This is a genomic window from Rhizobium sp. AN68, from assembly GCF_030758035.1.
Classification (GTDB): domain Bacteria; phylum Pseudomonadota; class Alphaproteobacteria; order Rhizobiales; family Rhizobiaceae; genus Agrobacterium; species Agrobacterium tumefaciens.
The window spans coordinates 800756-1256984 of the sequence record NZ_JARWMI010000003.1 but is presented as its reverse complement, the minus strand read 5'-3'; the positions used below and the strand labels follow the sequence as shown (position 1 = coordinate 1256984).

The 456229-nt window shown below is 59.1% G+C and carries 423 protein-coding genes, 8 tRNA genes, 21 pseudogenes and 1 other annotated feature (2 of these 453 cut by a window edge); of the genes and pseudogenes, 193 read left to right on the top strand and 259 right to left on the bottom strand.

The window, feature by feature from the left end; genetic code table 11:
* The 8 genes and pseudogenes from rseP to RBH71_RS19150 all read right to left on the bottom strand — a co-directional run.
* Positions 1-663: the 5' portion of an RIP metalloprotease RseP gene (rseP, locus tag RBH71_RS19185; protein ID WP_003512847.1), read on the bottom strand. The gene continues 459 nt to the left of window position 1, outside the view; only the first 663 of its 1122 coding nucleotides appear in the window; its start codon is at positions 661-663; its stop codon lies off the left edge, out of view.
* Positions 664-712: 49 nt separating this feature from the next.
* A pseudogene (locus tag RBH71_RS19180) lies at positions 713-1547 on the bottom strand (phosphatidate cytidylyltransferase).
* Entirely contained in the window at positions 1547-2290 is a 744-nt protein-coding gene (locus RBH71_RS19175) for an isoprenyl transferase (RefSeq protein WP_003512842.1), read from the bottom strand. The pseudogene RBH71_RS19180 and the gene RBH71_RS19175 overlap by 1 nt, the downstream one beginning before the upstream one ends.
* Before the next feature lie 64 nt (positions 2291-2354).
* Positions 2355-2912, bottom strand: a complete 558-nt coding sequence (frr, locus tag RBH71_RS19170) for a ribosome recycling factor (protein ID WP_003512840.1) — start codon at positions 2910-2912, stop codon at positions 2355-2357.
* 66 nt (positions 2913-2978) lie between these two features.
* On the bottom strand, positions 2979-3701 hold the full coding sequence (pyrH, locus tag RBH71_RS19165) for a UMP kinase (protein WP_003502561.1): 723 nt from the start codon (positions 3699-3701) through the stop codon (positions 2979-2981).
* Between the two features lie 97 nt (positions 3702-3798).
* Positions 3799-4725 (bottom strand): translation elongation factor Ts, encoded by a 927-nt coding sequence (gene tsf / locus RBH71_RS19160; protein WP_003512838.1) that lies wholly within the window; start codon positions 4723-4725, stop codon positions 3799-3801.
* A 362-nt stretch (positions 4726-5087) separates the two neighbouring features.
* Positions 5088-5855, bottom strand: coding sequence for a 30S ribosomal protein S2 (gene rpsB / locus RBH71_RS19155; protein ID WP_003512836.1), 768 nt, complete (start codon positions 5853-5855; stop codon positions 5088-5090).
* Between the two features lie 193 nt (positions 5856-6048).
* Positions 6049-6891 (bottom strand): cell envelope integrity EipB family protein, encoded by an 843-nt coding sequence (locus RBH71_RS19150; RefSeq protein WP_003512831.1) that lies wholly within the window; start codon positions 6889-6891, stop codon positions 6049-6051.
* A gap of 116 nt (positions 6892-7007) precedes the next feature.
* On the opposite strand from RBH71_RS19150, the gene RBH71_RS19145 reads away from it, so the two are divergent.
* The 4 genes from RBH71_RS19145 (at position 7008) to RBH71_RS19130 (ending at position 9969) form a co-directional block, all read left to right on the top strand.
* Positions 7008-7478, top strand: a complete 471-nt coding sequence (locus RBH71_RS19145; protein ID WP_003512829.1) for a RidA family protein — start codon at positions 7008-7010, stop codon at positions 7476-7478.
* Positions 7475-8215: a glycerophosphodiester phosphodiesterase gene (locus RBH71_RS19140; protein ID WP_003512827.1), complete on the top strand. Its 741-nt coding sequence runs from the start codon at positions 7475-7477 to the stop codon at positions 8213-8215. Before RBH71_RS19145 ends, RBH71_RS19140 begins: the two co-directional genes overlap by 4 nt.
* Entirely contained in the window at positions 8212-9411 is a 1200-nt protein-coding gene (locus tag RBH71_RS19135; RefSeq protein WP_323687449.1) for a GNAT family N-acetyltransferase, read from the top strand. Before RBH71_RS19140 ends, RBH71_RS19135 begins: the two co-directional genes overlap by 4 nt.
* 126 nt (positions 9412-9537) lie before the next feature.
* Positions 9538-9969 carry an HIT family protein gene (locus RBH71_RS19130; RefSeq protein ID WP_003512824.1) on the top strand — a complete coding sequence of 144 codons (432 nt, stop codon included), beginning with the start codon at positions 9538-9540 and terminating at the stop codon, positions 9967-9969.
* Between the two features lie 176 nt (positions 9970-10145).
* Here the strand turns inward: RBH71_RS19130 and RBH71_RS19125 are convergent, their stop codons facing one another.
* On the bottom strand, positions 10146-10997 hold the full coding sequence (locus RBH71_RS19125; protein ID WP_003512823.1) for an urea carboxylase-associated family protein: 852 nt from the start codon (positions 10995-10997) through the stop codon (positions 10146-10148).
* A 110-nt stretch (positions 10998-11107) separates the two neighbouring features.
* Here RBH71_RS19125 and RBH71_RS19120 point away from each other — a divergent pair, with 110 nt between their 5' ends.
* Complete coding sequence (locus tag RBH71_RS19120) at positions 11108-11998, top strand: LysR family transcriptional regulator (RefSeq protein ID WP_003512822.1); 891 nt, start codon at positions 11108-11110, stop codon at positions 11996-11998.
* Here the strand turns inward: RBH71_RS19120 and RBH71_RS19115 are convergent.
* From RBH71_RS19115 to RBH71_RS19080, 8 genes and pseudogenes are all read right to left on the bottom strand, one after another.
* Positions 11977-12927, bottom strand: coding sequence for a phosphatase PAP2 family protein (locus tag RBH71_RS19115; RefSeq protein ID WP_003512821.1), 951 nt, complete (start codon positions 12925-12927; stop codon positions 11977-11979). The two genes, RBH71_RS19120 and RBH71_RS19115, sit on opposite strands and share 22 nt — an antisense overlap.
* A 277-nt stretch (positions 12928-13204) precedes the next feature.
* Entirely contained in the window at positions 13205-14155 is a 951-nt protein-coding gene (locus tag RBH71_RS19110; RefSeq protein WP_013636012.1) for a phosphatase PAP2 family protein, read from the bottom strand.
* A 68-nt stretch (positions 14156-14223) separates the two neighbouring features.
* A complete protein-coding gene (locus tag RBH71_RS19105; protein WP_003512818.1) occupies positions 14224-14568 on the bottom strand; it encodes an AzlD domain-containing protein in 345 nt (114 codons plus the stop codon).
* Complete coding sequence (locus RBH71_RS19100) at positions 14565-15323, bottom strand: AzlC family ABC transporter permease (protein ID WP_323687448.1); 759 nt, start codon at positions 15321-15323, stop codon at positions 14565-14567. The genes RBH71_RS19105 and RBH71_RS19100 overlap by 4 nt, the downstream gene beginning before the upstream one ends.
* 158 nt (positions 15324-15481) lie before the next feature.
* Positions 15482-17998: an ATP-dependent Clp protease ATP-binding subunit ClpA gene (clpA, locus tag RBH71_RS19095; protein WP_003512815.1), complete on the bottom strand. Its 2517-nt coding sequence runs from the start codon at positions 17996-17998 to the stop codon at positions 15482-15484.
* A gap of 10 nt (positions 17999-18008) precedes the next feature.
* On the bottom strand, positions 18009-18362 hold the full coding sequence (clpS, locus tag RBH71_RS19090; RefSeq protein ID WP_003512812.1) for an ATP-dependent Clp protease adapter ClpS: 354 nt from the start codon (positions 18360-18362) through the stop codon (positions 18009-18011).
* 293 nt (positions 18363-18655) lie between these two features.
* Positions 18656-21243: pseudogene (gene cckA / locus RBH71_RS19085) on the bottom strand (cell cycle histidine kinase CckA).
* A gap of 165 nt (positions 21244-21408) precedes the next feature.
* Positions 21409-21696, bottom strand: coding sequence for a hypothetical protein (locus RBH71_RS19080; RefSeq protein ID WP_003512806.1), 288 nt, complete (start codon positions 21694-21696; stop codon positions 21409-21411).
* A gap of 232 nt (positions 21697-21928) precedes the next feature.
* Between RBH71_RS19080 and RBH71_RS19075 the strand changes: the two genes are divergently transcribed.
* Positions 21929-23167, top strand: coding sequence for a flagellar biosynthetic protein FliO (locus RBH71_RS19075; protein ID WP_003512798.1), 1239 nt, complete (start codon positions 21929-21931; stop codon positions 23165-23167).
* A gap of 128 nt (positions 23168-23295) precedes the next feature.
* On the opposite strand, the gene dksA is transcribed toward RBH71_RS19075, so the two are convergent.
* Entirely contained in the window at positions 23296-23715 is a 420-nt protein-coding gene (gene dksA / locus RBH71_RS19070) for an RNA polymerase-binding protein DksA (protein WP_003512796.1), read from the bottom strand.
* A gap of 268 nt (positions 23716-23983) precedes the next feature.
* Between dksA and RBH71_RS19065 the strand changes: the two genes are divergently transcribed.
* The 4 genes from RBH71_RS19065 (at position 23984) to RBH71_RS19050 (ending at position 27869) form a co-directional block, all read left to right on the top strand.
* On the top strand, positions 23984-24493 hold the full coding sequence (locus RBH71_RS19065) for a SixA phosphatase family protein (protein ID WP_035251766.1): 510 nt from the start codon (positions 23984-23986) through the stop codon (positions 24491-24493).
* Positions 24494-24624: 131 nt separating this feature from the next.
* Positions 24625-26103 carry a YcjX family protein gene (locus RBH71_RS19060; protein WP_003512793.1) on the top strand — a complete coding sequence of 493 codons (1479 nt, stop codon included), beginning with the start codon at positions 24625-24627 and terminating at the stop codon, positions 26101-26103.
* Complete coding sequence (locus RBH71_RS19055; protein ID WP_003512792.1) at positions 26100-27179, top strand: YcjF family protein; 1080 nt, start codon at positions 26100-26102, stop codon at positions 27177-27179. The genes RBH71_RS19060 and RBH71_RS19055 overlap by 4 nt, the downstream gene beginning before the upstream one ends.
* A 129-nt stretch (positions 27180-27308) precedes the next feature.
* On the top strand, positions 27309-27869 hold the full coding sequence (locus tag RBH71_RS19050) for a hypothetical protein (protein WP_003512790.1): 561 nt from the start codon (positions 27309-27311) through the stop codon (positions 27867-27869).
* Positions 27870-27883: 14 nt separating this feature from the next.
* Here the strand turns inward: RBH71_RS19050 and folK are convergent, their stop codons facing one another.
* From folK to folP, 3 genes are all read right to left on the bottom strand, one after another.
* Entirely contained in the window at positions 27884-28420 is a 537-nt protein-coding gene (gene folK, locus RBH71_RS19045; protein ID WP_323687447.1) for a 2-amino-4-hydroxy-6-hydroxymethyldihydropteridine diphosphokinase, read from the bottom strand.
* Positions 28404-28769, bottom strand: coding sequence for a dihydroneopterin aldolase (folB, locus tag RBH71_RS19040; protein ID WP_003502532.1), 366 nt, complete (start codon positions 28767-28769; stop codon positions 28404-28406). The genes folK and folB overlap by 17 nt, the downstream gene beginning before the upstream one ends.
* 77 nt (positions 28770-28846) lie before the next feature.
* Positions 28847-29632 (bottom strand): dihydropteroate synthase, encoded by a 786-nt coding sequence (gene folP, locus RBH71_RS19035; RefSeq protein WP_003512785.1) that lies wholly within the window; start codon positions 29630-29632, stop codon positions 28847-28849.
* A 179-nt stretch (positions 29633-29811) separates the two neighbouring features.
* On the opposite strand from folP, the gene RBH71_RS19030 reads away from it, so the two are divergent.
* A complete protein-coding gene (locus RBH71_RS19030; protein ID WP_003512784.1) occupies positions 29812-30438 on the top strand; it encodes a DUF922 domain-containing Zn-dependent protease in 627 nt (208 codons plus the stop codon).
* A 308-nt stretch (positions 30439-30746) separates the two neighbouring features.
* On the opposite strand, the gene RBH71_RS19025 is transcribed toward RBH71_RS19030, so the two are convergent.
* Together RBH71_RS19025 and RBH71_RS19020 are read right to left on the bottom strand one after the other, a co-directional pair.
* Entirely contained in the window at positions 30747-31067 is a 321-nt protein-coding gene (locus tag RBH71_RS19025; RefSeq protein ID WP_003512782.1) for a 2Fe-2S iron-sulfur cluster-binding protein, read from the bottom strand.
* 126 nt (positions 31068-31193) lie between these two features.
* Positions 31194-31562 carry an Hpt domain-containing protein gene (locus RBH71_RS19020; protein WP_003512780.1) on the bottom strand — a complete coding sequence of 123 codons (369 nt, stop codon included), beginning with the start codon at positions 31560-31562 and terminating at the stop codon, positions 31194-31196.
* Between the two features lie 479 nt (positions 31563-32041).
* Between RBH71_RS19020 and RBH71_RS19015 the strand changes: the two genes are divergently transcribed.
* Entirely contained in the window at positions 32042-38593 is a 6552-nt protein-coding gene (locus RBH71_RS19015) for a hypothetical protein (RefSeq protein ID WP_003512778.1), read from the top strand.
* 104 nt (positions 38594-38697) lie between these two features.
* Here RBH71_RS19015 and RBH71_RS19010 read toward each other — a convergent pair whose 3' ends face one another.
* Positions 38698-39615, bottom strand: a complete 918-nt coding sequence (locus RBH71_RS19010) for a PhzF family phenazine biosynthesis protein (protein ID WP_035251764.1) — start codon at positions 39613-39615, stop codon at positions 38698-38700.
* A gap of 306 nt (positions 39616-39921) precedes the next feature.
* Here RBH71_RS19010 and RBH71_RS19005 point away from each other — a divergent pair, with 306 nt between their 5' ends.
* Positions 39922-40695, top strand: coding sequence for an NAD kinase (locus RBH71_RS19005; RefSeq protein ID WP_003512774.1), 774 nt, complete (start codon positions 39922-39924; stop codon positions 40693-40695).
* Positions 40696-40716: 21 nt separating this feature from the next.
* Positions 40717-41217, top strand: coding sequence for a hypothetical protein (locus RBH71_RS19000; protein ID WP_003512773.1), 501 nt, complete (start codon positions 40717-40719; stop codon positions 41215-41217).
* Positions 41218-41297: 80 nt separating this feature from the next.
* Here the strand turns inward: RBH71_RS19000 and RBH71_RS18995 are convergent, their stop codons facing one another.
* The 4 genes from RBH71_RS18995 to RBH71_RS18980 all read right to left on the bottom strand — a co-directional run bounded on the left by RBH71_RS18995 (position 41298) and on the right by RBH71_RS18980 (position 47113).
* Positions 41298-41768 carry a cysteine hydrolase family protein gene (locus RBH71_RS18995; RefSeq protein ID WP_003512771.1) on the bottom strand — a complete coding sequence of 157 codons (471 nt, stop codon included), beginning with the start codon at positions 41766-41768 and terminating at the stop codon, positions 41298-41300.
* A gap of 73 nt (positions 41769-41841) precedes the next feature.
* Positions 41842-42973 (bottom strand): peptide chain release factor 2 gene (gene prfB / locus RBH71_RS18990; RefSeq protein ID WP_097102382.1). Its coding sequence is split into 2 segments (ribosomal slippage): positions 41842-42903 and positions 42905-42973, totalling 1131 coding nucleotides; the frame shifts between segments, so codons are not numbered across the junction.
* 98 nt (positions 42974-43071) lie between these two features.
* A complete protein-coding gene (locus tag RBH71_RS18985) occupies positions 43072-45516 on the bottom strand; it encodes a penicillin-binding protein 1A (protein WP_003512768.1) in 2445 nt (814 codons plus the stop codon).
* A 325-nt stretch (positions 45517-45841) separates the two neighbouring features.
* A complete protein-coding gene (locus tag RBH71_RS18980; protein ID WP_003512767.1) occupies positions 45842-47113 on the bottom strand; it encodes an N-acetylmuramoyl-L-alanine amidase in 1272 nt (423 codons plus the stop codon).
* Between the two features lie 645 nt (positions 47114-47758).
* On the opposite strand from RBH71_RS18980, the gene RBH71_RS18975 reads away from it, so the two are divergent.
* Positions 47759-50710, top strand: coding sequence for an Rne/Rng family ribonuclease (locus RBH71_RS18975; protein WP_003512766.1), 2952 nt, complete (start codon positions 47759-47761; stop codon positions 50708-50710).
* Positions 50711-50917: 207 nt separating this feature from the next.
* Here RBH71_RS18975 and RBH71_RS18970 read toward each other — a convergent pair whose 3' ends face one another.
* The 3 genes from RBH71_RS18970 to RBH71_RS18960 form a co-directional block, all read right to left on the bottom strand.
* Positions 50918-51622: an SDR family oxidoreductase gene (locus RBH71_RS18970; RefSeq protein WP_003512765.1), complete on the bottom strand. Its 705-nt coding sequence runs from the start codon at positions 51620-51622 to the stop codon at positions 50918-50920.
* 147 nt (positions 51623-51769) lie between these two features.
* Entirely contained in the window at positions 51770-52135 is a 366-nt protein-coding gene (locus RBH71_RS18965; protein WP_003512764.1) for an antibiotic biosynthesis monooxygenase family protein, read from the bottom strand.
* Complete coding sequence (locus RBH71_RS18960) at positions 52132-52458, bottom strand: NIPSNAP family protein (protein ID WP_003512763.1); 327 nt, start codon at positions 52456-52458, stop codon at positions 52132-52134. Before RBH71_RS18960 ends, RBH71_RS18965 begins: the two co-directional genes overlap by 4 nt.
* Positions 52459-52532: 74 nt before the next feature.
* Here RBH71_RS18960 and RBH71_RS18955 point away from each other — a divergent pair, with 74 nt between their 5' ends.
* Complete coding sequence (locus RBH71_RS18955; protein WP_003512762.1) at positions 52533-53216, top strand: ArsR/SmtB family transcription factor; 684 nt, start codon at positions 52533-52535, stop codon at positions 53214-53216.
* Positions 53217-53246: 30 nt separating this feature from the next.
* Here the strand turns inward: RBH71_RS18955 and RBH71_RS18950 are convergent.
* A pseudogene (locus RBH71_RS18950) lies at positions 53247-54405 on the bottom strand (pyridoxal phosphate-dependent aminotransferase).
* 171 nt (positions 54406-54576) lie between these two features.
* Here RBH71_RS18950 and RBH71_RS18945 point away from each other — a divergent pair.
* The 5 genes and pseudogenes from RBH71_RS18945 (at position 54577) to aat (ending at position 58397) form a co-directional block, all read left to right on the top strand.
* Positions 54577-55345 (top strand): annotated as a pseudogene (locus tag RBH71_RS18945) (DsbA family protein).
* Between the two features lie 124 nt (positions 55346-55469).
* Positions 55470-55907: a type II 3-dehydroquinate dehydratase gene (gene aroQ / locus RBH71_RS18940; RefSeq protein ID WP_003496340.1), complete on the top strand. Its 438-nt coding sequence runs from the start codon at positions 55470-55472 to the stop codon at positions 55905-55907.
* Positions 55908-55932: 25 nt separating this feature from the next.
* Positions 55933-56418 (top strand): acetyl-CoA carboxylase biotin carboxyl carrier protein, encoded by a 486-nt coding sequence (accB, locus tag RBH71_RS18935; RefSeq protein WP_003512759.1) that lies wholly within the window; start codon positions 55933-55935, stop codon positions 56416-56418.
* A 12-nt stretch (positions 56419-56430) separates the two neighbouring features.
* On the top strand, positions 56431-57777 hold the full coding sequence (gene accC, locus RBH71_RS18930; protein WP_003512758.1) for an acetyl-CoA carboxylase biotin carboxylase subunit: 1347 nt from the start codon (positions 56431-56433) through the stop codon (positions 57775-57777).
* Between the two features lie 5 nt (positions 57778-57782).
* The gene (gene aat / locus RBH71_RS18925) at positions 57783-58397 is read left to right on the top strand and encodes a leucyl/phenylalanyl-tRNA--protein transferase (protein ID WP_003512757.1); all 615 of its coding nucleotides are present in this window, start codon (positions 57783-57785) and stop codon (positions 58395-58397) included.
* Between the two features lie 16 nt (positions 58398-58413).
* On the opposite strand, the gene RBH71_RS18920 is transcribed toward aat, so the two are convergent.
* The 5 genes and pseudogenes from RBH71_RS18920 to gatB all read right to left on the bottom strand — a co-directional run bounded on the left by RBH71_RS18920 (position 58414) and on the right by gatB (position 62140).
* Entirely contained in the window at positions 58414-58851 is a 438-nt protein-coding gene (locus RBH71_RS18920) for a DUF2155 domain-containing protein (protein ID WP_003512756.1), read from the bottom strand.
* Positions 58852-58997: 146 nt separating this feature from the next.
* Positions 58998-59396 (bottom strand): NADH:ubiquinone oxidoreductase subunit NDUFA12, encoded by a 399-nt coding sequence (locus RBH71_RS18915; RefSeq protein WP_003512753.1) that lies wholly within the window; start codon positions 59394-59396, stop codon positions 58998-59000.
* Positions 59397-59505: 109 nt separating this feature from the next.
* Positions 59506-59980: pseudogene (locus RBH71_RS18910) on the bottom strand (GNAT family N-acetyltransferase).
* Positions 59977-60474 carry a GNAT family N-acetyltransferase gene (locus RBH71_RS18905; RefSeq protein ID WP_003512751.1) on the bottom strand — a complete coding sequence of 166 codons (498 nt, stop codon included), beginning with the start codon at positions 60472-60474 and terminating at the stop codon, positions 59977-59979. The pseudogene RBH71_RS18910 and the gene RBH71_RS18905 overlap by 4 nt, the downstream one beginning before the upstream one ends.
* 159 nt (positions 60475-60633) lie before the next feature.
* Positions 60634-62140, bottom strand: a pseudogene (gatB, locus tag RBH71_RS18900) (Asp-tRNA(Asn)/Glu-tRNA(Gln) amidotransferase subunit GatB).
* Between the two features lie 151 nt (positions 62141-62291).
* Between gatB and RBH71_RS18895 the strand changes: the two are divergent.
* The gene (locus tag RBH71_RS18895) at positions 62292-62624 is read left to right on the top strand and encodes a DUF1294 domain-containing protein (protein ID WP_323687446.1); all 333 of its coding nucleotides are present in this window, start codon (positions 62292-62294) and stop codon (positions 62622-62624) included.
* On the opposite strand, the gene RBH71_RS18890 is transcribed toward RBH71_RS18895, so the two are convergent.
* Positions 62606-63115 carry a GNAT family N-acetyltransferase gene (locus RBH71_RS18890; protein WP_003512748.1) on the bottom strand — a complete coding sequence of 170 codons (510 nt, stop codon included), beginning with the start codon at positions 63113-63115 and terminating at the stop codon, positions 62606-62608. The two genes, RBH71_RS18895 and RBH71_RS18890, sit on opposite strands and share 19 nt — an antisense overlap.
* A gap of 239 nt (positions 63116-63354) precedes the next feature.
* Here RBH71_RS18890 and RBH71_RS18885 point away from each other — a divergent pair, with 239 nt between their 5' ends.
* Both RBH71_RS18885 and RBH71_RS18880 read left to right on the top strand, forming a co-directional pair.
* Entirely contained in the window at positions 63355-64584 is a 1230-nt protein-coding gene (locus tag RBH71_RS18885) for a hypothetical protein (protein ID WP_141566653.1), read from the top strand.
* 65 nt (positions 64585-64649) lie between these two features.
* A tRNA-Arg gene (locus RBH71_RS18880) sits at positions 64650-64744 on the top strand.
* 69 nt (positions 64745-64813) lie between these two features.
* On the opposite strand, the pseudogene RBH71_RS26670 reads toward RBH71_RS18880, so the two are convergent.
* A pseudogene (locus RBH71_RS26670) lies at positions 64814-64921 on the bottom strand (N-acetyltransferase); the annotation flags it as partial.
* A gap of 233 nt (positions 64922-65154) precedes the next feature.
* Between RBH71_RS26670 and RBH71_RS18875 the strand changes: the two are divergent.
* Positions 65155-65412, top strand: a complete 258-nt coding sequence (locus tag RBH71_RS18875; RefSeq protein WP_323687445.1) for a YjhX family toxin — start codon at positions 65155-65157, stop codon at positions 65410-65412.
* Between the two features lie 59 nt (positions 65413-65471).
* Here RBH71_RS18875 and gatA read toward each other — a convergent pair whose 3' ends face one another.
* From gatA to RBH71_RS18860, 3 genes are all read right to left on the bottom strand, one after another.
* Complete coding sequence (gatA, locus tag RBH71_RS18870; protein ID WP_003512742.1) at positions 65472-66953, bottom strand: Asp-tRNA(Asn)/Glu-tRNA(Gln) amidotransferase subunit GatA; 1482 nt, start codon at positions 66951-66953, stop codon at positions 65472-65474.
* A 55-nt stretch (positions 66954-67008) separates the two neighbouring features.
* Entirely contained in the window at positions 67009-67296 is a 288-nt protein-coding gene (gene gatC / locus RBH71_RS18865) for an Asp-tRNA(Asn)/Glu-tRNA(Gln) amidotransferase subunit GatC (RefSeq protein WP_003512734.1), read from the bottom strand.
* A gap of 125 nt (positions 67297-67421) precedes the next feature.
* Positions 67422-68126, bottom strand: coding sequence for a metal-dependent hydrolase (locus RBH71_RS18860; protein WP_003512733.1), 705 nt, complete (start codon positions 68124-68126; stop codon positions 67422-67424).
* A gap of 84 nt (positions 68127-68210) precedes the next feature.
* Between RBH71_RS18860 and RBH71_RS18855 the strand changes: the two genes are divergently transcribed.
* On the top strand, positions 68211-68513 hold the full coding sequence (locus RBH71_RS18855) for an alkylphosphonate utilization protein (protein WP_003512732.1): 303 nt from the start codon (positions 68211-68213) through the stop codon (positions 68511-68513).
* Positions 68514-68528: 15 nt separating this feature from the next.
* Positions 68529-69008, top strand: a complete 480-nt coding sequence (gene ruvX / locus RBH71_RS18850) for a Holliday junction resolvase RuvX (protein WP_003512731.1) — start codon at positions 68529-68531, stop codon at positions 69006-69008.
* Here the strand turns inward: ruvX and RBH71_RS18845 are convergent.
* From RBH71_RS18845 to RBH71_RS18825, 5 genes are all read right to left on the bottom strand, one after another.
* On the bottom strand, positions 68960-69277 hold the full coding sequence (locus RBH71_RS18845; protein WP_003512730.1) for a DUF6105 family protein: 318 nt from the start codon (positions 69275-69277) through the stop codon (positions 68960-68962). The two genes, ruvX and RBH71_RS18845, sit on opposite strands and share 49 nt — an antisense overlap.
* Positions 69274-69435 carry a hypothetical protein gene (locus RBH71_RS18840; protein ID WP_013635969.1) on the bottom strand — a complete coding sequence of 54 codons (162 nt, stop codon included), beginning with the start codon at positions 69433-69435 and terminating at the stop codon, positions 69274-69276. The genes RBH71_RS18845 and RBH71_RS18840 overlap by 4 nt, the downstream gene beginning before the upstream one ends.
* A 258-nt stretch (positions 69436-69693) precedes the next feature.
* A complete protein-coding gene (locus RBH71_RS18835; RefSeq protein WP_003512728.1) occupies positions 69694-70338 on the bottom strand; it encodes a TetR/AcrR family transcriptional regulator in 645 nt (214 codons plus the stop codon).
* Between the two features lie 135 nt (positions 70339-70473).
* Positions 70474-71085: a GNAT family N-acetyltransferase gene (locus RBH71_RS18830; protein ID WP_003512727.1), complete on the bottom strand. Its 612-nt coding sequence runs from the start codon at positions 71083-71085 to the stop codon at positions 70474-70476.
* A 139-nt stretch (positions 71086-71224) separates the two neighbouring features.
* Positions 71225-72877, bottom strand: a complete 1653-nt coding sequence (locus tag RBH71_RS18825; protein ID WP_003512726.1) for an acyl-CoA dehydrogenase family protein — start codon at positions 72875-72877, stop codon at positions 71225-71227.
* Between the two features lie 129 nt (positions 72878-73006).
* Here RBH71_RS18825 and RBH71_RS18820 point away from each other — a divergent pair, with 129 nt between their 5' ends.
* The 4 genes from RBH71_RS18820 to dprA are packed head-to-tail and all read left to right on the top strand — an operon-like array spanning position 73007 to position 77064.
* Positions 73007-73948 carry an aspartate carbamoyltransferase catalytic subunit gene (locus RBH71_RS18820; RefSeq protein ID WP_003512724.1) on the top strand — a complete coding sequence of 314 codons (942 nt, stop codon included), beginning with the start codon at positions 73007-73009 and terminating at the stop codon, positions 73946-73948.
* A complete protein-coding gene (locus RBH71_RS18815; protein WP_003512723.1) occupies positions 73945-75237 on the top strand; it encodes a dihydroorotase in 1293 nt (430 codons plus the stop codon). The genes RBH71_RS18820 and RBH71_RS18815 overlap by 4 nt, the downstream gene beginning before the upstream one ends.
* 48 nt (positions 75238-75285) lie before the next feature.
* Positions 75286-75903, top strand: a complete 618-nt coding sequence (gene plsY / locus RBH71_RS18810; RefSeq protein WP_003512722.1) for a glycerol-3-phosphate 1-O-acyltransferase PlsY — start codon at positions 75286-75288, stop codon at positions 75901-75903.
* A 21-nt stretch (positions 75904-75924) separates the two neighbouring features.
* Complete coding sequence (gene dprA, locus RBH71_RS18805) at positions 75925-77064, top strand: DNA-processing protein DprA (protein WP_003512721.1); 1140 nt, start codon at positions 75925-75927, stop codon at positions 77062-77064.
* Here dprA and RBH71_RS18800 read toward each other — a convergent pair.
* Positions 77020-77250, bottom strand: a pseudogene (locus tag RBH71_RS18800) (hypothetical protein). The gene dprA and the pseudogene RBH71_RS18800 sit on opposite strands and share 45 nt — an antisense overlap.
* 258 nt (positions 77251-77508) lie before the next feature.
* Between RBH71_RS18800 and topA the strand changes: the two are divergent.
* The 6 genes and pseudogenes from topA to rpmG all read left to right on the top strand — a co-directional run bounded on the left by topA (position 77509) and on the right by rpmG (position 85162).
* On the top strand, positions 77509-80193 hold the full coding sequence (topA, locus tag RBH71_RS18795; protein WP_003512719.1) for a type I DNA topoisomerase: 2685 nt from the start codon (positions 77509-77511) through the stop codon (positions 80191-80193).
* Positions 80190-82544 carry a ribonuclease R gene (gene rnr, locus RBH71_RS18790; protein ID WP_003512718.1) on the top strand — a complete coding sequence of 785 codons (2355 nt, stop codon included), beginning with the start codon at positions 80190-80192 and terminating at the stop codon, positions 82542-82544. The genes topA and rnr overlap by 4 nt, the downstream gene beginning before the upstream one ends.
* Positions 82545-82590: 46 nt before the next feature.
* The gene (locus RBH71_RS18785) at positions 82591-83034 is read left to right on the top strand and encodes a DUF983 domain-containing protein (protein WP_003512717.1); all 444 of its coding nucleotides are present in this window, start codon (positions 82591-82593) and stop codon (positions 83032-83034) included.
* Between the two features lie 20 nt (positions 83035-83054).
* On the top strand, positions 83055-83723 hold the full coding sequence (locus RBH71_RS18780; protein ID WP_003512714.1) for an NUDIX domain-containing protein: 669 nt from the start codon (positions 83055-83057) through the stop codon (positions 83721-83723).
* 17 nt (positions 83724-83740) lie between these two features.
* Positions 83741-84905: pseudogene (locus tag RBH71_RS18775) on the top strand (MFS transporter).
* Between the two features lie 89 nt (positions 84906-84994).
* Positions 84995-85162 carry a 50S ribosomal protein L33 gene (gene rpmG, locus RBH71_RS18770; protein ID WP_003496403.1) on the top strand — a complete coding sequence of 56 codons (168 nt, stop codon included), beginning with the start codon at positions 84995-84997 and terminating at the stop codon, positions 85160-85162.
* A gap of 880 nt (positions 85163-86042) precedes the next feature.
* On the opposite strand, the gene RBH71_RS18765 is transcribed toward rpmG, so the two are convergent.
* Together RBH71_RS18765 and RBH71_RS18760 are read right to left on the bottom strand one after the other, a co-directional pair.
* The gene (locus RBH71_RS18765) at positions 86043-87413 is read right to left on the bottom strand and encodes a PleD family two-component system response regulator (protein ID WP_003512711.1); all 1371 of its coding nucleotides are present in this window, start codon (positions 87411-87413) and stop codon (positions 86043-86045) included.
* An 18-nt stretch (positions 87414-87431) separates the two neighbouring features.
* Positions 87432-87803, bottom strand: coding sequence for a response regulator (locus RBH71_RS18760; RefSeq protein WP_003496409.1), 372 nt, complete (start codon positions 87801-87803; stop codon positions 87432-87434).
* 131 nt (positions 87804-87934) lie between these two features.
* On the opposite strand from RBH71_RS18760, the gene RBH71_RS18755 reads away from it, so the two are divergent.
* From RBH71_RS18755 to RBH71_RS18745, 3 genes are all read left to right on the top strand, one after another.
* Positions 87935-88243: a DUF3572 domain-containing protein gene (locus RBH71_RS18755; protein ID WP_003512709.1), complete on the top strand. Its 309-nt coding sequence runs from the start codon at positions 87935-87937 to the stop codon at positions 88241-88243.
* A gap of 69 nt (positions 88244-88312) precedes the next feature.
* Positions 88313-89596, top strand: coding sequence for a DNA polymerase IV (locus RBH71_RS18750; RefSeq protein ID WP_323687444.1), 1284 nt, complete (start codon positions 88313-88315; stop codon positions 89594-89596).
* A gap of 165 nt (positions 89597-89761) precedes the next feature.
* Complete coding sequence (locus RBH71_RS18745; protein ID WP_003512703.1) at positions 89762-91000, top strand: L,D-transpeptidase family protein; 1239 nt, start codon at positions 89762-89764, stop codon at positions 90998-91000.
* Positions 91001-91012: 12 nt separating this feature from the next.
* Here RBH71_RS18745 and dnaE read toward each other — a convergent pair.
* The 26 genes and pseudogenes from dnaE to RBH71_RS18615 all read right to left on the bottom strand — a co-directional run bounded on the left by dnaE (position 91013) and on the right by RBH71_RS18615 (position 119045).
* A pseudogene (dnaE, locus tag RBH71_RS18740) lies at positions 91013-94514 on the bottom strand (DNA polymerase III subunit alpha).
* 483 nt (positions 94515-94997) lie between these two features.
* Positions 94998-95681 carry an ABC transporter ATP-binding protein gene (locus RBH71_RS18735; RefSeq protein WP_323687443.1) on the bottom strand — a complete coding sequence of 228 codons (684 nt, stop codon included), beginning with the start codon at positions 95679-95681 and terminating at the stop codon, positions 94998-95000.
* A 15-nt stretch (positions 95682-95696) separates the two neighbouring features.
* The gene (locus RBH71_RS18730) at positions 95697-97004 is read right to left on the bottom strand and encodes a lipoprotein-releasing ABC transporter permease subunit (RefSeq protein WP_003512696.1); all 1308 of its coding nucleotides are present in this window, start codon (positions 97002-97004) and stop codon (positions 95697-95699) included.
* Positions 97005-97126: 122 nt separating this feature from the next.
* Positions 97127-98450: pseudogene (proS, locus tag RBH71_RS18725) on the bottom strand (proline--tRNA ligase).
* A gap of 685 nt (positions 98451-99135) precedes the next feature.
* Positions 99136-99441 (bottom strand): DUF1467 family protein, encoded by a 306-nt coding sequence (locus RBH71_RS18720; RefSeq protein WP_003512694.1) that lies wholly within the window; start codon positions 99439-99441, stop codon positions 99136-99138.
* Positions 99442-99589: 148 nt separating this feature from the next.
* Complete coding sequence (locus RBH71_RS18715) at positions 99590-101257, bottom strand: ribonuclease J (RefSeq protein ID WP_003512693.1); 1668 nt, start codon at positions 101255-101257, stop codon at positions 99590-99592.
* Positions 101258-101462: 205 nt separating this feature from the next.
* On the bottom strand, positions 101463-102203 hold the full coding sequence (locus RBH71_RS18710) for a biotin--[acetyl-CoA-carboxylase] ligase (protein WP_035251761.1): 741 nt from the start codon (positions 102201-102203) through the stop codon (positions 101463-101465).
* Positions 102204-102229: 26 nt separating this feature from the next.
* The gene (nuoN, locus tag RBH71_RS18705) at positions 102230-103672 is read right to left on the bottom strand and encodes an NADH-quinone oxidoreductase subunit NuoN (RefSeq protein ID WP_003512691.1); all 1443 of its coding nucleotides are present in this window, start codon (positions 103670-103672) and stop codon (positions 102230-102232) included.
* A gap of 18 nt (positions 103673-103690) precedes the next feature.
* Positions 103691-105202, bottom strand: coding sequence for an NADH-quinone oxidoreductase subunit M (locus RBH71_RS18700; RefSeq protein ID WP_003512690.1), 1512 nt, complete (start codon positions 105200-105202; stop codon positions 103691-103693).
* Positions 105202-107199 carry an NADH-quinone oxidoreductase subunit L gene (gene nuoL / locus RBH71_RS18695; protein WP_003512689.1) on the bottom strand — a complete coding sequence of 666 codons (1998 nt, stop codon included), beginning with the start codon at positions 107197-107199 and terminating at the stop codon, positions 105202-105204. The genes RBH71_RS18700 and nuoL overlap by 1 nt, the downstream gene beginning before the upstream one ends.
* A gap of 7 nt (positions 107200-107206) precedes the next feature.
* Positions 107207-107515, bottom strand: coding sequence for an NADH-quinone oxidoreductase subunit NuoK (gene nuoK, locus RBH71_RS18690; protein WP_003496445.1), 309 nt, complete (start codon positions 107513-107515; stop codon positions 107207-107209).
* A gap of 29 nt (positions 107516-107544) precedes the next feature.
* Positions 107545-108159, bottom strand: a complete 615-nt coding sequence (locus RBH71_RS18685; protein WP_003512680.1) for an NADH-quinone oxidoreductase subunit J — start codon at positions 108157-108159, stop codon at positions 107545-107547.
* Between the two features lie 141 nt (positions 108160-108300).
* Complete coding sequence (gene nuoI / locus RBH71_RS18680; RefSeq protein WP_003512679.1) at positions 108301-108792, bottom strand: NADH-quinone oxidoreductase subunit NuoI; 492 nt, start codon at positions 108790-108792, stop codon at positions 108301-108303.
* Between the two features lie 36 nt (positions 108793-108828).
* Positions 108829-109875, bottom strand: a complete 1047-nt coding sequence (gene nuoH, locus RBH71_RS18675) for an NADH-quinone oxidoreductase subunit NuoH (RefSeq protein WP_003512677.1) — start codon at positions 109873-109875, stop codon at positions 108829-108831.
* Between the two features lie 12 nt (positions 109876-109887).
* Entirely contained in the window at positions 109888-111969 is a 2082-nt protein-coding gene (gene nuoG, locus RBH71_RS18670) for an NADH-quinone oxidoreductase subunit NuoG (protein ID WP_003512675.1), read from the bottom strand.
* A 156-nt stretch (positions 111970-112125) separates the two neighbouring features.
* Positions 112126-113430, bottom strand: coding sequence for an NADH-quinone oxidoreductase subunit NuoF (nuoF, locus tag RBH71_RS18665; protein WP_003512673.1), 1305 nt, complete (start codon positions 113428-113430; stop codon positions 112126-112128).
* A 10-nt stretch (positions 113431-113440) separates the two neighbouring features.
* Entirely contained in the window at positions 113441-114550 is a 1110-nt protein-coding gene (locus tag RBH71_RS18660; RefSeq protein WP_003512671.1) for an NADH-quinone oxidoreductase subunit E, read from the bottom strand.
* 16 nt (positions 114551-114566) lie between these two features.
* Positions 114567-114827 carry a hypothetical protein gene (locus RBH71_RS18655; RefSeq protein WP_003512670.1) on the bottom strand — a complete coding sequence of 87 codons (261 nt, stop codon included), beginning with the start codon at positions 114825-114827 and terminating at the stop codon, positions 114567-114569.
* Positions 114827-116017 (bottom strand): NADH-quinone oxidoreductase subunit D, encoded by a 1191-nt coding sequence (locus RBH71_RS18650; protein WP_003512668.1) that lies wholly within the window; start codon positions 116015-116017, stop codon positions 114827-114829. Before RBH71_RS18650 ends, RBH71_RS18655 begins: the two co-directional genes overlap by 1 nt.
* Before the next feature lies 1 nt (position 116018).
* Positions 116019-116447, bottom strand: coding sequence for a GFA family protein (locus tag RBH71_RS18645; RefSeq protein ID WP_003512658.1), 429 nt, complete (start codon positions 116445-116447; stop codon positions 116019-116021).
* Positions 116444-117046: an NADH-quinone oxidoreductase subunit C gene (locus tag RBH71_RS18640; RefSeq protein ID WP_003512657.1), complete on the bottom strand. Its 603-nt coding sequence runs from the start codon at positions 117044-117046 to the stop codon at positions 116444-116446. The genes RBH71_RS18645 and RBH71_RS18640 overlap by 4 nt, the downstream gene beginning before the upstream one ends.
* 21 nt (positions 117047-117067) lie before the next feature.
* The gene (locus tag RBH71_RS18635; RefSeq protein WP_003512655.1) at positions 117068-117652 is read right to left on the bottom strand and encodes a NuoB/complex I 20 kDa subunit family protein; all 585 of its coding nucleotides are present in this window, start codon (positions 117650-117652) and stop codon (positions 117068-117070) included.
* Positions 117643-118008 carry an NADH-quinone oxidoreductase subunit A gene (locus tag RBH71_RS18630; RefSeq protein ID WP_003512653.1) on the bottom strand — a complete coding sequence of 122 codons (366 nt, stop codon included), beginning with the start codon at positions 118006-118008 and terminating at the stop codon, positions 117643-117645. The genes RBH71_RS18635 and RBH71_RS18630 overlap by 10 nt, the downstream gene beginning before the upstream one ends.
* Positions 118009-118443: 435 nt before the next feature.
* Positions 118444-118520, bottom strand: a tRNA-Asp gene (locus RBH71_RS18625).
* Between the two features lie 41 nt (positions 118521-118561).
* Positions 118562-118638 (bottom strand) — tRNA-Asp (locus RBH71_RS18620).
* An 89-nt stretch (positions 118639-118727) separates the two neighbouring features.
* Positions 118728-119045 (bottom strand): hypothetical protein, encoded by a 318-nt coding sequence (locus RBH71_RS18615; protein WP_323687442.1) that lies wholly within the window; start codon positions 119043-119045, stop codon positions 118728-118730.
* Positions 119046-119086: 41 nt separating this feature from the next.
* Between RBH71_RS18615 and RBH71_RS18610 the strand changes: the two genes are divergently transcribed.
* Together RBH71_RS18610 and RBH71_RS18605 are read left to right on the top strand one after the other, a co-directional pair.
* Positions 119087-119162, top strand: a tRNA-Val gene (locus tag RBH71_RS18610).
* A 311-nt stretch (positions 119163-119473) separates the two neighbouring features.
* A complete protein-coding gene (locus tag RBH71_RS18605) occupies positions 119474-119614 on the top strand; it encodes a hypothetical protein (protein WP_003512649.1) in 141 nt (46 codons plus the stop codon).
* Positions 119615-119822: 208 nt separating this feature from the next.
* On the opposite strand, the gene RBH71_RS18600 is transcribed toward RBH71_RS18605, so the two are convergent.
* From RBH71_RS18600 to clpP, 5 genes are all read right to left on the bottom strand, one after another.
* Entirely contained in the window at positions 119823-122021 is a 2199-nt protein-coding gene (locus RBH71_RS18600; RefSeq protein WP_003512647.1) for an esterase-like activity of phytase family protein, read from the bottom strand.
* 358 nt (positions 122022-122379) lie between these two features.
* Entirely contained in the window at positions 122380-122655 is a 276-nt protein-coding gene (gene hupB / locus RBH71_RS18595; RefSeq protein ID WP_003496481.1) for a DNA-binding protein HupB, read from the bottom strand.
* Positions 122656-122943: 288 nt separating this feature from the next.
* Positions 122944-125361 (bottom strand): endopeptidase La, encoded by a 2418-nt coding sequence (gene lon / locus RBH71_RS18590; RefSeq protein WP_003512645.1) that lies wholly within the window; start codon positions 125359-125361, stop codon positions 122944-122946.
* A gap of 412 nt (positions 125362-125773) precedes the next feature.
* Entirely contained in the window at positions 125774-127051 is a 1278-nt protein-coding gene (gene clpX / locus RBH71_RS18585) for an ATP-dependent Clp protease ATP-binding subunit ClpX (protein WP_323687441.1), read from the bottom strand.
* Positions 127052-127342: 291 nt separating this feature from the next.
* Positions 127343-127975 (bottom strand): ATP-dependent Clp endopeptidase proteolytic subunit ClpP, encoded by a 633-nt coding sequence (gene clpP, locus RBH71_RS18580; RefSeq protein ID WP_003496491.1) that lies wholly within the window; start codon positions 127973-127975, stop codon positions 127343-127345.
* A 455-nt stretch (positions 127976-128430) separates the two neighbouring features.
* On the opposite strand from clpP, the gene RBH71_RS18575 reads away from it, so the two are divergent.
* Positions 128431-129678 (top strand): sensor domain-containing diguanylate cyclase, encoded by a 1248-nt coding sequence (locus RBH71_RS18575; protein ID WP_003512643.1) that lies wholly within the window; start codon positions 128431-128433, stop codon positions 129676-129678.
* 85 nt (positions 129679-129763) lie between these two features.
* Positions 129764-131017: a cytochrome P450 gene (locus RBH71_RS18570; RefSeq protein WP_003512642.1), complete on the top strand. Its 1254-nt coding sequence runs from the start codon at positions 129764-129766 to the stop codon at positions 131015-131017.
* Positions 131018-131075: 58 nt separating this feature from the next.
* On the opposite strand, the gene RBH71_RS18565 is transcribed toward RBH71_RS18570, so the two are convergent.
* The 3 genes from RBH71_RS18565 to RBH71_RS18555 form a co-directional block, all read right to left on the bottom strand.
* Positions 131076-131444 carry a cupin domain-containing protein gene (locus RBH71_RS18565; RefSeq protein ID WP_003512641.1) on the bottom strand — a complete coding sequence of 123 codons (369 nt, stop codon included), beginning with the start codon at positions 131442-131444 and terminating at the stop codon, positions 131076-131078.
* Positions 131445-131459: 15 nt separating this feature from the next.
* Positions 131460-132743 carry an O-acetylhomoserine aminocarboxypropyltransferase gene (locus RBH71_RS18560; RefSeq protein WP_003512640.1) on the bottom strand — a complete coding sequence of 428 codons (1284 nt, stop codon included), beginning with the start codon at positions 132741-132743 and terminating at the stop codon, positions 131460-131462.
* A gap of 73 nt (positions 132744-132816) precedes the next feature.
* Positions 132817-133251 carry a CoA-binding protein gene (locus tag RBH71_RS18555; RefSeq protein WP_003512639.1) on the bottom strand — a complete coding sequence of 145 codons (435 nt, stop codon included), beginning with the start codon at positions 133249-133251 and terminating at the stop codon, positions 132817-132819.
* Positions 133252-134135: 884 nt separating this feature from the next.
* Here RBH71_RS18555 and RBH71_RS18550 point away from each other — a divergent pair.
* From RBH71_RS18550 to RBH71_RS18525, 6 genes are all read left to right on the top strand, one after another.
* Positions 134136-134972, top strand: coding sequence for an EamA family transporter (locus tag RBH71_RS18550; protein ID WP_003512635.1), 837 nt, complete (start codon positions 134136-134138; stop codon positions 134970-134972).
* 249 nt (positions 134973-135221) lie between these two features.
* On the top strand, positions 135222-135686 hold the full coding sequence (gene rplM / locus RBH71_RS18545; protein WP_003512633.1) for a 50S ribosomal protein L13: 465 nt from the start codon (positions 135222-135224) through the stop codon (positions 135684-135686).
* Positions 135687-135688: 2 nt separating this feature from the next.
* On the top strand, positions 135689-136156 hold the full coding sequence (rpsI, locus tag RBH71_RS18540; RefSeq protein WP_003512631.1) for a 30S ribosomal protein S9: 468 nt from the start codon (positions 135689-135691) through the stop codon (positions 136154-136156).
* Between the two features lie 131 nt (positions 136157-136287).
* Positions 136288-137241 (top strand): agmatinase, encoded by a 954-nt coding sequence (gene speB, locus RBH71_RS18535; protein WP_003512629.1) that lies wholly within the window; start codon positions 136288-136290, stop codon positions 137239-137241.
* A gap of 71 nt (positions 137242-137312) precedes the next feature.
* Entirely contained in the window at positions 137313-138245 is a 933-nt protein-coding gene (gene argC, locus RBH71_RS18530; protein ID WP_003512621.1) for an N-acetyl-gamma-glutamyl-phosphate reductase, read from the top strand.
* A 10-nt stretch (positions 138246-138255) separates the two neighbouring features.
* Positions 138256-139101 (top strand): aminoglycoside phosphotransferase family protein, encoded by an 846-nt coding sequence (locus RBH71_RS18525; protein WP_003512620.1) that lies wholly within the window; start codon positions 138256-138258, stop codon positions 139099-139101.
* A 6-nt stretch (positions 139102-139107) separates the two neighbouring features.
* On the opposite strand, the gene RBH71_RS18520 is transcribed toward RBH71_RS18525, so the two are convergent.
* Positions 139108-140226, bottom strand: coding sequence for a COX15/CtaA family protein (locus tag RBH71_RS18520; protein ID WP_003512619.1), 1119 nt, complete (start codon positions 140224-140226; stop codon positions 139108-139110).
* 227 nt (positions 140227-140453) lie between these two features.
* Here RBH71_RS18520 and RBH71_RS18515 point away from each other — a divergent pair, with 227 nt between their 5' ends.
* Positions 140454-140666 carry a DUF2842 domain-containing protein gene (locus tag RBH71_RS18515; protein ID WP_003512618.1) on the top strand — a complete coding sequence of 71 codons (213 nt, stop codon included), beginning with the start codon at positions 140454-140456 and terminating at the stop codon, positions 140664-140666.
* 98 nt (positions 140667-140764) lie between these two features.
* A pseudogene (gene uppA, locus RBH71_RS18510) lies at positions 140765-141996 on the top strand (polysaccharide biosynthesis GNAT family N-acetyltransferase UppA).
* 21 nt (positions 141997-142017) lie between these two features.
* Here the strand turns inward: uppA and uppB are convergent.
* Positions 142018-144282, bottom strand: coding sequence for a polysaccharide biosynthesis protein UppB (gene uppB / locus RBH71_RS18505; protein ID WP_003512616.1), 2265 nt, complete (start codon positions 144280-144282; stop codon positions 142018-142020).
* Positions 144283-144491: 209 nt separating this feature from the next.
* On the opposite strand from uppB, the gene uppC reads away from it, so the two are divergent.
* The 6 genes from uppC to RBH71_RS18475 all read left to right on the top strand — a co-directional run bounded on the left by uppC (position 144492) and on the right by RBH71_RS18475 (position 150376).
* Complete coding sequence (gene uppC, locus RBH71_RS18500; protein WP_003512614.1) at positions 144492-145064, top strand: polysaccharide export protein UppC; 573 nt, start codon at positions 144492-144494, stop codon at positions 145062-145064.
* Positions 145065-145081: 17 nt separating this feature from the next.
* On the top strand, positions 145082-146224 hold the full coding sequence (gene uppD, locus RBH71_RS18495) for a polysaccharide biosynthesis type 4 glycosyltransferase UppD (protein WP_003512613.1): 1143 nt from the start codon (positions 145082-145084) through the stop codon (positions 146222-146224).
* A 221-nt stretch (positions 146225-146445) separates the two neighbouring features.
* A complete protein-coding gene (gene uppE / locus RBH71_RS18490) occupies positions 146446-147999 on the top strand; it encodes a polysaccharide biosynthesis glycosyltransferase UppE (protein WP_003512611.1) in 1554 nt (517 codons plus the stop codon).
* Entirely contained in the window at positions 147996-149237 is a 1242-nt protein-coding gene (gene uppF, locus RBH71_RS18485) for a polysaccharide biosynthesis O-antigen ligase family protein UppF (protein ID WP_003512609.1), read from the top strand. The genes uppE and uppF overlap by 4 nt, the downstream gene beginning before the upstream one ends.
* A 78-nt stretch (positions 149238-149315) precedes the next feature.
* Positions 149316-149465, top strand: a complete 150-nt coding sequence (locus RBH71_RS18480) for a hypothetical protein (protein ID WP_003512607.1) — start codon at positions 149316-149318, stop codon at positions 149463-149465.
* Positions 149466-149695: 230 nt separating this feature from the next.
* Positions 149696-150376 carry a hypothetical protein gene (locus RBH71_RS18475; RefSeq protein ID WP_035251698.1) on the top strand — a complete coding sequence of 227 codons (681 nt, stop codon included), beginning with the start codon at positions 149696-149698 and terminating at the stop codon, positions 150374-150376.
* A gap of 96 nt (positions 150377-150472) precedes the next feature.
* On the opposite strand, the gene RBH71_RS18470 is transcribed toward RBH71_RS18475, so the two are convergent.
* Positions 150473-151009: a DUF1269 domain-containing protein gene (locus tag RBH71_RS18470; RefSeq protein ID WP_003512604.1), complete on the bottom strand. Its 537-nt coding sequence runs from the start codon at positions 151007-151009 to the stop codon at positions 150473-150475.
* Between the two features lie 219 nt (positions 151010-151228).
* Here RBH71_RS18470 and RBH71_RS18465 point away from each other — a divergent pair.
* The 3 genes from RBH71_RS18465 to RBH71_RS18455 all read left to right on the top strand — a co-directional run bounded on the left by RBH71_RS18465 (position 151229) and on the right by RBH71_RS18455 (position 152079).
* Positions 151229-151305: transfer RNA gene (locus tag RBH71_RS18465), tRNA-Pro, on the top strand.
* A 138-nt stretch (positions 151306-151443) separates the two neighbouring features.
* Positions 151444-151704 carry a hypothetical protein gene (locus tag RBH71_RS18460; protein WP_003512603.1) on the top strand — a complete coding sequence of 87 codons (261 nt, stop codon included), beginning with the start codon at positions 151444-151446 and terminating at the stop codon, positions 151702-151704.
* Positions 151705-151875: 171 nt separating this feature from the next.
* Positions 151876-152079, top strand: a complete 204-nt coding sequence (locus tag RBH71_RS18455) for a hypothetical protein (protein WP_013635930.1) — start codon at positions 151876-151878, stop codon at positions 152077-152079.
* A gap of 59 nt (positions 152080-152138) precedes the next feature.
* Here RBH71_RS18455 and RBH71_RS18450 read toward each other — a convergent pair whose 3' ends face one another.
* The 8 genes from RBH71_RS18450 to RBH71_RS18415 form a co-directional block, all read right to left on the bottom strand.
* Positions 152139-152372 (bottom strand): ferritin, encoded by a 234-nt coding sequence (locus RBH71_RS18450; RefSeq protein WP_323687440.1) that lies wholly within the window; start codon positions 152370-152372, stop codon positions 152139-152141.
* Positions 152320-152637, bottom strand: coding sequence for a ferritin-like domain-containing protein (locus RBH71_RS18445; RefSeq protein WP_323687439.1), 318 nt, complete (start codon positions 152635-152637; stop codon positions 152320-152322). Before RBH71_RS18445 ends, RBH71_RS18450 begins: the two co-directional genes overlap by 53 nt.
* Before the next feature lie 116 nt (positions 152638-152753).
* Positions 152754-153209: a pseudoazurin gene (locus tag RBH71_RS18440; protein WP_003512601.1), complete on the bottom strand. Its 456-nt coding sequence runs from the start codon at positions 153207-153209 to the stop codon at positions 152754-152756.
* A complete protein-coding gene (locus tag RBH71_RS18435) occupies positions 153206-154027 on the bottom strand; it encodes an ABC transporter ATP-binding protein (protein WP_003512600.1) in 822 nt (273 codons plus the stop codon). The genes RBH71_RS18440 and RBH71_RS18435 overlap by 4 nt, the downstream gene beginning before the upstream one ends.
* Entirely contained in the window at positions 154024-155076 is a 1053-nt protein-coding gene (locus RBH71_RS18430) for a FecCD family ABC transporter permease (protein ID WP_035251759.1), read from the bottom strand. The genes RBH71_RS18435 and RBH71_RS18430 overlap by 4 nt, the downstream gene beginning before the upstream one ends.
* 120 nt (positions 155077-155196) lie before the next feature.
* Positions 155197-156291, bottom strand: a complete 1095-nt coding sequence (locus tag RBH71_RS18425; protein WP_003512597.1) for an ABC transporter substrate-binding protein — start codon at positions 156289-156291, stop codon at positions 155197-155199.
* 312 nt (positions 156292-156603) lie between these two features.
* Complete coding sequence (locus RBH71_RS18420) at positions 156604-157158, bottom strand: dual specificity protein phosphatase family protein (RefSeq protein WP_003512595.1); 555 nt, start codon at positions 157156-157158, stop codon at positions 156604-156606.
* A 138-nt stretch (positions 157159-157296) separates the two neighbouring features.
* The gene (locus RBH71_RS18415; protein ID WP_003512594.1) at positions 157297-157884 is read right to left on the bottom strand and encodes a YqaA family protein; all 588 of its coding nucleotides are present in this window, start codon (positions 157882-157884) and stop codon (positions 157297-157299) included.
* A gap of 517 nt (positions 157885-158401) precedes the next feature.
* Between RBH71_RS18415 and RBH71_RS18410 the strand changes: the two genes are divergently transcribed.
* Positions 158402-159046: an exopolysaccharide biosynthesis protein gene (locus tag RBH71_RS18410; protein ID WP_003512591.1), complete on the top strand. Its 645-nt coding sequence runs from the start codon at positions 158402-158404 to the stop codon at positions 159044-159046.
* A gap of 3 nt (positions 159047-159049) precedes the next feature.
* Here RBH71_RS18410 and RBH71_RS18405 read toward each other — a convergent pair whose 3' ends face one another.
* Entirely contained in the window at positions 159050-159328 is a 279-nt protein-coding gene (locus RBH71_RS18405) for a hypothetical protein (RefSeq protein WP_013635921.1), read from the bottom strand.
* A gap of 176 nt (positions 159329-159504) precedes the next feature.
* Between RBH71_RS18405 and RBH71_RS18400 the strand changes: the two genes are divergently transcribed.
* From RBH71_RS18400 to RBH71_RS18390, 3 genes are all read left to right on the top strand, one after another.
* Positions 159505-159579: transfer RNA gene (locus tag RBH71_RS18400), tRNA-Asn, on the top strand.
* Positions 159580-159736: 157 nt separating this feature from the next.
* Positions 159737-160246: a DUF6538 domain-containing protein gene (locus RBH71_RS18395; protein ID WP_003512587.1), complete on the top strand. Its 510-nt coding sequence runs from the start codon at positions 159737-159739 to the stop codon at positions 160244-160246.
* A gap of 296 nt (positions 160247-160542) precedes the next feature.
* Positions 160543-160749: a hypothetical protein gene (locus tag RBH71_RS18390; protein ID WP_003512579.1), complete on the top strand. Its 207-nt coding sequence runs from the start codon at positions 160543-160545 to the stop codon at positions 160747-160749.
* Positions 160750-162051: 1302 nt separating this feature from the next.
* On the opposite strand, the gene RBH71_RS18385 is transcribed toward RBH71_RS18390, so the two are convergent.
* Positions 162052-162444, bottom strand: coding sequence for a DUF2934 domain-containing protein (locus tag RBH71_RS18385; RefSeq protein ID WP_003512570.1), 393 nt, complete (start codon positions 162442-162444; stop codon positions 162052-162054).
* Between the two features lie 169 nt (positions 162445-162613).
* On the opposite strand from RBH71_RS18385, the gene RBH71_RS18380 reads away from it, so the two are divergent.
* Positions 162614-162853, top strand: a complete 240-nt coding sequence (locus RBH71_RS18380; RefSeq protein WP_003512568.1) for a hypothetical protein — start codon at positions 162614-162616, stop codon at positions 162851-162853.
* Between the two features lie 68 nt (positions 162854-162921).
* Here the strand turns inward: RBH71_RS18380 and RBH71_RS18375 are convergent, their stop codons facing one another.
* The 3 genes from RBH71_RS18375 to RBH71_RS18365 form a co-directional block, all read right to left on the bottom strand.
* Positions 162922-163365, bottom strand: coding sequence for a TIGR02594 family protein (locus tag RBH71_RS18375; protein ID WP_025593218.1), 444 nt, complete (start codon positions 163363-163365; stop codon positions 162922-162924).
* Positions 163366-163478: 113 nt separating this feature from the next.
* Positions 163479-164036, bottom strand: a complete 558-nt coding sequence (locus RBH71_RS18370) for a methylated-DNA--[protein]-cysteine S-methyltransferase (RefSeq protein WP_003512564.1) — start codon at positions 164034-164036, stop codon at positions 163479-163481.
* 131 nt (positions 164037-164167) lie between these two features.
* A complete protein-coding gene (locus RBH71_RS18365) occupies positions 164168-164455 on the bottom strand; it encodes a DUF982 domain-containing protein (protein ID WP_003512562.1) in 288 nt (95 codons plus the stop codon).
* 189 nt (positions 164456-164644) lie between these two features.
* On the opposite strand from RBH71_RS18365, the gene RBH71_RS18360 reads away from it, so the two are divergent.
* The 4 genes from RBH71_RS18360 to sseA all read left to right on the top strand — a co-directional run bounded on the left by RBH71_RS18360 (position 164645) and on the right by sseA (position 169432).
* Positions 164645-166084, top strand: coding sequence for a cryptochrome/photolyase family protein (locus tag RBH71_RS18360; protein ID WP_003512560.1), 1440 nt, complete (start codon positions 164645-164647; stop codon positions 166082-166084).
* Between the two features lie 122 nt (positions 166085-166206).
* Positions 166207-167244: a cysteine synthase A gene (locus RBH71_RS18355; protein ID WP_003512558.1), complete on the top strand. Its 1038-nt coding sequence runs from the start codon at positions 166207-166209 to the stop codon at positions 167242-167244.
* A gap of 12 nt (positions 167245-167256) precedes the next feature.
* Positions 167257-167994, top strand: a complete 738-nt coding sequence (locus tag RBH71_RS18350; protein ID WP_003512557.1) for an alanyl-tRNA editing protein — start codon at positions 167257-167259, stop codon at positions 167992-167994.
* Between the two features lie 16 nt (positions 167995-168010).
* Positions 168011-169432, top strand: a complete 1422-nt coding sequence (gene sseA / locus RBH71_RS18345; protein WP_003512556.1) for a 3-mercaptopyruvate sulfurtransferase — start codon at positions 168011-168013, stop codon at positions 169430-169432.
* Between the two features lie 138 nt (positions 169433-169570).
* Here sseA and RBH71_RS18340 read toward each other — a convergent pair whose 3' ends face one another.
* Both RBH71_RS18340 and RBH71_RS18335 read right to left on the bottom strand, forming a co-directional pair.
* Positions 169571-170215 (bottom strand): dihydrofolate reductase family protein, encoded by a 645-nt coding sequence (locus RBH71_RS18340; RefSeq protein WP_003512555.1) that lies wholly within the window; start codon positions 170213-170215, stop codon positions 169571-169573.
* 54 nt (positions 170216-170269) lie between these two features.
* Entirely contained in the window at positions 170270-171154 is an 885-nt protein-coding gene (locus RBH71_RS18335; RefSeq protein WP_003512554.1) for a DUF4344 domain-containing metallopeptidase, read from the bottom strand.
* Positions 171155-171316: 162 nt separating this feature from the next.
* On the opposite strand from RBH71_RS18335, the gene RBH71_RS18330 reads away from it, so the two are divergent.
* The 3 genes from RBH71_RS18330 to RBH71_RS18320 all read left to right on the top strand — a co-directional run bounded on the left by RBH71_RS18330 (position 171317) and on the right by RBH71_RS18320 (position 174421).
* Positions 171317-171784: a DUF1203 domain-containing protein gene (locus tag RBH71_RS18330; protein WP_003512553.1), complete on the top strand. Its 468-nt coding sequence runs from the start codon at positions 171317-171319 to the stop codon at positions 171782-171784.
* A gap of 98 nt (positions 171785-171882) precedes the next feature.
* Entirely contained in the window at positions 171883-172218 is a 336-nt protein-coding gene (locus RBH71_RS18325) for a PilZ domain-containing protein (RefSeq protein WP_003512551.1), read from the top strand.
* Positions 172219-172432: 214 nt separating this feature from the next.
* Positions 172433-174421 (top strand): bifunctional 2',3'-cyclic-nucleotide 2'-phosphodiesterase/3'-nucleotidase, encoded by a 1989-nt coding sequence (locus RBH71_RS18320; protein WP_003512549.1) that lies wholly within the window; start codon positions 172433-172435, stop codon positions 174419-174421.
* A 45-nt stretch (positions 174422-174466) separates the two neighbouring features.
* Here RBH71_RS18320 and RBH71_RS18315 read toward each other — a convergent pair whose 3' ends face one another.
* Together RBH71_RS18315 and RBH71_RS18310 are read right to left on the bottom strand one after the other, a co-directional pair.
* Complete coding sequence (locus RBH71_RS18315; protein ID WP_003512547.1) at positions 174467-175018, bottom strand: DUF2087 domain-containing protein; 552 nt, start codon at positions 175016-175018, stop codon at positions 174467-174469.
* A 200-nt stretch (positions 175019-175218) separates the two neighbouring features.
* Complete coding sequence (locus RBH71_RS18310) at positions 175219-176187, bottom strand: LysR family transcriptional regulator (RefSeq protein ID WP_003512546.1); 969 nt, start codon at positions 176185-176187, stop codon at positions 175219-175221.
* A 149-nt stretch (positions 176188-176336) separates the two neighbouring features.
* On the opposite strand from RBH71_RS18310, the gene RBH71_RS18305 reads away from it, so the two are divergent.
* Positions 176337-176954 carry an FMN-dependent NADH-azoreductase gene (locus tag RBH71_RS18305; RefSeq protein WP_003512545.1) on the top strand — a complete coding sequence of 206 codons (618 nt, stop codon included), beginning with the start codon at positions 176337-176339 and terminating at the stop codon, positions 176952-176954.
* A 42-nt stretch (positions 176955-176996) separates the two neighbouring features.
* Here the strand turns inward: RBH71_RS18305 and RBH71_RS18300 are convergent, their stop codons facing one another.
* The 3 genes from RBH71_RS18300 to ilvA form a co-directional block, all read right to left on the bottom strand.
* Positions 176997-178262, bottom strand: coding sequence for a sensor domain-containing diguanylate cyclase (locus RBH71_RS18300; protein WP_035251754.1), 1266 nt, complete (start codon positions 178260-178262; stop codon positions 176997-176999).
* A 117-nt stretch (positions 178263-178379) separates the two neighbouring features.
* Positions 178380-178688, bottom strand: coding sequence for an HlyU family transcriptional regulator (locus tag RBH71_RS18295; protein ID WP_003512543.1), 309 nt, complete (start codon positions 178686-178688; stop codon positions 178380-178382).
* Positions 178689-178763: 75 nt separating this feature from the next.
* Positions 178764-180038 (bottom strand): threonine ammonia-lyase, encoded by a 1275-nt coding sequence (gene ilvA, locus RBH71_RS18290; protein ID WP_029658759.1) that lies wholly within the window; start codon positions 180036-180038, stop codon positions 178764-178766.
* A gap of 79 nt (positions 180039-180117) precedes the next feature.
* On the opposite strand from ilvA, the gene RBH71_RS18285 reads away from it, so the two are divergent.
* Positions 180118-181575 carry a TrkH family potassium uptake protein gene (locus RBH71_RS18285; RefSeq protein ID WP_323687438.1) on the top strand — a complete coding sequence of 486 codons (1458 nt, stop codon included), beginning with the start codon at positions 180118-180120 and terminating at the stop codon, positions 181573-181575.
* Positions 181576-181682: 107 nt separating this feature from the next.
* A complete protein-coding gene (locus tag RBH71_RS18280) occupies positions 181683-181937 on the top strand; it encodes a heavy-metal-associated domain-containing protein (protein ID WP_003496638.1) in 255 nt (84 codons plus the stop codon).
* A gap of 391 nt (positions 181938-182328) precedes the next feature.
* Here RBH71_RS18280 and RBH71_RS18275 read toward each other — a convergent pair whose 3' ends face one another.
* From RBH71_RS18275 to RBH71_RS18200, 16 genes and pseudogenes are all read right to left on the bottom strand, one after another.
* Complete coding sequence (locus tag RBH71_RS18275) at positions 182329-183822, bottom strand: ABC transporter substrate-binding protein (protein WP_003512540.1); 1494 nt, start codon at positions 183820-183822, stop codon at positions 182329-182331.
* 239 nt (positions 183823-184061) lie between these two features.
* On the bottom strand, positions 184062-185072 hold the full coding sequence (locus RBH71_RS18270; RefSeq protein WP_003512539.1) for an ABC transporter ATP-binding protein: 1011 nt from the start codon (positions 185070-185072) through the stop codon (positions 184062-184064).
* A gap of 12 nt (positions 185073-185084) precedes the next feature.
* Positions 185085-186148 (bottom strand): annotated as a pseudogene (locus RBH71_RS18265) (ABC transporter ATP-binding protein).
* A 141-nt stretch (positions 186149-186289) separates the two neighbouring features.
* Positions 186290-187195, bottom strand: coding sequence for an ABC transporter permease (locus RBH71_RS18260; protein ID WP_013635895.1), 906 nt, complete (start codon positions 187193-187195; stop codon positions 186290-186292).
* Complete coding sequence (locus RBH71_RS18255; RefSeq protein ID WP_003512536.1) at positions 187185-188129, bottom strand: ABC transporter permease; 945 nt, start codon at positions 188127-188129, stop codon at positions 187185-187187. The genes RBH71_RS18260 and RBH71_RS18255 overlap by 11 nt, the downstream gene beginning before the upstream one ends.
* A gap of 72 nt (positions 188130-188201) precedes the next feature.
* Positions 188202-188690, bottom strand: coding sequence for a Cu(I)-responsive transcriptional regulator (cueR, locus tag RBH71_RS18250; protein ID WP_003512535.1), 489 nt, complete (start codon positions 188688-188690; stop codon positions 188202-188204).
* Between the two features lie 11 nt (positions 188691-188701).
* Positions 188702-189724, bottom strand: a complete 1023-nt coding sequence (locus RBH71_RS18245) for a 2Fe-2S iron-sulfur cluster-binding protein (protein WP_003512534.1) — start codon at positions 189722-189724, stop codon at positions 188702-188704.
* 12 nt (positions 189725-189736) lie between these two features.
* Positions 189737-192241 (bottom strand): heavy metal translocating P-type ATPase, encoded by a 2505-nt coding sequence (locus tag RBH71_RS18240; protein WP_003512533.1) that lies wholly within the window; start codon positions 192239-192241, stop codon positions 189737-189739.
* Positions 192242-192488: 247 nt separating this feature from the next.
* Positions 192489-192574, bottom strand: a tRNA-Leu gene (locus RBH71_RS18235).
* Positions 192575-192715: 141 nt separating this feature from the next.
* The gene (locus RBH71_RS18230; RefSeq protein WP_003512532.1) at positions 192716-193444 is read right to left on the bottom strand and encodes a hypothetical protein; all 729 of its coding nucleotides are present in this window, start codon (positions 193442-193444) and stop codon (positions 192716-192718) included.
* Positions 193445-193560: 116 nt separating this feature from the next.
* The gene (locus RBH71_RS18225; RefSeq protein ID WP_003512531.1) at positions 193561-194094 is read right to left on the bottom strand and encodes a MerR family transcriptional regulator; all 534 of its coding nucleotides are present in this window, start codon (positions 194092-194094) and stop codon (positions 193561-193563) included.
* Positions 194095-194369: 275 nt separating this feature from the next.
* Positions 194370-194709 (bottom strand): annotated as a pseudogene (locus RBH71_RS18220) (integration host factor subunit alpha).
* A 243-nt stretch (positions 194710-194952) separates the two neighbouring features.
* Complete coding sequence (locus RBH71_RS18215; protein WP_003512529.1) at positions 194953-195924, bottom strand: beta-ketoacyl-ACP synthase III; 972 nt, start codon at positions 195922-195924, stop codon at positions 194953-194955.
* A gap of 4 nt (positions 195925-195928) precedes the next feature.
* Positions 195929-196990, bottom strand: a complete 1062-nt coding sequence (gene plsX / locus RBH71_RS18210; RefSeq protein ID WP_003512528.1) for a phosphate acyltransferase PlsX — start codon at positions 196988-196990, stop codon at positions 195929-195931.
* Positions 196991-197089: 99 nt separating this feature from the next.
* Positions 197090-197653 carry a YceD family protein gene (locus RBH71_RS18205; protein ID WP_003512527.1) on the bottom strand — a complete coding sequence of 188 codons (564 nt, stop codon included), beginning with the start codon at positions 197651-197653 and terminating at the stop codon, positions 197090-197092.
* Positions 197654-197661: 8 nt separating this feature from the next.
* A pseudogene (locus RBH71_RS18200) lies at positions 197662-198202 on the bottom strand (ubiquinol-cytochrome C chaperone family protein).
* Between the two features lie 270 nt (positions 198203-198472).
* Between RBH71_RS18200 and RBH71_RS18195 the strand changes: the two are divergent.
* Positions 198473-199003, top strand: a complete 531-nt coding sequence (locus RBH71_RS18195; protein WP_003512524.1) for an outer membrane protein assembly factor BamE — start codon at positions 198473-198475, stop codon at positions 199001-199003.
* Positions 199004-199077: 74 nt separating this feature from the next.
* Here the strand turns inward: RBH71_RS18195 and RBH71_RS18190 are convergent, their stop codons facing one another.
* The 12 genes from RBH71_RS18190 to RBH71_RS18135 all read right to left on the bottom strand — a co-directional run bounded on the left by RBH71_RS18190 (position 199078) and on the right by RBH71_RS18135 (position 211413).
* The gene (locus tag RBH71_RS18190; protein WP_035251686.1) at positions 199078-201216 is read right to left on the bottom strand and encodes a sodium-translocating pyrophosphatase; all 2139 of its coding nucleotides are present in this window, start codon (positions 201214-201216) and stop codon (positions 199078-199080) included.
* Between the two features lie 219 nt (positions 201217-201435).
* A complete protein-coding gene (locus tag RBH71_RS18185) occupies positions 201436-202659 on the bottom strand; it encodes an MFS transporter (protein WP_003512519.1) in 1224 nt (407 codons plus the stop codon).
* A gap of 21 nt (positions 202660-202680) precedes the next feature.
* The gene (gene nusB, locus RBH71_RS18180) at positions 202681-203178 is read right to left on the bottom strand and encodes a transcription antitermination factor NusB (RefSeq protein ID WP_013635887.1); all 498 of its coding nucleotides are present in this window, start codon (positions 203176-203178) and stop codon (positions 202681-202683) included.
* Between the two features lie 4 nt (positions 203179-203182).
* Positions 203183-203629, bottom strand: coding sequence for a 6,7-dimethyl-8-ribityllumazine synthase (gene ribH / locus RBH71_RS18175; protein WP_025593086.1), 447 nt, complete (start codon positions 203627-203629; stop codon positions 203183-203185).
* 164 nt (positions 203630-203793) lie between these two features.
* Positions 203794-204426: a LysE family translocator gene (locus RBH71_RS18170; RefSeq protein ID WP_003512513.1), complete on the bottom strand. Its 633-nt coding sequence runs from the start codon at positions 204424-204426 to the stop codon at positions 203794-203796.
* 262 nt (positions 204427-204688) lie between these two features.
* On the bottom strand, positions 204689-205300 hold the full coding sequence (locus tag RBH71_RS18165) for a riboflavin synthase (protein WP_003512512.1): 612 nt from the start codon (positions 205298-205300) through the stop codon (positions 204689-204691).
* Entirely contained in the window at positions 205300-206529 is a 1230-nt protein-coding gene (gene ribD, locus RBH71_RS18160; protein ID WP_003512510.1) for a bifunctional diaminohydroxyphosphoribosylaminopyrimidine deaminase/5-amino-6-(5-phosphoribosylamino)uracil reductase RibD, read from the bottom strand. Before ribD ends, RBH71_RS18165 begins: the two co-directional genes overlap by 1 nt.
* 2 nt (positions 206530-206531) lie before the next feature.
* Complete coding sequence (gene nrdR / locus RBH71_RS18155; protein ID WP_003512508.1) at positions 206532-207011, bottom strand: transcriptional regulator NrdR; 480 nt, start codon at positions 207009-207011, stop codon at positions 206532-206534.
* 12 nt (positions 207012-207023) lie between these two features.
* The gene (glyA, locus tag RBH71_RS18150; protein WP_003512506.1) at positions 207024-208313 is read right to left on the bottom strand and encodes a serine hydroxymethyltransferase; all 1290 of its coding nucleotides are present in this window, start codon (positions 208311-208313) and stop codon (positions 207024-207026) included.
* A 211-nt stretch (positions 208314-208524) separates the two neighbouring features.
* On the bottom strand, positions 208525-209856 hold the full coding sequence (locus RBH71_RS18145; protein ID WP_003512501.1) for a L,D-transpeptidase family protein: 1332 nt from the start codon (positions 209854-209856) through the stop codon (positions 208525-208527).
* Between the two features lie 375 nt (positions 209857-210231).
* On the bottom strand, positions 210232-210741 hold the full coding sequence (ldtR, locus tag RBH71_RS18140; RefSeq protein ID WP_025593036.1) for a transcriptional regulator LdtR: 510 nt from the start codon (positions 210739-210741) through the stop codon (positions 210232-210234).
* 234 nt (positions 210742-210975) lie between these two features.
* Positions 210976-211413 carry a DUF6163 family protein gene (locus RBH71_RS18135; RefSeq protein WP_003512497.1) on the bottom strand — a complete coding sequence of 146 codons (438 nt, stop codon included), beginning with the start codon at positions 211411-211413 and terminating at the stop codon, positions 210976-210978.
* Positions 211414-211593: 180 nt separating this feature from the next.
* Between RBH71_RS18135 and hemB the strand changes: the two genes are divergently transcribed.
* From hemB to RBH71_RS18115, 4 genes are all read left to right on the top strand, one after another.
* Positions 211594-212607 (top strand): porphobilinogen synthase, encoded by a 1014-nt coding sequence (gene hemB, locus RBH71_RS18130; RefSeq protein ID WP_003512495.1) that lies wholly within the window; start codon positions 211594-211596, stop codon positions 212605-212607.
* Between the two features lie 115 nt (positions 212608-212722).
* The gene (locus RBH71_RS18125) at positions 212723-213181 is read left to right on the top strand and encodes an RDD family protein (protein ID WP_003512493.1); all 459 of its coding nucleotides are present in this window, start codon (positions 212723-212725) and stop codon (positions 213179-213181) included.
* 176 nt (positions 213182-213357) lie between these two features.
* Positions 213358-214119, top strand: coding sequence for an arginyltransferase (locus RBH71_RS18120; RefSeq protein WP_025593035.1), 762 nt, complete (start codon positions 213358-213360; stop codon positions 214117-214119).
* 57 nt (positions 214120-214176) lie between these two features.
* Entirely contained in the window at positions 214177-214422 is a 246-nt protein-coding gene (locus RBH71_RS18115; RefSeq protein WP_003512489.1) for an AbrB/MazE/SpoVT family DNA-binding domain-containing protein, read from the top strand.
* Positions 214423-214475: 53 nt separating this feature from the next.
* Here RBH71_RS18115 and parC read toward each other — a convergent pair whose 3' ends face one another.
* Positions 214476-216728, bottom strand: a complete 2253-nt coding sequence (gene parC / locus RBH71_RS18110; protein WP_013635880.1) for a DNA topoisomerase IV subunit A — start codon at positions 216726-216728, stop codon at positions 214476-214478.
* A gap of 231 nt (positions 216729-216959) precedes the next feature.
* On the opposite strand from parC, the gene RBH71_RS18105 reads away from it, so the two are divergent.
* The gene (locus RBH71_RS18105; RefSeq protein ID WP_003512485.1) at positions 216960-218150 is read left to right on the top strand and encodes a hypothetical protein; all 1191 of its coding nucleotides are present in this window, start codon (positions 216960-216962) and stop codon (positions 218148-218150) included.
* A 43-nt stretch (positions 218151-218193) separates the two neighbouring features.
* Here RBH71_RS18105 and RBH71_RS18100 read toward each other — a convergent pair whose 3' ends face one another.
* The 3 genes and pseudogenes from RBH71_RS18100 to aspS all read right to left on the bottom strand — a co-directional run bounded on the left by RBH71_RS18100 (position 218194) and on the right by aspS (position 223379).
* On the bottom strand, positions 218194-219675 hold the full coding sequence (locus tag RBH71_RS18100; protein ID WP_003512483.1) for a SulP family inorganic anion transporter: 1482 nt from the start codon (positions 219673-219675) through the stop codon (positions 218194-218196).
* A 74-nt stretch (positions 219676-219749) separates the two neighbouring features.
* Positions 219750-219805 (bottom strand) — a sequence feature (sul1 is cis-regulatory element that is thought to sense ions involved in sulfur or methionine metabolism; They are found in Alphaproteobacteria).
* 76 nt (positions 219806-219881) lie between these two features.
* Positions 219882-221336 (bottom strand): cell envelope integrity protein CreD, encoded by a 1455-nt coding sequence (gene creD / locus RBH71_RS18095; RefSeq protein ID WP_003512481.1) that lies wholly within the window; start codon positions 221334-221336, stop codon positions 219882-219884.
* 256 nt (positions 221337-221592) lie between these two features.
* Positions 221593-223379 (bottom strand): annotated as a pseudogene (gene aspS, locus RBH71_RS18090) (aspartate--tRNA ligase).
* Positions 223380-223559: 180 nt separating this feature from the next.
* Between aspS and RBH71_RS18085 the strand changes: the two are divergent.
* The 8 genes and pseudogenes from RBH71_RS18085 to RBH71_RS18050 all read left to right on the top strand — a co-directional run bounded on the left by RBH71_RS18085 (position 223560) and on the right by RBH71_RS18050 (position 231361).
* Positions 223560-224830: pseudogene (locus tag RBH71_RS18085) on the top strand (MFS transporter).
* 82 nt (positions 224831-224912) lie between these two features.
* Entirely contained in the window at positions 224913-226073 is a 1161-nt protein-coding gene (rnd, locus tag RBH71_RS18080) for a ribonuclease D (RefSeq protein WP_003512471.1), read from the top strand.
* A 137-nt stretch (positions 226074-226210) separates the two neighbouring features.
* The gene (locus RBH71_RS18075) at positions 226211-226825 is read left to right on the top strand and encodes a hypothetical protein (protein WP_323687437.1); all 615 of its coding nucleotides are present in this window, start codon (positions 226211-226213) and stop codon (positions 226823-226825) included.
* A gap of 185 nt (positions 226826-227010) precedes the next feature.
* Positions 227011-228039 (top strand): adenylate/guanylate cyclase domain-containing protein, encoded by a 1029-nt coding sequence (locus tag RBH71_RS18070; protein WP_003512469.1) that lies wholly within the window; start codon positions 227011-227013, stop codon positions 228037-228039.
* A gap of 149 nt (positions 228040-228188) precedes the next feature.
* Positions 228189-229544 carry an esterase-like activity of phytase family protein gene (locus RBH71_RS18065; RefSeq protein WP_003512468.1) on the top strand — a complete coding sequence of 452 codons (1356 nt, stop codon included), beginning with the start codon at positions 228189-228191 and terminating at the stop codon, positions 229542-229544.
* A 159-nt stretch (positions 229545-229703) separates the two neighbouring features.
* Complete coding sequence (locus RBH71_RS18060; RefSeq protein WP_003512467.1) at positions 229704-230051, top strand: hypothetical protein; 348 nt, start codon at positions 229704-229706, stop codon at positions 230049-230051.
* Between the two features lie 175 nt (positions 230052-230226).
* Entirely contained in the window at positions 230227-230541 is a 315-nt protein-coding gene (locus RBH71_RS18055; RefSeq protein WP_003512466.1) for a hypothetical protein, read from the top strand.
* 187 nt (positions 230542-230728) lie between these two features.
* A complete protein-coding gene (locus RBH71_RS18050; protein ID WP_025593022.1) occupies positions 230729-231361 on the top strand; it encodes a DapH/DapD/GlmU-related protein in 633 nt (210 codons plus the stop codon).
* 47 nt (positions 231362-231408) lie between these two features.
* On the opposite strand, the gene ppx is transcribed toward RBH71_RS18050, so the two are convergent.
* The 4 genes from ppx to RBH71_RS18030 all read right to left on the bottom strand — a co-directional run bounded on the left by ppx (position 231409) and on the right by RBH71_RS18030 (position 237096).
* Positions 231409-232932, bottom strand: a complete 1524-nt coding sequence (gene ppx / locus RBH71_RS18045) for an exopolyphosphatase (RefSeq protein WP_003512464.1) — start codon at positions 232930-232932, stop codon at positions 231409-231411.
* A complete protein-coding gene (locus RBH71_RS18040; RefSeq protein ID WP_080580893.1) occupies positions 232929-235127 on the bottom strand; it encodes an RNA degradosome polyphosphate kinase in 2199 nt (732 codons plus the stop codon). The genes ppx and RBH71_RS18040 overlap by 4 nt, the downstream gene beginning before the upstream one ends.
* A 98-nt stretch (positions 235128-235225) precedes the next feature.
* The gene (gene hdaA, locus RBH71_RS18035; protein ID WP_003512460.1) at positions 235226-235954 is read right to left on the bottom strand and encodes a DnaA regulatory inactivator HdaA; all 729 of its coding nucleotides are present in this window, start codon (positions 235952-235954) and stop codon (positions 235226-235228) included.
* 2 nt (positions 235955-235956) lie between these two features.
* Positions 235957-237096: an AI-2E family transporter gene (locus RBH71_RS18030; RefSeq protein WP_003512458.1), complete on the bottom strand. Its 1140-nt coding sequence runs from the start codon at positions 237094-237096 to the stop codon at positions 235957-235959.
* A 296-nt stretch (positions 237097-237392) separates the two neighbouring features.
* Here RBH71_RS18030 and purM point away from each other — a divergent pair, with 296 nt between their 5' ends.
* The 3 genes from purM (at position 237393) to RBH71_RS18015 (ending at position 240206) form a co-directional block, all read left to right on the top strand.
* Positions 237393-238466 (top strand): phosphoribosylformylglycinamidine cyclo-ligase, encoded by a 1074-nt coding sequence (gene purM, locus RBH71_RS18025; RefSeq protein ID WP_003512456.1) that lies wholly within the window; start codon positions 237393-237395, stop codon positions 238464-238466.
* On the top strand, positions 238463-239137 hold the full coding sequence (gene purN / locus RBH71_RS18020; RefSeq protein WP_003512453.1) for a phosphoribosylglycinamide formyltransferase: 675 nt from the start codon (positions 238463-238465) through the stop codon (positions 239135-239137). The genes purM and purN overlap by 4 nt, the downstream gene beginning before the upstream one ends.
* A gap of 133 nt (positions 239138-239270) precedes the next feature.
* Positions 239271-240206 (top strand): omptin family outer membrane protease, encoded by a 936-nt coding sequence (locus RBH71_RS18015; protein WP_003512452.1) that lies wholly within the window; start codon positions 239271-239273, stop codon positions 240204-240206.
* A gap of 412 nt (positions 240207-240618) precedes the next feature.
* On the opposite strand, the gene RBH71_RS18005 is transcribed toward RBH71_RS18015, so the two are convergent.
* Together RBH71_RS18005 and RBH71_RS18000 are read right to left on the bottom strand one after the other, a co-directional pair.
* Positions 240619-241245, bottom strand: a complete 627-nt coding sequence (locus RBH71_RS18005; protein ID WP_025593009.1) for an NUDIX domain-containing protein — start codon at positions 241243-241245, stop codon at positions 240619-240621.
* 65 nt (positions 241246-241310) lie between these two features.
* The gene (locus RBH71_RS18000; RefSeq protein WP_035251752.1) at positions 241311-243530 is read right to left on the bottom strand and encodes a molybdopterin-containing oxidoreductase family protein; all 2220 of its coding nucleotides are present in this window, start codon (positions 243528-243530) and stop codon (positions 241311-241313) included.
* 29 nt (positions 243531-243559) lie between these two features.
* Between RBH71_RS18000 and RBH71_RS17995 the strand changes: the two genes are divergently transcribed.
* Positions 243560-244423: a 23S rRNA (adenine(2030)-N(6))-methyltransferase RlmJ gene (locus RBH71_RS17995; RefSeq protein WP_003512446.1), complete on the top strand. Its 864-nt coding sequence runs from the start codon at positions 243560-243562 to the stop codon at positions 244421-244423.
* 4 nt (positions 244424-244427) lie between these two features.
* Here the strand turns inward: RBH71_RS17995 and RBH71_RS17990 are convergent, their stop codons facing one another.
* Positions 244428-245369 (bottom strand): lysylphosphatidylglycerol synthase domain-containing protein, encoded by a 942-nt coding sequence (locus tag RBH71_RS17990; protein WP_003512445.1) that lies wholly within the window; start codon positions 245367-245369, stop codon positions 244428-244430.
* Between the two features lie 199 nt (positions 245370-245568).
* Between RBH71_RS17990 and RBH71_RS17985 the strand changes: the two genes are divergently transcribed.
* Positions 245569-246342, top strand: a complete 774-nt coding sequence (locus tag RBH71_RS17985; protein ID WP_003512443.1) for a ribonuclease T2 family protein — start codon at positions 245569-245571, stop codon at positions 246340-246342.
* 33 nt (positions 246343-246375) lie between these two features.
* Complete coding sequence (locus RBH71_RS17980) at positions 246376-246972, top strand: glutathione S-transferase (protein ID WP_003512441.1); 597 nt, start codon at positions 246376-246378, stop codon at positions 246970-246972.
* 117 nt (positions 246973-247089) lie between these two features.
* Here the strand turns inward: RBH71_RS17980 and RBH71_RS17975 are convergent, their stop codons facing one another.
* Entirely contained in the window at positions 247090-247746 is a 657-nt protein-coding gene (locus tag RBH71_RS17975; RefSeq protein WP_003512439.1) for an outer membrane protein, read from the bottom strand.
* Positions 247747-248093: 347 nt separating this feature from the next.
* On the opposite strand from RBH71_RS17975, the pseudogene RBH71_RS17970 reads away from it, so the two are divergent.
* From RBH71_RS17970 to RBH71_RS17950, 5 genes and pseudogenes are all read left to right on the top strand, one after another.
* Positions 248094-248883, top strand: a pseudogene (locus tag RBH71_RS17970) (SDR family oxidoreductase).
* The gene (uvrC, locus tag RBH71_RS17965) at positions 248880-250931 is read left to right on the top strand and encodes an excinuclease ABC subunit UvrC (RefSeq protein WP_003512435.1); all 2052 of its coding nucleotides are present in this window, start codon (positions 248880-248882) and stop codon (positions 250929-250931) included. The pseudogene RBH71_RS17970 and the gene uvrC overlap by 4 nt, the downstream one beginning before the upstream one ends.
* Before the next feature lie 102 nt (positions 250932-251033).
* A complete protein-coding gene (pgsA, locus tag RBH71_RS17960; RefSeq protein WP_003512433.1) occupies positions 251034-251621 on the top strand; it encodes a CDP-diacylglycerol--glycerol-3-phosphate 3-phosphatidyltransferase in 588 nt (195 codons plus the stop codon).
* Complete coding sequence (gene moaD / locus RBH71_RS17955; RefSeq protein ID WP_003512431.1) at positions 251621-251875, top strand: molybdopterin converting factor subunit 1; 255 nt, start codon at positions 251621-251623, stop codon at positions 251873-251875. Before pgsA ends, moaD begins: the two co-directional genes overlap by 1 nt.
* Positions 251876-251879: 4 nt before the next feature.
* Positions 251880-252335, top strand: a complete 456-nt coding sequence (locus RBH71_RS17950; RefSeq protein WP_003512430.1) for a molybdenum cofactor biosynthesis protein MoaE — start codon at positions 251880-251882, stop codon at positions 252333-252335.
* Positions 252336-252395: 60 nt separating this feature from the next.
* Here the strand turns inward: RBH71_RS17950 and RBH71_RS17945 are convergent, their stop codons facing one another.
* Positions 252396-253292 carry a branched-chain amino acid ABC transporter permease gene (locus RBH71_RS17945; protein WP_003512428.1) on the bottom strand — a complete coding sequence of 299 codons (897 nt, stop codon included), beginning with the start codon at positions 253290-253292 and terminating at the stop codon, positions 252396-252398.
* Between the two features lie 59 nt (positions 253293-253351).
* Here RBH71_RS17945 and RBH71_RS17940 point away from each other — a divergent pair, with 59 nt between their 5' ends.
* Positions 253352-253903 (top strand): CGNR zinc finger domain-containing protein, encoded by a 552-nt coding sequence (locus RBH71_RS17940; RefSeq protein WP_003512419.1) that lies wholly within the window; start codon positions 253352-253354, stop codon positions 253901-253903.
* Entirely contained in the window at positions 253900-254412 is a 513-nt protein-coding gene (locus RBH71_RS17935; RefSeq protein WP_003512417.1) for a hypothetical protein, read from the top strand. The genes RBH71_RS17940 and RBH71_RS17935 overlap by 4 nt, the downstream gene beginning before the upstream one ends.
* Positions 254413-254706: 294 nt before the next feature.
* Here RBH71_RS17935 and ndk read toward each other — a convergent pair whose 3' ends face one another.
* Together ndk and RBH71_RS17925 are read right to left on the bottom strand one after the other, a co-directional pair.
* Complete coding sequence (ndk, locus tag RBH71_RS17930) at positions 254707-255129, bottom strand: nucleoside-diphosphate kinase (protein WP_003502118.1); 423 nt, start codon at positions 255127-255129, stop codon at positions 254707-254709.
* Positions 255130-255232: 103 nt separating this feature from the next.
* Positions 255233-255928: a glutathione S-transferase family protein gene (locus RBH71_RS17925; protein WP_038490568.1), complete on the bottom strand. Its 696-nt coding sequence runs from the start codon at positions 255926-255928 to the stop codon at positions 255233-255235.
* A 256-nt stretch (positions 255929-256184) separates the two neighbouring features.
* Here RBH71_RS17925 and RBH71_RS17920 point away from each other — a divergent pair, with 256 nt between their 5' ends.
* Together RBH71_RS17920 and RBH71_RS17915 are read left to right on the top strand one after the other, a co-directional pair.
* Complete coding sequence (locus RBH71_RS17920) at positions 256185-257231, top strand: GGDEF domain-containing protein (protein WP_003512413.1); 1047 nt, start codon at positions 256185-256187, stop codon at positions 257229-257231.
* Positions 257232-257301: 70 nt separating this feature from the next.
* Positions 257302-259185, top strand: a complete 1884-nt coding sequence (locus RBH71_RS17915; protein ID WP_003512412.1) for an ABC-F family ATP-binding cassette domain-containing protein — start codon at positions 257302-257304, stop codon at positions 259183-259185.
* Between the two features lie 25 nt (positions 259186-259210).
* Here the strand turns inward: RBH71_RS17915 and RBH71_RS17910 are convergent, their stop codons facing one another.
* Positions 259211-261148 carry a GGDEF domain-containing phosphodiesterase gene (locus tag RBH71_RS17910; RefSeq protein ID WP_003512410.1) on the bottom strand — a complete coding sequence of 646 codons (1938 nt, stop codon included), beginning with the start codon at positions 261146-261148 and terminating at the stop codon, positions 259211-259213.
* A gap of 747 nt (positions 261149-261895) precedes the next feature.
* Between RBH71_RS17910 and RBH71_RS17905 the strand changes: the two genes are divergently transcribed.
* On the top strand, positions 261896-262822 hold the full coding sequence (locus tag RBH71_RS17905) for a Gfo/Idh/MocA family oxidoreductase (RefSeq protein WP_323687436.1): 927 nt from the start codon (positions 261896-261898) through the stop codon (positions 262820-262822).
* Positions 262823-262864: 42 nt separating this feature from the next.
* On the opposite strand, the gene RBH71_RS17900 is transcribed toward RBH71_RS17905, so the two are convergent.
* The 3 genes from RBH71_RS17900 to RBH71_RS17890 all read right to left on the bottom strand — a co-directional run bounded on the left by RBH71_RS17900 (position 262865) and on the right by RBH71_RS17890 (position 266020).
* Positions 262865-263893 carry a sensor domain-containing diguanylate cyclase gene (locus RBH71_RS17900; protein ID WP_003512406.1) on the bottom strand — a complete coding sequence of 343 codons (1029 nt, stop codon included), beginning with the start codon at positions 263891-263893 and terminating at the stop codon, positions 262865-262867.
* 158 nt (positions 263894-264051) lie between these two features.
* A complete protein-coding gene (locus RBH71_RS17895; protein WP_003512404.1) occupies positions 264052-264501 on the bottom strand; it encodes a DNA polymerase III subunit chi in 450 nt (149 codons plus the stop codon).
* A 25-nt stretch (positions 264502-264526) separates the two neighbouring features.
* On the bottom strand, positions 264527-266020 hold the full coding sequence (locus RBH71_RS17890; protein WP_003512403.1) for a leucyl aminopeptidase: 1494 nt from the start codon (positions 266018-266020) through the stop codon (positions 264527-264529).
* Between the two features lie 313 nt (positions 266021-266333).
* Between RBH71_RS17890 and RBH71_RS17885 the strand changes: the two genes are divergently transcribed.
* From RBH71_RS17885 to RBH71_RS17855, 7 genes are all read left to right on the top strand, one after another.
* The gene (locus RBH71_RS17885; protein ID WP_003512402.1) at positions 266334-267503 is read left to right on the top strand and encodes an LptF/LptG family permease; all 1170 of its coding nucleotides are present in this window, start codon (positions 266334-266336) and stop codon (positions 267501-267503) included.
* Positions 267500-268588 carry an LPS export ABC transporter permease LptG gene (gene lptG / locus RBH71_RS17880; RefSeq protein WP_323687435.1) on the top strand — a complete coding sequence of 363 codons (1089 nt, stop codon included), beginning with the start codon at positions 267500-267502 and terminating at the stop codon, positions 268586-268588. Before RBH71_RS17885 ends, lptG begins: the two co-directional genes overlap by 4 nt.
* Entirely contained in the window at positions 268588-270969 is a 2382-nt protein-coding gene (locus tag RBH71_RS17875; protein ID WP_323687434.1) for an LPS-assembly protein LptD, read from the top strand. The genes lptG and RBH71_RS17875 overlap by 1 nt, the downstream gene beginning before the upstream one ends.
* Positions 270970-271266: 297 nt before the next feature.
* The gene (locus RBH71_RS17870; RefSeq protein ID WP_003512396.1) at positions 271267-272214 is read left to right on the top strand and encodes a peptidylprolyl isomerase; all 948 of its coding nucleotides are present in this window, start codon (positions 271267-271269) and stop codon (positions 272212-272214) included.
* Between the two features lie 19 nt (positions 272215-272233).
* Positions 272234-273256, top strand: coding sequence for a 4-hydroxythreonine-4-phosphate dehydrogenase PdxA (pdxA, locus tag RBH71_RS17865; protein ID WP_003512394.1), 1023 nt, complete (start codon positions 272234-272236; stop codon positions 273254-273256).
* Positions 273256-274086 carry a 16S rRNA (adenine(1518)-N(6)/adenine(1519)-N(6))-dimethyltransferase RsmA gene (gene rsmA, locus RBH71_RS17860; protein ID WP_003512392.1) on the top strand — a complete coding sequence of 277 codons (831 nt, stop codon included), beginning with the start codon at positions 273256-273258 and terminating at the stop codon, positions 274084-274086. The genes pdxA and rsmA overlap by 1 nt, the downstream gene beginning before the upstream one ends.
* 56 nt (positions 274087-274142) lie before the next feature.
* Positions 274143-274757 carry an alpha/beta hydrolase gene (locus tag RBH71_RS17855; RefSeq protein WP_323687433.1) on the top strand — a complete coding sequence of 205 codons (615 nt, stop codon included), beginning with the start codon at positions 274143-274145 and terminating at the stop codon, positions 274755-274757.
* Positions 274758-274784: 27 nt separating this feature from the next.
* Here the strand turns inward: RBH71_RS17855 and gmk are convergent, their stop codons facing one another.
* The 7 genes from gmk to fabD form a co-directional block, all read right to left on the bottom strand.
* Positions 274785-275447: a guanylate kinase gene (gene gmk / locus RBH71_RS17850; RefSeq protein ID WP_003512388.1), complete on the bottom strand. Its 663-nt coding sequence runs from the start codon at positions 275445-275447 to the stop codon at positions 274785-274787.
* 4 nt (positions 275448-275451) lie between these two features.
* Positions 275452-276339: a YicC/YloC family endoribonuclease gene (locus tag RBH71_RS17845; protein ID WP_003512385.1), complete on the bottom strand. Its 888-nt coding sequence runs from the start codon at positions 276337-276339 to the stop codon at positions 275452-275454.
* A gap of 68 nt (positions 276340-276407) precedes the next feature.
* The gene (gene mltG, locus RBH71_RS17840) at positions 276408-277628 is read right to left on the bottom strand and encodes an endolytic transglycosylase MltG (protein ID WP_003512383.1); all 1221 of its coding nucleotides are present in this window, start codon (positions 277626-277628) and stop codon (positions 276408-276410) included.
* A gap of 365 nt (positions 277629-277993) precedes the next feature.
* The gene (gene fabF / locus RBH71_RS17835; protein WP_323687432.1) at positions 277994-279256 is read right to left on the bottom strand and encodes a beta-ketoacyl-ACP synthase II; all 1263 of its coding nucleotides are present in this window, start codon (positions 279254-279256) and stop codon (positions 277994-277996) included.
* A gap of 246 nt (positions 279257-279502) precedes the next feature.
* Positions 279503-279739: an acyl carrier protein gene (locus tag RBH71_RS17830; protein ID WP_003502080.1), complete on the bottom strand. Its 237-nt coding sequence runs from the start codon at positions 279737-279739 to the stop codon at positions 279503-279505.
* A 350-nt stretch (positions 279740-280089) separates the two neighbouring features.
* Positions 280090-280827, bottom strand: a complete 738-nt coding sequence (gene fabG, locus RBH71_RS17825; RefSeq protein WP_003512379.1) for a 3-oxoacyl-[acyl-carrier-protein] reductase — start codon at positions 280825-280827, stop codon at positions 280090-280092.
* Positions 280828-280926: 99 nt separating this feature from the next.
* A complete protein-coding gene (fabD, locus tag RBH71_RS17820) occupies positions 280927-281871 on the bottom strand; it encodes an ACP S-malonyltransferase (RefSeq protein ID WP_003512377.1) in 945 nt (314 codons plus the stop codon).
* A gap of 222 nt (positions 281872-282093) precedes the next feature.
* Between fabD and RBH71_RS17815 the strand changes: the two genes are divergently transcribed.
* The 5 genes from RBH71_RS17815 to rplI all read left to right on the top strand — a co-directional run bounded on the left by RBH71_RS17815 (position 282094) and on the right by rplI (position 285905).
* Positions 282094-283137: an aldo/keto reductase gene (locus tag RBH71_RS17815; RefSeq protein WP_003512375.1), complete on the top strand. Its 1044-nt coding sequence runs from the start codon at positions 282094-282096 to the stop codon at positions 283135-283137.
* Between the two features lie 291 nt (positions 283138-283428).
* Positions 283429-283890 (top strand): 30S ribosomal protein S6, encoded by a 462-nt coding sequence (gene rpsF / locus RBH71_RS17810; protein WP_003512373.1) that lies wholly within the window; start codon positions 283429-283431, stop codon positions 283888-283890.
* Between the two features lie 13 nt (positions 283891-283903).
* The gene (rpsR, locus tag RBH71_RS17805) at positions 283904-284152 is read left to right on the top strand and encodes a 30S ribosomal protein S18 (protein ID WP_003496832.1); all 249 of its coding nucleotides are present in this window, start codon (positions 283904-283906) and stop codon (positions 284150-284152) included.
* 188 nt (positions 284153-284340) lie between these two features.
* The gene (locus tag RBH71_RS17800) at positions 284341-285315 is read left to right on the top strand and encodes a hypothetical protein (protein ID WP_025592960.1); all 975 of its coding nucleotides are present in this window, start codon (positions 284341-284343) and stop codon (positions 285313-285315) included.
* Between the two features lie 14 nt (positions 285316-285329).
* Positions 285330-285905: a 50S ribosomal protein L9 gene (rplI, locus tag RBH71_RS17795; RefSeq protein WP_003512362.1), complete on the top strand. Its 576-nt coding sequence runs from the start codon at positions 285330-285332 to the stop codon at positions 285903-285905.
* 265 nt (positions 285906-286170) lie between these two features.
* Here rplI and RBH71_RS17790 read toward each other — a convergent pair whose 3' ends face one another.
* The 3 genes from RBH71_RS17790 to RBH71_RS17780 are packed head-to-tail and all read right to left on the bottom strand — an operon-like array spanning position 286171 to position 289409.
* Positions 286171-287238, bottom strand: coding sequence for an HlyD family secretion protein (locus RBH71_RS17790; RefSeq protein WP_003512361.1), 1068 nt, complete (start codon positions 287236-287238; stop codon positions 286171-286173).
* An 18-nt stretch (positions 287239-287256) separates the two neighbouring features.
* Positions 287257-288957: an MFS transporter gene (locus RBH71_RS17785; RefSeq protein ID WP_003512360.1), complete on the bottom strand. Its 1701-nt coding sequence runs from the start codon at positions 288955-288957 to the stop codon at positions 287257-287259.
* Positions 288954-289409, bottom strand: a complete 456-nt coding sequence (locus RBH71_RS17780) for a MarR family winged helix-turn-helix transcriptional regulator (RefSeq protein ID WP_003512359.1) — start codon at positions 289407-289409, stop codon at positions 288954-288956. The genes RBH71_RS17785 and RBH71_RS17780 overlap by 4 nt, the downstream gene beginning before the upstream one ends.
* A 310-nt stretch (positions 289410-289719) precedes the next feature.
* Between RBH71_RS17780 and RBH71_RS17775 the strand changes: the two genes are divergently transcribed.
* Positions 289720-291216: a replicative DNA helicase gene (locus RBH71_RS17775; RefSeq protein WP_003512358.1), complete on the top strand. Its 1497-nt coding sequence runs from the start codon at positions 289720-289722 to the stop codon at positions 291214-291216.
* A gap of 91 nt (positions 291217-291307) precedes the next feature.
* On the opposite strand, the gene RBH71_RS17770 is transcribed toward RBH71_RS17775, so the two are convergent.
* The 3 genes from RBH71_RS17770 to RBH71_RS17760 all read right to left on the bottom strand — a co-directional run bounded on the left by RBH71_RS17770 (position 291308) and on the right by RBH71_RS17760 (position 293261).
* A complete protein-coding gene (locus tag RBH71_RS17770; RefSeq protein ID WP_003512357.1) occupies positions 291308-291610 on the bottom strand; it encodes an AzlD family protein in 303 nt (100 codons plus the stop codon).
* Positions 291607-292311 (bottom strand): AzlC family ABC transporter permease, encoded by a 705-nt coding sequence (locus tag RBH71_RS17765; protein ID WP_003512355.1) that lies wholly within the window; start codon positions 292309-292311, stop codon positions 291607-291609. Before RBH71_RS17765 ends, RBH71_RS17770 begins: the two co-directional genes overlap by 4 nt.
* A gap of 92 nt (positions 292312-292403) precedes the next feature.
* Complete coding sequence (locus RBH71_RS17760; RefSeq protein WP_035251674.1) at positions 292404-293261, bottom strand: AraC family transcriptional regulator; 858 nt, start codon at positions 293259-293261, stop codon at positions 292404-292406.
* Between the two features lie 86 nt (positions 293262-293347).
* Between RBH71_RS17760 and alr the strand changes: the two genes are divergently transcribed.
* The 13 genes and pseudogenes from alr (at position 293348) to rarD (ending at position 305367) form a co-directional block, all read left to right on the top strand.
* Positions 293348-294523 carry an alanine racemase gene (gene alr / locus RBH71_RS17755; protein WP_003512351.1) on the top strand — a complete coding sequence of 392 codons (1176 nt, stop codon included), beginning with the start codon at positions 293348-293350 and terminating at the stop codon, positions 294521-294523.
* Between the two features lie 65 nt (positions 294524-294588).
* Positions 294589-294855, top strand: a complete 267-nt coding sequence (locus RBH71_RS17750; RefSeq protein WP_003512349.1) for a type II toxin-antitoxin system ParD family antitoxin — start codon at positions 294589-294591, stop codon at positions 294853-294855.
* Between the two features lie 197 nt (positions 294856-295052).
* A complete protein-coding gene (radA, locus tag RBH71_RS17745) occupies positions 295053-296453 on the top strand; it encodes a DNA repair protein RadA (RefSeq protein ID WP_003512347.1) in 1401 nt (466 codons plus the stop codon).
* Between the two features lie 95 nt (positions 296454-296548).
* Positions 296549-297136, top strand: coding sequence for a CvpA family protein (locus RBH71_RS17740; RefSeq protein ID WP_003512345.1), 588 nt, complete (start codon positions 296549-296551; stop codon positions 297134-297136).
* Between the two features lie 138 nt (positions 297137-297274).
* A complete protein-coding gene (gene purF / locus RBH71_RS17735) occupies positions 297275-298768 on the top strand; it encodes an amidophosphoribosyltransferase (protein ID WP_003512343.1) in 1494 nt (497 codons plus the stop codon).
* A gap of 150 nt (positions 298769-298918) precedes the next feature.
* Positions 298919-299659 (top strand): SDR family NAD(P)-dependent oxidoreductase, encoded by a 741-nt coding sequence (locus tag RBH71_RS17730; protein ID WP_003512341.1) that lies wholly within the window; start codon positions 298919-298921, stop codon positions 299657-299659.
* Positions 299660-299884: 225 nt separating this feature from the next.
* A complete protein-coding gene (gene cysS, locus RBH71_RS17725; RefSeq protein ID WP_003512339.1) occupies positions 299885-301270 on the top strand; it encodes a cysteine--tRNA ligase in 1386 nt (461 codons plus the stop codon).
* 236 nt (positions 301271-301506) lie between these two features.
* Positions 301507-301875, top strand: coding sequence for an endonuclease domain-containing protein (locus RBH71_RS17720; RefSeq protein WP_100199928.1), 369 nt, complete (start codon positions 301507-301509; stop codon positions 301873-301875).
* Complete coding sequence (locus RBH71_RS17715) at positions 301872-302348, top strand: GFA family protein (protein WP_323687431.1); 477 nt, start codon at positions 301872-301874, stop codon at positions 302346-302348. Before RBH71_RS17720 ends, RBH71_RS17715 begins: the two co-directional genes overlap by 4 nt.
* Entirely contained in the window at positions 302345-302809 is a 465-nt protein-coding gene (locus RBH71_RS17710; RefSeq protein ID WP_003512324.1) for a GFA family protein, read from the top strand. Before RBH71_RS17715 ends, RBH71_RS17710 begins: the two co-directional genes overlap by 4 nt.
* The gene (locus RBH71_RS17705) at positions 302806-303285 is read left to right on the top strand and encodes a GFA family protein (protein WP_003512322.1); all 480 of its coding nucleotides are present in this window, start codon (positions 302806-302808) and stop codon (positions 303283-303285) included. Before RBH71_RS17710 ends, RBH71_RS17705 begins: the two co-directional genes overlap by 4 nt.
* A 3-nt stretch (positions 303286-303288) precedes the next feature.
* Positions 303289-304233, top strand: a pseudogene (gene pip / locus RBH71_RS17700) (prolyl aminopeptidase); the annotation flags it as partial.
* 225 nt (positions 304234-304458) lie between these two features.
* Positions 304459-305367, top strand: a complete 909-nt coding sequence (gene rarD, locus RBH71_RS17695) for an EamA family transporter RarD (protein WP_003512314.1) — start codon at positions 304459-304461, stop codon at positions 305365-305367.
* A 57-nt stretch (positions 305368-305424) separates the two neighbouring features.
* Here rarD and RBH71_RS17690 read toward each other — a convergent pair whose 3' ends face one another.
* Positions 305425-307185 (bottom strand): peptidoglycan D,D-transpeptidase FtsI family protein, encoded by a 1761-nt coding sequence (locus tag RBH71_RS17690; RefSeq protein ID WP_003512312.1) that lies wholly within the window; start codon positions 307183-307185, stop codon positions 305425-305427.
* Positions 307186-307379: 194 nt separating this feature from the next.
* On the bottom strand, positions 307380-307925 hold the full coding sequence (locus tag RBH71_RS17685) for a TIGR00730 family Rossman fold protein (RefSeq protein ID WP_019565374.1): 546 nt from the start codon (positions 307923-307925) through the stop codon (positions 307380-307382).
* Positions 307926-308157: 232 nt separating this feature from the next.
* On the opposite strand from RBH71_RS17685, the gene RBH71_RS17680 reads away from it, so the two are divergent.
* The 6 genes from RBH71_RS17680 (at position 308158) to RBH71_RS17655 (ending at position 315912) form a co-directional block, all read left to right on the top strand.
* Positions 308158-310161, top strand: a complete 2004-nt coding sequence (locus tag RBH71_RS17680) for a LysM peptidoglycan-binding domain-containing protein (RefSeq protein WP_003512308.1) — start codon at positions 308158-308160, stop codon at positions 310159-310161.
* A gap of 109 nt (positions 310162-310270) precedes the next feature.
* Entirely contained in the window at positions 310271-312157 is a 1887-nt protein-coding gene (locus RBH71_RS17675) for an ABCB family ABC transporter ATP-binding protein/permease (protein WP_003512306.1), read from the top strand.
* 164 nt (positions 312158-312321) lie between these two features.
* Positions 312322-313020 carry a phosphatidylserine decarboxylase gene (locus RBH71_RS17670; protein ID WP_003512305.1) on the top strand — a complete coding sequence of 233 codons (699 nt, stop codon included), beginning with the start codon at positions 312322-312324 and terminating at the stop codon, positions 313018-313020.
* Positions 313021-313043: 23 nt separating this feature from the next.
* Positions 313044-313913, top strand: coding sequence for a CDP-diacylglycerol--serine O-phosphatidyltransferase (gene pssA / locus RBH71_RS17665; RefSeq protein ID WP_003512304.1), 870 nt, complete (start codon positions 313044-313046; stop codon positions 313911-313913).
* 172 nt (positions 313914-314085) lie between these two features.
* Positions 314086-314217: a hypothetical protein gene (locus tag RBH71_RS17660; protein ID WP_003496883.1), complete on the top strand. Its 132-nt coding sequence runs from the start codon at positions 314086-314088 to the stop codon at positions 314215-314217.
* Between the two features lie 402 nt (positions 314218-314619).
* Positions 314620-315912, top strand: coding sequence for a response regulator (locus RBH71_RS17655; protein ID WP_013635817.1), 1293 nt, complete (start codon positions 314620-314622; stop codon positions 315910-315912).
* A 75-nt stretch (positions 315913-315987) separates the two neighbouring features.
* Here RBH71_RS17655 and RBH71_RS17650 read toward each other — a convergent pair whose 3' ends face one another.
* Positions 315988-316749, bottom strand: a complete 762-nt coding sequence (locus RBH71_RS17650) for an SOS response-associated peptidase (RefSeq protein ID WP_003512301.1) — start codon at positions 316747-316749, stop codon at positions 315988-315990.
* Positions 316750-316759: 10 nt separating this feature from the next.
* Positions 316760-317083: a YnfA family protein gene (locus RBH71_RS17645; protein WP_026330795.1), complete on the bottom strand. Its 324-nt coding sequence runs from the start codon at positions 317081-317083 to the stop codon at positions 316760-316762.
* 106 nt (positions 317084-317189) lie between these two features.
* Here RBH71_RS17645 and RBH71_RS17640 point away from each other — a divergent pair, with 106 nt between their 5' ends.
* The 9 genes and pseudogenes from RBH71_RS17640 (at position 317190) to RBH71_RS17600 (ending at position 323348) form a co-directional block, all read left to right on the top strand.
* Complete coding sequence (locus RBH71_RS17640; protein ID WP_003512297.1) at positions 317190-317606, top strand: NUDIX hydrolase; 417 nt, start codon at positions 317190-317192, stop codon at positions 317604-317606.
* Positions 317607-317784: 178 nt separating this feature from the next.
* Positions 317785-318225, top strand: coding sequence for a TIGR02301 family protein (locus tag RBH71_RS17635; RefSeq protein WP_003512294.1), 441 nt, complete (start codon positions 317785-317787; stop codon positions 318223-318225).
* Between the two features lie 105 nt (positions 318226-318330).
* The gene (locus RBH71_RS17630) at positions 318331-318588 is read left to right on the top strand and encodes a hypothetical protein (RefSeq protein WP_003496894.1); all 258 of its coding nucleotides are present in this window, start codon (positions 318331-318333) and stop codon (positions 318586-318588) included.
* Positions 318589-318602: 14 nt separating this feature from the next.
* Positions 318603-319370, top strand: a complete 768-nt coding sequence (locus RBH71_RS17625) for a hypothetical protein (RefSeq protein WP_026330794.1) — start codon at positions 318603-318605, stop codon at positions 319368-319370.
* 190 nt (positions 319371-319560) lie between these two features.
* Positions 319561-320409: a YgfZ/GcvT domain-containing protein gene (locus RBH71_RS17620; RefSeq protein ID WP_035251747.1), complete on the top strand. Its 849-nt coding sequence runs from the start codon at positions 319561-319563 to the stop codon at positions 320407-320409.
* Between the two features lie 2 nt (positions 320410-320411).
* Positions 320412-321047, top strand: a complete 636-nt coding sequence (locus RBH71_RS17615; protein ID WP_003512289.1) for a YfbR-like 5'-deoxynucleotidase — start codon at positions 320412-320414, stop codon at positions 321045-321047.
* On the top strand, positions 321044-321562 hold the full coding sequence (locus RBH71_RS17610) for a tyrosine phosphatase family protein (protein ID WP_003512287.1): 519 nt from the start codon (positions 321044-321046) through the stop codon (positions 321560-321562). Before RBH71_RS17615 ends, RBH71_RS17610 begins: the two co-directional genes overlap by 4 nt.
* A gap of 79 nt (positions 321563-321641) precedes the next feature.
* Positions 321642-322464: pseudogene (locus RBH71_RS17605) on the top strand (mechanosensitive ion channel family protein).
* 200 nt (positions 322465-322664) lie between these two features.
* Positions 322665-323348 carry a metal-binding protein ZinT gene (locus RBH71_RS17600; RefSeq protein WP_003512283.1) on the top strand — a complete coding sequence of 228 codons (684 nt, stop codon included), beginning with the start codon at positions 322665-322667 and terminating at the stop codon, positions 323346-323348.
* A gap of 116 nt (positions 323349-323464) precedes the next feature.
* Here RBH71_RS17600 and RBH71_RS17595 read toward each other — a convergent pair whose 3' ends face one another.
* The 3 genes from RBH71_RS17595 to RBH71_RS17585 form a co-directional block, all read right to left on the bottom strand.
* Positions 323465-324283: an ABC transporter permease gene (locus tag RBH71_RS17595; RefSeq protein WP_003512280.1), complete on the bottom strand. Its 819-nt coding sequence runs from the start codon at positions 324281-324283 to the stop codon at positions 323465-323467.
* Positions 324280-325068: an ABC transporter ATP-binding protein gene (locus RBH71_RS17590; RefSeq protein WP_003512279.1), complete on the bottom strand. Its 789-nt coding sequence runs from the start codon at positions 325066-325068 to the stop codon at positions 324280-324282. Before RBH71_RS17590 ends, RBH71_RS17595 begins: the two co-directional genes overlap by 4 nt.
* A gap of 88 nt (positions 325069-325156) precedes the next feature.
* Positions 325157-326200 carry an ABC transporter substrate-binding protein gene (locus RBH71_RS17585; RefSeq protein ID WP_323687430.1) on the bottom strand — a complete coding sequence of 348 codons (1044 nt, stop codon included), beginning with the start codon at positions 326198-326200 and terminating at the stop codon, positions 325157-325159.
* A 292-nt stretch (positions 326201-326492) separates the two neighbouring features.
* Here RBH71_RS17585 and RBH71_RS17580 point away from each other — a divergent pair, with 292 nt between their 5' ends.
* From RBH71_RS17580 to RBH71_RS17565, 4 genes are all read left to right on the top strand, one after another.
* Entirely contained in the window at positions 326493-328046 is a 1554-nt protein-coding gene (locus RBH71_RS17580) for a VOC family protein (RefSeq protein ID WP_003512263.1), read from the top strand.
* A 241-nt stretch (positions 328047-328287) separates the two neighbouring features.
* Positions 328288-331059 (top strand): DUF2339 domain-containing protein, encoded by a 2772-nt coding sequence (locus RBH71_RS17575; protein WP_003512261.1) that lies wholly within the window; start codon positions 328288-328290, stop codon positions 331057-331059.
* A complete protein-coding gene (locus tag RBH71_RS17570) occupies positions 331056-331700 on the top strand; it encodes an HD domain-containing protein (RefSeq protein WP_003512260.1) in 645 nt (214 codons plus the stop codon). The genes RBH71_RS17575 and RBH71_RS17570 overlap by 4 nt, the downstream gene beginning before the upstream one ends.
* Positions 331701-331710: 10 nt before the next feature.
* Positions 331711-332553: an MOSC domain-containing protein gene (locus RBH71_RS17565; protein ID WP_323687429.1), complete on the top strand. Its 843-nt coding sequence runs from the start codon at positions 331711-331713 to the stop codon at positions 332551-332553.
* A 31-nt stretch (positions 332554-332584) separates the two neighbouring features.
* On the opposite strand, the gene RBH71_RS17560 is transcribed toward RBH71_RS17565, so the two are convergent.
* The gene (locus tag RBH71_RS17560) at positions 332585-333319 is read right to left on the bottom strand and encodes a class I SAM-dependent methyltransferase (RefSeq protein WP_003512256.1); all 735 of its coding nucleotides are present in this window, start codon (positions 333317-333319) and stop codon (positions 332585-332587) included.
* Positions 333320-333495: 176 nt separating this feature from the next.
* Between RBH71_RS17560 and RBH71_RS17555 the strand changes: the two genes are divergently transcribed.
* Positions 333496-334710: an MFS transporter gene (locus RBH71_RS17555; protein ID WP_003512255.1), complete on the top strand. Its 1215-nt coding sequence runs from the start codon at positions 333496-333498 to the stop codon at positions 334708-334710.
* Positions 334711-334712: 2 nt separating this feature from the next.
* Here the strand turns inward: RBH71_RS17555 and recO are convergent, their stop codons facing one another.
* The 11 genes from recO to rpoZ form a co-directional block, all read right to left on the bottom strand.
* The gene (recO, locus tag RBH71_RS17550) at positions 334713-335477 is read right to left on the bottom strand and encodes a DNA repair protein RecO (protein WP_003512253.1); all 765 of its coding nucleotides are present in this window, start codon (positions 335475-335477) and stop codon (positions 334713-334715) included.
* A 56-nt stretch (positions 335478-335533) separates the two neighbouring features.
* Entirely contained in the window at positions 335534-335911 is a 378-nt protein-coding gene (locus RBH71_RS17545) for a response regulator (protein WP_025592901.1), read from the bottom strand.
* Between the two features lie 136 nt (positions 335912-336047).
* A complete protein-coding gene (locus RBH71_RS17540; RefSeq protein ID WP_003512249.1) occupies positions 336048-336800 on the bottom strand; it encodes a Crp/Fnr family transcriptional regulator in 753 nt (250 codons plus the stop codon).
* Positions 336801-336981: 181 nt separating this feature from the next.
* Positions 336982-337932: a GTPase Era gene (gene era, locus RBH71_RS17535; RefSeq protein WP_013635798.1), complete on the bottom strand. Its 951-nt coding sequence runs from the start codon at positions 337930-337932 to the stop codon at positions 336982-336984.
* Positions 337933-338015: 83 nt separating this feature from the next.
* Positions 338016-338729: a ribonuclease III gene (gene rnc, locus RBH71_RS17530; protein WP_003512245.1), complete on the bottom strand. Its 714-nt coding sequence runs from the start codon at positions 338727-338729 to the stop codon at positions 338016-338018.
* On the bottom strand, positions 338726-339472 hold the full coding sequence (gene lepB, locus RBH71_RS17525) for a signal peptidase I (protein WP_003512243.1): 747 nt from the start codon (positions 339470-339472) through the stop codon (positions 338726-338728). The genes rnc and lepB overlap by 4 nt, the downstream gene beginning before the upstream one ends.
* Positions 339473-339683: 211 nt before the next feature.
* Positions 339684-340088 carry a holo-ACP synthase gene (gene acpS, locus RBH71_RS17520; protein WP_003512241.1) on the bottom strand — a complete coding sequence of 135 codons (405 nt, stop codon included), beginning with the start codon at positions 340086-340088 and terminating at the stop codon, positions 339684-339686.
* Positions 340085-340663: a DUF2062 domain-containing protein gene (locus tag RBH71_RS17515; RefSeq protein WP_003512239.1), complete on the bottom strand. Its 579-nt coding sequence runs from the start codon at positions 340661-340663 to the stop codon at positions 340085-340087. Before RBH71_RS17515 ends, acpS begins: the two co-directional genes overlap by 4 nt.
* A gap of 446 nt (positions 340664-341109) precedes the next feature.
* A complete protein-coding gene (locus tag RBH71_RS17510; protein WP_003496944.1) occupies positions 341110-341256 on the bottom strand; it encodes a hypothetical protein in 147 nt (48 codons plus the stop codon).
* A 195-nt stretch (positions 341257-341451) separates the two neighbouring features.
* Entirely contained in the window at positions 341452-343686 is a 2235-nt protein-coding gene (locus RBH71_RS17505) for a RelA/SpoT family protein (RefSeq protein ID WP_003512236.1), read from the bottom strand.
* A 131-nt stretch (positions 343687-343817) separates the two neighbouring features.
* On the bottom strand, positions 343818-344210 hold the full coding sequence (gene rpoZ / locus RBH71_RS17500) for a DNA-directed RNA polymerase subunit omega (protein WP_003512234.1): 393 nt from the start codon (positions 344208-344210) through the stop codon (positions 343818-343820).
* Positions 344211-344601: 391 nt separating this feature from the next.
* Here rpoZ and RBH71_RS17495 point away from each other — a divergent pair, with 391 nt between their 5' ends.
* Both RBH71_RS17495 and RBH71_RS17490 read left to right on the top strand, forming a co-directional pair.
* The gene (locus tag RBH71_RS17495) at positions 344602-345171 is read left to right on the top strand and encodes an NYN domain-containing protein (RefSeq protein WP_013635795.1); all 570 of its coding nucleotides are present in this window, start codon (positions 344602-344604) and stop codon (positions 345169-345171) included.
* Between the two features lie 224 nt (positions 345172-345395).
* A complete protein-coding gene (locus RBH71_RS17490) occupies positions 345396-346895 on the top strand; it encodes a globin-coupled sensor protein (protein ID WP_003512230.1) in 1500 nt (499 codons plus the stop codon).
* 159 nt (positions 346896-347054) lie between these two features.
* On the opposite strand, the gene smpB is transcribed toward RBH71_RS17490, so the two are convergent.
* Both smpB and dapA read right to left on the bottom strand, forming a co-directional pair.
* Positions 347055-347537, bottom strand: coding sequence for an SsrA-binding protein SmpB (smpB, locus tag RBH71_RS17485; protein ID WP_003512228.1), 483 nt, complete (start codon positions 347535-347537; stop codon positions 347055-347057).
* Between the two features lie 162 nt (positions 347538-347699).
* Positions 347700-348584 carry a 4-hydroxy-tetrahydrodipicolinate synthase gene (gene dapA / locus RBH71_RS17480; RefSeq protein WP_003512226.1) on the bottom strand — a complete coding sequence of 295 codons (885 nt, stop codon included), beginning with the start codon at positions 348582-348584 and terminating at the stop codon, positions 347700-347702.
* A gap of 387 nt (positions 348585-348971) precedes the next feature.
* On the opposite strand from dapA, the gene RBH71_RS17475 reads away from it, so the two are divergent.
* A complete protein-coding gene (locus tag RBH71_RS17475; protein WP_162632350.1) occupies positions 348972-351044 on the top strand; it encodes a lytic transglycosylase domain-containing protein in 2073 nt (690 codons plus the stop codon).
* Positions 351045-351189: 145 nt separating this feature from the next.
* Here the strand turns inward: RBH71_RS17475 and RBH71_RS17470 are convergent, their stop codons facing one another.
* The 3 genes from RBH71_RS17470 to RBH71_RS17460 all read right to left on the bottom strand — a co-directional run bounded on the left by RBH71_RS17470 (position 351190) and on the right by RBH71_RS17460 (position 354751).
* Positions 351190-352236 carry a porin gene (locus RBH71_RS17470; protein ID WP_003512223.1) on the bottom strand — a complete coding sequence of 349 codons (1047 nt, stop codon included), beginning with the start codon at positions 352234-352236 and terminating at the stop codon, positions 351190-351192.
* Between the two features lie 605 nt (positions 352237-352841).
* Positions 352842-353882, bottom strand: coding sequence for a porin (locus tag RBH71_RS17465; protein ID WP_003512221.1), 1041 nt, complete (start codon positions 353880-353882; stop codon positions 352842-352844).
* A 778-nt stretch (positions 353883-354660) separates the two neighbouring features.
* Positions 354661-354751, bottom strand: a tRNA-Ser gene (locus tag RBH71_RS17460).
* Positions 354752-354914: 163 nt separating this feature from the next.
* Between RBH71_RS17460 and RBH71_RS17455 the strand changes: the two genes are divergently transcribed.
* Together RBH71_RS17455 and RBH71_RS17450 are read left to right on the top strand one after the other, a co-directional pair.
* Positions 354915-355256 carry a hypothetical protein gene (locus tag RBH71_RS17455; protein WP_003512218.1) on the top strand — a complete coding sequence of 114 codons (342 nt, stop codon included), beginning with the start codon at positions 354915-354917 and terminating at the stop codon, positions 355254-355256.
* A gap of 94 nt (positions 355257-355350) precedes the next feature.
* The gene (locus RBH71_RS17450) at positions 355351-355527 is read left to right on the top strand and encodes a hypothetical protein (RefSeq protein ID WP_192810515.1); all 177 of its coding nucleotides are present in this window, start codon (positions 355351-355353) and stop codon (positions 355525-355527) included.
* Positions 355528-355530: 3 nt separating this feature from the next.
* On the opposite strand, the gene RBH71_RS17445 is transcribed toward RBH71_RS17450, so the two are convergent.
* Complete coding sequence (locus tag RBH71_RS17445; RefSeq protein WP_003512214.1) at positions 355531-356331, bottom strand: aldolase/citrate lyase family protein; 801 nt, start codon at positions 356329-356331, stop codon at positions 355531-355533.
* Positions 356332-356338: 7 nt separating this feature from the next.
* The gene (locus RBH71_RS17440) at positions 356339-357556 is read right to left on the bottom strand and encodes an NAD(P)/FAD-dependent oxidoreductase (protein WP_323687428.1); all 1218 of its coding nucleotides are present in this window, start codon (positions 357554-357556) and stop codon (positions 356339-356341) included.
* A 328-nt stretch (positions 357557-357884) separates the two neighbouring features.
* On the opposite strand from RBH71_RS17440, the gene RBH71_RS17435 reads away from it, so the two are divergent.
* On the top strand, positions 357885-358232 hold the full coding sequence (locus RBH71_RS17435) for a hypothetical protein (protein WP_003512212.1): 348 nt from the start codon (positions 357885-357887) through the stop codon (positions 358230-358232).
* Between the two features lie 159 nt (positions 358233-358391).
* Positions 358392-359504, top strand: a complete 1113-nt coding sequence (locus RBH71_RS17430; RefSeq protein ID WP_003512211.1) for a pyridoxal phosphate-dependent aminotransferase — start codon at positions 358392-358394, stop codon at positions 359502-359504.
* A 412-nt stretch (positions 359505-359916) separates the two neighbouring features.
* Here the strand turns inward: RBH71_RS17430 and RBH71_RS17425 are convergent, their stop codons facing one another.
* The gene (locus RBH71_RS17425) at positions 359917-360183 is read right to left on the bottom strand and encodes a sel1 repeat family protein (protein ID WP_003496982.1); all 267 of its coding nucleotides are present in this window, start codon (positions 360181-360183) and stop codon (positions 359917-359919) included.
* A 481-nt stretch (positions 360184-360664) separates the two neighbouring features.
* On the opposite strand from RBH71_RS17425, the gene RBH71_RS17420 reads away from it, so the two are divergent.
* From RBH71_RS17420 to RBH71_RS26665, 7 genes are all read left to right on the top strand, one after another.
* Entirely contained in the window at positions 360665-361003 is a 339-nt protein-coding gene (locus RBH71_RS17420; protein WP_003512209.1) for a DUF2147 domain-containing protein, read from the top strand.
* Positions 361004-361124: 121 nt separating this feature from the next.
* Positions 361125-361721, top strand: a complete 597-nt coding sequence (locus RBH71_RS17415; RefSeq protein WP_003512208.1) for a hypothetical protein — start codon at positions 361125-361127, stop codon at positions 361719-361721.
* Between the two features lie 159 nt (positions 361722-361880).
* A complete protein-coding gene (locus tag RBH71_RS17410) occupies positions 361881-362063 on the top strand; it encodes a hypothetical protein (RefSeq protein ID WP_013635780.1) in 183 nt (60 codons plus the stop codon).
* Positions 362064-362073: 10 nt separating this feature from the next.
* Entirely contained in the window at positions 362074-362247 is a 174-nt protein-coding gene (locus tag RBH71_RS17405; RefSeq protein ID WP_003512206.1) for a hypothetical protein, read from the top strand.
* A 102-nt stretch (positions 362248-362349) separates the two neighbouring features.
* Positions 362350-363855: an AMP nucleosidase gene (amn, locus tag RBH71_RS17400; protein ID WP_003512205.1), complete on the top strand. Its 1506-nt coding sequence runs from the start codon at positions 362350-362352 to the stop codon at positions 363853-363855.
* A gap of 65 nt (positions 363856-363920) precedes the next feature.
* On the top strand, positions 363921-364058 hold the full coding sequence (locus RBH71_RS17395; protein WP_416349316.1) for a type II toxin-antitoxin system VapB family antitoxin: 138 nt from the start codon (positions 363921-363923) through the stop codon (positions 364056-364058).
* Positions 364003-364239, top strand: a complete 237-nt coding sequence (locus tag RBH71_RS26665) for a hypothetical protein (protein WP_416349578.1) — start codon at positions 364003-364005, stop codon at positions 364237-364239. The genes RBH71_RS17395 and RBH71_RS26665 overlap by 56 nt, the downstream gene beginning before the upstream one ends.
* 4 nt (positions 364240-364243) lie before the next feature.
* Here the strand turns inward: RBH71_RS26665 and RBH71_RS17390 are convergent, their stop codons facing one another.
* The 3 genes from RBH71_RS17390 to RBH71_RS17380 all read right to left on the bottom strand — a co-directional run bounded on the left by RBH71_RS17390 (position 364244) and on the right by RBH71_RS17380 (position 367268).
* The gene (locus RBH71_RS17390) at positions 364244-364714 is read right to left on the bottom strand and encodes an OsmC family protein (protein ID WP_003512201.1); all 471 of its coding nucleotides are present in this window, start codon (positions 364712-364714) and stop codon (positions 364244-364246) included.
* A gap of 58 nt (positions 364715-364772) precedes the next feature.
* Entirely contained in the window at positions 364773-366149 is a 1377-nt protein-coding gene (locus RBH71_RS17385) for an aspartate aminotransferase family protein (protein WP_003512199.1), read from the bottom strand.
* 210 nt (positions 366150-366359) lie between these two features.
* A complete protein-coding gene (locus RBH71_RS17380) occupies positions 366360-367268 on the bottom strand; it encodes a diacylglycerol/lipid kinase family protein (RefSeq protein WP_003512196.1) in 909 nt (302 codons plus the stop codon).
* 234 nt (positions 367269-367502) lie between these two features.
* Here RBH71_RS17380 and RBH71_RS17375 point away from each other — a divergent pair, with 234 nt between their 5' ends.
* Positions 367503-368747, top strand: a complete 1245-nt coding sequence (locus RBH71_RS17375) for an MFS transporter (RefSeq protein WP_003512193.1) — start codon at positions 367503-367505, stop codon at positions 368745-368747.
* A 286-nt stretch (positions 368748-369033) separates the two neighbouring features.
* On the top strand, positions 369034-370407 hold the full coding sequence (mgtE, locus tag RBH71_RS17370) for a magnesium transporter (protein ID WP_003512189.1): 1374 nt from the start codon (positions 369034-369036) through the stop codon (positions 370405-370407).
* A gap of 68 nt (positions 370408-370475) precedes the next feature.
* Here the strand turns inward: mgtE and RBH71_RS17365 are convergent, their stop codons facing one another.
* Both RBH71_RS17365 and RBH71_RS17360 read right to left on the bottom strand, forming a co-directional pair.
* A complete protein-coding gene (locus RBH71_RS17365) occupies positions 370476-371312 on the bottom strand; it encodes an undecaprenyl-diphosphate phosphatase (protein WP_323687426.1) in 837 nt (278 codons plus the stop codon).
* A 120-nt stretch (positions 371313-371432) separates the two neighbouring features.
* Positions 371433-371822 carry a winged helix-turn-helix transcriptional regulator gene (locus RBH71_RS17360; RefSeq protein ID WP_003512185.1) on the bottom strand — a complete coding sequence of 130 codons (390 nt, stop codon included), beginning with the start codon at positions 371820-371822 and terminating at the stop codon, positions 371433-371435.
* A gap of 103 nt (positions 371823-371925) precedes the next feature.
* On the opposite strand from RBH71_RS17360, the gene RBH71_RS17355 reads away from it, so the two are divergent.
* Positions 371926-372942 (top strand): zinc-binding alcohol dehydrogenase family protein, encoded by a 1017-nt coding sequence (locus RBH71_RS17355; protein WP_003512184.1) that lies wholly within the window; start codon positions 371926-371928, stop codon positions 372940-372942.
* Positions 372943-372997: 55 nt separating this feature from the next.
* Here the strand turns inward: RBH71_RS17355 and RBH71_RS17350 are convergent, their stop codons facing one another.
* From RBH71_RS17350 to RBH71_RS17335, 4 genes are all read right to left on the bottom strand, one after another.
* The gene (locus tag RBH71_RS17350) at positions 372998-373738 is read right to left on the bottom strand and encodes a pentapeptide repeat-containing protein (RefSeq protein ID WP_003512182.1); all 741 of its coding nucleotides are present in this window, start codon (positions 373736-373738) and stop codon (positions 372998-373000) included.
* Positions 373739-374040: 302 nt separating this feature from the next.
* Positions 374041-375705, bottom strand: a complete 1665-nt coding sequence (locus RBH71_RS17345; protein ID WP_003512172.1) for an electron transfer flavoprotein-ubiquinone oxidoreductase — start codon at positions 375703-375705, stop codon at positions 374041-374043.
* Between the two features lie 504 nt (positions 375706-376209).
* The gene (locus RBH71_RS17340) at positions 376210-376974 is read right to left on the bottom strand and encodes an isocitrate lyase/PEP mutase family protein (RefSeq protein WP_003512171.1); all 765 of its coding nucleotides are present in this window, start codon (positions 376972-376974) and stop codon (positions 376210-376212) included.
* 218 nt (positions 376975-377192) lie between these two features.
* Positions 377193-378113 (bottom strand): cation diffusion facilitator family transporter, encoded by a 921-nt coding sequence (locus tag RBH71_RS17335; protein ID WP_003512170.1) that lies wholly within the window; start codon positions 378111-378113, stop codon positions 377193-377195.
* 143 nt (positions 378114-378256) lie between these two features.
* Here RBH71_RS17335 and RBH71_RS17330 point away from each other — a divergent pair, with 143 nt between their 5' ends.
* Positions 378257-379045 carry an SDR family oxidoreductase gene (locus tag RBH71_RS17330; RefSeq protein ID WP_003512169.1) on the top strand — a complete coding sequence of 263 codons (789 nt, stop codon included), beginning with the start codon at positions 378257-378259 and terminating at the stop codon, positions 379043-379045.
* A 22-nt stretch (positions 379046-379067) separates the two neighbouring features.
* Here the strand turns inward: RBH71_RS17330 and RBH71_RS17325 are convergent, their stop codons facing one another.
* Positions 379068-380045 (bottom strand): sensor domain-containing diguanylate cyclase, encoded by a 978-nt coding sequence (locus RBH71_RS17325; RefSeq protein WP_323687425.1) that lies wholly within the window; start codon positions 380043-380045, stop codon positions 379068-379070.
* Positions 380046-380344: 299 nt separating this feature from the next.
* On the opposite strand from RBH71_RS17325, the gene RBH71_RS17320 reads away from it, so the two are divergent.
* The 3 genes from RBH71_RS17320 to RBH71_RS17310 all read left to right on the top strand — a co-directional run bounded on the left by RBH71_RS17320 (position 380345) and on the right by RBH71_RS17310 (position 382931).
* Positions 380345-381643, top strand: coding sequence for an Hsp70 family protein (locus tag RBH71_RS17320; RefSeq protein ID WP_003512167.1), 1299 nt, complete (start codon positions 380345-380347; stop codon positions 381641-381643).
* 43 nt (positions 381644-381686) lie between these two features.
* The gene (locus RBH71_RS17315) at positions 381687-382586 is read left to right on the top strand and encodes a uracil-DNA glycosylase (RefSeq protein WP_003512166.1); all 900 of its coding nucleotides are present in this window, start codon (positions 381687-381689) and stop codon (positions 382584-382586) included.
* A 153-nt stretch (positions 382587-382739) separates the two neighbouring features.
* Positions 382740-382931, top strand: coding sequence for a hypothetical protein (locus tag RBH71_RS17310; RefSeq protein ID WP_003497027.1), 192 nt, complete (start codon positions 382740-382742; stop codon positions 382929-382931).
* 161 nt (positions 382932-383092) lie between these two features.
* Here the strand turns inward: RBH71_RS17310 and RBH71_RS17305 are convergent, their stop codons facing one another.
* Positions 383093-384031, bottom strand: a complete 939-nt coding sequence (locus RBH71_RS17305) for a DMT family transporter (protein ID WP_003512165.1) — start codon at positions 384029-384031, stop codon at positions 383093-383095.
* A 493-nt stretch (positions 384032-384524) separates the two neighbouring features.
* Between RBH71_RS17305 and pepN the strand changes: the two genes are divergently transcribed.
* The 3 genes from pepN to RBH71_RS17290 all read left to right on the top strand — a co-directional run bounded on the left by pepN (position 384525) and on the right by RBH71_RS17290 (position 390212).
* Positions 384525-387173: an aminopeptidase N gene (gene pepN, locus RBH71_RS17300; RefSeq protein ID WP_003512163.1), complete on the top strand. Its 2649-nt coding sequence runs from the start codon at positions 384525-384527 to the stop codon at positions 387171-387173.
* 143 nt (positions 387174-387316) lie between these two features.
* Positions 387317-387637, top strand: a complete 321-nt coding sequence (locus RBH71_RS17295) for a carboxymuconolactone decarboxylase family protein (RefSeq protein WP_003512161.1) — start codon at positions 387317-387319, stop codon at positions 387635-387637.
* Positions 387638-387875: 238 nt separating this feature from the next.
* Positions 387876-390212, top strand: coding sequence for a PAS domain-containing sensor histidine kinase (locus RBH71_RS17290; RefSeq protein ID WP_019564062.1), 2337 nt, complete (start codon positions 387876-387878; stop codon positions 390210-390212).
* A 62-nt stretch (positions 390213-390274) separates the two neighbouring features.
* On the opposite strand, the gene RBH71_RS17285 is transcribed toward RBH71_RS17290, so the two are convergent.
* Positions 390275-393244, bottom strand: coding sequence for a bifunctional [glutamine synthetase] adenylyltransferase/[glutamine synthetase]-adenylyl-L-tyrosine phosphorylase (locus tag RBH71_RS17285; RefSeq protein ID WP_003512158.1), 2970 nt, complete (start codon positions 393242-393244; stop codon positions 390275-390277).
* A gap of 323 nt (positions 393245-393567) precedes the next feature.
* Here RBH71_RS17285 and RBH71_RS17280 point away from each other — a divergent pair, with 323 nt between their 5' ends.
* Positions 393568-394431: a MipA/OmpV family protein gene (locus RBH71_RS17280; RefSeq protein ID WP_025592866.1), complete on the top strand. Its 864-nt coding sequence runs from the start codon at positions 393568-393570 to the stop codon at positions 394429-394431.
* Between the two features lie 113 nt (positions 394432-394544).
* On the opposite strand, the gene RBH71_RS17275 is transcribed toward RBH71_RS17280, so the two are convergent.
* From RBH71_RS17275 to RBH71_RS17175, 21 genes are all read right to left on the bottom strand, one after another.
* Complete coding sequence (locus tag RBH71_RS17275; RefSeq protein WP_003512153.1) at positions 394545-394970, bottom strand: thiol-disulfide oxidoreductase DCC family protein; 426 nt, start codon at positions 394968-394970, stop codon at positions 394545-394547.
* 191 nt (positions 394971-395161) lie between these two features.
* The gene (locus tag RBH71_RS17270) at positions 395162-396571 is read right to left on the bottom strand and encodes a sensor histidine kinase (RefSeq protein ID WP_003512151.1); all 1410 of its coding nucleotides are present in this window, start codon (positions 396569-396571) and stop codon (positions 395162-395164) included.
* A gap of 9 nt (positions 396572-396580) precedes the next feature.
* Positions 396581-397339: a response regulator transcription factor gene (locus RBH71_RS17265; protein WP_013635754.1), complete on the bottom strand. Its 759-nt coding sequence runs from the start codon at positions 397337-397339 to the stop codon at positions 396581-396583.
* A 270-nt stretch (positions 397340-397609) separates the two neighbouring features.
* A complete protein-coding gene (locus tag RBH71_RS17260) occupies positions 397610-399163 on the bottom strand; it encodes a Do family serine endopeptidase (protein ID WP_003512147.1) in 1554 nt (517 codons plus the stop codon).
* A 156-nt stretch (positions 399164-399319) separates the two neighbouring features.
* Entirely contained in the window at positions 399320-399784 is a 465-nt protein-coding gene (locus tag RBH71_RS17255; RefSeq protein WP_003512144.1) for a cytochrome c-type biogenesis protein CcmH, read from the bottom strand.
* The gene (locus tag RBH71_RS17250; protein WP_003512142.1) at positions 399781-401775 is read right to left on the bottom strand and encodes a heme lyase CcmF/NrfE family subunit; all 1995 of its coding nucleotides are present in this window, start codon (positions 401773-401775) and stop codon (positions 399781-399783) included. The genes RBH71_RS17255 and RBH71_RS17250 overlap by 4 nt, the downstream gene beginning before the upstream one ends.
* Positions 401772-402284: a cytochrome c maturation protein CcmE gene (gene ccmE, locus RBH71_RS17245; RefSeq protein WP_003512141.1), complete on the bottom strand. Its 513-nt coding sequence runs from the start codon at positions 402282-402284 to the stop codon at positions 401772-401774. Before ccmE ends, RBH71_RS17250 begins: the two co-directional genes overlap by 4 nt.
* A complete protein-coding gene (gene ccmI / locus RBH71_RS17240) occupies positions 402281-403435 on the bottom strand; it encodes a c-type cytochrome biogenesis protein CcmI (RefSeq protein WP_003512139.1) in 1155 nt (384 codons plus the stop codon). Before ccmI ends, ccmE begins: the two co-directional genes overlap by 4 nt.
* Positions 403436-403578: 143 nt before the next feature.
* On the bottom strand, positions 403579-404007 hold the full coding sequence (locus RBH71_RS17235; protein WP_025592860.1) for a membrane protein: 429 nt from the start codon (positions 404005-404007) through the stop codon (positions 403579-403581).
* A gap of 107 nt (positions 404008-404114) precedes the next feature.
* Positions 404115-405515: a sensor histidine kinase gene (locus RBH71_RS17230; protein ID WP_003512137.1), complete on the bottom strand. Its 1401-nt coding sequence runs from the start codon at positions 405513-405515 to the stop codon at positions 404115-404117.
* Positions 405505-406176: a response regulator transcription factor gene (locus RBH71_RS17225; RefSeq protein WP_003512135.1), complete on the bottom strand. Its 672-nt coding sequence runs from the start codon at positions 406174-406176 to the stop codon at positions 405505-405507. The genes RBH71_RS17230 and RBH71_RS17225 overlap by 11 nt, the downstream gene beginning before the upstream one ends.
* A 96-nt stretch (positions 406177-406272) precedes the next feature.
* Positions 406273-406527 (bottom strand): hypothetical protein, encoded by a 255-nt coding sequence (locus RBH71_RS17220; protein ID WP_003497070.1) that lies wholly within the window; start codon positions 406525-406527, stop codon positions 406273-406275.
* Positions 406528-406666: 139 nt separating this feature from the next.
* On the bottom strand, positions 406667-406873 hold the full coding sequence (locus RBH71_RS17215) for a hypothetical protein (protein ID WP_003512133.1): 207 nt from the start codon (positions 406871-406873) through the stop codon (positions 406667-406669).
* Between the two features lie 34 nt (positions 406874-406907).
* Positions 406908-410711, bottom strand: coding sequence for a baseplate multidomain protein megatron (locus RBH71_RS17210; RefSeq protein ID WP_003512131.1), 3804 nt, complete (start codon positions 410709-410711; stop codon positions 406908-406910).
* A gap of 17 nt (positions 410712-410728) precedes the next feature.
* Positions 410729-411163, bottom strand: coding sequence for an NlpC/P60 family protein (locus tag RBH71_RS17205; RefSeq protein ID WP_003512123.1), 435 nt, complete (start codon positions 411161-411163; stop codon positions 410729-410731).
* Entirely contained in the window at positions 411160-412044 is an 885-nt protein-coding gene (locus tag RBH71_RS17200) for a DUF2163 domain-containing protein (protein ID WP_003512122.1), read from the bottom strand. The genes RBH71_RS17205 and RBH71_RS17200 overlap by 4 nt, the downstream gene beginning before the upstream one ends.
* The gene (locus tag RBH71_RS17195) at positions 412041-412679 is read right to left on the bottom strand and encodes a TIGR02217 family protein (RefSeq protein WP_003512120.1); all 639 of its coding nucleotides are present in this window, start codon (positions 412677-412679) and stop codon (positions 412041-412043) included. The genes RBH71_RS17200 and RBH71_RS17195 overlap by 4 nt, the downstream gene beginning before the upstream one ends.
* A 90-nt stretch (positions 412680-412769) precedes the next feature.
* Positions 412770-413351, bottom strand: a complete 582-nt coding sequence (locus tag RBH71_RS17190; RefSeq protein WP_003512118.1) for a phage tail tape measure protein — start codon at positions 413349-413351, stop codon at positions 412770-412772.
* Positions 413352-413448: 97 nt separating this feature from the next.
* Positions 413449-413670 (bottom strand): rcc01693 family protein, encoded by a 222-nt coding sequence (locus tag RBH71_RS17185; RefSeq protein WP_025592848.1) that lies wholly within the window; start codon positions 413668-413670, stop codon positions 413449-413451.
* A complete protein-coding gene (locus tag RBH71_RS17180; RefSeq protein ID WP_003512114.1) occupies positions 413667-414023 on the bottom strand; it encodes a gene transfer agent family protein in 357 nt (118 codons plus the stop codon). The genes RBH71_RS17185 and RBH71_RS17180 overlap by 4 nt, the downstream gene beginning before the upstream one ends.
* Positions 414023-414430: a phage major tail protein, TP901-1 family gene (locus RBH71_RS17175; protein WP_003512111.1), complete on the bottom strand. Its 408-nt coding sequence runs from the start codon at positions 414428-414430 to the stop codon at positions 414023-414025. The genes RBH71_RS17180 and RBH71_RS17175 overlap by 1 nt, the downstream gene beginning before the upstream one ends.
* 107 nt (positions 414431-414537) lie before the next feature.
* Here RBH71_RS17175 and RBH71_RS17170 point away from each other — a divergent pair, with 107 nt between their 5' ends.
* Positions 414538-415737: an MFS transporter gene (locus tag RBH71_RS17170; RefSeq protein ID WP_003512110.1), complete on the top strand. Its 1200-nt coding sequence runs from the start codon at positions 414538-414540 to the stop codon at positions 415735-415737.
* A gap of 7 nt (positions 415738-415744) precedes the next feature.
* Here RBH71_RS17170 and RBH71_RS17165 read toward each other — a convergent pair whose 3' ends face one another.
* From RBH71_RS17165 to RBH71_RS17115, 11 genes are all read right to left on the bottom strand, one after another.
* Complete coding sequence (locus tag RBH71_RS17165; RefSeq protein WP_003512108.1) at positions 415745-416140, bottom strand: DUF3168 domain-containing protein; 396 nt, start codon at positions 416138-416140, stop codon at positions 415745-415747.
* A complete protein-coding gene (locus RBH71_RS17160) occupies positions 416137-416472 on the bottom strand; it encodes a phage head closure protein (protein ID WP_003512107.1) in 336 nt (111 codons plus the stop codon). Before RBH71_RS17160 ends, RBH71_RS17165 begins: the two co-directional genes overlap by 4 nt.
* 3 nt (positions 416473-416475) lie before the next feature.
* A complete protein-coding gene (locus RBH71_RS17155) occupies positions 416476-417045 on the bottom strand; it encodes a head-tail connector protein (protein WP_003512105.1) in 570 nt (189 codons plus the stop codon).
* A gap of 112 nt (positions 417046-417157) precedes the next feature.
* Complete coding sequence (locus RBH71_RS17150; RefSeq protein WP_003512103.1) at positions 417158-418426, bottom strand: phage major capsid protein; 1269 nt, start codon at positions 418424-418426, stop codon at positions 417158-417160.
* A 37-nt stretch (positions 418427-418463) separates the two neighbouring features.
* Positions 418464-419054, bottom strand: coding sequence for an HK97 family phage prohead protease (locus RBH71_RS17145; RefSeq protein ID WP_003512102.1), 591 nt, complete (start codon positions 419052-419054; stop codon positions 418464-418466).
* 41 nt (positions 419055-419095) lie between these two features.
* A complete protein-coding gene (locus RBH71_RS17140) occupies positions 419096-419416 on the bottom strand; it encodes a DUF6107 family protein (protein ID WP_003512100.1) in 321 nt (106 codons plus the stop codon).
* A gap of 187 nt (positions 419417-419603) precedes the next feature.
* The gene (locus RBH71_RS17135; protein WP_003512098.1) at positions 419604-420770 is read right to left on the bottom strand and encodes a phage portal protein; all 1167 of its coding nucleotides are present in this window, start codon (positions 420768-420770) and stop codon (positions 419604-419606) included.
* Positions 420771-420956: 186 nt separating this feature from the next.
* The gene (locus RBH71_RS17130; RefSeq protein WP_003512096.1) at positions 420957-421280 is read right to left on the bottom strand and encodes a Dabb family protein; all 324 of its coding nucleotides are present in this window, start codon (positions 421278-421280) and stop codon (positions 420957-420959) included.
* Positions 421281-421322: 42 nt separating this feature from the next.
* Entirely contained in the window at positions 421323-421961 is a 639-nt protein-coding gene (locus RBH71_RS17125; RefSeq protein ID WP_035251745.1) for a chitinase, read from the bottom strand.
* A 450-nt stretch (positions 421962-422411) separates the two neighbouring features.
* Positions 422412-423671: a DNA-packaging protein gene (locus tag RBH71_RS17120; RefSeq protein ID WP_003512090.1), complete on the bottom strand. Its 1260-nt coding sequence runs from the start codon at positions 423669-423671 to the stop codon at positions 422412-422414.
* Positions 423668-424195, bottom strand: a complete 528-nt coding sequence (locus RBH71_RS17115; protein ID WP_003512088.1) for a hypothetical protein — start codon at positions 424193-424195, stop codon at positions 423668-423670. Before RBH71_RS17115 ends, RBH71_RS17120 begins: the two co-directional genes overlap by 4 nt.
* Positions 424196-424448: 253 nt before the next feature.
* On the opposite strand from RBH71_RS17115, the gene RBH71_RS17110 reads away from it, so the two are divergent.
* Positions 424449-426089 carry an alpha/beta hydrolase gene (locus RBH71_RS17110; protein ID WP_013635730.1) on the top strand — a complete coding sequence of 547 codons (1641 nt, stop codon included), beginning with the start codon at positions 424449-424451 and terminating at the stop codon, positions 426087-426089.
* Positions 426090-426115: 26 nt separating this feature from the next.
* On the opposite strand, the gene RBH71_RS17105 is transcribed toward RBH71_RS17110, so the two are convergent.
* The gene (locus tag RBH71_RS17105; RefSeq protein WP_003512086.1) at positions 426116-426955 is read right to left on the bottom strand and encodes an SDR family oxidoreductase; all 840 of its coding nucleotides are present in this window, start codon (positions 426953-426955) and stop codon (positions 426116-426118) included.
* A gap of 142 nt (positions 426956-427097) precedes the next feature.
* Here RBH71_RS17105 and RBH71_RS17100 point away from each other — a divergent pair, with 142 nt between their 5' ends.
* A complete protein-coding gene (locus RBH71_RS17100; RefSeq protein ID WP_003512085.1) occupies positions 427098-427463 on the top strand; it encodes a winged helix-turn-helix transcriptional regulator in 366 nt (121 codons plus the stop codon).
* Between the two features lie 108 nt (positions 427464-427571).
* Here RBH71_RS17100 and RBH71_RS17095 read toward each other — a convergent pair whose 3' ends face one another.
* A complete protein-coding gene (locus tag RBH71_RS17095) occupies positions 427572-428003 on the bottom strand; it encodes an Lrp/AsnC family transcriptional regulator (RefSeq protein ID WP_003512084.1) in 432 nt (143 codons plus the stop codon).
* A 147-nt stretch (positions 428004-428150) separates the two neighbouring features.
* Between RBH71_RS17095 and RBH71_RS17090 the strand changes: the two genes are divergently transcribed.
* Positions 428151-429251 carry a saccharopine dehydrogenase family protein gene (locus RBH71_RS17090; RefSeq protein WP_003512083.1) on the top strand — a complete coding sequence of 367 codons (1101 nt, stop codon included), beginning with the start codon at positions 428151-428153 and terminating at the stop codon, positions 429249-429251.
* A gap of 137 nt (positions 429252-429388) precedes the next feature.
* Here RBH71_RS17090 and RBH71_RS17085 read toward each other — a convergent pair whose 3' ends face one another.
* On the bottom strand, positions 429389-430849 hold the full coding sequence (locus RBH71_RS17085; RefSeq protein WP_035251743.1) for a protein adenylyltransferase SelO family protein: 1461 nt from the start codon (positions 430847-430849) through the stop codon (positions 429389-429391).
* A 177-nt stretch (positions 430850-431026) separates the two neighbouring features.
* On the opposite strand from RBH71_RS17085, the gene RBH71_RS17080 reads away from it, so the two are divergent.
* The 3 genes from RBH71_RS17080 to RBH71_RS17070 all read left to right on the top strand — a co-directional run bounded on the left by RBH71_RS17080 (position 431027) and on the right by RBH71_RS17070 (position 434110).
* Positions 431027-432097 (top strand): sensor histidine kinase, encoded by a 1071-nt coding sequence (locus tag RBH71_RS17080; RefSeq protein ID WP_233283638.1) that lies wholly within the window; start codon positions 431027-431029, stop codon positions 432095-432097.
* 63 nt (positions 432098-432160) lie between these two features.
* Positions 432161-433879: a glycoside hydrolase family 32 protein gene (locus RBH71_RS17075; RefSeq protein ID WP_003512079.1), complete on the top strand. Its 1719-nt coding sequence runs from the start codon at positions 432161-432163 to the stop codon at positions 433877-433879.
* A 57-nt stretch (positions 433880-433936) separates the two neighbouring features.
* A complete protein-coding gene (locus RBH71_RS17070; protein WP_003512077.1) occupies positions 433937-434110 on the top strand; it encodes a hypothetical protein in 174 nt (57 codons plus the stop codon).
* 22 nt (positions 434111-434132) lie between these two features.
* Here the strand turns inward: RBH71_RS17070 and RBH71_RS17065 are convergent, their stop codons facing one another.
* Complete coding sequence (locus RBH71_RS17065) at positions 434133-435521, bottom strand: MFS transporter (protein WP_003512075.1); 1389 nt, start codon at positions 435519-435521, stop codon at positions 434133-434135.
* Between the two features lie 175 nt (positions 435522-435696).
* Between RBH71_RS17065 and RBH71_RS17060 the strand changes: the two genes are divergently transcribed.
* The gene (locus RBH71_RS17060; RefSeq protein ID WP_003512073.1) at positions 435697-435945 is read left to right on the top strand and encodes a hypothetical protein; all 249 of its coding nucleotides are present in this window, start codon (positions 435697-435699) and stop codon (positions 435943-435945) included.
* Positions 435946-435973: 28 nt separating this feature from the next.
* On the opposite strand, the gene cueR (RBH71_RS17055) is transcribed toward RBH71_RS17060, so the two are convergent.
* The 4 genes from cueR (RBH71_RS17055) to RBH71_RS17040 all read right to left on the bottom strand — a co-directional run bounded on the left by cueR (RBH71_RS17055) (position 435974) and on the right by RBH71_RS17040 (position 438633).
* Positions 435974-436399 carry a Cu(I)-responsive transcriptional regulator gene (gene cueR / locus RBH71_RS17055; RefSeq protein ID WP_003512071.1) on the bottom strand — a complete coding sequence of 142 codons (426 nt, stop codon included), beginning with the start codon at positions 436397-436399 and terminating at the stop codon, positions 435974-435976.
* A gap of 139 nt (positions 436400-436538) precedes the next feature.
* Positions 436539-437147 (bottom strand): class I SAM-dependent DNA methyltransferase, encoded by a 609-nt coding sequence (locus tag RBH71_RS17050; RefSeq protein ID WP_003512068.1) that lies wholly within the window; start codon positions 437145-437147, stop codon positions 436539-436541.
* A 34-nt stretch (positions 437148-437181) separates the two neighbouring features.
* Complete coding sequence (gene blaOXA / locus RBH71_RS17045; protein ID WP_003512067.1) at positions 437182-438003, bottom strand: class D beta-lactamase; 822 nt, start codon at positions 438001-438003, stop codon at positions 437182-437184.
* Between the two features lie 150 nt (positions 438004-438153).
* Complete coding sequence (locus RBH71_RS17040) at positions 438154-438633, bottom strand: YcgN family cysteine cluster protein (RefSeq protein ID WP_003512065.1); 480 nt, start codon at positions 438631-438633, stop codon at positions 438154-438156.
* 255 nt (positions 438634-438888) lie between these two features.
* Here RBH71_RS17040 and RBH71_RS17035 point away from each other — a divergent pair, with 255 nt between their 5' ends.
* Both RBH71_RS17035 and RBH71_RS17030 read left to right on the top strand, forming a co-directional pair.
* The gene (locus RBH71_RS17035) at positions 438889-441084 is read left to right on the top strand and encodes a transglycosylase domain-containing protein (RefSeq protein WP_003512063.1); all 2196 of its coding nucleotides are present in this window, start codon (positions 438889-438891) and stop codon (positions 441082-441084) included.
* Positions 441085-441262: 178 nt separating this feature from the next.
* Positions 441263-441721 carry a VOC family protein gene (locus tag RBH71_RS17030; RefSeq protein ID WP_003512061.1) on the top strand — a complete coding sequence of 153 codons (459 nt, stop codon included), beginning with the start codon at positions 441263-441265 and terminating at the stop codon, positions 441719-441721.
* 6 nt (positions 441722-441727) lie between these two features.
* On the opposite strand, the gene RBH71_RS17025 is transcribed toward RBH71_RS17030, so the two are convergent.
* Complete coding sequence (locus RBH71_RS17025; RefSeq protein WP_003512060.1) at positions 441728-442627, bottom strand: LysR family transcriptional regulator ArgP; 900 nt, start codon at positions 442625-442627, stop codon at positions 441728-441730.
* Positions 442628-442924: 297 nt separating this feature from the next.
* Here RBH71_RS17025 and RBH71_RS17020 point away from each other — a divergent pair, with 297 nt between their 5' ends.
* The gene (locus RBH71_RS17020; protein WP_003512058.1) at positions 442925-443533 is read left to right on the top strand and encodes a LysE/ArgO family amino acid transporter; all 609 of its coding nucleotides are present in this window, start codon (positions 442925-442927) and stop codon (positions 443531-443533) included.
* Here the strand turns inward: RBH71_RS17020 and RBH71_RS17015 are convergent.
* On the bottom strand, positions 443530-444918 hold the full coding sequence (locus RBH71_RS17015) for a M20 family metallopeptidase (RefSeq protein ID WP_003512056.1): 1389 nt from the start codon (positions 444916-444918) through the stop codon (positions 443530-443532). The two genes, RBH71_RS17020 and RBH71_RS17015, sit on opposite strands and share 4 nt — an antisense overlap.
* Positions 444919-445026: 108 nt before the next feature.
* Here RBH71_RS17015 and RBH71_RS17010 point away from each other — a divergent pair, with 108 nt between their 5' ends.
* A complete protein-coding gene (locus tag RBH71_RS17010; protein ID WP_003512054.1) occupies positions 445027-445614 on the top strand; it encodes a DUF1214 domain-containing protein in 588 nt (195 codons plus the stop codon).
* Positions 445607-446155: a membrane protein gene (locus RBH71_RS17005; RefSeq protein ID WP_003512053.1), complete on the top strand. Its 549-nt coding sequence runs from the start codon at positions 445607-445609 to the stop codon at positions 446153-446155. The genes RBH71_RS17010 and RBH71_RS17005 overlap by 8 nt, the downstream gene beginning before the upstream one ends.
* Positions 446156-446175: 20 nt before the next feature.
* Here RBH71_RS17005 and RBH71_RS17000 read toward each other — a convergent pair whose 3' ends face one another.
* Complete coding sequence (locus tag RBH71_RS17000) at positions 446176-446364, bottom strand: hypothetical protein (protein ID WP_003512051.1); 189 nt, start codon at positions 446362-446364, stop codon at positions 446176-446178.
* A 555-nt stretch (positions 446365-446919) separates the two neighbouring features.
* Here RBH71_RS17000 and RBH71_RS16995 point away from each other — a divergent pair.
* Positions 446920-447828 (top strand): DUF2336 domain-containing protein, encoded by a 909-nt coding sequence (locus RBH71_RS16995; protein WP_323687424.1) that lies wholly within the window; start codon positions 446920-446922, stop codon positions 447826-447828.
* Between the two features lie 55 nt (positions 447829-447883).
* On the opposite strand, the gene RBH71_RS16990 is transcribed toward RBH71_RS16995, so the two are convergent.
* The 3 genes from RBH71_RS16990 to RBH71_RS16980 all read right to left on the bottom strand — a co-directional run bounded on the left by RBH71_RS16990 (position 447884) and on the right by RBH71_RS16980 (position 450775).
* Positions 447884-448237, bottom strand: coding sequence for a DUF1491 family protein (locus tag RBH71_RS16990; RefSeq protein WP_003512046.1), 354 nt, complete (start codon positions 448235-448237; stop codon positions 447884-447886).
* A gap of 113 nt (positions 448238-448350) precedes the next feature.
* The gene (locus RBH71_RS16985) at positions 448351-449274 is read right to left on the bottom strand and encodes a peptidoglycan-binding protein (protein ID WP_003512045.1); all 924 of its coding nucleotides are present in this window, start codon (positions 449272-449274) and stop codon (positions 448351-448353) included.
* The gene (locus tag RBH71_RS16980) at positions 449246-450775 is read right to left on the bottom strand and encodes a sensor histidine kinase (RefSeq protein ID WP_003512044.1); all 1530 of its coding nucleotides are present in this window, start codon (positions 450773-450775) and stop codon (positions 449246-449248) included. The genes RBH71_RS16985 and RBH71_RS16980 overlap by 29 nt, the downstream gene beginning before the upstream one ends.
* Before the next feature lie 485 nt (positions 450776-451260).
* Between RBH71_RS16980 and RBH71_RS16975 the strand changes: the two genes are divergently transcribed.
* Positions 451261-451686: a DUF5330 domain-containing protein gene (locus tag RBH71_RS16975; RefSeq protein WP_025592804.1), complete on the top strand. Its 426-nt coding sequence runs from the start codon at positions 451261-451263 to the stop codon at positions 451684-451686.
* A gap of 196 nt (positions 451687-451882) precedes the next feature.
* Positions 451883-452299, top strand: a complete 417-nt coding sequence (locus RBH71_RS16970) for a SufE family protein (RefSeq protein WP_025592801.1) — start codon at positions 451883-451885, stop codon at positions 452297-452299.
* A 4-nt stretch (positions 452300-452303) separates the two neighbouring features.
* On the opposite strand, the gene RBH71_RS16965 is transcribed toward RBH71_RS16970, so the two are convergent.
* The 7 genes and pseudogenes from RBH71_RS16965 to RBH71_RS16935 form a co-directional block, all read right to left on the bottom strand.
* Positions 452304-453161: a DUF6456 domain-containing protein gene (locus RBH71_RS16965; RefSeq protein ID WP_003512041.1), complete on the bottom strand. Its 858-nt coding sequence runs from the start codon at positions 453159-453161 to the stop codon at positions 452304-452306.
* Positions 453154-453576: a helix-turn-helix domain-containing protein gene (locus tag RBH71_RS16960; RefSeq protein WP_003512040.1), complete on the bottom strand. Its 423-nt coding sequence runs from the start codon at positions 453574-453576 to the stop codon at positions 453154-453156. The genes RBH71_RS16965 and RBH71_RS16960 overlap by 8 nt, the downstream gene beginning before the upstream one ends.
* 391 nt (positions 453577-453967) lie before the next feature.
* Complete coding sequence (gene ros / locus RBH71_RS16955; protein WP_003512037.1) at positions 453968-454396, bottom strand: MucR family transcriptional regulator Ros; 429 nt, start codon at positions 454394-454396, stop codon at positions 453968-453970.
* Between the two features lie 431 nt (positions 454397-454827).
* Positions 454828-455160, bottom strand: a complete 333-nt coding sequence (gene mnhG, locus RBH71_RS16950; RefSeq protein ID WP_003512029.1) for a monovalent cation/H(+) antiporter subunit G — start codon at positions 455158-455160, stop codon at positions 454828-454830.
* Positions 455157-455543, bottom strand: coding sequence for a cation:proton antiporter (locus RBH71_RS16945; RefSeq protein ID WP_003512027.1), 387 nt, complete (start codon positions 455541-455543; stop codon positions 455157-455159). Before RBH71_RS16945 ends, mnhG begins: the two co-directional genes overlap by 4 nt.
* A pseudogene (locus tag RBH71_RS16940) lies at positions 455540-456018 on the bottom strand (Na+/H+ antiporter subunit E). Before RBH71_RS16940 ends, RBH71_RS16945 begins: the two are co-directional and overlap by 4 nt.
* Positions 456015-456229, bottom strand: partial view of a Na+/H+ antiporter subunit D gene (locus tag RBH71_RS16935; RefSeq protein ID WP_003512023.1) — the 3' end only. 1363 nt of this gene lie beyond the right edge of the window; the window shows 215 of its 1578 coding nt (coding positions 1364-1578); its start codon lies beyond the right edge, outside the window — the gene reads right to left on this strand; its stop codon occupies positions 456015-456017. The pseudogene RBH71_RS16940 and the gene RBH71_RS16935 overlap by 4 nt, the downstream one beginning before the upstream one ends.

The following is a 456229-nucleotide window of genomic DNA, read 5'->3' as shown; positions in this document are numbered from 1 at the left end:
CAGCTTGTTGCCGAACTGGTCCGTAGTTTCGGTGCGGGTCGGAACCATCGGCAGCTTCAGCTCCTCGCCTGCCCTTTCGACGGTCACAGTGATCGGCGTGCCCGGACGGATGCCGACATAACGGCGTACGTCCTCGAACGTCTTGACCTTTTCACCGTCGATCGCAACGAGGCGGTCACCGGGGTGCACGCCGGCGGCCGCAGCCGCGCTGTTTTCACGCACTTCCGCCACGACCGGATCGGCGATCATACGGCCATAGACACCGAACAGGACCGCGAAGATGAGAATGGCGAGAATGAAATTGGCAATAGGTCCGGCGGCAACCGTCGCCGCCCGTTTCCACAGCTTAGCGCCGGAAAGCGTCTGCGCCCTCTCCTCAAGCGACATGTGCGACAGGCCGGAACTATCCGGCTTGCTGGACGCATCCTCGTCGCCGAAGAATTTTACATAGCCGCCGAGCGGTATGGCGGAAATCTTCCAGCGCGTGCCGTGCCTGTCGGTAAAGCCGATCAGCTCCGGGCCAAAACCGATGGAAAAGGCGGTGGAGCGAATGCCGCTCCAGCGGCCGACAAGGTAGTGGCCCATTTCATGGACGAAAACGAGCAGGGAAAGTACGAGGACGAAGGGCACGATATAGCCGGTCAGAAAACCGGTCGCCGCCATTATTGTGTTCATGACAATCTGCCCTTTATTTCATGACCTTGCGCGCCGATTAAAAGCCCGGCAACAGGCCGCCGCCCGATCCGGGCACGTCGCCGGTTGCCGCCGCATGCACGAAAGCAATGAGGAATACCGTAAAGCAGGCGAAAACAAGACCGTCAACCCGGTCCATAAAGCCGCCATGGCCGGGAATGAGATGGCTCGAGATCCTTGACCTGAAAACGCCGTTTCACGAAGGATTCGAAGAGATCGCCTATCTGGCTGAACACCGAAAGAATGAGAGCGAGCCCAAGCAGCAGCAGGCTGATTCTGCCGTGATAGGCAAGAGACACCGCGCCGCCGCCGATCAATGCGGCCACCGCTCCGCCGATAGCGCCTGACCAAGTCTTGCCCGGTGAGATCGACGGCGCAAGTTTTGGCCCGCCGATGGCGCGCCCGACGAAATAAGCGAGAATATCCGTCGACCAGACGACCGCGAAAATGAACAGGATGGCGACGAAACCGGTCAGCTCATCACCGCGAATGGCGGCCAGCGATATGCCGCTCAGACCCGCATAAACGATGCCGCCCACCAGCCACCAGTTTCTGCCACGCAAGACGGGAAAAAGTGCCGCCGTCAGCGTGAAGCCAGAGAGCAGAGGCAGGTCGAGCGAAGGTTCGCCGAAAATCGTGTTGCCGGCGATGACGGCAACCGCAAACCAGCCCCAGGCATTGCCGGTGGAATTGGTTTCCGACATGCGGGTGATTGTCGCCCATTCATAATAGATGAGGATCGCCAGCAGACCGGCCACGATGCGGAACAGAATGCCGCCATACCAGGTCGCAGCCAAAATGACCGCCGCCATGACGATTGCGGATATGATCCGCAGTCTGAGTTCACGGCTCATCAGGCGCCTGCCACGGCAACCTGCTCGGCCAGAGCGCCAAAACGGCGATCACGCGTTGCATATTGCTCGATTGCGGAAAAAAACCGCTGCCGGTCGAAGTCGGGCCAATATTCGGGAACAAACAGGAACTCGGAATAGGCGGCCTGCCAGAGCAGGAAGTTCGACAGCCGTTCCTCGCCGCTGGTGCGGATGATCAGATCAGGATCCGGTATGCCTGATGTATCAAGTCTTGCCGAAATAATCTCCGGCGTGATCGATTCTGCATCCAGCCGGCCTTCGGCGACATCGCGGGCAATCGCCATTGTCGCGCGGGCAATCTCGTCGCGGCTGCCGTAATTGAAGGCAATCACCAGCGTCAGCCTGGTGTTATCAGCCGTCATATGTTCCGCTTCTTCGAGAAGACTGCGGATATCGTTTTTCAGCCCCTGCCTATCGCCGATGATGCGCACACGCACGTTTTCGCGGTGCAGTTCCGCAAGGTCGCGCCTAATGAAAGCCTTCAAGAGCCCCATCAGGTCGCTGACCTCGGATTCGGGCCTGCGCCAGTTTTCCGACGAGAACGCGAAAAGTGTGAGATAGCGGACACCGCAGTCGCCGGCCGCACGCACCGTTTCGCGCACAGCCTCGACCCCGCGGCGATGCCCCATCACGCGCGGAAGACCGCGCTGTTTTGCCCATCGCCCATTTCCATCCATGATGATGGCGACGTGCTCGGGTATTGAGGAACGTGTCGTCGTCGGCATATCGATCCAGTAACAGGCAGCGCGGAATTAAAACGAATAAAATACAGGTCTATCGCAAGCGATACTAGACCTGCATGATTTCCTTTTCCTTCTCGCCAAGCAAGCGCTCAATTTCCGAAATCGTGTCGTCGGTGATTTTCTGCACTTTTTCCGACTGTCCACGGCTTTCGTCCTGACCGATATCACCGTCTTTTTCGGCTTTTTTCAGACCATCCATGCCATCGCGACGCACGTGACGAATCGCCACCTTGGACTTCTCGGCGTAGTCATGAGCTACCTTGACGAGTGATTTGCGGCGCTCCTCGTTGAGTTCTGGCAACGGGATACGCAGGTTCTGACCATCAACGATCGGGTTGAGGCCGAGATTGGATTCGCGGATGGCACGGTCGACGGCGTTCACCATCGACTTGTCCCAGATGTTGACGCCGAGCATGCGCGGCTCCGGAACCGTGATGTTTGCGACCTGGTTTAGCGGAACGCGCGAGCCATAGGCCTCGATGGTCACCGGATCGAGAATGTTGGCCGAAGCGCGGCCGGTGCGCAGCGATGCGATATCGCTTTTGAATGCATTGATGGCACCATCCATGCGGCGCTTGATATCGTTGAGGTCAATACCACTCATCTTGATACTCCATCTCTATCGGCCGTGGCGGCCGGAATACGCCACAGGGGCGACATCGTTTTTTGATTATTTGTCGTGCACGATGGTCTTGCGGCCGCCGCCGGTCAATATCTGCGCAAAACCGCCCTTCTCGTGGATCGAGAAAACAATGATCGGGATGTGATTCTCGCGGGCAAGCGCGACAGCTGCAATATCCATGACCGCCAGTCCCTTGCCGAGCACTTCGCTGTGGGTCAGCTCGTCGAAACGGGTGGCTGTCGGGTCCTTTTTCGGATCGGCGGAATAGATGCCGTCCACCTGGGTGCCCTTGAAGATCGCTTCCGCGCCCATTTCCGCGGCGCGCAGCGCTGCAGCGGAATCGGTGGTGAAGAAGGGGTTGCCCGTGCCGCCGGCAAAAATCACCACGCGGCCCTGCGCCAGATGGTGGAGCGCTGCACGCTGGGAGAAGCTCTCACAGATTTCCGGCATCGCAATTGCGGACAGAACGACGGTGTCAATGCTGAGCTTGCGAAGGGAGGTTGCGAGCGCCAGCGCGTTGATGACGGTGGCCAGCATGCCCATATGGTCGCCGGTAACGCGATCACCGCCCTTGGACGCCACGGCAACGCCGCGGAAGATATTGCCACCGCCGACGACAACGCCGACTTCAACGCCCATCGCCCTCGCCTCGGCAATATCGGAGGCGATACGGTCTGCAACCGCCACATCGATACCGAAACCCTGATCGCCCATAAGAGCTTCGCCGGAAGCCTTGAGAAGAACACGTTTGTAGATCGGCTTGGAAGACATCATGACTCCTCGGAAATGTAACCGAAACGCGGATACACGAAGGGCACCGCGTTGTCACGCGATGCCCTCCCGTTTTCCCAAGATTGGGTAAATATAATCAGCCCTTGGCGACTGCGGCGACTTCTGCTGCGAAATCGCTTTCTTCCTTTTCGACGCCTTCGCCGAGCAGCAGGCGAACCATGCCCGTCACTTCGATGGCAGCACCGGCTTCCTTTTCAGCTTCCTTGACGGCAGCGCCGACAGTGATGTCGGGGTTGATGACGAAAGCCTGCGACAGAAGAGCGACTTCTTCGAAGAACTTGCGCATGCGGCCATCAACCATCTTTTCGATGATGGCTTCCGGCTTGCCGGATTCACGGGCCTGCTCGATGAAGACGTTGCGTTCGCGCTCGGCCACGGCTGCGTCAACTTCCTCGGCGCGGATGGCGAGCGGGTTGGTTGCAGCGATGTGCATGGCGACCTGGCGGCCGATGGAGCTCAGAACGGCCTTGTCGCCGACCGACTTCAGGGCAACGAGAACGCCAAGCTTGCCGATGCCTTCGCCGGCAGCATTGTGGATGTAGGTCGCGACAACGCCGTGCTCGACTTCGAGTGCTGCCGAACGGCGCAGTGTCATGTTCTCGCCGATAGTGGCGATCGCGTCCTTGATGCTGTCGGAAACGGACTTGCCGGTTGCCGGATAGGTGGCGGCGCTGACTGCTTCAACGGTGCCGTCGGTGGAGAGCGCTACCTGGGCAATGCCGCGAATGAGATCCTGGAACGCGTCGTTGCGAGCAACGAAGTCGGTTTCGGAGTTGAGTTCGACAACAACAGCCTTGTGACCCATGGTGGCGACGCCGATCAGACCTTCGGCAGCCGTACGGCCAGACTTCTTGTCGGCCTTTGCGATGCCCTTGGCGCGCAGCCAGTCGATCGCCGCTTCCATGTCGCCATTGGTTTCAGCAAGAGCCTTCTTGCAGTCCATCATGCCTGCGCCGGATTTCTCGCGCAGTTCCTTCACCATTGCGGCTGTGATTTCGGTCATAGTTTGCCTCTTATCGGTTCGATCGGTCAGCCGGCTGAATTCGCCGTGCCGAAGTTCTGGGTGATGAGTGTACCCGGCCGCACACCCTTTGAAACCGCGACGATTTCAGGAAAGGGGCATGCGCATTCCCAAGTGCTGCGGCGTCTCCATACATCGAAACGATGGGTGCCGCTCAAGTGTGACAGCGTTATGAAGGCTGCCACCGGATTTCATCCGCATCAAAACGCCAGAGACTTCACCGAAGCCCCGACGGAGCGGTTTGAAACGAACAAGGCCGTCAACCCATTTAAGGTCTTTGACGGCCTTGTCATATCCTGGTCGAGGAGACGGCGACACGAAATCGCCGCCAGACAGGGCCTATATCAGGCGCCAGCCTCGTCTTCGAGCGCGGGCTCGATCGGAGCTTCTTCCGAAGCGCCGATGTCGCGGCCGGACGAACCCTGCTGACGCAGGATGCCGTCGATGGCGGCGCGGGCGATCAGGTCGCAATAGAGCGAGATGGCGCGCGATGCGTCGTCGTTACCCGGGATCGGATAGTCGATGTGATCCGGATCGCAGTTGGAGTCGATGATCGCAACGACCGGAATGCCAAGACGCTTGGCTTCTTCGATCGCGATCTTTTCCTTGTTGGTGTCGATGATGAACATCAGGTCCGGAACGCCGCCCATATCGCGGATACCGCCGAGAGCCTTTTCAAGCTTTTCGCGTTCGCGTTCGAGGGTCAGACGCTCTTTCTTGGAATAGCCGGTGCCTTCCGAGTTCAGAATCTCGTCAACCTTGCGCAGACGCTGGATCGAGTTGGAGATCGTCTTCCAGTTGGTCATCATGCCGCCGAGCCAGCGGGAGTTGACGTAATACTGGGCCGAACGCTTTGCGCTGTCGGCGATGATTTCAGACGCCTGACGCTTGGTGCCGACGAACAGAACGCGGCCGCCACGAGCAACGGTGTCGGACACGACCTGAAGGGCGCGCGACAGCATCGGAACGGTCTGAGCCAGGTCGATGATGTGGATGTTGTTACGGTCGCCGAAGATGTACGGCTTCATCTTCGGGTTCCAGCGATGCGTCTGGTGACCAAAGTGAACACCAGCTTCCAGAAGCTGACGCATAGAAAAATCGGGCAATGCCATGCCTAGTTACTCCTTTTCCGGTTTAACCCCCGCGAAGCGAACAGCGCCGATTTTCATCGACACCACCGGGCGGAACGGACCGGATTTCTCCCGGAACATCCCAAGCTTCGCGTGTGGAATGGTGAGGCGCATACAGTCGCCTCAGATAAAAAGCAAGCATTTCTGCGAAAAAACCGCGCAAACGGTCCGTCTTTTAGCGAACCGGCTTGTTTTCGCAGGTTTCCGGCTTGAGGATATCAAGCTTCGCGAGCTTGCCGGTCAGAACGAAATCGCCGTAATCCATCGTCAGATCGCGGGTGATTCCGTTATCGTAAAGCTTGAACGACATGCGGTAGATCGGCAGGGCGTCGGTGCCGGTCTTGTCGTTGTAATAAGCGATCGTCACCGGCCAGAACGCGGCTTTGCCGAATTCGCCCGCCTTGCCTGCCTCGGCATCGCCGTCCTTCGGCATCTGCGCCTTGCCGACAAGCGTCGAAGTGATCAGGCTTTCATCGCCGTCATCCGAGCCGTCGAAAATACGGGATTCGAAGATGCGCTTTCCCTGCTTGGCGTTTTCAATGACCTGAAACATGTGCTCGGTCGGAAATTCGCTGGCCACGAGATCGATCTGACGGGGGTCCGGGCGGGTCAGATCAACCTTCACACCCTCTTTGTTGTCGATTGCAGCGCCCTGCACTTCCTTGTCCAGCTTGTCGTCGGTGTAGGACTTGGTCTCGAAGGTGAACTTCTTGGCCGCCAGGTCCTCGAAGGTCGTCGTCTGCTGGTCGGTCATGCGGACCGCGTCGCCGGTGTTGATCTGTGTCACGAAACGGAAATCCGTCTTGTAACCCTGACAGGCAGAGCCGGTGAATTCATAGACCATGCGGCCCGTCATGCCCTCGATACCGGAACGATCCGTCGCGTCCTTGAGTTCGAGATCGTAGACGGCGCGATGGGCGATGAGGTCCGGAACCGTGACGGGCAAGGCATTGGCACCGTTCGACAGGCCGGTCATGAGCCCTGTGGCGGCAACGAAACCAAGCGTCCTGACAAACATTCAATATCTCCTGTTGGACTCGCTGCTCATATTGTACAAGCAACCGCCCGGCTTTTGGATCAACATCTTCTGAATGCCGGATTCTTGAAGGATTTACAACAAAACCGGAGACGAAAATGTCTGATGTCATCGAAGGCCGCCTCAAGGAACTGGGCTTTACTCTTCCCGTAGCGGCAGCACCTGCCGCAAACTACGTTCCGTTCACCATCAGCGGCAATCTTCTTTATGTATCGGGTCAACTGCCGATGGAATCAGGCAAGATTGCGGTGACTGGCCTCGTTGGCCGCGATGTTGACGTTGCAACCGCCCAGCGCGCCGCCGAATTATGCGCCGTCAACATTCTCGCACAGGTCAAGGCTGCCTTGAACGGCGACCTCTCGAAAATCCGTCGTATCCTCAAGCTGAACGGCTTCGTTGCCTCGGTTCCGGAGTTCGTTGAACAGCATCTCGTCATTAACGGCGCCTCCAATCTCCTCGCCAACGTTCTGGGTGATGCCGGCAAGCACGCCCGCGCCGCCGTCGGCATGGCCTGCCTGCCCTTCAATGCCGCCGTCGAGATCGACGCGATCGTGGAAATCGACGTATGACCCTTAAACTTTCCTGGCTTACCGCCCAGCCCGTCGCCCATCGCGGTTATCATGACCTGAACAAGGTGGTCTGGGAAAACACGCTATCCGCATTTTCGCGCGCCATCGACGCTGGTTTTGCCATCGAATGCGACGTGCAGCTGGCCGCCGATAGCGTGCCGGTGATTTTTCACGACGACGACATGGCCCGGCTGACGGGTATCAAGGGCGACGTGCGCGAACATACCGCCAGTGAATTGTCTCTGCTTTCGGTCGGTCAGACCAAGGACCGCATACCGACGCTGAAACAGCTTCTGGCGCTATGCGCCGGCAAGGTGCCGCTGGTGATCGAACTGAAAGGACGTCAGGGCGAAGGCGTCGATGACGGGTTTGCCGAAGCGGTGCTGGAAGATCTCGAGGGCTACAAGGGCCAGGTGGCTCTGATGAGCTTCGACCATCACCTCCTCAGAGACCTGAAGGCTGCAGGTTCGCCCTGGCCGCTCGGCCTTACCGCCGAAGGCGCCAAGCCGGAAGACTTCTTCAAACACGACGAGGCGATGCAGATCGGTGTTGATTTCATCTCCTATCATTGGGGTCATTTGCCCAATAGTTTCATCGAGGCGCAAAGAAAACTTGGGCTTCCCGTGATTACCTGGACTGTCAGGGATGAAAATGCGCGCGAGACTACCTATAAATATGCGGACCAGATGACATTCGAAGGTTTCGACCCGAGAGAGAACCCCTCCGCCACGGCATGACAGAAGACTATTCCATACGCGTTGCGCAATCCCTGAGGGATATCGATCCGGACAGCTGGAAACGGCTTTCCGGAACATCACGCAATGTGTCAGGAAAACCGTACAATCCTTTCATTTCCCACGCATTTCTATCCTCGATGGAAGATTCTGGATCGGCCACTGCCAAGACCGGATGGCTTGGGCACCATCTGCTTCTCGAAAACGGGTCGGGCGAACTTGTCGGAGCCGTTCCGGCCTATCTGAAGAACCACAGCAAGGGCGAATATGTCTTCGACCATGGCTGGGCGGATGCCTTTGAGCGAGCCGGCGGCCATTATTATCCGAAGCTGCAATGTTCGGTGCCGTTTACGCCGGCGAGCGGGCCGCGGCTGCTGGTATCCGAAACCGAAGACGAGACGCGCTTCAAACCGCTTCTGGCATCCGGCCTTGTCCAGGTGACGGAAAAGATCGGCGTTTCTTCCGCTCATGTCACGTTTCTGGAAGACGCCGACCTATCCGCGCTTCTGCTCCGGGACTTCCTGCACAGGACCGATCAGCAGTTCCACTTCATCAATGACGGCTATCGCGATCACAACGATTTTCTTGATGCCCTTTCATCGCGCAAGCGCAAGGGGCTGAAAAAGGAACGTCGGGCAGCGCTGGAAAACGGCATCGAGATCGACTGGTTGACCGGAAGCGACCTGACAGAGGAGATCTGGGACCAGTTCTTCGCCTTCTACATGGATACCGGCAGCCGCAAATGGGGACGGCCCTATCTGACGCGGGAATTCTATTCGCTGATCGGCGAGCGCATGCCTGATGACGTTCTGCTGGTCATGGCCAGACGCGAGGGACGCTATATCGCCGGTGCAATCAATTTCATTGGCTCGGATGCGCTTTACGGCCGACACTGGGGCTGTATCGAGGACCATCCCTTCCTGCATTTCGAGGTCTGTTACCATCAGGCGATCGATTTCGCGCTGTCGAAGGGTTTGAAGCGGGTGGAGGCGGGTGCGCAGGGTGAGCACAAGCTGGCGCGCGGTTACGTGCCGGTCACCACCCATTCAGCGCATTTCATCGTTCATCCGGGTCTGCGCCGCGCGATTGCCGATTATCTTCAGCGCGAGCGTGAAGAGGTCGAACATATTGGCGACTATCTGGAAGACCACACGCCCTTCCGCAAGGGTGAGCGACAGGAACACGAGCCGGATACATAAAGCTGTCGCGATCTTTCAGATTCGCTGCCTACGCTTTATGCCTTTGTTTCGTCGCATGTCGTTATCGCAAAACCGCTACACGCTTTTAGGCGACATGCTTTAGTCCGTTACGAGGAGAGACCACCGATGACCGCCAGCGCCTATGATGACAACAATATCTTCGCGAAAATCCTGCGCGGCGAAATTCCGAGCCACAAGCTCTATGAAGACGAGCATACGCTGGCTTTCATGGATGTGATGCCGCAGGCACCCGGCCATCTTCTGGTCGTTCCGAAAACCGGCTCGCGCAATCTGCTCGATGCCGACCCGCAGGTGCTGGCAAAGACCATTGCCGTGGTGCAGAAACTGGCAGTCGCAGCAAAGGAAGCCTTCGACGCGGACGGCGTCTTTATCGCCCAGTTCAACGAACCGGCGGCTGGCCAGACCGTGTTCCACCTGCATTTCCACGTCATTCCGCGCAAGGAAGGCGAGCCGCTGAAGCCGCATTCCCGCGCTATGGCCGATGGCGAAGTGCTGAAGGCCCATGCGGAAAAGATAAAGGCAGCGCTTGCCTCGTGATGTTTGCCAAGACGCCCAAGCGTTTGGCAGAATGGCGGCATCCGCACACCGTCACCCCGGAGCTTATCCGGGGTGCGGCGCGATCCAGTCCTTGATCGCGCAATATTCCTCTCGGCGCAGACGCGCCTTGGCTGGTTGCCGGATCTAGTCCGGCATGACGACCGTGGTGCTTATCATCATTCCACGGGACGGTAGGCATTCCTCTCCGGCCAGGGCCAGCCTTCAAGCACCGCCATATCCGGCCGGAATATCTCCACCTTCAGGGGATAGCACGGGACCGCGTCGCTCGAATGGCTGGCACCACAATCGCCGCCGGGGCAAGCGGAGAGCGCGCCGATGAGATCAATTTCCGCGAAGAGTTCCAGATAGTCGCCCGGCCGCACCGGGCTTGCCTTCATGAAATACTGATGCGTATCGCGGGTGAAACCCGTGCACATAAAGACGTTCAGAACATCGTGTACATGCGGTTCCGCCTCGCCGAATGACAGGCCTTTGGCCGCGGCGAGGGCATTGGTGAGGTTCGAATGGCAGCAATGGTGATAGTCGCCGCCGCTCAAAAGCTTGTTGGTGTAGGGATCGCACCGGGTGCCGATCACATCATGCACGCCACCGCCATCTTCATCCCAGCCATACCATGACAAAGTATCATGGGTGATGGTCGCCATCGGTCGCAGGGACGGCAGATTGCTCCACAGGTGGTTGCCTACGGAAACATGGGTCGCATGCAGGGCGCGGGTTTTGCCGCTGAAAAAGCGCTCCGTCAGATCATGGGCATTCCAGAGGTTCAAATCCCCCACCTGTGGGCCTTCGGTGCTGACGATGCGAAAAAAGTGTCCCTTAGGAACATTGAAAGTGCCGCCCTCGCGCGGTGGCACGATGACTTCGTCTATCTTCACCATGGCTTTTTTAGCCTGTGCCAGACGCGCCAGGTCCGGTGTCTGAAGTGTGCCGTTCGGATAAACGACGACGGGACGGACGGCGCGGCGCGCGGCGGCATCAATGGGTTCGGCGGCGGACAAGGGGGTCATGAAATCCTCGGATGGATGAAAATGTGACGCGAAATTGCGGCATGAATGGCGTGATGACAAGACGGGTTTTTCTTGCGCTCAAACCAAGTCTGACTTAGCCTCGCAGCATCATGAAACTGCCACCGCTCGCCACCCTCCGCGCGTTTGAAGCTGCGGCCAGAAGGACAAGTTTTTCCCTGGCCGCGCAGGAACTCGGCATGACGGCGACGGCCGTAAGCCAGCATGTGCGTAATCTGGAAACATGGCTCGGCGCGCCGCTTTTCGAGCGCCATGCGAGAGGCGTGAGACTGACGCCGGCGGGTCAGGAATTCGGCATGACGGTTTCGTCCGGCTTGGGGCAGATCGCTTCCGGTGCGGAACGGATCAGCCGGGGCCGCGACCGCATCACCGTTCGTCTGGCCAGCCTCCCTTCAGTGGTTGCGCATTTTCTGACACCCCGCCTGCCCCGTTTCCGCGCGCTCTATCCAGACATACAGGTGTCAATCAGCTATTCCGGCAGGAATGAGACCACGCAGCCCGATCTCAGCATCACCCACAGCCCACGCCCTGCGCAAAAAGCCGTGGCGCTTTTCAGTGCCGAGACGCGCCCGACATGCGCACCCGCTTACGCCACGAAGTCCGGTCCCTTCAACGATGTCTCAAGCCTGCTGCGGGCCGAATTGCTGCATGACACCACCGAGACGGCATGGCGGGACTGGCTGGCGACTGCTGGCCTATCCCTGTTCCAGGGCACGGGCCCAATCTTTGCGGACTTCAATCTGCTCGTGACCGCTCTCAAGGCGGGACACGGCATCGGCCTTTGCCCGACAGCGCTTCTTCGCGACGAAATCGCCGACGGTCAATTGACCGTGCTTTTCGATCGGGCGGCCGATGCGGACAAATATTACTGGTTGATCGAAGCAGAAGAGATGACCGCATCAGCCCGACTCCTGTCGGACTGGCTTGTCGATGAGGCGCGCGAGAGCGAAAACCGGGACGATTACTCCGCCGCGACGACTTGAGTCGAAGCGCGAGCCTTCTCTCCGTTTCTTTCCCTTACCGAAAGCCACTTGAGCAGCCAGGCTGAGGCTGCACAGACGATTGCAAACGCGACGAGACCGCCGAAAACATCAGACAGATGATGACCGCCTTGAACGAGAACGGCGGGCAACATCAAGATATTGATCGGCAAGATCACCGCCATCACCAACCAGTGACGTGGAACGAACCATACAGACATCGCCGCCATTAAGATATGAAACGAAGGGAAACCTATTAGTCCCAGCACGTTTTTGGGCGAAAGGTGAACAACCCCTTCCGTTATCAGGCGGTTCAACTCCTGCCCGTACGCATTATCAACCGCCAAGGGGATGGTCTGAGAAGCCCATTGCGGCAGTTGCACATAGGCGGATGGCCCAAATGACGGGAAAAATATCCAGAAGATTATACTTGCAAAAGCGCCCAGCACTCCCGTTACAAGGAAGTGGTGCAACATCCGCTCCTTGCCTGTAAAACCAAGCGTAATAACGATCACCAGAAGCTGCGGCAGCGACGTCGCATAAACGAAAAACAGGATCGTTCCGATCCACGGATGTGTCGCCGCCCAAGTGACGATGCCCATCCAACTATAACCGAAGGCTGCATCCACACGGAAAAGCACATGATCGATTGCCGGGAACGCGACAGGCAGGAACATGTAGTTAAAGACGGACGCGACAAGCGTAAAAAGAATGAACAGTCCGCCTGCGATTAGCGCGGCAGCTATGCGAAGATCACGCCCGCTTTTGCGATAGAACTGACCGAGAATAAAAACGCCGGCGCCCATCGATCCGCATAATAAATATCCGGCGTAGTCAACCCCGATGCCTTTGACAGCGATCAGTACCGTATCGATAACGAATAAGATGGTGATAAAGCCAAGTACAAAACGCTCTGCCGCAAAGAGTCGCATGGAATAGCCGCCCCGGTTCCAATCGACGGGACAGTAGGGTATTTAGCTTAATATTCATATAAGGAAAGTATTATAAACAACCCACCGGCCGAGAGCCAGATCGGCGCGGCCACGCCGGCGATAAAGCGATTGCCGGTCGCCAGGAATGCGATGAAACCGAATGTCGCCGCTCCGATGTGCAGCCACAGTAGCGATGCCTCCACGAGATGACCACATCGCCCCGGCTTCTGTCGGAACGGCTTGTTGCGGAGGCGCGCGAGTACGAAAACCGGGGCGATTATTCCGCCGCGAAGACTTGGGCAGGAACTGCTGCCGCCTTGCCGGCCCGTTCCTTTGCCGACAGCCAGTTGAGCAGACGGCTCGAGGCTGCGCAAACGATAACAAAAGCGAAGAGGCCGCCAAAAATATCCGAGAGATGATGTCCGCCCTGAACGAGAACGGCAGGCAGCATCAAAAGATTTAGCGGCAAAATCACCGCCATCACCAGCCAGTGACGCGGAACGAACCAGACGGACATCGCCGCCATGAAGATGTGAAACGACGGGAAACCGATCAATCCCAACACGTTTTTAGGGGTGAGATAGCTTACGCCTTCCTGCCCCAATCGCATCAGTTCCTGTCCATAGGCAGGATCGACCGCCATTGGAATTGTCTCGGTGACCCATTGCGGCAGATCCAGATAGGCTTTAGCGCCGTAAGTTGGAAAAAATATCCAAAAAACGATGCTGGCGAGAGCGCCAAGCACACCCGTTACCAGAAAATGGTGCAGCATCCGATCCTTGCCGGTAAAACCCAGCATGATGACGATCAACAGCAGTTGCGGCAGCGACGTCGCATAGACAAAAAACAAGGTTTTGCCGATCCACGGTTGGGTAGCAGCCCAGATGACAACATCCCGCCAGTTATAGCCGAGCGCGGCATCCACGCTCAACAACAGGGGATCGATCGCCGGAAACTGAACCGGCAGGAACATGTAGTTAAACACAGAGCCCGCCAGCGAAAAAAGGATGAACAGCCCAGCGGAAACAAGTGCAGCCGCTATGCGAAGATCACGCTCGCTTATCCGGTAGAACTGGCCAAGAAGAAAAACCCCGGTACCCGCCACCAGGCACAGAGAATATCCGGTATAGTCAACCTCAATGCCCTTCGTCATAATCAATGCAACATCGACAATAAATAATATAAAAATTACATTCAGTACAAAACGTTCTGCTATAAATAACTTCATAGAATTTACCCCAGACGCCTTCAGCGGAAATCTAGGTCATTGGCCTTAATATTCGGATAAGAAGAGTACTAAAAACCGAGCACAAACAACCCGGCTGCCAAAAGTGCGATGGGCACAGCCACGCCGACAATGACACGCTGGCCGGCGGCCAGGAACGCTGTGAAACCGAGTGCTGCCGCGCCGATGCGTAGCCATAGCGGTGAAGCTTCAAGCGTTCCGGTTGGAAAGACGATCAGCTTGGCGGTGACGGCCATCACGAGCGCGGTGGCGACTGCCCTCACCCAGTATAGCGCCTCGGAATCCTCCTTCAGCCGGTTGCCGGCGAGCACGCCGAGCCAGCGCCAGAGATCGGTCGCCAGCCAGCCAGCAATGGCGATGAAGAGATAGGGCGCCCACCACTGTTCGGTCATCATGGTTCGCTCTCCGGTGAGACGGGACCGATCTTTCGACGAAAGACGAAACGGTCGATCAGATAAGCCACCGTGCCGCCACCGATCCCGGCATAGAGAATGTCGAATTCCGGCGCGATTAACGCAAAGACCGGCCCCGCGATCACACCGATGATGAAGGCGACCTTGACGACGGAATGGCGGGCGGTCGCCCAGATCGACGCTATGAAATAGACAGGCGTCAGAAAAAACAGCACGCCTGCGACAAGCGGTGGAAAAGCCGCGACGACGCCGTAACAAAGGCCGACAATGATAGCGTTGACGACGGTAAGGGTAATGCCGAAACCGGCAAACCACGCAGCCCGTGCTTCGCGCGGTATCTTGGAAAGATTTTGCGTGGCGAAGACCCAGGCGGTGATCGCCACGAAGTGGGAGAGGAACAACAAAATCCATGTCGGCGTTTTTGCGCCACGCATCTCCGGAACGATGGAGGCAACCATGGGCATCATTCGCACCGATGACAGCGTCACCGCCAGAAAACACGCGGCAAGATTGGCGCCGCCGACCATCGAGCCGATCAGGATCATCTTGGCCGGCAAAGCCCAGATAACCAGCGTCATAAACACCGCTTCCCCACGTTGAACGCCCGATTCCAGCGCGAAGGCGCTGAAACCGACGAAGGATGTCATGAGAATAAGCGAGGGCAGCGAGAATATGCCCCGCATTCCCCTGAAAAACCAGCCGCGCAGGGGGATGGTATCGCTGTCTGCTGATTGCATTGCTGGTCCACTAATGCATGTCGTCCGAAAGTGCGCAGCGGTTTCGGAATGATGAGAAAAATAAAGCGCGCTTCACGAATCCGGTAAAATGCGACGCGCTTCAGGCATGAAAATGCCGGGCTTTCGCCCGGCACCGTTTGTCGGTCGGAAGACCGTTATCATTTCTTCTTCGGCACCTTCGGCACCGTATTCGCCTTGCGGCGCGGCTTGCTATCCTCGTCGGGCTTGCTCGCCTCGGCAACCAGAACATCCGCTTCCTCATTGGCAATCGCTGCCTTCGAGGCGGGCTTCGCCTTGGCCTTAGACGCCTTGCCCGGAGACTTGGCAGCATTGAGCTCTGCTTCCGGCTTCGGCTTTACCGGCGCTGTTTCCGGCAGAACCTCGAGCTTGAGGCCGTCGGAACCATCGTCCTTCTTGCCGACGGTGACGCTGACGACACCGCCCTTCTTGAGCTTGCCAAAGAGGATTTCGTTGGCGAGCGGCTTCTTGATGTGTTCCTGGATCACGCGCGACAGCGGGCGAGCGCCCATCTTTTCGTCGTAACCCTTTTCCGCCAGCCAGGAGATCGCGTCTTCGTGCAGATCGAAGGTGACATTCCGCTCGGAGAGCTGCGTCTCGAGCTGCATGACGAACTTCTGTACCACCTTGTGGATAACGGCAGTCGGCAGCGGCGAGAACGGAATGATCGCATCCAGACGGTTGCGGAATTCCGGTGTGAACAGGCGATTGATCGCCTCTTCATCCTCACCCGTGCGTCGCGAAGAACCGAAACCGATGGCCGATTTCGCCATTTCGGAAGCGCCCGCATTGGTCGTCATGATGAGGATGACGTTGCGGAAGTCGATCTTCTTGCCGTTATGGTCGGTCAGCGAGCCATGGTCCATCACCTGCAACAGGATGTTGTAGATGTCCGGATGGGCCTTCTCGATCTCGTCCAGCAACACCACGGAATGCGGATGCTGATCGACGCCATCGGTCAAGAGACCGCCCTGATCGAAGCCGACATAACCGGGAGGTGCACCGAGCAGACGCGAAACGGTATGGCGCTCCATATATTCCGACATGTCGAACCGCAGCATCTCGACACCGAGCGAGGCGGCGAGCTGCTTGGCCACTTCGGTCTTGCCCACGCCGGTCGGGCCGGAGAAGACATATGAGCCGATCGGCTTGTTCGGTTCGCGCAGACCGGCACGTGCCAGCTTGATGGCGGTGGCCAGCGCCTCGATGGCGATGTCCTGACCATAAACGACCGAGCGCAGTTCCTTTTCGAGGTTGGCGAGAACCATCTCGTCATCCTTGGAAACGGTCTTCGGCGGAATGCGGGCCATCGTCGCGATGGTTGCTTCGATTTCCCGTTCCGTGATCAGCTTGCGGCGCTTGGACGCCGGAAGCAACATCTGCGCCGCACCGGTCTCGTCGATTACGTCGATCGCCTTGTCCGGCAGCTTGCGGTCGGAAATGTAGCGGGCCGACAATTCGACAGCAGCCTTGATCGCTTCGTTGGAATATCTGAGGTGATGATAATCCTCGAAGTAGGGCTTCAGGCCCTTCATGATCGCGATAGCATCATCGATCGACGGCTCGTTGACGTCGATCTTCTGGAAGCGACGCACCAGCGCGCGGTCCTTTTCGAAGAACTGGCGATATTCCTTGTAGGTGGTCGAACCGATGCAGCGGATCGCGCCTGACGACAGCGCCGGCTTCAACAGGTTCGATGCATCCATTGCGCCGCCAGACGTCGCACCCGCACCGATGACGGTGTGGATTTCGTCGATAAACAGGACTGCGCCGGGATATTCCTCGAGCTCCTTGACGACCTGCTTCAGGCGTTCCTCAAAATCACCACGATAGCGGGTTCCGGCCAGAAGCGTGCCCATGTCGAGCGAGAAGATCGTATCATTGGCCAGCGCTTCAGGCACCTTGCCTTCAACGATACGCTTGGCCAAACCTTCGGCGATCGCCGTCTTGCCCACGCCCGGATCGCCCACATACAGCGGGTTGTTCTTGGAGCGGCGGCAGAGGATCTGGATGGTGCGGTTGACTTCCTCATGACGGCCGATCAACGGGTCGATCTTGCCGTTTTTCGCCTTTTCATTGAGGTTGACGCAATAGGCCTTCAGCGCATCCTGCTGTTTCTTGGCGGATGAGCCTTCTTCCTCGGGATTGCTGCGTGCAGCCTTGGGGTCGGCCTCCGGCTCGTCTGCGCCACGCGGAGCGCGGGTCTGCGATGTGCCCGGACGCTTGCCGATGCCGTGGGAGATATAATTGACCGCATCGTAACGGGTCATTTCCTGCTCCTGCAGGAAATAGGCAGCGTGGCTTTCGCGCTCGGCGAAAATGGCCACAAGCACGTTTGCTCCTGTCACTTCCTCGCGGCCGGACGACTGAACATGAATGACAGCCCGCTGGATAACCCGCTGGAAGCCAGATGTGGGCTTGGAATCCTCGTCATAACCGGTCACTAGGTTGGTCAGTTCGTTGTCGACATAATCGCTGACAGTCTTGCGCAGCGCATCGAGATCGACATTACAGGCGCCCATCACGGCAGCGGCATCCGCGTCGTCGATCAGCGCCAGAAGGAGATGTTCCAGCGTCGCATATTCATGGTGACGCTCATTTGCAAAGGTCAGTGCCTGGTGCAGCGCCTTCTCGAGACTTGGGGAAAAAGTTGGCACGTTGCGATCCTCATTTCTTTTCCATGACGCATTGCAGCGGATGCTGGTGCTGTCGGGCGAAATCCATGACCTGGCTTACTTTCGTCTCTGCGACCTCATATGTAAACACCCCACATTCTCCTACGCCGTGCTGGTGCACGTGCAGCATGATGCGGGTAGCCGCTTCGCGATCCTTCTGGAAAAAACGCTCCAGAATATGAATGACGAACTCCATTGGAGTGTAATCGTCATTCAGTAAAAGAACACGGTACAAATTCGGTCTTTTCGTCTTTGGCTTGACGCGGGTTATAACGGACGTTCCGCGGTTCGTACCGCCGTCTTCCCCGTCGCCCTCGCCCTGCATGTAGATCGGCTCAGCGATCATCTTTCATCATTCTCCAAACCGTTCTCAAACCGGCAGTCATCACCAGGAGGGAGAACTTCGCCTCTACATATCTAGGTCGTTAAGATCGGATTTTAAGCCCCCTGTGAAACGGTGCAATCACTATTGCGTTTGCGAAGAGGCAAACCTTGGGAAAAACAGGGGGCTTGCCATAGCACTGCTGGAAAGCGCGGTGCTATCCGCCTTTCCTGACGTGGTTTCAGCCTTGACGCCAAGCGCCTGCAAGGGAATCGCGAGCAACAGCGGACCTAATCTCACGCCCGCGCCATCCGCCGTCATTCCTTGTTGTCGAGCATTTCGCGAACGGCGATCGCCAGCTGTTTCAGCGAGAAGGGTTTTGGCAGGAAGCCGAACTTGGCATCCGCCGGAAGGTTTTTAGCAAACGCGTCCTCGGCATAACCAGAAACGAAGATGAATTTCAGGTCGGGATAGGATTTGCGCAATTCCCTCAGGAGTGAAGGACCGTCCATCTCCGGCATGACGACGTCGGACACGACGATATCGACCTTGCCTTCCAGCTCTTCCATCACCTCCAGCGCCTCGACACCCGAACCCGCCTCATGAACGGTGTAACCACGGGTTTCCAGCATGCGCTTGCCGCCGCGCCGTACTGCCTCCTCGTCCTCCACCAGAAGCACGACGGCGGAGTTACCGGTCAGATCCAGCGGCTCTTCCTTCACCGGTTCGGGCAGAGCCACAGGGGCAAGTGCAGCTTCACCGGGCTGCTGGCCCGGAACGTGCACCACTTCCACCACGTGGCGCGGCAAATAGATGCGGAACGCAGTGCCTTTGCCCACTTCCGATCGGGATAGATGTAACCGCCGGACTGCTTCACGATGCCATAGACCATCGACAGGCCGAGACCGGTGCCCTTGCCGACATCCTTGGTGGTGAAGAACGGCTCGAAGATTTTGTCCATGATCTCCGGCGGAATGCCGGTTCCGTTATCGGCGACCTCCACCATGACCATGTCTTCCGCCGGGACTTCCGGCCGACCGAGCGCTGCGGCTTCATCCGCATCCACATTGCGCGTGCGGATGGTGATCTTGCCGCCATCGGGCATGGCATCGCGCGCGTTGACGCAAAGATTGATCAGCACCTGCTCAAATTGCGACAGGTCGGTCTTCACCGGCCAGAGATCGCGGCCGTAATCCACTTCCAACTTGACATTGGTGCCGGAAATCAACCGGTCCACCAGCATGCGCAGGTCGCCGATAACGTCGGTCAGGTTGAGGATCGCCGGGCGCATCGTCTGTTTGCGCGAGAAAGCGAGAAGCTGTCGCACAAGCACCGCCGCGCGGTTGGCGTTGCGCTTGATCTCCATCAGGTCGGCGAAGCTCGGGTCTGCGGGCCGGGCCTGCAACAGCAGATGGTCTGATGACAACAGGATCGCAGTCAGCACATTGTTGAAATCGTGGGCGATGCCGCCTGCCAGCGTGCCGACGGCGTTCATCTTCTGTGTCTGCGCCATCTGGGTTTCGAGCGCCTTCTGCTCCGTCACCTCGATCGCATAAACGATTGCCACCTCTTCGGGCGCCTCGTCGTCCTGATCGATGACGGCATTGACGTAGAAACGGAAATGGCGGCCCTCGTCGCTCGGATGGCGGGAATCGAACGGGGCGATATCGCCCTGCCGGTCCTTCGCCTCGGCCAGCGCCTGCTCAAGCCTGGGTTTCTCATTGTCGTGGATGATGGCTTCGAGGGCAACACCGCGATCAATATCGTCACGCCCGACGACGCCGGAGAATAGCTTGAGGAATGGCGCGTTGATACGAAGAATGCGGCCTTCGCCGTCGAGCGAGGCAATCGCCATCGGCGTGTTGTTGAAGAAACGCGTGAAGCGCATGGCGGACGAGGATTCCGTATCCTCCTGCCCTTTCGGACGCATCAGAACAATCGTCCGGCTTTCGCCGGGCGCGCCGTCCTTCGAGGTAACCTGATGCACGAGGCGGGCCGGCATGCTCTGGCCGTTGACCCGGCGCATGTCGAGATCGAGAATCTCGGTGCGCTTGGCTGAACCCTGGGGATGGACGGATTCGATCAGCGCCATACCCTCGCCGGCGACGATGTCCGACACAGTCATCGAACCGGGCGAAAATTGCGCAAGATCGATGCCGAGCCATTCGGACAGGGTGGCGTTCAGATAAACAATCTCACCCTTGCGACCTGCGGAAAAGAAACCGGCCGGCGCGTGGTCGAGATAATCGATGGCGTTCTGCAATTCGCGGAAGAAGCGTTCCTGATCTTCCCGCTCAGGCGTGATATCGGCAATCTGGAAGACGTGCAGCGCCTCGCCGCCCGCATCCTTCAGCACCCGACCTTTCAGTCGGTACCAGTGCGGCCCGCCGGAAGTGGCCTCCCCGAGCGGCTTGAGCAGACGGAACTCCTCGTAACCGTCACGCCCCTCCCGCAAAACATTGATGAGGCGATAGAGCGCCTCGGTCGATTCCCGGCTGCGCGAGAGCAGCGTCTCCAGGCTCTGGATATCGCTCGCCTTCGTGGTGCCGCTCATCCGGCAATAGGTGGCGTTGGCGTAGACCATATGCCCCTTGGCATCGGTAATCAGTGTGCCGTCCGGGTGTGCCGACAGGAAACGGCGGGCCAGCCCGTCCGATTGCGACTGCGGCATGACCTCGATGAAACCGATGATCGACGACACCAGAAAAAAGATACCCATCATCGCTAGCACGCCGAGAATGCCGAGCACGATTTCGTTTTCCAGCGAATCCTTGAAATAGACGAAAGCAGCAGCGGCAGCGATGAGCACCAGCGCCAGCAGCAGAATCCGCAGAACCGTGCCGGAACGGGCACGCCTGTCCACCAGCGGAAGGTCGTTGTCGCTTGTCTCGCGCACCCGTGTCATCTTGGCCTCGCAGTCCTGCAGGTCGTCATTCGGTCAGCCCTATTTCCTCGACGGAATCGGGCAGTAGAATTTCTTGTAGCAACTCGCTTGACCGTCAAAAAGCTCCGCTGCACCACAAAGGCTTAAAATCGCACAGAGAAACGGCCCTAAAGAGGCGCAAATGCCTCAGAAGCCTATTTTGCGGCTGCAGGTCAGCGCTTTAACCTGGCATTGAATGCGCGGCGCGGAGCATACGATATTGCCATCCGCTAGCGTGCAAACCGAGCATCCATCCGTGAAATCGATACAGGATGGATTGTCTCTTACGAACTCAATCATGTTCGCAGGATTTTCGGACGCCTTGTCATCCGCCGTCGCGGCCTGAGCGGGAAAAACAAATCCCGGCAATCCAAATAAAACAACAAAAATAAAAACTCTTACCGGAAACCCGTCAACGAGCAATTTCGCAAGCATTTACAATCGCTCCTTCGAAGAGAGAATTGCAACCTTCATTGCTCCCCGGCATTGAAGGGAAAGATATGACGCTTGGGTGGCGCCCGGCCGGCTGATGAGACGATCCTATGAACTGATCCTGGGGACGAAATGAATAAACCTTGTATCACGCTTAAAAAAATCGTCTTTTCCTGCTTGGCGTTCACATTATAAGAACCACGGCAATATTAATTGCACGAAAAAATCTGAAGGGATGATCTCCATGATGGAAGATTTTATCGGCACCTATGGAAACAATCTCATCGTCGCCGTCGTCGGTGTCGGTCTCGCCCTGCTTGTTCTGGCAATTGTTCTCTGGATACTGCGCAGGCGCGGCGGGGCGGCCCCGTTTATCCGTGGCGGTCGCAACCGGCAGCCGCGCTTACAGGTTCTCGATGCGACGGCGGTTGACGCCCGGCGCCGTCTGGTGCTGGTGCGCCGCGACAATGTCGAGCATCTTGTCATGATTGGCGGTCCAACCGATATCGTCATCGAGAGTGGTATCGGCGCGATCCCAATCGTCAGGGAAGTGCGCGAACCGCAGGAAGCGGAACTCAAGGCGCTGCCGCGTCAGGACAGCGAACCTAAAAGGGCTGAACCGCCGATCCCTCGCGAAAGCCGCCAAGCTTTGCCACAGCAGCCAATCGCAGCGGCATCTCCAGCCTCCTTGCCGGAAGAACCCGTAAAGCAGCCGCAGCGGCCGGAACCGCCCGCCCCGGCTGCTCGTGCAGCACCCACCCCTGCACCGGCCGCATCGCTGCCACCACGTCCGTCTACGCCACCGCAACCCGTATCCACGCCCACGACGGCACGCGAGCCCGTTGCACCGATAAGACCAGCCGTCCCGGAAAGGGATATTACCCGTCCTGCGCCACCACCGGCATCGGTCATTGCCGCACCGGCCGCCGCTGTTCTGCCTCTCGCCGCCGCATCACTCGACATGCCCGCCGAGCGACCGGAACAGCGCCGCCCTGATCCCTTCGCGCCGGCCCCTCTACCCTCGGCGCCGCCCGCACCGCCTGTCCAGGCAACGGTTCCTGAAGAACGGCCGACGGTTGTTGCTCCGCCGGTTTTTGCCGCGCGCGAACCGGTCATCGACCAAACGAATGCCGCAGATTTTCTGGATGCCGCGCGCGAGCGCGTTCTACCCGGCCTGAAACCGGGGCAAGATGCGCCTGCGCCCTTTGCGCCAAAGCCCGAAAATCCGCCCGTCGTCTCCGCTAACGCCGAGCCGAAATTTTCCGATGACCTTGCCAGCGATTTCGAAAGCTTTCTTGAGGCGGAGATCGCCAAGAGCAAGGATGCCGATAGCGAACAGGCAGTCGCCGCTGCTGCGGAAAAGCCAAAAACCGAACCCGTCTCGCCGCCTGTTACTGGTGCAACGCCGGATGGCGACATGCAGAAGGAAATGGCGCGTATTTTCGGCGAACTTTCCGTTACCCGCGACCGCTGACAGGTTCACATCTGTCGGCGGACAGACATTCAAAACAAAAAAAGGGCGCGGAAACAAATCCGTGCCCTTTGTCATTTTTGGTTCTGTTCGCTGGCCGACTCGCCGAAGCGCCCGGAACAACGCTGGCTTTATTCGTCGCGGTAGACTTTTTCACGACGCTCGTGACGTTCCTGCGCCTCGATGGACAGGGTCGCTATCGGTCGTGCGTCGAGGCGCTTGAGGCCAATAGGCTCACCCGTTTCTTCACAGTAACCGTAAGTGCCGTCATCAATCCGCTGAAGGGCAGAGTCGATCTTGGAGATCAACTTGCGCTGGCGGTCACGGGCGCGAAGTTCGATCGCCCGGTCAGTTTCCGAAGATGCCCGATCGGCTAGGTCGGGATGGTTGGCGCTTTCTTCGGCGAGATGTCCGAGGGTCTCGCGCGCTTCTCTCAGGATGTCGTTTCTCCAGGCGACCAGCTTCGCGCGGAAGTAGGCACGCTGGTTTGCATTCATGAACTCGTCGTCTTCCGAGAGCACATATTTGCTAAGATCGATCTTCTCACTCAACGCGATTCTCCTCGAAGAACATCTCAATGCGGCGGTGTATACTCCAATGATATAGGCTGATTCAAGTCTACAGATCAGTTTTCAGGCATTTTTAAAACTGACACAAAAATCATCTAAATGACTAATTTTTATCCTTTATTCGTATTCAAGCGATCTCTTCTTAAATCACTTAAACGCGACTTACCAACAGGAAAGAGGACTTGCGGTCATGCAACCCTATCCTGTAGCATTCCTCCATTGCCTCCCATTCGAACGTCGGTCCCCGCCCTTGACAGCATCTTCTCCGAGCCGAGTGTATCTTTTGCGCCACGCCAAGGCCGCCTGGGCGGCACCGGGAGAACGCGATTTCGACCGGGGATTGAACGAGGCCGGTTTTGCCGAGGCGGAGATCATCGCCGACCTTGCCGCCGACCGGCGCTACCGCCCGGACGTGCTCTTGTCCTCCACGGCCACGCGCTGCCGACAGACCACGCAGGCCTGGCAGCGGGCCTTCAACGAGGGCATCGAAATCGTCTATATCGACGAAATGTACAATGCGCGCAGCGAAACCTATCTTTCTCTCATCGCCGCGCAAACGGACCCACAGTCCGTGATGCTGGTCGGGCACAACCCCACAATGGAGGCGACGCTGGAGGCGATGATAGGCGAGGACCTGCTGCATGCCGCCCTGCCCTCCGGTTTTCCGACATCGGGTCTTGCGGTTCTCGATCACGACGACAGTGCCGGGAATGGTAAAAACCGCTGGCGGCTGGTCGATTTTCTCTCTCCCGGCAAATAGCCGCAGCAGCGTGCGACCAATGCGTTGCCGAAGCCGGACTCGTTGAAAATCCATTGGCGCGCTTCTTTTTTGGGCAACCGCCCCTTCCTATATTGCAGCTGTGACCGTGAAAAATAGCTGGGAAACTGCCATTGCCGCCTTCTCTTACGTCCCTGACGGACAGTGCGCTCATTGCATTCGACAATCTGGCCGACCGTGCGAGCACCCTTACAAATCCGACATTGCGGCTTGGCGTCACCGGTCTTTCGCGGGCGGGCAAGACGGTTTTCATCTCCTCGCTCGTCCACAATCTTCTGAATGGCGGTCGTCTGCCGCTGTTTGAGGCCATGCGTTCCGGGCGCGTCTCGAATGTGCGTCTGGAGCCGCAACCGGACGATGCCATTCCCCGGTTTCAGTATGAGGACCATATTCAAGCTCTGGTACGCGACAGGCTCTGGCCGGATTCGACACGGGCAATCTCTGAACTGCGGATCACGCTCGACTACCAGAGCGCCAGCGGTTGGGGCCGTTGGTTTTCCGCAGGTAAGCTCTCCATCGATATCGTCGATTATCCCGGCGAATGGCTGCTCGACCTGCCGCTGCTTTCGCAGGACTACAAGAGCTTCAGCGACAGCACCGTCGCGCTGGCGCAAAATGGCATCCGCGCCGAACTCGCGCAGGAATGGTTGGCAATAGCCTCCTCGCTCGACATCAATGCGCCCGCCGACGAGATGACGGCGCGACGCCTCGCGGAAAGCTTCGCCGCCTATCTGAAGGCCTGCAAATCCGACGAGCGGTCGCTCTCCACCTTGCCGCCGGGCCGTCTGCTGATGCCGGGGGATCTCGAAGGATCACCGGCGCTGACCTTTGCGCCCCTGCCGGGCCTGACAGACGACAAGGCACCAAAGGGGTCGCTGCGCGCCATGATGGAGCGGCGCTACGACGCCTACAAGGCAATCGTGGTGAAACCCTTCTTCCGCGAACATTTCGCCCGCCTCGACCGGCAGATCGTGCTGATCGACACTCTTCAGGCGGTCAATCGCGGCCCGGAGGCGGTGCAGGATCTGGAACGGGCGCTGGGCGATGTTCTCGCCTGTTTCCGCCCTGGCACCAACAGTCTGCTATCATCGCTGCTGGGCCGGCGCATCGACAAGGTTTTGATTGCCGCTACCAAGGCCGACCACCTGCATCATGAAAGCCACGACCGGCTGGAACGGCTAACCCGCCGTCTGGTGGACCGCGCCATCACTACCATCGGCATGAATGGTGCCGGCATCGAGGTCATGGCACTGGCTTCCGTGCGCGCTACGCGGGAAGCAAGCGTGAGACAGAACGGTCACGAGCTTCCGGTCATCGTCGGCACACCGATGGCGGGTGAAACCATCAACGGCGAGATATTTGACGGCAACCGTAAAACGGCGATCTTTCCCGGCGACCTGCCCGAAGACCCGGAGCCGCTTTTCCGCAGCATCGACAGGGATGGCGACAAGGCGACGTTGCCGGACGTCAATGTCGTGCGTTTCCGCCCCCCCAATATCGATGAACCGGGCAGCGGCGGCATCCGGCTTTCCGTTCCCCACATAAGGCTCGACCGCGCCATGCAGTTCCTGTTTGGAGACAAGCTCGCATGAAGGCTCCCACACCAAACGATCCGCAGGCACGCCGCCCCGCGGCTTTCACGCTCGAAACCGAAGAAACGGCACGGTCAACCGTCGCGCAAAAACGCGCACCGCGCAGCTTCGACACCGAGATTTCCCTGACGCCCGATGAGGATGATCCATTTTTAGCACCTGAAGAGACGGATGCCGCCGCATTGCCGGTGGCCGTGCCGAAGAAAAGCCGCTTCTCCTTCGGCAAGCTGGCGCTTGGTGCACTCGGCGTGCTGTTCTCGCTGGCCTTCGGGCTCTGGGCGGATCAGCTTATCCGCAATCTCTTTTCCCGCTCCGACTGGCTGGGTTACACGGCGAGCATTGCGCTCCTTGTTGCGCTTTTTGCCGTCCTCGTTCTGGTCGGACGAGAAGTGTTCGGCATCATGCGGCTCAACGCCGTCCAATCGCTGAAAGCCGATGCGGAGACGGCCAGCCTCGACAAGAGCCCGAAACCCGCCCGCGCCATCGTTACCCGCCTCAATGCAGTTCTCTCCCACCGCGCCGAAACGGCCAAGGGGCGCGCCGCACTCAAGGACACCGAAAACGACGTGATCGACGGGCCGCATCTGATCGAGCTTGCCGAACGCGAATTGCTGGTGCCGCTCGACCGGCAGGCCCGCGCGCTGATCCTCAACTCCTCCAAACGCGTCTCCGTCGTTACCGCCGTCAGCCCACGCGCCGTGGTCGATCTCGCTTATGTGCTTTTCGAGGTGACAAGGCTGGTGCGCGCCATGGCGGAACTTTACGGAGGCCGGCCGGGCACGCTCGGCATGCTCAGGCTTTTGCGTGACGTCGTCGCCCATCTCGCGGTCACAGGTTCTATCGCCGTCGGTGATGGGCTTGCCCAACAGGTTCTCGGTCACGGGCTTGCCTCAAAACTCTCCGCACGCCTGGGTGAAGGTGTCATCAACGGTCTGATGACGGCGCGAATCGGCATTGCGGCGATGGATCTGTGCCGCCCGCTACCCTTCAAGGCGGTAAAGCGACCCGGCATAGGTGATTTCATGTCTGACCTCACTCCCGATCTTGGTGGCGGAAAAACCGGTCAAAAAGCCTGATCAGCCGGACTTGTACGGCTCAAAAGGTTACGGACGAAGGTGTAAATAAAGCCGAAATAAACCAAGCATTAACCATTCCGCCGGTAGATTGCCGCTTATCGAACAGGCTTCTTCGCCGGGGAAAGTATCATGTATTCGCGCTTCTTTTCGCTTGTGGGCGGACTTGCCGCCATATTGTCCGTCAGCGGCAGCTTCGGCCTGTCTGACGTCCATGCCGCATCGCGCGATCGCGACGACGTGTTTTTCCGTTCCGTTGCCGGAAGCTGGAAAGGTCCGGGCGAAATCGTCGCCGGCAAGTACAAGGGCACCAAGTTCACCTGCGACCTGACGGGCGAGCCACTCGACGACAAGCAGACGGGCATCAAGCTCGCCGGCACCTGCCGCGTCGGCGTCTTCAGCCAGCCCATGTCCGCGGTCATCAGCCAAAAGGGCGGCTCTTACGAGGGCAAGTTCCTCGACGGCGCCGAAGGCAAGGGACTGGACATCATTTCCGGGCAGGTCAGCGGCGACAAGGTCGTTGTGGGCATCAATCGCGCCAAGCTCAACGGTGCCATGGTCGCCCGCGTCTCGAACGACAATTCGATGAACATCACCATTTCCGTCAAGGTCGCCGACCAGATGATCCCGGTTATCGGCGTCACACTCGCGCGCGACATCGACCAGATCGCAGTCGGTTCGATCAAGCCGTAAAACCCGCGACCTTTTCAGCCATCGCCAAGCGGGAGTGTCCACCACTCCCGTTTTTCGTTTGCGCTGATGATGCCGGTTGTATCCGCCTGCCGCAGCCATTCCCGCACGGGCTTGCCCCGGACTTCGAGATCGGGTGCGATATCGGCTAGCGGCATCAGCACGAAGGCACGCTCCGTCATGCGCGGATGCGGCACTTCAATGCTTTCCGTAACGACAACATCATTACCATAGGTCAGCACGTCGATATCGATGGTGCGTGGCCCCCAGCGCTCCGTTCTGACCCGTTTCATGCCCTTTTCGATATCGAGGCACAATTGCAGCAGTGCGGGTGCTAAAAGCGAGGTTTCGACCAGCGCACAGCAATTGAAAAAATCCGCCTGGTCCGTCTTACCCCAGGGCGGCGTGCGATAAAGCCCGGAGACAGACAGCACCCGGCAATCGCCGTGCGCATCCAGTTCGCGCAAGGCTCTGGCCATTGCAGCCGCAGGGTCACCGATATTCCCGCCAAGGCCTAGTGCGGCAACTGTTATCCTGTCAGGCACGGTGTTCAACACTCACCTGCGCATAGTCGAGAATGCCGGGAACCGGCGCAGAGGGCTTGCGAACCGTGATACGCAGCCAGACAATCTGCGGATAACGCGCGCGCAGGGCCTTGGCGATATCGTTGGCGAGGGCCTCGATCAGGTAGCGACGCTGGCCGACGACGATCTTTTCGATAACGGCGAAGGCGACGCCATAATCGACGGTATTTTCGATATCGTCGGTTTCGAGCGCGTCACCCGCTTCAACCTCCATCTCGGCATCGACGAAAAAGCGCTGGCCCAGCACCTCCTCCTGCTCGAGAAGGCCATGACGGGCGAAAAAGGAACAGTTTTTCAGAATAATGGTGTAGCGGCTCATCGCATCGCCTCCATGGCGGGGTTATACCGGAATAGCCGGCCTCTTTTAAGGCATGCGGCACTCCGGCATCTATTGATCTATGCATCGGGCCTTGCCGACGCTTTGGCAAGAACCGCGTCGGCAATTGCCAGCGCATCGCGTGTTAGGGCGACATTGTGCACGCGAAAAATCGCGGCACCCGCCAGCCTGAGGATCACTGTCGTCGCTGCTGTTCCGATATCGCGTTCGTGGGCCGCATCCCTGCCCGTCAGCGACCCGATGAACCGCTTGCGCGACGTCCCGGCCAGAACAGGCAGGTCAAACGCGGCAAGTTCGCCAAAGCGCGCCATCAGCTCGACATTTTCACGCTCGTCCTTGGCAAAACCGAAACCGGGATCGAGCACGATGGCGTCGCGGGCGATTCCCGCAGCTTCCGCCATCTCAAGCGAACGATTGAGGAATTCGAACTGATCATCGATAAGATCGGCGCGCTTCTGCCTGTCGCGCCCGGTATGCATGATGCAGACACCCGCGCGCGCGGCGGCAACCACACCCGCCATGTTCCCGTCCTTCTGCAGGCCGAAAACATCGTTGACGATATGGGCGCCCGCCTCGATCGCCAGCCTTGCCGTGGATGCGCGGTAGGTGTCGACGGAAATCAGAACATCAGTCTCGCGACGGAGCCGTTCGATAACCGGCAGCACGCGATCCTGTTCCTCGCCCTCGGTCACCTCGGCCGCGCCCGGGCGGGTGGATTCGCCGCCGATATCAATGATATCCGCCCCCTCCTCAACACAGGTCAGGGCATGGGAAAAAGCCGCATCAACGGCAAGATAACGGCCGCCATCCGAAAAGGAATCGGGCGTCGCATTGACGATGGCCATAATACGGCCACGTCCATCAAGTTTCAGGGAGCGACCATGGGCCGCTTGCCACACATTGCTGCCGGCTGTTATCACGTAACACGCGCCTTTCGGGAATAACGGAGTGTTATGCCAATTCTTATAAGTTCCGCTCCGCCTATGCAGCAAACGTTTTTCAAGTTCAACCGGAAGGCCGGGTTATGACGATATCTTCACGTGCTCTTTGCGCCGTTTTCGCTGGCGCATTAGCCCTTTCCATGCCCGGATCGGCCTTTTCCGAAACCATCGTCAGCAAGACCTATTCCTATTTTTCGATCAGCGGTAAAACCGCCGCTGACCTCGACAAGCAGCTTTCCAAGCATGGCCCGCTGACGCGCAACACCGGCGCACGCCATCCCGGTGCCACCGAGATCAAATTCGGCGGCGAACTCACCTATGTCGAGAAAAACGGCATGTGCAGCGTTGGGAGCACTAAGGTGTTGCTGAACACCCGTATTCTCCTGCCGCAATGGAAAAACCGCCGCCGCACCACGGCGGAACTGGCCTTCATCTGGGATACGTTGCTTGCAGATATCAAGCGCCACGAGGAACGGCACGCGGAAATCGCCCGCACCCATGCCCGCTCGCTCGAAAGGCAACTGACGGCGCTTCGTCCGCAAAAAGACTGTGAAACGCTACAGGCAATGGTCGGCAAGATCACTCAGACCGTCATGGACGAGCACGACAAGGATCAGTTGCGGTTCGATATCGTGGAATCCAAAAACTTCGACGCGCGCATGACCCGGCTTTTGAAGAACCGGATCGAACAGGGCCAGAACCGGCGCTGAGGCGCCTTTCCGCCCATACTCCCCTGGACGCGAAACGCAACGCTAACATGACGTTACGTCATGTTCGATATCACCCGTGACTTCTCGTCATGGTGCGGTCGACGAGACTCATTGTAGCTTGTTCACATGGTTTTTAACGGTGGTGATCCGCAGGGGTCCGGCGTTCGAAACCACCTCCGGTTCTCCCGGTGCGCACTTGAGGCTCGCAGGTGTTTCCTCCCTCGCTTGCATGCTGCGTACCCGCCTCGCCCCGCTCCCCGCTAACAGGTGAGCGGGGCTTTTTCTGTGGCGTATAATGCGGCTTGCCGTCAGCCCTGACGTTCGGGAACGTGAACGACAAGGCCGTCAAGCTCGTCCTTCATCTTGATCTGACAGGAAAGACGCGAGGTCGGGCGTACTTCGAATGCGAAGTCCAGCATGTCCTCTTCCATCGGCTCGGGTCCGCCGACGCGTTCCGCCCATGCGTCATCAACATAGACATGACAGGTCGCACAGGCACAGGCGCCGCCGCATTCCGCATCGATGCCGGGTATGGAGTTGCGCACGGCATTCTCCATGACGGTGGAACCGTTGCTTACGTCGAGTTCATGGGGCGTGCCGTCAAAGGCAACAATGGTCAGTTTTGTCATGCCGGAGATCCAAAATGGTGTCTAAGAACTGTTCTAAACAAACACATAGAAAGGCCGGTTCGCCTTGGCAACCCGCTTCTCGCAGGCGCCAAGCGCAACCGGCCCTGTAAAACAGACTGGATCGCCTTAACGGCAGAGCTTTAGGATGAAATTTTCCGCTTCGACAATCGCTGCCGCAAGTCTGGCTACGGCCGCGCTATCGTTGCCCTTGTCCTCCACTGCCGCCGCCGCCGTGGAAACGGTGGAGGCACCAACCGCCTGCGCGGCCCCCTTTAGACGATGGGCAGTTGCCTTGACGGTCTTGTCGTCAGCGCCGGCCATTTCATGCAGGGCAGCACGGGCGTTACGGCTGAAGAGTTGCAGCACCTCGATTTCAAGTTCCTTGTCGCCCATCGTCTGGCGCGCGAGATGTTCGAAATCGATTGGTCTTGTCGCGGCGGCCGGCGCACCACCAAAATTATCCGGAGCTTCGAAAGCAATACTGACGGCTGCCATATCTGAAATTCCTTTGTCTCGCCGTTTCCTGTTTCGTGTCACATCTGTGTCGTATTTACGCATTGAAGCCGGTGCTATCAGCTTAAATTACGGCGTGACGCGGGCGAAAATCTTCTGCTATGGTTAATTTATGTTAAACTTATGCGAAACAAGGCGTTCAGCGTGAAACTCAGGTTTAAAAACTGTTAAAAAGCCGACACTTCGCTGCTGCGGCAAACCCGCATTAATTGTTTCGAACACCTAAATGTGTCACTACGGTACTGCCGTTCCGACGAGGCTTATGCTCAAGCTTTGTTATTCCGGCACAGTGATGTAATTTCGCCCGAAAGCTGGACCACCAGCAATTCGGGATTGGTAATGGCGGAATTGTTCTCTTTAACGGGATAATGTTCCGCTGGCATGATGGCGGCAGTCCATTTGCGGGTCGCAGATGGTCAAACGGCATGAAGCCGGGCGTATGTGTAACGAGGCGTAACCGCATGGCGAATAACAAGATCAGCGACTCTGTCGACGAGACTGCATTTCAGGCGTTGGAAGACGCCCTGCAGCTTGGTGCTTTCGAAGACAAGCCGGAATCGCGGAAGACGACAGCGCCAAAGCAGCCGGAGGCCAGATTGAAGGAAGCAAGCAGACAGACCCCTGCTCCCGAGGCCGCGCGCGCGCCTGCCGAACAGGCGCCCAGATCCCCCAATCTGGAAGCTGCCAACGACGGCTCCAAGCGCAGCCCGGCCATGATCCTGAAATCGCTCGAAGGCGGCTCCATCGGCGGCGCGCTCAGAAACGCGACGATCATGTCGGTGATCTGGGCGCTCGGCGGCCTCGGCATCGCGCATCTTATCTACGGCAGTGCACTCTGGAACATCGGCTCGGTTGCCGATCTCGCCGCAATACCTGGGCTGATGGCGATCGTCGTCGGCATCGTCGTTCCGATCATGCTGTTCTTCGCCTTCGCGATCATGATGGCGCGTGCCCGCGATCTGCGCAACGCTGCCCGGTCGATGGCAGAAGTCGCCCTTCGTCTTGCCGAACCCGAAACTGTCGCCTCCGACCGGATCATGTCCGTCGGCCAGGCGGTTCGCCGAGAAGTCTCGGCCATGAACGACGGCATCGAGCGCACCATTGCCCGCGCGACGGAACTCGAAACGCTCGTCCATTCTGAAGTCAACGCGCTAGAGCGCAGCTATGCAGACAATGAACTGCGCGTGCGCAGCCTCGTGCAGGAACTGAGCGCCGAGCGTGACGCCATCGTCAACCATGCGGAGCGCATCCGCTCCTCCATTGTCGGCGCGCAGGAACAGATCAAGGAAGAGCTTTCAATCGTCGGCGAAGAGCTTTCGATGCGGCTTTCCACCACCGGCGAGGCCTTCGCCTCGATGATCGACACACGCTCGGCCGCGCTGCTCGAAAAATCGCGCGCCTCGACCGAGGCGATGGGCAGCCTGATTGCCGCCAAGACCGAAAACCTGCTTCAGGCACTGAATTCCTCGGGCGCAACGCTATCGAGCGAATTCGACATGCGTCTGCACAACCTCACCTCGACGCTGGACGAGCGCGGCGAAGTGCTGCTGGAACGCTTCGCGATCCACGCCTCGACGCTGGACAGCGGCGCGGAGAGCCTCAACAGCGCACTCGAGGAACGCACCCGCCAGCTTAACGAGACCCTTTCCACCCGCACGCTCGAACTCAACCGCAATATCGATCGCGGCCAGCAGATCATCGGCGGTTCGCTGGATAACGTGCTCGACAAGCTGTCCACGACGCTTGAAGAAAAAGGCCTGTCCTTCCGCCAGAGCCTGCAAAGCACGGCTGATGACGCGATCATGGATCTCGATCTTCGCTCCGGCCTCTATGAAGAACGCCTGCAGGCGACGGTCGGCCAGGTCAACTCCGCCTTCGACGAACATGTGGCGGATTTCGCCAGTGCCTTCGACCAGCGCGCCGGCAGCCTCGACAGCAAGCTGATGGAGAGCCTCGCCCGGATCAACGAAACCGTTGCCGGCGGCTCCGAAGCCCTCGACACCATGCTGACCAGCGGACTTGAGCGCATCGGCAACACCATGACCGATCAGTCGCTTGCACTTGCAACCGCACTGGGCACCGGCCAGGAAATGCTCGAAAGCGCGCTTGAGACCCGTACCCGCGCGTTCAGCGACGCAATCGGCCAGCGCACCGCTGAAATCACCGATGCCTTCACCAATTCGCACGAGAAGATCGACGGCGTGCTGGCGGAGCGCAGCAATGCCCTGTTTGGCGCGCTTTCGGCAAGCCAGGACCGTTTCGACGAGGCGCTTGCAAGCCGTTCGCTGGCAATTACCGGCTCGGTCTCCGGCACGGCGGAACGTCTAGCCGCGATGCTTGAGGAGCGTGCAGCCGCAATCAACAGCGTCGTTGCCGATGTCGAGCGCCGTCTTTCGGAAACGCTCGAAACCCGCGCCGCCGCCATCACCGGCGCCGTTTCCGGCATAGAGGACCGCATTTCCGATACGCTGGAAAGCCGCACGGCTGCCCTGCACGACGTCGTATCCGGTGCGGAAAACCGTATTTCCGAGACGCTGGATGGCCGCACGGCCGCTCTTTCCAGCGCCATTTCCGGCGTCGAGGAACGCATCGCCGACACGATGGACAGCCGCACGCTGTCGCTCGACATGACCTTCGCCAATGTCGAGGAGAGGCTGTCGGAAACGCTCGACAACCGTACCTCCGCTCTGTCCGGCATTGTGGCAAGTGCCGAAGAGAGGATTGCGGGCGCACTCGACAGCCGCACGTCCACCTTCGGCGACGTGGTTGCCGGTGCCGAGAGCCGTATCGCGGAAACGCTTGATGGTCGCACGGCAGCACTCAACGCCGTCGTTTCGGGGGCTGAAGAACGCATTGCGGATGCACTCGACAGCCGCACCATGGCGCTCGACATGGCGTTTTCCGGCGCCGAGGAAAAAATTACCGAAGCACTCGATACCCGCACCGCCGTCCTTGGCGAATTGGTGGCCGGTGCCGAGACCCGTATCGCGGAAACGCTCGATGGCCGCACGGCAGCGCTTAACGCCGTCGTCTCCGGCGTTGAAGAACGCATTGCGGATGCACTCGACAGCCGCACCATGGCATTTGACATGGCGTTTTCCGGCGCAGAGGAAAAAATTACCGAAGCGCTCGATACCCGCACCGCCGTTCTTGGCGAATTGGTGGCCGGTGCCGAGACCCGCATTGCCAGCGCACTTGACAGCCGCACGGCTTCGCTCAAAAATGTCGTATCCGGCGCGGAAGAGCGGATCACGGACGTGCTCGACAGCCGCACCATGGCGCTCGACATGAGCTTCTCCGGTGTCGAGGAAAAGATCGCCGACATCCTCGACGGACGCACTGCTGCGCTTCACTCGGCGGTTTCCGGGGTCGAAGATCGTATTGCCGATGCTCTGGACAGCCGCACTGCCGCCCTTTCCGGCATTGTCTCCAGTGCGGAAGAACGCATCGCGGACGCGCTCGACAGCCGCACCATGGCGCTCGACATAACGATTTCCGGCGTTGAGGAGCGTATCTCCGAGGCGATGGATGCCAGAACCGCATCACTGTCGCTCGCGGCCGCAGGTGTCGGCCAGCGACTGGAATCGACGGCTTTCACGCTTGAAAACGCACTTGCCAGCGGCCACGAGCGGCTGGAGACCATGCTCGGTTCGCAGGCCGAACGCATTGCCGGTTCGCTTGAGCGCAATAGCGGCCTGATCGAGCAGAGCGTCTCCGGCGCGGCCAGCCGCATCGAAAGCGTCGTGGAAGACGGCAGCAGCCGTTTTGCGCAGACGGTGGAAGAAGGCGTCTCCCGCCTCGAGAGCAATCTGTCGCAATCGCATGAGGACATCCGTACCTCGCTCGCGCAGCGCCAGGCGGATATCGCCGCGACGTTGAGCTCAGCCACGACCCAGATGGGCGACATGCTCTCCGAGCAGGCGATGATGATCGGCACCACCGTTGCATCCAGCGCCAGCATGCTCGAACTCTCGCTCGAAACCCAGCAGGAGACGTTGCAGAAGGCCATAGACGGCAGTGCAGCCACGCTGGAACAGCGTCTTCGCAACAGTGCCGGCGATATTGCCGTCAAGATCGGTGAGGCCGCCCGCGAAATCGGCGGTGCGACCGATGCTCTCTCCTCGCGGATCGAAACCTCGATCGGAAGCGTTACGGGCAGGCTCGACGAGACCGGCACCCGCATCGAGACTTCGCTCGGTGCGCTACAGGAGCGTGTGTCGAGCGATCTCGGCAACGTCAACACCTCGATCGAGGATGCCGGACGTCGCTTTGCCGACGCGCTGGAAGACAAGACAGCCGCCTTCGCCCGCACCAGCGACGATGCTGCTCAACGTATCACCGGCATTCTGGACGAGCAGACGATACGGGTTGCCGACACCTTCGAAAGCCGCACCAGCCGTCTGGCGGAAACCTTCGATGCCGGTTCGGCCCGCATCGATGAACGCCTCGGCACCATGGACCGCGCGCTGACGATCGGCCTCGAAAACGTCAACCGCACCATCGAAGGCAAGGCGAGTGAGCTTGCGGTCGGCCTGCGTGGGGCGGTCATTTCCGCCACCCAGAGCATCGACGAAGAAGCCGTTCGTTCCACTGCCCTGCTTGCGAAAACGGGCTCGGAATTCGCCGAACAGGTACAGGCGCAGAACGACGCCTTCACCAAGGCGATCGAAGAACGTTCTGGCGAGATCGTCAATCGCATCTCGGATGCACAGACACGCCTGTCCGGCCAGGCGGCAGCCGTCGCTCAGACCTTCTCCGAGGCGGGCAACATCATCGTCAACAAGGTTGCCGAGGCCGAAGCGGTCGTGCGCTCGCAGGTGGGCGTCATTTCCGAGACCCTGACCGGTGTCGAATCCGCTCTCGATGCGCGCGGCGAATCCATCCGCTCGGCGCTGGACAACCGCACTCGCGAACTCAACTCGATGCTGGCCAGCCGTTCTGCTGAACTGTCGCGCCTGATCGAAGAGAAGGCAAAGCCTGTCGTCGACGAATACGCCACCATCGGTCGCGAAGCCGCCGAAAAGATCGTCTCCGCCGCCCAGCAGAGCGCCGAACTTCTGTCGCAGAGCAACAGCGGCATGGTCGGCATGGTTGAACAGGCGATCAGCGATTATGCCAATGCCGGAAGCGAGGCAGCAAGCAAGCTTGTCGCGGCAACCCGCCAGAGCACGGACATGCTGTCGCAGACGCATACCGCCATGGCCGACGCCGTCGAAGAAGGTATCGACAAATACACCCGTACAGGCAGCGATGTGGCAAACAAGCTTGTCGCCGCCACGCGCCAGAGCACTGATATGCTGTCGCAGACCCATAACAGCATGGCCGAAATCGTCGAAAAGTCGGCAAACAACTTCAACTCTGCGGTTGAGCGCGCCGCGCAGGAATTCGGCACGGCCGACGAAGCGTTGAACGCATCGGCCACCCGCTTCTCCGAATCCGCCTCGCAGGCCGCCGACATGGTGTCCAGCTCCAGCCGTCTGCTGGAAGGAAAGATCGATCGTCTGTCGAATATTTCCGGCCAGACACTGGCGCAGGTTGCCGGCATCGTCGGACGTTTCGAGGAACATTCGAAGGTTCTCAGCCAGGCGTCCGAACTGCTCAATGCCGCGCAGTCGAGCCTTGTCGGTACGCTGGAAGAGCGTCAGGATGCACTTCGCAGCCTGTCTGTCGGACTAGTCAAGCGTTCCGAGGAAATCGAAACCGCCATGCGCGGCGTCGTCAGCGTGGTGGAAACCACGCTCAACGAGGCCGAGGAGCGTTCGCAGAATGTCGCCGGCAACCTGCGTGACAATCTGCAGGCATCCTTCTCCGATATCGGCCGTTCGCTCGACGAGACGGAACAGCGCGCCCGCTCGGCAGCACAGACCATGCGGGGCGCCCTGCTCGCCGCTGGTCAGGATGCCAGCCGTTCGATCGAGAGCACGCTTTCCGACGCGCAGAAATATTCCGACGAGCTGGTCAACCGCCTGCGTGGCGGTGTCGAATCCTCGCTTTCGGAAGTCGACAACCTGCTCGGCAGTGCCTCGGAAAAATCCAATGCCGCCGCCGCCAACCTCAAGGAAACGCTGCGTCAGGCAGTTGAGGAAGCTGTCAGCCGTTTTGCCGGCGCGACGGACGAAATCCGCCGCTCCAGCCACGATATCCGCCGCGAGCTGGATGCTACCCGTGCCGAACTTAAGCGCGGCGCGTTCGACCTGCCGGAAGAGGCCAAGGAAAGCGCCGCAGCGATGCGCCGCGCCGTTTCCGAGCAGATCAAGGCCCTGCAGGATATTTCCCAGCTTGTCGGTCGCTCGACCCAACAGATGGAAGTTTCCGAACCCGTCGCCCGCGCCATTGCAGCGACCCAGCCTGCCGCTGAACGCCGTGTCGAAGCGCGTCCGCAGCCGGCAGCAGCCACGCCGGCACAGCCACCACGCGCAGCTCAGCCGCAGCCGGCAGCCGCACCCGCCTTGCGTGGCACCCTGCCGCTTGAGAACCGCCAGGTCGAAAACCGTCAGGCGCCTGCCCCGTCCCAGGCGGCTGCAGCGCCTGCCGCACGCCGCGAAGAAGGCGGTGGCTGGATCAGCGATCTTCTGCGCGGTGCCTCGCAGGAATCGGCCGCCGCTTCCGCACCCCGCGCAAGCGGCGATCAGCAGCCGACCCGTGCTGCCGATACACGCAATCCGCGTCACATGGTGGAATCGCTGAACTCGCTGTCCGTCGACATCGCGCGCGCGATCGACCACGATGCGTCGGTGGAACTGTGGCGCCGGTACCAGCGCGGCGAACGTGATGTCTTCACCCGTCGCCTCTATACGCTGAAGGGCCAGACGACGTTTGACGAGATCAAGCGCAAATACGAGCGGGAGGCCGAATTCCGCACCGCCGTGGACCGCTACATCACCGATTTCGAAAAGCTGCTCGCTGATGTCGCCCGCACGGACCGTGACCGGACAGTCACCCAGTCCTACCTCACCTCCGATACCGGCAAGGTCTACACGATGCTTGCCCATGCGGCGGGTCGGTTCAACTGATCTCTGGTTAAGACCAGAAACAATAAAACCCCGGTCATGGCCGGGGTTTTTCGTTTTGGTCGGCAGGTAGCTTTTCGACTGTAGTTCAGTCGCTCACGTTGAAATCAGATCTCGAACGTACCCGATGCTACACGGACCGCGTGGCCACCGATGCGGGCGCGGGCGATTTCGTTGTCCTTGATGTCCATGCGCAGATGGATGTGGGAAGGACGTTCCATCTCCACGCCCTGCTCTATCAAGAGCGGATAGTGACCGTCTGTCAGGCCGTCGAAATGATGGATTGCGCCAGAAAGGGCGGCGGCGGCGGAACCGGTGGCGGGGTCTTCCGAAATCCCCATTTCCGGGGAAAACATGCGGGCATGGAACTTTGCTGCGTGATTGACGCCGCCGCGACAGTAGATATAGGCCGCCGTCAGGCGCCCCTCCACCAGCGGTGCGGTGCGCAGCCAGAGATTGGCGTCGAAATCCATTTCGCTGATAGCGGCAATATTGTGCAGCGGCACGAGCAGGAACGGCACACCGGCCGTCCAGATCGACGGTACGTGGTTCTCAAAGCCTAGATGGCCTTCGCTCACGCCCAGCGCATCGGCAAGTGCGGTATGATCGAGCGGCAGGGTGACGCGGGACGATTTGCGCGGGAGGTCGAATTCGGCGAAGCTGACCGCACCGGCGCGCATTTTCACCGCACAGCGGACCGGCCCCACCTTTTCCTCCAGCACACAGACCATATCGATATCGTCGTCACCTTCATTGCGATTGCGCTCGGCTATCGCGATCGCCGCGCCAACAGTCGGGTGGCCCGCGAAAGGCAACTCGCCCGAAGGCGTGAAGATACGCAGCGAAGCCGCGTGGGCCGGATTGCCCGAGCGGTTGACGAAAACGGTCTCGGAGAGGTTCATTTCTCTGGCTATCGCCTGCATCGTCACTTGGTCGAGGCCATCCGCGTCATACATGACCGCCAGCGGATTTCCCGCCATTTTGGTCTCGGTAAAGACATCGTAGATATTGTAATTCAGCACCACGCCCGTCTCCTGCCACTCGCCGTTCCGCTTGTTTCGCGCAAGTTGCCTCACGTCGCGCCGCATCGCAACCCTTGTCGAAGGCCGGAAACCAAGAAGCTGTGGACCGCACGCGGGCAAACCCGCCTGCTGCGAACGCCTGTCCGCCGGAAAGGCCTTGTCGCCTGCTGCCGTCTTCATGTACCAAGGATGCGTCTTGTGGCTTGCGATCGACCGTTTTATCGACGTTTGGAGATTGTGAGCTGCTTCAACAGGTTACAGCATCGTCCGCATATCGATTCCGGTATGCGTCGTTGCCGAGGGAAGCGAATGTCGCATTCTAACTGTTCACTATCCTTCGTGGCCTCCGCAACCGAGGAGGCGCAGAGGGCGCTGGAGGAGCTGAAAGGCGCTTACGGCAACACGCCCTTCGACGAGGCGGAAGTGATCGTGGCGCTCGGCGGCGATGGCTTCATGCTGCAAATTCTCAACGAAACGATGAATTCCGGCAAGCGGGTCTATGGCATGAACCGGGGATCGGTCGGCTTTCTGATGAACGACTACCGGGTAGACGGCCTGGTCGAGCGTATTGCGGTGGCGACCGGCAATGATTTTCATCCGCTGCGCATGACGACGACGGATTCCGACGGCGATGAATTTACGGCGCTTGCCATGAACGAGGTCAGCCTGTTCCGGCAATCGCATCAGGCCGCCAAGCTTCGTGTCGAGGTGGACGGCAAGACGCGGCTTGAAGAGTTGATTTGCGACGGCATGATGGTTGCAACACCGGCAGGATCGACAGCTTATAACTTCTCAGCCCATGGACCGATCCTGCCGCTGGAATCACCGCTGCTGGCGCTCACACCCGTCAGCGCCTTCCGGCCAAGGCGTTGGCGCGGCGCACTTTTGCCCAACAAGGTGACGGTCGATATTCACGTTCTGGAGCGCGACAAGCGTCCGGTGAACGCGGTCGCCGACCATACGGAGGTGAAATCCGTACGGCATGTGCGGATTGCGCAATCGCAGGACAGGACGGCCAGAATTCTCTCGGACCCAGACCGTTCATGGTCAGACCGCGTACTCGCCGAACAATTCAACAATTGACGCCAACCACTGATGATGGCCATGCCCCTGAAAAAACCTCTTCTCGCCGCCCTCATTTTCGCCGCCACAGCGCTTCCCATGCGGGCGCAAACGGAGGCGATCGACAACTTGCCGGTATCGGCGATCTTCGTTGTCAGCAGCGGCATGTGGGAAGAGCATAATCTTGAGCCGGTGAAAGGTCCTGACGGCCAGTTGCGGCCGCCGCCAGCGACACCCTCGCGCGGTTATTACAAGGTGGTTGCAATCCGCCAGGGCGATGGCACCGCTAAAGTCTATCTGCAGCGCATCGCCACTACCGCAAACGGACCGAACCTTCTCGAAAACATCGAGCTGGAAGAGTTCAGCCAGATGAAGTCCTACGTCACGGATATTCGCCCCGAAAGCTCAAACGGTGCATCGGCCTCGCCCGGCCTGTTTGTGACCGTCTATCTGAAAACCGATCCGCAGATCAGGGAAGCGGAAAGCTGGACGATCCTGATCGACGAACTCGGCGAGATGAAGATCGAAAAGGCCTCGAACTGAGGGCGAGAGAACGTCGGTTTGAACGGAATCGTTGGAGGTTCTCTACCTCCTGGATTATACGCAGTTTTACTGGAAACTCTCTACGCGTTAAGCTCATGCGGCCCGGCCAGAACCGCACCGAAATGATGTTTCCATAGTCTGGCGCCGAGTTCGCCGCTGCGATCGAGGCTGGAGCCCACCGTCAGCCATGGCAGAAGCGTGGGATGAAGCCCCGCATCAAACAGGGCAAAACCCGCAGCCAGCACGCAGGTATCGGCCTGAATGCCGCAGACCAGCACCCTGTCGAGCTTTAGAGACAGGAGGTGGTCGATAGCCGCCCTTGGCGGAGCGTAGCCGTGCTTTATGAAAATCCAGTCCGCCGCAACCAGCGAGCAGTCGTCCCTGCCCGGCTTCCAGCCGAGTTGCCGCTCGAAAGGCGTGACGCTTTCATCATGGCGCTCGACGCTGGCAACGCTTGGCATGGTGGCGGCCAGCGCGGATATGTCCGCCACAAGCGCAGCCGGCGGATTGAAGCTCGGCTGAACGTCGACGATGTAAAGCGCCTGTTTCATCCATCTCCTCCAACGAAAAACCCCTCGCAATGGGTTTGCGAGGGGTGATTTTTTCAAGCGACGCTGTGACGCGTCAGTCGATATCAGCCACTTCCACGTCTGCGCCGCCGCTGATGCGGTGCGCGAGGGCCGCTTCCATGAACTGGTTCAGATCGCCATCCAGCACGTTGCCGGGTGCGGTGCTTTCCACGCCGGTGCGCAGGTCCTTGATCAACTGGTAGGGCTGCAGAACGTAGGAGCGGATCTGGTGGCCCCAGCCGATATCCGTCTTGGATGCGGCCTGAGCGTTTGCCGCATCTTCCCGCTTTTGCAGTTCCACCTCGTAAAGGCGGGCGCGCAGCATGTCCCACGCCTTGGCGCGGTTCTTGTGCTGGGAACGCTCCTGCTGGCAGGCCACGGCAATACCGGTCGGTATGTGGGTAATACGCACGGCCGAATCGGTGGTGTTGACGTGCTGGCCGCCTGCACCGGACGAACGATAGGTATCGATGCGGCAATCGCTCTCGTTGATGTCGATCTGGATCGAATCATCGACCACTGGGTAAACCCAAACGGAGGAGAACGATGTGTGGCGACGCGCATTGCTGTCATAGGGCGAGATGCGGACGAGGCGGTGTACGCCCGATTCCGTCTTCAGCCAGCCGAAGGCATTGTGGCCCTTGACGAGGATCGTCGCGGACTTGATGCCGGCCTCTTCGCCGTCATGAACTTCCAGCACTTCAACCTTGAAGCCTTCGCGGTCGGCCCAGCGGGTATACATGCGCAGCAGCATGTTGGCCCAGTCCTGGCTTTCCGTACCGCCAGCGCCGGAATGAACTTCGAGATATGTATCGTTGCTATCAGCTTCACCGGAAAGCATGGCTTCCACCTGACGGCGGTTCGCCTCGCTCCTCAGCGCCTTCAGCGCATCTTCGGCGTCCTTGACGATCTCGTCGTCGCCTTCCATCTCGCCGAGTTCGATCAGCTCGACATTGTCCTTGAGCTGCTGCTCAAGCGCCTTCACGCCATTGATGCTGTCATCCAGCTGCTGGCGCTCGCGCATCAGTTTCTGCGCTTCGGTGGCATCGTTCCAGAGGGTCGGGTCCTCTGCCTTGTTATTCAACCAGTCCAGTCGTCTTATCGCCTGGTCCCAGTCAAAGATGCCTCCTCAGCAGGCTTATGGCCTGCTTGATTTCGTCGACTACGTTCACAATTTCATTGCGCATTTCGCTGGTTCTTCGCCTTCATTTAAACTGGTAGCTCAAATAAATGCGGGGGGCGCGGATGTAAAGACCCGCGCCCCCCGCCAAACATAAGACTGGTATCAATAAAGACCGCCGCCACCGCCGGTGATGGCCTGCTGGGCCTGTGGCGAGGTCTTCAGAATATCCTCCTGCGACATGCCTTCCGCGCCGATCACCGAGAAGGTATCGGCCGGGCCGGTGCCCGGCTTGAAGGCTTCCATGATCGTATCAGGTTCGCCTTCCGAAGCGGCCATGCCGGTCTTGCGGTTGACGGCGATGAACTTCATGCCTTCAGGCACGATGAACTTGCTCGGTTCCAGGTGCTTGGCCGCATCGGCGATGAACTCGCCGAAGATCGGTGCCGACAGCGAACCACCGGTGCCGCCGCGCCCAAGCGGTGCGGGCGAATCGAAGCCGATATAAAGACCGGCAACCATGTCCGGCGTGTAACCGACGAACCAGGCGTCCTTTTCATCGTTGGTGGTGCCCGTCTTGCCAGCAACCGGCAGATCGACCTTGATCTTGCCCGCCGCCGTGCCGCGCTGCACGACACCTTCAAGCATGGAGGTCGTCTGGTAAGCGGTCATCGGGTCGAGAACCTGCTCGCGGTTATCAACGATGACCGGCTCGTCCTGATTTTGCCAGCTGGTGGCGTTGCAGCCCTCGCAGGCACGCTCCTCATGCCGGAAGATCGTCTTGCCGTAACGGTCCTGGATGCGGTCGATCAGCGTCGGCTTGATCTGCTTGCCGCCATTGGCGATCACAGAATAGGCCGAGACCATGCGCATGATGGTTGTTTCACCCGAACCGAGCGACATTGCCAGAAGCGGCGGCATCTTGTCGTAGATGCCGAAGCGTTCGGCATATTCAGCCACCAGATTCATGCCCATGTCCTGCGCCAGACGCACTGTCATGAGGTTACGGGATTTTTCGATGCCGAGACGCAGGGTCGAAGGACCGGCGGAACCCCCGCCGTAATTCTGCGGCTTCCAGACCTGACCGCCCGAAACAACCTCGATTGGCGCGTCGAGAATGACCGAGGCCGGGGTATAGCCGTTGTCGAGTGCAGCCGCATAGATGAACGGCTTGAAGGAGGAGCCGGGCTGGCGCATCGCCTGCGTGGCGCGGTTGAATTCCGACTGCGCGTAGGAGAAGCCGCCGACCATGGCCAGAACGCGGCCAGTGTGCGGATCCATCACCATCATGCCGCCCTGCACCTTCGGGGGCTGGCGCAGACGATATTCGTTGCCGGAACCGGACAGCGGCTGTGCGTAAACGACGTCACCAACAGCCAGTACGCCAACCGGCGACTTAGCCGTCGGCTTTTTGCCTGTGGCATCGCGATAGGCCCAACGCATGTTTTCAGCGGAGATATGGCCGCGTGTGCGCTTGTCGCCATCCTCGGCATCGGGGTCGACCTGCACGCCAATATCGATACCATCGGCAGCAACGGCGAGGACAACCGCGATCTTCCATTCGGGAACGTCGCGAAGGCCCTTTACCTTGGCGAGCGCCGCAGTCCAGTCACCGGTTGTCTCGATCTTTTCGACGGGTCCGCGGAAACCGCGACGCTCGTCATATTGCACCAGACCGTCCTGAAGCGCCTTGCGCGCCTCCATCTGGATCTGCGGATCGAAAGAGGTGCGAACCGAAAGACCGCCTTCAAGAAGCGCCTGCTCGCCGTATTTCTCGACGATCTGGCGGCGGACTTCCTCGGCGAAATAGTCAGACGCGAAGATATGCGCGCCGCCACGGCGCAGATTGACGCCAAGCGGCTGCTTCTTTGCATCCTCTGCATCGCCGACCGTGATGTAGCCGTTCTCGGCCATGCGGTCGATCACCCAGTTGCGGCGCTCCAGCGCCGCCTTCTCGCGGCGGATCGGATGGTAGTTGGCCGGACCCTTCGGCAGCGATGCGAGATAGGCGGTTTCCGCGATCGTCAGTTCCGTGACCGATTTGTTGAAATAGGTGAGTGCCGCACCGGCGATACCGTAGGAATTCAGACCGAAAAAGATCTCGTTGAGATAAAGCTCGAGGATCTTGTCCTTGGAATAGGTCTGCTCGATGCGGAAGGACAGAAGCGCTTCCTTGAGCTTGCGGTCAAAGGTCTGGTCGTTGGTGAGCAGGAAGTTCTTTGCCACCTGCTGGGTGATTGTGGACGCGCCGACCGGACGACGGCCGGAGCCGATATTCTGGAGGTTGACGAGAACGGCACGGCCGAGACCCCAGATGTCCACACCCGGATGGTTGTAGAAATTCTTGTCTTCCGCCGAAAGGAAAGCTGCCTTCACACGGTCCGGGATAGCCTGGATCGGCAGGAACAGGCGCTTTTCATGGGCGTATTCCGCCATGAGCGCGCCGTTGCCGGCGTGCACGCGGGTCGTCACCGGCGGCTCATAAGTGCTCAGAACTGCGTAATCCGGCAGGTCCTTCGTCACGCCGTGCAAATAAATTGCACCGGCGGCGGCGGCGCACAGGAAGAGCACGCTGGCCAAGCCGAAAAAATATCCAATCAGTCTGATCATACCAAGCTACCGATAATTCGGATCGTAACCATCAACGCCCGATGATACGGGCGCATCCTTGCATATCGCGTGCCGTTTTGCACACCATACCTTCGATGACAAGCCGGAACGACAGCATTCGCTGATATGTTACCGGGCCGACTGCCGCAATTGCGGTTCCAGCCGCAATGGCGGATCACCACAGAATCCGCTTCCGCAATAACGCGGCGAATGTGAGTAAAATAGGGCTTCACCAACCTAATCGTCCGCAAGGCCCAAGAATTGAACAGCTTTTCGGCAGCAAGGGGCACGGCGACAACGGGGCGCCGCTCGCCCGCCCGGGCCTTCAGCCGCCGTTCGCCATGGCCTTGGTGCGGTATCGTCCGACCGCAGTTGCTAGCGTATCGGCGACCTTCTTGCGCCATTCCGCATCAAGAAGGAGTTTTTCATCTTCCGGATTGGAGAGAAAGCCGAGTTCCAGCAACACCGATGGCACGTCATGGGCGCGCAGCACCATGAAACCGGCATAACGATGCGGATTGTTGATGAGGCCGACCTGTCCCTCGAAGGACGATACGATATTTTCTGCCAGCGTCACCGAAAAGGCCTGCGTTTCGCGCCGGGTGAAATCGAGAAGGATATCGGCCACCTCAGGCGGCTCGCTGGAGGCTGCCACACCGGCAATCTGGTCGGACTTGTTTTCGCGCTCGGCCAGCTCCTGCGCCCTGCGGTCTGAGGCGCGGTCTGACAATGTATAGACGGTCGCCCCCCGGATGCCCTTCTGCTTCAGTGTATCGGCGTGCAATGAAATGAACAGGTTGGCATTGTTCTGCCGGGCGATCGTGACCCGTTCGGACAGAGCGAGAAACGTGTCGGAATCACGCGTCAGGAACGCCTTGATGCCGGGCTCCCGGTTCATCCGCTCCACAAGTTCCTTGGCAAAGGTCAGCGTGATGACCTTTTCCTCCGTGCCGGTTACGCCGCCGGAAGCGCCGGCATCGATGCCGCCATGGCCGGCATCAACAGCGATGACGAAATCCGTTTGCCGCGATGTCTTGTCGTCAGGCGTGATCGCCGATGTCGAGACCGGCGCCGGCGCGCGCCATTGCTGCTCTTTCACCAGTTCGGCGAATTTGGCCTTGGTGGTGATCTCCGCATCCAGGACGAAACGGAACGATGTGCCGTCCTCGCCCTTCTTGGTTTCGGCAACCGCCACCTGAACCGGTTTTTTTGCCGTCAGCACGATGCGGGCGCTGTCTTGCCCCATGCTACCGAAGCGAATGTCCGAGAAAAGGCCGGTTGGCGCCAGAGCCGATGCGGGGAACGCAAAATTCACCGCCGGAAAGTCCACGACGATGCGGGCGGGCGAATCGAGATAGTGAATGTCGAATTCCGGCTCCTCGGCAAAATCGAGAACGATGCGCGTGCGCGCCTCGTCGCCTATGATGCGTGCCTGATTGGCGATGAGCGGCTCCACGGCGAAGGCCTGTGGAACGCAGGAGACGAATGCGGCGACCGAAAAGACAACCGGCAAGACAAGGGCACCCGCAAGCCGCGCGATTCGCGCGCCAAGCGGCCCTGCCCCATCGAATATCGCTGCGCTGCGCGTGAAATTCATGGTCTTCAAGAAATTCCGTATTTCAGTCATTTTTCATAAATGGTGCGGCAAAGTGCCGGGAACGTCGTAATTTCGGCCACGCCGGACGCGTGTTTGTGCGTTTGCGCCCCACAATCGCAGGCGTTGGTGAACCAATTGTTAACCCGGAAATTCCACCAACAATATGGCATATTTAGCCAGCCTATTGCTATTATGACAGAGAAAACATACAACAAGGATGAGGGTTAAAAGTGTTGACGGGATAGATGCCCGCCGGCTGCCAATCGAAAAAGACGCTGGCGCTGCAAAACGGGCAATCATCTGCCGTCGTTACATTTATCCTGAAACTGGATCAATTCCGGCCGTGGCCGGAGACCTACCCGGTGGCAATGCCACCGCTGCTCTGAGGAGAGCAAATTCATCGGACCCCAAGGGGTCTATATATTATTGTCGTTCCGCCTGGCCAATGATGTCGCAGCAGTTTTCATATGAACCGGATACCAGGAGCAGGCCAAGCGCCTCGCCGTCGGTCCGGATGCTGCCAGTTTACAGAGGCCCGGCTGGAGACTTCATTTCCGGCACATCCTTGCACTCATATGAAAGGCTCGTCCGTGTGGCGGGCCTGTTCTCGTATAAAACAAGGCTGCGCCGAGGAGCACAGCTTACATGGCAGACAAAATGCTTATCGACGCCTCCCACGAAGAGGAGACACGCGTAGTCGTTGTCCGTGGGAACCGGATCGAGGAATTCGACTTCGAATCGGAGCACAAGAAACAGATCCGCGGCAATATCTACCTTGCCAAGGTCACGAGGGTTGAGCCCTCCCTTCAGGCGGCCTTCGTCGATTACGGTGGAAATCGCCACGGGTTTCTCGCTTTTGCGGAAATCCACCCTGACTATTACCAGATCCCGCTCGCCGACCGTCAGGCGCTCCTCAAGGCGGAAGCCGAGGATCATCGCCGCAGCGACGACTTTGAATCGGCTGACGCCCCCGAGCCCGGCGCACCGGCTGTCGATCTGTCGCAGGCGGACCAGCCGGATGTCGGCATCGTTGCCGTCAGCGAGACGACTGACGCCGTGGTCGTGGACGAAACCGTTGCCGCTGCCGCTGCCGAAGAGGTATCCGAAGATGTGACTGCTGTGGCCGTCGAGGCCGTTGCGGAAGAAGCACCGAAGAAGCGTACCCGCCGCCCCCGCGCCAAGAAGAAGGTAGCGGACGAAGAAGCCGTTTCCGACACCACTGTTGAGGCCTCTTCCGAAGAAGACGGCAGCACGGGCGGCGAAATGGCTGCCATGGTCGATACAGATACGATTTCCGAGGAAGTCGAGGGTCTTCGCCGTGGCAATGACGATGATGACGACGACGATGATGACGATCATCACGAAAAGGAAGTGATCGAATCCGTCGGCGCCGAAGACGCCATGGAAGAGGTTCCCGATCGCGTTGCCCGCAAGCCGCGCAAGCAGTACCGCATTCAGGAAGTCATCAAGCGCCGCCAGATCCTTCTCGTGCAGGTTGCCAAGGAAGAACGCGGCAACAAGGGTGCCGCACTCACCACCTATCTCTCGCTTGCCGGCCGTTATTCCGTGCTGATGCCGAATACCGCACGCGGCGGTGGCATTTCCCGCAAGATCACCCAGCCGACCGACCGCAAGCGCCTGAAGGAAATCGCGCGCGATCTGGAAGTTCCGCAGGGCATGGGCGTCATTCTGCGTACCGCAGGCGCCAACCGCACCCGCGTCGAGATCAAGCGCGACTTCGAATATCTGATGCGCCTGTGGGAAAACGTCCGCACGCTGACGCTGAACTCCACGGCCCCCTGCCTCGTTTACGAGGAAGGCTCGCTCATCAAGCGTTCGATCCGCGATCTCTATAACAAGGATATCAGCGAGATCATCGTTTCGGGCGAAGAAGGCTACCGTGAAGCAAAAGACTTCATGAAGATGCTGATGCCGAGCCACGCCAAGGTGGTTCAGCCTTACCGCGACATCCACCCGATCTTCTCGCGCTCGGGCATTGAAGCCCAGCTCGACCGCATGCTGCAGCCGCAGGTTACGCTGAAATCGGGCGGTTACCTCATCATCAACCAGACGGAAGCTCTGGTTGCCATCGACGTGAACTCCGGTCGTTCGACCCGCGAGCATTCCATCGAAGAAACGGCGCTGACGACCAATCTGGAAGCGGCGGAAGAAGTGGCTCGCCAGCTGCGTCTTCGCGACCTTGCCGGTCTTGTTGTCATCGACTTCATCGACATGGAAGAAAAGCGCAACAACCGCTCCGTCGAGAAGAAGCTCAAGGACTGCCTGAAAAACGACCGGGCGCGCATCCAGGTCGGCCGTATCTCGCATTTCGGTCTTCTGGAAATGTCGCGCCAGCGCATCCGCGCTTCGGTGCTGGAATCGACCACGCAGGTCTGCCAGCATTGCGGCGGCACGGGTCACGTTCGCTCGGAATCCTCCATCGCTCTGCACGTGCTGCGCGGCGTTGAGGAATATCTGCTGCGCAACACGACCCACAACATCACCGTGCGCTGCACGCCGGAAACGGCTCTCTACCTGCTCAACCACAAGCGCGGCACGATTGTCGATTATGAAGGCCGCTTCGGTGTGGCGATCATCATTGCGGCCGATGCCGGCGTCGGCGCGCAGCATTTCGCCATCGATCGTGGCGAAGCGGTTGAAAATCCGGTGAAGATCGAAAGCCTTATCCAGATGCTCCCGAGCTTCGTGGAAGAGGAAGACGATTTCGTTGTTGAGGTGGAAGAGGACGAAGAAGAGGAAGAAATCGTCAAGGCGCAGGCCAGCGAGCCGCGCCAGCAACAGCAGCAGGGCGACAATGGTGAAGACGGCAAGCGCAAGCGCAAGCGTCGTCGTCGCCGTCGTGGCAAGGGCGGACAGAACGACCAGAACGGTGCAGTTGATGCGCAGGCTGGCGATGACACCGGCGCTGATGATGCGGACGACGAAGATGGCGTCGAAACCGATGAAGCCGCAGACGACGCCGATGAAAACGGTGTGAACGAAGCTGCAAGCTCCGATGAAGAGGGCAAGCGCAAGCGTCGCCGTCGTGGCAAGCGTGGCGGCCGTCGCAACCGTGCTGAAGACGAGGCTCTCGATGCCGCAGGCACTGAGTCCGACGAAGGAGGCGAAACGGAAGGCGAAGAGGTTTCCGCCGCAGCACCCGTAACCGAAGAGCCTACCGCTGCCGAAGTGGTGGAAGGTGTGGTTGCCGACGTTGTGGAAGCGGAAGCCCCGAAGAAACCGCGCCGCACCCGCAAGGCGAAGGCCAAGACCGAAGACGTGCCGCTGGCTGAAGCGGCACCGCAGGCTGAAGTCGCAGCCAAAACCGTTGAAACGGTCGAGCCGGTGATCGTCGAGCCCGCAGTCGTTGTGGAAACCGTCGTCGATGTCGCCCTCGACGAAGTGGGTGAAGCCTCGGCCGATCTGGGTTCGGAAGCCGTAGCACCCGCGACGGAAGAAAAGGTTCGCGCGAACCGGGGCAGCAATGTCTCGAATTCGGAGCCGGTCGTGACCTCGTCGGGCACGCCCGCCAACCCTGACGGCGGCGAGCCGAAGCCGCGCAAGGGCGGCTGGTGGCAGCGCAAAGGCTTCTTTTGATAGAAGACACTGAAACGAAAAAACGCCCGCAACCATGTTGCGGGCGTTTTGCTTTGTTGGCGGATGTTGGGTTTATCTCATGCCGTAATCGATCCGGCATCCAGCCACGGCGCGTCTGCGCCGTGAAAGAAATCTCTCGCGATCAAGGACTTGACCGCGTTGGCAAAGGACCAAGTCCGGGGTGACGGAAGCCCGATATACCAATCGTCAAACAGACCGTGTCAGACCACCATCGACGCGGATGTTCTGGCCGGTGATGTAACCCGCACCTTCCGAGGCGAGGAAGGCAACGGTTGCGGCTATCTCCTCGCTCGTTCCGTAACGCTGCATCGGCACACCCTGGCGGCGCTCTTCCGTGGCTGGCAGGCTATCGATCCAACCGGGCAGAACATTGTTCATGCGGACATTGTCGGCCGCATAGGTATCGGAAAAAATCTTGGTGTAGGAAGCAAGACCGGCGCGGAACACTGCAGAAGTCGGGAACATGCTGCTCGGCTCGAAAGCCCAGGCAGTCGAGATGTTGACGATCGACCCGGCTTTCTGTTTCACCATGAATGGAGCCACGATCCGTGTCGGGCGGATGACGTTCATCAGGTAGACATCAAGTCCCGTGTGCCATTGCTCATCGGTGATATCGAGGATGGAAGCGCGCGGGCCATGGCCTGCACTGTTCACGAGAACGTCGATACGTCCGAATTTTTCGAGCGTCAGCTCCACCAGTCGATTGAGATCGTCGTTGGACTGGTTGGAGCCGGTGACGCCGATGCCGCCCAGTTCCTTCGCCAGCGCCTCTCCCTTGCCGGAGGACGACAGGATCGCGAGCCTGTAACCATCAGCGCTTAGACGTTTCGCCACGGCCGCGCCCATGCCGCTGCCGCCTGCCGTCACAATCGCCACTTTTTCTGCCGACATCGTTCTTCTCTCCATGTCCAATCGGGCGGACCGCCGCGTGGCAGCCCTTCTCCATCCATAACCCGCTCCATCTATAGCGGGTTTTGGCAGCGAGTTCGAACCAGAAAGCCTTGGACCGGCTTGAAGAAAAACTGATCTGAAGGCCCGTCAACGCCGCACTTGATTATCCGCCGCATGGACCTGTCTGCTGTCGATCGGGGCCTCCTCCCTCTCCTTCAAACCATAGTCCCGCATCACGGTGGCGATACGCAGGCGGTAATTGCAAAAGACGCCGGACCGTCCCAGCGACTGGGCTGCGCGATGCGACGCGGTGTCGCGCCATGCCTTCACCGCTTCCTCATCCCTGAAGAATGACAGCGAAAGCATCTTGTCGGGATTGCTGATGCTCTGAAAGCGTTCGACGGACAGGAAGCCGTCGATGGTTTCGAGCTCGGCGCGCAGGCTGGTGGCAATATCGAGATAATGCTGTTTTTCGCCCTCAGCCGGCCAGACCTCGAATATGACGGCGATCATCGTCCGCCTCCGCCGTGCGGCGCAGATGCCAGCCTCAGGAACAGCCTGTCCTCACGGCGAATGAATTGCTCGCGGCGGGCGAATTCATAATTTTCCTGCCCTGCCGGATCGGCGGCAAGTCGCGCCCGGTAGGCTTCGTACGCGGCAAGGTTTTCGATGTTATAGACGCCGTAGGCAATAGTGCTCGATCCCTCTTTCGGTGCGTAATAGCCGATCAGATCGGCGCCGCAGCGCGGTATCGCCTCACCCCAGTTGCGGGCATATTGATCGAAAGCATCGACCTTGAAGGGGTCGATCTCGTAACGGATGAAACAGGTCAGCATCGTCGGTCTCCTCGTGTTCTGCCTTCCCTGTCTACGCCATTGCCTCACATCAATGCTTCGGCTATCATCGAACTATGAAAGACGGACCCTTGATCGCAAATGTCGCCGCCCTGATCGGCGACCCCGCCCGCGCCAACATATTGACGGCGCTGATGGACGGACGCGCGCTGACGGCAAGCGAGCTTGCCGAAGCCGCCGGCGTGACACTGCAGACCGCTAGCGGGCATCTGTCAAAACTCTCCGACGCGCAATTGCTCAAAGCGGAAAAACAGGGGCGGCATCGCTATTTCCGGCTTTCCGACGCGGATGTGGCGCAGGTTCTTGAAGCGCTGATGGGACTTGCGCAGCGCACCGGGGCCGTGCGCGTGCGTACCGGACCAAAGGACACCGCGCTTCGCGAGGCGCGCATCTGTTACGATCATCTGGCCGGAGAAAGTGGCGTGGCACTGCTTTCGACTATCACCGCAAAAGGTCTCGTGACGTCAGGCGACGATCCCACACTTACGGATAGCGGGCGGGATTTCTTCTCGAGCTTCGGCATTGATCTTTCGCCGCTGGAAAAGGCAAGGCGCCCGGTTTGCCTGCATTGCCTGGACTGGAGCGAACGTCGTCACCACCTCGGCGGCGGGCTCGGCGCATCGCTTCTGAAAGCCATGCAGCAGCGCGACTGGCTGCGGCAAGGAAACGGGCGCGTGCTGACCTTCACCACAAAGGGTGAAAAGGCCTTTGCCAGCACCTTCGGTTGTTCGCCCGCCTGATCCCCGCCAAGGGGAGAAGAACCCAAGGGCTTATTTCAGCCAGCCAGCAATGCGCCCAACGGCCTCGGCAATATCCGACACCGAACCCGCATAGGAAATGCGCAGCGCCCTGTGGCCCTCCTCTGGATCGAAATCCATGCCGGGCGTCGCCGCCACGTCGATTTCCGCCAGCATGCGTTTGGCGAAATCCATGCTGTCGTTAGAGAAGCGGCTGGTATCGACATAGGCGTAAAATGCGCCATCCATGGGAGACGCCAGCGGCAGGCCGATTTCCGGAAGGCGCGTCATCAGGAAATCGCGGTTGGTGCGGTAGCTTTCCCGGTAGACGTCCAGTTCCTCTGCCGCCGAAAAAGGCTGCGGTTGCCGCCAGTTGGGATAGTTCCGGCGGTGAAATATACAGGCTCTGAGCAAGACATTCGACCGGACGGACGAGTTTTTCCGGCAGGACCATCCAGCCGATGCGCCAGCCGGTCATGCAATAATATTTCGAGAAGGAATTGATGACGACGGCATTGTCGGTGAGTTCGAGCGCGCTCGTTTCCTCGCCGACGAAAGTCAGGCCGTGGTAGATCTCGTCGGAAATGAAGGCGATATCCCGGCTTTCACAATAGTTTGCCAGCCGTTTCAGCGCTTCGCGGCCGGTGACCGTGCCGGTCGGGTTGGCCGGGCTTGCCAGGAGCACGCCCTTCAACTTGCAGCCCGCCCTGGTTTCAGCCCGCTCGAGGCTGGCAGGCGTCAGCGTATAGCCGGTTTCCGCCGTTACCGGCACTTCCACGACATTGAGGCCAAGCGCTTTCAAGATATTGCGATAGGCGGGATAACCGGGCCTTGCGATCGTGACATGATCACCGGCATCGAAAAGGCTGAGGAAGGCGAGGTTGAAAGCGGCAGAAGACCCGGTGGTAACGGCAATGCGCGCCGGATCGACGATAACCTGGTGGCGCAGCCGGTAGTGGCCAGCAATCGCTTCGCGCAATTCACGCAGGCCCAGCGCATCGGTATAGCCGATCCGCCCATGCTTCAGCGCCTCCTGCGCGGCCGCCAGAGAGGCTTTCGGCGCGGGATGGGAAGGCTGGCCGACCGCCATGGAAATGACGGGGCGTCCCGCCTGCCGTCGCCGGTTCGCCTCCGCCAGAATATCCATGGCGTGAAAGGGTTCGACTGCGCTCCGCTTCGACATCGTTATCAAGGGCATGCTCTTTCCTGAACCGTATTTCAGAGACTTGCCCCAGAATCACACGCTTCACAATCGTGCGACCATAATGCGGACAACTATTTTTGGCGTATGGCATTTGGCTTAAAGTAAGGTAATTGCATCATAACATTCATGAGGCATTGGCCGCACAGTATGAGGACCGATATGGCGCATCTTCTCCGTTCAACCCTTCTCGCCAGCGTAACGGCTCTTTCCATGGCTTTCGCTTCTCTGCCCGCCCATGCCCTCGATGACAAGCAGAAGAAGGAAATGGGCGAGTTCATCAAGCAATATCTGATCGAGAACCCCGAGATCATGCTTGAAGTTCAGGACGCGCTTGAACGCAAGCAATATGCGACCCGCAACGCCAAGGCGGCGGAAGCCGTGGCCGACAACCAGAAGACCATCTTCAGAATCGAAATACGATCTGGCGCTCGGCAATCCGGACGGCGACGTCACGCTGGTCGAGTTCTTCGATTACAATTGCGGTTATTGCAAACGCGCTATGGGCGACATGGACAATATTCTGAAGACGGACAAGAAAGTGCGCGTCGTGCTCAAGGAATTCCCGATCCTCGGGCCGGAATCGGTCGCCGCGCATCGGGTCTCCAACGCCGTCAAGCTGCTTGCGCCTGCCAAATATCCCGAATTCCAGCGCGCCTTGCTGGGCGGCCGCGGACGGGCGAATGAAGACAGCGCCATGGAAGTCGCGACGTCGCTCGGTCTCAAGGAAGCCGACATCCGCAAATCGATGGCAGAAAACCCCAACGACGCGCAGGTGCAGGAAACCTACAAGCTCGCCAACAGCCTCGGCATAACAGGAACACCGTCCTATATCGTCGGCAACGAGGCCGTTTTCGGCGCTGTTGGTGCGGACCCGTTGAAGGAAAAAATCGCCAATATGCGCAGCTGCGGAAAAGCCACCTGCTCCTGATTCCGCAAAAAGCCGCTGCATTCCCTGTGGATGCCGGGCCTGCCGGCTCTTTACGGCTTTCGGGGGCTTTTCCTTGAAGGCTGCGCAGTCTATAGGTGTCGCTGATTTTCTTATGGAAACACGAATGAGCAACATCATCATCGTCATCAACGGCCCCAATCTCAACATGCTGGGAAAAAGGGAACCGGGTATCTATGGTGGCAAGACGCTGAAAGACATCGAGAATGATTGTCTTGCTGCTGGTGCAGATCTCGGGTTCGCTGTGGAATTCCGCCAGTCCAACCACGAAGGCGTGCTCGTGGACTGGTTGCATGAGGCGGGAGAGAGAGCGGCAGGTGTCGTCATCAATCCCGGCGCCTACAGCCACACCTCGATCGCGCTGCATGACGCCATTCGTGCGATTTCCACGCCCGTCGTGGAAGTGCATATTTCCAACATCCATGCGCGGGAAGAGTTCCGTCACAAATCGATGGTATCGCCCGCCGCGAAGGGCATGGTCTGCGGTTTCGGACCATATGGCTACATCATGGCGCTTCACGCGCTGAAGAACATCACGGCATAAAAAGAAACAAAGAATAGGGTTTGTCATGTCTGAAAAGAAACAGGGTATCGACAAGGAACTGATCCGCGAGCTCGCGAATATCCTCAACGATACCGACCTTTCGGAAATCGAAGTGGAGCAGGAAGACCTGCGCATCCGCGTTTCCCGCGCCGCTCCGCCCACCACGGTATATGCCGCAGCGCCCACCGGTTACGCAGCACCGGCGCCAGCCCCTGCAGCGGCGGCAGTTGCCGCTCCGGCAGCACCTGCGGTCGCCGCAGCACCTGCCCGCAACCCGGCCAATACCGTTACCTCGCCAATGGTCGGCACGGTTTACCTGTCGCCTGCTCCGGGCGCACGTCCGTTCGTCGAAGTGGGCGCGACCGTCAAGGAAGGCCAGACCATCCTCATCGTCGAAGCCATGAAGACCATGAACCAGATCCCGGCTCCGAAGTCCGGCAAGGTCGTGGAAATCGTCGTCAACGACTCACAGCCCGTGGAGTATGGTGAAGCTCTCGTGGTCATCGAATAAAGGCGGTTCAGCATGGTTTCGAAGATCCTCATAGCCAACCGCGGCGAGATTGCGCTGCGCGTCCTGCGCGCTGCCAAGGAGCTTGGCATTCCGACAGTCGCCGTGCATTCCACCGCAGACGCGGACGCCATGCATGTGCGCCTTGCCGACGAAAGTGTGTGCATCGGCCCACCGCCTTCGCGTGACAGCTACCTCAACATCCACCAGATCGTTGCGGCCTGCGAAATCACCGGTGCGGACGCCGTTCACCCTGGTTACGGCTTCCTGTCGGAAAACGCCAAGTTCGCCGATATCCTCGACGCGCACGGCATTACCTTCATCGGACCGACCGCAGAGCATATCCGCCTTATGGGCGACAAGATCACCGCCAAGCAGACGGCACAGGAACTCGGTATTCCCGTGGTTCCCGGCTCCGACGGCGAAGTGAAGCCCGAGAATGCGCTCGAAATCGCCCGGACGATCGGCTTCCCGGTCCTGATCAAGGCGACGGCAGGCGGCGGCGGTCGCGGCATGAAGGTGGCGAAGACGGAAGCGGATCTCGACGAGGCGGTCTCGACGGCCCGCTCCGAAGCGGCAGCTGCCTTCGGCAACGACGCCGTTTATATGGAAAAATACCTCGGCAAGCCGCGTCATATCGAAGTGCAGGTTTTCGGCGACGGGGACGGCAACGCCATTCATCTTGGCGAACGCGATTGCTCGCTGCAGCGCCGTCACCAGAAGGTGCTGGAAGAGGCGAACTCCCCGGCCCTCACCGTTGAACAGCGCATGAATATCGGCGAAATTTGTGCAAGCGCCATGCGCAAGCTGAAATATCGCGGTGCCGGCACCATCGAGTTCCTTTACGAAAACGGCGAGTTCTATTTCATTGAAATGAACACCCGTCTTCAGGTGGAACATCCAGTCACGGAAGCGATCACCGGCATGGACCTCGTGCAGGAACAGATCAGGGTTGCTTCGGGACAGGGCCTGTCGGTCACGCAGTCGGATATCGAATTCCATGGCCATGCCATCGAATGCCGTATCAATGCCGAGGACCCGCGCACATTCGTTCCCTCCCCCGGCACGTTGACCTATTTCCATACGCCGGGCGGCCTTGGCGTGCGCGTCGATTCGGGTGCCTATCAGGGCTACAAGATCCCGCCTTATTACGACAGCATGATCGGCAAGCTTATCGTTCACGGTCGCGACCGTGACGAATGCATCCGCCGTCTGCGCCGGGCACTGGACGAGTTCGTCGTCGACGGCATCAAGACCACGCTCCCGCTTTTCCAGGATCTTCTTCAGAACGAAGATATCCTCAGCGGCAATTACGACATTCACTGGCTGGAAAAATACCTGGCCGGTGATGCGTCTCACTAAGAGATATGGTTGGGCGGCGCAGCAAAAATAACGGCATAACCGTCGATATATTGCTGCGCGCCTATTCCGCCGGCCTGTTTCCGATGGCCGATTCGGCTGACGATCCCGAGCTTTTCTGGGTCGAGCCGGAAATACGCGGCATCATTCCGCTCAACGATTTCCACATTTCCAAAAGCCTCGCCAAGGCGATGCGCAAGAAGCCGTTCGAGATACGCTTCAATACCGCTTTCGAAGCGGTGATGGCAGGATGTGCGGCTGAAGCGCCGGACAGGCCGAGCACCTGGATCAACGCCACAATTCGCAAACTCTACACCGAACTGCACCAGATCGGCCATGCCCATAGTGTCGAGGCGTGGGATGGCAAGGAACTTGTCGGCGGACTTTACGGCGTATCGCTTGGGGCCGCATTCTTCGGCGAGAGCATGTTTTCCCGCCGCACCAACGCCTCGAAAATTTGCCTCGTGCATCTGGTGGAGCGGCTGAGAGCAAGCGGTTTCGTGTTGCTCGACACTCAATTCACCACCGAGCATCTGAAGACATTCGGCGCGATCGACGTGCCGAAGCAGCAATACGCGAAAATGCTCGATCAGGCCGTCAACCAGCCAGACCTGCAATTCTAAAAATCATAACGTAACGTTATTTGCTTGCCGTTGAGGGAGCGGGAACTTCGGAGTCCTGCTTGCAGCCAGTCAGCCATACGTCGTAGATCGGGTGCTCGACGGCATTGAGGCCGGGGCTGTCGGCGAACATCCAGCCAGTGAAAATCCGCTTTATCTTGCGGTCGAGAGTAATTTCATCCACCTCGATGAAAGCATCGATCTTCTGGGCTTCCGTCTGGTCGCGCGAGTAACAGACCTTAGGCGTCACCTGGAGCGCGCCGAACTGAACCGTTTCGTCGATATAGACATCGAAAGACGTAATGCGGCCGGTGATCTTGTCGATGCCGGAAAACACTGCCACGCGGTTTTCAAGACGGGCGGCGGAGACGGGCGATACGAGGATGACAGCAGAGATCGCTGCAAACAGCGAGACTGTCAGCGCACGCAAAGAACGATCCCGCGTGAATATCCTCATACGATATGTCTCCAAAAAATTGCCTGTGTCGGGACGACGACCGGATCAACGCGTAAGGGCGGAATGTGGCAAAAACCGGTGAGGTCGTGTGCTAAGCGCGGCGTTTTGCACAACACCGCGCATCGCAATGCTCATTTTTCCCCTGCTCAGTTGCCGGGGGTCCAGGCGTCGTAGTCGCCGGTTACGCGTGGACGCTCGCCTGCGACCGCCAGCGATCCCTGTGGGCGATAGGCCTTGGATGTGCCGGTAAGGTTGGCCTGATGCGCCTTCTGCCATTCCCGGGGAACGTATGTTTCCTGGGTCGGCGGCACGTCGGTGCGGTAGTGCATCCAGCCATGCCAGCCGGGCGGAATGGCCGAAGCTTCAGCATAACCGTTATAGATCACCCAACGGCGCGGCATGCCCCAGGAGGTGGTGCCGCCTTCGTAATAGGTGTTGCCCAACTCGTCCTGTCCGACCTTCTTGCCGAAACGCCAGGTGTGAAACCGCGTTCCGATCGTCTGGCCGTTCCACCAGGTGAAGATTTGCGTCAGGAGAGTCTTCATTATGCGTTCCTCGGGCTTGAATGCGCCGCAGCGATTTTCCGTGCACGGCACAAGACAAGCTTATGCCGCCCCTCACGGCGATTGTCCAGTATTTCCCGATATATCCGCGCTATTTCAGCTTCATCCTGAAACCGAAATGCCGCTTCTCGAAACCCAGCCGCTCGTAAAAGCGATGGGCATCGAGCCTCGCCACGTTGGAGGTGAGCTGCACGGCTTTCATGCCCTTGGCGCGCGCTTCATCAAGGCAATAGTTGATCATGACCGCACCGATGCCACGGCCGCGCATGTCGGGCCGCGTCTGCACCGCTTCAATCACCATGGATTTGGCGCCGCGCCCGATAAGCTTGGTCAGGATGGCCGTCTGGAAAGTGCCGACGATCTCGCCGTCCAGTTCCGCCACGTAAAGCGTCTCGGTGGGGGACGCCTCGATATCGCGGAAGGCCGCGAGATAGTCCGGCAGCGCCGATTCTGTCGGTCGTATCGCCGTGGCCTCCGATTTCGTCAGCGGCATAGATGGCCGCGAGTGCGGGAACATCCTCTTGCCGTGCCGCGCGGATTACCAGCGTATCTAATGTCGCATTCATCGTTTCAGGCTCTTTTCCATGACGATACCGGGAAAACCATCGATACCCGCCATGCGCTCGATTCGGTCAACCTCGGTAAATCCGACGCCTTCATAAAAGGCTATTGCGACAGTATTTTTGGGCTCCACTTCCAGACGCATGATTTCCGCATCCGGAAAGCAGGTTTCAAGCTCGGCGAAGAGATCGCGGCCGACCCCCTGACGCTGGAATTCGGGCCCGACATAAAGCTGGTGCAACAGGGCCGTCTTGCTCATCTTCGCAGACATGGAAGCATATGCCATACCGCCGATCTGCCGGCCATTATCGGCCACCAGAAATTCGCCGCCCTTTTTCTCGATGCGGTCCTTCATGGCCTGTGGCGAATGCCATGCGGCAATCAGCTCCTTCACCTTGTCTGCGCCGTAGATCGCGTCATAGGTCGCATGCCAGGTGGTAGCCAGAAGCGCCCGGACCGGCTCGATATCGCGCTGGCTTGCCGTGCGTATAAAAAACATGATGTTTGCTCCGTCTCGAAACAGAAATGCCGGGCGTGATCCCGGCATAAATCAATGTCAGTCCCAGTGCTCGACGTCATCCTCGGGCTTATGCCGAGAATGACGGATGAGAACTTGCTACTTCAATGCCTTTGTACAGGCACGGGAAGCAGCGTCCGCTTACTCGTCCTCGATGCCGAGCTTGGCCTTCACCAGCGCCTGCACGGCCTGCGGGTTGGCCTTGCCGCCCGTCGCCTTCATGACCTGGCCGACGAACCAGCCGGCAAGCGCCGGCTTCGCCTTCACCTTCTCGACCTGATCTGGGTTGGCGGCGATGATCTCGTCCACGGCCTTTTCGATGGCGCCGGTATCCGTCACCTGCTTCATGCCGCGCGTCTCGACGATTTCGGCCGGGTTGCCGCCCTCGTTCCAGACGATTTCGAACACATCCTTGGCGATCTTGCCGGAAATGGTCTCTGCCTTGATGAGATCGATAATGCCGCCCAGCTGTTCGGGAGAAACCGGCGTCGTCTCGATGTCCTTGCCTGATTTGTTCAGCGCACCGAGAAGATCATTGATGACCCAGTTGGCGGCGGCCTTCGGGTCGCGGCCGGCAGCAACCGACTCGTAATAATCGGCGATCGCCTTTTCCGAAACGAGGATCGAGGCGTCGTAGACCGACAGGCCAAGATCGGCGACGAAACGGGCTTTCTTGTCATCAGGCAGTTCCGGCAGATCGACCTTCAGCGCCTCGACGAAAGCATCGTCGAATTCGAGCGGCAGCAGGTCCGGATCAGGGAAATAGCGATAGTCATGCGCGTCTTCCTTGGAGCGCATGGAACGCGTCTCGCCCTTGCCGGGATCGAACAGGCGAGTTTCCTGATCGATGACACCGCCGTCTTCGAGAATGGCGATCTGGCGGCGCGCCTCATATTCGATGGCCTGGCCGACGAAGCGGATGGAGTTGACGTTCTTGATCTCGCAGCGCGTGCCGAAACCTTCGCCGGGACGGCGCACGGAGACGTTGACGTCGGCGCGCATCGAGCCTTCGTCCATGTTGCCGTCGCAGGTGCCGAGATAACGCACGATGGACCGCAGCTTGGTGAGATAGGCCTTTGCCTCATCTGACGAGCGCATGTCGGGCTTGGAGACGATTTCCATCAGCGCCACGCCCGAACGGTTCAGGTCCACGAAGGACATGGTCGGGTGCTGGTCGTGCATGGACTTGCCAGCGTCCTGCTCCAGATGCAGGCGCTCGATGCCGATCTCGATATCCTCGAAATTGCCCTGACGATCCGGACCCAGCGAAATCGTGATGATGCCCTCACCGACGATCGGGTCCTTGAACTGCGAAATCTGGTAGCCCTGCGGCAAATCCGGATAGAAATAGTTCTTGCGGTCGAAGATCGAACGGTTGTTGATCTTGGCCTTCAGGCCGAGACCGGTGCGCACCGCCTGCTTGACGCATTCCTCGTTGATGACGGGAAGCATGCCGGGCATGGCGGCGTCCACCAGCGACACGTTGGAGTTCGGCGCATTGCCGAAAGTGGTCGAAGCGCCGGAAAACAGCTTGGAATTGGAGAGAACCTGCGCATGCACCTCCAGGCCGATCACGATTTCCCAATCGCCGGTGGCGCCGGGAATGAAGCGTTTCGGGTCGGGGGGTGCGCACGTCTACAAGGGTCATATGAAGCTCACGATATACGGGTTCTTTGGCCTTGGTGGGTAGAACAAATGGAGCGCGGGCGCAAGACATCTTGCACCCTGTCGCGCCAGGCACCGGATTTTCGCCGAAACCGGATACGCGTTTTTTACGGTTCTCAGTTTCTATTCACGTCATGACCATGATCGCTCTCTGCTTCATGACCTATATGGCCTTCAATCTTTTCGTCTTTCTTGTCTATTGGTGGGACAAGGAGGCCGCAAGAAAGGGTGGCTGGCGCATTCGGGAAAGTACTCTGTTATTGCTTGCTTTCATTGGCGGCAGCTTGGGCGCAGTCTCGGCTCAACAACTGATGCGCCACAAAACCCGCAAGGAACCCTTCCGCAGCATCCTGATATCCATCGTAATTTTACAGGTGGGCCTTGTCGCGTCCCTTGCCATCATGCCGGACTGGCCGATACGGCTTGTAACCGGCCTGCAGACGCTCTCTCAGAACCCCGGCCCATAAAGGCCGCTCTCGACCTCGACCAGCTGCTTTTGCAGGCCGACGGATTGCACGTCGCGATCAAGCTTCGGCGCATAGGAGACGGAAAGCCAGTGGACGCTATAACCGTGATGACGGAAAAAGGCGACCGCCGGTTCGTTCTGCGCATGGGTTTCAAGCCGGATGGTTTCGAAATCACGTTGCAATATCTGCCGTTCGATATCCGCAAGCAGGAGGCTGCCTATACCCCTGCGCTGAAAATCCGGATCGATCCAGAAATCGGAAATCGCCTCGTTGAAATGTTCCCGTGCCGCCCATCCGGCAACCGCGCCCCCGAACTCGGCCACGCGGATGGCAAGCCAGGACGAGCGGGTGAAATTGGAAAAGGCACTGGCTGCGTTATCGTAAAGCGTCGCGGTAATGCCGAGCGCCGTTGTGGCCTGCCGCCACGCCCTGAGGCCGATGGCTGCCAGAACCTCCGCTTCCTGCTCCTGCGCATTGCGAATGACGATCAAGCCGCACCCTCCATGGCCGACCGAAGTAAAGCATCGGTCGCGCGATTCGGCCAGTGCGGCCTTGATGAGTACCAGCGTGTGCCTGTGATCGACTAAGGAGCCTTAAAAAACACACTTAGAGCGAAGACTCCCATGAAGTAACGATGTCTACCTTTTTTATTAGAATCCCTCTTCATGGCTTGAAGGTTCGAGGCTAACATTCTTGGTTGTTGTTATGAACGGAATGGCGAGAAAAGGCTGTGCTTCAAAGAATCTTTCCTTATCTCCGATCAGGGGAGAAAATTCCCCACAATCTGATGCTCGACGCTCTAAATCAAATTACGGACGGCTTGTTTACTGACAAGCGTCGTGCCGTGGCCAGCTCCCTCTCTGAAACAGCCGGTCAATATCTGCCAGATGAACATCTCTTAGATTTCATCAGCGCAAAAATAAATCAAAGTGATCTTACAACAATCATCAACGAGAGAAAAATCTTCATCGCTAGACTGCAGGACTTACTCCCATCCATTGTCCAGATTTTAGATTTGATAGATTTTGCCAATATCAGTTCGGCCGTTCATCAAATAAATGACTGTTGCCGGGACTATCCGTCGGTCATGGTGTCTGAATACTCAAGTAAGAAGCGAAAGAAAATCCTACGTGACATTAACACCCTGATAACTCAAACTAATGAGTTGGAGAGCCTACTCGATCAAGCCGCTCGTCATATCGACATTCAATATGCACACCACAAAACTGCGCTGCATCAAGTATTGAATGACAGCACCTATTATCCAATCCGTCACATCGAGGAGTTGCGCGGAGAACTAAAGGTGTTGCGTTTTGCCGCCGAGCTGACTCGTTATGAGGATGAGAATGGCGGGACAGCGTTTTATGTAGGAGACAACAAAGGGCGGACCCACATCGTAGAGTGCGCATACCGCCTTTCCCTTCAATTTCAGTCACCCGAATTTGTCACGACACCCGGGTCATCATTCTCAATTCTATGCAGTTTGATATTTGAACTCGCGAGTGGCATATCCGATGAGAGCTTGGCGGGAGCGATAAACAGATTTGCTCGTAGTGAACTGAGAGTGGAGATAGATCGGGACGAGATAATTTCTCGCTACGAGAACAGCGATGAAGGAATGCGAGAGCGAGAGGCCGATAACTTTGCTGACGTGAAGCAGCGTATTAAGGAGCTCTCAAAATCTGAAGAATTCTGGAGAAAAATGATGTCCGCTCGTGAGTGGGATAAGTTTTCTGAGAGCCAAATAGCATTACGTCTCGTCGACGTTTTAGAGCAACGGGAAAAGGCAACTCTCACCCATGGACCTCATTTGGTTTGGGCAAGCCAAATAAGCCCATCGACAAGACAATCATATATGGATGAATTGCTAGACCATGAGCAGCAAAGGTTGAAACTGGCGATAGAAGTCGGGCAACAGAAACGTCGGGCGAATTTATCGACCCGCTTTTCGGAAAAATAACAAATCTGCGTCAACATCGTAGAACGCAGTCGGGGTATATCTCGAACGTGCCTGAGACGGCATGTCGCGGTGTAGCGCAATGGATAGCGCACTTGCTTTCTACGACAAGATTTACCCCTTGCCGGGCAAGAGGTTGCGGGTTCGGATCCTGCCACTGCGGCTTAATCCATTCGCTCTGCGTTAATGGCTTTCTCATCGAACCGCTTACAACGTCTCGACAATTTGTCGTATCCACATCGATCCAGAAATAGGAAATCGCCTCGTTGAAATGTTCCCGTGCCGCCCATCTGGCAACCGCCCCGCTAGACTCCGCCACCCGGACGGCAAGCCAGGCCGAACACATCGCGAAGGCACCGGTCGGTGACACGCGCCGGACTTGACCGCACCGGTCTCGCCCGCTAACCAAAAAGAGCAAACAAGGAGCTTTTATGTTCGCTCAATCGGAGTCCCGGTAACGGCCCTGCCCGCAAGTTTCTTGCGCGCCGGGCCATGATGAAACCGACCTGGATGCCTTAACGGCACCCGGACTTGTTTTCATGCGTCTAGAAGACGCCGACCGGATTTCCGACAATGGACATTTCCCGCGCCGAACAGCGCGTTCTTCACCTGCTCGCCCAGGGCGGCAGCATCGAACTCGTTCGAGACGACCATCACAAAATCGAAAAACTCGCGCTCTATACGCGCGACGGCTGGATTTTCAGCGGCCTCGATCTCCTCACCTTCCGCAAACTGAAACGGAAGAGAGCCATCGCCTCGTCAGGCGGCAAGCCTTACCGCATCACGACGCGTGGCTTGGAACTCGTACGGGGTGAGCTGGACAATCGATAAAAACAAACGGGCGGCACTTGATGCCGCCCGTGACAATTATAGAGCTTTTGTTCAGCCGCTTACCACCACTTGGCGGGGGTGAACTTGCCGGCAGCCTGCTCGATGGCATGCGCCGTCTTGAAGAGCGTCTCTTCTTCGAAAGGCTTGCCGATGAGCTGCAAGCCGAGCGGCAGGCCCTTGCCGTCCAGGCCGGCAGGCACCGAGAGGCCAGGAAGACCGGCCATGTTGACCGTGATGGTGAAGACGTCCTGGAGGTACATCTTCACGGGATCGGAAGCGAGTTCCTCATCACCGACAGCGAAGGCGGATGACGGGGTAATCGGCGCCAGAATGGCGTCGACGCCCTCATGGAAGACGTTTTCGAAATCGCGCTTGATCAGCGTGCGGACCTTTTGCGCCTTCAGGTAATAGGCGTCGTAATAACCGGCTGAAAGCACGTAGGTGCCGACCATGATACGGCGCTGCACTTCCTTGCCGAAACCGGCTGCACGGCTCTTCTCGTACATGTCGGCAATGTCCTTGCCGTCCACGCGCAGGCCGTAACGTACGCCGTCATAACGAGCGAGGTTGGACGAAGCTTCCGCGGGCGCGACGATGTAATAGGCAGGAAGCGCGTATTTGGTGTGCGGCAGCGAGATATCGACCACTTCGGCACCGGCATCGCGCAGCCATTCGACGCCCTTTGCCCAGAGCTTTTCGATTTCTTCCGGCATGCCATCGACGCGATATTCCCTGGGGATACCGATCTTCAGGCCCTTGAGCGACTGGCCGATGGCCTTTTCGTAATCCGGCACCGGCAGGTCGACGGAGGTCGTATCCTTTGCGTCAACGCTCGCCATCGTCTTCAACAGGATAGCGGCGTCGCGCACGTCACGGGCGATCGGGCCGGCCTGATCGAGCGAGGAAGCATAAGCAACGATGCCGTAACGCGAGCAACGGCCATAAGTAGGCTTGATGCCGACGGTGCCGGTAAAGGCCGCCGGCTGGCGGATGGAGCCGCCGGTGTCGGTTGCCGTGGCGCCGGCGCACAGATGCGCGGCAACGGCTGCGGCCGAACCGCCGGAGGAACCACCGGGCACCAGCTTCTGCTCGGAGCCATTGGCGCGCCAGGGGTTGATGGCCGGACCGTACCAGGAGCTTTCGTTGGACGAGCCCATGGCGAACTCGTCCATGTTGAGCTTGCCGAGCATGACGGCGCCCTGGTCCCAAAGGTTCTGGGTGACGGTCGATTCGTATTTCGGCTTGAAGCCATCGAGAACATGCGAACACGCCTGCGTGTGCACGTCACGGGTGGCGAAAAGGTCTTTCACGCCAAGCGGAACGCCTTCCAGCTCGCCCGCCGCGCCTGCGGCGATGCGGCCATCGGAGGCTTTCGCCATGTCGCGCGCTTTTTCAGGCGTCAAGGCAACATAGGCGTTCAGCGCGCCGTTGGCGGCGTCGATGGCGGCAATATAGGCGTCGGTCAGCTCGAGGGCGGAAAACTCTTTCGCCTTGAGCTTTTCGCGGGCTTCGGCAATGGTCAGGCTCGTCAGGTCGGTCATGGTCGGCAACGGCTTTCGAAATCTTGAAAAAATCGGGCGGCAAACGGCGGTCGGATTACTCGACCACTTTCGGAACCATGAAGAAGTCCCGGTCTGTAGCAGGCGCATTGGCGACGATGTCTTCCGCCTTGTTGCCGTCGGTGACGACGTCGGCACGCTTTTTCATATCCACGGGGGTAACGGAGGTCATCGGCTCGACGCCGTCAACATTCACTTCCGAAAGCTGCTCCACGAAACCGAGTATGCCGTTCAACTGGCCAAGCATATTTTGTGCTTCGTCTTCAGTAACAGCGATACGGGCAAGGCGCGCAACGCGCTTTACGGTGGCGAGATCGACGGACATGGTTCTACTCCGGTCAGAATTTTCCTAACCGCTATAATCACCATGTCCGCCATTCGCAACGGTAGAAAGCATGTCGCGTAAAACTGTGTAGCGGTTTTGCTGTAGCGACATGCGTCAGCAAAATGTCAGAAGGACAGTATTTCGCCCGGCTTCGGCGTGTGGACGCGCGCATCCGAGCCTTCCATGCCGGCCACGAACTTCTCCGGCGTCTGGTCAACGATCGGGAAGGAACCGTAGTGGCAGGGAATGACGTTGGCGAATTTGAAAAAGCGCTGGCAGGCGAGTGCAGCCACCGCACCACCCATGGTGAAGCGGTCGCCGATTGGCACGAGACCGATATCCGGCTGGTGCAATTCGTTGATGAGCTTCATGTCGGAGAAAATATCCGTATCGCCCATATGGTAGACGGCCGGACCGTCTTCGAAATGCAGCATCAGGCCATTGGCGTTGCCGAGTGAATGGGAAACGCCATCCTCGGTGATCTGAGCGGACGAATGCAGTGCATTGGTGAAGGTTACGGAAAAACCGTCGAAATGTACCGTGCCGCCGGTATTACCCATATCGACCTTCGCCACGCCCTTGGTGGAAAGCCAGGCGGCGAGATCGGCATTGGCAAGCACCGTCGCGCCCGTTTCGCGAGCAAGCTGGACGGTATCCCCCACATGATCGCCGTGGCCGTGGGTCAGGAGAATATGGGTGATGCCTTCAGCCGCGCTTTTCGCATCCTGTCCGGCAAAACCGGGATTGCCGGTGAAAAACGGATCGATAAGGATCTTCGCGCTGCCGTTTTCAAGGCGGAAGGCGGAATGGCCGAGCCAGGTGATTTTCATGGGAAGTTCTCCTTTGTATTGCCCGTATATTATGACATAGGACGGCTTGAACAACCGCACTACCGATATTTCAGAGAGGCGACAATGGCCGCGGATAATGACGATTACGTGTATGACGAGGCGACCGGCGAATGGCGGCCTGCGTCTGAGCTGGCCGCAGAAGCTTTGCGCGCGAACGAAGTGCGCGATGCGGCAGGCAACGTGCTTGCGGATGGTGACCAGGTAACGCTGATCAAGGATCTGAAGGTCAAAGGCACCAATACGGTCATCAAGCAGGGCACTGTCATCAAATCGATCCGCCTGACCGGAAATCCGGAAGAAATCGATTGCAGGCACGAGACGGTTAAGGGTCTGGTGCTGCGCACCGAATTCGTCCGCAAAAGATAAGGGACAGCGTACGATATGGCGATACTTACCATCGAGGAGCTCGCGGAAACGCTTCAGCCGGCACAGGCGATTGCGGGCCTCGACCTTGGGACGAAAACCATCGGACTTGCCATGTCGGACCTGTCGCGGCGCTTCGCCACGCCGCGCCCCGTCATCAAACGGGTCAAATTCACTCGGGATGCCGAGGTGCTGCTGGCCTTTGCCGAAAAGGAAAAGGTATCCGCTTTCATCATCGGCCTGCCCATAAACATGGATGGATCGGCCGGACCACGCGCTCAAGCAACACGCGCCTTCGTTCGTACCATGGGGGAAAAAACCGCCCTGCCCTTCATTTTCTGGGATGAACGGCTTTCAACGGTCGCCGCCGAACGTGTGCTTCTGGAAATGGATGTCTCACGCGCCAAACGGGCCGAACGCATCGATTCGGCAGCCGCAAGCTTCATTCTTCAGGGCGCGCTGGACAGGCTTTCGGCACTCGCCCGCGCAACGGGCTGACGTCCCTGCCACCAATTGGCAATCTGTTTTCGCTTGCGGAAAGCAAGGATCGCAAAAACGATCAGGCTGTCGACCGCTATGGCGCGCGCGACCAGCGGCGGCAGGCTTTCCGGCGGCAGGCCGAGGATATTGCCGTAAATCTGGAATACCAGATCATGCGTCTGGCGCGTCAGCATGAAGAAGCCGAAGCTCAAGTCGTAATAGGATAGCCAGTACCAGCTGCCGAGCAATGCAACGGGACCGGCCCAGAGGATCAAAAACCACTTCATGCAGTCTGCTCCCGCGTGAAAATCGTATCGGGAATGCCAGCAAGCACCGCCCAGCGCACCAGAGCCATCAGGCAAAGGTTAAACGCTGGCGCGTCAATATCCAACGGCAGCATAGCAAAAAACGTCATCATGACGCCCAAAGCTGTCCAGCGGCTCACTTGCGGCTCCCTTATACGCAGTCATTGCGCATGGTTAACATTGTGTTAATTCACACTGGACCGGTAGCCATGGCTAAGCAAATGAAAGCTGTCGGTATGGTTAACGATGGCGGGTCCGGCTGTGGAAAACACCCCTCACGAAGCCAACGGCATGCGATGCCGCAAGGTTGCCGGACCGCTGAAAACATGGTTGATTTTTCGTCAAATAACGGCCGATTTTGTTAAGGCGACCGTCTCGCCCGGCTCGTTACGCCGCGCTCAGCCGTAAACGCCGCGCACCAGTCTTTTGACGGCGGTTGCAATCTTGTCCCAGTCCTTGTCCGACTTCAACGGCACGCCGGCGAACTGGCCGCTGGTGGCGGCGGAAATCACGAGATGCTGGATGGCGGCGAACAACACGGCATTGACGGCTGCGGTATCTACGCCCTTGGGTGCTGCCAGCGATCCGCGCATGCGCTCCAGCCATTTGCCAAGCGATTTGGCACGGGCTTCGGCAAGCTGCCTGACCTGCGGCGAGCCATCCGACACTTCCCAGGCAATGATCTTGCAGACGAGAGGATCGCTGCGCAGCGCATCCATGAAATAAAGCGCCAGCTTTTCCATGAGATCGCCATAGGTCAACAGGAACATGCCGCCGGTATCTTCAGGAATACGGTCCTTCACCCAGGATCCGAGATCCTCGCCGATCGCCTCGATCAACCCTTCCAAACCGCCGAAATAACGGTAGATCAGCTGCTTGTCGCATCCGGCGCGGCGGGCAACGGCATTGATGCCAAAACCCTGAAAGCCCTCTTCGGCCAGAAGCGACCGGGCCGCCTCAAAAATCGCCTTTTCGGTCGCAGCGCGATCCTTGATGCGCTTTTCCGGCTTGTCGGCTGAAATCACCTCTGCGGTCGCCAGCATGCTTCCCTACCCGTCTTTTAAAAGGCCTGACCCAACGGGTTAACAAAGCATGAAGACAAGGACAATGCAGCGCAGCAGCTGGGGAGAAGGTTCCTGTGGATGAATGAAGATCGAAGACCCGTACCCCGCAAATAATCACTCCAGCGCCATTCCAAACCACACGGTGCCTGGTGTGTCATGGGTTTCGAGACGTTTGAAGCCGCGAGTTTCCCAAAAGCGAATACCCGCCTGGTTGCGCTCGCTGGCGCCGAGGTGGATGCCATAGACGTTGTTTTGTCTCGCCATATCGAGCCAGCGCGACAAAAGCCGCGTGCCGCCGCCCTTGCCCTGTGTGCGTGGCAGAAGGTTCAGGTGGATATGGGCCGGAAACGGATCGGTCAGCCAGGTTGGCGTGTGGCGCGGGTGGTGGATGAAATGTGCACGGCGCTGATCGGCGTCCCATGTTTGCTGATCGCCAACGGGGTCGGGATAAAGGGCGCGCAGATGCGGCCACCACTCACGCTCCAGCCGCTCATCATGCAAGGCGGTATCGAGCGCGCCGGCGATGTAACCGCAGACACCCTCTTCGTCTTCTGCCACAAAAACGGCATCGGGCCACAGATGCAGATAAGGCACGGAATAAATATGCCCCACCATGCGGCCATCGCGATAAAGCGGGGTGGCATCCTGCCCGGCATCGCCGGTGGCAAGACTGATGGCGTAGAGCGCCTCTTCATCTTCAGGACGGGCGGAGCGGAAGGTCAGCATCTGCTATCGACCCCCATCTCCATGCCCGCACACGCGCCCACCGACTGAAAGACAGAAATACGCCCCACGCCAACGCCTTTTCTCAAATCCGATACCCCTCCCACAGGGACTGCAACAACAGCCTTCCACCCTTTATCGGTCAGGACGCGGGCGGATACAATAAATCGATTATATAATTCGGATCAAAGCGAGAATCGAGCATGCCGTAAGTATGTCGCCAACCACCCGCCAGACGGGTTTCGAGGAAGGCGTCTGCGATCTTGCCGGCGCCGAGCCGGCAAAGTTCGGCGGCAGCGGCGGCGAGTGCGAATTGCTCCACCAGCAGGCGGGCGGCACCCTCATCGCGTTCGGCAAGCGCGATTGCGGCGCGCAGCACATCCGTGGTCTTTTTGCCGGCGGGTCCGAGATCGCGCTCCAGCGTCTGGAAAACGAGATCGAACAGATCCTTGCCGCGCTGAAGAACACGCAGCACATCCAGCGCCATGACGTTGCCGGAGCCTTCCCAGATGGCATTGACCGGCGCTTCGCGGTAGTGGCGGGCAATCGGCCGTTCTTCCACATATCCATTACCGCCAAGGCACTCCATCGCCTCGTAGATCAACGCCGGCGCGATCTTGCAGCACCAGTATTTCACAATCGGCGTCATCACCCGCGCATAGGCCGCCTCGGCGGCATTGTTGCGGGCGGCATCGAATGCCGATGCCAGCCGGAAGGAGAGTGCCGTTGCGGCTGCGACATCCAGCGCCATATCGGCGAGAACGCGCGTCATGATCGGCTGGCTGACCAGCGTCTTGCCGAAGACGGAACGGCCGCGTGCGAAATGCACGGCTTCGGCGAGCGAAGCGCGCATCATGCCTGATGATGCCAAAGCGCAGTCGAGCCGCGTCAGCGTCACCATGTCGAGAATGGTGCGCACACCGCTGCCAGGTTCACCCAGAAGATAACCGAAAGCATCGGTGAACTCGACTTCGGCGGAGGCGTTGGAGCGGTTGCCTAGCTTGTCCTTCAGGCGCTGGAAGTGCAGGCCGTTCGCGGAACCGTCTTCCAGATAACGCGGCACCAGGAAACAGCCCATGCCGTCGCCCATCTGCGCCAGCATGACGAAACCGTCGCTCATCGGCGCGGACAGGAACCATTTGTGGCCGGACAAGCGATAGATGCCCTCGCCCACCCGCTCCGCCGTGCTGCGGTTGGCGCGCACATCCGTGCCGCCCTGCTTTTCCGTCATGCCCATGCCGACGGTGACGGCGGTTTTCTGCAAGGCCGGCTTCTGCGAGGAATCATATTTCCGCGACAGTATCTTCGGCACCCATTCCTTCTGCACACGCGACGAGGTCATGATGGCGGCAACGGAGGCGCTGGTCATGGTCAACGGGCACAGATGCCCGGCCTCGAGCTGCGCGGTCAGATAAAATTTGGTGGCGCGCGCCTTGTGTTCGTTGCCGCGCGTCTCAGCCGCATTTTCCCAGACGCTGGAATGAAGACCCGATGACATGGAACGGCGCATCAGTGCGTGCCATGCGGGATGGAACTCAACCTGATCGAGACGTTCGCCGCGCGGGCCATGCGTGTGCAGCTGCGGCACGCCCTGATTGGCCATGCGCGCCAGTTCCTGCGCTTCGTGCGAGGTGACGTAACGGCCGAGCTGGTCGAACTCGTCTCTCAGATTGCGTGACAGGCCGGATGTGAGGTCGACGATCAGCGGATCGGAACGATAGGCATTGATACCGGACCATAGGCTAGGCTGGTTTAGTTCGGCGAGCGATTCTTCTGTCCGGTTCATGCCTGTCATTCGCATCCTTCTATCGGGATTCGTGCTTTATTGCGTGTATATGCCAAAACCCGGCTTATCGCATGCTTGCCCGCAAAGCCACCTGTCTTTATAGACCCGTTGACTATTGCGACCCGGAGGACAATTTCCATGGTCTATTTTCCCCACCGCCATCTCCTCGGCATAAAGGGGCTTTCCCATCAGGATATAACCCTGCTTCTCGACAAGGCCGACGAAGCGGTGAAAATCAGCCGTCAGCGCGAGAAAAAAACCTCGACGCTTCGGGGCCTCACGCAGATCAACCTGTTCTTCGAAGCTTCGACCCGGACACAATCCTCCTTCGAACTTGCCGGAAAACGGCTTGGCGCCGATGTGATGAACATGTCGGTCAGCAATTCCTCGGTGAAGAAGGGCGAAACGCTGATCGACACGGCGATGACGCTGAACGCCATGCGCCCCGATGTGCTGATCGTGCGTCACTCCTCGGCCGGTGCCGCAGCCCTTCTCGCGCAGAAGGTTGCCTGCTCCGTGGTCAATGCCGGCGACGGCCAGCATGAACACCCGACGCAGGCCCTTCTCGACGCGCTGACCATTCGCCGCGCCAAGGGTGATCTTTCGGGAATAACGGTGGCGATCTGCGGCGACGTACTGCATTCGCGCGTTGCCCGCTCCAACATCATCCTGCTCAACCAGATGGGCGCGCGCGTGCGCGTCGTGGCTCCCGCAACGCTTCTTCCCTCCGGTATCCGCGACATGAGCGTCGAGGTCTTCCATGACATGAAGGAAGGCTTGAAGAACGCCGATGTTGTGATGATGCTGCGCCTGCAGCGCGAGCGCATGTCCGGCTCCTTCGTGCCTTCGGTGCGCGAATATTTCCACTATTACGGTCTCGATGCCGAAAAGTTGAAGGCAGCGAAAGAAGACGCGCTGGTCATGCATCCCGGCCCGATGAACCGTGGCGTGGAAATCTCATCCGAAGTGGCTGATGGTCCGCAGAGCGTCATCGAAAGCCAGGTGGAAATGGGGGTTGCCGTGCGCATGGCTGTCATGGAAACCCTGCTTGTCTCGCAAAATCAGGGTGAGCGCGTATGAGTGCCGTGACCGTTCTCAAAAACCTTCGCATCGTTGATCCCTCCCGCAATCTGGACGAGGTGGGCAGCATCGTCATCGGTGCCGACGGCACGATCCTCGCCTCCGGCGGGCAGGCACACAACCAGGGTGTGCCCGAGGGTGCGACGGTTCGCGACTGCAAGGGGCTGCTGGCCGTTCCCGGTCTGGTGGATGCCCGCGTCTTTGTCGGTGAGCCGGGTGGCGAACACCGTGAAACCATCGAATCCGCTTCCCGCGCGGCAGCGGCCGGCGGCGTCACCAGCATCATCGTCATGCCGGACACCGACCCCGTTATCGACGACATTGCGCTGGTAGAATATGTGAAAAAGGCGGCACGCGACAAGGCGCTCGTCAATGTGCATCCCGCCGCAGCCCTGACCAAGGGCCTCAACGGCGAGGAAATGACCGAGATCGGCATGCTGAAGGAAGCCGGTGCGGTTGCCTTCACCAATGGCCGCAGGGCGCTTTCCGACACGCTGGTGCTGCGCCGCGCCATGACCTATGCGCGCGAATTGGGTGCGGTGATTGCACTTGAGACCCGCGACAAATATATCGGCGGCGGCGACATGAACGAGGGGCTTTTCGCAAGCTGGCTCGGTCTGTCCGGAATCCCCAAGGAGGCCGAGATCATTCCGCTGGAGCGCGACCTGCGCATTGCCGGTCTGACGCAAGCGATCTATCACGCCGCCAAGATTTCCGTGCCGGAGTCGGCAGAAGCGATCCGTCTTGCCCGGCAGCGGGGCGTCAAGGCGACCTGCGGCATCTCGATCAACCATCTGACGCTGAACGAGAACGATATCGGCGAATACCGTACCTTCTTCAAGCTCTCACCTCCCTTGCGCGCCGAAGACGACCGCAAGGCCATGGTCGAGGCGCTGAAGGATGGCACGATCGACATCATCGTTTCCTCGCACGACCCGCAGGACGTGGACACCAAGCGCCTGCCCTTTTCGGATGCGGCAAGCGGTGCGGTGGGGCTGGAAACCATGCTGGCGGCGGCGCTTCGCCTTCACCATAGCGGCGAGGTTCCGCTGATGCGGCTGATCGATGCGCTTTCCACCCGCCCGGCGAAAATCTTCGGACTGGATGCGGGAACGCTTAATGCCGGCGCGAAGGCTGATATCACGCTGATCGACCTGGACGAGCCTTGGCTGGTTGCAAGAGATCAACTGGTGTCGAAATCCAAGAATACGCCGTTTGAGGATGCCCGTTTCAGCGGCCGCGCTGTCGCCACTTATGTGGCTGGCAAAGCGGTTCATTCCTTGGCATAAGATCACGGGCATGGGATCACGCAGGCGCGCGACGAGAGGGAACGTTGAATGAGTGCTTTGACTGACTGGCAGACGGCGCCTGCCCTTCTCGCGCTTGCGGCGCTGATTGGCTATCTATTCGGCTCGATACCCTTCGGCCTGCTTCTTACCCGCATGGCGGGGCTGGGCGATGTGCGCAAGATTGGTTCCGGCAATATTGGCGCCACTAATGTGCTGCGCACCGGCAACAAGAAGCTCGCCGCAGCGACATTGCTGCTTGATGCGCTGAAGGGCACCGCCGCAGTGCTCGTCGCCAATGCGCTCTGGGGTTACGAGGCGTCGCTGGTTGCCGGTTTCTTTGCCTTTCTCGGCCATCTGTTTCCGGTGTGGCTCGGTTTCAAGGGCGGCAAGGGCGTGGCGACCTATATCGGCGTGCTTTTAGGCGCTGCCCCCCTGATGATGCTGGCTTTTGCGCTGATCTGGCTCGCAACCGCGTTCATCACCCGGTATTCCTCGCTGTCGGCGCTGGTTGCCATGCTTGTGATCCCGGTCGCCCTCTGGATAGTCGGGCCTGAAAAGACGGCGCTTCTGGTAACGTTGCTGAGCGTGATTTCCTGGTGGAAACACCGGGAAAACATCGCACGGCTTCTGGCCGGCACGGAAAGCAGGATCGGGCAAAAGGGCTAAGGCAAGCTTTAAGGATAAGTCATGCCGCATGAGGAAACGACACGGCAGGGCATAGAGCTTTCCGCGCGGCAGCGGGTCGCATGGCTTCGGCTGATCCGCAGCGACAATATCGGCCCCGTCACCTTCCGCGAACTCATCAATCATTTTGGCAGCGCTGAAAAAGCGCTCTCTGCCCTGCCCGAGCTTTCAAGGCGCGGCGGTTCATTGCGCAGTCCGCGCATTGCCACACAGGCGGAAGCGGAAGGCGAAATCGAAACGGCTGAAAGATTCGGCGCTCGCTTCGTCGGCATCGGTGAGCCGGACTACCCGCCTGCCCTGCGACAGCTCGACGGCGCGCCGCCACTGATCGCCATGAAGGGATCAGCATCCACCGCAACAAGACCTTGCGTCGGCATCGTCGGATCACGCAACGCCTCCATCAACGGCGCGAAATTCGCCGCGATGCTGGCGCGCGATTGCGGTCGTGCGGGCTATACGATCGCTTCCGGGCTGGCGCGCGGCATCGATGCGGCAGCGCACCGGGCAAGCCTTGCAACCGGCACGGTGGCCATGCTGGCGGGCGGTCTCGACCGTCCCTACCCTCAGGAAAATTTTGGGCTCTTGCAGGACATCTACGAACAGGGTGGCGCGACGATCAGCGAAATGCCCTTCGGCTGGGAGCCACGCGCGCGGGATTTCCCCCGCCGCAACCGGCTGATATCAGGCGTCTCGCTCGGCATCGTCATAGTGGAAGCGGCGGAACGATCCGGTTCGCTGATCACGGCGCGGCTTGCCGGCGAAGCGGGACGGCTGGTTTTCGCCGTGCCAGGCTCCCCACTCGATGCGCGCTGCGAAGGCACCAACCGGCTGATCAAGGAAGGCGCGATGCTGACCACAGGGGCGGCCGATATTCTCGATGCGCTACGACCGCTGATGGAACCGCGATTGCCCTATGACCGCAAGGTCGAGGAACCACGATCCGATGCGGAAATGTCACCGCCCGGAGATGACGAGCGCAGCATCGTTGCCGCCGCTCTCGGGCACTCGCCCGTCGAAACGGACGATATCATTCGCCACACGGGTTTTTCCGCGGCCACGGTTCACATGGTGCTGCTGGAACTCGATATTGCCGGGCGGTTAAACCGGCACGCCGGGGGGCGGGTTTCGCTCCTCGCGGATTGAAAGCTTACGCCGCCCGCTCTGGATATCGCCGACTTCCACATAGGCCATTTAAATCAGATAGCACAGCATGTCGGCGCCCTCGCGATTGGCGACGAGCCTCAGTTCCGCGAGCATCTGGCGAATGTAAGCCAAGTTCTCTCTGGTCCCTTCATTATCGGCATTATTGTTTGTTGCGTTCGGGACCATATATCTATCCTGGAATTTCAACCTGAAACAAAGATCATTACGTCAATTCAAATCATGTTGGTCACTATAACAAATTTACCAAAGATTGCAATACAACGGCAGATTATCCATAGGTTGCAATTGCCTTGGAGCGATAAAATCGGGCTTGCCTCTTGACCCGCGCGCATTACCTGTCCATGTCGAATTATAAAGAAGGCGAATTGCGGCATTATGCCGTGATCCGGCTATGTTAACGGACCAGTTCCAGAGAAAAACAATATGAATGTCGTCGTCGTAGAATCTCCTGCCAAAGCCAAGACGATCAACAAGTATCTTGGTCCGGGCTACAAGGTTCTTGCATCCTTTGGCCACGTCCGGGACCTTCCTGCCAAGGACGGATCTGTGCTGCCCGACCAGGACTTCGAAATGTCCTGGGAGGTCGATAGCGCATCCGCCAAGCGCATGAAGGACATTGCCGACGCGGTGAAATCCTCCGACGGCCTGTTTCTCGCAACCGACCCGGATCGCGAGGGTGAAGCGATTTCCTGGCATGTGCTTGATCTCTTGAAGAAGAAGCGCGTTCTCGGCGACAAGCCGGTGAAGCGCGTGGTCTTCAACGCCATCACCAAAAAGGCGGTACTGGACGCGATGGCGAACCCGCGCGACATCGACGTGCCGCTGGTCGATGCCTATCTTGCCCGCCGTGCGCTGGATTATCTCGTCGGTTTCAACCTGTCGCCGGTTTTGTGGCGCAAGCTGCCGGGCGCCCGTTCCGCCGGCCGCGTGCAGTCCGTTTCGCTGCGTCTCGTCTGCGACCGCGAAGCCGAGATCGAGCGTTTCGTCTCCGAGGAATACTGGAACATCAGCGCGCTGTTGAAGACACCGCGCGGTGACGAGTTCGAGGCGAAGCTGGTTTCCGCCGATGGCAAGAAGCTGCAAGGCCGTTCGATCAAGACAGGAGATGACGCCAACCGCCTGAAGGCGCTCCTGGAAGGCGCGACCTATATTGTCGATACGGTCGAGGCGAAACCCGTCAAGCGCAATCCCGGCCCGCCCTTCACCACCTCGACGCTGCAGCAGGCTGCCTCCTCGCGCATGGGCTTTTCGGCCTCGCGCACCATGCAGGTGGCCCAGAAGCTTTATGAAGGTATCGACATCGGCGGCGAAACCGTTGGTTTGATCACCTATATGCGTACCGACGGCGTGCAGATGGCGCCGGAAGCGATCGATGCCGCACGCCGCGCCATCGGCGAGCAGTTCGGCGACCGCTATGTGCCGGAAAAAGCACGCTTCTACTCAACCAAGGCAAAGAACGCGCAGGAAGCGCACGAAGCTATCCGTCCGACCGATTTTAACCGCACGCCTGATCAGGTGAAGCGTTACCTCGATGCCGACCAGTTGCGTCTTTACGACCTGATCTGGAAGCGCGGCATTGCGAGCCAGATGGCATCTGCCGAAATCGAACGTACCACGGTGGAAATCCTTGCCGACAAGGACGGTGAAAAGGCCGGGCTTCGTGCCGTCGGTTCCGTCATCCGCTTCGACGGCTTCATTGCCGCCTATACCGACCAGAAAGAAGATGGCGAGCAGAGCGACGACGGTGACGATGAAGGCCGCCTGCCGCAGATCAATGCGCGCGAGAACCTCGCCAAGCAGAAGATCAACGCCAGCCAGCACTTCACCGAGCCGCCGCCGCGTTATTCGGAAGCATCGCTCATCAAGAAGATGGAAGAACTCGGCATCGGCCGTCCTTCCACCTATGCGGCGACACTGAAGACGCTAAGCGACCGCGAATATATCATCATCGACAAGCGCAAGCTCATTCCCCATTCGCGCGGACGGCTGGTGACGGCTTTCCTCGAAAGCTTCTTTGCCAAATATGTCGAATACGACTTCACCGCCGATCTGGAAGAAAAGCTCGACCGCATTTCCGCGGGCGAACTGGACTGGAAGCAGGTGCTGCGTGATTTCTGGAAGGATTTCTTCGCGCAGATCGAAGATACCAAGGAATTGCGCGTTACCAACGTGCTGGATGCGCTCAATGAAGTTCTGGCCCCGCTGGTCTTCCCCAAGCGTGAGGACGGCTCCGATCCGCGCATCTGTCAGGTTTGCGGCACCGGCAACCTTTCGCTGAAGCTCGGCAAATATGGCGCTTTCGTCGGTTGCTCCAATTATCCGGAGTGCAACTTCACCCGCCAGCTCACGTCCGATGGCTCGGAAGCCGAAGCTTCCGTATCCAACGAGCCGAAAGCGCTGGGTGCCGATCCGATGACCGGCGAGGAGTTGACGCTTCGGTCTGGCCGTTTCGGCCCGTACATCCAGCGCGGCGATGGCAAGGAAGCCAAGCGCTCCTCGCTGCCCAAGGGCTGGAAGCCTGAGGACATTGACCACGAAAAGGCGCTGGCGCTCATCAACCTGCCGCGCGATATCGGCAAGCACCCCGAAACCGGCAAGATGATTTCCGCCGGGCTTGGCCGCTACGGACCCTTTCTGTTGCATGACGGTTCCTATGCGAACCTCGAAAGCATCGAAGACGTGTTCTCGATCGGCCTCAACCGTGCCGTTACCGTCATTGCCGAGAAGCAGAGCAAGGGACCGGGGCGCGGCCGCAACGGCACGCCTGCGGCGCTGAAGGAACTGGGTGATCACCCCGATGGCGGCCCGATCACCGTCCGCGACGGGCGTTACGGCGCTTACGTCAACTGGGGCAAAGTTAACGCCACCATTCCAAAGGGGCAGGATCCGACCTCCGTGACGCTGGACGAATCGCTGGTGCTGATTGCCGAGCGCATCGCCAAGACCGGAACCGGCGGCAAACCCGCCAAGGCCAAGAAACCTGCTGCCAAGAAGGCCGATGGCGACACAGCCGCAAAGCCGAAGGCGACAAAAGCCAAGGCCGCAACGAAAAGCAAGACGGCTGCCAAGCCGAAGGCCGCAGCCAAACCCAAGAAGGCAGAATCGTGAGCAAGGCGCCGCGTCAGAGACAGGGTTCCGCCAGCGACGGCTTCGGACGTACCGGGCGCGGCAAGCGGGCAAATGAAGGTGAAGGCATCATCCATGGCGAGGTGCCTTCCCGCGAAGTGCTGCTGAAATTCATCGCCGAGCATCCGCAGCAGGCCTCCAAGCGCGAAATCGCCAAGGCTTTCGGGCTGAAAGGCGACGACCGCGTTGTGCTCAAGGCACTGCTAAAGGAGCTTGAAACCGATGGCATGGTGCAGAAGAGCCGCAAGACGCTGACGCGACCGGGTGGCCTGCCGCCGGTGACGGTTCTCGACATCACCACCCGCGACAAGGACGGCGAATTGATCGGCCGGCCTGCCGAATGGCCTGAAGATCAGGGCGCGGCCCCCGCCGTGCTCATCCGCCAGTCCTCGCAGGATCGCAGTAAGAAAGCCCCTGCCGCCGGTCTCGGCGATCGCATTCTGGCAAAAATATTCCCTTCAAAGGACAGCGTCGGCCCGGCCTACACGGCCCGCGTCGTCAAGCTGATCGACCGTCGTCAGAACGCGCTGCTTGGCGTGTTCAAGGAAACGGAAGGCGGCGGCGGACGCCTGATGCCGATCGACCGGCGCGGCGAGGAAATGGTCATCGACCCCGAGGGTGTGGGCGATGCCAAGGACGGCGACCTGATCGAGGTGGAAACCTCGCGCAACAGCGGTCGTTACGGCCTGACACGCGCAAAGGTTCTTTCGGTGGTCGGCTCAGTCGCCTCGGAGAAAGCGATCTCGATGATCGCGATCCATGCCCACGGTATTCCGCACATCTTCCCGCCGAATGTTCTGGCCGAGGCGGATGCCGCAAAACCCGCGACCATGTCGCACCGTGAAGACTGGCGCGACCTGCCGCTGATCACGATCGATCCGGCCGACGCCAAGGACCATGACGACGCGGTCTATGCCGAACTCGACCCTTCGCCCGACAATCCTGATGGAGTGATTGTCACCGTCGCCATCGCCGACGTGTCCTGGTATGTGCGATCAGGCGCACCGCTCGACCGCGAGGCGCTGAAGCGTGGTAACTCCGTCTATTTCCCTGATCGTGTCGTGCCGATGCTGCCGGAACGCATCTCCAACGACCTCTGCTCGCTGAAGGAAGGCGTCGACCGCCCTGCCCTTGCTGTGCGGATGACGTTCTCGAAGGAAGGCCGCAAGGCGAGCCACACTTTCCATCGCATCATGATGAAGAGTGCCGCCAAGCTCTCCTACCAGCAGGCGCAGGCCGCAATCGACGGCCGCCCGGACGACAAGACCGGCACGCTGCTGGAGCCAATCCTGAAGCCGCTGTGGCACGCCTATGCCGTGATGAAGCGCGGCCGCGATCGCCGCCAGCCGCTGGAACTCGACATGCCGGAGCGCAAGATCCAGCTCAGGCCCGACGGCACGGTGGACAAGGTCGTCATTCCCGAACGCCTCGACGCGCACAAGCTGATCGAGGAAATGATGATCCAGGCGAACGTCGCCGCCGCAGAGACCCTGGAAAAGAAAAAGCAACGGCTGGTCTACCGCGTGCATGACGCCCCCACACTTACCAAGCAGGAAGTGCTGCGCGAATTCCTCGGCACCATCGGCATTTCCATGGCCAAGGGTGTCGCGATGCGCGCCAATTCCTTCAACGGCATTCTGGCGCGCGCACTCGACACGCCGCACCAGATCATGGTCAACGAGATGGTGCTGCGCAGCCAGAGCCAGGCGATCTACAGCCCGGAAAATATCGGCCATTTCGGCCTCAACCTGATGAAGTACGCGCATTTCACCTCACCGATCCGGCGTTATGCCGACCTGATCGTGCATCGGGCGCTGGTGGGATCGCTAGGCCTCGGCGAAGGCGGCATCACCCCGCAGGAAGAGGCGACGCTTGACGATATCGCCGCCGAAATCTCGACCTTCGAGCGCCGCGCCATGGCCGCAGAGCGCGACACCATCAACCGGCTGATCGCGCACCATCTTTCCGAGCGCGTCGGTGAGGAGTTCGATGGCCGCGTCGCGGGTGTCACCAAGGCGGGACTATTTGTCGCGCTGCCGCAGTTTGGCGCCGACGGGTTTGTTCCTATATCTACACTTGGAACCGACTATTTCCTCTACGACGAAGCCCATCAGGCTCTGACGGGGGAAAAGACGGGTCTCGGTTATCAACTCGGCGATACGGTTCAGGTGCGGCTTGCAGAAGCGGTACCCTTGGCTGGTGCGCTGCGGTTTGAAATGCTGAGCCCGGGGCGCAAGATGCCGGTCGGCTCGCGGTCGTTCCACAAGGCAGGCCGGCGGACATCACGTCCTTCCGCCAAGCCGGGAACAAGGCCGCCGAGAGGACGTCGGTAACAAGACCGCGTCAAGCGGTTAAGACAAACGGGAGAAGGACTTCAGGATGAGTGCAAATCAGGGCTCGGAAACGGTTACCTTCGGAGATGGAAGCGCGGAGCGTCCGCTTGGCCGCTCGATCATGCGGGGCATGGCCAATCGCTGCCCGGCCTGTGGCAGCGGTCGCCTGTTTCGGGCCTTCCTGAAGCCGGTGGACAATTGCGCGGCCTGCGGCGAGGAAATGCATCATCACCGCTCCGACGACCTGCCGCCCTATATTTCTATCGTCATCATCGGCCATATCGCCGTTGGCGGCTTCATGATGACCGATCTCGTGCTTTCCGTTCCCATGTGGGTACACTTCGCCATCTGGGTGCCTATCACCATTCTGGCCGCGCTTCTGACGCTGCAACCGATCAAGGGTGGCGTCATCGGCCTGCAATGGGCACTTAGAATGCACGGCTTCGACGGAAAACAGCCAAAAGTGCAGATAGACGGCTCCTCCCACTGACGGCGGGCGGGAATTTGCAAGTGTCCGAGCTTCCCTCGAACACCCAGGCGGCGAGCGGTCCACTGCGGCCGCGCGATGCCGCCTCAATCATCCTGTTTGATCGTTCCGGCCCTGCTATTCGCGTGCTGATGGGCCGGCGCAGTAATGCCCACATATTCATGCCCGGCGCTTACGTGTTTCCCGGTGGCAAACGCGATCCACGCGACCACGCCCTGCCCTTCTCCGGCGATCTGCACCCCGCCGTGCTGCGCAGCCTCACCACGTCTGCCGCGCGCCGCCTGAGCGCTGCCGGGGCACGGGCGCTGGCGCTTGCCGCCGCGCGCGAGCTCGTGGAGGAAACCGGCGTCGATATGGGCATGGACGCTGATGGTCCGGATCTTTCGCGTTTTCGATATGTGGCGCGCGCAATCACCCCGCCCGGCAATATCAGGCGTTACGACACGCGATTCTTTTGCTGTTACGCCGACGAGTTGCGGCTGGATACCCGGCTAATCAGGGATTCAGATGAGCTGCACAATGTGCAATGGCTTGACATGACAGCGCTTTCCAGTCTGAACATGCCGAAAATCACACGCACGGTTCTCGAAGATGTCACAAAACTCATGATAGGTGATCCGTCACTGCCCTTTGAAAGCCCCGCGCGGCTCTATGTCACGCGCCACGGCCGATTCATTCGAGACTTTGTATAAAGGCCGTCATGTCACAAATGAAATGCGAAGCGGACGCCATTCACTGGCCCTCACTGATCGCCGCCATCTCCGCCATCAGTGCGGTCGGTGTCGCCATCGGCCTTGGCCTGCCGCTCCTGTCGATCATCCTTGAGAAGCGCGGCATCTCCTCCACCATGATCGGGGTAAATTCGGCAATGGCCGGCGTTGCGGCGATGATGGCAGCGCCGGTGACCACCAAGATCGCCCATGATTTCGGCGTGGCGCGAACGATGCTATTTGCCGTTGTCGTGTCGGCCCTGAGTGCGCTCTGTTTCTATTTCGCCGACGCCTTCTGGATGTGGTTTCCGCTGCGAGATCGTCTTCCATGGCGCAACCACCACGCTGTTCATCCTCTCCGAATACTGGATCAACATGACCGCGCCACCGAAAAAACGCGGCATGGTTCTCGGCATCTACGCCACCGGACTTGCGGTTGGGTTCGCGGTTGGCCCGTTATTGTTTTCCGTGGTCGGCAGCGATGGCATCCTGCCATTTCTGGTCGGGGCGGCAATCATACTGCTTGCCGCGATCCCGATCTTCCTTGCGCGCGGCGAAAGCCCGGAGCTGAGCGAAAGGCCGAACCACCATTTCGCCCGTTATATATGGCTGGTGCCGATGGCTTCTGCGGCGGCCTTCGTGTTCGGCGCCGTGCAAGCGGGCGGTCTGTCGCTCTTTCCCATCTATGCGACCCGCGAAGGCTTCAACGAATCGCAGGCGGCACTTCTGCTGACAGTGATGGGCATCGGCAACATGGTCTTCCAGATACCGATCGGCCTGCTTTCGGACCGAATGAAGGACCGGCGCACAATGCTGGCGCTGATGGCCTTTGCGGGCGTTTGCGGCACGCTGGCGCTGCCCTTGCTGGTGGATAGATGGATTCTCGTAGCGGCCCTGCTGCTGTTCTGGGGCGGCCTCGTATCCGGCATGTATACCGTCGGCCTCACCCATCTGGGATCGCGTCTCAAAGGGGCCGATCTGGTGGCCGCCAACGCCGCCTTCATCTTCTGCTACGCCATGGGCACAATAGCCGGACCACAGGCCGTCGGCATTTCCATGGATGTTGCGGGTACCGATGGTTTCGCCTGGGCGCTTGCCGTGTTTTTCGGGCTTTACGTGGTGCTTTATGCCTTCCGTTTTGTTTTCAGGGCAAAACAGACTTGACTTTTCAGGCGCGATACGTAGTTTCGCGCCAGATTTAGCCGAGGTGAGAAGCGCCTGCGGCTTCTCTTTTGTTTAAAGGCAGGACGACCATGGCGAAAGCTACAACAATCAAGATCAAGCTGCTGTCGACAGCCGACACCGGTACCTTCTACGTCACCACCAAGAACAGCCGTACGTTCACGGACAAGATGACGAAGACGAAGTATGACCCGGTTGTACGCAAGCACGTTGAATTTAAGGAAACCAAGATCAAGTAATTCTTGATCGGGTTCTCCGGCAAAAGCGCGCCCAACGGGCGCGTTTTTTGTTTGTACGGAAAGGATTGCCGCCAACGGCATTCTTTGCGCCAGCGCCCTCGCAAGGCCCGCCACGGGCCAACGAATCGCAACCTTCCTAGTTGCGGTTCTTGAGTTTGGAACCCAGTCGGCGCTATCGGCACGGCGGGAAAACTCTTTATCACCGTCTCGCCTAACCAGCGCCTCTCCTAATCAGCGTCTCATCGGCCAAATGCGCCAACCGCTGCGACAGCGCGCTGCCTGCGCGCGCAGCCGGATGTGCTGCGCTATAAGCGGCAGCACAAGCACAGAATATTTTCGGAGATAAGGCGGTCGGCCAACGATGTGATCACGGCACGAGGAACCGATTCGGACATCGTCAGCCGACCGACCCCACGATCCAGGAGATGCGGCGGACCTGAGCATCATGGGGCATTCAAACTACGCAATACCAGCCCCTGACGACCGAAACATCAGCGGTGTAAACCGCCATCGTTTCTTCATCACTAGACGGAAAAACCGCCGGAAGAACTGTTATTCTCGATTGGGAGTGTGCGCAGAAGTAAAATAAAAATCAACAAATTCTTAAGCCAGAGATACATCACCTGGAAAACATGGTTAAATATACAACGCTGGCACACTATAGTTCCGTGAGCGATTGAATTCAACGTATTTTTCAACTTGAACTCTATTAATCCTGTTAGACTTCACCCCCTCATTGCAAGAAGATAAAATACTGGCAAGGTCAGGGACTTGGCGCTTGCCACAGTTTGCCGCCAGGTCTTTGGGCGGCTATCGATAACGGTAAACGTCGAAAGTCTCAAAAGGCGGCACGGATTTTCAGCGTCATGGGTCTGCGCCTCTAGGCGGCGGCCGCCACGACGCGGTTGCGTCCTGTGTGTTTCGCCTCATAGAGCGCCCTGTCGGCCTGCTTCAGAAGCTCGTCCGGCGCGCCGAATGCTCCGCTGCTGGTGGCGATGCCGAGCGAAGCCGTGATACTCAACTCGCGGTCGATGGAACGAACGTGAAACGGCTTGTCCTCGATGATTGCCCGCAGGCGCTCGGCAACGCTTGTGGCAAGCTCCATCGACGTGTCGGGCATCACAACCACGAATTCCTCCCCGCCATAACGGCAGGCAAGATCGGCGCCGCGCACCGTGCTGCGGATGCGGGCTGCAAACTCGCGCAGAACCTCATCGCCGACATCGTGGCCATAGGTATCGTTGACCAGCTTGAAGCGGTCGATATCGGTCATGCAAATGGAAATCGGGCGGCCACGCACGGCGGCGCGGTCGAAAAGTATCTTCAGATGATTGTCGAGATAACGGCGATTGTTAAGACCAGTCAGCCCATCGACGATAGCAAGCTCCATCGTGTGCTGGAGATTGAGCCGCAGATGCTCGTTATAGCGCTTGCGCCGGATCTGCGTCAGAGACCGGGCGACAAGTTCGTTGGGATCGATCGGGCGGAGAATATAATCGTTCACGCCAAGATCGAGCGCCCGCGCCACCATGTCGTCCGCCCCCTGTTCCGCTACCAGAAGCAACGGCAGGAACCGGGTACGCTCCAGCGAACGAAGCTGCGAACACAGTCTCAGCGGATCGTAATCCTCAAAATTGGAATTGACGATGACAAGCTCGAAGGGGTTGCTCGCGGCCTTCAACAGGGCCGCCTGAGGCTCCGTGACGGCATCGACCTCGGCAACCGGCTTCAGCGCCCTGACGATGCGTTCCTGCGAGCTGGCGCGGCCATCCGCCACCAGAACGCGGCCAGGCGTCTGCATGAGGCCATCGCTGCGCAGCATCTCCTCGATGCCGATCTCGCGCGCGGTCTCGGCCCGCAGCCGCAATTCGTCACTGACGGCCTTGAGGCGCACGAGGCTTTTGACACGGGCGATCAATTGAAGGTCGTTAACGGGCTTGGTCAGAAAATCATCGGCGCCGGCTTTCAGACCGCGCACGCGGTCCGAGGGCTGATCGAGTGCGGTGACCATGACAACAGGAATATGCGCCGTTTTCGGATTGGCCTTCAGCCGTTCGCAGACCTCGAAACCGTCCATGCCAGGCATCATGATGTCCAGCAGGATGATATCGACCTGTTCCTGGTCGCAGATATCAAGCGCCTTGAAACCATCCTCGGCGGTTACGACGTCAAAATATTCCGCGACAAGCCGGGCTTCGAGAAGCTTTACGTTTGCGGGTATGTCGTCAACAACCAGAACTCTCGCCGTCATAACAGTTCCCCAACCGCCTTACGCATCGCCTAGATAGGTCTTGATGATTTCGATGAATTTCGGAACGGAGATCGGCTTGGACACATAGGCCTCGCATCCGCCCTGACGAATGCGCTCCTCATCCCCCTTCATGGCGAAGGCGGTTACCGCGATGACCGGAATGACGTGCAGCTCATCATCCTCCTTCAGCCATTTCGTCACCTCCAGCCCGGAAACCTCCGGCAGCTGAATATCCATGAGAATGAGGTCGGGGCGATGCTTGCGGGCAAGATCCAGCGCTTCCATGCCATTGCGCGTCTGGATCGTCGTATAGCCAGACGCCTCGATCAGGTCACGAAAGAGCTTCATGTTCAGCTCGTTGTCTTCGACTATCATGACCTGCTTGGGCATGGTGGGCAGTCCCCGTTTCGCTTTGAAACCTTCTCCCAGACATATAGGGTGCCAGAGAACCGATTCCATCGTCCATTTGTTGCGCAAGGCTAGAACGATTTGGTTTCAAAATAGGTAACTTCGGTAGAGAAATGCTGAGAGATACAAAAAACAAAGACAATGGCGGAAAAGATCCGCAAGAAACGGCAGCCGCCATACTTGGCTGGCTGGCAAACGAGCCGGAAATGCTCGGGCGTTTTCTGGCGCTGAGCGGATTGCAGGCCAATATGCTGCGCCATGCCGCCCACGATCCCGGCTTTCTGGCGGGGCTCACCGATTTTCTGATGAGCCACGAACCAGACCTCATGGCCTTCTGCGCGGCGACCGACACATCCCCCGAAACGGTTGCCGCTGCCTGGCACCATTTTTCCGGCCCGGGACTGGATTCGGGTGAGTATTGACAGACCACCCCTTGAGCCACCGTCACGGCCGGAGTATGGTTGGCGACGTTCTGGTTTTGTTTTCGGCCCATGTCCACGTCGCATCTTTATGATCCCGGTTTTTGCCGCGACTGTCTGGCCGGCCAGCCAGCGGACCTGAGGCGTTGTCGCGCCTGTGGCAGTCCCCGCCTCGTCTACCATGACGAACTCTACGACCTCAGCATCGCCCATATCGATTGCGACGCCTTTTACGCCTCCGTTGAAAAACGGGACAATCCCGAGCTTGCCGACAAGCCGTTGATCATCGGCGGCGGAAAACGCGGCGTGGTTTCCACTGCCTGCTACATTGCCCGCATCCAGGGCGTGCGCTCCGCCATGCCGATGTTCAAGGCGCTGGAAGCTTGTCCGGACGCCGTGGTCATCAAGCCCGACATGGCAAAATATAGCCGCGTCGGCCGTCAGATCCGAACCATGATGCAGGATTTGACGCCGCTCGTGCAGCCGCTATCCATAGACGAGGCGTTTCTCGATCTTTCCGGAACGGAGAGGCTGCATCACGATCCACCTGCCCGGGTTCTGGCGAAATTTGTGAAACGGGTGGAAAAAGAAGTGGGCGTGACCGTCTCGGCCGGGCTGTCCTACTGCAAATTTCTGGCCAAGGTCGCGTCCGACCTTAAAAAACCGCGCGGCTTTTCGGTGATCGGCGAAGCGGAAGCGCTTTCCTTTCTGGCAGCACGGCCCGTCACGACGATATGGGGCGTTGGAAAGGCGTTTGCGGCGACGCTGGAGGCGGACGGCATCCGCATGATCGCGCAGTTGCAGGAGATGGAGGAAGGCGACCTGATGCGCCGCTATGGCGTGATGGGACAACGGCTGTTCCGGCTTTCGCGCGGTATCGATGAACGGCACGTGCACAATAACGACCCCGTGAAAAGCGTGTCTTCCGAGACCACCTTCTTCAACGATATTTCCCGCCACGAGGACCTCGTACCGATCCTGCGGTCGCTTTCCGAAAAAGTTGCCTGGCGCCTGAAGAAGAGCGGCATTTCCGGCCAGACGGTTGTACTGAAAATGAAGACGGCCGATTTCAAACTCCGCACCCGCAACCGCAAGCTTGATGACCCGACCCAGCTTGCCGACCGCATATTCCGCACCGGCCTTTCGCTGCTTGCGAAAGAAACCGACGGCACCAAGTTTCGCCTGATCGGCATAGGTGTCAGTGATCTGCGCGATGCGGACCTTGCCGATCCTCCCGATCTCGTCGACAGGCAGGCAGAACGGCGGGCGGCGGCGGAAGCGGCAATGGACAAGCTGCGCGACAAGTTCGGCAAGGGCAGCGTCGAGACCGGCTACACTTTCGGCACACGCAAATAGCGGCCATGCCGCTTGCAAACGCCGTGAAACCCTGCGGCCTGCAACACCCCGCCCATATTTTAGATATTACACAAATTAGTGATGTGGCAGACGCCCTATCCTTAAACTTCATTAAACTTCGCGTGGTTGAGTAAACGAAGTTTTGTGCATGTGGTGTATTGCGTCATGTCCCTTCGCTTCCGTCTTCTGACCGGCATGCTGTCGGCCAGCATTCTTGCCTTTCCGGCGCTTGCCGCCGACAACAAGTCCCTGCAGATCGTCGTTTCGAAAAGCGATCAATCGCTGGCGCTTTACGAGAACGGCGAGATCGTTGCTACATCCAAGGTCTCAACCGGCAAGGCCGGGCATGAGACGCCGAGCGGCATTTTTTCGATTCTGGAAAAACGCAAATACCACGAATCGAACATCTACTCGGCCGCGCCCATGCCTTTCATGCAGCGACTGACATGGTCGGGCATCGCGTTGCACGAAGGCAAGGTGCCGAATTACCCGGCCTCGCATGGCTGCGTGCGCCTGCCTTCGAAATTCGCGCAGTCGCTGTTCGGCGAGACCCGCTATGGCGTGCATGTCATCATCACCGACCGGCCGGTTTCTCTGCGCTCCGTACAACATTCAGCCCTGTTTGAGCCGCGGGACGATGCCGATGACGGCAAGCTGCTTTTATCCGACGTCGAGCTGCGCCCCGCGACCTTCGACGCCGTATTGGGCACCGTTGAGGTGGCCGTGAATGAAAAAACGCAAGCCATCAAACCGATGGCCAAAGGCAAGGAGCCCTCGCCCTTGCGCATCCTCATCACCCGGCGCGGCGAGCGCGAAAAGGTGATGGATATTCAGGCGGTACTGACGCGCCTTGGCTTCGATGCCGGCGCACCGGACGGCTATACCGGAGAAATGACGATCAGCGCCGTCAACGGGTTCAAGCGCTGGAAGGGGCTGAAAACCACCGGGCCGCTACTGACCGACGATTTCGTCGCTGCGCTTTACGCATCCGCCGGCGAAGATCATCCACCGAATGGCCAGATCATGGTGCGACAGGATTTCAAGCCGCTATTCGAGGCTGCGATCGACATCAAGGATCCCGAGGTGGCACTCGGAACGCATTTCTTCGAAGCCGTTGCCGTCAACCGCGCAGCCGGAACCGCCGAATGGAATGGCGTAACACTGGAAAACCATCTGCCGGCCGCAGCCCGCAAGCGGCTCGGCATCACCGTTACCGAAGCGCCCGGTGGCTTTGACCAGCTAAGCGCCGTGCTCGATCGCCTCGAAATACCGGCTGAAATTCGCTCCCGAATCGAGAAAGAGCTTTCAACCGGCAGTTCGATTACCGTTTCCGACCTCAGTCACCAGATGGAGACAGGGGTGGGGACGGACTTCATTACCGTGACAAAGGAAGGGCCGGTTTGAGGGCTTGAGGCCTCACACCAGCTCCACATCAACAACGCCGGGGGCAGAGCGAAGTGCGGCGGCGATCTCAGGGGAAATACGGTATTTCTCCGTCAGCTCCACCTCGATCTCACGGCTCCCCTCGTCCTTGATGACGATGAAATAAACCGATCCGTCACCTTTGGTATTGAGGTGGCGGGCGACGGTTTTCAGCGGGCCAGAATCGCGCACATAAACCCGCAACGCCTTTTGCATTTGGACGGATTTCTCCTCGAGCGATTGCGCCGTCTGGATGCGAAGACCGATGCCTTCCGGGCGCTCTTCCGCCTGCACGGTGATAACAAGCGATTTGCCCACCTCGAGCAGATCGCGAAACTGGGGCAAGCCCTTCGGAAAACAACACCGCCTCATATTGGCCGGAGGCATCGGAGAAGGTGACGATACCCATCTTGTTTCCGGTCCGGGTCTTGCGCTCCTGCTTGCCGGTGACGGTGCCGGCCAGACGCCCGGCGGTCGCACCCTGTTTCACTGCGGCGGAAAAATCGGCGAAATTCTGCACCCGCAACTTTTCCAATACGGGGCGGTAGGTATCGAGCGGATGTGCGGTCAGGTAAAAACCGAGCACCTGATATTCGCGCAGCAGTTTTTCCGAGGCGAGCCACGGCTGGAAGGCAGGCAGGATGAGCTTTTCCGGACCGCTTGCGCCGCCGGAGCCGAACATGTCCGACTGGCCGGTAACGCGGCTTTCCTGCGCGCGTTGCGAATAACCGATGATACGGTCCAGCCCGCCGATCATCTCGGCGCGGTCGCGGCCAAAACAATCGAAACCGCCAGCGTTGATGAGGCTTTCGAGCACACGCCGGTTGATCTGCTTCGGATCGATGCGCAGGCAGAAATCCTCCAGGCTTGCAAATGGCTTGCCGTCGCGCACGGTAACGATGTGTTCCACCGCGCCCTCGCCCACGCCCTTGATGGCGGCCAGCGAATAATAGATGCGGTTCTCACCCGTCTCGAACTGCCGGAAGGACGTCTGCACCGAAGGTGCCACGACCTCTATACCGAGACGGCTGGCATCCTGGCGGAAATCATTGAGTTTTTCCGTGTTGGCCATATCCAGCGTCATGGAGGCAGCGAGGAACTCCACCGGATAATGCGCCTTCATATAGGCGGTCTGATAGGACACGATGGCGTAAGCGGCGGCGTGGCTCTTGTTGAAGCCGTAATTGGCAAATTTCGCCAGAAGGTCGAAGATGGTGTTGGCCTGAGGCTTCGACACGTTGTTTCTGATCGCGCCGTCGACGAAGCGCTCGCGCTGCTGGTCCATCTCCTCCTTGATCTTCTTGCCCATGGCGCGGCGCAGAAGATCGGCTTCGCCGAGCGAATAACCTGACAGAACCTGGGCGATCTGCATCACCTGTTCCTGATAGACGATAACGCCCTGCGTCTCCTTCAGGAGGTGGTCGATGGTGGGGTGGATCGACTCCAGTTCCTCCTCGCCATGCTTGCGGGCATTGTAGACCGGAATGTTTTCCATCGGACCCGGACGATAAAGCGCCACCAGCGCAATGATGTCCTCGATGCAGTCCGGGCGCATGCCGATAAGCGCCTTGCGCATGCCGGCACTTTCCACCTGGAACACGCCGATAGTTTCACCGCGTGACAACATCTCGTAGGTTTTGGCGTCGTCCAGCGGAATTGCGGCGAGATCGACCTTGATGCCGCGTTTGGCAACGAAATCGACGGCAACCTTCAGCACCGTCAGCGTCTTCAGACCGAGAAAGTCGAATTTGACGAGGCCTGCGCTTTCCACCCACTTCATGTTGAACTGGGTAACCGGCATGTCGGAGCGCGGATCGCGATACATCGGCACCAGCTTCGACAGCGGCCGGTCACCGATGACGATACCGGCAGCATGGGTGGAGGCGTGACGGTAAAGCCCCTCGATCTTCTGGGCGATATCCAGAAGTCGGGCAACGACGGGTTCCTTGTCCGCCTCTTCCTGCAGACGCGGCTCTTCCTCGATCGCTTTTGACAGCGGCGTCGGATTGGCCGGGTTGTTGGGTACCAGCTTGCAGATCTTGTCCACCTGCCCATAGGGCATTTCCAGCACGCGGCCGACGTCGCGCAATGCCGCGCGAGCCTGCAACGAACCGAAGGTAATGATCTGCGCCACCTGCTCGCGGCCATATTTGCGCTGCACGTAGCGGATCACCTCTTCGCGGCGGTCCTGGCAGAAGTCGATATCGAAGTCGGGCATCGACACGCGTTCGGGATTGAGGAAGCGCTCGAACAGCAGCGAGAAGCGCAGGGGATCGACATCGGTGATGGTCAGCGCATAGGCCACGAGCGAGCCTGCACCCGAACCGCGGCCGGGGCCGACCGGAATATCCTGCTGCTTGGCCCATTTGATGAAGTCCGCAACGATCAGGAAGTAACCTGGAAAACCCATGCGTTCGATAACGCCAAGCTCGAAATCCAGCCTGTCGCGATATTCCTGCTCTGTGTAGCCAGGTGCCATGCCGAGGGCCGCAAGGCGAAGATCAAGACCTTCGACGGCCTGACGGCGAAGCTCTTCGGCCTCTGCCCGTTGCGCCGCTTCGGGATCGTCGCTGGCACCGGTGAAGCGCGGCAGGATCGGCCCACGCTTCTTCAGCACATACGAGCAACGCATTGCGATTTCGACGGTGTTTTCCAGTGCCTCCGGAAGGTCGGCAAACAGCTCCGCCATCTCCTCACGGCTTTTCATATAATGGTCGGGGGTCAGGCGGAACCGGCTGTCATCCGAAACGATGGCGTTATGCGCCACCGCCATCAATGCGTCATGCGCCTCATAATCGGCCCTCGAAGGGAAGAACGCCTCGTTGGTGGCGACCAGCGGAATATCATGTTCATAAGCAAGTCCAATCATACGCCGCTCATGGACGCGGTCGAAACCGGACTGACGCTGCAATTCGATATAAAGCTTGTCACCGAAGAGTGATTTCAGCGCCAGCAGGCGTTCTCTCGCCTGCGCCGCATGCCCTTCCTTCAGAGCCATATCCACCGGACCACCGGAGGCACCCGTCAGCACAATCAGCCCGGCATTGGAGGCTTCCTCCAGCCATGCACGGGTAATATGCACGGACTGGCCACCGCTTTCGCCTTCCAGATAGGCGCGGCTGATAAGGTCCACCAGCCGCTCGTACCCTCCGGCATCAGCCGCGAGCAGCACGATGGCTGGAAGCTTGGCAAGGTGGCTGTTGTGATTGCGGCGATCATCCACCGCATCCTGCATGTCGATCGACACCTGACAGCCGATAATCGGCTGCAAGCCCTCATCACGCGCCTTTTCGGAAAACTCCAGTGCGACGAAAAGATTGTTGGTGTCGGTAATGGCTATGGCCGGCTGGCCGTCTGCAACGGCCTTGGACATAATTTTCTTGAGGGGTAAAGCCCCCTCAAGCAGGGAGTAAGCGGAGTGAACCCGCAGATGGACGAAACCGGGTGTTTTCAGCGTTTCGCCAGAGGTCTCTCCACGCGTAACCGTCTCGCCCATATCGTCATCCTGTCATTCTGAATCGAGGGGGCGATTTTCCGATTTTCGGCCTTCAAAGTCCACCGCCTTTCGGCGTCTATACAGGCTTCTGCGCCGGTGTGCCCTTCACAGGGCAGTGAGGATCACCGAAAAGCTGGCGACGAACACAGCGATGGAGGCGAAAGCGGCAACGTCACGGATGAAATCAGTCATTGGTCTCTCCTTACTCGTTATGTTCTAACTTTGTTCTCATTTTGTTCGATTGTCAACAGGCTTTTATTGATAGTCTCCTTGCTAACGCGGCAGAATCGGCTGCGGTTCCACCTTCGTGAATGGCAAGCCACTGACTCCAAAGCAAAAAAACCCGGAGGCAAAAACACCTCCGGGTTCGTGAAAATTCAATTGTGGAAGGACGAGTGGCTTCGCGGGAAACCTGAACGTAGACAGACTCAGCCGCAGAAAAGATCGCAAAGGCGGCGCTATGGTCGCCTTACTGCATCACGATCAGAAGTCTACGATCTTGCCGTCTGCAAGCGTCACGCGGCGGTCCATGCGGTTGGCAAGCTCGTGATTATGGGTGGCGATCAGTGCGGCAAGGCCGGACTGGCGCACCAGCGCTTCCAGCGCATCGAACACGTAATGCGCGGTCTCGGGATCGAGATTGCCGGTCGGCTCGTCGGCGAGAAGCAGGAGCGGTGCGTTGGCAACGGCACGCGCGATCGCCACACGTTGCTGTTCACCGCCGGAAAGCTCAGCAGGGCGATGTTCGCCGCGATGGCCGACCCGCATGTAATCGAGCACCGCGCTCGCACGCTTGCGGGCCTCGCCCTGCGTCAAACCGGCGATGAGCTGCGGCATCATCACATTCTCCACCGCCGTGAACTCCGGCAGCAGATGATGGAACTGGTAGACAAAACCGATGTCGCTGCGGCGGATCGCCGTGCGCTTTTCATCCGGCAGACCATTGCAGGGCACGTCATTGATGAAGACCTCGCCAGCATCCGGATGCTCGAGAAGCCCGGCGAGATGCAGCAGCGTGGATTTTCCGGTGCCCGAGGGGGCAACAAGCGCCACCATCTCACCACTCTTCAACTCGAAATCGGCCTTGCGCAGAATGGAGAGCGACGTCTCGCCCTGACCATAGGTCCTCTCGACGCCGGTAAGCCGCAGCACTGATTTTTTTGCCATATTGTGAAGCGGTCCTTATTCGTAACGCAGGGCCTGCACCGGATCGAGCTTGGAAGCCCGCCATGCCGGAAAGATGGTTGCCAGGAAAGAAAGCGTCAGCGCCATGATGACGACGGTAATGGTCTCGCTGATATCCATTTCGGCCGGAAGCTGGCTGAGGAAATAGAGCTGCGGATCAAACAGCACCGTGCCTGATACCCAGGAGAAGAACTGCCGGATCGATTCCACATTGAGGCAGACGATGACGCCGAGTGCCACACCGGCGAATGTGCCCACCGTGCCGATGGCAGCTCCCGTCATGAAGAATATACGCATGACGGCGCCGGAACTGGCGCCCATGGTGCGCAGAATGGCGATATCGCTGCCCTTGTCCTTAACCAGCATGATGAGGCCGGAAATGATGTTGAGCGCCGCCACCAGAACGATGAGCGTCAGTATCATGAACATCACGTTTCTTTCCACCTGCAGGGCGGAAAAGAAGGTCTGGTTACGCTGTCTCCAGTCGGTGATATAGATCTGCCGCTCAGCTGCCTGCTCCACCAGCGGGCGGATGCCGTCGACATTGTCTGGGCGACTGACGTAAAGCTCGATGGATTGCACCAGGCCTTCGGCATTGAAATAAAGCTGGGCTTCGGACAGCGGCATATAGATCATCGACGCATCATATTCCGACATGCCGATCTCGAAGACGCCCGAAATCTTGTAGGATTTGACGCGCGGGTTGACACCCATCGGCGTCACATCGCCTTCAGGCGAAATGAGGGTGATATCGTCGCCCGCCGTCACGCCAAGCTGTGCGGCAAGCCTTGAGCCAACCAGAACCCCGTCGCCCGCCATGAAGCCGACGAGATCGCCGGTTTTGACGTTGGTGGCGACTTCCTTGATCTTGTCGATATCGTCCTGGCGAACGCCGCGCACGAGCGCACCGGAGCCGGCGCCACCGCGACCGGAGGCCAATGTCTGCCCCTCTACCAGCGGCAGGGCCATCGTCACGCCCGGAATGGCGGAGAACTTCTTCGCCAGCTCATCGTAATTGTTGAAGGGCTGGTCGATCGGCTGGACGATCATATGGCCGTTGATGCCGAGAATGCGCGAAATCAGCTCGGTGCGAAAACCGTTCATGACAGCCATGACGATGATAAGCGTCGCGACGCCCAGCATGATGCCGACGAAGGAAAAGCCGGCGATGACGGATATGAACGCTTCCTTGCGCCGCGACCGCAGATAGCGCCAGGCCACCATGCGCTCGAAAGCAGAAAACGGCCGGGCGGTCCTTTCCCGGGCGGAAGGAGCCGCACCCTTGTCAGCCTCGGCTTTTGCCATGTCGTCTCCCTGATCTGAACTTGAAAGGCCGGTTTTCACAAAAAACCGACCCCTGATCTTGATCTCATAAAGCTGGAGCGGATTTCAGGCGAAAACCGCTCGTCACTTTCACCATTTCGCGCTTAGCCAAGCACCCTGTTCATTGCCGCTTCGATTGTGACGGTTTCACGGTCGCCGGTCTTGCGATCCTTCACCTCGACTTCACCGTTCGCTGCCGAACGTGGGCCGACGATGATCTGCATCGGCACGCCGATCAGGTCAGCAGTCGCGAACTTCTGGCCCGCGCGGTCGTCCGTATCGTCATAAAGAACATCCTTGCCGGCATTGGAGAGCGAGTAATACAGCTTTTCGCACGCCGCATCACAGGCTGCGTCACCTGCCTTCATGTTGATAATCACGACATCGAAAGGAGCGACCGAAGCCGGCCAGATGATTCCGTTCTCGTCATGCGATGCTTCAATGATGGCGGGAACAAGGCGTGTCGGGCCAATGCCGTAGGACCCCATGTGAACGGGGTGTTCCTTGCCATCAGCACCCTGCACCTTGGCGCCCATCGGCTCGGAATATTTGGTGCCGAAATAGAAGATGTGGCCGACTTCGATGCCGCGCGCGGAAAGGCGCTGGCCATCGGGAATGGCGTCATAAGCAGCTTCGTCGTGCATTTCCGAGGTGGCGGCATAGTCGGCCGTCCATTCGTCGAAAACGCCCTGAAGGGCTGCGACATCGTCGAAGTTGGTATCATCGGCGGGGATGGCGCGGTCGAGGAAGCTCTTGTGGCAGAAGACTTCGGATCTCGCCAGTATCGGCCAGAATGATGAATTCGTGGCTGTGATTGCCGCCAATCGGGCCGGTATCGGCACGCATGGGAATGGCGCGCAGGCCAAGCCGTTCGAATGTGCGCAGGTAAGCCACGAACATCTTGTTATAGGAGTGGATCGCGTCTTCCTTGGTCAGATCGAAGGAATAGGCATCCTTCATAAGAAACTCGCGCGAGCGCATGGTTCCGAAACGGGGGCGCACCTCGTCGCGGAACTTCAGCTGAATATGATAGAGGTTCAGCGGCAGGTTCTTGTAGGATTTCACATAGGACCGGAAGATGTCAGTGATCATCTCCTCGTTAGTGGGGCCATACAGCATCTGGCGGTCCTGACGGTCCTTGATGCGCAGCATTTCCTTGCCGTAATCGTCATAACGGCCGCTCTCCTGCCACAGCTCAGCCGTCTGCAGCGTCGGCATCAGAAGCTCGATCGCGCCCGAGCGATCCTGCTCCTCGCGGATGATCCTGTTGACCTTGTCCAGAACGCGCTTGCCGAGCGGTAGCCAGGAATAGATGCCAGCCGATTGCTGCCGGATCATGCCCGCACGCAGCATGAGGCGATGGGAGACAATCTCCGCTTCCTTGGGGTTTTCCTTCAGGATGGGCATGAAATAACGGCTGAGACGCATGACGACTTCCATTGGTATGGGCAACAACACGCAAAGGCGCGGGAATCGCCCCGAATAGAGGGATATTGGCGCCGTACATAGCTGTTTCTGACCAAGAAGAAAACCCGCCATGCAAAGACCTGCCCAGGCGATTTCGTGGCATTTTCGCGATAGCTAATTCGCGTCAAAACGCTTTGGCCGGAATATTATTCTTGATCCGGTGCGACAAATTGCACCACAGGGAATTTTTTGCCGACTGTAACAAATATGCAAAAAATGAGATGACAAGCATGGGTGATTGGGCTAACTTTAGCTCACAAAAGAGGCAGGAAGTCTAAATTCTTGCCGTTTTCGCGGTCAGTCTTGGGAGGATTCGATCTTAGGCGCGCTTGTCGCTGCCCCGGTAACGGTTACAGATCACGCGAAACCTGAAAAACAAGGCTGAAATGCCTTGTTTTTTTTTTGATTCCGGCGAAGTTCACAACCCCGAATGGTTATTTCGGTAAAATTGTGACAGCGAATTGCCCGCCAGACACTCTCATGGTGTGTGCACGACTGATATGACATCCATGTGACAGCACTGGCGCATCTTGTAGCGACCGTTCATAAAACGGCAGCACAGCTTATGTTGCCTTAAATCGCATCACGAAGCCCACCACGCTGCAAATCTACGGCGCGCTTAATCCTGGCGCGTGGGTGAAGTGCTTCAGTCGAAAACCGGGATAATTCTCGGAAGGTCGTCCATGCTGACGCCGAACCACCAGGTTACGCCGTACCAGAGCCCGCAGATCAAAGCCGATATCAGCGTTGTCCACAACACGATGCGCCCGCCCCTGAACCTTGACGGGGCGCTTGCAACCGTGCCAATCGCCACATCGCCGTCTTCCTCCTGAGTGCGAAGGCCAATCGGCAGCACAACGAAAAGCACCGTCCACCAGACGATGAAATAAATGGCGAAGACCGAAAGAAGCGGCATGACGTCCTCCTGCGTGATGCGCCCCTTGTAACGCATTCATCCGCGAACCGGAATCACTTCCCTGCAAGATGTATAAAAAGCTGCAAGAGAGGAGAAGGAACGATCGCGGACGGCGATTGCGTCATGTCCGAGATGGCCCGGACATGACGGGGCGTGACGGTTTGAAAACCCGGGATTTTCCGGTTCAGACCTTGGTGACGAAAACCGTCACGATCGGCTTCTTGCCCCATGCCTGATTGGCAGCGGCGCGTACGGCGCGGCGCACTGACTCGCGCAGCAGCGCAAGATCCTTGCGGCGGGCCCGAGGGATGCTTTCCACGGCGCCGAGTACGGCGTCATAGAGCGTATCTTCCATGTCCTCGCCCTCATCATCGAATTCCGGCAGGCCGAAAGGTACGACATCGGGATCTCCGAGGAAGTCGTAGCGGCTGTCCAGCAGCACATTGACGGAGACATGGCCGGCGAAGGAAAGCTTGCGACGATTGCTGATCCCCATCTCGTCGAGGTCACCGATGAGGTTGCCGTCCTTGAAGACGCGGCCGTGCGGTGCGTCGTTGATGACTTCCGCAGGACCAGGCGCCAGACGCAGAATGTTGCCGTTACGAACCTTCGGCACCTGAGAAATGCCGGCCTGTTCAGCCAGTTCCTTCTGCGCCACCAGATGCGCCGCCTCGCCATGCACCGGCACCAGGATTTGCGGCTTGGTCCATTCGTACATCCTCAGAAGTTCGTTACGGCGGGGATGGCCGGAGACATGCACCAAAGCCTCATTGTCGGTAACGATATGGATGCCCTGCTCTATCAGGCCGTTCTTGATCTCGATGATCGCCTTTTCGTTGCCGGGAATGGCGCGCGAGGAAAATACTACCGTATCACCGGCAGCCAGCGCTACATTACGCATCTCATCGCGCGAAAGCTTGGCAAGGGCTGCCCGCGGCTCGCCCTGCGAACCGGTGAGAATGACGACCACCTTGTTGCGCGGAATATAGCCGTATTCGTCTTCAGCCAGGAACGGCTTGATACCTTCCATGATGCCGAGATCCTGCGAAACGTTGACGACGCGCTTCAGCGACGAGCCGAGCAGCAGCACTTCGCGTCCGGCAGCTTCCGCAGCCTGCGCGATGGAGCGGATACGGCCGACATTGGAGGAGAAGGTGGTGATGGCCACGCGACCCTCGGCATTTTCAATGATCTGGCGCAGCCCCTCAGACACTTCGTGCTCCGAAGGCGATACGCCGTCACGCAGCGAGTTGGTGCTGTCGCACATCAACGCCAGCACGCCCTCCTCGCCGATGGCGCGGAAACGCGCCTCATCCGTCAACGGACCGAGAGACGGCGCCTCGTCAATCTTCCAGTCGCCCGTGTGGATGACATTGCCAAGCGGCGTGCGGATGACCAGCGACATCGGCTCGGGGATCGAATGGTTGACACCGACGGCCTCGATTTCGAACGGGCCGACATTGATGCGATCACCCGCCTTGAACGGGGTGATTGGAATTTCGGCACGGCTGCCCTCATAGGCGCGCTTTGCCTCCAGCATGCCGGCGGTGAAACCCGAGGCATAGACGGGTACGTTGAGGCCCGGCCACAGATCGTTCAGCGCGCCGTAGTGATCCTCATGGGCGTGGGTGATGATGATGCCTTTGAGGTTCTTCTTCTGCTCGGCGATATAGCTGATATCGGGCAGAACCAGATCGACACCAGGCAGATCGAGACCGGCAAAGGTAACGCCGCAATCCACCATGATCCATTGGCGCTTGCTTTCCGGACCGTAGCCGTACAGCGCCAGATTCATGCCGATTTCACCGACGCCGCCAAGCGGCAGAAATACCAGTTCGTCCTGTTTAGTCATTGTTCTTCTTATCCACTCACGAGAGCGCGCTGGCGACGGCAATATGCCGCGCCCAGCCGCCCGTTTAACAGCATCGGACATGAAACATCATGATCGACCGGGCCGATGCGGAGCCGGTCTGTCACCCTGCTTTTCATGAGCAGCAGGAAAGCTCCAACCTGTGGGAAGAGGTTCGGCGTGGGTCCTTGAAGACACGCCGTCCACCTCATCCAAAAAACACGTCGCCGGCGGCGATGGAGCGCCTTGTGCCCTCATCCTCATCCAGCAGCAGATAACCATTATCATCAATTCCAACGAAACGCCCGCCGATCGAGCGATCCGGAAAATTGACGGTGATATGTTCGCCGATACCGCAGGCAGCCGCCCGCCATCCGGCCATGACACCGGAAACGCCCCTGCCCTCATCCCAGCTTTGCAGCACATCCGCTGTCTCGCGGAAGAGATGCGCGAACAGCTCGTCGGGGGAGCACGACGCCCCGTGTTCGGACAGCATGGTGACGGGATAAAGCGGATTTTCAGGCTTGTGGGCGATATTGATGCCGATGCCGATGACGATGGCGCGGCGTCCATCCGGCAGAAGTTCGGCTTCCATCAGAATGCCGCAGGTCTTCCGGCGCCCGATCAGCAGGTCATTCGGCCATTTTATCTCTAGCGGTTCGCCACCCGTCGGCAGCACAGCGCGAATGGCGCGGTAGACGGCGAGCGCAAAGGCAAGCGGCAATGAACCGATGCGGTCCATTGGCGCGGGATCGATGAGAAGAAGCGAAGCGTAGAGATTGCCTGGTTCAGACACCCAAGGCCGGCCGCGACGACCGCGTCCGCCAGTCTGGCGGATGGCGGTGATCCACAGATTGCCGCCATCGCCTGCCCTTGCGCGGGCGAAACATTCTATGTTGGTCGATGGCGTGTCCGCCATCGCCTCGTGCCGGAAGTCATCGATGGACATCCGGCCCGTATGCTTGTGCGTATTGCTCAAAAGAACGTCTTTGCCGCAACCGTGACTGCATTGCCGAGCGCACCACCGAAGACGATGAAGGCGACGACGAACAGTCCAGAGAGCGCATAAACGATTTTCAGTTCGCCAGCCGGACGCTCGAAGCTGCCCTTGGCTTCATCGAACCACATGACCTTGACGACGCGGATATAATAATACGCACCGACAACCGAACCGATCACACCGATAACGGCAAGCGGATAGAGTTTGGCTTCGATGGCAGCAAGGAAGACGTAGTACTTGCCGAAGAATCCGGCGAGCGGCGGAATGCCGGCAAGCGAGAACATCAGGATCGTCAGAACAACTGCCATGAAGGGGTTGGTGGACGAAAGCCCGGCCAGATCCTCGACATTTTCGACATTGCCGATTTCCTTGCGACGCATGGAGAGAATGCAGGCGAAGGTGCCGAGCGTCATGACCATGTAGATGGTCATGTAGAGAATGACGCCCGAGATACCGGCCTCGGTGCCCGCCGCAAGACCAACCAGCGCGTAACCCATGTGACCGATGGAAGAATAGGCCATCAGGCGCTTGATGTTCTTCTGGCCGATTGCCGCGAACGAGCCGAGCAGCATGGAAGCGATGGAGATGAAGACGACGATCTGCTGCCAGTCGGCAAAGACCGGCTGGAAAGCGTCAACAACGATGCGAACGAAGATCGCCATGGCGCCGATCTTGGGAGCGGCAGACAGGAAGGCCGTGACCGGTGTCGGCGCACCCTCATAAACATCCGGCGTCCACATGTGGAACGGCACGGCGGAAATCTTGAATGCCAGACCGGCGAGAACAAAAACCAGACCGAAGACGAGGCCGAGCGAACGGGTCTCTGCCGTCAGAACCTGGGCGATTTCGGTAAAGCCGGTATTGCCGGTAAAGCCGTAAACCAGCGACATGCCGTAAAGCAGCATGCCCGAGGAGAGCGCACCGAGAACGAAATATTTCAGGCCCGCTTCGGTGGAGCGAAGGCTTTCCCGGTTGATGGCGCAGACGACGTAGAGCGCAAGCGACTGCAGCTCCAGCGCCATATAGAGCGAGATCAGGTTGTTGGCCGAAATCATCAGCAGGATGCCGAGCGTCGCCAGAACCAGAAGCACCGGATATTCGAACCGGCCGACCGGCTCGAAACGGCTCTGGCCGACAGAAAGGATCATGGCGGTGATCGAGCCGATCAGCGCCAGCACCTTCATGAAGTTGCCGAAGGCATCGGCGACGTAAACGCCGCCGAAAGCCACACCCGAAGCGGGCGCAAAGACGATCCAGAGACCGACGACGAGCAGCAGGGCCACGGAGAGGCCCGTAACCGTCGTTGTCGACTTGTCGCCCGAGAAGACGCCAATCATGAGCAGCGCCAGCGCGCCGACCGCAAGGATCAGCTCGGGCGTCGCGATGTGCAGACTGGCAAAAAGAATTTCAGCGGTCATGTCCAACGGGTCCTGTCGTCAATTCATAGAAAGCGCAACATTTTGCGCCGCCTGCAATGCAGCCGTATAGTTGTTTACCAGAAGATCGACCGAAGCGGCTGTCGCATCGAAAACCGGAGCCGGATAGACGCCGAAGAAGATCGTCAGCGCAACCAGCGGATAAAGGATGACCTTTTCGCGGGTTGACAGATCGAGCATCGATTTCAGGCTTTCCTTCTCAAGCGCACCGAAAATCACGCGGCGGTAAAGCCACAGCGCGTAAGCGGCCGAGAGGATGACGCCGGTTGCCGCAAACAGCGCGACCAGCGTGTTGGCGCGGAATACGCCGATCAGCGTCAGGAATTCACCGACGAAGCCGGAGGTGCCGGGCAAACCGACATTGGCCATGGTGAAGATCATGAAGGCGACGGCATATTTCGGCATGTTGTTCACGAGACCGCCATAGGCCGAGATCTCACGGGTATGCAGCCGATCGTAAACGACGCCGACGCAGAGGAAGAGCGCGCCCGACACGATGCCGTGCGACAGCATCTGGAAGATTGCGCCCTGCACGCCCTGCACATTGGCCGCGAAGATGCCCATGGTCACGTAACCCATGTGGGCAACGGAGGAATAGGCGATCAGCTTCTTGATGTCGTCTTGCATCATCGCCACCAGCGAGGTGTAGATGATGGCGAGAACCGACAGCGTGAAGACGAAGGGTGCGAAATAGTCGGACGCCAAGGGGAACATCGACAGCGAGAAACGGATGAAACCGTAACCGCCAAGCTTCAGCATGACGCCTGCCAGAATGACGGAACCTGCGGTCGGCGCCTGCACGTGGGCATCCGGCAGCCAGGTGTGTACCGGCCACATCGGCATCTTGACCGAGAAAGCGGCGAAACAGGCAAGCCACAGCCAGGTCTGCATGCCAGCGGGGAAGCCGTATTTCAGAAGTTCGGTCATGTCTGTTGTGCCGGACTGCCAGTACATCGCCATGATGGCGAGCATGGTCAGAACCGAGCCAAGCAGCGTGTAGAGGAAGAACTTGTAGGATGCGTAGACGCGATCCTTGCCGCCCCAGACACCGATGATGATGAACATCGGGATCAGCGTTGCTTCGAAGAAGACGTAGAAAAGAACGGTATCCAGCGCCACGAAGACGCCGATCATGACGACTTCCAGAAGCAGGAAGGCGATCATGTATTCCTTGATGCGCTTTTCAACCGACTGCCAGCTTGCCAGCACGCAGAAAGGCATGAGGAAGGTGGTGAGGATGACGAACAGCATGGAGATGCCGTCGACGCCCAGATGATAGGCGGCGATGTTGCCGAACCATGCGTGTTTTTCCACCATCTGGAAACCGGGGTTCGAATTATCGAAACCGATCCAGACGAACAGCGAAACCAGGAAGGTGAAAACGGTCGTCAGCAGCGAGACGTTGAGAATGTTGCGGCGACCGTAAGGGCCGTTCTCATTGGTCAGCAGCAAGAGCACCACGCCGATGAGCGGCAGAAAGGTGACCGTTGAAAGAATTGGCCAATCGGTCATCAAAACGCACTCCCGAGCATCATCCAGGTGACAAGCGCCGCGATGCCGATCAGCATCGCAAAGGCATAGTGATAAAGGTAACCGGATTGCAGGCGGACCATGCGGTTGGTCACGTCAACCACACGCGCTGCAATGCCGTTCGGTCCATAGTGGTCGATGACGGCCACGTCGCCCTTCTTCCACAGGAAGCGGCCAAGCGCCTTTGCGGAACGCACGAAGAGGAAGTCATAAAGCTCGTCGAAATACCACTTGTTCAAGAGGAACTGATAGAGGCCGCGATGGGTCGCTGCCAGACGCTTCGGCGTCTCCGGCGACTTGATATACATGTACCATGCGGTGACAAAACCAAGCGTCATGGCGAAGAACGGGCTCCACTTGACCCACAGCGGAACATGGTGGAACTCGTCAAGGATTTCATTTTCCGGAAGCGTGAAGAGAGCACCCTTCCAGAACTCGGCATATTCATGGCCGAAGAAATAACCTTCGAAGACAACACCGGCGAAAATCGCGCCGACTGTGAGAATGAAGAGCGGGATCAGCATGACCATCGGCGATTCATGCACATGGTGCATCACGTCAGCCGAAGCGCGCGGCTTTCCGAAGAAGGTCATGAACGCCAGACGCCAGGAATAGAAGCTGGTGAACAGCGCGGCGATGACCAGCAGCGTGAAGGCGAAACCTGACAGCACCGAATGGGACGCATAAGCGGATTCGATGATCACGTCCTTCGAGAAGAAGCCGGCAAAGCCGATCATCGTGCCCGGAATGCCTACACCTGTCAGCGCCAGCGTGCCGACGGTCATCGTCCAGAAGGTGATGGGGATATGCTTGCGCAGGCCGCCCATGTAACGCATGTCCTGCTCGCCATCGACGGCATGGATAACCGAACCGGCGCACAAGAACAGCAGCGCCTTGAAGAAGGCATGCGTGAAGAGGTGGAACACGGCCGCGCCATAAGCGCCGACGCCAAGGGCCACGAACATGTAACCGAGCTGCGAGCAGGTCGAATAGGCAATCACGCGCTTGATATCGTTCTGCACGAGACCGACGGTCGCTGCGAAGAAGGCGGTGATGGCGCCGACCAGCGTCACGACGGTGAGCGCATCATGCGACAATTCGAACAGCGGCGACATGCGGGCAACCAGGAAGACACCGGCGGTGACCATTGTTGCGGCGTGAATGAGGGCGGACACAGGGGTCGGGCCTTCCATCGCGTCCGGCAGCCAGGTGTGCAGCAGGAACTGCGCCGACTTACCCATGGCGCCCATGAAGAGCAGCAGGCAGACGCCCGTCATCGCATTGACCTTGTCCAGCTGCATGCCGAACAGGTTGATGACGGTTTCGGTGGAAGCTGCACCTTCAGCCGGCAGATAGGTGCTGGCGGCAGCGAAAATGGTCTCGAAATTGATCGAGCCGAACAGCACGAAGACGCCTGATATGCCGAGAATGAAGCCGAAGTCGCCAACACGGTTGACGATGAACGCCTTCATGGCTGCAGCAGACGCCGAAGGCTTCTTGAACCAGAAACCGATCAGCAGGTACGACGCCAGACCAACGCCTTCCCAGCCGAAGAACATCTGCAGCAGGTTGTCGGAGGTCACCAGCATCAGCATGGCGAAGGTGAACAGCGAAAGATAGGCAAAGAAGCGCGGACGATGCGGATCGTGGTGCATGTATCCGATCGAATAGAGGTGCACCAGCGTCGAGACGGTGTTGACGACGACGAACATGACGGCCGTCAGCGTATCGATGCGGAACGCCCATTCAACGTCGATGCCGCCGGACTGGATCCAGCGCAGCACGGTGACCTTGATCACCTCGCCCGACTCGCCATGGGCAAGCGCGACGGAGAAGAAGACGATCCACGACAGGACGGCGACCACGATCATCAGACCGGTGGTGACATATTCCGAAGCCTTGGCGCCGATCGACCGGCCAAACAGGCCGGCAATCAGGAAGCCGATCAGGGGAAGAAAGACGATAGCCTTGTAGATCATAGCCTTATCAGCCCTTCATCATATTGACGTCTTCGACAGCGATCGATCCGCGGTTGCGGTAGAAGACAACGAGTATTGCAAGACCGATGGCCGCTTCGGCGGCTGCGACGGTCAGAATGAACAGTGCGAAGACCTGGCCGACGATGTCGTTCAGGAAAGCCGAGAACGCCACCATGTTGATGTTGACCGCCAACAGGATGAGCTCGATCGACATGAGGATGACGATGACGTTCTTCCGGTTGAGGAAGATACCGAAGATGCCGATCGTGAAGAGGATCGCGCTGACCGTCAGGTAGTGGGAAAGACCGATTTCCATATTCTGTTTCCTTGGATCCGTTCGCGCCTTCAGATGCCCTGGCCCGGCTTGACCTTGACCGTGGTGACGGCGGTCTTCGGGTCACGGCCGACCTGCGTGGATATGTTCTGCCGCTTGATGTCGGTGCGGTGACGCAGCGTCAGCACGATGGCGCCGATCATGGCCACCAGCAGTACGAGACCGGCAAGCTGGAAGAAGTAGACGTAATTGGTATAGAGCACGTCGCCCAGTGCGGCCGTATTGGTGCGCACGGCCGGTGACGGGATCGGCATGGTAATCGATTTGGCCGCCTGCGGGTTGAGCACGCTGCCACCGACCACGACGATCAGCTCAGCCGCGAGGATGATACCGATCAGCGCACCGATCGGCGCATATTGCAGCACGCCGGAGCGCAGCTCCGCAAAATCCACATCCAGCATCATGACGACGAAGAGGAAGAGAACCGCCACCGCACCGACATAAACGACGAGCAGGATCATGGCGAGGAATTCGGCCCCCGTCAGCAGGAACAGCGCGGCTGCGTTGAAGAAGGTCAAAATCAGAAACAGCACCGAATGAACAGGGTTCTTCGATGCGATGACCATGAACGCAGACGCCACGGCGACGAAAGCGAATATATAAAAGAATACAGCGTGCAGACCCATGTTGGTGCCTTCTTGTCCTCATCCGGGCAAAGACCGCGCAATCGCGCGCTCTACCCGTTTCGTCCCTGCCGGCGATAACCGTGCAGGCTCTTTTACTCTTTCTTCGCTTCCCGGGGTCTCCCCCGGAAAGACGGTTGCGCCTTAACGGTAAGGCGCATCCAGTGCGAGGTTGCGCGCAATTTCACGCTCCCAGCGGTCGCCATTGTCGAGAAGCCTTTGCTTGTCGAAATAAAGCTCCTCGCGGGTTTCCGTCGCGAATTCGAAGTTCGGGCCTTCGACGATGGCATCCACCGGGCAGGCTTCCTGGCAGAAACCGCAATAGATGCACTTCACCATGTCGATGTCGTAACGCACCGTGCGGCGGGTGCCGTCATTGCGACGCGGACCGGCTTCGATGGTGATCGCCTGAGCGGGACAGATCGCCTCACACAGCTTGCAGGCAATGCAGCGCTCTTCACCGTTCGGATAACGGCGCAGTGCATGCTCGCCGCGGAAGCGCGGAGACACCGGGCCCTTTTCGAAAGGATAATTCACCGTGGCCTTCTGCTTGAAGAAGTGGCGCATCGTCAGGAAGATCGCACCGACGAACTCCTTGAGGAACAGTGAATTGACGGCTTGGGAAAGGCTGGCCATCTCAAACTCCAGATTTCTGAGCGAGGAGTACGGACATCAACCGGCCCACCCCGTCAGCTTCAATACGAATGCAACAATAACGACCATGGCGAGCGACAGCGGCAGGAACACCTTCCAGCCAAGGCGCATGAGCTGGTCATAGCGGTAACGCGGAACGAAGGCCTTCACCAGAGCGATCATGAAGAAAACCATGCAGCCCTTGAGCGCGAACCAGACAATGCCCGGAATCCAGTTCAGGAACCACACATCCACGATCGGCAGCCAGCCACCAAGGAACAGGATCGTCGTCAGGCAGCAGATCAGGACGATCGCAGCATATTCGCCGAGCATGAACATCATGTAAGGCGTCGAGCCATATTCGACCATGTGACCGGCCACCAGTTCCGATTCCGCTTCCGGAAGGTCGAAGGGCGGACGGTTGGTTTCGGCAAGACCCGAGATGAAGAACACGATGAACATCGGGAACAGCGACAGCCAGTGCCAGTCGAGGAACGAGGCCGGCAGACCGATCATCGTGCCGAGGCCGGTGCGCTGCGCCAGAACGATATCCGTGAGGTTGAGCGAGCCGACGCACAGAAGCACGGTGACGATGACGAGGCCAATAGACACTTCGTATGACACCATCTGCGCCGCCGAACGAAGCGCGCCGAGGAACGGGTACTTCGAGTTCGAAGCCCAGCCGCCCATGATGATGCCGTACACTTCAAGCGAGGAAATCGCGAAAATGTAGAGAATGCCGACATTGATATTGGCAACGACCCAGCCATCGGCGAAGGGGATGACCGCGTAGGTGGCGAGCGCCAGCGTTACGGCAACCAGCGGCGCCAGAAGGAAGACCGCCTTGTTGGCGCCCGCCGGAATGACGGGTTCCTTCAGTATGAATTTCAAAAGGTCGGCGAAGGACTGGAACAGACCAAAGGGGCCGACGACGTTGGGACCACGGCGCAACTGCACGGCTGCCCAGACCTTACGGTCGGCAAGCAGAAGGAAGGCGATGGCCACCAGAAGGCAAACGAGAAGCAGCAGGGACTGGCCGACCATGATCAGCGCGGGCCAGACGTAGCTCCAGAAAAACGAATCCATAATCCCCTACCCTTACTCTGCCGCAGCCTGGAAATTGTTGCGGGCCAATGCGGAACACTCGGCCATGACGGCGGATGCGCGCGCAATCGGGTTCGTCAAATAAAAGTCTTTTACCGGCGAGGCAAACGCAGACTTATTGAGGCTGCCCGCGCGAGCGGCAAGTGCCTCGACATCCGCGCCGTTGCCGGCAACGATCTCATCGGTTTCCGCCAGATGCGGATGCGCGACATAAAGCTGGCCGCGCAGCGCCGACAGCGAATCGAACGGCAGCTTCTTGCCGAGCACGTCGGAAAGCGCACGCAGGATCGCCCAGTCTTCACGGGCCTCGCCTGGTGCGAAACCGGCGCGGTTGCCCACCTGAACGCGGCCTTCGGTGTTGACCCAGATACCGGATTTTTCGGTATAGGCCGCACCCGGAAGGATGACGTCGGCGTTCATCGCGCCATGATCGCCGTGGCTGCCGATATAGACGGTGAACTTGGCGCCCTTGTTCGACAGGTCGATTTCATCAGCGCCGAGCAGGAAGAGAACGTCCATGGACGTTACCATTTCGGCAGCAGCAACACCGCCCTCGCCCGGCACGAAGCCGATGTCGAGACCACCTACGCGGGCAGCGGCGGTGTGAAGCACCGAGAAACCGTTCCACTCTTCGCTGATTGCGCCAACCGAAACGGCAAGCTTCGCAGCGGCCGCGAGAACGGCTGCACCATCGGCGCGTGCCAGAGCGCCCTGGCCGATGATGATCAGCGGGTTGTTGGCGGACTTCAGCTTCTCAATGAAACTGTGAGAGCCATTGGCGAGATCGGAAAGCGTTTCCGCGCCGGAGCCTAGATATTCGTAGTTGTAGCGCAGCTCACCGGCTTCGCCGATCACGCCGATCGGGAAACCACCGCGACGCCAGCGCTTGCGGATACGTGCATTGAGCACGGCCGCTTCATAACGCGGGTTGGCGCCGACGATCAGCAGCGCATCCGCGTGCTCAATGCCTTCGATTGTGGAATTGAACAGGTAGCTGGCGCGACCCAAAGACGGATCAAGCGCTGCGCCATCCTGACGGCAATCGACATTGGCCGAGCCGAGCGACGCCAGAAGCGACTTCAGCGCGAACATTTCCTCGACGGAAGCAAGGTCACCGGCAATCGAGCCGATCTTGCTGCCGCTGGTTGCGGCAACCGCCTGCTTGATAGCGCCGAAGGCTTCGCCCCAGCTTGCGGGCTGCAAGCGGCCATCCTTGCGGACGTAAGGGCGGTCGAGACGCTGCGTCTTCAGGCCGTCCCAGATGAAGCGGCTCTTGTCGGAAATCCACTCTTCGTTGATTGCCTCGTTGACACGCGGCATGACGCGCATGACTTCGCGGCCACGGGTATCGACGCGGATTGCCGAACCGAGAGCGTCCATCACGTCGATGGTTTCGGTCTTGTTCAGTTCCCACGGACGGGCAGTGAAAGCGAAAGGCTTGGAGGTGAGCGCACCGACCGGGCAAAGATCGACGACGTTGCCCTGAAGCTCGGAGGTCATTGCCTGCTCGAGATAGGTGGTGATTTCAGCGTCCTCGCCGCGGCCGATGAGGCCGAGTTCGGCGATGCCAGCAACTTCCGTGGTGAAACGGACGCAGCGCGTGCAGTGGATGCAGCGGTTCATCACCGTCTTGACGAGCGGACCGATATATTTGTCTTCAACCGCACGCTTATTTTCCGCGTAACGCGAACCGGCGATACCGAAGGCCATAGCCTGGTCCTGCAGGTCGCATTCGCCGCCCTGGTCGCAGATCGGGCAATCGAGCGGGTGGTTGATGAGAAGGAACTCCATCACGCCTTCGCGGGCCTTCTTGACCATCGGCGTGTTGGTGAAAACTTCAGGCAATTCGCCATTCGGGCCGCCGCGAACGTCGCGCACGCCCATGGCGCAGGATGCGGCGGGCTTGGGCGGTCCGCCCTTCACCTCGATGAGACACATGCGGCAGTTACCCGCGACCGACAAGCGCTCATGAAAACAAAAGCGCGGAACTTCAGCACCAGCCTCCTCGCACGCCTGCAACAGCGTGAAATGATCCGGAACCTCGATCTCTTTACCGTCAACCTTGAGCTTTGCCATGGTTCTACTTACGTCCTGTTGCCTGTTCGTCCCGTGTCTCTCACACGGTCCGCAACAAATCCTTAATCGCGCCCGACACTTGATCTCGTCGGTCAGGCGCTTCATGGTTTTCCGGCGCCGGGATCATCCCCGCGCCGCATGCAAACTGCGAAAAGCTTATTCGGCAGCTTCCAGAACAGCGCCATCATCCATGGCCCTGTAGGTATATTGGTCGATGCGCTTTTCGATTTCCGGACGGAAATTGCGGATCAGCGCCTGTACCGGCCATGCGGCGGCGTCGCCGAGAGCACAGATGGTGTGGCCTTCAATCTGCTTCGTCACTTCGAACAGCATGTCGATTTCGCGCTTCTGCGCGTTGCCCTTCACCATGCGTTCCAGCACGCGCCACATCCAGCCGGTGCCTTCACGGCACGGCGTGCACTGGCCGCAGCTTTCATGCTTGAAGAAGGCCGCGATGCGGGCGATCGCCTTGATGACGTCGGTGGACTTGTCCATGACGATCATGCCGCCGGTGCCGAAGGACGACTTCACTTCGCGCATGCCGTCGAAGTCCATGATGGCGTCCTTCATGTCCTCACCGCGCACGATGGGGCAGGATGCGCCGCCGGGGATGACGCCAAGCAGATTGTCCCAGCCGCCGCGAATGCCACCGCAATGGTGTTCGATCAGTTCACGGAAGGACAGGCCCAGCGCATCTTCGAAGGTGCATGGACGCTCGACATGGCCGGAGACCATGAACAGCTTGGTGCCGACATTGTTCGGACGGCCGATAGACGAGAACCATGCCGCACCTCGGCGCAGAATGGTCGGAGCAACGGCGATGGATTCGACGTTGTTGACGGTCGTCGGGCAACCGTAAAGACCCATATTGGCCGGGAACGGCGGCTTCAGGCGCGGCTGGCCCTTCTTGCCCTCGAGGCTTTCAAGCAGTGCTGTCTCTTCGCCGCAGATATAGGCACCTGCGCCGTGATGGACGTAGATGTCGAAATCCCAGCCGTTCTTGTTGTTCTTGCCGAGCAGGCCCGCATCGTAACATTCGTCGATGGCGGCCTGAAGCGCCTCACGTTCGCGCATATATTCGCCGCGCACGTAGATATAGGCGGTGTGCGCACCCATGGCGAAACCGGCGATAACGCAGCCTTCGATCAGCGTATGCGGATCGTTGCGCAGGATTTCGCGGTCCTTGCAGGTGCCGGGCTCGGATTCGTCGGCGTTGACCACGAGATAATGCGGACGGCCGTCGCTTTCCTTGGGCATGAAGGACCACTTGAGACCCGTCGGGAAGCCTGCGCCGCCGCGACCGCGAAGGCCGGAAGCCTTCATCTCATTGATGATCCAGTCACGACCCTTTTCGATGATCTGCTTGGTGCCATCCCAGTGGCCACGCGCCCTCACGCCCTTCAGGGACTTGTCCTTGAGGCCGTAGAGATTGGTAAAGATGCGATCCTGATCTTTTAACATGCTTCACCCTTTACCGCGGCTTCTTGCCGAAGACCTTGATATACTCGGCTTCGCCACCCTTGGCGAGCGCCTCGGCCTGCTTGATCCACTCATCGCGTTCGATGCGGCCCTTGAAATTCAGATAACCATCCACCCAGTCGCACTCGGCCTTCTTCCAGCCGGCAATCTGCGCATAGGTGAAGATACCGAGCTCGTTAAGCGTGCCTTCGATCTTCGGGCCAACGCCTGAAATGAGTTTCAGGTCATCGGGCGCAGCGGGCTTTTCAATGCCTGCCGGACGGTCGGCCGACTCAAGCGACGGTCTGGATGCTGTCGCTTCCTTGCCCGCCGATTGCTGTTCCCCTGCCTTTGCGTTTTCCGCAGCAGCCTTGGGCTCGTTCGCAGGCGTCTTCAGCTTCGGGTCGGTTTCCGGTGCGTCCGTCTTCGGCTTGGCGGCATTCGAAGGAAGAACGGGGGCTGCTTCCGCCGGAGCTTCCGCAGGCTTGTCGAGATTGGAGCGATCTGGCTTGATCTCTTCCGTCAGCGTCGTCAGGCCGCCAACGGGCACCGACTGGTGACGGTCGATCTGGGGGCCGGTCTTGACCGTGTCGCCCTTGCCTGCCTCGAACGTGTCGATGATCTCTTCCAGGCGCTCGGGCGTCAGATCCTCATAGGCATCCTTGAAGATGATGACCATCGGCGCATTGACGCAGGCGCCCTGACATTCCACTTCTTCCCAGGACAGCGTGCCGCTCTCGTTGGTGTGCAGCGGATCGTGATGGATCTTCTTGCGGCAGACATCCATCAGCGCTTCGGAGCCGCGCAGCATGCAGGGCGTGGTGCCGCAAACCTGAACATGGGCGCGTGTGCCGACCGGCTTCAGCTGGAACTGGGTGTAGAAGGTCGCCACTTCCATGACGCGGATATAGGCCATATCCAGCATGTCGGCGATTTTTTCGATGGCGGCGCGGGTAACCCAGCCGTCCTGCTCCTGCGCACGCATAAGCAGCGGGATAACCGCCGATTGCTGGCGTCCCTCCGGATATTTCTGGATCGTCTTTTCCGCCCATGCGGTATTATCCGCGTTAAAGGCAAATGCCACGGGCTGGAACTGATCTTCGGCTAGTCGACGAACGGACATACTTCCTCACGCCTTTTCAGTTTAACGTCTCACAACGCGATCTCGCCACCGTGACGAATTCGCAGGCATAAGCCGCCTTGTCTTTCTGCATGAACACGATGAACTTGCTGCCATTGGGAACCGAGGCCTTGATCTCATATCCCGAAGACAGAAGCTGCTTGATGGTGGAACCGCCGCTGCTTGATAGCGATACGCCCCCCTCGTCCGTCGCGGTCTGGGCGAGAACGGAGGTCGACATCGAAGCAAGAAAAGCCAAGATGGCCAGCGGCAGACGCATCAGCGGTCGACCTCCCCGAACACGATGTCGAGGGAGCCGAGCACGGCTGTAACGTCGGCAAGCTGATGGCCCTTGCACAGGAAATCCATCGCCTGCAAATGTGCATAACCCGGCGCGCGGATCTTGCAGCGGTAGGGCTTGTTCGAACCATCGGCGACCACGTAGACGCCGAACTCGCCCTTTGGCGCTTCGACGGCGGCGTAAACTTCGCCGGCGGGAACGTGATAGCCTTCGGTATAGAGCTTGAAGTGATGGATAAGAGCTTCCATCGAACGCTTCATCTCGCCGCGCTTGGGCGGAACCACCTTGCCATCCAGCGAGGAGACCGGACCGATGCGGTGCTTGCCGGAGAGAAGATCGACGCACTGCTTCATGATCTTCACCGATTCGCGCATTTCCTGCATGCGGATCAGGTAACGGTCATAGCAGTCGCCGTTCTTGCCGACGGGGATATCGAACTCCAGATCGGAATAGCACTCGTAGGGCTGCGCGCGACGCAAATCCCAGGCAGCACCCGAACCGCGCACCATGACGCCCGTGAAACCCCAGGCGAAGGCGTCTTCAAGCGAGACGACGCCGATATCGACGTTACGCTGCTTGTAGATGCGGTTGTCGGTCAACAGGCCTTCGATATTGTCGAGAACGGTAATGAAGGGATCGCACCATTTGCCGATGTCTTCCACCAGCTCCGGCGGCAGATCCTGATGCACGCCGCCCGGACGAACATAGGCCGAGTGCATGCGGGCGCCACAGGCGCGCTCGTAGAACACCATCAGCTTTTCACGTTCCTCGAAGCCCCAGACCGGCGGCGTCATTGCGCCGACGTCCATGGCCTGAGTCGTCACGTTCATGATGTGCGACAGGATGCGGCCGATTTCCGAATAAAGCACGCGGATCAGCTGGCCGCGCATCGGGATTTCGAGACCCAGCAGCTTTTCGACGGCGAGCGCGAAAGCGTGTTCCTGGTTCATCGGCGCGACGTAGTCGAGACGGTCGAAATAAGGCACCGCCTGAAGGTAGGTCTTGGTCTCGATCAGCTTTTCGGTGCCGCGATGCAGAAGACCGATATGCGGATCGACGCGCTCGACGATTTCGCCGTCCAGTTCCAGAACCAGGCGCAGCACACCGTGCGCGGAAGGGTGTTCCGGACCGAAGTTGATCGTGAAATTGCGGACGTTATGCTCAGTCATTCTAGTGCTCCGCCGAGGTGATCATGGCGATGAATTCGGGGCCGGTCATATTCTGCGTGGTTTGCGCGAAAGAATAGCTCGAGGGCTTCTCATCCGTGAAAATCTGCGACGCAAAATGGAAACTGGAAGGGTTGTCGAAAGCCTGCAACGAGACGGCAAAATGCTTGCCATCCTTGGAGCGCCACATCAGCGTGCTGCCGCAATTCCTGCAGAAGCAGCGCTCGCCCCATTCCGACGAGGTATAAACACCGAAATGTTCCTCGTTCTCGATGGCCACGTCAGCGCATTCGACAGCCAGAAATGTTCCGCCGGACCAGCGGCGGCACATCGAGCAATGGCAAACGCCGAATTCGCGGGCGCCGATGCTGGCATTGAAGCCAACGGCGCCGCAAAGACATTGTCCGTGCTCTGTCGCGGGGGCTTCGCTCATTGCTTGGCCTTTTCATCACCCGGGAGAACATAGTCAGTCCCCTCCCAGGGAGAGAGGAAATCGAAATTGCGGAATTCCTGCTTCAGTTCGACCGGTTCATAGAGAACCCGCTTCAGAACGTCATCGTAGCGTACTTCCACAAAGCCGGTAACCGGAAAATCCTTGCGCAGCGGATGACCTTCGAAACCGTAATCGGTGAGGATTCGGCGAAGATCCGCATGGCCTTCGAAAGGAATGCCGTACATATCCCAGGCTTCGCGCTCGAACCAGTCTGCACCCATGTAAACGGAGGTTGCCGAGGGAACGCCCTCGTCTTCCGCCACCTGCAGCTTGATGCGCACGCGCAGATTCTGGCGCGGCGACAAGAGGTGATAGACAACGTCGAAACGCTTCTCGCGCTGCGGCCAGTCGACGCCGCAAATATCGATGATGTTGACGAAACCGCACTGCACATCGTCACGCAGGAACGTCAAAAGCGCGATAACGCTTTCCGTCGTCGTGTTCAGCGTCAGCTCGCCATAGGCGATATCGGCCGAAACCACGAGGGAACCACGCGCTTCCTTAACGTAAGCAGCAAGATCGTTTAGAGCTTCGCTCATTCCTTAATCCGTCCTTTGCCCTTAGCGCTCGATCGTACCGGTACGCCGGATCTTCTTCTGCAGCAGAAGCACGCCGTAAAGCAGCGCCTCCGCCGTGGGGGGACAGCCCGGAACGTAGATATCCACCGGGACGACTCGGTCGCAGCCGCGCACGACGGCGTAGGAATAATGGTAATAGCCGCCGCCATTGGCGCAGGAGCCCATGGAGATGACATAACGCGGCTCGGGCATCTGGTCATAGACCTTGCGCAGTGCCGGCGCCATCTTGTTGGTCAGCGTTCCCGCGACGATCATCACGTCCGACTGGCGCGGCGAGGCGCGCGGGGCGACACCGAAGCGCTCCATGTCGTAACGCGGGCCGGAAGCCTGCATCAGACCCTCGACGGCGCAGCAGGCAAGACCGAACTGCATCCACATCAGGGAGCCGGTACGCGCCCAAGTGATCAGCTCGTCGGTCGAGGTGACGAGAAAGCCCTTGTCGGCCAGCTCGTCGTTGATTTCCGTGAAGTAGGCATCGTTGCTGCCGACAGGCTTGCCGGTCGCGGGATCGATGATCCCCTTCGGCTGCGGTGCAACGAGCGTGCTGTTGTTCTGGCTCATGCCCATTCCAGCGCTCCCTTCTTCCACTCATAGATAAAGCCGATGGTGAGAACGGCGAGGAACACCATCATAGACCAGAAACCGAACCAGCCCATGTCACCGAAGGACACAGCCCAGGGGAACAGGAAGGCGACTTCCAGGTCGAAGATGATGAAGAGAATGGACACCAGATAAAACCGGATATCGAACTTCATGCGGGCGTCGTCGAAGGCATTGAAACCGCACTCGAAAGCGGAGAGCTTTTCCGGGTCCGGCGCCTTATAAGCGACAGCGAAAGGCGCGATGAGAAGCGCCAGGCCAATGACAAGAGCGATACCGATAAAGATTGCGATCGGAATATAGGAACTGAGGAGTTCAGTCATGGTCTCTTCCCTGTCCGGCCGGGTGCCGGACCTGCCTTTGCGACTGAAAGTCTAAAGGCGCACAAATATGTTGCAACGCCAAAGTGGTTAGCGCAGCCGCGCTCTCTCTGCAAGAGTTTAGGCACCATTTCAAGACACCTGCCGCATTGATTGGCAACAATATTGCCGGAATTGACGCAAATTTGGGCCACAATTCCGGGCTAAGCCCCTCAAATACAATAATAATCGATTGAACGACGCAACCGCAAAAAAGTCACACGAATTTTACGTCAAAATGACAGCGAAGTGACGATCTCTCGATATCGAAACTTGAGTAAAAACAGCAGGAAAAACCGCGCTCGCGAATGCCGGAAACAGGCGCTGAAATCGCCATTGCCGATATAGCAGGACGATGCCTGCTTGCTTCGTTTGGGAGTGTCATTTCGGTGAAAGAAATGGCGCGAGTGACGGGGCTCGAACCCGCGACCTCCGGCGTGACAGGCCGGCACTCTAACCGACTGAGCTACACCCGCGCTCCACAGACATTCGTCTGCGTTTTTTCCGAGGAACAGGATGGCGCGAGTGACGGGGCTCGAACCCGCGACCTCCGGCGTGACAGGCCGGCACTCTAACCAACTGAGCTACACCCGCTTATCCTGACCGACAAGACCTTAGTCTCGCCGTACGAACCAGCCTCGGCTGTTCGTTGAGCGGCTAACTACGGCGTTCGTGCGGGGGTGTCAAGCAGGTTTCACGACAAAAGAATAAGCTTCTTCATTTTGATCGGAAAAAACTGAAAGGCCTTTGACCGGCATTGCAGCGAATGCCTTGTTTTCCGGGCTTTTCCCAACAAAAACAAAAAACTTGTCCACAGCCGGGGCGTCCGTAACGCGATTCCAGCATACCGCCAAAGGTAACGGCCGGGCTTTGTTTTTATCGAAAAGCCCGCAGTTCCCGGCTTTTTGCCGATCACCTCTGCCAGTGGGCAAAGCTGTCCGGAAAAAAAAACAAAAAAACTTCACAAAAGCCCTTGCGGTTTTTTTCCGATCCGAATACATCACGGCCACCGACGCGGCAGACACGATCTGCAAGACGCGAAGGGCGATTAGCTCAGTTGGTAGAGCGCCTCGTTTACACCGAGGATGTCGGGAGTTCGAGTCTCTCATCGCCCACCATTTTCCGGCTTCTTCAAGTTGTGCGCATTACCAAGCCGAAGCTCTTTCGGATGTCGGTGCGTTTTACCGTCAACTTCCTGCATCGGGAATCACGGCCCCTGCCCCCGATTCTGTAGACGGCCGCGGCCTTGGGCTGGTGGAGCGGCTTTTCCGGCATGAGTTTATGCCAGATCGGCACTCCTGTTCCACATTCATACAGGCCGGCTCCAATAGGTGTGCCACCCCGCAACATACCGAAAAATAAGCAGATTCAGACTTTTTAAAGAGATTTCATGCATTGTTTTCGAGCCGTTTCATGATGAACGGTATAAATGATGGATGAAACCATGTCGGTCGACGCGTTTGTAACACTCGCGCTTATTGCGCTGCCTGTTTATATTTTTTTCCGTTGGGTCCAGCAGGACTCGGAAAAAGACAGCACTCCCAAAAGCAAGAATTCCATGGGGCGGTGATCTCTAGCGATCTGGTCCACTGCACATTCATGGAAGTCCTCCGGATAACACCCTCGATTATGCGATAGCGACGCGACCATGCCGGTTTTAACGGCTGGTATGCGACTCATCGTGGGGAATCGGCATTCCCCAGATCGGGGTTTCTTCCGCCGCACAAAAAAGCCGGGCTATGCCCGGCTTTTCTCATTTGCGATTCTATTCGGACCGATCAGTTGATCGCCTTCAGATCGACGGTAAAGAACAGCGTTTCGCCGGAAGATCCGTCGACGCCGTCATTGTCAGTGACGACATAGGCCGTTCCTGCCTTGTCGAAGGTGAAGCCTTCCAGCTTGTCAACGGTATAGCCATTCGTCTGGGCCTTGAGGTCCGGCAGGAAATCATGTGCTTCCTGCTTGGCCACCAGCGGCAGTTCGCCACCGATCTTGCCCGGCTTCAGGTCAGCGATCGCGACGCGGTAAAGCTTCTTGATCTTTGCCTTGTCACCGACCTGATTGTCGCGCTCGACGATATAGACATAGTCGCCCTGTGCGGTGATTTCAGAAAGGCCGACCCAGCCTGCCTCGGTCTTGTCGAGCGGGTAACGCACGGCTCCCCATTCCTTGGACTTCGGATTGTAGGAGACGAGTTTGACGAAACCCTTCTCGTCCGTGCCCCATTCGCGCTGTACGGCCATCCACAGCGTCGCGTCGTCGCCCTTGCCGATCATGGTCACGCCTTCGAAACCGAAGCGGGTTTCGCCAGCCAGCAGTTCCTTCGGCAGAGCGATCTCAGCCTTGATCTCGCCCTTGGCGCTGACATTGTAGAGTGCGTGGGGCACGAGCTTGGCACTGTCGCCCTCCGAGGCCAGCCAGAAGCCGCCCTTACCGTCAAGCGTAATGCCTTCGATGTCGAGTTTCTGGGCTGCGATACCGTCGCGCTTGATGCGCAGGGCGCTGGTGATGGTGGCGGGCTTCTTCGTTGCGTCGATGGTGTAGATCGACGGCTGGTTTCCATAGACCGAGTCGGACACGGCATAGAGGATGCCAGGCTTTTCAGCATCGCCCACCAGACCGGAGAGAGCGCCCCAGCCGATCGGTGCGCCATCAACGGTGGCGGAAGCGAGCTGCGGGTAGGCAATCTGGCCTTCTGCGCGTTCATAGATCATGACATGCGAGCGAGCGCCGCCATCTTCAACGAGATCGGCTTCGTTGGCAGTGACGAGAAGATTGCGCGACGGAATGGCGACGGCACCTTCAGGCGAAATGCCAGAGGGCAGAAGCTGGACCAGTTCCGGTGTGCCGCCCGTATCCTTGTAGACCGCAGCGAGAGACGCGCGCTCGGCAAGAACGAAGAAGTACTTCTGGCCATCGAAGGTTGCCGCCTCCAGACCTTCCGGCTCGATGCCCTTGGCCTTGGAGCGCTTTTCCGGATAGTGGCCGATGCTGGCGGCAGCGTGCTCAAGGGTGGCACCGGCTTCATAAAGAAGCTTGCCGGTCTTGTCGAAAATGGTGAAGCCGCGCGCGCCGCCCTGCCAGTCACCCTCATTGGCGATGACGATGCGGTCATTGTCCAGCCACTTCACGGCATCTGGCTCACGCTTGCGGCCTTCCTGCTTGTCGGTGAACTTGATCTGGCCGTCCGTCTTCGTGTCGACGCCTTCCAGATCAACCGTGCCGGCGGAGAAATGCGTCTTTACCGTACCGGTCTTGCCGTCGATGATGACGATGTGGTTGTTTTCCTGCAGCGTGAGCGCGATCTCGCCATTGGCATTGATCGAGACGAATTCCGGCTCCGGATCTTCCGGGGAGATTTCGGCAAGGCCGGTCACGTCGATTTTCTTCAGCGTCGCGCAGTCAGCAACACCGTTCTTCAGACCGACCGTCACCAGATAACCGGCCGGCATCTGTGGCAGGGCGCCTTCGTTCACCTCTTCATCGCGTTCGTTTTCGATCGCGATAGCGGCGAAGGTCTTGTCCGGGGAAATTGCGACAGAATCTGGCTGGCCGCCGAGGTCGCAGCTCGCTTCAATCTTCTTGGTGGCGATATCGACCGTCACCAGCTTGCCGGACGGCTTGGCGCGGTTTTCGGACGTGTTGACACCGGCCAGAACCTTGGCGCCAGCAACGGCAACCGAGGTCGGTTCGCCTTCCAGCAGCAACGCGCCGCCAGCCTTGGGTGCCTTCGCGTCGGTGATGTCAACGAATCCAATGCCGCCAAGCGGGCTGTCCGAATAGATCAGCGTCTTGCCGTCTTCGCTGGCGGTTACGATTTCAGCTGAAGTGACGGCCTTCGCGTCCTTGTCCGCTGGCAGGTTCTTTACGACCGGGAAAGATGCGATGCGGTTGAAAACCGGCTCGGCAGCAGCCGGAAAGGCCGCGGACGTGAGCAGAGCAGCAGTCAAAGCCATCTGAGAAAGTCGGAACGCCATTATAAATCCCCCTTGGATCCAAAAAAACACCCTATGGCTTCTGCGTCAGAGACATGACAGCGGCATGACATTTCCTGCCGGAGGAATCAAAAAGCCCGACCATGAAGGCCGGGCTTTCCTGTTCGTGCGCACATTCCGCGTATCAGAGCGCCGTGTGACCGGATGGAGGCTACACAGGCGCGCTCTCCTACTTTCAAGTACATCTTGCCGGTTCGAAAAAAGGGCTATCCGAAAAATCATTTCGAAAAGCCGCCCGGTTTACGTGCCGGCATGATGGCGTCAGGGCGTCAAAACATGTTTCCTCGTGAACCTGAAAAGCCGCCCGCCCGCCGCCGGACGTCACGGCCTTTCGGAAACCTTACGAGTTGACGGCGTCCTTCAGGCCCTTGCCTGCGGAAAACTTCGGTACGTTGCGAGCCGGGATATCGACTTCAGCACCCGTGGAAGGGTTACGACCCTTGGAGGCTTCACGACGGCTTACGGAGAAGCTGCCGAAGCCAGCGAGACGGATGTCGCCACCGCTCTTCAGTTCGTTCTGTACGGTTTCGAATACGGCATCAACAGCGGAAGCAGCATCTGCCTTCGTGAGACCAGCCTTTTCGGCAACAGCAGAGACGAGCTCGTTCTTGTTCATGTTTCCACCCCTTTCAATGGTTTGAAACGACTCAAATTAAGCCGGCGCAGAATACGTCTGTATCCGCGCGCAGCAACTCAAAAGCGCTGGAATCGCCTGAAAAACAAGGGGTCTGCGGGGTTTTTCACAAAAAAGGCCGACATTTCTGCCGGCCTTTCCCTTAAACGTGCCAATTTCGCACCAGTTCTGCGAGCATCAAAGAAGCATCGCGCCTTTCGGCATCTAACACATTGAATCTATGCACAGGTGTCGCGAAAAGCGATTCTGGCTTTCACAACGACGTGGCAATCAATGTGCGATCGTCTGTCCGCCCTCGTCGACACCGTCGACAGTTGCGATAACAGGCGTTTCGATGCTGCCGTCCCACTCGATTGGCTCGGGCATGCGAAGCAGCGCGTGCTTGATGACCTCACCCATGCGAGACACCGGGATGATCTCCATCTCGTTCTTCACATTATCAGGAATATCCGCCAGGTCCTTGGCGTTTTCTTCCGGGATGAGCACCTTCTTGATACCGCCGCGAAGCGCCGCAAGCAGCTTTTCCTTCAGGCCGCCGATCGGCAGCACGCGACCACGAAGCGTGATCTCACCCGTCATCGCCACATCCTTAGAGACCGGGATACCGGTCATGATGGAGACAATGGCGGTTGCCATGGCAACACCGGCAGACGGTCCATCCTTCGGGGTAGCCCCTTCCGGAACGTGAACGTGGATGTCGCTCTTGTCGAAACGCGGCGGTTCGATGCCGAAGTCCACGGCGCGCGAGCGGACATAGGATGCCGCTGCCGAAATGGATTCCTTCATCACTTCCTTGAGGTTGCCGGTGACCGTCATGCGGCCCTTGCCCGGCATCATCACGCCTTCGATGGTGAGCAACTCACCGCCAACTTCCGTCCATGCCAGACCGGTGACGACACCAACCTGATCCTCACGCTCGGCCTCGCCGTGGCGGAACCGCGGAACGCCCAGATAATCCGGGACATTGGCTGCGGTGACTTCCACGGACTTGACCTTGCCCTTGATGATCTCGGTCACGGCCTTTCGCGCAAGCTTCATCAACTCGCGCTCGAAGCTGCGCACGCCCGCCTCGCGGGTGTACTGCTGGATCACGATCATCAGAGCGTCATCGCTGACCGAGAACTCTTCCGGACGCAGGGCATGTTCCTTGATCGCCTTCGGCAGCAGGTGACGCTTGGCGATTTCGCGCTTTTCGTCCTCCGTGTAACCGGCGATGCGGATCACTTCCATACGGTCCATCAGGGGACCTGGAATATTCAGCGTGTTGGCCGTGGTCACGAACATCACGTCGGACAGGTCGTATTCCACTTCAAGATAGTGGTCCATGAAGGTGGAGTTCTGTTCCGGATCGAGCACCTCCAGCAGTGCGGAAGACGGATCGCCACGGAAATCCATGCCCATCTTGTCGATCTCGTCGAGCAGGAAGAGCGGATTGGACTTCTTGGCCTTCTTCATCGACTGAACGATCTTGCCCGGCATGGAGCCGATATAGGTACGGCGGTGACCGCGGATTTCCGCCTCATCACGCACACCACCCAGCGCCATACGCACATATTCGCGGCCGGTCGCCTTGGCGATCGACTTGGCGAGCGAAGTCTTGCCGACGCCGGGAGGACCGACGAGGCACAGGATCGGGCCACGGATCTTCGAAGCGCGAGCCTGCACGGCCAGATATTCAACGATGCGTTCCTTGACCTTGTCCAGACCGAAATGATCCTGATCGAGGACCGCCTCGGCGCTGTTGAGATCAACCTTGACCTTCGACTTCTTGCCCCAGGGCAGGCTGAGCAGCCAGTCCAGATAGTTGCGCACGACAGTCGCTTCCGCAGACATCGGGCTCATCTGGCGAAGCTTCTTCATTTCCGCCTCGGCCTTATCCTTGGCCTCCTTGGAAAGCTTGGTCTTGGCAATGCGCTCTTCCAGTTCGGCCATCTCGTCACGGCCGTCCTCGCCGTCGCCGAGCTCCTTCTGGATCGCCTTCATCTGTTCGTTCAGATAATATTCGCGCTGCGTCTTCTCCATCTGGCGCTTGACGCGCGAGCGGATACGCTTCTCGACCTGAAGCACGGAAATTTCGCCTTCCATGAAGCCGAGCGCTTTTTCAAGCCGCTGCTTCACGCTGACGGTTTCCAGCATTTCCTGCTTTTCGGTGATCTTGATCGACAGGTGCGAAGCAACCGTGTCGGCCAGCTTCGAATAATCGTCGATCTGGCCGGCAGCGCCGACAACCTCGGGCGAAATCTTCTTGTTGAGCTTCACATAGCTCTCGAACTCCGAAACGACGGAACGCGACAGCGCCTCGATCTCAACCGGGTCTTCCGCAGGCTCCTGCAGCGGCGTCGCAGACGCTTCGTAGAAATCCTCGCGGTCGGTATAGGCCTCGATCTGGGCGCGGCCCTTGCCTTCCACAAGCACCTTCACGGTGCCGTCGGGCAGCTTCAGAAGCTGGAGAACGTTAGCGACCGTGCCGACCTTGTGGATGGCTTCCGGGGACGGATCGTCATCGCTGGCGTTGATCTGGGTAACAAGCATGATCTGCTTGTCCGAGCCCATGACCTCTTCGAGAGCGCGAATGGATTTTTCCCGCCCGACGAACAGGGGAACGATCATATGCGGGAAAACGACAATGTCGCGCAGGGGAAGTACCGGATAGATACCGCCGGATGCCGCAGACGTGATGTTCGTCATATCATTTCCTTTCATGGTCCCTTTCAGGACACTTTGCCTGACGTCTTGGGGCGTCCGGCATATTCATTTCTCGAGACTGAAAGTGGAGTTTCGGAACGCCGATTTCAAGTCACCGGAAGAGACGACCCCGCGCAACGGCACGGCCGTAAAATTCAAACAAATACAGCGCCGGCTATTACTCCCGACATTTCCGGTTATCCCACAGGATCAGGAACCGGGTCGCCGACGGTAATTCACATTTCCGTCATATCGCGCTGCAAATCAGTTTTAAGACTTTATCAGCAAAGCGCAATCCGCTCCAAACGCAAAATCGGGTTACTCCAAGTTAGCGGCAAGTTTCGCACCTGCCACAACAGAAAAGGCCCGCACGAGTGCGGGCCTTTTGAATTCATCAAAGCGTCGGATCGGTCAATCAAGCCGAAACATTGGCCTTCTCTTCCTGACGATCCGCATAGATGTAGAGCGGGCGAGCGATGCCGCTGACGACATCGTTGGAGATCACCACTTCGCGCACGCCTTCCAACGTCGGCAGTTCGAACATGGTATCCAGAAGGATCTTTTCCATGATCGAGCGCAAACCGCGGGCACCCGTCTTGCGGGTATTCGCCCGGCGGGCAATCTCGCGCAACGCGTCCTCGTGGAAGGTCAGTTCCACATCTTCCATCTCGAACAGACGCTGATACTGCTTGACCAGCGCGTTCTTCGGCTCGGACAGGATCTGGATCAGCGCATCCTCGTCAAGGTCCTCCAGCGTAGCCAGAACCGGCAGACGGCCGATGAATTCCGGAATAAGACCGAATTTCACCAGATCTTCCGGCTCCAGTTCGCGAAGCACCTCGCCAACGCGGCGATCGTCTTCCGCCTTGACGGTCGCACCGAAGCCAATCGAGGTCTTTTCGCCCCTGGCCGAGATGATCTTGTCCAGGCCGGCAAACGCGCCGCCGCAGATGAACAGGATGTTGGTCGTATCCACCTGCAGGAATTCCTGCTGCGGATGCTTACGGCCGCCCTGCGGCGGAACGGAAGCGACCGTGCCTTCCATGATCTTCAGAAGCGCCTGCTGAACGCCCTCGCCCGACACGTCACGCGTGATGGACGGGTTATCCGACTTGCGGGAGATCTTGTCGACTTCGTCGATATAGACGATGCCGCGCTGGGCGCGCTCGACATTGTAATCCGCAGCCTGCAACAGCTTCAGGATGATGTTTTCCACGTCCTCGCCGACATAACCGGCTTCGGTCAGCGTCGTTGCGTCTGCCATTGTGAAGGGAACGTCGATGATGCGGGCGAGCGTCTGGGCAAGATAGGTCTTGCCGCAACCCGTCGGACCGACGAGCATGATGTTCGACTTCGCAAGCTCGACATCGCCATTCTTGGAGGCGTGCGCGAGGCGCTTGTAATGGTTGTGAACGGCCACCGACAGGATCTTTTTCGCCTGCTTCTGGCCGATGACGTATTCGTCGAGGATCTTGATGATGTCCTGCGGGGTGGGAACACCCTCGCGCGACTTCACCATCGACGTCTTGTTCTCCTCGCGGATGATGTCCATGCACAATTCGACGCATTCATCGCAGATGAATACCGTCGGTCCGGCAATGAGTTTCCGGACTTCGTGCTGGCTCTTGCCGCAGAATGAACAATAGAGTGTATTCTTAGAGTCGCCGCCGTTGCTGCCGCTGACTTTGCTCATATCACTTTCCTTCCAGCACGCCGCAGGTCCGCTAAACGGATCGCGGTCAACTTACCGCCCGCCGATACGGCCGCCCTTGGGTGCATCGCCGTATCCGCCTCGTTTCCCGGGGTACTAACCGGTATCAGATACATGAGCTGACAACCGGCTGCAACGAATTCCCCATCAAACCAAAGGCCACGTCATAAAAATTCAACACAGCCTTTATATATACTAATATCGCTTTCTGTTGCGGTTGAAAGCCCCGAAATTACTTTGCGGGGTTAAACAACCGTCAAAAAGCGTCGCGCCTTAATTCGCGGCGGCGCCTTCCATTTCCTGGCGCGAGGTGAGGATCTTGTCGATCACACCCCAGTCCTTGGCCTCGTCGGCATCCATGAAGTGGTCGCGATCAAGGGTTTTTTCAACCTCTTCCAGCGTACGGCCGGTGTGCTTCACGTAGACTTCATTAAGGCGACGCTTCATTTTGATGATGTCGCGGGCGTGACGCTCGATATCCGAAGCCTGCCCCTGGAAGCCGCCGGAGGGCTGATGCACCATGATGCGGGCGTTCGGAGTTGCGAAACGCATTCCCTTTTCGCCAGCGGCCAGAAGCAGCGAGCCCATGGATGCGGCCTGGCCGACGCAAAGCGTCGAAACGGCAGGGCGGATGAACTGCATCGTATCGTAGATCGCCATGCCGGCGGTCACGACGCCACCCGGCGAATTGATGTAGAGCGCGATTTCCTTCTTCGGGTTTTCAGCCTCGAGGAAAAGCAGCTGCGCGCAGACGAGCGAGGCCATCTGGTCTTCCACCGGTCCGGTGAGGAAAATGATGCGTTCCTTGAGAAGACGGGAAAATATGTCATAGGAGCGTTCGCCGCGATTGGTCTGCTCTACGACCATCGGCACCAGAGCCATGGCGGTATCAACTGGATTTTTCATGTCCGTCCTTTGTCAAACTCTGCCCTTCGCGGAAAACCGCTCCGGAATCACTTCTAACCTTCGTTCTCCCTACATAGAGTGTCCCTGCCCGGTACTTCAAGACACGAAGCCGCATATCCTTAACGGCTCAACAGCGTTTACGGGCGTTTTCCACCCGCGGGGTAACGGCTATGGACAAGCCGATGCCAACCGGACCATTCTCTGTCGCACTCATTATTTTTTAACAGGAGCAAACCGCAAACGCAAAAACCGGTGTGTTGCCCAGATATAACTTCTCACTGGCAAGAACTCGTTAGGTATTTGCGGCTGATACTACGACCGCGAATTTCCGGTTTCCCGTCAGGGGGCGGGAGCCTCTTTTGAGGCGAAATGGCATCTCCACCAATTCGGCGGGCATTGCGCACATCGTGCCGCGAACCGCTTTTACGGCATGATAGCGCAGATAGGATTTTGCAATGCTGGATGCAAAGACGGGCATGCTGCTTTGGGCGTCGGAAACGCTGACCCTTGCCCTGCTGCTGGGAACCCTGTGGCTGCACCGCCCTGCCCGCCGGCACAATATCTATTTCGCCGCCGGTTTTGCCGCCACGAGCGCCGGCACGGTGATGGTGGCGCTGCGCGGCGATATTCCCAACTTCCTGTCGATCGAAGTCGGCAATACGCTTGCCCTTTCGGCCTTCAGTTTCTGGCTCGCCGGTCTCCTGTCCTTCGAACGGCGCAAGACCGCCGGCTGGATCGCCATTCCGCCGCTGTTATGGGTGGCGGGCATGCTGATCGGCCCCGTACGCGAAAACATGGTCCCGCGCATCCTGCTCTATCACATCTGTGCCGCCACCGGTTATTTCATGCTGGCCGGCATTCTTCTGGTCAGCAAGGCACGCTCGTCATTCAGCCGCAAGGTGCTGGCGGCCACCTTCATCTTGCAGGCATTTTGCGGCGCGCTCGTGGCGTCCATCGTCATTCCCGTCAACGCCGCCGCCCCCAACGCCATTCCGCTGACGGCAGCGCTCGCCTTTTCAGGCATTCTCGGCTTTACCATCATCGTCATGATGAGCGCCAAGATTATCATGGAAGACACGGAAACCCGCCTGCACCGGCTGGCCATGACCGACCACCTGACCGGCGTCCTCAACCGGCGAGGGCTGCTTGAAGAGTTCGAACACATCAAAAAAAGGTCGCCCGGCTCCAGCCGTTACGTGGCGCTGGCGCTGTTCGACATCGACCATTTCAAGAAGATCAACGACAAATACGGCCATCAGTCGGGAGACGCGGTGCTTGTGCATTTTTGCAATATGGCGCAGCGGATCATCGGTGAGCGCGGCCTGTTCGTCAGGATGGGCGGAGAAGAATTCGCGCTCGTCGCCGAAGTGGAAAGCCCCTCCAGCACCGTGACGCTTGCGGAAGCCATCCGCAGCAACCTGCGCCTTTCGAAGATCAGCGCACGCGGCGAAAACATCGAGGTCACGACCAGCGTCGGCATATCCGAAGCCATGATCAAGGATGCGGATCTGAGCGTGATGATGACGGAGGCCGACCGCGCGCTTTACGCGGCCAAGAAGGCCGGCCGCAACCGGACCGTGATCCACGTCAATTCAGCCAATGTTGTCGTCCCCTCTCCGGACCGGAACGAAAACCCGATGGACAACAATGCCAACCGGCAGGTTGCGGCGCTGAACCGGATAGCGGCCATCGCCAACCGGTGACAAAGTAACCACACAGTGACATGCGGATAAACACATGGAACGGCATTTTCACGCCCTTCCCAAAGTGCGGCGCGCGGAATAAACCATGGACATGACAGCGACATTTCCCTTTCTCAAAATCGATCCCGCCACGCGTCGTGTTTCACTCGATGCACGCAATCCGGCTTTCTACAACGACCCGAACCCGGTCTACGCTGCCCTGCATGCCCAATGTCCCACTTTCTATTGGGAAGAGCAGCGGCAGTGGTTTTTCACCGAATACGACCATGTCAGCGCCCTCCTGCGCGACCGCCGGTTCGGACGGCAGATCCTGCATGTTGCGAGCCGCGAGGAGATCGGTCTGGCAGAGCCGCTCGAGCATGTGAAGCATTTCGACGCCGCAGAGCAGCACTCGCTTCTGGAGCTGGAGCCGCCGGAACACACACGGCTGCGCACCCTCATCAACCGCGCTTTCGTTTCGCGGCATGTCGACAAGATGAAGCCGGAAATCGAGGAACTCGCCAACCGGCTGATCGACGCCTTTGAAGGAAACGGCGAGACGGAACTGCTCTCTTCCTATGCCGATATCATCCCGGTCACGATGATCGCGCGCATGATCGGCATTCCCGAGGAAATGGGGCCGCAGCTTCTGAAATGGTCACATGCCTATGTCGGCATGTACATGTTCAAGCGCACGCCCGAGGACGAGCTTCTGGCCGACAGGGCCGCACATGAGTTTTCAGACTATGTGCGCAGTGTGATCGCGGAGCGCCGGGCAGAGCCGAAAGACGATCTGCTGAGCCACATGATCCATACGGAGCACAAGGGCCAGTATCTGACCGACGACGAGCTGATCTCGACCACCATCGTTCTGTTGAACGCCGGGCACGAGGCGACGGTGCACCAGATCGGCAATTCCGTGCGCATCATTCTGGAAAGCGGCATCTCGCCCGACACACTTTTCCACGACGAGACGGTAACGGAACGCACGGTGGAAGAAACGCTGCGTATCTGCGCGCCCGTCCATATTTTCCAGCGCTGGGTTCTGGAGCCGGTCGAGATCGACGGCGTGGAATTCAAACGCGGCGACAAGGTCAGCCTCATTCTGGCGGCCGCCAATCTCGATCCGGCCAAGTTTTCCGATCCCCTGGCATTCAGGCCGGACCGAAACGAAGGCGCCAACGTCTCCTTCGGCGCCGGCATCCATTTCTGCATTGGCGCGCCGCTGGCAAGACTGGAGCTGAACCTAGCCTTGCCTCTGCTTTTCAAGCGACTGCCGGGCCTGAAGATTGCCGAGCCACCCAAGGTCAAGGACGTCTATCACTTCCATGGTCTGGAACGGCTCGATCTCAGCTGGTGACAGCCACGCCGGGAACAACCTTTATCCCGGCGGTGGACCAATAGAAATCATCCGGCTCCTACAACCGGATGACATAATCCTTGCGGGTCGTTTCGACGACCTCCCAGGTTCCCTTGAAGCCCGGCCGCAGGACCAGCCTGTCGCCCGGTTTCAGGTCGCGCGGGGATCCGCCATCCTCCGTCAGGATCGAGTGACCCTCGAGAATGTTAAAATATTCCCATTCGTCATAGACCACCCGCCATTTGCCGGGCGTCGACTGCCAGATGCCGGCATAGATGCCACCGGGCGCTTCCTCCAGATTCCACGTGGTGAATTTGGGGTCGCCGGAAATCAGCCTTTCCGGTGCGGGTGCACTGTGCTCCACCTCCGCCTCGACATCACTGGCCGTAGCGGTTCGTGTATCTTCGAATGCGAGAAAATTCGTCATGACGACCCCGGTCTCTCAGAGCTTCGCAAGCGATTGTTCGAGATCGGCGATGATGTCCTTGACATCCTCGATGCCGATCGAGAGGCGCACCACATCCGGTCCGGCACCCGCCGCCGTCTGCTGTTCCGGTGTCAGCTGCGCATGTGTCGTGGAAGCCGGGTGGATGACGAGAGAGCGTGTATCGCCGATATTGGCGAGATGGGAGAAGAGTTGCAGACCTTCCACCAGCGCCTTGCCGGCGGCATAACCGCCCTTGATGCCGAAGGTGAAGACGGAACCAGCGCCCTTTGGCGAATAATGCTGCTGGATTGCGTAGTTGTCGCTGTCCTCCAGCCCGGCATAATGCACCCAGCCCACCTTGGGGTGCGCTTTCAGCCATTTGGCGACGGCCAGCGCATTGTCGGAGTGGCGCTGAACGCGCAGCGGCAGGGTCTCTATGCCCGTGAGGATGAGGAAGGCATTGAAGGGTGAGATCGCAGGGCCGAGATCGCGTAAGCCAAGAACGCGGCAGGCAATCGCGAAGGCGAAATTGCCGAAGGTCTGGTGCAGCACGACGCCGGAATATTCTGGGCGGGGCTGCGACAGCGACGGATATTTATCCGTGGCCGACCAGTCGAAAGTGCCGCCATCGACGATGATGCCACCCATGGAATTGCCATGGCCGCCGAGGAATTTCGTCAACGAATGCAATACGATATCCGCGCCATGTTCCAGCGGCCGCAACAAATAGGGGCTTGCCATGGTGTTGTCGACGATGAGCGGCAGGCCGTGACGATGAGCGACATCGGCAATCGCGGCGATATCCACGAATGTGCCGCCCGGGTTGGCCAGGCTTTCGATGAAGATCGCGCGTGTGCGGTCGTCGATCTGCCGTTCGAAAGTGGCCGGATCAGCCGCATCGGCCCAGCGCACCTGCCAGTCGAAACCCTTGAAGGCGTGGCCGAACTGGTTGATGGAGCCGCCATAAAGCTGGCGTGCCGCGACGAAATTGTCGCCGTGTTGCAGCAATGTGTGGAAGACCAGCAATTGCGCGGCGTGACCGGATGCAACGGCAAGTGCCGCCGTGCCGCCTTCAAGCGCTGCGACACGCTCCTCCAGAACCGCCTGGGTTGGGTTCATGATGCGCGTGTAGATATTGCCGAACTCTTTTAATCCGAACAGCGCGGCGGCGTGATCGGCGTCACGGAAGGCATAGGCCGTTGTCTGGTAGATCGGCGTCGCGCGCGCACCGGTGGTCGGATCGGGCTGTGCGCCCGCGTGCACGGCCAACGTTGAGAACCCGGGATTGCTGCTCGGCATGATGTTTCCTCCAATGATATTTTGGAGGGATCATAATGCCTTGCCGCCAAATGATAAGTCCAATCCGTACCAACTATCGCACAATATTGAGACGCGGATACTCAATTGCGGGGCAACGGTCCATCACCACGTTCATGCCGTAGGCCTCGGCCTTGGCCGCCGCATTGTCGTCTCTGACCGAAAGCTGGCCCCAGATCACCGATGGCCGCTGCGGCAGCAATATCGCCTCTTCGACAATTGCCGACAAATATTCCGGCGCCCGGAACACATCGACCATATCAACGGGCTCGGGAATGTCGGCAAGCCGCGCATACACTTTTTGCCCCAATATCTCCTTGCCCGCCTGACCGGGATTGACCGGAAACACGCGGTAACCCTTGGACAGCAGAAAGCACATGACGCCGTGGCTCGGCCGATCCGGATTGGGAGAGGCGCCAAGCAGGGCGATGGTCCTGACATCCGTCAGAATTTTTCTGAGGTAATCCGGTTCATAGGTATCATGCTGCATGTCAACTTTTCCCTCTGCCATATCGCGCGGTTCAAGGACCTCAAGCGCCGGCTCGACGCTCAATGGCCCAGCGAGAATTGCCTCTCCCGCATAAATCCGCGGACGAGCTTTTCGCACCGCTTTTTTGCGGCCGCTTTCCTAGATCTAGGAACCCTCATCCTTCTCTTGAACCCCTGCTCGAATGAAAATATTGAACAAGCCGGGCTCGTGATGTCACGAAAGTATACCTAGGTTCGCGCAAAATGATTTCACAAAAACACCTTAAGCGGCGTTGTGCTGAGTATTTTTATCCAGTTTTTCAAAAGCATACATTTCGATGAACATTTGCTGAAACAACATTTGCGTGCATCTTATGCGCCCTTCGTCTCCTGTTTGTTTTCATTCCGTTCACCGATGCATTAGGCGTATCTAATTTTCAGAAAGTTATTCTGTAAATCAAGTTATAGGTAAAACTGTAACGTTGTAGCCGGCCATTCAGTAATGAATTGAAACTTCTTTTCATTTTTAGCCTGCATGTGCTCGCTTGATTGATACAGTTTCATCTTCTGGATATGGGCAATTTCGAGCAGGAATAATCGCCGCAATCGGTCGCATTTTTGCGAAAAACACGTTCCACAGCAAAACCATAAGCTGTGCATCCGGCATAGGCGCGTATGTCCTGCTGATGAAATCGTGAGCACGGCCGTATATCGCCTCTCGCACAGTTACCCACTCCATCCCGCAACACGCACAAACCCGAAACTTGACACGCGTCATAATCCGCAAAGAAGCAACCGCTTACGACAGGAGGATTTGCGTCTCCCACAGCCACCACGGAAAATGGATTCCGGTTTTCAAGCCGATGCTGTAGGTTGCCTAGAATAGCCCATGAGCGAGTCTCTATCGTGACATTTGACATTCTAATTCTGGTGCTTCTGGGCGCGATATTGCATGCCGGATGGAATGCGCTGGTAAAATCCGGATCCGACAAGTCGCTGGACGCCTCGCTGATCGCGGCGGGCGCCGCAGCTTGTTCTTTACCCTTCCTGCCCTTCCTGCCGTTTCCTGCGCCGGTGGCCATTCCCTTTCTCATCGCCTCGGCCGTTCTGCAATTTGCCTATTTCCGGCTAGTCGCCGCCGCCTATACGATCGGCGATATCGGCCTCGTCTATCCCGTCATGCGTGGCGTGGCGCCGCTGATCGTCGCAGCGACGAGCAGCCTTTTTCTCAGCGAGATTTTAAGCCCGCTTGCGCTTGCCGGGATTGCCATCATTTCCGGCGGCATCCTGACGCTTGCCTTCGAGGCGCGGCGCGGCGGCGGAAAGGCGATCATTGTCGCGCTCATCAACGCCTTCGTAATTGCATCCTACACCTTCGTTGATGGTGTCGGCGCAAGGCTTTCCGGCAATGCGATTTCCTATACGCTGTGGATGTCGCTTCTGCCGCCCGTACTCCTCTTTGGTTTCGCATTTTACCAGCGCGGCGTAAGCGCGGTTACGCAGCATGTGCAGCGAAACTGGTGGCGCGGCCTGATCGGCGGCGGCGGCTCCATCCTCTCCTACGGGCTGGCGCTCTACGCCATGACCAAGGCCCCCGTCGCCGTCGTCGCGGCGCTGCGCGAAACCTCAATTCTGTTTGCGCTGGTGATCTCCGTCGTCATCCTCAAAGAACGCGCCAGCGTCTGGCGTTATCTCGCTGGCGGCATCATCGCAGCGGGTGTTCTGGTCATGCGGCTGGGATGAAACAGGTAAATCTATGGGGTAAAATAATACCACATAAACAAACCGTTGTTTTTATTGATTTATTTTTACGGTCAGCAAAATCCGTCATATTGACGCTTCATCCAGCACACCGTATAAGCGCGCCAGATCGGATTCCAAAGGGAATATGGTCATTTGTGGTCGCCTTCGGGTGACCAAACCAAGCAACAAGAAACGCCCGTATGCTCTTACTTAAAGAGCATGACGGGTCCACGTTAGAAAGTGAAATCCATGTCTACTTTCGTTCAGAAGCCTGCTGAGGTGGAGAAGAAGTGGGTCATCATCGACGCCGAAGGCCTCGTTGTTGGTCGCCTCGCCACCATCATTGCAACCCGCCTGCGCGGCAAGCACAAGGCCACCTACACCCCCCACGTCGATGATGGCGACAACGTCATCGTCATCAACGCGGAAAAGATTGCCTTCACCGGCAACAAGTACGCCGACAAGAAGTACTACTGGCACACCGGTCACCCGGGTGGCATCAAGGAGCGTACGGCTCGCCAGATCATCGAAGGTCGCTTCCCGGAGCGCGTCGTTGAAAAGGCCGTCGAGCGCATGATCCCGCGCGGCCCGCTCGGCCGTCGTCAGATGAAGAACCTGCGCGTTTACGCCGGCTCGAACCACCCGCACGAAGCACAGCAGCCCGTCGTTCTCGACGTAGCCGTGCTCAACAAGAAGAACGTAAGGAGCGCCTGATAATGGCCGATCTTTCCTCTCTGAAAGACCTCGCCCCTGCATCGGAAGCTTCTGCTCCCGTGCACGTCCGCAAGGTTGACACTCTCGGCCGCTCCTACGCGACCGGCAAGCGCAAGAACGCCGTTGCCCGCGTATGGGTAAAGCCGGGTTCTGGCAAGATCATCATCAACGGCCGCGATTTCACCACGTATTTCGCACGTCCGGTTCTGCAGATGATCCTTCAGCAGCCGATCGTTGCCGTTGCACGCACGGGCCAGTTCGACATCATCGCTACCGTTGCCGGTGGTGGTCTGTCCGGTCAGGCCGGTGCCGTTCGTCACGGTCTGTCCAAGGCCCTCACCTACTTCGAACCTGGCCTGCGCGCCGTTCTGAAGAAGGGTGGCTTCCTGACCCGCGACAGCCGCGTTGTCGAACGTAAGAAGTACGGTAAGGCCAAGGCCCGCCGTTCGTTCCAGTTCTCCAAGCGCTAATCGCTTCTCGGAACCGTTCGTTCAAAACTTCGAAAAGGCGGGGCTTCGGCTCCGCCTTTTTTCATTGCCATCCTCCTTGTTTTTTCGGCGAGAAGACAGCACCCTCAGCGCAAACCGCAATGGGGTGATCAATGCCATCAAAAACCATCGACCATGCCTTCACCGCAGCAACGCTGACATCGGCTGCGACCGACCCGACCCATGCGGGCGTCCTCTCCTTCATGCGGCGCAAATATACCAAGATCCTCAAGGGCGTATCGACGGCCGTCTGGGGTGTCCCCTTCGATGCAGCGACATCCAACAGGCCGGGTGCACGCTTCGGGCCGCAGGCGATCCGCCGCGCCTCCGCGATTTTCGACAACGACCCGCAATATCCCTTCGCCCGCGATCTTTTCGCCCATATGCCGACCATCGATTATGGCGACTGCCTGCTCGACTACGGCAATCACTGGAAAACGCCTGATACAATCGAAAAGGAAGCGCGTAAGATCATCTCCAAGACGGATTATCTGCTGACGCTTGGCGGCGACCATTTCATCACCTGGCCGCTGCTGAAGGCGCATGTGGCAAAGCACGGCCCGCTGGCGCTGGTGCATTTCGATGCGCATCAGGATACCTGGTTCGACGACGGCAAACGCATTGACCATGGTTCCTTCGTGGCACGCGCCGTGCGCGATGGTCTGATCGATGCCGATCGTTCCATCCAGATCGGCATTCGCACCCATGCGCCTGAGGATTTCGGCATCCGCATTCTCCACGGTTACGAGGTGGAGGAGATGCGGGCGAGCGACATCGCCTCGCTGATCATCAAGCACACGGCAGGGATGCCCACTTATCTGACCTTCGATATCGATTGCCTCGATCCAGCCTTCGCTCCCGGAACCGGTACGCCCGTGGCCGGTGGGCCGACAAGCGCCAAGATATTGTCCGTCCTTCGCGGACTCGGCCAGCTCGATATTCGCGGCTCCGACGTGGTGGAGGTCGCGCCCGCTTACGACCATGCTGATATCACTGCCATTGCCGGAGCGACCGTTGCAATGTATATGCTTGGCCTGCGCGCCGAACGGCTGGCGAAGGCCGGCTGAACCGACGCCCGGGCGCTTAGCAAACTGAATCCGATTACCCTCGCAACCCTCTGAAAAGTCAGGACAAGGACATGACAGCGAAGATCTTCATCGATGGCGAACACGGCACAACGGGTCTGCAGATCCGCACGCGCCTTGCTGGTCGCCGCGATATCGAGTTGCTGTCCATTCCCGAAGCCGAGCGCCGCAACGCCGCTATCCGCGAGGACATGCTCAACAACGCCGACATTTCGATTCTCTGCCTGCCGGATGATGCTTCCAGAGAAGCTGTCACCATGGTGGCAGGCAACAACAATGTCCGCATCATCGACACCTCGACCGCCTATCGTATTCACAAGGACTGGGCTTACGGTTTTGCCGAAATGGACAAGGAACAGGGCGAAAAGGTTCGTTCCGCCCGCTTCGTCGCCAATCCGGGCTGCTACCCGACCGGCGCGATCGGCCTTCTGCGTCCGTTGCGCGCCGCCGGCATTCTGCCCGATGGTTATCCCGTCAGCGTCAACGCCGTGTCCGGATATACCGGCGGCGGCAAGCAGATGATCGCGCAGATGGAAGATCAGAGCAGGGACGATGCGATCAGTGCCAACAACTTCCTCTATGGCCTGACGCTTGCACACAAGCACGTGCCGGAAATGACCATTCACGGCCAGCTGGACCGCGCGCCGCTGTTTGCACCCTCCGTCGGGCGCTTCCCGCAGGGCATGATCGTGCAGGTTCCGCTGTTTGCCGCCGACCTCAAGGAAGGCACGACCATCGAGACCGTGCATGCCGCGCTCACCGCCCATTATGCCGGACAGGACATCGTCAGCGTCGTTCCGCTTGCCGAAAGCAAGGGGCTGTCCCGCATCGATGCCGAGGAATTGGCGGGCAAGGACACGATGAAGCTGTTCGTCTTCGGCACGCCGGGCGGCGAACACATTAATCTCGTCGCGCTGCTCGACAATCTCGGCAAGGGCGCATCGGGTGCGGCTGTCCAGAACATGGAGCTGATGCTCTCGGCATGAGGCTTTCTGCGTGAACCGAGCTATCCCCTTTTTTCCGGCCTCGTGGAATATCGAGGCCGCAAAACAGATTGCCGATACGCCGGCCGGGGTGGTTTACGAAGTCAGACTTGGCAATGGTTCCCTTGCCATCGCCAAGGTACTTAAACACAAGGTTCTGAAAGACAGCCTTCGCGGGGCGGATTTCATCGAATGGCGGGCAGGTGTCGGCTGCGTGAAGCTGCTCGATCGCTCCGACGACATATTGCTCATGGAACATGCCGGCAATGAGACATTGCGCGACGTGCTTTTTCGCGACGGCGACGATGATGCCACGACCGCAATCGCCGCCGATGTTCTCCTTCACTATCACCAGCCTTCAACGCAGACGCCACCAGCAAGCCTGCTGACGCTGCCGCAATATTTCGAAAGTCTGTTCCGTAAAGCCGAGCACGATCGCAGCGAAGGCACCGACAGCCCCTACATCGAAGCCGCTTCGCTTGCCGAGGAGCTTATCGGGCACCAAAGCAATATTCGACCGCTGCACGGCGATCTGCATCACGAAAACATCATGCGCAGTGCGCGTGGCTGGATCATCATCGACCCGGCAGGCCTGATCGGCGATGCAGCACTCGACGTCGCCAACATGTTCTCCAATCCGCTCGACCGCTTCGATCTGACACGCAGCGAGGCACGCATCGCCTCCATGGCGTCGACTTTTGCGAAAGCGCTCAAACGGAACGAACGGGTGCTTCTGCAATATGCGTTCGCCTACGGCTGCCTTTCGGCGGCATGGCACGAGGAAGATGGCAACACGCGCGAACGCGACGACGAACTGGCCGTCGCGACAACCATCAAGTCTGTCCTGAAGCAATTTTAATGGTTTTCAGTCCCTGATCTCAACCGCGACAGGTGCCGGGTATTCGCCGAGGAAGCCTCGCCAATGGGCGACTGCAAAACCAAGCACCAGCAGCGCCATGCCCTGATGGGCGAGCGCCACATGAATGTCCACATGCATCAGAAGCGTGGTGATGCCGAGCGCCGCCTGAATGGAGATCAACACGAAGAACAGTACGGCGCGGCGGGCATGCGGCGTGCCGGGCAAGGCGCGAGCCAAGGACACCATATGCCACAGCGTGGCGGCAAACAGCGTATAGGCGCCGAGGCGGTGGACGAACTGCACCGTCTTCGGGTTTTCGAACAAGTTGATCCACCAGGGCTGTTGCAGGAAAAGATCGCCGGGCACCAGGGAGCCGTCCATCAGCGGCCACGTGTTGTAGGACAGGCCGGCATTCAGCCCCGCCACCAGCGCGCCGAGATAAATCTGGAACAGACAGAGGAAGGTCAGCAGCGCGGCAAAACGGCGGCCGGTCGTTTCATTGGCAGCATCGGGCGAATGGTGCGACAGGCCGCGCAATATCCACATGCAGCCCGCAAAGATGAGGCACGCGATCGTCAGATGCGTTGCCAGGCGATATTGCGAGACATCTGTACGGTTGACGAGGCCGGAAGACACCATCCACCAGCCGACGAAGCCCTGAAAGCCGCCAAGCCCCAGAAGGCCGATGAGCGGCAGGCGCAAGCGCCTTTCGATGCGGCCGGTCAGCCAGAAGAAGGCGAGCGGCAGGGCGAAGATGAGACCGATGGCGCGGGCAAGCAGTCGATGCGCCCACTCCCACCAGAAGATCGTCTTGAACTCATCGAGCGACATGCCCCGGTTGATTTCCTGATATTGGGGAATACGCTTGTAGAGCTGGAATTCCTCTTCCCATTCGGCAACGGAAAGCGGCGGAATGGCGCCGTGGATGGGCTTCCATTCGGTAATTGACAGGCCAGACTCGGTCAGCCGCGTGGCGCCGCCGACAAGCACGAGACAGAACAGAGTGAAGAGGACGACGCGCAGCCAGATGCGCAGCAGGCGGCGATCCTTCTCCTGTTTCTGCAGGGCAGCCTCCACCACCATTTCCGCAGAACCATTTGCCATCGTCATGCCGCTCGAATGCATCTTTGAGGTCTCCATCATACAGTCATGTTGATTAGCCCCAACCGGCACAACAAAACAAGGCCTCAGGGTTTGCGGCATCCGGTCGCGGCGGTATAGTTTCGCCAGACACTAGATCGTCCTGTCTCTGCTTCGAATCACCAATACGATCTAGATTTTTTGTTTTACGCATGTCTTTTCCCCAAAACCGATGACACTTTTGGGATACATGCTCGGTTACGGAAGATTTCATGCACCCTCGCCTCAGATCGCTCATCGGCACCATCGTCATCATCTGCCTCGTCGTCATCTACGCCGTAGCGGCGACAGCCATCGCGTCGGCGACGCTGGCGCAATCTCCATGGTGGGTGCATCTTGCCTACTTCGTGCTGAGTGGGCTTTTGTGGATACTGCCCGCCATGCTGGTCATCAAATGGATGGCCGGCTCCAAAAAACAGGAATAGGCACCTGCCTTCTACGGGACATCCAGAGGTCGCAATTTTATAAACCTCTTGTTTGCCGCTCAACGATATAGTCTCACCGAAACAACCGGAGAGCGTGGATGGCGGCTGAAGCGCCGGTCATAGTCAGCGAGGGTGAAGGACCAGCCGCCGTGCAAAACGAGCGGCGGGGCGCCGATCGCCTGGCTATCGATCTCGTCGACGATGCCTCCACTATCCGCGCCGACTGGGAACAGCTGGAGAGCGACCCGCTCAATTCGCTGCATCAGGGTTACGGCTGGTGCTCCATCTGGGGGCAAACGCAGGACAGACCCCTCCTCATCATTCGCGGCAGGCAAAGCGGAAAGACCGTGTTCCTGCTGCCGCTCGAAATCGTTCTGGAAGGCGGCATCCGCAAAGCACGTTTTCCCGGCGGCCGTTTCAACAATATCAATACCGGGCTTTTCGACCGGTCCTTCGCCGAAGCAGCCAGCCACAAAACGGCGGCAGCCATTGCCCGCGAAGCGCGAAAGCTGCTGCGTGGCCAGGCGGATATTCTGGCCCTGCAGAACATACCGCTGATCTGGCGTGGCAGGACCAACCCGCTCTCGCATCTGGCATCCGTCGAAAACCAGAACCCGGCCTTCCAGATTCCTTACTGGCAAATTTTGAGAGCACGCTTCGGCAGATCAACGCCAAGAGGCGCCGGAAGAAATTCCGCATCCAGAGCCGGAGAGCCGAGGAAATGGGTGGTTACAGCCATGTGATCGCCCGTTCGCCACGGGAAAAGTGCGAATTATTGCAGACGTTTTTCCGACAGAAGGCAGCCCGGTTCGCATCGCAGGGCATTCCGGATGTTTTTCGCGATCAATCGGTAAAAGACTTTTTCTATGACCTCGCAAATTTTCCGGAGATCGGCACAGACAGTCTTCTGGAACTCCACGCCATTCGTCTGCATGGTCAAAATGAAGGTTTCATCGCTGCCATATCCGGCCTTTCGCGCAAGCAGGATCACATCATCTGCCAGTTCGGTTCTATCGATGAGACCTTCGCGGAAATCAGCCCCGGTGAGCTGCTGTTCTGGCTGATGATCGAACGGGCTTGCAGTGAAAATGCGGCGATCTTCGATTTCGGCGTCGGTGACCAGCCCTACAAACGCAGCTGGTGTCCGCTTTTCACCGTGCAGCATGATATTTTCCTGCCGGTGACGTTGAAGGGCCGCGCGGCGGCCTCTGCCTATGTTGCCATTGCCCGGACAAAGAGCCTGATCAAATCCAATCCGGCACTCTATGCGTTCATTCAGCGTTTCCGCGCCGGTCGGCCGAGCATGGACGCAACGCCCGCTGCCGACTGACCGGTTATCGGCCACAGCATCTCAGGCGGCGCTCAGACGGTCCGGTTTGCGCATGCCGGTCATCGGCAATGCCTGCTCGTAGCCGTGGGCAACCAGTTCTCCGAGGGTCTTTTCCAGCAATTCGCTATCATTACCGGGAACGGACACGACGATTTCCGCCGGCAGATTGCGCAGCATTTTCTCAAGGCTCGATATCTGCACCGCGCCGCATTCCACCAGAACTGTGTCATAGGCGTCGGAAAGCGCGCTGAGGATCATGGTCAACCGGTCGATCGCGCGCATGGCCTCACGCGGCTGCGCATTGCCGCGCGGCACGATATGGGCATCGGAAAGCCGGTCGCCGTGAATGGTTTCGCCAAAGGCGGCGGCACCCGCCAAAAGGTCCATGACGCCCGGCAGTCCGGTCTCAGGCGCCATCAGGCGCGTCGGACAGGCCGATGCCGTCATATCGACGAGAACGACCGAGCGGCCCATTTCGGACAGGGCGCGCGCCAGCATGACGGTGGTGGTCGAACCACTGTCGCCAGCTGGAGACACGACCGCTGCGACGGATTTCGCAAGACGGGTGGCGAGGAAAGACGCGACGGAGTCGATCGAGAAATTGTCGGCGTTGTCGATCTCTTCTTCCGCAGCGTCCACTTTCGCAGCCGCGTCGTCTGCAACCGGCAGGGCCGATTTGGCAGCAACGGCCGCGACCGGTATCTGCGCTTCCTGTTCGACAATGGACTGGCGGGCAGCGGCAGGCATGGAACGAACCGCAGGCGTCGCATCCTCTTCACGTGCGGGGAGCGGTTGTTCCGGCGTATCCGGTGTCTCATCCGTGTCAGCACGCGCTTTGGCGGGTGGTGGCGGATCGGACAGCGGCGGGACATGGGTCTTGCCAACCGGCTTCAACGCCCGCCCGGTGAACAGTTCCACGAGCATGACGACGATGCAGGAGAGAAGGAAGGCCGCCAGCGTGACGACAATGGTGATGGCGCCGGTCTTCGGGAAATAGGGTTCGCGCGGCTCCACTGCCGTTGAAATCACGCGGGCATCGGCGGGCGTGGATTCGGCTGAACCGGCGCGCGACGTCGCCTCGCGGTAACGGGCGAGATAGGTTTCAAGAAGCTGGCGCTGAGCCGAGGCCTCGCGCTCCAGGTCGTTGAGGCCAACCTGCTGCTCACCGGCGCGTACGCTTTCCGTTTTCAGCACGTTCAACTGCTGAACCAGTTGCCGCTCCCGCAGGCGGGACACATTGGCCTCGTTTTCGAGACTTGCGAGCACCTTGCGGGTCTCTTCCTGAATCTGCCGCTGTATGCCGTCAATTTGGCTGCGCAGCGCCTTGATACGCGGATGGCCTTCCAGCAGCGAGGAAGACAGATCGGAAATCTGGCTGCGCATGGCAGCCTCGCTTTCCTTCAGTCTCTGGATCATCGGCGAGGCGACGACGTCGGGGAAAGTATCCAGCGGGCGGCCGCTCGAAAGCGCGTTGCGCACGCCTTCTGCCCGCGCCTCCGCATTCGCCCGCTCGCCGCGGATACGGCCAAGTTCGGTCGAGATATCACTGAGTTGCCGGGTGGCGAGCGTTTCGCCCTGCCCTGCCGACAGAATATCGGACGAGGCGCGGTAATCCGCGACCTTCCTGTCCGCATCGCGAACCTTCTCACGCAGACTGGCGATTTCCGGCTCCAGCCAGCGTGCCGCCTCCGTGCTTGTGTCCAGTTTCGCGCCGCTCTGCAGCGCGATATAGGCCTTCATCATCGCGTTGGGGACTGCTGCCGCAAGCATCGGGTCCTCGGACGAGAACTCGACCGTGATGACGCGCGAGCTTTCGACCTGGTAGACCTGCAACCTCTCCTGGAACGCCTTCAGTATCCGTTCCTCTGGCGGCACCTGCTGCGGATCTTTCTTGACGCCGACAGCAACCAGCAGCTTCGAGACGAGAGAAGGACGCGCCGCCGGGTCAAGCTCCTGCCGCTCATAAAGCTTCATATCTTTCGCGACCTGCTTGATGAGGTCAACCGATTGCAGGATCTGCACCTGGCTGGAGATGGTCAATTCATCGAGCACGGGTTCGGCGGGCGCATTCGACTGCTGCGACGCACCGAAGGAGGCCGCGCGCGATTCGATGAGGACGCGCGCCTCGCCCTTGTACGCGGGCGACATCATGCTTGCGACAACGAAGGCGGCGCCCCCGGCAAGCAGCGTGATCGCCGCTATCCTGCCCTTGCGCTGCCATATGGCAGCGACGAGCCGCGCGAGATCGATATCCACATCTCTGTCATCAATGCGATCGCCGTTCATACGGGCTCCGTAACCGAGATACACCTCGGGCGCTCAAATATAGAGGCCAATTTTCGCGAAGTTTAAGTCTTTCCGGTAACACAACAGTTAATTGTGACGAAGCCCACGAAATAAAGCCGATATTACCATCCTTGCGACTGGCTGTTTACCGCCCATTAACCCTAACAGAACGATAAGAATGCTCATAGTTCGACTCGGAGCCAGATGAGATGCCGCTCGCCGGATCACGACATGTCACCGCACTGACGCTTGCCGTTCTAACGGCCCTTTCCGGTTGCGCGGCATATCAACCTGCGCCCAAGGCGTTTCACGAGGGCGCCCTGCAGCCCTATCATGTCGATAGCGGTGACAGGCTGCGCATCAACGTGTTCGAACAGACCGGGCTGACAAATACCTATACGGTCGATCAGGCTGGTTATGTCGCCTTCCCGCTTGTCGGTCAGGTTCCCGCCCGAGGCAAGACGCTGCCGCAGCTCGAAGCCGCCATTGCCGCCAAGTTGCGTCAGGGTTATCTGCGCGATCCCGACGTCACGATCGAGATCGATCGTTATCGCCCCGTCTTCATCATGGGCGAAGTCGGCCGTCCCGGCCAATATTCCTACGTGCCGGGCATGACGGCGCAGAACGCCATCGCCATCGCCGGCGGCTTCACGCCACGCGCCAATCAGGCCGATGTCGATATCACCCGCAAGATCAATACCGAGGTGATGACCGGCCGGATCGGGATCACCGCACCAATTCTTGCGGGCGATACGGTCTATGTGCGTGAACGCTTCTTCTGAAAAACGGAGCGGCTGACATGGCGGATGACGGTCCTCCCCTGCGCATCATTCACTGTTTCCGCTCTCCCGTCGGTGGCGTGTTCCGCCATGTCCGCGACCTGATCGAAGAACACGTCAAGCAGGGCCACAAGGTCGGCATCGTCTGTGATAGTTCGACCGGCGGCGCGCATGAGGAACGGCTTTTCGCGCAGATCGCCCCGATGCTGGAGCTAGGGTTGACCCGCCTGCCGATCAAGCGGTCGATAAGCCCCGGCGACCTGTGGGCGCTCTTTAAGTCCTACAACCATATCAAAAGTTTGCGGCCGGATATTTTGCATGGGCACAGCGCCAAGGGTGGCGCTCTGGCCCGGCTGATCGGCTCATTGTTGCGGGTGAACAAGTATCGCGTAGCCCGCCTCTATTCGCCGCACGGCGGCAGCCTGCATTACGATCGCAAAAGCCTTAAAGGGCAGTTATTCCTGCGTATCGAGCGGTTTCAGGAGCATTTCACCGACGCCCTGTGTTTCGTTTGCAATTTCGAACAGGAAACCTACGAAACCAAGGTCGGCAAACCACGCACCCGCACGGCGATGATCTATAACGGCGTGCAGGAAAGCGAGTTTGAAACCGTGCCCGCCCGCGAAGGGGCAGCGCGCTTTCTCTATATCGGCATGTTGCGTGACCTGAAGGGCCCCGACATCTTCATCAAGGCATTCGCCAAGATGGAACGCAGCATCGGCCAGCCCATGTCCGGCGTCATCGTCGGCGATGGGCCGGACAGGGACAAATATGCTGATATGATCGCCAGGGCCGGACTTTCGCAGCGGATATCCATGCATGCCGCCATGCCCGCCAGACAGGCATTCGGGTTGGCGACGACTGTTGTCGTTCCCTCACGCGCCGAGGCGATGCCTTACATCGTGCTGGAAGCGCTTGCTGCGGGGAAAACCGTCATCGCCTCGCATGTTGGAGGCATAGCTGAGGTTCTGGGAGAAGACAGCGAGGCGCTCGTTCCGGCTGGAGACGCCGATGCGCTGGCAAAAATAATGGTCAAGGATGCCGAGAGCCCGGACTGGGGGAAACGGGTGATGCCCCGCCCCGACAGCTTCAAGGCGAAATTTTCAACGCCTGTCATGGCCGACGACATGATGAAGCTCTATCGTCACCTGCTTTCGCTCTAGAAACATTTCAAAAACACGATTTTTAATTGTATATTCCGCCGTCCTGTAGAAACTCATCATAAACGTTTCTTAGCATGTTTCGGCTAGTTTCCTGCTCGTAAAGCGCACGTATCCGCACGGATGCGAAAACTGTGCTCTACCACTTTGAAGTTGCGCATCGTTCCCTTCGAAAATCGATTCCGATTTTCGGGCCGATGGGCTGGAGGGTGCGGACCAAAGCAATGACCAAGGCTGACAAGGGAAGACTTGAATTCGATCTGGCGACGTTGCGCCAGCAAATCTCCGAGCGCGATGCGGGTGAGCCTTCCGCATCGGAAAGCGTTGTTCTCAATCCGCTTGCACGGCAGATCGCCAACCAGCTTCGCGCCGGCAACCATTCGCCAAACATGGTCATCGGCCAATTGCGTCTTCTCGAATTTTCGATGCTGGCGATCATCGCGGCTATCGTCAATGGCATCGCTGCCCGGCAGGGGCTTGAAACCTTTCTTGCGGTTTTCGGCATTGGGGTGCTGGGCGCGGCGGTTTGCGTGTTTCTTTTGCAGGCCGGCGACTGTTACCAGTTGCCGACGCTGCGCGCGCCGCTGAAAATGTTTGCCCGCATTCAGGGCGCCGTCTGCCTGTCCTTCGTCACCGTCGCCGGCATCCTTCTCCTGTTTTTGCCGGAAGCGCTGCATTCCTGGCAGACTTTTGCCATCTGGTACGCCACCGGCGCAATCGCCATTTTCACCGGACGGCTGATCCTCGGCTTCGCCATTCGCCACTGGGGCCGCAACGGCGTGATGGAGCGTCGCGCCGTGATCGTCGGTGGCGGCGATGCCGCCAAGGACCTCATCCGCTCGCTCGAACAGCAAACGGACAATGATATCCGCATCTGCGGCATTTTCGACGACCGAAAAAGCGAGCGTTCGCCCGATGTGGTTGCCGGCTACCCCAAGCTCGGCACCTTCGCGGAACTGGTGGAATTCGCCCGCCTGACGAAGCTCGACATGCTGATCATCGCCCTGCCGCTCAGTGCCGAGGCGCGTATCCTCCAGCTCCTGCGCAAGCTGTGGGTGCTACCCGTCGATATCCGTATCGCGGCCCATGCCAACAAATTGCGTTTCCGCCCCCGCGCCTATTCCCATGTCGGCGCAGTGCCGATGCTCGACGTGTTCGACAAGCCGATACGCGACTGGGATTCGGTCGGGAAAAGGGTGTTCGACATCGTCTTCAGCATTATCGGCATCGTTCTGTTGTGGCCGGTGATGCTGGGCGCGGCTATTGCCGTCAAAACGACATCCAAAGGCCCGGTGTTCTTCAAGCAGAAGCGTCATGGCTTCAACAATGAAACGATCAATGTCTGGAAGTTCCGTTCCATGTATACGGAACTCAGCGACCCCACGGCAAAAAAGGCCGTCACGAAAAACGATCCGCGCGTCACGCCGGTCGGGCGGTTCCTGCGAAAATCCTCGATGGACGAGCTGCCACAGCTTTTCAACGTTCTTTACGGCGATCTTTCTTTGGTCGGGCCGCGCCCGCACGCAGTGCACGCCCAGACGGGCGACCTGAAATATACCGAGGTGGTGGAGCATTATTTCGCCCGGCACAAGGTCAAGCCCGGTGTTACCGGCTGGGCGCAGATCAATGGCTGGCGTGGTGAGATCGACCACGGCGACAAGATCAAGTTCCGCACCGAATACGATCTCTATTATATCGAGAACTGGTCGCTGCTTCTCGATCTGAAGATCCTGTTTCTGACGCCGATCCGGCTGCTCAAATCGGAAAATGCCTATTGACCCACACCGGTTACCAGCACGAACCGGATTTTGACGCACCGCTTGCCGCCATGCGGCTGGTCGGCGCGTTCTTCATTGCTTTCGGCGTCTTTCTTTCCGGCTTCGTGATTTCCGAACCGGCGCCCTATGAGCTGATGATGGTGGGGCAAGTGGCCATCTGGTTCCTGCTGGGATTGCGCCTTTCGCGCACCGTCGTCCTGCTTCTGTGCCTGCTGCTTGCCTTCAATGTCGGCGGTTATCTTTCGCTCACCACCATGGCCAATCTTGACGAGGGGCCGCTTTATCTCGCCGTATCGACCTTTCTGGCGCTGACCTCGGTTTTTTATGCTGCCATCATCGAGGACAAGCACCAGCGGCTGCTGCTGATTTTCCGGGCCTGGCTCGCCGCGGCGCTGATTACATCCCTGCTCGGCATCATCGGTTATTTTCACGCCATTCCCGGTTTCGAGGTCTTTACCCTTTACGATCGCGCCAAGGGCGCCTTTCAGGACCCGAACGTCTTCGGCCCCTTCCTGGTGACGCCGTCGCTGTACCTGATTTACGGCCTGCTCTCCGGCAAGGCGATGCATGCGCCATGGCGGATCCTTGGCCTGCTCATTCTGTCTCTTGCCGTGTTCCTGTCGTTTTCACGCGCCGCATGGGGCCTTTTCCTGTTTTCCGCAGTGCTTCTGGTTTTCGTCATGCTGCTGAAAGAGCGTACGGCGGCATTCCGGCTGAAAATCCTCGTTCTGTTTCTCGTCGCCGTGGCATTGATGGTGGCAGCCGTCATCATCGCCCTGCAATTCAAGCAGGTAGCAGACCTGTTCTCCAGCCGCGCCTCGGCGGTGCAATCCTATGATGGCGGCCATCTCGGACGTTTTGCCCGCCACTATCTCGGTTTCCTGATGGCGATGGAACATCCGCTCGGCATCGGCCCCATGGTGTTCGACGACATCTTTCCCGCCGCGGAACATAATATCTGGCTGAAGAGCCTGACCACGCATGGCTGGTTCGGCTTCGTCATCTATCTCACGCTGATCTGCTGGACCATTGCCGCCTGCTTCAAACTGCTGCTGCGCCAGCGGCCCTGGCAGCCGTTTCTCATCATTTCCTGGGTAACCTTTGTCGGGCATGTGATGATCGGCAACGTCATTGACACCGACCACTGGCGGCATTTCTTCCTGCTGCTCGGCATATTGTGGGGATGCATGGCTCTGGAAAAGCGCGAAAACCTGCGCCGAAGCAGAAGTGCCACCTAAAGTCCTTACCCTTACGGAACCTTACATTATTTCATGCGTTTAGCCCGCGATCATGATTGTCAAACGGGGAGACATCCTATGACGCAGACGAACAATCTCTATTTTATCATTGGCGCACTTCTGGTGGTTCTTGTCGGGCTTGGAGCCTATGTCTGGCACGAAGAAAGCAAACCGAAGGGGATCGAGATGAATATCGGCCCGAACGGTGTTTCCGTGCAGGAAAACTGAGCACTTCCAGTAAAAAATGCGTAGCGGTTTCATGACTGAAACCAAGGCATTGAGTGCGTCCAACGCTTCGTTTCATTAGAGACGCACTATATGTCCGCAAGCGTCGCGCAAAGTTCGGCTATTAGACCGGGTGCATCCCAAGCTTGAGACGGCTGGGGATACACCCGGTCTTCTTATGAGAGGAGACGAACGGCGGGATCGAGAATCTTCGCCGAGCCGGTTCGGTATGCATGACGTGTATCGGCCTGATCATGGAAACAGTGAGCGCAATGGTCTCCTCCGTCGACCTGTCCACACGCATCAATGCCACCAAACTCGCACTCAAGGCCATCAAGGAGCAGGAGGACAATTCCGCTTCGACCTCCTCGCCACGAACTGCGATCCTCGACTCCTATGGGATCGACACCTCGCCCTCCTCCACCAATACGCGGCTGACACAGCTTCTGGCACAATATGCGCAAGTCTCCGGCACTGACGCGGAGACCGACGACACCAGCACGCAGGCGCCCTCCGGCGACATTACACAGGCCAGTTTCATGACAAGCCTGAAGGCGACGCTGGAAGAACTCTCCAAGGATCCGAGCAAATCTACGCAAGCCAAGGCAATGCTGGAAGCGCTGGCCGCTGGAACGCTGACAGTCTCCGATCCGACCGAAGGCGCAAAGATAAAAGCCTGGGACGTGGAGGCCGACAAGACAACCACCTCAAAACCGGCAACCGAGATCACCACGACCGGCTGGAGCGATTTTCTGAAGGACCACCTCAAGCGCGACGGTTCCGCTTATGCAAAGACCACCGGTGGCGCCTATGTCGACAGTATTTCCGGCGACAATGCATTTTTTGGCAATGTCGGCAGTCGGTATTATTATCTGACCTGGCCGCAGCCTAAAACCGGAACGCTGACGGTTTAAGCCAACGTTTCCGGCGAGGGTCGCAAAGAGCGCCGCCGCACTTTTATAGATCTGCTGCGACATGAATCATGCCGCAGCATCTTCTCCCTGCCTCGTTCAGACGGCAGGTGCTGCGGCTTGTTCCGTTCCGCCGGAAAGCGCCTTTTGCAGTTGTGCTTCCTGCTCTGGCGAAAGCGAGGTTTTGATGACCCGCCCACGAAGACCCTCCAGTTCCGCCATCACCTTTTCCGGCTGCACCTTGCGGATCAGCACGAACAACGCCGAAGATCCATTCGGGATGGTTTCACCCAGAGATTTGATGAAATCGTCGTCGATGCCATAATCCGTCAACGACCCCGCAAGCGCACCCGTTCCCGCACCGATCGCGCCGCCAATCGCAAATCCCGCGAGCGGATTGAGGAACAGCAGGCCAACGAGGCCGCCCCAGAGACCACCGGAGAGAAAACCGGAGCTTGCACCGATCGCCGTCAGATTGACGCTCTGCTTCAGGTGCACCTTGCCGTTTTCATCGCGAACGACGACGACGGCATCTTCCAGATCTACCAGATATTCCTTTTTCATTCCAGCAAGTTTCAGAAGGACCCGGTCGGCCTCTTCCGTTCCGTCAAAACCGACAACGACGAGTTCGGACATGTTTCATCTCCCTGAATTTCAGTTTCGCTTAGATTGGAACGCCAAAGAACACGGCAGGTTCCCGCCATGATGGAAGGATGATGTGTCACGCGTTTGACGGGCAACATCTTCGGGAAGAAAGTCCCCTGCCCACCGTCCACAGCCTTTGTTCCTTTTTTCAAGAAAAGGCTATTTTCCGCTTGCGCCCTAACAGGCTTATATATAAACGGCTTTCAGGTTCGGAGCGTAGCGCAGCCCGGTAGCGCACTTGACTGGGGGTCAAGGGGTCGTGGGTTCGAATCCCGCCGCTCCGACCATTAAAAACAGATAGATAGCCAGTTCCCCCAGAGCTGGCTATAATTTTTTCAGCCACATTCTCGCCGGCGCCATGCGCGAATTGACAAGATGCGGTGTGGGTGTGCGTTTATCCAAGCCTGAGAACGAGGTGTGCTGTGATGGTCAAAAAAACAAAAATTGAACACTCGGAATTCTCAGGCGAATTTGAAGACGACGGTATCACGGTTCTGGTTGATATCTACCGACCGGCTGGCACCCAGCAGGATTGGACGCTCGAGGTTATCAGCGAGCATGATGATGTCACCACCTGGGAAGAACCTTTCACGACAGACAAGGACGCCTGGGAAGAATTCCTGGCCACCTGTGAGAAAGACGGAATTCGCAGCTTCCTGGACGGCGAAGATCCATCTGTTCATTGACGCTTGACACTGCGGTGAGAGGCCGTGGCGGGCGCGAGTGCATTCAACCGATAATTCCAGAAATATACCCTCATTGCAAAGCCTGTGACCGTCCAGAGACGGCACGCATTTGCCTTGTTGACTCTCTGCTAAAATAAGAACATTTAGTGAACAAACGAGAGGTCAACCGATATGCCCGATGCGGAGAAAATCACCCCTGTACGGCCTGACGACATAGCTGGATATGTCATCCAGTGTCATGATGGCGATGCGAAGGCGGCTGTTGAAACGCTGCTGGGCGAAATTGAACATTTGCAGGAACAGCTTTCCCTTGCGGTTGCCATCATGGGAAAAGGCTATACGCGTGGATGGACGCCGGATTTGGGAAGTGACTGAACCAGCCACAAGCTGCGTTTGATGCAGCTTGTGGAATATCACTGAATGCTGCGCAGCCTTCAGGCCTTTTCAGCCAGTTCGCCGATTTCGCGGTCAATCAGATAAAGCGCATTGGGACCGTCACCGATCAGCTCGATCTTGCCCATTATCGTGCGGCACAGGCTGTCCTCCTCATGCTGTTCGTTCACGAACCATTGCAGGAAGGATGTGGTCGCATGGTCTTTTTCAGACCGCGCGAGATCAACCGCCGCGTTGATGGCGGCGGTGACACGCGATCTCGTGTTGCGCGACAATTGCAAACAACCCCTTGATATCGTTTGCGGTGACCTGTGGAGCCGGCAGCTCGGTGAAAATAACTGGAGCTCCGAGATCGTTCAGAAAGCTGAAGATGCGGTGCATATGCTCCAGCTCTTCGGCAGCATGGCCAAGCAGAAACTTGTAGCAACCATCGAGATTGCGCTCAGCCGCCCAGGCGGCCGCCTGAAGATAGGCGTGGTGGGCGCGCAATTCGCCGTTGAGCAGGTCGTTCAATGTCGTTTCGACTAGTTTATTTGCCATTGGTTTATCCTTGTTATGGTGATTGCAGCCAATTTTGTCGTGCGGGCTGCTTCACACACCCGGCGAGCGAGATAAGAGGGATCGAGCGTCCCATCCGGTACAGCACGGAGATGGCGTCATTGCGTCGGCGTTAGCTGTGCCAGAGCCGCGTCCAGCCTTTCGCCCTTCATGACCAGTTTGGGGCGCAGCTTCTCCGCCTTTTGCCTGACCGATTCCAGATTGACGGGCTTGCCGACCTGGATCACACCGATCATCGCCATCATCAGATGCGGCGGGCAATAATAGAGATAGACGCCTTCCTTCTCGACGGTAACGGTGAAGGCCTCATCGAGCTTGCCTTTCCAGGGCGTTACGCCTTCCGGAACGGCATAGGACTGCACGTAATGGCTGGAATTTTGCGGCACGAAGGTGATGGTGTCGCCGGGCTCTGCCTTTACATAGGAAGGCTCAAACACCATGCTGCCGTCCGTGCCGTAATTGAGCATCAGCACCTTGTGTTCGGCAGCAAAGGACGGCGCGACAGAAAAGGTTACGGCCAAAGCCGCGGCAAACGTCATCAAAAATCGTTTCATGCAATTATTCCTTCAAGGGTTTTCAAATGTTCGGGCAGCGGGTCGCCAGCCGGCTGAATGACGGGATTGCCGCGCCTGTCCCGCAAAACTTCCACCGCCACCCCGTAGGTCTCGGAAATGAGCTTCGGCGTGACGATATCTCCCGGCGCGCCGGTCGCCTTCAATGCGCCATCGGAAATCACCAGCAGGTTGTCGGCATATTGGCAGGCCAGGTTGAGATCATGCAGCACGACCAGCGTTACCCAGCCATTGGCGCGGGTTTCCTGCCGCACCAGATCGAGAAGCGCCACCTGATGCTTGAGGTCCAGCGCGCTGACCGGCTCGTCCAGCAGCATCGCCTGCGGCTCGCGCATCAGAACCTGCGCGAAAAGCGCCATCTGCCGCTGCCCGCCGCTGAGGGAGGCGATCTCCCTGCCCGCCAGATGCGCTATGCCCGCCTGATGCAGGCGTGTCATGGCCAGGTCGAGCGTCTCGTCGTCAATATGCAACGACAGACGCCCGAACCGGCCGAGTGCCACCACCTCCAGCACGCTGAGCGCAATATCGGCCGTGGTGTCCTGCGGCATGTAGGCAAAGCCGTCGCGCCACTGCCTTATATACCGCCCCGCCCGCTCCCCGGCCCGAAGACGGCGGTCGCCGAGGCTGATCGAACCGGCAGCAAGTGGCAGATCGCCGAAGATCGCTCTCAGAAGGGTCGTCTTGCCCGTTCCGTTTGGGCCGATGACGGCATGAATATGCCCCGCCTCCAGACGCGCCGACAGCCTTTTCACAACAGTCTGTCCGCCGCGCTCGGCGGAAATCGAATCGAGAACCATCATCGGCCGCGCCTCTTCGGAGCGAAAATCAGCCACATCAGAAACGGCACGCCGACAATGGCCGTGACGATGCCAACCGGGAACAGCGCACCGGGAACGATCGATTTGGAGAGGATCGAGGCAGCCGACAGCATCAGCGCGCCGCTCAGCACCGACATGGGCAGGAAGAAGCGCTGATCCTCGCCCACGGTCATGCGGGCGATATGCGGCGCGACCAGCCCGATAAAACCGATGACGCCGACGAAGCTGGTGGCCGTCGCGGTCATGATGGCGACGATGACGAGAACCTTCATGCGCAGCCAGCGGACATTGATGCCGAGGCTTGCCGCCCGCATCTCCCCCATTCTGAGCGCGGTCAGCTTCCAGCAATCCGCCATCAGCAGGGCGCAGCAGAGGGCGGTCACGGCAGCGGTCAGGCCAAGCGTCGGCCATGTCGCCTTAGTCAGGCTGCCGAACAGCCAGAAAAGGATCTGCTGGGACAGCTCCGGTGAGGACAGGAACTGGATGAGCGACAGCAGCGACTGAAACAGGAAAAGAAGCGCGATGCCGCCGAGAATGATGGTTTCGGTCGTCATCTGCCGCATGGAGGCCAGCGTGAAGAGAAAAAGTGCTGCGAGCATGGAAAAGACGAACGCGCCCAGCGGAACGGCAATCATGGCATCCAGCCCGAGACCGCCAAGCGCCAGCACCAGCGCCGCACCGAAACCGGCCGCTGCGGCCATACCGAGCGTATAGGGGCTGGCCATGGGATTATTGAGCAGGGTCTGCATTTGCGCGCCACCTGCCCCGAGTGCCGCACCGACGGCAAGCGCCATCAACGCCATGGGCAGGCGAAGGCCGCGCACGATGGAATCGGTCATGGCGGCCCGTTCGCCAAGGCCGGTCAGCGACTTCACCACTTCGGCGGGCGACAGCAGCGAAGGACCAGTGGCGATATCGAGAACGAGGCTCACCGCCATCAATACGAAGAAGATAGAGACGACACGCCAGCGACGGCGCTCGCGCAGCCGGTGCGCACCGATGGCCTCGGCGTAGCGGGCAGCAATTGTCATGAAAACCTGCCTGAAAGGACTGTCTGGAAAAGCGGACGCCGCAACGGCGGCGTTCGCGAGATTTCGCCACTGTGGCGGCGAAGAAAGCACGTTTCTGCGCCGCCACAGGCAAGCGCGATATCAATCCTTGACGGCGATGGCGAAAGTGCCTTGAGGCGTTACCGGAAGGTACTTCTTGTAATAGCCGAGATAGTTGGCGATCGGATCGACATCCTTGAACTGCTCGGGATATAGCTGCTTTGCGATGTACTGAACCATGGCGAAATCGGAGAGCGTGCGCGACGCACCCTGGTAGACACCGAACAGCTGGCCGTTCTTGATGGCGGGCAATTCGCTCCAGCCCTGACGGGCCTCAAATGCCTTGAGTTTCTCGCCTGCGTCTGCCGCCTTCACCGCCTGTCCCATTGGCAACGCTGCCGGGTTCTTGTTGTTTTCGCGACCGGAAATGAAGATGGCGTCAGGCTTGGACGCCAGAACCTGTTCTGGATTGATCGGTCCCCACCATTCGACGAAGGGAGCGGCAATGTTGTCGCCGCCAGCCGCCGTGGACATGGCGCCCCACATGTTCTTGCCGTAGGTGAAAGAATATTCGGCCGGGCCCTTGTTGCCGAACTCGACATAGACCTTCGGTTTCGGCTTTCCGGACTTGGCGACCCGATCAGCTACCTCTTTCAGCGAACTGGCATAGAAGTCGGCAATTTCCTTGCCACGCTTCTCCTGGCCGGTCAGGTCGCCAAAAAGCCGGGTCGAGGCGACGTGCCGCTCGACCGTCTGGGCGTTGTAGTCGACGACGACGACGGGAATGCCCTCTTCTTCCAGACGATCGGCATCGAGACCAAGCGCTTTGTATTGCCAGTCTGCCAGAATGACCAGATCGGGATTGAGGCTCAACACTTTTTCGACCGAGAAAGTCTGCGCTTCCACTTCACCGACATCGGCAATGTCGGCAAGCGAGGCGCGATGCGCGAGATGCATCTTCCAGTTGGCGGGTACCCAGCCTTCCCAGGCTTCGCGAGAAATGCCGACGACGGAATCATAGGCTTTCTCGCCGCCGACCGCCATGTAGTCCTCGAAGTAGAAACCGAGAACAACGCGCTTTGCTGGAAGGTCAACCTTCACTTCGCGTCCGATGACATCTGTGATGGTCTTTTGTTCAGCCATTACATAAGGGGCGGTAAAGAGAATAGATAAGAGCGATGCGGCAAGGCCGCTCATAAATGATTTTGGGGTCATGATGCGATCCAGAAGTTGAAACAACGTCGCTCTATAAAAGATGATTTAAAGAGTCAACTTAATTGTTGGATCGCATAAGTTACTAATATATAGACAAAAAATGTGATTTCCGACGAACCTCGAGAGGGAGAAAGCGGGTCGCCTGATGAAAGACAGGCTGCGTCGTTGAGAACTCAACAGTTAAGAAACCAAGCGTTTGGGCCCCGTCCCGACCGTTGCGCGATCAGAACAAAACGCAAAATCCCGCTTCAGGAGATCGATCAGCAATTTTGCGGACGTTATGCCCGACCGTTTTCAAAACTCGTTTGAAGCAATTGTGAAGTCGTCGGCGATCGACATGTGTTCGACATTTTCCCAGGTCTGGTCCATGGCATAGGTCTCAGACAGATAGGGGATGCCGATATGGCCGTAGCGGACGGAAAGCTGGCTCTCAGCCGCCTTTTCACCGAGATACGCGACGCGGCCGAGATAGAGCGCGGTCGCAAGGCCTGTCCTGTCCGCACCGGACTTGCAATGGATGAGGATGGGCTTCGGCGCATCACGCATGATCGCGACCAACTGGTTCACCTTGGTCATGTCGAGTTCGTGGCGGGCTGACATGCCAAAATCGATATGGGTCAACCCAAGCTCGCGCGAGGTTTTGATCTCATCCTTGTACCAGTCCTCGGATTCATTCTCTCCGCGCAGATTGATGACCGTCTTGATGCCATGGTCCCTGGTATAGCGGACCAGCTGCTCACTGCTTGGCTGGTTGGAGCGGTAAAGCTGCCCTGCCACCACCTCGTGAAAGTTGCCGAGAAGCTGGATGGCGAGGAGATAACCGCCTGCGGCAAGCACAGCAATACCCATGCCCCCCAAGGAGCACTTCCATAATCTTCGCATAATAAATCGGTTCTCTCATTGGACGAGACAACCGATACAGCTGGATTCTGACAGTAGGCTGAAAGTTATGCGACAGTATTGTAAGAGTAGAAAAACTGCGTTTCGTCAGCGCACGAAAACGTAGACCGCATAGATGGCGATGAGCGCTGCGGCCACAGCGGCGGCAATAACACCAAGGCGTTTTTCGATGAAGTGGCGCACCGGTTCACCGTATCTTTGCAGCAACCCGGCGAGGATGAAAAAGCGCGCGCCGCGCGTGACGACAGCCGAGAGAATGAACAGGCCGAGGCTGATATTGGCCGCACCGGAGAGGATGGTGACAACCTTGATCGGCGGCAGATGCGCAAAGCCCGATGTCACCAGCAGGAGAATGATGGTCTCGTAATTTACCGAATTCTTGAGCTGCTCGAAGCTGTCCAGCTTGCCGTAAAATTCCAGAATTGGCCGCGCGATACTCTCGAAAGCATAGTGGCCGAGAAACCAGCCGGCAATGCCACCGAGAACGGAAGCGACCGTTGCGACGAGCGCATAAAACATCGCCTTTTTTGGCTTTGCCAGGACCATGGGCAGGAAAAGCACATCCGCCGGCACAACGAAGACGGAGCTTTCGACGAAGGCCACGATCGCCAGCCACCACACGGCGCTTTTGCGCGCGGCAAGCGCCATCGTCCAGGCATAGATGTTTTTCAGCATTTCATGTCCCCGGGGGAAGATCGTTTTAGACCGAAGGCAAGGCGGGAGCCAAGGCATCTCAGTGGCGTTTTGTCAGCGGCGGACGGTCTGACTATCGACCGCCGCCAAATCAGGATTAGAGACAACGCAAGAGAATGGCAAATGTTAGAAGATTTATTTTTTGCGTTGCGGCAAATGAGAAAAACAAACAATTCCAGACCGCAGCGGCGAATGGTTGCTGCGATGCGAAATTTCACCCTCAGGTAGATAAACCGGCCTTTTTGCGGTAGAATAAGGTGTGGCGGAAAGAGGAGGAAGTTATCATGGACTATGTAAGCTTCATTACGTCGATCAATCCGGTCATACTTGTCATCCTGCTGATTGTTCTTCTCGCAGGCGCCTACAGCAGCTGGGTTTCCCACTGACAAAGGCGGGCGGCAGCACCGGTCCGAAAAGACGCTGATTTTCCATCGGCGGTAGGCATTCGGCCGGATGAATGTTATCAAACCCGGAGTTAAAGCAACTTCCGGGAAGCCTGATGTCGAACGAATTCGCATTCACTGATACGTCTGAAAAGCTCAGCACCACGCTCGAAAAGCTGATTGGGAAACTGCAAGGTCAGACGATCACATTGCGCGAGCTGATGGAGGCAATCGGCGAACAGGGCCTGCTGCTCATCTGTGCCATAGCTTCCCTGCCCTTCCTCATTCCGGTCTCCATTCCCGGCGTCAGCACCGTGTTTGGCGCAGCGATCATTCTCGTCAGTCTCGCCATCACCCTCAACCGTCTGCCATGGCTGCCGGCCAGGATTCTCGACCGGCAGATGGAAACGGCAAAGCTGGTACCGGCACTGCAGAAAGGCGTCGCCATCGTCTCCAGGCTCGATCGCTTCATCCGCCCGCGCCTTCCGGCGCTGACGGCGGGCATCGTCGCCAATAGAGTGAACGGACTTGCGCTGATGACCGCTGGCGTGTTGCTGATGATGCCGCTCGGCTTCATTCCCTTCTCCAACACCCTGCCTGGCGTCGCCATCCTGCTTTTTTCGGCGGGTATGATCCAGAGGGACGGCGTGACCGTTCTCGGCGGGTATCTGTTTCTCATCCTGACGGCGATTTATTTTGCAGCACTCGCCTATGCCGCCTTCTGGGCCGGACAGGGCCTCAGCAGCTCGATGGGCGGCTGAGCCTTATTGTCCACCTCTATTGCGGGTGTTGCGACCATTGCGTCGCGATGCCCACCAGACTGCAAGCCGCCGCCGCCTGCGGCGAACCGCCGGCAAATCGTGGGAAAGCACGATAAGACCAAGCGGGACCATCCAGAAACCGAGGATGGGCAAAAACCCGAGCGTTCCGCCCACCACCAGCGCCGAGCCGGTGGCGATCCTGCCGACGCGCGAACGCGGCATGGCAACGCTCCATTTTCCGAGATTGAGACGACCCGTTCTGTGGTCCATTCCAAATTTCATTCCATACTGCCCTTTAACATCTGGCCTGTGGATAATTTTTTCACCGTCGATAAGCCCGGAAAATCGGGACTCCGGCGAGATAAAACAAGATGAATGCGTTTTTTTTGAAAAAAGCGCTTGGCAAATCGGAAAAGCATTTGTATTACCCCGCTCACACCGCGCCAAGCAGCGCACGTTCCCTGGTAGCTCAGCGGTAGAGCATTCGACTGTTAATCGACAGGTCGCCGGTTCGAATCCGGCCCGGGGAGCCATTTTTCTCTAGAGGAGAAAAGTAACATACCGCAAAACAACCATGCAAAAACAATTGCTTACAATTGACCGCTGCTTTCATGGGCGCCAGCGCCTACTCCCATTCTTGCTATTTCGGATACTTTTTGGCTACATTTCCGTCTGCAGGCGGGTAAACGAATGAAGTCAGAAGATGTTTCAAAATATGTGCTGAGAGATCCATCGAGTGGCATCTATCGGTATTACCGGCGCGTCCCTACGGAGGTTTCTCACCTCGACAAACGCGCGCATGTGAAGAAAAGCCTGAAGACGAAAAATCATAAAGACGCGCTTGAACGAGCCGAGTCTGTTCACAAGGCCTCGGAAGCTTTCTGGCGTGCCCTACTTGAGGGCAAAAGCGCCGTTGGTGCAGTCGAGGAATATGATGCGGCTGTGCGAGCTGCACAGTCAATGGGCTTCACATACAAGCCGGTGGGCGAAGTTTCCCAGATTGACATTGCCGAACTGGAGCGCCGTTTCAAAATTGCCGAGCAGAATTTCGACATATCGCGGACCATTGCCGACGGCGTCCTTGGAACCGCCCCCGAACCTAGACCACACATAAGTGACGTGTGGAAGCTCTACACACATCACAAAGAGGCCGGGCGGACCGGAATGTCGCCAAATCAGCTAGCCGAGACAAGTAAATGAGTTTGCTCCTGCGGCTGTAGGACGCTACCCGATTTAGCGTCCTGTGACCCTAGGACGATTTCGTCCTGTGGCTGTAGGACGCTTGATTTTGTATCGTCCTGTGACGGTAGGACACTAGTAGTGTCCGGCGACTGTAGGACGCTAAAATTCGGGTGGTATTCGGAGGGCCGTTTGCCAGAACCCATCACGCGGGTGAAATAGCCCCACGCTACAAGATCCTCTGTTGCGCTTGCGACGCTGCCCCTTGTTAGGCCGGTGGCTTGCTGCAAGAAACTAACACTGGCGCGCGCGTTGCCATGCTTCTGGTAATAGCGATTGAGAATGTGGCGCGCGGTCTTGATGTGGATGAGCCGCACGGCTTCACCTACACGCCGGCCGGCGACGTCTCCCAGATCGATATCGTGGAGCTGGAGCGCCGCTTGCCACCATCGCTACCGAGGCAACTCGTCCTACAATCGTCGTGCGTACTAGAAATGTCCTCGACCGTCGCGAGCCACAATTGAGCATTCACCCCTGGTTAAGATCGCAAGCGTCATTGTCCATGGAACTGCGACGCTTTGTCGACGTTAAATCACTCATCGGGAGTCGAAATCATGAGACTATTAAGCGTAGCAATTGGTATGTTGTCCGTCGGTATCCTCTCTGGATGCGTGGATGACAGCGGATATCAATCGGGCGGTTACTACGCGTCGAGCGTTCAGTATCGTTCCAATGAGCGTGAACGATACTACCGCGACTATGACCGGCGCAATTACAATCGTCGCGACTATGTGCGTCGTGACCGTGACCGCCATGATTATGTTCGACCAGAGAGGGAACCGCAAAGAGATCCTTCCGGAAACAGCAGAGAATGGATCGATCAAGGCGGTGGCAGAGGGTACGAGCGAGCCGTCGTCAACGGGCAGGTCATTTACAGGACGGGGAAAGACGTCCAGTAGGGCAACTAAATGCACGCCGCCAGGTGCTGCAGATCGAAGGGCGAACCATCGACTTGGCGCTTTCTGCTCACTATCCTCACAAGCAAATAAAAACCCGCCCACCTCTCGGCAGGCGGGTTGAATGCCTTGGCCATTGGTTGGGGGTAGTGTGCGGACTAGTTTTTTTATCCTGCCGGCTAACCGGTTTTGTACGTCCATAAGGATCATATTCAACAATTATATTAGAAGGCCAATATTCGCTTGCTCCGCCAAAAACAGCGAAACCTTCAAGTGGTCCTCGATATAGATCAGTTTCTATCTTTCCATAATCAATTCTCCTAAAGTATTGGAGATTTTAATTATAGACAAAAACAAAATACGTTTCTTTATCGATTAGACTACTTACTCCTGCTCACCTCAACAGGGCATAAATGCTTGAGACCTCAATCGAGAAAGAGCAACATGTATTTTCAATCATATGATCGCGATGCCGAATACTTCTACTGGCTAGAGCGCGTTTATTGCTGCTGTCCGCACAGGTACTCTGGTTACTGGCGGCCTTGCTGTCGCTCTCGGTCCCATTGGTTTGATCGCTGGGAGGCTTCTGCTGCACTGTGCCTGCTCATCGACGGTGCCAACGCTACCGATACCGCAACCACAAACGCCAACGCCGCTATCTATAGTAATCCCTCGGCCCTAGATCAGGCAAAGTTTTCTTCAAACGGCTATACCTCTGCACTGCGCGATCAGATTCAGATGCAATATACCGCAGCTTGTGCCACCGGCCCGGGGAGCCATTTTTTCCAAAATATGGCATGATGAGCGAGATGCCGCAGCATTCGCTCTATATCGATCTTGGCATAGGCGCGTAGCTGGGCGCTATTGACCTCAGGTCTTCTTCGCCACACGCTTCGTCGAAGTGGACGCGTTGGTGAGTGCCGGCGGATCGCTTGCCGGGAAACTTTCCTCCAGGCTTTCGGTCAGGTCGTCGTCTTTTCGGCTGGTCTCAGCTTTTTGCTCTTTCTGAAGAGATTTTACCGCTGGTGATTTGGCATTTTTTGCCGAAGCCTTATCCGCAGTCACCTTCTTCTGGACCAAGGACTTGGCGGCAGCGGGTTTCTTCGCGCCATTTTTGCCATTGGTCTTTCCGGTTTCTGTGCTTGCCGAGACCTCCAGTTCCGCCTCCATCCAGTGGCGTTCGTGATGTCCCTCCGGCCTGCCTTCCCTCTCCCATATTGCGCGGGCTTTTTCGCGGATTGCTGCTTCGCGATCATGGTTCATAACGTCCTCCTCTTTGCGTCGCATCGGCTTTGACTGCGCCAATTGAAAAACAGAAATGGCCGGAAATTGTTCCGCGTCCGGAGATTGCGCATGCGCATTTCCCTGAAAAAAGGGAACCCTACTCACTGCAGGATCGTTTGTCCGGCAGGAACCCGCAGGAGGACCATCCATGAGCGATCCGAAACAGAAGAAAAACGAACCTCTCGATATCGAAGACGAAGATTTGCCGCGTTTTGAAACCGACAGCGAACTCAAATCGAAAGAAAGTGAGATTTACCCCGATGAATCGATAAGCCTGCGCGCACGCCGGCAGGCAGCGCGGCAACACGAGGATGCCTTCATCGTCGCCACAGACCTTGAGGACGATGACCAGCGCGATGCGGCACCCGGCACAAGGGAACAGCCATAGGGGCCTTAAAACGCATAAGGCGGGCCACAGCCCGCCTTTATAAGGATCGTAGTAAGTTGGTCCGGTCTTCAGCGACGCACGGAAACGATGGCCTTGCGGTTGAAGTTCGACACCTGCACCCGGCCGGACTGATTGCCGCCGAGAATTTGCGCTGTCTTGCCGCTCATGCTCTTCAATATTCCGGCGTGATAACCGCGGCCGTTGCGAATGACGACAACATCGCCCGGTTTGGCGGCGGCGACGGGAACGGCATAACCGAATGACGTCCAGGATTTTGCAAATCCGTAGGATTTGGGCGATGCGCGCCCGGCCTTGCTGGCAACGGCATGAAGGAACAGGCCACACCACGGTGTGCTGCGGGGATTTGCCCCAAGAATATTCTTCAGGCTCTTGTTGTTTTTGGATTCATGCAGTCCGGTGTATTTTTCAGCTTGGTTCAGCATGCCAGCCGACGCGGGTGCCACGACTGTAAAAGCCAAGGCAGCGGATAGAATTAACGCGGATACTCTCAAACGTCTCGCCCTTATGTTAGAGGGCGTCCGTGTATTGTGACAATTTAGCGACAATTTGACGAGAAAAGGGCAGAAATCAGACGGATATTCATGCGGACTGATCTGTCATTGCTTTAAAACAGGCTGCCCTGTGCATCGTCAGCGCGGCTGCGGCCGGCATTTTCGAGATCCAGCATGCGTAATTTGGTGTTCGTTCCGCCCGGCGCGGAAAAGCCACCCAGCCGGCCGCCAGCCGCCAGAACACGGTGGCAGGGAATGATCAGCGGCACGGGATTTTTCGCCATGGCCTGCCCGACGTCGCGGGCCTTTTCCATGGAGAGGCCCAGCGTTTTTACGATACCGCCATAGGTCGTCGTGCGGCCCCAGCCGATATGCCGTGCCACCTCATAGACATCTAGAAAGAACCGCTCCTGCCCGGAAAGATCGAGTTCCACGGGCGTAAAATCAATCTCTTCACCATCGAAATAGCGGCTAACCATCGCAATCGCCTCACGGGCGCGTGTGTCGGGTACAGCAATGGAAGATGACGGCAGGCGTTTCTGGATTAGTTTTTCGGTTTCACCGGCATCTGCGCTGGGCAATTGCAGACGGGCGATACCGCGCTCTGCCCATGCGAGGCCGCAATGGCCGAGAGCTGTCGGGAAAACAATATAGCCGTAGTGGTTGGTCATTGCCGTATTCATCCGCTTTGCACGCGCACGATGCCATATCCTGCGTTCGACACAACCCGTTTCTGGCGGCGGATAAAACAAGGCCACCCGGCTTTACGGGTGGCCTTTCACATCTTAATCCCGAAACGCTGTCAGGATGCAAGTTTACCCTGATCTTCCACCTTGTTTCCGGCCTCCAAGAGGCATTGCGCCTGGCGGCTCGCGGTAACGAAGGCGGCGCGCGCAATCTCTCCCGCCACGTCCCCCATCAGCGAGGCGCGGCACAGACGCAGGGCCTGCTCATGCGCCTTGTCACCGCGTTGTGGCCATTCGTGCTGGAGAAAATCGAAGGCCTCGTAAACGCCGTTGAAAATCCGGGGAGCACCGTTTTCCAAGGATATGGTAACAGGCTTTTCCCACTTAACGTCTTTCAGCAACATTGATTGTACTTCCATGCTCTATTAACCAGCGAAAAACGCTGGCTCCTCCAGTTGGTTCCCTTCACTTTCGGTTTCAAGGTCGAAAAAATAGCCCTCGAAAAACCATGTGCCTCCAGCTTTCCATTCTACGCGATTTGAGGAACAAAGCGTTTCAACACTCGTTCAAGCGGAAGTGAACCGGATCCCTTCATGCCAACAAAATCCTCTCCTGTTATCGTCTGGTTCCGCAAGGACTTGCGCCTTGCGGACAATCTCGCCCTTCTCGCAGCGGTGGAGCATGGCGGCCCCGTCATACCGCTCTATATCCGTGAGACATCCAGCGGCCCGCTGGGCGGCGCGCAGGAATGGTGGGTTCACCATTCGCTTGCCTCTCTTTCCGCGGCGCTGGAAAAATGCGGCAGCCGTCTACTTCTCAGGAGCGGCAACGCAGAGGAGACGCTGCGCCGGCTTATAGCCGAGACCGGCGCGGATGCAGTCCTCTGGAACCGTCGTTATGAGCCGACCGGCATGGCAACGGACAAGACACTAAAAGAGGCGCTTGGGGACGACGGCCTGACAGTTCGCAGCTTTGCCGGACACCTCCTGCATGAACCATCCCGGGTGCAGACCAAATCCGGCGGCCCCTACCGGGTCTATACGCCCTTCTGGCGGGCTCTGGAGGGCGGCGAGGAGCCACATACGCCGGCGGATGCACCGCAGAGCCTGAAGGCACCTGAGACATGGCCAAAATCGGAGAAACTCGATGATTGGAAGCTTCTGCCGGTCAAACCGGACTGGGCCAGGGGTTTCAGCGAGATATGGACACCCGGTGAAAATGCCGCGCGGGAAAAACTCGATGATTTCATCGATGGTGCCTTGAAGGGTTATGAGGAAGGCCGCGATTTTCCGGCGAAGGACGCCACGTCGCTTCTTGCGCCGCATCTGGCGCTCGGCGAAATATCGCCCGCCGCCGTGTGGCATGCGACGAAGGGGCTATCACGCCATATCGCGTCCAACGATATCAGCCGTTTCCGCAAGGAACTCGTCTGGCGGGAATTCTGCTACCATCTGCTGTTCCACTTTCCCGAGCTGGACGAGAAAAACTGGAACGACAGTTTCGACGCCTTCGGCTGGCGGGACGATGACACATCCTTCAACGCCTGGACGCGTGGCATGACGGGTTATCCGATCGTGGATGCCGGCATGCGGCAATTGTGGAAACATGGCACCATGCACAACCGGGTGCGCATGATCGTGGCATCCTTCCTCATCAAACATCTACTTATCGACTGGCGCAAAGGAGAGAAGTGGTTTCGCGATACGCTTGTTGATGCCGATCCGGCCTCCAACGCCGCCAACTGGCAGTGGGTGGCGGGTTCGGGCGCGGACGCCTCGCCGTTCTTCCGCATTTTCAACCCCATATTGCAGGGGGAGAAATTCGATGCCGAGGGAGACTACGTGCGCCGCTTCGTGCCGGAGCTTGAAAAGCTTGAGCGAAAATACATCCACAAGCCGTTTGAAGCACCGAAAGAGGTGCTTAAAAAGGCGGGTATCGAGCTCGGCAAGACCTATCCCCTGCCGATCGTTGACCATGGGAAGGCACGGGAAAGAGCACTTGCAGCCTATGCCGCAGTGAAGAACAACGCATAAAATTGGGTATCGGCAAAATTTTGCGTGGCGAAGCCTGAGGCGGGAAGATAATTTCTTGCCTTGAGGCGGTTGTAACGGGACATAACGGCACCTAATTTCCGCTCAGACAAGAAGGCTCAATCATGACCATTCATCCCTCTGCGCTCAGTGCTATCGGCAACACGCCGCTTATCCGTCTGAAAGCTGCCTCTGAAGCGACGGGGTGTGAAATCCTCGGCAAGGCGGAGTTTCTCAATCCCGGCCAATCGGTTAAGGATCGCGCCGCGCTTTACATCATCCGCGATGCGGAACGGCGCGGACAGCTGCGGCCGGGCGGCACCATCGTGGAAGGCACGGCAGGCAATACCGGCATCGGCCTGTCGCTGGTGGCCAATGCGCTTGGCTACAAGACTGTCATCGTCATTCCCGAGACGCAAAGCCAGGAAAAGAAGGATGCGCTGAAGCTTCTCGGCGCAAAGCTGGTCGAGGTTCCGGCGGCACCCTATTCCAACCCGAACAATTACGTGAAGGTTTCCGGCCGCCTGGCAAAACAGCTGGCCGCGACGGATGAAAACGGCGCGATCTGGGCCAACCAGTTCGACAATATCGCCAACCGTCAGGCCCATATTGAGACAACGGCACCGGAAATATGGGACCAGACGGACGGCAAGGTCGATGGTTTCATTTGCTCCGTCGGTTCCGGCGGAACGCTTGCGGGCGTAGCTGACGGCCTGCGCGATTTCAATCCCGATATAAAGATCGGCCTTGCCGACCCTGAGGGGGCCGCCCTCTACGAATTTTACAAGCATGGCGTCCTGAAGTCGGAAGGCTCCTCTATCACCGAGGGCATCGGACAGGGGCGCATCACCGCCAATCTGGAAGGCTTCGCGCCGGATTTCTCCTATCGTATTTCGGATGCGGAAGCCCTGCCGGTGCTGTTCGATCTGGTCACGAAAGAGGGTCTTTGCCTCGGTGGCTCCTCCGGCATCAACATTGCCGGCGCAATCCGCCTTGCCCGCGAGCTTGGTCCGGGGCATACAATCGTGACGATACTTTGCGACTACGGTAATCGTTATCAGTCGAAGCTGTTCAATCCGGATTTCCTGCGCTCCAAGGGGCTTCCGGTTCCGCAGTGGCTGGCAACGAAAAGCGAGATTGCGGTTCCGTACGAAACCGTTTGAGGACATGCCGAAATGCCTGTGAATGCCCTGTTCCGTGACGATTTTTATCTTTCCACCGCAGAAGCGATCGTCACGGCGGTGCATGAGGATGGCGGCATCGAGCTCGACCAGACCTGCTTTTACGCCACGTCCGGCGGCCAGCCGGGCGACAGCGGCTTTCTCGAGCGGGCCGATGGTTCGCGCATAGAACTCGGCATTACCAAAAATGGCGCCGACAAGAGCGTTATCATCCATGTGCCGCTGGAAGGTCAGCCTTCCCCCGAGGTCGGTGAAAAACTGACCCTGCACGTAGACTGGCCGCGCCGTTACAAGCTGATGCGCATGCACACGGCCTGCCATCTGCTATCAGTCGTCTGCCAGTGGCCAATCACCGGTGCTGCCGTCGGCGAAGACGAATCGCGCGTCGATTTCGACATGTCGGAAACCATCGACAAAGACGAAGTGACGGCAAAGCTGATGGAACTGGTGAAAGCCAACCATCCCGTTTTCCTGCAATGGATTACCGACGAAGAACTTCAGGCCAATCCGGGCATCGTCAAATCCAAGAATGTGCGCCCGCCAATCGGCCTTGGCCGGGTCAGCCTTGTCTGCATCGGCGAAAATTCTACCATCGACAGCCAGCCCTGCGGCGGCACCCATGTTTCCGAAACGCAGGAAGTGGGCGATATTCACATTGCCAAGATAGAAAAGAAGGGCAAGGAGAACAGGCGGTTCCGCATTCGTTTCGGCACGCCTGAAGCTGCTGCCTGAAATCAGGAGAGACATCGTGAGCACGGATAAGAGCCGTTTCGTCGTTTCGGCGGACTGGGTAGAAAAGCAGCTCGGCACGGCCGGGTTTCGTCTCGTTGATGCCTCGTGGTATCTGCCGGCGCATAAACGCAACGGTGCGGAAGAATTTGCGGCGGGTCACCTGCCCGGTGCCGTGTTCTTCGATCAGGACAAGATCGCCGATCATGCAACCGGATTGCCGCATTCCCTGCCCTCGCCAGAGTTCTTTGCGGAACAGGCGGGAGAGCTTGGCCTCAGCGACACCGATACCATCGTGGTCTATGACGGCCCCGGTTTCTTTTCCGCACCGCGCGTGTGGTGGATGCTGCGGGTGATGGGCATCCGCAAGGCCTACGTGCTGGATGGCGGTCTTGACGGCTGGAAGCGCGAAGGCCGGCCGCTAGAAACCGGCACGCCGGAAATCGAGCCTGCCACCTTCACACCCGATTTCAACGAAAAGCGCGTGACCTCGCTATCGACCATGCGCGGCATCGTTGACAGTGGCGAAAAGCAGATTGCCGATGCCCGCGGCGCGGGACGTTTCACCGGCGACGAGGCCGAGCCGCGTGCCGGCATGCGTTCAGGCCATATGCCTGGTGCTCGCAGCCTGCCCGCCACCGCATTTTCCGAGAACGGCCACTTCAAGGACCTCACCGCCATCCGCAAGATGGTGGCGGATGCCGGTATCGATCTTGGCAAGCCGGTGGTGACGAGCTGCGGCTCGGGCGTTACCGCCGCCGTCATTACGCTGGCGCTGGAATCGCTCGGCCACCAGGATAATTCGCTCTATGACGGTTCGTGGTCGGAATGGGGTGGACTGGAAGACACGCCTGTTGTCACCGGCCCTGCCGAACCTCTTCCCGTGGTGTCACATGGGCCGTTGAAGGCGCATGTGACGCAGCTTGAAATGACGGCGCCGCCGAAGGTCAGCCTTGCTATCCCCGTCAACATCCAGACGGCACTGATGCGGGTCACCGATATTCCCCTGCACTTCTACCGTTACATGTACTGGCGGGTGGGAAAACGTTGGCACTGGCAGAAACGCATGCGCATGAGCGATGCGGAACTGTCCGCCGTCCTCAAGGACCCGAAGAACAGCGTTACCGTCCTTTATATGAACGGTGCACCCGCCGGTTTCTTCGAGCTGAACAAGGCAAGCGACGAGGTAACCGAGCTTTCCTATTTCGGGCTTCTCGAAGAGGCAATCGGTGCTGGCGTCGGCAAGTGGTTCCTGTTGCAGGCGCTCTACGCCGCCTGGCAGGACAATCCCAAGCGCGTGACGGTGACCACCAACACGCTTGACCATCCCCGCGCGCTGCAACTCTACCAGATGATGGGATTTTCGCCTGTTGGTACCTATGAGGCCTGGGTAGAGCCGCTGTCCGATACCGAGCTTCTGGAAATCTCGTTGCGCAACTGAGTTCGTCACGTCGGGGATGGCCCGCGCTATTCCCCGACTGTAGAGCACATCCGACTACTCCTCCCTCATTCCTTTGCTTGTCACAGGAATGAGGGAGTGGGAGGCAACCGCACATGAAACCATTGTGTAGTTTGCGACTCAGGCTTTATCGATAATCAAATGGGTCGCGCCCTCACCCGCCGAGGTCCCGGTGCAGCGATAACCAAGCGCAGGCAAATCCAGCCCCTGGAAGAGGTTTTCGCCCTTGCCGAGAAAGACCGGGGCCAGCGCCAGATGCAGTTCGTCGATCATGCTTCCGGCCATATATTGCCGAATGGTCGAAACGCCGCCGCCGATCCGGACATCCCTGCCGTTTGCCGCCTCCAACGCCATGTCAAGGGCGGCCTTGATGCCCGTGTTGACGAAATGAAACACGGTGCCGCCCTTCATCGCAAAGGAGGCGCGCGCATGGTGCGTCAGCACGAAAACCGGCACGTGATAAGGCGGCTCTTCCCCCCACCAGCCCTTCCAGTGTTCATCCCGCCAAGCACCGCGGATAGGGCCGAACATGTTGCGGCCCAAGATCCAGGCGCCGATATTTTCGAAACTCTTCTCGGAAAACTGCTCGTCCGTGCCGGTCGAGCCGCCTTGCTTGCCGAACATGCGGTGAAAGGTGCGGGTCTTGAACGCCCATTGATGCAGCATTTCGCCATTCACACCCAGCGGGTTCTGAAGACTTTGATCCGGCCCAGCACCGTATCCGTCAATCGAAATGGCGAAATTTCGAACGACAACCTTCGGCATGGCAATATCCTCCCGTTTCAAGAGGACAGGTTGCCGTGCATCCGGTAACTGGCCTCAGATTTCTCTTTCCAGAGTAACGGCCGTCGGGGTATGCCCGCCGGCGGAACCTTTGTCTTCGGTAACGCTGTTGAGGAGATGATCGGCAATCAGCTCCGCCTGGAATTTACCCAGCTCGTAGCAATAGGTGATCTCACGTTTTTCGGCCGACCAGTAGACATCGGGACGCCCGCAGGACTTCGCCGTCAACTTGACCTCGCCTTTCAAGCCGTAAACGCCGAAACTGCGGCTGATAAGATCGAGAACCTTCGATTCCTTGACCATGATGGCGTAAGGTTCCAGCTCCGGATCGCGCGGCGGCACGTAGCTCACGGTAAATCTGGATGGTGTCTGCGCGCGGTGGGGCGTCAGAAAATCTTCCCATGCCGATGCGATACGCGGATAGGCGGCGCCACATTTGGCAAATTCATCATTGGCAAGCCCCATCATGGTGGCGAGATCGCCATAGCCGTCCTTGTCGCGGCCGACCATCAGGCAGGCCATGTTGCGATCGCGGCTCCTGTCGGGAACAAGCGCCGAAAACACCGGTGCGTCGTGCTGGGGCAAAGCCTCCGTTTCGCGCGCCAGATACCAGCTGTCGGTAGCATTGACGAGTGCGGTATCAAGCCATTCCTCGTTGGCCTGAAGGATGAGCGTGCCCGCCAGCTGATCGGCAGGTGCTTGCGCGCTGCCGGTCTCCGGCGCGCCGAAATCCGAGATCAGCATGCGTGCACCCTCGTGATAAAGCGAGAAGATCGCATTGCCGATGACGAAATTGACCGCCTGCTGGAGCTGATCGTCGGACAGGCCATCGAGACCGGAGGCGACCTGCGCCTGCGTGTCGATCGGAACCGTCAAAGAAACGAAAGCCAGCGGAACGGCGGCCAGAAAACGACGGAACATAAAATCAGACCTTCCGGGATCGAGGAGCGCCACTGATTCCCGATGCTAACGAGTCACGCAATGGGCTGGTTGCATCACCCGTCAAGAATCGGGTGGATAGAGGTCTGTTTCGGGATCATAGCTGCAAAGAAGCAACGCCGATCCCAACAGAAGGACCTCGCCATGACCGATCTCGTCTTTACAGCAATGCCGGCTAAGGAAGCTGAGGCTTTCCGGGCGGGAGCCGCCGACGCCTATGGCAACCCGCCGGAAAAGGCCGTTTCTCCAGGCGGCATGCCGTGCCGCCATTGCCTTTCCCAGATTAATGAAGGCGAAGGAATGCTGATCCTCGCCTACCGGCCCTTCCCTTCGCTCCAGCCCTATGCGGAAACGGGGCCAGTCTTTCTTCACGCTGAGGCCTGTGAGCACTATCCGCAGACGGATGCCCTTCCCCCGATGCTCAACAGCCCCGATTATATCGTTCGCGGTTATGGCACTGACGACCGCATCGTCTACGGCACCGGCGCGGTGACGGCGACGGACGAAATCCTTTCACGCGTAGCACATCTTCTGGAGCGGGCAGACGTCGCTTATGTGCATGTGCGCTCCGCCCGCAACAATTGCTACCAGTGCCGTATCGACACAGCATAATCGCGCGATTACTTGCAATTTTAAGCAAACGGCTAAACGGCTCTCAAACTTTCTACGTCATGATGCAAGCATCGGAAACAATTGATTTGAGTAGCGAAATGACAAACAACCTCAATATGGCGACCCGCACTGCGACCCGTAGCAAGACCCGGATCTACGCGACCGTGCACTATTTCAGCCAGTCGACCCGAGGCCGCGTGGTGGACCTGTCCGCCACCGGCATGGCGCTCGAACTGGACGGACCTTTCGCTGCCGCCAAGGGAAGCCGGGTGAAGGTGCAGAGTGAAGATCTGGGTTTCATCGAGGGTGTCGTGCAATGGCAGCACATGAACCGGCTCGGCCTGCAACTCAAACTTTCCACCAACACGCTGGCACAGCTGTCGTCTTATTTCCGCTTCTTCCACGAAGAAGTAAAACCGACTCTCGCCCGCTAAGCAGACGTTTCCGACAAGGGGAATGCGCAGGCCGGACAAAGCGCATTCCCGAAGCGCACCATGCGCGCGCGGCCACCTTGTGACAAAAAATTTATCAAACGGTTGAAAACTGGCCCGTCCGTCACGGGCTTGTCATTTTGATGATGGACTCCTCGGGGATTGCTTCTACCTTGTCGTTTTCCTGACAGAGCAAGCTTCATACGAAGGAGTTCCCATGTCGTCGCTTCTCGCTCTCCACCCCATCACTCGCCGTTCGCTTCTGGGTGGCATCGCCGCCTCTTCGGCTCTGGTGCTGTTGCATCCCTTCGCCGCGCGCGCCGCAGCCAACCAGGCGCATCTGCGCATCATGGAAACGACTGACATCCACGTTCACGTCTTTCCCTATGATTATTACGCCGACAAACCGAACGACACGATGGGTCTGGCGCGCACCGCTTCGATCATCGGCGCCATCCGTGCCGAGGCCGGAAACTCGATGCTGGTGGATAATGGCGACTTCCTGCAGGGCAATCCGCTCGGCGATTACATCGCCTATGAGCGCGGCATGAAGGCCGGCGACAAGCATCCCGTCATCAACGCCATGAATGTCCTTGGCTATGATTGTGGCACGCTTGGCAACCACGAATTCAATTACGGCCTCGACTATATGTCCAATACGCTGGCGGGCGCCGGTTTCCCTTATGTCTGCGCCAACCTCACCAAGGGTCAGCTGGCTTCCGATCCCAAGCAGGATGAGCTGTTCTTCAAGCCTTACGTCATCCTTGAGAAACAGATCCGCGATGGTGCAGGCGTAACCAGCCCGGTCAAGGTCGGTATCATCGGTTTCGTGCCGCCGCAGATCATGATGTGGGATTCCAAGAATCTGGAGGGCAAGGCCCAGACGCGCGATATCGTCGAGGCGGCTAAAGCCTGGGTTCCGGTCATGAAGGAAGAAGGTGCCGATATCGTCATCGCGCTTTCCCATTCCGGCATCGATGGCAAGGGCCAGACCGATCGCATGGAAAACGCCTCGCTTTATCTGGCGGGCGTGGAAGGCATTGACGCCATCTTCACTGGTCACCAGCATCTGGTCTTCCCCGGTCCGAAGACATGGGACGGCATCGAGGGTGCGGATGCGGTCAAGGGTACGCTGATGGGCAAGCCGGCCGTGATGGCCGGTTTCTGGGGCTCGCATATGGGCCTCATTGACCTTCTGCTCGAAAAGGACGGCAAAAGCTGGAAGATCGTCGATTTCACCTCCGAGGCCCGGCCGATCTACCACCGCGACGACAATCGCAAGGTCGTTGCAGATGTCACGGACAAACCGGAGGTCATAGCAGCCGCCAAGGCAGATCACGAAGCGGCGCTCGCCTATGTGCGTCGCCCGGTCGGCAAGACGTCGGCGCCACTCTATTCCTACTTCGCGCTGGTGGCCGACGACCCGTCCGTGCAGATCGTCTCCAATGCCCAGACGTGGTACATCAAGGACATGCTGAAGGAAGGGCAATATAAGGATCTGCCCGTGCTTTCGGCAGCAGCGCCCTTCAAGTCTGGCGGTCGCGGTGGTGCGGATTATTACACCGATGTCCCTGCCGGTGACATCGCCATCAAGAACGTCGCCGATCTCTACCTCTACCCCAACACGGTGCAGGCGGTGCTGATCAACGGTGCGCAGGTGAAGAACTGGCTGGAAATGTCCGCCGGCATGTTCAACACGGTCGAGGCCGGCGCAAAGGATGCGCCGCTCCTAAACGCGGATTTCCCGTCCTATAATTTCGACGTCATCGACGGTGTCACCTACCAGATCGACATTTCCAAACCGGCAAAGTTCGACAAGGACGGCAAGGCCGTCAATCCCGACAGCAACCGCATCGTCAATCTGCAATTCGACGGCAAGCCGATCGACCCCGAGCAGAAATTTGTGGTGGCGACCAACAATTACCGAGCAAGCGGCGGCGGAAAATTCCCCGATATCGCCGCCGACAAGGTGATCTTCGTGGCGCCCGACACCAACCGTGACGTGATCGTGCGCTATATCATCGATCAGGGCACCATTAACCCGTCGGCGGATGCGAACTGGTCCTTCGCCCCAGTTGCCAATACGACCGCCATCTTTGAGACTGGCCCGAAGGGTCGCAATTACGCGGCTGACATCAAGGGCGCAAAAATCGAGGATGCCGGCGACGGCGCCGAAGGTTTCGCAAAGTTCCGCCTCGTTCTCTAGAGCTTGCAGCCCTCCCGGCGTTTCATCGGCCGGGAGGGCATTTACTCAATTGCGGTCACTCACGATACGCAACAGCAGTGGCAGTTCCGGCGGTGGCTTCTGCTCGATGCGTTGATAGTCGCTGCCATCGCGGTTACGGCGGATGAGCCGGAGACCCGCCATGTCACGCCGCAGCATCGCGGCATCTCCAAACAGATGCAGACCATCGAGAAAGCTGCTGAATTCGCGCTCTGAGAAACTGCGACCGGCTGGTATTCTTGCCCAAAGATACCAGAGGCACAGTTCCTGCTGGGAGCGGCGGGCCGGCCACTGCACCAATCTACCGGCAGCATCGAAAGTCCGCGCGGTCTTCAGCACCCTGCCCTCATTGACAGGCATTGTCTCCGGTCCTCTCTGCGGTGGCGGCGAGCCACTTGCTACGGGTGGCGTGCGCGCGGCGCGCAGATGCTGAAAGTTGCGAAACCCGGCAGCCCGGCTTAGGAGATTGAGCATCTCCACATGGCTTGGCTGGCGGTCCAGCCTGCCGATTTGTTCGCGTAGCGATTTGGCAAATGTGGAGAGGTCGGCGATATCAATGGAAAAGATCGAACGTGGCATGACTTACCCTCGAGTGCCATTCCGAAGAGGTGTCGCTGATCGCCGGCTTCCGACTAGGCACGGGATAAGTGCTGTCAATCTTTCAAAATGCAGGTTTAGCTTCCCTTACGGGACGGCGATGCCTCGGTGAACTGCTGACCGTGTTTCCTGTATAAGGCAGGCCATTCACCTTCGTCAATTGGTCACTCAGTCAACCCATATCACTCGGCGGCGACAGAAATAGTCCGCTGTTTGCCTCCGGCAATTATCCTGTTGAAATCCTTCTGGTTCGGGCATGCCGACAGACGCTGCTGAAAGGCCGTGGCAAGCCACTGGCCAGCGGGACCGGCGGGTGAATCCACCCGGCGCAGCGCAAAGATTGGATATTCGCCCTGCTCATAAGCTTCAAGATCAAGTGCCTTCAGGCTACCATTGGTCAGGTCGTTGCGCACGATCGATGCGGGCAGACCGCCCCAGCCGAGACCGCCCTTGATGAGCTGGTATTTCGTGGCGATGTCGCTGACCCGCCATGTCTTGTAGGACAGCACGTTGAAATCACGCCCCTTGGTCAGCCCCGACGCATCGGTGACGACGAGTTGGACCTCCTCGCGGACATCGCCCAGAACCAGCGGCCTCTGGATCTGTGCCAGTGGATGATCGGCGGCGACGACCGGCAGCATGAAGGAATGGCCGACCTTTTCGACGACGAGTTCGTCATCCTGGCGCAACAGCGCCCCGCCGATGCCAATGCCAGCCTTGCGGGAGAGCACCATATCCATCACCATGCCCAACTCACCCACATTGAGGCTGAGGGTAACGGTGGGGAATTCCTTGCGAAAATCGCGAAGCACCGCAACGACGGCTTCCGCCGGCACCATGGTGCTGATGGCGACAGAAAGCTCGGCCTCCAGCCCCTGCTTCAAACCCTTGGCGCGCGCACGCATTTCCTGCAGACCGGCCACGATGCGCCTTGCATCTTCCAGCATGGCGCGACCCTCGTCCGTCAATCGAGGCTGGCGTACGCCATTGCGCTCGAACAGGCTGACTTCAAGCTGCGCCTCGAGATTGGCGATGGTGTAGCTGACAACGGACTGGGCGCGATTGAGCGCCCGTGACGCGGCAGAGAAACTTCCGGTTTCGGCAACCGTCAAAAACACCTGCAATTGGTCGAGCGTCGGGTTCGCGTCCATGTTCCATCCATTTCATCGATAGGTCGCTTCCACATTATCACAGTTTTCTTGATGGCATCAATTGGTCATATAGGGGGCAAAGGAAGGGCATCGTGCTCTCCCGCCCTCCCAAGGCGCCCGTCAATTCATCGCTTATGCAAGGAAAGACCATGTCCAACATTCTGCTCATCACCTCCAGCCCGCGTGGCGACGAGTCGGTTTCCAACAAGTTTTCCGGCGAACTCGCAAACAAGCTGAAGGCCAAGTCGGCTTCCAACACCCTTGTCCACCGCGATCTTGCTGCCGACCCCATTCCGCATCTCGACACCGTCAAGACCGCTGCGATCCGCAAGGCTCCAGACCAGCGCACGGCTGAAGAAGCGGTTGCAGCCGATTATTCCGACAAGCTGGTTGCAGAGCTTATGGCCGCCGACACTGTCGTCATCGGCACCGGCCTCATCAACTTCAATATCTATTCCGGCCTGAAGTCGTGGATCGACAACGTCGCCCGCGCTGGCCAGACCTTCAAGTACACCGAAACCGGCCCGGTTGGTCTTGCCACCGGCAAGAAGGTCTACATCGTGCTGGCCGCCGCCGGCGTTTATTCCGAAGGCCCGGCTGTGTCGATGAACCACGCCGTTCCTTACCTCAAGACTGTTCTTGGCTTCATGGGCATGACGGATGTTGAAGTGATCTATGTCGAAGGTCTGGCATTTGGACCGGAAGCCGTTGAAAAGGCCGTTGCGGCAGCCGAAGCAAAGGTTGCCGAACTGGCGCAGGCCGCCTGAGGCGCCGTTTGACACGTGGTGATGCCGGCTCGATTGCCGGTATCAGCCGACCCACATTCCGTAACGGCCGTGCACCTGATCGCGGCCGTTATTTTTTGCCGCATAGAGCCGCGCATCGGCTTCCGATAGCAGCGCGCGGAAAAGCTGCCCGTCCTCGAAAGCCGTGGCGACGCCGATGCTGACAGTCAGCGGCGAACCGTCTGGCCGTTGCAGATCCTTCAATATCGCCGTCCGCAGACCTGCTGAAAAGGCAAGTGCCCCCTCATGGGTCATCGTCGGCAACAGGGCCACGAACTCCTCGCCGCCGAACCGGTAGAGATGGCCGTGCGGTTGCACGATGCGTTTCAGAACGGCGGCGAATTCCCGCAACATCTCATCGCCCTGCAAATGCCCAAAGGTATCGTTGACGGTCTTGAAGTGATCGATATCGACGATCAGCACGCTGACGGGACGTTTCTTTTCCAGACATTCCACGACGACGGACGGCGCATCGAGTTCCATGCGGGCGCGGTCAGACACACCGGTCAGCATGTCGCGGCCAGACCGGGACAAAAGCTCCTCGTAGCGTTCCCTGAAGGTGAGGTCGTTGAAGACATCGGCAACGCTGCGGCGCGTCAGGAAGCGGCCTTTCGCCGCCGTCAACTTCAGATAAATGGCAAAGAGCAGAGCATAGATGGCAACGGCCACCATCTTCGCTTTCCAGCCATCGTAAAAGACATCGACCGGCGCGTTCAGCATATATCGCAACGCCGCGTAAAAGCCTGCCTGATCCAGGCTCAAAATCACCACGCCACAGATTGCAAAGCGCAGGACAATATGGCGCTGCAAATAGCGTCCCAGCTTTTCGTAAAACAGGATGATGGCGATGGCGTCGATATAAAGCAGGCTGGTTCCCCAGACCATCAGCACGCCCATCTCATCCAGAAATCCGGTATCTACCGACTGTCCGGGGACAATTGCCACCGTCGGATGGAAGCGGATGATCTGCACCATGATGATGGTGAGTATATTGCCGAGAAACAGGCCGTAGATCGGCTGGCGGACGACTGCCGCATCCTCGCGCATATAGAGCATGAGGATCATCATCAGTTTGCCGGCAAAAAGGATCGAGGAGCCGGGTGATACCACGCCAAATGGCAGCTCGACGTAAAAGACCGCCGCCAGGTAGGTTTCCAGGAAATGCATGACGCCCAGCGCGGTGAGAAAAACACCGATGCCGAGAATATGCCGGTAATGAAGGAATGCCGTCATTACCGAAAAATAGACGATGGCTTCCGCCACGAAGAGGGCCAGATTTGCCCATTGCATCGGCATACGCCCTATCGATCCACATCGCGCCGGTTCATCGGCGCGACTTCATGCCCTCTGAAGACGATAGGCCGAAGCAACCAACGGAATCTTAATGTCCAGCAGAAGAAACCGCCATCATTTTCCTGGGAAAAGCGATGCACCGTTCTGGTCGATGATCAGCTTTGCCTTACGGATGGTGAACTCAACCGCATCGTCCATGCTGGTGAAGACATCGGCGCGCACGAATTCATGCACGAACGTTTCCTCGCCGTCCTTTTTCTCGATGCGGCCCGCCAAACGGAACTGGCCGCCTTCCTTCAGCGGCGTCGCATAGATCAGATAGTCTCCATGCACATGCGGTTCCGACTGCGCTGCCTTCTGCGGCGCATCCGCGGACTGGCCGGAGCCGAAGGCCGAAAGGATTTTGGAAAAAAACGATGCCATGGCTTTCACTCCCTTAATCTGTCTCGCATTTCGAAGGGCGGATATGCTCCGCCCTTCCCGTCGCTCTTATCCCGATCAGATGATCAGGTTCGACAGGATCTCGTTTTCGGTAATATCCTCATAGCCGAGGCCCGCAGCCTCGAAACGTTCAAGAAGCCCTGCGAAGTTTTCCTGAGCGTTGGTTTCGATGCCGATCAGGATCGAACCGAAATTGCGGGCCGATTTCTTCAGATACTCGAAACGGGCGATATCGTCGTCCGGGCCAAGCAGATTGAGGAAATCGCGCAGCGCGCCGGGGCGCTGCGGCAGGCGCAGAATGAAGTATTTCTTCACGCCGGTGTAACGCATGGCGCGTTCCTTGACGTCAGGCAGGCGCTCGAAATCGAAATTGCCGCCGGAGACGACGACGATAACCGTCTTGCCTTCCAGTTTCTCGCGGCCGAGCTTCTCCAGCGCGGCAATGGACAGCGCACCCGCTGGCTCCAGCACCACGCCTTCGAGGTTCAGCATCTCGATGATGGTCACGCAGATGGCGTTTTCGGGGATGAGCAAAACCTGCTCGGCCGGAAAATCCTTCAGCGCCTGGAAGTTGAGATCGCCGATGCGGGCAACGGCGGCGCCGTCGACGAAATTGTCGACCTTGGGGAGCGTTACCGCTTCGCCGCGCTCGAGGCTCCTTTTCAGGCTCGGCGCGCCTTCCGGCTCGCAGAACACGAAGTTGCCCTTTTCAACGGTGCCCGCCAGAAAGCCGGTAAGGCCTGCCGAAAGCCCGCCGCCGCCAACCGGCATGACAACCATATCCGGTTTGGTGCCTTCGGGAAGCTGGTCCATGATTTCGGCAGCAACCGTCGCCTGGCCTTCGATGATATCCTGATGGTCGAAGGGCGGCACCATGTAGGCGTCATTGTCTTCGACGTATTTGCGCGCGGCGGCGTAACATTGGTCGAAAATATCGCCCACCAGACGGATGCTGATGAATTCACCACCGAAGATACGGGTCTTGTCGATCTTCTGCTGCGGCGTGGTCACCGGCATGAAAACAACACCGTGAACGCCGAAATGGCGGCAGGCGAAAGCAAAGCCCTGCGCATGGTTGCCGGCCGAAGCACAGACGAAAACCTTGTCCTTGCCAGCCTTCGCAACAGCCTTGCGGAGAAAGTTGAATGCGCCTCTAATCTTGTAGGAACGAACCGGAGACAGATCCTCACGCTTCAGCCAAATCGACGCGCCATACCGACGGCTGAGATGTTCATTCAACTGCAACGGCGTTTCCGGGAATATCTCCCGCACTTCCCGCCGCGCTGCCTCCACAAGCTGCTTGTCCACGATTGTCAATCCATTGAAATTCATAATGGCACCCGCTATGCCATAGGAAGGCGTCAGAGACAAAGACTCATTTCACGCTGCCACGAACCCTGGGTTTCATTTCTTGAACAGCAATCTTCTGCGCTCGGTCATATATGTGGCGTCCATCTTCGGGCTCTATCTCGCGACGGCCATGTTCCTGCCCGCGCTGACGGACCTTTATTACGGCAATGACGACTGGACGGTGTTTGCGCTTTCAGGCTTCATGTGCGGCGGCTTTGCACTTGCCTGTGCGCTGGCCACGCGCGCACCGATCGCGTCCTTCAACAAACGTTTCGGCTTCCTGCTCGTCAACGTGCTCTGGCTTGTATTTTCCATTGTCGGAGCGGTTCCGCTCTATCTGTCCGAGCTTGACCTGACGCCCGGTCAGGCCCTTTTCAGATCGGTCTCGGCCATCACGACGACGGGATCGACCGCGATATCCGGCCTCGATAATGCGCCGCAGGGCATTCTTCTGTGGCGGTCGTTGCTCTGTTGGCTCGGCGGCATCGGTATTGTCGCGCTTGGCCTCTTCATCCTGCCGCTCTTGCGCGTTGGCGGCATGACCTTCTTCCGCATGGAATCATCCGACACCGGCAATGACCGGCCCTTCGCGCGGCTGGCAAGCTTCACCCGCGCTTTCGTGGCGATCTACATCATCATGACCATCGCCTGCACGGTGGCTTTCGATTTTGCCGGCATGTCGCATTTCGATGCCCTCAACCATGCCATGTCGACGGTTGCGACCGGCGGTTTTTCCACCCACGACGCCTCGTTTGCCTATTTCAACAACACGGCGCTGCTTTGGATTGCCACCATCTTCCTGATCTTCGGCAGCCTGCCCTTCTCGGTGATGATCCTGCTTGCGGTGCGCCGCAGGCTGGAGACGCTGCGCGACCCGCAGATAGCCGTCTTCCTTGGCTATCTCTGCGCGATTTCCATCGCTGTCGGCGTTTATCACCACCTTAGAAACGGCGTGCCGCTGGATACTGCGCTCAGCCACTCCTTCTTCAACATGACATCAATCCTCTCGACCGGTGGCTTTGCGAGCGACGACTACACGCTGTGGGGTCCGTTCGTTGTCGTCGTTGCATTTTTCGCAACCTTCATGGGCGGCTGCTCCGGCTCGACGGCGGGTGGTATCAAGGCCTATCGTTTTCTGATCATGTTCAATGTCGTTCGGGCGGGCCTCAAAAAGCTGATCTATCCGAACGCGGTTTATTCGGTCCGTTACGGGCAGCAGGTGGTCGATCCCGACACGATCCGGACGATCTTCCTTTTCGTCAGCTGTTTCATCGCGCTCTGGATCGCCGGCAGCCTTGCCATGAGCCTGATGGGTTACGATTTCCTGACTGCGACCTCGGGCGTTGCGACCGCACTTGCCAATGTCGGCCCTGGCATCGGCCCGATCATCGGGCCTGTCGGCAATTTCTCCACGATCAGTGATCCGGCGCTCTATCTCCTGTCTGTCCTGATGCTGCTTGGACGTCTTGAAATCCTCACCGTTCTCGTGCTGCTGATGCCGATTTTCTGGCGCAACTAAAATGCCGGTGCGCTTATTTTGGCTGCCTTAATAAAGCGCTTGACCTTCCCACGTTGGAATAGTCCAGGCTCCTGCTGTTACGAGTTCCAACCCAAGGAGAACCGCCTATGTGCACCGCCCACCAGCATCACCCCGAAACCGCTGCCGCACCTGTTGATGCCGACCTTTCTTTCCACGTTGAAGACATGACCTGCGGTCACTGCGCCGGTGTGATCAAGGGCGCAATCGAAAAGACCGTCCCCGGCGCCGCCGTTCATGCTGATCCGGCAAGCCGCACGGTTGTGGTTGGCGGCGTCTCCGACGCGGCACGTATTGCTGAAATCATCACCGCTGCAGGCTATACGCCAGAAGCGCGCGCCTGATTTGACGAGATGCCGGCGGCGGCCTTCATCCCTGCCGCCGGATCGACCTGCCTGCCCCCGCTTCACGCCGAGCTTGCGTGACAGCCGCTGGACGATACCAACGTTCGTCCTTCTCCATACCTCCCGCGGCAAGTGACTCTCCCTTTCGACCGGGGATGACAGTGGAGGTTTTCCCGGTTCCTGAAATTCATATTTTCAACGGCTGACAAGGTCTGAAAACCTGTCCTTCATCATGCTCGGGCCTGTCCGGGCATCTGATACCTATTGATTTTACGATAGGTGGAAAGATCCTCAGGACGAGGATGACGTTGAGTGTGGGCGATGGCCTGTCAACAGGCAAAACCCGGCTCTTTCGAGCCGGGCCATATCTCGTCAGCAATGTCACATTGGCCTATTTCACTGCCAGATCCTTGGTCATGATAAAGTAGTTGATCGGATGCGGCTTGAAGTTTTCGACCTTGTCCGAATAGGCATCGAAAGCGGTCTCATGGACGAGGTAGACGGTGACGGCTTCGTCGTAAATCCGCTTCGCCGCCTCGGCATAGATGGCGTAACGTTTTGCCGGCTCAGCCGCCATATAGGCAGATTTGATCAGCTTGTCCGTCTCCTCACTGCAATAATGCGAGATGTTGTAGCCGCCTCCGCAGGTATAGTCGGCGTTGAGGAACCCGATCGGTTCTGCAACATCGGTGGCATAACCGCGTGACAGAAGGACCATGTCGAAATTGCCGGACAGGAGATCGGGCTCGATCGCAGTGTAATCAGCAACGCGAACATCGACCTTGATGCCGATTTCCTGCAATTGGGCCTGAATAACGGCGGCAACATCCTTGAGTTCGGTTCTTTCAGTATAGGCCAGAAGTGTCAGCTTGAGGCTGCCGGGGGCAATGCCCGCCTCTTTCAGCAGAGCCTTTGCCTTCTCTACGTCATAAGCGGGCGTGACGTTTTGCGGCACCCACGGCTCTCCCGGTGCGAAGGGCATCGTTGCGGGCTTTACCATGCCTTCATAGATGCTGTCGGCAATACCGGCGGTGTCGATGGCGGCCCGGATCGCCTGCCGAACCTTGATGTCCTTGAACGGCGGCTTCGAATTATTGAGCAGCATTTCCGTAATCCGGGGCACGGTAATTGGCGCAACCTTGACACCCTTCGTGGCTACAATGGTCTTTACCGCCCAAGGTGGAATCACGCGCGAAATCTGCACTTCACCGCTTCTTATCTGGGTGGCGCGGGTATCGGCATCCGGAATAAAGTTCACACGGCCGCCCGAGAGCTTCGGCATACCGTTCCAATAGTCATGGTTCGCCGTCAGTTCCATATATTGGCTGGCATCGACCTTGGTGATCTTGAACGGTCCGGTGCAGGTTCCGATCGGATCGACCTTGCCGTCCTTATAGGCGGATGGCGCGAGGATCGAAGTCGCCGGGCTTGCCATTTGCGCCGGCAGCAGCACCGATGGCTCGATGGTCGTGATCTTCACGATATCGTCGCCACCAACCTCGACGGCAGCGACCAGCTTAGGCGAAAAGGCCCGGGCCGGAACGGGCGCTTTCAGAAGATTGGTGAGCGCATTGACCGCGGCTTTTGCATTAAGCGGCTCGCCGTTCTGGAACTTCACGCCCTTGCGCAACTTGAACTCCCAAACCTTCGGTGAGGTTTGTGTCCAGGATTCGGCCAAGCCCGGCTCCAGTGCGGTGTCATAGCCGACGCGGACCATGCTTTCGAAACACCCTGCGCGCGAACCGAGATAGGCATCGTCGGAAGCCATCTGCCAGCCGGTCTTGACGCCGGTATAATCGTCATAGGTGATCGTTCCGGCCGTTGCCGCTTGCGTTCCAAAAGAGACCACAATGGCGCTTGTCGCCAAAAGTACGTGCTTTATCATTGAATATTCCCCTTTTATTTTTGATGACAATGCTCAAAATTCAGTCGTCTCACGAGATTTAAGATATTAATAAAATAGATCTCGAAAGACATAAGAATATCCTTCGGATGCTCCACGAACATCCGCTTGAATATCATTCATTTTATGTTTTTATACTCGGAATTTAATTCCGATATTAATTCACAAACGCACAAATCATCTGTTTTTACAGAACCAGAAGACTGTAACTGCGCTGCTCCTCAGCCCCATTCGCGCCAGTGATGGCAACGAGCGAAATGCTCCCCGGCAACGTCTTCCAGAAGCGGTTCCTGTTCGCTGCAAATCTGCGTCGCATATTTGCAGCGGGTGTGAAACTTGCAGCCACTTGGAGGATTGAGCGGGCTTGGCAGATCACCATCCAGAAGCATTTCCGGTGCATATAGTCCGGTTTCATCAAGCATCGACGAGGCAATAAGAGCCTTCGTATAGGGATGCTTAGGCGCCCGGAAAAGCTCATCCCGGTCGGCGATTTCAACGATCCGCCCCAGATACATCACCGCGATACGGTCGCAGAGATAACGCACCACGCGCAGGTCATGGGAAATCATCAGCACCGTCAAACCATGACGACGCTTCATGTCCATCAGCAGGTTCAGGATCTGCGTACGCATCGAGGCATCGAGCGCCGATGTCGGTTCGTCGCACACAAGGAAGCTTGGATTGAGAAGAAGCGCGCGGCCTATGACCACGCGTTGCAACTGCCCGCCGGAACACTGGCTCGGATAACGGTCATAATAGGAGGCATCGAGGCCGACCTCCTCCAGCATCTTGAACACGCGCGCGATGCGTTCTTCGCGCGTGCCGATGCCGTGCTGGGCAAGCGGCGCTTCCATGCTTTGCCCTATGCGCATGCGCGGGTCGAGCGCGGAATAGGGATCCTGGAACACCAGTTGCACGACACGGCGCATGCGCCGCAGCGTCTCGCCCTGCATGTGCAGAATATCGTGGTCTCCGATGCTGACCTCGCCTTTCGTCGCGTTGGTCAACCGCGTTATCAGCCCGGCGACAGTGCTTTTGCCGCAGCCGGATTCGCCAACGAGACCAAGAACCTCACCCTCGCCGATCGTGAGGGAAACATCGTCCACGGATTTGACCACGCGATTGCCGAAACCCGATATCGGATAATATTTGCACAGGTTGTTTGCGACCACATAGGGCTTGATCTTGCCAGCCGCCTGAGGCTGGTTCGGTGTTTTCACTGTCGATAGCATCGCAACCCTCCTTCAGCAGACTGTGTGACTGGCATGGCTGCCGGCATGGTCGTCGTCGACCGCCCAGCACCGCGCCTTGCGACCTTCCGGCAAGGCATTCAAATCCGGCTCCGTTGCCATGCAACGGCCGCCCATGCCGGCCGATTGTGCAAGCGCGCAGCGGGGATGGAAACGGCAACCGCAGGACATGTCATGGGCCTGCGAGCTGGAGCCGGGGATCGTCAGCAGCTGCCCCTCGCTGTCGGTCGTCAGAAGCGAGCAGCTGATGAGCGCCTTGGTATAGGGATGTTGCGGCGCCTTGAGGATTGCCTGCGTCGGCCCTTCCTCGACAATGCGACCAGCATACATCACCGCAATCCGGTCCGCGAAAGCGGCAACGACCGAGAGGTCATGGGTGATGAGCAGCGTGGCAAGCCGCCGCTTCCGACGCTCATCGTCGAGCAGGCGCAATATTTGTGCCTGGACGGTGACATCGAGTGCCGTCGTCGGTTCATCGGCGATCAGCAGTTGCGGATTGCCGGAGAGTGCCGCAGCAATCATGACGCGCTGCGCCATGCCGCCGGAGAGTTCATGTGCGAAGCATTGCGCCCGCGCCGACGGATCGGGAATTCCAACATCCGAGAGCATGCCGACAACCCGGCCCAGTGCCGCATGCCGGCTCATCTTGCGGTGGACCCACAGTGGCTCGGCGACCTGCGTCCTGACCCGGCTGGTCGGATCGAGCATTGCCTGCGGTTGCTGGAAAAGCATTCCGATATCGGCGCCGCGCAACGCATCAAGCTCGGAGGGCGAGAGAGCGAGAATGTCGCGCCCGGCAAAGGAAATGCGGCCGGAGTTGATTTCCGCGCCGTGCGGCAACAGCCGCATCAGCGACAGAGCCGTCATGCTCTTGCCGGATCCGGATCGCCGACCAGTGCAACGACCTCTCCGGCATCGACGGAGAGCGTCAGACCGGAAATAACAAACTTGCGGCCATTTGCAGACGGCACCGAAACGTGCAGATCCTCGATTTCCAGAAGCGGTGTCCGTTCCGGGGCGATGGCCGTATTGGCATGCGTGTGTCCTTCGATATTCATAAGAGTTCCCCTTATTATTATTGCATCGGAGGCATGGGCGTATTTTCAAGCGGCTTCAGACGATAATACTCTCCTTGGGGCTATCGTGCCCTGTGTATGTTTGATCGGCGCGGGCGCCGGTCATTGCTCTAACCGCAGGCGTCAATGGCCGTTCGGTTTCCTGGTATCCATGTTCAGGCCGTGGCCGATCCATGTCACGCTCAACGCCGACAGGAAAATCGCCAGACCTGGTGCGATCACGAGAATGGGCATACGTTCCGCATAGGCCTGCGCATCGGCCAACATCAGCGCCCAGTCTGCGGCAGGCGGCTGCACGCCGAGGCCGAGAAACGACAGTCCGCCCACCGTGATCAGCTTGTGGCCGAAGCGCAGGAAGGCAACTGCTGCGATGGGCCAGATCGTGTTGGGAATGACATGCCGGAAAATAATGAAGCGGCGTGTGCATCCAAGCACCTCGGCGGCGCGCATATATTCTCGGGAATTGATCGAAAGCGTCAGCCCGCGTGCCAGTCGCGCAAAAGGTGTCCAACCGACGATCGTCAGCGACGCGATCAATGTTCCATATCCCGGGCCGAAGATGGCGACGAGGAAAATGGCGATCACCACGTCAGGGATGGCGATGAGCAGATCCACCACCCGCATCAGGACTTCATCGACAACGCCGCGGCTGCGACCGCTGATGATGCCGATGAATGTTCCGATGGCGACCGACAGAATGACGGTGATGGCGGCAATCGTGACCGTGAAGCGTCCACCGATAAGCAACCGGCTCAAGACATCACGCCCGAGATGGTCAGTGCCCAGCCAGTAGGCGGCGCTTGGCGCATTCAACCGCAGGCGAAGGCTTTGCTGCGCGGGATTATAGGGCGAAATCCACGGCGCGATGACGAGCAGCACGATGATGACGAGAAAAATCGCCGAACCCGCGTAGAACGTCCAGTGCCGCCGGCGGATGAAATCCGTGAACCGGAAAAGTGTCGACGGGCGCTTAGGCAAGGTCATTGGCATGGCGGCTACCGGCGCGCTCGGGAAGTGACTAATGGTCATGTTGACCTCGCATTGCTGGATTGATCAGGACATAGAGGCCATCGGCCAGGGTATTGATCAGGATGGAAAGGGCGACGATGCAGATGAAACCGCCCTGCAGCATTGGGATGTCCCGATTGACCACGGCGTCGTAAAGAAGCCGGCCCATTCCGGGGATGGCGAATATCACCTCCACGACCACCGATCCGCCAAGCAGGCCCGCAAGCCACAGGGCAAAGAAGGTGACGATCGGAAGCGAACCGTTGCGAATGCCATGGCGCATGACCGTGCCATGCATGCCGAGACCGCGGCTGCGGGCCGCCGTGATGTAAGGCGCGCGCAGAACCTCAGCCATGGCGGCTCGCGTCACCTGCGTGAAATAGGCCAGTGGGCGCAGCGTCAACGTCAAAGCGGGAAGCACCAGCGAGCGCCAGCTATCCCAGCCCGCGGACGGCAACCAGCCGAGATAAAGCGCAAAGACGAGCGCCGACATCGGCGCAAACCAGTATTCCGGCGTGGCAACGAAGGTCTGGATCATCAGCGTTGCGAAATTGTCCAGCCGGCCACCCGGACGCATCGCCGCCAACGTGCCGAGCGGCAGGGCGACGGCGACCGCAATCGCCAGCGCCGTCAGTGCCAATGTCACGGACACGCCGAGAGAGCGCAAAAGCTCACCCGCCACGGGCTGGCTGCTGGTGAAGGAAAAGCCCAGATCACCGCGCAGCGCGCCCGACAGCCATGCGAAATATTGGACGTAAAGCGGCCGGTCGAGCCCGAGGCTTAACCGAAGGGCCTCGACTGCATGCGGATCGAGCGCCGTATCGCGCATGCGCGAAAACAGAATGGTGCGGGCAGGATCGCCACCGGCCATGTAGGGCAAAAGAAACGCGATGACGGAGACGATCATCAGCATAAGGCACAGAATAAGGAAGCGTTGTATTATCTGTATCCACATTGCCTGTTCTCCTTCGCCGAAAATGGCCATTGCACTGCAATTGATGATCGGTCCCCGCCGGGGAAATGCGGTTTATTTCATGAGGCGCGGCAAATCCGTCACCACACCAGACCTGCCCTTCAGCATGCCGGAACGCTTGGGCAGGATCGCCACCTGCGTAAAATCGGGGTCTTCAGACTGGGCAAGATCCTGAATGATCGGGCAATCCGGTTCACCATTGTCAGGGCAATAGGTCGCGATATTTCGCAGCGTGTCGGCCATCTCCCGAAGAGCATGCATCTTGGCCTCGAGATCTACGACATGTTCCATGACGATGCGCTTGACGTCGCAGGACGCACCGCCGGGATCGCGCCACAGGGTCATGAGCTGCCTGATCTTTTCGATAGAGAAACCGAGGTCGCGGCCGCGGCGGATGAAACGCAGCGTCTCCAGATCGTTGGTCGTATAGACCCGATAACCGGATTCCGTGCGGTTTGCGGATTTGATCAGCCCGATCGTCTCGTAGTGGCGGATCATCTTTGCGGAAACACCGGATGCGGTGGCGGCTGTACCAATGTTCATCGATCCTGCTCCTATCTTTCCGGGGTGAAAAACACGTCTGCATGAATGTCGGCGGTGCGGATGCCCCTTGCCAAGAGCTGCGGCACCGTTGCCTCGATCATCGCCGGCGGTCCGGCCAGATAGGCTTTCCAGCCATCGAGATCGTCGAAGTCGTCCGCCACGGCGGAACCGACATAACCGCGCCGCATCTGCGCATGGTCTTCATTCGAGAGAACCGGAACAAAGCTCAGATTGCCGTGGCTTACGGCAAGTTCTTCGAAACGGTCGACCATATAGAGGTCACGCTCGGCGCGGGCGCCGAAATAGACATGGATCGGGCGTTGCCGGCCCGTGGTCCGATCAGTGGCAAGCGCTGCCTCTACCACCGCCTTCACCGGCGCCAGCCCCGAACCGCCGGCAATGCCGAGGATCGGTCCGCAATGCTTTTCCCGCAGATACGAAGACCCGAAGGGACCGACCAGCACGACAGGGTCACCCGCCTTGGCGTTCGCGAAAATATGGCCACTCGTGACGCCGCCGGGGACATGCCGGATATGGAATTCGATCAGGTCCTCATCGATGCGGCTGGCAATGGAATAGTCACGCGGCGAACAGCCCGGATAAAGCAGGCGCACATATTGGCCGGCCTTGAAGGTAAACAGTTCGCGATCGTCGAGCCTGATGCGAATGAGCTTGATATCATGCGTCGCATCCACCGCTTCCGCGATGACGCCATCAAAGCGGCCGGCCGGAATATCGGCAAACTCATCCTCACCGTCGAGCCAGCCGATCGTCACGTCGCTCAACGGCACGGCGCGGCAGGCGAGTGTCAGTCCTTCCGCCTTTTCCTCCTCGGTCAACGAAAAGGGCGTATGCTTGAGAAGGTCGATCTCGCCTGAGACGAGGTGCGATTTGCACGCCCCGCACCGGCCCATGCGACAGCCGTGCGGATAGGAAATTCCGGCGGCAAGGGCGGCCTGAAGGATGGTCTCGCCCTGCGCTGCCACAATGCTGCGTCCGATACGTGGCAAATAGACTGTGTTTCCAGGCGTCATCACATCCGCCCCCTATTCTGCCGCTGCGAGTTGCATGCCGGACGATCTGTCCAGCAGCGGCGGGCGGAAGCTTTTGAGACGCAGCGCGTTGGTCAAGACAAACACGCTGGAAAGCGCCATGGCTCCGGCAGCAAGGACAGGCGACAGCAGAACACCGTTGGCAGGATACAATATTCCGGCCGCCACGGGAACGAGCGCGGCATTATAGGCAAAGGCCCAGAACAGGTTCTGGCGGATGTTGCGGATCGTCGCCTTGGACAACGCAATGGCATTCGCGACACCGCGCAAATCGCCAGACATCAACACCACATCGGCGCTTTCTATGGCGACGTCCGTACCCGTGCCGATTGCGAGACCGACATCGGCCGCCGCAAGGGCCGGCGCATCGTTGATGCCATCACCGACGAAGGCCACCCGACGGCCATCGGCCGCAAGTCTTTTAACGGCCTCGACCTTGCCGTCAGGCAGTACTTCCGCCACCACTTCGTCGATACCAAGACGGCGGGCAATGGCTTCGGCCGTGCGGCGGTTATCGCCTGTTATCATCGTGACCTTGAGACCAAGCGCATGCAGCGCTGCTATCGCCTCCGGGGTCGTCGGCTTGATCGGATCGGCAACAGCGATGATGGCGGCCAGCCGGCCATCGACAGCGGCATAAAGCGGCGACTGCCCTTCCCTGCCCAGCCGGTCGGCATCGTTTGCGAACTTCGCAATGTCGTAACCGAGCTTCACCATGAAGCGGTCGGCGCCCGCCTCGAGCTTGCGCCCGTCAACCGTTGCCGCAACGCCGAAACCGGGGGTCGCCTCAAAGCCGGCCGCGTCGGCAAGCGTCAGGCCACCATGTTTTGCCGCCTCGACGATCGCTTCGGCTATGGGATGTTCGGAACGGCTCTCAAGCGAGGCGACAAGGCGCAACACCTCATCCTGATCGAAGCCTTCGGTCGTGGTGAAATGCACCAGTGTCGGCTTACCGAGCGTCAGCGTGCCGGTCTTGTCGACGGCGATGACATCGGCATCACGCAAAGTCTGGAGAGCATCGCCGCGCCGGAACAGCACACCCATTTCGGCGGCGCGTCCGGTACCGACCATGATCGAGGTCGGGGTGGCAAGGCCCATGGCGCAGGGGCAAGCGATGATGAGGACAGCGACGGCGTTAACCAGCGCAAAGGTCAAGGCCGGGTCCGGCCCGAGAATGAACCAGACGATGAAGGTGGCGAGTGCAGCGAGCATGACTGCAGGCACGAACCAGTTGGTCACCTTGTCCACCAGCGCCTGTATCGGCAGTTTGTCGGCCTGCGCTTCCTCGACCATGCGGATGATCTGCGCGATCAACGTGTCGGCACCGACCTTCGTGGCGCGGAACGTGAAGGAGCCGTTTCTGTTGACCGTACCGCCCACGACTTCGGACCCAGCCGTCTTGGTCACCGGCACTGGTTCGCCTGTAATCATCGATTCGTCGACATAGGAAGAACCATCAAGCACCAGACCATCGACTGGCACTTTCTCGCCGGGACGGACGACGATGACATCGCCAGTCGCAACATCCTGCAGCGGCACATCGATGGTTTCACCATTGCGCATCACTCGGGCCGACTTGGCCTGCAGGCCGACGAGCCGCTTTATCGCCTCGCTGGTGCGGCCCTTGGCGCGCGCCTCGAGGAAACGGCCGAGCAGGATAAGCGTGACGATCACCGCTGCGGCCTCATAATAGACATTGGCCGTGCCTCTCGGCAGGATTTCGGGCACGAAGGTGGCGACGACCGAGAACCCCCAGGCGGCGGCGGTGCCCAGCACCACCAGCGAATTCATATCCGGCGCCAGCCGCAGAAGTGCGGGGATGCCTTTTTTGAAGAACCGCAGGCCCGGCCCGAAGAGGACAAGCGTGGTCAGCGCGAATTGCAGATACCAGCTTTCCCGCATGCCGACGGTTTCCATCACGAAATCATGGATGGCGGGCACCAGATGCGAGCCCATCTCCAGAATGAAGACCGGCAGCGTCAGGGCAACAGCGGTGGCCAGGCTGATTTTCAAACCGCGCAACTCGGCTTCGCGCCGGTCCGGCTCGTCACCCTTGGCCTTGTCGGCGACGATCTCGTTTGCCTTGTAACCGGCTTGGCTGATTGCTTCGGCCAACCTGGCGGCAGAGACGGCATTGCCGGCGACGCGGACGGTGGCCCGCTCTGTTGCGAGATTGACACTCGCGTCGGAGACACCGGAAACGGCCTTCAGCGCCTTTTCGACACGGCCGACGCAGGACGCGCAAGTCATGCCCTCGATATCGAGTTCGATGGTTTTCTCGTCGACGCTATAGCCTGCATTTCGCACGGCATCGACAACGGCCGAAACGTTGGGCGCTCCTGAAAAAGCAATATCGGCGCGCTCCGTCGCAAGATTGACCGAAGCCTTGACGACCCCCGGCACCTTGGCAATAGCCTTCTCGACACGACCGACGCAGGAGGCACATGTCATTCCCTCGATGGCTATCGAATGGTTCGCCTGTATCTGGATTTGTGACATGCGTATGACCTCTTTTTCTCTTTACAAAAAAAAGATAGGGCTTCCCATCGTGGCAAGGTCAATAGGCTCTTTTGGATGATTTTCACGGAGAAATGCCGCGAGCGTGAACAAGCCCATTTTTTAGGCTGACTCATACGTCATGATGCAATCGATTGCCCGGATATCGACTATCCCGGCGCAGAATCCATCCTGAATGCCCGCATGTCGCAGGAAAACGGCAGAGAAATCTTTTAATTGGAGATGGAAATGGTGCGGACGGCGGGACTTGAACCCGCAAGACCAATGGTCGGCAGATTTTAAGTCTGCTGCGTCTACCGATTTCGCCACGTCCGCATTGTCGCACCGCGTGCCAACAGGCCCCGGCGCTACAAAATTGCCTTGGCATTCCTCAGGCGCAGGATCGAACGAGACCCTGACCCCAAACACCGACAGCGCCACATCTACACAGGCCGCACCGTTTCGGTCAACCGGGCCTTAGCCACACCAGGACTGATTTTTTGCCGAGACCGGATGAGCCAGGCCTTCCCGCACGAGTTGATCGGCAAAGGATACGCCCGAACGTGAAATCCGTTTGCGTTCCATGGCTTGCCCGCCGGCTGTTGCCGACGACGCCACATCGAATGCGCCAGCATTCAGCATATCCCGCAACCGCACCTTGGCAATGAAACCGCGCTGACGCTCTTCCATGCATCGCGCCCGGTCGATCTGCGGGACCTCGATGCCGGCGAGCTGCATTTTCACGCCCTTCATCCAGAAGGTATTGCCATCGGCCACGCAATTGGTGAGACCTGAGCGACCACAAAAGGCAAAGGCGCCGCTTTTTTCTCCCAGCGAGACTTTTTCGACCGAAGGGCGTGTTTCCGGCAGGATAGCGGCAACCTGGCTCTGCTGTGCCGCAGGCGGCATGGCAATCGAGCGTGGCGGCACCGGACCATTGATCGGTGAAACCGCCGATGCGGGGCGGATGGCCGCCACCTTCTCCGGTGCGGCCGTCTCGCGTTTGGCGGCTACGGCGATCTTGGGGGAATTTGTTGTGGTGGATGTTGCCTTCGCGACATGCCGCTGCGGCATAAGACTGTCGCGATGTTCGTAAGCCTGAATGCCGCCGGCCACGACGCCCAGCATCAGCACCCAGGGCCAAACGCTGCCGCCGGCCGATTTCTTCGCCGTACGGCGTCGCGTTGTCGGTTTTCGATTGCTCACGATCAGACTCCTTTTTACGGAGCCGCATTATCGGTCAAGAGAGTTTCTGAAAGGTTGGCATTCCAGAGCGCCTTCGCTTTTCCTGAAAATGCTCGAACAGAGTTGTGGATAAACGATCAGCGAACCTGATCAAGCAGCCGCTTGCATTCGAGAAGATCGAACAGCGCCTCCTGCAACAGCGCTTGGTCATCCTTGCCGATGCCAGATTTGCCGACCGATATCTCGGTATCGCTGTTACCGCCACCGAAGCCGAAAAATCGGCCGCTCGGCTTGGCTTTCGGGCGGCCGACGACCTCGTCTCCGTCCGGATCCAGCACGCGCGGTTCGGCAACTTCCTTTTCGCCGCTCGCTGCCATGATGGCTTCCATGGTCGCAAGATCGCCCGACGCGATTGCCGCCACGAAACGGTTTCCGTTGGTTTTCAGAAGTTTCTGCACACCTTTGATGGTGTAGCCGTGGTCATAAAGAAGATGACGAATGCCCTTGAGGAGATCGATATCATCAGGCCGGTAATAACGGCGGCCCCCGCCCCGTTTCATCGGCTTGATCTGCGGAAAGCGCGTTTCCCAGAAACGCAGCACGTGCTGCGGCAGGTTCAGCTCATCCGCCACTTCACTGATCGTCCGAAACGCGTCGGGGCTTTTGTCCAAACTTCCACTCCCATCCGGACTTTGAGCGCCATGCACCCAGCCGGACACTGAACAAGAACGCTTTTCACCAGCCGATACCGTGCATCATGTATTGCGAAAAATCGAACCCGATCCTCGCACCGATGCCCGTGGCGGCAAGATACCATTTATCTAAAATTGATTATGATGTGAGTCGACCAGATTTCAACGGCTTGCACGTCGAAATTCAAGCATGTTCACAAGAAGAATGGGGATAAAGGCTTGCCATGCGGCAAAAAACCCGTGTTACAGCCGGCTTACGCCCCGGCTTTCTGACCCTTTTGCTTGGTCTTGCGAGCCGTATGCGCCTTCAGGATCTCGCTGTTTCAGCACGTTTGACGCCTTGAAGGTCATGACGCGGCGCGGCGAAATCGGAACTTCCTCACCCGTTTTCGGGTTGCGGCCGATACGCTCGTTCTTTTCCCTGATCTGAAATGTCGCGAAGGACGAGAGCTTGACGACCTCGCCGCGCGTGATCGCATTACAAATCTCGTCGATGATCGTTTCGACCAGTTCGGCGGATTCGGTGCGGGACAGCCCGACTTTACGAAACACAGATTCTGCAAGATCTGCGCGTGTCACTGTCTTCCCGGCCATTTTTCCCCACAAACCGTGTCTGAATTTTTCTCTAGGAGCCGCCGAGATTATTTCCCTTGTGGCGACCGGTCAAGGGATTGTTCCAGATTCATTTGAGGCTTTCGGCAATCAGTGCAATGGCTTAGAGCGACTGACGCGGTTTTGCCGCACGCGGGGGTCGCTTCAGCGCGTTTGAACGGGGTACTGCCGCAAAAATCACAACCGATTTTGTGCCAGCGCCCCGGTAAACGCTAAAATTTGCCGTTACCAGCGCAGCAGCACTGCGCCCCAGGTGAAACCGCCGCCCATGGCTTCCAGCATGACCAGATCGCCTTTCTTGATGCGTCCGTCACTGGCCGCAACGGCAAGCGCCAGCGGAATGGATGCGGCCGACGTATTGCCGTGCTTGTCGACGGTGATGACGACTTTTTCCGGATCGATGTTGAGCTTTTTTGCCGATCCGTCGATGATGCGCTTGTTGGCCTGATGCGGAACGAGCCAGTCGAGATCATCAGCCGTCGTGCCTGTCGCCTCGAAAGCCTGTTCGATGACGTCGGTGATCATGCCGACAGCGTGCTTGAACACTTCCCGGCCTTCCATGCGCAGATGGCCGACCGTGCCGGTCGTGGAAGGTCCACCATCGACGTAAAGCTTGTCCTTGTGCGAACCGTCGGAGCGCAGCTGCGAGGTGAGGATGCCACGATCGCTGGAAGTACCTTCGCCTTCGCCTGCCTCGATTACGAGCGCGCCTGCACCATCACCGAACAGAACGCAGGTGGTGCGGTCCTTCCAGTCGAGAATGCGCGAGAATGTTTCGGCGCCGATCACCAGCACGCGCTTGGCCATGCCGCCGCGAATGTAAAGATCGGCGGTGGCCACGGCATAGACGAAGCCGGAGCAGACGGCCTGCATGTCGAAGGCGAAACCGTGGGTCATGCCGAGACGGTTCTGGATGTTTACCGCCGTTGCCGGAAATGTATTGTCCGGTGTCGAGGTTGCCAGAATGATGAGGTCGATGTCATCGGGCGTCAGGCCGGCATTGTCGAGTGCCGCACGCGCCGCAGCCTCGCCGAGCGAAGCGGTGGTCTCGCCTTCTCCCGCTATGTAGCGCTGACGAATGCCCGTGCGCTGCACGATCCATTCATCGGAAGTCTCTACGACCCCTTCGATTTCACTATTGGTCATGACACGCTTCGGAAGCGCTGCCCCGAAACCACGTACGATAGAGCGGATCATTCCCTTATTCCTCGTCAGCCACGAGAGCTTCGGGCGCCGGGGGCGGAAGCCGTCTTGCGTGGTAAATCTTCAGATCGTTTTCAATTTTTGCCGTAAGACCGTTATGGACCATGTCGTAGCCGACATCGACCGCGGAGGCAAAACCGATGGCGTCCGTGCCGCCATGGCTTTTGATGACAATGCCGTTCAGGCCGAGAAACACGCCACCGTTGACCTTGCGCGGGTCCATTTTTTCTCGCAGCACATCGAAAGCGCTTTTCGCGAGAATATAACCGATCTTGGCAAAGAAGCTGCGGGAGATCGCCTCACGCAGAAGCGTGGTGATCTGGCGCGCCGTGCCTTCGGCGGCTTTGAGCGCAATGTTGCCGGTGAAACCTTCGGTCACCACCACATCCACCGTGCCCTTGCCAATGTCGTCACCCTCGACGAAACCGCGGTAATCGATGGTGCCTAGATCGGCCTCGCGGATCAGCCGTCCGGCTTCACGGACCTCTTCCTGACCCTTCACCTCCTCGACACCGACATTCAGCAAACCGACGGTCGGACGGTCGATATCGAAAAGCGCACGCGCCATGGCGCCGCCCATCAGGGCAAAATCGAGCAATTGCTGAGAATCGGCGCCAATCGTGGCGCCAACATCGAGCACGATGCTTTCGCCTTTCAGCGTCGGCCATATGCCGGCAATGGCAGGGCGTTCCACCCGCGCCATGGTGCGCAAACAGAATTTGGCCATGGCCATCAGCGCGCCGGTATTGCCGGCGGATACGACGACGTCCGCTTCACCGAGCTTCACGGCCTCGATGGCGCGCCACATGCTGGAGACATAGCGGCCGCGACGAAGCGCCTGACTTGGCTTTTCGTCCATGGCGACCGAGATTTCACAATCGTGAAAGACCGACTTTTCCCGAAGTGCGGGATATTGTGCCAGAATGGGGTCGCACTTGCTTTTCTGCCCGTAGAGCAGAAAAGTCACATCGTTGTGCCGTTCAAGCGCCTTGGCGGCACCGGGTATGGCAACATCAGGGCCGAAATCGCCACCCATGACGTCAATCGCTATTCTGATCACTCGTCCCTTATCCTTTTTGCCGCCACTCAAGCGGATTTTGCGCGAAAATACCTGTTCCGGCCTGTGTTACAATAAAATTATTTCAGCCCGGCGGCGCATTCAGTCTTTTTTCCAGTCTTTCAACACGGCGAAAGGCGACGGACGCTTTTCTTCTTCAGGCTCATTTTCGGTCGTATCGGTAAATTCGATATCCGATTTGCGCGGATAGGGATCGATCGCAAGGGCCGCGAATTCCGCAACCGTCGCGCCAACATCAATGCTGTCGCCGGTGAACTGGTCGGGAATGTCAGGGCCATTGGGGTCGAGTACGATCTCCCCTTCCTCATTGGTGACCATCCGCGCCAGCTTCGATCCTTCCGGCACGAAAATATGCTCGACGCTCTCGTCGATCTTGCTGGAGACCGGCTCCAGCGTCACGACGCAGGACTGGGTCACGGCCGCATGCACCTCGCCCTTGATCTTCACGCCATCCCTCTTCCAGCGGGTAACCTGCAGTTCCGCCTTCAGATATTCGACGGAAACCACATCCCAGAATTTCGCCAGCGCCTTCAGTTCCTCGGCATTGGCTTCAAGACCAATCCTCACCGGATTGGCGGAAATATGGCCTACCTTTACGGGGTAGGAAAAAGGCAGATCGTCATTTGCGGCGTGTCGCGCGTTCATCGTAAACCTCATAGTCCAGGCAAAGGCAGCTTCAGGCTTCCGGTTGCTATCGTTTCTTCGGAGCCTGCGGAAAGGTTGGAAGACGCCTCCATCATCCAGCCCGCAAGCCCGTCCAGTTCCGGTGCCTTCTCATCTGTCTGGGGGTATATATTGCGCCGGAGCGCTGCGGCAAGGGCAACGGGGTCGGATGCATCCAGCGCCGCCGCATAGGATCTCGAGCCTCCCGTAGAACATGCCGGCAAATTTCTTCATGCGCTTCGGCACGCCCTGGTCGCCAATGCCGAGCTCACGGATGGAATGGTCGATATCCTGAAAAAAGGCGTCGACGATCTCCTGGGCGATTTCCTGCCCGCTCACACCGGAGGATTTGGTGCGGCGGAAATAGAGAATCATGATGATCGACAGCATCTCGAAGCGGCCCATCACCGTGTCCGGAACGCCGAGATCAAGATAAAAAGCGGGCGTGCGGGCCGCAGCCGTCAGGATCGCATATTGCCGGTCTACTATGGCGCGGTTGTTGTTTTTCTGTCTGAACAGCCCGAATATCATCGTTTTTTTCCGAACGGGGCTGGTGAATTCGCTCACCCGCCTATCGCACTTGTTGCATGATCGCCAAAGCTGGTTTACCGAAGCATCCACGAATTGCAATGCTGTCGCGGTCACGTTCGTCTTTCGGCTGAAACAGTCTAAGAGACCGGAAGAGTTTCCAAAGGCCGTGAAAGCGTTGAATTTGGGGGGTGATCGGGATTTTCCGTCCCCGGATTGACACAATCATGTGCACAGACACTGTGCACCACGCAATGCCGGAAGGTGCCATTCATGATCGCAGTCGGGGAAAAGCAGTTGAGCAAGCAGAAATCCGCAAGTCACGGCAAAATTCTGGGCAAGACCGCCATCGCAATCGTCGTCGCGTCCACCCTGCTTTCCGCCTGCACCAGCACCACCGATGTGTTCCACAACGGCTACGTCATGGACGAGCAGTCGCTTCAGCTGATCCCGGAAGGTTCCAGCCGCGAGCAGGTTCTGCTGACCATGGGCACGCCCTCCACCACGGCGACGTTCGGCAACGAGGTTTTCTATTACATCTCGCAGAAGCGCGTGCGCCGCGCCGCTTTCATGAAGCCGACGTTGGTCGAACAGAACATTCTCGCGATCTATTTCAACAAGGACGGCGTAATCGAGCGTAAGGCCAATTACGCGCTGCAGGACGGCAAGGTCTTCGACACGATTTCGCGTACCACCCCGACAGGCGGCAAGGATCTCACCTTCCTGCAGCAGCTGCTGTCCGGCGGCACCTCGGGCGCCAACATCGCCAAGAGCATTCTTGGCCAGGGCGGCAACACCCCCTGATCGTTGAAGAACGGCAAAATCAAAGGCCCGGGGATCGCTCCCCGGGCCTTTTTCATTCGTCGGAACCTCAGCCTTCAGTGGGCAAGAACCGCAAGCAGCAGCAGCGCCACGATATTGGTGATCTTGATAGCCGGGTTGACGGCCGGACCGGCGGTATCCTTGTAGGGATCGCCCACCGTATCGCCCGTAACCGACGCCTTGTGGGCGTCCGAACCCTTGACGTGGCGCACGCCGTCCTTGTCGATGAAGCCATCCTCGAAGCTTTTCTTGGCGTTATCCCACGCACCACCACCGGAGGTCATGGAAATCGCCACGAACAGGCCGTTGATGATGACGCCAAGCAGCGATGCACCGAGTGCGGCAAAGGCAGAGGCCTTGGAACCTGAGATAAGCAGCACGCCGAAATAAACGACGAGCGGCGCCAGAACCGGCAACAGCGACGGAATGATCATTTCTTTGATCGCCGCCTTGGTCAAAAGATCGACCGCCCTGCCGTAGTCCGGTTTTTCCGTTCCTGCCATGATGCCAGGCTTTTCGCGGAACTGGCGGCGAACTTCCTCGACGATCGAGCTTGCCGCCTTACCCACCGCCGTCATGGCGATACCGCCAAAGAGATACGGAATGAGGCCGCCGAACAGCAGACCGGCAACGACGTAAGGATTGGCAAGGCTGAAGGATATTTCGCCGATATCCTTGAAGTAAGGATAGGTATCGCCATTGGCAGCGAAATAGGACAGGTCGTTGGAATAGGCGGCAAACAGCACCAGCGCGCCGAGACCGGCAGAGCCGATGGCGTAACCCTTGGTCACGGCCTTGGTGGTGTTGCCGACGGCATCCAGCGCGTCGGTCGCCTTACGTACATCCGGGTCGAGACCGGCCATTTCGGCAATGCCGCCGGCATTGTCAGTCACCGGACCGAAGGCGTCGAGCGCCACGATCATGCCCGCCAGACCAAGCATGGCGGTGACCGCGATGCCGGTACCGAAAAGGCCACCGAGCTGGTAGGTGCCGATGATGCCGCCGACGATGACAAGCGCCGGCAGCGCCGTCGATTCCAGCGAGACTGCAAGACCCTGGATGACGTTGGTGCCGTGGCCCGTGACCGAAGCCTGCGCGATGGAATTGACCGGGCGTTTGTTGGTGCCGGTATAATATTCGGTGATGACGACGATAAGCGCTGTTACCACAAGGCCGACCAGCCCGCACAGGAAGAGGTTTGTGCCGGTAATCTCCATTCCGGCAACCGTGCCGATGGTACCCCAGCCCACGGTCGCGTAAGTTGCCACGGCAAGCCCCGCAATCGAGAAGACGCCGGTGGCAATCAGCCCTTTATAGAGAGCGCCCATGATGGAGTTGTTGGTGCCGAGCTTGACGAAGAAGGTGCCGGCAATCGAGGTCAGGATGCAGGCGCCGCAAATGGCCAGCGGATAGACCATCGCGCTTTCCAGTATCGGCGTTCCGGCAAAGAAGATCGCCGCAAGCACCATGGTTGCCACCACCGAGACGGCATAGGTCTCGAAAAGGTCGGCCGCCATTCCGGCGCAATCGCCGACATTGTCGCCGACATTATCTGCAATGGTTGCAGGGTTGCGGGGGTCGTCCTCGGGAATGCCTGCTTCGACCTTGCCGACGAGATCGCCGCCGACATCTGCACCCTTGGTGAAGATGCCACCGCCGAGACGGGCGAAGATGGAGATAAGCGAAGCGCCGAAACCGAGCGACACCAGCGCGTCAATCACCTCACGCGATCCGGGCGCATGGCCGAGCACCGAGGTGAGGATGAAATAATAGATGGAAACGCCAAGCAGCGCGAGGCCAGCCACCAGCATGCCGGTGATGGCGCCTGACTTGAACGCGATGTCGAGACCGGCGGCAAGGCTGTGGGATGCGGCTTGTGCGGTGCGCAGATTGGCACGGACGGAGACATGCATGCCGATGAAACCGGCAGCACCCGAAAGCACGGCGCCGATGATAAACCCGATGGCCGCAAGAGCCGACAGCAGATACCAGGCGAGAACGGCGACGATCAATCCGACGATGGCGATGGTGAGATATTGACGGGTGAGATAAGCCTGCGCACCTTCACGGATAAAACCTGCTATTTCACGCATACGCTCGTTGCCCTGATCGGCAGCGAGAACGCTCCTGGTCGTCCATGCCGCGTAAACCACGGACAGGACCCCACATAAAATCACTATGGGTATTACGGTCATGCGCACTTACCTCCCAAAAGGCCGGGTCTCACTCCCTCCCCGGCGTGGCGAACCATGTGCAAGGACAGGGGCGATCAAATGCGCGGCCTGTCCTGTCGTGGCCATTATTCCCCTCCCAAGGAAAAATGACCTGCGCGGCAAGATTGCGTTGGCGAAAGGCGTGGCGTCAAGCCCACAAATTTGCCTGAAACATGAAAGGGGTAGAGATCGAAGGCGATCTTACGCGGCGTTTCTGCGCGGGGTCAGCAACAGCGACGCCACCAGCACGAGGCATAGCCCCGCAACCGGCCAGATAACGAGGTTCATGACCGACCAGCCCCAGGCTGTAAACACCTTGCCGGAAGAGAACGACGACAGCGCTACCGTGCCGAACAGCACGATATCGTGAAAGCCCTGTACCTTGTCTGCCTCATGCGGGCGGTAGCTGGAGGTGATGATGGCGGTAGCGCCGATGAAGCCGAAGTTCCAGCCGAGACCGAGGAGAATGAGCGCCGCCCAGAAGTTCCATAATTCGATGCCCATATGGGCGACGATGGCGCAGGCCATCAGCACGACGAGACCGGCTGCAACGATTTTTTCCGCGCCGAATCGCGCAATCAACATACCGGTGAAGAAACTTGGGCCGAACATGGCGAGAACGTGCCACTGGATGCCGAGCGTCGCAAGTTCGGTGGGAAACCCGCAGCCGACCACCATGGCGAGCGGCGCGCCGGTCATCATGAAGGTCATCAACGCATAGGAACCGATGCCGCAGACCATGCCGGTGACAAACCGGTGCGTGCGCACGATTTCCGACAAAGGCCGTGCCGCCTGCGCGTGGATAGAGGCGGCCTTCGGGTCCGGCAATTTCAGGAATGCCAGAATGGCAATCGCGATGATGCCGAGCGGCACCAGCGCGATGAAAGCACCGGCGAAGGTGACCGGTGCGAAGACATCCTTGCCGAAAATGGCAAGCTGCGGCCCGATGATCGCCGAGACGATGCCACCCGCCAATATCCAGGAAATGGCTTTCGGCTTGTAAAATGAGGGGGACGCGTCGGCAGCAGCGAAGCGGATTTTCTGCGTGAAGCCGCCGGAAATGCCGATCAGCAGCAGGCCGATCGCAAATAGCCAGAAGTCGGAGCGGAAGAGTGCCACGGCAGCAATGCCGCCGCCGACGGAGCACATCAGCGCGCCGACCATGAAGCCCGCCTTGCGGCCGAGAAAACGCGATGCTGCGGCAACGCAGATGGCGCCCAGCGCCACGCCGATGTTGAAACCGGTAAGCGGCGCCGTTGCCAGCGACTTGTCAGCCCCGAGCAACTGGTAACCGGCAAGCGCGCCAACCGAGAAGCTCATAGGTGCTGCCGAGCCCATGATCGCCTGTGCGGCGGTCAGGAGGAAGACGTTGCGCTTCGCCTCGTCCAGTTGAACTTCAAGTCCGGGGACGGAAACGGCGCTCATATCTTCCTCACCTAACGTATTTCAGCGTTTTGCCTCGCCGCGTACCTGCTTGGCAATGCGGTCCAGAACCGCGTTCACCAGCTTCGGCTCGTCATGCTCGAAGAAAGCACGGGCGATTTCGACATATTCCGTAACGATGACGGCGACCGGAACGTCCTTGCGCTCCAGAATCTCGAAAGCGCCGGCACGCAAGATAGCGCGAACGGTGGCATCAAGACGCGACAGCGGCCAGTCTTCCAGAAGTGCGGAGCGCACCAGTGGGTCGATCTTCGTCTGATCGCGGACGACGCCGGACACGATGGAACGGAACCAGGAAGGATCGGCCTTCAGATAGGTATCGCCATCGACTTCCTGACCGAGACGATGTGCCTCGTATTCCGCCACGACTTCCATCACGCCGGTGCCGCCGACATCCATCTGATAAAGTGCCTGCACGGCCGCGAGGCGCGCAGCGCCACGCTGGTTGGCGGGCTTTACCGAAGGCTGGCGCGGTTCGCCGCCATTTTCAACATCCGACATGCGTTCAGCCACCCAGTTTTTTCTTGAGCTCGATCATCGTCAGCGCGGCGCGGGCCGCAAAACCGCCCTTATCCTTGTCAGAACGGCGAACACGTGCCCATGCCTGATCGTCGTTTTCGACGGTGAGGATGCCGTTGCCGATGGCCAGCGATTCGCTGACGGCGAGATCCATCAGGGCGCGGGAGGATTCGTTGGAAACGATGTCGAAGTGGTAGGTCTCGCCACGAATGACCATGCCGAGCGCTACGAAACCATCATATTCAGTGCCTTCGTTGTCGCCGCCATCCAGCGCCATGGCAATGGCCGCGGGGATTTCGAGTGCGCCGGGAACGGTGATGACGTCATAGGTTGCGCCAGCCTCATCCAGCGCGAACTTCGCGCCTTCGAGAAGAGCGTCTGCCATATCGTCGTAAAAGCGTGCTTCCACGATAAGAAGATGGGGTTTGGACATGGGATTTTCCTGAAAAGGTTCGGGCCGGATCATACCGGCTTTTGCGGCGGTCAAACCACGGCTGGCCGTTTTTGGCAAGTAATTTCATGTGTCACCCGCGCAAGAGGCCCCGTTTACCAGACAATTGCGCAGGTTTTCGCCTTATCCGGCGAGGCTTACGAAAATCAGGTTTTCTGGAAAGCCAGATGCACGCCAAGCCCCATCAGCACCGTTCCCGCAGTGCGACGGGCAAGCACCTGCACCCTGCTGGAGCGCTTGAGCCGCCCGACCATCGCGCCCGCCAGAAGCACGCCAACGAGATCGGCGGAGGAAAAGATGAAATTGACGGCAATACCGAGGATCAGCAATTGCAGCCAGATCGGAAAGGCCGCCGCCGGATCAACGAATTGCGGCAGAAACGCCAGAAAGAACAGCGCCGTCTTCGGATTGAGCACGTCGACGATGATGCTGTCGATGAAGGCACGCCTTGCCGATTTCGGTTCGATGGTCAGATTGACGGTCTCACCTTCAAGCTTGCTGCGCAGCATCGAGAAGCCGAGCCAGATGAGATACAGCGCGCCACACAGCTTCACGGCCAGATAAAGCCACGGCACCGCCTGGAACAGCACCGAAAGCCCCGCCGCAGAGGCGACGATATGGAAATAGCAGCCGACATGGATGCCAAGTACCGCCATCAGCCCGGCAAACCGGCCGCGCGCCATGGTCTGCGCCGCCGCATAAAGCATGGCCGGGCCGGGAATATAGGCAAACAGGGCGGTGGTGATGAAAAAGGCTGTCAGCAGTTCGAAAGACGGCATGTCGTAATCCCCCTACCCCGTTTGGGCCTAAAGAAGTCTTTATAGTGTTTGCGCGTCAATCGAAAGCGGAGTGCGGGACAACAACTGATCTGTCGCGATGGCGGAGGGCTGTAAAGTCTATCCGGCATTCTGGCCTTGAGAGGTAATCCAGTCAACGCGCGTCTGCGCGACGGCAAGAGTCTTTTCAGCCCAAGGATTTGGGCTGGCTGGATACCGGCTCAAGGCCGGGAGTGTATTTCAGCACAATAGATGCCGAACGGTGTTACGCCGAGGGAAACTCCGCAAGCCTTGCGGCATATCGCGCCATGGTGTCGACTTCGAAATTGACGAAATCACCCGGTTGGCGCTCACCCCATGTGGTGACTGTGAGCGTATGGCGGATCAGGAGCACGTCGAAATCCGTTCCGTCGACCGCATTGACGGTCAGAGAAGTGCCATCGAGTGCAATGGAACCCTTGGGCGCCACGAATTTCGCCAGATGGTCGGGCGCGCGCAGGCGGATACGGACCGCCTCACCTTCCGGCTCGACAGACAGAATCTCCGCCTTGCCATCGACATGGCCGGAAACGATATGACCGCCAAGCTCGTCGCCAATCTTCAGAGCGCGCTCCAGATTGACGTGCGTGCCCTTCTGCCAGCCCGCAATCGTCGTCAGGCGCAATGCCTCTTCCCAGGCCTCGACCTCGTACCAGCGCTCGTTGCTGCCATCTTCGGGCAGTTTGGTCACCGTCAGGCAGACGCCGCCATGGGAGATCGATGCGCCCATATCGATGGTCTTGGGATCGTAATTGGTCGCCACCCGCAGACGAATGCCTTCCGCCAGAGCTTCAAGCTCGGACACGGTTCCAACATCGGTGACAATTCCGGTAAACATCAAAGCGGCCTTTCATAATCGAAGCAGCGATCCGGCCCGTAGGCGGTTTCGCTGACCAAAACATAATCGCCCGGAATATCGGCACGGCTGAGCGGCGTTTCAATCCCGCCTTCACCAACCACGACCGGGCTTTCAAACAGCATGATACGGTCCACGAGATCGGCTTCAAGGAACGATTTTGCGGCAAAAGCGCCGCCTTCGACCAGAAGTTCCGACATGCCGCGTTCAGCGAGAATGTGAAGGAGGTTCTCGAGGGTTGGTGCTTCAAGGATTTCGACGCCTGCGTCGATCAGTTGTTGGCGGCGGTCGTGGCTACCCCCCTCTGCCCTGCCGGGCACCTCAAGGGAGGAGACAGATGGGGCACTGTCTTGCCATACATCGACTTTTAGAGACCGGGGGTCAAAATTTGAGCGAGCGGGCGGTTGCTTGCCGATCTCCCCCCTTGAAGGCAAGATACCCGGCAGTGCAGAGGGGGATAACGCCGCGACGATTACCGGCACCTCGCGTGCACTCCCCACCAGCTTAGACGTCAACGGTAGTTCAAACTTGCGATCAAGCACGATTCGGACCGGAGAACGATCTTCGAGACCTGCAATTCGAACGGTCAGTTCCGGATCGTCCGCTATCGCGGTACGGATGCCCACGAGGATGCAATCGCAGCGCGCTCTCAGTTCATGCACGGCGTGCCTGGCCTGCGGACCGGTGATCGCTACCTGCCCCTCCCCTTGTCTGCCGATCATGCCATCGGCAGAAATGGCAAGCTTCAGAATCACATGCGGGCGTTTTTTCAGCTGGCGTGTGAGGTAACCCGCAAGCGCTCTCTTGCCTTGTTCGCGCAGCAGGCCTGTTTCCACGACAATGCCCGCCTCCCGCAGGATGGAGTAACCGCGACCGGAAACACGCTCGTCCGGGTCGTCAACCGCCACAACGACACGGGCGACGCCGTATTCGACCAGCGCATTGGCGCAGGGCGGCGTCTTGCCCCAGTGCGAGCAGGGTTCGAGGGTGACATAGGCTGTTGCGCCGCGCGCTGCTTCTCCGGCGATTTCCAGCGCCTGGCGTTCAGCATGGGGGCGGCCGCCAATGGCGGTCACCGCTTCGGCGATGATTTTTCCGTCCTTTACGAGAACGCAACCGACGGAGGGATTGGTCTGGGTTTGACCCTGATGGCGCAGGGAAACCTCGATTGCCCGGGCCATGAATTTTTCGTCATCGGCGCGGCTCGTCACGTCTATGCTCCGGCGTCTGTATCTCGGGCGATCTTGGCGTTGATTTCGGCAATCACGTTCTCGAAATCCTCGGCATGGCTGAAATCGCGATAGACCGAGGCGTAACGCACGAACGCCACGTCATCGAGGCTCTTCAGCGCTTCAAGCACCTGGAGGCCGATTTCTTCCGAGGGGATTTCCGTCTCGCCGGAACTTTCCAGACGGCGGGCGATGCCGGATACGGCCCGCTCGATCCGGTCCCGGTCAACCGGGCGTTTGCGTAACGCGATCTCGAAGGATCGCACCAGCTTTTCCCGGTCGAAGGGCAGCTTGCGGCCGCTTTTCTTGATGACCATCAGCTCGCGCAGTTGCACGCGCTCATAGGTCGTGAAGCGGCCGCCGCAATCGGGGCAGATGCGCCGCCGGCGGATGGAGGTGTTATCCTCCGCCGGACGCGAGTCCTTGACCTGTGTGTCTTCGGAACCGCAAAATGGGCAGCGCATCTCTTTACGTCCTTACATGTACGGATACATCGGGAAACGGTCAGTCAGGCCGACGACCTTTTCGCGCACCGCAGCTTCAACAGCAGCGTTGCCCTCATCCGAGTTGGCGACCTTCAGACCATCCAGCACCTCGACGATCAGCTTGCCGATTTCGCGGAATTCCGCTTCCTTGAAACCGCGCGTCGTGCCGGCCGGCGTGCCGAGACGCACACCCGAGGTGACGAAAGGCTTTTCCGGATCGAAAGGAATGCCGTTCTTGTTGCAGGTGACGTAGGCGCGACCGAGAGCTGCTTCAGCACGCTTGCCGGTGGCGTTCTTCTTGCGAAGGTCAACCAGCATCAGGTGGTTGTCGGTGCCGCCGGAGACGACATCAAGACCACCTTCGATCAGCGTTTCGGCAAGCGCCTTGGCGTTCTTGACGACCTGTGCGGCGTAATCCTTGAATTCCGGCTGCAAAGCTTCACCGAAGGCAACTGCCTTTGCGGCGATGACGTGCATCAGCGGGCCGCCCTGCAGGCCGGGGAAAACGGCGGAGTTGAACTTCTTGGCCAGATCCTCGTCATTGGTGAGGATCATGCCGCCACGCGGGCCGCGCAACGACTTGTGCGTTGTCGTGGTGGCAACGTGGCAATGCGGGAACGGCGACGGATGCTGGCCACCGGCGACGAGACCAGCGATGTGGGCCATATCGACCATCAGATAGGCGCCGACTTCATCGGCGATCTCGCGGAAGCGCTTCCAGTCCCAGATACGGGAATAGGCGGTGCCGCCGGCAAGGATGAGCTTCGGCCGGGTTTCCTTGGCCTTGCGCTCCACCTCGTCCATGTCGAGCAGGTTGTCGCCTTCGCGCACGCCGTAAGACACGACGTTGAACCACTTGCCGGACATGTTGACCGGCGAACCGTGCGTCAGATGGCCTCCGGAGTTCAGGTCGAGACCCATGAAGGTGTCGCCCGGCTGGAGCAGCGCGAGGAACACGGCCTGGTTCATCTGCGAACCGGAATTTGGCTGGACGTTGGCGAAGTTGACGCCGAACAGCTTCTTGGCGCGCTCGATGGCAAGCTCTTCAGCAATGTCTACGAACTGGCAGCCGCCGTAATAACGCTTGCCCGGATAACCTTCGGCATATTTGTTGGTCATGATCGAACCCTGCGCTTCAAGCACAGCGCGGGAAACGATGTTTTCCGAGGCGATCAGTTCGATCTCGTGGCGCTGGCGACCCAGTTCCTTCTCGATCGCGCCGAAAATATCCGGATCGACTTCGGCAAGCGGACGGGAGAAGAAAGCATCTGTGTTCGACATGGTGAAGGCTCCTGAAACAGTAATGCGATGGCGTCTTAGCGCCCTGCCCGAACAAGAGCAATACGGGCAGCGAGATTTGCCCGTCAAACTGCGACGTTGCGACAAAAAACGGCAGCTGTTTTTTCAAAACCAGCAGCGAAAATGAAAAAAAGCCGCACCCGACGGGGTGCGGCCTTTCACTTAAATATAAAAACCTGATGGCAGCGCCGGATCAGTTGCGCGGCAACAGGTCGTCGTCGACAGGTCCAGCCGGCTGTTCGATGCCGGTGGTGGTGTTGAGCGCCAGTTCGGCGTTGCCGTCCTTTTCATAGATGTCGTCGCGGAACTGCACCACGCCGTCCTTCGCCGACCATGCGGTGATGTAGACGAAATAGACAGGCACTTCCTGCGCCAGCTTGATCGGTGTGTTGACGCGGGTGGCGATGACGCGTTCCATTTCCTGACGCGACCAGCCGGGCGTGTCGCGCAGCAGCCAGCTTGTGAGGTCGCGCACGTTCTGTACGCGCACGCAGCCGGACGATTCGAACCGCATCAGCTTGTTGAACAGGCCCTGCTGCGGCGTGTCGTGCATATATTCGTTGTTCGGATTGTGGAAGTTGATCTTCGTCGAGGACATGGCGTTGATCTTGCCGGGGTCCTGGCGGAACATCAGGTTCGGTGCCTTTGGCGCAAACCAGTCGACCGCCGTCGGCGAAACTTCCTGTCCCTTGCCGTCGATGAGGCGGATGTTGTTCCGCTCCAGATAGGTCGGGTCCTTCTGCATCAGCGGCACGATGTCCTTTTCGACGATCGAGCGCGGCGCTGTCCAGTAAGGGTTGAGGATGACTTCGTAAATCTTGGAATTGATGACGTGCGTCGGGCGGCTGGCGCGACCGACGACGGCGGTGTTGCGCAGGACGACGCGCTCATTCTCAACCGCTTCGATGGCAGCGGCCGGAATGTTCACCATCAGGTGACGCTGGCCGAGATCGCCGGACATGGACTGAATGCGCACGAGGTTGGTCTGCAACTGGGCCAGACGGATCTGGGCTGAAACATTGAGCGCCTTGGTCGTATATTCGCCGCTGACACCATCGGCGGGAAGGCCGTGGCGGGCTTGGAAGCGCTTCAACGCACCATCGACGTAAGAGTCGAAGGCGCTGGAAATGCCAGCTTCGCGCGGCAGGTCGCCGGAAACCATCAGTCGCTGGCGAAGCGCCTGAACGGAAGGATCGGAAACGCCGATCTGGAGACGCTGCTGGGTGACGGGCACGTCCGGCCAGCCGCCATTCTGCACGATCTGCTGATATTGCATGATCGCCTGCTGCATGTAGACAGGCGCTTCCCGTCCGAGAACCGGGTTGTTGGAAACGACGCCAACGGCGGAACGCGACGAATTCGCGTCGAACTGGTCATCCCAGTTGCCGCGGCGCGACGAGCCCATGAGATCGTTGAGCGCATTCTGCGCCAGGGCCGGCGCGGCAAGCGCGGCAACACCAACGGAAACAGCCGAGCGCAGAAGCGCACGGCGCGATACGGATTCGGAAACGGATTTTTTTGTCATTCTACCTACCAGCCACTCTCTTCGGCATTCTCAACAATGCCTAAATCAATATGATTAACAAACACGTACAACGTGTCTGCCGGCCGGTAATGCTCAATACCCATGGTCTGGGCGCTATTGTCTGGCAGAACAGTCGGGACTTGCCACGACAGCAGGAGAAACCGCCGGCTCCTTCACCTTTGCGGGTCCCATATCAATATGGCCAATTCGTGTCACGGGCCTTTTCTCACGAAGCTGTGTATGCCTGCAAAACAGGGCGAAAACGCACCTAGTAGACCGGGCTTGACACGCCCAGGTGAACGGCGCCTCGAACACGAATCCGCAAGCCGGAGGCAAACCGATGCCCCCGACTCTAACAGTGAAACCGCCGCGGAATTAGAGGCGATAAGCGATCGAGTCGTTCCAAAAGCGATCGAGGCGCTGCAGCAGCTTGTTCATTTCGGAGAACTCGCCGGTGCCGATGCCGCCGACCTTTTCGATCGAGCCGACGTGGCGCTCGTAGAGGTGAGCAACCGTTTCGGCGATTTCCTGGCCTTTTTCAGTCAGGCTGATGCGGACCGAGCGGCGGTCGACACGCGAGCGCTGGTGGTTGATGAGACCGAGGTCTACGAGCTTCTTGACGTTGTAGGAGACGTTCGATCCGAGGTAATAACCACGCGAACGAAGCTCGCCGGCCGTCAGTTCGGAATTGCCGATGTTGAACAGCAGGAGCGCCTGAACGGCGTTGACATCATCGCGACCCTGACGATCGAACTCGTCCTTGATGACATCGAGGAGGCGGCGGTGGAGACGTTCCACCAGGTGCAGCGACTCCATGTAGAGCGAACGGATGGTATCTTCATGTGCGTCGGCAACAACGGCCTGCGGCTTTGCTTTGCTATTGATCATGACTGCCTCACTGTTTTGTTTGGCGGTGTGTTTGTTTGTCTCCCGCCTTGAGTGAGAACCTAATCAATGCGCATAAAATTCTACTTAAAAGCTACGATTAACAAATGCTTACCTGCATTTTCCCAAGTGGGTCAAACTTGTGGCGAAGCGGGACTGGCTTATCACCATGCATTACAAATCAAAGACTTAGCAATAAAATTCGACCGAAAACCAGGCTGAATTGCTTTATTCTTATGGTAAATCAATTCTTGCGCGCTCTTCATTCTGGCGCTGATCGAGCCAAAAAGCGACCAGGAATAGTATATAAATGGTTGCCACGAGACCGTGCATGACGGGTACAAGCGTGTTGGCGCCGAAGATATATGGCCACACCTTATACATGGCGATCTGGGTGCCGGCACCCAAGACCCACATGACTGCCCCCCAGGAGGCGCCGAGCCAGAGACCGAGCGCCGCGACCGGGAAAATCACCGCAAGCGCACTACCCGCCACTCGCCATGGCAGGTTAAGCATATCGAACCGCCCATGCCCGCCGAGAGAATATCCCGTCAGCATCGCCCAATATTGCAGGCCGAACCAGAAACAGGAAACCGCGACCAGCCTCATGAAGACCAGAAAGAGGATTTCCGTCAGCGGACGTTTCGGCAGAGGTTGAGAATCAGGTTCCATGGCCGGAAGATACGGTTTCGACGGGCGGGCGACCAGCCCATATTGAATTCGGCGGCTTGCCTTGTCAAAGCACCCTCGCCCACCGGGGAAGTCCAGGGGAAACATTGTCGCATTCGCATGGCGCTTGCTTCGTGTTATGCAGCTTTCCTGACTTGGGTGGGATACGAAGGACATTCTTACATGCAGGACAAAACGCATCTGGTCGACGCGATCACCGGCCATCGCCGCATGCGCCGCAATCGCAAGGCCGACTGGACTCGCCGTCTGGTTCAGGAAAGCCGCCTGACCGTCGATGATCTCATCTGGCCGGTCTTCATTGTACCGGGCAGCAATATCCTCGATCCCATACCGGCGATGCCCGGCGTAAACCGCATGAGCGTCGACAAGCTGGTCGAAGCGGCGAAGGAAGCCGCCGATCTCGGCATTCCGGCGATTGCGACCTTCCCGAATATCGAGATGGACTTGCGCGACGAGACCGGCTCGAATGCGCTCGAGGCCAACAACCTCATCAATCAGGCGACCATCGCGGTCAAAAAAGCGGTTCCGAATATCGGCATGATCACCGATGTTGCGCTCGATCCCTTCACCAGCCATGGGCATGACGGCATTCTGCGCGGCGATGAAATCGTCAATGACGAGACCGTGGATCAGGTCGTTCGTGCTGCAATCCTTCAGGCCGATGCCGGTTCGGACATTATTTCTCCGTCCGAGATGATGGATGGCCGCATCGGCGCCATCCGCCGCGGCCTGGATGCGGCCGGGCACCAGAACGTCGGCATCATGGCCTATGCCACGAAATTCTCCTCCGGCTATTACGGTCCGTATCGCGAGGCCATTTCGACGGCCGGACTGCTGAAAGGGGACAAGAACAGCTATTACATCAGCCCCGCCAACGGCATGGAGGCAATCCGCGACGCAGCGCTCGACGTGGAAGAAGGTGCTGACATGCTGATGGTCAAACCGGGCTTGCCCTATCTCGACATCTGTTGGCGGCTGAAAGAGAATTTCGGGCTGCCCACATTCGCCTATCAGGTGTCCGGTGAATATACCCAGATCAAGGCAGCGGCCATGCATGGCTGGATCGACGGGGAGCGCGTGATGATGGAAACGCTTCTCTGTTTCAAGCGTGCAGGCTGCGATGGCATTCTGAGCTATTTCGCAGTGGAAGCCGCGCGCAAACTCGCGAAGGGCTGACAGCCGACGCTTATTGTATTCGGTCGTTTTCTTCCCATATTGTTTGCTGACACGGAATGCTGCCTGACGAAAAGCGCGTTTCGAGCTGTTATGTCTTCTCAGGAGAAAACGACCGATGAACCTCGACCAGAACCCTACCTATGTCGCACCGGACGACTGGCGCGCCTATAGCGGCGTACTGAGCCGACGCATCTTCGCTTTTCTGATCGATTACGCGATCGTTCTCCTGCTGTGCATTCCAGCCGCCGTGATCGTCTTCTTTCTCGGCGTGATTACGCTGGGTCTCGGCTTCTTCCTCTATCCGGCCTTGTTCGTCATCGTCGCGGTCCTTTATTTCGGCGTAACGCTCAGCGGCCCGTCGCAGGCCTCACCCGGCATGCGGGCGATGGGCATCGCGATGGCGCGCATGGACGGACGGCGAATCGATTTCCTTCTGGCCACCGTGCACATTGCGCTTTTCTGGATCATCAACTCGGTTTTGACGCCGCTTATCCTGCTTGCAGGCCTGTTTACGGAGCGCTCGCGCCTCGTTCATGACTTCCTGCTCGGCACCGTCATGGTCAGAACCTACTGATATAAGGGAAAGCCACGAAAACGTGGCTTCCATATCAGGCAAATACCGCATGGTGCAGTTGACGTTTTCCGTCATTTTGCCATTCTGTGACATTATGCATGTCGCTTGAAGCGTCGCCGCACCCCGTGAAATCGCGGCGCGCTTTCACAACAGACGCAGGAGGCGATCACGGTTCGATGAACACGCAGGCGACGCCCTCTCCCCAATTCTATCTTACGGCACCGGCCACCTGCCCCTACTTGCCGAACCAGATGGAGCGGAAGGTTTTCACGCATCTGGTCGGCCCGCGTGCGTCGGAAATGAACGACCTTCTGACCCAGGGCGGCTTCAGGCGTTCACAGAACATCGCCTATCGTCCGGCGTGCGAAACCTGTCGAGCTTGCGTTTCCGTGCGCATCCTTGCCGAACAGTTCCAGCCGACGAAATCGATGCGGCGCGTTCTCTCCATCAACAAGGATGTCGTCGCTACCGTTCATGCCGCTGAGCCATCCACCGAACAGTTCTCACTGTTTCGCCGCTATCTCGACCATCGGCACCAGTCAGGCGGCATGTCCGACATGTCGGCGCTCGACTATGCGATCATGATCGAAGACACGCACGTCAACACCCGCATCATCGAATACCGTGTGCGAGAGCCCGGCTCCGGCATCGATTCCAGCAAACGAGGTGAACTTCTCGCCGTAGCGCTGAGCGATGTGATGAGCGACGGGCTGTCGATGGTCTATTCCTTCTTCAACCCCGATCTAGAAAAGCGCTCGCTCGGCACTTTCATGATCATGGATCACATCACCCGCACACGCGCGCTCGGCCTGCCGCACGTCTATCTTGGCTACTGGGTCGATGGTTCTGAAAAGATGGGCTACAAGACGCGCTACCACCCGCAGGAGCATCTGACACCGCGCGGGTGGGAGGTTTATAAGCCTACGGTAGAAGAATAGTTCGCCAAACAGTCAAAACCGTATGCTAAACTCCATTTAAACTTTGGAGTACTTCAAATGAAAGCAACGATTTGCGAGATTGGCGAAGCCGCTGGTATTGTTATACCAAAGGATATGCTTGAACGGCTTGGATGGAAGACAGGCGACGTTCTTGATCTAAGTGTATACGGCAACATGCTTGAATTGCGTGCTGCCGGTGGTCTTGATGAAGAACTGACGGATGATTTTAATCGGCAGCTCGAACACGCGCGGATTGCGATGCGCAAATACCACGTTGCGCTAAGAACGCTCGCCAAGTCCTGAAACAGCGACCATCAAAGACGTCCCGAGTAATCGCTCGGGACGTCTTTCAGCTGTTACCCGCCAAATTTCCCGCTACGCGGAAAGCCCTTCGGTACGGTGCGGCCAACGGTGGCGCGGTCTGCCAGCCATTCGCGCAATTCCTCACCGACCTTGGTGAAGAGGCGCCCGGCCGTGTCGGACCAGCTCAAGCCGTCTGCGAGCGCGAAACATTTCACATCAACCACGCCGCCGTCCTTGTAGCGTTGCAGGCGCACGCCCTTGCCGCGTGACATTTCCGGCACCTGCGACAGCGGGAAGGCCAGAAGCTTGCGGTTTTCGCCAACGACGGCGACATGGTCGCCAGTAACAGGTACGGCGAGCTTGGCTTCGTCAGGCATGGCGACATTCATGATCTGCTTGCCCTTGCGGGTATTTGCGACCATTTCGCTTTCGGCCACGATGAAGCCGTTGCCGCCAGTCGAGACGAGCAGAAGCTTGCGCGACGGATCGTGAACGAAGGCCGTCAGGATGTCCTGATCGTTCTCCATATCGACCATGATGCGGATCGGCTCGCCATGGCCGCGACCGCCCGGCAGCTTGTCTGCGCCGAGCGTGTAGGCCTTGCCGCCGGTGGTCAACAGCAGCAACTTGTCGGTCGTCTGCGCCGGGAAGGCGAGCTTCGGGCCATCGCCCTCCTTGAAGGTGAGAGCCGACGTATCGGACATATGCCCCTTCAGCGCCCTGATCCACCCCTTCTGCGAGATGACGATGGTGACCGGTTCCTTTTCGATCATCGCCTGCTGGATGGCCTCGATGTCGGCATCCGGCGCATCCGCAAACTGCGTGCGGCGACGGCCGATCTCGGTTGCCTTGGCATATTTCTTTTTGACCTCGCCGATTTCCCAGGCGACGGTCTGCCATTGCTTTTCATCGGAGGCGAGCAGACCCTCGATTTCAGCCTTCTCGCTGCTGAGTTCGTCGAACTCCTTGCGGATTTCGAATTCCTCAAGCTTGCGCAGATTGCGCAGACGCATGTTAAGGATGGCTTCGGCCTGATTATCGGTGAGCGACCACTTGGCCATCATCACCTGTTTCGGTTCGTCCTCCTCGCGGATGATACGGATCACCTCATCGAGATTGAGATAGGCGACCAGCAGGCCGCCCAGAATCTCGAGCCTGCGATCGATGGCCGCAAGACGATGGCGGGAACGGCGGACCAGCACGTCCTTGCGGTGTGCCAGCCATTCGCTCAGCACCTCGTTCAGCGCCATGACCTTCGGCACCCTGCCAAGCGACAGTACGTTCATGTTGAGCGGCAGGCGGCTTTCAAGGTCGGACAGACGGAACAGCGATTCCATCAGCAGCGTCGCGTCGACGGTGCGGTTTTTCGGAACCAGCACGATACGCACGTCTTCGGCCGATTCGTCGCGGACATCCTCAAGCAGCGGCAGTTTGCGGGCGAGCAGCAGCTCGGCGATCTTTTCGATCAGCCGCGATTTCTGCACCTGGAACGGGATTTCGGTGATGACGATCTGATAGCCGCCACGTCCGAGGTCTTCCGTTTCCCATTTGGCGCGCACGCGGAAACCACCGCGCCCGGTCTTATAGGCTTCGAGAATGTTCTCGCGGCTTTCGATGATCACGCCGCCGGTCGGCAGGTCGGGGCCGGGAATGAATTCCACCAGCTTTTCAACCGTCGCATCCGGATGCTTGATGAGATGCAGAGCTGCGTCGCACAGTTCATGGGCGTTGTGCGGCGGGATGGACGTCGCCATGCCGACGGCAATGCCGGAGGCACCGTTGGCAAGCAGATTGGGGAACGCGCCCGGGAGGACGACCGGCTCCTCATCTTCCTCATTATAAGTAGCGCGGAAGTCAACCGCGTCCTCGCCGATGCCTTCGAGCAGCAGCGCTGCCACATCGGTCATGCGTGCTTCGGTATAACGATAGGCGGCGGCGCCGTCGCCATCGATATTGCCAAAATTGCCCTGCCCGTCCACGATCGGATAACGCTGCGAGAAATCCTGCGCGAGACGGACCAGCGCATCGTAGACCGACTGGTCGCCATGCGGATGGAACTTACCGATAACGTCACCGACGATACGGGCGCATTTCTTGAAAGCCGAGTTGGGGCGGATGCCCATTTCGCTCATGGCGTGGATGATGCGGCGGTGAACCGGCTTCAGTCCATCGCGCACATCCGGCAGCGCACGATGCATGATCGTGGACAAGGCGTAAGCGAGGTAGCGCTCTTCAAGCGCCGCCTTCAAATCGACCGGATGAATGTTATCGTCTCCGCCTGACGGAGGTACAAGATTTTTTCCCATGGTGCTTGACTAGCGGAAATGCCGATTCCCGGCAAGGAATTCGGGGGTCTCGGCTGTGGACGAAACGACGCCTTTTGTGAGGATTTTTATTAACTGCGTTGCGAATGCCGCAATGCCGCCGTCATACAGAATCGATCTAAATCCTGTAGACCTTTGAATAATCGCGAATATAAATGTCACCATTCACATTTAGAACACGGTGCACATCCGCACATTGAGGGAAGAAACACTATGAGACTGAAATCCACCCGGCAGATTCTTTTCGCAAGTGCCGCGCTTCTCGCGCTTTCCGCACCGGCATTCGCACTGGATGGCAACGACGTTCTGAAAAAGATCAACGCCGCCTACGCCGCGCAGGGCGGTGAAATCGCCGCCGGATCCGTCGCCGTCAACGGCGACACGGTGACGCTGAATGGCGTGACCTTCAATGCGGCTGCCGATCCGGCCAAAAAAATTCCGGTCGGCAACGTCACCCTTGAAGGCGTCGAGGAAAACAACGGCGGCTACAAGATCAAGAACGCGCGTTTCGACAATGTCGATTACAAGCAGGAAAACGTGGAGATCAAGGCTAACGACATCTACATGTCGGGTCTCACCATCCCTGCCGATGCGACGACGGGCACGATTGATGCGCTGATGTTCTACGACGAGGCGCATAGCGGTCCGATTTCCGTTTCCATCGATGGCAAGCAGGCTTTCTCGCTCGAGGAAAGCAGCGCAACGATGTCTGTCAGCGACGACAAGGCCTCGATCGGCTTCGATCTCGACGCATCCGGCTTCAAAGCCGATCTCAGCGAAGTCAACGATCCGGCCACGAAGGACGCAATTGAAAAGCTCAATCTGCAGGCCCTTTCCGGCAACATGACCATGAGCGGAAGCTGGGAAGTCGCCTCCGGCACCGTAGACGTCGAGGAATATGCCATCGACCTCGACAAGGTCGGCCGTCTCAACATGTCGTTCGGTTTCTCCGGTTACACACTCGCCTTCATCAAATCGATGCAGGAGACGGTGAAGGCGCAGGCTGCAAATCCGAACAAGGAACAGGCGGAACAGGCAGCGGGCCTTGCCATGCTCGGCCTGATGCAGCAGCTTTCCTTCGTTAATGCCGAAATCAGCTTCGAAGATGCCAGCATCACCAAGCGCGCCATCGACTACGCTGCAAGCCAGCAGGGTATGACCAGCGATCAGCTTTCCCAGACCATCAAGGGCATGGCGCCCATCATGATGGCTTCGCTCAACGTTCCGGAATTGCAGAACATGGTGTCGGCTGCGATCAACGCCTATATCGACAATCCGAAGAGCTTCTCCATCTCGGCCGAACCGGAAAAGCCGGTTCCCTTCCCGATGATCATGGGCGCCGCCATGGGCGCGCCGAACACCCTGCCGACAATGCTCGGCGTCACGGTGACGGCAAACGAATAGCACAACAAAAAGCCCCGGTTACGCCGGGGCTTTTTACTTCTGGTCAGTGGAGTGGGGCTGTCGCTCCATCCTGCTTGTCGTGCAGGGCGAAACGGTCGATCATATGGGCGCTCGCTTCGTTGACGCCGATTACCTCGACCGTCTTGCCGGTCTTGCGGAATTTCAGCACGACCTTGTCCAGTGCACCGACAGCCGAGATATCCCACAGATGCGCTTGTGTGACGTCGATGGTGACCGTTTCCACGTCTTCGGCAAAATCGAAGGCGGCAATGAAGCTTTCCGTCGAGGCGAAGAAAATCTGCCCATCGACGCGGTAGATGCGGTGCCGACCATCCGCGACAAGCTCTGGACGAACGTGGAAGAGTTTTGAAACCTTCCCCGCGAAAAACACGCCGGAGAGAAGCACGCCTGCGAGTACGCCTTTTGCGAGATCATGGGTCGCCAGCACGGTCCCGACCGTTACCAGCATGACGATGCTGGAAGACGGTGGATTGCGGCTGAGATCGAGAATCGAACGCCACGAGAAGGTGCCGATCGAAACCATGATCATGACAGCCACAAGAGCGGCCATTGGAATGATGCGGACAAGATCATCCAGCACCAGAATGAGGAACAGCAGGAAGGCGCCCGCCACAAAGGTGGAGAGCCTGCCCCTGCCGCCGGATCTGACGTTGATGACCGACTGGCCGATCATGGCGCAGCCGCCCATGCCGCCGATCAGCGCGGAGGCGATGTTGCCTGTCCCCTGCCCGATGCATTCCCGGCTCTTGTTGCTGCCGGTATCTGTCATGTCGTCGACGATCTGTGCCGTCAGCAGGGATTCCAGGAGACCGACGGCAGCCAGCGCTGCGGAATAGGGAAAGATGATCTGCAGCGTTTCGAAAGTCAGCGGCACCTGTGGCAGGGCGAAGACCGGCAGCGTCGAGGGCAGCTCGCCGAGATTGCCGACGGTGCGGATATCCATGCCGAAAAACACCGCTACGCAGGTCAAAACGACGATGGCGACCAGCGGCGACGGGATGATTTTCGTGACCAGCGGGAAGAGATAGATGATCGCAAGACCAGCCGCGATCATGACGTAGGTTGCGACAGGCACGCCTATCAGCTCGGGCAATTGCGCCATGAAGATCAGGATCGCCAGCGCATTGACGAAGCCGGTCATGACTGAGCGAGAGACGAAGCGCATCACCCGCCCGAGCCTTGCAAAGCCCGCAGCGATCTGCAGCACACCCATGAGGATGGTCGCAGCAAAGAGATATTGTAGGCCGTGTTCCTTCACCAGCGTCACCATCAGGACGGCTGTGGCGGCGGTTGCCGCGGAAATCATGCCCGGACGGCCACCGGTGAAGGCGCAGACGCAGGCAATGGCGAAAGAAGCGAACAACCCCACCTTCGGATCGACGCCGGCGATGACGGAAAAGCCGATTGCTTCGGGAATGAGCGCGAGTGCGACGACGATGCCGGAAAGCACATCGCCGCGAATATTGGAAAACCACTCACGTCTGTAAGTCTGAAATCTGTTCATTTGATTTTTTCGCAAAGTATGACGCACCGGCCGGAAGCATGTCCGGTAGATTGAAAAAGAATGTCGGTGCTTTGCGTTGTCTGGCGGATCGGCGGCCAGAAGAGCCACCCGGAATTTCACCGGGTCCGTGGTGAATGCTCCACCTATAGACGGCAAAAAAGCGGGCAGCAAGTTGTCTGCCCGCCTTTCGATGCTGGCGATGCGCCTTACGAGGCTTCGCTGCGACCAATATTGGTGTTGTGCTGGGTTGGGCCGGTTCCCGACCAGTCGACCCTGCGGGTTGCGAACATGGTGGCAGCAATGGCGATGAAAGATATCAACGCGCCGGCCAGCAGCGCATATTCATCCTCATTCAGAACCAGATACATGACCCCATAAGCCACCGCCAGAACCGTGAACAGGGCTATCCCGTTCTGACGGCTATCGGTTGCGCTTCCGAGATAGGAGGAGATCAGGAGCGCTGTCAGAAGCGACGCCGCAGCATAGGCGATGGTGAAGCCCGTATGTTCCGCAAGTGCGAGCAGCAGCACGTAGAAAACGATCAGCGCCAGCCCCGTCAGCACGTACTGAATCCAGTGCACGCTGCTGCCGCCCCTCAGTTCGACGATGAAGACGGCCAGGAACACCAGAGAGATGAAGCCTATCGAATATTTGAGTGTCCGGGCGATGATCTGGTAGAATTTCACGGGCTCGACGAGGTTGATCCTCATCAGGCTGTCGGTCAGCGGCAGGCGCGAACTCTCGACCACGCGGTCTATGCCCCTTGCGAGATAGGGGATTGTCCAGTTGGCCGTGAAATCCGAGGCTGTGACGGTCTTTTCCTCCGGCAGGAACAGGCCTTCAAAGCCGGGATGCGGCCAGTTGGCCTTGGCCGCCAAACTGGTGGTCTGGCCGGCGGGCGCGACGGCAAAGCTGCCGGAACCATTCAGGGAGAAGGCTATATCGAAATCGAAGCCTTTCTCGACAAGGCCTCTTTCGATCGATCTGTGCACGCCGGCATCGGACCTGATGGACATGTCCTGCGCACCCGTGCGGGGCGCTATGACAGAGATATCACGCATGCCGGGATCGAACGGCAATACGGAACCGCCATCGATCCTGACACCGGCGCTCGAGCGAATGCCGGTCATATCCTGTATGCTGAGAACGAGAATGGCGCTGTCGAGGCGGGGCGTGCCGGAGAAGCGGGCGAGATCCTGAAGGATGCCGGCACCGAACCGGCCTTTGAGGACAAGGTCGCCATTATAGACCGGCAGGCTGTAGATCGACAGCCGCTTCTCCTCGGTCTTCAGATCGGCCGTGACATCAAGCGTTTCCGGCATGACCAGCGCCCATTCGGTCGTGCGATCGACGATGCTCTGGCCGTTCACCTCGCGGCGTCTTTCCACGTCGAAAGGCACGGCGAGATAAGGGCCGTTCACCACCTGATCGCCACCCCAGCCGCTGGCGATACGGCCCGAAACATCCTCGGCCCGAGAGGCGCGCTCTTCCGTCAGCGCCCAGACGAGAAGCAGCGGTACGAGCAGAACCATCGATATGAAACCGATCATCAGAAACTTGGCGCCCGGTGAGCGCAGGCTGACGGCGAAGCCGTTGCGAGGCGGGGCTGGCGGCATCTGCCCACCGGCCGGGGCGAGGTCTTTTTCCGATTCATGTGCCATTCTGAAATCCTTATAAATATGATCGCGCCGCAACCCCAAGCGAAGTTCGGCCGGCGCTGTCCCAAGTTTAAAATCCCCGATAGTCTTTGCGTCCCCAAAATGAGCGCAAAACTATACTGGGATCGGATTCCGGCTGATTACGTTCGGAATTCCGTTAAACTCGCGGTAAAATTGTGACTTTCCCACGTTCGTTGCAGAAACAGAAAGGGCCAGCGTCGCCGCCAGCCCTTTTGTTCAAAACCCGTGGCGGTTAAGATCAGTCCTTCTTGGACGGAACCACGCGCAGCGCCAGCTCGCGAAGCTGGGTCGGCGTTGCCGGGGACGGCGCGTTCATCAGCAGGTCCTGTGCCTGCTGGTTCATCGGGAACAGCGTGATTTCGCGCAGGTTCTTCGCACCAACCAGAAGCATGACCACGCGGTCGATACCGAAGGCGCAACCGCCATGCGGAGGCGCACCGTACTGGAAGGCGCGGTAGAGACCGCCGAAGCGCTCTTCCACGTCGCTCTGCGACAGGCCGACCTTTTCAAAAGCCTTGACCATCAGCTCGGGCGACTGGTTACGGATAGAGCCGGAGGCGATTTCGAAGCCGTTGCAGACCGCGTCATACTGGAAAGCCTTGATGGAGAGCGGATCCTGCCCTTCCAGCGCTTCCATTCCACCCTGCGGCATGGAGAAGGGGTTGTGGGCGAAATCGATCTTCTTTTCTTCGTCGTTGTATTCGAAGAAGGGGAAATCGACGATCCAGCACATTTCGAAACGGTCGCGGTCAATCAGGTTCAGCTCGTCGGCGGCACGGGTGCGCGCCTCGCCGGCAAACTTGTAGAACTTGGCGGGATCGCCCGCGACGAAGAAGCAGGCGTCGCCCGCCTCAAGGCCGAGCTGCTGGCGCAGCGCCTCGGTGCGTTCCTCGCCGATGTTCTTGGCAAGCGGACCGGAGCCGGCAACCTTGCCTTCTTCTTCCTTCCAGAAGATGTAGCCGAGGCCCGGCTGGCCCTGGCTCTGCGCCCAGGCGTTCATGCGATCGCAGAATGCACGCGAACCACCGGTCTTGGCCGGGATAGCCCAAACCTGCACCTTGGGGTTTGAGGCGATCATGTTGGCGAAAACCTTGAAGCCCGAGCCATCGAAATGTTCGGTCACGGCTTCCATGACAATCGGGTTGCGCAGGTCCGGCTTGTCGGAGCCGTATTTACGGATCGATTCGTCATAGGGAATGCGCGGCCATTCTTTCGTCACCGGCTTGCCTTCGGCAAACTGTTCGAAAACGGCCGTCATCATCGGCTCCATCGTGGTCCAGACGTCTTCCTGGGTCACGAAGCTCATTTCGACGTCGAGCTGGTAGAATTCGCCCGGCAGGCGGTCTGCACGCGGGTCTTCATCGCGGAAGCATGGAGCGATCTGGAAGTAGCGGTCGAAACCGGCCACCATCAGAAGCTGCTTGTACTGCTGAGGGCCTGCGGCAGCGCGAAGAACTGGCCTTCGTGGATGCGCGAGGGAACGAGGAAGTCGCGCGCGCCTTCCGGCGAGGATGCGGTGAGGATCGGCGTCGTATATTCGGCAAAGCCCAGATCGCCCATACCCTTGCGCATGGAGGAGATGATCTGCGTGCGCTTGACGATGTTCTTGTGCAGGGTTTCGCGGCGCAGGTCGAGGAAGCGATACTTCAGGCGAACATCTTCGGGATATTCAGGCTCACCGAAGACGGGCAGCGGCAGCTCCTTGGCAACGCCCAGAACCTCGATCTCCTGCGCATAAAGCTCGATCTCGCCAGTGGCCATGCCCTTGTTGATGGTGTCTTCGGACCGCGCCTTGACGAGACCGTCAATGCGGATCACCCATTCACCGCGCACGGTTTCCGCAACCTTGAAGGCCGGGCTATCGGGGTCGGCCACGACCTGGGTAATGCCGTAGTGGTCGCGAAGGTCGATGAAGAGAACGCCGCCATGATCTCGCACGCGATGAACCCAACCGGAAAGGCGAACGGTTTCGCCGACGTCGGACTTGCGGAGAGCGGCACAGGTGTGGCTGCGGTAACGATGCATTTTAATATCCTGGAGCGTGTCGTGGGCCAGATGGGCGGCACTGTCGAAATTTGCCGGAAAAGCGCATGACCAGCCCGATTTGTCAAGGCAAAGCACAACAATGTCGCGTTCAGCCTGTCCTTTCGCGCGCCTTCGCTTTAGATAGTGCTTATTCAGCCCGCCAAACCGAGTCGGCCCGCAATGAGCCAGATCAGACCTCTTATCCCGCTTCTCGTCACCGCCGGCATTCTGATTGGCGGCAACGGTCTGCAGGGAACCTATATCGCGCTGCGGGGCCTTTCCGAAGGGTTTTCGGCCAGCACCATCGGCCTCATCAGCGCCGCCTACAGCATCGGATCGCGCTCGGCTGCATTTCGGTGACGCGCCTTCTGCGCAAGATTGGCCATATCAGAACCTTCGCCACCATGGCGGCGGTCGCATCGGCCGCCTCGATCGCCATGCCGCTTGTCCTTCATCCCTTGTTCTGGATGTTGATGCGCTTCGTCATCGGTATTGCGGTCGCCTGTCTTTTCGCCGCGATCGAAAGCTGGATCAATGCGCAGGTGACGAATTCCAACCGTGCGCGCACGCTGTCCATCTATCGTTTCGTCGATCTCGGTTCCGTAACGCTCGCCCAATATATCATTCCCGTCGCCGGCATTGACGGGCCTGTGGTGTTTTCGCTGATCGCCATGGCGCTCACGCTGTCGCTGGTGCCGATCTCGATTGCCGACAAATCCAACCCCGCGCCGCCGAAACAGATCCCGTTCAATCTTTTCGCGGTGTGGCGCATCTCACCGCTTGCCGTCGTCGGCTGCGTGGCTGTCGGCCTCAGCATGGCGGCGTTTCGCAACATCGGGCCAATCTATGCCGAACAGATCGGCCTTTCCGTCACCGCCATCGCCACCTTCATGAGTGCGGGCATCATCGGCGGCGTGGTCTTGCAATATCCGCTCGGCGTCTATTCCGACCGTTACGACCGCCGCATCATCATTCTCGCTACCACGGCGTGCTCCGTGATTGTCGGTCTGTTTCTCGCCCTGTTTGCCGGCTCGGACGAATGGAGCAACATCATCGGCGTCTTCGTGTTCGGCGCCTTTGCCCTGCCGCTCTATTCACTCAGTTCCGCCCATGGCAACGACCATGCCAAAGAGGGCGAACATGCGATGGTGTCTGCCGGGCTGCTGTTCTTCTGGTCGGTGGGTGCAACCGTCGGCCCGCTGCTCGCCTCCGTCCTGATCGACCAGTTCGGTCCCAAAGCGCTGTTCAGCTACACGGCCGCGATCCAGATCGTTTTCATCGCCTACACCATATACCGGCTTAGGGTGCGCGAGGGAGTACCCGTTGAGGAGCGGAACTGGCGGTTCCGCCCGCTTTTGCGGACCTCGGCCTATTTTCAGAAGCTGGCCGCCCCTGCACCACCCAAAAACGACGGGCCGACGCCAAAACCACCTGAGAAAAACGATCCTTGAGCCTTCAAAAGCGGGCTTTGTATTGACATGCGCCCGGCAAAGGGAAAGTAAGACGGATAATTTTCACGAGTGGCCATTTGCAATGATTGAAACGACTGCCGCCCTCGCCGAAGCCTGCACGGAACTGGCGAAATCGGAATTCATTACCATCGACACCGAGTTTCTGCGTGAGACGACCTTCTGGCCCGAGCTTTGTCTCGTGCAGATGGCGAGCCCTACCCTTGAGGTACTGGTCGACCCGCTCGCCAAGGGTCTCGACCTTACGCCGCTGTTCGAACTCATGGCCAATCCCGATGTCGTGAAGGTTTTCCATGCGGCGCGTCAGGATATCGAAATCATCTATCATCTTGGCGGGCTTATTCCGCACCCGATCTTCGATACGCAGGTCGCGGCCATGGTGTGCGGTTTCGGCGATTCGATCTCTTACGACCAGCTGGTCCAGAGGATCAAGAATGTGCAGATCGACAAATCCTCACGCTTCACGGACTGGAGCCGCCGCCCGCTGACGGAAAAGCAGCTGGATTATGCGCTGGCCGACGTCACCCATCTGCGCGATGTCTATCTGGCGCTCAAGGCGCAGCTGGAGCGTGAAGGCCGCTCGCTTTGGCTGACCGAAGAGATGGACATTCTGGAATCGCGCGAAACCTATGACATGCATCCCGACGATGCCTGGCTGCGGTTGAAATCGCGCCTGCGCAAGCCGACTGAACTCGCCATCCTCAAATTTGTAGCAGCATGGCGTGAACGTGAGGCGCGGTCGCGCAACGTGCCGCGCTCACGCGTGCTGAAAGACGATGCGATCTTCGAAATCGCACAGCAGCAGCCGAAGGACACCGAGGCGCTGTCGCGGCTTCGCACCATCCCGAAGGGCTGGGAGCGCTCCTCCTCCGGCACGGCCATCATCGAGACCGTGAATGCGGCGCTGGCACTTCCGAAAGAGGAAATGCCGAAAGCGCCGCGTCACAGCCACGCACCGGAAGGCTCCGGCGCTGCCGTGGAGCTGTTGAAAGTTCTCCTGAAGCTAACGGCAGACAAGCACGGCGTCGCAGCAAAGGTCATCGCCAACAGCGAAGATCTGGACAAGATCGCTTCCGAGGGCGAGGCTGCCACCGTGGCAGCGCTGACCGGCTGGCGGCGCGAACTGTTTGGCGATGTGGCGCTGAAGCTCATCAATGGCGAAGTGGCATTGCGTTTCGCCGGCAAGAAGGTCGAGGCGGTTGATGTGGCGGTGAGCGAGGCCTGATCGCCCGCGCCTCACGCAGTTTTGCGCATTGTCCGGACGCGAAAGCGCTTCTGCTTTTACCGGACCTGCGCCAACCCAAATTTTGCCTGCATCGCGGTCCATCTCTTTGCAGATGGTCTCGCTTTGAGGGTATTTCCATGAAACCTGCCCGTGCTCTGCTGTTGGCCGCATCTATCGCGGCCGCAGGCATTTTCCCTACTCTTTCATCCACGTCAGCGCGCGCCGATGACGGCAAGGTCGATCTTCAGGGCGAATGGACCACCGATTGCCTTAAGATCGGCAAGAACGATCGTCACGGCATCGTCACGCGCATCACCAAACGCGGTGGCCGCATGCATGCTGTCTCACAGATTTACGCCCGCAGCAGCTGCCAGCAGCCCACGGTGCAGGTGCGTTACGAAGGCACGCTGGACGGTGGCCTGAAGGACAACGACAGCATGCTCTTTGCCCATACCGTCACCTCAATCGCCATGACACCCAACGACCCCGCGGTTGTCGAGCATTATAATGGTGACCCGAAGGGTACCGGTTGCGGGTTGACTGGCTGGAAAGAGAATATTCCCTTCGATGTCGATGGCCGGACCTGCGCGGCCATCACATTTGCCAGCAAGGGAGAAACCCTGTTCGACCGGGCATGGATAGACGGCAACCGGCTGCGTTTTGCCGCCTTCCCCGTCACATGGTCGAACCGCTCGCCGGACGACCGTCCGCAATCGCCGCTTGAAACGGTCTATTACAGAACATCCTATTAAGTAGTAGAGCCGGGTGCACAGCCCTTTTGCGGCAACGGGGCAACAGCCTTTCCAATCCTTCATGTGACCTTACCGAATGGTCACTTTTTGCAGCGCATTTTCCACATTAATGTCGCATATGACTTGAACAGAAGCTTCGCCTGACGGGGGCACGACGCTTCCCTTCCCCGAGATCAAGAACCGACATGAGAAAATTGCTGCCCATTCTGGATTACGTGGTGCTCTTCGTTGCCGTGGCCGGCAGCGGCGTGGCCTACGCGTTTCTGGAATATGGCGGCGGCGCGCTCATTGGCGCCACCTATGCGCTGTTCGCCTGTGCGCCCATCCTCGCCTTCGAGCGTGGTTACGTGCTGCCCGGTCTGTCGCGGCAGGTTAGCGCATTGCCGACACCGGCCTATATTGCCGTCGGCCTCATCATCTATGCCGTCCTCGTCTTCTGTGGCTTCGGGCTTGGCGGTACCATTCTGTGGGTTAGCGGCATATTTCCCGGCACCTGGAAACGGGCGGTGCATGCCGAGGTGCAGACACTGATCTTCACCCTCATCGTCTGCGGCATCATCGTTTTCATCATGCGCGTGCGCGAACTGCTGGGCCGTGACATCTTCATCGATCTCATCCTTGGGCGCTATCGCCGTCCAGTCAGCGAGGACCGCGTCTTCATCTTCATCGACCTCGTCGGCTCCACTTCGTTTGCCGAAACCCATGGCGACCTGAAGGCGCAGGAGTTTCTGGGCGAAATCTTCGCGAGCTACGCAGCCCCCGTCAGAAGACATGGCGGCGTCATTGACGACTACATCGGCGACGCGGCCATCATCACCTGGCCCTATCACATGGCGATAAGGCGGGCAGCCTGCGTGCGCTGTGTTTTCGATATCCAGGCGACCATCGAGGACAAGCGCGACATGTGGCTCGCCCGTTTCGGCGAAGTGCCGCGCCTTCGCTTTGCGATTCATGGCGGGCCGGTCATAACAGCCGAAATCGGCGTCGATCACCACAAGATCACCTATTTTGGCGACACGGTAAACACCACTTCGCGGCTCGAATCACTGAGCAAGATGCTCGGCCATCCCGTGCTGATTTCTGCCGATCTCGCCCATCAGCTGGTGCTACCCAAAGGTGTGCGCAGCGAATATCTCGGCGAACATGCTGTCAAGGGACGCGGCCAGACGCTCGGCGTGTGTACGCTCAGCCAATATCAGGCCCCAGCCGCCTGAAAAAACCCCTGAAAACAAACGGGTAGCCTCGTTTCCGAGGCCGCCCGTCATCAAAATTCATCAAAGCTTCAAACTGCAATCACCTGCCTGTCATGTAGCGCCCCTATCGCCTCAGTCCTGTCTTCAACAGGCATTGAGGGGTCTCCACCATGAAGCATATTCTTTTCGCACCTTTCGCCGTTCTTGCGCTCGCAACCGCATCCCATGCAGAGCAGGAGTTTCCGGCAAAGCTGGTCTCGCACGCCATTCTGCCGGCCAACACCATCATCGCAGCACCTGCCGATGCGCCGGAATACCTCAAGACATCCGCCAAGTTCACGACGGCCGACCGCAAGCGCGCCGAGGGTCTCGGCACCGTGCCCGGCAAGGATGGCGTTCGCCCGACCGGCCTCTCCATGCCGTTCAACGGCCAGGCCATGCAAGGCTTTTCCGGCATCAAGGCCATGGCGGACGGCAGCTTCTGGAGCCTTTCCGATAATGGTTTCGGCTCGAAGCTCAACTCCAGCGATGCCATGCTGATGCTCCACCACATCAAATTCGACTGGGATGCCGGCAAGGTCAACGCGCTGGAGACGGTGTTCCTTTCCGACCCGGACAAGAAAGCTCCCTTCCCCATCGTCATGGAAGGTTCGACCAAACGTTACCTGACGGGCGCCGACTTCGACGTCGAATCCATTCAGCCCGTTGCCGACGGCTTCTGGGTGGGCGAAGAGTTCGGTCCCTACATCCTGAAATTCACCCGCGACGGCAAGCTGACCGACGTCATCGCCACCAAGGCCGGCGATATCGAGGTGAAGTCCCCGGATCATCCGACCCTGGCACTGCCCGGCAACCCCACGCAGAAAATGCCCGCCTTCAACCTGAAACGATCAGGTGGTTATGAAGGCATGGCGCTCTCCAAGGACGGCTCGAAGCTTTACGGCCTTCTCGAAGGCCCGCTCTACACCGCCGAAGGTCAGGTCGAAAAGACCGAAGACGGCTCAACCGCCCTTCGCATCATCGAGCTCGATACCGCCAAGAAGGAATGGACAGGCCGCACCTGGCTCTACCCGCTGGCGCAAGGTGGCGAAGCCATCGGCGATTTCAACATGCTGGACGAGAGCACCGCGCTGGTCATCGAGCGTGACAATGGCGCCGGCACCGCCGACAAGGCCTGCGCCGACCCGAAGAAGCCGGATGTAAACTGCTTTGCCGTACCTTCCAAGGTCAAGCGCATCTACAAGATCGAATTCAACGACGCCAATGCCGGCAAGGCGGCGCGCAAGATCGGCTATATCGATCTGCTGAAGATCTCCGATCCTGATAACAGGAAGCGTCAGGGCGGCGGCAACGGTTTCTACGACATGCCGTTCGTGACCATCGAGAATGTCGACCGTGTCGACGCCACCCATATCATCGTCGGCAACGACAACAACCTGCCCTTCTCGGCCGGCCGTGCGCTGGACAAGGCTGACGACAACGAGTTCGTCCTGCTGGAAGTCAAGGACCTTCTCGACGCGAAGTGAGGAAAGGGGTGCCGGAATTCGTTCCGGCACCGTCAGCGCATCGGCGCAATCTCAACTGAACGGAGCGTTCCTGCGGCCTGAAAAAGGAAGCGAGGCGCTCCGTTACTGTACCGACCCAACCTGACCCGGAACCCGGTTCCGAAACAGGAAAGACCCGTCATGCAGGACAATGCCGAACGACTGTATTACGCCCTGAGGAAAAGCTGGTCGCTCGAAACCAGCAGCCTGTGGTCGAGAGAAAACCCAGCCAGGGGGCAAGGCGGCGTTACAGCTCTGGTGGTGCAGGATATTTTCGGTGGCGACCTCGCCAAAACCGTCGTTAGCGGCGCCGACCATTTCTACAATATCGTCAACGGCACCCGCTGGGATTTCACCTTCACCCAGTTCGATATTCCGGTCGGTTACGAGGACAGGCCCGCCACCCGCACGGAGGCGATGGCAAGGGCCACGCCCCTGCAATATGCCTATCTCAGCGCCTGTATCAGGAAGGCGCTGGGGCACGGTTGAATAATAACGGCTTGTAGCGAGGCGACCGGTTTGTCTCGGCGACAAACCGATTTCGGTCTGTCGTGTTTTTCGTTTGCGGTTTCAAATCCACAACTTCAGCTTCTCCTCTCAAAGCAGACACAATCCATAGCATAGTACCGCAGGTAACGAGGTGTGCCGAGAGGAGAGTTGTGCGATGAGTGAGAGCTGCCCGGTCCTGACGCCCGCCGAACGGCAGGTTCAGGATATATTGCAACGGACAGAATCGGCGATGGTGTCCACAATTTTCGCAGCGCTTGAGCGTGCAAGCAAACAGGCTGCTGACGAACTCCAGTCAATCGGGTCTGAAATACAGCCACCGCCTCATGACTATTTTGCCGCTGTCGCGCACCAGCAGCTTTTCCTGCTGTTATGCGGAGCCGACCTGGAAACATTCGAGGGCGGAGATCCCGAAGTCGCGCGTCACATCATCCAGAATGCCCAAAACATATCCGACCATTATTGGAAGTAAAAAAGCTGCGACCGCGGATGGTTCCGGCGGCTGACCGCGCTGTGTGAAGCCAGATTTCGTTCCACGCAAAGCGCGCACACGATCTGCATTTCAAAGGGATATCTGGCCTAATCGGCTTGCCTTCGCAATTTCACGTCATATGCCCTTCATAGTCCCCGGTTACGCAGGCCGAAATCCGGAGACAGGCATGCACTCAACCGCACAACTCAATCGCCCCAAGCTCGCAGAGACAGTTATCCATTCGACGGCAAGCATAAGGGACTCGAACATAGGTAGCTGCTGCGAAATTTTGGCCGATACCTCTCTGCACAACGTCGAACTCGGGAATTACTCCTACCTCGGACCCCGTTGTATTGTCGGTGATGCGACAATCGGGAAATTCTGCGCTATTGCCGCGGACGTCAGGATTGGCGCACCGAACCATCCAATGGACCGACCGTCCATGCATCGTTTCAGCTACTGCCCGGAATATTACGCTACAGAGGCGGTGCGCGACCACGCTTTTTTCGATCGCCGCAAGGAGGATCGCGCCGTCATCGGTCACGATGTCTGGATCGGTCACGGGGTCATCGTGCTGCCGGGCGTGAAGGTTGGAGACGGCGCCGTGCTCGCAGCAGGCGCGGTCGTCACCAAGGACGTGCCGCCCTACACCATCGTCGGCGGTGTTCCCGCGAAGATCATTCGCGAGCGGTTTTCGCAAACCGTGGCGGGGAAGCTTGCCAAAATCGCCTGGTGGGACTGGCCCTTCGAGACGATCATGGCGCGGCTAGCCGACTTTCAATCAAGCGATATCGACGCCTTTTGTCAGCGCTGGTCCTAGTATAGCTCCACAACTGTCTGCGGTGCCAAATGGCCGGCGTCTGCCCGTTACTCGAACACAAACGCCAACCGCTTGCCCGTCAGCTTCGCCAGTTGCTGCAGGCGTCCGTCCAGACGCTCTCCGGCAAAATCGCAATAGGCGTGTGGCACGACGAATTCCAGATCCAGATCCGGATTGGTGGATTTGCGGAATTTCAGGTGATCGACGACACCGGGCATGGAGGCTGAGAAGAGGTAAACGACGCGTAGCAGGCCGCCGAGCAACTTGCCGAGTTCCAGCAGGCGGTCACCCGCCATGGCGGCGAGCGGCTGTGTGGTGCCGTTGTCGTTCAACCCTTCGAAGCGGTAATAATTGGCAAGCGCGATATAAGCGCGGCCCGGATGGGTGATCGCCACGAAGGAGGAGTGGGCGATGATGTTGAGCGCCTGCAGGCCGCGATAGTCCGGATGTGCACGCCAGCTGATATCTGCCAGAAGGCAGGCCGCCTGCCGGTAACGGCTTTCCTCTTCCGTCTCCTCGATGCCGAAGACCGGAAAGGTGCGGCCGCTCCAGTCGGCCAGTTCGCGCGCATGTTCGGGCGAACGGGCACGCAGAATGGCAAGCTCGTCGGCCGTGACCAGCAGCGGGTCGGTATCCCGCTCCGCTTCCGTCAGCAGCGAATAAAGATAACCTTCGCGCACGCCCTGCGCCGAGAAGGCGATCGTTGCCGGCTTCATCGCCTTTAGAACTTCACGCATGGCGATGGCGCCGAACGGCAGAAGCGAACGGCGGTTCTTGGAGACCGCCTGCCAGGCCGGGTCCTTGCTGTCCCTGGAGACGATGACTTCTTCCAGAAAATTCAGCATTTCCGCCAGCGGTAATTCATATCCCTGCATCATGTGCAGCGGATAACCCGTGATCTCCATGTGCAGCTTGGCGATGTTTCGCCACGTGCCGCCCACGGCATAAAAGGTACGCCCCTCGCCGGCCGCCAGCAGCTTTGCGAAGGATTTGACGTGTTTGCGGGCAATGGTCGTCGCCTTCTCCAGCGAGCCATCCGATTGCTCCGACAACCGAAGGCCGCCGAGCGGCAGGGTGATGCCCTCGCCACAGTTCTTGCCCTTGATGTCGATGAGTTCCAGCGAACCGCCGCCCAGGTCGCCTGCAATGCCATCTGGGTCGTGGAAACCGCTGATCACGCCATAGGCGGAATAAAGCGCTTCTTTTTCGCCGGACAGGACCTCGATCTCGCAACCAAGTATGGCTTCGGCTTCACGGATGAAATCCGGGCCGTTTTCCGCTTCACGCGCTGCCGCTGTCGCCAGCACGTAGAGTTGCTGCGCCTGCGCCTGTTCGGAAAGCGCATGGAAGCGACGCAGTGCCATCAAAGCCCGGCTAACGCCTTCCTCATGCATTCGGCCCGTGAGGGCCAGTCCCTTGCCGAGACCGCAAAGGACCTTTTCGTTGAACAGCACGGCGGGCGCGCGGGAAAGACCTTCATATACGACGAGACGAACGGAGTTCGAACCAATATCTATGACGGAAACGGGGGCAAGGCCGGTCAGCCGCCCCTGTGCTTCTGATCGAGTCATTCAGCCTGTTTCTTGCGGGAAGAAATCAACCCGGCAATCAATTTGGGCGCACTTGATTTCAGGGCTTCACCACGTCCGGAAAGGCTGGGATTGGTCATGAAATAGTGCTGCGCGTTGAACGGTTCTTCGCCTTTACGCACCTCGATGCGCCTCGACGTTCCGTCCGCAAGTATCTCGTAGCTCTGCTGGTTGTCAATGAGATTGCCCAGCATAATCTGTGAAAGAACCTGCTCGTGCACGGTGGGGTTGGTGAGCGGCACCAGCGTTTCAACGCGGCGATCAAGGTTGCGCGGCATCATGTCGGCGGAGCCGATATAGACCAGCGCCTTGTCGGACGGCAGGCCAAAACCATTGCCGAAGCAGAAGATTCGGCTGTGCTCGAGGAAGCGGCCGACAATCGATTTGACGCGGATATTGTCCGACAGACCCGCAACCTGTGGGCGCAGGCAGCAGATGCCGCGCACGACGAGATCGATCTCCACGCCAGCCGCACTGGCGCGGTAAAGCGTATCGATAATCTCGGGATCGACCAGCGAGTTCATCTTCATCCAGATCGCCGCCGGCGCACCGCGCTTGGCGTGCTCGATCTCTTCGTTGATGTGCTTCACGATGCGCGCACGCAGCGTATAGGGCGAAATGGCGAGCTTCATGCCCTCTTCCGGTTCGCCGTAACCCGTGATGAAGTTGAAGATATTCGCCATGTCGTGGGCGATCTTCGGGTTGCAGGTGAAGAAGGACAGGTCGGTATAGATCTTGGCCGTGATCGGGTGGTAGTTGCCGGTGCCGAGGTGGCAATAGGTTCTGAGCTTGCCGTCCTCGCGGCGCACCACCATAGACATCTTGGCATGCGTCTTGAGTTCGATGAAGCCGAACACCACCTGCACGCCGGCCCGCTCCAGATCGCGCGCCCAGCGGATGTTCGCCTCTTCGTCGAAACGCGCCTTCAATTCGACCAGCGCGGTCACGGATTTGCCGGCTTCCGCCGCGTCGATCAGCGCGCGAACGATCGGGCTGTCGTTGGAGGTGCGGTAAAGCGTCTGCTTGATGGCGAGCACTTCGGGGTCGCGCGCAGCCTGCAACAGGAACTGCACAACCACGTCGAAGCTTTCATAGGGGTGGTGAACCACCATGTCTTTTTCGCGGATGGCGGCAAGGCAATCGCCGGCATGTTCACGCACGCGCTCGGGGAAACGGGCGTTGTAAGGCTCGAACTTCAGGTCGTCGCGCGGTGCGCGCACGATTTCCGAGATGGTGTTGAGCGCGAGCAAGCCGGGCAGAACGGCAACGCGATTATCAGGCACGCCAAGCTCGTGCACCACGAACTGGCGGAGCGACTGCGGCATTTCGCTGTCGGTCTCAATGCGGATAACCGAACCGCGGCGGCGGCGCTTCAGCGCGCTTTCGAAGAAGCGGACCAGATCTTCCGCCTCTTCCTCCACCTCGATATCGCTGTCACGGATGATGCGGAACGTGCCGAATCCCCTGACGGTATAGCCCGGATAGAGACGGTGAATGAACAGGCCGACTACATCTTCAAGCGTGATGTAGCGGATGGCGTTTTTCTCATCCGGTAAACGAACGAAGCGGTCGAGCGCCGTCGGGAGACGCAACAGCGCTGTCATCGGCTCGCGGCCGTTGACGCTGTCGAGTTGCAGGCCCATCGAGAAACCGAGGTTCGGAATAAAGGGGAACGGGTGCGCAGGGTCGATGGACAGCGGCGTCAGCACCGGGAAAATACGTTCCTCGAACTCGGTGCCCAGCCAGGTACGATCCGCTTCGGAAAGTGCGGCAGGCCGCACGATGAAGATTTCTTCCTTGGCGAGATATTGCTGCAGAACCGCAAGCGAAGCCTGCTGCTCCATTTGAAGATTGTCGATTTCCTTCAGAATATCTTCCAGCTGCTCGGCTGGTGTCTTGCCGTCAGGTGTCTTGACCGTAATCTTCTGGCGCACCTGGCCTTCGAGGCCGGCGACGCGAACCATGAAGAATTCATCGAGGTTGGCGGCGGAGATGGACAGAAAACGCAGTCGCTCCAACAGCGGATGATCCGTGTTCAGCGTTTCTTCCAGAACACGGCGATTGAACTGGAGCCAGGAGAATTCGCGGTTGATGAAGCGCGCGGGGCTGTCCCAGAGATTCTCGCCCTCGGTCACCGGCTGAACCTTGTTGAAGTCGTCCTGCACAATAGCGTCCATGTCCTGTACCATCCCCTGACTTTCCGTCCCGTGATCCTGCTGCATCCCGCGATCGTCCCTCTTGCCCGTATAACAGTTTGACGACGGAACTGTGACAGTCAATCGACCTCCAGCCCGCTACCCCTTGTCCCTTCGCCCATCGCGTTAAGGACTTCCGCCGCCAAGGGACGGGTTATCCTTGTTCCACGCGAGAGCGCCAGCCTGTCGATACGGTCCACAATCGTCTGCGCCGTATCGAGTGAACGCTCCATTCTGTTGACGATGTAGCCTATGAGTTTGTCATCCATATAAAGCTGCCGGTCGGCGAAGAGTTTCACCAGAACCTGTGCCAGAAGACCCTCGTCGGGCTCGCCTGTCTCCACCACAGTCACGGCTTTCAGGCGTGAGCGCAGGTCCGGCAAGGTCACCGGCCATGCGGCCGGCCATTGCCGGCTGGTCATCAAAAGCGTGGTGCCGTGCTGGCGCACGCTGTTGATGACATGGAAAAGTTCGGTGTCGTCAAAACCGCGGCGATCGGCATCCTCGAACAGAACCGCTCCGGTTTCGGCAAGACGCGCAGCGCCAACACCGGCTTGCGGGTGGATATCCTGCGCGCTGCTGATATTTTTCCAGATATTGGCGAGATGCGATTTTCCCGAACCCGGAGGCCCGGCCAGCACCACCACGGGCGAAGGCCAGTTCGGCCATTCATCCACAAGGCTGACGGCAGCCTTGAGCGAGTCGGACACGAGAAGATCGTCCCTTCCAGAAGCGGACTGGTGTGAGAATGCGAGCGGCAGCTGCTCGGCCTTCGACCGGGCGTTGTCGTTTTTGATTTGGTCAGTCATCGTTAGCCCTGAGAGTCAACCTTGCCGGAGGACGTTTCCTGTTCTTCCCAGGGAAGGTTGGCGGCGTGCCCATGGTAAAGATCGCTTTCAAGATATCGCGACAATGCAAAGCGGACAAGCACGCCAACGGCTGCCGCCGCCGGCACGGCGACCAGAAGGCCGACGAAACCGAAAAGCGCACCGAAGGCGAACAATGCGAACATCAGCCATACCGGATGCAGGCCGACGCTGCTGCCGACGAGCTTCGGCTGCAGGATGTTGCCTTCGATGAACTGGCCGGAAAAGAACACGGCAAGTGTCAGAAATACATAGATATAATCAGGCCAGAACTGCACGATGGCAACGCCGACGGCAAGGATGAGGCCGACCATCGAACCAATATATGGAATGAAGCTGATAAGGCCGGAGAAAAGGCCGATCAGCAGGCCGAAATTCAGGCCCACCAAGGACAGGCCGACAGCGTAATAAACACCAAGGATGAGGCAGAGCGACCCCTGCCCGCGCACGAATCCGGCAATCGTCCTATCCATGTCGCGGGCGATCTGGCGGACCGTATGCACGTAGTCGCGCGGTATCCAGCTATCGACCTTGTCGATCATCCGGTCCCAGTCGAGCAGCAGGTAGAAGGCGACGACGGGTGTGACGACCAGCAGCGACATGACATCGACCAGCGATTTGCCGGAATTCCAGATCTGCGTCAGCAGGGTGCCAATGAAGCCCGCGCCTTCGGTCAGCAGCTTGGAAAAATTCTCCTTCACTGCATTGATCTGGTTGCTCACCCAGTCAGGCAGCAGATTGGCGTCCGCACCGGCGATCAACTGCTGCAGGGACGAGACATATTGCGGGATGCGCGTGATGAATTCGGATGCCTGGGCGGCAATCAGCGGAATGATGATGATGAGCGACAGCGCGAAAATCAGCACGAAGGAGACGAGGATAACGACGGTCGCCATCAACCGGCTGAGGCCTCGGCGCTCCAGCCAGTCGGCAACCGGATCGAGAAAATAGGCAAGCGCCATGCCCGCCACGAAAGGCAGGAGGATGGAGCTGAAGACCATCAGGAAAAAGATAAAGACGGCAAGCACGCCTATCCAGAAAAAAACCTGCCGGCGCAGGCTCGTACCGCTCACATGGGGTTGCATCCGTTCATCCTCTTGTCGCCGTGCCGTCATTGCCCATGATGGAGATAGGATGCGCATATGCACATGGTCAAGGCCGGTGGCCCGGCAGCGATAGACACGGCGGTTGCCAGGTCCGTGCAACGACGACGGGTTTTCAAGTCTGCGCTGCGCATATCGCCGTCGAGAGGCCCGAGGCACACAAAACGTCAAACCGTCGCAAAGCCGTTAAAAACCGGAGCTTTTGCCACTCAAACCCTTGCATCGGGCCCCGTCCCGTGCGAATGGCGACGCCAAAGGAACCAGCGGAGACGAGAGCGATGAGCCAGTCGGGCAAGAACGGTCTTACCTATAGTGACGCAGGTGTGGATATCGACGCCGGCAACCTGATGGTCGAAAAGATCAAACCGGCGGTGCGCTCGACGCGGCGTCCCGGCGCGGATGGCGAAATCGGCGGCTTCGGCGGCCTGTTCGATCTGAAGGCCGCAGGCTTTAACGATCCGGTTCTGGTGGCCGCCAATGACGGCGTCGGCACCAAGTTGAAGATCGCCATCGATGCGAATTTCCATGACACCGTCGGCATCGACCTCGTTGCCATGTGCGTCAACGATCTCGTCGTGCAGGGCGCAGAACCGCTGTTCTTCCTCGACTATTTCGCGACCGGCAAGCTCGACCCGGATCAGGGCGCTGCCATCGTTTCCGGCATTGCAGCCGGCTGCCGCGAATCCGGCTGTGCGCTGATCGGTGGTGAAACCGCTGAAATGCCCGGCATGTATTCCGATGGCGACTACGATCTCGCGGGCTTTGCCGTGGGTGCTGCCGAACGTGGCCAGCTTCTGCCCGCCGGCGATATTTCCGAAGGCGACGTCATTCTTGGACTTTCGTCCTCCGGCGTTCATTCCAACGGTTTTTCGCTGGTGCGCAAGATCGTTTCGATCTCCGGTCTTGACTGGGACGCCCCGGCACCCTTCGCAGATGGCAAGAAGCTTGGCGAAGCGCTGCTGACGCCGACGCGCATCTATGTAAAGCCGCTTTTGAAGGCAATCCGCGAGACCGGCGCGCTGAAGGCGCTGGCGCATATTACCGGCGGCGGCTTCCCGGAAAATATTCCGCGCGTTCTGCCCAAGCATCTCGCCGCCGAGATCGATCTCGACGCGATCGAGGTTCCGGCTGTGTTCTCGTGGCTTGCAAAAACCGGTGGCGTTGAAGCCAAAGAAATGCTGCGCACGTTCAACTGTGGTGTCGGCATGATCGTGGTCGTTTCGGCTGAAAATGCCGCCAAGGTCACCGATGCTCTGACGGCGGAAGGCGAGACCGTGTTCCCGCTCGGCCGCATGGTCGCCCGCGAAGAGGGTGCGCACGGCACGATCTACAAGGGCGCCCTCAGCCTATGATGAGCGCCGCCTCTCGATCTGGCCGCGCACGTGTCGTCGTTTTCATTTCCGGCAGCGGCTCCAACATGGTGTCGCTTGCCAAGGCCTGTCAGGAGACGGATTTTCCGGCCGAGATCGCCTGTGTAATTTCGGACAAGGCGTCGGCAGGCGGGCTGGAAAAGGCGCGGGCGTTCGGTATTCCCACGCTCGTTTTCGAGCGCAAGACCTATGCCAGCAAAGCCGAGCATGAGGGCGCCATTCTGGCCGCACTTGGCGAGATTGCGCCTGATATCATCTGTCTTGCCGGTTACATGCGGCTGATCTCCGGGAATTTCATCGCCCCCTATGAAGGCCGCATCATCAATATCCACCCTTCCCTGCTGCCGCTTTTCCCCGGCCTGCACACCCACCAGCGCGCCATCGACAGCGGCATGAAGATTTCCGGCTGCACCGTACATTTCGTCACCGAAGGCATGGACGAAGGCCCGACGATCGCGCAGGGCGCGGTGCCGGTTCTTTCCGACGACACGGCCGAGACGCTGGCGGCGCGGATACTCACCGTCGAACACCAGCTTTATCCACTTGCCCTGAAGCAGCTTGCGGAAGGCAAGGTGCGGATGGAAGGTGGGAAAGCCATTTCCAGCGGCGACGCAAGTAAATCTGAGTATTCCAGCCTGATTTCTGCTTACTGACAAATATTTCACTAAAGTACAAAGATACTTAAAGTGGTATTTCCTCTAAAATAAACCGAACGTTTACCATAATCACCTTTAATGCCCGCAACGGCCCCGCATTTTGGAGCCCTCCGGTCATTCAGGAGCGATTATGCTAATTTCGAAGTTTTCCCTGCCGCTTTCGGCCGTTTTACTGGTGGGTACGAGCCTGCCGCTCGCCGCCGAGCAAAGCGGCATCACCGCTTCGCTCGATGCCGGTGTTCTAAACATCAAGGCCACAGAGACCTTTTACAACGGAAGCCACAAAAACAGTCAACTCGACTGGAAAACAACAAATGCCATGGCGTTACGCGGATCGCTTGGACTTGAGCTGTCACCCGAGTGGCGCATAAAAACGGAAGGTCGAATCGGCTTTGCTGGCGATGGCTACATGACCGACTACGATTGGCTGCCTCCCTATTACAGGGATACATCGAAAACTGGATGGAGCGACCGCTCACAGCACGGCGACACTCGCCTCGACCACTACCTGACCGGAAGCATCGAAATCAACAGAACACTGCTGGAAGACCCGCTGCAGCACCTCAGTGCCGGTATCGGCTTTCGCTATACCGACGTGCAGTGGTCCGCCTATGGCGGTGACTACATCTACAGTTGGAGAGGATTTCGCAATAATGTCGGTGAGTTCAACAATAGCGAAAAAGCCATCACCTACCGGCAGCAAATCCCCGTATTTTACGGCAATGTGACCGGTGGGCGCAAATTCGGGAACTGGTCGCTGAATGCCGGCCTCGAAGGCGGCGCAATGATCTATGCGAAAGCCACGGACGATCACTGGATGCGTTCGATCCGCTTCACCGACAAATTCCATGTTGGCGGCATGTTCGGAGCAAAAGCGGGCATCGCCTATGCCCTGACTGAGAATGCCTCCCTCTACCTGGATGGCGCATACGAATATACGAGCTTCGGTCGCGGTGACAAAACCCTCACACCGACTGGCGGAACTACCGGCCTGTTTTATAAAGATACGGCGGGCGGCGATATGCAGTCGCTTTTCGTTGGGGCCGGCGTAAAGGGCAGATTCTGAGTTGAAGGCTTCCGGTTGAGGCGGGAGAAGATGTTATTATCGCACGCAGAACGAAGCTGTGGCATGCCTCGTAAAAGCGATCGATCCTCAATCTCGTCGACACCTCATCTCTGCGATGCGGACAGAACGGTCGCAACGAAAAAAGACAACTCCGGATGAGGTCAAGGCGTGGAAAGAAGAAGGCCGCAAGTAATGGCCTTTGTCGTGGACGCCTCGGTAGTCGCGGCTTGGTTCCTGTCTGACGAGGACGGCACAATCGCCGATCACGTCTCTATCATCCGCCTGGCACGAAACATGCGCTTCCCGCCTATGATGCTGCCTACCTCTCGCTTGCGATTTCGCACAATGTGCCTTTAGCAACACATGATAGGAAGCTTGCGGCTGCGGCAAAGTTGGAAAACGTTGCGTTCGCTTAAGGTTTGCGTAGAGCCGCGCGATTCAACATGGCCCACTGCAACAGAATAATCGTCTTGGAATCGGTGATTTCGCCGGACGCGATCATCGCGAAGGCTTCGTCGAGGCCGTAGGTCAGAACCTCCAGATCCTCGCCTTCGGTTTCCAGACCACCGCCGCTGCCGGCCTGCACGTCGAGATCGATGCGGGCGACGAAGAGGCTGACTTTTTCGGTGAGCGTTCCCGGGCTGGCATACATGTCGAACAGGTATTCGACCTTTTCCACCGCGTAGCCAGATTCTTCCATGGCCTCGCGGCGAATGGCGTCGGCGGCGTTGTCGTCATCGAGGAGCCCCGCTGGCACTTCGATCATGAAGCTTGGATCGCCGTTCACGAAGACGGCAGGGCGGAACTGGCGCACCATCACCACGCTGTCGCGTTTGGCATCGTATAGAAGGATGGCGGCGGCGCTGCCGTGATCGTGGACTTCCCTGATGATGCGGATTGTCTTGCCATCCGGCATGCGCTGATCGAAAATGAGCTTCTGCATATGCACGAAGCCCTTCCACACCGTTTCCTTTTCCACCAGCCGGACCCTGCCGGAATCAGTGTCGGCCGGAACGTTTTTCGCTTGCGTCTGTGTCAACGGATATTCCTTGCCTGTCGCGGAAGTGTTCAGCTTGGCCCTGTTGCGGTGCAATATCAAGCCTTTCAGGCTTCCTCGTCGCGGTGGAGCCACACCTTATTGTCGTGGAAAGCCGCGCCGCCATAGGGGGCGACGGCATCGGCGCCCGTCAGAACATTGATACCCTCGCCGTCCAGATGCGCCTTGTTGGGCCACAACCCTTCGGCAACCAGAACGCCGGGCCTCGCACCCTCCACGATTTTCGCGTGAAGACGCACTTCGCCGCGGCCATTGCCGATACGCACGATGTCGCCATCGGCTATACCGTTGCGGGTGGCGTCCTCGGAACAGATCATCACTTCCGGACGGCCTTCCTTCTGCACGGAGGTTTTCGTTTCCGCGAAGGTGGAGTTGAGGAAGTTGCGCGCTGGCGATGTCGCCAGTCGGAAAGGATGCTCTCCGTCGGCGGTTTCGATGACATCTACCTGATCCGGGAATTTCGGAAATTGCGCAACCGGTCCCATCACGCCGATGTTTTTCGGCGGTTTGTTTGGAGACGGCCCTGTCGCCCATTCGGGGCTGAAACGGAATTTTCCGTCACCATAACCAAAGCCCTCGAGATAATGCGCCACCTCGAAAGAGGGCTGCGCATCGATCCATTTTTCTTCCGCCAACGTATCGAAATCGCCCCAGCCGCTGACTTTCAGCATATGATCGACATGGTCGCGGGCTGAAAGACCGAAGCCCGGCATATGGTCAATACCAAGACGTTTCGCCAGTTCTTCGATGACGAAGAGATTGGTGCGCACGGTTTCCGGCGGCTCCACCAGCTTGGGGCCAAGCAGAATGTGGTTCTGGCCACCGGCACGGTAGATATCGTCATGTTCAAGGAACATGGTGGCCGGCAGCACGATATCGGCCAACTCGGCCGTCTCCGTCATGAATTGCTCATGCACGGCAACAAAAAGATCGTCGCGCAGGAAACCCTGTTTCACCAGCCGCTGCTCGGGTGCGACATTGACGGGGTTGGTGTTCTGGATGAGCAGCGCCGTCACCGGGCCACCATGTCGCAGCGCTTCCGCATCCCCCGTCAGCACGCGACCGATCTGGGACTGGTCGAGCTGGCGCACGTTGGGGTCGGCATAGGCTGTGCCCATCAGTTCCGCCTTGTTGAGCCGGAAGATATCGCCGTTATTGTGGAAGGCGCCGCCGCCTTCATATTGCCAGGAGCCAAGAACGGTGGCGATCGAAAGGGCGGCATGCATGGCGACCGCGCCGTTGCGCTGGCGGGCGAAACCATAACCGAGCCGGAAGAACGTCTTTTTCGTCGTGCCCACGAGCCTTGCGAAATCCTCGATTTCCTCCACGGAAAGACCGGTGATTTCGGACGCCCATTGCGGCGTCTTCGATTTCAGATGCTCTTCAAGTCCCACCGGATCGTCAGCGAAGCGCGCCATGTAATCGCGGTCGGCATAACCATCGCGGAAGGCAATGTGCATGATGGCGCAGGCGAGCGCCGCATCGGTGCCGGGACGCAGGACGATGCGCATATCGGCCTGTTTCATGGTCGGATTGTCATAGATATCGACGACGACGATCTTCGCGCCACGTTCCTTGCGGGCTTTTACCGCATGGGTCATGACGTTGACCTGCGTGGCGACAGCATTCGTGCCCCAGATGACAACGACATCGGCCTTGCCGATTTCGCGCGGATCGGGCCCGCGCAGCGCGCCTGTACCCATCACATAACCCGTCCAGGCCATGTTGGTGCAGATCGATCCGAAAAAGCCGGAATATTTCTTGGCGTGACGCAGGCGCTCGATGGAATCGCGCTGAACCTGTCCCATGGTTCCGGCATAGAAATAAGGCCAGATGGCTTCGGCGCCGTGCTTTGCCTCGGCTTTGACTAAGGCGTCAGCAACCTCGTCCAGTGCCGCTTCCCAGGATATCTCCTGCCAGTCGCCGGTACCCTTCGCACCCTTGCGGCGCTTCGGGGTCAAAAGACGGCCGGGATGATAGATACGCTCTGAGTAACGCGCCACCTTGGCGCAGATGACGCCGGCAGTGTATGTATTGGCATTGGCGCCGCGCACGCGGCCGATGCGGCCATCGGCATTGATGTCCACTTCCAGCGCGCAGGCGCTCGGACAGTCGTGCGGACAGACCGTGTGGCCGATGCGCGTGGCACTTTCGGCGTTCGGGGCGGCGTTTTTAGCGGAAATCGGGGTCGCAAGGTTCATGTCTTTTCTATATTGCATCAGCGACGCGGCAAAAAGGCCGAAGTGACGTCCATCAAGAATATTCATCATCCCCATCGGGAAGCGAGACACATCCCATGAACTATCGCCACATCTACCACGCCGGCAATTTCGCGGATGTTCTCAAACACGCCGTTCTCGCCCGTCTCGTCCGTTACCTGCAGAACAAGGACAAGGCGTTTCGTGTGCTGGATACTCATGCCGGCATCGGCCTCTACGACCTGTCATCGGAAGAGGCGCAGAAGACAGGCGAGTGGCAGACCGGCATCGGCAAGCTGATGGACGCCGATCTGCCGGCCCCTGTCGCCGAATTGCTGGAACCCTATCTTTCCACCGTCAGGGAACTCAACCCCGAAGGCGGCATGCAGTTCTACCCCGGCTCGCCAAAGCTCGCGCGCATGCTGTTCCGCCCGCAGGACAGGCTTTCGGCCATGGAACTGCACCCGGACGACGCACGCGCGCTGGCGCGTCTGTTCGAGGGAGATTATCAGGTTCGGGTGACGGAGCTCGATGGCTGGCTGTCGCTTGGCGCGCATCTGCCGCCGAAGGAAAAACGCGGCCTCATCCTCGTCGATCCGCCTTTCGAGCTTGAAAATGAATATCAGCGGCTGGCGGATGGGTTGAACAAGGCATATCGGCGTTTCTCCACCGGCACCTATTGCCTGTGGTATCCGCTCAAAAAAGGCGCACCGATCAAGGATTTCCACGAGCGGCTGCAATCCTTCGATATTCCGAAGATGCTGTGCGCGGAACTTTCCGTGAAAAGCGACCGGCTGGAAGGCTTGAGCGGCTCAGGCCTCATCGTCGTCAACCCGCCCTACACGCTGAAGGACGAGCTGCACACGCTGCTGCCATTCCTGAAGACGGTGATGGCGCAGGACAGATACGCCTCGCACCGCGCCTTCTGGCTGCGCGGCGAGGAGAAGCCGGAAGAGGATTGAGGGCTTACCCTAACCCCTTCCGCGCCTGTGCAAGCTGCGATCGCTCAAAGAACAGGATCACGAACAGCGCCATGATGAACGGGATGATGAGGTAGAACAGCCGGAACACCAGCAGCGCCGCAATCACGTCAGCCGGGTTCATATCCGGCAGGCCGGTGACGAACACCAGCTCCAGCACGCCAAGCCCGCCCGGCGCGTGCGAGATGAGCGCCGCTGAAAAGGAAATCAGGAAAATCCCGAGAATGACCATGAAACCGGGATTTCCGGCTTCCGGCAGCGCGAAATAGATGATGCCTGCAGCTCCGATCAGTTCGATCGGACCGATGACCAGCTGTTGCGCCACCAGTTTCGGCACGGGATATGGCAGAAAAAACGAACCGATTTTCAGCGGCCGCAGCTTCAAAAGACTGCCGAGCACATAAAGTGCGACGATGGCGAGCAGCAGGACGCCGGTTGTCGTTGACGCTTCCACGGGCAGGATGCCGGTAAAGCGCTCGGTAATGTCCGGTTCATAGACCAGCACCAGTCCGATGAGCATGATCGTTCCGATGATGAAGGTGAAGGAACAAAGGCCGACGAGAATGCCGACTTCGGCAGCGCTCAACCCCTTGGACGTATAGGCCCGGTATCGGACGACGGCACCGGAAAACACGGATGCCCCGACATTGTGGGAAAGCGCGTAGGTGGTGAAGGAGGTGAGCGTGATGAAGAACCAGTTTACCTTCCGGCCGAGATGCTGGAGAGCGATGCGGTCGTAACCGGCAAGGGCGGCATAGGCGACAAGCGTCGACAGGCCGGAGCACACCCAGTCCCGCGCGCGAATGGCCGTGAGGCTTTCCCATAGATCATCGAGTGAAAGACCGCGCAGCTCGTGATAGAGCAGCCAGGCCGAAAAACCGATCGTTGCCAGACCAATGACGGGCCAGATGTATTTCTTCAATGTCATGCGGTCATGCCCGCCTATTTCCCCCAGCTTCACCCCAACCCGATTTCCGCACTCCGCAGAAGATCCGTTCGACTCTATTCGTTATGCGGCGAAGCTTTCAACCTTTTTGCCCGTTTGCCTCGTTCACAAATTTATGTAAGACCGCTTTGTCGTCTGCGGGCGATACGAGGTCGTCCATTTTCCGGAGAACGTGCACGAAATGAAGCGTTATGCCGGTTTCATCGCCCTCGGTCTTCTGTCGCTTGCGGCCCTTTGGTTTTCGCGGGAAAATCCGGCCCCGACCGGTTCTGCAACCAACCGGCAGACCCAATCCCAAACGCAGCCCGCTGGCAATTCCAGGCCCGAAAAATCCCAGCCGGAAATTGCCCGACGAGACACGGGCAAAAACCCTGTGCCCGCCGGAACAGGCTTCGATTTTTATGTGCTTTCGCTCTCCTGGTCGCCGGCGTTCTGCGCCAGCTCCGAAGGTTCCGGCAATCGCCAGCAATGCGGCAGCGACAGGCGGTACGGTTTCGTCGTACACGGGCTCTGGCCGCAAAACGAAACCGGATACCCCGAATTCTGCACGAGCAGCGAGCCGGACCGTGTGCCCGACGCAATCGGCCGCACGATGTTCGACATCATGCCCTCCATGGGCCTGATCGGCCACCAGTGGCGCAAGCACGGCGCCTGCTCCGGCCTTTCGCAGAAGGATTATTTTTCGGCAACACGAACCGCCTTCGAGGCGGTCAAGCTGCCGGAGACGATTGCCTCCGGCGCTAAAGGCGCCACCCTTTCCGCCGACGCCATCGAAACCGCCTTCACCGACGCCAACCCCGGCATGTCGAAACGCGGCGTCTCGATCAGCTGCGACGGAAAACGCCTTGAGGAAGTCCGTATCTGCCTCAACAAGGACATGACATTCCGCGATTGCCCTGAGCTTGACCGCAAGGGCTGCCGCGTCAGCGCTACCGAAATCGTCCCCATTCGCTAATACCCACACATCAACATATGTCAGGACCCGACTATGGAACTGCTTTATTCCGTCACTTCCCCCTACTCCGCCAAGGTGCGCATGGCCGCCCGCCATCTCGGCATCGACATTACCAACGTCGCCGTCGACACCAATGCCGAGCCCGCGACGCTGGTTGACAACAATCCGCTCGGCAAAATTCCGGTCCTGCTTCTGGACGATGGCGGCTCGGTCTATGACAGCGTCGCGATCATGCACTATCTAGACCGCCTTTCGGGCGGCAAGCTCTACCCGAAAAAGAACGGCAAGCGCACCGAAGCGGAAATTCTGGAAGCGCTCTGCGACGGCATCATGGATTGCCTGCTGGCCATCGTTTACGAGCGCCGTTCCCGCCCGGAGGACAGAGTTCACCAGCCATGGATCGACAAGCAGTGGAAAAAGGCGGTGAAGGGTCTGGATCATCTCAACGCCAACCTGCCGAAAACCGGCAAGAAGCTGCATGGCGGACATTTCGCCCTTGCGGCGTTGATCGGTTATCTCGATCTGCGTTTTGCAGGTGAATGGGCCGAAGGGCACGAGGCGCTGGCGCAATGGCCGGAAACATTCGGCAAGCGTTTCGAAGCCTATAAGGACATGAGGGCTGCCGCCTGACGCCAATGTGAGCGCCATGCCTGGCCTGATCGCCGGGCATGGATGCTGTAACTGATGGCAAAAACAAAAAAAGCCGGGGCGTAAACCCCGGCTTTTCTTTTACCGATCCTTGAAGGATCAGAACTTGACGCCGATACCGGCCTTGACGGAGTGGTCGTCGAAGCCGCGCGAGAACGCGCCGGAGTCCAGGCTGTAGTCCTTCTTCTGGTAGTCGCTGTAGCGATATTCCAGACGGGCAGTGATGTTGTCCGTAACCATGGCTTCAACGCCGGCACCAACGGTGTAGCCGAGGGCGGTTGCGCTGTCCTTGGAGGTCGCGTCACGTACCTTGTTGTCGGAGGCTGCGAGACCAGCCGTACCGTACAGCAGGAACGGGTTCATGTCGTAACCGACGCGGGCACGCAGCGAGCCATTGACGCCCTGCTTGCCTTCGACGGCGTTGCCACCAACCGTACCAGCGGAACCGCGCTCGCGGCCGAGGTTAACGTCTGCTTCGGCACCGTAAACGATCTGGCCGTTCTGCATGTTGTAACCGCCGTAGATGCCGCCGCCGGCACCCTTGGCGTCACGGCCGTCGTTGCTGGAGCTGAAACGGCCCCAATCGTAGTTGGCGGTACCACCGAGGTAAGCGCCGGTCCAGTTCTTGACCGGAGCGGGCTGGTCGTAGGCTACCGGTGCCTGCGGCACGTCGTTTACGGCGTCAGCGGCGTGAGCAGCCGAGAAACCGGCGGCTGCAATGGTCGAAGCCATAATGGTTGCTACGAAAATACGCATGTTATTCTCCTTTCAGGACCGCGCCGTACTCAAAACATTGTTTTTAGACGCGGTAAATTCGTCGGGTTAATCGCCCCTCTGAAAATTGAATTTGATGGGAGAATGCGGAGATCAAAGAGCCAAAATGTGAATTGTTTGGGGCAGACACGTGACTAGAATTAGACGTTGCCTAATTGCCACAAGGGTTTTATTAACCCTACCGGAAACTTAATTTCCAATATATCGAATTTAAACTTAGTTATATTCAAATTAAATTTAAATTACATTACCAATAAAAATCCACACAATTCTTTTACGGCCCACGGACAGCTTGCGATTTGCGATTATATCCAGCAAATAGGGCGTGTATGAGCAAATGCAGGTCCGCTGTGAAAGAAAATATACCGAAGACAGTCTTGATAACGGGTGCCGCCCGGCGGCTCGGGCGGGCGATCGCCACGGATTTGGCCTCGCATGGCTTTGCGATTGCCGTCCACGCCAATGCCTCTATGGGGCAAGCCGAGGAATTCGCTAACGAAATAAGGCAAAAAGGCGGCAAGGCCGTTGCCGTTCAGGCGGATCTGACACAATCATCGCCAACAATGGCGCTTGTCGAACAGGCATCTTCGGCGCTCGGCCCGATAGGCGTCGTCGTCAACAATGCATCCATTTTTCTGGACGATCTCGGCAGAAACGCCCGATCCGGCAATCTTCGACGCGCATTTTTCCGTGCACGTGCGGGCGCCTTCCCTCATCGCGGCCGCCTTCGTTCAGCAATTGCCTCAGGATAAATCGGGACTGATCGTCAACATCATCGATCAGCGCGTACTTGCGCTTACGCCGCGTTTTTACTCCTATACGCTTTCGAAATCGGCCCTTTGGACAGCCACACGGACGATGGCGCAGAGTTTTGCGCCGCGGGTGCGCGTCAACGCCATCGGGCCGGGTCCCTCCTTCAAAAGCGAAAGACAGGCGCCGGAGGACTTTCAGGCGCAGATCGACGGCCTTATATTAAAGCGCGGTCCGGAACCCGACGAGTTCGGGCGGACGATCCGCTTTCTTTTTGATACGCCGTCGATCACCGGACAAATGATCGCGCTCGATGGCGGCCAGCATCTTGGCTGGGAAACCCCTGATGTGGCGGAGATACCTGAATGAACGGAAAGAAGCTGCCTGACGGCGGTATTCTCTTCGATGAAACCGATGACGAAGACGACGATGCAAACCTTGCCGCGACAGACGCGACCGAGGCACCGCGCGACGTTGCCGGCATGGACTGGAATGCCGGCTGGAAAAACGAATCCGGCCTGAAGGGCATGGATCTTATCGGCGAATTCGTCAAACACCTGCCGAACTCGCCGGGTGTCTACCGCATGTTCAACGAGGCGAACGACGTTCTCTACGTCGGCAAGGCGCGCTCGCTGAAGAAGCGCGTCGGTAACTATGCCCAGGGTCGCGTGCATTCCAACCGCATTGCGCAAATGGTGCGGCTGACCGCCCATATGGAATTCGTCACCACCCGCACGGAAACCGAGGCGCTTCTCCTGGAAGCTAACCTCATCAAACGCTTGCGGCCGCGCTTTAACGTGCTTTTGCGCGACGACAAGTCATTTCCCTATATCCTGATCACAGCCGACAATCGTGCACCGGCGATTTTCAAGCACCGGGGTGCGCGGGCGCGCAAGGGCGACTACTTCGGACCCTTCGCCTCTGCCGGAGCCGTTGGACGCACGATCAACTCACTGCAACGCGCGTTCTTGATCCGCACCTGCACCGACAGCGTTTTCGAAACCCGCACGCGTCCCTGTCTTCTTTACCAGATCAAGCGCTGTTCCGGCCCCTGCACACATGAGGTGAGCGATGAGGGGTATGCGGAACTCGTCAAGGAAGCAAAGGATTTCCTGTCCGGCAAGAGCCAGAGCGTCAAGACCGCGATTGCCCGGCAGATGAACGAGGCGGCCGAGGATCTCGACTTCGAGCGCGCCGCCGTCTATCGCGACCGGCTGGCAGCGCTCTCGCACGTCCAGAGCCATCAGGGCATCAATCCGGCCGGCATCGAGGAGGCGGATGTTTTCGCCATCCATCACGAGGGCGGCATATCCTGCATCCAGGTGTTCTTTTTCCGCACCGGCCAGAACTGGGGCAACCGCGCTTATTTCCCTAAGGCCGACCCGTCCCTGCCCGGCTCGGAAATCCTCAATGCGTTTCTGGCGCAATTTTACGACGACAAACCGGTGCCGAAACAGATCCTGCTTTCCGAAACCGTAGAGGAACAGGAATTGCTGGCCGCTGCTCTTGGCGAAAAAGCCGGACACAAGGTCACGATCAGCGTGCCGCAGCGCGGCGAGAAGAAGGACATCACCGACCATGTTCTTGCCAATGCCCGCGAGGCGCATGGCCGCAAGCTGGCGGAAACCTCGTCTCAGGCGCGGTTGCTGAAGGGGTTCGCGGAAACCTTCAACCTTCCTTACGTGCCGCGCCGGATCGAGATTTACGACAACTCGCACATCATGGGCACCAATGCCGTGGGCGGCATGGTGGTGGCGGGGCCGGAAGGCTTCGTGAAAAACCAGTATCGCAAGTTCAATATCAAATCGACCGATATCACTCCCGGTGACGACTTCGGCATGATGCGTGAGGTCATGACCCGCCGCTTCTCGCGCCTGTTGAAGGAAGAGGGCAAGCCTGACCGCGCGCAGACGCTGACGCCCACACCCGAGGAAGCCGCGGACATGCCCTTCCCCGCCTGGCCGGACGTTATCCTGATCGATGGTGGTCAGGGACAGATGACGGCGGTGCGTGCCATCCTCGATGAGCTCGACATTCGCGACAGCGTGATTGCCATCGGCGTCGCCAAGGGTGTGGACCGCGAGGCGGGCCGCGAGCGCTTCTTTGCGGATGGCCGCAGCGATTTTTCCCTGCCGCCGCGCGATCCCGTGCTTTACTTCATCCAGCGCATGCGCGACGAGGCCCACCGTTTTGCCATCGGCTCACACCGGGCGCGGCGCAAGAAGGAAATGGTGCGCAATCCGCTGGATGAAATTTCGGGGATCGGCCCAGGACGCAAGCGCTCGCTGCTGCAGCATTTCGGTACGGCCAAGGCGGTTTCACGCGCAGGCCTCAACGATCTGATGAATGTCACCGGCATTTCAGAAGCCGTAGCGCGGCAAATCTACAATCACTTCCATGAGAGCAGTGGCGATTGAAGGCGCACTGTCGCAACGAACTGCTAAAAAAACATAATAACGTGTTGACCCTATGCGTCAGGGGCGGCATCAAGGCAGCTTATCCAGACTGACAGGTTTCCCATGGCTTCGCGCGCATACAGCATTCCCAACCTTCTCACCTATGCCCGCATTCTGGCGGTTCCCGTCATCGTTTTGTGTTTTTACATCGAAGGAAAGCTGGAAAGCTCGGATTTTGCGCGCTGGACGGCACTCTGGCTGTTCATCGTCGCCTCGCTGACCGATTTTCTGGATGGTTATCTGGCGCGTATCTGGAACCAGACCTCCAATATCGGCCGCATGCTGGACCCGATCGCCGACAAGCTGCTGGTCGCCTCAGTGCTGCTCTTGATGGCAGCGGACGGCACCATTGCCGGCTGGTCGCTGTGGGCCGCCATCACCATTCTCTGCCGCGAAATTCTGGTCTCGGGCCTGCGTGAATATCTGGCGGCGCTGAAGGTCAGCGTTCCCGTCACCCGCATCGCGAAGTGGAAGACCACCATCCAGATGGTGGCCATCGCCTTTCTTCTCGCAGGTCCCGCGGGAGACAAGGTTCTGCCCTACACGACCGAGATGGGAATTACGCTTCTCTGGCTTGCAGCAGCGTTGACCATGTACACCGGCTACGACTACTTCAAGGCTGGTCTCAAGCACATCGTGGACGAAGAATGATGGCGCGGATCGTTTATTTCGCCTGGGTTCGCGAAAAGATCGGCACGGCGGAGGAGGAGCTGGATATCCCGTCCTCCGTTACCACGGCCGGTGAGCTGATCGCCTATCTCTCAACCCTTGGTGAAAACTACGAAACCGCCTTCGAATTTCCGGATGTGATCCGCGTTGCGGTGAATCAGGAACATGTTGAACATGACGAGAGCATTGCCGGTGCGCGCGAGATCGGCATCTTCCCGCCCATGACGGGGGGATAACCGGATGCAGCCGACGGTCCGCGTGCAGGCACAGGATTTCGACGCTGCGGAAGAAACCCGCAGGCTGACGGAAGGCGACAAGAGCATCGGCGCGGTGGTGGCCTTCACCGGGCTTTGTCGCGATGATGGCGGCACGCTCGCGGCGCTGGAACTCGAGCATTATCCCGGCATGGCCGAAGCGGAAATGACCCGTATCGCGAAACTCGCCATCGAACGCTTCGACCTCCTCGGCCTCACCGCCATTCATCGCCATGGCAAGATCGCCACCGGCGAGAATATCGTCCTCGTCATTGCTGCTTCCCGGCACCGGCAGGCCGCTTTTGACGGCGCAAATTTCGTGATGGACTACCTCAAGACGTCCGCCCCATTCTGGAAAAAGGAACACGGCAAGGATGGCACGAAGGGCGACTGGGTTGCCGCAAAGACGACCGACGACACGGCCAAGGACAAATGGCGGTAACGCGTTGTGTTTTCCCGCACTTCCGGACGAAAACCGGACGCCACCCCTCCTGGAAATGCTCTAGGGCGCTTCCACTCTGCTGCGCATGACGATCAGCCAGCCCACCAGAAGCGCCAGAACCGCCGCATCACGCCAGATAACCGGGCCGTAACCGACCCATAGCGTTTCCGCGAACCCGACGGCAGCAGCCCCGAGCGCGCAGACGAGCGGGCTTGCATAACCGCCCGCTGCCGAAATCAGCACGACCTTCAGGCCGAACACCAGACCGGCACCGAAATCCATGGTGCCGTAATAAAACGTGGCGAGGACGCCGGCGATGGCGGCAAGCAGACCCGCTGCACAGTAGGACAGCAGGAACACCCTGCCTGCATTTACCCCGCACAGTGACGCGGCGAAAGCATCGTCCGACACCGCCTTCCAGCGTCTGCCAAAGCCGGAACGCTGGAGGTAGAAAGTGCCTGTGAGAACGAGCAGGCAGAAGACAGCCGTGTTCAGCATCTGCATCGACGTCAGGGTGACGGCGAAGCTTCCATCGGCCCAGAATCGCACCGGTTCGGACAAAAGCGGCGGCAGCCATAATTGTCGCGTGCCGGCGGCAAGTCTGGCACTTTCGGTGAGCGCGATCAGCACGCCAATGGAGGCGACCGTCACCGCATTGGGGGAGGCTTTCGCCAGGGGCCGCATCACCGCCCTGCCGATGAAAGCCGCCGCCCACAGACCGCCGAAAAGACCGGCCCCTGCCCCAAGCGCGAGTGTTGCAGGCAAGATCAGCCACAGCCGGTTCCAGCCAAAATCGGCAAACAGCAGACAGGTCTGACCGGCGAAAGCGAAGATCGCGCCATAGGTGACATCGGCCCGTTTCGTGACCGAAAAGGCGATGGCATAGCCGAACGCCAGAACCGCATAAAGCGAGGCTACCGGTACGGCATTCAGCAATTGTTGCAGGAAATAAGCCAATCCGTCCTCCCCATCGCATTATAACTGTTAAAATCCATTTTGATAGTTATAATGTCGCCATGACATTTCGCTGGACAGAACATCGTTTCGCAGGCGGCGCATTGGCCCTCGATGTCGCCAATAGCGTCATCCTGCGCGCGGACGCGGCAAAATCGGTCGACCGTTTTGCTGTGCCTGAGCAGATCGCCACCTTTGCCGAGGCGTCGACTCGACTCGGAGCGGAGCGCGACAGGTTTCCCGCACTCATCGCGCCCGAAGCGGACATGAGGCAGGTATTTCTCGATCTTCGCGAGGCGATCGACGATTATTTCCGCTCTTCGATGACGAATGACGACGATGACGACGGCCGGCTGGCAGGGCTTCTCTTCGCTTGCGGCACGGCACTAAGGTTGTTTCCTCTGCGAGAGAGCCTTGCCAATGCGACCGCCCATTCAGCTCTGTCGCTGCTTGCGGCGGAGACGCGGAAACGGCTGCGGATTTGCGGCAATTGCGGTTGGCTTTTCGTCGACCGCAGCAAGAACAGAAGCCGCATCTGGTGCGACATGACGGTGTGCGGCAACCGGCAGAAAGCCAGCCGGCATTATCACCGCAAGAAGGAAGCGCAGGCATGAAAGGAATAACCATTCCGTTGCTGGCGATCACTACGGTGCTCGGTCTTTCCGGTTGTCAGCGGGACGAGCCGCGCGATGTCGCGAAGGTTTCCGGCCGCATGTTCGTCTTCAACTACCGTGTGGCGATTGCCACCTATCTCGTGACCTTGCAGCGCATCGCCCCCATCCGCGACGGCAGCACGTTGGAAGCGACCTTCGAAAATCCCCGCGGCGGCACCGAGCTGACGACCAGGGAGAAGATTTTCCCGGCAGATGAAAAGATCGCCGTTCAAAGTCCGCCGGTCGAATGCGTCAAGCAGGACCGCCCCTACAAGGTCACGATCCGCATCAAAGGGCCGGAAGGCGATGTATTGCAGACGATAGAGACCACCATCCGCTCGGACACCGACCAGTCGCTCCTTCCCGCCAAACCGCTGACGGTCGGCCCGCTCTACACACCCAATCCGGACGTGTTCAAAGCGGACGGCACGACGGATATGCGTCCTGTCGAGGGGTGTCCGGCGTCGTGACGATCGTCGGAGGAGACGAAGCGAAAATTGAACCTCCCCTCATTCCTGTGCTTGTCACAGGAATCTAGCCAGCCCACGTCCTTGGGCTGGACAGACTCTTTCGCCGCGCGGACGCGCGTCGGCTGGATTCCTGTGACAAGCACAGGAATGAGGGGGGCGGGTGCTCGGCACAGGAAACAATCTACCTGCAAATAATACAAAAAAAACGGAGCCTTTCGGCTCCGTTTCATCGAGTCTTTTCAGCGGCTTCATGCCATCGCCTGAGATGGCGATTCAAGCCGTTGATATTTTGAATCAGCCGACGATTTCGGTTTCGGCGAACCAGTAGGCGATTTCCTGTGCGGCGGTTTCAGGAGCGTCCGAACCGTGAACGGAGTTTTCGCCGATGGAAAGCGCGAAGCTCTTGCGGATGGTGCCTTCAGCAGCCTGGGCCGGGTTGGTTGCGCCCATGATTTCGCGGTTCTTGAGGATGGCGTTTTCGCCTTCCAGAACCTGAACGATGGTCGGGCCGGAGGTCATGCCTTCAACGAGTTCGCCGAAGAAGGGACGCTCTTTGTGAACGGCGTAGAAGCCTTCGGCTTCGCGCTTGCTCATCCAGACGCGCTTGGAGGCGACGATGCGCAGACCGTTGTCTTCAAATACCTTGGTGATCGCGCCAGTCAGGTTACGCTTGGTTGCGTCCGGCTTGATCATCGAAAATGTGCGTTCAATCGCCATGTGTCCGTTTCCTTTTCCTATAGAGAAAGTGGGCGGTCTTTACCCGCCCAAAGGCCCGAAAACAAGGGGGATCAACCACATTGCGACGATGGCTGCAGACATTTCACGCCGCTGTCACACTGCGGCCTCTGGCGTCGTGGAGGTCAAGGCAGCCTTCGAACCAGTCACGGACGGGGTCGTTTTCGGAAAACAGATCCGCTCCGGTGGTAATCCTTGCCCATTGCAGCGCACCGAAAACGATGTAGTCCGCAAACAGCGGCGATGAGCCGCCGATGAAAGGCTGGAAGCCCAGCATGCGGCGGATCGGCGCCAGGAGCGCTGGGAAGGCCGCGATTTCCGCCTCACGGTTCGCCACCACATCCTCGAGCGTCCGGCCGAGCGCCTTCGTCCTGCTGTCGCGGAAATAAAGGCGGTCAGGCTCATCAAGCATATTGTGGATATCGAGCACGGCAATGCGGGTGATGGCCGGGTGCAGTACCGTCTGCGACCAGCTTTCAACGAAACGCGCCATCGCCTTGCCGCCTTCCCCGTTAAACAGCGACGGCCGCTCCGGATAGGCCTCATCCAGATAAAGGGCGATCTCGAAACTGTCGCTCACCAGCTGGTCGCCATCACGAAGGATCGGCACGGTCCTCGAAAAACCGTCCTCCACCGTCGGGATGACCGTGAAGGGCAAGGGACGCTCCTCGAAATCCAGCCCCTTATGCGCAAGCGAAAGCACGGTTTTCCAGCAATGGGGAGAAAACGGCCGTGCGCTATCGCTTCCGCAAAGTGAATATAAGGTTCTGGAGGTCGTCATAGGCTGCACCCTCTTCTGCTACATCGATGATGCGATATAAAAACGACCGCCGCCTGAAATCAAATCAGGATTTGTCATACTACTGATCAAAAATCGCATCCGGCGCGCAACAGTCCCCTCCACGAGAATTGGGGTCTCACGGCAATGAAAACCTCGTCAGGTTTAGCCTATTTTAAACCGTTGCTTGTAAGAATAATCGTGTTCAACAATCGGTTATCACCGGTGCATTCATAATTTATTGGTATTGGGGCTGTCAGTGACGTCAACGGCGGGCGATAAAAAACGCGAGAAGGCAAGGAACGGTCTCGTCTTTACAAAAATTGCTCAGTTCATCGACAAGATGAATATTGCACCGCTGCCGCGAAACTACGAACTGATCTACGAAATATTGTCGGGGCATAACCCGGCGATGGGACGTGATATTCTCGCCCTTGGCAACGCGCCGCAACAGCATGAAATCGATATTGTCGGCCAGAGACACAATCTGCCGGGTTTTTCGAAGATCGAGGCCGAGCAGATGGCAGCGACGGCCTTCGAGACGCTGAAGCAGATTTCCGCGCGGCTGGAAGCCGGCCTGCAACGCACCGAAACATTCATTGCCAGTCTTTCCGGGCAAGATCACTCCGAGCTGCCTGCAACGGAGCGGCTTGCGCAATTGATGGGCGATATTCACGAGGAACAAACGAGTCTCCGGCATTTCGTTTCCATGGGGCTGATGAAAATCCGCGAGGTTGAGAAAAGCCGGACCGATCTTCAGGCGAATTCCCTGCGTGATGCCTTGACGGCGCTTCCCAACCGGGCGGCTTTCCTCGAGAAGCTCGGCGACCTGTTTTCGGGCGCTCAGGGGGCATCAGCCACATCGCTTGTGCTGCTCAACATCGACCATTTCCGCGAAATCAACGGCAAATACGGCCCCACTGCCGGCAACAAGGCGCTGCGCCGGCTGGCAGCGCTTTTCCGCAAGACGATCAAGAAGGACGATTTCGTTGCCCGCATCGGCGGAAACGAGTTCGCTTTTCTGTTTGCCGGCGTCTCGCAAAACACAGCTGAAGCAATTGCAGAGCGGTTGCGGCAGAACGTCGAGGCGCTGCGTTTCGTTACCAGTGAGGGCGACGGCGAGCATCTGACCGTCTCGATCGGCGTTGCGGCAGTGGACTGCACCGCGACATCAGCCGAATTTTTCAGCCATGCCGAGCTCGCCCTGCTGTCCGCACGCTGCGGCACGCGCAATTGCGTCATAGGCTACTCCCGGGACGTGGCTCAACGCAGCCGCAGCAGCTATCTGGCGCAGCTCGGCTGTTGAAGCTGCATATCTGATCTGGTGTGGCGCGCGCGCTCTTGCCTTGGCCACGCAGTTCGGCCAAAACGGCGCCATGATTACGATTACCGATCTCTCCGCCCGCATCGCCGGGCGCCTGCTTCTCGACCACGCCAGCGTGACGCTTCCGGCTGGCGTAAAGGTGGGCCTCGTTGGCCGCAACGGCGCCGGCAAATCCACTCTTTTCCGGGTCATCACCGGTGACTTTTCAGCGGAAAGCGGTTCGGTAACGATCCCGAAACTCGCGCGCATCGGCCAGGTTGCGCAGGAAGCGCCGGGAACGGAAGAATCGCTGATTTCTATCGTGCTTTCCGCCGACAAGGAGCGCAGCGCGCTGCTGGCCGAGGCGGAAACCGCAACAGACCCGCACCGGATCGCGGAAATTCAGGTGCGGTTGGTCGATATCGACGCGCATTCGGCGGAAGCCCGGGCGTCCAGCATTCTTGCCGGTCTTGGCTTCGATCACGAGGCGCAGCTTCGCCCCGCCTCTTCGTTCTCCGGCGGCTGGCGCATGCGCGTGGCGCTCGCGTCCGTGCTGTTTGCCGAACCCGACCTCCTGCTGCTCGACGAGCCGACTAACTATCTCGACCTTGAAGGCACGCTCTGGCTGGAAGACTATATCCGGCGTTATCCGCATACCGTCATTATCATCAGCCACGACCGCGATCTGCTGAACAATGCCGTCAATTCCATCGTGCATCTGGACCAGAAGAAACTGACCTTCTATCGCGGCGGATATGACCAGTTCGAGCGCCAGAAAGCCGAAGCAGACGAATTGCAGATGAAGGCGAAGGTGAAAAACGACGCCGCGCGCAAACATCTGCAAAGCTTCATCGACCGTTTTCGCGCCAAGGCCACCAAAGCGCGCCAGGCGCAGAGCCGTATCAAGGCGCTGGAGCGCATGGGCACCGTCGCCGCCGTGATCGAGGACCACGTCCAGCCGATCACGTTCCCGGAGCCGGAAAAGCAGCCCGCCTCACCCATCGTCGCCATCAATGGCGGTGCCGTGGGTTACGAGCCGGGCAAATCCATTCTGAAGCAGCTCAATCTCCGCATCGACAATGACGACCGCATCGCGCTGCTCGGTTCCAACGGCAACGGCAAATCGACCTTTGCGAAATTCATCTCCGGTCGGCTTGCGCCGCAAGCGGGCGATCTTCGCATCGCCCCGGGCCTGAAGATCGGCTTCTTTGCGCAGCATCAGTTGGACGATCTCGTGCCGGACCAGACACCGGTCGAACACGTGCGCAAGCTGATGCCGCTGGCGTCTGAAGCGCAGGTGCGGGCACGGGTGGCGCAGATGGGCCTTGCGACGGAGAAGATGGCGACGGCTGCGAAAGACCTTTCCGGCGGTGAAAAGGCCCGGCTGCTGATGGGACTTGCGGCCTTCCATGCGCCAAATCTGCTCATCCTCGACGAACCGACCAACCATCTCGACATCGACAGTCGCCGGGCGCTGATCGAGGCGCTGAACGACTATAACGGCGCCGTCATCCTCATCTCGCACGACCGGCATCTCATCGAGGCAACTGTCGACCGCCTATGGCTGGTGGCCGACGGCACGGTGAAGACCTTTGAAGGCGACATGGAGGAATATCGCGACCTCGTCGTCTCTTCCGGAAAAAAGAAGGAAGAGAAGACAGAAGCCACCGCCGACCAGACATCGAAAGCCGACCAGCGCAAGGCCAACGCCGAAAAACGTGCCCAGCTTGCGCCGCTGAAGAAAAAGATCAATGAAATCGAATCTTTGACGGCGAAGCTTGAGAAAGTGATTCAGTCGCTCGACAAGGAACTGGCGGACCCTGCTTTGTACGAAAAGGCACCTGCCAAGGCCGCGCAGAAAGTCAAAGAGCGTGGCGAAGCCGCGAGTAAGCTTTCGGACGCCGAGGAGCAGTGGCTGATGCTTTCGAGCGAATATGAGGATGCGATGACGCAGTGATGCGTCATCATGCTGGTGCGAAAATCTAAGCGCATTCCCTGCGAGGCTGCAGCCGCTCGAGCGGCACGGCGGGCGAATAAAGATACCCCTGACCGAAACGGATTCCCATCTGCATGAGCAGCCTGCTCTGCTCTTCCGTTTCTATACCTTCCGTCACCAGCGTGGCGCCGTAACGTTCGGCGCTTTCGAATGCGAGCGCTATGGCCTCCCGGAACCGCGACTGTTCAAGCCGGGACGTCATCCAGTGATCGATCTTGACCTCCTCAAAGGGGAACCGCGCAAGCAGGGTGAGTGCCGCATAACCGGTGCCAAAATCATCGAGCGCCAGCCGCACGCCCGCTTCGCTCAGCCTGTCGAAATTCTGCTGCACGATGTCGATGGCCGGTATCCTGCTCATCTCCGTCACTTCGATCGACAGACGGTGCGCCGGGACCCCCATCTCGTTCAAAAAGGCCACAACCCGCTCTCCGAAGCCCGCAGTGGCAAAAGACGATGCTGAAATGTTCACCGCCAGATGAAAGTCCGGGTCGAGACCCCGCAGGTCGATGAGGTCGCGGACGACGGCTTCGATCGTCGACCATTCAAACTCCACCAGCAGCCGGTGACGCTCGGCAATCTCCAGCACATAATAGGGCGAAAGCGGCTGTCCGCACGCATCCACCGCCCGTAAAAGAGCCTCCGCGCCAATCATGCGGCGATTGTGCATTTCGAATTTCGGCTGATAAAATATCGGCGGCTTGCCGGATCTGATCCAGTTGACCAGCATCTGGCGCACCCCCTCGTCCCGCGTGGCCTTATCGGCAAAGGAGAAGGGAAATATCTGCACCGGATTTTCGCTTCCTCGCAGCGCAAGACTAAGCTGCCGGAGGAAGGAAGCCACGTTCTGCCGGGAAAGCTTATCCAGATTAGCGGCACCGATTTTCAGATGCGGCACCGGTTCTGGATCCGCAGACCGTGAAAATGTACTTAACCCGTCGTGGAGACGCATTATCAGCCTTGTGCTTTCCGACTTCTCGAGCGAAATCCCCGACATGACGACTGCAAGCGTGGTATCGCCGAACATGAAGCTGCGCGGTGCATTGGAACTCGACAGCAGGCCGTTGTCATCGTTACAGATTTCCTTTGCCAGCCTCGGCCAGAAAAGATCGCCCCAATCCTCGCCCTGGCAGGCGGCGACATCGGCCATATTGACGATTTCTATGAGAAGGAGAGCGTGCGGAACGGCCGGCTCCTGCCGCATCACGACTTCGATATGGTCTTTGAGGGCGCGCCTGTTTGGAAGGCCCGTCAACGAATCCGTCCGCGCCGCAGCATCGCGTTTCATTGCCTCTTCACGCGCCCGCGCCTCGCTGCGCAGCAACAGAAACAGACAGGCGATCATCGGCAACCCAACCAACGAGCCGAAGATGCGCCGTCCGACGTTACTGAGAAAAACGTCCTGATTTATCATGCTGAGACTATAGGTCACGCAAACAGCGAACAACGCCGCGAAAATCCTGACCGCGAATACGCCGAAGACCTCGCGGACGCCGAGTTCAGTGAGACTGCGCCGGCGCATCCAGCCATACATTGCCATCCCGAAAGCCGAGATAATGCTCATATCCAGAAAAGCGGCCCCAAAGAGTGCCGGACCACCAAACAAAAATCGCCCTGCGGAGACGAGCGCCAGGCTTATCAAGCCGCCTTGCCAGGACCCCAACACGCCAGCCAGGAACAGCAGGTCAGAGCGGATATAGGGCTTGGAAGGCAGCTTGATAAACTCGGATACCAGTAGCGTCAGCAAGAAACCGGTAACCCCGAAGATGATGCCGTAGTAGATTTTATAACGAGCGTCATCGAGAGCGATGTTTCGCTGCAGAAGGATCAGCACCGACACCATGCCGACAAGGGCCGCAGCCTGGAGCAGCAGGAACGGCAACTCGGCGGCTGACGCGGCCGCCTGGGCGGCGATCAATTCCATCATCTCTGCATGTCCCCCGGTCATTACTATTCTTTTGCCGTGGTTCCGGCGTTTGACCTTCACAAATCCCGCGTTTACGCAGGAAAATCAGTACATATAGCCAATCGCTCCACACGACCTGTCGCTCCACCGCGGGCTGCCCCCGTGCGAAATCGCCGGACAGGTGCCAACAGCAAGCGGCTGACAAGACACGAGTTCGAGTACCTCCTCACCGCGGGCGTCGCACAATGCCGAGCAGGAAAATCAAGCAACGAAGCGAAGCGCCAACCAACAATCGAATGAAAAAACCATCGAGACAGTCTACCGAACGAATTTTACGTCGACACTAAAGAACTTAGTGTATATAAGATGCGAGAATTACGCTGTATGTATTTAGTTGACAATTGCCTTCGTTGAAATCCTGAAAAAATCCATATAGCTAGGTATTTTCAATTATGATTATAATACATTCAATACTGAAATTGAAATTGGTTTACATATATACTATGCATTAATATTTCGGAACTTAACTTCGAGTCCGAATTTTAAAAGCATTAAGTTATAAAATCAATACTTTTAAATTTTAAACAATATTTTCACATTTCAAATATTAGGCAACATAAAATATGCATACCGATTTTTGCCATGCCGTTACGCACGGAAAAAAGACGGGACCTGCAAGGACGATCGCCTTGCTCCTTTGAGCGTTTCTGTTAAAAAACTCGTAAAGTCACACTTTATCCCACGCATCATACAAATGGGTCCCACTTCATGTCAGCCACCAAGCTTGCCATCGTCGGCGTCGGCAAAATCGTTCGCGACCAGCACCTTCCCGCCATCGCAGGCAATCCGGATTTTGAATTGATCTGCACGGCCAGCCGCCACGGTACCGTGGATGGCGTCGCTTCTTACGGCACCATCGAGACCATGCTGGAGGCCGTCGAGGATATCGAGGCCGTATCGCTCTGCATGCCGCCGCAGTACCGTTACGAGGCTGCATATGCGGCGCTGAATGCCGGCAAGCACGTTTTCCTCGAAAAGCCGCCGGGCGCAACGCTTTCGGAAGTTCAGGATCTCGTTCGCCTTGCGGATCCGAAGGGTCTTTCGCTATTTGCAAGCTGGCACTCGCGTTATGCGCCGGGCGTTGAAGCTGCAAAGGCGTTTCTCGCCTCGACAAAAATCGACAGCGTGCATGTCATCTGGAAAGAGGATGTGCGCCACTGGCACCCCAACCAGGCATGGATCTGGCAGGCGGGCGGTCTCGGTGTGTTCGATCCCGGCATCAACGCGCTGTCGATCATCACCCACATCCTGCCCCGCGCGCTGTTCCTGACCAAGGCAACGCTTGAGTTCCCGGAAAACCGCGACGCGCCCATCGCTGCCGAGCTGCATTTTTCCGACGTTACGAAAATGCCCGTGCGCGCCGAGTTCGACTGGCGCCAGACCGGCAAACAGAGCTGGGATATCGTTGCCGAAACGGCGGCCGGGCAGATGGTGCTTTCGGAAGGCGGCGCGAAGCTCTCCATCAATGGCGAGCAGGCGGTGTCGGAACCTGAGCGGGAATATCCGGCGCTCTACGAGCGTTTTGCGGAAATCATCAAGGCCGGACGCTCTGATGTCGATCTTGCGCCATTGACTCATGTGGCCGATGCCTTCCTGCTCGGCCGCCACAAATTCGTGGATTCCTTCTACGACTGAGGAGCCGAAAGGCTTTTGGAAGCCTTCCGGAAGACAGGTGCATCAAAGGGCGCGGCTGACGAAACGGTCGCGCCCTGACTTTTTTGCCTGATACAGTGCCTCGTCAACGCTGCGCAAAAGCGTGGCGCGGTCAGCACCGGCCTGAGGGGCGATGGCGCCGCCAATGCTGAGACGCGCACCGACCGCCTGCCCGTCAACATCAAAGGGTTCACGGAAGGCTGCCAGAAGCCTGTCTGCCAGTCCGTTCATCACCTCAGACCTGCTGGGACGGGGTATGAAAATGGCGAATTCGTCGCCCCCCATGCGCACCACCGTGTCTTCGCTGCGGATCGAATTGCGAATGCGGTCGGCGGCAGCGGTCAGCACCCTGTCACCCGCCGGGTGGCCGAACGTGTCATTGATCGCCTTGAAACCGTCCAGATCGAGATAAAGCACGCCGAAGGCCTCGTTCTCACGCAGAGCCGCGCCAAGCTGGCCATCGACAATCGCCTCCAGCGCCTTGCGATTGTAAAAGCCGGTCAACGGATCAGTCATCACCGCATCCCGCAATTCACGCTCCGCCAGACTCATTGTGAAATTGGCCTTCTGTAGACGCAGGAGTGCGGCCGCCAGCAGCGCGAAGTGCTTCAGATTGTCAATTTCGCTTTGAGAGAATTTTCTCGGCACCGTATCGACAAGGCAAAAGGCGCCGACCACAAGACCTGGTTCCAGCTCGATCGGCGCGCCAGCATAGGAACGCAATCCGGGACCGCCCTTCACATAGGACATGAAGCGGAAATCCGGATGCTGGGTCAGATCGGAAATGACCACGACATCCTGCCTGGCAATTACTCGGTTGCAGATCGACAGATCGCGCGGGCATTCCGAAAGTTGCATTCCCGCCTGTTCGGCAATATGGAGCCAGTCCTCATCGACGATATGGACGGCCGCACGCGGGACGTCAAAGACGCCCTGCCCCAATCGAGACAGCACTTCCAGTTCCGGCATCTCGGCATTCTTGACGGACATGATTGACCGCACCGCGACCAGACGCTCTATTTCCCCGTCGGGCCGTGAAATCGCCTGTCCCATGATGATGTCCTTCTGCTGTTTCGTCTGTGGCAGCCGCCACCGTCCGTCACCTGTCGGCCGGATCAGACAGCTATGTCTGATCTCGGCTCATAATGCGAAAACCGACAGGCGGCGCCACATGCGAATTTTTGCCAGTCTTTTTGTGTGGGGAACTGTGATCAGGCTTTCTTCTGCCAGCGGCCTTCCGGCGATTGCTGCCAATAGGTCAGCGCATGACCTTCGGTCTTCAGCCTTTTCCAGTGGTTCCGCGCCATTTCCAGCTGGTAGGCATCATATCCATCGAACATGAACACTATCCGCTCATAGCCCTCCACCGCCGGCGGTTCGGCACCGTCGACGAGAAACCGCACACTCGCCTCGTTACCGTTCGCATTCGACGCCGTCAAAAGAATCGGCTGGTTTTGCGGCGCGGCAGAGCTATCCGTTGCGTGCGGCAGAAAACTGTCGTCACGAAAGGTCCACAGATGCGTGTCGAGGAAATCGCGGCGCTCCTCGTCCACCGTCTGGATCGCGACCTTCCAGCCGCGTTCCAGCGATTTTTCGAGCAAGGGCGGCAATGCATCCTCCAGCTTCGATTCCGTCAGATGGTAGAACAGGATTTCAGTCATCTGCGGACTTGCAGCTCCGGTCGCATCAATCTTCGTAATGGGCGCGAACGAGTTCGTTCAGCAGCCGCACACCGTAGCCCGATCCCCAGGACTGGTTGATCTCGGTCAACGGCGAACCCATGGCGGTGCCGGCGATATCGAGATGCGCCCAGGGTGTTTCGCCCACGAAACGCTTGAGGAACTGAGCGGCGGTGACAGAGCCCGCCAGACGGCCGGAGCTGTTCTTCATGTCGGCGAATTTGGAATCAATAATCTTGTCGTAATCCTTGCCCAGCGGCATGCGCCACAGCTTTTCCGCCGTAACATCACCCGCCTGCGAAAGACGTGCAGCCAACTCGTCGTCATTCGAGAAAAGGCCAGCCTGAAGATTGCCGAGTGCAACCGTGATCGCTCCCGTCAAGGTGGCGAGGTTGATCATGAATTTCGGGTTGAAACGCTCCTTGGTGTACCAGAGCGCATCGGCGAGAACCAGCCGGCCTTCGGCGTCGGTATTGATGATCTCGATGGTCTGGCCGGACATGGACGTGACAATATCGCCGGGACGCTGGGCGTTACCATCAGGCATGTTCTCCACCAGACCGATAACGCCGATCACATTGGCTTTCGCCTTGCGGGCCGCGAGCGTGTGCATGAGGCCGGTCACGGCGGCAGCGCCACCCATGTCGCCCTTCATGTCTTCCATGTTAAGGCCGGGCTTCAGCGAGATACCGCCGGTATCGAACACGACGCCCTTGCCGACGAAGGCGATAGGCTCATCCTTCTTGGAGCCGCCGTTCCACTGCATGACCGCAAGCCGGGGCGGACGCGCCGAACCCTGCGCCACACCGAGAAGCGCGTTCATGCCAAGCTTCTTCAGCTCCTTCTCGCCGAGAATTTCGACCTCGACACCGAGCTTTTTTAACTCCTCCGCCTTTTCAGCGAATTCGACAGGACCGAGAACATTCGGCGGCAGGTTGACGAGATCACGCGCCAGGACAACGCCGCCCGCGACGGCCTCGGACACGGCAAAGGCCTTTTCCGCCTCCTGATGGACTGCTGTCACGATGACGATTTCTACTTTCTTCGGCGACTTCTCATCATCGGATTTCTTCTTGGTCTTATAGGCATCGAAGCTATAGGCACGCAGCAGCAGGCCAAGCGCAAAATCCGCAGCCGCCTGCGCACCGACATCGACGCCCGGGGCATCTAGATAGACGGCAACCTTGTCCGCCTTCCTGAAATTGGCGGCAGCGGTGCCGCCGGCACGCAACCAGTCATGGGCGACAAGTTTCGCCGGCTTGCCGAGGCCAATGACGAGAAGCCGGTCGGCGCCCGAACCCTGCGGCGCAATCACGTCGAGTGTCGTCATGGACTTTGCGGAAAAGCCCGAAATCTTTGCCGCCCGTTCAAGCACGCCGCCCGGATCGGCTTCCGATGCGCCGGCAGCTGCCTGCGCCTCACCCGAGGCTTGCAGCACAACGGCAAGGGTATTTTCAAGCGAGGCGGAATTGGCGAAAGAAATATCGAATTTGGCGGACATGTTTTCCTGCTCTTCGTGGATAACTTGCGTGTGCGCCCGATCATGGCCTTTTCGGCCCCCGGCGCAACCCTGCATTTTTAAAGGCTCACATTCTTTAACGGCCGACATTCGCTAAAGGAAAGGCATTTTTGTGGAATGGCCGATCGCGTCATGAAACCGACAGCTTGTTCCACAAAAAGACACAGGCGGTGGAAAAATCATCGTGCAAAACATTTTTGTGAGCGTGCCGGAATAGCCAATTGCAAACGATGCGATTAGATAGGCGGAAATCCGGCGAGCGATCGCGCAGAAAAACAATGTCGACAAGGGCAGTATGAAGCTTCTCGAGAACTATATCCTGCGACGGACAACGCAGATGTTTCTGGTCGCGCTGCTGCCGGTGCTGGCCATCATCTGGACCATCCAGGTTCTCCAGAGAATCAACCTCGTCACCGATACCGGCCAGTCGATGGGCTCCTTCATGGCGCTGGCGACGATGATCCTGCCGACGCTGATTCCCGTCGTGTTGCCTTTCGCCCTCGTCATCGGCATCACCCAGACGTTCACGGCGATGAACAACGATTCCGAGCTCGCCATCATCGATGCGGCCGGATCGTCGCGCTCTGTGATGTTTCGCCCGGTTATCATTCTGGCTGCCGTTCTAAGTGCGCTTTCCTTCACCATCACCAACTTCATCGAGCCGCCTGCCCGAAATTCGGCCAGGCAGATGGTGGCGGCTGCCTATGCCGACCTCCTCTCGTCGGTGATCGAGGAAAAGACCTTCCGCGCTGTTCAGGACGGCCTCTATGTGCAGATCGCCCAGCGTCAGGGCCGTATCCTCAAGGGCCTGTTCGTCGCCGACCGCCGCGATCCGAATTTCGATCTTATCTATTACGCCAAGGAAGGCATGATCGATGAAAGCGGCACGTCGCTGACGATGCGCGACGGCGAAGTCCAGCAGAAAACACCTGATGGCAAGGTCTCCATCGTCAAGTTCCTGTCCTATGCCTTCGACCTTTCGACCATGTCGGAAAAGCAGACTTCCGAACCGTCGCTTTCTCCGGGCGATGCGAGCCTCGGTTTCCTTCTCTCGCCAGACGAGAACAACGCGAGTTACAAGCGGTCTCCCGAAAGCTTCCGCAGTGAGCTGCACAAGCGCCTGTCGGACTGGATGTTCGCCTTCGCCTTCGCACTGATATCGCTGGTCATAGCCGCTGATGCGCGCTCGCATCGTGAAGCGCGGATGCATCCGATGGTCGCTGCGCTGGTGACGGCCTTCATGCTGCGCTGGCTCGGTTTTTACGTCACCAACCAGGTCAAGCAGAGCGCGGCCTTCATTCCGCTGGTCTATGCCGTGCCGGGCCTCAGCGGCGCCGCCGCCGCCTTTATTCTCATCACGGGTCGCAAGCCGAGAATGCCGAAGATCATCGCGGATACGGCCAGCCGTCTGCGCCGTCTTTTCTCCAGCCGGCTGGCGCGAAGCTCGGGGAGCGGTAACGCATGATTTTCAGCACCCTCGCCCGGTATTTCCTCAAACGGTATCTGATCACGGCCATCTGGTTCCTGCTCGGCGTATCTGCAATTATCTATCTTGCCGATTTCAGCGAAACTGCGCGGCGCATGTCCAGCGTGCCGGGCTATTCGGTTCCAGGCGCACTTGGTCTCACCGCACTTCGCCTGCCGTTGATCCTGCAGCAGACTATTCCCTTCATCGCACTCTTCGTCGGCATGACGACGCTGATCTCGCTCAACCGGCGTTACGAGCTCGTCGTCACGCGTGCGGCAGGCGTCTCCGCCTGGCAATTCATCCTTCCTTTTGTCCTTGGTGCGGTCTTTCTCGGCATCCTGTCCGTCCTCGTCCTCAACCCTATCGCCGCCTGGGGGCAAAACCAGTCGCTGTCGATGGAAGCGGGCTGGCGTAACGAAGGCAGCGGCGGCCGCCAGCAGGACATCATTCCCTGGATGCGCCAGTCGAGCGGCGGCCAGGATACGATCATCGGCGCCAAGAGCTTCGAAGACAACGGGACCATGCTTCTCGACGTGGTTCTGATACACCTCGACAAGGCCGGCAACATCGTCTCCCGGCAGGACGCGAAGTCGGCAAAGTTGGAAGATGGTTACTGGCTTCTTAACGGCGTCGCGGAAACCCGCGCGGGACATGTGCCAGTTCGGCAAGAGAGCACGCGGATCAGTACCAATCTGAGACGGGAATTCGTTCAGGAACGCATGACACAGACGGAAACCGTTGCTTTCTTTGATCTTTCTCACAAGATCGAAGTTGCAAAGTCTTTTGGACTGTCTTCGAAAGCGCTTGAGACGCAGTATCATTTCCTGCTATCGACCCCCCTGCTTCTGGTTGCGATGACCTTGATCGCCGCGACAGTTTCATTAAAGTTCAGCCGCTTCGCCCAGCCGCGCTCCGTGATTCTGGGTGGAATCGTTTCCGGCTTCGTGCTTTATGTAGTAACCGTGCTCGTAAGGGCATTCGGGAGTGGTGGCGTTGTCCCTCCCACCGTCGCGGTCTGGGTTCCAGTCATCGTGGCGTTGGCTTTGGGGGCAACCATTCTGCTTCATCAGGAGGACGGCTAGTGGCGGTATATGACCGCGGGAATATCAGGCGGCTTTGGACGGCCCTTCTGACAGGTGCCGCTGTGTGCGCATATTTGGCATCCAGCCCGGTCGCTTTCGGCCAGGGTGGTTTGCTTGCGCCCGGAAGCCAAGACGATCTGAAACTCCTGCTTACGGCAAATGAACTGACCTATAATCGCGATTCCCAGCGGGTCATCGCGAAGGGTGTGGTTCGCATGCATTATTCGGGCTACCGTATGGTGGCCCAGCAAGTGGAATATAATCAGCAGACGGGCCGCGTGATTGCGCACGGCAACATCGAGCTGATCGAGCCCGGCGGCAACAAGATCTATGCCGACGAGATGGATGTCACTGACGATTTCGGTCAGGGCTTCGTCAATGCGCTGCGCGTCGAGACCCCGGACAATACCCGCATCGCGGGTGAAAGTGCCGAACGGCTCGAAGGCGACCGCATGGTCCTCAATAACGGCGTCTACACTGCCTGTTTGCCATGCGCCGAACGGCCCGAAAAGGCGCCGCTGTGGCAGGTCAAGGCTGAACGTGTCATTCAGGACGGCAAGACCCATACGATCCGGCTGGAAAAAGCCCGCTTGCAGCTTTTCGGCCATTCGATCGCCTATGTGCCGTTCCTGACGGTTCCGGACAATACGGTGAAGCGGAAGTCCGGATTCCTGTTTCCGCAGATGAGCATTACCGACAACCTCGGTTTCGGCATCGGCGTGCCCTATTTCCAGGTTCTGTCCGACACCTCGGATGTGACCGTTACCCCGACCTATTACACGACGCAGGGTCTGCTTCTGCAGGCGGAACTGCGCCAGCGTTTCGAAACCGGCATGCACACCGTGACCGTCGCCGGCATCAGCCAGCTGAAGTCCGATACATTTACTGCCGGAACCAGTGACGCCCTCAACGACAATCGCGGCATGATTGCCAGCAAGGGTAACTTCTCCATCAATCCGCGCTGGGCGTTCGGTTGGGATGCCATGGTGCAGACCGACAACAACTTTTCGCGTACCTATGGGCTGAAGGGTTACAAGAACGACGTCCAGACCAATCAGATCTATTTGGCTGGCGCAGGCGAGCGGAACAGCTTCGATGCCCGCGGCTATTATTTCAACGTTCAGGATACGGACAACAACGAATCCAACGAACGCAAGCAGGCCATCGTTCATCCGGTTGTCGACTACCGTTATTTCGTACCGGATCCGATCTATGGCGGCGAACTTTCGCTGACCACCAACCTGACCAGCATCACCCGCCAGAAACAGGATGCCTACGCGCTTGGAGGCTATTCGCGGTTCAACGGGCTTGAAGGAAACTATACGCGCCTTTCCACCGAAGCCGAATGGAAGCGCACCTTCACGATGGATAGCGGCCTGCAGATCACGCCGATCCTTGCCGCCCGTGGCGATGCGCTGTGGACGGATATGTCGGCTGCAAGCTTTACATCGGGTGGCACGTCTTATGCCTATCAGGGCATGATGCAGGACGATGCGGCGTTGCGAGGCATGGTAACCGGCGGTCTGGAAGTGCGTTACCCCTGGCTGTTCACGGCGCTTAACAGCAACCACGTGATCGAGCCGATTGCGCAGATTTTCGTGCGTCCGAACGAACAATATGCCGGCCGCTTCCCCAACGAAGATCTGCAGGCTTTCGTGTTCGACGCGACCAACCTGTTCGAACGTGACAAGTTCTCCGGTTTCGACCGGATCGAGGGCGGCACGCGCGCAAACATCGGTCTGCGCTACAACGGCACATTCGACAATGGCTACGGCATTCGCGCCATTGCCGGTCAGTCTTTCCACCTGGCGGGCGACAATTCTTTCGCCTCCTACGATCTCGTCAATGTCGGCGCGAATTCCGGTCTCGAATCCGACCGCTCGGATTACGTCGCCATGGCAGCCTTCGATGCGCCAATCGGTCTTTCGCTGTCGTCGAGCCTGCGCTTCGACAAGGACAATCTCGAGATCAACCGTTCCGAGACAGGCGTCAGCTATTCGGACCGCCGCCTCACCGGCAAGCTCAGCTATACGCAGGTCAAGGCGCAGCCGCAGTACGGCTACAATGAAGACCGCGATATCGTTCAGGCGTCCGGTACACTGCGCATGGACGACAACTGGTCGCTGTTCGGCTCGATCAACTACGATCTGAACGGAAAATTTGCCGCCGAGCGCCGTATTGGCATCGCCTATCAGGATGAATGCACGATCTTGACGGTCAGCTACTCCGACGAGGGCAATATCAATTCCAGCCGGCAGGCCGCCAATGACTGGTCGATCAATGCCCGTTTGGCATTCCGCACGCTCGGCGATGTCAGCATAGGCTCCGCAAACGAGGACTGGGCCGATATGGATATCGGCTGGAAACCGAACAATTACTGAGTTTAAAGGCAGGCCATACAGCATCGTGGCCTGCCTTTTTGCCATCCAGCCAGTAAAAGTCACGGTTTTGCCGCAACAACGCGCCAGGGTTCGTCCGGTATAGAACCATCGGGTTTCTTTCAACAAACCGACACATTGCCGTCTTGCAGATCGCGATGATATATACGTGGCAAATTCGCGGTGCGGATGCACAGGTGCAGATCTGAAAAGCCGGGGTAAGGAATATTCCCCATTGGCAGACAGAACAGATTGGCGGGACGGGGAAACAGACCCCCGCCCGACGAAAGGGAGAAGGATATGATGAATTTCGGAAAGACGGCTTTGCGTGGCGCTGCTTTCGCCTTTGCGATATTCGCCGTTCCCATGGCCGTTGCGCCCTTTGCCAGCCAGGCCTTCGCCGACAGCACGGTCAAGATCGTCGTCAACAAGACCCCCATCACCAACGACGATATTGCCAGGCGTGTCGCCTTTCTGAAGTTGCAGCGTCAATCCGGCAATCTCGCCGAAAAGGCACGCGAGCAGCTGGTTGATGAGGCGCTAAAGCGCGAAGAAATCGGCCGTGTGAAAATGTCGGTCAGCACCGAAGAAGTCGATGCGGCTTTTGCGCGCTTTGCTGCAAACAACAAGATGAACCCGCAACAGCTGACGCAGATCCTCTCCAAGGCCGGTGTCGGCGCCGACCACTTCAAAGCCTTCATTGCCGTGCAGATGAGCTGGCCGCGCCTTGTGAACGCCCGTTATGGTGCGCGTGGCAAGATGTCTAACCAGGACCTCGTCACCCGCCTGAGGGAACGCGGCGACAAGCCGGTAACGACGGAATATTTCCTGCAACAGGTGATCTTTGTCATTCCGGAATCGAAGCGTAATGCCATCACCGGCAAGCGCAAGGCCGAGGCTGAAGCCTCGCGCAAGCGTTATCCCGGCTGCGACCAGGCCATGACTTTCGCGGCCACCATGCGGGACGTGGCGATCAAGGATCTTGGACGGATTCTGGCGCCCGAACTGCCGGAAGAGTGGAAGCCTCTCGTGGAAAAGACCAAGGAAGGCGGCACCACAGGAACACGCGTGACCGAAAAGGGCGTCGAATATCTGGCAATCTGCAAGCAGCGTCAGGTTTCCGACGATTACGCAGCGGAAATGGTGTTCAAGTCCGAAGACCTGATGAAGGCCAAGGGTGGCGAAAACCCGAACGAGAAGAAATATATGGATGAGCTGCGCAAGAAGGCGCAGATCGTCAACACCTGATACGAGAGCCGGCCTTTCCGTGACACATGCATCCCTGCCGCTTGCCCTGACACAGGGAGATCCAGCCGGTATCGGCCCTGATATCGCCATTGCCGCCTGGGCCAACCGCCGGGAGAACGGCGTGGCGCCATTCATCTTCATCGGCGATCCCGATGTGGTGGCGAGCCGTGCGGCGCTGCTTGGCATACCGGTCAGTATCGAGACCTGCGAAGCGGCGGATGCCGTCGGCGTGTTCGACCGTGCTTTTCCCGTTCTTCCTCTTCCCGTCGGTTTCGAGGTTCAGGCCGGCCAGCCGCATGTCGGAGCCGCTCATGCGACGATCAAGGCGATCGAGCTCGCCGTTGCCTTGACGGTCGAGGGCAAGGCTTCCGCCGTCGTCACCAATCCGATTGCGAAATCCGTGCTTTACGAAGCAGGCTTCGGTTTTCCCGGTCACACGGAATTTCTCGCCGATCTGGCTTTGCGCCTGACCGGCAAACAGGTGATGCCGGTGATGATGATTGCCGGACCCAAGGTCCGCGTCGTGCCGGTAACGATCCATATCCCAGTAAAAGACGTGCCTTCGGCGCTGACGGAAGAGCTGATCGTTACGACCTGCCGCATTATCGATGCTGATCTGCGGCAGAAATTCGGCATTGAAGCACCACGACTGGCGGTCGCCGGTCTCAATCCGCACGCGGGTGAAGATGGGGCATTGGGCACGGAGGACCGCGATGTGGTTCACCCTGCGACCATACGGTTGCGGAAAGACGGGATCGACGCTTTCGGCCCACTGCCCGCCGATACGATGTTCCACGATGCCGCCCGCAGGCGCTATGATGTCGCCGTCTGCATGTATCACGATCAGGCCCTTATCCCGGCCAAGGCGCTTGGCTTTGACGATTCCGTCAATGTCACGCTCGGCCTGCCCTTCATCCGGACCTCGCCCGACCACGGCACCGCCTTCGGCATCGCCGGCCAGGGCATTGCCAGCGAAACGAGCCTTGTCGCAGCGCTGAAGATGGCGGCGGAGATTTCTCTTCGCAGCCGGGTCGGCGCATAATGGCCGCCATTGACGGATTGCCGCCGCTACGCGATGTCATTCAGCGCCATGGGCTAGACGCTAAGAAGTCGCTCGGGCAGAACTTCCTGTTCGATCTCAACCTCACCCAGAAGATCGCCCGAACCGCTGGGCCGCTTGACGGCGTGACGGTCATTGAGGTTGGCCCCGGGCCTGGCGGCCTCACCCGCGCCATTCTATCGCTCGGGGCCAAAAAGGTTATCGCCATTGAGCGGGACAGCCGCTGCCTGCCAGCACTTGCGGAGATCGAAGCGCACTATCCCGGACGTCTTGAGGTCATCGAGGGTGATGCGCTGAAGACCGATTTCGAGGGTTTGGTTCCCGCTGGCGAACCGGTGCGGATCATTGCCAACCTGCCTTACAATGTCGGCACGCAACTGCTGGTCAACTGGCTGCTGCCGAAAGAATGGCCGCCTTTCTGGCTCTCCATGACGCTGATGTTCCAGAAGGAAGTCGGCCAGCGCATCGTGGCAGAAGAAGGCGACAACCATTACGGCCGCCTTGGCGTTCTCGCCGGCTGGCGCACGGTTTCGGAAATGGCCTTCGACGTCCCGCCGCAGGCCTTCAGCCCACCGCCTAAGGTTACCTCGACGGTCGTGCATCTGCTGCCAAAGGAAAAGCCGCTGCCCTGCGATGTCGCGAAGCTCGAAAAGGTAACGGAAGCCGCCTTCGGCCAACGCCGCAAGATGCTGCGCCAGAGCGTGAAAAGCCTTGGCGGTGAAGTTCTGCTGGAAAAGGCAGGCATTGACGCGACACGACGGGCTGAAACGCTGTCGGTCGAGGAATTTGTGACGCTAGCGAACTGCCTCTAATTGAAGGCGACGTTTCGGCACTTCTAACGCGGGTGACAGAATTAGAGGACAAGCGCGTGGAGAGTGCCGGTTTTCACTACAAGCTCCACATGCCCGTCGGATCGCCTGATTGCGCGGTCGTGTTGCTACACGGTTCGGGAAGAACGGAGGAAGATCTCGCTTCGTTTGGCCGTGCCGTTTTTCCCAACGGCATTCTGTATGCTCCGAGAGGCATTGTGCCATGGGAAAATGGCTTTGCGTTTTTTCGCAGAAAGCCCGACAGACAACTCGATATCGACGACCTGAAACATCAAGCCGCCGGGCTTTGCCGGTTTATCGAATTCGTATTTCAGCAGACGGGGCAAAGACCCTTTCTCGCGGGGTATTCAAACGGTGCGATCATCGCGGCTGAAACAATCTGCCAGAATCGTCATCTGTCGAGGGGTGCAATTCTGCTTCGGCCACTATCCCCCCGCAATAAGGAGCATTTTCCGAAGCTCACCGGATATCCTGCGCTCCTGCTGGCAGGTGCACATGATGAGCGGCGGCATCGCGATGATGCGCCCCATTTGGCCGATCAATTTTCGACTGCGGGCGCGGATGTGGTACTGGAGACACTCGACACAGGCCACGGCTGGGCAGCAGACGCGGCAGACGAGCGCCTGTCCCGGCAATGGCTACGTCAGCATTAGAGATAACACGCCGCTTTAACTGCCAAATCAGAGCTGCGGTTCTTCTGCAAGCAGTCCGCGCACGAAATCGAACATGCCGTGGCGGCGGTCGCGGCGCACACGTTCGGCCTTCACTATCGCTTCTACGGCCTCGAAGGCCGCCTGCAGGTCGTCGTTGAGGATGACGTAGTCGTAATCGCGCCAGTGCTCGATCTCGGCGCGGGAATTGAGAAGCCGGGTCTGGATCACCGCTTCGGTGTCTTCGGCGCGGCGGTGCAGGCGCGATTGCAGCTCGGTCATGGTTGGCGGCAGGATGAAGATCGACACGACGTCGGCCTTCATCTTGTCCTGAAGCTGTTCGGCGCCCTGCCAGTCGATGTCGAACAGCATGTCGCGTCCGGCCGCCATCGCCACTTCCACCGGCTCGCGCGGCGTGCCGTAAAAATTGCCGTGAACCTCGGCCCATTCCAAAAGCTCATCGCTGTCACGCAGGCGCTCGAAGTCGCGCTTGGAGATGAAGTGGTAGTGGATGCCTTCAATCTCGCTCTGGCGGCGCGGGCGCGTCGTCACGCTGACGGACAGGCTGATGTTCTTGTCCTTGTCAAGCAGGTTGCGCGCTATCGTGGATTTACCAGCGCCCGATGGCGATGAAATCACCAGCATCAGCCCTCTGCGGGCAATCGTAACAGGGGAATTGTTCACCGGAACCATGGGTCTACTCCAGATTTTGGACCTGCTCGCGGAACTGGTCGATAACCACTTTCAGCTCTATGCCTGCTGCGGTTACCGCACTGGCGTTCGATTTGGAACAGATTGTATTCGACTCGCGGTTAAATTCCTGTGCAAGAAAATCGAGCTTGCGGCCAACTGGCCCGCCATGAGCCAAAAGTTCGCGCGATGCCTGGACATGTGCGTGTAGCCGGTCGACCTCTTCGCGCAGATCCGCCTTGGTAGCGATCAGTGCGGCCTCGGCGTGCAGACGGTCGCGATCGAGCCCGTGCATGCCATCGCCAATAAGGGCAATCTGCTGGGCAAGCCTTGCAGCGATCTGTTCCGGCTGGCGGGAAGGATCGTTTTCGATGAGGTTCACGAGTTGCTCGATCCTGTCGATCTGCCCGGAAAGGATGGCAAACAGGGACGCCCCTTCCCGCTCGCGCATGTCCTTCAGCTTCTCGACGGCGGCGGCAAAGCCCGCAAGCACGTCGGCGTTGCGCGCGGCCTGCGCCTCGGCGTCATCTTCCGCCTCGCGAAAATCGACGAGCCCGCGCAGCGACAGTAGCGTATCGAAGCTCAGCGGCTTGTCGTCGACGACGTCGCCCAGTTCTTCCTTGAGAGCGAGAACTGCGGCAAGAGCATCGCGGTTGATCACCGCCTCCAGCCGGTTTTCCGCAATCGCCAGCGTCAATCCCGCCTGAATATTGCCGCGGGAAAGATGCTGTGCCGCGATTTCCCGCAGGCCCGTTTCCAGCGCTTCCAGACCGTTTGGCAGGCGCAGGCGCACATCGAGCCCCTTGCCGTTCACCGAGCGCAATTCCCACGCCCAGCGGTAACGGCCGGAGGTTCCTTCGCTGCGCGCGAACCCGGTCATCGATTGCAATGTCATATTCAGAAAGCCCCCATCATGCCGTGCAAAAAACCGGGCCTTGCGATGACAAGGCCCGGTCAGAACTATCAGTTATTGGCCGGTTTTTCCGCCTCGGTGCCGCCGGGCTGACCATCCACGACAACATCGGGATTGGCGCCGGAAGCCGCTTTTTCGGCCTCGATCTTGCGCCAGCGGCGCACATTGGCGTTATGTTCGTCCAGCGTCTTCGCAAACACATGGCCGCCGGTGCCATCGGCAACAAAGTAGATGTCATCAGTACGCCACGGGTTGGCAACCGCCTCGAGTGCGGCCCGGCCCGGATTGGCGATGGGAGACGGTGGCAGGCCCTTGATGACATAGGTATTGAAGGGCGTCTGCTTTTGCAGGTCCGACTGGTAGATCGGACGGTCGGACGGTTTACCGTCGCCGCCGAAGAGACCGTAGATGATCGTCGGGTCGGATTGCAGGCGCATGCCCTTCTTCAGCCGGTTGTAGAACACCGAAGCGACATGGGCGCGCTCGTCGTCCTTGCCGGTTTCCTTCTCCACGATCGAGGCGAGCGTCACGAATTCCTCGACCGTCTTGATCGGCAGGTCGGGGTCACGACGTTCCCAGATCATGTCGATCAGCTTCTCCTGCGCCGCACTCATCTGGTTGATGATTTCCTCACGCTTCGTACCACGGGTAAAGCGATAGGTATCGGGGCGAAGGCTGCCTTCCGGCGGCAGGGTGGCGGGCAATTCGCCATCCAGCACCTCGTCGGCGGCAAGCCGCGCGAACATCTGCTTGACGGTCAGACCTTCCGGCAACGACACGGAATAAAGGATCGATTTGCCCGACTCCAAGAGCATCATGATATCCTTCATCGATGCACCGGCCTTGATTTCGTATTCGCCCGCCTTCAGCGTCTGGTCTTTTTGCAGGTAGCTGCCCGTCATCAGGCGGAAGACACGGGCATTGGATACGACGTCATTGCGCTCGAGATTATTGGCGATCTCGATGAGGCCTGCGCCGTTGCGCACGGTGAAATGTGTGTTCGTCTGAAGCGGACCGGGCTCCTGAAACGCATTTATCATGTAATAAAAGGCTGCGACAGCAAGCACACAGACGGCAACCGCAAGCGTCATCAGAAAATTCAGGAAGATCACCAGCTGGCCATGGGCCTTGCGGGAGCGCTTCGGTGGAGCCGGCACTTTTTCCGGCCGAAGCGCTTCGGTCGGGGATTTCGGGATGATCGGGCCGCGATTGCCCTCACCCGCGCCGTCTCGTCCGTATGGTCCCTGGCTGTTCTGGTTCGTGTCGCTCACCGTCGGTCCTTTTCAGTTCGGCGTTGTCAGCGCTTTTTGCGCAGGTAATGCGGCAAAAACAGGTTCGGAATGCCTTCCTGCACCACATAGAGACATCGTGAAGACCTCATTGTCCTCCTTCACGAATCGTCGTTTCCGGCAAAGCCGGTCAAGGAAAGCCATCTGCGGCGGGAAATTCACCCGCAGCAGGAAATCATTCCGAAACCGGCAAACCGTCTTCCGTAAACGACTACAATATCGGCGCGAAAATCGAAATGGCTTTCGCAAGCCGCAATGCGTTCTTCAAAGAAGAGCGCTCTCAGGCACCCGGCGGGAGGGAGCCGCACCGCTTTAGGCGGTTTGCGGCGCCGGGTTTTCGTCGTGATTTATGCTTCGTAGCGACGCAGTACGAGGGAGGCGTTGGTGCCGCCAAACCCGAAGGAGTTCGACAAGGCGACGTTGACCTGCCTCTTGCGCGCCTTGTGCGGCACCAGATCGATCTTCGTCTCCACGTCGGGATTGTCGAGGTTCAGCGTCGGCGGAACGATGTTGTCGCGGATCGCAAGCGTAGCGAAAATCGCCTCGATAGCGCCAGCTGCTCCGAGAAGATGGCCGGTGGCCGACTTCGTGGAAGACATGGAAATCTTCGACGCCGCGTCACCAACCAGCCGCTCGACCGCGCCAAGCTCGATCGTATCGGCCATGGTGGAGGTGCCGTGGGCGTTGATATAGTCAATATCGTCAGGCGTGAGGCCGGCGCGCTTCAGCGCCATCGCCATGCAGCGGTAGGCGCCATCGCCATCTTCAGACGGTGCGGTGATGTGGTAGGCATCACCGGAAAGGCCGTAACCGACTACTTCGGCATAAATCTTTGCGCCGCGCGCCTTGGCATGTTCCAGCTCTTCCAGAACGACGATACCGGCACCTTCGCCCATGACGAAACCGTCACGGTCGCGGTCATAGGGACGGGATGCCTTCTGCGGATCGTCGTTGTGCTGGGTGGAAAGCGCCTTGCAGGCGGCAAAGCCGGCAAGCGCGATGCGGCAGACCGGTGATTCGGCGCCACCTGCGACCATGACCTCGGCATCGCCGAACGCAATCATCCGGGCAGCATCGCCGATGGCATGCGCGCCGGTCGAGCAAGCCGTCACTACGGCGTGGTTCGGACCGCGCAGCTTGTGACGGATTGAGACGTGGCCGGAAACCAGGTTGATCAGACGGCCGGGAATGAAAAATGGAGAAATGCGGCGGGGGCCCTTGTCGCGCAGCGTATAACCCGCCTCGACAATACCTTCCAGACCGCCGATGCCGGAGCCGATCAGAACGCCCGTGGCGACCTGGTCCTCGTCCGTTTCGGGATGCCAGCCGGCGTCCGCAAGCGCCATGTCGGCAGCGGCCACACCGTAAAGGATGAACGGATCGATCTTGCGCTGCTCTTTGAGTTCCATCCAGTCATCGGCATTGAACGTGCCGTTGGAGCCATCGCCGATGGGAATGCGACAGGCAATCTTTGCGGGCAAGTCTTCGACTTCGAACTCAGTCACGAGACGGGCACCGTTCTGGCCGGCAAGCAGCCGTTCCCAGGTGATTTCCGTTCCGCATCCAAGAGGAGATACCATGCCGGTACCGGTGATAACGACACGCCTCATCGCCAACGCTCCGCCCTTATCCAAATCATCGGTCTTTTTGCAACGCCACACACCATGGAATGGCGGGAACAGGCGCTGCACCATTTTGAATGTCCGCATAATCTTCCGCAGGCCAGAGCCGGTTCAGAAACTTATGCATTCGTCAGGACGCACGTCTTTCAGGCGCGTTCTGTTTCACGATAAAATATTGGCCCGGACAAGCCGGGCCAAGACGGGAGGTTGTTACACCTCCCCAATACAGGTCGATCAGGCCTGGGCCTTCTCGATGAACTTGACAGCGTCGCCAACAGTCAGGATCGAGTCAGCTGCGTCGTCTGGGATCTCGACGCCGAATTCTTCTTCGAAAGCCATGACCAGTTCAACGGTATCGAGCGAATCAGCGCCCAGATCGTCAATGAAGCTTGCGCCTTCAACAACTTTGTCGGCGTCGACGCCCAGATGATCAATTACAATTTTCTTTACGCGTTCTGCGATATCGCTCATGTCGGTTTCCTCGACCTTTATTTTGAAGGGAATGCCTTACGGCACCCTGCCCTGTTAGAAGCCCTCATGCGCCGTTCAAATCCGGCACTGCTGGCAAACCCGTTCAACCCGGTCCAAGCTAGACATCGTCGCGCAAAATCGCAACGGCTTCCTGTCTCTCCGGGACGACTGTTCACAGTCTTGGCCCGATTAACACGGTTTCAACCGGTCGAAAAGCCTGAAAACGCGCTAAGCACAACGTATGACAGGCAATTTCGCCGGAAACCGGCATGGAGGGTCTTGCGGCGCCCGACACCAAACAAGGTGCAGAAACAGCGCCGCAATCGTTTCAAGACGCCTTTCAGGTGGCGTCAGATCATCGCCATGCCGCCATTGACGTGCAAGGTCTGGCCGGTCATGTAAGCAGCTTCATTGGAAGCCAGATAAAGTACGGCCGAAGCGACTTCGGCGCCCGTTCCCATGCGCTTCATGGGAATGGCACCCATGATGGCGTCTTTCTGCTTGTCGTTCAGCTTGCCGGTCATCGCGCTTTCGATGAAGCCGGGCGCCACGCAGTTGACGGTGACGTTGCGGGTGGCGATTTCCTGTGCCAGCGACTTCGAAAAACCGATCATGCCAGCCTTGGAGGCGCAATAGTTCGCCTGGCCGGGATTGCCGGTGACGCCGACGATGGAGGTGATGTTGATGATGCGGCCGAAACGGCGGCGCATCATCGGATGCGTCAGTTCACGCGTCAGGCGGAACATCGCGGTCAGGTTCACCTCGATGACGTTGTCCCAGTCCTCGTCGCTCATGCGCACGAACAGGCCGTCCTTGGTAATCCCGGCATTGTTGACGAGAATGTCGACGCCTTCCAGCTCGGCCTCGGCCTTTTCGCCCAGCGCCTTGACCTCGGCACGATCGGCAAGGTTGGCCGGGAAAATCTTGACGCGGTCGCCAAGTTCCGCCGCCAGGGCTTCGAGCTTTTCAACGCGCGTGCCGTGCAGGCCGACGGTTGCGCCCTGGCTGTGCAGAAGGCGGGCGATTTCCTCGCCAATGCCGCCGGTCGCGCCGGTTACGAGAGCCTTGCGGCCTGTCAGATCAAACATGTTCCGTTCCTTCTTTAGAGCAATTCCGCAAAAGCCTTTTAGCGAAATCGCATCGGGAATTACCGTAAAACAAAAAGCCGATGCGGGGCGAAGCCCGTCTCAGCCGATAAGAGTGGCGAGAAGCTGGTCGATATCGGCAGCGCCGTTGACGGCAACGCCGTTCACCGTCTTGTCGATGCGACGGGCAAGACCCGTCAGCACCTTGCCCGAGCCGATCTCGTAAAGCTGCGTTACATTGTTGGCGGCAAACCATTCCACCGTCTCGCGCCAGCGCACCTGGCCCGTCACCTGTTCGACCAGCAAAGCGGCGATCTCATTGGCGTCGGAAACGGGGGCGGCACGCACGTTGGCGATAACAGGCACGACCGGATTATTCTTTTCGACAGCCGCCAGCGCCTCGCGCATGGCTTCCGCCGCCGGCGCCATCAGCGCGGAATGGAAGGGCGCGGAAACAGGCAGCATGATGGCGCGCTTGGCGCCCTTTTCGGAAGCGATCGCAGCCGCCTTCTCGACAGCCGCCTTGCCACCGGAGATGACCAGCTGGCCGCCGCCATTGTCGTTGGCAATCTGGCAGACGCCGAGAATGGCAGCCTCTTCACAAATTGCCGAAACAGCGTCGTGCTCCAGCCCGATGATCGCTGCCATCGCGCCCTCGCCCACCGGCACGGCAGCCTGCATGGCATTGCCGCGGATGCGGAGAAGCCGTGCGGTATCGGCAATCGAGAAGGTGCCGGCAGCACAGAGCGCGGAATATTCACCGAGCGAATGGCCAGCGACATAAGAGACGGCGTCGGAGAGCTTCAGACCCCGCGCTTCCAGAACCCGCATGACCGCCATGGACACCGCCATGAGCGCCGGCTGGGCGTTGGCCGTCAGCGTCAGCGTTTCTTCCGGGCCATTCCACATGATGTCGGAAAGCTTCTGGCCGAGCGCGTCATCGACCTCCTGGAACACAGCCCGTGCTTCCGGATAGGTATCGGCGAGTTCCTTGCCCATGCCGATGGCCTGGCTTCCCTGACCGGGAAATGTGAATGCAATACCCATGGGATGTGGTCCTTCTTGTCTGGCCTTGCCTTTATTCTTTTCGACTTCCATTCACATTCCGGCCTGCGGAGTCAAGGCTTGAAGCCCTTCGGCACCCCATCGACGCGGTTTTGCCGATCTATTTTCCCCTTTCTTTTCATCATATTTTTTCTTGCACTGCGGCAATTCCCCATTACTTTCATGCCACCTTTCAAATATCTGGCCAAGCACCGGGACATTTCCATGAAACAGAGACTATTGGGCCGCACGGGCATTTCCGTGTCCGAAATTTGCCTTGGCACAATGACGTGGGGCACGCAGAACACTGAAGCCGAAGCGCATGCGCAGATGGATTACGCGCTGGAGAACGGCGTCAATTTCTTCGATACGGCCGAGCTTTACCCCACCACCCCCGTTTCCGCCGAAACGCAGGGACGGACGGAAGACTATATCGGCACATGGTTCGAAAAGACCGGCAAGCGTGACCAGGTCGTGCTCGCCACCAAGGTCGCCGGTTCCGGGCGTGACTATATTCGCGGCGGGCGCGATATCGATGCGAGCGCCATCCGCGAGGCAGTAGATACCAGCCTCACGCGCCTGAAAACGGATTACATCGACCTCTATCAGATCCACTGGCCGAACCGTGGCACCTATCACTTCCGCGGCGCCTGGAGCTTTGATGCTTCCGGTCAGGAAAAGGAGCGCACGCTTGCCGAGATAACCGAAAAGCTCGACACGCTCGGCGAGCTGGTAAAGGCCGGCAAGATCCGCGCTATCGGCCTTTCCAACGAAAGCGCCTGGGGTACACAGAAATATATCGATATTGCCGAGGCCCGTGGCCTGCCGCGCGTCGCAACCATCCAGAACGAATATAACCTGCTCTATCGCAGCTTCGATTTCGACATGGCGGAAGTCGCCCATCACGAAGATGTCGGCCTGCTGGCCTACTCGCCGCTGGCGGCGGGGCTGCTCACCGGCAAGTATCAGAACGGCGCGCGCCCTGCGGGCTCGCGCGGCACTATCAACAAGGACCTCGGCGGTCGCCTGCAGCCGCATCAGGAAGCGCCGGTCAAGGCCTATCTTGAGCTAGCCGCACAACACGGCCTCGATCCGGCACAGCTCGCCATCGCGTTCTGCCTGACACGCCCCTTCATGGCCTCCGCCATCATCGGCGCAACGACCATGGAGCAGCTGAAGGTGGATATCGCAGCAGCCGATGTGGCGCTATCGGAAGAGGTGCTGAAGGGTATTGCTGCGATCCATCGGCAATATCCGATGCCGATCTGACGATAGCGCAGCGCGCTTTTTCGCCTCCGGTCCTTGCATTCCGGGCAAAAATGGGTATAAGCGCGCTGTTCACAACACCCGGTCCAATTGGCTGGTGGCTGAACGGAGGGCTGGTTTCGGTAACGAAACAGCAGGAACCATAAGGTTTTTCCGGCCTCCCGTGTCTCCGCTCTCGACCGTCTCGAACAACGCTTTTCTTGCTTTAAGGCTTCGCAGCCTAACCAGGAGCAGTCGTTGAGGCTTAGCGCCGTTGCCGGGTGAAGGACGAAACGCAAGAAAGGCAAAGCTTAAATGGCTCTTTACGAACACATCTTCCTTGCCCGGCAGGATATTTCTGCCCAGCAGGTCGACGCACTTGTCGAGCAGTACAAGGGCGTTATCGAATCGTTCGGCGGTAAAGTCGGACGCGTCGAGAACTGGGGTCTGAAGTCCCTCACCTACCGCATCAAGAAGAACCGAAAGGCTCACTACGCTCTCATGGACATCGACGCTCCGGCGCCTGCGATCCACGAAATCGAGCGCCAGATGCGCATCAACGAAGACGTTCTTCGCTACATGACCATCGCCGTCGAAGCCCACGAAGAAGGCCCGTCCGCGATGATGCAGAAGCGCGACCGTGACGACCGTCCGCGCCGCGATGGCGACCGTCCGGATCGTGGCCCGCGTGAAGATCGTGGTCCCCGCGCACCGCGCGAAGGTGGCTTCGGCGACCGCGAAGACCGTCCGCGCCGTCCGCGCGAAGACCGTGCATAAGGAGAATTGACCAATGGCTGATACATCCTCTTCCCAGGCACGCCGCCCGTTCCACCGCCGTCGCAAGACGTGCCCCTTCTCCGGCGCAAACGCTCCGAAGATCGACTACAAGGACGTTCGTCTCCTGCAGCGCTACATTTCCGAGCGCGGCAAGATCGTTCCTTCCCGCATCACGGCCGTTTCCCAGAAGAAGCAGCGCGAACTCGCCCAGGCGATCAAGCGCGCCCGTTTCCTCGGCCTGCTGCCTTACGTCGTAGCGTAATGATTTGAAGCGAGGCCGCGCTTTGGCGCGGCCTCGTCTTCCACGATGCAACTGACTTTTGATCAGTAGGTTGCGAGTTCAAATCCTTCCGCGTTGGGCGCGGATCGATACCATAAAACCCATGTTGGGGACGACGATCCTGATTGGACCGGTCCTCTAACTGCTCAAGTTTCCAGCAGGACAGCGAAGTGCAAAAGTTGAACCAGACAGTGCTGATCACCGGCGTTCTCGCCGGCATATGCGCCGCGTTTCTAACGCTTGGCGCAACGGCACAGTCGTCCTTTTCCTTCCTGCTTTACGCCGGTTCCGCCATGCCCATCTTCATCGCCGGCATGGGCTGGGGAAATCGCGCAGCCGTCGTTGCGATCATCACCACGGCTATCATCGGCGCGCTCGTCATATCGCCGCTTTTCTCGCTGACCATTGCGATCTTCACGCTGATCCCGGCGGGCTGGCTTTCGCATCTTGCCAATCTGGCGCGCCCGGCCTCGGAACTCGGCGGCCCGGATGACCTGCTTGCCTGGTATCCGCTGTCCGGCATCGTCCTGCATCTCTGCCTTCTGGTTTCGGTTGCCGTCGTCATTCTCGGCTGGATGATCGGTTACGGTCCCGATCTCGTCGCGCGCATGGTCGATCTGATGATGACCTCCGTGCAGAGCCGCGAACCGCTGTTCGAACCCAATGTCGAGGCACTGGCGCAGACGAAGTCACTGCTGGTTCTGATGCTGCCGATCGTTCAGGGCGGCCTGTGGGTCATCCTTTTGTTTGCGGCCTATTATTTCGCGGCCCGGCTGGTCGGTTCCTTCGGCAAGGGTCTTCGCCCACGCGAGGACATTCCTTCCGCACTGCGCATGCACCGCAACGCCATCTTCGTTTTTCTCTGCGGCATCGTCGCCATGTTCTTCGGGGGCGTCGCCGCCATGGTCGGCGCAGTCGTCTGCGGCACCTTCGGCGCGGGCTTCCTGATGGCGGGTTACGCCTCGCTGCACAAACGCGCGCGTGGAAAGGACTGGCGTCTGCCGGTTCTCATCCTCGCCTATCTCTCGGCGGTCTTTGTCTTCCCGCTGCTTATCATTCTCGTTTTGGGATTGAGCGACGTGCGCAGCACGATCTCCCTCACCCCAACGCGGAAAACTGACAATACGAACGAAACCAACACATAGAAAGGATCAAGAAGATGGACGTTATTCTTCTCGAACGCATCAACAAGCTCGGCCAGATGGGCGAAACCGTAAAGGTTCGCGACGGTTACGCACGTAACTTCCTGCTGCCGCAGGGCAAGGCGCTGCGCGCCAACGCCGCCAACAAGACCCGTTTCGAAACCGAGCGCGCAACGCTTGAAGCCCGTAACCTCGAGCGCAAGTCGGAAGCCCAGAAGGTTGCCGAAGCACTCGAAGGCAAGTCCTTCATCGTCGTTCGCTCGGCTGGCGAAACCGGTCAGCTTTACGGTTCTGTTGCTGCTCGCGACGTCGTTGAAATCCTCGGCGCCGAAGGCTTCAACATCGGCCGCAACCAGGTTGAACTGAACACGCCGATCAAGACCATCGGCCTGCACAACGTTACCCTGCACCTGCACGCCGAAGTCGAGCTTCAGGTCGAGCTGAACGTTGCCCGTTCTGCCGAAGAAGCCGAGCGTCAGTCCAAGGGCGAAAGCCTCACCTCCGCCGACGCCATCTACGGCGTTGACGAAGACGCCCTGCGTCCGGAAGACTTCTTCGATCCGGAAGCTGACGGCAACGACGACGACGAATAAGATTTGGCCTTGTGGTCATAAGGAAAACCTCGGATGGCGACATCCGGGGTTTTTTTGGTTTTGTGACTGGAGTGTGTGGAGGGATACCCCCCTCTGCCCTGCCGGGCATCTCCCCCACAAGGGGGGATATCGGCAGGGCGATCCCACATCGCTAATAGCCGCAACGTTGAGGTTGTCGAGCGCAAGCCACAACTCGATCTCCACCCTTGTGGGGGAGATGTCCGGCAGGACAGAGGGGGTGCCTCTCGGCAAACTCAGCGCCAGACTACCTCGCCGCCGTCTCCGCCCCCTCCGGCGCCACGCTCTTGTCCACATGCACGACCACCGACATGCCCGGCGACAGATCCGCTGCCAGCGGCTGGTCGGCGTCGATTGCGATGCGCACGCCGAGACGCTGGGCGATCTTCACGAAATTGCCGGTGGCATTGTCGGGCTTGATGACAGCGAATTCCGATCCCGTTGCGGGCGAGAACCGCTCGACGCGGCCGTTGAGCTTGCGGCGATGCAGGGCATCCACCGAGATCGTCACCGGCTGGCCGACCTGCATACCCGCGAGCTGGGTTTCCTTGAAATTGGCGATGACCCAGACATCATGCGGCACAACCGCCATCAACTGCGTTCCGGCTGTCACATACTGACCGGTGCGCACGCCGATTTCGCCGAGCCTGCCGTCCACCGGCGCGTGAATTTCGGTATTGTCGAGATCGATCCTGGCGAGTTCGACCGCAGCCTCGGCATTGGCGACAGCGGCCTGCAGGGAACTGCGGTTAACGATGATCGTCTGCAAATCCTGCCGCGAGACCTCAAGTGCCGCTTTCGCCTGCGAGAGCGATGCCCTCGCCTTTTCAAGCGCGGCATGAGCCTCTTCCTGCAGGCTGGAGGTGCCGGCACCGCTTTTGATGAGGTTGTCCTGACGGTCTGATGCCAGTTGCGCCTGTTTCAGAGATGCCTGCGCGCTATCGACAGCCGCCTCGCTGGAACGGATATTGGCGTTGGCGGCGTTTTCCTGCTGGCGGGAATTGTCCAGTGCCGCCTTTTGCGTATCCAGCGCGGCTCCCGCCTGCGCCTGCTTCTGGCGGTAGATGCGGTCGTCTATCTTCGCCAGCAATGTGCCCTGTTTGACCTCCTGATAGTCCTTCACCGGCACATCCACGACATAACCGCTCACCTGCGGGCTCATCGTCGTCACGTAACCACGCACGAAGGCGTTGTCGGTCATTTCGACGGTTGAGAGGAATGGCGGCAGGCGCCATGCATAGAGCACCAGGGCGACGCCGGCGAGGCCACCGAGCAGAACGAGAATGGAAACGGGGGTAAAAATCTTCTTCAGCATATTATCACTCTTGGAGGTTCAAGACTGTGGCGCCGGCGCGGCATCGACATTGTCCCGGAAAAAGCGGGGACGGATGCGCAGCCATGCAAGGTGGAGCAAAAGCGCCATGAGCGCCAGCGCCGCAACGGTGGAAATCAACAGGAACGTATCGTTATAGGCGAGCACATAGGCTTCCTTGGTAACCTGCTGGCCAAGGAGGGAAAGCCCCTCGGCCTTCAGCAGCGCCGGATCGGTGATGACGTGGCTGTAGGCGCCGGAAAGCTGCGACACGCGCTGGGCGACCAAAGGGTTGGTGAGCAGGATATTTTCCACCAGAATATTGGAATGGAATTTTTCGCGCAGCGTCACGAAACTGCCGAGCAGCCCGGTCATCAACATCGATCCGGTGATCTGGGTGAACAGGAAGATGGTGATGAAATTCACCAGATAGGGCGCTCCGCGCGCAAGTGCGGCAGCGAACCCCTTTGCCATAACGGGCGGCAGGAACATGGCCGCACCGAAGGCGATCATCATCTGGCTCAGATACATCTGCGCTGGCCGCGTCAGGTTGTTGGACTGGCTGTCCAGAAAAGCGCCGGCCGCAATCAGGGTAAGCGCAATCACATGAGCGGTATCGACATATTTCGTCAGCATCAGCCAGGCACAGGCCGCACCGCCGAGAACCGTCGCCAAAAGCACCAGAGCATAAAGCGTGATCGTCTGGTCGTTCAAAAGGCCAAGCTGCTGGTAGAAACTCACCGCCGTCGAGGATTGCTCGGAGGAAACTGCACGGTAGATGAGCAGGACCGCTATGACATGCAGGTTGGTTTTCGAGAAAATCCAGCGCAGGTCAAGCAGCGGGTTCTTGCGCGGCAACTCGATGACGACCATCAGCGTGAGAAGCGTGATCGACGTGGCCAGAAGCACGCCCAGCCACCATGTTTCGAACCACCAGTAAAACCGGCCAAGCGTGAGCATGACCGCAAGACAGCCGAGGCCACCCGCAAACAGAAGGTAGCTCAGAATATCCGTGCGCTCGATGACTTTCGCCCGCGGAGGCGGCGTGACTTTCAACAGGTAGATCAAGGCGAGCGAGATCAGCGCGAAGCCCATTTCCATCGTGTAAAGGGCATTCCAGCCGCCGATTTGCAGCAAGGAAGGCGAGACGATGCGCGCGAGCGGTGCAGACAGCAAGGTTCCGGTGAGTGCGATGCTGAAGCCCAGCGAGAATTTCCGCGCCGGCGGAAAGGCCTCCAGAATGTAGAGAAAGCCGAGCGAAGAAAGAGGTGCCGCCGCCATGCCGCTGAGGAAGCGGATGACGATCGCCGAATGCAAATCTGTCACGAACAGGTTGAGGCAGGAGGCAACCACGAAGACGATGATCGAAAGTTCGGCAAAGGGACGCAGGCCATATTGCGTTCGCACCTTGAACAGCGCGATGGAAAACGTGGCATAGGGGGCCATATAGGCGGCGGAGAGCCAGGCGACCTCGGCCACCGTGGCGGAAAATTCGCCCTGCAACTGGTATAGATTGGCCATGACGAGGTTCATGCCCAACCCTTGCGTGATGAAGAACGCCAGGCCCGCGAAGATGAAACACAGCCGCAGCCACACTGGCCGCTCCACCGGTTGAGGCGCGGCGGCCGCAGCAGCAGATTCCGGCACGTTCGCCGGCTTTACCGTAACGTCGGCATTTTCAGAGGCGGTCTCATCTGCCGTTTGCGGCACCACGGTACTCACGATTGCGCCCTCCCGCTTGCCAGATTTTGCAGATTGGCCGAAAGCCTGCGCATGACATCCAGCGCCATCGCCAGATCCTGCGAGGAAACATCGGCGGCGATTTCAGAACGGAGCGATTTTGCCACCGCCTGCACCGTTTCGGAGGTTTTCTCGCCCTCCTCCGTCATGTGGATGCGTTTGGCGCGGCGGTCGGTTTCGTCGGAGCGGCGCTCGATGAGGTTCTGTTTCTCCATGCCGTCAAGCACGCGCACCAGCGTCGGCGTTTCGATTTCCATTTCCTCGGCAAGCTCCGTCTGGGTCAGCGGCCCACGTCGCGACAGCGCGAAAAGCGCACGCGCACGCGCCAAAGTCAGGCCGCTTTCCCCTACCCGCGCGTCAAAAAATGCGCGCAGCTTGCGGGTGAAGGCGGACACCTCGTCCAGAAGCTGTTCCTTGTCGGTTTCGCGGGACATGTCAGCAAGCCTTATAATTAGCACACTACTTATTTTCTGCCTATTTATTTGGAAGCCTGCCGATTTTCAAGTTTCTTTCACGTCGGGTCTGCCATGCGATAAACTCATGGCAGCGAATCACGTTGCCGGGAATTTCCCGCCCCTTGTCCCCACCCGCCTGTGGATTGCTGGGGACAACTGAAGATGTGATCCAGCTTCGCAGACAGGACGTCAGGCTGCCATAGAGTGTTGCAACAATATCATTGACTGCCATGGCCAAGGAAGCCAAACCCGAAGTGTAGTGGCAAGGCAAAGGGAGATCGTGCAAACCATGAACGACGCTGTGAGAAAGATCACCCCCGCGCAACCGGCGGAACCGCATTACCGCGAGGCGCCGAACAATATCGAGGCCGAACAGGCGCTGCTGGGCGCCATCCTCGTTAACAACGACGCCTATTACCGCGTGTCGGACTTCTTGAAGCCCGTGCATCTTTACGAACCGCTGCACCGCAAGATTTTCGAAGTGGCGGGCGACATCATCCGCATGGGCAAGACCGCAAATCCGGTGACCATCAAGACCTTCCTGCCCGCAGACGACAAGGTCGGCGACCTGACGGTGGCGCAATATCTGGCGCGTCTGGCGGCAGAAGCCGTTTCGATCATCAATGCGGAAGATTACGGCCGGGCGATTTACGATCTGGCGCTGCGCCGCGCGCTGATCCAGATCGGCGAGGATGTCGTCAACATCGCCTATGATGCGCCGCTGGACATGCCGCCGCAGGCGCAGATCGAAGACACCGAGCGCCGCCTGTTCGAACTGGCGGAAACCGGTCGCTACGATGGCGGCTTCCAGTCGTTCAACGACGCCGTGGCGCTGGCGATCGACATGGCGGGCGCCGCCTTCGAGCGTGACGGCAATCTTTCCGGCATTTCCACCGGCATCCATTCGCTCGACGCCCGCATGGGCGGCCTGCAGCGTTCCGACCTTATCGTACTTGCCGGTCGTCCGGGTATGGGCAAGACCTCGCTTGCCACAAACATCGCCTATAACATCGCCGCGACCTACGATCAGGAAGTTCAGCCTGATGGTTCGTTCAAGGCGAAAAACGGCGGCGTCGTCGGCTTCTACTCGCTCGAAATGTCGTCCGAACAGCTGGCAACCCGTATCATTTCAGAGCAGACGGAAGTGTCTTCCTCGAAAATCCGCCGCGGTGACATTACCGAGGCCGATTTCGAGAAGCTCGTCGCCTGCTCCCAGATGATGCAGAAGGTGCCGCTTTACATCGACCAGACCGGTGGTATCTCCATCGCCCAGCTTTCCGCCCGTGCCCGTCGACTGAAGCGTCAGCGTGGTCTTGACGTCCTGGTGGTCGACTATATTCAGCTGATGACCGGCGCCGGCAAGAGCGGTGAGAACCGCGTGCAGGAAATCACCCAGATCACCACGGGCCTTAAGGCGCTCGGCAAGGAACTCAACGTTCCCATCATCGCGCTTTCACAGCTCTCCCGTGCGGTGGAAAGCCGTGAAGACAAGCGCCCGCAGCTTTCCGACCTGCGTGAATCGGGCTCGATCGAGCAGGACGCCGACGTGGTGCTGTTCGTGTTCCGTGAGGAGTATTACGTCAAGAACATGGAGCCGCGCGATATTTCCGATCCGAAATATGCCGAGTGGGAGGCCCTGTTCGACAAGGTGAAAGGCACCGCCGACGTCATCATCGCCAAACAGCGTCACGGACCCACCGGCACGGTGAAACTCGCCTTCCAGTCCGAATTCACCCGCTTCGCGGATCTGGCCGACCCGAGCTTCAGCCAGTACGAAGAGCATTGATCTAAACCGAGGGCGGAACCGGGTCAGCGTTTCGCCCTGCCTGCTCTAAATCGAAACTGGGGAATCTTTTCAGAACTTTGGCGGGATTGCCTCACAATCCGATTCCGCGCAAAAGCGCCACGGTGACGACGCCGAGCGTTGCGGCTGGCAGCAGGCTGAGGCGGAGCGCCGCGACTGCCGTCACCGCGCAGGCGATTGTTTCCGCCATTCCGCTTGAGAATGCCGTTGGCGTCACCACAGCCATCAAGACCGCAGGCGGAACCACGCCGAGCGCTTTTTTCAGACGCGGCGTCAGGGTGAAATGGTTGACCAGCAGCAGACCCCCAAGACGCGTAGCGACGGTGGCCGCCATCATGGCGAGGATCGCCAGCAGGGTGTTCGTATCAAGCGTCATGCAGGCTGCTCCACCTCGTCCTCGCGGCCGAAGGCTGCGACGGAAAGTCCCGCAAGCGCACCGGCGGCTATGTACCAGGCGCCCGGGACCAGCGCGTGCGTGACAAAGGCGGCGGCAGCGCTTGCCAGCAGCACCAGGCCCGTTTCCCTGCCCTTCCAGAACCCCATCAGCAGCACGATGAACACGGCCGGAAAAGCGAAGTCCAGACCGATGACCGTCATGTCCCCCATCACCGAGCCTAAAAGTGCGCCCGTGAGCGTGGCGATGTTCCAGACGAGGTAGATTGACAGCGCAGCGCCGGTGAAAAATGCGGCCGTCAGCCTGCCGGCAACTGCCCTGAATTCCGATAGCGCCCAGGATTCGTCCGTCAGCACCAGCATGGCAGCATATTTTCGCCAGCCGGTAAAATCATCGAGCTTGCCAGCGATGGAAGCGCTCATCAGCACATGGCGAAGATTGACCAGCAGCGCGGCAAAACCGAGCGCGCTCCAGCTTGCCGGATGCGTCCACAGATCCATGGCGACGAATTGCGAGCCACCTGCAAAGACGAGAATCGACATCAGCGAGGCTTCCAGCGGCGACAATCCCTTGCCGACCGCGACTGCACCGAACACGGCGCCGATCGGCACCATGGCGACCAGCAGGGGTGCCGCAGCTCTCAGGCCTGCGCCAAGCTCTGCACGTTTTTCCAGCACGGACATTGCATTCTCCTTTTCAGAGACATGCGATTACGCCTGCAAGTTTTTCCAGTCTTGAATGAAAGTGACGTTGCGCTTCGGAATGGCCACCAAAATCACGCTGTCCGGAATTGTCCCGGCGTGACGCCGGTGCGCGCCTTGAAATGCCGCGTAAAATGCGCCTGATCGGCAAAACCGCACAGCGCAGCCACCTCGGCCGGCATTTCGCCGGAACGCAGAAGACGGCGCGCCCGCCTTATGCGCACATCTGTCAGATAGGCATGCGGGGTGATGTGGAACTCCTTGCGGAAGGCCCGGATGAGATGCGCGCGGCTGAGACCAGCGATGGACGCCAATTCCTCAAGGCCGATATCGGTCTCGTAATTATCGGAGAGATAGTCGCGGGCGGTATGGACCGCCGTCTTCTCGCGGGTTTCAACGGCCAGGATAATGGCGCTGCCATGCCTGCCGAACAGTGCCGCCAGAACCGAGAACATGCCCTCGTCTGCCTCAAGAGCGCCGGACTTGGCCTCCAGCCTGCGATGCGCCATCTGAAAAGCAGCGGCCATCTGCGGATCACGCGGCAGAAACCTTGGAAAGGACGGCATTCCGTGGAAAGCCCTGCCCGTCACATCCTCGATGATATCACGCAGCAGCGCTGCGTCGGGATAGATCATCCGATAACGATAACCGCCGCCACCCGGCGCACCATCGTGAATCTCGTCCGGATTGATGAGATAGAGATGCCCCGGCCCGGTCTGTTCCCTGGTGCCCTGAATGGTGGAAATCTGCGAGCCGCTTTCGATCGCGCCGATCGAGAAGGTATCATGTGCGTGCGGCGAATATTCATGTGTCAGGAACGTCGCGCTCAGACATTCCATGCCGCCAAAACGCGGGTCGCGCCAGAAACGCGTCGTTTCCGTCGCTGCAACCGGCATGACGTCTATGGCCTGTTCCTGCGAAACATTGTGCATAGAACGACTTTAAACCAATCGGTCATTACCGTCTTGAACAAAAGTGCTAGGGTCCGAACCGGTTCCAAATCAACCGGACGCATGGCATGACAGACGACTTCGAAGACACATTTCCCGAACACGAAACCGACGCTTTCGAACATGCGCCGCTGAGGCTGACCGTCGATCTCGGCGCGCTTGCCGACAATTGGCGCGACATGAAAAAGCGGTCCGGCAAGGCGCGGACGGCGGCTGTCGTGAAAGCAGATGCCTACGGGCTCGGTATCGAGGATTGCGGCGCGACGCTCTACCATGCCGGCGCACGCGACTTCTTCGTGGCAACGGTGTCCGAAGGTGCGACCTTGCGATCCTATGCACCGGAAGCGCGAATCTTCGTGCTGTCAGGCATCTGGCAGGGCCAGGAGCGTCAGGTCTTCGATAATGATCTCGTGCCGGTTCTGGCCTCGGAGGAACAGCTGTCCTTCTGGATGGCGACGGTTGCCGAACGCGGCGAACACCCCTGCGCGCTGCATGTGGATACCGGCTTCAACCGGCTTGGCCTGCCGCTGGACGACGCGCTGTTTCTGGCAGACGACGTGACCCGGCCTGCGAGTTTCGATCCGGTTCTGGTGCTCTCCCACCTCGCCTGCGCCGACACGCCGTCTTCGCCTATGAATAAGGTCCAGCTCGAATCATTCCGCAAGGTTAGCGCCGCTTTCGAAGGAACCGAATCAAGCCTTTCCGCTTCTGCCGGAATCTTTCTGGGGCCGGATTATCATTTCGATCTGACCCGCCCCGGCATTGCCCTTTACGGCGGCGAGGCAATCAACGATGTGGCAAACCCGATGCGGCCCGTCGCAAAGGCCGAAGCGCGGATCATCCAGATTCGCGAGGCCGGCGAAGGCCAGACAGTCAGCTATGGCGGCACCTATTTGCTGAAACGGGCGAGCCGCCTTGCCATCGCTTCCGTTGGTTATGCGGACGGCTACCAGCGGTCGCTTTCCGGTTCCGGCATTCCATTGCGCGAAATGGGCCATGGCGGTGCTTACGGCATAGTCAACGGCCACAAGGCGCCGGTCGCCGGTCGTGTGACCATGGATCTCACCATTTTCGACATCACGGACATACCGGCAAACGCTGTCCGCACCGGCGATTATATCGAGCTTTTCGGCCCGAAAGTGCCGCTCGATGAGGTGGCGCGCGCCGCCGGCACCATCGGTTACGAAATGCTGACGGGGCTTGGTTTGCGCTACGAGCGGCAATATCTGATGGCTGACGACTGAACCACGTCTTTAGCTCTTGGAAAGCGGAAGCGACCTGTGCTAAAAGAGAACAAAAGGAGATCGAAATGCCCGAAATCCATTTGAGCGAGCAGGACGAAAGGTTCATCGAAGAGCAGGTGGCTGCGGGTGTCTATAGCGATGCGGACGCCGCTATTCATGCGAGCCTGCAATTGCTGAGCAGCGATGAAAGAAAAAGAGTCGCGCGTAAATTGCTGATACAGGGCATTGACGACGCTGAAGCAGACCGGGTTCACCGCTATGCCTCACAAGACGACTTCCTGAGCGATATCAAACGCGTTTCCGTGCAGCAAAAAACGGGGACCGGTCATTAAAATCCGGACCCCAATCTGGACCACGCGGGCAAGGCGCGATCTTGCCGAAGACCATGGGCCGGGCTTCGCAGTATTGCCTATCGTGAGCGCGTCATCTTCTTTCGCGTTGACGAGGCCGATCTAACCGTTCTGCGCTTGCTGCACGGCCACCAGGACAATTCCGCCAAAGATTTCAAACAAGAAGAAAACTGACATAGATGGCCAAAGCCAAGACCCAATTCGTGTGCCAGAACTGCGGCACGGTTCATACCCGCTGGGCGGGAAAATGCGAAGGCTGCGGCGAGTGGAATACCATCGTCGAAGAAGATCCGATGGGCGGCATCGGCTCCGGCCCCGGCAAGACGCCGAAAAAGGGCCGGGCGGTCGCGCTCACGGCGCTTTCGGGCGAGATCGAGGAGGCGCCGCGCATTCCGACCGGCATCAGCGAACTGGACCGGGCAACCGGTGGCGGTTTCGTGCGCGGTTCGGCGGTGTTGATCGGCGGCGATCCCGGCATCGGCAAATCGACCCTGCTGATGCAGGCGGCGGCTGCCCTTTCACGGCGCGGACATCGCGTCATCTATGTTTCTGGCGAAGAAGCGGTAGCGCAGGTGCGTCTGCGGGCCCAGCGGCTGGGTGCGGCGGAAACCGACGTGCTGCTGGCGGCAGAAACCAATGTCGAGGATATTCTGGCGACGATTTCCGAGGGCAAACGCCCCGATCTCGTCATCATCGATTCCATCCAGACGCTATGGAGCGACACGGCCGATTCCGCTCCCGGCACGGTAACGCAGGTGCGCACCGGCGTGCAGGCAATGATCCGTTACGCCAAGCAAACGGGCGCGACCATGGTGCTGGTGGGCCATGTGACCAAGGAAGGCCAGATCGCCGGTCCGCGCGTGGTGGAGCACATGGTCGACGCCGTGCTTTATTTCGAAGGCGACCGCGGCCACCATTACCGCATTCTGCGCACCGTCAAGAACCGCTTCGGGCCGACGGACGAGATCGGCGTGTTTGAAATGTCCGACCGCGGATTGCGCGAGGTCTCCAACCCGTCCGAACTGTTCCTTGGCGAGCGCAACGAGAAATCTCCCGGTGCCGCGGTCTTTGCCGGCATGGAGGGCACCCGTCCCATTCTGGTCGAGGTGCAGGCGCTGGTCGCGGCCACCTCGCTCGGCACGCCGCGCCGCGCCGTGGTCGGCTGGGACAGTTCGCGGCTCGCCATGATCCTTGCCGTGCTGGAAGCCCATTGCGGCGTGAAGCTCGGTCAGCACGACGTTTATCTGAACGTCGCCGGCGGATACCGCATTTCCGAACCGGCTGCGGATATGGCGATAGCTTCTGCGCTGGTTTCCTCGCTTGCCGGTCTTGCCCTGCCCGCCGATTGCGTCTATTTCGGCGAGATCAGCCTGTCGGGCGCGGTACGGCCCGTCTCGCATACGGGCCAGCGTTTGAAAGAAGCTGAAAAACTCGGTTTCTCCGCCGCACTTCTGCCGTCTGCTTCGGCTGAATTGCCGAAAGCGGGCAAGGGGCGCTGGACGGAAATAGAAAGCCTGCCGGACCTCGTGGCGCGCATTGCCGGTTCCGGCAACCGGTTCAAACAGGTTGAGGACGACTAAGATTGATCCTTTCGCCAAGGGAAACAGTGGTGTAAGAGGATCGCACAATTGGCAAGGCAGCGCCTGACAGGGCGTCGCACCTCCGGAGTTGGTATATGCCCATTACAATTTTCGACGGCATCGTCATCGCCGTTGTTCTTTTCTCCGCCATTCTCGCGATGGTGCGCGGTTTTTCCCGCGAGATTCTGTCCATCGCGAGCTGGGCCGGTTCGGTCGCCGCCGCCTATTATCTTTTCCCGATCCTGCTGCCCTATGCACGCAACTATACCGATGACGACAAGATCGCCATCGCCGGTTCGGCAGGCGTCGTCTTCCTCATCTCCCTCGTCGTCATTTCCTTCATCACCTCGCGCATTGCCGATTTCATCATCGACAGCCGCATTGGTGCGCTGGATCGCACGCTGGGTTTCCTGTTCGGCGCAGCGCGCGGCATTCTCTTGCTGGTCGTCGCGGTTGCCTTCTGGAACTGGCTGGTGGATGTGAAGACGCAGCCGCAATGGGTAACCCAGGCCAAGTCCAAGCCTTTCCTCGACGGGCTGGTGGGCAAGCTGGAAGCGGTTCTGCCTGACGATATCGAGCCGCAGATCCGCGCCCGCATCCTCGGAAAACCGCAGGAACCGGCAGCCGCGCAGACCCCTGCGGAAGATGTACCGGCGACAAATCCGCCGGCAACGAATAATTGACACAGTGTCGCGCCTTGCAATGCATGCAAGGCGCGCTATTTGTGCTAAATATCAAGCACGACACAGACTGGCCGACCGGGAGACAAGCTCACCGGAGAGGTCTTTCGTTTTTCTCGGTAGAGAGCAAGGGCAAGCCGGATGATTGAGCCGCTTTCGCATTCCACTTTCAATGAAGAGATCGACGGCGACACGCTGCACGAAGAGTGCGGCGTGTTCGGCATTCTCGGCCACGCCGATGCCTCCGCCCTGACTGCACTCGGCCTGCATGCGCTTCAGCATCGCGGCCAGGAGGCAGCAGGCATCGTCTCCTTCGATGGCAAGCGCTTCCATCAGGAACGCCATATGGGCCTCGTCGGCGATCATTATACCGATCCTGCAACCCTTGCCCGCCTGCCCGGCTCCATCGCGATTGGCCATACCCGCTACTCCACGACAGGCGAAGTGGCGATGCGCAACGTGCAGCCACTGTTTGCCGAGCTGGAAGAAGGCGGCATTTCGATTGCCCATAACGGCAATTTCACCAATGGCCTGACGCTTCGCCGACAGATCATCGCCACCGGCGCCATCTGTCAGTCGACATCGGATACCGAAGTCGTGCTGCACCTCATCGCCCGTTCGCGTCACAGCTCCACTGCCGACCGTTTCATCGACGCCATCCGTCAGATGGAAGGCGGCTATTCGATGCTGGCGATGACCCGCACCAAGCTGATCGCAGCCCGCGACCCGATCGGCATCCGCCCGCTCGTCATGGGTGAGCTGGACGGCAAGCCGATCTTCTGCTCGGAGACCTGCGCTCTCGATATCATCGGCGCGAAATTCGTGCGTGACGTCGAAAACGGCGAAGTCATCATCTGCGAAATTCAGCCTGATGGTTCGATCACCATCGATGCACGCAAGCCTTCGAAGCCGCAGCCGGAACGTCTCTGCCTGTTCGAATATGTCTATTTCGCCCGCCCCGATTCCGTCGTCGGCGGCCGCAACGTCTATACGACGCGTAAGAACATGGGCATGAACCTTGCCAAGGAAGCGCCGCTGGAAGCTGACGTTGTCGTTCCGGTTCCCGATGGCGGCACCCCGGCAGCGCTCGGTTTTGCGCAGGAAAGCGGTATTCCGTTCGAATACGGAATCATCCGCAACCACTATGTCGGCCGTACCTTCATCGAGCCGACGCAGCAGATCCGCGCTTTTGGCGTCAAGCTCAAGCATTCCGCCAACCGGGCGATGATTGAAGGCAAGCGCGTGGTGCTGGTGGATGATTCGATCGTGCGCGGCACGACTTCATTGAAGATCGTGCAGATGATCCGCGAAGCTGGCGCGAAAGAAGTGCATATCCGCGTTGCCAGCCCGATGATTTTCCATCCGGATTTCTACGGCATCGACACGCCTGATGCCGACAAGCTGCTCGCCAACCAATATGCCGATGTGGACGCCATGGCGAAATTCATTGGCGCCGATTCGCTTGCCTTCCTGTCGATCGACGGTCTTTACCGCGCCGTCGGTGGCGAGAACCGCAACAATGCGCGTCCGCAATTCACGGACCATTATTTTACCGGCGACTACCCTACGCGCCTTCTCGACCAGAACGGCGAGGCGATGGGCAGCAAGATTTCCGTGCTGGCCAGCAACGGCTGATAATTTTGAAATAACAAGCGGCCATCGGCTTCCGGTGGCCGCTTTTTTGTGGCGGGCGATTGAAACCGTGCCCGCTGCGGCGTTTTGATCGCTTGCGGTTGGCGTCAGGGGCTTCATAAAACAAGCGGAATGAATTTCGGAGGGGGCAAAATGACCATCAATCTCAAGGGCAGGATCGCGCTCGTCACCGGCGCGTCGCGCGGTATCGGCTATTTCACGGCGCTGGAACTTGCCAAGGCCGGTGCGCATGTCATTGCCTGCGCCCGCACGGTCGGCGGCCTCGAGGATCTGGACGACGCCATCAAGGCCGTCGGCGGCACCGCGACGCTGGTTCCCTTCGATCTCGCCGATATGAACGCCATCGATGCGCTGGGCGCCAATATCTTCGAGCGCTGGGGCAAGCTCGATATTCTGGTCGCGAATGCCGGTGTTCTCGGCGTCATCTCGCCGGTCGGCCATATCGAGGCGAAAGTCTTCGAAAAGGTCATGACCATCAATGTCACCGCTACATGGCGGCTGATCCGCTCGGTCGAACCGTTGCTCCTGCGATCGGATGCCGGGCGCGCGTTGATCCTGTCTTCCGGTGCTGCCCATAGCTGTCGTCCCTTCTGGGGCGTCTATTCCACCTCCAAGGCCGCCGTTGAGGCACTTGCCCGGACCTGGGCTGCGGAAACAGACAAAACCGCGCTGCGCATCAACAGCATCAATCCCGGCGCGACGCGCACCGCGATGCGTGCGCAGGCCATGCCCGGCGAAGACCCCGCAGACGTGCCACACCCTTCTGAAGTTGCCGCCGCCATTGTTCAACTCGCCTCGCCTGAGCTTACCGAAACCGGCAAGCTCTTCGTGGTGCGTGAAGGCAAATTCCTGGATTACCGCCAGCCGGAATAGGCTTTTGGTCAAGGCGATCTCTTAAGGTGCTTCTGGCGCCTGCGAGAAACGCTTGACCGCGAAACACCGGCACGCCATAAGGCAAGGCATGAAAACAACGATCTGCACCTGCTGCTGAATAATTTTTGCTGGTTCACCACCGGCCAGATCGTTTTCGTCTCCCCGCAAGGTCCAACAGACAAACGGTCCGGCCAGGACAATTGACTGCCTTTAGGGAACGCCCGCATGTCCTTGCGCCTGAAACTCCACAACACCCTGACACGCGAAAAGACGGAATTTGTGCCGATCGACGCCGACAATGTGCGCATGTATGTCTGCGGACCAACGGTTTACGATTTCGCCCATATCGGCAATGCGCGCCCGGTCATCGTTTTCGATGTTCTTTACCGGCTGTTGCGCCACGTCTATGGCGAAAGCCATGTGACCTACGCCCGCAACATCACCGATCTCGACGACAAGATCAACGCAAGGGCGCTGCGCGACTATCCGCATCTGCCGCTGAATGACGCCATCCACGCGGTGACGAAAAAGACCGCCGACCAGTTCCATGAGGATGTGGCAGCACTCGGCTGCCTGCAGCCGACCGTTGAACCGCGCGCCACCGACTACATCGCCGAGATGATCGACATCATCGAGAAGCTGATCGCGCGCGGCCATGCCTATGCGGCGGGCGGCGAAGTGCTGTTCGACACCCGCTCGATGGCCGATTACGGCCAGTTGTCCAAACGCCCGCTGGACGAACAGCAGGCCGGCGCGCGCGTGGCGGTGGAAGCACACAAGAAGACCCCCGGCGATTTCGTGCTGTGGAAACTTTCCTCTGATAATGAGCCCGGCTGGGAAAGCCCTTGGGGCCGCGGCCGTCCGGGCTGGCACATCGAATGCTCGGCCATGGCCGGTCGCTACCTCGGCGAAGTGTTCGACATTCACGGCGGCGGGCTCGATCTCATTTTCCCGCATCACGAGAACGAAATCGCGCAATCCCGCTGCGCCCACGGCACGCAGGTGATGGCCAATGTGTGGATGCATAACGGCTTCGTGCAGGTGGAAGGCCGCAAGATGTCGAAGTCCGAGGGCAACTTCGTGACCATCTATGAATTGCTGCACACCGAAAAATTTGGCGGTCGCCAATGGCCGGGCGAGGTTCTTCGCCTTGCCATGCTGATGACGCATTACCGCGAGCCAATCGATTTTTCGGTGAAGCGTCTCGAAGAGGCCGAACGTCTTCTCGCCAAGTGGCCGGCGGCCGAAGCCTCCGACGCGGCACCGGACGAAACCGTGCTTGATGCGCTTGCCGACGACCTGAACACGGTTGCCGCCGTGCAGGCGCTTCACGCGCTGGCACATGCCGCCAACACCGATCCTGCCCGCCTGCCCGCCTTTGCGGCCAGCGCCGCGCTGCTCGGCGTATTGCCGAAGAAAGCGGAAGTGGACGAGGCCATCGTTTCAGCCGTCGATGCCCTGGTGCAGCTACGCCTTGAAATGCTGAAGGCGAAGAACTTTGCAGAGGCGGATCGTTTGCGCGACGAGCTTTCTGAGAAGGGCATTCAGTTGAAGGATGGCAAGGATAAGGAAACCGGGGAACGGACGACGACCTGGGAGTTGAAGCGGTAATTTGCTGCTGCGGCTTGGGACTTCCCCCCTCTGCCCTGCCGGGGAGATCAGCCGGAAGCACACTTCCGCTCCGTATTCAGCGTTCAAGAGGGGCGAGCGATAACCGCGATTGATCTCCCCACCTGTGGGGGAGATGCCCGGCAGGGCAGAGGGGGGCCGACGGTCACCACAATCCGCTTGCGGTTTTGAGTTACCTCAACCAATCTGAGGTAAAGCAGCTAACTGGCGAACCAATGATGCCACACGCGGACGTAGACCCGATGCATCGCAAATATGCGAAGCAGATGCGGAAAGTAATGACGGATGCCGAACTGAAGCTCTGGAATGCTATTCGCGCGCATCGCCTCGAGGGGTTAAGTTTCCGCAGACAAATGCCGATTGCCGGTTTTATCGTCGATTTCGCATGTTCGGATCATCGCCTGATTATCGAGATCGATGGCTCCCAACATACAACCGAGGCGGCGCTACAATACGATCAGGAACGAACTGCGCGGCTTCAGGAAGACGGCTGGACCGTCCTCCGTTTCTGGAACGAAGATGTTGTGAAAGACATCGACAATGTCTGTCTCCACATTATCCGAACGGTGAAGGAGAGCCAACCATGACCACCTACACCGGCGGATGCCAGTGCGGCGCGATCCGGTTCCGCGCGACTGGCGATCTCAAGGACAGTTCCATCTGTCATTGCCGCATGTGCCAGAAGGCTTTCGGGGCCTATTATGCGCCGCTGGTTTCGGTGCGTGAGGTCGAATTCGAATGGACGCGCGGCGAACCCAAGCGTTTTCAGTCCTCCAGCGTCGTCAAGCGCGGCTTCTGCGCCGAATGCGGCACGCCGCTGACCTATGAGGCGCCGGATGGCATTGCGGTTGCGGCCGGTGCTTTCGACGATCCTGCCGCCTTGCCGCCCACCATTCAGTGGGGGGTGGAACGCAAGATCGATTTCGTCGCCAGCATCCACACGCTACCCGCCGTCCCAACGGAAGACGATCTGACCTCGGTCGACTATCTGACCAACCTCGTTTCCTACCAGCACCCCGACCATGACACCGAGAGCTGGCCCCCGGAGAATAAACGATGAGCGAAACAGGCTTTTCCGGCGGCTGCCAGTGCGGCGCCGTGCGGTTTCATGCGGGCAAGATCGGTCGCCCCTCCATTTGCCATTGCCGCATGTGCCAGAAGCATTTTGGCAATTTCTTCGGTGCACTCGTCACCGCCGATCAGGCGCATCTGACATGGACGCGCGGCCAGCCTTCCCTCTTCCGTTCATCTGCGAAAATCCATCGCGGCTTCTGCAACAAATGCGGCACGCCGCTGACCTACCATTATCCTGGCGGCGTAGAGATCGCGATCGGCGCTTTCGATCATCCGGAGCGGATCGAACCGCAGGTGCAGGTCAATATCCACAAGCGCATGCCCTGGATCGAGCAGCTGTTTTCAAAACCTGCAATCGAGCAGAGCGTCGATGAGGCTGATATCACCTCCTTCCAACACCCGGACCACGACACCAAGGTCTGGCCGCCGGAAGACGACCGCGCATGAACGGTTCAGAAAGCTTCAGCGGCGGATGCCAGTGTGGCGCCGTGCGTTACCGGATCGATGGCGGGTTGCGCTATCCGCATCTGTGTCATTGCCGCATGTGCCAGAAAGCATCGGGCAACTATTTCATGCCGCTTGCAGCAAGTACCCGCGCGAAGTTTGAAATGACCCGTGGCGAGGCTTCGTGGTTCCAGTCGTCCGATCACGTGCGGCGCGGTTTTTGCGGACGGTGCGGCACGCCACTTTTCTATGACATGCCGGACGCCGATTTCATCAACATCACGCTTGGTTCGCTGGACGAGCCGGAGCTGATAAAGCCCGAGGCGCAATCAAATCTCGACAGCAAAATGCATTGGTTCGGGGAGCTTGACGGCTTGCCGGTCGAGCCGGAAGCTGCGCCGGATGAAAACCGGCTACCGGTCAACAACCGGCAACACCCGGATCGTGACACGGCCGAATGGCCACCTGAAGGAAAGTAAGACATGACCGAAGAATTGCGCAGCTTCTATCCCGAGATCGAACCCTTCGAGAGCGGCATGCTCGATGTCGGCGATGGGCACACGATCTATTGGGAGCGGGTTGGTACACGCGGTGCGAAACCGGCGGTTTTCCTGCATGGCGGTCCGGGCGGCGGGGTAAACCCCACGCATCGCCGCGTTTTCGACCCGGCACTTTACGACGTCATCCTGTTCGATCAGCGCGGCTGCGGTCGCTCCACGCCGCATGCGGAACTGGAAGCCAACACCACCTGGCATCTGGTTGCCGACATTGAAAGGCTCCGTGCGCTGTGCGGCTTTGAAAAATGGCTGGTTTTCGGCGGCTCCTGGGGCTCGACGCTGGCACTCGCCTATGCCGAGACTCATCCCGAACGCGTGAGCGAACTGGTGCTGCGCGGCATCTACACGGTCACCAGGCCGGAACTGGACTGGTATTACCAGTTCGGCGTTTCTGAAATGTATCCCGATCGCTGGGAAAACTTCATAGCGCCAATTCCTGAAGCCGAGCGCGGCGAGATGATGCAGGCCTATAATCGCTATCTCATCGGTACGGACGAAGCCAAGAAGCTCGAATGCGCGCGAGAATGGAGCCAGTGGGAAGGCGCAACCATCGCCCTTGTTACCGATCCGGCGCGCGTCGAGGATTTCGGCGAGGATAAATACGCCATCGCCTTCGCACGCATCGAGAACCACTTCTTCGTCAATGGCGGCTGGCTGGAGGAAGGGCAATTGCTGCGCGATGCCGGCAAGCTTCGCAATATTCCGGGCGTCATCGTGCACGGGCGTTACGATATGCCCTGCCCGCTGAAATATGCCTGGCAGCTTGCCAAGGCCTGGCCAAAGGCGGATTTCCATATTGTCGAGGCAGCCGGGCATGCCCTGAGCGAACCCGGTATTCTTGACCAGCTGATCCGCGCAACCGATCGTTTCGGGGAAATAGGCAGGCCTTTCAGATGCTTGAAGCGGCCTGATGAGATAACGATTCACGCAGATTTTTGTGCGTGGATCATCCGTTTGGTCGCAAAGTCGCCTGTTTCAAGAGCAAATCGCCTTTTATTCATGCAGTTTTTCTCATGAACGCTTCACGGAAATGAATTGGCCCGCGCTACGCCGATCCGTTATGAAGGGCCATCCCTAATAATTGGCGGTACTCCCATGGCACTCGATAAAACGCTTCCGGCCCAAGAGGGCGGCGATAGCGCACGCGGTTTTGCTTTCGCGCTCTCCGCATATCTTCTGTGGGGATTCCTTCCCATCTACATGAAGGCGGTTGCGCATATTTCGCCGATAGAGGTCATCGTGCACCGCGTCATCTGGTCGGTGCCGATCGGCGCCGCCGTCCTCATCGCTCTCGGTCGCACGGCGGAAATCCGCACTGCGCTGAAAACCCCTAAAATGCTCGCCATGGCAAGCCTCACGGCCGCGCTCATCAGCATCAACTGGGGCATCTATATCTGGGCGATCGGCGCGGGCCGCGCACTCGATGCCGCGCTCGGCTATTTTATCAATCCGCTGTTCAGCATCTTCCTCGGCGCGGTACTGCTCAAGGAAAAGCTTTATCCGGCGCAGATCGCCGCCATCGGCCTCGTGGGGCTGGCCGTTGCGATCCTCACCTGGCATGCGGGCAGCCTGCCATGGGTTTCCATTGCGCTCACCGTGTCCTGGGGTTTTTACGCCTTTTTCCGCAAGACGCTGCCAATCGGCGCCACACAGGGCTTCCTGCTTGAAGTCATGCTTCTTTCCGTTCCGGCCGTGCTGGTGCTGGCCTGGCTTGCCATTAGCGGACAGGCGCATTTCATGGCCGGCAATGCGACCGATACCTGGCTGCTTGCGGCCAGCGGCATCGTCACCGCCGTTCCGCTTATTCTTTACGGCAATGGTGCAAAGCTTCTGCGGCTGTCGACCATCGGCATCATGCAATATATCGCGCCGACGATGATCTTCCTCATCGCCATCTTCATCTTCAAGGAACCGTTCGACATGGTGCGGATGGCGGCCTTTGCAATGATCTGGGTGGCGCTGGCGATCTACACCGCATCGAGCCTGATGCGGCTGAAGCGATAACGTTCCGCGTCATGCCAGCTCTCCACATTCCCGTATCTGTAACGGGAATGCGGGACTTCAATAATCGACCAGCAATTGCGGTGTCGCGTCATAACCGAAGCGCGGTTTGACGCCGAGAAGTCCAGCCGTCTGGGTGATGATTTCACGGGTCATGGGTGCGGCCGTCGAGGCAGCCGTGCGTCCTCCGTTCACGCCGGTCCTGGGGGCGTCGATCATCGTCAGCACGACATATTTCGGCTTGTGCATCGGAAAACCGGCAACGAAGGCGTTGAAATTGATATCCTTGGCATAACGGCCATTGATGACCTTGTCGGCGGTTCCGGTCTTGCCGCCAACGTGAAATCCTTCCACCTGTGCACCCCTGCCCGACCCTTTGATGCCGTTCCAGTTGAAAAGGTAACGCATATCGGCGCTCGTCTTTCCGTTGATGACGGTGCGAGAAAGCACTGCCGCATCCTCTCGGGAACGCTGCAGGAAGGTCGGCGAAATAAGGCTGCCGCCATTGATGAGCGCAGCTGCTGCCACCGCCGTCTGCAAAGGCGTAGTGGCAACGCCATGGCCGAAGGAAATGGTGACGGAATTGATCTTCTTCCATGTTCTCGGCTGGGTGGGCGTGGCAACGCCAGGCATTTCCGTGTCCATTCTGGAGAGAAGTCCCAGTTTCGTCAGGAACTGCTGGTGGCCTTCGACCCCGACCTTGTCGGCAACAGCCGCCGTGCCGATATTCGATGAATATTGAAACACTTCCGGGATCGACAGCGGGCGGTTCCGGCCCTTGAAATCCTTGATGGTGAAGCCGCCCATGCGTATGGGTCGCGACGCGTCAACCACCGAGTTGAGCGTTATGGCACCTGCATCCAGTCCCATGGCAAGTGTGAAGCTCTTGAAAGTGGATCCCATCTCAAAAGTCGCATTGCTCATGCGGTTGAACCAGCCCTTTTCATACTCCCTGTCGATGCTGCCATCGGCAAGGGTGCGGGAAGGCTCGTTCGGGTCGTAATCCGGCACCGATGCCATGGCCAGCACCTCGCCCGTCTCCACATCCAGTATCACTGAACCGGCAGCCTCCGCCTGATAGGCGGTTTTCGCCTTTAGCACGACCTCACGCACGATGTTCTGCACCCGCAGATCGATCGACAATCTCACCGGCTCCAGCGGTGCACCGCTGGCAAGGCCGGTCGCGCGCAAGTCGGCCAGGCCCTGCTGGTCGAGATAACGTTCCATACCCGCAAGGCCCTGATTGTCGACATTGACGTGGCCGATGATATGCGAGGCTGCGGGGCCACCCGGATAAAAGCGCCGTTTCTCCGGCCGGAAACCGATGCCAGGGATGCCGAGGTTGAGAATATCGGCCTGCTGGCGCGGCGTCAGCTGGCGCCGCAGCCATTGAAAGCCGGTGTCCGAGCGCAATCTGCGGTGCGTCTCGCGCCAGTCGAGATTGGGGATGACGGTTGCGAGCTTCTCGACAACCTCATCCGCGTCCACGACCCGGCGCGGATCCGCATAAAGCGACACCATGTTGAGATCGGTCGCGAGCAGCGTGCCGTTGCGGTCGAGGATATCGGGACGGGAGGCGACTGCTGTAGCGCCGGTATTGATCCATGCGGTCGCAATGGGTTCGGCAAGGCCGTATTGGACCAGTCGCGCCGCAACGACGCCATAGATAACGGCAAAGACAGCGATCAATATTCCGAGCCGCTTTTTCGCGTCCACCCGGCGGCGGGCAGCGGAACCGAGGATCGCATCCCTACCCTGAAACGGACTTCTCTGAATAATAAAATGCGTCCGGCTTTTCAGCCGCACCAAAAAAGCAATCATTCCCCAATGAGCCCCGCTATCATGGCGGCGAAAATCAAATTCCGCGCTCAGCCTACGCCTTGTAGACGCTGGCACAGGATCGGGCGCGGAGCCATGAAAACAGCGGGCGGGGCGATGCCGCAGTCAAATCTCTATTAATATACACTTAAAATTGTAACGAACCGCGTGGCGGCCCGTTAACATTTATTCGATGCCTAGAGACGGGAGATTACCGAGGGGTCGCCTTCCGGGTTCTGCTGCGCAAGCGCCCGGTCGATGATGGCGGGCACGATGTCCTTGACCTCATCTATGACCAGCGGGTTTAGAAGATGGGCGCGATGGATGAAACCCTGATCGCGCATATGCTGCACAAGTTCCAGCATCGGGTTCCAGAAGCCGTTGATATTGGCGAAGACAATCGGCTTGGCGTGACGGCCGAGCTGCGCCCAGGTCATGATTTCGACGATCTCTTCCAGCGTGCCGACGCCCCCCGGCAGCGTTACGAAAGCATCCGAGCGCTCGAACATCATATGTTTGCGCTCATGCATGTCCTTGGTGACGATAAGCTCGTTCAATTGTCCGAGAGAATGGCGTGTAGCCTCCATATCGACCAGAAATTCCGGTATGATACCCGTTACTTCGCCGCCGTTGGAAAGAACGCCGCTGGCGACCGCGCCCATGATGCCCTTGGTGCCACCGCCATAGACCAGGCGAATGCCGTTTTCGGCAATGGATTTCCCAAGCGCGCGGCCTGCTTCCATGTGAGCCGGGTCACGTCCGGGCTGGGAGCCGCAATAAACGCAGATGGATCAGAATCGCTGTATTTTTGTCAGTCATGATGGGAAGGAACTATGCCGGATGCGACACGTCAAGAAAATTTGGGAAATCCCTTGCAAATATGGCCTTTTACGGCCACGCCGCTTGTCTGGGGCAAGGTAAGACGCTAGCAATCTGAACTCGTGTAAAAAGCTTACAATACCCGGAGATTCCAGGATGAAAAACAATAAAGCCGGTTTGCTGGCACTGATCGTGCTGGGCATCGCGTCCCTGCTCATGATCTTTTTCGTCCTGCCTAGAATTTCCAATGACGGCAAACCCATCGGCGATGCCATCAACGAAGCGGGCAACGCAGTGAAGAACAGCGTTGAAATGGGCAGCGACAAGGCGGGAGACATCCTGTCCGACGCCGCTCAGGAGACCGCCAATATCGCCGACAAGGTCGGGCGCCTCGCGGCTTCCGCAACCCAGTCGATCAAGGATCTGACCACGCTTTTCGCCGATAGCAAGGTTCCGTCCGACGCCGACTTTGCGGCGGCACGCAAGAAGGTCGAGGCATCGCTCAAGGAACTGACCAATATCGAAATTCCCGAGACGCTGGATGAAACGACGTCGCGCCTCATCACCACGGCGCGCACTGCGGCCGAACGCACCACCGCTTTCCTGCGCGGTCTGCCGGATAGTGCAGCGGCGGCGGCGGCACAGGTTCGCCGTCTGGCGGGCGTCTTCACCGGCACCGACGATGGTGCTGCACAGCAGACCCAACCCGCCGCTCCTGCCGCCGATGCAGCGCAGTCCACATCGGGCGCACCGACCTTTGACGTGCTTCGCGTCGAGCCCGATGGTTCGGCTGTGGTCGCAGGCAAGGCACAGCCCGGCTCCAAGCTTGAAATTCTCAGCAACGGCAAGGTGATCGCGCAGACGACCATCGACGGATCAGGCGATTTCGCCGCCGTTTTTGACAATCCCCTGCCACCGGGCGACCATGAGCTGGTGCTGCGCTCGACCGACGCCAGCGGCAAGGCAACGCAATCCGAAGAAGTCGCAACCGTTTCCGTGCCCAACGGCAAGGCGGGCGAACTCTTGGCAATGGTGTCCAAGCCCGGTGAAGCAAGCCGCGTGCTGGCAATGCCGGAGGCGGCACCTTCAGCACTCCAGCCCCCGCAAGCCGCGCAACCGGGCCAGTCGGCAACAGCTGCCGCCACCACGACGCCCGCGCCTGCCGCTGGTACCCCGTCTCCGTCCGCTGCCGCCGCTCCGTTGACTTCGACCGTTCAGGTAACCGCCGTCGAATTCGAAGGCTCGAAGATTTTCGTTGCGGGTTCCGCGCCTGCCGCTTCGAGCGTGCGCGCGCTGGTCGACGACAAGGAAATCGGCAAAAGCACCACGGAGGCCTCCGGCCATTTCGTCATTGAAGGCAATGTCGATCTTTCCGTCGGCAGCCATATCATCACTGTCGAAGAGCTGAATGTCGACGGCACAGTGAAGGTGCGCGTGCGCGTTCCTTTCGAGCGCCCGCAGACCGACCAGGCAACCGTCGCCATGCAGGCACCGGCCGCAACGCCATCCGCCGCCACGACGACCGCGCCCGCTGAAAACCAGAGCACGGCAAGCGACCGCGCTGCATTCGAAAAGCTGCGCACGGATGTCGCCAAGGCCTTCGGCATTCTGTCCAATCTCTACAAGGATCAGGCCACACCGGCGCTCGACCAGGCCATTGCCGGCCGCTCCGCCGTGGTGATCGGCCTCAAGTCGCTCTCCGAGTTCCGCACTGCCGCAGGCACCGAGCCGTCCTTTACCGCCTTTGCCGGCGATATCGCCGCCAAGGCACGTCAGCTGCTGACATCGGTAGAGGCATGGCCGAACGACGTTGCCGGGATCGGCAAGGGCATCGCCACGCTGGCAAGCCGCCTTGCCGACCTCCACATCATCGCGCCGCCCGCACCTGCACCGCAGGCGCCCGCCGGTCCGCAGACCTTCGAGCAGCCGCCGCTTGCCGAAAGCCAGAACAGCGTCATCATCCGCCGCGGCGATACGCTGTGGCAGATTTCCCGTCGCGTTTACGGACAGGGCGTGCGTTACACCACGATCTACCTCGCCAACGAGGATCAGATCAAAAATCCTGACCTGATCGAGCCCGGCCAGATTTTCGGTGTGCCGGAGAAGGCACTGCCGAATGCGGAAGAACTTCATCGCAAGCGTCTGAAGAGCGGTTCCTGATCGTTCAAGACATTGCGGTGACCCCGCAACAACCCTACCTGTGACAAGCACGGCGGCTTTCCAGAGCCGCCGCCCTGCTGTCGGCTTCCGGCAGTGCCCGGAGCAAATGATGGCCACCAAGAAAAAAACCATTTCGGCGGATTCCAGCAATCCCACGCAGACCCTCATCAACCTCTGGCCCTACATGTGGCCGGAAGGCCGCCTTGACCTGAAAATGCGGGTAATCTGGGCGACGGCGTTTCTCGTTATCGCCAAGCTGGTGCTGATCCTCGTTCCCTATTTCTTCAAATGGGCAACGGATGCGCTGAACGGCAAGCTGGACATGGTCGGGCTGGTTCCGGCCTTCCTGCTCGGTGCTGTCGCGCTTGTCATCGCCTATAATCTGACGCGGCTGATACAGGTCGGGCTCAACCAGCTGCGCGATTCGCTGTTTGCCAGCGTCGGCCAGCATGCCGTGCGCCAACTCGCCTACCGAACCTTCGTGCACATGCACCGGCTTTCCCTGCGTTTCCATCTGGAGCGCAAGACCGGCGGGCTTTCACGGGTTATCGAGCGTGGGACCAAGGGCATCGAAACCATTGTCCGCTTCACCATTCTCAACACCGCCCCGACCTTCATCGAATTCCTGCTGACGGCGATCATTTTCTGGACCTCCTACGGCTTTTCCTACGTGCTGGTCACGGTTGTCACCGTCTGGGCCTATATCTGGTTCACCGTGCGGGCCAGCAACTGGCGCATCTCCATTCGCCGCGCCATGAACGACAGCGATACCGACGCCAACACCAAGGCGATCGATTCACTGTTGAACTTCGAAACCGTCAAATATTTCGGCAATGAGGAGATGGAGGCGAAGCGCTTTGATGTCGCCATGGAGCGTTACGAAAAATCGGCGATCTCGATCTGGACGTCGCTCGGCTGGCTGAACTTCGGCCAGGGCGTGATCTTCGGCATCGGCTCCACTGTCATGATGGTGATGTCGGCGATGGCCGTGCAACGCGGCGAGCAGACCATCGGCGATTTCGTGTTCATCAACGCGCTCCTGCTGCAGCTTTCGGTACCGCTGAACTTCATCGGTTTCGTCTATCGTGAAATTCGCCAGGGATTGACCGACATCGAACAGATGTTCGAACTTCTCGAGGTCGAGGCCGAGGTTACCGACAGGGCGGATGCGAAGCCGCTTGTGGCCGGACCGGGTGCCATTTCCTTCCGCGACGTGCATTTCGCCTACGATCCGGAAAGACCGATCCTGAAGGGCATTTCCTTCGATGTGCCTGCGGGCAAGACGGTGGCGATCGTCGGTCCTTCGGGTGCCGGAAAATCGACGATCTCGCGGTTGCTTTATCGTTTCTACGATATTCAGGAAGGCGCCGTCACCATCGACGGGCAGGACATTCGCGACGTGACGCAAAAGAGCCTGCGCTCGATGATCGGCATGGTGCCGCAGGATACCGTGCTGTTCAACGATACGCTCGCCTACAACATCCGTTACGGACGCCCTTCGGCAACGACCGAGGAGGTCACGGCAGCGGCGGATGCGGCCCAGATCAGCGCTTTCATCGGCAAACTGCCGGAGGGTTACGCCACCATGGTTGGCGAACGGGGCTTGAAACTTTCCGGCGGCGAAAAGCAGCGCGTGGCGATTGCGCGAACCATTCTGAAAGCGCCGCCGATCCTCATTCTCGATGAAGCGACCTCTGCGCTGGACACCCACACGGAACAGGAAATCCAGAGCGCGCTTGATATCGTTTCGAAAAACCGCACGACGCTGGTCATCGCCCACCGCCTCTCCACCGTCATCAGCGCTGATGAAATCATCGTGCTGAAGGAAGGTTTGATCGCCGAGCGCGGAACCCACGCCTCGCTGATGGCACAGAACGAGCTTTATGCCTCGATGTGGAGCCGCCAGCGCGAAGCCATCCGGGCAGAGGAAATGCTGCGCCATGTTCGCGAAACCGACGATCTTGGCGTTGTTGACCGCGGCGAACCCGCGCATTGACGGGCATAAACCCCTGACAACAGGGCGGCACACCAACCGGACCATTGCCGGGCGGGGAGTTTGGCTGTAACCAGCTAAGCGAACTTTGTCGCATGCCCGTATGGATGATGTCGTATCACGACCATATAAAGACGCGGCAGGCGGAAACCGGAGCAAGGAAACTTATGAATCTGTTCGACACCATTCGCAACACCATCGTACCGATCCACAAGGAAGGCTACGTCTTCGTGGCCGCCTTCTTCGTCGCATCGCTGGTGCTCGGCTGGATATCCGAACCGCTGTTCTGGGTCGGTCTGGTGCTGACGGCCTGGTGCGCCTACTTCTTCCGCGACCCCGAGCGCGTGACGCCGCAGGATGACGACCTGATCATCAGCCCTGCCGATGGCAAGGTGTCCGCCATCCAGACCGTCGTTCCGCCGCTGGAGCTGGAACTCGGCAAGGAGCCGATGGTGCGCATTTCGGTGTTCATGAACGTGTTCAACTGCCATGTGAACCGCGCGCCCGTGCGCGGCCGCATCGTCAATGTCGCCTACCGCCCCGGCCTCTTCCTCAATGCGGAAGTGGACAAGGCCTCCGAAGACAATGAGCGCAACGGCCTCGTCATCGAGACAGCGCATGGCAAGGTTGGCGTGGTGCAGATTGCCGGCATGGTCGCCCGCCGTATCGTCTGCTGGGTCAAGCCGAATGAACCAGTTGATGCCGGCGAGCGTTTCGGTCTTATCCGTTTCGGTTCGCGCCTCGATATCTTCCTTCCCGAAGGTTTTCAGCCGCGCGTTTCGGTAGGCCAGACGGCAATTGCCGGCGAAACGGTTCTGGCCGAGTTCGGCTCCGCCAAGGGTCCGGTCCTTAGCCGTCGCGGCTGACGAAAACAGGAAGGGCATGCGCCATGGAAACGCCGATCTCGGAGCCGCAACAGAACGGAAAACATGAGGGCCGCAACGACAGCGGCCGTGGGCCGCGCCTGAGGGAAATTCCCTTTCGCCTCGTGATACCCAACCTCATCACCGTTCTGGCCATCTGCGCGGGCCTGAGCGGCGTGCGCCTTGCCATTGAAGGCCGGTTCGAGCTGGCCGTGGGCATGGTGCTCCTTGCCGCCTTCCTCGACGGCATCGACGGGCGCATCGCCCGGATGATGAAGGCGACATCCAAATTCGGCGAACAAATGGATAGTCTGGCAGACATCGTCAATTTCGGCGTTGCCCCTGCCCTCGTCGTCTATATCTATATGCTCGATCAGGCGCGTTCTATAGGCTGGATCGCCGCCCTCATCTACGTGATTGCCGCAGGCCTTCGTCTGGCGCGCTTCAATGTCATGATCGAGCGCCCGGTGAAGGCGCCGTGGCAGAACGAATTTTTCGTGGGCGTTCCGGCGCCGATGGGCGCCATGCTGGTGCTCCTGCCTGTTTATCTCGGCTTCCTTGGTGTCGAGCCGGGCAAGCCCTTCGCCTATATCGCCGCCGCCTACACCGTGTTGATCGGTTATCTTCTCATCAGCCGCCTGCCGGTCTGGTCGGGGAAGTCAGGTACCAGCCGCATTCGCCGCGATCTGGTGCTGCCGATGATCCTCGTCGTCGTGCTTTACGTCGCGATGCTGATGAGCTTCACCTGGGAGGTACTGGTTCTGACGGTTGCTGCCTATCTCGTGTTCATCCCCATCAGCGCCCGCCTCTGGCACCGCCGTTATGGCACGCTGACGATTGAGGAAGACGCGCATGACGACGCCAATGGCGGCAACGGCCTCGATCGCGGTATTTGAAACCGCAGGTATTATTTTTCTCCCACGAACCGTCGTTTGACGTGACACAAAATGTCGCAGCCCGAAAAGCGGGCTTCGCTTTCTTTCGCCTCGAATCCGTCAAGATTACCCACGAAAGAAGTAGCTCACACGCATCGAAACGGCGATTGACGTGAATTGTGGAGAAAGAGAAATGACGAACGAGACGAAGGCACAGCCGCAGGCGAAGCCCGACCTCAATAGCCACTACCGACCGCTCGGACTGAAGGCCGTTGCGGCCGCAGCCCTGATGCTGAAGCGCAAGCCCGCCGCCAAAACCGCTTGAAAACGTTCGCTTTTCTTAAAAGCACAGCATCCAAAGCCTCGCAGACTTTGCGATGGTAACGGTCAATCCGAAAAAACACCCGGTTAAATGTGCGGCGCTAATATTAGCGCCGTCTCCGTTTGTACGGCCCCCATCAATAACCGCATAACCGGCCTGTTTTATAAAACTTCCCGATCTGTAACGAAGCTGCAACCAAAACGAAGTAAAGTATTCGACTTCCACGGGACGACTGTACGGATAGTCTCGCATCGACTACTGAGCATCAAAAAAATTTCTACTTTAGCGATTCTTCCTGCTACAGCGAACAAGGCCGATTTTCGATGCCGTTGACAGGCGGTATCGGACCAATTCGGATGTTGCGGGAAAACCAACGAAGACGGGCCATGGGGGGCTTCATACGGCATGCAGGATAAAATCCTTCTGATTGAAGATTCCGTTGCTCTTTCCATGCTGCTGAAGTCGCGGCTTTCGGAGGAAACGCCAGCCGAAGTGATCCATTGTGACAGCATGGCGCAGGCCGATATTCTGCTGCGCGCCCATGATTTCACGCTGGCACTCACCGGTCTCAATCTGCCCGATGCGCCGAAGGGTGAAATTCTCGCACTTCTTGCCGACCACAAGGTGCCGGCGATCGTCTTCACCGCCACGGTGGATGAGGAGGCGCGCAAGCGCTACGCCGAAAAGAAGATCATCGACTACATCGTCAAGGATGGCCATCGCACCGTTGATGCCGTGGTGAAAACGGTCGACCGGATTTTGACCAACAGACTGTTTTCCGTGCTGGTAGTGGATGACGTGCGGACGGCGCGTTCCGGCCTCGTGGAAATCCTCGAACGGCAGAATTTCAGGGTCAGCGAAGCCCATTCGGGCAAGCAGGCGCTGGAAATCCTGTCGCAGGATCCATCGATTCAGCTTGTCATCACCGATTACCATATGCCTGACATGGACGGCTACGAGCTGACGCGCCGCATCCGCGACAGCCGTTCCTCGGAAGACCTGCGGGTCATCGGCATCTCGTCCTCCACGGACCGGCTGCTTTCGGCAAGCTTCCTCAAGGCCGGGGCATCGGATTTCGTCTACCGCCCCTTCGTGCCGGAAGAATTGCAGTGCCGCATCGACAACAATATCGAAACGCTGAAACAGCTGAAACGGCTGCGTGAACTGGCAGAGCGGGATCATCTTACCGGATTGCCGAACCGCCGCTCCTTCTTCGAGCGTACGCGGGCGCTGATGGACGTCATCAACGACAATGACGAGAACGGCGCAGTCGCCATTCTCGACATCGACCATTTCAAGAAGATCAACGACACACTGGGGCATGATGCCGGCGACAGGGCGCTGAAGAAGCTTGCCGAACTGCTGCACGACATGTGCCATGAGCAGCGCCACATTCCCGCGCGCCTTGGCGGCGAGGAATTCGCCGTGTTCCTGCGTGGGCTCAATGCGCATGCCGCCTATCAATTCTGCGAGGAGCTGCGCGGCGCCGTCGAAAAGAACGGCCGCCAGCTGAGCGGCAGCAGCCTGGCGCTGACGATTTCGCTCGGTGTCGTGGAAATCGAAAAGGGCGAACCCTTCGACAATCAGCTCAATGCCGCAGACCAGCTGCTCTACCTCGCCAAGGCGAACGGCCGCAACCGCGTCTATTCCGATATCATGATCCAGGAAGGCCTGCAGAAAATCGGGCGAAACGGGTAAGACGGACGCAGGATGGGCAACTGTGGAGTGACCGGGTCGATCCGCGATGACCAGCCTCGAATGCCAGCAAGCACATCAGAACAATGACATCTGGCCATCATCCTTAGGTAGCCTCATTTTCGCGAGCGGCGCGCTTTCCGGCACCGGCTCGATAAGGTCAGCGCCGACATTAGCGACCTTGTTGACCTTGTCCGATACCGGGATCATCTCGAAAAAATCATCCTGAACCGGGCGCATCAGGTCGGCCACCTCGCGCGGTTCCTGCGTCTTGCAATCCAGCCAGCGGCTGAAATCCTCTGGCGCGATTACCACCGGCATACGGTCGTGAATGCGGCCGATCGCGGCGTTGGCAGCAGTGGTTAGGATGGCGCCGGTATCGACCTCGGACCCGTCAGCGGAAGACCACGTCTCCATGAGGCCGGCAAAGGCGACGATGCCGCCGTTCTTCGGGCGGATGAAATAGGGCTGCGGCTTGCCGCCCTCCTCCTTCGGCGGGCGGCGCCATTCGTAAAAGCCGGTGGCAGGCACCAGCACGCGGCGATGGCGCATGGCGGCGCGAAAGGATGCCTTGCCGATGGCCGTTTCCGAACGCGCATTGATGAGCAGGGGGAAATCCTTCGGGTCCTTGACCCAGCCGGGCAGAAAACCCCAGCGCACCAGCATGGCCCGACGGTTGGGCAGGTTACTGCCGCGCTCCTGCCGTTCACCCTCCAGCACGATCAGGATCGGCTGTGTGGGCGCGATGTTGAAACGGGCGGGAAAATCTTCAAGGCCGATCAGGTCGAGATAATCGGCAATCTCTTCCGGTGTCGCTTTGAGCACGAAACGTCCGCACATTGTCTGCTCCTCAGGCCCGGGGACCGAATAAAATGATAGCCGTGCCCGCGAGGCAGACGGCACCGCCGGCGATATCCCATCTATCCGGTACTTGCCCCTCAACGCCCCAGAGCCAGAGAAGCGATGCGGCAATGTAAATCCCGCCATAGGCAGCATAGGCCCTGCCCGCGGTCTCGGTCGGCACAAGCGTCAAAGCCCAGGCGAAAGCGGCGAGCGCCAGCATGCCTGGCAGCAATATCCAGCCTGTCTTGCCAAGCTTCAGCCACGCCCAGAAGGAAAAGCAACCGGCGATTTCCGCAACAGCCGCCAGGGCATAAATAAGATAGACCTTCATTCCACCGTCTTCTGCGTGCACAATCGATCCGATTCCCGAATATACCATCGGTATTCCCGGACCAATATAGACAGGCCCAAGACGGCTGAAACAAGCGAAACCACTCATGACCCTTCGTATCAAGCCCCGCCCCGCCTCCTCCGCCATCGTCCGGAATGGAGATCGGCTGCTGCTCGTGCGCCGTATAAATCCGCCGTCGAAAGACATGTTCGCATTTCCGGGCGGGCGCGGCGAAGAGGGTGAAACGCCAGCAGAGACGGCGCTGCGCGAACTTCAGGAGGAAACCGGTATCGTCGCGCGTAAACCGCAGCTGTTTGCGACCTATGACCTGCCGTCGCGCGACCCCGAAGGTGCGCTGACGAGCCACTATTTCCTCTCCGTCTTTACCGTGGAAACGGACGCGGACCCGGCGGTGACGGCGGCCGACGACGCGGCGGATGCAGGCTGGTTCACATTGTCGGAAATCCGCCGGTTGCCGGCACCGGAAAGCGTCGTCGAATGCGCCGAGCGGCTGCTTGCATGATTGCCAGCCAGGCAGAATCGCTATTATCTAGAGGATGTCGCGCAACACTGTGCAGCAGTTTTGCGATAACGACATGATATAGACCTAAAGCTGACGGGGCGGTCTGAAAGACCGCGATGGCTTTAGGACCAATCCGCCCGCCGGGTGTTCACGAGTATGTGTGGGGCAGAATAAAATTTTGATACGGCCAACCATTTTCCTGTCTTTTTTCCTGACCATGCTTGTACCCGCCGGGCAAGACGGCGTCGCTCATGCGCAGCCTTCGAAGGCTGCTTCCAGTGAGGTTCGCCCGCCGGAAGCACAACCGCCCAAACCCGCTCCCTATGACGACAGGCTGGCACGGCTGTCGGAGATATTGGGGGCGGTGCAATATCTGAGAACCCTGTGCCCTTCCTCCGGTCCGGAGGACTGGCGCAAATCGATGAGCGATCTTCTGGCGGCCGATACGGCCAACGAACCTGAAAGGCGCCAGCGCATGACGGCTGCATTCAACCGTGGATATCGTTCCTTTGCGGCCATCCACAGCAGTTGCACACGCGCCGCCGTCATGGCAGAAGAGGGCTACCGTAACGAAGGGGCAACACTCGCCCAGGAAATTGCGTCCAGGTTCGGAAATTAGCGGATTGTTAACCTCTTTTCGCCGCAGCCCGTGCCGTTTTGATAAAAGGCTGCTAGTGTTGTTAACAGGGTGGTAAGGACTTGCCCGCCCTGTCGAGGATGAAAAATGCAGACGAGCCGTAACGAAATCGACGACATGATCGTGCATGAAAAGATGCAGGTCGCTCTGGAACACCAGAACGAGGCATGGGCTGACGGCATGGCCGACGGCATCGAGCCGGAGATCATCGCCGATGCCGCAATCGCTCTGGCCATGCGCGAAACCATCCGTATGCACGGCGAAGCCGGTGCCGAAGCAATGCTGGAATCGCTGCGCCAGCGCATGCTTGAAGGCGAATTTTCCCCGCAGCGCGTGATACAGTAAAGTCGGGGTCTGTCATGTCTTGCCTGAGCAAGGGGCTTTTGCGCTCTTCCGCCATGCTGTCCATCTTGGCTGCCTTGACCGCCGGGTCCATTGGTTTGCCCAGCCGCGCCTTTGCGCTTTCCGAGCTGAAACCCGCACAAAATACCGAAGGCGAGCCGCAAGCCCAAAGTGGCGAACAGCCGCAACGGCCCCAGGCTCCTGAGCCCGACGAGATCGAAGGTGATTCGGACGGCATTCCACTGCCCGACCCTCTGGTCGACCGTTCCGCCGGTCAATCGACCCAGCAACCCGCCAAGCCGGGCAACACGCCGGAAATGTCGGTCGTTATCGAGCATGATATTTCAAAGGCGCCGGAAGCTGTGCGCAAGCTTCGCCAGCAGATCATCGACGCCGCTTCTTCGGGCGATATCGAAAAACTGCGGCCTTTCATCGCCGCCAGCGACAAGCAGTTCCGTATCGACGGCAATGACAGCGACGACCCGATCGCAGCGCTGAAAAGCTATTCCGGCGACCCCGACGGTCTGGAAGTGCTGGCGATCATCATCGATCTGCTTTCCACGGGTTATGCCCATGTCGACGCCGGCACCCCGGATGAAGCCTATGTTTTCCCCTATTTCTCCGGAAAGCCGCTCAATACGCTGACCGCGCCGGAAAAGGTCGAGCTGCTGCGCATCATCACGGCGGGCGATCTGGCTGATATGCAGGAATACGGTAATTACAGCTTTTACCGCATCGGCATTTCGCCCGATGGCAAGTGGAAGTTCTTCACCGCCGGCGATTGATCGCGCGGCGGTGCTTGCCGTTCTTTTGCAAAAATCCTAACTGTGCGGCATGAGCAATTCAGCAGAAGCGCGTCGCGGTTCTGCAAGTGGAACTGCGCGAAAACAAAAAGAGAGCATTTCTGCAGATTGCCTCGGGCAGCCCTCAGCGACCCTAGCCGGAAATGCTTTCGATGAACCGAACGGTGATGCCATGCCTTCCGCCTTTCTTGCCGACCGCCGCCTGATCAGAGTTTCCGGCACGGGTGCCGAAGAGTTTCTGAACAATCTGATCACGGCCGATGTTGAAAACCTGCCGCAAGGCGAGGCGCGCGCCTCGGCACTTCTGACGCCGCAGGGCAAGATCCTGTTCGATTTCCTGATCACGCGCGATGGGCCGGATTATCTGATCGAATCGGGCGCTGCCGAACAGGATGCGCTGCTGCGCCGCCTGACCATGTACAAGCTGCGCGCGCCCGTTGATCTCAAGGCCGAACCGATAGAAGGCGTAAGCGTTTTCTGGAGCGAAAGTGTGCCGGAGGCGGACGCGAAGGACGGCCGTTTCGCCAAGGCCGGCATCAATCTGTTCCGCGTGCCGGGTGCTTCGGCCTCGGGCGACATAACGGCATATGATGCCCTGCGCATTGAGTACGGAATTGCCGAATCCGGCCGGGATTACGCGTTGCAGGATGCTTTTCCGCATGATGTGCTGATGGATGTGAATGACGGCGTCTCGTTCAAGAAGGGTTGCTTCGTCGGTCAGGAAGTCGTCTCGCGCATGAAACATCGCGGCACGGCAAGACGGCGGGTCGTCACCGTTTCGGCTGAAAGCGCGCTTCCCGCAACCGGAACAGAAATCACCGCCAATGGAAAACCGGTCGGGGCGCTTGGAACCGTTTGCGGCAACACGGGACTTGCCATCGTGCGGACAGACCGCGTTGCCGATGCGCTCGCCTCCGCCACGCCGCTCATTGCCGAGAATGTTCCCGTGACTGTGGCCTTGCCGGCCTGGAGCGGCATCTCCTTCCCCGTCGTCGATCCTGCGGTACAGGCGGAGGAATAGGCGTGGCGCCCGCTAAAAGTCCGCGCGCCTGGCAGCGCATGCTTTCTGGACGGCGGCTCGACCTGCTCGACCCCTCACCGCTCGACGTAGAAATCGCCGATATCGCCCATGGTCTTGCCCGCGTCGCCCGCTGGAATGGCCAGACGCGCGGCGATCATGCCTTCTCCGTCGCCCAGCATAGCCTCATCGTCGAAAACATTTTCTGCCGCATATGTGCGAATGCGACGCCCGACGATATGCAGATGGCGCTTTTGCACGACGCCCCGGAATATGTCATCGGCGACATGATATCGCCGTTCAAATCAGTGGTCGGCGGCGGTTATAAAACCGTGGAGAAAAGGCTGGAAGCGGCCGTGCATCTGCGCTTTGGCCTGCCGCCGCATGCCTCGCGCGAACTGAAAGACCGCATCAAGAAAGCCGATACGGTTGCCGCCTTTTTCGAGGCGACGGAGCTTGCCGGTTTTTCCATTGCCGAGGCACAGAAATTCTTCGGCCTGCCGCGCGGCATCACCCGCGATATGTTCGACATTATCCCGCTTCCCTCGACCGAGGCGCAGAAGCGGTTCGTTGAACGCTTCGAGGCGATCGAGGCGATGCGCGTGGTCAAAACCGGCAACGCGGCTGGAGGGGTTAAATGACTTCCATCGTCGTATCGCCGTTGTCGCGGATCGCGGAAATGGCCGTGAAGCACAAAGCCCGTGAAATGGTGACGCTGATCGCAAAGGAGCAGACCTTTCACCGCCCGGCGGTGATCTCAGCCCAAAGGCACCTGACCCTTGCGATGAATGACATCAGCTTCAAGGGCACCGGCGATCTCATCGCGCCTGACGATGCGCATGTGCTGCGGCTGATCGATTTCGCCCGCGAATGGGACCAGTCCGCACCGCTTCTCATCCATTGCTGGATGGGCGTGTCGCGCTCTCCTGCCGCAGCCGTCATTGCAGCACTCAGCCTTTATCCGGATCAGGACGAGATGGCGCTTGCGCTCAGCCTGCGCACCGCATCACCCTATGCCACCCCCAATGCCCGCATCATCGCAATCGGGGACCGGTTGCTTGGGCGGGATGGCAAGCTGGTGGCGGCAATCAAGACGATCGGCAGGGGCGCGGATACGGACGGCAACGTACCCTTCGTGCTGCCTCTCTCCAACTGACGGCTCCGTTTTTGGCGGAACCCCTGCGGCATCCAGTCGTTACCAAAGTAGAACAGCAATAAGAATCACGGGATAATTCATGGAACAACAGGCAACGGATATCATCGTCGCATCGCAGGCAGCGGTACGGCAGGCGAGCACGCTGGCGGTGCAATATTCCTTTTCGATCATCGGTGCGCTGCTGCTTCTGATCATCGGCTGGCTGGCCGCGACTTTCCTGCAGCGCTGGGCTTTTCAGGGCCTGTCCCGCATCCGCGGCTTCGATGCGACGCTTGCCGGTTTCTTCGCAGGTGCCATCCGTTACGTGGTGCTTATTCTGGTGCTGGTCATGGTGCTTGGCCAGTTTGGCGTACAGACGGCCTCCATTCTTGCGGCACTCGGCGCTGCCGGCCTCGCCATCGGTCTGGCGCTTCAGGGCACATTGCAGAACATCGCCGCCGGCATCATGCTTCTGGTGCTGCGTCCCTTCCGGGTTGGCGAATATATCGAGACTGGCGCCGTGAGCGGCACGGTGATCGAAATCGGCCTGTTTGCGACCGAGCTTAAAACCAGCGATGGGCTTTACCGCCTTGCGCCAAATTCCACCCTGTGGAACGTGCCAATCACCAATTACAGCCGCTTTCCCTCACGCCGACACGAATTGAGCCTGACGGTTAAGAGCGACGAGGATCTGGCTGCGGCGCAGGACATGCTGATGCGTGTGGTGCGCTCGGAAAGCCGGGTACTGCTGGCCCCCGCCCCCGTTACCTTCGTCGATCTCGGTCAGCGCCGACAGCGCCACCGTGAAATTGCGATACTGGGCGCGTAGCGACAATTACTTCGCAACCACGCGTGACGTGACGAAGGCAATGAAGCTCGCTTTCGATGAGCGCAAGGCGGAATTAACCGCACAAACCGCGTGAATTGGGAGCGTCCCAGCCGCTCCCTTCTCCATGCAACTTTTTCCCATATGAAAGCCGGCCCTGAGCCGGCTTTCACCATTTTTCGCGCAAGGGTGGCGGCGGGCGCTCTTGCGTCTGGCAAAGGACGTGTTTATACGACCTATGCGTAATGTTATTACATAACTTACCCTTCGATTTATAACCACATAAGGGCCAGAAGAATGCAAAAAACCATCACCCGCGTCACCGGCGCGCTTGCAATCGGTTCCATGCTGCTGATGACAGCCCCGGCACTGGCGGCCGGAAAAGACAAGACGTCCACCGCGCATAGTCACAGCCACGACCACAGCCATGGCCAGACCGAAGCCGAGAACCAGATCTACAAGGGTTACTTCGAGGATGCGCAGGTGAAGCCGCGAATGCTTTCAGACTGGGAAGGTGACTGGCAGTCAGTCTATCCCTATCTGCTGAACGGTTCTCTCGATGGGATCATGGCGGAGAAGGCAGCCCACGGCGACAAGACAGCAGCCGAATATCGTGCCTATTACGAAATTGGCTACAAAACGGATGTCAATCGCATCACCATCAAGGGCGACAACGTGGCGTTTTATAAGGAAGGCAAACCAACGCAAGGCACTTATGTCAGCGACGGCCAGGAAATCCTGACCTACAAGAAGGGTAATCGCGGCGTGCGGTACATCTTCAAAAAGACCGGCGGCGATGCGGACGCACCGCAATTCATTCAGTTCAGCGATCACACCATCGCGCCTAAAAAAGCCGGCCATTATCACCTCTACTGGGGCAATGACCGCAAGGCACTTTTGGACGAGGTGACCAATTGGCCAACCTATTACCCGTTCCAGATGGATGGCCCTGAGATCGTCGAGGAAATGGCGGCGCATTAAGACCGCACTCTTCCTGGTTTTCCGCAGCCTGTGGTCAAACCTTGAATTGTCACGATTTCGCCTTCCCCCAGTGGGGAGAAGGCAACCAATGCGAGTTGATACGGCTCTTTCCCCGCTCACTGCCCCATGGTCGAGCGATGCGCCCAGCCGGTCATGCGCTTTTCGAGCCAGGCCATGATCGCATACATGACGATACCTTCCACGGCGAGCATCAACAGACCGGCAAAGACCAGTGGCACGTTGAACTGGCTTTGCGCCGAACTCATCATATTACCGAGGCCATAATTGGAGGCGACGGTTTCCGATACGACCGAGCCGACGAAGGCGAGCGTGATGGCGATTTTCAGCGAGCCGAAGAAGTAAGGCATGGAGCGCGGAATGCCGACCTTCAGCATGATATCCATCTTCCTGGCGCCAAGTGCGCGCAGCACGTCCTCCGTTTCCGGCTCGATGGTGGCCAGACCGGTCGCGACGTTGACGACGATGGGGAAGAAGGAAATCAGGAACGCAGTCAGAACCGCAGGAACAGTGCCGATGCCGAACCAGATGACGAGGATCGGCACCAGCGCCACTTTGGGGATGGCGTTAAAACCGATCATCAGCGGATAAAGCCCGGCATAGATGGTTTTCGACCAGCCGATAAAGAGGCCGATGGCGAGACCCGCCGCGACGGCGATCGCAAAACCGAGCGTGGTGGTATAGAGCGTCTGAAGTGAGTTCTTCCAGATCGGCGACCAATATTGCACGATGGCCTGCCCCACACGCACGGGCGACGGCAGAATGGTTGGCGGCATTTTCAGCGCATAGACCAGCAGCTCCCACATTGCAAACAGCGCCAGCGTATAGAGCCAGGGGGCGGCCTTCACCCAGTTGACCCGGGCGATCAGCGGTTTCGACGGCGCGGTTGCCATGCTGCTTTCCACAAACGCACTCATGCCGCCACCCTCGCCTGCGCTATCTCGCCATGCAGTTCCTGCACCATGTCGTTGAAACCCTTGTCATACATGATATCCAGCTGGCGCGGTCGCGCAAAAGGCACGCGGTGTTCCGCCAGCACGCGGCCCGGCCTTGCACTCATCACGAAAATCTTGTCAGCGAGAAAGGTCGCTTCGCGCAGATCGTGTGTCACCAGAATGATGGTGACCCGCTGCGCCGTATGCAGATCGCGGATGACGCACCACAGTTCCTCACGGGTAAAGGCGTCGAGCGCGCCGAAGGGCTCATCCAGCATGAGAAGGTCCGGCTCGTGGATCAATGCGCGGCAGAGATTGGCGCGCTGCTGCATGCCGCCGGAAAGCTGCCAGGGGAATTTCGAGCCGAAGCCTTTGAGGCCGACGATTTCCAGCAGGCGTTCGGCTTTGGCGACATATTCGGCCTTATGCGCGCGCAGACGCCGGCGGTGTTTCTCGACGATCTCCAGCGGCAGCAGGATATTTTCGAGCGTCGTGCGCCAGGGCAGCATCGTCGGGTTCTGAAACGCCATGCCGACAATGGACACCGGTTCCGTGACCTGCCGACCGGCAACGATGACATTGCCCTTTTGCGGAATGTGCAGCCCCGTTACCAGCTTCATCAGGGTCGACTTGCCGCAGCCCGACGGGCCGACGACAGCAGCGAATTCCCCCTTGTCGACCGTCAGGTTGAGGCCGGATACAGCCAGCGTTCCGGCTGCCCCGCCGTAACGCATGTCGACATTGTCTATTTCCACGAGATGTGACATCGCAGTCCCCTTTTCAGCCCCCCATGCTATTTAAAAATTGCAAACCGCCCGGACCGGCAAGCGATCCGGGCGGTCGCCGTGACATCAATCAGGGAAGCATGCGCTCTTCCTTGGGCGGCAGGTAAGCCGCGTCGAAGACCTGCTCTGCCTTGACGTTGCCTTTCAGACCCATGGAAACTTTCAGGGTCTCGAGGGAGGCAGCAAGCCGGGCCGGATCGACGCCGCCCATGCCATTTTCCACCACATAGGGCGTCTTGATGTTCATGCTGTTGGCCATGTTGAGGCGTTCCAGCTCAATCGCGCTGTCGAGCGTCTCGTTACGCTTGAGCACGGCCGCCACACCCTCTTCAGGGGCCTTGACGGAATCGGCGAAGCCCTTGGCCAACGCCTTGAGGAAACCCTTGACGGCATCAGGGTTTTTCTCAGTAAAATCAGTGTTTACCAGCACGGCATTGCCATAAAGATTCAAGCCATGCTCGGCCATCAGGATGGTCGAGATATCGTCATCGGCAATGCCCTGTTTTTTCAGGTTGAGGATCACCGAAAAGGCAAAGCCGAAGACGCCGTCGACATCACCCTTGGCGAGCATCGGCTCACGCACCGGAAAGCCGATCGATCCGATCTTGATTTTGCTGTCGTCCAGCCCCGCGACCTGCTTGAAGGCTGGCCATTGCGCAAAAGCGCCATCCGGCGGCGGTGCGCCGAGTTTCTTGCCTTCCAGCGACTTCGGGTCGCCAGTCACACCAAGCGACTTGCGGCCCACGACGGCAAATGTCGGGCGTTCATAGACCATATAAACGGCCTTGACCTTCTGGCTCGGATCCTCATCGAGGAACTTGATCACCGAATTGATGTCGCCGAAACCCATCTGGTAAGCGCCGGTTGCCACGCGCGGAATGGCCTCCACCGAGCCGTTGCCGCTGTCGATCGTCACGTCGAGGCCTTCGGCCTTGAAGTATCCCTTGTCCAGCGCCAGCAGGAAACCTGCTGCAGGTCCCTCGAATTTCCAGTCGAGCGTGAATTTTACCGGCGTTTCGGCATGGGCGCTCGTTACCGGCAGCGACAGCCCGGCAGCGGCACCGACTGCAGCAATGGCCAGAGCTCTCGACAACAACCTACGCGTTAATATCATCTGTTCCCCCTGATGGTTATGGTTGGATTGGTTGCATAAGACCCAATTCCAGCCATCAAGGCAAGATAAAATTGCATACAAAATAGCCGTTATTTTGTATGCTTATTTTAAAGGCATTCATGGTCAACCGGCAGGCAAAAAGCCCGATTTTTGCCCATCCCGCATGCAACGAAGCGACAGCAATATCGTTCACGCAGCGAACACAGCGTTCTCACTTGCCGGGGTTGCGGATCAGGCGCAGCGTGGGACAAATAGGGCCACAAACAGCAGGCAAAACGGCGGGGACGGCACGATGAATTCTGCACTGGGCATACACCACATCACGATGATCACCCGGAAGGTGCAGGCGAATGTCGATTTTTACGCCGGCTTTCTGGGCTTAAGGCTCGTCAAACGCACTGCCGGTTTCGAAGATGCCATGCAGCTTCACCTGCTTTACGGCGACGGAAACGCCTCGCCCGGCTCGCTTTTGACCTTCCTCGTCTGGGAAGACGGTGGGCAGGGCCGCGTGGGTTATGGCCAGACGCTGGAAGTTTCACTGGCGATCGACCCTGCCAGCATTGGTTTCTGGCTGACGCGCGCGCTGAAATTCGGCATCCGCGCGGAGGGCCCATCCGACGAATTCGGAACCCCTGTCATCCGGTTGAAAGACCCTGACGGCCTGATCGTCAAGCTGGTCGGCACGAACGCCTTCGCCGATGCCACGCCGCATGTGACAAACGACATCCCCGCAGAAGACGCCATTCGCCGGATTTATGGCGCAACGATGCTGAGCGAGGTGCCGGAAGAAACCGTGGCGTTCCTCACAAGATATTTCGGCTACCGGCAGGAAAGCCAGACGGGCGCGATCCGCCGGCTCGTATCGCAAAGCGGCGACATCATCGACGTGCGCGACGCGACCGGCTTCTGGTCCAGCGCCCCGGGCACCGGCACTGTTGACCACATCGCTTTCCGCGCGAAGGATCTGGAAGAGTTGAACGCGGTTCTGGCCGAGCTGAAATCGCTGAATTCCAGCACCACGAATGCCCACGACCGGAAATATTTCCACTCGCTTTATGTCCGCGAACCGGGCGGCGTGCTGATTGAAATGGCGACCGACGCTCCCGGCATGACCGTGGACGAAACGCTGGAGGCACTCGGCGAAAATTTGTTTATCCCGCCACTCTTCATGAAGGACGAAGCGGATGTGCGCGTTGCGCTGCCGCAATTTTCGATGCCGGGCGAAGAACGTATCGTCTATCGCGACCTGCCCTTCGTGCACCGCTTCTATACGCCCGAGAAGCCGGATGGCAGCACCATCATCCTGCTGCACGGTTCCGGCGGCAGTGAAACCAGCCTGATGCCGCTGGCGCACCGGGCTGCTCCGGGCGCCACGCTTCTCGGTGTCCGTGGCCGCAGCACGGAGGAAGACATCGCCCGCTGGTTCCGGCGTCTGCCCGATTTCAGCTTCGACCAGAAGGATATCGTCTCGGAAGCGGAAGCCTTTGCCGCGTTCATTGACGGCGCCATTCGGTCCTATGGTCTGGATCGTTCGAAGCTGCGCTTCATCGGCCATTCCAACGGCGCAAATTTCTATGCGGCCTTTGCTGCACTCTACCCGGAGCTTGCCGGGGATGCGCTGCTTTACCGCCCGTTGCCGATTCTCGATAGATGGCCGGAAAGTGATCTTACCGGACGCAACTTCCTGCTCGTAGCCGGAGAACGCGACAAATATCGCGACAGAGCGGCAGATGTGCAAGGCAGGCTTGTGGCCGGCGGCGCGCGGGCAGAAGTGCAAATGATCGATGACGGTCACGATCTTGGGTTTGCCGATATCGAAGCGGCACGGCACTGGCTTGCGACGTGACATCTGACGATACTGCGTTGCCTCGTGGTTTGTTCTCCCCCGCCGGGCAGAAAGCCACGGCAGCGGTATAAGGGGCAAAGGCCGTGAGATTGGGCAACGTTTTCCCCTCATCCGACCCTTCGGGACACCGTCTCCCCGGCGGGGAGAAGAAACAAACGACAACCTCCCGCATCCCTCAACCAAGCCTTGCATAAATTCGCCAAAACGGCTTTAAAAACAGCTTAGTAATTGGAGAGTCTGTTTGGAAATCCCGTTTCTCATCCTCGCCGTCATCGCAGCCTTCATCTATACGCTGGTCGCAAGCATCCGCAATTCAAGCCGCATCAAGTCGCTGGAGCGTGAGCTTAACGGCCTGAAGCGGCTGATGGCCACCGGGGCGGCCTCTCCTCTTGCCGCACAGGCGGAGGCGGATGCAGCCGCGGAAAACCCGGATTTCAGGGCGGAAGAAGAAAACCGGGCTTTGCCGGAAGAAGAGTTCGTCGAAACGGAATATCCGTCCGAAACCGAAGTGGCCGCGGCCATGGCGCCGGCGGAGAACCTTGCCAGCGCGGAAGAGACAAGTGCGCTTTCCACTGAGGCCGCATCCGCGTCAGCCCCGAAGGAAAGCTTCGAAAGTCTGCTGGGCGCACGCTGGGCAGTGTGGGCAGGTGGGCTGGCGCTGGCGCTCGGCGGCATTTTCCTGATCAAATATTCGATCGAGTCTGGGCTCCTGAGCCCGGCCGTGCGGCTTTCGCTCGCCGCCATTTTCGGCCTCGGTCTTGGGCTTGCCGGCGAGGCGATCCGCCGCAAGGCCGTGCCGGGCATCGCTACGACCTATTCCAACGCCATGATACCGGGCGTGCTGACGGCCGCCGGCGCATTGACGCTGTTCGGCGTGGTTTATGCGGCCTACGGCATTTACGACTACATAAGCCCCACCACCGCTTTCATCCTGCTCGGGCTTGTCGCCTTCGCCACTATTGGCCTTTCACTTCTGCATGGGCAGGCGCTCGCCGGTCTTGGCCTTTTGGGCTCTATGCTGACGCCTGCGCTGATCGCCACCGAAACGCCTGATGTATGGGCGCTGTTCATCTTCCTGACGATCTCCTGGCTCGCGACAGCTGCTGCCGCGCGCAGGCAGCGCTGGACCGTGGCTCCCTCGCTTGCCAATGCCGGTCTCGGCCTCTGGGCGCTCGGCTATATCGCCATCGCCGACACGATCAGTGCCGCACCTCCGGTCCTTGCGCTGCTCGTCATGCTTGCGGGTACGATCTTCCTCTGGCCCGGACGCTATTTCGACGCAGCACCTGCCGAAACGGGAGAAACCGTAACTTCCGGGCGGCGCGCCGTTCGCGCCATGCGGCTTTTGCTGCGCCCGTCGCTTGCCATCAATCTCACCGTCTCAATGGCCGTGATCCTGCCGGCATTCAGCTTTCTCGTCATCGGCGCCGGCATCGACCTTCATCCGGCCGTGATTGTCTCAGCGCTCATCGCAGGGCTGGCTGCCCTTGGTGCTTCCCGTCGCAACGCGGTCTGGCCCGCCATTATCGCAGCACTTGGTGCGCAGGCTGCGGTCTCGGTGATGTCTCGCTCCGGGCTCGATTTCATTGGCATCATCAACGATACCTCGATTGCGCTGCCGCCGGTGCGAACCGGCTACATGGCTGAAATCGCCATGGCGCTTGGTCTTGGCGCCATTCTTTTGCTCTGCGGTTTTTCCTTCCTTAAACGCAAGGGCGCGGACGATCCGGATTTCGCCCAGCTCTGGGCGGGGATTGCAGCTCTCTTCCCGGTCTGGCTCGGAACCGCGAGCTTCGTCGAATATGGAAATCTCGGTCGTGACTGGCTGCATGCAGCCTATGGCCTCGGCCTCGGTTTCCTGCTGATCGCCGCTGCCGAATGGCTGCACCGACAAAACAACGAGGCCTATCGCAAGCCGCTCAACATCCTCGTGCTCGGCTCCTTTGCCGCATTCGCGCTAAGCCTGCACACGCTGACTGAGGGGCTTACGACAACCATACTGCTTTCCGTCATCGGTTTCGGTTATGTGCTGGCAACCCGACAGCGCAACTGGGATGTGCTGCCCTGGGTCATGGCGATTGCAAGCGTCGCCGTTCTCGGCCGCATCGCTTGGGAGCCGACCATCGTCGGGCCGCAAAATCTTGGGCTCACGCCGGTCTTCAACGCGCTTCTGCCGGGTTACGGCATTCCGGCGCTGCTCGCTATCGTCTCCGCCTGGATGCTGCGCGACTGGCCGGGCTTCCGGGCAAAGAACTTCCTGCAGGCCATCGCCAGCCTGATGGGCCTGCTGGCGGTCGCAATCCTCATCCGCCATGCGATGAATGGCGGCACACTGGACGAAAGCGTGCCGACGCTTGGCGAACAGTCGATCTATACGCTGCTGACCATCGGTTTTTCAGGCGTACTGATGACGCTCGATTTGAAGAGCCCCAGCCCCGTCTTCCGTTACGGCTCGATGATTGCAGGCGTTATCGCCGTCATCAACGTGCTGGTGATGCATTTCTTTACGCTGAACCCCTATTTCACCGGCGAAAATACTGGCCGCATCCCGTTCCTCAACCTGCTGCTGATCGGTTACCTGCTGCCGGCGCTTGCCTATGGCGGCCTTGCCTATTACGCACGCGGCAAGCGGCCTGCGGCCTATGTCAGCCTGCTGGCCGTGGCGGGTGCCGCACTTGGCTTTGCCTGGGCCACGCTTTCGGTCCGCCGCTTCTGGCAGGGTGAAAACATTGCCAACTGGAAAGGCTTCCTGCAGGGCGAGACCTACAGCTACTCGGTGGTCTGGCTGTTGATCGGCGTATTGCTGCTCATCGTCGGTTCGCGCTTCAATGCCCGCAGCCTGCGTCTGGCATCCGCCGCCTTCGTGCTGATCTCCGTCGCCAAGGCATTCCTGATCGACATGAGCAATCTTGAGGGCGTTCTGCGGGCGCTGTCCTTCATCGGGCTTGGCGCCGTGCTGATCGGTATCGGTCTGTTCTATCAGAAAATCCTCACCCGGCAGCCGAAGACATGATCCCGGCTGAGGCTTTTGCGCCCTATGAGGCGCTTGCGCAGGACCTTATCCCGCATGCCGCCGATGCGGGCGACGGCTCGCACGATCTTGCCCATATCCACCGCGTCTTCCGCAACGCCATGCGCATCCATGCGGGCGAAGGCGGCGATGGCACGGTGCTTGCGGCCAGCGTGCTTTTGCACGATTGCGTGGCGGTGGAGAAGAACTCGCCGCTTCGCGCGCAGGCCTCACGCCTTGCGGCGGAAAAAGCCTCCGGCATTCTGGCCGGGCTTGGCTGGCGTCAGGCCGATATTGACGCCGCCGCGCATGCCATCACCACACATAGTTTTTCCGCCAATATCGAGCCGCAGACGCTGGAGGCAAAGATCCTTCAGGATGCCGACCGGCTGGACGCCATCGGCATGGTGGGAGCGGCGCGCTGCTTTTACATTGCCGGACGCATGGGCTCGGCGCTTTACGACCCGGCCGATCCGCTGGCCAAGGACCGTCCGCTTGATGATCGCGCCTTTGCCATCGACCATTTCGAAACCAAGCTGTTCAAGCTTGCGGATGGTTTCCGCACCGAAACCGGGCGAGAACTGGCAAAGGCCCGCCATGAGCGGCTGAAACAGGTGCTGGGCCTGTTTCTCGACGAAATCTGAGGAGACCTGAATGCGTGTGACCGAACTCAACATCTACCCGCTGAAAAGCGCGCGCGGCATAGTCCTCTCGAAAAGTGATGTTTCGGCGGAAGGCCTGCCCGGCGACCGGCGCGCCATGCTGACCGACCCCTCGGGCAACTTCATCACCCAGCGCGAATTGCCTGATATTGCCACGGTTCTGGCACAGCACGCGGATGGCGGCATGGTGCTTTCGCGGGAAGCAGGTGGCAAGATTTTCGCCAGGCCTTCCGGGCAGCGCATGGATGTGGCCGTGTGGAAATCGATCGTCAGCGCCAATATCGCCGATAGCGAAACCAACGACACATTGTCTGAGTGGCTTGGGCGCGAGGTGAAGCTGGTGTTCTTCGACGACATCGCAAAACGCATCGCGAGCCTCGAATGGACCGGCAACGAAACGCCCGTCACCTTTGCGGACGGTTACCAGATACTCGTCACCACCACCGCTTCACTTGCAGCCCTTAACGACAATATGCGTGCAAATGGCGAGGACGCCGTCGGCATGGAGCGGTTCCGGCCCAATATCGTGCTGGAAACGGACGAGCCGTGGGCGGAGGATCGCTGGGCGGCGATCGAGATCGGCGGCATTCGTTTCGACCTCGTCAAGCCCTGCGCCCGCTGCATCATGACGACACAGGACCAGATCACCGGCTCGCGCGATGTACCTTCCCCCATGAAGGCCATGGGCCGCATCCGCATGTCCGGCGACCGGCGCGTGCCCGGCCCGCTCTTCGGCTGGAATGTCACACCGCGCGGCAAAGGCAGGCTAGCTGTTGGCGATGTGGCAAAGGTAGTCGAGGAACGGCCGGACGGCTGGGCGATCAAGAGGCGTTAAGCTGTCGGGCGATGCATCTCACGATCTCGTATCAAGGCTTCTTCGCACCGACGATCAGGAAAATCGGACGGCGGTCTTCGTGTTTCATCTCCGGCCGCTCCGCCAGCAGGGCGGGATCGGGCCTCGGTTCCGCGAGCCGCGTGATCGCAAAGCCTGAAGTCAGCAGGGCGTTGAGAATGCCTGACACCGTGCGGTGATATTTGACGACATCATCCGCCATCCAGTTGGAATGGCGCACGCCCTCGTTCTGATAGTTATCGAGCGGCCAGTGCAGTATTTCGCCATCTTCGCCGTAGAACCAGTCCTGTTTGTCCAGCGCCGTGAACACGGGGTGCTCGATGGAAAAGACAAAGTCACCGCCGGATTTCAACACGGAGAAAACTCTCGCGAATGCCGCATCGAGGTCGCGGACGTAGTGCAGAGCGAGTGAGCTCAGTACCAGATCGAAGCTTTCCGGCGCAAAATCGATGTCCTCGATCGCGGCGCGGCGATATTCGATGCCGGGGCCGCCGTTTATCTCGGCGGCGCGGCGCAGCATATTTTCCGACAGATCGACCCCGACGACATGCGCCGCGCCCTGCTCTACGGCATGGCGGCAATGCCAGCCAAAACCGCAACCGAGATCAAGAACTGTCTTGTCTTTCAGCGTTGGCAACATGGCGCGCAGCTCATGCCATTCGCCCGCCTGACGCAGACCCTCCAGAGAGCGTGGCATGGCGCTGTAGCGCTCGAAAAACTGCGGGTCGTCGTAAATATTCTGCTTCATCGTTGCCTCACCTTGCCCGATGGCATTTCACCTGAGTGTCTCATCAATCGCACGAATAGTGCCGTCAAGAAAAGTTGCTAGTGGGGCAGCCTTGCAAAAGATAATATTCCTCTCATCAAAGGGGAATTTTGCGGCACAGCGTCCCACGGGGCGAGGTGCTGCATCGGGAGAGTTTCATGTCGCAAGCCACACGCCAAACCATGCCCTGGGCGATCATCGTCGCCGGGTCGCTGATCGCGGTCATGACCTTCGGGCCACGCTCGGCGATGGGCTTTTTCCAGCTACCCATGCTGGCCGATACCGGCTGGGACCGCTCCACCTTCGGACTTGCCATGGCGTTTCAGAACCTGTTCTGGGGTCTAGGCCAGCCATTCTTCGGCGCCATCGCCGATAAATTCGGCACCGGCCGTGTGCTCGTGCTTTCCGGCTTTCTCTATGCGGCTGGCCTCATCTGCATGTCCTTCGGCACGTCGCCCTTCTGGCTGCATTTCGGTGGTGGCGTGCTTGTCGGGCTTGGCATTGCCGCTGGTTCATTCAGCGTCATTCTTTCGGCCTTCGCGCGGCATGTTACGCCGCAGCAACGCTCGCTTGCCTTCGGCATCGGCACCGCGGCGGGATCGGCGGGCATGTTCCTGTTTGCGCCAATCAGCCAGGGCCTGATTTCCACCTATGGCTGGTCGGACAGTCTCGTTTGGCTTGCCGTGATGATGATGCTGGTGCCACTGCTGGCCTATCCGATGCGCGGCAATTCCTCGTCCGGCAGCCAGTCGCAGACGCAATTCAAGCAGACGGCAGGCGAGGCGCTGAGAGAAGCGCTCGGCCACAAGAGCTATCTGCTTTTGACCACCGGCTTTTTCGTCTGCGGTTTTCAGGTGGCCTTCATCACCGCGCATTTTCCGGCCTATCTCGGCGATATCGGCATCGAACCCCGCTATGCGGTCATCGCCATGGCGCTGATCGGCTTCTTTAACATCATCGGATCGCTTGCCGCCGGCGTCATTGCCCAGCGTTACTCGAAACCCTATCTGCTGGCCTATATCTATATCGCCCGCTCAATCGCCGTTACAGCTTTCCTGCTTCTGCCGCAAACGCCGCTTTCGGTCATCATCTTCGCGGCCGTGATGGGCATCCTGTGGCTTTCCACAGTGCCGCCGACCAATGCGTTGGTGGCGATCATGTTCGGCACGCGCCATCTCGGGATGCTGGGTGGCGTCGTATTCCTGTCGCATCAGATCGGCTCGTTCCTCGGTGTCTGGCTCGGCGGCTTCCTTTACGACAAGCTCGGCTCCTACGATCTCGTCTGGTGGCTCGGCGTCGGCATGGGGATTTTTGCGGCCATCGTGCATTGGCCTATTCAGGAACGACCCGCACCTCGTCCAGCAATGGCCTGAGGCTATACCGCCTTATCGAGCGCAGGCAGCACCGCCTTGCGCTCCAGTGCCTTCAACGCCGCCTGCACGAAACCGTCGCGGGCGGCGTTTTCATTGAGGCCGCGTGGATCATAGACATGGCGGTGGAGAAAATGGCCGGTCAGGCGAAAGGCTGCCGCGAGGCTGTCGCGGTCGGCCGCCTTCGACTGACCTTCGCTCAGGAAAGCGGGAAGCGAAAGCATACGCGCCGCATAGGGCGCGCCCGCCGTACTACAGACCGCCCTGCCCGTTTTGGGCGATACATAGATGAGATCGGTGCGCAGGCCCGTTGCCGCGCATTCCGTGAGATCGAGACCGAAACCAAGATCGTTCAGCACCGCCAGCTCGAACCGTACGAACAATTCGCCAGCATCGACCGGATCATGGAGATTGTCGAGAATGACGTCGAGCGCCTGATAGAGATGCGGATGCGGGTCACGCTCCGGCAGAAGCCGCAGCAGCGCGCCCATGGCCTGCACGCCATACACGGCGGTTGCCGTTTCCATCAATTGCGCTGCCCGCAACTGCAAAGGCTCAATGCGGAATTCGCCGAGATGGTCGTCAAGCCGCGCCCGCCAGATCACATCCACCCGGTTTCCCGCCTGCAGCACCGGCTGCATGCTGCGGGAGCGCCCGCCGCGCACCATCCCCAGATGGCGGCCGCGCAAACGGGTCATCACCTCGGCGATGACGCTGGTCTCGCCATGACGCTTTACGCCGAGAATGATTGCCTCGTCCTGCCACTGCATGAAATCTGTCCGAATTCCGATTCAAGCCCGATCATAACCGATCTGACGGCGAAACGTTATTCTTTTACGGTGTCGCGCGCCGCAGCAACGAGCGTCGTCACGAAATCGGCGATTTCGTTTTCACCGAAAGGCTTGCCCAGCAGGGGCGCATGCACGAGATCTTCGGGGAAACCACTCGTGTCGCCATAACCGCTGACGAAACCGAAGGGAATTCCGTGATCGCGCAGGTGGCGGGCAAAATCGTAACTCTTGCCGTCGGAAAGGCTGACGTCGAGAAGCACGCAATCGGCGCCATCCCGCCCTAATGCGTCCTGTGCCTGCGCAAGTGTCGTCGCAATCGTGATGGTTTCAACGCCGATGGACTGGAGAACCGCCTCGACGTCAAGCGCCACCAGATATTCATCTTCAACGATGATGCAGCGTTGTGGCACCATGTTTCTTCTTCTTTCAACGTGAAGGGAACCAGACGGATTTGCGCCGCTGTCGCCAATGTGATTTTCAAGCGCCATGTCGACAGAGTTCGCAAATTACGGACCCAACGTCATTTAAAAAAGACATGTCGAAAAAAGATCAGATGAAGGGTCTTGGCCGCTTTTCATCGTTTTGCCAACCGGCAACATGGCTCAGTCCGGCATCGTCCAGCACCAGACAGCCCTTGTCCGTCCAGCGAATCAGACCGCGATCGACAAGCTTTCTCAAGGTCTTGTTGGTGTGGACGATGGAGAGGCCGAGCGTATCGGCAACGTGCTGCTGGGTTACCGGGATCGGCGTTTCACCCTGCACGAGATTAACCGCCTTTGCCTTGCTGTAAAGGAACGCGATGAGGTAGGCAGCACGCTCGATTGCTGTGCGTCGGCCGATGCTGAGCAAGTGGTTGTCGAGCATGCGCTCCTCGCTTGCTGCAATCCACGTCAGGTCATAGGCAAGGGTCGGATGATCGGTGAAGAGGTTGTTGAGTCGCGAGCGCTCGAAGACACACAGTGTCACCGGCGACAGCGCCTCCACCGAATGCTGCATTTCCCCCATGACCGTGCCCTGCAGGCCGACTAGATCGCCTGGCATGACATAATTGAGGATCTGCCGCCTGCCGTCTTCCAGTGTTTTATAACGGAAAGCCCAGCCTTGAAGGACAGTGTAGAGATGGGCGCTGTGCGACCCTTCCATCAAAATGACGGAACCGCTTTCGACCGCCAGTTCCCCTGTCTTGAAACGGGAGACGAAATCCAGTTCGGAAGAGGAAAAGTCCCTGAAATGCGGCAGGTCGCGCAAGGGACAGTGCTGACACGGGGTGGTGGAAATTCCGTTCGGTTTTTTTGGCGACATGAATATCCATCATCGAAAAAAGGTTGCGCCCAATCGTTTTGGAACAACCCACCCGAATGCATTCGGTTCCCGATAAAAGGTTGAAGATATTCAGAATGTTCGTTGTGTGCCGTTCCGTTTCCGGCCGGCACATCCACATTCCTGTGCCTGTCACAGGAATGTGGGAGGAACCGGATGTGCCTTATCCCCGCGGAAATTCCAGGCCCATTTCGCGGAAACGTTCGGGGTCGTCGCCCCAGTTTTCGCGAACCTTGACGAACAGGAAGAGGTGGACCGGCTGTTCGAGGATTTCAGACAGTTCCTTGCGCGAGGCGGTGGAGATCGCCTTGATCGCGTCGCCGTTCTTGCCGAGAGCGATCTTCTTCTGGCTGTCGCGCTCGACATAGATCACCTGCTCGATGCGCACGGAGCCGTCCTTGCGCTCTTCCCACTTCTCCGTCTCGACATGCGAGGCGTAGGGAAGCTCCTGATGCAGACGCAGGAACAGCTTCTCGCGGGTGATTTCGGCGGCGAGCTGGCGCATCGGCAGATCGGAAATCTGGTCTTCCGGATAATACCACGGACCTTCCGGCAGGGTATCGACCAGATAATCCATCAGGTCTTCGCAGCCCGAACCGTTGGTGGCCGAAATCATGAAGGTCCGGTCGAAGGTCACGTGCTCATTGGCGGCGGCAGCAAGCTTCAGCAGGTCTTCGCGCTTCACCTGGTCGATCTTGTTGAGGCAGAGGATTTTCTTCTGCGGAACATCCTTCAGCCCCTCGAGAATCGCTTCCGCGTCACCCTTCAGGCCGCGTTCGCTGTCGATCAGCAGCAGGATGAGATCCGCATCCTTCGCTCCGCCCCAGGCCGAGGTGACCATGGCGCGGTCGAGCCTGCGGCGCGGCTTGAAGATGCCGGGCGTGTCCATGAAAACAATCTGCGCATTTTTGTGAATGGCGATGCCGCGCATCACCGCGCGCGTCGTCTGTACCTTGTGGCTGACGATCGAAACTTTTGCACCCACCAACCTGTTGACCAGCGTCGACTTGCCGGCATTGGTCGGGCCGATGAGGGCCACGAAGCCGGAGCGGGTCGGAAGGGCGATGTCTTCGCCGGCAACGGCGGGGTTTTCGTGATCGGTCATGATATCCATTCAAGGTCTGAGGTATTCAACATGCGGCCATAAGGCTCGCCATGCGCTCGATTTTAGCGCCACTATCTTTCGGGCGCTCAGTTCTAGGTGGAGCTTTTCTGCCAGACGCCTTCGCGTTCCAGCAATCTGGTTGCTGCCACCTGTTCGGCTGCGCGCTTGGAACGCTCGACGCCGGTTTCCGGCTTTACGCCGGGAATTTCCACCGTCACGGTGAAGCTGGGATCGTGATCCGGTCCGGAGCGATCGTCAACCCGATAAGCGGGCGTAACCGCAAATCTGGCATGCGCCCATTCCTGCAATTCAGTCTTGGCATCGCGCCGTCCGGCATCCACGCGCGTTGCGCGGCCCTGCCAGTATTTCAGAATGAACTTGCGGGATGCCTCCAGACCACCATCCAGATAGAGAGTGGCGATCAGGCTTTCGACCACATCGGCGCGCACGTTCAGCATCGCCTTGCCGGTCAGCTTCTTCACATCCGATCCGGTGCGAATGAAATTATGCAGGCCCATTTCGTCGCCGATAGCGGCGCAGGATTCGGCGCTGACAAGCTGGTTGAGGCGAACAGAAAGCTCACCTTCGCTGGCGTTGCGGAAGGTGGAGAACAACAGCTCGGCAACACAAAGGCCGAGAACGCGGTCGCCCAAAAACTCCAGCCGCTCGTAATTGCCCGCCGCAGCGGAACGGGCACTCGCATGGGTCAAGGCCCGGTCGAGCCGGGCCTTTTCCTTGAATTCATATCCGATCAACGCTTCGAGACGGGAAATCTCCGCAATCGACAGCGGCTTGGTCTTGCTCATCCCACAACCTTGAAGAGACGGTCCCAGCGCATGTTGGACGGCCAGTCCCAAATGCGGCTGAACGGCGTGTCATTGCCCAGCGAGAAGAAGATGACGCTGGCGCGGCCGATCAGGTTTTCTTCCGGCACGAAACCGACATCGAAACGGCTGTCGAGCGAGTTGTCGCGATTATCGCCCATCATGAAATAATGGCCTTCCGGCACCAGGAATTCGCGAGTGTTGTCGCCGCGCGAATCGGGCGACTGGTCGAGCGTGTCGAAGGTGACGCCATTATCGAGCGTTTCGCGGAACACCGGTACATTGGCGCCCGGATCGGCACGGTAATCGGAGGTGAAGGTGCCATCAGGCTGCTTCGGAACCGGCTGGCCGTTGATGAACAGCACGCCGTTCGTCACCTGGATGCGGTCACCGGGCAAGCCGACAAGACGCTTGATGTAATCGACTTCAGGATTGGGCGGCAGGCGGAAGACCACGACATCGCCACGCTTGGGCTTGCTGAATTCGAGGATACGGCCGGAAAACAGGTTCGGCGAAAAGGGCAGCGAATATTTCGAATAGCCGTAGGAGAACTTGTTGACGAAAAGATAGTCGCCTACCAGCAGCGTCGGCATCATCGAACCTGAAGGGATCGTGAAGGGCTGAAACAGCACGGTGCGGATGACCATGGCCAGCAGCAGCGCCTGAATGATGACCTTGACGTTTTCCCAGAGGGCGTTCTGCTTCTTTTCAGCTTTTTCGGACACTTAAAGACCTGCCTGATTGTTTACCGGTTCCTGCGATTTGACGGAGGCGTCCGGGCCGTTGTTGCTCGCGACTGCGGCGGGGTAAAGCAATTTTTCACGCAGCCAGCGACGCTTTCATATTTCTGCGACTTCTCTAGAACCTTTCCAGCCGGAAGGGAAGCGCTTCTGTCATACGCCTGCAAATAGGCCGCCAATGCGGCAGCCGCCGGTCTCAGTCGCTCACGGGAAGCGCCTCGATAATCACAAATGCCTGAGCGTAAGGGTAATCGTCCGTGATGGTCAGATGGATATTGGCGCGGTGACCGGCGGGCAGCATGGCCGCCAGCCTCTCTGCGGCACCGTTGGTGAGCGCCATGGTCGGCTTGCCGCCCGGCAGATTGACGACCCCCATGTCCTTCCAGAAAACGCCGTTCGCAAGGCCGGTTCCGAGCGCCTTTGAACAGGCTTCCTTGGCGGCGAAACGCTTGGCGTAGGATGCCGCGCGGTTCTTGCGGCCATCGGACTTGGCGCGCTCGATATCGGTGAAACAGCGGTGCGTGAAACGTTCACCGAAACGGGTGAGCGAATGTTCGACGCGGCGGATATCGATCAGGTCGCTGCCCAATCCAAGGATCATTTCAACATCTCCAGAGACGCGTTTTTATTGGCGGCGCGATGCGCGAGATTTTCCATCTTGCGGCGCTGGAAACCGCTGATGAGGCTGTAGACGGTGATATAGGCGATCACCGCGCTCACGGCCGCGGGCAGAAGCGCACCGACGGTCATGGGTTCCAGCACCGGCCTCCATATCTGTCGGAATTCGAGGTGGCTGAACAGCGCAACGAAATCCACATGCGCAACCCCAGCCTCCTTCTGTCGTCCGAGCAGGAAATGCCCGAGTTCCCAGGTGGACGCCCAGATGAACGGAAATGTCAGGGGATTGGCGAAGGTGGTGCCGAGTGCTGCCGCAACGAGATTGACGCGCATGAGGAAACCGAGCGCCATGGCGATAATGATATGCACGCCGAGAAACGGTGTCCACGCCACGCCGATACCGAGCGCGACACCGGCGGCAATCGAATGCGGAGACGCAGACAACCGCAGGAGACGCAGCTTCATATAGCGCAGCGAACGGGTAAAACCCGTGCGCGGCCAAAAGAGGTCACGAATCTTCTCTGAAAAACCAACGGGTTCACGGCGGCGAAACGGCATGAGGGCAGTCTATTTCATCGCCCCGGCTGAGCCAAGAGCATCGTATACGACACGGGGATTTCTTTTGCAGGCATATTTTCCCCGTCATTCCGGCTTTTAGCTGGAATTCCGCCCACATCCCGTGGCATCACCAGAGAATACGAACCTTGCCGAACACTCTGACGTCATCCTCAGGCTTGTCCCGAGGATTTGCAACCGATTGATTGAATGCAAGGCTATCAGATCCCTGGGACGAGCCAAGGATGACGTCGAGGAAACAAGCACCTCTCGCCGTCAAATTCGTTTCAAAAGCAGCATGTCCTATCATTTAGACCGGACAGCGGTGAACGCCCGTTTGTAGCGCGCATTCACACAGCCTTACGAGACACGAGAAGGAGCTGACCGACAACGGCCACCACCTTCCAAGTCCCATACGCATGGCGAACGGCTGCCATGCGCTGAGTGCATTACCGGCGGAACAGGCCGCGGTCGATTTCGCGCTGGCGGAACTCGAGGTCGACATTCGACACGGAGCCGCTGAGATATTCGAATTCGCGTTCCTGGGTCGTCTTGCCACGAACTGCACGGGCGATCTTGCGAAGCGGAGTAAACATGATTTCATGTCCTTTCAGTTTGGAAATGGCGTTTCTCATCGGGGTAGGACCACCGGCACGCCGCGTTTTCCGTTTTCAATTTCTGAAAGGAAGATAGTCGCAAACCACATGCGCGACCAGAGACAGTAAAAGGCCGCTGCCATGCATCCAGTGCATAACAGCGGCCTTTTGAATGTGCGAATGATCAAAAATGCCTCAATCGAAGGCACGTTTGACCGTGGATACGCAATCGAGGTCTTTCAGCTGCGACAGCAGCTGGTTGAGTTGCCGCAAATCCCAGACTTCGACATCCAGCGCCAGTTCGGAAAAATCCGTGCCGATGCGGACCATATTCAGAGCGCGTATGTTGACATCCAGTGTCGCGATCGATTGCGCCACGGAGGCGAGCGTGCCGGGTTCGTTCAGCGCGTTGATCATCACCCGCGCCATGAAGCGCGACTTGTTCGCCTCATCAAGATCCCAGCGGACATCAATCCAGCGCTCCGGCTCATCGTCGAAACGCTGCAGCGCCGGCGCCTGAATGGGATAGATGGTGATGCCCTTGCCTTTTTCCATGATGCCGACGATGCGATCGCCCGGAACGGCGCCGGCGGCACCGAAATGCACATCGACATTGCCGGAAAGGCCACGGATGGGCAGCGGGTCCGGTCCATCGAGCATTTCGGCTGCGCCATCGTCTTCCAGAACGGAGCGCGACTTTCCGGGGATCTTGAAGACCATACCGGAAGCGCTGCGCATGTTGAACCAGCCGTCGTCGCCGGTCATCTTCACCGTCACGCGCTCGTCCTGATAATCCGGATAGACTGCACGCAGCACGTCGAGCGAGGAGACCTCGCCGCGCCCGACGGCGGCGATAGCGTCTTCCACATCCTTCTGCGCCAGACGATGCAGCACAGGTTTCAGCGCGTCACGCGAGAAGGCCTTGCCGGCACGTTCGAAAGTGCGCTCCAGAATACGGTAACCGAGACCCGAATATTGCTTGCGAATGGCCATGCGCGTGGCGCGGCGGATGGCCGAGCGGGCCTTGCCCGTCACCACCACCTCTTCCCATGCAGCGGGCGGAACCTGCACGCCGGAGCGGATGATCTCCACCTCGTCGCCGTTGTTGAGCCGGGTCACAAGCGGCATGATCCGGCCGTTGATCTTGGCGCCAACTGTGGTGTCGCCGATATTGGTGTGCACCGCATAGGCGAAATCGATGGGCGTCGCGCCACGCGGCAGCGCAATCAGCTTGCCCTTGGGTGTGAAGCAGAACACCTGGTCCTGGAACAGTTCCAGCTTGGTATGTTCGAGGAATTCTTCCGGGCTGTCGCCTTCTGCCAGCGATTCGATGGTGTGGCGCAGCCAGGAATAGGCGTTGCTCTCCGGCGAGAGCAGATCGCCCTCCCCGTTTTCGCCGTCCTTATAAAGCGCATGGGCGGCAATGCCGAATTCGGCGATTTCGTGCATGCGCTTGGTGCGCAGCTGCAACTCAATACGCTGGCGCGAAGGGCCAACGATCGTGGTGTGGATGGAACGATAGTCGTTCTGCTTCGGCGTGGAGATATAGTCCTTGAAGCGGCCGGGTACCACGCGCCAGCGGGTGTGGACAATGCCGAGCGCCCGGTAGCAGGAAGGAATATCGTCCACCAGAATGCGGAAGCCGTAGACGTCGGACAGTTGCTCGAAAGAGAGCGATTTCGACTGCATCTTTCGGAACACCGAATAGGGCTTCTTCTGACGCCCCTTGACGCTGGCGCCGAGAAGGCCATTCGCCACGAGTAGCTCGCGCAGCTCGTCCTCGATCTTCTTGATGAGCCCTTCGTTGCGCGTTTCGAGTTCCTGAAGGCGGTTGGTCACCGTCTCATAGGCTTCCGGATTGAGGTAACGGAAGGACAGGTCCTCCAGCTCGTCGCGCATGTCCTGCATGCCCATGCGGCCCGCGAGCGGCGCATAGATTTCCATGGTTTCTTCGGAAATGCGGCTGCGTTTGTCCGCTGGCATATATTCCATGGTGCGCATGTTGTGCAGGCGGTCGGCCAGCTTCACCAGAAGAACGCGCACGTCGTCGGAAATGGCAAGCAGCAGCTTGCGCAGGTTTTCGGCCTGTTTGGCCTTGCGCGTGACGAGATCGAGTTTCTTGAGCTTGGTCAGCCCCTCCACCAGTCTGCCGATATCCTCGCCGAACAGCTCGTCGATTTCAGCGCGGGTAGCGGTGGTGTCCTCGATCGTATCGTGCAGCAGCGCCACAGCGATGGTCGATTCGTCAAGATGCATTTCCGTCAGGATGGCGGCAACTTCCAGCGGATGCGAGATATAGGGGTCGCCATTGGCCCGCTTTTGCTGGCCATGTTTCTGCATTGCATAAACATAGGCCTTGTTCAGCAGGGCCTCATTCGCATCCGGTTTATATTTTTGAACCCGCTCAACGAGTTCGTATTGCCGCATCATGCGATATTCCACAAAAGAAAGCGCGCCAACCTTGGGGTCGGCGCACAATGCTGCATCAATAGGGATCAGATTATGACGGCAAATATTGACAGACGGTAACCACCGCCTGCCAATGGCGTCATAAAGTCAGATCAATAGTCGTCATTTTTTTCCGGCGGCACAAGGCCTTCGATACCGGCCAGCAGTTCTTCTTCCGACATCTGGTCGAAAGTAACGGTTTCCGGCTGGTCGTCCTCTTCGCCATCGGCAGTAGCGGAGGCTGCCAGCGTAACCGGATCGGGCTCGGGCTCGTCCACTTCCACATGCTTCTGCAGCGAATGGATGAGATCTTCCTTGAGGTCGTCGGGCGAGAGCATCTCGTCGGCGATTTCGCGCAGAGCGACGACCGGGTTCTTGTCGTTATCGCGGTCAACCGTGATGGACGAGCCCTGGGAAATCTGGCGCGCACGGTGGCTGGCGAGAAGGACCAGCTCGAAACGGTTGTCTACTTTATCAATGCAATCTTCAACTGTGACGCGGGCCATTGCCTGTCCTTTGCGAGTCGTAATGTCGTGGATCAGAGCGCCGTGCTTTCTTGAGGATGCACAAGGGATGCTCTAACCTATTGAATCTGCGCTTCGTGCCTTGCGAAAAACGCTTTGGATTCCTCGCGACGAAGCCTTCCAGCTTCCGATACAGCCATTGGCCGCGGAATTCAAGTTTTTCCTGTCTTTGGCGTCTTTTGGCACCTTATTGCCCTTGTTTGGCGTCTGATGAACAAAATGTCTAGAAGAATTGTCTTGGAATACGGGTGAAGTTACCTTACTTAAAACGCAACGGCGCTACGCAAAATTCGTTGATACGACATGATTTTTCGCATTTGCGACCGGAAATAAAAGCCAGATAATGGCCTTTCCAAAAAAGGAATGGGATGGAATGTTCGATCCACGGGAGAAAATTGCGCTCTTTATAGATGGAGCCAATCTTTATGCAGCATCTAAAAGCCTGGGGTTCGATATCGACTATCGCAAGCTTCTTAAGGCGTTTCAGAAGCGCGGATACCTGCTGCGCGCCTACTATTACACCGCATTGATCGAGGATCAGGAATATTCCTCGATCCGCCCTCTGATCGACTGGCTGGATTATAACGGCTACAAGGTCGTGACGAAGCCGGCGAAGGAATTCACCGACGCGCTCGGTCGCCGCAAGATCAAAGGCAACATGGATATCGAACTTGCTGTCGATGCCATGGAACAGTCAGAGACCGTCGATCATCTGGTTCTGTTTTCCGGTGACGGCGATTTCACCAAGCTGGTGGACGCGCTTCAGCGCAAGGGCCGCAAGGTTTCCGTGGTGTCCACCATGGCAACGCAGCCAGCAATGATCGCCGACGATCTGCGCAGGCAGGCAGATCACTTCATTGATCTCATGACCTTGAAGGCCGAAATCGGGCGTGACCCGAACGAGCGCCCTGCCCGGCACGTCGAAAGCCCCGAAACGATCTGATCCCGGTTTTTAAGCCGCCGACCTAATGACAACGCGTCCGTCTGCAAGGCGGGCGCGTTTTTGTTTGGCGCCACAACCGTGTATTCCTGCCGGAAAATTCCTCTTAAAATTAACAAACATCAAATTCGGCCAGTCAAAATTATATCTTGGTTAATTTTAGACGTGTCTAAATCACCCAACGGCACCAACGACATGATTTCGGTGTCAAATCAGGATGTTCAGACATGCATGGCCAAGTAAAAACCAATCAACAACTCGACGAAAGACTTAATTTTCTGGGGCTTGGCCAGGAGCAACGGCAAAACCTTTCGGACATGAAGGGCGTCATTACAGGCTCTCTCGACGCCTCTCTCGACCGTTTTTATGCGAAGGCGCGCTCCGTGCCGGAAACGGCGAAGTTCTTTGCAAGCGAAGCACATGTCCAGCATGCAAAAGGCATGCAGATGAAACACTGGGCAAGAATTGCCTCCGGCGCCTTCAACTCGGACTATACCGATGCCGTGACGGCCATCGGCCGTACCCATGCAAGGCTGGGGCTGGAGCCGAGATGGTATATTGGCGGTTACGCGCTGATGCTTGATGGCATCGTCAAAGCCGTTATCAATTCGGAACTGAAGGGCCTTTTCCAGGAAAAGAAGGCCAAGAAGCTGAACGACGCCCTGACGGTAACGATCAAGGCCGCCCTTCTCGACATGGACTATTCGATCTCCGTCTACCTCGACGTGCTTGCCGCCGAGCGGCTGAAGGTCGAGGAACAACAGGCGCAGATGAAGAAGGAGCAGGAGCACGTTCTCGAACTGCTCAACAACGCCCTGAACAAGCTGGCGAATGGCGACCTCACCTCCAGCATCAATGAAAAGACTGCACCGCAATTCGAGGGGCTGATTGCCAATTTCAACGCTGCGGTCGGCAATCTCGCGGGTGCATTCTCGCAGATCGTCGAGGAAGCCAACAAGATATCAGGCAATACGCGCGAACTGACATCGGCTACCGACGACATGGCCCGCAGAACGGAGCAGCAGGCAGCAGCCCTTGAGGAAACCGCCGCCGCCGTGGAGGAAATCACCACCATTTCCAAGCTTTCGGCGCAGCGCTCCGAAGAAGCCAAGGCCATCGTCGAAAGCTCGGCCGCCGAAGCGGCGCGGTCACGGGATGTGGTGACGGAAGCGGTAAAAGCGATGGGAGCCATCGAGGAATCGTCGCAGAAGATCACCCAGATCATTTCCGTCATCGACGAGATTTCGTTCCAGACGAACCTTCTGGCGCTGAATGCCGGTGTGGAAGCCGCGCGTGCCGGTGAAGCTGGCAAAGGTTTTGCCGTCGTCGCCCAGGAAGTGCGCGAGTTGGCACAGCGTTCAGCCAACGCCGCGAAGGAGATCAAGACCCTCATCACCAAATCCTCGGAGGATGTGATGCAGGGCGTATCGCTGGTCAATAAAACCGGGCAATCGCTGAATACGATCGGCAACAAGGTGGATCATATTCAGGAACATATCACCTCGCTGACCAAGGCGGCCCAGGAGCAGTCCGTCGGCATTCAGGAAATCAGCGCCGCAATCAACAGCATGGACAATCTGACCCAGAAGAATGCGGCCATGGTGGAAGAAACCAACGCGGCCACACACAATCTGAGCGATGTGAGCGCCAATCTGGCGGCACTGGTCAGCCGGTTCAGCGTCTCGGCGTCCACCTCCTATGTGGAGCGGACTTACAGGGCGGCGTGAGAGCTGTCTATTCAAGAGGCGAAAGCATCCCCGCTCTCATTCCTGTGCTTGTCACAGCAATCTAGCCAGCCTAAGTCCTTGGGCTGAAAAGAACTCTCTCGCCGCGCAGACGCGCGGCGGCTTGATTCCTGCGACAAGTGCAGGAATGAGGGATGAGCTCTAGGCGTTGTTGCCCTTCAACAGCCGCGACTTCTGCCGGTTCCAGTCGCGTTCCTTCTCCGTCTCGCGCTTGTCGTGCAGCTTCTTGCCCTTGGCCAGTGCCAGTTCCAGCTTCGCACGGCCCTTTTCATTGAAATAGACCTTCAGCGGCACCAGCGTCATGCCTTCACGATTGATGCCGGCGCGCAGACGGTTGATCTCGCGCTTGTTCAGCAGCAACTTGCGACGGCGGCGCGGCTCGTGGTTGAAGCGGTTGGCCTGCAGATATTCCGGCAGGTGGGAATTGATGAGCCAGATTTCATCGCCCTCGTCCGATGCGTAGGATTCGGCGATGTTCGCCTTGCCTTCGCGCAGCGCCTTGACCTCGGTGCCGGTCAGCACCAAACCCGCCTCATAGGTGTCGATGATTTCGTAGTTGAAACGAGCCTTGCGGTTTTCCGCAACGATCTTGTTCACCACGCGCTGGCTGCCTTTGGGGGCCATGATATTTCAATCCCTTGTTTTTCTTATTGCGCCTGCGGCTTGTCCGCCACGAGCGGTTTTCACGTTTCTATTTAGTATCGTCGTTACGAAAAGAAAAGGCGCGCGAAACGGCTTCTGTCGCGAAGCAGTCCCATTGCGCGCCTTTCGGGTTTCAGGTGTCCGTCAGTTCATCAGGCCGGCATGCTTCAGCGCCGCGTCGATTGCCGCTTCCGTTGCCGGTTCCAGCGTGCTCATCAACGGCGAGCGGACCTTGCGGTTACCGCCACGGGTCTTTGAAAGCGCATATTTTGTGCCGCAGACACCAGGTTCCATGAAGATGGCCCGGTGCAGCGGCATCAGGCGGTCCTGATACTCCAGCGCCTTGGCGTAGTCGCCTGCAAGCATGGCCGCCTGGAATTCGGAACAGAGGCGTGGCGCAACATTGGCGCTGACCGAAATGCAGCCGACGCCGCCATGGGCGTTGAAGCCGAGCGCCGTGCCATCTTCGCCGGACAGCTGGATGAAATCCTTGCCGCAGGAAATCCGCTGTTCGGAGACGCGGTCGAGCTTGCCCGTCGCATCCTTGACGCCGACGATGTTCTTGTGCGCCTTCACAAGCGCACCCATGGTTTCCGGCGACATATCCACCACCGAACGCGGCGGGATGTTATAGATGACGATCGGCAGTTTCACTGCTTCCGCAACTGCGGAAAAATGGGCGAAAAGCCCCTTCTGCGTCGGCTTGTTGTAATAGGGGGTGACCACCAGCAGCGCATCCGCGCCGGCATCCTGCGCGTGCAGGGCAAGTTCGATCGCTTCATCGGTATTGTTGGAGCCAGCGCCCGCGATGACCGGAACCCGTTTCGCCGCTACCTCGATGCACAGCTCGACCACACGTTTGTGCTCGTCATGGGACAGGGTTGGAGATTCCCCCGTCGTGCCCACAGGCACAAGTCCGTTGCTGCCTTCGGCAATCTGCCATTCCACATGGGCGGCAAATGCCTGTTCGTCCACGGCACCATTGTCCGTGAACGGGGTAATGAGGGCGGGAATTGATCCCTTGAACATACAAAGCTCCTGGCGCCGAGCCGGTTCATGCTTCGGCCGCATTCGATGGTTAAAACCGGCACACATTAGTGCCAGCCCTTGGCGCCGACAAGCGCAAAGGCAGCCTATTTTGTCCGAAATTGTCGGAAGTGTGACAGTCGCGGAAGCTCACGCGGCAGGCAAAAAACGAGGCGGTAGAATTTTACGCCGCTCGCAGACCGGTGAATTAAAGTTGATTGGAGTGCCGAGCGGAAAGTAAGGTTTCGTTAAGCACAGTCTCCGTAGATTCCAGAGTGGGATCTGAGGCGAAACTCATAGGTGCAACGCACTGGCGCATTTCGCAATCCCGCTGCAATGAAACGACAATACAAGAAGGTCGATTGTTTCCGTCCAGTGATGAAGAGCGGTATGAAAAAGACAGTTTGGGGATTGATGGCGGCAGGTCTTGCCGCGACCGTTTGGAACGCGCTGGCCGGCCCCGTGCCGGAAGCTGCCGTGCCGCTTCCCTATGTGAAGCCGAATGCGCCTGCTGTTCCCGCCTTCATGCCGGCCTCGCCCGAAATTACCGGCGCCATACCACGCCTTAACCGGCCTGACGATGCAAGCCAGCTTAAAGCGGGACTGGATGCGCTTTCCAGCCGCGACACGACACGCGCCATCGCCCTTCGCAACGCCATGCAGACAGGCAGTCTCGACCGGCATATTCTTACCTGGGCGATTGCCATTTCCGGGCAGAAGGACGTGCCTTTCGCCGAAATCACTACAGCCCAGAGCGAACTGGCGGGGTGGCCGGGTGCGGCGACGCTGCGCGCCAATTCCGAAAAGGCGCTTTACCGCGAAAATCCACCGGCACCCCAGGTGCTTGCCGCTTTTGGCAGCGGCCGGCCGGAAACAGCCGAGGGCACCGTTGTGCTGGCCAAGGCCCTCACCTCTTCCGGCAAGGCTTTGGAAGCACAACGCCTCATTCGCAAGCTCTGGGTGAGCGAAGGCATGGACAAGGACATGGAAGACCGTGTTCTTGCCGAGTTCCCCACTTATCTGACGCCCGCCGACCACAAGGCGCGGATGGATTATCTGATGTATCGCAGCCGAATCGGCCAGGCGAAACGTTTCGGTGATCTCGGCAAGGCGCAGTCGCTCTACAATGCCTGGGCCGCCGTGCTGCAGCGCTCAGGCAATGCCGTGGCGCTGCTGGGCAAGGTCGACGCCAACTTGCGCAGCGACCCTGCTTTTCTCTTCGCGCGCATCGAAAATCTCCGCAACCAGCAGAAATATCCGGAAGCCGCAGCACTTTTAAAGCAGGCGCCGAAGGACACGGCAAAACTCGTCAATCCCGGCGAATGGTGGAACGAGCGGCGAATCATCGCGCGCGGCGTCGCCGATCTCGGCGATTTTGCCGAGGCCTATCGCATCGTCGCCAATCATTCGGCCACATCAGCCGTCGATGTTGCCGATGCGGAATTCCATGCCGGCTGGTATGCGTTGCGGGCACTGCGCGATCCCGCCACGGCCTCACGCCACTTCAACACCCTTTTGCAGACCTCGAACCGGCCACTTTCCGCCTCACGGGCCTATTATTGGCTTGGGCGGGCGGCGGAAGTGGGCGGGCCGGGCAATGCCCGCGATTTCTTCACCAAGGCGGCTGCCCATTCCGGCACCTTTTACGGCCAGCTTGCCGCCGCACGAATCGATGCAAAGACGCTGAACGTCACATACCCTGCTCCGAGCGCTGCCGACCGTGAACGATTTGCCGGCCGCGAAGCCGTGCGGGCCATCGACAGGCTGGAAGCCGCAGGCTACGGCTGGCGGGCCGACAGCCTCTACAGGTCATTGGCAGATCAGCTCGACAGCCCGGGCGAGCTTGCCATTCTGGCAGCAAGGGCGGAGGGCAACGGCAACCATCAGGTATCACTGCAAATCGGCAAGACGGCCTTCAGCCGCGGCATCGACGCGGCCGCCCTTGCCTATCCGCTCGGTGTCATTCCCGCCAGTGCCAATATTGCCGGCTCCGGCAAGGCGCTTGCCTATGCCATCGCCCGGCAGGAAAGCGCCTTCAACCCGGCCGCCGTCTCCGCTGCCAATGCCCGCGGACTACTGCAATTGTTGCCGGGAACCGCCAAGGGCGTGGCCGGGCGCCACGGCTTGCCCTACACTCAGGCGATGCTGACCAGCGACGCCGGATATAACGCCACGCTCGGCGCACATTATCTCGGCGAACAGATCGACAGTTTCGGCGGCTCCTACATCCTCACCTTCATCGCCTATAATGCCGGCCCGAAACGCGTGCCGGAATGGATCGCCCGCTATGGCGACCCCCGCGGCAAGCCTATCGACGATGTCGTGGACTGGATCGAGCGCATCCCCTTCCCCGAAACCCGCAATTACGTGCAGCGGGTGATGGAGAATTATCAGGTCTACAAGACGAGGCTGGGGCAACAGGCTGATATTGTCGATGACCTGCGTCATGGGCGGGCGGGATAGAAGACCGGTTCATCAGTTGACTACTGTCAAAATATCGAAGCACCGGCAGGCCCGGTGCTTTTTTTGTTTTCAGGATTTACCGCACTCAAACGAAAAAGCCCGGCTCGAGAGCCGGGCTTTCCATCACTGACAATGTCAGATCAGATTAGAACGAACGCTGAAGGCGAACGAAGCCGGTGACCTGATCGTCAGCGCCATCTTCGTCGTAGTAGTTTGCGGTAACCTTGGTGCTCAGACCTTCGGTGATCTTGTAGTCAACCGTCAGACCAGCGGTCCAGGCATCACGGTCACCAACGAAGTCACCATCAACCGGGTTGACGTCGAGCTTGCTCAGATATTCGAAGCCGGGCGTGATGGTCAGGCGGTCGGTAGCCTTAACAGCATACTCAACAGCAACAGCCCATTCAGACTTTGCGTAGTAAGCGTTGTCACCCGAAGCCCATACACCTGCGAGGCCGAACGTGCCCGGACCAACGTCTGCGAACAGGATGCCGCGCACCGCAACGTTCTCGGCATCGAAGTCGTAGCTGGCAATCAAGTTGGCAGAAACTGCGCCGAACTTGCCGCCGATCATGCCACCGATACCTACGTTGTTATCCGGATCGTAACGAAACTGACCGAACTGGCCTTCAAGCTCGTCAACCGAGATAGCAGCCTGGAAAGAACCTGCATCATAGGTGTACTTGATCGAGTTGAACAGGGTGTTCGTGGACAGAATGTCGGTTTCGCCATTCAGATCGTCGTCCCACCAGCTGTAGAACTTACCGACCTTCAGGCCGCCGAGTTCGATGAAGGCCTGGTCAACGAAAACGCTGGAACCAGAAGCGGTACCGTTGTCGGCATTGCCACGGAAGCCGATGAAGCCACGCAGAGCGCCGAGTTCGGTGTCGGTGCGTGTGTCGATTTCGAACTGAGCGCGCGTGAACGAATCCCAGTCAGACGTGCCGCCAGCAGCGGTGCCTGCGCTTGAACCGTTACCACGATTAAAGTCGGTCTGGAAACGGATGTAACCGCCGAACTTCAGGCAGGTTTCGGTGCCTGGGATGTAGAAGAAGCCGGTGCCGAAAGCGTCGCAAACGCGAACGTATTCCAGGGGCTCAGGCTCAGCAGCGACGATAGCGTCGGCAGCGTGAGCGCCGGATACTGCTGCGAGAGCCGCAGCGGAGCCGATCAAAAGGCTCTTGATGTTCATGGTTGACCTCCAGTCAAACGCTTAATCTTCTAAGCAGCGAGTGGGAAACACAAATCGATGCGTGCCGCTTATGGAGATGATTAGAGCCAAAACCGGCCGGACAGGCAATCGCAATCGTGACAAAAGGAAGACAGTAAGGTGCCCTTAGTTTTGCATTGTTGCGAAATAGCTACAATTCTAATTTCCCCAACTCCAATTCTTAATGAGTCGTTAATTTCTTATTTATTTCACATACTTACGAGGAATGGCAAAATTTCCTCGCGAGCTAGACTCGGCCCGCAAGCAGGATATCGACGCAATCAGGCCACGCGAACTTGTCAAAAGAGCGATTTACGGGGCTGTAGATTTGGACACGCTCGGCGCTCGGAACCGCCTCACCGCCCCGCTTGATATATTGCGCCCAAGCAAGAGATGCTGAACGAATCGGCAGCCATGGACGCCGCCTGACGTCAGTCAGAGAAAATGGACTCGGAGCGCTGCAATCAATCGTGGCTGACCACCTTTGCAGTGATGCGTCACACGCGCCTTCCGAGGGCAGATTGACAGAAAATGAAAAAGCCCGGCTCGAGAGCCGGGCTTTCCTTCACTGACAATGTCAGATCAGATTAGAACGAACGCTGAAGGCGCACGAAACCGGTAACCTGGTCGTCACGGTTGTCGATGTCAACGTAGTTAACAGCGATCTTCGTGGAGAGGCCCTGGGTGATCTTGTAATCAACCGTCAGACCAGCCTTCCAGCCGTCGTCGTTCGAGAAGTCGTCGAAGGAAACGAGGCCGTAGTTGCCATAGTACTGCGCGCCGGGGGTGATCGTCAGCTTTTCAGTTGCCTTGATGGCATATTCAGCTGCAACTGCCCACTCGGAGACGTTGTAGTAAGCGTTTGCGCCAGAAGCCCAAACACCGGCCAGACCGAGCGTGCCCGGACCAACGTCAGCCGTTGCGATCAGGCGAACGGAGCCGTTTTCGCGGTCGGTGTCGTAGCCGCCGATGAGCTGGAAGGAAGCAGCGCCGAGCTTGGCGCCAACGCCGAGAGCAACACCAACGTTGTTGTCGGATTCGTTGAACGGACCAACAGAGATGCCTTCGAGTTCGTCAACCGAAGCGCCTGCCCAGAACGAGCCAGCGTCGTAGGTGTAACGAATGGAGTTGAACAGAGCGTTGGAAGACAGCTCGTCCGTTTCGCCAGAAAGGCCATCGTCCCACCAGCTGTAGAACTTACCGACCTTCAGGCCGCCGAGTTCGATGAAGGCCTGGTCAACGAAAACGCTGGAACCAGAAGCAGAACCGTTGTCGGCATTGCCACGGAAGCCGATGAAGCCACGCAGAGCACCGAGTTCGGTGTCGGTACGGGTGTCAACTTCGAACTGAGCGCGCGTGAAAGCGTCCCAATCAGACGTGCCGCCGTTGTTGGTGCCAGCGCTCGTGCCGTTACCATTCTTGAAGTCTACCTGGAAACGAACGTAACCCTGGAACTTCAGGCAGGTTTCGGTGCCCGGGATGTAGAAGAAGCCGGTGCCGAAAGCGTCGCAAACGCGAACGTATTCCAGGGGCTCAGGCTCAGCAGCGACGATAGCGTCGGCAGCGTGAGCGCCGGATACTGCTGCGAGAGCCGCAGCGGAGCCGATGAGAAGGCTCTTGATGTTCATGATTGACCTCCAGTCAAAGTTTTTAAGTGGGTCTGGGTACTTTTGCCGAAGGACAGCATTCCCTGCCCCATTCCCGTGTTCTTAGAAGCCAAACGATCCACCGCCTCGCTTCTGGTCGTGAAAATACAAAAGGTTTCGCCGCTTGCAATCGCCAACATCCGATAAAGCGCATTTACGTACATGCTTCATTTCGGTTTGTTGCGGAAACAGCACACAGTGGGCACACGGCCCATAGGCGGCTTTACCATGCGTTAAGAAATGACTTGAAAATCCGTTAGTTAGCGCGGTTAACAAGGTCTTTCTAAACTATAGGCCTTTTCAGAGATCCCTTGCCCCGCAGGGGAAGGGCGACGGAAACTTTTGCCCCGTTCCAGCCCCACCCTTAGTATGGCACCCTGGTGCGCACATAGAAACAACAGTGAAACCCGAGCTGTTCGCCACCGATTCCCCGATCAACGATTCGGCTCGCAGGCTCCGGCACTTCAATTGTTTGGCCGATTGCGTCCGCAAGCGTTATGGGACGAGTCGCGAAAACGGCGCGGGATACGAGTGTGCGTCACTTGGGTACAGAGTGCTTTGTAACTGCCTGCAAGAAACGAGGGGCAGAATCGCGTCGGCGCATTAGCTCTCTCCACTATCCTGCGGTTTATCGCTGGGGGCCGGAGTTTCGCGAAACGCGCTGAAGAACGAACTGGCATGCGGAAACGCATGCTTTGGGTGTCTGCTTGGAAGAAGTAGCTGTTTAGGGAGATTTATAATTTCAGGCTTCGTGCCGAAATGGCGGAGAGGATGGGATTCGAACCCACGATACGCTTTTGACGTATACTCCCTTAGCAGGGGAGCGCCTTCGACCACTCGGCCACCTCTCCGGTGCGGCCTGATTATTGCTTTAAAAAAATGAATGCAAGGGTTTTTCGCCAAGAAGCCGAAAAACCTGTTGGCCGAACACCCGCCAGCGAAACTTTGCGGGCGATTGGGGAACTTCTTCTCTTCCGGCACGTTCTGGCTTCGGTAACAAAAAGAGGTGTTCTAATGGCTCAGACCAAACTGAATGTTGTCGAAGATACGATCGAAAACCAGATTGCGGAGTTGCGTTCGCAGATTTCGTCTCTCTCCAAGTCCGTTTCCGCTCGTGCGGAAGGCGTTGGTGAAGATGCATCCGAATTTCTGGATGAGGCTCGTGGCCGCGTTCGCAAGGCGGCAAGCAATGTGCGCGCCCAGGGCCAGAACGTTGTGGAAGCAGTCAAGGAAAACCCCGGTACTGCAACCTCACTGCTGACGATCGTCGGCGCACTCGGCTTTGCGATCGGTTATGCGGTCGGCGCTGGTACGCAGCAGAGTTCTTCGAACAGCAGCCTTTACCGCTGGCGCTGATTGCCACACTAGAGGTTAGAATTCAGGCAAGGCGGGATACGTTCCGCCTTGCCTGTTCGCATTTATTTCAGAGAATTGACGACCGGGGGCGGAAATGATGTTTAGCAGCGATCTTGAAGAAGCATTGTTGGATTTCGCGAGAGATCACGGCATTGACAGGGATGAGGCTATCCAGCGCATCGTCCGCGCCGCACTCATCAATAATGGTTATCTCGCTTCCGGCGAAGAAGGCATTCCGCCGGAAAAGCTGAACGCCAGCAACGATGACTAAGACTCAATATCCGGATTTGGATGGCGCAGGCGCTGCCCCGCCCTTGTAGCGGCTGGAAAGCGCACGCAGTGTATTTGAAAACTCCGTAACATCGGCGCCAACAGCCACGAAAGATGCGCCGAGTTCCAGATAACGGCGATTGAAGGTCTCGTTGAAGGTGAGAATGCCAGCGGCTTTGCCGGCCGCGACGATCTTGACGATCGCTGCCTCGATTACGGCCTGCACTTCCGGCTCATCCAGCCTGCCGAGATAGCCCATATCCGCAGCAAGATCGGCCGGGCCGATGAAGATGCCGTCCACACCTTCCACCGCAAGAATATTGTCGAGATCATTGATCGCGACGCGCGTTTCGGCCTGCACCAGCAGGCACACGCTGTCGGACGCACTGTCGGCATAATCGGTTATGGTGTTGAAGGCGGAGGCGCGGGCAACCGCCGCCCCCATGCCGCGAATGCCGCGCGGCGGATAGTGCATCGCGCTGACCAAAGCTTCAGCCTGCGCCGCCGAATCGACCATGGGCACCAGAAGCGTGCGGGCGCCTGCGTCCAGCAGCTGCTTGATCATCCAGCTTTCGCCAACGGGCACACGCACCACCGGTTCGGCGGGCGATGTGGCGAGAGCGCGCAATTGGTCGATGATGCTGCGAAGATCGTTCGGGCCGTGCTCACCATCGATGACCAGCCAGTCGAAACCCGCTGTTCCGGCAATTTCCGCCGTGATGGCCTCACCCATATCGAGCCAGAGACCGATTTGCGGCCTGCCAGCGTGGATGGCTGTTTTGAAACGATTTTCGGGAGCGGGCATGATGTCCTCAGGAAAGCAGTAATTTCAGATCGGCGGACGGGTCCGCCAGGATGGCGCGATCCGGCTCAGCGCCGGTATCGAGCAGTTTTTTGCCGGGAACATAAGCCTTGGCATCGTTGACGGCGTCGACCGCCACGAATCGCCCGTCGCGGAAATACCAGACCGACCAGCTGCCTTCGCGCGCGCCGGGCCGCAGCACCGTCTCGTCATAACCGAGGTTGAAGCCGGCGATCTGCAGCTTCACCTCGTATTGATCAGACCAGAACCAGGGTTTGGCATCATAGGCGACTTCAGCGCCTGCCAGTACATGCGCGGCGGCCTCGGCCTGATCAACCGCGTTCTGGACTGATTCGAGACGCACAAGCTGGCCCCGCCACGGCAGCAACGCGCAATCGCCCACCGCGTGGATATCCTTGTCCGAGCTGCGGGTGTGTTCATCCACCACGATGCCATTGCCGACATCGAGGCCCGATTCGCGGGCAAGGCGATCGTTCGGGGTTACGCCAATGCCGACGATGACGAAATCCACGTCAAGCACCGAACCATCGGAAAGCTCGGCAGCGGCTACTCGGCCAGCCATGCCGACGAGCCGCACGAGGCCGGTCTTTTCGCGGATGGAGACGCCGTGCTCCTGATGGATGCCGCGCATGATATCGGCGGTTTCCTTTGCCGCCACGCGCTGGAGAATGCGGTCGGCCATTTCGATCAGCGTGACCTCGAGACCGAGCTTGTGGGCGACGGCTGCCGCTTCGAGACCGATATAACCACCACCGATAACCAGCAGCCTGCGGCCGGGTTTCATTTCCTCAAACAGCCGGTCAGCATCGCGCTTGTCGCGAACGGTCAGAACACCTTCGAGATCGCCACCGATGCTGGCGGGCAGCTCGCGGGGTGCAGCACCGGTCGCCAGTACCAGCTTGTCGTAGGAAAGCGTGCTGCCATCCTGCATGCGAACGGATTTGGCAGCGCGGTCTATCTCCTCCACGAAGGTGGAGAGCCGGATATCGACATTGTTTTCCGCGTACCACTCCTCAGGCCGAAACATCAGCCGGTCGAAGCTCATCTCGCCTAAAAGGTATTTTTTCGACAGTGGCGGCCGTTGATAAGGATAGGCATCCTCCGAGCCGATTATGGTGATGGGGCGCTCATCCTTCAGCGCCCTGAGCTTTGCCGCCAGCGCGAAAGCGGCCTGCCCCGCCCCGACGATTACCAGCCTTCCCGCCACATTTCACTCCCAGAACAATCGCCAATGGGCAGATTTGCCGCACCCTGCGAAGCCATATTGCGGGATCAGGCGTAACGCCAAGTACGGCCCGCGTCAACCGTACAGCGCCACCAGCCCGGTGCAAGCATGACACATTATCACCCCAGACTGCGACACCCTTGCAACCGGAAGGAGCCGGATGCATTTCCTCAAGGGAAACATCGGCTTCCGACAGGCGGTCTGGCCCATGTCGAGACGCACAACAGACAATTGCGCGGATTTCCTTCACGCACTGGCAAGGAAGCCGCGTTAAAATCGGCATCAGGAAAAGGCAATCCGGGAGGTTGTCATGGCTTTACATATTGATCACCGTCAAAGCGTCCCGCAGGACGAGCAATACGAGAAGTTTCAGATCGACCGGCCCGGAAAGATCACCTTGATCGGGCATCACCTCAGCGCCAAGGATACCATGCGCTGCCTGGTGCGCAGCATCTCGCTTTACGGCGCAGAGATCGAGGTCAGCCCTCATCTGGAGATGCCCACTAATTTCTATCTGGAAATTCTCGGCATTCGCGATGAGATCGGCTGCAACCTGATCCGCAGGGAAGAGGAAAAGGTCACCATCGGATTCAACATGTTGATCGACGCGGAGTTCCTGCACCATGTGCGCAGGCTGAGTTTCGAGACCAGCGTCTGAGCCGCATCGGCCGATTCGCGGCCGAGTTTTTCTCTCACGGCGCGACGGTGGAAAAAACTGTTCCAAAACAGCCATCCGGAAACCGGGCGCGACTTGCGTCCGGTTTTTTTGCACCTATTGTGTGCCGGGTTTTCAAACAGGTACTGGAAATCTCAGCCAATGTCCGCTTTCTCACGTCTTACGCCGCTTGCCGTCTCTCTTCCTTCAACCGTTCCCTTCGTCGGCCCGGAAGCCATCGAGCGGGGCCGCGGCCTGAAGGTGGAAGCGCGGATAGGCGCCAATGAAAGCGGGTTCGGTCCTGCCCCATCCGTGCTTATGGCCATGCGGGATGCGGCGGCCGAGACCTGGATGTACAGCGATCCGGAAAATTTCGAACTGAAGGAAGCACTCGCCATCCACCACGGCGTTTCGCGTGGCAATATCGCTATTGGCGGCGGTGTCGATGGTTTGCTGGGTGAGATCGCCAGGCTAATCGTTGAGCCGGGCACGCCGGTGGTCACCTCGCTCGGCGGTTATCCTACCTTCAATTACCATGTGAACGGCTTTGGCGGAAAACTCGTGACCACGCCATATGTCGACGATCACGAGAACCTCGACGGGCTTCTCGATCTCGTCATCCGGGAAAATGCACCGCTGGTCTATTTCGCCAATCCCGACAATCCGATGGGAAGCTGGTGGGAGGCAAGCGAGGTCGTGGCCTTTGCCCGTGCGCTGCCGGAAACCTGCCTGCTCATTCTGGACGAGGCCTATTGCGAGACCGCACCTGCCAGCGCCGTGCCAAGCATCGACGCCCTTATCGGCCAACCGAACATCCTGCGCATGCGGACTTTCTCGAAAGCCTATGGGCTTGCCGGCGCCCGCGTGGGGTATGCGATCGGCACGCTCGGCAATGTCGAAGCCTTCGACAAGATCCGCAATCATTTCGGCATGGCACGCGTTTCGGTCGCCGGCGCATTGGCGGCACTGAAGGATCAGGCCTATCTGCATGACGTCGTTGGAAAAATTGCGGTGGCTCGAGATCGCATTTCTGCGATTGCCCGCAGTAACGGCCTCTCGCCCCTGCCGTCGGCAACCAATTTCGTCACCATCGATTGCCAGCGCGACGGCACTTACGCCCGCGCCATCGTCGACGGCTTGATGGAACATGGCGTGTTCATCCGCATGCCGGGCGTGGCGCCGCTCAACCGCTGCATTCGTGTGAGTGTGGGACCTGATGACAAGCTTGATCTTTTTGAACAGGCATTGCCTAAGGTCATCAAGGCGATTGGGTGAGGCGGACGACGCCTCCCTCATTCCTGTGCTTGTCACAGGAATCTAGCCAGCCCAAGTCTTTGGGCTGAAAAGAGTCTTTCGCCGCACGGACGTGCTTCTGCTGGATCCCTGTGACAAGCACAGGGATGAGGGCGGAGGGCTCCGGCAAGCATGTAATCCGCTGCTGCGCACTGCGCGTATCGCTTCAAAACCAGCCCGCAAACCACTGTTCGCGAATCGTTTTCCATCAACCGACATCGCCAGACATAAGAAAACCGCGCCGGCCTTGTTCCTGCCGGTCGCGGTTTGATGTGTCAGCGCAAAAGCTCGTTTCAAAGCCCTCGCCGCATTCCCCTTCGGGTTTACTTTCGTTTGTACCGGTCATCGGGACTGGAGGGAACCGGACCGGAAATTCTGTCGCGGATAAGGTGCGTCAGTGCATCGTCATCCAGTCGCGTGCGGCACGCAGCGCTTCGGCCAGTTCCGCCTTGGTCATGTTGCGGGCAAGATCTGCTCGCAGCGAAGCGGCTCTTTCCGATCCGCGGATCGCGGCGATGTTGAGCCATTTGTGGGCCGCGACCAGATCCACCTTGCATCCCCGGCCGGTCGCATAGACCAGGCCGAGATTGCAAAGGGTGTCGGCGCGGGTTTCGCCACCGGCAACTGCCATTTCGATATCGCGAATTTCAAAGCGTGCCATCGTTTTAATCCCTGTCTTCTCGCCTGTTTCATCAAGTGCCTTCTTGTCGAGGCTAACCTTTGGAACTGCCGTCTTTTGCGGCTTTTTTGTTCTTCCGGCCGGCAGGTTTTCCCTGCGCTTCTGATGACCCCAATATGTCATGAGGCTTTCAACGGGCGCTTAAAAGGCATGATTAATGGGCCGCAAACAAACTGCAAACGATTGGTAAAATTGGGTTTTTGTTAAATATCACGAGGTGCGGAAATTAAGGACTTTCGAGCGAATTTTACGAAAACTTTAGAATTGGATTTCAACCCTTCATTCACCACGATCCAAACAACGGTTTTTCGAATTGCCCCTCTCCCACTCTCCTGACCGACGCAAATGCAGTCTCGCAGCTGGAATTTTCTGTTTCCTTTTACGTGAACGTCAAATACTATCCGCATGCCCGTGCGGAGGACGAAACGGGCAAAGAAAGCGCGACATGGACGGAGGAGTTTTTATGAAGCGTGTGATGATGATTGCTGCAGGCCTGCTGATCGGCAGCAACCCTGCTTTTGCTGCTGAGCCCATTGAAGGCAACTGGAAGACGGCGAGCGGCGAGACAGCCGTAATCGGCCCCTGCGGCGCAGCTTTCTGCGTGACGCTGAAGACAGGCAAACATGCGGGAAAACAGATCGGCAAGCTTTCCGGCAAGGGAAACAGCTATTCGGGCGATATTACCGATCCCGCCAATGACAAGACCTATAGCGGCTCCGGCACCGTTTCCGGCAATTCGCTGAGCATGAAGGGCTGCGTGCTGAAAATCCTGTGCAAATCGCAGACCTGGACGCGGTTGTGAGATAAGATGCGGCGGACAGGCTTGTAACAGCCTGTCCGTCGTCGCAGACGGACGTCGTGTGTAACGCATATATCCGTTGATGTATCGTCGCGGCCCGAACGAACACTCTTAAGAGCGACGCATGCCTGCCACCCTTTCCATAATCCTGATTTCGGGTACGTCCCATGTCGGCAAAAGCACTCTAGCCGGCCTGTTAAGCGAAAAGCTCCACTGCGAGGCAATTTCAACCGACAGCCTGGCACGCCACCCCGGGAGGCCATGGCCGGGCATACCCACGCCTGTGGAGGAATATTACAGGCAGCTGTCGGCAGAAACGATCCATTGGTTTCTGAAGGTGCATCACCAGAATATCTGGCCGCTTGTGCGCGGGCTGATCGACAGCAAGACAGGCACCGGCAATATCGTCGTCTTCGAGGGCGCGGCATTGCGGCCGGAATTTATAGCGCCCCTGCTGGGCAGAACGGTTGCCGGGGTCTTTCTTCACGCACAGAATGACTTTCTCTCCGACAGAATGCGCGCGCATGCAGGATATAAAGATGCGACGGCGGGCCAGCGCCGGATCATGGACGCCTTCATTGAGCGGTCCCTGCGCGAAAATACCGAAATGCTGGCATCCGCGCGACACCATCACGTCCCGATCGTCGACATCGCCAATCCCGAAGCATTCGATGGCCTCGTCAACGAACTTAAAGCCCGTGCGGTAGCCTCTCCGGCGTGATCCAAAAGCAGGCGATTTGAGGCCGCTGAAGCCAGCCACCGCCCTAATTCACACTGGAAGTATCCCGTTAATCTCCCTGAACACCATATGAACCGGGGTCTCAGGGTCCGTTCAGTCCGAGTGTGGCAAAACTCTGTCCATGAACTCCAATAAAGGGGAATGGACATGACAAAGTTGATCAGCCGGCTGGCAATCTTCGCGTTTCTCATGGCGATCTTCGCCATGTCCTTCGCCTCGCTCGTCGTTAATCCCAACCGCAGCTTTCAGCGGGTGAATGCGGGTGCGGCGCTTGCCTGCCAGCACAGCCCGGCACCCGCCGCCAATTGCCCCGTCGTGCTGTGAGGACCAGCCGATGACGACGATCTTTTCCAACGGCCTGTTTTCCGCACTGAGACTGGTGCTGATGGCATCGATCTTTCTAGGCCCGGTGGCGGGACTTGCAGTTTACAAGGCAGATCCCCGCCCGGCATCCAAAGGCGCCGGTTTCGTGCTGCTGATGAGCCTGCAACGCGGCGCGCTCGGCTGAGATTTCACCGCCTGCCCTTTGCCGCAGCCATTTTTCCGTTTCTTTTCAGTTTCTTCGTATTTCTGTCGCTTGCCTGTCGAAATAGGCCTCCTATAATGGGCCATGACAATAGCAAAACGAACGATTCCGCCCTTCTCCTTCATAAGCCCCGAGCCTTTCGCGCCGCAGACGTTCACGGACCCGAAAGAAGCTGTTGAGGCTTTGACCGCGCTTTACGAACGCAATACGGCGTTCCTCATCAACTCCTTCACCGAACTTGCCAAGGGTGCGCCGATTACCGGCCGCTACCGCGCCTGTTATCCGCAGGTCAGCCTCGAGACATCCACTTTCGGTCATGTCGATTCGCGCCTTTCCTATGGCCATGTCACCTCCCCCGGCGTCTACACGACGACGATCACCCGGCCGGAGCTTTTCCGCCACTACCTGAAAGAGCAGCTGGGGCTTCTGATCAAGAACCACGGCGTTCCGGTGACGGTTGCCGAATCGGCTACGCCCATTCCGCTGCATTTCGCCTTTGGCGAAGGCGCTTATGTCGAGGCGGCGGCGGCATCCTCGCTGTCCGACGTGCCGTTGCGCGATCTTTTCGACACGCCCGATCTCAACAACACCGACGATCTCATTGCCAATGGCGAATATGATCAGGTGCCCGGCGAACCAGCGCCGCTTGCGCCGTTCACCGCGCAGCGCATCGATTATTCGCTGGCCCGCCTCAGCCATTATACGGCAACGAGCGCCAGCCATTTCCAGAACTTCGTGCTGTTCACCAACTACCAGTTCTATATCGACGAATTCGCCGCATGGGCGCGGCAGTTGATGAAGAATGGTGGCGAAGGCTACACGGCCTTCGTGGAGCCGGGCAACATCATCACCCCCGCCGGTTCCGACAGGCCGGACACGGATGCGGTGCTTGGCCGCCTGCCGCAGATGCCAGCCTATCACCTGAAGAAAAAGGGCCATGCCGGCATTACGCTGGTCAATATCGGCGTCGGCCCTTCCAACGCCAAGACGATCACCGACCATATCGCCGTGCTGCGCCCGCATGCCTGGCTGATGGTTGGCCATTGCGCCGGCCTGCGCAACAGCCAGCGCCTTGGCGATTATGTGCTGGCACACGCCTATGTGCGTGAGGACCACGTTCTGGACGACGACCTGCCGGTCTGGGTGCCGATCCCGGCTCTGGCGGAAGTGCAGCTGGCGCTGGAAGGTGCGGTTGCGGAAGTCACCGGTTACGAGGGCTTCGAGCTGAAGCGCATCATGCGCACCGGCACCGTCGCCACGATCGACAACCGCAACTGGGAGCTTCGCGACCAGGCGGGCCCGGTCAAGCGCCTGTCGCAATCGCGCGCCATCGCACTCGACATGGAATCGGCGACCATCGCGGCCAACGGCTTCCGGTTCCGCGTGCCCTACGGCACCCTCCTCTGCGTCTCCGACAAGCCGCTGCACGGCGAATTGAAGCTGCCGGGCATGGCGACGGAGTTCTACCGCACGCAGGTTGCCCAGCATCTGCAGATCGGCATCCGCGCCGTGCAGAAACTCGCCGCCATGCCAACGGAAACGCTGCATTCGCGCAAGCTCAGAAGCTTCTACGAGACGGCGTTCCAGTAAAAACAGATATCGCTAAAAGCGCCTTGGTGTATTGTTTCGAAAATCGATACACCAAGGGTTTTCCCATGCGCACCAACATTGAACTCGATGATGATTTGATCGCCGAGGCGATGGAAAATTACCGGTCTCTCTACCGAAAAGGCGACAGTGAAAAAGGCGCTGCGGGATCTCGTGCGCATTCATCGTCAAATGCGTGCGCTTGATACATTGGAGGGTATGGGCTGGGAAGGCGATCCAGATGAGATGTGGACAGGCTGGGACGCGGAAACGGATTGGGACACGATCATCGTCGCTACTTACTGTATCGAAAACGGATGCGAACGACTTCACAACGACCGAGACTTTCAGCCTATGGCCGATCATCTCGGTCTGCGACTGGCCTGATCTTTCAAACCACCTTCACTGTCCCCTCGACACGCACGGGAAAATTCACCGACCGGGCGATGAAGCATTTGTCGTGGGCATCGTGGTGCAGCTCATCAGCCCGCGCAAGATCACCCTTCGAGATGGTGATGACCGGTCTCAACACTACCTCGCTGAATTGCCCGGCGCCGTCCTTTTCCATCACCAGCGTGCCTTCGGCATTGTCGACATAGTCTTCAACGATGATGCCGTTGACGGAGCAGAAATGCAGGTACCATAGCTTGTGGCAGGCCGAGAGCGAGGCAACCAGCAGGTCTTCCGGGTTCCAGCGGGAGGCATCGCCGCGAAAGGCGGGATCTGAAGAGCCGGCGATATCCGCTTTTCCGGACGTGGAAATCGTGTAGTCGCGTTCATAGTCACGGTAGCCCGAGGTACCCTTGCCGCGATTGCCGGTCCACTTCACCTGAACGGCATAGTGATGTTCCTGTCCTGCCATTTCTTTTCTCCCTTAGAGTTTTTTTTCGCATTTCCCGGACGTAAAACAACTACGCGCTTTATTGGAAATGCTCTGGTGTATCGCGCAGGTGATCGAGCCCCTTGCGCAAAGTCTCGATGATCTGGTCCACCTCCGAGCGGCTGATCGTCAGCGCCGGTGAGGCCAGCATGCGGTCGCCGGTGGCACGCATGACGAGGCCGTTTGCCAGGCAGTGGTTGCGCACGGCGGTGCCGATGTCATCCGGCTTGGCAAAACGCCTGCGGGTCGCCTTGTCGGCCGCAAGCTGCAGGCCACCCATGAGGCCGACATTCACTGCCTCACCCACCAACTCGTGGTCGGTGAGGCTTTTCCAGCCTTGCGAAAAATAAGGGCCGATATCATCCCGCACCCGTTCCACCAGCCCCTCATCCTCGATGATACGAATATTTTCCAGAGCAGCCGCGGCGCAGACGGGGTGGCCGGAATAGGTGAAGCCATGGTTGAAATCACCGACCTCGGACAACATCACATCCGCCACGCGGTCGGAAACGAGGACGCCGCCAATCGGCAGATAACCGGATGACAGGCCCTTGGCGACGGGCGCGAGGTCCGGCTCCACGCCGAAATGCTGGTAGCCGAACCAGGAACCGAGGCGGCCGAAACCGCAGATCACCTCGTCGGACACCAGCAGAATGTTGCGCGCCTTGCAGATGCGGGCGATTTCCGGCCAGTAGGTTTCCGGTGGCACAATGACCCCACCGGCGCCCTGAATGGGTTCCGCCACGAAAGCCGCGACATTCTCTTCACCGAGCTCGTCTATCTTCGCTTCCAGTTCGCGGGCCACCTTCAGGCCGAATTCCGCGGGTGAGAGGTCGCCGCCTTCCGCATACCAATAGGGTTGGCCGATATGGGCGATACCCTCGATCGGCAGATTGCCCTGCTCGTGCATCCACTTCATGCCGCCGAGCGAAGCGCCGGCGACCGTAGAGCCGTGATAGCCGTTGCGGCGAGCGATCACCTTGGTCTTCGTCGGATGGCCGAGCGCCTTCCAGTAGACCCGTGCCATGCGGAACCAGGTGTCGGTGGCTTCCGAACCGGAATTGGTGAAGAACACATGGTTCATGTTCGGCCCGGCACGGGAAGCGATCTTCTGAGCCAGAAGTGTGGCTGATGGTGTCGTAGTGCCGAAAAAGGCGTTGTAATAGGGCAGTTCGTTCATCTGGCGCTGCACGACATCGGCGATCTCGCGGCGTCCGTAACCGATATTGACGCACCATAGTCCGGCAAAGGCGTCGAGATACTTCTTGCCGGTGCTGTCATAGATGAAGACGCCTTCTGCACGCTCGATGATGCGGGTGCCGCTCGCGTTCAGCTTACCCATATCGGAAAAGGGGTGAAGGTGATGAGCGGCGTCGATGGCGGCAAGGTTGGACACCGGCTTGGAGACTTCATTCATGACAGATCGCACTCCCGCAAAGACGACGGCGCCTTCCGGAGCCGCACCCAACCGAACATGGCCGGGCGGCTTCGATTTGGCAAGACTGGCGTTTTTTGGGAGATCGAGACGATGGGTCGGCCTTGCCGCTTGTTTCTACTCCCCGCCGGGGAGAAGAAATGCGCTGCTGCCTTGAAGCAGGTTCGATTGCACCGTTATGGAGGTGGTGCGCTACGCCAAGACCCCTCGCCCCACCAGCACCTTCAATTCGCCGGCATGGACTTCAAGTGCCACGTCGCGCTCCATCGGCAGCAATTCGCCATCGATGACGCAGCGCACGTCATGGCGCTTCTTGGGGAAATGAAGTTCCACACCCGTGACGGTCGTGGCCGTTACCGCAGCGTTTTCCTTCAGCTTGCCGCGCAGGATGTCGAAAGCGAGCCTTGCGACGCCCGAGGGGCGCAGGGGATCGGTGAGATAGAAGCCGAGATGGCCGCCCGAGACATTATCCGCGACCAGAAGCGAGTTCTGCCCGAATTCATTGTTGGAGACGGAAATTGCTGACACCTTGCGGCGCTGCGTCTTGCCATTGACCGTATATTCCACCTCGAAGACCGGCGGATTGAGAATGACGCTGATGGCGGCGCGGACGCTTGCCTTGATCTTGCCAAGGCGGGAGGCGAAGGCGAGATTGTTGCGATAGCGCACCATGCGCGAATGCAGGCCTGCGGAAAACTGGTGGACGAAAAGACGGCCGTTGGCGCTGGCGATATCGACATTGGCGATCTCGCCATTCGCCAGTGTCTCCAGGACCTGGCGGATATCGAGCGGCAGCTTCAGCGAGCGGGCGAACAGGTTCATGGTGCCGGCCGGTACGATACCGAGCGCGATGCCGTGTTTCCAGGCGATACCGGCAGCGGCCGAAATCGTTCCATCACCACCGCCGGCAATGATGCCTTCGATATCAGGCTCATCGGCGGCGCGTTCCATCTCCTCGACAACTTCCTTGCCGGAGACCACGCGGCAGTCGATTGTGTGGCCGGCGCGGGAAAAGACCTCGCGGGCGTGGTCGCAATAGGCATCCATATCCGTGGTGCGGAAGGTGCCGCCGTCACGATTGAAAATTGCAATGAGCTTCATATTTCCAACCTGATCCTGTGAGGCAGCCGCGCGTAAATGCTTGGGGTTATATAGGGTTCCAAACACCATCGCGTGAAGATGCTCTTTTGCCGAGAATCGCTCTACCGCAATGCATCATTTCATGTTAGATATCACTTAAGGTCATTTTCATGACCGCGCATCTCCAGTCAGGGCAGGCCGTTCCCATACGGTCTTGCCCTTTTTCTGTGGGGTCCTCCCCCTTTTCAGGTCGCAATGAGCCATTCGAATTTGTCGGAAGCCCGCCTCGAGGCGGAGAGTGAAACCGTTGTTGCGGCAAGGCCTGCCGTGGCACTGACGCCGTTTGCCGTCGCACTCATCGAACTGGCGCTTGCGGCCGGCGGTTTCGGCATCGGCACCGGCGAATTCGCCATCATGGGCCTGCTGCCTGACGTCGCAACGACCTATGGCGTCACAGTGCCCCAGGCAGGTTACGTCATCACGGCCTATGCACTGGGTGTCGTCATCGGCGCGCCCATCATCGCGGTGCTGGCTGCGCGCATGACGCGGCGCACCCTGCTTCTCGGCCTCATGGGACTTTTCGCACTCGGCAATATCTTGAGCGCCGTCGCACCCGATTTCCTGAGCTTCACCGTGCTGCGCTTCATCACCGGCCTGCCGCACGGCGCCTATTTCGGCGTTGCAGCGCTGGTGGCTGCCTCCATGGCGCCAATCCACAAACGTGCCCGCGCCGTTGGCCGCGTCATGCTTGGCCTCACCATCGCCACGCTGCTTGGAACGCCGCTTGCCACTTTCTTCGGGCAGATGCTTTCCTGGCGCGCGGCCTTCATGCTGGTCGGCGGCATCGGGCTGTTGACCGTCGCCCTGCTGTGGCTGTTCCAGCCGCGCGACAGGGTAGAGGAAGGTGCCAGCGTTTGGCGTGAACTCGGGGCTTTCCGCCGCGTGCAGGTGTGGCTGACGCTCGCCATCGCATCGGTCGGTTTCGGCGGCATGTTCTCGGTTTTCAGCTATATCGCCAAGACCACCACCGATGTCGCGATGATGCCGGTTTCCACCGTCTCCATGGTGCTCGCCCTCTTCGGCATCGGCATGAATGTCGGCAATGTGGTCGGCTCGCGGCTGGCCGATATCTCGCTCAACGGCACGATCGGCGGCATGCTCGCCTTTAACGTGGTGGTCATGGCCGTGTTCGGCATGACGGCGCATGACCCGTTCATGATGTGTCTCTGCGTCTTCCTGATCGGCTGCGGTTTTGCCGCCTGCCCCGCCGTGCAGACGCGGCTGATGGATGTGGCAGCGGATGCGCAGACGCTTGCGGCTGCCTCCAACCACTCCGCCTTCAACATCGCCAACGCGCTCGGCGCATGGCTTGGCGGCACGGTCATCGCCATGGGCTATGGATATGCCTCCACCGGTTATGTGGGCGCTGTTCTTTCGCTTCTCGGGCTTGGCGTTTTCCTTGTGTCCGTCACCGTCGAACGGCGCGCAAAAGCCGGCTGAAAGCCGGTTTTTCAGCGGCCGGAACACCCATTCCGGCACCTGCAATAAACCTTACGGAAATTTCACGATCGGCTCGCTTGACTCTTTTTGGTTTCGGGCGCAACACGGCGTTACGCGCAGGCCGTGACCCGGCACAGCGCGGATTTTAACGGAGCATCATTTGATGTCTAGCGACAGTAGTAGTCGATTGCCTTTGCCGAAAGCGGCGAACGGGAACTGATCCGGCACCTGTCGGCTCACCACCGCGTTCGTCGTAATCGGCGAATCGACGGAAAGGTGAGCAATCATGAACTTCCACACCCTCTCCCAGAGAGCCAGCAAGGCCGCACGTCTTCTCCGCAGCGGAAATGCCGGTTCCACCACCATTGCAGAACGCGTCGAGCACCTCAACACACTCGATACGCATGAGGCAGTCGCCGCCCTGCTCGCCATGCCGCAGGCAAAGGCCGTCGCCATTCTCGACCGGCCGGAACTGCATGACGCAGCCGCCATCATTGCCGGTATTCCGCTTGACCAGGCCGCCCGCTTCGTCAACCTGATGTCAGACGACCGCGTTGCCGACGTCATGGCGGAAATGGACGAAGAGCCGCGCGCAAAGCTGTTTTCCCGGCTGGACCGCACGACCGCGCTCTCCATCAAACATCTGATGGGTTATCCGCCGCGCACCGCCGGCTCGATCATGACCACGGAATTCGTCAGCGTGCCGGATAGCTGGACGGTGGAACAGACCCTTTCGCACATCCGCGTCGTCGAGCGGTCGCGTGAAACGGTCTATGCCATCTATGTGCTGGCGCAGGACGGAACGCTGTCCACCGTCGTGACGCTGCGTCGCCTGCTGACCGGCGAGGCCGGCGCCTCCATTCTCTCCGTCGCATCGAAGGAAGGCATCGTCTGTGCCAGCCCCTTGATGTCGCAGGAGGATGTTGCCCGGCTCATCCGCAAGCACGACCTTCTGGCGCTTCCCGTCGTTGACGATAATTCGCACATTCTCGGCATCGTCACGGTCGACGACGTGATCGACACCATGATCGCCGACACCACGGAAGACGCCCACAAGTTCGGTGGTATGGAAGCACTCGGCAAGCCCTATATGGCAATGGGCTTTCCGGACATGATCCGCAAGCGCGCTGGCTGGCTTGCCGCCCTGTTCCTGGGTGAAATGCTGACGGCAAGCGCCATGCAGCATTTTGAAGGCGAGCTGGAAAAAGCCGTCGTGCTGACGCTGTTCATTCCGCTCATCATGTCATCAGGCGGCAACTCCGGTTCGCAGGCCACCTCGCTCATCATCCGGGCACTGGCGCTCGGCGAACTGAAGCTTTCGGACTGGTGGCGGGTGCTGCTGCGGGAAATCCCGACGGGCCTGACGCTCGGCTGCATTCTCGGCGCCATCGGCTTCCTGCGTCTGACCATCTGGCAGCAGGCAGGCTTTTATGATTATGGCGACCACTGGCTGCTGGTGGGCGCCACCGTCTTTGCCGCACTCGTCGGCATCGTCACCTTCGGCTCGCTGGCCGGCTCCATGCTGCCATTCCTGCTGCAGCGTCTGCGGCTGGATCCAGCCAGCGCATCTGCGCCGTTCGTCGCCACGCTGGTGGATGTCAGCGGCCTCGTCATCTACTTCTCGGTGGCGCTGGTGATCCTCAGCGGCACGCTGCTCTGAAACACAAAAGGCCCGCTCGAAAGAGCGGGCCTTTTCATTTGCAGAGTTTTTGACAGGGCAAGCACCCCTCAACCGCCGGCGCTGATAACGCCCGTTCCGAGAAGTCCCAAAAGAATGACGCCGATGACCACCCGGTACCAGACGAAGGGCATGTAGCTCTTGGTGGAGACCAGCTTGAGGAAGACAACGATCACGGCGTAACCGACGACGAAGGCGATCAGGGTTGCAAGCCCCGTCTGGCCCCAGCCTACAGGGTTCTCCTCGCCGATGCTTTTGAACAGCTGGTAGAAACCGGAACCGAACACGGCGGGAACGGCGAGCAGGAAGGAATATCGTGCGGCCGCGTCGCGCGTGTAGCCTAACAGCAGGCCGGCGCTGATGGTGCCGCCCGAGCGCGAGACGCCGGGGATGAGCGCCATAGCCTGCGCGAAACCGAACAGGATGCCATCACGCCAGATCAGCTGGTTCAGCTTGTAGCGCTTCTTGCCGATCCTGTCGGCGACGCCGAGAATGATGCCGAAGACAATCAGCATTACGGCGGTGATATAGAGATTGCGCAGCGAATGCTCGATGGCATCCTTAAAGAACAGGCCAAGCAGCACGATCGGCACCGAGCCGACGATGATCAGCCAGCCAAGCCGCGCATCGGACTTGTCATAGGGTCCGAGGCGAAGGTTCTGCCGGAGCCAGGCGGCGGCGATCCGCATGATATCGGACCAGAAATAGACCAGCACCGCCGCTTCCGTGCCGATCTGCGTAATCGCCGTGAAGGCGGCGCCCGGATCCGCACCGGAGGGCAGAAACTCCCCGGCTATCCTCAGATGCGCGCTTGAAGAAACCGGAAGAAATTCCGTAAGTCCTTGCAAAAGGCCGAGAAATCCGGCCTCCAACCAACCGATGCTCATGTGATTTGATGTCCCTGCTGCGAATCGAATTCGCAGCATTATGCATCAAACCGGGCAAATCCGTGTTGCATCGCACCATGAAAAAGAAGTGCCGGAGGGCTTGGTTTTACCCGTTATTTTTCAGGCTGCCTTCTCCGCAGCCTCGGGATGAAGGGTGTACTTCGCGCCGTTCTTGCACACAACATGGGCGTCGCCCCAGCTTTTCAGCGCCGAGATCACCGGCTTCATGGTTTCGCCGAGTGGCGTCAGCGCATAGTCCACGCGCGGCGGCACCACCGGGAAGACGGTGCGCGAAATCAGGCCCGCCTCTTCCAGTTCCCGCAGCTGCTTGGTGAGCATGCGCTGGGTGACGCTTGGGATGTGGCGGCGCAACTCGTTGAAGCGCAGGGTGCCCTCGTTGATGAGGTGATAGAGGATCACGCCTTTCCATTTGCCGTCGAGAAAACTCAAGGCAGACTCCACCGGGCAGCCCGGAAAATTGCCGGTAAGCTTGGCGCGCGGTCGCGACATCACAGTATCCTTTTTGTATGTATCATCACAAAATGTGCATTCTTGCGATCGATGTTCATATGTATCAAGTAAGAGGCACGCAAACAAGCAAAGGAGACTGTTCATGCGCGCCATCGGTTACAAGACGAGCCAGCCCATCACCGCAACGGATGCCCTTATCGACCTCGACCTGCCGCAGCCGGAAGCGACGGGGCATGATATTCTGGTGGAGGTGAAGGCCGTTTCGGTCAATCCTGTTGACACCAAGGTTCGCCGCAACCAGGCGCCGGAAAACGGTGCAGCCCGCGTGCTGGGCTTTGATGCGGCGGGCGTGGTGAAAGCCGTCGGCGACAAGGTATCGCTGTTCAAGCCCGGCGACGAGGTGTTTTACGCTGGTGTCATCAACCGCCCCGGCTCCGACAGCGAATTCCATCTGGTCGATGAGCGCATCGTCGGCGCCAAACCGAAGTCGCTGAATTTCGAGGAAGCAGCGGCACTGCCGCTGACCGCGATCACGGCCTACGAGACGCTGTTCGACCGGCTGCGGGTGACAGAGCCCGTTCCGGGTGCGGCAAATGCCGTTCTGGTGATCGGTGGCGCCGGCGGCGTCGGCTCGATTGCCATCCAGCTTCTGCGCGCACTGACCGATCTTACCGTCATTGCCACGGCTTCGCGGCCGGAAACGATGCAATGGGCCAAAGACCTCGGCGCGCATCATGTCGTCGATCACAGCAAGCCGATTGCCCCGCAGGTGGAAGCGCTTGGCCTTGGTGCACCGGGCTTCGTATTCTCGACCACCCATAGCGACATTCACGCCGCAGACAGCGTGGCGACCATTGCGCCGCAGGGCCGTTTTGCGCTGATCGACGATCCGGCCGGCGGTTTCGACGCCATGGCGTTCAAGCGCAAATGCGTTTCAATCCATTGGGAAATGATGTTTGCCCGCGCGGTATTCCAGACGCCCGACATGATCGAACAGCACAAGCTGCTCAATCACGTTGCGGAACTGGTCGATGCCGGCAAGATCAAGACGACGTTGACCGAAGTTTTCGGCACGATCAACGCCGCAAACCTCATCAAGGCCCACGCCTTGATTGAAAGCAACACGGCCAAGGGCAAGATCGTGCTTTCGGGCTTTTGATCTACACGTCACACGAAGTGGGAGGTGCGCGCCTGATAAAGCGCGCCCTTCCCGGTCAATCGTCTTCCGGATCTTCCGGGCATGGCCATGCGGCAGGCGTCGTCAGGCCGCTCGGCAGTTTTGTCTTGGCGTCGCCGCAGGCGATGTCGATCTGTTTCTGCTCAAGGCCGGTGGCGGCGGAAAGATCGACCCCCTCTATGCGGGTCAACAGCAGGAAGGCGTTGGCAAAATCCACCGCGCCGCCGAGCTTTGCGCCCTGGAAGCTGGCACGCGACAGATTGGTCAGCGAAAATTTCGAGCCGGACAGGCTGGCATCTTCAAACTCGGCACGCCCGAGTTCAGCCTTGGTAAAATCCGCGCCGTCCAGTTTGGCCTTGTTGAAATTGGTCCGCTGCATTTCCGCATTGATGAATTTTGCGCTGGTGGCGTCGGCGGCGGAAAAGTCACTGCGGTAGGCTTCCACCTTCGTCAGGTTGGCGCCCTGCAGGTTCGCCTCTCCAAGAGCCGTCCGGATGAGTTTCGCCTTTTCAAGATTGGCGCCCTTCAGCGAGGAGCCGCGCAAATCCGTATAGGTGAAATCCGTGCCGTAAAGCATCGCCGAATCGAGGTTGCTGCCGCCCAGCATCAGGAGGCGCTTGTTGCATTCGCGCCAGTCGATGCCGGCCATGGCGTCGGCGCGGCAGCTGGCGGCCATCAGCGGGCTGCCACTGAGCGAAACGGCAACTACCATACCTGCCGCCAGACCGGCGACGATCCTTGTATTCCGCACGATATTCAGCCTCTGAAAGCCGGACATTCCATCACTCCTGCCGCCGGGCGACGGCCCAAACGCAACATATGCACATTCAAGGCGTTACCGCATTCCTGACCCACAATCCATGGACCATGCAAAGCTACAACACCCCAACATCCTATATGTAAGAAATCGAAGGGCAATCCACAAATACTAGGGGGGACGAGACTTTCGACGCCTCGCGCACGCGACGTCATCCTTTCGCTTGTCGCGAGGATCCAACCACGTATCGTGAAATCAATCGGTTGCAGATGCCCGGGGCAAGCCCGGGCAAGACGAAGGTTGCCGGCAGACCGGCATCACCATCACATATTGGCGTAAACCGGCCCCTCGCCGCCTTGTGGCGGAACCCAGTTGATGTTCTGGTTGGGGTCCTTGATATCGCAGGTCTTGCAGTGCACGCAGTTCTGCGCGTTGATCACGTAGACTTCCTCGCCGTCCTTCTCCACCCACTCATAAACGCCGGCAGGACAATAACGCGTCGAGGGACCGGCATAGACGTCGTGTTCGGAACGCTTCTGCAAGTCCATATCCTTCACCTGAAGATGCACCGGCTGGTCTTCCTCATGGTTGGTGGAGGACAGGAACACCGATGACAGCCGGTCGAAGGTCAAAACGCCGTCCGGTTTCGGATAGGCGATCGGCTTGTGTTTGGAGGCCGGCTCAAGGCTCTGCGCATCCGTCTTGCCGTGTTTCAGCGTGCCGAAAACGGAGAAACCGAACAGCTGGTTGGTCCACATGTCGAGACCGCCAAGACCGACGCCAACAAGCGTGCCGAACTTCGACCACAGCGGCTTGACGTTGCGCACCCGCTTCAGGTCCTTGCCGATATCGCCGTCGCGCCATTCCGCCTCGATCTCGGCCACTTCATCATGGGCGCGACCGGCGGAAATAGCCGCGGCGATCTTTTCCGCCGCCAGCATGCCCGACAACACCGCATTATGGCTGCCCTTGATGCGCGGCACATTGACGAAACCGGCCGAACAGCCGATCAGCGCGCCGCCGGGGAAAGTCAGCTTCGGCACCGACTGGTAACCGCCCTCGGTAATCGCGCGCGCGCCATAGGAAATACGCTTGCCGCCCTCGAAAGTGTCGCGGATGGCCGGATGCGTCTTGAAGCGCTGGAATTCCTCGAAAGGATAAAGATAGGGGTTCTTGTAATTGAGATGCACCACGAAGCCGACGGCAACGAGATTGTCCTCCAGATGATAGAGGAACGAGCCGCCGCCGGTCTTGAAACCGAGCGGCCAGCCGAAGGAGTGCTGCACGAGGCCCTGTTTGTGGTGTTCCGGCTTGACCTGCCAGAGTTCCTTGATGCCGATGCCGAATTTCTGCGGTTCGCGATCTTTCGAAAGGTCAAACCTGGAAATCAGCTGCTTGGCGAGCGAACCGCGCACGCCCTCGCCGATCAGCACATATTTGCCATGCAGCTCCATGCCGCGCGTGAAGGCGGGGCCGGGTTCACCGTTCTTCTCGATGCCCATATCGCCGGTGGCGACACCGATCACTGCGCCTTCTTCATTATAAAGCACTTCGGTGGCGGCAAAGCCCGGATAGATCTCGACGCCGAGCGCTTCCGCCTTTTCCGCCAGCCAGCGACAGACCAGCCCAAGCGAGACGATATAATTGCCGTGATTGTTCATGAGCGGCGGCATCATGAAGTTCGGCAAACGGATGGAGCCGGCCGGGCCTAAGAACATGAACTGGTCGTCCTTGACCTCGGTCTTGAAGGGATGCCCCTCTTCCTCACGCCAGCCGGGCAGAAGCCGGTCGATGCCGATGGGATCAACCACGGCACCTGAGAGAATATGCGCGCCGACTTCAGCACCCTTTTCCAGAACGACGACCGAAAGCTCCGGCTCGACCTGCTTCAGACGGATCGCGGCGGCAAGGCCCGCAGGACCCGCACCGACGATCACAACGTCGAATTCCATCGCTTCGCGTTCCGGCAGTTCCATCGCTTCCGTCATCTTGTCCTCTCACCTCGCCGGTCCCATCCGGCTGTTGTTATATCCGCTTCCGGCATTCGCACCGTGTTGCCTGCACTGGCCGAAAAGCCAGTCTGCGACAACACATTCGCCCTAGCCTGTCTTCGCAAAGCACGACGGCTTTGTCGAGCTTCCATAGCGGCAAAACATGTCGCACGCCACTCAATTGTCAGACAACCTGATGAGTATTTTATTACTTTTACGTGCACGTAATATTGAGAATAGGAGTTGAGTGGGTGGGCGTCAAGGTTTGTCATTATTTGATGGCAAAGGATTGCCAATTCCAAGGATTGCACCGAGCCCAAGTCGCCAGGGCGGTCAGGACGCTTCCCGCCGTTCATTGCAGCTCGCACTCCCAGCCATCCGGCCGGCCGAAAACTCGAGCTGCAAAGTGTTTTTCCGCCAAGGCCGACTCAGCCGGGCTAACGCCGCTCTTCCGACTTTGACCTCAGCAATGATGAGATCAGGTCAGTACAAGAGTTGCTTTCAGGCAAAAACGCGTGCGCTGTTTTCCAAGTCTCCAGCCACCTTGATGTATGGCGTGGGGCCAAAACTGATCCGGGCCACACCAAGGTCTGCCAGCTCTCGGATATCTTTCAGGTCGCCCGATATCATAACATTGACCGGTAAAGTCGCGCGGTCGCATATTTCTTTGATCAGCTTTTTGTCTTTTAGCCCGGGCACGAAAAAACCATCTGCTCCTGCCGCCTTATAGGCTGCCCCGCGAGCGAGCACCTCATCCAGCAAGACCGCATGATCGATGCCCTCATCTGCTTTGAGAAACACGTCCGTTCTCGCATTGATGAAGACCGGGACACGGTGGTCTTCGGCAGCGCTGCGAATAGCTCGAAGCCGGTCCACCTGATAATCGACATCATAGAGGCCCGTCCCGTGCACCACCTGATCCTCGAAGTTCAATCCGATGACGCCGAGGGTGAGTAGACGACCTACGTTGCGCCTGACCGTTGCAGCATCACTCGAATAACCGCCTTCAAAATCCACAGTGAGAGGCAGATCGATGCATTTCATTATTCGAGCGACGACCGCCAGTGCGTCATCGAGCGGCATCTCCTCACCATCCGAATAGCCTTGCGCGGCAGCAACGGACCAGCTTCCGGTTGCAATGGCCTTCGCACCGCTGCGGGCAACGGCCATCGCGCTTCCTGCATCCCAGATGTTGTAAAGGACGATGGGATCGCCCGGAATGTGCAAGCTTCGAAACTTTTCTGCACGTTCAATCTGATTGCTCATTTTGGTGTCTCCCGTGTGCTACCTTTGAGCTTTCGCTCAATTTCGATCAGCCGTCGCCTGTTCTAAAGGCCGCGGCCGTTACCTGGAAACGACTAGCACCGGGAAAATGCTCAGAACGCCGATTTTCGGGCACCTATTTCTTTTTGTCTAAAATTACGAGAGTCCTCTACTTGCGAATCAGGATGAGTACCGCAAGCAGCTAAAATCAAACATCCCGTTCAAACCGCCCATTCTTCATCCGTCGTAAACACAATCGTCAGCCACCGATCCGTCCCCTCGCCGCCGAGTGCATCGCCGATCTCGTCGCGGATCGCGTCCCATTCTTCGAGACGCCGGGGTGGCCAGTTTTTCGGGACGATGAAGAAGAGTTCGATCTGGCGGCCTCGCCCCACGCGGGCGACATAGGAATAGTGCGAGGCGAAGCCGAATTTTTCGACGGTTTCGGCCGCTACCCTGTCCACATGCTGCTTGAATTCAAACGGCGTCACCAGAAGGATGTCGGCGAGCGCCTGCTTCACATTGCCGAGCGGCATGGGAATGATGATGAGGCAGACCAGCGCCAGAACGGCGGGGTCGATATAGGGCGCGATCCACTGATGCGCCGTTCCCGTCAGCCCGTAGCCGATGGCGAAGGCGAGGAACAGGGCCGCGCTCAGGAGCGCGCTCATCAGCCAGCTTTTGGCGTCCAGCGCCACGAAGGCCGATTTCAGTCTGCGGTTCTGGCGTTTGACGAACCATGCCATGATGAGCGAAACGGCAAAGCTGACGAAGGTGACGATGATGGCGTAATCGAACTCGATCGATCTGCCGCCGTCCATCAGGCTGTCGATGGCGTTGATCAGGGCATAGATCGCAGCGCCCATCAAAAGCGTGCCGTTGAGGCCGAGGACCATCGGCTCCAGATGCCAGAAGCCCATGGTGAAACGCTCTGCCAGCCGGCCACCGGGCCGCGGGGCGGCGGAAGCCGCGATCAGCCGCGCCACCAGTAGCGCCAGCACCGTCATGAAGGCATCCGTCAGGGCATAAACGCCATCGAACACCACCGCGAAAGAGCCGGAAAACAGGCCTGCACCAATGCCGAACGCGGCCAGAAGAACCGTGATGGCAATTGAGAATTTCAGCAGAGATTGTTCGGTCATGACGCGTATTTAACCTTCAAAAGCGGGCGCCGCCTTCCTATAAACAGCACAGATGGAGCGGGATAGCGAAAACTGTGGACGGTTTTCGCCTGTAGTCACGCTTCGATTCTTTGATCTGCTGCAAACAAGACAGGACAAAACCCATGGATCTCGGCATTTCCGGCAAACGCGCCCTCGTTCTCGCCTCCTCTCGCGGCCTTGGGCTGGGCATCGCCACGGCGCTGGCGAATGAAGGCGTGAATGTTCTTCTCGTTGGCAGAAGCAGCGAAAAGCTGGACGCGAACTGCAAGACGATCAATGCACTCGGCAAGGGCAAGGCCGACTGGGTGCGGGGCGATCTTGGCGACGACAATTTCGTCGAGGCCATGGTTCAGGCCGTGAACGACAAGCTCGGCGGCATTGACATTCTCGTCAACAACACCGGTGGCCCGACGCCGGGTCTTGCGCAGGAGATCACGACCGAGAAGCTGGAGAGCTTCTTCCAGTCGATGGTGCTGCGCGTCATCACGCTCACCAATGAGCTGCTGCCGCAGATGAAGGAACAGGGCTTTGGCCGCATCCTGACCGTTGCCTCCTCCGGCGTGTTCGAACCCATCCCCAATCTGGCGCTCTCCAACACGCTGCGTGGGGCGCTGGTGGGCTGGAGCAAGACATTGTCGAGCGAAGTGGCCGGTTTCGGCATCACCTCCAACCTTCTTCTGCCCGGCCGCATCCATACCGACCGCATCGACGAGCTGGATGGCGCCAATGCCAAGCGCCTGGGTAAAAGCATGGAGGAAATCCGCGAGGCTTCGGTCAAGAGCATTCCGGCAGGCAGGCTTGGCACGGTGGAAGAATTCGCCGCCGCCGGGGCTTTCCTCTGCTCGGTTCCGGCAAGCTACATCACCGGCACAATGCTGCGGGTGGATGGCGGCGCGGCGAAATCGAACTGACGCCGGTTACACGCCGGAGCGGTCAAGAGGCCGCTCCGTAGACTACGAAGCGGTTTCTGCCGGTATTCTTGGCTTCGTAGAGTGCCGTGTCGGCGCGGCGCAGCACATCGCTCGCGCTCTCGCCGGGATCGGCAAAGGCAATGCCGGCCGAACAGCTGTAACGGAAATCCGGCACATCGCTCAGCGGCGATGCCTCGGTCAACGTCGCCAGCAGCTTCTGCATGGTGCTTTCCGCGCTCAGCATTCGCGAACCGCTGAGAACGAGTAGAAACTCCTCACCGCCGATCCGCCCCACCAGATCGTCCCGGCCGATCGCGCCGGAAAGCCGGGTGGCGAAATCCCTAAGGACGAGATCGCCGCAGGCATGCCCGAAACGGTCGTTCACCGCCTTGAAGTGGTCGATATCCATGATGATCACCGCAAGCGCCTGCGCCTTGTTGGGGCCAAGCATCTGGTTGAGGATATCCATGGCATAGCGGCGGTTGCCGAGGCCCTTGAGTTCGTCGCTCAGCGCCGATTTCAGCGCCCTGTCGCGCTCCTGCCGCAGATCGCGCAACTGGATGCCAAGCTCGGAAACATCGGTCACGACACACAACATCCAGCCGCCCGGCAGCGTCGTTTCCGTCGTCAGCATCCAGCGTCCATCGTTCAGGCTGGTTTCGATGGTGCGGTAAGGCAACTTGCCGCGCCTTGTCCGCGCCGAGCGCAACCACAGTTCGAAATCGGTGGTTTCGACCGCCGTTCCTGTCGAGCTGCGATACCCGCCGCGCATCAGCTCCATCCAGCTCGGAAAACCGTCCGGAGCCATGCCCAGCGCCTCGCGGAAGGCCGCATTGGCAAAGCGCAACTCGTCGCTGCCATCGAAAAGGGCATAACCCTGCTGCGATGACGCCATGAGGTTCATAAGCTGGGAATGGAAAATTTCCACGTCGCCGCGAATGAGGACCTCCGGCCCGGGCGGCACATCTTGGTGGGCGGAACATGCCTGCTTGCGGGACATCTGGACTTCCGGGTTACAACGCGACAGCTACAATTAAGAAAGCTCCCTGAGGATATATCCTTTATTTATACTTTGCGATTGCGAAAAAATATTTAATTTGCATGGCGAAACTGTATTTATAACGGAAAATTACTTTATTCTAATGTTTTAATAAACCGAGAAGTGGCGCTTGCCATTCTGCCGGGCCTGTGCAATCAACCGCCCTCCTCTGACATCGGGATGCCAAATGCGTCCCTTATTCTCACGCCGGGCCGCCTTTGGGCCGGGCGAGCATTTCTATCGGCGACAAGGATATGGCGATGACGCAAAAGCGGGCACTGGGCCTCGATTTCGGCACGACCAACACGGTCATGGCTCTTTCCGACGGCGGCGGCGAAAGCCGCTCCATGCAGTTTACCAGCAGCGCGGGCACGGATGACAGTATGCGCACCGCGCTCTCCTTCATGAAGGATTCGGGCCTTGGTGCGGCTGCCCTGCACGTGGAAGCGGGCCACGCTGCCATCAGGCAATTCATCGACAATGCGGGCGATTGCCGCTTCCTGCAGTCGATCAAGACATTTGCGGCCTCGCCGCTCTTTCAGGGCACGTTGATCTTCGCCAAGCGCCAGAGCTTCGAGGATTTGATGGACGTGTTCCTGCGCAAGCTGAAAACCTATGCGGGCGCAGAGTGGCCAAGCGACGTCTCGACCGTCATCGCCGGTCGCCCCGTGCGTTTCGCCGGCAGCAATCCGGATGAGACGCTGGCGCTCTCCCGCTACAACGAAGCGCTGACGCGTGCCGGTTTTCCGGAAATCCACTATGTCTACGAGCCGGTGGCGGCCGCCTATTATTTCGCCCAGAGCCTGAAGAAGGACGCCAATGTGCTGGTGGCGGATTTCGGCGGCGGCACCACCGACTATTCGCTGATCCGCTTCGAGACCCATGCCGGCAAACTTTCCGCCACCCCCATCGGCCATTCCGGCGTCGGTGTCGCCGGTGACCATTTCGACTTCCGCATGATCGACAATCTGGTCTCGCCGGAAATCGGCAAGGGCAGCAAGTTCAAGAGCTTCGACAAGGTGCTGGACGTGCCTTCCGGCTACTACGTGAATTTCGGTCGCTGGAACCAGCTGTCTATCTTCAAGACCTCGAAAGAATTCACCGATCTGAAATCGCTGGTGCGCTCGGCGCTGGAGCCGGACAAGCTCGAACTTTTCATCGATCTCGTGGAGCATGACGAGGGTTATCCGCTTTATCAGTCGATTTCCGCCACCAAGATGGCGCTGTCCTCGGCCGAAGAAGCGGAATTCAACTTCGCGCCGCTCGGCAAGGCCGGTCGCAAAATGGTCAAGCGCAGCGATTTCAACAACTGGATCGCCGACGACCTCGCCAAGATCGAGGGCGCGCTGGACGAGGTTCTGGAGAAGACGCAAGTCGCGCCTGAGGCAATCGACAAGGTGTTCCTCACCGGCGGCACCTCCTTCGTGCCGGCGGTGCGCGAGCTTTTCACCCGTCGTTTCGACGCGGACCGGATCGAAACCGGCGGCGAGTTGCTCTCGATTGCCCATGGTTTGGCCATGATCGGCGAAAGCGGTGACATTCAGCGCTGGACAGCGTGATTTACGGGTTCCCCGGGCGGGGAACATGGGATAATTTCACCCCATGATCGCCGCTCACGACCTCTCCCCGGCCGAACTCGCCGCGCTTCTGCATTTCCATGCGGATGCGGGCGTGGACTGGTTGCTGGAAGACGGACCTGTTGACCGTTTCGCCGAATTTGCCGCCTCCCGCCCTGCCCGACCGGCAGCGCGTCAGGAAAGTTCTGCGCCCGCACACCAGATGGACAGCGGCACGGAGCGTCGTGCCGATGCTCCGCAGCGGCAGACGGCAGGTCGCAGCGCGCCGACGAGAGGCGCGCCGCCTGCTCCGGCACTTCAGCAGAATGTTGCCATGCCGGACGAACAGGCCGTGGCGGCTGCCCGTTTTGCGGCTGAAAGCGCAAGGTCGCTTTCCGAACTGAAAATCGCGCTTGAGGGTTTCAGCGGCTGCAACCTCAAGAACAGCGCCCGCAACACGGTATTCACCGAAGGCGACCCTGCTTGCGCCGTCATGGTGATCGGCCCGATGCCGGATGCGGATGACGACCGCGAGGGCCAGCTTTTTGCCGGCAAGACCGGGCTGCTGCTCGACCGTATGCTGGCCGCTATCGGCCTTGACCGCGCACGCATCATGCTCGGCAATGTCGTGCCCTGGCGTCCACCGGGCAACCGCCCGCCGACTCAGGCCGAAATGGATATCTGCCGCCCCTTCATCGAGCGCCAGATCGCACTTGCGGAGCCGAAACACCTGTTGCTTCTTGGCAACTTGACCGCACGTTTCTTTTTCGGCGGCACCGGAACGATCCATACGCTGCGCGGACAGTGGCGTGATGTCGCAGCCGGGCACCTGGTTTTACCGGCGCTGGCGAGCCTGCATCCGCAGGAACTTCTAAACGCACCTGCCAGTAAGTCATTGGCATGGCAGGATTTATTGGCGTTTCAGGCAAAAATCTCCGAAGGCTGATTGCCTGATTCTTACTCAGAGTAAACGAAGTATGAAAAAAGCCATGCGTATTACGCATAACAGCGGCGCGCTGACCCGGCTTGCCGAATCCATGCTGCACTGCGATAAGCCAGCCTGTGTCTTGGGAGGAATTCGGTTTAAGGAACCAAGGCAATGACCACTCGCTTCCGTCCGGTACATTCCGGCTTTGAAACGCTCCGACTGGCGGGCCTCGGCCCTCGCTCCAGTCAGGGTTACCATCGTTTCGGCGCTGCCGCTAACGAACAGATGACCGCACGTGCTGCCATGCAGCAGGTTCGCGTGACACGTCCTGCAGCTGTCTTTGCGGATTTCCGCGAGCGCTGAGAGCACTCAGGCCGGTGTAAAACCGGTCCATATCTTTGATTGCGCGCTGGCGTCTTTCTTCGGGAAGGCGCCTTTTGCATTTGCGGGACTAGGCGCCGACACGACAACGGCTCTGGCGCCGACGATGCCGCATGTTTGCGACCTCCGTCAAATTTGGTGCGTCACCCCTGCGGCGTGGAGGCCTTGCGTGCCGCGCGTCTCGCCAGGCCCAGCTGGTGCTCGCGGAAAATGATGAAGATGCCGGCGAAAATCACGATTGCCGTGCCGATCAGCATGGTGAGCGTTGGAATGTCTCCGAACAGGATATAGGAGACCGCTATCCCGAAAACGATGGAGCTGTATTCGAAGGGCGCGATAGTGGAGACCTCCGCGTGGCGATAGCTCTCCGTCAGGAAGATCTGTGCGACGCCGCCACAAATGCCGCTGGTGATCAACAGCACGGCCTGCTTGGTATCCAGAGCGCTCCAGCCGAAGGGTACGCTGACGAGCGACAGCAAGGTGGCCGTGAGCGAGAAATAGAGAACGATGGTCGGCGTCTTTTCCGTTTCCACCAGTTGCCGCACCTGGATCATTGCGAGACCACCAAGTGCTGCCCCGCAGAGCACGGCGATCGCGCCCAGCCCCTCGCCCGCAGCAAAACCGCCTTCACGCAACAGGGTCATCTTCGGCCACAGGATAACCAGCACGCCCATCATGCCAACGAAAACCGCGCTCCAGCGGTAGATGCGCACCTTCTCGCGCAGGATGAAGGCGGCGAACACGACGGCCAGCAGCGGTGAGGCATAACCGATGGCGATGAACTCCGGCAACGGCAGCAGCGTCAGCCCGTAAAACCCGCAGGCCATGGAGAGAATGCCGAGAAACCCGCGCTTGAAATGGCCGATGAGATTGTTGGTGTGCAGCGCGCTCGTCAGCGCATGCAGCCAGGCAAGATAAACGACGATGGGGATGATGGCGAAAGCGGAGCGGAAGAAAGTGATCTGACCGGCCGGCACATCGGGACCGGAGGCCTTGATACAAGTCTGCATCACCAGAAAAAAGCCAACCGAAATCAGCTTCAGGCTTATCCCCCGAAAGGGATTTGTCGGTTCGGCGTTCATCGGCAGTTACTCATATCGGCTGCGCAAACACGCCATCGGGAGATTGTTCATGCGGGGGAGGACGACGCGGGGGAATTGGATTTGCCCAAGGCTAGAGCATTCCCGAAGCGCTTTACAACAAAAAATGTTATTTACCCATGAATTCCGTTGATCTGGTGAGGCGCAGGATTGCTTTCCCCGGCTTGTGGCCTCCTCACCCCCATTGTTCAGGCCTTCGGCCCTGATGGCGACGTGAGAATCAGACCAAAAGCGACACGCGCTAAAATTTGAAGAAAATAAAATACAATTTCAGCAATCGTTCAACATTTGCTGGCATGGTCCGCAGGTCCGGCGGCGACAGAATCGTCTGCAGGGCCGGCAAAGCCTTCCATGGCAGGACAGAACGTCCTCCCGATGCGCACATGATTGTGACGAATACTCTACCTATTTTACATCCGGGCCTTATGACGACATGATGCCCGGAGGACAACGACAAAGTTATTCAGGAACAGTCATGCGAACAGACACGGGCCAGATCGTTCACCTGGCAGATTACCGCCCCACCGATTTCGTTCTGGAGCGGGTGGATCTCACCTTCGAACTCGACCCCAAGAATACCAAGGTCGAAGCCCGTCTGATCTTTCATCGCCGAGAGGGCGTCGATGTGTCAGCGCCGCTCGTTCTCGATGGCGACGAGTTGACGCTTTCGGGCCTCCTGCTCGATCAGGTGGACATTCCCGCAAGCCAATATGACGCGACGCCCGATAGCCTGACGATCCGCGATCTGCCTGCGGAGACGCCCTTCGAGATCTGTGTCACCAATTACATCAATCCGCAGGTCAATACGCAGCTGATGGGGCTTTACCGCACCAACGGCGTTTATTGCACCCAGTGCGAGGCGGAAGGTTTCCGCCGCATCACCTATTTCCCAGACCGGCCCGATGTTCTGGCACCTTATACGGTGACGATCATCGCCGCGAAGGACGGCAATCCCCTGCTGTTGTCGAACGGCAATTTCCTCGGCGGCGGCAATTACGATGAAGGCCGCCACTTTGCAGCCTGGTTCGATCCGCACCCGAAACCCAGCTATCTCTTTGCGCTTGTCGCCGGCGATCTCGGCGTGGTGGAAGACACGTTCACCACCCTTTCCGGCCGCGAAGTGGCGCTGAAGATCTATGTCGAGCATGGCAAGGAGCCGCGCGCGGCCTATGCCATGGATGCGCTGAAGCGCTCGATGAAGTGGGATGAGGAACGCTTCGGCCGTGAATACGACCTCGATATCTTCATGATCGTCGCCGTGTCCGATTTCAACATGGGCGCGATGGAGAACAAGGGTCTCAACGTCTTCAACGACAAATTCGTGCTGGCCGACCCGGAAACTGCGTCCGATGCGGACTACGCCAATATCGAGCGCATCATCGCGCATGAATATTTCCACAACTGGACTGGCAACCGCATCACCTGCCGCGACTGGTTTCAGCTGTGCCTGAAAGAAGGCCTGACGGTCTATCGCGACCAGGAATTTTCCGCCGACATGCGCTCGCGCCCGGTCAAGCGCATCGCCGATGTGCGTCACCTGAAATCGGAACAGTTTCCAGAGGATTCCGGTCCGCTGGCCCATCCACCACGCCCCGATACCTATCGCGAAATCAACAACTTCTACACGACGACCGTTTATGAAAAGGGCGCCGAAGTCACCCGCATGATCGCCACGATCCTTGGGGAAGACGACTTCAAGAAAGGCATGGACCTTTATTTCGAACGCCATGACGGCGAAGCGGCGACTGTTGAGGATTTCGTCAAGAGTTTTGCCGATGCCAGCGGCCGCGATCTGTCGCAGTTTTCGCTATGGTACACCGAGGCCGGCACGCCGCTCGTCTCCGTGTCCTCCGCCTACGATGCCGCCAAGGCGACCTTCAGGCTGACGCTGGAACAGACCGTCGCACCAACGCCCGGCCAACCGGTGAAGCAACCGCGTCATATTCCGCTGTCGCTGGCGCTGATTCTCGACAATGGCCAGATCGCCGAGCCGCAGGCTGTCACGGGCGGCGAATACCGCGACGGCGTGCTGCATCTGACCGAACGCAACCAGACATTCTCCTTCTCCGGCATTTCATCGCGCCCAGTGCTGTCGCTCAACCGCAGCTTCTCGGCGCCGATCAACCTGCATTTCGAACAGAGTGCTGCCGATCTGGTGCAGGTCGCCCGGCACGAGACGGATATGTTTGCCCGTTTCCAGGCGCTTACCGATCTCGCTTTGCCGGCGCTGATTGCCGCCACCAGGGCCGTGCAGAACGGCCAAGAAGTACGCTCGGACGCCGACCTCATCGCAACGCTGATCGAAATCGTCGGCGACGCTTCGCTTGAACCCGCTTTCCGCGCACAGGCGCTGGCGCTGCCGAGCGAAACGGACATCGCTCGCGAACTGGGCGGCAATACCGACCCGGACGCCATCCACAAGGCACGCAACGCGACGATCAAGGCCATTGCCACGGCCGGTCTCGAAACGCTCCGGCGGCTCGCCGACAGTGACGGAAATGGTGAAGCCTACAGCCCCGATGCTGACAGCGCCGGACGGCGTTCGCTTCGCAACGGCGCGTTGAGCTTCCTTGCTTTTGCTGAGGGAACGCCTGACAGGGCGGCAAAGGCCTATGCCAGCGCCACCAACATGACCGATCTTGCGCATGCGCTCGGTGTACTGACCCAGCGTTTCCCCGACAGCACGGAGACAAAGGAGGCGCTTGCCGCCTTCGAAGCCCGCTTTGCCGACAATGCGCTGGTTCTCGACAAATGGTTCTCGCTGCAGGCCGCCATTCCCGGCGACGGCGCGCTGGAACGTATCAAGGCGCTGATGACGTCGAAACACTTCATCGCTTCCAATCCCAACCGGGTACGGTCGCTGGTGGGCACGCTCGCCTTCTCCAACCCGACCGGTTTCCACCGCGCCGATGGTGCCGCTTACCGGTTCCTCGCCGAGCAGATCATAGCCATCGACAAGCGTAACCCGCAGCTTGCCGCGCGCATTCTCACCTCCATGCGCTCCTGGCGGTCGCTGGAAGCAAGCCGCGCCGAACACGCCAAGGCAGCGCTTTCGACGATCGCCGAAGCAAAAGGTCTTTCAACGGATGTCAGCGATATCGTCGGGCGTATTCTGAAAGGATAATACCCGGCGAACATTCGCCAACTCCCCTATTCCGGACAATGCCTGTGCGCCGTCTTGATTTCCGTCAAGGCGCCGCAACGCATTGCGCGACACAATCGTCAGCGACAGGCCGGAACGCGGCCGCAAGCGGAAAGGGATTTCAAATGACGGATATTTCCAACACCAGCAATTCGTTCCAGCGTTTCATCACCGAGGCCCCGGCCCATCAGGCGGTCTGGCTTCAGGCCGTGCAGGGGCTGGGTGCGGCGTCCACGCTGGATGCCAAGACGCAATGCCTGGTCTATATCGGCATTCTTGCCGCACTGCGGCTTGAAGGCGGTGTGGCATTTCATGTGCTGGAAGCCAAAGCGCATGGCGCAAGCCGTGACGATATCATCAGCGCGGTGCTGACCGGGCTTCCTGCCGCCGGAAACGGCGTTCTCGGCGCACTTGGACCTGCTCTTGAAGCTTTCGACAAGGCTTGAGAACCACCGGCCGGAACACACCGGAACGTCCCAGACCGGCTATCCGGGTGTCGGTTTTTCCAATGCCTGGCGCCGCTGTGCAGACCGTAACGCGCTGTCCCGAAAAAATACGGAGTCGGTTCAAGGGGTTAAAATTCTTTTAACTTTTGCCTCTGGACACGGCGAATCGCATTTGATTCACTATGCATATTCGAGCGGCGGCGCTTCGAATCAGTGGGGATATCTTGAAGGCGGGACAATGACGAACGTGCGGCGGGCGACTGCGGGCGATGAGCGGCCGTATGCCAAATTTTCTGATCTTGCGGCCTGGGGCGAAAGGCTTTCCAGCGACCTGATGGGTTTGATGAACGGCTCCGACCGCCCGATGCCGCAGGTCGAGACCCTGCTGAAGCGCCTCATTCCCATTCTCATTCTTGCATTTCTCGTCGTCATCGCGGCGTCACGCATGCTGGGCATTGTTGCCGAATATAGCCGCATGGAAGAGGCAGCCCGCCACTCTACCGCACTGACGGCGCTGACGGCAAAAGCAGCCCTTATCAACAACGGTATTGTCTTTGCCTCGCAAGAGCGCACCCGCGCAGAGGCGAGCCTTGCCGCAGCGCTGCCTTCGGGCAGCCTTGCTGATGGCACCATGGTGCTTCTGTCGGGCAGCAACGGCCGGATTTTCGCCGGCGCCGGCAAGGGCGCCACGCTTTATATTGGCACCTCCCTGCCGGCTTTGCTTCCCGAAATCGCCATTGTTCAGCGTTTTCCCGGCGCGCCCGGCACCATCGAAACCAATATCGACAACCAGCCGCATTATGCAACGATGATCCCCTTCGGCGACGATGGCGGCATGGTCATCGCGGCGCGCTCGCTTGAGCCGATCCGTTCTTTCTGGCGCAGCGAAATCGCCATGAACGTGACGCTGTTTGCCGGAATCTCCTCGATCCTTCTCGTCGTGCTCTACGCCTATTACATGCAGGTCAAACGCGCCCGCGACGCTGACGACATCTTCGCTGAATCGAACCTGCGGGTGGAGACGGCGCTGTCACGTGGCCGCTGCGGCCTGTGGGACTTCGATCTTTCCACGCGGCGCATGTTCTGGTCCGGCTCGCTCTACGAAATCCTCGGCAGACCGCCGAAGGCCGCACCGCTGTCCTTTTCCGATGCGGCGCGCATGATGCATTCCGAAGATGGAAACCTCTACGAGCTTGCCCGTGCTGTCGGCTGCGGTGATCTGCGCCAGATCGACCAGATCTTCCGCATGCGCCACGCGAAAGGCCACTATGTCTGGCTGCGCGCCCGTGCCCAGGTCATCCGCACCAATAACGGCCCGCGCGTCATCGGCATCGCCATGGACGTGACCGAGCAGCACCGCCTTGCGCAACGTTATGCCGAGGCAGACCAGCGCCTTGCAGACGCCATCGAATCCACCTCGGAAGCCTTCGTGCTGTGGGACAAGAATGACCGTCTCGTCATGTGCAACACCCATTACCAGAAGGCTTACGGCCTGCCGGACAGCGTTCTGGTAGCGGGCACCGAAAAGAGCGCCGTGCAGGCGGCTGCGGCGCGCCCGGTCGTGGAGCGGCGCGTTGCGGACCCCGATCAGTCTGGCCTTTCGCGCATGACGGAAGTGCAGCTTGCCGATGATCGCTGGCTACAGATCAATGAACGCCGCACCCGTGACGGCGGCCTCGTCTCTGTCGGCACCGACATTACGCTTCTGAAGCGCCATCAGGAGCGCCTGCGTGACTCCGAACGCCGGCTGATGGCCACCATCGGCGATCTTTCCGCCTCGCAGCATAAGCTGGAGCGGCAGAAGACGGAGCTTTCAGACGCCAACGCCAATTATCTCGCCGAAAAAGAGCGCGCCCAGGCGGCAAACCTCGCAAAGTCCGAATTCCTCGCCAATATGAGCCATGAGCTGCGCACGCCGCTCAACGCCATTCTCGGCTTTTCCGACATCCTGCAAAACGAGATGTTCGGGCCGGTTGGCTCGCCGAAATATTCCGAATATGCCCGGGATATCCACGACAGCGGCAAGCACCTCCTAAATGTCATCAACGACATTCTGGATATGTCCAAGATCGAAGCCGGCCATATGCGGATCAACCGCGAGACGATCGATCTCGCGCCGCTGATCGAAGAAACCCTGCGGTTGACCGCCATCCAGGCGGAACAGAAGAACATCACCGTGCAGCAGAAGGTCTGCGCCGGGCTGACGATGCAGGGCGACCGCCGCGCCATGAAGCAGATCATGCTCAACCTTCTGTCCAATGCCGTGAAGTTCACCGGCAATGGCGGCCGCGTAGCGCTGCGCACCCATGTGCATCAGGCCGCCATGATCCTCACCATCGCCGATACCGGCATCGGCATTCCCGCCGAGGCGCTCGACAAGATTGGCCAGCCCTTCGAGCAGGTGCAGAGCCAATACGCCAAAAGCCAGGGCGGCTCAGGCCTCGGGCTCGCCATCTCGCGCTCGCTCGTCAGGCTGCATGGCGGCACGATGAAAATCCGCTCCTGCGAAGGCAGAGGCACGGTGGTGACGATTATCATCCCGCATGCGGCAGGGTGCTGTGGCACGGTGCATTGAGGAATATCGGGCTGTGCCCGCTGCGTTGCAGTAAGTGACGGCAGAACGCGCGATACCCACCATCACCCGCCATTTTTCACCGTTGCCACAAACGCCTTCCTGACAACCTTCGCCAGCCGCTTCACCTCGCCCTCCAGCGTGGAAATATCCGGGCAATCCCCGGCCCGGCAAACCAGATCGATAAGACCGGCAGGCGCTTCCTTCGGATTGAAAGCACCGTCGATGCACAGCCGCACGATCTGCGATATCTCGGTGTAAAGCGCCGTCGCCGCCATGCAGTCGTCGAAGGATTGCTGCTCCATCACCGGGGCGGCCAGCACCTGCAATGCCTCTGCCGTGTTGCGACGCGGTTCGTGCGGCTGGAGACCCTTGGCGGGACCGACCAAAGCCAGATATTGGGCGATGAATTCGAGATCGATCAGCCCACCATTGATGAGCTTGAAGTCCCAGATGTTTTCCGGCGGCTTTTCCTGTTCGATGAGGCTTCGCATTTCCAGCACATCTGCTGAGACTTTCGCCACATCGCGCTTCTGGGACAGTACCGAGGCGATGATGCCGCGCGCATCTTCCATCAGCGAGGCTTTGCCACAGATCAGGCGAGCGCGGGAAAGCGCCATATGTTCCCAGGTCCAGGCTTCCTCGCGCTGGTATTTCTCAAAGGCGGAAATGCGCGTCGCCACCGGCCCCTTGTTGCCGGAGGGGCGAAGCCGCATGTCCACCTCGTAAAGCACGCCCTCGGCTGTGGGTGCCGATAGTGCGGCAATCAGCCTTTGGGTGACGCGAGTGAAGTAACGCACCACATCGAGCGGTTTTGCGCCGGTCGATTCATGGGCGGCATCGTCGTAATCGTAGAGGAGAATGAGGTCGACATCCGAACCCGCGGTCAGCTCGAAGGAGCCGAGCTTGCCCATGCCCATCACGGCCACGCGCCCGCCCGGATATGGCCCATGTGCCGTCTCCATCTCCGAGAGAACGGCATTCAGGGCCGCTTCAATTACCAGATCGGCAAGATGGGTGAAGGCGCGGGCGGCGATCTCGCCACGAATCGCGCCTGTCAAAAGCCGCACGCCGATGAGAAAGCGCTGCTCGGCGGCGAAAATACGGAGCCGGTCGAGAATATCCTCGTAGTGGCGGGCATTGGAGAGGAAATTGCCCATGCGCTGGGCAAGATATTCGCGCGTCGGCACGTCGCTCATCAGCGCCGGGTCCAGCATGCCGTCAAAAACATGCGGGCGGGCGGCGATGATTTCGGCAAGGCGCGGGGCCGACGACATGATCGTCACCAGCAGCGACAACAGCGCCTGATTGTTGCCGAGCAGCGAGAAGAGCTGGATGCCCGCCGGTAGCCCGGAGAGGAAATTATCAAAGCGCAGCAGCGCCTCATCCGCCCGCTTGCTTTCGCCAAAGGCGCGCAGCAGATCCGGCGTCAGCTCCGTCAGCCGCTCGCGCGCCTCGACCGATTGCGTTGCCCGGTACCGGCCATTGTGCCAGGTGCGGATGACGCGGGAAATATCCTCCGGCCGCTGAAAACCAAGTGCTGAGAGGGTTTTCAGCGTATCTGGATCGTCCTTCTGGCCCGTGAAGACCAGATTGCCTGCCTCACCGGAGAGTTTCGTCTCCTGTTCGAACAGCGCCGAATAACGGCGCTCCACCAGCCGCAGCACCTTTTCCAGCTTCTCGGAAAACGCCTTGGGATCTTCAAAACCAAGCATGAAGGCAATGCGCTTCAGTTCGGTTTCGGTGTCGGGCAGCACGTGGGTCTGCTCATCGCGCACCATCTGAATGCGGTGTTCCACTTCGCGCAGGAACCAGTAGGCTTCAGTCAGGCTATCGCGCGTTTCGGCATCGATCCATTTCGCTTCGGTGAGCGCCGCCAGCGCCTCCTGCGTCGCGCGGACCCTGAGCGCCGGCATACGTCCGCCGGCAATCAGCTGCTGCGTCTGCGCGAAGAACTCGATCTCGCGGATGCCGCCGCGTCCGAGCTTGACGTTATGGCCCTTAACCGCAATCGCGCCATGGCCCTTATGCGCATGAATCTGCCGCTTGATGGAGTGAATATCGGCAATCGCCGCGTAATCGAGATATTTGCGGAAGATGAAAGGTGTCAGTTCGCGCAGGAAATTGTCGCCGGCCTTCAGATCGCCGGCCACCGGCCGCGCCTTGATATAGGCGGCGCGTTCCCAGTTCTGGCCCCTGCCCTCGTAATAAAGCAGCGCCGCTTCCACGGGAATGGCGAGCGGTGTCGAGCCGGGGTCTGGCCGGAGCCTCAAATCGGTGCGGAAGACGTAACCGTCTGCCGTGCGTTCCTGCATGATACGCACGAGGCGGCGCATCATGCGGCCGAAATTCTCTGTCGCAGCATAGGGATCATCGATAATGCCAGCAGAGGGTTCAAAGAACACCACTGCGTCGATGTCCGAGGAATAGTTCAGTTCGCGCGCGCCGAGCTTGCCCATGCCAAGCACGATCAGGCCGGAACCTTCGCTTGGCGTGGCAACGTTCTTAAGTTTGAGCTTGCCGGTCTCATGGCCGACAAGCAGCAGGTGGTCGATGGCGGCCGACAGCGAAGCATCCGCCATGTCGCTCAGCCAGCGCGTGGTATCGCGGGCGGTGAAGATGCGCGCGAGATCGGCAAGCGCTGCGACGAAGGAAAGCCGACGCTTGGCGATCCTCAAGCGCGACATCACCTCGTTTTCGACGGGCACGCCGCCCTCTTGCCCCGGCTTCCAGCAATCGCGCGCTTCACCGACGAGATCGGCCAGTAGTGGCTCCAGCGGCTTCGAAATCGCGAGCGTCAGCAGTCCCTCGTCCGCCGCGGCCATATCGCGCAGATAGGGCGACAGCGTGAAAGCCGCAGCGATGAAGTCCTTCAGCGGGCTTTCGGCGGCAAGAAGCGCGGCCACAGCTGGCTCGCCCTTGGCGATATCCTTCAGCGTGGAGAGAACGGATTTCAGTTCCGTCTGCGTATAGGGGCGGATAACTCCCGGCAGAACCTCGCTCAGCCGCCTTTCAGCGGTTTCCCGTTTCGTCACTGTCTCTCTCCCTCTCCCGAGCGACCCATCCTTGCGCTTCGACCGTGCCTGATTCTCAGGAAGGATCGCTCCCCGCAAAATCGTCCTGCCGCCACGCATTGTCGAAGCTTCCGGGCGCATACACTCCGCGTTGTAACAAATGCGTGGCGCTTTGCGATCAGGAAAACCGTTTTTGCCGATCTTTTCCGAGGTCCGGCCTGAGGAAGCGCCATTTCAGTCGTGGCCGGCAATCTCGCGTAATGTCTCCGCAATTATGCCCACGTAGCGTCCTGCTCAACGAAACCCGACTCCCAGGTTTTGCAACGCTTGATGCTGCAACGGATATGATCATGAAACAGATTTTTACAGTGAAATGGCAAAAAAACCTGCGTGCAATGGCGTTGTGCCTGACCGCGCTGCCCCTGGCGCAGGGCATCTGCACGCCCGTCCTCGCTGCCGATCTCGGCAAATCGGACAGGTTCGCCGAACCGCAGGGCAATTTCGACAATGCCCGCTACAGCAGTTCCAGTGAGTGGAAAATCACACTTGGCGTGGGTGCTGCCTACGCTCCCAAATATGAGGGCTCGGACAAGCTGGAAGCAGGCGCGGTTCCCCTGGTTTCCGTTGAGTATGGAGATACGCTGAGCATCGATTTCAGTGGCGTCACCGTCAACCTACTGAACAGCAACGGCTTCAGACTGGGCGTCAAGGGCGGCTGGGAAGCCGGGCGCAAGGAAAAGGACGACAAGAAAAATCTTCGCGGAATGGGTGACATCAAGGCGGGCGGCGTGGTCGGCGGTGTTATCGCTTATGGCATCGATCCCTTCGAGGTCTATGCGAAGGTGGACAAGACCATCAGCGGGAGCGAAGGGTTGACCGCAACCGTCGGCGCCAGCGTTTCGCACAAAGTCGACCAGTTCATCCTTGGCGCGGACCTCTCCGCCACCTGGGCGGACGACAAGCACATGAAATCCTATTTCGGCGTCACCTCAGCCCAATCCGCCCGTTCCGGCCTACGCCGCTATGACGCCAAGGCAGGCTTCAAGCGCATCGACGCCAGCGCCTCCCTCACTTATCTTATGACCGAGAACTGGTCGATCACCGGCGCCGGCGGTGTTGGCTTCCTGCTGGGCGATGCCAAGGACAGCCCGCTCTCCAAGAAGGACATCCAGCCCTTCGCGATGATTGGCGTGGCTTATACGTTCTGAGCCGATGGCGATGTGGCATTGCGGGGATGCGTAACCATCTCCGCAACGCCGTCACGTGTCTGTCCCGCCGCCTGAAATTGTCGCCTGCCCTGGGCGGAGGATCGTCGCTAAGTTCAGAGAATCCTGTCCCTGTATTCCGGCGGCGCCACCCAGCATTGCGCACGTTTTCCGAACCAACGGTAGCGATTGCGGGCGACAAAACGATAGACGGGATCACGCAGAAATGCGGGAATTATGCGCAACATGCCAAGCAGCCGCCAGGGCATGCCAAGCGCCTCATAGATCGCAAGAACACCGTCGCTGTCCTGTCGCACCCTCTCGCCATCGACGACGAGCAGGCTGACCGGATTTTTGGGGTCCATTCCGTGCCGCCGGTAGATTTCCGTGCCGACGGCTCCCTGCATGGAGGCCAGCCGGAAATATCCGGCCTTGTCATGCCGCAGTACGAATTGCGCATTCACCGAACACAGCACACATTCGGCATCGAACAGAATGATCGGTCCATGGTGGTCGCCGACCAAGGGGGCCATGTTTGCCATCAATCATAAGTCCTTTTGCCGATCGCGATGCGATCCCCTCATAAAGTGCAGCTGTAGAACCTTATAAGATATTCTTCCGATCATCTTTCAATTCAATCTCGAGAGACGATTATTTCTCGGAGGTGAACGAATTTCCGCACAAATAGCGGTGACCAGCCGGTGCTGGTGTCAGCGGCGTTGGACAGCGCGGCTTACTGGGTCGAAACGGGAAAGATCATCGAGACGGTCAGGCCCGGGCAGACGGAATTTGTAGTGTCGGTGTCCGACAGCGCGAGCGATCCGCCGTGCAATTCCATCACGGCCTCCACCAGCGACAGGCCGAGCCCCGTGCCGGGTTTGGAGCGGCTTTCGTCCAGCCGCACGAAACGTTTCAGCACCTCGCCGCGCTTGTCGGCGGGGATACCGGGGCCGTTATCGGAGACGGACAGCACGATGGCGTCCGGTTCGCTCACCAGACGCACGATGAGTTTTTTGTCGCCCTCGCATTCGCAGGCATATTTCATGGCGTTGTCGATGAGGTTCGAAAGCGCCTGGCCGATCAGTTCACGGTTGCCCTGCACCGAAAGACCGGGTTCGATCTCGGCCTCAAGCGTAAGTCCCGCGTCCTCGGCTACCGGTTCGTAAAGTTCGGCGCTGTCGGCGGCGATTGCCGACATGTCCACATCGGTCATTTCGGCGGCGATGGAGCCGGCCTCGACGCGGGAAATCATCAACAATGCATTGAAGGTGCGGATCAACTGGTCGGATTCGGCGATGATGCCTTCGAGTGCCGCGCGCCGTTTCGTCTCGTCGTTGTCATCCAAGGCGGCGGCCGCCTTGTTGCGCAGCCGCGTCAGCGGTGTCTTGAGGTCGTGGGCGATGTTGTCGGACACCTGCCGCAAGCCCTCGTTCAGCTTTTCGATACGGCCGAGCATGGCGTTGAGCGAGCCGGACAGCCGATCGAACTCGTCGCCGGAGCGGCCCTGCGGCAGGCGCTGCGAAAGATCGCCGGCCATGATCTTCTTGGTCGCTGCCGACATGCGGTCGATGCGTTTCAAGGCATTGCGGCCGATGCCGAACCAGATGAGCAGCGCACCGGCGCTCATGATGGCAAGCGCCACCATCAGCGCATTGCGCACCAGCGCCCGGAATTTGGTGGGCTCGCCGAGATCGCGGCCGATCAGGATGCGCAGGCCGTTGTCCAGCATGAAGACATTGGCGGTCGCCATATGCTGCACGCTGTCGCCGCTTTCGGAATAACGTTCGTAACGGAAGGGGAAACCCGTCCAGCCCTCCTTGTCAAACACGCCGGGCTGCACGGAAGCGACGTTGCCTGCAAGGATTTCGCCATTGGGGCCGGCGATGATGTAAAGGCTCGCCCCCGGTTGGCGGGCACGGCGCTCCATCATCCGCAACAGCGGGTTGATGCCGCCGCGATTGTAGATGCGCTGCACATCCGACACTTCCTGCAGCACCGCGTCACGCGTCTGCTGGTTCAGCAGCCGTTCGGAAAGGGCGGTGACATAAAAGACCAGAAAGGCGGCGCAGAGCGCAAACAGCAGGATATAGAGCGCAGAAAGGCGCACCGCTGTTGACCGAAACAATATTCTGAGGCGGACCATTTTCGCCAATCAGCCCTCATCCTTCATCATGTAACCCGCGCCGCGAATGGTCTTCAGCAGCGGCTTTTCGAAGTCCTTTTCGATCTTCGAACGAAGGCGGGACACATGCACGTCGATGACATTGGTCTGCGGGTCGAAATGATAATCCCAGACGTTTTCCAGAAGCATGGTGCGGGTCACCACCTGGCCGGCATTCTTCATGAGATATTCCAACAGGCGGAACTCACGCGGCTGCAACAGGATTTCCTTGCCGCCGCGACGGACATCGTGGGATAGCCGGTCAAGTTCGAGATCGCCGACACGGTAGACCATGTCCTGTTCGGGTTTGCCCTTGCGGCGGCCCAGTACTTCGATGCGTGCGAGAAGTTCGGAAAAGGCATAGGGTTTGGGCAGATAATCATCGCCGCCGGCACGCAGGCCGGTCACGCGGTCGTCCACCTGCCCAAGCGCCGAAAGAATGAGAACCGGCGTTTCGATGCCGCGCCGGCGCAGCTCGCTGATGACGGAAAGTCCGTCGCGGCGCGGCAGCATGCGGTCGATCACCATCACGTCATAGGAATTCTCGCAGCCCATGAACAGGCCGCTTTCACCATCGCTCGCGTGATCGGCAACGATACCGACTTCCCGGAACGCCTTGGTCATATAGGCCGCAGCCTCGAGATCGTCTTCAATAACAAGAATCTTCATGTGCGGGACAATAGCGCCCTCGCCCTTTTCCGCACAACCGGAAACAGATGCGACGGACATTTCCTGAACCTTGTTTTCCATGAGATTTCCTCCTCGGTGCTGACTGGACCGGCTTTGTGGGTCCTTGTCTTCTCCCCGGCGGGGGGAAGGTGGCCCGAAGGGTCGGATGAGGGGGCAAGGGCGCGGTCTATCGCTGGCCTTGCCCTTGATCCCGCTGCCACGACCTTCTCCTCCCTAGCGGAGAAGAAACAAGCGGCACGCGCGTTCCACATACTCTGTCCCGCCCTCAAGGTGAGAGACAGTCCCGAGCGACGCCGGCTCGAAGAAGAACCGGCGTCGCATCTCAGATTATCAACCCTGGTCGATATCCAGTGCGATGAAGCGGCTGCCGCTGTCCGTCTGGATCTGGAACAGCGCCTTGGAGCGTCCATCCTTCTTCGCCTGCTCGAGAACCTTCTCGATATCGGCGGCAGAAGCCACCTGCTGGTTGTTGACGGAGGTGATCTTCTCACCCGTCTTCAGGCCACGGGCAGCAGCGTCGCTGTCCGGATCGACATCAGTGATGGCAAGGCCGTTGCCGTCGTCAGCGGGCGCAACCGTCAGGCCGAGGCTCGACAGCACCTTTGCGCTGGAAGGCTTGCTGCCACTGTCGTTTTCCTGGCCCGGCGTTGCCTTGGAGGCATCGTCGCTTGCGAGATCGCCAAGCGTCACGGTGACCGACTGCGACTTGCCGCCGCGCCAGAGCGAGATTTCAACCTTGCTGTTTGGCGTCATGCTGCCGATGCGGCGCGACAGATCGCGGGCATCCTTGACCGGGTCGCCATTGACGGCGGTGATGATGTCACCCTGCTTGATGCCAGCCTTGTCGCCCGGCGAACCGGACTGCGGCGAGACGACGAGCGCGCCCTTCGCTTCGGCAAGACCAAGCGACTCGGCAATGTCCTTGCTGACGGGCTGGATCTGCACGCCGAGCCAGCCGCGTTCGACCTTGCCGTCCTTTTGCAGGTCGGCGATCACGTCCTTGGCAACGGACGACGGGATGGCGAAAGCAATACCGACATTGCCGCCGGAGGGCGAGAAGATTGCGGTGTTGATGCCAACGACTTCACCGTTGAGATTGAAGGCGGGACCACCGGAGTTGCCGCGGTTTACGGCGGCGTCGATCTGCAGGTAATCGTCATAGGGGCCGGAGCCGATATCGCGGCCACGGGCAGAAACGATGCCCGAGGTTACCGTGCCGCCGAGGCCGAAGGGGTTACCGACGGCTACGACCCAGTCACCGACGCGAATCTTGCTGTCGTCAGCAAACTGCACATAGGTGAACTTGCGGTTTACATCGACCTTCAGCAGCGCCAGATCGGTACGCGGATCACGGCCAACGAGCTTGGCTTCGAGTTCGGTACCGTCATTCATCACCACCGTGTAGGCGGAGCCGTCATCGACAACGTGGTTGTTGGTGACGACATAACCGTCTTCGGAGATGAAGAAGCCGGATCCTTGAGCGACGGGGCGCAGCGGACCCTTGCCGTCACGGTGACGATTCGGACCACGGTCGGGACGGTCCTGGTTGGGACCGCCGAATTCCTTGAAGAAGCGCTTCAGGGGATGGTCGTCCGGCAGCTGGTCGAGACCACGGCCGCCGAAATTGAAGGAAAAGTTGCTGGAATCATCGGAAGCGGGCTGCACGTTCGACTGGACACGAACGGAGACGACGGCGGGCGAAACCGCCTCGACCACATTGGCGAAGCTCGGAACCTGCGGCGCAGTCACCTCGACCGGAGCGGCAAAGGAATGAACGATCGGTGCGGCGATGCCTGTGGAAAGCATCAGCGCGGCAAGACCGCCAACGGTCGTTGCCTTCAGAACCGTCTTCAGCGAGGAGCGTCCGTTTTGCGAGTGAGACATGGTGTACCTTCTTTCTTCATTCAGACTGGAACCCGTTTGACCGGGGGAGAAGCGGTGGATGATGAAGATATAGGAGGCGACACCTTACAGCGAAGTGTCTGACGAATGAAAAAACCGTAATGTTGAAAAAGAACCGAGGACTGATATGAAAATCGGTTATTTTTCAATGAGATTACGAATTCTCTCTTCTTCGTCCGCGCTCAGTTTTTCCGGTCGCTCCTGGGTAGCGCGCCGACGCGAAAAAACGAGGATGGCGAATATTCCCGCAAGCGCCAGAACGATGGGCGCGCCCCACAAAAGTGCGGTGCGCATGCTGAAACGCGGTTTCAGCAGCACGAATTCGCCATAACGAGACACGACGTAGTCGACAACAGCCTGATCGCTATCGCCTGCCACCAGCCTGTCCCGCACCAGAACGCGCAGGTCCCGTGCCAGTTCGGCATTACTGTCATCGATCGACTGGTTCTGACAGACCATGCAGCGCAGTTGAGACGTGAGATTGCGGGCGCGCTGTTCCAGTGCGGGGTCTTTCAGCACCTCGTCCGGGTTGAAGGCGAAGGCCGGCCATGACGTAAACATGAGAACGAGAAGGAGCGTGAGCCCCGCCACAACCTCCCTCATTCCGCCGCCTCCGGCATCGCGGCCGTTTTTGCCGGCTTCGCCTTGCGGCTCGGTGCGCCCACCCTCAACCGTCTGTCGGAGAGCGATATCAAACCGCCGGCCATCATGAACAGCGTGCCGCCCCAGATGCACAGGATGAAGGGTTTCCACCAGATGCGCACTACCATGCCGCCATCCGCCATCGGGTCACCGAGCGAGACGTAGAGCTGGCTGAGGCCGAACGTCAAAATGCCCGCTTCCGTGGTCGGCATTCGCCGTGCGGTGTAGAGCCGTTTGGAGGACCAGACGTCGGCCACTTCCACACCCGCCTTGCGTATGGTGAAATGGCCGCGATCCTCGGTGAAATTAGGGCCGACGGCATGGCGGATGCCATCGAAGGTGAGACTATAGCCGCCCGCCTTCGCCTCCATGCCCTGCTTCATTTCAAGAACGGTTTCGGTCTCGAAGGTGGTGACGGTGACGATGCCGAGCACGGTGATGCCAAGCCCCATATGGGCAAGTGCGGCGCCGAAGGCCGAACGCGGCAGGCCCTTGAGGCGTCGAAAAGCGATGCCGAAGGCCAGTTTGCCGAAATTGGCCCGATACCAGAGATCGGCAAGCGCCCCGAAGATCAGCCAGAAACCGGCTGCGATGCCAAGTGCGGCGAGTACCGGGCCTCCATTTTCCACGTACCAGAGCGTCAGCCCGGCAAGGGCTGCAATGGCGGCCGCCACATAAAGCCGCTGGAAAGCGCCGAGAAGATCGCCGCGCTTCCAGGCGAGCATCGGCCCGAAGGGCGTGACGATCAGGACCGGGATCATCAGGAGGCCGAAGGTGAGGTTGAAGAACGGCGCGCCGACCGAGATTTTTTCGCCTGTCAGCGTTTCGAGAATGAGCGGATAGAGCGTGCCGATCAGTACCGTTGCGGTCGAGACCGTCAGGATCAGATTGTTGAGGACCAGCGCCCCTTCGCGTGAGATCGGCGCGAACAATCCACCCACCTTCAGCGAGGGCGCCCGCCATGCGAACAACGCGAAAGCTCCGCCGATGAAAACGGTAAGGATGCCGAGAATGAAGATGCCGCGGCTCGGATCGGTGGCGAAGGCGTGCACGGAGGTCAAGACGCCGGAGCGCACGAGGAAGGTGCCGAGCAGCGACAGCGAGAAGGTCATGATCGCCAGAAGCACGGTCCAGATTTTCAGCGCTTCGCGCTTTTCCATGACGAGTGCCGAATGCAGCAGTGCGGTGCCCGCAAGCCATGGCATGAAGGAGGCGTTTTCAACCGGATCCCAGAACCACCAGCCGCCCCAGCCGAGTTCGTAATAGGCCCAGTAAGATCCCATGGAGATACCTGCCGTCAGGAAGGTCCATGCGGCGAGCGTCCAAGGCCTTACCCAGCGCGCCCAGGCCGCATCGATCCGGCCCTCCAGAAGTGCAGCGACGGCGAAGGAGAAACAGACGGAAAAGCCGACATAACCGAGATAAAGCAGCGGCGGATGGATGGCGAGGCCGAAATCCTGAAGGATAGGGTTCAGGTCCTGCCCTTCGGCCGGCACCCGCTCCAGACGCATGAACGGATTGGAGGTGAGCAGAATGAACAGCAGGAACGCGACGGAAATCCAGGCCTGCACGGACAGCACATTGGCTTTCAGCGTTTCCGGCAGGTTGCGCCCAAAGACGGCAACGAGCGCGCTGAAAAACACCAGGATCAGCAGCCACAACAGCATGGAGCCCTCATGGTTGCCCCAGACGCCGGTCAACTTGTAGAGCATCGGCATCAGCGAATGGGAGTTTTCCCAGACGTTGCGCACGGAGAAATCCGAAACCGCATAGGCCCGCGTCAGCGCCGCAAAGGACAAGGCCACGAGCAGGAACATCACGACGGAGCCGAGCGAGGCGATATCCATCAGCGCCCGGTCGTTGCGGCGCGCGCCGATCACCGGCAGCGTCGAGACGATCAGCCCCACGGCGAGTGCCAGAACCAGAACGTAGTGGCCGATCTCGTTGATCATTTTATCGCTCCGGTCTTGTCGGCTGAAGCCCCCGCAGGAGAAGGCGCTGCGCCGGAAGGTTGCCCGCCCTCTCCGGTGTTCTGCCACAGGCCCTTGTCTTTCAGCCGGTCGGCCACTTCCTTCGGCATGTAGTTTTCGTCATGCTTGGCCAGAACGCTGTCGGCAACAAAGCCATGGGTCGCGGCATCGAAAACGCCTTCCGTCACCACGCCCTGCCCCTCGCGGAAAAGATCGGGCAGAATGCCGGTATAGCTGACGGGCACGTTTGCTTCACCGTCAGTCACCGTAAAGCTCACCGTGCGGCCCTCCCCGCGCTTGACGGAGCCTTCCGCCACCAGCCCACCTAGGCGGATGCGGGTGCCGGGATTGACCGGCGTCTTCTCCAGATCGGCCGGCATGTAGAAATAGGCTATGGACTGGCCGAAAGCGAACATGACGAGCAACACGGCCGCGACGATGAAGCTCATGCCGCCGCCGATGATTGCGAGCCGTTTCTGTTTGCGGGTCATTGCGTCACTCCCTGCGGCATCGCGCGCCCTTGCCCGTTCATGCGAACGGGTCCGGCAGAAACTCCCAATTCCTTCGCCAGCGCCAGAAGCTGCTTACCCTCTTCGCCCTCAGGCGGGAAAACCTGCAAACCGGCTCTCAGTGCCTCGCCCGCCTTCGCTGCATTGTTCAAGACGGAATAGGCGCGCACGAGGCGCATCCAGCCTTCGAAATCACCGGGATTTTCCTTGAGCTTGGCGTCGAGGCTCGCCACCATGCCCTCGATCATCGCCTGCCGGTCGGCGGGCGTCATGTCTTTCGCCGCCGCCACGTCGCCTGCGGTCGGGCCGGGCGCTGCCTCGCCGCCGGTTCTGGCGATATGTTCCCGCACCAGCGGCAACCATGGCGCACCGGCTGGTGCATCCGCCGCCAGTGCTGCAAAGGCCGCACGCGCCTCCTGCGCCCTGCCCGCCTGCTCCAGCGACAGCGCCAGATAAAAGCGGGCGCGTGGATTGCCGGGTTTCAGCCGCTCGGCTTCGGCAAAGGCCTCACGCGCAGCCTCGATGACGATGCCGTCATTGCTCGCCACCAGTGTTTCGCCAAGTCCCGTCAGCCGTTCCGTGCTCGGCCCTTGCAGACGAAGCGCGTTGCGATAGGCAAGCTCGGCATCGCCAAGCCGCATCGTCTTGAAATAGATCGGCGCCAGGATATCCCAGCCTGCACCGTCGTCGGGGTTTTCGGCCAGATGCCGCTCGGCCCGGGCGACCAGAAGGTTCATGTCGTTGCCGGGTTGCTCCAGACGCGCCTCGAGCGGCATGTCCGGCACTTCCGGACTTCCCTTCCAGATGTAAAGACAGAGGCCAAGTGCAGGCAGCAAAACGGTAATCAGGGTTACGGCGAGATTGTGCCGCAGCGGCCGGGCGCTGCTTTCAGCGTCTTGACGGGTATCGGCTGCGGCAAGCAGCCGGCGGCCGATTTCGGCGCGGGCATATTCCGCCTCCGTCTCGCCGATCAGGCCAGCGGCACGCTCGCGGTCCAGTTCGGCAAGCTGGTCGCGATAGACTGCAACCTCGCCGTCGCGGCGCGTCTGCGACACCTCGGTCTTCCGCATCAGCGGGTACATCAGGACGATGGCGACAGCCGCCGTCAATATCGCAACGACAATCCAGAACATAAGGCTCAATTACTCGAATGCACGGCACATGGAAACATGAAGCGCGGAGATGACGCGAATTTGAGACATCACGCCGCACCGCCCGGCGTCCAGGTGCACCGCTATAGCCCTTCCTGTCACTCGGAAAGGTCCATGACCTTGATTTACGTCAAAGGAGACCAGCTGCCATCGGCATTGCGACAGGCCGCACCGCGAACCCGGGTTTCCTTTTCATCGACAGTCAGCGTGTGGGAATATTGCCGGCAATTCTGGTTGCCCACCTGATAGGGCGCATTGGCAACCACCTGGCCGCTGGCATCGTCGCCGGTCCATGTCACCGGCGTACCGACCGGGGCGGTTTCCAGTGCGCGATATTCGGCCTCGAGCGCTTTGGTGCGGTCGCCCTTTTCGAGCTGCAGACCGCTTCGTCCGACAATGCCGCCCTGCATGTTGGCAAGGAACGGCGTTGAAGGTTGTGCCGAACCGCCGAACAGACTGCCACCGGCCGAGCGGGTGCCCGTGGTGGTGCAGGCGCTCAGCATCGATACGCACAGGATCGAGAGAAGTGCCGGGCGTGACACCAGCGAACGCATCGTCACGGAGCGGCAGCCATCATACACGTCAACCAAACCCTGTCCTCTTTTCCTTACCGCACCGCGCGTTATATATCGGCATTGAATTTCTTGCCTTTTTTCTTGCCTCACGCAAGCTCTTTCGAGAGGCCAGGCAAAATCAGATCGGCTTTCAGGCCACCTATCCCGCTGCGCGAGAGGGAAAAGTGGCCATGGTACTCAGACACCACTTCGGAAACGATCGACAATCCGAGGCCGGTGCCAGGACGGCTTTCGTCCAGCCGCCTGCCGCGCTTCATCGCTTCGCTTATCTGCCCGGGCTCCAGCCCCGGCCCGTCATCCTCCACGATCAACTCCACCCATGAGCGCCGGCCCATTTCGGGGTCGGAGGACGGGTGAGTGCCGGTCGCAAGCGTGACGACGACTTTGGTCTGTGCAAAACGCGCGGCATTCTCGAGAAGATTGCCGACGATCTCCTCCAAATCCTGCTGTTCCATGCCCAGCACCGCCCCCGGATGCTCGAAATTCAGCTCGAACTGCTTGTCGGGGTTGAGGCGGCGCATGACGCGCACGAGCCGTTCCAGCGCCGGCTCCGCTTCCACACGGGCAAGGATCGAACCGCGCTGGGCGGCAATGCGGGCGCGGGAAAGATAGGATTGCACCTGCGCCTGCATGGCGTCAGCCTGCGCGCGCACCAGATCGCCATGCTGCGGCTCCAGCGTGCGGGCCTCGTTCAGAAGCACGGCAATCGGCGTTTTCAGCGAATGTGCGAGATTGCCGACCTGCATGCGGGCGCGCTCGACGATGCGCCGGTTGCTGTCGATCAGCGCATTGACTTCGTTCGCCAACGGCTGGATTTCGCGCGGGAATTCGCCTTCGAGGCTTTCCGCCTCCCCGCCCCTGATCTTTCCGAGCGCCAGACGGGCCTGATCGAGCGGCCGCAGACTGTAGAGAATCGCAAGACCATTGACGACCAGACTGCCGACACCGAAGACGGCGAGCGCCAGATAAAGGCTGTTGGAGAAATTGCGCACATCGTCTTCAACGACGTTGAGGTTGCCGGAAACGCGGAAACGCGCCGCGCGGCCTTCACCATCCAGCACGACTTCCGTTTCCGCCACCCGCACCTTGTTGCCCGCCTCGTCGGTCACGGCATAAAAACGCTCGTATCTGTTATCGAAGGGAGCATCGATAATGCTCGGCACCGGCAAGGACGCGACGCCGAGCGAAGAGGAGACCAGCGGTGCCGTCTGGAAATTGCCGAGCGGCTCCACCACCCAGTACCAGCCGGTATCGGGCTGCGAGAACCGGAGATCGCCGAGCTGCGGGCTGCCGGCCAGCGTATTCTCGTTCGAAATCGTCACGGAATTAATGACGTTATAAAGCTGCGCCCGCAGAAGATCGGTGAAGCTGCGCTCCACGCCCTGCCGGTAGAGCGTCGAGATCACGACGGCAATGACCACCAGCGCCAGCGCCGACCAGGCCGAGGCGAGAAGAAGAACGCGGGCGGTAAGAGAGCTACTTCGCATCTGCCGGCGCTTGCATCCGGTAACCGAGGCCACGGATGGTCTCGATCAGATCAACCCCGAGCTTCTTGCGCAAACGTCCGACAAACACCTCGATCGTGTTGGAATCCCTGTCGAAATCCTGATCGTACATATGTTCGACCAGCTCCGTGCGCGAGACGACCTCGCCCATGTGATGCATGAGATAGGAAAGCAGGCGGAACTCATGCGAGGTGAGCTTCAGCGTCACGCCGTTGACCGTTGCCTTGGAGGATTTGGTATCGAGCTTGACCGGTCCGCAGACGAGTTCTGAGGAAGCGTGGCCAGCGGCGCGGCGGATGAGCGCACGCACGCGGGCAAGAACTTCTTCGACATGGAAGGGCTTGGTCACGTAATCGTCGGCACCGGCATCGATGCCCGCCACCTTGTCGCTCCAGCGGTCACGGGCCGTGAGAATGAGGACCGGCATGGCCTTGCCCGCCGCGCGCCATTTCTCGACGACGGTGATGCCGTCCATCTGCGGCAGGCCGATATCGAGAACGATCGCGTCATAGGGTTCGGTATCGCCTAGATAATGGCCTTCCTCGCCGTCAAATGCCTGATCGACAACATAACCGGCTTCTTTCAGCGCGTCGGTCAGCTGACGATTGAGATTGGCATCGTCCTCAACCACGAGAATACGCATTATCCGCCCTTTCCTTACGTCCCGGCCCGCGCGCGCGTCGCCGGTCATGCTAACTGTGTCGGATTGTTTTCCGATATTTCGGCGATGCGGGCAAGGCTACATCGGCACGCGCATCGTTACCTTGCGCGGGCGCTCGCCATTACCCTGGACGAGAACGGTAACTACACAGGACTGACCGTCACCGGAGGGATAGACCGAAAGAAGCTGACCACCGGTTTCGCGCACCACGCGGGCAACGGCCGCGCCGCAATCGCTTGCAGCCAGAATGTAATGGCCCTGCAAATCAGCCTCGGGCGCCGTGAAACCGGAAAGCCCGGCTGCAAGCGTCGCGATGATGAGAGGTGATGCCATTGCACAAATCTTCCAAAAAAATCGGCTTCGTCTCGAACCGTATTGTGACCGAATATGTAGCGCAAAGCGTCTGAATGGCAAATGAATGCCGCCCCCGACGCCACGACGCACGGCGGGGACGGTATGGGCGCTAGTGGCGTCACCGGATGGCACGGGTTGCCGAAAGGCGGCCGTAAAGTGCGACGAGGCCGCCAATTCCGCCCGCAACGGTCACCAGTCCCTCCGCCAGCTCGCCGTGCAGGCCGGCGGGAAGATCAAGACCAGCGACGCTGAAAAGCGGTGCGAAAACCGCAACCAGGGCGCCCCAGATCGTGCGCGATTGATACCATGCCTTGGTACTCTCCATAATCTCGTCCTTTCCGTTGTTTTTCAGGTGGTTGTCAGAGTGGGAGAACGGCGTGCGCCGCCACTCCCAGAGGCACCGCACGGCCGAGCTGACGGACACGCACGGAAATGTGATCCCGCAAGGTCGGGAAATCTGTGAGTTCGCCCGCTCTGGGGTACAGCCAGAAGGGTTCGGAGACCTCTGCCGTGCGTCGAACGGCCTCGCGATCCAGCACCTCCACGCGGTAACGCTCGAACGGCTCTTCCAGCGGTATCTCGCTCGCGTCCCAGCCATCGGCCTCCATCCGGCCTCGGCGCACCCAGCGCAGCAAAATGCCGTCCCTGCGCCGCTCGGCCGCAAGATGCACCGGCGCAAGCGGCGTTTCAGCCCGCAAGCCACCCTCGAAGACAAAAGGACCGGCGGGGGCGCCCGCCAGTCCCGCCGCCTCGACGATCCAGTTCAGCCGCCGTCCGCGTTCGGTCGCGGCAAGACCGAGCGGCTGCACCGCCGCGTCCAGCACCACAACAGGGGTGCCCACCGGCGCGCCAATGGCCAACGCATCTTCCGTGCCGCCAAGCCCACGCAACAAAGCGGAAAGCCGCCAGCGCGCGGGCGCAATTTCCTCTGCGCGCGCGAAAGCGATGATCTCCCAAACACCGTTTGCGGCCCTCACCGCCATGCGGTTCTCGCCGTTCAGCACCGAAAGCTCCGTGGCCGAGGAAAGCTCGCCGGATGGCAGATCGATCAGGATGGTGTTTTGCCGGTCGAAACGGCCGGAGGGGCCTGATGTCAGCGGCATGGCCAGCGTGCCGATCATCGCGGGCCGGTCAAGCACGGCGCGCTGCCGGTAGCCTTCCGTGCCGGCGGAGGACGAAACGACGATTGGCCGCCATGGCCGTGCAAAAACGGCAATCTGCGCCGAATTTTCAGACGCTGTGCCGTCATGGCGCGGCAGGTCGAGAAACAGCACCTCCGGGGCAAAACCTTCCGCGCCGTTTGCCCCGCCAACACGACGCTCATCCACAGCGCCCGAAAAAGCGGCGGATGCGGCGGAAAAGGCGCGCGCCTCCACCTGCCGTACAGTACCGTCCTCAATCCGGCTGATCAGAAACCACTCTGCCGGAGCCTCCGAAAACACATTCTGCGGGAGACGAATGCAATCGCCGGGTTCCAGAGCGATATCTGCGGGCGGCAACGCAAAACGCAGTGTGCGCCGTGCCTGCCTGTTGTCACGCAACAGGGCCTCCGCCGCGGCTTCCGCCTTTTCCGCCGGGAGTGCCGCGCTAAGGTCGAGCCGCATGACGCGGCTGCCGGCATTGTCGATACGGCGCGAACGCACGCTCGCCTGCTCGTAGTCCAGCGCCGGATTGAACGAGGTCAGCACGGCCTCTGCGGCGAAATCGCTGTCATGGCCGCGATTTTCCGACCACAGCGGTTCGTCGTCCAGATCGGCCAGCACGGCAGCGTCACGCACGGGCAGAACCGCCGTATTGCGAGAGCGGAAGTGCAGGGTTCCGCCGTCCTCAGCCACATCCACCTGAAACGCCGCCATCAGCGGCTCCAGGAGGTTGCGGGCCGAGGTCACGTCGCCTTGCACATATCCCGTCAGATCGCCACTGACGGCAGAGACGTCGAAGCCGGAAAATCCATGGTCCGTCAGGATCGCGGCGATGGTATCGGCAAGTGTGGTAGTCCCAAGCCGGCCGTTCAGCCAATGGCCGGTACGCCAGTTGGCCCCATCGCTCCAGGCCGCGCCGTTCTGCGGAAAGGCGGGGAACGGCCGCGCATCCCAGGTCCACATATAGACGCGGTTATGATCCACCATCGCCGCATCCCCCTTCCCCCTCCAATGGTCGAGATGCGCCTCCAGAAACCGTCGCTGCTGGCTGTCGGCGCGGCTTCTGCGGGAAAAATAGGGATAAGCGTTTTCCGCCGATTTCGGATCGGGAAAGACATTCGGGCGCGTCGCACTCTTGTCCACCGCCGGGCAGCCGAGTTCGGTGAACCAGATCGGTTTCGACCCCGGCACCCATGCGGTTGGCGTCAACTTCTCCGCACCGCGCACCCGGTCAAAATGGGCATTCTGCCACCAGCTTCGCAGGTCCTTGTAGCGGAATACCCACGGCTTGCCCTTGAGACCATCAGTGATGGGCGTGCGCCGCCGCGCCGCGCGGTCGGCATGGCTGGCGTAATACCAGTCGAAACCCTCGCCCGCCGTGATGGCATAACGGAAGGCGTTAGCATCGTCCGGGCCGCTCATACCATCAGGATTGCCGTTTGCGGCATCCTCGTCGCGCCAGTCGGAAAGCGGCATATAGTTGTCGATGCCGATGGCATCGATATCAGGGCTTGCCCAAAGCGGATCTAGATTGAAGAACACGTCGCCGGAACCGTCCGCCGGCTGATAGCCGAAATATTCGCTCCAGTCCGCGCCATAGGTCAGTTTCGTTGCCGACCCGACAACTGCGCGCACATCCGCCGCCAGCCGCACCAGTTCCTCCACGAAAGGAAAGGCGTCGTTATGGTCGCGCAGGCTTGTCAGCCCGCGCAGCTCCGAGCCGATCAGGAAGGCATCCACCCCACCCGCCTGCGCCACCAGCGCCGCATAATGCAGCACCATGCGTCGATACCCCTCAGTGCGGTTGCAGAAGGTGGAAATCTCCGTGCGCGTGCCTGCACTGCGGTCGGGCGAACCTGCCAGGCCAGGTGCCGGAAAACAGGTGATGCGTCCGCGCCAGCCATAGGCGCCCTGCTCGCCTTTGCCGTAGGGGTCCGGCAGGCCGTTGCCGGCTGGCACATCCATCATCACGAATGGATAAAGGCAAACCTTCAGACCACGCGCCTTGAGGTCGACTATTGCCTGCACAACGCTTTGATCATCCGGCGTGCCACCATAGGCCGGGCCGCCGCCGTGACGGCTGACGAGATGCGCTTGCCCGCGCGAAACACCGGCGACGGACCATGCAGCACTTTCCCTGTCGCGACCTGCCACTTCCACACCCGGCAGAATGCGGCATTCGCCCGCGCGCATGTCGGTGCCGAACCAGCTCACTACGAGCGCCACGCTTTGCAGATTGGGGCACAGCGCCTGCAATTCGTCGATCGCGGCCTGCCAGTCGGTCAAGGCAGTCAGGCAATTGCGGTTCATGATGCGACTTTCGCCCATGCCAGTTCGTTCCGAAACCTGCGCCGTGGCGTAACCGTGTTCCGTCGCGCCGGGAATGACGGTGATGGCACGGATGGCTTTTTCCAGCCGGCCGACCGGTCGCACCACCTCGAACTGCATCAGCGGAATGCGGTTGCCATAGCTGTCAAGCGGCAGGCGTTCGAACACGACATAGGCCAACCCGCGAAAGGCGGGTGCATTGCCTGCGCCCTGTTTTGCCTCGATCAGCGGATCCGGTAATTGCGTCTCGCTGCCGGGATAAAAGCGCATCTCGATGGCGCTCAGGTCCAGTTCCCGCCCATCGGCCCAGACGCGCCGCACCATGGCCGCCTCGCCCTCGCACAGCCCGACGGCGAGATTGGCGAAGTAGCGAAAGGTCTCGACCTTCGGGCCGCGATTGCCCTTGCCGCCGCGACGCGTCACCTCGACGCTTTCCTCAAAGCGCGTCGCCCAGATCAGCGTACCGCCGATCCTCGCCGTGCCGTAAAGCCGGTTGATGGCCGCGCCTTCGTCCGCACCCGGAATACGCGCTGTGGAAAGCCGGGCGCCGGACACCGTCCGCCCGTTCGAAAGCAGCGCGCGGTCGACGGCATTACCCGCCAGCGCGCCAGCCGCGCGACCGATGATGGCACCCACGGGGCCGAAAACGCCGCCGAGTGCTGCACCCGCCGCCTGAAAGAGAATGGTCGCCATGGTCGCCTCGAAAAATGTCAGGGTTCGGGAAAACGGAAGACGCCGGCAATACGTCGCTTCCAGCCGGGCACCAGCGCCGAGCGCACCACTGCCACCTGTTCATAGGCATGGATGAAATGCTGCGGCACGGCGAGGATGCCGAGATGTTTCGCCGCTGCATCGGCCCGCCAGCGGAACAGCAGCAGGTCGCCCGGCATCGCCTCTTCCATATCAGGCACCGCCGAAAAATAACGTGTGGCTGCCTCCAGCAGCCGGTCCTCGCCGCCCCGCTCGGCCCAATCTGGTGTGTAGGGCGGCGGCAGTTCCGGTTCCTCGCCGTAAAGCGAGCGCCAGATGCCCCTGACAAGGCCGAGGCAATCGCAGCCAACGCCTTGCAACGACGCCTGATGCCGGTAGGGCGTGCCGATCCAGCCTTGCGCGACCGCCAGCACTTTTTCTGAGGTAATGCTCATGGAAACAGCGCCTTGCCGTCATGGGTCTGGCCGCCGCTGGCGTAGGAATAGGCGAAATCCGCCCCCGGCAGATGCGGAAAGCCACGAAAGTTCAGGTGATTGGCGAATTTGGCCTTGCAGGTCGCAAAACTCTTGTCGCAACCGGCGATGACGGAAAAAACATCACCCGGCTGCGGCGGTTGCTCCGGAGCGAGCCAAAAGGACAGAAGCGTGCCGCCATCGCGTTTCTCGTGGCTGTCGAGATCGAAACCCTTGCCGGCAAGTTGGCCGCTCAGAAACTGCAATTTCCCACGGCTGAAGAAACCATCGGCGAAAGCGTCCAGCCCTGTCACCAGCAGGTTGCCCGCCGCGTCCGTGCCCGCAACGCTGCCGGTGCCGGTAAATCGCTTGAGATCGACGCCGCATCGCCGATCACCAAGGGCGGCATCGCAGCGCCGCCCATAGACCCTGCCCTGCGGCTGGGAAAGACGATGGGCGATGCTGCGCAGCTCGGCACGAAACGCTCCGCCCGCCCGTGTCACCTCGCCGATTTCGCGCATGTTCAGCAGCACATGCTGTTCCGGCGCCTGCCAATTGACGAGGTAGAGCGCCACCTGCGCACCATCGAAACGTCCGGCGGCCAGATCGCTTTCGGAAATCGCCTCACTGGAAAAGCCGCCCGTCACTTCACCCGCACTCGCGCCAAGTCCGGCCTCGCTGTCGCTGTCACTTGCACCAAAGCCGCTTGCGGCCAGATAGGCGGTACCGGCGAAGGAAAGGGTCTCGTCATGGTCGGTAAAACCGATGACCTCGCCGTCCTTCAGCGTCACTTTCCAGCAATGGCAGGTGGTCGTGGCCTCGCCCGCCAGATGTTCGGCCAAAGCGGCAGGAATGGTCTTCATGGCAGGATTTCCATCAATGGAATGGAGGGAATGCGGCCCGCCTCGAAGGCGGTAAGGTTCACGTCGACGCGGTCGATTGCAAATCGCACCGGCACGTCGAATTCGAAACCGGCCCGGATTGCGGCACCGGCAGGCGGCGCCTTACCGGCGCGAAACGTCACCGTACCGGTCGCATGGTCGACCGAAAAATCCGACAAAGCGGCTTTCACTCCATCGACTGAGATGATGACCGAAGCCTCGACCGGCTTCGCCACCCGCCGGGTGAAGGAACCGCCCGCATCGGCATAGGTCTTCACCAGCTGAAAAGCCGTCGTCGTGCCGTCACCGGTGCCGATCTTCTGGTCGCTTGCAGCAGGTGTCTGGCCCGGCGGACATGATTTGAAATCCACCGGGTCGCGAAACCGAAAACCATGGAGTTCACCGCGCCGCGCCTCGAAAAAGGACAGCACCTCGTAAAGATCGGCAACGGAGCGAATGCCCGATCCTGCGTCATAGGCGCGTCTGGCATTCTTCCAACGCTGGTTGCGGTTCTCCCGCCCATTGGAAAGGTTGACGATATCGGTTCTCCTTACCGGCCCGCCGCTCACGCCAAGCGCCAGCCTCAGCGGAAACCGCACTTCATGAAATGCCGCCATGTCGTTGTTCCTGGATTCGTTTTGATAGTCTGGGAAAGATGGAAGGGTCACGCTCGACACAGAGGTCTTGCAGGGAGGAGGTCCAATCCGTCACAGGCCGCGCTGGCCACGCCCGACGCTGCGCGCCAGCATGGCGGCGATCTGGCCTTCGCTTTTTCTGAAGCTCGCCGCGTCCGTCGCCGTCACATTGAAAACGATCTGCGCGCCGCCGCCACCCGCCGGTGCGGCAACACCGAGCGCCCCATCCGAACCACGCTTCAGCGGCAGGATCGCCTCGGCACCCGCTTCGCCCATCAGGCCAAGCCCGCCGCCCATCGGGAAGAAGGCCGGGCTTGCGACCACACCGCCATCGGCAAAGGGCGTGATACTGCGTCCCGGCACCCCGCCATCGGCAAAGGCAAACAGCGAACCGCCGCCATTCAAAAGCCCGCCCACGGCATTGCCGATCATGTTCTCAAGCGGCTTCAGCCCGGCGGAAAGCGCAATGCCGGAGAGCCGTTCGCCAAGCCCGCGCAACACTTCATCCAACCCCTTGCCGCCCGTCGCCGCAGCCTGCATGGCAGAAGTCAACGCCGCCCCGAACCGCTCGGAACGCCGTTCGAGATCACCCATCACCTCCGAGAGCGCTTCCGCTTCCTCGCGACTGCCCGCAATCGATCCTTCGCCTGCCATCACGCTTGCCTTTCTGATTCAAAACGGAACCGTAGATGTTTGAATTGCCTGGTCGTTTTCACGAAAGATGCACGTCCCCCAAAATAGCAAACCACACTCACCCATCCGGAAACCGCCGCATCATCGCATCCATCGCCGGGCGGTCGAGGGTGTGGAAAGCGGGGCGGATGCCGCCGGTCATGGCAACGAATTCCCTTGGCGTCAGCTGCCAGAAGGTTTCGGAGGAAAGCCGCAGCAGGTGGAAACCGGTGTGTATTACCGCCTCCCAAGGAAAAGGACGCGGCGTCAGATCGCCCACCTCACCTGCTGCGGCACTCAGGGGTCCGGCGGCGTGCTCCTCGAACCGGCAAAGGTGGCTGTCAGGAGATCGGCGACGATGGCGGCGTGGCCGGCAACGCCGCCTTCTACCGTGGCTGCGGCCACGTCCTCATCGGAAAACACGTTGCCCGCGCCGCGCAGACCTGCGCCGATCACCCGTATCATATCGGTCGCCTTCATACGTCCGGCTGCGAAACGTTCGGCGAGCGCGGTGAGATCATCGGCCTGAAAGGCGGTTTCGAGTTCGGCGAGAGCGCCGAGCGTCAGGCAAAGAACGCGCCTTTCGCCATCGATCAGCGCCTCGATCTCGCCGCGATGGCGGTTCGCCCGCCCGTAACGTAACCCTTGCGGCATCACAGTGCTCCGAAATTAAGGAAACCGGCCGATTCCAGCGCAGTCTCGAATTGCACTTCGCCATCGTGGCGACCGGAATATTCGAGCGCGACGATCTGGAACGGCCCGGTGATCGTGCCGAAGTCAGGAATGACGATCTGCCAGCCCGGAATGGAGCCGGCGAAAAATGCGCCACGCACTAGGGCATCGCTTGCCTGATCCTTGAAGATGCCCGACGCCGTCAGCGATGCCCGCTGCACGCCGGCGCCGGCCAGAAGCTCGCGCCAGCGCCCGGCGCTTTCGCCGTCGGTAATATCAACCGCCTGCGCGTTGAAGGCCAGACGCTTGGTTCTGAGCCCCGCCACGGTCACATAGGAGCCGGCGTTGTTGAACTTCAGCAGCAGGTCCTTGCCCTTCTGCGCCACCATGGTGTTCTCCATCTCGTTTCGATTAATGTCGTCTCGTTTGATGTTGCCGGGTCGCAACTGGCCTGCTACCAAAAGCATTCCCGCATCTCGCACCCGCGATTTTCATCATGTCTGATGCCACCCCCTTCACGTCTCGCGCGCGCCTTATCGGCGTGCTTGCGGTTGGGCAGATCGTCAGCTGGGGCACCGGTTTCGACATGCTGGCCATACTGGGGCCACGCATCGGACAGGAACTGGCCATCGCAAACGAGGTCGTTTTTGCCGGTCTCACCGTCATGATGACGATCAGCGCCCTCTGCGGCCCGCTTCTGGGAAGAACGCTGGTGCGCCGTGGTGCCGCCCCTGTTCTTTTGGCGGGTTCGTTGCTGTTCACGGCGGGTTTTGTCGTGCTCGCCTTTGCGGGCGGCGTGATAAGCTACGTCCTCGGCTGGGTCGTGATGGGTCTGGCCGCGACCTGCGGCCTGACGACGGCGGCCCATACCGCTGTGGTGGAACGTGTCGGCGCGGAAAGTGGCCGGTCGCTGACGCTTCTGATGGTGTTTACCGGACTTTCGGCAGCGGTTTTCTTGCCCGTCACCACCGTCGCAGATCAGCACCTGGGCTGGCGCGGCACCCTTTTGGTATATGCCTGTCTGCAAATATTCGTGCTTCTGCCACTCTATGTTTTTGTCCTTCCCGGACGAAGGACGAGCAATACTCCAGGCACGTCGAAAGGCGCTGCGGTCTCGACATCGCCTGTCGATACGCGGCGCGCCTTTCTACTTCTGGCGGCAATGACGACGCTTAGCGCCTTCACAGCCTTTGGCTTTTCGCCGCTCCTGCCTCTGCTGCTGGTCCATGCCGGCGCATCGCAATCGCTCGCCGTGCAACTGGCAGCCGTGCGCAGCGTGCTTGCGATCATGGCGCGCGGATTGGATTTTCTGCTTGGAAAACACGGCAATCCTTTCGTCACCTGCATGATCGGCTTAGGTATGCTGCTCGCATCCTTCGTGCTGTTGCTCGTTTTTGCCCCGGCCATGCCCGCTTTCATCGGTTTCATCATTTTCTTCGGCTTTGGCGCGGGCGTGCTCACCGTCAGTCGCGCGGTGTTGCCGCTCGCAGTATTTTCACCGGAACAATATGGCCTTCAGGCTGCGCGTATCTCCCTGCCGCAGAACCTTGCCATTGCCGTGGCGCCCGTCATTTTCACGCTGGCGCTGGATCGCGGCGGGGTGGCGGCCATGCTCACCATCGCCGCCGTGCTGATCAGCATTTCGTTTCTGCTGCTGATCGTGCTCTGGCGCACCGTGCGCAAACAGAATTCCTGAACCGACCCTATTCCGTTACGGCCCTGAAACGCATTTCTGCGAGGAAGTTCCGTGTCTTCGGCTCGCGCCGCGAACGGCTGGAGAGAAGCTGCAGATTGACGAGCGAGATACCGACAAGCGGAAGGGCGGCATCGTCGAGCAGGGTTTTCACCCGCCCGGCAATCTCACCCGCGCACCTGCGGCCATTGACATCGCCCCAGATGTCCAGCGACAGAAAATGTTCTTCGGCCTTTTCCGTCGCCGTCGAGTAATCGCGGCTTTCAAGTTCGCCGATAACGATCAGGGGCAGGATGGCGCGCGGCAAAAGCCGGTCGACGATACCGCCGGGGATGAGCGCCATCAGAGCAGCGTCGCCGGAAAGTTTTGCGAAAATCGCCTGTAGAAGCACATTTGCGGCACTCACGGGCTTTCCTCCTCACAGCGGCAGACGATGAAACGACGGGTCTCGTCCGGATCCATCACGGCCCGGATCGCCAGAATGCGCCGTCCCTTGCGAAAGCGCATGCCGGCGGCAATGTCGCTGCGCCAGACCAGCCAGACGCGGTGGGTGATTGTTACGCCCTCAGCCGAGGCCCGCTCATGCGAGGCATTCGAAACAGGTTCGATGGCAGCCCAGAGCGAACGCAGGAAACTCCAGCTTTCCGCGGCCCCACCCTGCCCGTCCGTTACCTCGCTGCGCACCTCCAGCTCCAACCGCGCCGTAAGCTTGCCGGGGTCGAGAAAAACGAGGTTCATGGCTCAGAGCCCCGCACGGCAGAACGGCGACACCAGCCGCTCGTAACCGGCCGGAACCGCTGCGGGTTGATTTTCCAGAGCAACGGCACCGCGGAAGGCGAACATCTGGGCCACATGCATCAGCATGGCGCGTTTCAGCGTATCGGGCACATCGGTTCCCGCCTCACCGTAACCGGCAATGAAGTCGATCTCGATGCCGTTCATAACCCGTCCGGGTGCTGGCGGGTCGCGCAGCCACAGCCGCGCCGGGCGCGCCTCGCCGTCAAGCAATCTGTCGGCGGCTGTGATGTCGGCCGCGCGCCCTTGACCGTCAAAAACCAGAATCGTTTCGATGGTTTGCACCGGTCCCTTACCAATCAGAATCATGCCACTCGGCGGCCACCGGTCGAGATAGAGCCGCCAGGTCTGGCGTATCAGGCAAAGTCCTGTCGTACGTTCCAGATGCTCGCGGGCGGTACGGATCAGCGCAGCCAGCAGCGCATCCTCGTCGCCGCCGTCGAGACGCAAATGCGCCTTCACCTCGGCAAGCGTCAGCGGCTCCGCCTGCGGCGGATGAATGAGGGCATAGGTCATGGGGTCTCCGGATATGGGACAGAAAGAATTCCGGCCGAAAGCGTTTGGCGAAAATGTAGCATCCGCACGCCGTCACCCCCGACTTGGTCCGGGGTGACGGGGAAGATTGCGGTCAATTCACCCCGAACTTCACCAGCTTGATCGCCTCGAAGTTCTGCACGCCGCCGCCCACGCGCTTGGTGGTGTAGAACAGCACATAGGGTTTTGCCGAATAGGGATCGCGCAGGATGCGCACGCCGGTGCGGTCCACCACGAGGTAACCGGCGCGGAAATCACCGAAAGCGATGGCGAAGCTGTTTGCCGCGACATTCGGCATGTCTTCGGCCTCCATCACGGGAAAGCCCATCAGCGAGGCGGGCTGCCCGACGGCAGCGGGCGGATGCCAGAGATAGGCGCCGCTGGTATCCTTGAAGCGGCGCAGCGCCCCTTGCGTCTTGCGGTTCATCACGAAGTTGCCGTTCTGGCGGTGGCCTGCCTTCAGCCCATAGACGGCATCCAGCAGCACATCCATTGGCCCCGCGGAGGCGAAGCCACCCGCAACACCGGTGGCGACATAACCGATATTCCCCCAGCTCCAGCTGTCATTGGCGACGGCCGTATAGGAGAGGAAACCCTTCGGTTTGTTGGTACCGTCGCCGGCGATGAACGCCGCTGCCTCCTGTTCGGCAAAGGCAATGTCCACTTCCGAGGCGATCCAGGCCTCGATATCCACGGCCGCATCATCCAGCAACCCCTGGGTTGCGGCAGGCATGGCGTAGAGTTCCATGGTCGGGAAGGAAAGTTCGGAGAGCTTCGGTGTCGTCGTCTCGGGGCGAGCCGCCGTTTCAGAAACCCAGCCGGTGGCAAATCCACCCGGCGAAAACGGCTTCTTCAGCACGGCAGTGGAAACCTGCCGCACGGTCGCAAGCGACCGGATCGGTGAAATCGCCGTCATGCGGCGGCCAATCTCGCCATCCGTTTCGGTGGGCAGCAGATAACCACCATCGGCGCCTGTCGATCCGGCAAAGGCCTTGGCCTCCAGATCGCGCAGCGCGCCCTCCTCACCCCGGCGGATATAGGCCTCGAAGGCGGCCTTGTGCTCATCCGTATCGAGGGAATGCGCCTGCTTGCGGCCGAGCGCCGGGCGCGCTTTCTTGAGCGCCAGATCGTCCATGATCTTGCGGTTGTCATCGAGCGCCTTGTCGATGCGGTCGAGCTTGTCGCGGGTCACGACGTCGGACCCCATCTTGCGTTCGATATCGGAAAGCCGCTGGTCGTTGGTGTCGCGGAAGGTCTCGAAGGCCTCCATGAACTCGTCGAAGGCCGCCGTCATCGTATCGGGCACGGCCTTCACCTGCGGCGCAACCGTCATTGCGGCCGGTTTTGTCATCTGGTCTGTCATGTCGCCATCCTTGTTTTCGGAAGTGTTTGGGAGGAAGTCAGCGTTTGAAGGCTGTGTCGAAAAGCGAACGCGCCGCGCGGCGCATGGTGCGCATCAGCTCGGTTTCGCGGTCGCGGAAGAAGCGGGCGTGTTTGACATCCGATACCCGCGCGGACGGCAGCATCGGAAAGGTCACCACAGAGATTTCCCAGAGATCGGCCTCAAGAATGCGCCTGACGCCAGAGCGTGCCGCCTTGCCGGAGCGCCCCTCCTTGCTGGAACGTACCGTGCGAAAACCGATCGACAGCCCGTCCAGCGCGCCTGTCTTCATCAGCGAATGGACCTCGCGCGAACGCGCGACGCCGGGGGCGAGAACACCTTCCACGTAAAGCCCGCGCTGATCCTCGCGGATGGTACGCCATGCGCCGATCGGCTCGGCCGGATCGTGCTGGTAGAGCATCCGGATACCGCCCGCACCCCGTTCCTCGATGGAGCGGCGGAAAGCGCCGCGCTCGATCACGTCGCGGCCGAGATCGACCTCGCCGAAGACGCTGGCATAACCGGAAAACGTGCCGTCGCCAGCTATGCCGCGCAGTTCCAGATTGGCGAATTTGCGCGTGGCGGGGCGCGGCCCGCGATAGACGTGCATGGGAAACTCCTGCGATGTGAAAAGGGGGTGCCGCGTGGAGGCTAAGCGCGCGGACGGGCGTTGTAACGGTCGGCCACGCGCACCAGCAGGCCAAGCCCCCACCAGGCCACCATGCTGGCAGCGGCAGAGCCCGCCACCATGATTTCCCGGCCTGAAAGCGCGCCGGCAATCTCGAGTTGCTGCACGATCCACAGGCCCACGGGGCCGCCGAAGATCATGCCGCAGGAGACGCCGGTCACGAAACGGCTCGCCGCCTCGCGTTTGCTTTTCGGCAGGAGGTAGACGAGCGACACACCCGCGCCTGCGACGGCACCGGTGATGCGGGCGGCCCAGATGCCGCCTTCATTGGCGAATTCAGACATGGGTAATCATTCCGGTTTAGGATGTGAAAAATCGGACAGACGCGTCGCGTCGCCCGCAGGTCGGGTGTGCAGTTTCAAAACGCCATTTCGCGAGTCTTCAGAATCGCTTGAACGGCGAACCTCACAAAACGATTCCGCTGGTTCAGAATTTGGTCGAAGACGCGGCCAGGTGGCTCAAGCACGGTGGCTAATACCCCACCGCCTCCCGCTTTTCCTCGTCGGTCAGAAACGACGCTGCGCCGATCCTTGTCCACAGGGCGTCCCGCTCACCGGCAAGACCGGCGATCCTGTCGAGATCCGGTTCCAGCCGCAGCCCGGAGCCGAAAATCGGCGATAGCCAGCCGCAGAGCCGTGCCGCCGTGCGGTTGACCAGCGGCAGCACGGTGAGACGATAAAAAGCGCGGTTTGCCTCCTGGTAATTGGCATAGGTATTGTCGCCGGGAATGCCGATCAGCATCGGCGGTACGCCGAGTGCAAGCGCTATGTCGCGTGCGGCACCGTTGCGCGCTTCCAGAAAATCCATGTCGCGCGGCGAAAGCCCCATGGCCTTCCAGTCGAGACCGCCTTCCAGAAGAAGCGGCCGGCCTGCATTCATCGCGCCCTGATAACCTTCCTCCAGCTCGCGCTTCAGCCGCTCATATTGCTCGGTGGAGAGATTGCCACCCTCCTTTGGCTGATAGACCAGTGCACCGGAAGGGCGAGCGGAATTGTCGAGCAGACGTTTGTTCCACTGGCTTGCGGCATTGTGCAGATCGAGAGCCGCGCCCGCCGAAGCAAGTGGCGCGAACCCGGCCCGATCGTCCAGCGGATGAAAAAGCTTCAGGTGCAGCAGCCCCAGCCCGTCACGTTCAGAGGCAATGCGCCTGATGGCGCGGCCCTCGGCACGATAATCGTAACCCACGGGCCAGCCATCCGCGCCTTCGATGATGCTCACCCGGTCCGGCCGCAGAAGATGCAGCTCGCGCAGTCGTTCGCCGACCACTAGCGGCTCGATATAGGCGTTGCCAGCCAACATCAGATGGCCATACAGCGTCTCGAAAAAGTCCGGCCCGCCCAAATGAGCGCTCGGCTTGCCTAGAAGTGCGAGCAGCGAATGATCGCCGATCTCCTCATCGCCATCGTAAAGCAGCCAGCTCACCGATGCGGAGGCTTCTGCCACCATGCGGGCGGCGCGGTGCGCTACCGGGTTTTTCATGAAGCCCTCGCGGGCGAGTGCGGCATAGGAGCGGCCGGTCCAGAATGCCTGCCCACCCTGCGCCGCAACCGCCATGAAGCCGCCCGCCGCTGTCTTGCGTTCAGGCACGGCTCTGCCATCCGCCGGGCGCCGCCACGGCAGGGAAAACGGAAATCGCATGGAATTGTCCTTGTTTTAATGCGGGCTCAGTTTCCCGCCAGGCACTCATCCCTGTGCTCGTGACAGGGATTCAGCCAGCCCAAGTTTTTGGACTGAAAGCACTCTTTTTGCCGCGCAGACGCGCGTCGGCTGGCTTCCTGTGACAGGCTCAGGAATGAGGGTGGAGGGCCCGAGTCTTGACGAAACTTACCGGATTGGCGCTTTCACTGCCGTATCGCTGTTGAAATCAGCGGCAACCCGCGTCTCGCGCAGCGGCTTCACCGTGCGCGTCGAAAGATCATAAGCGGGGTCGGCTTTGTAGGCGGCGAGCGCCGCCTCGTTTTCGAACTCTCCATAGACGATGAAATCGACCGAATTGCCCCATTGGTCCTTCTTCACATTCTCGCCGATTTCCAGCTTCAGCGAATGCGGTATGGCGGTGAGGCCGGAGAGCCCCTTGCGCACGGCGTCGCGGTTTTCCTCGGGAACGGTGAAAAAAACGATATGGCGGATCACGGTGTCACCTGTCATGCAAATTCGAATATGGCCCTTGCGGCGCTTGCTAACGGGTTATCATCTGGCCCGCGCCGGTTCAATCCGCGCCGCCAAAAGGGCGCGATGAAATGCCCGGCCGTAGTCCCCGACAAGCCGTGCCCGGTCGCGGCCATTGATGATGGCGCGCGCGCCCTCCCAATCCTCACGCTTGCCCTCGAACACATCGGCAAGTTTCCGGCCGGTAAAGCTGCCGGCTATCATGCAGTGGATCAGGATCGCGGTTGCCACATCCGGTTCCATGGCGCGCTCGGGACGCTCCAGAAGGTCCACACCGGTCAGCTGCGACATGGCCTCGTAATTGCGGCGATGCGTCAGTTGCACGAAACCGCGCCCGAGCCAGCTTTTGCCCTCGGCGTCTGGCCGCCAATAGGGTTTGCGCACCATGGGCAGCCTGCCTGCCGCAAAGGCCCGGTCCAGCCTTGCGATCGCCTCGGCATCGTTTGCCGCCAATGTCTCGCGCACCGGCTGCATGGTCGCAGCCGTCTCGTGAAAAGTGGTGGCCAGCATGTAGGCGAGCCAGCGGGGATCACCGCCCGGCAGGGCCTTGCCGAAGCCGGCCAGGATCGTCTTCGTGCCGTCAAGCTGTGCAGCTCGCAGGCGACCACCGTAGATGGAAATTCGCACCGACGCGAAGAATCGCGCCTCGTCATAGGCCACAGCCGGCTCCTGAAAATCGGGGGCGATATCACCCTTTGTTTTTTCCACATGACGGCCGTCAGAACTAAATCGATTTGAAAAAATCCTAATCGATTTTAATCCGCTGACCGGGGTTTTGAGGTAAAAAATTCCTTGAGTTGCGGAACCTTAGCGCGCTAACTCCATTCACCGCGCACTTCCGCAGCGTTGACCATTCAAGGAGGAATGCCACCATGACAGCGACAATCCCCCAGACCGTTTATGACCGGCTTGAAAACGAGTGGCGCCAGATGCGCGAAACCGGTTCTCAGCCGAAACCCACGCAGTCTCCGAAGAAGTAGGATCTGCCAGACGTCCGATTTTGGGCGTTGACGGCGACCCGGATTTCTTCTCCCCGTCGGGGAGAAGAACCAATATGCATCGGCTAGATAGGCAATTGGCTCTCATTCATGGGGCCAATTAGCGCCTATATCACATTCCGCGCACCCTCGGCTCACTCGCCACAGTCGTCGTCAACGCCGTTATTGCCCAGACCAGCGCATCCAGCCGGTCGGGCGAGCGTCCGGATGAAAGGCCGTCAGGTCCGAAATCCGCCATCTGGTCGGTTAGTTTTTCAAACCGTGCGGCGTGGCGTACCCTGCCCTGTTCGTAGAGTGCCGCCACCGGCTCGGCGCGGGTGAACTTGCCCCGGCTTGCCCGCACCAGGGTCAGCGGCAGATTGGCGTCTATGCTCTGCAACATTGCCCGCACCATCTCGCCGCCCTGATTGACTTCCGCAACCACCCGGTCGCCCTCATGACGGCGAACGGCGGCGACAACGGCCCGCGCCCAGCCGCCCGGTGTTTCACCTTCCACCGAACAATCCGCAAGCACGACCAACTTGCCTGATATGCCAAGCCCGGCCGCCACGATGCCGCAGCAGGAATTTTCACCGATACCGGCGGGCGGGTCTACCGCGACCACGATCCGCGCCAGCGACTCATGGTCGGTTTCCACAATTGCTTCCAGATCGGCACGTTTCCACAGCGCGCCTTCGCGCTCATCAATCAGTTCGCCGCCGATTTCCTGACGCCCCAGCCGCGTACCGCCGTAACGGTCGTGCATGGCTTTCAGGAAACCCGGTGAGAGATTTTGCGCATTCATCGCCGTCGGCATTTTGGCCACCCGGCTCGAAGGGTCGGCGAGAAGCGCCTTCAGGAGGGGAATGGGCCGTGGCGTCGTCGTCACCAATTGCCGTGGGGCCTCACCAAGACGCAGGCCAAATTGCAGCATGTCCCAGGTTTCCTGCGGATATTTCCATTTTCCAAGTTCATCGGCCCAAGCCATGTGAAATTGCGGGCCGCGCAGGCTTTCTGGGTCTTCAGAGGAAAACACCTGCGCCATGGCCCCGTTTGGCCAGATGAGCCGGCGGCGCGATACCTCGAAGGCGGGGCGGCAACGGCGGGCGATACGGCAGATACCGGAAATGCCGTCGATCATCACCTCACGGGCATCCCCCAGGGTTTCCGCAACAAGCGCGATGCGCAGATCAGATTGCTTGCCGGCGGACGCAATCCTGTGCACCCATTCGGCCCCGGCGCGGGTCTTGCCGGATCCTCGCCCGCCGATCAGAAGCCACGTCCGCCAGTCACCCTCAGGCGGCTGTTGCGGCAGGTTGCCGATGAAACGCCAGTCGCGCAGAAGGGTGAAGACCTGCTTTTGCAGTTGGGGTTCGCTCGAAACATCCGTCATGTGTCAGCTTCTGTAGATGGACTACGAGCCAGATCTGCCTCCAGCCTCGCGCGGCATTTCTGTTCCGCCAGTTCGTCGATGCGTTTGAGGAAATGCGCCACCGCCATTTCGTAATCTTCGGTATCGGCTTCGTCCTCGCCGGCAAGAGCCTGCCTCTCTTCTGCCAGCACCCGTTGCAGGGCATCGATCCGTTCCAGTGTGCGCACAATCAGCGAAAGCTGATCCGTTGCGGCCTTCACGTCGGCGCGCGCCTGTTTGCCCGAGGCATCCTCCACCGTTGATAAAAATGCCGCTTCGCTTGTCTGCCGCAGGTTGCGGTACATGCAGAACTGTTCGCGCATCTCCACCGTCAGCTCGTTCAGCAATTGCCGCAGATTGCCATTGCGCGCCGCATCTTCGGCAGCCAGCTTGTCGGCCCGCGATTTTATCTCGGGTGCGGCCTCCAGCCTGCCCTCGCCGCCATAGGCGCAGCTTTCCTGCCAGACGCCGTGGAGCGCCAGATCGCAATTGAGGATATTTGCCATGAGGTGGACCTGCGAGAGAAATGACGTGTCGCGGAAAAAGCATCGGTTAAACCGACCTTTGCCGCTCAGCCGCAAATCTCCGACTGTGACCTAAACCTATCAAACCACCGTCACGCTGTAAAGGATTATTTTCCTATAATTGTGATTTTTATCCTGCTAACAGGGTTTGCACCCTCGCCCTGCGCATACTACACTCGTGCCAGACGGCGGGAAAAAGGGGCAAGTCAAGTTGTTGAAACAATGGGTTGGGCGGTTGTTTGCGGGTCTTTCGGCAACCGGCATCGTCTTTGGCACTATTCTGTTCTGCGCTTCGCTCACGCCGTCTCTTCTGCCGCGCACATGGCTGATGCAAGGTGTGCTGTGCGGATTTTCCTTTGCCATCGGTTATCTGATCGGCGTGGCGCTCACCGCCATCTGGACCTACCTGGAATTGCCCCACCCCTCGCGCCATAACCGGCGCAGCATCCGCTTTCTCATCGCCCTTGCCAGCGCGATAACGGCGATCGCGTTTCTTTGGCAGGCGAAAGACTGGCAGAATTCCATCCGTATCCTGATGGAGCTAGATCCGTTGCCCAGCGCCCACCCCACCAAGACCGGCGGCGTTGCGGTGCTGGTCTCCGCCCTCCTCATCGGCGCTGGACGGCTTTTCCAGCTCATCCGGCGATTCTTCTCGGTGCGCAGCCGTCACTTCCTGCCGCGCCGGCTCGCCAATGTGCTCGGTATAGCCGCCGCCATCGTGCTGTCATGGATGCTGCTGAACGGTCTGATCTTCGATATCGGCCTGAAGTTTGCCGATTCCTCGCTGAAACAGGTGGATGCGCTGATCGAGCCGGATGTACCGCGCCCTTCCGATGCGCTCAAAACCGGCAGCAGCGCTTCCCTGATGACATGGGAATCGCTTGGCCGCAGAGGCCGCGAATTCGTGGCCGGCGGGCCGGAGGCACAGGAGATTTCCGCCTTCACCCACCGCCCGGCCAGGGAACCGCTCAGGGTCTATGCAGGCCTGAATTCTGCGGCAACGCCCGAGGAAAGGGCAGCACTTGCGCTGGAGGAGCTGAAGCGGGTTGGCGGGTTCGAGCGCAAGGTGTTGCTGGTCGTCATTCCCACCGGCACCGGCTGGATCGATCCGGAAGCGCTTGATACGGTCGAATATCTGCACGACGGCGATATCGCCAGCGTTGCCGTGCAATATTCCTATCTTTCCAGCTGGATCGCGCTTCTGACCGAACCGGATTACGGTGTGGAAACGGCGCGCGCGCTGTTTCAGGCCGTCTACGGTTACTGGACCACCCTGCCGAAGGAGACGCGCCCGAAACTCTATCTGCACGGGCTGAGTCTCGGTTCGCTGAACTCGCAGAAATCATCCGATCTTTACGACGTGCTCTCGGACCCGTTCCAGGGTGCGCTGTGGAGCGGTCCGCCCTTTTCCAGCCCCACATGGCGCATGGCCACCAATGGGCGCGTGGCGGGTACGCCGGAATGGCTGCCGCGTTTCCGCGATTCCTCGGTCATCCGCTTCGCCAACCAATATACCACTGCGCATATGCCTGATGCGAAGTGGGGCCCGATGCGCATCGTCTATCTGCAATATGCCAGCGACCCGATCACCTTCTTCGAGGCCGCATCGCTTTACCGGCGACCGCAATGGATGGTTCATCACGGCCCTGACGTCTCCACATCCTTCCGCTGGTTCCCGGTCGTGACCCTGCTGCAGCTCGGTCTTGATGTTGCCGCCGCCACCACGGCGCCGATCGGTTACGGCCATGTCTACGCGCCGGAGCACTATATCGATGCTTGGATGGAGGTAACCGCACCGCAGGGCTGGAATGCGGATGATATCCAGCGGCTGAAGATGTTGTTCAAGGCCCGCCGCGGCTCCACCGATCCGGCGTGACGCGACGGGCGTGTGGTTTCTGAGCGTCAGTCCTTCAGCGCGGCCACATGGTCGGCCACATAGGTTTCCAGCGAGCGCGGTGCGTGGCCGGTCAAAGTCTCGACATCACCGGTGACCGCCGACGTCCAGCCTTCGCGCACCGGATAGAAGATCGACGCGAGGAAGGCGGCGTAATCCTTCGGAACGCCAGCGCCGGTCAGAATGCCGATAAAAACATCGTCCGAAACCGCGCTATAGCCGACCGGCTTGCCGATGGCCTTCGAGATGATCGTGGCCGCCTCGCCGTAACTGAAAGCCTTCGGCCCGGTCAGGTTGAACGCCTTATTGTCGAAAGCCGTCGAGGTCAGCGCTGCCGCTGCACTGTCGGCGATATCGCGCACGTCGATGAAGCTCGACTTGCCCTCACCTGCCGGAACGGCGATCTGGCCGTGTTCGATGCCGGCCTTCCAGTAGGTGTGGAAATTATCGGCAAACCAGTTGGGGCGCAGAATGACGTAAGGCGCGCCGGAAGCGATGATCTTCAGTTCCACCTGGCGATAGGGAATGGAATCGTCGGCATCGACGCCGAAGACGCTGAGGAACACGATCTTCACATTGCGGCGGGCAGCTTCCTCGACAACCGGCGTCAGCGCGTCGATTGCATCCAGACGCCCGCCAGCCAGGATCAGAAACAGGCGATCAACGCCATCGAAGGCATCCGTGTAGGTCGAGGCGTCGGTATAATCGAAGCGCACCCCTTCCGCGCCTTCGGCTGCCTTGCCGGTGCGCGAGGCCGCTTTCACGCTTTCGCCCCTGGCCAAAAGCGCCTTTACCAGCGGCGTGCCGATGGTGCCGGTGGAACCGATTACGAGTATCTTGCCAGTCATCTCAAATCTCCGTAGTATCCAGTAGAAACCATGTTTCGAAAACATACGTACTGCGTATTCGAAATCAGGAAAAGAGAGCACTTTCCGGTTATCTGGTATCCTCAAGGAAACCGACCCGGGCTTTTCAGAGCGGGATGAGACGATGGAACATGTCTATGACGTTTACGAGGATCGCTGCCCCACACGCATGGTGCTGGACAGGATCGCTGACAAATGGGCGCTGCTGATCCTCGACAAGCTGCGGGTGGACGCGGTGCGCTTCAACCTGCTGCGGCGGGAAATCAAGGGCATTTCGCAGAAGGTTCTGTCTCAGACGCTGAAAAAGCTCGAGCGCGACGGCCTGATTTCGCGGCAGGCCTTTCCGACGGTGCCGGTCACGGTCGAATATTCCCTGACGCCGCTCGGGCGCACGCTGACCGACACGGTTGCGGCACTGGCCCACTGGGCGGAGGGCAATATGGACGCGGTGCTGGCGGCACAGAAGGCTTATGACGAGAGGGGTGGGTAGGGTAAGGCAGACCCCCGCCTTCCTGATTTCTGTGCTTGTCAAAGGGATGAGGGAGACGAGAGCATTGCGCGCACTCGTCCACCTTTTACCTGCCAAACCCTCCAACACCTACCGAGAAATCCGCGTGGAAAGAATGATCGACGATAGCGTGCGTTCCACGCCGTCCAGCGCGCCGATCCTGTCGATCAACCGGTCAAGGTCGAGAATGGAAGGTGCTGCCAGAATGGCGATCAGGTCGAAAGTGCCGCTGACCGAATGCAGCGTTGTCACCTCCTTGATGGCGGTGAGCGCCGCCGTCACGCCGGGCAGCGCCTTTGGCCCGATGGTGATCAGCACATGGGCGCGCACCAGCCCGGAAAGATAGCTTTCCGAAAGTCTCAGGCCATAACCGGCGATCACCCCTTCGGCCTCGAGCCGCTCGATGCGAGCCTGCACGGTGGTGCGCGAAAGGCCGAGTTTGCGGGCCAGTTCCGCCACCGGCATGCGGGCGTTTTCGGAAAGCAGGGCGAGCAGCGCCCGGTCCTTGTCGGCAATCGTCATAGTGACCAATCCTGTCGTCTAATTGTCCAATATTAACCCACTATCCGCACATAGTGAAGCTGCGAATCGTCCAAAAAAGCTGGCATTCTGTCTATGAAGCGCATCCGGTGCGCAGAGGCATATAAATTTACTGCGGGGAACAAAAACATGAAAAACATCGTCGTCATCGGCGCGGGCAATATCGGTTCAGCCATCGCCTGGATGCTGGCTGTCACCGGCGATTATCGCATCACGGTTGCCGATCGCTCGGCAGACCAGCTGACGAATGTGCCGGCGCATGAGCGTGTCGACACTGAAATCGTCGACATTGGCGACCGTCCGGCGCTGGAAGCGCTGTTGAAAGGCAAGTTTGCCGTGCTTTCCGCTGCCCCCTTCCACCTGACGGCGGGCATTGCGGAAGCTGCGGTTACAGTCGGCACGCATTATCTCGATCTGACTGAAGACGTCGAATCCACCCGCAAGGTCAAGGCACTGGCGGAAACGGCTGAGACCGCGCTCATTCCACAATGCGGCCTTGCCCCCGGTTTCATCTCCATCGTCGCCGCAGATCTTGCCGCCCGGTTCGACAAGCTGGACAGCGTGCGCATGCGTGTCGGCGCGCTGCCGCAATATCCGTCCAATGCGCTCAACTACAACCTTACCTGGAGCACGGACGGGCTGATCAACGAGTATATCGAGCCCTGCGAAGCCATCGTCGAAGGCCGCCTCACCGCCGTTCCGGCGCTGGAAGAGCGCGAAGAGTTCTCGCTCGACGGCGTGACCTATGAGGCCTTCAACACCTCGGGCGGCCTCGGCACGCTATGTGCGACGCTGGAAGGCAAGGTGCGGACGATGAATTACCGCACCATCCGTTATCCCGGCCATGTCGCGATCATGAAGGCGCTTTTGAACGACCTCAACCTGCGCAACCGCCGCGATGTGCTGAAGGACCTGTTCGAAAACGCCCTGCCCGGCACCATGCAGGACGTGGTCATTGTCTTCGTTACCGTCTGCGGCACCCGCAACGGCCGGTTCCTGCAGGAAACCTATGCCAACAAGGTTTATGCCGGCCCCGTTTCCGGCCGGATGATGAGCGCAATCCAGATCACCACCGCAGCCGGTATCTGCACCGTTCTCGACCTGCTTGCGGAAGGCGCCCTGCCGCAGAAGGGGTTTGTCCGGCAGGAAGAAGTGGCCCTGCCGAAATTCCTGGAAAACCGGTTTGGAAGATATTACGGCGCGCATGAGCCGCTGGCCCGGGTTGGGTGAGTTAACGGGAGCAATCGGCCCCGACACTATCATCCTCGGGCTTGTCCCGAGGATCTAACGTCTCACGAAATCGATAGGTAGCAGATGCTCGGGGCAGGCCCGAGCATGACGACGAGCGGCGGAATGCCTCTCCCAAATCACGTCCCGCAAAAGGTCCGAAACACCTTCTCATCGCTCATCGGCGGCTGCATGTAGACGAAATTGTCCGGCCGTTCCTCAAATGGCGTGGCAATCGCCGCCAGCATGGCGTGGAACGGTTCGAAATCGCCGTCTTCCACCGCCGCCTCGATCAGTTCCTCGATGCGGTGGTTGCGGGGAATTATGGCCGGGTTGACGGCGAGCATCGCCCGCGACCTCTCGGAGGCAGAAACTTCATCCCGCCCGGCCCGCTCCTGCCAGCGCGCCAGCCATGCATCCGCCGCCGCGATATCGATGAACATGCCGCGAAACGGCTCGGCATCGCCCTCTACCGCGTGAGAAAGACGCCGGAAGGTCAGCGTATAATCGGCTTCCGATGCCTGCATCAGCGAAAGAAGCGCCTGCACCAGCTCGATATCGCCCTCCTCTTCGCCCGTCAGCCCAAGCTTTTCGCGCATGCCGGCAAGCCAGCGCTTGGGAAACGCGGCGGCGAAATCAGCGAGCACGGCGTTTGCGAGTTCGGCTGCTTTCTCCACTTGAGGGTCAAGCAGCGGCAACAGGCATTCCGCCAGCCTTGCAATGTTCCATTGGGCGATACCCGGTTGATTGTTGAAGGCGTAGCGCCCCTGTGCGTCGATGGAGGAGAACACCTTGTTCGAGTTGTATTCGTCAAGGAAGGCGCATGGACCGAAGTCTATCGTCTCGCCGGAGATCGCCATATTGTCGGTATTCATCACGCCGTGGATGAAGCCAACCATCATCCATCGGGCGATGAGTTCGCACTGCCTCTGAGCGATGCCCTGCAACAGGGCGAGATAGGGATTGTCCGCGTTTTTCACTTCGGGATAGTGGCGGTCAATCACATAATCCGCAAGATTTCTGATCCCCTCATCATCCTCGCGCGCGGCGAAGAACTGGAAGGTGCCGACCCTGATATGGCTTGCCGCAACACGGGTGAAAACCCCGCCCGGCAGACCCACCTCGCGCTGCACCCTGTCACCGGACAGGACGGCGGCGAGCGCCCTTGTCGCGGGAACGCCGAGCGCGAACATTGCCTCGGAGACGATATATTCGCGTAGCACCGGGCCGAGCGCCGCGCGCCCGTCGCCCCTTCGCGAAAACGGCGTCGGGCCGGAGCCCTTCAGCTGGATATCCCGACGTTTGCCGTGTTTGTCGATGACTTCACCGAGAAGAATGGCACGACCATCGCCGAGCTGCGGCACGAAACCGCCGAACTGGTGGCCGGCATAGGCCATCGCCAGCGGCTCGGCCCCTTGCGGTACCACATTGCCGGAAAAGATCGCCGCCAGCCTGTCGTCGTCGAGGCCTGAGACGTCGAGAAGAAGCTCGTCTGCCAGCGCCCGATTGAAGGCGATGAGGCGTGGCGCCTTCACCGGCGTTGGCAAGACGGCGGCGCTGAACCTTTCCGGCAGGCGGGCATAGGAATTGTCGAATCTGATCACGGGTAAACTCCCTGCTTTTACCTGATATGGCCCTTTTTCCGCCCGGTTGCGAGGGGTGAATAGCCACAATTACGGGAAGCCGCAGCGGAGTTTGGAAAAATCAATTTGAACTACAGGTATATTTGAACATACAAACATCCAATGAATGAGCCGCAATGCAAGCAGGATAAATTCGTGCCAGAGTTCCCCTATGACGACAGTGAAATGGGCGAGGCCATCCGCCGCTTCGACTGGGCGTCGACAAGCACGGGGCCGATAGAGACATGGCCGGTATCACTCAAAACCACCGTGCAGATGATCCTCAAGCAAGGCCATGCAATCTGTCTGTTCTGGGGGCCTGACCTCAACATCGTCTACAACGACGCCTACCGCCCGTTTCTTGGGCTGAAGGAAGAGGGTGCGCTCGGCAAGCCGTTTCACATCATCTGGTCCGATGTCTGGAACGATGTGAAACCCTTCGTTGATCAGGCACTCTCCGGCAAGGGCACGTTCGCCGAGGACATGCATCTCGTCATGGACCGCAACGGCTACCCCGAAGACACCTACTGGACCTTTTCCTACAGCCCGCTTTACGACGACCAGGGCAAGATCGCAGGGCTGATAGACATAGCCGTCGACACGACCGGAGCGGTGCAGAGCCGCAGCCGGGAGGATCTTCTGCGGCGCGAACTCGTCCACCGGGTCAAGAATACGATGGCGATCACCACGGCGGTCGTCAGCGCCACCCTGCGCCATTCGCAGACGCTTGAGGATGCGCGCGACACCATCAAAAGACGTATCGCAGCACTCGGCAACGCCCAGAACCTCATTCATGCTTCGGGAAAGGGTGCCAGCATCTCCGCGCTTGTCCGCGAGTCCGTTTATCCGCATCTCGACGACAAGGCGCGCGTAACGATTTCCGGACCGGACATGGAAATCGCGCCGCAACAGGCGCTGGGCCTGTCTCTGGCCATTTATGAACTGGCCACCAACGCGATGAAATATGGCGCACTTTCCAACGAGAGCGGCAAAATCGAAATCTTTTGGACGCTGGACGAGGATGACCGCTTCGAACTGCGCTGGCGCGAGACGGACGGACCTGCGGTCAGGACGCCGACGCGTACGGGTTTCGGCTCGCGGCTGACCAACCAGATCGTTGCGGCTTACTTCTCCGGCGAAGGCCGCACCTTCTATCATCCAGACGGGCTGCTGTTCGAGCTGGATGGCAAATACGAGGCTGGCGACGGCGAAACCTCTGGCGGTTGAACTTTCTTTCGTCCCATTCGTTGCGTTTCCTGAACCAAAGTAGCCGCAACGAAAGGAACGGGAATGACCGTCGTTGAAGCCGTAGCCGCCGAGCCGGAAAGCGCAATCCGCATCTTGCACACCGATCTGCCTGTTAACGCCACTTTCCATGTATGGCTGAAGGCGAAAAAACCGGCGGAACCCGGCGCCGTCTCCTTTTCCAATCCGAATGGAAAATTCGCTGAGGTTTCAAGCCTCAACACGGAAGAGTTCGGATTTAGAATCTATCAGGTCTTCGGCGGCGGCCATGTGGAACTGAGCTACGATACTGTCACGACCGCCGTTTCCGTCATCTACTGGTTCACCGCCGCCGACGTGCTGGAAACCGGCATAACCGTCGTCCATACCAAGCCGGACAATGCCGCACCGGAACTGCCTGACAGCTACCACTTCCGCCCGCCCTTCGGCTGGATGAACGATCCGAACGGCTTTGGCCGGTTCGAAGGACGGCCGCATCTGTTCTACCAGCATTATTCACACGGGCTGCGCTGGAACACCATGCATTGGGGCCACGCGGTTTCCTCCGATTACCTGCGCTGGCGGCATCTGCCGATCTTCCTCTTCCCTTCCGAGGACCTGACGACGCGGCCGGACAAGCGCGGCGGCGCTTATTCCGGCTCGACAATTCCTTTGGTCGAAGGTTCGGGCATCCGCGTGTTCTTCACCGAGCAGGTGCAGGATCGCATTCCCGAACAGCAGATCCAGCTCACCGCCACTTCTTCCGATCTCATCATGGCCGGACAGGCCGAAGTCATTCTCGGCCATCGCCCGGACGGACAGGGGCTGACGCCGGACTTCCGCGATCCTTACGTCTTTCGCGGCCCGGATGGACTTTGGAAAATGCTGCTCGGAAGTCAGAGCGACGGTGGCGGCGTCATCCTGCTTTACGAGACGCTGGACCCGACGGCGGCGTCAGGCTGGACCTATGTGGGCAAGCTTTGGGTGGAAACGCGCTACAAGACCACTGCCATTGAATGCCCCTGCCTTCTGCCGCTCGACGGCCCGGCCAATGCCCGATCCACGCGCTGGGTTCTGGTCTATGGGTTGATGCATTCCGAAGACCCTGAAACCGGCCGCAAGAACCTGACCATGGCCGATGTCGGCTGGTTCGACGGCAAGGTCTTCACCAAGGAATTTGGGCAGGAGCTGGATTTCGGCACCGACAATTACGCCTTCCAGGCGTTTCTGGATGGCGACAGCATCATCGGCATCGGCTGGCTCGCCAATTGGGCGGATGCCAATCCGGAGATCGATTTCCCGACATCCATGACGCTGCCGCGCCGGATCCACTATTCGAACGGCGAGCTACTGACCCCGCCAATCGGTGCGGCGGAAAGCCTGCGAAGCCATATTGTCGATCGCACGCGGCTGGCGGCCGGGGAGCGCGTCACCTTCATCAACGGTGCGGTGGAGATGCTGATCGAGCTTGCTTCGCCCGGCACACCGTTCGAGTTGGTGCTCGATCATCCCGTGGTCACACTGGGCCTCATCGCCGATGAAACGGGCCTGTGGATCCGCCATGATGACGGGCGCGATGGCCCCTCGCCGCACTATATCGCCAGAGGGGCAAGGGCCTCGCACATCCGCGTCTTTCTGGACTACGGATCCATCGAAGTGTTCGCCAACCGGGGCCGGTATGTGGGCACAAAACGCATAGAGGGTTTCGAGCCCGTGCGTTCAGCGCTCTTCAAGGCAGCGCCGGGGGCTGTAGTGCACGCCACCAGCTGGGCGCTGCGTCCGTGAGGAACCTTTTGGCGGATCTGCGGTTGATAAGCAGCAACCGCTCAAAGGAGAAACGGCATGACAAAAATCAGCGATTCCCGCGATCCCATCCTGTTTCCGACAGAAGCCAACGAAAACAAGACCGAGAAAAAACGCGCGGGCAAGGGTGTCGTCATCATTATTGGCGCAGTCGCGATCATGGCTTTCGTGGTGTATCTGGCGGCGATCACCATCGCCACCACGCAGTCTTAACCGCACACACGCCGCAGAGGCGTCAGCGCTGTCCGCTTCGCAAGCCGCGGGTTGTCAGGATCGCCAGAAGCGAGACGATGACACCCAGCCCATAGAGATAGAGCATCGGCATCGTTACATCCGCACGATCGATCTGCAGAACGAGATCGCTCGCGGCAGCGACGGTGCCGCTCGCGCCCGCACCGGCCGCGGCACCCAGCGTCGCGACCGTAGGCAGCAGCGCGCCCGTCATCTTGCGCTCCTCTTCCGGCGCGGCTTCCATGGCTGCCTGGCTGATGCCTGCCCAGGACATGCCGAAAGCTGAACCGATCAATATCTGCCCGATCAGCATTTCCGGCCAGTTCCCCGTCGCCAGCCCAAGCCCGAGCAGCGCACAGCCCGGCACCATCTGGTAGGGTCCGTAATGCAGGCAAAGCTGCCGCAGGCGGCCCGAACGCAGGCTGCCGATCAGCATTGCCACGAAGCTCCAGGCAAGCGGCATCGTCACGACAATAAAACCAGCGAAGGTCGGCTCATGGTGCCAGAGATTGATGGCGACATAAGCGAGATAGACGCTGCCGAGTGCATGGGCATAGGACATCAGGAACAGCACCCAGAAACCGCTGCCAAGTACCGTTTTCAACCGGAAGGAATCCCTGGGGAACAGGCCGGTGGAAGGCTGGGTGCCCGCCTTAAGCGACGCCCACAACAGTGCCGCACCAACCAGCAGCGACATGATGCGCAGACCGGCATCCTCAAAGGCGGAGGGTGCGGAGAAAGCCAATGCGCCAACGAGGCAAAGGAGCAGCGGCACCATCGGCTTGCGCGAGGTCGCGACCGACCGTTCCGCCGAGACCGCAATCGCCGTATAGGCCAGCAGCAGCACGATCAGCGGCGCAGACAGCAGGAATGTGGCGCGCCAGGAGATGTGCTCCGTGGCAAACCCGCCGGTGAGCGGCCCGACGAAGGACGCGACCGCCCAGATGGCCGCCTCGATGGCAAAGACCTTCGGCAGTAGAGCCGAGCGAAAGCCGGCAGGTATGAGGCTGTAACACACCGCCACGATCAAGCCATCGGCAAGTCCCTGCAACGCCCGGCCGATGACGACCCATAAAAAGCTGTCCGCGAGCGCCGACATGACGGAGCCGAAGGAGAAGATAAGGCAGCACAGGAATAGAACGCTGCGCGCGCCAAAACGCTCGCGAAACAGAACGGCGGTGACACCGCCTGCCACGGAACCGACGAAATAGAGGCTGTAGGCCCAGCTATAGAAGGCCGCGCCGCCAATCTCGCGCACCGCGACCGGCAGGGCCGTGACTACTGCAAACTGGTTGAAGGCATGCAGGCCGATACCGGAGGAAATGACGGTCAGAAGCGAGAGGTTCGCCCCACCAAGCAATTCCGACCAGCTATTTTTCTCCGTCATTTCCATACTCGTCAAAGCCGTATCCTTTCCATTCTTGCGATACGGCGGGCAAACTAGAACCTCAAGCACCATTGAGGTCAAGGCGCCTTTTCACCTATTCCACTCGAGCGAACTTGCAGGCATCAGGAACCCTCTGCCTCCCCGGTCGTTTGCGCAATGACCAGACAGAAAGGATACCACCATGGACCGCAAGAAAATCACACCTCTTAACGAAGACGCCATGGACGAGGAACTGCTCGATCTCGATATCGACGCCCTTCCGGCAAAGGGAGAAATTCCGCAGTCCATCGAACATGAAATCGAGGAAGAAGAGGCCGAGAGCGAGGACGACCCCTATCAGGAAAGCGACGAGGCCCTTCCCGATGACGCGGAAGAGCGCGTGATCGACCGCAATCCCTCGCGCGAAGGCGGTGCGTTCGACGAGGTTTAGGGACTGGCGGCGGGGCGGGATGCGGCCGTCAGTGGGCCTTCGCAGGCTTGTGGGCGGCCTTTTCGACGCCGGCCGCTAGATCATCGAGGATCGGGCAATCCGGCCGGTGGTCGCCGCCGCAGCAATGGGCAAGGTGGGACAGCGTCTTCACCATGCCCTTCATCTCGGCAATCTTCTGTTCGAGATCGGCGATATGGCCGAGCGCAATGTCCTTCACCGCCGAACTCTCGCGGCTCTTGTCCTGCCAGAGTTTCAGGAGCGTTTCGGTCTCCTCCAGCGAGAAGCCAAGCGTGCGCGCCCGCTTGATAAAGCGAAGATTATGCACGTCCTGCTCGCCATAGACCCGGTAGTTGTTGCCGGTGCGGGCGGCGGGGGTGATGAGGCCGATCTGTTCGTAATAACGGATCATCTTGGCGGAAACGCCGGATGCATCCGAAGCCTGTCCGATATTCATAATGCCACTTCCCTGGGGGCGACTTTCGCCCGTTTATGGCTACTATGTAAGGATTCCCATCATGGGAAGGTCAAGGGATAAGGACATTTTTTATCGCACACACAATCGTGAGTGCCTGGCAGGGCTCTGAATTCGATGGTTACGCCGCCACACGTCTGGCGAGATAAATCGTCGCCCCACCGCAATCGGGATCGTTGACGATGTGGTCGAGAAGTCGAAACCCGTGCGCGGCAAGCAGGCTTTCATATTCTTCGCGAGCGAGGCTGGCATGGTAAAGCGGCTTTCCCTGAAGGGTCCCCGTCGCTTCCCCGTGTCCCGGCCCGGCCGTGAACATCAGTGCGGCGCCGTCATTGGCGTGCTGCCGGAAAATACCGAACATGCGGCGCTGATCGTCGGCCTTCAGATGGAAAAAACTATGCCAGGCAATCAACCCGTCGAAGCGGCAACTCAACACAAGTTCACGCATATCGGCAACCACCCAGCGCTTTTCCGGAAATCTGGTGCGGCAGATTTCTATAAGGGGATATGATGTATCGATGCCGGTCACGTCATATCCGTTGCCGATGAAGTAGCCGGCGATCGGCTCGCCTGAACCGCAGCCGATATCGAGGATGGATCCGCCCTGCGGCAAAAGCGACGTGAACCGATCCAGCCAGGGTTTTTCGGCGAGGGAGCGACCGCGCAGCCTGTCGAAATCAACCCCATGGTCGGTGTAGAGCTTGATCACATCGTTGGAGGCATCCGCCATGTCCGCTTTTCCTTGGGGCTGGCCGGCTGTGTAATCATCTGTGCACCGCCAGCCGGGCAATATCGCGCAGGAAGGCGTCGCGCACTGCGGGGCCGAGCGGTTCACTCGAGGGCTTGTCGGCAACGCGAAGCCTTGCGAAGACGATGTGCTGGCCTTCGCGCTCCGCCCAGCCAACGAACCAGCCGAAGGGGCGGCTGCGGTCGGGGTTGCCTTTTTCGTCGCGCATGAAGCCCGTGCCGGTCTTGCCGTGCACGCTCCAGCTCTCCGGCGCATCGAACACCGGCACGATCGCCCGCGTCTTTGCCTGCGCGTCGCGCGAAACCGGCAGATTTCCGGCCAGAAGGCGGCGGATGAATCCCACCTGCTCGACCGGGGAAACGGTCAGGGAAGCGCCGAGCCAGGAATGGGTGAGACCGTTATTCTTGCCGGGTTCACCGGATACATCGGCATTGCCGTAACCCAGACGTTTGACATAGGCGGCGAATTTTTCCGGGCCGAGGCGGCGGGTGAGTTCGCGCGAATACCACAGCACCGAATCCTGCTCCCATATGGTCGGATCAACCGTCTTGCGGTCCTGCGCGCGGGCCTCCGTGCCGGGTTTCCAGTCCCATGCGGGGGTCTTGTCATCCAGCAGGATGCCGGCGTCATAACCGATCAGAGCCAACGGCACCTTGAAGGTGGAGGCCGGCGCCACGCGCTGATCGCAGGCGCCCTGCTGGTTGATGACAGCGCCGGTCTCGATGGAGGTGACCAGCGTGCATTCAAAAGCCTGCGATTGCTGGGCGGAGGCGGAAAGCGGCAGAATACCCTGAAGGGCAATGCACGAAAGAACGATGGCGGGCAGCCGATAGCGCATGCGTTTTGATGTCCCTCGTCCGCATTCTGCGGATCATATGCCGGAATGGATGAACGGCGGCCCTTGTTTCAGGCATGCCGTTCTTCCGAAACATGCCTTAAGAAAACGATGGGGCAGGAATAGGACCAACACGAAAATTGGCGACTTCCGTCAGCTATTCTCTTTTTCGCCCGCCGTCTCACCCACTGTGAGCGGCCAGTCCACCACATAATCCTCGAAATCGTCAACCTCCACGTCCAGCTCGTTGACGGTGCGGCCGCGCGCGGAAATGCCGGCCTGATGCACCGTGTTCACGTCGCCGGAGACGAGATAGTGCCACCAGTACAGATCCTTGCCATCGCGCACCAGCGCGTAGGCACAGGTGGGCGGCAGCCAGCGGATTTCGTGCACCTTTTTTAAATCAAGCTGGATACAGTCCGGCACGGTGGCGCGGCGGTTCTCATAGTCGGAGCACCGACAGCTTTCACCGTCGAGCAGCTGACAGCGGACCGACGTGAACACCACTTCGCCGGTGTCCCAATCTTCCAGCTTGTTCAGACAGCACAGGCCGCAGCCGTCGCACAGGCTTTCCCATTCCTGGCCACTCATCTCTTCCAGTGATTTGGTTTTCCAGAACGGCGCGTCATTCATCGTTAACATTTCCGTTCCATTTTGATCTCTTGGAGGGCAAGGTTTAACCGATCCCTAATCCTTAATATCGTATCGCCAAGGGCTGGTTTGTACGATATTTTAGCATTTTGGCGAGTGGCAAAGGGTCATTGACCCGCGAGAGGCCGCCGCGTCAAGCAATTCCAGCAGAACCATGTCATGGTTTTGCGTCCGGAATTGGATGAAGCGCAGAAACATCGACAATCCGCGTTGCGTTGAACAGGAAAACATCGCCAGGTGCAGGAAGAAAAAGACGATAAAAACGGTCGCAAAAAGCGGCACATCCTGCTGAGAATCGATAGCTTTATCGACTCCGGCCTGTGGACGGCTGCGGCAAGGCTGGTGGATTTCTGGGAAGACGTCACCATTGCCTCGCGCAAACTGCATGTGCGCGGCTGGAAGAAGCTTCTCGTCAACCTGACATGCGACGCGCTGACCTTCGGAACGGCCGGCTGTGTCGTTCTTCTGGCGCTTGCCATGCCCGCCTTTGAGGAGACCAAGAAGGACTGGCGTTATCGCGGTGATTTTGCCGTGACCTTCCTTGACCGTTACGGCAACACCATCGGCCATCGCGGCATCATCCATGAGGATTCCGTCCCGATCGACCAGATGCCGGATCATTTCATCAAGGCGGTTCTGGCCACCGAAGACAGACGCTTCTTCGACCATTTCGGCATCGATTTCATTGGCCTTGCACGCGCCATGAGCGAAAATGCCCGCGCCGGCGGCGTCGTGCAGGGCGGCTCGACGCTGACGCAGCAGCTTGCCAAGAACCTGTTCCTTACCAATGAGCGCTCGCTTGAGCGCAAGATCAAGGAAGCCTTCCTCGCGCTGTGGCTCGAGGCCAACATGTCGAAGAAGGAAATCCTCAGCCTTTATCTCGACCGCGCCTATATGGGCGGCGGCACGTTCGGGGCGGCAGCGGCGGCGCAATTTTACTTTGGCAAGAACCTGACCGATGTCACGCTTGCCGAATCCGCCATCCTCGCCGGCCTGTTCAAGGCGCCGGCCAAATACGCACCGCATGTCAACCTGCCCGCCGCACGTGCGCGCGCCAACACCGTGCTTTCCAACCTGGTGCAGAGCGGGCTGATGACCGAGGGTCAGGTGATCGGCGCGCGGCGCAATCCGGCCACCGTCATCGACCGCGCCGATGTGAAGGCCCCGGATTATTTCCTCGACTGGGCGTTTGACGAGGTACAGCGGCTGGCGGCGCAGGGCAGGTTCAAGGACCATACCGTCGTCGTGCGCACCACCATCGATACCGGGCTGCAACAGGCAGCCGAGCAGGCGATGGAGATGGAGCTGCGCGAGTATGGCGAGGGCTACCGCGTCAAGCAGGGCGCGATGGTGATGATCGAAAACGGCGGCGCGTTGCGCGCCATGGTCGGCGGGCGTGACTACGGCGAAAGCCAGTTCAACCGCGCGACCGCGGCGCTGCGCCAGCCGGGATCCTCCTTCAAGGTCTATACCTACTCGGCCGCCATGGAAAAGGGCATGAAGCCGGAGACGCTGATTTCCGACGCGCCCGTGACCTGGCGCGGCTGGTCTCCGCAGAATTATGGCCGCTCCTACGCCGGCAAGGTGACGTTGCAGGTGGCGCTTGCCAAATCCTACAACACCGTGCCGGTGCGTCTCGCCAAAGACGTGCTCGGCACGCAGGTGATCGTCGACACCGCCAAGGCGATGGGCGTCGCCACGCCGCTGCGCAGCGACAAGACCATTCCGCTCGGCACATCGGAACTGACGGTTCTCGATCAGGCGACGGCGTATGCCGTGTTCCCGGCCGATGGCATGCAATCGCGCCGCCACGGCATCGAGCAGGTGCTGGATTACGAGGGCAAGGTTCTCTACGATTTCGGCCGTGACGAGGAACCCGCCAAGCGGGTGCTTTCCGAAGAGGCCAATTCGAAGATGAACCAGATGCTTGTCACCATTCCCGTGATGGGAACGGCCCGGCGCGGCGCGCTTGAAAACGGCATCGTTTCCGGTGGCAAGACCGGCACGTCGCAGGCTTACCGCGACGCGTGGTATGTGGGCTTCACCGGCAATTACACCACGGCGGTCTGGTTCGGAAACGACGATTTCACGCCGATGAACAACATGACCGGCGGCGCGCTTCCCGCCATGACCTTCAAGCGGCTTATGGACTACGCCCATCAAGGCATGGAGCTGCGCCCCATTCCCGGCATCCAGAACCCGCTGCCGACAGGCGCGCGCCCGCAGCCTTCGGCCCAGGTCGCTGCCGCATCCGCCACCGCTGCACCCGCCATGCCGGCACTCACCCGCCCACGCTCGCTCTCGGCCGAAGCAACCCGCGTCATCCGTTCCATCGCCAAGAAGATGAAGGAAGCCGCGCCTTTGACCGTCATGACGCAAAAGGTTGCGGATGCGTCGTTGCGGGATGGCCCGGGGGATGCGGCCCGGCGGTGACGGCTTGGCAACCTTGGCTCATAATGAAGGCGTTTTTCCCTCCAGATTGCTGCCTGCACTCGGCTTTAGAAAAATCCACATTTGGTGCTTGACCTCAATCATGGTTGAGGTTGCACAGTCCGGTTGCAAAAAAGCGAATGCCCGAAAGGCGCAGCGCTAAGGCAATTGAGGACAGGAAATGGTGAAAGTAAAAGCATTGTTCGAGACGCATTTGACGGTTTCGAACCTGGAACGCTCGGTTGAGTTTTATCGTAATGTTGTCGGTCTGGAGCTGGCACAACGATTCCCTGAACGGAATGTGGCGTTCTTCTGGACCGGCGAACGTGGGCATTCGATGCTTGGCCTATGGTCCATCCAGTCCGCACCCATCAATATGAGACTGCACATCGCCTTCAGCGTCGATTTTGATCAGCTTCTCGCCGCACCGGACTATCTACGCCGGAACGGCGTAACGCCGCTCGGTTTTGACGGCGAAAACGAGATCGACGAGCCCGTCGTCTTTCCATGGATGCCGGCAGCCAGCGTCTATTTCAAGGATCCCGACGGCCACTCGCTGGAATATATCGCGTTTCTTGGCGGCGAAGCAAAACCGCAGATTCCGCGCGTGTTGAACTGGAGCGAATGGCAGACTATTTGATCTGCCTCAGGAAAGAAGCGCCGCCCGTGCTGTTTCCACCACATGGGCGGTGAGCGCGCCGAGTCGTTCAGCGGCGAGCCGATTGACCTGCCAGTAAAGCGGGATATCGAGCGGCGTGCCGGGAACGACTTCCACAAGCCGCCCCGCCTCAAGGTGCTCTCCCACCAGCTGCACCGGGTTGAGGCCCCAGCCCATGCCGGCAAGACTTGCCTTCACGAAACCGTCGGTCGAGGGCAGCCAGTGGGTGGGATAGGATATATCCTCACCCAGCGCTTTTTTGATCCAGCTGGCCTGCAGCCTGTCCTTCTGGTTAAAGGTGAGCCCCGGCGCGCGGGCAAGCGTGGCGGGCGTGACGCCATCGGAGAAATAGCGCGCCATGAAAGCCGGGCTGGCGGTTGCGTGATATCTGAGCACACCGAGAGCCAAGACCCGGCAGCCCTGCACAGGCTTGGCATGGGCGGTGACGGCGGCGAGCACCCTGCCGCCGCGCAGCCATTCCACCGTATGGTCCTGATCGTCCACCGCAATGTTGACGAGATAGTCGCTGCCACCGGTGAATTTCGAAACCGCGTCGAGAAACCATGTGCCGAGACTATCGGCATTGGTGGCAATGTTGAGTGTGACACGCTCTGCCGCCGCGCCCGCTTCCGAAAGAACCGGAAGCTGCCGGAACAGTTCGGTTTCCAGCATGCCGACATGGTCCATGTGCCGGCAGAGCCACTCGCCCTTTTCCGTCGCCACGCAAGGATTACCGCGCACTATCAGCACCACGCCGAGGCGCTCCTCCAGCTGCTTGATACGCTGGGAAACGGCCGAGGGCGTGACACACAGCACCTGTGCCGCCTTCTCAAAGCTGCCAGTCTGGGCCACGAGCGCCACGGCGCGCATGGAAGGATAGTCCAGCATCACAGGCCTCCTTGTAAAGATTGATATGGGCGTGGTTGGCGGGAAGCGTCCGGGCAGTAGCAGTAGCACTCTCCTCTTCCCTCATTCCTGTCCTTGTCACAGGAATGAGGGAAGAGGCGAGGTGCCCGCACATGAAATCGCCCTGTCGCATAGTTTTTGCCCGTCATTAGTTTTACTTACTTGAACTGAGTTTGTTTAATTTGATTAAACCATGTGAGGGAAATATCAAAGCACTCGGTCTGGAAGCGGTGGCATCATCCATCCGCACAGGCAGAGACAAAAGGCAGCAGCCAGCACATGGACATTCAGATCTTCTTCACCGGCCTGACGATGGGTCTCAGCCTCATCGTTGCCATTGGCGCGCAGAATGCTTTCGTTCTGAAGCAGGGGCTGGCGCGCTCCCATGTCTTTGCCGTCTGTGCCACCTGCGCAATTTCTGATGCGCTGCTGATCACCGTCGGCGTCTTCGGTTTTCAGCGGATAAGCGCCGTCATGCCGGCGCTCGATCCCATCATGCGGTATGCCGGTGCGGCGTTTCTCATCTGGTATGGCGCGAAAAGCCTACATTCGGCCCTCCGTTCGTCGGAGGTGCTTTCGGTGGCGGAAAGGCGGGAGGCGAGCCTGTGGCAGACGCTTGCCATTTGCCTGGCGCTGACCTTTCTCAACCCGCATGTCTATCTCGATACCGTCGTGTTGCTCGGCACCATCTCCACGCAATTTCCCGGCTTTGAAAAAACCTTCGCGGCGGGAGCCGCCACCGGCTCCCTGCTGTTCTTCTTTTCGCTGGGTTACGGCGCGCGCTGGCTGCGTCCGATCTTCGAAAAGCCGTCCGCCTGGCGCATCCTCGAAGGGGTTATCGCCTTCACCATGTGGGCCATCGCCTTCAAGCTGGTCATGGGCGCTTAAAGCGAAGGGGTATCTCCCTCTCCGAGGTCCCAGTAAAGCCCGGCCATGATGGCAAGCGCCTCGCGGGCAATCTCTTTCGGCAGATGTTCGTTCGGCGCATGCTGAGAGCAGCCGGGATAAGAATGCGGCACCCAGATGGTGCGCAGTTTCAGTATATCGGCAAAGATATCGTTGGGCAGCGAGCCACCCAGATTGGGAAGAAGTGCCGGTTTCTTGCCCGTCGTGCGGGCCATGGAACTCAGAGTGAAGCCGACCCATGGGTCCTGCGGATCAAGCCGCGTGGCGCGGAAAATCTCGTCGCCGGCGGGTACGATCCGAACCATGCTGAACCCCTGCCGGTCGAGATGGCGGCGGATGGCGGGCAGCACCGCTTCCGGATCGATGCCGACAACGAAGCGCAATTGCAGCCGCGCCCATGCCCGAGGCGGAATGGCATTGACCGGCGCGCGCGGATTGCCGGTCTCGAAGGCCTGCACCTCCAGCGCGCACCAGCCGAACACACGCTCGGCGGTGGAAAGGCCGGGCTCGCCCCAGTCAGGATCGATTTTCGGACCATCCGGGCCGCCATCGATCTCGCAATCGGCAAGCGCGTCACGCACGGCCTGCGGCAGCTCTTCGGGCACCAGTTCGGGCACGCGAATCTGCCCGGATGGGCCAACGAGGCTTGCCATGGCATGCGCCAGCTGGACGCCGGGATTGGACAGCGCCCCGCCCCAATTGCCGGAATGATGGCCGCCTTCCCGCGCCTCGATCACCAGATCGAAGGTAATGCCGCCGCGCGCACCGAGAAAAACGGTCGGCCGCTCCGCATTCAGGCGCGGGCCGTCGGAGGCGATCAGAAGATCGGCTTTCAGCCGCTCGCTATAGTCCCGGCAAACTTCCCTCAAGCCGGGAGAACCCCTCTCCTCGCCCATCTCGATCAGATATTTGGCGTTGAACCCAAGTCTTCCACGCGTCTCCAGCACCGCTTTCAGCGCCGCCATGTTGACCGAATGCTGCCCCTTGTTGTCGGCGGTGCCGCGCCCGTACCACCTTCCATTGCGCTCGGACATCACGAAAGGCGAAAGGCCTTCTGCCCAGCCGTCGTCAAGACCACGCACCACATCGCCGTGGCCATAACCCAGCACGGTCGGCAGATCTTCATCCTCGAAACGTTCGGCGATCAGAAACGGCAAATCCGCCGCCGGGTCGCGCAGGATCGTGCAGGAAAACCCCATGGCGGTGAAAGCGGGCTGCATTTCGCGCTCCAGATAGAGCGCCAGCTCGGCACCGCGCGCCTTATCCTGGCTTTCGGTGCGCAGCGAAACGCGCCGCGCCAAGTCCTGCTCGAACCTGCCATCGTCGAAAAAGCGGGTGGCGTGGTCGATGGCGGCTTGTCGCGACATGGTGGAATCCCTCTTCTGGTCATTTCCATCAAGACTAAACAAGGCGTACCATTTTCCAAACAGGGAATCAGTGATAGTCCTCGACCTGTTCAAAAACGGGAAAACAGCGTGTTTCGAGTTCCATTCCTTGTCGGCATCGCCCTATTGATCGCCTTTGGCGGCGGCATTGCCGCGACGCTGGCAGCACTTGAGGCGACATCCGGCTTCGGCTCGATCCGCATCGGCTCATGGGATGCCTTTCCGGAAGCGCAGACGATCGAGGCCGATCCCTACGCCAAGTCGCACCGCGCCGATGCCGGCAAGCTGCTTTATGGAACGGCGGAAGGGCTGGCCTTCACCGCCTCCGTCGACAGCGACGGCCAGCGTCTGACCGGCGAATGCCGTTACCAGCTGGCGGGCGCCGTGCCGCCCTCACGGTTCTGGACGCTCTATACCGCAGACCAGCAGGGCAATGTTCTGGCGGAAGATGCCGGACGACCCTTTGCGCTCAATTCGCGCACGCTGTTGCGCAGCGCCGATGGCGGCATCGACATCACCATTGCACCCGATGCCCAGACCTATAACTGGCTGGCTGTGCCGCAGGGGCAGACATTCAAGCTGGTCATGACGCTGCTCGACACGCCGGTTGCCGGCAGTTCCGGCCTTATCGACATCGCCATGCCGCAAATCCGCAAGCTGGGGTGTGGCAATGCTTAGGACCCTGCTCGCCATCCTCACCGGCCTTGTCGCCGCCGCCGTGCTGCATGTCGTCATTCTTCTGGCGATACCGCATTTCAGCAATCGCGACGCCTATACCCGCGCCTTGGCGGAAGGTAAGCCGCATCAGTTTCATCTTCTCGAAGAAACGACGGAGAAAAAGACACTGGGAAGCGGCGATCCCTTCATGCGGGTTGCCGTCTGCACCTTCAATATCGAGGAAAAGCCCATCAGGCTGACGGCCATCGGCGCGGTGCCCTTCTGGTCGGTCGCGGTTTACGACAAGGCGTCGAACGAGGTGTTCAGCATGAACGACCGCACGTCCGCAGGCGGGGTGATGGATATTCTGGTGGCGGATTCGGTGCAGATCGCGGCCATTCGCAAGGCGCAGCCGCCATCGCTCTCACAGGCCATTCTGGCGGAATCGGATCAGACGGAAGGGTATGTGGTGTTGCGGACCATGGTGCCGCAGCCGAGCTTCGGGGAAGAAGCGGAACGGTTCCTGAACGAAGCGAAATGCCAGCCGACACCCTGGAAATAGCGCCGGTCAACCAAGCGTAATCAGGATTTGAAGACGGTTTCCGGTGCAGGCTTGCGCTTGCGCGCGTCCTTGCCAGCCGGTTCCGTATCGCGTTTTTCATAACGCACGCCGGTAAACAGCACGACCTTTGCCGGGCCCATAACCTTGCCGGGCATTCCGGCCGGGCGCAAGCTTCGTCGGGCTTCGGCGATTGGAATAATAACTGCCATGCTCGTCTCCTCTTCGGGAGTCAATGTTGCCCATGGGAACCGCGCAAGCCTCGTCTTGCGTCGGGAATTTCATCACCATCACATTGCGCATAATCCAGCCCACAGACTGGTTTTCGCACGACCCAAAAATCGATGGCGATTTTGCAAGGTGTCGTGCGCATATCAAGGCTTCGGCATGCCATTTTCGAAATTATTCTATCAATCAGAATAACATGGAATCCTAATACTGCCCATGAAATTAGAAACAGACAGAGGTTAATGATCCGTTAACCCTAATCGCCGGGCGCCAACTTATCCTTCATAAAGCTGCACCCGTTGAAAACAAAGGCGAGCCGGCAAGGTTCCATGACGTTTTGTCCGTCACGAAGGTTTTAAAATTTCCTTGTTGATAAACGCACAATAACGCTTGCCACCCCCCATAGTTAACAGGGTGTCAACGGATTTGCTCTAATTTGAACCGATATTGTGTTTGCGTTTTTGTTGGGTAGTGCGTTGACCGACCGGTTTCGAGAACTTGAGAGGCCAAGAGCCGTGAGGAAGAAAGATGTGGTGCTAATGGCCACTGTCACGAATTTTGAGACTGTTCCCCATCCGTCAAAAACGGACCTTCGGCAGTTTGCCGAGCTTTTCATGCCGCTTTTCAACGCTTCCACCGAAGAGGCCAAGCGGGAAGCCATTGCAGCGCTTTCCCAGCATCCAAACGTGCCTTCGGCGGTTGCCTTCTTCATCGCCTGCCAGCCGATTTCCATTGCCGCCCCCTTCCTGATTTCGTCGAAGTGCCTTGATGACGACACGCTGATCACCATTGCCCGCACGCAAGGGGTCGCCCATGCGCGCGCCATCGTGCGGCGCGAGGACCTGTCGCCGACCGTCATCGACGCGCTTGTCGGCCTGCGGCACATGGAAGACCTGAAGCGACCCGATGACGCGACGCCTCCCGCCATGCCGGAGCCCGCCATTGCGCAGCCGGCAGACGCCCAGATCAAATCCACCGCCGTGGAAGAGGAAATGCGCCAGCGCATCAAACGGATGGCGCATCAGCTCAGCCGCCCGGAAAGCGACGTTCTTGGCCTGCGCCGCCTGAGTGACGTGCAGGAAGCGCTGCTCGTGCGGTTCGCGCGCGAGCGTGATGCGCGGCAGTTTGCAGTGACGCTGGCGGATTCGCTGTCGTCCAGCTACTGGCTGTCGGAGCGCATCATGCTCGACATATCAGGCACGCAGCTCGCCACCACCCTGATCGGGCTCGGCATGGAGTTTTCCGAAGCCGCCTTCATATTGCAATGCTTCTATCCGCATCTTGCCGCCGCCGAAGGCGACATGAGCCGCGCCGAGGCCATGCTCGACCGCCTTGAAATCATTGAATGCGAAGAGCGGGTGGAAAGCTGGCGGCGCGCCGACAGCTACACCCACGGCCGCGAACGACCGAACCACAGCGCACCTGTCATTCACAGAACGGGGACGTGAGGGTTAAGGCGGCCCCCCCTCACCCGGAATTACGGGCGCAAAGCTGCTGCACGCTTTAGATCTTCGGTTGGTCCACCAGCGTCAGGAGAGTGCCGATCTCGTCCGTTTCGATCTCGACGACCCACAGATCGCTGTCGAAGCGCCGCTCCCTTTCGAGAAGAGCAGCACTTTCCTCCCCCTCCACACCTGCAAGACGCGTCTCGAAACGGCGTTCGGCCCGGACTTCCTCGTCCTCGGCAAAACTCTGCGGCGCGGGTCCATAGAGGTTTTCGCGGCCATCACGAAGGCGCTGGCGGATGAAGATCGCCCCGGCCTCTTCCGCACCCTTCTTTTCGACAGCGGCAAAACCACCAGCGGAAAACACGCGGCGGATAAGGGCTGATACGAAGATTTCGGATTTGAGGCGCATTGGGGGTGCTTTCGATGGAGGCGGCAGGCCGCTGCCTGTCCGTGTTGTTACGCTCTCTTCTTTCCTCGTTCCTGCGCTTGTCACAAGAATGGAGAGAGTTGAGACCCAGTCCCCTAAAGCGCCCCGATCGATTTCAGCTTCTTCAGCACGGCTTCGCTCGGTTCACCGGTCTCCGGCAGGCGGTAGTGTTTTTCGAAATGGCGGATGGCGTTGCGGGTCTGCTCGCCGGCCACACCGTCCACCTTCACATCGGCATAGGCGATATTGATCAGTCCCTGCTGGATCTTTGCAATCAGATCGCGGCTCACCGGCTTTGAAGCGGCGGCAGCGCTGTTCAAGGAGACCGGTTCGGCCTTTGGACGAGGCGCTTCAGCTTTGCGGATTGCGGCCGCGACCGGGTCGATCTCAACGCCGCCGCCGGTGTTGGCGTCGGAAGGCCGATCCTTCGGGATTGCGGCGACGGTTGCGCCGTCGATCCTGAGCGCCGCCAGCACCCGTGTCGTCGGTTCGCCGGTCTGTTCCATGCCGAGTGTTTCTTCGAAGAACATGATGGCGGCAGCCGTGCGCGGTCCCATCTTGCCGTCCGCCTCGCCTTCGTAAAGCCCGCGTTTTTTAAGTTCGGCCTGAATATCGGCAACGATCTGCTGCGGCTTCTGGTTTTCCGCCGCAACCGATGTCGCAGGCGTCGCCGTTGCGGTCGCCGGTTGCTGTGCGGTTTCGGTTTCGCTGGGGCGTTCTATGCGGAAGGTCGTGACATGACCCTGCGTGCCGAGCGGCTCCGCCGCGCGATAACCGGCAATGCCGTTCGGGTTTGCCGCATCGCGGGTACGCAGGAAAGGAGAAGGATGAACGCCCGGCTGGTACCAGAGCGCGTTGGCGGCGACAAAACCGAAGACGACCACGAAGGCGCCTGAGCCGCCCACCAGTTTCGGACGGCGCAGGAGTTCGCGCCCGATGGCCGAAACCACCAAGGAAACAATCCCGGCGCCAATCTGGGCCGTTGTTTTCTTAGGCGATTTTCGCTTTCGCGGGGCCATCGTCACCATCCTTCTTCATAATCGCGGCCATTTCGCCGAGCCGTTTGATGCGCGGCGGAAACTCCACCATGCATTCGGTTTCAGCGTTTTCGCCACCTGCCATGCCGGAACCGTCGGCAGGCAACATGATCGTTACGACCGTCCCCGCGCCGGGCTGGCTGGTGATGGCGAAAGTGCCGCCATGCAGTGCTACCAGACCCTTGACCAGGGACAATCCCAGACCCGTGCCCTCATAGCGACGGGTATATTCATTCTGGACCTGCATGAAAGGCTGGCCCAGGAGTTCAATCTTGTCGGATGCGATGCCGATGCCGGTATCGCTGACCGTCAGTTTCAGCATCCTGCCTTCACGCGCAGCATCGATCGACACTACACCGCCGGCATCGGTGAACTTGATGGCGTTACCGGCCAGATTGATGAGAACCTGGCGGATGGCGCGCTGGTCGGCGGAGATTTCGCCGATACCGCGCTGGATGCGGCTGGTCAATGTCAGACCTTTTTCCTTCGCCTGCAAGCCGAGCATGGCCTCGCAGGACGAGATGGTTTCGCCGATCGGGAAGCTTTCCATCATCAGCTCGTAACGGCCTGCTTCCAGCTTGCTCATATCCAGCATGGTGTTGACCACCGACAGGAGATGCGCGCCGGACTGGCGGATCAAGCCGACATATTCCCGCTGGCGGTCGTTTTCCAGCCGGCCGAAATATTCGCCCGCCAGAATGTCGGAAAAGCCGAGGACGGCGTTGAGCGGGGTGCGCAGTTCGTGGCTGACGGCAGCGAGGAACCGCGACTTGGCGTCGTTGGCCGATTCCGCCTCCGCTGCCTTGCGGGCGACATCGCGGCGCAGAAGCTCCATCTCGGTAACGTCGGAGAGCTGGGCGACGACGCGGCGCAGCCTGCCGGCCGCATTGCGGATCGCCGTCATTTCCATACGCGCGTGGATGAACTGCGCCTGGCGCGATTTCGCGCCGGTTTCGAACCGCAGTTCCACGCTGGACTTTTCCTCGCCCTGCCGCAGAAGGTCGAAAGCCTGCATCAGCTCGATGCGATCAGAAACATAGACATATTCGGCAAAGACATGGCCCTTGCAGGCCTGAAGATCGGCTGGAAACGTTTCAAGGTCGCGGCCGGAGACGCGCTCGACGAGGCCGTTTTCATTGATGGTGAGTACGAGGCCGGGCACCTGCGATGCCGCAACGAGGTCATCGTCGCCGGCTTGAGCGGACAGGGACGCTGCGCCACGGGCAGGACGCGAAAAGGCGATCAACAGGGCGGCTGCGGCCAGATAGAGCGCCAGCACCAGAGCGGCTCCGATGGGCAGCGCGATGGCGGGGCTGAAGACGAGGCTGAACAGGGCGGGAACGACCAGAAAGCCGACGGCGCTGAAGGCAAACAGGCGGCGCAGGCGCGCAACGGTGCCGGCGCGCCTTTCGGCGTCCTCCTCCATACGCGCAAGCCATCTGCCTGCGGCATGGTCGACCAATGCGACCGCTTTTTTTCTCATATTACGCAATACCAAACCTGAATCCCTGAGACGGATCTAACGGCTCCGACAATAGAAGCCCGCGACTTAAGGAATGGATAAAAAGAACGGCACCAAACAGCCGCGAAATGCGCCGCAGTCCCATTACGGAGCATTTCAACCAAGCTTTGCCAATCATGGTTAATGACGGGTAAGCGACGGATTTCGCTTTATTTTTGCCATCGCGTTAACCTTTGTGGCAGCTCGGGTGAGCACTTTTGCCCGGAACAGACGGCATCTGTCGCAATTATGCTTAACATGGACTGTTAAAATGCGACGGAATTGCTGGAGCCGGTCCCGATGCGAGGAGAATAGATACAATTTGAATTAAATTGCGCGGCTTTTTGCAATTGGCTGTTCGCCGGTCGCCTGTAGCTTCTCTCCAAGCCCGAAAAACGGGACAAAGGCCGATGACCCAAAACGGGCGGGGCTTCAAAACAAAGATCATCTGGCAGGGTAGTCTGACAATGTGGTTTCTGATCAAAGGAACATTCTGGTTTTCGCTGGTGCTGGTCGCGCTGTCCTATTTCGGCAGCAGCAACGATCCCACCAAGGAACCTTCGGCATTCGATATTCCCAGCGCCGTTTCGGCAGCCGGTGAGGCCTATCGTTATGTCAGCGCCATCTGCATCGAAAAACCCGACGTCTGCGTCAAGGGCGCCGAAACCTTCCACGCGCTCGGTGAACGGGCAAAGGAAGGCGCCAAGGTCGCCTATGAATTGCTCGACGCGCAGCTTGCATCCGGTGATAAAACGGCACCCGCAGCCGAACTCGCCAGCGAGAGCGAAAAACTGGCCGCAGCACCGGCGATCAGCGTCGAATTCCCTGGGAATGCCGACATGCTGAAGACCGGCACCATCATTCCCCTGCCGCAGAAGCGCCCCACCCCCTGATATTTTGCGCCGCCGCCTAACGCCGCGCCGCCCCTTCTCTGCAGCCGGATATGTCCGCCTGCGTGACTGCCTGCCAAACTTGCCCACGGAAACCTGTTTTCCGTGGGCTTTTTCATGGTCCGCATGGTTCAAAACCGTCTGCACTTGCCCTATATCGTAGCAAAGCATGGCAATAACGAACGATACGGCGCGCAACATGGCCTCTCTCGATACGATCCTTGACGATTTCGCCTTCCTCGACGACTGGGAGGATCGCTATCGTTACGTCATCGAACTCGGCAAGGCGCTACCCGACCTTGCGGAAGACAAGCGCACGCCTGAGAACAAGGTGCAGGGCTGCGCAAGCCAGGTCTGGCTCGTCAGCCACAGCGATGGTGCCGAAGATCCTCTCATGACCTTCGAGGGCGATTCCGATGCGCATATCGTGCGCGGCCTCGTCGCCATCGTTCTTGCTGTCTATTCCGGTAAAAAAGCTTCCGAAATCGCCGGTCTCGACGCCATTGAGGTGTTCGACAAGATCGGGCTGGTGGAACATTTGTCCTCGCAGCGCGCCAATGGCCTGCGTTCCATGGTCAAACGTATCCGCGAGGAAGCGAGACTTCTGACCGCCTGAGCCTTCATTCTGTTGCCATCGTTGGCGCCATCGGCGGGCGATAATCTTCGTCGCCCCAATGGTGGCTTGTCCTTCTGCTGCGTTGCGCTTGCGGCGCATAATGCCGGGCAAGCGATAGCAGAGCGGCCCGCAGCAGCAGTTTTGCCGAACGCGCCGGCCATTGCCGCTCGCGCTCTACGGCCTCCAGCCCCTTTTCAAAGCAGCAGATATCGATGGCGACACCTGAAAGTTCAGGCCCCATAGCATCGGCTGCACGGAAAAACCGCGTCCGGGCGGAAATCGCCGCATCGGTAAGATCGAGCTTGCCACCCGCCTCCCCCTTCGTGCGGCTTGCAATTTTCGGTTCCCAAGTTGCCGTCACCTTTGGGTTCAATTGCGCGCGGTGAAAATCGGCGGCGAGGCGTTCGCCAGCCTGCAAGGCGTCGCTGGGGAAGAATGCCGTGCCATCCTTTTCCTTCAGCCGTGAAAGGCCTGTCAGTGGCGAGCTATTGAGGTTGCGCCGGGCCGGCTGCCTGTCCTTGCCGACATCCAGAACCACCGTCTGCAAATCCCAGTGCTGTTCCTGAAAAATCTCGTCGCGATCCCTGGCTATAGCGCGCTTCAAATAGGAGGCGAGCGGCGGCGCGGCGGAGAGCGTGTTTTCACGTCTCTCGATCAGCCCCGAAGAGAGGGCGAGCTGCACCGTGGCGGCCGGAAACCGCAACGCCGGACGCCCTGTCCTGCCGTTCCCGGCCTCCGGTCGCTGCAATACCATATCGCCGCGCTCCTCCGATATCTCAGCCGTGCCCGCAGCAATGCAGCGCAGGAGCCGCAACAGGACAGGATCGGGAAGTATCGATGGAGCGCTTTTTGTCTCACTCATCCCGAACACCTTTCATCACGTTGAAAATGCTGCCGGAAAGCCGCTCCAGTGTGGCGACGAACTCGTCAAAGGCGGGTTCGTCGCGACGATCCTCAACCACCTGGCATGCATGGCCGACTGTCGTTCTGTCCCTGCCGAAACAGGGGCCGATATCCGACATGGGAATACCGAGCTGCACATGGCACACATACATGGCGATCTGGCGGATATGGCATTCGGTGCGCCGCCTGTCCCGGCGCGCAGCCACACGATCGCCGGTCAATTGCACCATTTCCCCGGCCAGTTGCCGGACCAGCCGGCAAATCCGGGAAATCTCATCCCGCCCGGCAGCAGGCGGAAAACGGCGGAAATTGCTATCGGCAACCTGCACACAGGGCCGAAAGGGGGCAGGCAAAGACGATATGTCCGAAGGCATATGCAACTCCTTTACGAATAGGAAATAATTCATACACCTGAGGATGGACGCGGGGAAGGGCAAATTTGGCGTCGAAAAACATGCGATTGATTTCGCTTTGTTTTTGAATAAAGGTGACGCCTCGACAAGGATTTTTTTCCTCTGCCGAAATTGCGCGCGGCAATAAAAAAGCCGGTCTAAGGACCAGCTGGACATAACACTATGGTGCAAGATGTGTATGGAGCGGGCATGTGCGCCCTGCCGCCATCTCCTGCTAAGGGAAAAGGTCACGGCGGCGAGTTAAGGGGCAAGGCCAGCAATATGCTGCCAAGGTCCCCTTTATCCGGCGCTTCGGGCCATCTTTCCCCGGACGGGGAGAAAATACAGCCGCGACACAATCCGTCTTAGAAAATCAACGGTTCGCCTTGCGGCGCTGACCGAGACCCATTTCCTTGGCGAGCCGCGAACGGGCTTCGGCATAGGCGGGAGCAACCATCGGATAATCGACCGGCAGATCCCATTTTTCGCGATATTCTTCCGGCGTCATGCTGTGATGCGTCGTCAGGTGGCGTTTGAGCGACTTGAACGAGCCACCACATTCCAAACAGACGATATGATCGTCCTGAACCGACTTGCGAACGGACACAGCAGGCTTCTGCTTTTCAACATTGACCGCCACCGATGCCGGTGCCGATGTTCCGCTGAGTGCCGTATGAACATCCGAAATAAGGCCGGGAAGCTCAGTTACCGGAACGACGTGGTTGCTAACATAGGCAGCCACAATATCCGCCGTCAGTTCGACCAGCAGATCCTGGGCGTTACCGTATGCAGTTTCCGTCATTTAAGTATCTCCTGTTATTTATCTCCAGACACGGATGAACGCCGCATCGAGCGATGTGAAGTTACCCGGTGCCCCTCCTTCGCCCTGTTGAAACCAACGTGAAATCTACCCCTAGATTTCAAGCGAAACCGGAAACGAATTGATCCGAGATTCAACTTGTAGCCCGCGACATGGCCAACAAAGGTCTGATCAACCATAGATTAGACATTAATAAAATGCCTATGCCGACCATGAAGAGGCTAGATGCAAATCGCAATAAGCAATTTTACACTTAATTTGGATAGCATCAAAACAGCAAAAGTCAAATTCCTATTATGATTTTTTCAGTTCAAAACAGTCTAATTGGAATACAAAAAATCACGGGTAATAAAATACTATGCCAAGTAGTAATGCAAAACGAAGACCCCCCATTATTAGGGGGTAATTCAACTTCAAATTTTCTTTAGGTCATCAACTACCGATTTATCAGCAAGTGGATAACCTGCCTTGTGTGCAGCCATTGCAAGAAGATGTGCGGAGACCGGTGCTGTCAGAACAAAGAAAAAGAAACCGGCAAGTGCCCGTGCCAGCGTCGATATTTCCGTGGAATGAATGCCAACGGCCAGCAGCAACAGGCCTGAGCCCACCGTTCCCGCCTTGGAAGCCGCATGCATGCGGGTGTAGACATCCGGCAGGCGATTAAGCCCGATTGCCGCAATCAGCGAGAAGGCGGCACCTGAGACCGTCAGTGCCGCAACCAGAATAGCCACGATCCAGCCCATCATCGACCGCCCCTTCTTTTTCCACGCCTGGATACTTGTTTTTCAGGCTTTTCAACAACTTCCGATGCCCGCTCGCCGTCGAGAACAGCCTTTGTCCTGCGCCTGCCATCTGCACCGCGCGACAGGACGAAGCGGGCAAAAGCCACCGTTGCGAGAAAACCCACCAGTCCGAGCGCAATGGCGATATCGACATAAAGATCGACGCCGGTGCGGATGGCGATAACCGCAATGAAGCCGATGGCGATACCGACCAGCATGTCGAGCGCGACGATTCGGTCCGGCAAGGTCGGACCGACGACGACGCGATATACTGTCAGCAAAAAGGCAGCGGACAGTACAACCGTGGCAAGTACAGTTGCAAATGAAACTATGAGTTCCGGCGTCATCCCTGAAACGCCTCCATGATCTTTTTTCGAAGCCGTTTCGGATGTCATTCTTTGCGGCTTCGATATTGCTGCAATCGATCGCGTGGACGTAGAGCGTTGTTTTATCCTCGGAAACATCGACCGAAAGTGTGCCGGGGGTCAGCGTGATGAGATTGGCAAGCAGCGTGATCTCGAAATCCGTTGTCAGCCTGAGCGGATAGGCGAAGATACCGGGCTGCACATCGAGCTTCGGCCGCGTCACCATCACCGCCACCTTCCAGGCCGACAGCGCCAGCTCCTTGAAGAACAGCATAAGCAGCGACAGCACGCGGACCGGACGCAGCCGATGACGGCCGCCCTTGGGGATCTGGTGACGGATAAGGCCCAGAGCCAGCGCCGAGACGATGAGGCCGAAGAGAATGTTCGCCGGCGTGACGCTGCCACTTACGGCGAGCCATACGCCAACGAAGAGCAGTAACAGGATGTAGCGGCTCATGGTCTGCTCCCTTCGGGAAACACCGACTGGATATAGGCTTCGGGGTTGCCAAGCCCCGCAGCCGCCTGCTGGCTGAGATTGAGCAGGCTTTCCGGAAACAGGCCGAAGAACACCACCAGCAATGTCAGCCCGACCAGCGGGACGAAAGAAGGGGCCGCCAGAGGCGACGCAGGCAGCGACGGCGCCTGGCCGGTTGAGGCCACTGCCGGGC

What these genes read in the sequence shown, in the direction of transcription:
- ilvA (WP_029658759.1), bottom strand. Translation starts at nt 180,038, where the DNA reads ATGAATTTCAATGGATTGACAATCGTGGACAAGCAGCTTGTGGAGGCA.
- RBH71_RS18650 (WP_003512668.1), bottom strand. Translation starts at nt 116,017, where the DNA reads ATGACTGAGCATAACGTCCGCAATTTCACGATCAACTTCGGTCCGGAA.
- RBH71_RS17335 (WP_003512170.1), bottom strand. Translation starts at nt 378,113, where the DNA reads ATGACCGAACAATCTCTGCTGAAATTCTCAATTGCCATCACGGTTCTT.
- RBH71_RS18765 (WP_003512711.1), bottom strand. Translation starts at nt 87,413, where the DNA reads ATGACGGCGAGAGTTCTGGTTGTTGACGACATACCCGCAAACGTAAAG.
- RBH71_RS18100 (WP_003512483.1), bottom strand. Translation starts at nt 219,675, where the DNA reads ATGAACAGATTTCAGACTTACAGACGTGAGTGGTTTTCCAATATTCGC.
- RBH71_RS17095 (WP_003512084.1), bottom strand. Translation starts at nt 428,003, where the DNA reads ATGACGATTGCCGACAAGGACCGGGCGCTGCTCGCCCTGCTTTCCGAA.
- RBH71_RS18120 (WP_025593035.1), top strand. Translation starts at nt 213,358, where the DNA reads ATGAACACGCAGGCGACGCCCTCTCCCCAATTCTATCTTACGGCACCG.
- RBH71_RS18755 (WP_003512709.1), top strand. Translation starts at nt 87,935, where the DNA reads ATGCTGAGAGATACAAAAAACAAAGACAATGGCGGAAAAGATCCGCAA.
- RBH71_RS18970 (WP_003512765.1), bottom strand. Translation starts at nt 51,622, where the DNA reads ATGTCGGCAGAAAAAGTGGCGATTGTGACGGCAGGCGGCAGCGGCATG.
- RBH71_RS17720 (WP_100199928.1), top strand. Translation starts at nt 301,507, where the DNA reads ATGCCACACGCGGACGTAGACCCGATGCATCGCAAATATGCGAAGCAG.
- RBH71_RS17235 (WP_025592860.1), bottom strand. Translation starts at nt 404,007, where the DNA reads ATGCGTTCGCTGGTGTCACGCCCGGCACTTCTCTCGATCCTGTGCGTA.
- RBH71_RS18000 (WP_035251752.1), bottom strand. Translation starts at nt 243,530, where the DNA reads ATGAATATTCTTGATGGACGTCACTTCGGCCTTTTTGCCGCGTCGCTG.
- RBH71_RS17280 (WP_025592866.1), top strand. Translation starts at nt 393,568, where the DNA reads ATGATCATGAAACAGATTTTTACAGTGAAATGGCAAAAAAACCTGCGT.
- RBH71_RS18125 (WP_003512493.1), top strand. Translation starts at nt 212,723, where the DNA reads ATGAACCTCGACCAGAACCCTACCTATGTCGCACCGGACGACTGGCGC.
- RBH71_RS17195 (WP_003512120.1), bottom strand. Translation starts at nt 412,679, where the DNA reads ATGGCGGCATTTCATGAAGTGCGGTTTCCGCTGAGGCTGGCGCTTGGC.
- alr (WP_003512351.1), top strand. Translation starts at nt 293,348, where the DNA reads ATGACAGACGACTTCGAAGACACATTTCCCGAACACGAAACCGACGCT.
- RBH71_RS17170 (WP_003512110.1), top strand. Translation starts at nt 414,538, where the DNA reads ATGTCTGATGCCACCCCCTTCACGTCTCGCGCGCGCCTTATCGGCGTG.
- RBH71_RS17775 (WP_003512358.1), top strand. Translation starts at nt 289,720, where the DNA reads ATGAACGACGCTGTGAGAAAGATCACCCCCGCGCAACCGGCGGAACCG.
- ros (WP_003512037.1), bottom strand. Translation starts at nt 454,396, where the DNA reads ATGACGGAAACTGCATACGGTAACGCCCAGGATCTGCTGGTCGAACTG.
- RBH71_RS18520 (WP_003512619.1), bottom strand. Translation starts at nt 140,226, where the DNA reads ATGCATTCGAGCGGCATGACGATGGCAAATGGTTCTGCGGAAATGGTG.
- RBH71_RS17005 (WP_003512053.1), top strand. Translation starts at nt 445,607, where the DNA reads ATGCTTAGGACCCTGCTCGCCATCCTCACCGGCCTTGTCGCCGCCGCC.
- RBH71_RS18745 (WP_003512703.1), top strand. Translation starts at nt 89,762, where the DNA reads ATGTCCCTTCGCTTCCGTCTTCTGACCGGCATGCTGTCGGCCAGCATT.
- RBH71_RS18835 (WP_003512728.1), bottom strand. Translation starts at nt 70,338, where the DNA reads ATGCTGGCGACCGCAGAGGTGATTTCAGCCGACAAGCCGGAAAAGCGC.
- RBH71_RS18050 (WP_025593022.1), top strand. Translation starts at nt 230,729, where the DNA reads ATGCACTCAACCGCACAACTCAATCGCCCCAAGCTCGCAGAGACAGTT.
- RBH71_RS17450 (WP_192810515.1), top strand. Translation starts at nt 355,351, where the DNA reads ATGATGTTTAGCAGCGATCTTGAAGAAGCATTGTTGGATTTCGCGAGA.
- RBH71_RS18135 (WP_003512497.1), bottom strand. Translation starts at nt 211,413, where the DNA reads ATGGAACCTGATTCTCAACCTCTGCCGAAACGTCCGCTGACGGAAATC.
- RBH71_RS17090 (WP_003512083.1), top strand. Translation starts at nt 428,151, where the DNA reads ATGAAAAACATCGTCGTCATCGGCGCGGGCAATATCGGTTCAGCCATC.
- RBH71_RS18630 (WP_003512653.1), bottom strand. Translation starts at nt 118,008, where the DNA reads ATGACTGAACTCCTCAGTTCCTATATTCCGATCGCAATCTTTATCGGT.
- pepN (WP_003512163.1), top strand. Translation starts at nt 384,525, where the DNA reads ATGCGAACAGACACGGGCCAGATCGTTCACCTGGCAGATTACCGCCCC.
- RBH71_RS17445 (WP_003512214.1), bottom strand. Translation starts at nt 356,331, where the DNA reads ATGCCCGCTCCCGAAAATCGTTTCAAAACAGCCATCCACGCTGGCAGG.
- uppE (WP_003512611.1), top strand. Translation starts at nt 146,446, where the DNA reads ATGACCAAGGCTGACAAGGGAAGACTTGAATTCGATCTGGCGACGTTG.
- RBH71_RS17585 (WP_323687430.1), bottom strand. Translation starts at nt 326,200, where the DNA reads ATGATATTAACGCGTAGGTTGTTGTCGAGAGCTCTGGCCATTGCTGCA.
- RBH71_RS17310 (WP_003497027.1), top strand. Translation starts at nt 382,740, where the DNA reads ATGACCACTCGCTTCCGTCCGGTACATTCCGGCTTTGAAACGCTCCGA.
- RBH71_RS17140 (WP_003512100.1), bottom strand. Translation starts at nt 419,416, where the DNA reads ATGTCTGAATTCGCCAATGAAGGCGGCATCTGGGCCGCCCGCATCACC.
- RBH71_RS17435 (WP_003512212.1), top strand. Translation starts at nt 357,885, where the DNA reads ATGGCTTTACATATTGATCACCGTCAAAGCGTCCCGCAGGACGAGCAA.
- lptG (WP_323687435.1), top strand. Translation starts at nt 267,500, where the DNA reads ATGATTTTCAGCACCCTCGCCCGGTATTTCCTCAAACGGTATCTGATC.
- RBH71_RS17205 (WP_003512123.1), bottom strand. Translation starts at nt 411,163, where the DNA reads ATGAGCATTACCTCAGAAAAAGTGCTGGCGGTCGCGCAAGGCTGGATC.
- smpB (WP_003512228.1), bottom strand. Translation starts at nt 347,537, where the DNA reads ATGGCCCCCAAAGGCAGCCAGCGCGTGGTGAACAAGATCGTTGCGGAA.
- radA (WP_003512347.1), top strand. Translation starts at nt 295,053, where the DNA reads ATGGCCAAAGCCAAGACCCAATTCGTGTGCCAGAACTGCGGCACGGTT.
- RBH71_RS19005 (WP_003512774.1), top strand. Translation starts at nt 39,922, where the DNA reads ATGTCGCATTCTAACTGTTCACTATCCTTCGTGGCCTCCGCAACCGAG.
- RBH71_RS17340 (WP_003512171.1), bottom strand. Translation starts at nt 376,974, where the DNA reads ATGAGCAATCAGATTGAACGTGCAGAAAAGTTTCGAAGCTTGCACATT.
- RBH71_RS17390 (WP_003512201.1), bottom strand. Translation starts at nt 364,714, where the DNA reads ATGGCAGGACAGGAACATCACTATGCCGTTCAGGTGAAGTGGACCGGC.
- RBH71_RS17425 (WP_003496982.1), bottom strand. Translation starts at nt 360,183, where the DNA reads ATGGCACGCTTTGAAATTCGCGATATCGAAATGGCAGTTGCCGGTGGC.
- RBH71_RS17200 (WP_003512122.1), bottom strand. Translation starts at nt 412,044, where the DNA reads ATGAAGACCATTCCTGCCGCTTTGGCCGAACATCTGGCGGGCGAGGCC.
- RBH71_RS17780 (WP_003512359.1), bottom strand. Translation starts at nt 289,409, where the DNA reads ATGTCCCGCGAAACCGACAAGGAACAGCTTCTGGACGAGGTGTCCGCC.
- RBH71_RS17940 (WP_003512419.1), top strand. Translation starts at nt 253,352, where the DNA reads ATGACATTTCGCTGGACAGAACATCGTTTCGCAGGCGGCGCATTGGCC.
- RBH71_RS18860 (WP_003512733.1), bottom strand. Translation starts at nt 68,126, where the DNA reads ATGAAAATCACCTGGCTCGGCCATTCCGCCTTCCGCCTTGAAAACGGC.
- RBH71_RS17365 (WP_323687426.1), bottom strand. Translation starts at nt 371,312, where the DNA reads ATGAGCATCGGTTGGTTGGAGGCCGGATTTCTCGGCCTTTTGCAAGGA.
- fabG (WP_003512379.1), bottom strand. Translation starts at nt 280,827, where the DNA reads ATGTTTGATCTGACAGGCCGCAAGGCTCTCGTAACCGGCGCGACCGGC.
- RBH71_RS17070 (WP_003512077.1), top strand. Translation starts at nt 433,937, where the DNA reads ATGACAAAAATCAGCGATTCCCGCGATCCCATCCTGTTTCCGACAGAA.
- RBH71_RS18965 (WP_003512764.1), bottom strand. Translation starts at nt 52,135, where the DNA reads ATGATCGCCGTCATATTCGAGGTCTGGCCGGCTGAGGGCGAAAAACAG.
- accC (WP_003512758.1), top strand. Translation starts at nt 56,431, where the DNA reads ATGGTTTCGAAGATCCTCATAGCCAACCGCGGCGAGATTGCGCTGCGC.
- RBH71_RS18785 (WP_003512717.1), top strand. Translation starts at nt 82,591, where the DNA reads ATGAGTGCAAATCAGGGCTCGGAAACGGTTACCTTCGGAGATGGAAGC.
- RBH71_RS17330 (WP_003512169.1), top strand. Translation starts at nt 378,257, where the DNA reads ATGGATCTCGGCATTTCCGGCAAACGCGCCCTCGTTCTCGCCTCCTCT.
- RBH71_RS18645 (WP_003512658.1), bottom strand. Translation starts at nt 116,447, where the DNA reads ATGAGCGAAGCCCCCGCGACAGAGCACGGACAATGTCTTTGCGGCGCC.
- RBH71_RS17040 (WP_003512065.1), bottom strand. Translation starts at nt 438,633, where the DNA reads ATGAATGACGCGCCGTTCTGGAAAACCAAATCACTGGAAGAGATGAGT.
- RBH71_RS17915 (WP_003512412.1), top strand. Translation starts at nt 257,302, where the DNA reads ATGATTACGATTACCGATCTCTCCGCCCGCATCGCCGGGCGCCTGCTT.
- RBH71_RS16965 (WP_003512041.1), bottom strand. Translation starts at nt 453,161, where the DNA reads ATGAGTGAGACAAAAAGCGCTCCATCGATACTTCCCGATCCTGTCCTG.
- RBH71_RS18975 (WP_003512766.1), top strand. Translation starts at nt 47,759, where the DNA reads ATGGCAGACAAAATGCTTATCGACGCCTCCCACGAAGAGGAGACACGC.
- RBH71_RS18275 (WP_003512540.1), bottom strand. Translation starts at nt 183,822, where the DNA reads ATGATAAAGCACGTACTTTTGGCGACAAGCGCCATTGTGGTCTCTTTT.
- RBH71_RS17610 (WP_003512287.1), top strand. Translation starts at nt 321,044, where the DNA reads ATGACTTCCATCGTCGTATCGCCGTTGTCGCGGATCGCGGAAATGGCC.
- RBH71_RS17505 (WP_003512236.1), bottom strand. Translation starts at nt 343,686, where the DNA reads ATGATGCGGCAATACGAACTCGTTGAGCGGGTTCAAAAATATAAACCG.
- RBH71_RS18370 (WP_003512564.1), bottom strand. Translation starts at nt 164,036, where the DNA reads ATGACCAACCACTACGGCTATATTGTTTTCCCGACAGCTCTCGGCCAT.
- RBH71_RS17515 (WP_003512239.1), bottom strand. Translation starts at nt 340,663, where the DNA reads ATGCCGTTTCGCCGCCGTGAACCCGTTGGTTTTTCAGAGAAGATTCGT.
- RBH71_RS17760 (WP_035251674.1), bottom strand. Translation starts at nt 293,261, where the DNA reads ATGCACAATGTTTCGCAGGAACAGGCCATAGACGTCATGCCGGTTGCA.
- RBH71_RS17625 (WP_026330794.1), top strand. Translation starts at nt 318,603, where the DNA reads ATGTCTTGCCTGAGCAAGGGGCTTTTGCGCTCTTCCGCCATGCTGTCC.
- dprA (WP_003512721.1), top strand. Translation starts at nt 75,925, where the DNA reads ATGCCGCATGAGGAAACGACACGGCAGGGCATAGAGCTTTCCGCGCGG.
- RBH71_RS16980 (WP_003512044.1), bottom strand. Translation starts at nt 450,775, where the DNA reads ATGAGAAAAAAAGCGGTCGCATTGGTCGACCATGCCGCAGGCAGATGG.
- RBH71_RS16975 (WP_025592804.1), top strand. Translation starts at nt 451,261, where the DNA reads ATGTGGTTTCTGATCAAAGGAACATTCTGGTTTTCGCTGGTGCTGGTC.
- moaD (WP_003512431.1), top strand. Translation starts at nt 251,621, where the DNA reads ATGGCGCGGATCGTTTATTTCGCCTGGGTTCGCGAAAAGATCGGCACG.
- RBH71_RS18750 (WP_323687444.1), top strand. Translation starts at nt 88,313, where the DNA reads ATGTCCACGTCGCATCTTTATGATCCCGGTTTTTGCCGCGACTGTCTG.
- RBH71_RS18280 (WP_003496638.1), top strand. Translation starts at nt 181,683, where the DNA reads ATGTGCACCGCCCACCAGCATCACCCCGAAACCGCTGCCGCACCTGTT.
- rpsB (WP_003512836.1), bottom strand. Translation starts at nt 5,855, where the DNA reads ATGGCATTGCCCGATTTTTCTATGCGTCAGCTTCTGGAAGCTGGTGTT.
- rnc (WP_003512245.1), bottom strand. Translation starts at nt 338,729, where the DNA reads ATGAGCAAGACCAAGCCGCTGTCGATTGCGGAGATTTCCCGTCTCGAA.
- rpmG (WP_003496403.1), top strand. Translation starts at nt 84,995, where the DNA reads ATGGCGAAAGCTACAACAATCAAGATCAAGCTGCTGTCGACAGCCGAC.
- RBH71_RS17030 (WP_003512061.1), top strand. Translation starts at nt 441,263, where the DNA reads ATGGTGAAAGTAAAAGCATTGTTCGAGACGCATTTGACGGTTTCGAAC.
- RBH71_RS17475 (WP_162632350.1), top strand. Translation starts at nt 348,972, where the DNA reads ATGAAAAAGACAGTTTGGGGATTGATGGCGGCAGGTCTTGCCGCGACC.
- RBH71_RS18365 (WP_003512562.1), bottom strand. Translation starts at nt 164,455, where the DNA reads ATGTTGCTGAAAGACGTTAAGTGGGAAAAGCCTGTTACCATATCCTTG.
- RBH71_RS17985 (WP_003512443.1), top strand. Translation starts at nt 245,569, where the DNA reads ATGAAGCGTTATGCCGGTTTCATCGCCCTCGGTCTTCTGTCGCTTGCG.
- RBH71_RS18300 (WP_035251754.1), bottom strand. Translation starts at nt 178,262, where the DNA reads ATGCAATGGGCAAATCTGGCCCTCTTCGTGGCGGAAGCCATCGTCTAT.
- RBH71_RS18735 (WP_323687443.1), bottom strand. Translation starts at nt 95,681, where the DNA reads ATGGCAAAAAAATCAGTGCTGCGGCTTACCGGCGTCGAGAGGACCTAT.
- RBH71_RS19100 (WP_323687448.1), bottom strand. Translation starts at nt 15,323, where the DNA reads ATGCAATCAGCAGACAGCGATACCATCCCCCTGCGCGGCTGGTTTTTC.
- pgsA (WP_003512433.1), top strand. Translation starts at nt 251,034, where the DNA reads ATGGCTTCGCGCGCATACAGCATTCCCAACCTTCTCACCTATGCCCGC.
- creD (WP_003512481.1), bottom strand. Translation starts at nt 221,336, where the DNA reads ATGGCACATGAATCGGAAAAAGACCTCGCCCCGGCCGGTGGGCAGATG.
- acpS (WP_003512241.1), bottom strand. Translation starts at nt 340,088, where the DNA reads ATGATCCTTGGATTGGGCAGCGACCTGATCGATATCCGCCGCGTCGAA.
- cueR (WP_003512071.1), bottom strand. Translation starts at nt 436,399, where the DNA reads ATGAATATCGGACAGGCTTCGGATGCATCCGGCGTTTCCGCCAAGATG.
- RBH71_RS17265 (WP_013635754.1), bottom strand. Translation starts at nt 397,339, where the DNA reads ATGGAAAACAAGGTTCAGGAAATGTCCGTCGCATCTGTTTCCGGTTGT.
- RBH71_RS18195 (WP_003512524.1), top strand. Translation starts at nt 198,473, where the DNA reads ATGATCGCAGTCGGGGAAAAGCAGTTGAGCAAGCAGAAATCCGCAAGT.
- RBH71_RS18335 (WP_003512554.1), bottom strand. Translation starts at nt 171,154, where the DNA reads ATGTTCCGTCGTTTTCTGGCCGCCGTTCCGCTGGCTTTCGTTTCTTTG.
- cysS (WP_003512339.1), top strand. Translation starts at nt 299,885, where the DNA reads ATGTCCTTGCGCCTGAAACTCCACAACACCCTGACACGCGAAAAGACG.
- RBH71_RS18660 (WP_003512671.1), bottom strand. Translation starts at nt 114,550, where the DNA reads ATGTCCGTTCGTCGACTAGCCGAAGATCAGTTCCAGCCCGTGGCATTT.
- RBH71_RS18830 (WP_003512727.1), bottom strand. Translation starts at nt 71,085, where the DNA reads ATGCTGACCTTCCGCTCCGCCCGTCCTGAAGATGAAGAGGCGCTCTAC.
- nuoL (WP_003512689.1), bottom strand. Translation starts at nt 107,199, where the DNA reads ATGATCTACAAGGCTATCGTCTTTCTTCCCCTGATCGGCTTCCTGATT.
- folP (WP_003512785.1), bottom strand. Translation starts at nt 29,632, where the DNA reads ATGGCCATCGTCAATGCGACGCCCGATTCCTTTTCGGATGGCGGCCGT.
- RBH71_RS19050 (WP_003512790.1), top strand. Translation starts at nt 27,309, where the DNA reads ATGTATTCGCGCTTCTTTTCGCTTGTGGGCGGACTTGCCGCCATATTG.
- RBH71_RS17355 (WP_003512184.1), top strand. Translation starts at nt 371,926, where the DNA reads ATGCGCGCCATCGGTTACAAGACGAGCCAGCCCATCACCGCAACGGAT.
- RBH71_RS17060 (WP_003512073.1), top strand. Translation starts at nt 435,697, where the DNA reads ATGGACCGCAAGAAAATCACACCTCTTAACGAAGACGCCATGGACGAG.
- rpsR (WP_003496832.1), top strand. Translation starts at nt 283,904, where the DNA reads ATGGCTGATACATCCTCTTCCCAGGCACGCCGCCCGTTCCACCGCCGT.
- era (WP_013635798.1), bottom strand. Translation starts at nt 337,932, where the DNA reads ATGGATATCATGACCGATCACGAAAACCCCGCCGTTGCCGGCGAAGAC.
- RBH71_RS17145 (WP_003512102.1), bottom strand. Translation starts at nt 419,054, where the DNA reads ATGCACGTCTATCGCGGGCCGCGCCCCGCCACGCGCAAATTCGCCAAT.
- RBH71_RS17675 (WP_003512306.1), top strand. Translation starts at nt 310,271, where the DNA reads ATGGCCACCAAGAAAAAAACCATTTCGGCGGATTCCAGCAATCCCACG.
- RBH71_RS17570 (WP_003512260.1), top strand. Translation starts at nt 331,056, where the DNA reads ATGATCCCGGCTGAGGCTTTTGCGCCCTATGAGGCGCTTGCGCAGGAC.
- RBH71_RS18960 (WP_003512763.1), bottom strand. Translation starts at nt 52,458, where the DNA reads ATGCTGACCTGTTTCATCCGTTACGAGATCGACCCCTTCAAGGTCGAT.
- rpsF (WP_003512373.1), top strand. Translation starts at nt 283,429, where the DNA reads ATGGCTCTTTACGAACACATCTTCCTTGCCCGGCAGGATATTTCTGCC.
- RBH71_RS18060 (WP_003512467.1), top strand. Translation starts at nt 229,704, where the DNA reads ATGCAGGACAATGCCGAACGACTGTATTACGCCCTGAGGAAAAGCTGG.
- RBH71_RS18720 (WP_003512694.1), bottom strand. Translation starts at nt 99,441, where the DNA reads ATGCGTTACAAGGGGCGCATCACGCAGGAGGACGTCATGCCGCTTCTT.
- RBH71_RS17410 (WP_013635780.1), top strand. Translation starts at nt 361,881, where the DNA reads ATGGACATGACAAAGTTGATCAGCCGGCTGGCAATCTTCGCGTTTCTC.
- RBH71_RS17380 (WP_003512196.1), bottom strand. Translation starts at nt 367,268, where the DNA reads ATGAAGCTCATTGCAATTTTCAATCGTGACGGCGGCACCTTCCGCACC.
- gatA (WP_003512742.1), bottom strand. Translation starts at nt 66,953, where the DNA reads ATGACCGACCTGACGAGCCTGACCATTGCCGAAGCCCGCGAAAAGCTC.
- RBH71_RS17980 (WP_003512441.1), top strand. Translation starts at nt 246,376, where the DNA reads ATGGAACTGCTTTATTCCGTCACTTCCCCCTACTCCGCCAAGGTGCGC.
- RBH71_RS17685 (WP_019565374.1), bottom strand. Translation starts at nt 307,925, where the DNA reads ATGGAAGCAGGCCGCGCGCTTGGGAAATCCATTGCCGAAAACGGCATT.
- RBH71_RS19025 (WP_003512782.1), bottom strand. Translation starts at nt 31,067, where the DNA reads ATGACAAAACTGACCATTGTTGCCTTTGACGGCACGCCCCATGAACTC.
- RBH71_RS17900 (WP_003512406.1), bottom strand. Translation starts at nt 263,893, where the DNA reads ATGGGACAGGCGATTTCACGGCCCGACGGGGAAATAGAGCGTCTGGTC.
- dapA (WP_003512226.1), bottom strand. Translation starts at nt 348,584, where the DNA reads ATGTTCAAGGGATCAATTCCCGCCCTCATTACCCCGTTCACGGACAAT.
- RBH71_RS18655 (WP_003512670.1), bottom strand. Translation starts at nt 114,827, where the DNA reads ATGCGTCTGCCGCTGGCCATCTTGGCTTTTCTTGCTTCGATGTCGACC.
- RBH71_RS18440 (WP_003512601.1), bottom strand. Translation starts at nt 153,209, where the DNA reads ATGAAACGATTTTTGATGACGTTTGCCGCGGCTTTGGCCGTAACCTTT.
- RBH71_RS17420 (WP_003512209.1), top strand. Translation starts at nt 360,665, where the DNA reads ATGAAGCGTGTGATGATGATTGCTGCAGGCCTGCTGATCGGCAGCAAC.
- argC (WP_003512621.1), top strand. Translation starts at nt 137,313, where the DNA reads ATGACAGCGAAGATCTTCATCGATGGCGAACACGGCACAACGGGTCTG.
- rpsI (WP_003512631.1), top strand. Translation starts at nt 135,689, where the DNA reads ATGGCCGATCTTTCCTCTCTGAAAGACCTCGCCCCTGCATCGGAAGCT.
- RBH71_RS18605 (WP_003512649.1), top strand. Translation starts at nt 119,474, where the DNA reads ATGATGGATGAAACCATGTCGGTCGACGCGTTTGTAACACTCGCGCTT.
- RBH71_RS18555 (WP_003512639.1), bottom strand. Translation starts at nt 133,251, where the DNA reads ATGCAGCATGATACCTATGAACCGGATTACCTCAGAAAAATTCTGACG.
- RBH71_RS18055 (WP_003512466.1), top strand. Translation starts at nt 230,227, where the DNA reads ATGAGTGAGAGCTGCCCGGTCCTGACGCCCGCCGAACGGCAGGTTCAG.
- RBH71_RS17250 (WP_003512142.1), bottom strand. Translation starts at nt 401,775, where the DNA reads ATGATCAACGAGATCGGCCACTACGTTCTGGTTCTGGCACTCGCCGTG.
- RBH71_RS17230 (WP_003512137.1), bottom strand. Translation starts at nt 405,515, where the DNA reads ATGCGAAGTAGCTCTCTTACCGCCCGCGTTCTTCTTCTCGCCTCGGCC.
- pyrH (WP_003502561.1), bottom strand. Translation starts at nt 3,701, where the DNA reads ATGTCTTCCAAGCCGATCTACAAACGTGTTCTTCTCAAGGCTTCCGGC.
- RBH71_RS18245 (WP_003512534.1), bottom strand. Translation starts at nt 189,724, where the DNA reads ATGACGCCTGGAAACACAGTCTATTTGCCACGTATCGGACGCAGCATT.
- RBH71_RS17360 (WP_003512185.1), bottom strand. Translation starts at nt 371,822, where the DNA reads ATGTCGCGACCGCGCGCCAAGCTTACCGGCAATTTTCCGGGCTGCCCG.
- pssA (WP_003512304.1), top strand. Translation starts at nt 313,044, where the DNA reads ATGGAAACGCCGATCTCGGAGCCGCAACAGAACGGAAAACATGAGGGC.
- RBH71_RS17000 (WP_003512051.1), bottom strand. Translation starts at nt 446,364, where the DNA reads ATGGCAGTTATTATTCCAATCGCCGAAGCCCGACGAAGCTTGCGCCCG.
- nuoF (WP_003512673.1), bottom strand. Translation starts at nt 113,430, where the DNA reads ATGTTAAAAGATCAGGATCGCATCTTTACCAATCTCTACGGCCTCAAG.
- RBH71_RS18185 (WP_003512519.1), bottom strand. Translation starts at nt 202,659, where the DNA reads ATGAGCGCCGTTTCCGTCCCCGGACTTGAAGTTCAACTGGACGAGGCG.
- RBH71_RS16945 (WP_003512027.1), bottom strand. Translation starts at nt 455,543, where the DNA reads ATGACGCCGGAACTCATAGTTTCATTTGCAACTGTACTTGCCACGGTT.
- RBH71_RS18710 (WP_035251761.1), bottom strand. Translation starts at nt 102,203, where the DNA reads ATGTCCATCGATGACTTCCGGCACGAGGCGATGGCGGACACGCCATCG.
- RBH71_RS17545 (WP_025592901.1), bottom strand. Translation starts at nt 335,911, where the DNA reads ATGGTGCCACAACGCTGCATCATCGTTGAAGATGAATATCTGGTGGCG.
- RBH71_RS19120 (WP_003512822.1), top strand. Translation starts at nt 11,108, where the DNA reads ATGAAACTGCCACCGCTCGCCACCCTCCGCGCGTTTGAAGCTGCGGCC.
- RBH71_RS19080 (WP_003512806.1), bottom strand. Translation starts at nt 21,696, where the DNA reads ATGCTTGCGAAATTGCTCGTTGACGGGTTTCCGGTAAGAGTTTTTATT.
- RBH71_RS18685 (WP_003512680.1), bottom strand. Translation starts at nt 108,159, where the DNA reads ATGGGTCTGCACGCTGTATTCTTTTATATATTCGCTTTCGTCGCCGTG.
- RBH71_RS17155 (WP_003512105.1), bottom strand. Translation starts at nt 417,045, where the DNA reads ATGACCTATGCCCTCATTCATCCGCCGCAGGCGGAGCCGCTGACGCTT.
- RBH71_RS18420 (WP_003512595.1), bottom strand. Translation starts at nt 157,158, where the DNA reads ATGGGTATTGCTGTGCTTGCCGCAGGCGGTTATCTCCTCGCCATCCAG.
- RBH71_RS17305 (WP_003512165.1), bottom strand. Translation starts at nt 384,031, where the DNA reads ATGAACGCCGAACCGACAAATCCCTTTCGGGGGATAAGCCTGAAGCTG.
- RBH71_RS17510 (WP_003496944.1), bottom strand. Translation starts at nt 341,256, where the DNA reads ATGTTTACTCCGCTTCGCAAGATCGCCCGTGCAGTTCGTGGCAAGACG.
- RBH71_RS17770 (WP_003512357.1), bottom strand. Translation starts at nt 291,610, where the DNA reads ATGACGCTTGATACGAACACCCTGCTGGCGATCCTCGCCATGATGGCG.
- aat (WP_003512757.1), top strand. Translation starts at nt 57,783, where the DNA reads ATGGTTGGGCGGCGCAGCAAAAATAACGGCATAACCGTCGATATATTG.
- uvrC (WP_003512435.1), top strand. Translation starts at nt 248,880, where the DNA reads ATGAACGGAAAGAAGCTGCCTGACGGCGGTATTCTCTTCGATGAAACC.
- RBH71_RS17115 (WP_003512088.1), bottom strand. Translation starts at nt 424,195, where the DNA reads ATGGCAAATATCCTCAATTGCGATCTGGCGCTCCACGGCGTCTGGCAG.
- nrdR (WP_003512508.1), bottom strand. Translation starts at nt 207,011, where the DNA reads ATGCGCTGCCCATTTTGCGGTTCCGAAGACACACAGGTCAAGGACTCG.
- RBH71_RS18730 (WP_003512696.1), bottom strand. Translation starts at nt 97,004, where the DNA reads ATGGCAAAAGCCGAGGCTGACAAGGGTGCGGCTCCTTCCGCCCGGGAA.
- RBH71_RS19075 (WP_003512798.1), top strand. Translation starts at nt 21,929, where the DNA reads ATGATCTCCATGATGGAAGATTTTATCGGCACCTATGGAAACAATCTC.
- RBH71_RS18260 (WP_013635895.1), bottom strand. Translation starts at nt 187,195, where the DNA reads ATGACCATTAGTCACTTCCCGAGCGCGCCGGTAGCCGCCATGCCAATG.
- speB (WP_003512629.1), top strand. Translation starts at nt 136,288, where the DNA reads ATGCCATCAAAAACCATCGACCATGCCTTCACCGCAGCAACGCTGACA.
- fabF (WP_323687432.1), bottom strand. Translation starts at nt 279,256, where the DNA reads ATGAGGCGTGTCGTTATCACCGGTACCGGCATGGTATCTCCTCTTGGA.
- RBH71_RS16960 (WP_003512040.1), bottom strand. Translation starts at nt 453,576, where the DNA reads ATGCCTTCGGACATATCGTCTTTGCCTGCCCCCTTTCGGCCCTGTGTG.
- RBH71_RS18565 (WP_003512641.1), bottom strand. Translation starts at nt 131,444, where the DNA reads ATGACGAATTTTCTCGCATTCGAAGATACACGAACCGCTACGGCCAGT.
- RBH71_RS17275 (WP_003512153.1), bottom strand. Translation starts at nt 394,970, where the DNA reads ATGGCAAACATGGCCCCCTTGGTCGGCGACCACCATGGACCGATCATT.
- RBH71_RS17660 (WP_003496883.1), top strand. Translation starts at nt 314,086, where the DNA reads ATGACGAACGAGACGAAGGCACAGCCGCAGGCGAAGCCCGACCTCAAT.
- plsY (WP_003512722.1), top strand. Translation starts at nt 75,286, where the DNA reads ATGAGTGCTTTGACTGACTGGCAGACGGCGCCTGCCCTTCTCGCGCTT.
- RBH71_RS17990 (WP_003512445.1), bottom strand. Translation starts at nt 245,369, where the DNA reads ATGACATTGAAGAAATACATCTGGCCCGTCATTGGTCTGGCAACGATC.
- RBH71_RS17430 (WP_003512211.1), top strand. Translation starts at nt 358,392, where the DNA reads ATGTCCGCTTTCTCACGTCTTACGCCGCTTGCCGTCTCTCTTCCTTCA.
- RBH71_RS17100 (WP_003512085.1), top strand. Translation starts at nt 427,098, where the DNA reads ATGGAACATGTCTATGACGTTTACGAGGATCGCTGCCCCACACGCATG.
- RBH71_RS18455 (WP_013635930.1), top strand. Translation starts at nt 151,876, where the DNA reads ATGCCCGATGCGGAGAAAATCACCCCTGTACGGCCTGACGACATAGCT.
- RBH71_RS17590 (WP_003512279.1), bottom strand. Translation starts at nt 325,068, where the DNA reads ATGTCACATCTCGTGGAAATAGACAATGTCGACATGCGTTACGGCGGG.
- lon (WP_003512645.1), bottom strand. Translation starts at nt 125,361, where the DNA reads ATGACGAACATCACGTCTGCGGCATCCGGCGGTATCTATCCGGTACTT.
- hemB (WP_003512495.1), top strand. Translation starts at nt 211,594, where the DNA reads ATGCAGGACAAAACGCATCTGGTCGACGCGATCACCGGCCATCGCCGC.
- RBH71_RS17935 (WP_003512417.1), top strand. Translation starts at nt 253,900, where the DNA reads ATGAAAGGAATAACCATTCCGTTGCTGGCGATCACTACGGTGCTCGGT.
- RBH71_RS17470 (WP_003512223.1), bottom strand. Translation starts at nt 352,236, where the DNA reads ATGAACATCAAGAGCCTTTTGATCGGCTCCGCTGCGGCTCTCGCAGCA.
- RBH71_RS18305 (WP_003512545.1), top strand. Translation starts at nt 176,337, where the DNA reads ATGTCCAACATTCTGCTCATCACCTCCAGCCCGCGTGGCGACGAGTCG.
- RBH71_RS17885 (WP_003512402.1), top strand. Translation starts at nt 266,334, where the DNA reads ATGAAGCTTCTCGAGAACTATATCCTGCGACGGACAACGCAGATGTTT.
- RBH71_RS18310 (WP_003512546.1), bottom strand. Translation starts at nt 176,187, where the DNA reads ATGGACGCGAACCCGACGCTCGACCAATTGCAGGTGTTTTTGACGGTT.
- RBH71_RS16970 (WP_025592801.1), top strand. Translation starts at nt 451,883, where the DNA reads ATGGCCTCTCTCGATACGATCCTTGACGATTTCGCCTTCCTCGACGAC.
- fabD (WP_003512377.1), bottom strand. Translation starts at nt 281,871, where the DNA reads ATGGGTATTGCATTCACATTTCCCGGTCAGGGAAGCCAGGCCATCGGC.
- RBH71_RS17995 (WP_003512446.1), top strand. Translation starts at nt 243,560, where the DNA reads ATGAACTATCGCCACATCTACCACGCCGGCAATTTCGCGGATGTTCTC.
- RBH71_RS17730 (WP_003512341.1), top strand. Translation starts at nt 298,919, where the DNA reads ATGACCATCAATCTCAAGGGCAGGATCGCGCTCGTCACCGGCGCGTCG.
- nusB (WP_013635887.1), bottom strand. Translation starts at nt 203,178, where the DNA reads ATGTCGGATGTTGAAAATGGCGGCGAACCGCGCCAGCCTTCGGTAAAG.
- RBH71_RS18040 (WP_080580893.1), bottom strand. Translation starts at nt 235,127, where the DNA reads ATGGACGCTATTGTGCAGGACGACTTCAACAAGGTTCAGCCGGTGACC.
- recO (WP_003512253.1), bottom strand. Translation starts at nt 335,477, where the DNA reads ATGCAGTGGCAGGACGAGGCAATCATTCTCGGCGTAAAGCGTCATGGC.
- hupB (WP_003496481.1), bottom strand. Translation starts at nt 122,655, where the DNA reads ATGAACAAGAACGAGCTCGTCTCTGCTGTTGCCGAAAAGGCTGGTCTC.
- RBH71_RS17750 (WP_003512349.1), top strand. Translation starts at nt 294,589, where the DNA reads ATGCCCGAAATCCATTTGAGCGAGCAGGACGAAAGGTTCATCGAAGAG.
- RBH71_RS18315 (WP_003512547.1), bottom strand. Translation starts at nt 175,018, where the DNA reads ATGCCACGTTCGATCTTTTCCATTGATATCGCCGACCTCTCCACATTT.
- RBH71_RS18355 (WP_003512558.1), top strand. Translation starts at nt 166,207, where the DNA reads ATGACCATTCATCCCTCTGCGCTCAGTGCTATCGGCAACACGCCGCTT.
- RBH71_RS17385 (WP_003512199.1), bottom strand. Translation starts at nt 366,149, where the DNA reads ATGAATGAAGTCTCCAAGCCGGTGTCCAACCTTGCCGCCATCGACGCC.
- RBH71_RS17455 (WP_003512218.1), top strand. Translation starts at nt 354,915, where the DNA reads ATGGCTCAGACCAAACTGAATGTTGTCGAAGATACGATCGAAAACCAG.
- RBH71_RS18240 (WP_003512533.1), bottom strand. Translation starts at nt 192,241, where the DNA reads ATGTCACAAATCCAGATACAGGCGAACCATTCGATAGCCATCGAGGGA.
- parC (WP_013635880.1), bottom strand. Translation starts at nt 216,728, where the DNA reads ATGGGAAAAAATCTTGTACCTCCGTCAGGCGGAGACGATAACATTCAT.
- RBH71_RS17555 (WP_003512255.1), top strand. Translation starts at nt 333,496, where the DNA reads ATGTCGCAAGCCACACGCCAAACCATGCCCTGGGCGATCATCGTCGCC.
- RBH71_RS18065 (WP_003512468.1), top strand. Translation starts at nt 228,189, where the DNA reads ATGAAGCATATTCTTTTCGCACCTTTCGCCGTTCTTGCGCTCGCAACC.
- RBH71_RS18915 (WP_003512753.1), bottom strand. Translation starts at nt 59,396, where the DNA reads ATGAAGACTCTCCTGACGCAAATCTTCACCTGGTGGAACGGCCAGACG.
- RBH71_RS17895 (WP_003512404.1), bottom strand. Translation starts at nt 264,501, where the DNA reads ATGACTGAAATCCTGTTCTACCATCTGACGGAATCGAAGCTGGAGGAT.
- RBH71_RS18330 (WP_003512553.1), top strand. Translation starts at nt 171,317, where the DNA reads ATGACCGATCTCGTCTTTACAGCAATGCCGGCTAAGGAAGCTGAGGCT.
- RBH71_RS18395 (WP_003512587.1), top strand. Translation starts at nt 159,737, where the DNA reads ATGAAGTCAGAAGATGTTTCAAAATATGTGCTGAGAGATCCATCGAGT.
- rplI (WP_003512362.1), top strand. Translation starts at nt 285,330, where the DNA reads ATGGACGTTATTCTTCTCGAACGCATCAACAAGCTCGGCCAGATGGGC.
- RBH71_RS18320 (WP_003512549.1), top strand. Translation starts at nt 172,433, where the DNA reads ATGTCGTCGCTTCTCGCTCTCCACCCCATCACTCGCCGTTCGCTTCTG.
- RBH71_RS18145 (WP_003512501.1), bottom strand. Translation starts at nt 209,856, where the DNA reads ATGACAAAAAAATCCGTTTCCGAATCCGTATCGCGCCGTGCGCTTCTG.
- RBH71_RS18390 (WP_003512579.1), top strand. Translation starts at nt 160,543, where the DNA reads ATGCTTCTGGTAATAGCGATTGAGAATGTGGCGCGCGGTCTTGATGTG.
- RBH71_RS17950 (WP_003512430.1), top strand. Translation starts at nt 251,880, where the DNA reads ATGCAGCCGACGGTCCGCGTGCAGGCACAGGATTTCGACGCTGCGGAA.
- RBH71_RS17065 (WP_003512075.1), bottom strand. Translation starts at nt 435,521, where the DNA reads ATGGAAATGACGGAGAAAAATAGCTGGTCGGAATTGCTTGGTGGGGCG.
- RBH71_RS19000 (WP_003512773.1), top strand. Translation starts at nt 40,717, where the DNA reads ATGCCCCTGAAAAAACCTCTTCTCGCCGCCCTCATTTTCGCCGCCACA.
- RBH71_RS17325 (WP_323687425.1), bottom strand. Translation starts at nt 380,045, where the DNA reads ATGTCCCGCAAGCAGGCATGTTCCGCCCACCAAGATGTGCCGCCCGGG.
- RBH71_RS17830 (WP_003502080.1), bottom strand. Translation starts at nt 279,739, where the DNA reads ATGAGCGATATCGCAGAACGCGTAAAGAAAATTGTAATTGATCATCTG.
- clpP (WP_003496491.1), bottom strand. Translation starts at nt 127,975, where the DNA reads ATGAAAAATCCAGTTGATACCGCCATGGCTCTGGTGCCGATGGTCGTA.
- RBH71_RS17260 (WP_003512147.1), bottom strand. Translation starts at nt 399,163, where the DNA reads ATGTCTCACTCGCAAAACGGACGCTCCTCGCTGAAGACGGTTCTGAAG.
- frr (WP_003512840.1), bottom strand. Translation starts at nt 2,912, where the DNA reads ATGAGTGGTATTGACCTCAACGATATCAAGCGCCGCATGGATGGTGCC.
- rsmA (WP_003512392.1), top strand. Translation starts at nt 273,256, where the DNA reads ATGGCCGCCATTGACGGATTGCCGCCGCTACGCGATGTCATTCAGCGC.
- RBH71_RS18255 (WP_003512536.1), bottom strand. Translation starts at nt 188,129, where the DNA reads ATGTGGATACAGATAATACAACGCTTCCTTATTCTGTGCCTTATGCTG.
- RBH71_RS18855 (WP_003512732.1), top strand. Translation starts at nt 68,211, where the DNA reads ATGGCCGCGGATAATGACGATTACGTGTATGACGAGGCGACCGGCGAA.
- RBH71_RS18515 (WP_003512618.1), top strand. Translation starts at nt 140,454, where the DNA reads ATGCACCCTCGCCTCAGATCGCTCATCGGCACCATCGTCATCATCTGC.
- RBH71_RS18360 (WP_003512560.1), top strand. Translation starts at nt 164,645, where the DNA reads ATGCCAACAAAATCCTCTCCTGTTATCGTCTGGTTCCGCAAGGACTTG.
- nuoG (WP_003512675.1), bottom strand. Translation starts at nt 111,969, where the DNA reads ATGGCAAAGCTCAAGGTTGACGGTAAAGAGATCGAGGTTCCGGATCAT.
- RBH71_RS17175 (WP_003512111.1), bottom strand. Translation starts at nt 414,430, where the DNA reads ATGGTGGCGCAGAAGGGCAAGGACCTGCTGCTGAAGTTCAACAACGCC.
- RBH71_RS18340 (WP_003512555.1), bottom strand. Translation starts at nt 170,215, where the DNA reads ATGCCGAAGGTTGTCGTTCGAAATTTCGCCATTTCGATTGACGGATAC.
- RBH71_RS18920 (WP_003512756.1), bottom strand. Translation starts at nt 58,851, where the DNA reads ATGAGGATATTCACGCGGGATCGTTCTTTGCGTGCGCTGACAGTCTCG.
- clpS (WP_003512812.1), bottom strand. Translation starts at nt 18,362, where the DNA reads ATGATCGCTGAGCCGATCTACATGCAGGGCGAGGGCGACGGGGAAGAC.
- folB (WP_003502532.1), bottom strand. Translation starts at nt 28,769, where the DNA reads ATGAGCCGCTACACCATTATTCTGAAAAACTGTTCCTTTTTCGCCCGT.
- RBH71_RS17270 (WP_003512151.1), bottom strand. Translation starts at nt 396,571, where the DNA reads ATGGTCCGCCTCAGAATATTGTTTCGGTCAACAGCGGTGCGCCTTTCT.
- RBH71_RS18895 (WP_323687446.1), top strand. Translation starts at nt 62,292, where the DNA reads ATGACCATGATCGCTCTCTGCTTCATGACCTATATGGCCTTCAATCTT.
- RBH71_RS17715 (WP_323687431.1), top strand. Translation starts at nt 301,872, where the DNA reads ATGACCACCTACACCGGCGGATGCCAGTGCGGCGCGATCCGGTTCCGC.
- RBH71_RS17630 (WP_003496894.1), top strand. Translation starts at nt 318,331, where the DNA reads ATGCAGACGAGCCGTAACGAAATCGACGACATGATCGTGCATGAAAAG.
- RBH71_RS17105 (WP_003512086.1), bottom strand. Translation starts at nt 426,955, where the DNA reads ATGACTGGCAAGATACTCGTAATCGGTTCCACCGGCACCATCGGCACG.
- RBH71_RS18405 (WP_013635921.1), bottom strand. Translation starts at nt 159,328, where the DNA reads ATGAAATTTGGAATGGACCACAGAACGGGTCGTCTCAATCTCGGAAAA.
- RBH71_RS16990 (WP_003512046.1), bottom strand. Translation starts at nt 448,237, where the DNA reads ATGCGCCTCAAATCCGAAATCTTCGTATCAGCCCTTATCCGCCGCGTG.
- rplM (WP_003512633.1), top strand. Translation starts at nt 135,222, where the DNA reads ATGTCTACTTTCGTTCAGAAGCCTGCTGAGGTGGAGAAGAAGTGGGTC.
- RBH71_RS18815 (WP_003512723.1), top strand. Translation starts at nt 73,945, where the DNA reads ATGAGTGCCGTGACCGTTCTCAAAAACCTTCGCATCGTTGATCCCTCC.
- RBH71_RS17705 (WP_003512322.1), top strand. Translation starts at nt 302,806, where the DNA reads ATGAACGGTTCAGAAAGCTTCAGCGGCGGATGCCAGTGTGGCGCCGTG.
- RBH71_RS17845 (WP_003512385.1), bottom strand. Translation starts at nt 276,339, where the DNA reads ATGACATTGCAATCGATGACCGGGTTCGCGCGCAGCGAAGGAACCTCC.
- RBH71_RS17215 (WP_003512133.1), bottom strand. Translation starts at nt 406,873, where the DNA reads ATGGAGAGTACCAAGGCATGGTATCAATCGCGCACGATCTGGGGCGCC.
- RBH71_RS17020 (WP_003512058.1), top strand. Translation starts at nt 442,925, where the DNA reads ATGGACATTCAGATCTTCTTCACCGGCCTGACGATGGGTCTCAGCCTC.
- RBH71_RS16995 (WP_323687424.1), top strand. Translation starts at nt 446,920, where the DNA reads ATGGCCACTGTCACGAATTTTGAGACTGTTCCCCATCCGTCAAAAACG.
- blaOXA (WP_003512067.1), bottom strand. Translation starts at nt 438,003, where the DNA reads ATGCGCTATCGGCTGCCCGCCATCGTTCTTTCGTGCATTGCCCTTCAG.
- ccmI (WP_003512139.1), bottom strand. Translation starts at nt 403,435, where the DNA reads ATGTTCTGGATTGTCGTTGCGATATTGACGGCGGCTGTCGCCATCGTC.
- rnd (WP_003512471.1), top strand. Translation starts at nt 224,913, where the DNA reads ATGATTGAAACGACTGCCGCCCTCGCCGAAGCCTGCACGGAACTGGCG.
- RBH71_RS18425 (WP_003512597.1), bottom strand. Translation starts at nt 156,291, where the DNA reads ATGAGCGGCCTTGCCGCATCGCTCTTATCTATTCTCTTTACCGCCCCT.
- nuoI (WP_003512679.1), bottom strand. Translation starts at nt 108,792, where the DNA reads ATGGCCAGCCTTTCCCAAGCCGTCAATTCACTGTTCCTCAAGGAGTTC.
- RBH71_RS19020 (WP_003512780.1), bottom strand. Translation starts at nt 31,562, where the DNA reads ATGGCAGCCGTCAGTATTGCTTTCGAAGCTCCGGATAATTTTGGTGGT.
- RBH71_RS17320 (WP_003512167.1), top strand. Translation starts at nt 380,345, where the DNA reads ATGACGCAAAAGCGGGCACTGGGCCTCGATTTCGGCACGACCAACACG.
- RBH71_RS17255 (WP_003512144.1), bottom strand. Translation starts at nt 399,784, where the DNA reads ATGAGGGAGGTTGTGGCGGGGCTCACGCTCCTTCTCGTTCTCATGTTT.
- RBH71_RS17580 (WP_003512263.1), top strand. Translation starts at nt 326,493, where the DNA reads ATGAATTCTGCACTGGGCATACACCACATCACGATGATCACCCGGAAG.
- gmk (WP_003512388.1), bottom strand. Translation starts at nt 275,447, where the DNA reads ATGGTTCCGGTGAACAATTCCCCTGTTACGATTGCCCGCAGAGGGCTG.
- RBH71_RS18070 (WP_003512469.1), top strand. Translation starts at nt 227,011, where the DNA reads ATGAGAAAATTGCTGCCCATTCTGGATTACGTGGTGCTCTTCGTTGCC.
- RBH71_RS17210 (WP_003512131.1), bottom strand. Translation starts at nt 410,711, where the DNA reads ATGGCGACCATTCTCTTTCAGGCGGCGGGTGCAGCACTCGGCGGCGTT.
- nuoN (WP_003512691.1), bottom strand. Translation starts at nt 103,672, where the DNA reads ATGACCGCTGAAATTCTTTTTGCCAGTCTGCACATCGCGACGCCCGAG.
- RBH71_RS18480 (WP_003512607.1), top strand. Translation starts at nt 149,316, where the DNA reads ATGACGCAGACGAACAATCTCTATTTTATCATTGGCGCACTTCTGGTG.
- RBH71_RS18430 (WP_035251759.1), bottom strand. Translation starts at nt 155,076, where the DNA reads ATGACAATTGCTGCCCGCTACGCCGAGGCCATCGGTGCGCACCGGCTG.
- RBH71_RS18570 (WP_003512642.1), top strand. Translation starts at nt 129,764, where the DNA reads ATGGACATGACAGCGACATTTCCCTTTCTCAAAATCGATCCCGCCACG.
- gatC (WP_003512734.1), bottom strand. Translation starts at nt 67,296, where the DNA reads ATGTCCGTCGATCTCGCCACCGTAAAGCGCGTTGCGCGCCTTGCCCGT.
- RBH71_RS17650 (WP_003512301.1), bottom strand. Translation starts at nt 316,749, where the DNA reads ATGTGCGGACGTTTCGTGCTCAAAGCGACACCGGAAGAGATTGCCGAT.
- RBH71_RS18995 (WP_003512771.1), bottom strand. Translation starts at nt 41,768, where the DNA reads ATGAAACAGGCGCTTTACATCGTCGACGTTCAGCCGAGCTTCAATCCG.
- clpX (WP_323687441.1), bottom strand. Translation starts at nt 127,051, where the DNA reads ATGAGCAAAGTCAGCGGCAGCAACGGCGGCGACTCTAAGAATACACTC.
- RBH71_RS18215 (WP_003512529.1), bottom strand. Translation starts at nt 195,924, where the DNA reads ATGATCCGCTCTATCGTACGTGGTTTCGGGGCAGCGCTTCCGAAGCGT.
- RBH71_RS19015 (WP_003512778.1), top strand. Translation starts at nt 32,042, where the DNA reads ATGGCGAATAACAAGATCAGCGACTCTGTCGACGAGACTGCATTTCAG.
- RBH71_RS17345 (WP_003512172.1), bottom strand. Translation starts at nt 375,705, where the DNA reads ATGACGGAAGCGATGGAACTGCCGGAACGCGAAGCGATGGAATTCGAC.
- topA (WP_003512719.1), top strand. Translation starts at nt 77,509, where the DNA reads ATGAATGTCGTCGTCGTAGAATCTCCTGCCAAAGCCAAGACGATCAAC.
- RBH71_RS17680 (WP_003512308.1), top strand. Translation starts at nt 308,158, where the DNA reads ATGAAAAACAATAAAGCCGGTTTGCTGGCACTGATCGTGCTGGGCATC.
- RBH71_RS18985 (WP_003512768.1), bottom strand. Translation starts at nt 45,516, where the DNA reads ATGATCAGACTGATTGGATATTTTTTCGGCTTGGCCAGCGTGCTCTTC.
- RBH71_RS18635 (WP_003512655.1), bottom strand. Translation starts at nt 117,652, where the DNA reads ATGGGCATGAGCCAGAACAACAGCACGCTCGTTGCACCGCAGCCGAAG.
- cueR (WP_003512535.1), bottom strand. Translation starts at nt 188,690, where the DNA reads ATGAACATTGGTACAGCCGCCACCGCATCCGGTGTTTCCGCAAAGATG.
- RBH71_RS19140 (WP_003512827.1), top strand. Translation starts at nt 7,475, where the DNA reads ATGACCCTTAAACTTTCCTGGCTTACCGCCCAGCCCGTCGCCCATCGC.
- RBH71_RS18030 (WP_003512458.1), bottom strand. Translation starts at nt 237,096, where the DNA reads ATGCAACCCCATGTGAGCGGTACGAGCCTGCGCCGGCAGGTTTTTTTC.
- ribH (WP_025593086.1), bottom strand. Translation starts at nt 203,629, where the DNA reads ATGTCCAAACCCCATCTTCTTATCGTGGAAGCACGCTTTTACGACGAT.
- RBH71_RS17130 (WP_003512096.1), bottom strand. Translation starts at nt 421,280, where the DNA reads ATGACAGGTGACACCGTGATCCGCCATATCGTTTTTTTCACCGTTCCC.
- RBH71_RS18820 (WP_003512724.1), top strand. Translation starts at nt 73,007, where the DNA reads ATGGTCTATTTTCCCCACCGCCATCTCCTCGGCATAAAGGGGCTTTCC.
- RBH71_RS17815 (WP_003512375.1), top strand. Translation starts at nt 282,094, where the DNA reads ATGAAACAGAGACTATTGGGCCGCACGGGCATTTCCGTGTCCGAAATT.
- RBH71_RS17910 (WP_003512410.1), bottom strand. Translation starts at nt 261,148, where the DNA reads ATGATGGAATTGATCGCCGCCCAGGCGGCCGCGTCAGCCGCCGAGTTG.
- uppD (WP_003512613.1), top strand. Translation starts at nt 145,082, where the DNA reads ATGGCGGATGACGGTCCTCCCCTGCGCATCATTCACTGTTTCCGCTCT.
- RBH71_RS18380 (WP_003512568.1), top strand. Translation starts at nt 162,614, where the DNA reads ATGAGCGATCCGAAACAGAAGAAAAACGAACCTCTCGATATCGAAGAC.
- aroQ (WP_003496340.1), top strand. Translation starts at nt 55,470, where the DNA reads ATGAGCAACATCATCATCGTCATCAACGGCCCCAATCTCAACATGCTG.
- mgtE (WP_003512189.1), top strand. Translation starts at nt 369,034, where the DNA reads ATGAACTTCCACACCCTCTCCCAGAGAGCCAGCAAGGCCGCACGTCTT.
- RBH71_RS18600 (WP_003512647.1), bottom strand. Translation starts at nt 122,021, where the DNA reads ATGGCGTTCCGACTTTCTCAGATGGCTTTGACTGCTGCTCTGCTCACG.
- RBH71_RS17220 (WP_003497070.1), bottom strand. Translation starts at nt 406,527, where the DNA reads ATGGCATCACCTCTCATCATCGCGACGCTTGCAGCCGGGCTTTCCGGT.
- RBH71_RS18760 (WP_003496409.1), bottom strand. Translation starts at nt 87,803, where the DNA reads ATGCCCAAGCAGGTCATGATAGTCGAAGACAACGAGCTGAACATGAAG.
- RBH71_RS19130 (WP_003512824.1), top strand. Translation starts at nt 9,538, where the DNA reads ATGACCGCCAGCGCCTATGATGACAACAATATCTTCGCGAAAATCCTG.
- RBH71_RS18015 (WP_003512452.1), top strand. Translation starts at nt 239,271, where the DNA reads ATGCTAATTTCGAAGTTTTCCCTGCCGCTTTCGGCCGTTTTACTGGTG.
- RBH71_RS17490 (WP_003512230.1), top strand. Translation starts at nt 345,396, where the DNA reads ATGCATGGCCAAGTAAAAACCAATCAACAACTCGACGAAAGACTTAAT.
- RBH71_RS17465 (WP_003512221.1), bottom strand. Translation starts at nt 353,882, where the DNA reads ATGAACATCAAGAGCCTTCTCATCGGCTCCGCTGCGGCTCTCGCAGCA.
- RBH71_RS17160 (WP_003512107.1), bottom strand. Translation starts at nt 416,472, where the DNA reads ATGAACCTCGTTTTTCTCGACCCCGGCAAGCTTACGGCGCGGTTGGAG.
- RBH71_RS17405 (WP_003512206.1), top strand. Translation starts at nt 362,074, where the DNA reads ATGACGACGATCTTTTCCAACGGCCTGTTTTCCGCACTGAGACTGGTG.
- RBH71_RS17315 (WP_003512166.1), top strand. Translation starts at nt 381,687, where the DNA reads ATGATCGCCGCTCACGACCTCTCCCCGGCCGAACTCGCCGCGCTTCTG.
- RBH71_RS19135 (WP_323687449.1), top strand. Translation starts at nt 8,212, where the DNA reads ATGACAGAAGACTATTCCATACGCGTTGCGCAATCCCTGAGGGATATC.
- uppC (WP_003512614.1), top strand. Translation starts at nt 144,492, where the DNA reads ATGCCGCTCGCCGGATCACGACATGTCACCGCACTGACGCTTGCCGTT.
- RBH71_RS18350 (WP_003512557.1), top strand. Translation starts at nt 167,257, where the DNA reads ATGCCTGTGAATGCCCTGTTCCGTGACGATTTTTATCTTTCCACCGCA.
- RBH71_RS19175 (WP_003512842.1), bottom strand. Translation starts at nt 2,290, where the DNA reads ATGCCGACGACGACACGTTCCTCAATACCCGAGCACGTCGCCATCATC.
- RBH71_RS19150 (WP_003512831.1), bottom strand. Translation starts at nt 6,891, where the DNA reads ATGTTTGTCAGGACGCTTGGTTTCGTTGCCGCCACAGGGCTCATGACC.
- RBH71_RS18170 (WP_003512513.1), bottom strand. Translation starts at nt 204,426, where the DNA reads ATGCCGTCTTTCGAACTGCTGACAGCCTTTTTCATCACCACCGCCCTG.
- ccmE (WP_003512141.1), bottom strand. Translation starts at nt 402,284, where the DNA reads ATGACCCGCAAACAGAAACGGCTCGCAATCATCGGCGGCGGCATGAGC.
- RBH71_RS18460 (WP_003512603.1), top strand. Translation starts at nt 151,444, where the DNA reads ATGGTCAAAAAAACAAAAATTGAACACTCGGAATTCTCAGGCGAATTT.
- RBH71_RS17870 (WP_003512396.1), top strand. Translation starts at nt 271,267, where the DNA reads ATGATGAATTTCGGAAAGACGGCTTTGCGTGGCGCTGCTTTCGCCTTT.
- RBH71_RS17890 (WP_003512403.1), bottom strand. Translation starts at nt 266,020, where the DNA reads ATGTCCGCCAAATTCGATATTTCTTTCGCCAATTCCGCCTCGCTTGAA.
- ruvX (WP_003512731.1), top strand. Translation starts at nt 68,529, where the DNA reads ATGGCGATACTTACCATCGAGGAGCTCGCGGAAACGCTTCAGCCGGCA.
- tsf (WP_003512838.1), bottom strand. Translation starts at nt 4,725, where the DNA reads ATGACCGAAATCACAGCCGCAATGGTGAAGGAACTGCGCGAGAAATCC.
- RBH71_RS18435 (WP_003512600.1), bottom strand. Translation starts at nt 154,027, where the DNA reads ATGATGGTTCTCGATTCGATTTCCGCCGAGCGCGGCGGACAGACTGTT.
- RBH71_RS19055 (WP_003512792.1), top strand. Translation starts at nt 26,100, where the DNA reads ATGAAGGCTCCCACACCAAACGATCCGCAGGCACGCCGCCCCGCGGCT.
- RBH71_RS17710 (WP_003512324.1), top strand. Translation starts at nt 302,345, where the DNA reads ATGAGCGAAACAGGCTTTTCCGGCGGCTGCCAGTGCGGCGCCGTGCGG.
- RBH71_RS17925 (WP_038490568.1), bottom strand. Translation starts at nt 255,928, where the DNA reads ATGACGACCTCCAGAACCTTATATTCACTTTGCGGAAGCGATAGCGCA.
- RBH71_RS19115 (WP_003512821.1), bottom strand. Translation starts at nt 12,927, where the DNA reads ATGCGACTCTTTGCGGCAGAGCGTTTTGTACTTGGCTTTATCACCATC.
- RBH71_RS17905 (WP_323687436.1), top strand. Translation starts at nt 261,896, where the DNA reads ATGTCAGCCACCAAGCTTGCCATCGTCGGCGTCGGCAAAATCGTTCGC.
- RBH71_RS18410 (WP_003512591.1), top strand. Translation starts at nt 158,402, where the DNA reads ATGTCGAACGAATTCGCATTCACTGATACGTCTGAAAAGCTCAGCACC.
- RBH71_RS17290 (WP_019564062.1), top strand. Translation starts at nt 387,876, where the DNA reads ATGACGAACGTGCGGCGGGCGACTGCGGGCGATGAGCGGCCGTATGCC.
- RBH71_RS17025 (WP_003512060.1), bottom strand. Translation starts at nt 442,627, where the DNA reads ATGCTGGACTATCCTTCCATGCGCGCCGTGGCGCTCGTGGCCCAGACT.
- RBH71_RS18875 (WP_323687445.1), top strand. Translation starts at nt 65,155, where the DNA reads ATGGACATTTCCCGCGCCGAACAGCGCGTTCTTCACCTGCTCGCCCAG.
- RBH71_RS19145 (WP_003512829.1), top strand. Translation starts at nt 7,008, where the DNA reads ATGTCTGATGTCATCGAAGGCCGCCTCAAGGAACTGGGCTTTACTCTT.
- RBH71_RS18615 (WP_323687442.1), bottom strand. Translation starts at nt 119,045, where the DNA reads ATGTATTCGGATCGGAAAAAAACCGCAAGGGCTTTTGTGAAGTTTTTT.
- purM (WP_003512456.1), top strand. Translation starts at nt 237,393, where the DNA reads ATGAGCCAGTCGGGCAAGAACGGTCTTACCTATAGTGACGCAGGTGTG.
- accB (WP_003512759.1), top strand. Translation starts at nt 55,933, where the DNA reads ATGTCTGAAAAGAAACAGGGTATCGACAAGGAACTGATCCGCGAGCTC.
- rarD (WP_003512314.1), top strand. Translation starts at nt 304,459, where the DNA reads ATGGCACTCGATAAAACGCTTCCGGCCCAAGAGGGCGGCGATAGCGCA.
- RBH71_RS19030 (WP_003512784.1), top strand. Translation starts at nt 29,812, where the DNA reads ATGACGATATCTTCACGTGCTCTTTGCGCCGTTTTCGCTGGCGCATTA.
- RBH71_RS18845 (WP_003512730.1), bottom strand. Translation starts at nt 69,277, where the DNA reads ATGAAGTGGTTTTTGATCCTCTGGGCCGGTCCCGTTGCATTGCTCGGC.
- RBH71_RS19105 (WP_003512818.1), bottom strand. Translation starts at nt 14,568, where the DNA reads ATGATGACCGAACAGTGGTGGGCGCCCTATCTCTTCATCGCCATTGCT.
- RBH71_RS18475 (WP_035251698.1), top strand. Translation starts at nt 149,696, where the DNA reads ATGACGTGTATCGGCCTGATCATGGAAACAGTGAGCGCAATGGTCTCC.
- RBH71_RS17075 (WP_003512079.1), top strand. Translation starts at nt 432,161, where the DNA reads ATGACCGTCGTTGAAGCCGTAGCCGCCGAGCCGGAAAGCGCAATCCGC.
- RBH71_RS16985 (WP_003512045.1), bottom strand. Translation starts at nt 449,274, where the DNA reads ATGGCCCCGCGAAAGCGAAAATCGCCTAAGAAAACAACGGCCCAGATT.
- RBH71_RS17120 (WP_003512090.1), bottom strand. Translation starts at nt 423,671, where the DNA reads ATGACGGATGTTTCGAGCGAACCCCAACTGCAAAAGCAGGTCTTCACC.
- RBH71_RS19125 (WP_003512823.1), bottom strand. Translation starts at nt 10,997, where the DNA reads ATGACCCCCTTGTCCGCCGCCGAACCCATTGATGCCGCCGCGCGCCGC.
- RBH71_RS17565 (WP_323687429.1), top strand. Translation starts at nt 331,711, where the DNA reads ATGCGTGTGACCGAACTCAACATCTACCCGCTGAAAAGCGCGCGCGGC.
- nuoK (WP_003496445.1), bottom strand. Translation starts at nt 107,515, where the DNA reads ATGGAAATCGGTCTTTCCCACTACCTGACGGTCAGCGCGATCCTCTTC.
- RBH71_RS18560 (WP_003512640.1), bottom strand. Translation starts at nt 132,743, where the DNA reads ATGCCGAGCAGCAATCCCGGGTTCTCAACGTTGGCCGTGCACGCGGGC.
- RBH71_RS18190 (WP_035251686.1), bottom strand. Translation starts at nt 201,216, where the DNA reads ATGACCGTAATACCCATAGTGATTTTATGTGGGGTCCTGTCCGTGGTT.
- RBH71_RS18470 (WP_003512604.1), bottom strand. Translation starts at nt 151,009, where the DNA reads ATGTCCGAACTCGTCGTTGTCGGTTTTGACGGAACGGAAGAGGCCGAC.
- RBH71_RS17620 (WP_035251747.1), top strand. Translation starts at nt 319,561, where the DNA reads ATGCCTTCCGCCTTTCTTGCCGACCGCCGCCTGATCAGAGTTTCCGGC.
- RBH71_RS18385 (WP_003512570.1), bottom strand. Translation starts at nt 162,444, where the DNA reads ATGAACCATGATCGCGAAGCAGCAATCCGCGAAAAAGCCCGCGCAATA.
- RBH71_RS17190 (WP_003512118.1), bottom strand. Translation starts at nt 413,351, where the DNA reads ATGGCAGGCGAAGGATCGATTGCGGGCAGTCGCGAGGAAGCGGAAGCG.
- RBH71_RS18105 (WP_003512485.1), top strand. Translation starts at nt 216,960, where the DNA reads ATGAGACTGAAATCCACCCGGCAGATTCTTTTCGCAAGTGCCGCGCTT.
- uppB (WP_003512616.1), bottom strand. Translation starts at nt 144,282, where the DNA reads ATGAACGGCGATCGCATTGATGACAGAGATGTGGATATCGATCTCGCG.
- RBH71_RS17375 (WP_003512193.1), top strand. Translation starts at nt 367,503, where the DNA reads ATGAGCCATTCGAATTTGTCGGAAGCCCGCCTCGAGGCGGAGAGTGAA.
- RBH71_RS17740 (WP_003512345.1), top strand. Translation starts at nt 296,549, where the DNA reads ATGCCCATTACAATTTTCGACGGCATCGTCATCGCCGTTGTTCTTTTC.
- RBH71_RS18325 (WP_003512551.1), top strand. Translation starts at nt 171,883, where the DNA reads ATGACAAACAACCTCAATATGGCGACCCGCACTGCGACCCGTAGCAAG.
- RBH71_RS17655 (WP_013635817.1), top strand. Translation starts at nt 314,620, where the DNA reads ATGCAGGATAAAATCCTTCTGATTGAAGATTCCGTTGCTCTTTCCATG.
- RBH71_RS19110 (WP_013636012.1), bottom strand. Translation starts at nt 14,155, where the DNA reads ATGAAGTTATTTATAGCAGAACGTTTTGTACTGAATGTAATTTTTATA.
- RBH71_RS18205 (WP_003512527.1), bottom strand. Translation starts at nt 197,653, where the DNA reads ATGAACGCGCGACACGCCGCAAATGACGATCTGCCTTTTTCCTACCCC.
- RBH71_RS17015 (WP_003512056.1), bottom strand. Translation starts at nt 444,918, where the DNA reads ATGTCGCGACAAGCCGCCATCGACCACGCCACCCGCTTTTTCGACGAT.
- RBH71_RS18415 (WP_003512594.1), bottom strand. Translation starts at nt 157,884, where the DNA reads ATGCTGAAAAACATCTATGCCTGGACGATGGCGCTTGCCGCGCGCAAA.
- RBH71_RS18980 (WP_003512767.1), bottom strand. Translation starts at nt 47,113, where the DNA reads ATGAATTTCACGCGCAGCGCAGCGATATTCGATGGGGCAGGGCCGCTT.
- RBH71_RS17225 (WP_003512135.1), bottom strand. Translation starts at nt 406,176, where the DNA reads ATGCGTATTCTCGTGGTTGAGGACGATGCCAATCTCAATCGTCAGCTG.
- rpoZ (WP_003512234.1), bottom strand. Translation starts at nt 344,210, where the DNA reads ATGGCCCGCGTCACAGTTGAAGATTGCATTGATAAAGTAGACAACCGT.
- ppx (WP_003512464.1), bottom strand. Translation starts at nt 232,932, where the DNA reads ATGACTCGATCAGAAGCACAGGGGCGGCTGACCGGCCTTGCCCCCGTT.
- glyA (WP_003512506.1), bottom strand. Translation starts at nt 208,313, where the DNA reads ATGTCGAACACAGATGCTTTCTTCTCCCGTCCGCTTGCCGAAGTCGAT.
- RBH71_RS17560 (WP_003512256.1), bottom strand. Translation starts at nt 333,319, where the DNA reads ATGAAGCAGAATATTTACGACGACCCGCAGTTTTTCGAGCGCTACAGC.
- RBH71_RS18715 (WP_003512693.1), bottom strand. Translation starts at nt 101,257, where the DNA reads ATGACTAAACAGGACGAACTGGTATTTCTGCCGCTTGGCGGCGTCGGT.
- RBH71_RS18955 (WP_003512762.1), top strand. Translation starts at nt 52,533, where the DNA reads ATGAAAGACGGACCCTTGATCGCAAATGTCGCCGCCCTGATCGGCGAC.
- RBH71_RS17135 (WP_003512098.1), bottom strand. Translation starts at nt 420,770, where the DNA reads ATGCGATTTCCGTTTTCCCTGCCGTGGCGGCGCCCGGCGGATGGCAGA.
- hdaA (WP_003512460.1), bottom strand. Translation starts at nt 235,954, where the DNA reads ATGACTGACCAAATCAAAAACGACAACGCCCGGTCGAAGGCCGAGCAG.
- RBH71_RS17415 (WP_003512208.1), top strand. Translation starts at nt 361,125, where the DNA reads ATGCCTGCCACCCTTTCCATAATCCTGATTTCGGGTACGTCCCATGTC.
- ndk (WP_003502118.1), bottom strand. Translation starts at nt 255,129, where the DNA reads ATGGCGATTGAACGCACATTTTCGATGATCAAGCCGGACGCAACCAAG.
- RBH71_RS17540 (WP_003512249.1), bottom strand. Translation starts at nt 336,800, where the DNA reads ATGTCGCCAAAAAAACCGAACGGAATTTCCACCACCCCGTGTCAGCAC.
- RBH71_RS18575 (WP_003512643.1), top strand. Translation starts at nt 128,431, where the DNA reads ATGCTGGATGCAAAGACGGGCATGCTGCTTTGGGCGTCGGAAACGCTG.
- mnhG (WP_003512029.1), bottom strand. Translation starts at nt 455,160, where the DNA reads ATGATGGGCTGGATCGTGGCTATTCTGGTTGCGGCACTGACGGTCTCA.
- RBH71_RS18295 (WP_003512543.1), bottom strand. Translation starts at nt 178,688, where the DNA reads ATGGCATCGTTTTTTTCCAAAATCCTTTCGGCCTTCGGCTCCGGCCAG.
- RBH71_RS17295 (WP_003512161.1), top strand. Translation starts at nt 387,317, where the DNA reads ATGACGGATATTTCCAACACCAGCAATTCGTTCCAGCGTTTCATCACC.
- RBH71_RS18700 (WP_003512690.1), bottom strand. Translation starts at nt 105,202, where the DNA reads ATGACCGATTGGCCAATTCTTTCAACGGTCACCTTTCTGCCGCTCATC.
- purF (WP_003512343.1), top strand. Translation starts at nt 297,275, where the DNA reads ATGATTGAGCCGCTTTCGCATTCCACTTTCAATGAAGAGATCGACGGC.
- RBH71_RS17050 (WP_003512068.1), bottom strand. Translation starts at nt 437,147, where the DNA reads ATGGCGGATGCCTCCAACGATGTGATCAAGCTCTACACCGACCATGGG.
- RBH71_RS17180 (WP_003512114.1), bottom strand. Translation starts at nt 414,023, where the DNA reads ATGCCGCAAGGGTTACGTTACGGGCGGGCGAACCGCCATCGCGGCGAG.
- RBH71_RS17645 (WP_026330795.1), bottom strand. Translation starts at nt 317,083, where the DNA reads ATGAAGGTCTATCTTATTTATGCCCTGGCGGCTGTTGCGGAAATCGCC.
- RBH71_RS18075 (WP_323687437.1), top strand. Translation starts at nt 226,211, where the DNA reads ATGAAACCTGCCCGTGCTCTGCTGTTGGCCGCATCTATCGCGGCCGCA.
- RBH71_RS18165 (WP_003512512.1), bottom strand. Translation starts at nt 205,300, where the DNA reads ATGTTTACCGGAATTGTCACCGATGTTGGAACCGTGTCCGAGCTTGAA.
- RBH71_RS18640 (WP_003512657.1), bottom strand. Translation starts at nt 117,046, where the DNA reads ATGAGCGAAGCTCTAAACGATCTTGCTGCTTACGTTAAGGAAGCGCGT.
- nuoH (WP_003512677.1), bottom strand. Translation starts at nt 109,875, where the DNA reads ATGGATTCGTTTTTCTGGAGCTACGTCTGGCCCGCGCTGATCATGGTC.
- RBH71_RS17150 (WP_003512103.1), bottom strand. Translation starts at nt 418,426, where the DNA reads ATGACAGACCAGATGACAAAACCGGCCGCAATGACGGTTGCGCCGCAG.
- RBH71_RS17395 (WP_416349316.1), top strand. Translation starts at nt 363,921, where the DNA reads ATGCGCACCAACATTGAACTCGATGATGATTTGATCGCCGAGGCGATG.
- amn (WP_003512205.1), top strand. Translation starts at nt 362,350, where the DNA reads ATGACAATAGCAAAACGAACGATTCCGCCCTTCTCCTTCATAAGCCCC.
- RBH71_RS17690 (WP_003512312.1), bottom strand. Translation starts at nt 307,185, where the DNA reads ATGATTGCTTTTTTGGTGCGGCTGAAAAGCCGGACGCATTTTATTATT.
- RBH71_RS17495 (WP_013635795.1), top strand. Translation starts at nt 344,602, where the DNA reads ATGTTCGATCCACGGGAGAAAATTGCGCTCTTTATAGATGGAGCCAAT.
- RBH71_RS17790 (WP_003512361.1), bottom strand. Translation starts at nt 287,238, where the DNA reads ATGCTGAAGAAGATTTTTACCCCCGTTTCCATTCTCGTTCTGCTCGGT.
- RBH71_RS18825 (WP_003512726.1), bottom strand. Translation starts at nt 72,877, where the DNA reads ATGACAGGCATGAACCGGACAGAAGAATCGCTCGCCGAACTAAACCAG.
- RBH71_RS17975 (WP_003512439.1), bottom strand. Translation starts at nt 247,746, where the DNA reads ATGCGTATTTTCGTAGCAACCATTATGGCTTCGACCATTGCAGCCGCC.
- RBH71_RS17600 (WP_003512283.1), top strand. Translation starts at nt 322,665, where the DNA reads ATGCAAAAAACCATCACCCGCGTCACCGGCGCGCTTGCAATCGGTTCC.
- RBH71_RS18445 (WP_323687439.1), bottom strand. Translation starts at nt 152,637, where the DNA reads ATGGCAAATAAACTAGTCGAAACGACATTGAACGACCTGCTCAACGGC.
- RBH71_RS18905 (WP_003512751.1), bottom strand. Translation starts at nt 60,474, where the DNA reads ATGTTTTTTATACGCACGGCAAGCCAGCGCGATATCGAGCCGGTCCGG.
- RBH71_RS17765 (WP_003512355.1), bottom strand. Translation starts at nt 292,311, where the DNA reads ATGTCCGTGCTGGAAAAACGTGCAGAGCTTGGCGCAGGCCTGAGAGCT.
- RBH71_RS17595 (WP_003512280.1), bottom strand. Translation starts at nt 324,283, where the DNA reads ATGAGTGCGTTTGTGGAAAGCAGCATGGCAACCGCGCCGTCGAAACCG.
- RBH71_RS17640 (WP_003512297.1), top strand. Translation starts at nt 317,190, where the DNA reads ATGACCCTTCGTATCAAGCCCCGCCCCGCCTCCTCCGCCATCGTCCGG.
- RBH71_RS18270 (WP_003512539.1), bottom strand. Translation starts at nt 185,072, where the DNA reads ATGCTATCGACAGTGAAAACACCGAACCAGCCTCAGGCGGCTGGCAAG.
- RBH71_RS18115 (WP_003512489.1), top strand. Translation starts at nt 214,177, where the DNA reads ATGAAAGCAACGATTTGCGAGATTGGCGAAGCCGCTGGTATTGTTATA.
- RBH71_RS17670 (WP_003512305.1), top strand. Translation starts at nt 312,322, where the DNA reads ATGAATCTGTTCGACACCATTCGCAACACCATCGTACCGATCCACAAG.
- purN (WP_003512453.1), top strand. Translation starts at nt 238,463, where the DNA reads ATGATGAGCGCCGCCTCTCGATCTGGCCGCGCACGTGTCGTCGTTTTC.
- RBH71_RS17350 (WP_003512182.1), bottom strand. Translation starts at nt 373,738, where the DNA reads ATGTCCGGCTTTCAGAGGCTGAATATCGTGCGGAATACAAGGATCGTC.